Annotated in this window: 422 protein-coding genes, 5 pseudogenes and 1 riboswitch; of the genes and pseudogenes, 189 read left to right on the plus strand and 238 right to left on the minus strand. The window is 72.0% G+C overall.

Annotated elements, in window-relative coordinates:
- Positions 1-851 (minus strand): transposase (locus AB0K18_RS06010; protein WP_364910519.1); only part of this gene is annotated, 851 nt, incomplete at its 3' end.
- 149 nt (positions 852-1,000) lie between these two features.
- Here AB0K18_RS06010 and paaE point away from each other — a divergent pair.
- From paaE to AB0K18_RS06025, 3 genes are read left to right on the plus strand one after another with little or no spacing between them, the layout of a single operon-like run.
- Entirely contained in the window at positions 1,001-2,083 is a 1,083-nt protein-coding gene (gene paaE / locus AB0K18_RS06015; protein ID WP_364910522.1) for a 1,2-phenylacetyl-CoA epoxidase subunit PaaE, read from the plus strand.
- Positions 2,084-2,124: 41 nt separating this feature from the next.
- Positions 2,125-2,880: an enoyl-CoA hydratase/isomerase family protein gene (locus AB0K18_RS06020; protein ID WP_364910524.1), complete on the plus strand. Its 756-nt coding sequence runs from the start codon at positions 2,125-2,127 to the stop codon at positions 2,878-2,880.
- Positions 2,877-3,755: a 3-hydroxyacyl-CoA dehydrogenase family protein gene (locus AB0K18_RS06025; RefSeq protein ID WP_364910526.1), complete on the plus strand. Its 879-nt coding sequence runs from the start codon at positions 2,877-2,879 to the stop codon at positions 3,753-3,755. The genes AB0K18_RS06020 and AB0K18_RS06025 overlap by 4 nt, the downstream gene beginning before the upstream one ends.
- 40 nt (positions 3,756-3,795) lie before the next feature.
- Here the strand turns inward: AB0K18_RS06025 and AB0K18_RS06030 are convergent, their stop codons facing one another.
- On the minus strand, positions 3,796-4,425 hold the full coding sequence (locus tag AB0K18_RS06030) for a TetR/AcrR family transcriptional regulator (protein ID WP_364910528.1): 630 nt from the start codon (positions 4,423-4,425) through the stop codon (positions 3,796-3,798).
- 221 nt (positions 4,426-4,646) lie between these two features.
- Here AB0K18_RS06030 and AB0K18_RS06035 point away from each other — a divergent pair, with 221 nt between their 5' ends.
- Positions 4,647-5,381: a hypothetical protein gene (locus AB0K18_RS06035; RefSeq protein WP_364910531.1), complete on the plus strand. Its 735-nt coding sequence runs from the start codon at positions 4,647-4,649 to the stop codon at positions 5,379-5,381.
- On the plus strand, positions 5,375-6,094 hold the full coding sequence (locus tag AB0K18_RS06040; RefSeq protein WP_364910534.1) for a helix-turn-helix domain-containing protein: 720 nt from the start codon (positions 5,375-5,377) through the stop codon (positions 6,092-6,094). Before AB0K18_RS06035 ends, AB0K18_RS06040 begins: the two co-directional genes overlap by 7 nt.
- Positions 6,095-6,113: 19 nt before the next feature.
- Here the strand turns inward: AB0K18_RS06040 and sigJ (AB0K18_RS06045) are convergent, their stop codons facing one another.
- Positions 6,114-7,058: an RNA polymerase sigma factor SigJ gene (gene sigJ, locus AB0K18_RS06045; RefSeq protein ID WP_364910537.1), complete on the minus strand. Its 945-nt coding sequence runs from the start codon at positions 7,056-7,058 to the stop codon at positions 6,114-6,116.
- Positions 7,059-7,087: 29 nt separating this feature from the next.
- A complete protein-coding gene (locus AB0K18_RS06050) occupies positions 7,088-7,822 on the minus strand; it encodes an SDR family NAD(P)-dependent oxidoreductase (RefSeq protein WP_364910540.1) in 735 nt (244 codons plus the stop codon).
- Between the two features lie 70 nt (positions 7,823-7,892).
- On the opposite strand from AB0K18_RS06050, the gene AB0K18_RS06055 reads away from it, so the two are divergent.
- Both AB0K18_RS06055 and AB0K18_RS06060 read left to right on the plus strand, forming a co-directional pair.
- Positions 7,893-8,684 carry an aminoglycoside phosphotransferase family protein gene (locus AB0K18_RS06055; RefSeq protein ID WP_364910542.1) on the plus strand — a complete coding sequence of 264 codons (792 nt, stop codon included), beginning with the start codon at positions 7,893-7,895 and terminating at the stop codon, positions 8,682-8,684.
- A gap of 70 nt (positions 8,685-8,754) precedes the next feature.
- On the plus strand, positions 8,755-9,906 hold the full coding sequence (locus tag AB0K18_RS06060; RefSeq protein ID WP_364910544.1) for an alpha/beta hydrolase: 1,152 nt from the start codon (positions 8,755-8,757) through the stop codon (positions 9,904-9,906).
- A gap of 109 nt (positions 9,907-10,015) precedes the next feature.
- Here AB0K18_RS06060 and AB0K18_RS06065 read toward each other — a convergent pair whose 3' ends face one another.
- The 5 genes from AB0K18_RS06065 to AB0K18_RS06085 form a co-directional block, all read right to left on the minus strand.
- Complete coding sequence (locus AB0K18_RS06065) at positions 10,016-10,786, minus strand: alpha/beta fold hydrolase (protein WP_364910547.1); 771 nt, start codon at positions 10,784-10,786, stop codon at positions 10,016-10,018.
- Between the two features lie 111 nt (positions 10,787-10,897).
- Positions 10,898-12,229 carry a sigma-70 family RNA polymerase sigma factor gene (locus AB0K18_RS06070; protein ID WP_364910550.1) on the minus strand — a complete coding sequence of 444 codons (1,332 nt, stop codon included), beginning with the start codon at positions 12,227-12,229 and terminating at the stop codon, positions 10,898-10,900.
- Positions 12,226-12,558 carry a YciI family protein gene (locus AB0K18_RS06075; RefSeq protein ID WP_364910551.1) on the minus strand — a complete coding sequence of 111 codons (333 nt, stop codon included), beginning with the start codon at positions 12,556-12,558 and terminating at the stop codon, positions 12,226-12,228. Before AB0K18_RS06075 ends, AB0K18_RS06070 begins: the two co-directional genes overlap by 4 nt.
- Before the next feature lie 35 nt (positions 12,559-12,593).
- On the minus strand, positions 12,594-13,619 hold the full coding sequence (locus tag AB0K18_RS06080; RefSeq protein ID WP_364910553.1) for a hypothetical protein: 1,026 nt from the start codon (positions 13,617-13,619) through the stop codon (positions 12,594-12,596).
- Between the two features lie 152 nt (positions 13,620-13,771).
- Positions 13,772-15,478: a potassium/proton antiporter gene (locus AB0K18_RS06085; protein ID WP_364910555.1), complete on the minus strand. Its 1,707-nt coding sequence runs from the start codon at positions 15,476-15,478 to the stop codon at positions 13,772-13,774.
- A gap of 338 nt (positions 15,479-15,816) precedes the next feature.
- Here AB0K18_RS06085 and AB0K18_RS06090 point away from each other — a divergent pair, with 338 nt between their 5' ends.
- Positions 15,817-16,299, plus strand: a complete 483-nt coding sequence (locus AB0K18_RS06090; RefSeq protein WP_364910558.1) for a cation:proton antiporter regulatory subunit — start codon at positions 15,817-15,819, stop codon at positions 16,297-16,299.
- A 13-nt stretch (positions 16,300-16,312) separates the two neighbouring features.
- On the opposite strand, the gene AB0K18_RS06095 is transcribed toward AB0K18_RS06090, so the two are convergent.
- Together AB0K18_RS06095 and cseB are read right to left on the minus strand one after the other, a co-directional pair.
- Positions 16,313-17,575, minus strand: coding sequence for a HAMP domain-containing sensor histidine kinase (locus AB0K18_RS06095; RefSeq protein WP_364910561.1), 1,263 nt, complete (start codon positions 17,573-17,575; stop codon positions 16,313-16,315).
- Positions 17,572-18,258 (minus strand): two-component system response regulator CseB, encoded by a 687-nt coding sequence (gene cseB, locus AB0K18_RS06100; RefSeq protein WP_364568472.1) that lies wholly within the window; start codon positions 18,256-18,258, stop codon positions 17,572-17,574. Before cseB ends, AB0K18_RS06095 begins: the two co-directional genes overlap by 4 nt.
- Positions 18,259-18,413: 155 nt before the next feature.
- Here cseB and AB0K18_RS06105 point away from each other — a divergent pair, with 155 nt between their 5' ends.
- On the plus strand, positions 18,414-18,929 hold the full coding sequence (locus AB0K18_RS06105; RefSeq protein ID WP_364910563.1) for a hypothetical protein: 516 nt from the start codon (positions 18,414-18,416) through the stop codon (positions 18,927-18,929).
- A gap of 4 nt (positions 18,930-18,933) precedes the next feature.
- On the opposite strand, the gene AB0K18_RS06110 is transcribed toward AB0K18_RS06105, so the two are convergent.
- Positions 18,934-19,317, minus strand: coding sequence for a VOC family protein (locus AB0K18_RS06110; RefSeq protein WP_364910565.1), 384 nt, complete (start codon positions 19,315-19,317; stop codon positions 18,934-18,936).
- A 197-nt stretch (positions 19,318-19,514) separates the two neighbouring features.
- Between AB0K18_RS06110 and AB0K18_RS06115 the strand changes: the two genes are divergently transcribed.
- Both AB0K18_RS06115 and AB0K18_RS06120 read left to right on the plus strand, forming a co-directional pair.
- Positions 19,515-19,940 (plus strand): VOC family protein, encoded by a 426-nt coding sequence (locus AB0K18_RS06115; protein ID WP_364910568.1) that lies wholly within the window; start codon positions 19,515-19,517, stop codon positions 19,938-19,940.
- Positions 19,941-19,999: 59 nt separating this feature from the next.
- A complete protein-coding gene (locus AB0K18_RS06120; protein WP_364910571.1) occupies positions 20,000-21,034 on the plus strand; it encodes an aldo/keto reductase in 1,035 nt (344 codons plus the stop codon).
- 6 nt (positions 21,035-21,040) lie between these two features.
- Here the strand turns inward: AB0K18_RS06120 and AB0K18_RS06125 are convergent, their stop codons facing one another.
- Positions 21,041-22,045, minus strand: a complete 1,005-nt coding sequence (locus AB0K18_RS06125; protein WP_364910573.1) for an aldo/keto reductase — start codon at positions 22,043-22,045, stop codon at positions 21,041-21,043.
- Between the two features lie 149 nt (positions 22,046-22,194).
- On the opposite strand from AB0K18_RS06125, the gene AB0K18_RS06130 reads away from it, so the two are divergent.
- Genes AB0K18_RS06130 through AB0K18_RS06140 form a run of 3 tightly spaced genes read left to right on the plus strand, consistent with a single transcriptional unit; the run spans position 22,195 to position 24,840 of the window.
- On the plus strand, positions 22,195-22,626 hold the full coding sequence (locus AB0K18_RS06130; RefSeq protein ID WP_364911546.1) for a thiamine pyrophosphate-binding protein: 432 nt from the start codon (positions 22,195-22,197) through the stop codon (positions 22,624-22,626).
- Positions 22,626-23,858, plus strand: a complete 1,233-nt coding sequence (locus AB0K18_RS06135) for an acetolactate synthase large subunit (protein ID WP_364911549.1) — start codon at positions 22,626-22,628, stop codon at positions 23,856-23,858. The genes AB0K18_RS06130 and AB0K18_RS06135 overlap by 1 nt, the downstream gene beginning before the upstream one ends.
- A 10-nt stretch (positions 23,859-23,868) precedes the next feature.
- Positions 23,869-24,840, plus strand: a complete 972-nt coding sequence (locus AB0K18_RS06140) for a tyrosine-type recombinase/integrase (protein WP_364910576.1) — start codon at positions 23,869-23,871, stop codon at positions 24,838-24,840.
- 92 nt (positions 24,841-24,932) lie between these two features.
- On the opposite strand, the gene AB0K18_RS06145 is transcribed toward AB0K18_RS06140, so the two are convergent.
- The gene (locus tag AB0K18_RS06145; protein ID WP_364910579.1) at positions 24,933-25,328 is read right to left on the minus strand and encodes a RidA family protein; all 396 of its coding nucleotides are present in this window, start codon (positions 25,326-25,328) and stop codon (positions 24,933-24,935) included.
- A gap of 127 nt (positions 25,329-25,455) precedes the next feature.
- Here AB0K18_RS06145 and AB0K18_RS06150 point away from each other — a divergent pair, with 127 nt between their 5' ends.
- Positions 25,456-26,430: a WYL domain-containing protein gene (locus AB0K18_RS06150; RefSeq protein WP_364910582.1), complete on the plus strand. Its 975-nt coding sequence runs from the start codon at positions 25,456-25,458 to the stop codon at positions 26,428-26,430.
- A gap of 109 nt (positions 26,431-26,539) precedes the next feature.
- On the opposite strand, the gene AB0K18_RS06155 is transcribed toward AB0K18_RS06150, so the two are convergent.
- Positions 26,540-28,162, minus strand: coding sequence for a SulP family inorganic anion transporter (locus AB0K18_RS06155; protein WP_364910584.1), 1,623 nt, complete (start codon positions 28,160-28,162; stop codon positions 26,540-26,542).
- 452 nt (positions 28,163-28,614) lie between these two features.
- On the minus strand, positions 28,615-29,217 hold the full coding sequence (locus AB0K18_RS06160; protein WP_364910587.1) for a TetR family transcriptional regulator: 603 nt from the start codon (positions 29,215-29,217) through the stop codon (positions 28,615-28,617).
- A 67-nt stretch (positions 29,218-29,284) separates the two neighbouring features.
- On the opposite strand from AB0K18_RS06160, the gene AB0K18_RS06165 reads away from it, so the two are divergent.
- The 5 genes from AB0K18_RS06165 to AB0K18_RS06185 all read left to right on the plus strand — a co-directional run bounded on the left by AB0K18_RS06165 (position 29,285) and on the right by AB0K18_RS06185 (position 34,876).
- Positions 29,285-31,261, plus strand: a complete 1,977-nt coding sequence (locus tag AB0K18_RS06165; RefSeq protein WP_364910589.1) for an ATP-binding domain-containing protein — start codon at positions 29,285-29,287, stop codon at positions 31,259-31,261.
- 58 nt (positions 31,262-31,319) lie between these two features.
- A complete protein-coding gene (locus tag AB0K18_RS06170) occupies positions 31,320-31,589 on the plus strand; it encodes a hypothetical protein (protein WP_364910591.1) in 270 nt (89 codons plus the stop codon).
- 38 nt (positions 31,590-31,627) lie between these two features.
- Positions 31,628-32,224, plus strand: a complete 597-nt coding sequence (locus AB0K18_RS06175; RefSeq protein ID WP_364910594.1) for a CoA pyrophosphatase — start codon at positions 31,628-31,630, stop codon at positions 32,222-32,224.
- 336 nt (positions 32,225-32,560) lie between these two features.
- Complete coding sequence (locus tag AB0K18_RS06180) at positions 32,561-33,220, plus strand: lysophospholipid acyltransferase family protein (protein ID WP_364910597.1); 660 nt, start codon at positions 32,561-32,563, stop codon at positions 33,218-33,220.
- Between the two features lie 81 nt (positions 33,221-33,301).
- Positions 33,302-34,876 (plus strand): penicillin-binding transpeptidase domain-containing protein, encoded by a 1,575-nt coding sequence (locus AB0K18_RS06185; RefSeq protein WP_364910599.1) that lies wholly within the window; start codon positions 33,302-33,304, stop codon positions 34,874-34,876.
- A gap of 12 nt (positions 34,877-34,888) precedes the next feature.
- Here AB0K18_RS06185 and AB0K18_RS06190 read toward each other — a convergent pair whose 3' ends face one another.
- Positions 34,889-35,725 carry an alpha/beta hydrolase gene (locus AB0K18_RS06190; RefSeq protein WP_364910602.1) on the minus strand — a complete coding sequence of 279 codons (837 nt, stop codon included), beginning with the start codon at positions 35,723-35,725 and terminating at the stop codon, positions 34,889-34,891.
- A 138-nt stretch (positions 35,726-35,863) separates the two neighbouring features.
- Positions 35,864-36,511 carry a PadR family transcriptional regulator gene (locus tag AB0K18_RS06195; RefSeq protein WP_364910605.1) on the minus strand — a complete coding sequence of 216 codons (648 nt, stop codon included), beginning with the start codon at positions 36,509-36,511 and terminating at the stop codon, positions 35,864-35,866.
- Between the two features lie 160 nt (positions 36,512-36,671).
- Between AB0K18_RS06195 and AB0K18_RS06200 the strand changes: the two genes are divergently transcribed.
- Positions 36,672-37,142, plus strand: a complete 471-nt coding sequence (locus tag AB0K18_RS06200) for an OsmC family protein (RefSeq protein ID WP_364910608.1) — start codon at positions 36,672-36,674, stop codon at positions 37,140-37,142.
- Between the two features lie 143 nt (positions 37,143-37,285).
- Here AB0K18_RS06200 and AB0K18_RS06205 read toward each other — a convergent pair whose 3' ends face one another.
- Positions 37,286-37,567 (minus strand): DUF3040 domain-containing protein, encoded by a 282-nt coding sequence (locus AB0K18_RS06205; RefSeq protein WP_364910611.1) that lies wholly within the window; start codon positions 37,565-37,567, stop codon positions 37,286-37,288.
- Positions 37,568-37,700: 133 nt separating this feature from the next.
- Between AB0K18_RS06205 and AB0K18_RS06210 the strand changes: the two genes are divergently transcribed.
- The 5 genes from AB0K18_RS06210 (at position 37,701) to AB0K18_RS06230 (ending at position 45,846) form a co-directional block, all read left to right on the plus strand.
- Positions 37,701-38,741, plus strand: a complete 1,041-nt coding sequence (locus tag AB0K18_RS06210) for an Rv2578c family radical SAM protein (RefSeq protein ID WP_364910614.1) — start codon at positions 37,701-37,703, stop codon at positions 38,739-38,741.
- A gap of 143 nt (positions 38,742-38,884) precedes the next feature.
- Entirely contained in the window at positions 38,885-40,759 is a 1,875-nt protein-coding gene (locus tag AB0K18_RS06215; protein ID WP_364910616.1) for a translation factor GTPase family protein, read from the plus strand.
- A gap of 157 nt (positions 40,760-40,916) precedes the next feature.
- Entirely contained in the window at positions 40,917-41,039 is a 123-nt protein-coding gene (locus tag AB0K18_RS06220) for a hypothetical protein (RefSeq protein ID WP_355423612.1), read from the plus strand.
- A gap of 97 nt (positions 41,040-41,136) precedes the next feature.
- A complete protein-coding gene (locus tag AB0K18_RS06225; protein WP_364910619.1) occupies positions 41,137-44,388 on the plus strand; it encodes a PDZ domain-containing protein in 3,252 nt (1,083 codons plus the stop codon).
- A gap of 162 nt (positions 44,389-44,550) precedes the next feature.
- Complete coding sequence (locus AB0K18_RS06230; protein ID WP_364910621.1) at positions 44,551-45,846, plus strand: glycosyltransferase family 4 protein; 1,296 nt, start codon at positions 44,551-44,553, stop codon at positions 45,844-45,846.
- A gap of 9 nt (positions 45,847-45,855) precedes the next feature.
- Here the strand turns inward: AB0K18_RS06230 and AB0K18_RS06235 are convergent, their stop codons facing one another.
- From AB0K18_RS06235 to AB0K18_RS06245, 3 genes are all read right to left on the minus strand, one after another.
- A complete protein-coding gene (locus AB0K18_RS06235) occupies positions 45,856-46,776 on the minus strand; it encodes a trypsin-like peptidase domain-containing protein (RefSeq protein WP_364910623.1) in 921 nt (306 codons plus the stop codon).
- A 77-nt stretch (positions 46,777-46,853) separates the two neighbouring features.
- Entirely contained in the window at positions 46,854-47,213 is a 360-nt protein-coding gene (gene crcB / locus AB0K18_RS06240; protein ID WP_364910626.1) for a fluoride efflux transporter CrcB, read from the minus strand.
- Positions 47,210-47,665: a CrcB family protein gene (locus tag AB0K18_RS06245; RefSeq protein WP_364910629.1), complete on the minus strand. Its 456-nt coding sequence runs from the start codon at positions 47,663-47,665 to the stop codon at positions 47,210-47,212. Before AB0K18_RS06245 ends, crcB begins: the two co-directional genes overlap by 4 nt.
- Before the next feature lie 72 nt (positions 47,666-47,737).
- Between AB0K18_RS06245 and AB0K18_RS06250 the strand changes: the two genes are divergently transcribed.
- Positions 47,738-48,451 carry an HNH endonuclease family protein gene (locus AB0K18_RS06250; RefSeq protein ID WP_364910632.1) on the plus strand — a complete coding sequence of 238 codons (714 nt, stop codon included), beginning with the start codon at positions 47,738-47,740 and terminating at the stop codon, positions 48,449-48,451.
- Position 48,452: 1 nt separating this feature from the next.
- Here the strand turns inward: AB0K18_RS06250 and AB0K18_RS06255 are convergent, their stop codons facing one another.
- Positions 48,453-49,292: a GDSL-type esterase/lipase family protein gene (locus AB0K18_RS06255; RefSeq protein WP_364910635.1), complete on the minus strand. Its 840-nt coding sequence runs from the start codon at positions 49,290-49,292 to the stop codon at positions 48,453-48,455.
- Between the two features lie 218 nt (positions 49,293-49,510).
- Here AB0K18_RS06255 and AB0K18_RS06260 point away from each other — a divergent pair, with 218 nt between their 5' ends.
- Entirely contained in the window at positions 49,511-50,740 is a 1,230-nt protein-coding gene (locus AB0K18_RS06260) for an isochorismate synthase (RefSeq protein ID WP_364910637.1), read from the plus strand.
- Positions 50,741-50,798: 58 nt separating this feature from the next.
- Here the strand turns inward: AB0K18_RS06260 and AB0K18_RS06265 are convergent, their stop codons facing one another.
- The gene (locus AB0K18_RS06265; protein WP_364910639.1) at positions 50,799-51,419 is read right to left on the minus strand and encodes a YigZ family protein; all 621 of its coding nucleotides are present in this window, start codon (positions 51,417-51,419) and stop codon (positions 50,799-50,801) included.
- Between the two features lie 80 nt (positions 51,420-51,499).
- On the opposite strand from AB0K18_RS06265, the gene AB0K18_RS06270 reads away from it, so the two are divergent.
- From AB0K18_RS06270 to AB0K18_RS06280, 3 genes are all read left to right on the plus strand, one after another.
- On the plus strand, positions 51,500-51,817 hold the full coding sequence (locus AB0K18_RS06270; protein WP_364910641.1) for a hypothetical protein: 318 nt from the start codon (positions 51,500-51,502) through the stop codon (positions 51,815-51,817).
- 250 nt (positions 51,818-52,067) lie between these two features.
- Positions 52,068-54,092 carry a hydantoinase/oxoprolinase family protein gene (locus AB0K18_RS06275; RefSeq protein WP_364910643.1) on the plus strand — a complete coding sequence of 675 codons (2,025 nt, stop codon included), beginning with the start codon at positions 52,068-52,070 and terminating at the stop codon, positions 54,090-54,092.
- Complete coding sequence (locus AB0K18_RS06280; RefSeq protein WP_364910645.1) at positions 54,089-55,717, plus strand: hydantoinase B/oxoprolinase family protein; 1,629 nt, start codon at positions 54,089-54,091, stop codon at positions 55,715-55,717. Before AB0K18_RS06275 ends, AB0K18_RS06280 begins: the two co-directional genes overlap by 4 nt.
- Before the next feature lie 58 nt (positions 55,718-55,775).
- Here the strand turns inward: AB0K18_RS06280 and AB0K18_RS06285 are convergent, their stop codons facing one another.
- From AB0K18_RS06285 to AB0K18_RS06330, 10 genes are all read right to left on the minus strand, one after another.
- A complete protein-coding gene (locus AB0K18_RS06285) occupies positions 55,776-56,609 on the minus strand; it encodes a metallophosphoesterase (protein ID WP_364910647.1) in 834 nt (277 codons plus the stop codon).
- Positions 56,610-56,633: 24 nt separating this feature from the next.
- Positions 56,634-58,130, minus strand: a complete 1,497-nt coding sequence (locus AB0K18_RS06290) for a helix-turn-helix domain-containing protein (RefSeq protein WP_364910649.1) — start codon at positions 58,128-58,130, stop codon at positions 56,634-56,636.
- Positions 58,127-59,158 carry a DUF917 domain-containing protein gene (locus tag AB0K18_RS06295; protein ID WP_364910652.1) on the minus strand — a complete coding sequence of 344 codons (1,032 nt, stop codon included), beginning with the start codon at positions 59,156-59,158 and terminating at the stop codon, positions 58,127-58,129. Before AB0K18_RS06295 ends, AB0K18_RS06290 begins: the two co-directional genes overlap by 4 nt.
- Positions 59,146-60,090, minus strand: a complete 945-nt coding sequence (locus AB0K18_RS06300) for a hypothetical protein (RefSeq protein ID WP_364910655.1) — start codon at positions 60,088-60,090, stop codon at positions 59,146-59,148. The genes AB0K18_RS06295 and AB0K18_RS06300 overlap by 13 nt, the downstream gene beginning before the upstream one ends.
- Positions 60,087-61,394 (minus strand): MFS transporter, encoded by a 1,308-nt coding sequence (locus tag AB0K18_RS06305; RefSeq protein ID WP_364910657.1) that lies wholly within the window; start codon positions 61,392-61,394, stop codon positions 60,087-60,089. The genes AB0K18_RS06300 and AB0K18_RS06305 overlap by 4 nt, the downstream gene beginning before the upstream one ends.
- 192 nt (positions 61,395-61,586) lie before the next feature.
- Positions 61,587-62,561, minus strand: a complete 975-nt coding sequence (locus tag AB0K18_RS06310; RefSeq protein WP_364910660.1) for an alpha/beta hydrolase — start codon at positions 62,559-62,561, stop codon at positions 61,587-61,589.
- Positions 62,562-62,640: 79 nt separating this feature from the next.
- Positions 62,641-63,420: an ATP-binding cassette domain-containing protein gene (locus AB0K18_RS06315; protein WP_364910663.1), complete on the minus strand. Its 780-nt coding sequence runs from the start codon at positions 63,418-63,420 to the stop codon at positions 62,641-62,643.
- On the minus strand, positions 63,417-64,448 hold the full coding sequence (locus tag AB0K18_RS06320; RefSeq protein ID WP_364910665.1) for an ABC transporter permease: 1,032 nt from the start codon (positions 64,446-64,448) through the stop codon (positions 63,417-63,419). Before AB0K18_RS06320 ends, AB0K18_RS06315 begins: the two co-directional genes overlap by 4 nt.
- Positions 64,445-65,422: a sugar ABC transporter substrate-binding protein gene (locus AB0K18_RS06325; RefSeq protein ID WP_364910668.1), complete on the minus strand. Its 978-nt coding sequence runs from the start codon at positions 65,420-65,422 to the stop codon at positions 64,445-64,447. Before AB0K18_RS06325 ends, AB0K18_RS06320 begins: the two co-directional genes overlap by 4 nt.
- Positions 65,423-65,516: 94 nt before the next feature.
- Positions 65,517-66,455, minus strand: a complete 939-nt coding sequence (locus AB0K18_RS06330; RefSeq protein ID WP_364910671.1) for a helix-turn-helix domain-containing protein — start codon at positions 66,453-66,455, stop codon at positions 65,517-65,519.
- Between the two features lie 72 nt (positions 66,456-66,527).
- On the opposite strand from AB0K18_RS06330, the gene AB0K18_RS06335 reads away from it, so the two are divergent.
- The gene (locus tag AB0K18_RS06335) at positions 66,528-67,559 is read left to right on the plus strand and encodes a saccharopine dehydrogenase NADP-binding domain-containing protein (RefSeq protein WP_364910674.1); all 1,032 of its coding nucleotides are present in this window, start codon (positions 66,528-66,530) and stop codon (positions 67,557-67,559) included.
- Between the two features lie 31 nt (positions 67,560-67,590).
- On the plus strand, positions 67,591-67,899 hold the full coding sequence (locus AB0K18_RS06340) for a metalloregulator ArsR/SmtB family transcription factor (RefSeq protein ID WP_364910676.1): 309 nt from the start codon (positions 67,591-67,593) through the stop codon (positions 67,897-67,899).
- Here the strand turns inward: AB0K18_RS06340 and AB0K18_RS06345 are convergent.
- A complete protein-coding gene (locus tag AB0K18_RS06345) occupies positions 67,896-69,836 on the minus strand; it encodes a serine/threonine-protein kinase (RefSeq protein ID WP_364910679.1) in 1,941 nt (646 codons plus the stop codon). The two genes, AB0K18_RS06340 and AB0K18_RS06345, sit on opposite strands and share 4 nt — an antisense overlap.
- Positions 69,837-70,000: 164 nt before the next feature.
- Between AB0K18_RS06345 and AB0K18_RS06350 the strand changes: the two genes are divergently transcribed.
- Complete coding sequence (locus AB0K18_RS06350) at positions 70,001-70,573, plus strand: MarR family transcriptional regulator (protein ID WP_364910682.1); 573 nt, start codon at positions 70,001-70,003, stop codon at positions 70,571-70,573.
- A gap of 118 nt (positions 70,574-70,691) precedes the next feature.
- Entirely contained in the window at positions 70,692-72,311 is a 1,620-nt protein-coding gene (locus AB0K18_RS06355; RefSeq protein WP_364910685.1) for an FAD-binding oxidoreductase, read from the plus strand.
- A gap of 149 nt (positions 72,312-72,460) precedes the next feature.
- Here the strand turns inward: AB0K18_RS06355 and AB0K18_RS06360 are convergent, their stop codons facing one another.
- The 3 genes from AB0K18_RS06360 to AB0K18_RS06370 all read right to left on the minus strand — a co-directional run bounded on the left by AB0K18_RS06360 (position 72,461) and on the right by AB0K18_RS06370 (position 74,143).
- On the minus strand, positions 72,461-72,925 hold the full coding sequence (locus tag AB0K18_RS06360; RefSeq protein ID WP_364910688.1) for a hypothetical protein: 465 nt from the start codon (positions 72,923-72,925) through the stop codon (positions 72,461-72,463).
- Positions 72,926-73,008: 83 nt separating this feature from the next.
- Positions 73,009-73,638, minus strand: a complete 630-nt coding sequence (locus AB0K18_RS06365) for a helix-turn-helix domain-containing protein (protein ID WP_364910691.1) — start codon at positions 73,636-73,638, stop codon at positions 73,009-73,011.
- Positions 73,639-73,648: 10 nt separating this feature from the next.
- Positions 73,649-74,143, minus strand: coding sequence for a hypothetical protein (locus AB0K18_RS06370; protein ID WP_364910693.1), 495 nt, complete (start codon positions 74,141-74,143; stop codon positions 73,649-73,651).
- Positions 74,144-74,352: 209 nt separating this feature from the next.
- On the opposite strand from AB0K18_RS06370, the gene AB0K18_RS06375 reads away from it, so the two are divergent.
- A complete protein-coding gene (locus tag AB0K18_RS06375) occupies positions 74,353-74,724 on the plus strand; it encodes a hypothetical protein (protein WP_364910696.1) in 372 nt (123 codons plus the stop codon).
- A 45-nt stretch (positions 74,725-74,769) separates the two neighbouring features.
- On the opposite strand, the gene AB0K18_RS06380 is transcribed toward AB0K18_RS06375, so the two are convergent.
- Both AB0K18_RS06380 and AB0K18_RS06385 read right to left on the minus strand, forming a co-directional pair.
- On the minus strand, positions 74,770-75,792 hold the full coding sequence (locus AB0K18_RS06380) for a methyltransferase (RefSeq protein ID WP_364910697.1): 1,023 nt from the start codon (positions 75,790-75,792) through the stop codon (positions 74,770-74,772).
- Between the two features lie 140 nt (positions 75,793-75,932).
- Positions 75,933-76,934, minus strand: a complete 1,002-nt coding sequence (locus tag AB0K18_RS06385; RefSeq protein ID WP_364910699.1) for a hypothetical protein — start codon at positions 76,932-76,934, stop codon at positions 75,933-75,935.
- A 160-nt stretch (positions 76,935-77,094) separates the two neighbouring features.
- On the opposite strand from AB0K18_RS06385, the gene lexA reads away from it, so the two are divergent.
- Positions 77,095-77,748 (plus strand): transcriptional repressor LexA, encoded by a 654-nt coding sequence (gene lexA, locus AB0K18_RS06390; RefSeq protein ID WP_364910702.1) that lies wholly within the window; start codon positions 77,095-77,097, stop codon positions 77,746-77,748.
- A gap of 4 nt (positions 77,749-77,752) precedes the next feature.
- Here the strand turns inward: lexA and AB0K18_RS06395 are convergent, their stop codons facing one another.
- The gene (locus AB0K18_RS06395) at positions 77,753-78,559 is read right to left on the minus strand and encodes an SAM-dependent methyltransferase (protein ID WP_364910704.1); all 807 of its coding nucleotides are present in this window, start codon (positions 78,557-78,559) and stop codon (positions 77,753-77,755) included.
- A gap of 179 nt (positions 78,560-78,738) precedes the next feature.
- On the opposite strand from AB0K18_RS06395, the gene AB0K18_RS06400 reads away from it, so the two are divergent.
- Together AB0K18_RS06400 and AB0K18_RS06405 are read left to right on the plus strand one after the other, a co-directional pair.
- Positions 78,739-79,260 (plus strand): peptidase inhibitor family I36 protein, encoded by a 522-nt coding sequence (locus AB0K18_RS06400; RefSeq protein ID WP_364910706.1) that lies wholly within the window; start codon positions 78,739-78,741, stop codon positions 79,258-79,260.
- A gap of 101 nt (positions 79,261-79,361) precedes the next feature.
- Complete coding sequence (locus AB0K18_RS06405; protein ID WP_364910709.1) at positions 79,362-79,940, plus strand: dihydrofolate reductase family protein; 579 nt, start codon at positions 79,362-79,364, stop codon at positions 79,938-79,940.
- 16 nt (positions 79,941-79,956) lie between these two features.
- Here the strand turns inward: AB0K18_RS06405 and AB0K18_RS06410 are convergent, their stop codons facing one another.
- Positions 79,957-80,910, minus strand: coding sequence for an IclR family transcriptional regulator C-terminal domain-containing protein (locus tag AB0K18_RS06410; protein WP_364910711.1), 954 nt, complete (start codon positions 80,908-80,910; stop codon positions 79,957-79,959).
- 124 nt (positions 80,911-81,034) lie between these two features.
- On the opposite strand from AB0K18_RS06410, the gene AB0K18_RS06415 reads away from it, so the two are divergent.
- The 5 genes from AB0K18_RS06415 (at position 81,035) to AB0K18_RS06435 (ending at position 85,496) form a co-directional block, all read left to right on the plus strand.
- A complete protein-coding gene (locus AB0K18_RS06415) occupies positions 81,035-81,688 on the plus strand; it encodes an ABC transporter permease (protein ID WP_355432505.1) in 654 nt (217 codons plus the stop codon).
- Positions 81,675-82,667 (plus strand): ATP-binding cassette domain-containing protein, encoded by a 993-nt coding sequence (locus AB0K18_RS06420; RefSeq protein ID WP_364910714.1) that lies wholly within the window; start codon positions 81,675-81,677, stop codon positions 82,665-82,667. Before AB0K18_RS06415 ends, AB0K18_RS06420 begins: the two co-directional genes overlap by 14 nt.
- Positions 82,664-83,440: an ABC transporter permease gene (locus tag AB0K18_RS06425; RefSeq protein WP_364910717.1), complete on the plus strand. Its 777-nt coding sequence runs from the start codon at positions 82,664-82,666 to the stop codon at positions 83,438-83,440. Before AB0K18_RS06420 ends, AB0K18_RS06425 begins: the two co-directional genes overlap by 4 nt.
- Before the next feature lie 72 nt (positions 83,441-83,512).
- Entirely contained in the window at positions 83,513-84,481 is a 969-nt protein-coding gene (locus AB0K18_RS06430; protein WP_364910719.1) for a glycine betaine ABC transporter substrate-binding protein, read from the plus strand.
- Between the two features lie 166 nt (positions 84,482-84,647).
- Positions 84,648-85,496 (plus strand): lytic polysaccharide monooxygenase, encoded by an 849-nt coding sequence (locus AB0K18_RS06435; RefSeq protein WP_364910722.1) that lies wholly within the window; start codon positions 84,648-84,650, stop codon positions 85,494-85,496.
- 43 nt (positions 85,497-85,539) lie between these two features.
- On the opposite strand, the gene AB0K18_RS06440 is transcribed toward AB0K18_RS06435, so the two are convergent.
- Complete coding sequence (locus AB0K18_RS06440; protein ID WP_364910725.1) at positions 85,540-87,615, minus strand: alpha/beta hydrolase-fold protein; 2,076 nt, start codon at positions 87,613-87,615, stop codon at positions 85,540-85,542.
- Positions 87,616-87,780: 165 nt separating this feature from the next.
- Between AB0K18_RS06440 and AB0K18_RS06445 the strand changes: the two genes are divergently transcribed.
- Positions 87,781-88,941 carry a GDSL-type esterase/lipase family protein gene (locus AB0K18_RS06445; RefSeq protein WP_364910728.1) on the plus strand — a complete coding sequence of 387 codons (1,161 nt, stop codon included), beginning with the start codon at positions 87,781-87,783 and terminating at the stop codon, positions 88,939-88,941.
- A 78-nt stretch (positions 88,942-89,019) separates the two neighbouring features.
- Positions 89,020-89,403 carry a cupin domain-containing protein gene (locus AB0K18_RS06450; RefSeq protein ID WP_364910731.1) on the plus strand — a complete coding sequence of 128 codons (384 nt, stop codon included), beginning with the start codon at positions 89,020-89,022 and terminating at the stop codon, positions 89,401-89,403.
- Positions 89,404-89,606: 203 nt separating this feature from the next.
- On the opposite strand, the gene AB0K18_RS06455 is transcribed toward AB0K18_RS06450, so the two are convergent.
- The gene (locus AB0K18_RS06455) at positions 89,607-90,230 is read right to left on the minus strand and encodes a TetR family transcriptional regulator (RefSeq protein WP_364910734.1); all 624 of its coding nucleotides are present in this window, start codon (positions 90,228-90,230) and stop codon (positions 89,607-89,609) included.
- Positions 90,231-90,300: 70 nt separating this feature from the next.
- Here AB0K18_RS06455 and AB0K18_RS06460 point away from each other — a divergent pair, with 70 nt between their 5' ends.
- Positions 90,301-90,873, plus strand: a complete 573-nt coding sequence (locus tag AB0K18_RS06460) for a dihydrofolate reductase family protein (protein ID WP_364910737.1) — start codon at positions 90,301-90,303, stop codon at positions 90,871-90,873.
- Between the two features lie 231 nt (positions 90,874-91,104).
- Here the strand turns inward: AB0K18_RS06460 and AB0K18_RS06465 are convergent, their stop codons facing one another.
- From AB0K18_RS06465 to AB0K18_RS06480, 4 genes are all read right to left on the minus strand, one after another.
- Complete coding sequence (locus AB0K18_RS06465) at positions 91,105-92,469, minus strand: erythromycin esterase family protein (RefSeq protein ID WP_364910739.1); 1,365 nt, start codon at positions 92,467-92,469, stop codon at positions 91,105-91,107.
- Between the two features lie 230 nt (positions 92,470-92,699).
- Positions 92,700-93,026 (minus strand): hypothetical protein, encoded by a 327-nt coding sequence (locus AB0K18_RS06470; protein ID WP_364910741.1) that lies wholly within the window; start codon positions 93,024-93,026, stop codon positions 92,700-92,702.
- Between the two features lie 7 nt (positions 93,027-93,033).
- Positions 93,034-93,402 carry a YciI family protein gene (locus AB0K18_RS06475; protein ID WP_364910744.1) on the minus strand — a complete coding sequence of 123 codons (369 nt, stop codon included), beginning with the start codon at positions 93,400-93,402 and terminating at the stop codon, positions 93,034-93,036.
- A 478-nt stretch (positions 93,403-93,880) separates the two neighbouring features.
- On the minus strand, positions 93,881-94,423 hold the full coding sequence (locus AB0K18_RS06480) for a hypothetical protein (RefSeq protein ID WP_364910747.1): 543 nt from the start codon (positions 94,421-94,423) through the stop codon (positions 93,881-93,883).
- 353 nt (positions 94,424-94,776) lie between these two features.
- Here AB0K18_RS06480 and AB0K18_RS06485 point away from each other — a divergent pair, with 353 nt between their 5' ends.
- The 4 genes from AB0K18_RS06485 to AB0K18_RS06500 all read left to right on the plus strand — a co-directional run bounded on the left by AB0K18_RS06485 (position 94,777) and on the right by AB0K18_RS06500 (position 99,119).
- Positions 94,777-96,447, plus strand: a complete 1,671-nt coding sequence (locus AB0K18_RS06485; RefSeq protein ID WP_364910750.1) for an RICIN domain-containing protein — start codon at positions 94,777-94,779, stop codon at positions 96,445-96,447.
- Between the two features lie 156 nt (positions 96,448-96,603).
- Positions 96,604-97,287 carry a DUF998 domain-containing protein gene (locus AB0K18_RS06490; RefSeq protein ID WP_364910752.1) on the plus strand — a complete coding sequence of 228 codons (684 nt, stop codon included), beginning with the start codon at positions 96,604-96,606 and terminating at the stop codon, positions 97,285-97,287.
- A 32-nt stretch (positions 97,288-97,319) separates the two neighbouring features.
- Positions 97,320-97,697 (plus strand): YciI family protein, encoded by a 378-nt coding sequence (locus AB0K18_RS06495; RefSeq protein WP_364910754.1) that lies wholly within the window; start codon positions 97,320-97,322, stop codon positions 97,695-97,697.
- Between the two features lie 183 nt (positions 97,698-97,880).
- Positions 97,881-99,119 (plus strand): RNA polymerase sigma factor, encoded by a 1,239-nt coding sequence (locus AB0K18_RS06500; RefSeq protein WP_364910757.1) that lies wholly within the window; start codon positions 97,881-97,883, stop codon positions 99,117-99,119.
- On the opposite strand, the gene AB0K18_RS06505 is transcribed toward AB0K18_RS06500, so the two are convergent.
- Positions 99,120-99,851 (minus strand): hypothetical protein, encoded by a 732-nt coding sequence (locus AB0K18_RS06505; RefSeq protein ID WP_364910760.1) that lies wholly within the window; start codon positions 99,849-99,851, stop codon positions 99,120-99,122.
- A 63-nt stretch (positions 99,852-99,914) separates the two neighbouring features.
- Here AB0K18_RS06505 and AB0K18_RS06510 point away from each other — a divergent pair, with 63 nt between their 5' ends.
- From AB0K18_RS06510 to AB0K18_RS06520, 3 genes are all read left to right on the plus strand, one after another.
- Positions 99,915-100,430 (plus strand): GNAT family protein, encoded by a 516-nt coding sequence (locus tag AB0K18_RS06510; RefSeq protein ID WP_364910763.1) that lies wholly within the window; start codon positions 99,915-99,917, stop codon positions 100,428-100,430.
- A 120-nt stretch (positions 100,431-100,550) separates the two neighbouring features.
- Positions 100,551-101,006, plus strand: coding sequence for a hypothetical protein (locus AB0K18_RS06515; RefSeq protein WP_364910765.1), 456 nt, complete (start codon positions 100,551-100,553; stop codon positions 101,004-101,006).
- Positions 101,007-101,165: 159 nt separating this feature from the next.
- Positions 101,166-101,597, plus strand: a complete 432-nt coding sequence (locus tag AB0K18_RS06520) for a cupin domain-containing protein (RefSeq protein ID WP_355431523.1) — start codon at positions 101,166-101,168, stop codon at positions 101,595-101,597.
- 29 nt (positions 101,598-101,626) lie between these two features.
- Here AB0K18_RS06520 and AB0K18_RS06525 read toward each other — a convergent pair whose 3' ends face one another.
- Together AB0K18_RS06525 and AB0K18_RS06530 are read right to left on the minus strand one after the other, a co-directional pair.
- Complete coding sequence (locus AB0K18_RS06525) at positions 101,627-103,246, minus strand: ABC-F family ATP-binding cassette domain-containing protein (protein WP_364910768.1); 1,620 nt, start codon at positions 103,244-103,246, stop codon at positions 101,627-101,629.
- A gap of 250 nt (positions 103,247-103,496) precedes the next feature.
- Complete coding sequence (locus AB0K18_RS06530) at positions 103,497-104,768, minus strand: MFS transporter (protein ID WP_364910771.1); 1,272 nt, start codon at positions 104,766-104,768, stop codon at positions 103,497-103,499.
- Between the two features lie 126 nt (positions 104,769-104,894).
- On the opposite strand from AB0K18_RS06530, the gene sigJ (AB0K18_RS06535) reads away from it, so the two are divergent.
- Both sigJ (AB0K18_RS06535) and AB0K18_RS06540 read left to right on the plus strand, forming a co-directional pair.
- Positions 104,895-105,779, plus strand: coding sequence for an RNA polymerase sigma factor SigJ (sigJ, locus tag AB0K18_RS06535; RefSeq protein WP_364910773.1), 885 nt, complete (start codon positions 104,895-104,897; stop codon positions 105,777-105,779).
- 70 nt (positions 105,780-105,849) lie between these two features.
- Entirely contained in the window at positions 105,850-107,028 is a 1,179-nt protein-coding gene (locus AB0K18_RS06540; protein ID WP_364910776.1) for an FAD-dependent oxidoreductase, read from the plus strand.
- A gap of 20 nt (positions 107,029-107,048) precedes the next feature.
- Here the strand turns inward: AB0K18_RS06540 and AB0K18_RS06545 are convergent, their stop codons facing one another.
- The 3 genes from AB0K18_RS06545 to AB0K18_RS06555 all read right to left on the minus strand — a co-directional run bounded on the left by AB0K18_RS06545 (position 107,049) and on the right by AB0K18_RS06555 (position 109,016).
- Positions 107,049-107,933, minus strand: coding sequence for an NAD-dependent epimerase/dehydratase family protein (locus tag AB0K18_RS06545; RefSeq protein ID WP_364910779.1), 885 nt, complete (start codon positions 107,931-107,933; stop codon positions 107,049-107,051).
- 111 nt (positions 107,934-108,044) lie between these two features.
- Entirely contained in the window at positions 108,045-108,605 is a 561-nt protein-coding gene (locus tag AB0K18_RS06550; protein WP_364910782.1) for a GNAT family protein, read from the minus strand.
- A 108-nt stretch (positions 108,606-108,713) separates the two neighbouring features.
- Positions 108,714-109,016: a hypothetical protein gene (locus tag AB0K18_RS06555; protein ID WP_364910785.1), complete on the minus strand. Its 303-nt coding sequence runs from the start codon at positions 109,014-109,016 to the stop codon at positions 108,714-108,716.
- A gap of 179 nt (positions 109,017-109,195) precedes the next feature.
- Here AB0K18_RS06555 and mqo point away from each other — a divergent pair, with 179 nt between their 5' ends.
- Both mqo and AB0K18_RS06565 read left to right on the plus strand, forming a co-directional pair.
- On the plus strand, positions 109,196-110,638 hold the full coding sequence (mqo, locus tag AB0K18_RS06560; RefSeq protein ID WP_364910787.1) for a malate dehydrogenase (quinone): 1,443 nt from the start codon (positions 109,196-109,198) through the stop codon (positions 110,636-110,638).
- A gap of 190 nt (positions 110,639-110,828) precedes the next feature.
- A riboswitch (cyclic di-AMP (ydaO/yuaA leader) is annotated at positions 110,829-110,972 on the plus strand.
- Positions 110,973-110,984: 12 nt separating this feature from the next.
- Positions 110,985-111,713 carry a GH25 family lysozyme gene (locus AB0K18_RS06565; RefSeq protein ID WP_364910789.1) on the plus strand — a complete coding sequence of 243 codons (729 nt, stop codon included), beginning with the start codon at positions 110,985-110,987 and terminating at the stop codon, positions 111,711-111,713.
- 13 nt (positions 111,714-111,726) lie between these two features.
- On the opposite strand, the gene AB0K18_RS06570 is transcribed toward AB0K18_RS06565, so the two are convergent.
- Positions 111,727-112,470: an SDR family oxidoreductase gene (locus AB0K18_RS06570; RefSeq protein ID WP_364910792.1), complete on the minus strand. Its 744-nt coding sequence runs from the start codon at positions 112,468-112,470 to the stop codon at positions 111,727-111,729.
- A gap of 150 nt (positions 112,471-112,620) precedes the next feature.
- On the opposite strand from AB0K18_RS06570, the gene AB0K18_RS06575 reads away from it, so the two are divergent.
- A complete protein-coding gene (locus AB0K18_RS06575; RefSeq protein ID WP_364910795.1) occupies positions 112,621-113,406 on the plus strand; it encodes a HAMP domain-containing sensor histidine kinase in 786 nt (261 codons plus the stop codon).
- Positions 113,407-113,437: 31 nt separating this feature from the next.
- Positions 113,438-114,193 carry an SDR family oxidoreductase gene (locus AB0K18_RS06580; protein WP_364910797.1) on the plus strand — a complete coding sequence of 252 codons (756 nt, stop codon included), beginning with the start codon at positions 113,438-113,440 and terminating at the stop codon, positions 114,191-114,193.
- 86 nt (positions 114,194-114,279) lie between these two features.
- Here the strand turns inward: AB0K18_RS06580 and AB0K18_RS06585 are convergent, their stop codons facing one another.
- Together AB0K18_RS06585 and AB0K18_RS06590 are read right to left on the minus strand one after the other, a co-directional pair.
- A complete protein-coding gene (locus AB0K18_RS06585; protein ID WP_345385633.1) occupies positions 114,280-114,462 on the minus strand; it encodes a DUF397 domain-containing protein in 183 nt (60 codons plus the stop codon).
- Positions 114,463-114,505: 43 nt separating this feature from the next.
- Positions 114,506-115,381, minus strand: a complete 876-nt coding sequence (locus AB0K18_RS06590; protein WP_364910800.1) for a helix-turn-helix transcriptional regulator — start codon at positions 115,379-115,381, stop codon at positions 114,506-114,508.
- 170 nt (positions 115,382-115,551) lie between these two features.
- On the opposite strand from AB0K18_RS06590, the gene AB0K18_RS06595 reads away from it, so the two are divergent.
- Positions 115,552-116,223, plus strand: a complete 672-nt coding sequence (locus tag AB0K18_RS06595; protein ID WP_364911552.1) for a DUF6292 family protein — start codon at positions 115,552-115,554, stop codon at positions 116,221-116,223.
- 47 nt (positions 116,224-116,270) lie between these two features.
- Here the strand turns inward: AB0K18_RS06595 and AB0K18_RS06600 are convergent, their stop codons facing one another.
- Complete coding sequence (locus AB0K18_RS06600; protein ID WP_364910803.1) at positions 116,271-116,483, minus strand: hypothetical protein; 213 nt, start codon at positions 116,481-116,483, stop codon at positions 116,271-116,273.
- Between the two features lie 56 nt (positions 116,484-116,539).
- Between AB0K18_RS06600 and AB0K18_RS06605 the strand changes: the two genes are divergently transcribed.
- The 11 genes from AB0K18_RS06605 (at position 116,540) to AB0K18_RS06655 (ending at position 128,748) form a co-directional block, all read left to right on the plus strand.
- Entirely contained in the window at positions 116,540-116,740 is a 201-nt protein-coding gene (locus tag AB0K18_RS06605) for a hypothetical protein (RefSeq protein WP_364910804.1), read from the plus strand.
- A gap of 375 nt (positions 116,741-117,115) precedes the next feature.
- A complete protein-coding gene (locus AB0K18_RS06610) occupies positions 117,116-118,105 on the plus strand; it encodes a substrate-binding domain-containing protein (protein ID WP_364910807.1) in 990 nt (329 codons plus the stop codon).
- 13 nt (positions 118,106-118,118) lie between these two features.
- Positions 118,119-119,174: a galactitol-1-phosphate 5-dehydrogenase gene (locus tag AB0K18_RS06615; protein WP_364910809.1), complete on the plus strand. Its 1,056-nt coding sequence runs from the start codon at positions 118,119-118,121 to the stop codon at positions 119,172-119,174.
- A gap of 2 nt (positions 119,175-119,176) precedes the next feature.
- On the plus strand, positions 119,177-120,685 hold the full coding sequence (locus tag AB0K18_RS06620) for an FGGY-family carbohydrate kinase (RefSeq protein ID WP_364910812.1): 1,509 nt from the start codon (positions 119,177-119,179) through the stop codon (positions 120,683-120,685).
- The gene (locus tag AB0K18_RS06625) at positions 120,675-121,613 is read left to right on the plus strand and encodes a sugar-binding domain-containing protein (RefSeq protein ID WP_364910815.1); all 939 of its coding nucleotides are present in this window, start codon (positions 120,675-120,677) and stop codon (positions 121,611-121,613) included. Before AB0K18_RS06620 ends, AB0K18_RS06625 begins: the two co-directional genes overlap by 11 nt.
- Entirely contained in the window at positions 121,610-123,109 is a 1,500-nt protein-coding gene (locus AB0K18_RS06630) for a sugar ABC transporter ATP-binding protein (protein WP_364910817.1), read from the plus strand. Before AB0K18_RS06625 ends, AB0K18_RS06630 begins: the two co-directional genes overlap by 4 nt.
- A 38-nt stretch (positions 123,110-123,147) precedes the next feature.
- Positions 123,148-124,131 carry an ABC transporter permease gene (locus tag AB0K18_RS06635; protein ID WP_355430053.1) on the plus strand — a complete coding sequence of 328 codons (984 nt, stop codon included), beginning with the start codon at positions 123,148-123,150 and terminating at the stop codon, positions 124,129-124,131.
- Positions 124,124-125,044 carry a deoxyribose-phosphate aldolase gene (gene deoC, locus AB0K18_RS06640; protein WP_364910819.1) on the plus strand — a complete coding sequence of 307 codons (921 nt, stop codon included), beginning with the start codon at positions 124,124-124,126 and terminating at the stop codon, positions 125,042-125,044. The genes AB0K18_RS06635 and deoC overlap by 8 nt, the downstream gene beginning before the upstream one ends.
- Before the next feature lie 14 nt (positions 125,045-125,058).
- Entirely contained in the window at positions 125,059-126,480 is a 1,422-nt protein-coding gene (locus AB0K18_RS06645) for an aldehyde dehydrogenase family protein (RefSeq protein WP_364911555.1), read from the plus strand.
- Positions 126,473-127,345 (plus strand): aldehyde dehydrogenase family protein, encoded by an 873-nt coding sequence (locus AB0K18_RS06650; protein WP_364910822.1) that lies wholly within the window; start codon positions 126,473-126,475, stop codon positions 127,343-127,345. Before AB0K18_RS06645 ends, AB0K18_RS06650 begins: the two co-directional genes overlap by 8 nt.
- A 608-nt stretch (positions 127,346-127,953) precedes the next feature.
- On the plus strand, positions 127,954-128,748 hold the full coding sequence (locus AB0K18_RS06655; RefSeq protein ID WP_364910825.1) for a hypothetical protein: 795 nt from the start codon (positions 127,954-127,956) through the stop codon (positions 128,746-128,748).
- Between the two features lie 65 nt (positions 128,749-128,813).
- Here the strand turns inward: AB0K18_RS06655 and AB0K18_RS06660 are convergent, their stop codons facing one another.
- Positions 128,814-129,011 (minus strand): hypothetical protein, encoded by a 198-nt coding sequence (locus tag AB0K18_RS06660; RefSeq protein WP_345385667.1) that lies wholly within the window; start codon positions 129,009-129,011, stop codon positions 128,814-128,816.
- A 249-nt stretch (positions 129,012-129,260) separates the two neighbouring features.
- On the opposite strand from AB0K18_RS06660, the gene AB0K18_RS06665 reads away from it, so the two are divergent.
- A complete protein-coding gene (locus tag AB0K18_RS06665) occupies positions 129,261-130,232 on the plus strand; it encodes a DUF1838 family protein (RefSeq protein ID WP_364910827.1) in 972 nt (323 codons plus the stop codon).
- Here AB0K18_RS06665 and AB0K18_RS06670 read toward each other — a convergent pair whose 3' ends face one another.
- The 4 genes from AB0K18_RS06670 to AB0K18_RS06685 form a co-directional block, all read right to left on the minus strand.
- Entirely contained in the window at positions 130,233-131,024 is a 792-nt protein-coding gene (locus tag AB0K18_RS06670) for a class I SAM-dependent methyltransferase (protein WP_364910830.1), read from the minus strand.
- A gap of 108 nt (positions 131,025-131,132) precedes the next feature.
- Positions 131,133-131,543 carry an ATP-binding protein gene (locus AB0K18_RS06675; RefSeq protein ID WP_364910832.1) on the minus strand — a complete coding sequence of 137 codons (411 nt, stop codon included), beginning with the start codon at positions 131,541-131,543 and terminating at the stop codon, positions 131,133-131,135.
- 194 nt (positions 131,544-131,737) lie between these two features.
- Positions 131,738-132,931, minus strand: a complete 1,194-nt coding sequence (locus AB0K18_RS06680; protein WP_364910835.1) for a hypothetical protein — start codon at positions 132,929-132,931, stop codon at positions 131,738-131,740.
- A 466-nt stretch (positions 132,932-133,397) separates the two neighbouring features.
- Positions 133,398-133,898, minus strand: coding sequence for a hypothetical protein (locus tag AB0K18_RS06685; protein ID WP_364910837.1), 501 nt, complete (start codon positions 133,896-133,898; stop codon positions 133,398-133,400).
- 304 nt (positions 133,899-134,202) lie between these two features.
- Here AB0K18_RS06685 and ilvA point away from each other — a divergent pair, with 304 nt between their 5' ends.
- Together ilvA and AB0K18_RS06695 are read left to right on the plus strand one after the other, a co-directional pair.
- Positions 134,203-135,537: a threonine ammonia-lyase IlvA gene (gene ilvA, locus AB0K18_RS06690; RefSeq protein ID WP_364910840.1), complete on the plus strand. Its 1,335-nt coding sequence runs from the start codon at positions 134,203-134,205 to the stop codon at positions 135,535-135,537.
- A gap of 54 nt (positions 135,538-135,591) precedes the next feature.
- Positions 135,592-136,473: an RNA polymerase sigma-70 factor gene (locus AB0K18_RS06695; RefSeq protein WP_364910843.1), complete on the plus strand. Its 882-nt coding sequence runs from the start codon at positions 135,592-135,594 to the stop codon at positions 136,471-136,473.
- Here the strand turns inward: AB0K18_RS06695 and AB0K18_RS06700 are convergent.
- The 3 genes from AB0K18_RS06700 to AB0K18_RS06710 are packed head-to-tail and all read right to left on the minus strand — an operon-like array spanning position 136,470 to position 140,643.
- Positions 136,470-139,238 (minus strand): FAD-binding and (Fe-S)-binding domain-containing protein, encoded by a 2,769-nt coding sequence (locus AB0K18_RS06700; RefSeq protein ID WP_364910846.1) that lies wholly within the window; start codon positions 139,236-139,238, stop codon positions 136,470-136,472. The two genes, AB0K18_RS06695 and AB0K18_RS06700, sit on opposite strands and share 4 nt — an antisense overlap.
- A gap of 13 nt (positions 139,239-139,251) precedes the next feature.
- Entirely contained in the window at positions 139,252-140,256 is a 1,005-nt protein-coding gene (locus AB0K18_RS06705; protein ID WP_364910849.1) for an alcohol dehydrogenase catalytic domain-containing protein, read from the minus strand.
- Positions 140,257-140,643 (minus strand): fumarylacetoacetate hydrolase family protein, encoded by a 387-nt coding sequence (locus AB0K18_RS06710; RefSeq protein WP_364911558.1) that lies wholly within the window; start codon positions 140,641-140,643, stop codon positions 140,257-140,259.
- A gap of 181 nt (positions 140,644-140,824) precedes the next feature.
- On the opposite strand from AB0K18_RS06710, the gene AB0K18_RS06715 reads away from it, so the two are divergent.
- Positions 140,825-141,073 carry a hypothetical protein gene (locus AB0K18_RS06715; protein ID WP_364911582.1) on the plus strand — a complete coding sequence of 83 codons (249 nt, stop codon included), beginning with the start codon at positions 140,825-140,827 and terminating at the stop codon, positions 141,071-141,073.
- Here AB0K18_RS06715 and AB0K18_RS06720 read toward each other — a convergent pair.
- A pseudogene (locus tag AB0K18_RS06720) lies at positions 141,046-141,114 on the minus strand (helix-turn-helix domain-containing protein); the annotation flags it as partial. The gene AB0K18_RS06715 and the pseudogene AB0K18_RS06720 overlap by 28 nt on opposite strands.
- A 148-nt stretch (positions 141,115-141,262) precedes the next feature.
- The gene (locus tag AB0K18_RS06725) at positions 141,263-141,523 is read right to left on the minus strand and encodes a hypothetical protein (protein ID WP_364910852.1); all 261 of its coding nucleotides are present in this window, start codon (positions 141,521-141,523) and stop codon (positions 141,263-141,265) included.
- A 9-nt stretch (positions 141,524-141,532) separates the two neighbouring features.
- On the opposite strand from AB0K18_RS06725, the gene AB0K18_RS06730 reads away from it, so the two are divergent.
- Positions 141,533-143,245: an IlvD/Edd family dehydratase gene (locus tag AB0K18_RS06730; protein ID WP_364910854.1), complete on the plus strand. Its 1,713-nt coding sequence runs from the start codon at positions 141,533-141,535 to the stop codon at positions 143,243-143,245.
- Between the two features lie 17 nt (positions 143,246-143,262).
- Here the strand turns inward: AB0K18_RS06730 and AB0K18_RS06735 are convergent, their stop codons facing one another.
- From AB0K18_RS06735 to AB0K18_RS06745, 3 genes are read right to left on the minus strand one after another with little or no spacing between them, the layout of a single operon-like run.
- Entirely contained in the window at positions 143,263-144,129 is an 867-nt protein-coding gene (locus tag AB0K18_RS06735; protein WP_364910857.1) for an LLM class F420-dependent oxidoreductase, read from the minus strand.
- A 51-nt stretch (positions 144,130-144,180) separates the two neighbouring features.
- Positions 144,181-144,876 (minus strand): hypothetical protein, encoded by a 696-nt coding sequence (locus AB0K18_RS06740; protein ID WP_364910860.1) that lies wholly within the window; start codon positions 144,874-144,876, stop codon positions 144,181-144,183.
- A complete protein-coding gene (locus AB0K18_RS06745; RefSeq protein WP_364568812.1) occupies positions 144,873-145,730 on the minus strand; it encodes a carbohydrate ABC transporter permease in 858 nt (285 codons plus the stop codon). The genes AB0K18_RS06740 and AB0K18_RS06745 overlap by 4 nt, the downstream gene beginning before the upstream one ends.
- Positions 145,731-145,888: 158 nt before the next feature.
- Between AB0K18_RS06745 and AB0K18_RS06750 the strand changes: the two are divergent.
- Positions 145,889-146,845: pseudogene (locus AB0K18_RS06750) on the plus strand (RNA-guided endonuclease TnpB family protein).
- Here AB0K18_RS06750 and AB0K18_RS06755 read toward each other — a convergent pair.
- From AB0K18_RS06755 to AB0K18_RS06765, 3 genes are all read right to left on the minus strand, one after another.
- Positions 146,820-147,737: a sugar ABC transporter permease gene (locus AB0K18_RS06755; protein WP_364910862.1), complete on the minus strand. Its 918-nt coding sequence runs from the start codon at positions 147,735-147,737 to the stop codon at positions 146,820-146,822. The pseudogene AB0K18_RS06750 and the gene AB0K18_RS06755 overlap by 26 nt on opposite strands.
- Before the next feature lie 65 nt (positions 147,738-147,802).
- Complete coding sequence (locus AB0K18_RS06760) at positions 147,803-149,098, minus strand: sugar ABC transporter substrate-binding protein (RefSeq protein ID WP_364910865.1); 1,296 nt, start codon at positions 149,096-149,098, stop codon at positions 147,803-147,805.
- A gap of 34 nt (positions 149,099-149,132) precedes the next feature.
- On the minus strand, positions 149,133-150,140 hold the full coding sequence (locus AB0K18_RS06765; RefSeq protein ID WP_364910868.1) for a hydroxyacid dehydrogenase: 1,008 nt from the start codon (positions 150,138-150,140) through the stop codon (positions 149,133-149,135).
- A 391-nt stretch (positions 150,141-150,531) separates the two neighbouring features.
- On the opposite strand from AB0K18_RS06765, the gene AB0K18_RS06770 reads away from it, so the two are divergent.
- Entirely contained in the window at positions 150,532-152,451 is a 1,920-nt protein-coding gene (locus AB0K18_RS06770) for a DUF2264 domain-containing protein (RefSeq protein WP_364910871.1), read from the plus strand.
- A gap of 25 nt (positions 152,452-152,476) precedes the next feature.
- Here AB0K18_RS06770 and AB0K18_RS06775 read toward each other — a convergent pair whose 3' ends face one another.
- A complete protein-coding gene (locus AB0K18_RS06775) occupies positions 152,477-153,613 on the minus strand; it encodes a substrate-binding domain-containing protein (protein ID WP_364910874.1) in 1,137 nt (378 codons plus the stop codon).
- A 657-nt stretch (positions 153,614-154,270) separates the two neighbouring features.
- Here AB0K18_RS06775 and AB0K18_RS06780 point away from each other — a divergent pair.
- The 9 genes and pseudogenes from AB0K18_RS06780 (at position 154,271) to AB0K18_RS06820 (ending at position 163,478) form a co-directional block, all read left to right on the plus strand.
- The gene (locus AB0K18_RS06780) at positions 154,271-156,835 is read left to right on the plus strand and encodes an ATP-dependent Clp protease ATP-binding subunit (protein ID WP_364910877.1); all 2,565 of its coding nucleotides are present in this window, start codon (positions 154,271-154,273) and stop codon (positions 156,833-156,835) included.
- 153 nt (positions 156,836-156,988) lie between these two features.
- On the plus strand, positions 156,989-157,372 hold the full coding sequence (locus AB0K18_RS06785; protein ID WP_364910878.1) for a hypothetical protein: 384 nt from the start codon (positions 156,989-156,991) through the stop codon (positions 157,370-157,372).
- 720 nt (positions 157,373-158,092) lie between these two features.
- The gene (locus AB0K18_RS06790; RefSeq protein ID WP_364910880.1) at positions 158,093-159,022 is read left to right on the plus strand and encodes a hypothetical protein; all 930 of its coding nucleotides are present in this window, start codon (positions 158,093-158,095) and stop codon (positions 159,020-159,022) included.
- Between the two features lie 126 nt (positions 159,023-159,148).
- Positions 159,149-159,478, plus strand: a complete 330-nt coding sequence (locus tag AB0K18_RS06795; protein ID WP_364910882.1) for a TraR/DksA C4-type zinc finger protein — start codon at positions 159,149-159,151, stop codon at positions 159,476-159,478.
- Between the two features lie 64 nt (positions 159,479-159,542).
- Positions 159,543-161,057: a helix-turn-helix domain-containing protein gene (locus AB0K18_RS06800; protein ID WP_364910885.1), complete on the plus strand. Its 1,515-nt coding sequence runs from the start codon at positions 159,543-159,545 to the stop codon at positions 161,055-161,057.
- 174 nt (positions 161,058-161,231) lie between these two features.
- On the plus strand, positions 161,232-162,485 hold the full coding sequence (locus AB0K18_RS06805) for an FAD-dependent oxidoreductase (RefSeq protein WP_364910888.1): 1,254 nt from the start codon (positions 161,232-161,234) through the stop codon (positions 162,483-162,485).
- A 192-nt stretch (positions 162,486-162,677) separates the two neighbouring features.
- A complete protein-coding gene (locus AB0K18_RS06810) occupies positions 162,678-162,800 on the plus strand; it encodes a helix-turn-helix domain-containing protein (protein WP_364910891.1) in 123 nt (40 codons plus the stop codon).
- Between the two features lie 64 nt (positions 162,801-162,864).
- Positions 162,865-163,035 (plus strand): annotated as a pseudogene (locus AB0K18_RS06815) (transposase); the annotation flags it as partial.
- A gap of 305 nt (positions 163,036-163,340) precedes the next feature.
- Positions 163,341-163,478, plus strand: a complete 138-nt coding sequence (locus AB0K18_RS06820) for a hypothetical protein (RefSeq protein WP_364378458.1) — start codon at positions 163,341-163,343, stop codon at positions 163,476-163,478.
- A gap of 44 nt (positions 163,479-163,522) precedes the next feature.
- Here the strand turns inward: AB0K18_RS06820 and AB0K18_RS06825 are convergent, their stop codons facing one another.
- Both AB0K18_RS06825 and AB0K18_RS06830 read right to left on the minus strand, forming a co-directional pair.
- On the minus strand, positions 163,523-165,679 hold the full coding sequence (locus AB0K18_RS06825) for a SulP family inorganic anion transporter (RefSeq protein WP_364910897.1): 2,157 nt from the start codon (positions 165,677-165,679) through the stop codon (positions 163,523-163,525).
- A 110-nt stretch (positions 165,680-165,789) separates the two neighbouring features.
- Positions 165,790-168,066, minus strand: a complete 2,277-nt coding sequence (locus AB0K18_RS06830) for an FdhF/YdeP family oxidoreductase (RefSeq protein ID WP_364910900.1) — start codon at positions 168,064-168,066, stop codon at positions 165,790-165,792.
- A 148-nt stretch (positions 168,067-168,214) separates the two neighbouring features.
- Here AB0K18_RS06830 and AB0K18_RS06835 point away from each other — a divergent pair, with 148 nt between their 5' ends.
- Positions 168,215-169,081: an LLM class F420-dependent oxidoreductase gene (locus AB0K18_RS06835; RefSeq protein ID WP_364910903.1), complete on the plus strand. Its 867-nt coding sequence runs from the start codon at positions 168,215-168,217 to the stop codon at positions 169,079-169,081.
- A gap of 95 nt (positions 169,082-169,176) precedes the next feature.
- On the opposite strand, the gene AB0K18_RS06840 is transcribed toward AB0K18_RS06835, so the two are convergent.
- The 8 genes from AB0K18_RS06840 to AB0K18_RS06875 all read right to left on the minus strand — a co-directional run bounded on the left by AB0K18_RS06840 (position 169,177) and on the right by AB0K18_RS06875 (position 176,564).
- Positions 169,177-170,265, minus strand: coding sequence for a hypothetical protein (locus tag AB0K18_RS06840; RefSeq protein WP_364910905.1), 1,089 nt, complete (start codon positions 170,263-170,265; stop codon positions 169,177-169,179).
- Positions 170,262-170,810: a UGSC family (seleno)protein gene (locus tag AB0K18_RS06845; protein WP_364378446.1), complete on the minus strand. Its 549-nt coding sequence runs from the start codon at positions 170,808-170,810 to the stop codon at positions 170,262-170,264. Before AB0K18_RS06845 ends, AB0K18_RS06840 begins: the two co-directional genes overlap by 4 nt.
- A gap of 124 nt (positions 170,811-170,934) precedes the next feature.
- A complete protein-coding gene (locus AB0K18_RS06850; RefSeq protein ID WP_364910909.1) occupies positions 170,935-171,642 on the minus strand; it encodes an alpha/beta fold hydrolase in 708 nt (235 codons plus the stop codon).
- Positions 171,639-172,481, minus strand: a complete 843-nt coding sequence (locus tag AB0K18_RS06855; protein ID WP_364910911.1) for a class III extradiol dioxygenase family protein — start codon at positions 172,479-172,481, stop codon at positions 171,639-171,641. Before AB0K18_RS06855 ends, AB0K18_RS06850 begins: the two co-directional genes overlap by 4 nt.
- Before the next feature lie 3 nt (positions 172,482-172,484).
- Complete coding sequence (locus AB0K18_RS06860; protein WP_364910914.1) at positions 172,485-172,826, minus strand: hypothetical protein; 342 nt, start codon at positions 172,824-172,826, stop codon at positions 172,485-172,487.
- Positions 172,823-174,229 carry a hypothetical protein gene (locus AB0K18_RS06865; RefSeq protein ID WP_364910917.1) on the minus strand — a complete coding sequence of 469 codons (1,407 nt, stop codon included), beginning with the start codon at positions 174,227-174,229 and terminating at the stop codon, positions 172,823-172,825. Before AB0K18_RS06865 ends, AB0K18_RS06860 begins: the two co-directional genes overlap by 4 nt.
- A gap of 119 nt (positions 174,230-174,348) precedes the next feature.
- Positions 174,349-175,020 (minus strand): response regulator transcription factor, encoded by a 672-nt coding sequence (locus AB0K18_RS06870; protein ID WP_364910919.1) that lies wholly within the window; start codon positions 175,018-175,020, stop codon positions 174,349-174,351.
- Positions 175,017-176,564, minus strand: coding sequence for a histidine kinase (locus AB0K18_RS06875; RefSeq protein WP_364910922.1), 1,548 nt, complete (start codon positions 176,562-176,564; stop codon positions 175,017-175,019). Before AB0K18_RS06875 ends, AB0K18_RS06870 begins: the two co-directional genes overlap by 4 nt.
- A 206-nt stretch (positions 176,565-176,770) precedes the next feature.
- On the opposite strand from AB0K18_RS06875, the gene AB0K18_RS06880 reads away from it, so the two are divergent.
- Together AB0K18_RS06880 and AB0K18_RS06885 are read left to right on the plus strand one after the other, a co-directional pair.
- Positions 176,771-177,046 carry a muconolactone Delta-isomerase family protein gene (locus AB0K18_RS06880; protein WP_345385733.1) on the plus strand — a complete coding sequence of 92 codons (276 nt, stop codon included), beginning with the start codon at positions 176,771-176,773 and terminating at the stop codon, positions 177,044-177,046.
- Positions 177,047-177,213: 167 nt separating this feature from the next.
- Positions 177,214-178,086, plus strand: coding sequence for a methylenetetrahydrofolate reductase (locus tag AB0K18_RS06885; RefSeq protein WP_364910925.1), 873 nt, complete (start codon positions 177,214-177,216; stop codon positions 178,084-178,086).
- A 20-nt stretch (positions 178,087-178,106) separates the two neighbouring features.
- Here the strand turns inward: AB0K18_RS06885 and AB0K18_RS06890 are convergent, their stop codons facing one another.
- The gene (locus AB0K18_RS06890) at positions 178,107-179,429 is read right to left on the minus strand and encodes an MFS transporter (RefSeq protein ID WP_364910929.1); all 1,323 of its coding nucleotides are present in this window, start codon (positions 179,427-179,429) and stop codon (positions 178,107-178,109) included.
- 88 nt (positions 179,430-179,517) lie between these two features.
- On the minus strand, positions 179,518-180,516 hold the full coding sequence (locus tag AB0K18_RS06895) for a hypothetical protein (protein ID WP_364910932.1): 999 nt from the start codon (positions 180,514-180,516) through the stop codon (positions 179,518-179,520).
- A 282-nt stretch (positions 180,517-180,798) separates the two neighbouring features.
- Between AB0K18_RS06895 and AB0K18_RS06900 the strand changes: the two genes are divergently transcribed.
- Positions 180,799-181,626 (plus strand): IclR family transcriptional regulator, encoded by an 828-nt coding sequence (locus AB0K18_RS06900; RefSeq protein WP_364910935.1) that lies wholly within the window; start codon positions 180,799-180,801, stop codon positions 181,624-181,626.
- Here AB0K18_RS06900 and AB0K18_RS06905 read toward each other — a convergent pair.
- Together AB0K18_RS06905 and AB0K18_RS06910 are read right to left on the minus strand one after the other, a co-directional pair.
- On the minus strand, positions 181,601-182,440 hold the full coding sequence (locus AB0K18_RS06905; protein ID WP_364910937.1) for an SDR family oxidoreductase: 840 nt from the start codon (positions 182,438-182,440) through the stop codon (positions 181,601-181,603). The genes AB0K18_RS06900 and AB0K18_RS06905 overlap by 26 nt on opposite strands.
- Positions 182,440-183,744, minus strand: coding sequence for an AMP-binding protein (locus tag AB0K18_RS06910; RefSeq protein ID WP_364910940.1), 1,305 nt, complete (start codon positions 183,742-183,744; stop codon positions 182,440-182,442). Before AB0K18_RS06910 ends, AB0K18_RS06905 begins: the two co-directional genes overlap by 1 nt.
- Before the next feature lie 272 nt (positions 183,745-184,016).
- On the opposite strand from AB0K18_RS06910, the gene AB0K18_RS06915 reads away from it, so the two are divergent.
- On the plus strand, positions 184,017-185,126 hold the full coding sequence (locus AB0K18_RS06915) for an alcohol dehydrogenase catalytic domain-containing protein (RefSeq protein WP_364910942.1): 1,110 nt from the start codon (positions 184,017-184,019) through the stop codon (positions 185,124-185,126).
- 47 nt (positions 185,127-185,173) lie between these two features.
- On the opposite strand, the gene AB0K18_RS06920 is transcribed toward AB0K18_RS06915, so the two are convergent.
- Complete coding sequence (locus AB0K18_RS06920) at positions 185,174-186,424, minus strand: pectate lyase (RefSeq protein ID WP_364910945.1); 1,251 nt, start codon at positions 186,422-186,424, stop codon at positions 185,174-185,176.
- 350 nt (positions 186,425-186,774) lie between these two features.
- A complete protein-coding gene (locus AB0K18_RS06925; RefSeq protein ID WP_364910948.1) occupies positions 186,775-187,743 on the minus strand; it encodes a CapA family protein in 969 nt (322 codons plus the stop codon).
- Between the two features lie 262 nt (positions 187,744-188,005).
- On the opposite strand from AB0K18_RS06925, the gene AB0K18_RS06930 reads away from it, so the two are divergent.
- A complete protein-coding gene (locus AB0K18_RS06930; protein WP_364910949.1) occupies positions 188,006-188,335 on the plus strand; it encodes a hypothetical protein in 330 nt (109 codons plus the stop codon).
- Here the strand turns inward: AB0K18_RS06930 and AB0K18_RS06935 are convergent.
- From AB0K18_RS06935 to AB0K18_RS06970, 8 genes are all read right to left on the minus strand, one after another.
- Positions 188,319-189,047 carry a protein-L-isoaspartate(D-aspartate) O-methyltransferase gene (locus AB0K18_RS06935; protein ID WP_364910951.1) on the minus strand — a complete coding sequence of 243 codons (729 nt, stop codon included), beginning with the start codon at positions 189,045-189,047 and terminating at the stop codon, positions 188,319-188,321. The genes AB0K18_RS06930 and AB0K18_RS06935 overlap by 17 nt on opposite strands.
- Before the next feature lie 195 nt (positions 189,048-189,242).
- Complete coding sequence (locus tag AB0K18_RS06940; RefSeq protein WP_364910953.1) at positions 189,243-190,703, minus strand: glycoside hydrolase family 43 protein; 1,461 nt, start codon at positions 190,701-190,703, stop codon at positions 189,243-189,245.
- Between the two features lie 182 nt (positions 190,704-190,885).
- Positions 190,886-192,373, minus strand: coding sequence for an alpha/beta fold hydrolase (locus tag AB0K18_RS06945; protein ID WP_364910956.1), 1,488 nt, complete (start codon positions 192,371-192,373; stop codon positions 190,886-190,888).
- 100 nt (positions 192,374-192,473) lie between these two features.
- Positions 192,474-193,472 carry a LacI family DNA-binding transcriptional regulator gene (locus AB0K18_RS06950; protein WP_364910958.1) on the minus strand — a complete coding sequence of 333 codons (999 nt, stop codon included), beginning with the start codon at positions 193,470-193,472 and terminating at the stop codon, positions 192,474-192,476.
- A 23-nt stretch (positions 193,473-193,495) separates the two neighbouring features.
- Positions 193,496-195,025, minus strand: coding sequence for an alpha-L-arabinofuranosidase C-terminal domain-containing protein (locus tag AB0K18_RS06955; protein ID WP_364910961.1), 1,530 nt, complete (start codon positions 195,023-195,025; stop codon positions 193,496-193,498).
- A gap of 262 nt (positions 195,026-195,287) precedes the next feature.
- Positions 195,288-195,770 carry a hypothetical protein gene (locus AB0K18_RS06960; RefSeq protein ID WP_364910964.1) on the minus strand — a complete coding sequence of 161 codons (483 nt, stop codon included), beginning with the start codon at positions 195,768-195,770 and terminating at the stop codon, positions 195,288-195,290.
- Entirely contained in the window at positions 195,767-196,285 is a 519-nt protein-coding gene (locus AB0K18_RS06965; protein ID WP_364910967.1) for an RNA polymerase sigma factor, read from the minus strand. Before AB0K18_RS06965 ends, AB0K18_RS06960 begins: the two co-directional genes overlap by 4 nt.
- An 82-nt stretch (positions 196,286-196,367) precedes the next feature.
- A complete protein-coding gene (locus tag AB0K18_RS06970; protein ID WP_364910969.1) occupies positions 196,368-197,003 on the minus strand; it encodes a hypothetical protein in 636 nt (211 codons plus the stop codon).
- Positions 197,004-197,186: 183 nt separating this feature from the next.
- Here AB0K18_RS06970 and AB0K18_RS06975 point away from each other — a divergent pair, with 183 nt between their 5' ends.
- Together AB0K18_RS06975 and AB0K18_RS06980 are read left to right on the plus strand one after the other, a co-directional pair.
- Entirely contained in the window at positions 197,187-197,780 is a 594-nt protein-coding gene (locus AB0K18_RS06975) for a histidine phosphatase family protein (RefSeq protein WP_364910971.1), read from the plus strand.
- Between the two features lie 7 nt (positions 197,781-197,787).
- Positions 197,788-198,513, plus strand: a complete 726-nt coding sequence (locus AB0K18_RS06980; RefSeq protein WP_364910974.1) for a helix-turn-helix domain-containing protein — start codon at positions 197,788-197,790, stop codon at positions 198,511-198,513.
- A 178-nt stretch (positions 198,514-198,691) separates the two neighbouring features.
- On the opposite strand, the gene AB0K18_RS06985 is transcribed toward AB0K18_RS06980, so the two are convergent.
- On the minus strand, positions 198,692-199,366 hold the full coding sequence (locus AB0K18_RS06985; RefSeq protein WP_364910977.1) for a metalloregulator ArsR/SmtB family transcription factor: 675 nt from the start codon (positions 199,364-199,366) through the stop codon (positions 198,692-198,694).
- A 98-nt stretch (positions 199,367-199,464) separates the two neighbouring features.
- On the opposite strand from AB0K18_RS06985, the gene AB0K18_RS06990 reads away from it, so the two are divergent.
- Complete coding sequence (locus AB0K18_RS06990) at positions 199,465-200,910, plus strand: rhodanese-like domain-containing protein (protein ID WP_364910980.1); 1,446 nt, start codon at positions 199,465-199,467, stop codon at positions 200,908-200,910.
- Positions 200,907-202,193, plus strand: a complete 1,287-nt coding sequence (locus AB0K18_RS06995; RefSeq protein WP_364910983.1) for an MFS transporter — start codon at positions 200,907-200,909, stop codon at positions 202,191-202,193. Before AB0K18_RS06990 ends, AB0K18_RS06995 begins: the two co-directional genes overlap by 4 nt.
- Here AB0K18_RS06995 and AB0K18_RS07000 read toward each other — a convergent pair.
- The 3 genes from AB0K18_RS07000 to AB0K18_RS07010 are packed head-to-tail and all read right to left on the minus strand — an operon-like array spanning position 202,135 to position 204,141.
- Positions 202,135-202,413, minus strand: coding sequence for a thioredoxin domain-containing protein (locus tag AB0K18_RS07000; RefSeq protein WP_364910986.1), 279 nt, complete (start codon positions 202,411-202,413; stop codon positions 202,135-202,137). The two genes, AB0K18_RS06995 and AB0K18_RS07000, sit on opposite strands and share 59 nt — an antisense overlap.
- Before the next feature lie 43 nt (positions 202,414-202,456).
- A complete protein-coding gene (locus AB0K18_RS07005) occupies positions 202,457-202,954 on the minus strand; it encodes a class I SAM-dependent methyltransferase (protein WP_364910989.1) in 498 nt (165 codons plus the stop codon).
- A gap of 5 nt (positions 202,955-202,959) precedes the next feature.
- Entirely contained in the window at positions 202,960-204,141 is a 1,182-nt protein-coding gene (locus AB0K18_RS07010; protein WP_364910992.1) for a cytochrome P450, read from the minus strand.
- Positions 204,142-204,228: 87 nt separating this feature from the next.
- On the opposite strand from AB0K18_RS07010, the gene AB0K18_RS07015 reads away from it, so the two are divergent.
- Positions 204,229-204,837, plus strand: coding sequence for a helix-turn-helix domain-containing protein (locus tag AB0K18_RS07015; protein WP_364910995.1), 609 nt, complete (start codon positions 204,229-204,231; stop codon positions 204,835-204,837).
- A 1,015-nt stretch (positions 204,838-205,852) separates the two neighbouring features.
- Here the strand turns inward: AB0K18_RS07015 and AB0K18_RS07020 are convergent.
- Positions 205,853-206,605 carry an MBL fold metallo-hydrolase gene (locus AB0K18_RS07020; protein WP_364910998.1) on the minus strand — a complete coding sequence of 251 codons (753 nt, stop codon included), beginning with the start codon at positions 206,603-206,605 and terminating at the stop codon, positions 205,853-205,855.
- 27 nt (positions 206,606-206,632) lie between these two features.
- Here AB0K18_RS07020 and AB0K18_RS07025 point away from each other — a divergent pair, with 27 nt between their 5' ends.
- Entirely contained in the window at positions 206,633-207,031 is a 399-nt protein-coding gene (locus tag AB0K18_RS07025) for a MerR family transcriptional regulator (RefSeq protein ID WP_364911001.1), read from the plus strand.
- A 131-nt stretch (positions 207,032-207,162) separates the two neighbouring features.
- Here AB0K18_RS07025 and AB0K18_RS07030 read toward each other — a convergent pair whose 3' ends face one another.
- Positions 207,163-207,330, minus strand: a complete 168-nt coding sequence (locus tag AB0K18_RS07030; RefSeq protein ID WP_364911004.1) for a hypothetical protein — start codon at positions 207,328-207,330, stop codon at positions 207,163-207,165.
- A gap of 86 nt (positions 207,331-207,416) precedes the next feature.
- On the opposite strand from AB0K18_RS07030, the gene AB0K18_RS07035 reads away from it, so the two are divergent.
- The 3 genes from AB0K18_RS07035 (at position 207,417) to AB0K18_RS07045 (ending at position 209,870) form a co-directional block, all read left to right on the plus strand.
- Positions 207,417-207,572, plus strand: a complete 156-nt coding sequence (locus AB0K18_RS07035; RefSeq protein WP_364911007.1) for a hypothetical protein — start codon at positions 207,417-207,419, stop codon at positions 207,570-207,572.
- Positions 207,573-207,732: 160 nt separating this feature from the next.
- Positions 207,733-208,563, plus strand: coding sequence for an SAM-dependent methyltransferase (locus tag AB0K18_RS07040; RefSeq protein WP_364911010.1), 831 nt, complete (start codon positions 207,733-207,735; stop codon positions 208,561-208,563).
- Positions 208,564-208,679: 116 nt separating this feature from the next.
- The gene (locus AB0K18_RS07045; RefSeq protein ID WP_364911013.1) at positions 208,680-209,870 is read left to right on the plus strand and encodes an FAD-dependent monooxygenase; all 1,191 of its coding nucleotides are present in this window, start codon (positions 208,680-208,682) and stop codon (positions 209,868-209,870) included.
- Here the strand turns inward: AB0K18_RS07045 and AB0K18_RS07050 are convergent.
- From AB0K18_RS07050 to AB0K18_RS07070, 5 genes are all read right to left on the minus strand, one after another.
- Entirely contained in the window at positions 209,836-210,066 is a 231-nt protein-coding gene (locus AB0K18_RS07050) for a hypothetical protein (RefSeq protein WP_364911016.1), read from the minus strand. The genes AB0K18_RS07045 and AB0K18_RS07050 overlap by 35 nt on opposite strands.
- A gap of 63 nt (positions 210,067-210,129) precedes the next feature.
- Positions 210,130-210,357, minus strand: a complete 228-nt coding sequence (locus tag AB0K18_RS07055; protein ID WP_364911018.1) for a hypothetical protein — start codon at positions 210,355-210,357, stop codon at positions 210,130-210,132.
- Positions 210,358-210,372: 15 nt separating this feature from the next.
- Positions 210,373-211,710: a TRAP transporter large permease subunit gene (locus tag AB0K18_RS07060; RefSeq protein ID WP_364911021.1), complete on the minus strand. Its 1,338-nt coding sequence runs from the start codon at positions 211,708-211,710 to the stop codon at positions 210,373-210,375.
- Positions 211,711-211,785: 75 nt separating this feature from the next.
- Positions 211,786-212,676 (minus strand): CoA ester lyase, encoded by an 891-nt coding sequence (locus tag AB0K18_RS07065; protein ID WP_364911024.1) that lies wholly within the window; start codon positions 212,674-212,676, stop codon positions 211,786-211,788.
- Positions 212,673-213,860 carry a CoA transferase gene (locus tag AB0K18_RS07070; RefSeq protein WP_364911026.1) on the minus strand — a complete coding sequence of 396 codons (1,188 nt, stop codon included), beginning with the start codon at positions 213,858-213,860 and terminating at the stop codon, positions 212,673-212,675. Before AB0K18_RS07070 ends, AB0K18_RS07065 begins: the two co-directional genes overlap by 4 nt.
- Before the next feature lie 68 nt (positions 213,861-213,928).
- On the opposite strand from AB0K18_RS07070, the gene AB0K18_RS07075 reads away from it, so the two are divergent.
- Positions 213,929-214,582 carry a GntR family transcriptional regulator gene (locus AB0K18_RS07075; protein ID WP_364911028.1) on the plus strand — a complete coding sequence of 218 codons (654 nt, stop codon included), beginning with the start codon at positions 213,929-213,931 and terminating at the stop codon, positions 214,580-214,582.
- Positions 214,583-214,628: 46 nt separating this feature from the next.
- Here AB0K18_RS07075 and AB0K18_RS07080 read toward each other — a convergent pair whose 3' ends face one another.
- Positions 214,629-215,456 (minus strand): Scr1 family TA system antitoxin-like transcriptional regulator, encoded by an 828-nt coding sequence (locus AB0K18_RS07080; RefSeq protein WP_364911031.1) that lies wholly within the window; start codon positions 215,454-215,456, stop codon positions 214,629-214,631.
- Between the two features lie 140 nt (positions 215,457-215,596).
- Between AB0K18_RS07080 and AB0K18_RS07085 the strand changes: the two genes are divergently transcribed.
- From AB0K18_RS07085 to AB0K18_RS07095, 3 genes are all read left to right on the plus strand, one after another.
- Positions 215,597-216,322 carry a hypothetical protein gene (locus tag AB0K18_RS07085; RefSeq protein ID WP_364911034.1) on the plus strand — a complete coding sequence of 242 codons (726 nt, stop codon included), beginning with the start codon at positions 215,597-215,599 and terminating at the stop codon, positions 216,320-216,322.
- Positions 216,319-217,017: an HAD family hydrolase gene (locus AB0K18_RS07090; protein WP_364911037.1), complete on the plus strand. Its 699-nt coding sequence runs from the start codon at positions 216,319-216,321 to the stop codon at positions 217,015-217,017. The genes AB0K18_RS07085 and AB0K18_RS07090 overlap by 4 nt, the downstream gene beginning before the upstream one ends.
- A 64-nt stretch (positions 217,018-217,081) precedes the next feature.
- Positions 217,082-217,822, plus strand: a complete 741-nt coding sequence (locus tag AB0K18_RS07095; protein WP_364911040.1) for a GntR family transcriptional regulator — start codon at positions 217,082-217,084, stop codon at positions 217,820-217,822.
- Here the strand turns inward: AB0K18_RS07095 and AB0K18_RS07100 are convergent.
- Positions 217,796-218,413: a DedA family protein gene (locus AB0K18_RS07100; RefSeq protein WP_364911043.1), complete on the minus strand. Its 618-nt coding sequence runs from the start codon at positions 218,411-218,413 to the stop codon at positions 217,796-217,798. The two genes, AB0K18_RS07095 and AB0K18_RS07100, sit on opposite strands and share 27 nt — an antisense overlap.
- A gap of 228 nt (positions 218,414-218,641) precedes the next feature.
- Between AB0K18_RS07100 and AB0K18_RS07105 the strand changes: the two genes are divergently transcribed.
- From AB0K18_RS07105 to AB0K18_RS07145, 9 genes are read left to right on the plus strand one after another with little or no spacing between them, the layout of a single operon-like run.
- On the plus strand, positions 218,642-220,519 hold the full coding sequence (locus AB0K18_RS07105) for a beta-L-arabinofuranosidase domain-containing protein (RefSeq protein WP_364911046.1): 1,878 nt from the start codon (positions 218,642-218,644) through the stop codon (positions 220,517-220,519).
- The gene (locus AB0K18_RS07110) at positions 220,516-222,213 is read left to right on the plus strand and encodes an ABC transporter substrate-binding protein (protein WP_364911049.1); all 1,698 of its coding nucleotides are present in this window, start codon (positions 220,516-220,518) and stop codon (positions 222,211-222,213) included. Before AB0K18_RS07105 ends, AB0K18_RS07110 begins: the two co-directional genes overlap by 4 nt.
- A complete protein-coding gene (locus AB0K18_RS07115) occupies positions 222,214-223,149 on the plus strand; it encodes an ABC transporter permease (RefSeq protein ID WP_364911053.1) in 936 nt (311 codons plus the stop codon).
- Positions 223,146-224,144 carry an ABC transporter permease gene (locus AB0K18_RS07120; protein ID WP_364911056.1) on the plus strand — a complete coding sequence of 333 codons (999 nt, stop codon included), beginning with the start codon at positions 223,146-223,148 and terminating at the stop codon, positions 224,142-224,144. Before AB0K18_RS07115 ends, AB0K18_RS07120 begins: the two co-directional genes overlap by 4 nt.
- The gene (locus tag AB0K18_RS07125; RefSeq protein WP_364911059.1) at positions 224,141-224,941 is read left to right on the plus strand and encodes an ABC transporter ATP-binding protein; all 801 of its coding nucleotides are present in this window, start codon (positions 224,141-224,143) and stop codon (positions 224,939-224,941) included. Before AB0K18_RS07120 ends, AB0K18_RS07125 begins: the two co-directional genes overlap by 4 nt.
- A complete protein-coding gene (locus tag AB0K18_RS07130; protein ID WP_364911062.1) occupies positions 224,938-225,750 on the plus strand; it encodes an ATP-binding cassette domain-containing protein in 813 nt (270 codons plus the stop codon). The genes AB0K18_RS07125 and AB0K18_RS07130 overlap by 4 nt, the downstream gene beginning before the upstream one ends.
- Positions 225,747-227,024: an alpha/beta fold hydrolase gene (locus AB0K18_RS07135; RefSeq protein WP_364911065.1), complete on the plus strand. Its 1,278-nt coding sequence runs from the start codon at positions 225,747-225,749 to the stop codon at positions 227,022-227,024. The genes AB0K18_RS07130 and AB0K18_RS07135 overlap by 4 nt, the downstream gene beginning before the upstream one ends.
- On the plus strand, positions 227,017-228,357 hold the full coding sequence (locus tag AB0K18_RS07140) for an aminopeptidase P family protein (RefSeq protein WP_364911068.1): 1,341 nt from the start codon (positions 227,017-227,019) through the stop codon (positions 228,355-228,357). Before AB0K18_RS07135 ends, AB0K18_RS07140 begins: the two co-directional genes overlap by 8 nt.
- The gene (locus AB0K18_RS07145; RefSeq protein ID WP_364911071.1) at positions 228,354-229,265 is read left to right on the plus strand and encodes a dihydrodipicolinate synthase family protein; all 912 of its coding nucleotides are present in this window, start codon (positions 228,354-228,356) and stop codon (positions 229,263-229,265) included. Before AB0K18_RS07140 ends, AB0K18_RS07145 begins: the two co-directional genes overlap by 4 nt.
- A gap of 7 nt (positions 229,266-229,272) precedes the next feature.
- Here the strand turns inward: AB0K18_RS07145 and AB0K18_RS07150 are convergent, their stop codons facing one another.
- Both AB0K18_RS07150 and AB0K18_RS07155 read right to left on the minus strand, forming a co-directional pair.
- Positions 229,273-230,199, minus strand: coding sequence for an ACT domain-containing protein (locus AB0K18_RS07150; protein WP_364911074.1), 927 nt, complete (start codon positions 230,197-230,199; stop codon positions 229,273-229,275).
- Between the two features lie 90 nt (positions 230,200-230,289).
- Complete coding sequence (locus AB0K18_RS07155) at positions 230,290-232,359, minus strand: alpha-galactosidase (protein WP_364911077.1); 2,070 nt, start codon at positions 232,357-232,359, stop codon at positions 230,290-230,292.
- Positions 232,360-232,518: 159 nt separating this feature from the next.
- Between AB0K18_RS07155 and AB0K18_RS07160 the strand changes: the two genes are divergently transcribed.
- Positions 232,519-233,415: a siderophore-interacting protein gene (locus AB0K18_RS07160; RefSeq protein ID WP_364911079.1), complete on the plus strand. Its 897-nt coding sequence runs from the start codon at positions 232,519-232,521 to the stop codon at positions 233,413-233,415.
- A gap of 365 nt (positions 233,416-233,780) precedes the next feature.
- Here AB0K18_RS07160 and AB0K18_RS07165 read toward each other — a convergent pair whose 3' ends face one another.
- Positions 233,781-235,088: a hypothetical protein gene (locus AB0K18_RS07165; protein WP_364911082.1), complete on the minus strand. Its 1,308-nt coding sequence runs from the start codon at positions 235,086-235,088 to the stop codon at positions 233,781-233,783.
- A gap of 348 nt (positions 235,089-235,436) precedes the next feature.
- On the opposite strand from AB0K18_RS07165, the gene AB0K18_RS07170 reads away from it, so the two are divergent.
- Positions 235,437-235,751, plus strand: coding sequence for an STAS domain-containing protein (locus AB0K18_RS07170; protein ID WP_364911085.1), 315 nt, complete (start codon positions 235,437-235,439; stop codon positions 235,749-235,751).
- Between the two features lie 3 nt (positions 235,752-235,754).
- Here the strand turns inward: AB0K18_RS07170 and AB0K18_RS07175 are convergent, their stop codons facing one another.
- The 9 genes from AB0K18_RS07175 to AB0K18_RS07215 form a co-directional block, all read right to left on the minus strand.
- A complete protein-coding gene (locus AB0K18_RS07175) occupies positions 235,755-236,336 on the minus strand; it encodes a helix-turn-helix domain-containing protein (RefSeq protein WP_355428203.1) in 582 nt (193 codons plus the stop codon).
- Between the two features lie 244 nt (positions 236,337-236,580).
- Positions 236,581-238,434, minus strand: a complete 1,854-nt coding sequence (locus AB0K18_RS07180; RefSeq protein WP_364911087.1) for an ABC transporter ATP-binding protein — start codon at positions 238,432-238,434, stop codon at positions 236,581-236,583.
- Positions 238,435-238,716: 282 nt separating this feature from the next.
- Entirely contained in the window at positions 238,717-241,446 is a 2,730-nt protein-coding gene (locus AB0K18_RS07185) for a DEAD/DEAH box helicase (protein WP_364911090.1), read from the minus strand.
- Positions 241,447-241,546: 100 nt separating this feature from the next.
- On the minus strand, positions 241,547-242,434 hold the full coding sequence (locus AB0K18_RS07190) for a YegS/Rv2252/BmrU family lipid kinase (RefSeq protein ID WP_364911093.1): 888 nt from the start codon (positions 242,432-242,434) through the stop codon (positions 241,547-241,549).
- 39 nt (positions 242,435-242,473) lie between these two features.
- On the minus strand, positions 242,474-243,391 hold the full coding sequence (gene tatC, locus AB0K18_RS07195; RefSeq protein ID WP_364911096.1) for a twin-arginine translocase subunit TatC: 918 nt from the start codon (positions 243,389-243,391) through the stop codon (positions 242,474-242,476).
- A gap of 89 nt (positions 243,392-243,480) precedes the next feature.
- Positions 243,481-243,840, minus strand: a complete 360-nt coding sequence (tatA, locus tag AB0K18_RS07200; protein WP_364911099.1) for a Sec-independent protein translocase subunit TatA — start codon at positions 243,838-243,840, stop codon at positions 243,481-243,483.
- 29 nt (positions 243,841-243,869) lie between these two features.
- Positions 243,870-244,070 (minus strand): hypothetical protein, encoded by a 201-nt coding sequence (locus tag AB0K18_RS07205; RefSeq protein WP_364911102.1) that lies wholly within the window; start codon positions 244,068-244,070, stop codon positions 243,870-243,872.
- Complete coding sequence (locus AB0K18_RS07210) at positions 244,067-245,041, minus strand: WYL domain-containing protein (protein WP_364911104.1); 975 nt, start codon at positions 245,039-245,041, stop codon at positions 244,067-244,069. The genes AB0K18_RS07205 and AB0K18_RS07210 overlap by 4 nt, the downstream gene beginning before the upstream one ends.
- Positions 245,042-245,069: 28 nt before the next feature.
- Positions 245,070-246,032 (minus strand): WYL domain-containing protein, encoded by a 963-nt coding sequence (locus tag AB0K18_RS07215; RefSeq protein ID WP_364911107.1) that lies wholly within the window; start codon positions 246,030-246,032, stop codon positions 245,070-245,072.
- 38 nt (positions 246,033-246,070) lie between these two features.
- Between AB0K18_RS07215 and AB0K18_RS07220 the strand changes: the two genes are divergently transcribed.
- Positions 246,071-247,153, plus strand: a complete 1,083-nt coding sequence (locus AB0K18_RS07220) for a DUF3866 family protein (protein ID WP_364911110.1) — start codon at positions 246,071-246,073, stop codon at positions 247,151-247,153.
- Here AB0K18_RS07220 and AB0K18_RS07225 read toward each other — a convergent pair.
- From AB0K18_RS07225 to prcB, 9 genes are all read right to left on the minus strand, one after another.
- Positions 247,084-247,578, minus strand: coding sequence for a DUF3291 domain-containing protein (locus tag AB0K18_RS07225; protein WP_364911112.1), 495 nt, complete (start codon positions 247,576-247,578; stop codon positions 247,084-247,086). The two genes, AB0K18_RS07220 and AB0K18_RS07225, sit on opposite strands and share 70 nt — an antisense overlap.
- 63 nt (positions 247,579-247,641) lie before the next feature.
- Complete coding sequence (locus AB0K18_RS07230; protein ID WP_364911115.1) at positions 247,642-248,319, minus strand: helix-turn-helix domain-containing protein; 678 nt, start codon at positions 248,317-248,319, stop codon at positions 247,642-247,644.
- Positions 248,320-248,328: 9 nt separating this feature from the next.
- Entirely contained in the window at positions 248,329-248,682 is a 354-nt protein-coding gene (locus AB0K18_RS07235; RefSeq protein WP_364911118.1) for a hypothetical protein, read from the minus strand.
- A gap of 15 nt (positions 248,683-248,697) precedes the next feature.
- Complete coding sequence (locus tag AB0K18_RS07240; RefSeq protein ID WP_364911121.1) at positions 248,698-249,672, minus strand: FKBP-type peptidyl-prolyl cis-trans isomerase; 975 nt, start codon at positions 249,670-249,672, stop codon at positions 248,698-248,700.
- A 101-nt stretch (positions 249,673-249,773) separates the two neighbouring features.
- Complete coding sequence (locus tag AB0K18_RS07245) at positions 249,774-250,706, minus strand: FKBP-type peptidyl-prolyl cis-trans isomerase (protein ID WP_364911124.1); 933 nt, start codon at positions 250,704-250,706, stop codon at positions 249,774-249,776.
- A gap of 127 nt (positions 250,707-250,833) precedes the next feature.
- Positions 250,834-252,192: a Pup--protein ligase gene (gene pafA / locus AB0K18_RS07250; RefSeq protein WP_355428161.1), complete on the minus strand. Its 1,359-nt coding sequence runs from the start codon at positions 252,190-252,192 to the stop codon at positions 250,834-250,836.
- Positions 252,193-252,323: 131 nt separating this feature from the next.
- A complete protein-coding gene (locus AB0K18_RS07255) occupies positions 252,324-252,848 on the minus strand; it encodes a hypothetical protein (RefSeq protein WP_364911128.1) in 525 nt (174 codons plus the stop codon).
- Positions 252,849-253,116: 268 nt separating this feature from the next.
- Positions 253,117-253,971, minus strand: coding sequence for a proteasome subunit alpha (gene prcA / locus AB0K18_RS07260; RefSeq protein WP_364911561.1), 855 nt, complete (start codon positions 253,969-253,971; stop codon positions 253,117-253,119).
- A gap of 22 nt (positions 253,972-253,993) precedes the next feature.
- The gene (gene prcB, locus AB0K18_RS07265; protein WP_364911130.1) at positions 253,994-254,842 is read right to left on the minus strand and encodes a proteasome subunit beta; all 849 of its coding nucleotides are present in this window, start codon (positions 254,840-254,842) and stop codon (positions 253,994-253,996) included.
- 196 nt (positions 254,843-255,038) lie between these two features.
- Here prcB and AB0K18_RS07270 point away from each other — a divergent pair, with 196 nt between their 5' ends.
- Entirely contained in the window at positions 255,039-256,133 is a 1,095-nt protein-coding gene (locus AB0K18_RS07270; protein ID WP_364911134.1) for a DNA polymerase IV, read from the plus strand.
- Between the two features lie 9 nt (positions 256,134-256,142).
- On the opposite strand, the gene AB0K18_RS07275 is transcribed toward AB0K18_RS07270, so the two are convergent.
- The gene (locus tag AB0K18_RS07275) at positions 256,143-257,141 is read right to left on the minus strand and encodes an endonuclease VII domain-containing protein (RefSeq protein WP_364911137.1); all 999 of its coding nucleotides are present in this window, start codon (positions 257,139-257,141) and stop codon (positions 256,143-256,145) included.
- A gap of 32 nt (positions 257,142-257,173) precedes the next feature.
- Positions 257,174-257,383 (minus strand): ubiquitin-like protein Pup, encoded by a 210-nt coding sequence (locus AB0K18_RS07280; RefSeq protein ID WP_345385864.1) that lies wholly within the window; start codon positions 257,381-257,383, stop codon positions 257,174-257,176.
- A gap of 167 nt (positions 257,384-257,550) precedes the next feature.
- On the opposite strand from AB0K18_RS07280, the gene AB0K18_RS07285 reads away from it, so the two are divergent.
- Positions 257,551-257,934 (plus strand): hypothetical protein, encoded by a 384-nt coding sequence (locus tag AB0K18_RS07285; protein ID WP_364911564.1) that lies wholly within the window; start codon positions 257,551-257,553, stop codon positions 257,932-257,934.
- Positions 257,935-257,976: 42 nt separating this feature from the next.
- On the opposite strand, the gene dop is transcribed toward AB0K18_RS07285, so the two are convergent.
- From dop to AB0K18_RS07315, 6 genes are all read right to left on the minus strand, one after another.
- Positions 257,977-259,491, minus strand: coding sequence for a depupylase/deamidase Dop (gene dop / locus AB0K18_RS07290; protein WP_364911140.1), 1,515 nt, complete (start codon positions 259,489-259,491; stop codon positions 257,977-257,979).
- 86 nt (positions 259,492-259,577) lie between these two features.
- A complete protein-coding gene (locus AB0K18_RS07295) occupies positions 259,578-260,657 on the minus strand; it encodes an acyltransferase (protein ID WP_364911143.1) in 1,080 nt (359 codons plus the stop codon).
- 67 nt (positions 260,658-260,724) lie between these two features.
- Entirely contained in the window at positions 260,725-261,750 is a 1,026-nt protein-coding gene (locus AB0K18_RS07300) for a pyridoxal-phosphate dependent enzyme (RefSeq protein ID WP_364911145.1), read from the minus strand.
- Between the two features lie 10 nt (positions 261,751-261,760).
- Complete coding sequence (hypF, locus tag AB0K18_RS07305) at positions 261,761-264,247, minus strand: carbamoyltransferase HypF (protein WP_364911148.1); 2,487 nt, start codon at positions 264,245-264,247, stop codon at positions 261,761-261,763.
- A 395-nt stretch (positions 264,248-264,642) separates the two neighbouring features.
- Positions 264,643-266,406 (minus strand): proteasome ATPase, encoded by a 1,764-nt coding sequence (arc, locus tag AB0K18_RS07310; RefSeq protein WP_364574286.1) that lies wholly within the window; start codon positions 266,404-266,406, stop codon positions 264,643-264,645.
- A gap of 204 nt (positions 266,407-266,610) precedes the next feature.
- Positions 266,611-267,462: a tRNA (adenine-N1)-methyltransferase gene (locus AB0K18_RS07315; RefSeq protein ID WP_364574284.1), complete on the minus strand. Its 852-nt coding sequence runs from the start codon at positions 267,460-267,462 to the stop codon at positions 266,611-266,613.
- Between the two features lie 55 nt (positions 267,463-267,517).
- On the opposite strand from AB0K18_RS07315, the gene AB0K18_RS07320 reads away from it, so the two are divergent.
- From AB0K18_RS07320 to AB0K18_RS07330, 3 genes are all read left to right on the plus strand, one after another.
- A complete protein-coding gene (locus tag AB0K18_RS07320) occupies positions 267,518-268,612 on the plus strand; it encodes a GNAT family protein (protein WP_364911151.1) in 1,095 nt (364 codons plus the stop codon).
- A gap of 231 nt (positions 268,613-268,843) precedes the next feature.
- Positions 268,844-269,347, plus strand: a complete 504-nt coding sequence (locus AB0K18_RS07325) for a hypothetical protein (protein ID WP_364911154.1) — start codon at positions 268,844-268,846, stop codon at positions 269,345-269,347.
- 322 nt (positions 269,348-269,669) lie between these two features.
- Positions 269,670-270,503, plus strand: a complete 834-nt coding sequence (locus AB0K18_RS07330; protein ID WP_364911157.1) for a sugar nucleotide-binding protein — start codon at positions 269,670-269,672, stop codon at positions 270,501-270,503.
- Positions 270,504-270,610: 107 nt separating this feature from the next.
- Here AB0K18_RS07330 and AB0K18_RS07335 read toward each other — a convergent pair whose 3' ends face one another.
- Positions 270,611-272,122 carry an FHA domain-containing protein gene (locus AB0K18_RS07335; protein WP_364911160.1) on the minus strand — a complete coding sequence of 504 codons (1,512 nt, stop codon included), beginning with the start codon at positions 272,120-272,122 and terminating at the stop codon, positions 270,611-270,613.
- A gap of 344 nt (positions 272,123-272,466) precedes the next feature.
- Positions 272,467-273,603, minus strand: a complete 1,137-nt coding sequence (locus tag AB0K18_RS07340; RefSeq protein WP_364911163.1) for a site-2 protease family protein — start codon at positions 273,601-273,603, stop codon at positions 272,467-272,469.
- 111 nt (positions 273,604-273,714) lie between these two features.
- On the opposite strand from AB0K18_RS07340, the gene AB0K18_RS07345 reads away from it, so the two are divergent.
- From AB0K18_RS07345 to AB0K18_RS07355, 3 genes are all read left to right on the plus strand, one after another.
- Entirely contained in the window at positions 273,715-274,575 is an 861-nt protein-coding gene (locus AB0K18_RS07345; RefSeq protein ID WP_364911166.1) for a RecB family exonuclease, read from the plus strand.
- 90 nt (positions 274,576-274,665) lie between these two features.
- Positions 274,666-275,898 (plus strand): sensor histidine kinase, encoded by a 1,233-nt coding sequence (locus tag AB0K18_RS07350; RefSeq protein WP_364911567.1) that lies wholly within the window; start codon positions 274,666-274,668, stop codon positions 275,896-275,898.
- Positions 275,895-276,578, plus strand: coding sequence for a response regulator transcription factor (locus AB0K18_RS07355; protein ID WP_106250117.1), 684 nt, complete (start codon positions 275,895-275,897; stop codon positions 276,576-276,578). Before AB0K18_RS07350 ends, AB0K18_RS07355 begins: the two co-directional genes overlap by 4 nt.
- 32 nt (positions 276,579-276,610) lie before the next feature.
- Here AB0K18_RS07355 and AB0K18_RS07360 read toward each other — a convergent pair whose 3' ends face one another.
- The 8 genes from AB0K18_RS07360 to metH all read right to left on the minus strand — a co-directional run bounded on the left by AB0K18_RS07360 (position 276,611) and on the right by metH (position 287,613).
- Complete coding sequence (locus AB0K18_RS07360) at positions 276,611-277,588, minus strand: dipeptide ABC transporter ATP-binding protein (RefSeq protein WP_364911570.1); 978 nt, start codon at positions 277,586-277,588, stop codon at positions 276,611-276,613.
- 32 nt (positions 277,589-277,620) lie between these two features.
- Complete coding sequence (locus tag AB0K18_RS07365) at positions 277,621-278,646, minus strand: ABC transporter ATP-binding protein (protein ID WP_364911169.1); 1,026 nt, start codon at positions 278,644-278,646, stop codon at positions 277,621-277,623.
- On the minus strand, positions 278,643-279,656 hold the full coding sequence (locus AB0K18_RS07370; protein WP_364911172.1) for an ABC transporter permease: 1,014 nt from the start codon (positions 279,654-279,656) through the stop codon (positions 278,643-278,645). The genes AB0K18_RS07365 and AB0K18_RS07370 overlap by 4 nt, the downstream gene beginning before the upstream one ends.
- 87 nt (positions 279,657-279,743) lie before the next feature.
- Entirely contained in the window at positions 279,744-281,510 is a 1,767-nt protein-coding gene (locus AB0K18_RS07375; protein ID WP_364911175.1) for an ABC transporter substrate-binding protein, read from the minus strand.
- 50 nt (positions 281,511-281,560) lie between these two features.
- On the minus strand, positions 281,561-282,553 hold the full coding sequence (locus AB0K18_RS07380; RefSeq protein ID WP_364911177.1) for an ABC transporter permease: 993 nt from the start codon (positions 282,551-282,553) through the stop codon (positions 281,561-281,563).
- A gap of 237 nt (positions 282,554-282,790) precedes the next feature.
- Complete coding sequence (locus AB0K18_RS07385; RefSeq protein ID WP_364911180.1) at positions 282,791-283,300, minus strand: cellulose synthase; 510 nt, start codon at positions 283,298-283,300, stop codon at positions 282,791-282,793.
- A 100-nt stretch (positions 283,301-283,400) separates the two neighbouring features.
- On the minus strand, positions 283,401-284,045 hold the full coding sequence (locus AB0K18_RS07390; protein WP_364911183.1) for an HAD family phosphatase: 645 nt from the start codon (positions 284,043-284,045) through the stop codon (positions 283,401-283,403).
- A gap of 103 nt (positions 284,046-284,148) precedes the next feature.
- The gene (metH, locus tag AB0K18_RS07395; RefSeq protein WP_364911186.1) at positions 284,149-287,613 is read right to left on the minus strand and encodes a methionine synthase; all 3,465 of its coding nucleotides are present in this window, start codon (positions 287,611-287,613) and stop codon (positions 284,149-284,151) included.
- Between the two features lie 254 nt (positions 287,614-287,867).
- On the opposite strand from metH, the gene AB0K18_RS07400 reads away from it, so the two are divergent.
- Entirely contained in the window at positions 287,868-288,722 is an 855-nt protein-coding gene (locus AB0K18_RS07400; RefSeq protein WP_364378280.1) for a PAC2 family protein, read from the plus strand.
- Positions 288,723-289,089: 367 nt separating this feature from the next.
- Positions 289,090-289,425, plus strand: a complete 336-nt coding sequence (locus AB0K18_RS07405; protein WP_364911190.1) for a TetR/AcrR family transcriptional regulator C-terminal domain-containing protein — start codon at positions 289,090-289,092, stop codon at positions 289,423-289,425.
- Positions 289,426-289,502: 77 nt separating this feature from the next.
- On the opposite strand, the gene AB0K18_RS07410 is transcribed toward AB0K18_RS07405, so the two are convergent.
- Together AB0K18_RS07410 and AB0K18_RS07415 are read right to left on the minus strand one after the other, a co-directional pair.
- The gene (locus AB0K18_RS07410) at positions 289,503-290,225 is read right to left on the minus strand and encodes a sirohydrochlorin chelatase (RefSeq protein WP_364911193.1); all 723 of its coding nucleotides are present in this window, start codon (positions 290,223-290,225) and stop codon (positions 289,503-289,505) included.
- Positions 290,226-290,427: 202 nt separating this feature from the next.
- Complete coding sequence (locus tag AB0K18_RS07415) at positions 290,428-291,594, minus strand: uroporphyrinogen-III synthase (RefSeq protein WP_364911195.1); 1,167 nt, start codon at positions 291,592-291,594, stop codon at positions 290,428-290,430.
- Positions 291,595-291,823: 229 nt separating this feature from the next.
- Between AB0K18_RS07415 and AB0K18_RS07420 the strand changes: the two genes are divergently transcribed.
- Positions 291,824-292,303 (plus strand): peptide deformylase, encoded by a 480-nt coding sequence (locus AB0K18_RS07420; RefSeq protein WP_355430557.1) that lies wholly within the window; start codon positions 291,824-291,826, stop codon positions 292,301-292,303.
- Here the strand turns inward: AB0K18_RS07420 and AB0K18_RS07425 are convergent.
- Genes AB0K18_RS07425 through AB0K18_RS07435 form a run of 3 tightly spaced genes read right to left on the minus strand, consistent with a single transcriptional unit; the run spans position 292,245 to position 294,073 of the window.
- A complete protein-coding gene (locus AB0K18_RS07425) occupies positions 292,245-292,526 on the minus strand; it encodes a WhiB family transcriptional regulator (RefSeq protein ID WP_345385920.1) in 282 nt (93 codons plus the stop codon). The two genes, AB0K18_RS07420 and AB0K18_RS07425, sit on opposite strands and share 59 nt — an antisense overlap.
- A 30-nt stretch (positions 292,527-292,556) precedes the next feature.
- Positions 292,557-293,486: a glycosyltransferase gene (locus tag AB0K18_RS07430; RefSeq protein ID WP_364911198.1), complete on the minus strand. Its 930-nt coding sequence runs from the start codon at positions 293,484-293,486 to the stop codon at positions 292,557-292,559.
- Positions 293,483-294,073 (minus strand): HAD-IIIA family hydrolase, encoded by a 591-nt coding sequence (locus AB0K18_RS07435; RefSeq protein WP_364911201.1) that lies wholly within the window; start codon positions 294,071-294,073, stop codon positions 293,483-293,485. The genes AB0K18_RS07430 and AB0K18_RS07435 overlap by 4 nt, the downstream gene beginning before the upstream one ends.
- Positions 294,074-294,255: 182 nt before the next feature.
- Here AB0K18_RS07435 and AB0K18_RS07440 point away from each other — a divergent pair, with 182 nt between their 5' ends.
- The 9 genes from AB0K18_RS07440 to AB0K18_RS07480 are packed head-to-tail and all read left to right on the plus strand — an operon-like array spanning position 294,256 to position 303,520.
- Positions 294,256-295,884, plus strand: a complete 1,629-nt coding sequence (locus AB0K18_RS07440) for a carbamoyltransferase C-terminal domain-containing protein (protein WP_364378264.1) — start codon at positions 294,256-294,258, stop codon at positions 295,882-295,884.
- Positions 295,884-296,894: a glycosyltransferase gene (locus AB0K18_RS07445; protein ID WP_364911205.1), complete on the plus strand. Its 1,011-nt coding sequence runs from the start codon at positions 295,884-295,886 to the stop codon at positions 296,892-296,894. Before AB0K18_RS07440 ends, AB0K18_RS07445 begins: the two co-directional genes overlap by 1 nt.
- Positions 296,891-297,961 carry a glycosyltransferase family 9 protein gene (locus AB0K18_RS07450; protein ID WP_364911207.1) on the plus strand — a complete coding sequence of 357 codons (1,071 nt, stop codon included), beginning with the start codon at positions 296,891-296,893 and terminating at the stop codon, positions 297,959-297,961. Before AB0K18_RS07445 ends, AB0K18_RS07450 begins: the two co-directional genes overlap by 4 nt.
- The gene (locus tag AB0K18_RS07455) at positions 297,958-299,145 is read left to right on the plus strand and encodes a glycosyltransferase (protein ID WP_364911209.1); all 1,188 of its coding nucleotides are present in this window, start codon (positions 297,958-297,960) and stop codon (positions 299,143-299,145) included. Before AB0K18_RS07450 ends, AB0K18_RS07455 begins: the two co-directional genes overlap by 4 nt.
- 2 nt (positions 299,146-299,147) lie before the next feature.
- The gene (locus AB0K18_RS07460) at positions 299,148-299,693 is read left to right on the plus strand and encodes an SIS domain-containing protein (protein ID WP_355432885.1); all 546 of its coding nucleotides are present in this window, start codon (positions 299,148-299,150) and stop codon (positions 299,691-299,693) included.
- Complete coding sequence (locus AB0K18_RS07465; protein WP_364911212.1) at positions 299,690-301,027, plus strand: PfkB family carbohydrate kinase; 1,338 nt, start codon at positions 299,690-299,692, stop codon at positions 301,025-301,027. Before AB0K18_RS07460 ends, AB0K18_RS07465 begins: the two co-directional genes overlap by 4 nt.
- Complete coding sequence (locus tag AB0K18_RS07470; protein ID WP_364911215.1) at positions 301,024-301,698, plus strand: SDR family oxidoreductase; 675 nt, start codon at positions 301,024-301,026, stop codon at positions 301,696-301,698. Before AB0K18_RS07465 ends, AB0K18_RS07470 begins: the two co-directional genes overlap by 4 nt.
- Positions 301,689-302,561 (plus strand): glycosyltransferase family 9 protein, encoded by an 873-nt coding sequence (locus tag AB0K18_RS07475; protein WP_364911218.1) that lies wholly within the window; start codon positions 301,689-301,691, stop codon positions 302,559-302,561. Before AB0K18_RS07470 ends, AB0K18_RS07475 begins: the two co-directional genes overlap by 10 nt.
- Positions 302,558-303,520 carry a UDP-glucuronic acid decarboxylase family protein gene (locus AB0K18_RS07480; RefSeq protein ID WP_364911221.1) on the plus strand — a complete coding sequence of 321 codons (963 nt, stop codon included), beginning with the start codon at positions 302,558-302,560 and terminating at the stop codon, positions 303,518-303,520. Before AB0K18_RS07475 ends, AB0K18_RS07480 begins: the two co-directional genes overlap by 4 nt.
- Positions 303,521-303,583: 63 nt before the next feature.
- Here the strand turns inward: AB0K18_RS07480 and mshC are convergent, their stop codons facing one another.
- From mshC to AB0K18_RS07505, 5 genes are read right to left on the minus strand one after another with little or no spacing between them, the layout of a single operon-like run.
- On the minus strand, positions 303,584-304,807 hold the full coding sequence (mshC, locus tag AB0K18_RS07485) for a cysteine--1-D-myo-inosityl 2-amino-2-deoxy-alpha-D-glucopyranoside ligase (protein WP_364911224.1): 1,224 nt from the start codon (positions 304,805-304,807) through the stop codon (positions 303,584-303,586).
- A gap of 10 nt (positions 304,808-304,817) precedes the next feature.
- Positions 304,818-305,468, minus strand: coding sequence for an NRDE family protein (locus AB0K18_RS07490; protein ID WP_364911226.1), 651 nt, complete (start codon positions 305,466-305,468; stop codon positions 304,818-304,820).
- A 33-nt stretch (positions 305,469-305,501) separates the two neighbouring features.
- Entirely contained in the window at positions 305,502-306,266 is a 765-nt protein-coding gene (locus tag AB0K18_RS07495) for an SCO1664 family protein (protein ID WP_355429520.1), read from the minus strand.
- Positions 306,263-306,811, minus strand: coding sequence for a DUF3090 domain-containing protein (locus AB0K18_RS07500; protein WP_364911229.1), 549 nt, complete (start codon positions 306,809-306,811; stop codon positions 306,263-306,265). Before AB0K18_RS07500 ends, AB0K18_RS07495 begins: the two co-directional genes overlap by 4 nt.
- 9 nt (positions 306,812-306,820) lie before the next feature.
- Entirely contained in the window at positions 306,821-307,507 is a 687-nt protein-coding gene (locus AB0K18_RS07505) for a histidine phosphatase family protein (RefSeq protein ID WP_364911232.1), read from the minus strand.
- Between the two features lie 64 nt (positions 307,508-307,571).
- On the opposite strand from AB0K18_RS07505, the gene AB0K18_RS07510 reads away from it, so the two are divergent.
- On the plus strand, positions 307,572-308,519 hold the full coding sequence (locus AB0K18_RS07510; RefSeq protein ID WP_364574220.1) for an aldo/keto reductase: 948 nt from the start codon (positions 307,572-307,574) through the stop codon (positions 308,517-308,519).
- 148 nt (positions 308,520-308,667) lie between these two features.
- Entirely contained in the window at positions 308,668-309,510 is an 843-nt protein-coding gene (locus tag AB0K18_RS07515) for a hypothetical protein (protein ID WP_364911235.1), read from the plus strand.
- A gap of 94 nt (positions 309,511-309,604) precedes the next feature.
- Here AB0K18_RS07515 and fabI read toward each other — a convergent pair whose 3' ends face one another.
- Both fabI and AB0K18_RS07525 read right to left on the minus strand, forming a co-directional pair.
- Positions 309,605-310,369, minus strand: coding sequence for an enoyl-ACP reductase FabI (fabI, locus tag AB0K18_RS07520; RefSeq protein ID WP_345385946.1), 765 nt, complete (start codon positions 310,367-310,369; stop codon positions 309,605-309,607).
- A 1-nt stretch (position 310,370) separates the two neighbouring features.
- The gene (locus AB0K18_RS07525) at positions 310,371-311,066 is read right to left on the minus strand and encodes a beta-ketoacyl-ACP reductase (protein ID WP_355429537.1); all 696 of its coding nucleotides are present in this window, start codon (positions 311,064-311,066) and stop codon (positions 310,371-310,373) included.
- A gap of 77 nt (positions 311,067-311,143) precedes the next feature.
- On the opposite strand from AB0K18_RS07525, the gene AB0K18_RS07530 reads away from it, so the two are divergent.
- Together AB0K18_RS07530 and AB0K18_RS07535 are read left to right on the plus strand one after the other, a co-directional pair.
- Positions 311,144-312,625, plus strand: a complete 1,482-nt coding sequence (locus AB0K18_RS07530; RefSeq protein ID WP_364911238.1) for a TldD/PmbA family protein — start codon at positions 311,144-311,146, stop codon at positions 312,623-312,625.
- Positions 312,622-313,989, plus strand: coding sequence for a metallopeptidase TldD-related protein (locus AB0K18_RS07535; RefSeq protein ID WP_364911241.1), 1,368 nt, complete (start codon positions 312,622-312,624; stop codon positions 313,987-313,989). The genes AB0K18_RS07530 and AB0K18_RS07535 overlap by 4 nt, the downstream gene beginning before the upstream one ends.
- A 152-nt stretch (positions 313,990-314,141) precedes the next feature.
- Here the strand turns inward: AB0K18_RS07535 and AB0K18_RS07540 are convergent, their stop codons facing one another.
- A complete protein-coding gene (locus AB0K18_RS07540; RefSeq protein WP_344873910.1) occupies positions 314,142-314,354 on the minus strand; it encodes a dodecin in 213 nt (70 codons plus the stop codon).
- A 98-nt stretch (positions 314,355-314,452) separates the two neighbouring features.
- Between AB0K18_RS07540 and AB0K18_RS07545 the strand changes: the two genes are divergently transcribed.
- The gene (locus tag AB0K18_RS07545; RefSeq protein ID WP_364911244.1) at positions 314,453-314,767 is read left to right on the plus strand and encodes a DUF3099 domain-containing protein; all 315 of its coding nucleotides are present in this window, start codon (positions 314,453-314,455) and stop codon (positions 314,765-314,767) included.
- Between the two features lie 305 nt (positions 314,768-315,072).
- Here AB0K18_RS07545 and AB0K18_RS07550 read toward each other — a convergent pair whose 3' ends face one another.
- The 5 genes from AB0K18_RS07550 to AB0K18_RS07570 form a co-directional block, all read right to left on the minus strand.
- Entirely contained in the window at positions 315,073-315,951 is an 879-nt protein-coding gene (locus tag AB0K18_RS07550) for an NTP transferase domain-containing protein (RefSeq protein ID WP_364911247.1), read from the minus strand.
- Positions 315,944-316,933 (minus strand): GTP 3',8-cyclase MoaA, encoded by a 990-nt coding sequence (moaA, locus tag AB0K18_RS07555; RefSeq protein WP_364911249.1) that lies wholly within the window; start codon positions 316,931-316,933, stop codon positions 315,944-315,946. Before moaA ends, AB0K18_RS07550 begins: the two co-directional genes overlap by 8 nt.
- Positions 316,934-317,128: 195 nt before the next feature.
- Complete coding sequence (locus AB0K18_RS07560) at positions 317,129-317,632, minus strand: hypothetical protein (protein WP_364911252.1); 504 nt, start codon at positions 317,630-317,632, stop codon at positions 317,129-317,131.
- 144 nt (positions 317,633-317,776) lie between these two features.
- A complete protein-coding gene (locus AB0K18_RS07565) occupies positions 317,777-319,093 on the minus strand; it encodes a hypothetical protein (RefSeq protein ID WP_364911255.1) in 1,317 nt (438 codons plus the stop codon).
- A 70-nt stretch (positions 319,094-319,163) separates the two neighbouring features.
- Positions 319,164-320,999, minus strand: coding sequence for an AMP-dependent synthetase/ligase (locus tag AB0K18_RS07570; protein ID WP_364911257.1), 1,836 nt, complete (start codon positions 320,997-320,999; stop codon positions 319,164-319,166).
- A 145-nt stretch (positions 321,000-321,144) separates the two neighbouring features.
- Between AB0K18_RS07570 and AB0K18_RS07575 the strand changes: the two genes are divergently transcribed.
- A complete protein-coding gene (locus AB0K18_RS07575) occupies positions 321,145-322,626 on the plus strand; it encodes an oligopeptide:H+ symporter (RefSeq protein WP_364911260.1) in 1,482 nt (493 codons plus the stop codon).
- An 11-nt stretch (positions 322,627-322,637) separates the two neighbouring features.
- Positions 322,638-323,246 (plus strand): trimeric intracellular cation channel family protein, encoded by a 609-nt coding sequence (locus AB0K18_RS07580; protein WP_364911262.1) that lies wholly within the window; start codon positions 322,638-322,640, stop codon positions 323,244-323,246.
- Between the two features lie 3 nt (positions 323,247-323,249).
- Here AB0K18_RS07580 and AB0K18_RS07585 read toward each other — a convergent pair whose 3' ends face one another.
- Entirely contained in the window at positions 323,250-324,683 is a 1,434-nt protein-coding gene (locus AB0K18_RS07585) for a PLP-dependent aminotransferase family protein (protein ID WP_364911265.1), read from the minus strand.
- 63 nt (positions 324,684-324,746) lie between these two features.
- Between AB0K18_RS07585 and AB0K18_RS07590 the strand changes: the two genes are divergently transcribed.
- Both AB0K18_RS07590 and AB0K18_RS07595 read left to right on the plus strand, forming a co-directional pair.
- Entirely contained in the window at positions 324,747-325,349 is a 603-nt protein-coding gene (locus AB0K18_RS07590) for a hypothetical protein (RefSeq protein WP_364911268.1), read from the plus strand.
- 79 nt (positions 325,350-325,428) lie between these two features.
- Positions 325,429-327,183 (plus strand): glycoside hydrolase family 15 protein, encoded by a 1,755-nt coding sequence (locus tag AB0K18_RS07595; protein WP_364911271.1) that lies wholly within the window; start codon positions 325,429-325,431, stop codon positions 327,181-327,183.
- Positions 327,184-327,265: 82 nt separating this feature from the next.
- Here AB0K18_RS07595 and AB0K18_RS07600 read toward each other — a convergent pair whose 3' ends face one another.
- Positions 327,266-328,186: a transglycosylase SLT domain-containing protein gene (locus tag AB0K18_RS07600; protein ID WP_364911274.1), complete on the minus strand. Its 921-nt coding sequence runs from the start codon at positions 328,184-328,186 to the stop codon at positions 327,266-327,268.
- Positions 328,187-328,618: 432 nt separating this feature from the next.
- On the opposite strand from AB0K18_RS07600, the gene AB0K18_RS07605 reads away from it, so the two are divergent.
- Positions 328,619-329,308: an AMP-binding protein gene (locus tag AB0K18_RS07605; RefSeq protein WP_364911277.1), complete on the plus strand. Its 690-nt coding sequence runs from the start codon at positions 328,619-328,621 to the stop codon at positions 329,306-329,308.
- A gap of 178 nt (positions 329,309-329,486) precedes the next feature.
- Positions 329,487-331,565 carry a protein kinase gene (locus AB0K18_RS07610; protein WP_364911280.1) on the plus strand — a complete coding sequence of 693 codons (2,079 nt, stop codon included), beginning with the start codon at positions 329,487-329,489 and terminating at the stop codon, positions 331,563-331,565.
- A gap of 12 nt (positions 331,566-331,577) precedes the next feature.
- Here the strand turns inward: AB0K18_RS07610 and AB0K18_RS07615 are convergent, their stop codons facing one another.
- A complete protein-coding gene (locus tag AB0K18_RS07615; protein WP_364911283.1) occupies positions 331,578-332,861 on the minus strand; it encodes a cation:proton antiporter in 1,284 nt (427 codons plus the stop codon).
- Positions 332,862-333,002: 141 nt separating this feature from the next.
- Here AB0K18_RS07615 and AB0K18_RS07620 point away from each other — a divergent pair, with 141 nt between their 5' ends.
- From AB0K18_RS07620 to AB0K18_RS07680, 13 genes are all read left to right on the plus strand, one after another.
- Positions 333,003-334,787 (plus strand): aldehyde ferredoxin oxidoreductase C-terminal domain-containing protein, encoded by a 1,785-nt coding sequence (locus tag AB0K18_RS07620; RefSeq protein WP_364911285.1) that lies wholly within the window; start codon positions 333,003-333,005, stop codon positions 334,785-334,787.
- Positions 334,788-334,935: 148 nt separating this feature from the next.
- A complete protein-coding gene (locus AB0K18_RS07625; RefSeq protein ID WP_364911288.1) occupies positions 334,936-335,694 on the plus strand; it encodes an SDR family NAD(P)-dependent oxidoreductase in 759 nt (252 codons plus the stop codon).
- A 2-nt stretch (positions 335,695-335,696) separates the two neighbouring features.
- Positions 335,697-337,139, plus strand: a complete 1,443-nt coding sequence (locus AB0K18_RS07630; protein ID WP_364911290.1) for an adenylosuccinate lyase family protein — start codon at positions 335,697-335,699, stop codon at positions 337,137-337,139.
- Positions 337,132-338,079, plus strand: coding sequence for a thiamine pyrophosphate-dependent dehydrogenase E1 component subunit alpha (locus AB0K18_RS07635; protein ID WP_364911291.1), 948 nt, complete (start codon positions 337,132-337,134; stop codon positions 338,077-338,079). The genes AB0K18_RS07630 and AB0K18_RS07635 overlap by 8 nt, the downstream gene beginning before the upstream one ends.
- The gene (locus AB0K18_RS07640; protein WP_364911294.1) at positions 338,072-339,046 is read left to right on the plus strand and encodes a transketolase C-terminal domain-containing protein; all 975 of its coding nucleotides are present in this window, start codon (positions 338,072-338,074) and stop codon (positions 339,044-339,046) included. The genes AB0K18_RS07635 and AB0K18_RS07640 overlap by 8 nt, the downstream gene beginning before the upstream one ends.
- Positions 339,043-339,504, plus strand: coding sequence for a VOC family protein (locus AB0K18_RS07645; RefSeq protein ID WP_364911297.1), 462 nt, complete (start codon positions 339,043-339,045; stop codon positions 339,502-339,504). Before AB0K18_RS07640 ends, AB0K18_RS07645 begins: the two co-directional genes overlap by 4 nt.
- A 34-nt stretch (positions 339,505-339,538) precedes the next feature.
- On the plus strand, positions 339,539-340,384 hold the full coding sequence (locus AB0K18_RS07650; protein ID WP_364911300.1) for an amidohydrolase family protein: 846 nt from the start codon (positions 339,539-339,541) through the stop codon (positions 340,382-340,384).
- Positions 340,381-341,469: a Gfo/Idh/MocA family oxidoreductase gene (locus tag AB0K18_RS07655; RefSeq protein WP_364911302.1), complete on the plus strand. Its 1,089-nt coding sequence runs from the start codon at positions 340,381-340,383 to the stop codon at positions 341,467-341,469. Before AB0K18_RS07650 ends, AB0K18_RS07655 begins: the two co-directional genes overlap by 4 nt.
- Positions 341,466-342,479 (plus strand): LacI family DNA-binding transcriptional regulator, encoded by a 1,014-nt coding sequence (locus tag AB0K18_RS07660; RefSeq protein WP_364911305.1) that lies wholly within the window; start codon positions 341,466-341,468, stop codon positions 342,477-342,479. The genes AB0K18_RS07655 and AB0K18_RS07660 overlap by 4 nt, the downstream gene beginning before the upstream one ends.
- Positions 342,480-342,892: 413 nt before the next feature.
- Positions 342,893-343,852, plus strand: a complete 960-nt coding sequence (locus AB0K18_RS07665) for an arabinan endo-1,5-alpha-L-arabinosidase (protein ID WP_364911308.1) — start codon at positions 342,893-342,895, stop codon at positions 343,850-343,852.
- 150 nt (positions 343,853-344,002) lie between these two features.
- Entirely contained in the window at positions 344,003-345,028 is a 1,026-nt protein-coding gene (locus AB0K18_RS07670) for a LacI family DNA-binding transcriptional regulator (protein ID WP_364911310.1), read from the plus strand.
- Entirely contained in the window at positions 345,025-347,019 is a 1,995-nt protein-coding gene (locus tag AB0K18_RS07675) for a beta-galactosidase (protein WP_364911313.1), read from the plus strand. The genes AB0K18_RS07670 and AB0K18_RS07675 overlap by 4 nt, the downstream gene beginning before the upstream one ends.
- A gap of 41 nt (positions 347,020-347,060) precedes the next feature.
- Entirely contained in the window at positions 347,061-348,455 is a 1,395-nt protein-coding gene (locus tag AB0K18_RS07680; RefSeq protein WP_364911316.1) for a GH1 family beta-glucosidase, read from the plus strand.
- 13 nt (positions 348,456-348,468) lie between these two features.
- Here AB0K18_RS07680 and AB0K18_RS07685 read toward each other — a convergent pair whose 3' ends face one another.
- The 4 genes from AB0K18_RS07685 to AB0K18_RS07700 form a co-directional block, all read right to left on the minus strand.
- Positions 348,469-349,329 (minus strand): SAM-dependent methyltransferase, encoded by an 861-nt coding sequence (locus tag AB0K18_RS07685; RefSeq protein WP_364911319.1) that lies wholly within the window; start codon positions 349,327-349,329, stop codon positions 348,469-348,471.
- Between the two features lie 79 nt (positions 349,330-349,408).
- The gene (locus tag AB0K18_RS07690; RefSeq protein WP_364911322.1) at positions 349,409-350,044 is read right to left on the minus strand and encodes a nitroreductase family protein; all 636 of its coding nucleotides are present in this window, start codon (positions 350,042-350,044) and stop codon (positions 349,409-349,411) included.
- 93 nt (positions 350,045-350,137) lie between these two features.
- On the minus strand, positions 350,138-351,244 hold the full coding sequence (locus AB0K18_RS07695) for an arabinogalactan endo-1,4-beta-galactosidase (RefSeq protein ID WP_364911325.1): 1,107 nt from the start codon (positions 351,242-351,244) through the stop codon (positions 350,138-350,140).
- Positions 351,245-351,254: 10 nt separating this feature from the next.
- Positions 351,255-353,285, minus strand: coding sequence for a beta-galactosidase (locus AB0K18_RS07700; protein WP_364911327.1), 2,031 nt, complete (start codon positions 353,283-353,285; stop codon positions 351,255-351,257).
- Between the two features lie 178 nt (positions 353,286-353,463).
- On the opposite strand from AB0K18_RS07700, the gene AB0K18_RS07705 reads away from it, so the two are divergent.
- The 4 genes from AB0K18_RS07705 to AB0K18_RS07720 are packed head-to-tail and all read left to right on the plus strand — an operon-like array spanning position 353,464 to position 357,534.
- The gene (locus AB0K18_RS07705) at positions 353,464-354,780 is read left to right on the plus strand and encodes a sugar ABC transporter substrate-binding protein (protein ID WP_364911330.1); all 1,317 of its coding nucleotides are present in this window, start codon (positions 353,464-353,466) and stop codon (positions 354,778-354,780) included.
- A gap of 11 nt (positions 354,781-354,791) precedes the next feature.
- A complete protein-coding gene (locus tag AB0K18_RS07710; RefSeq protein WP_364574148.1) occupies positions 354,792-355,676 on the plus strand; it encodes a sugar ABC transporter permease in 885 nt (294 codons plus the stop codon).
- Positions 355,676-356,542, plus strand: a complete 867-nt coding sequence (locus AB0K18_RS07715; RefSeq protein ID WP_364911333.1) for a carbohydrate ABC transporter permease — start codon at positions 355,676-355,678, stop codon at positions 356,540-356,542. The genes AB0K18_RS07710 and AB0K18_RS07715 overlap by 1 nt, the downstream gene beginning before the upstream one ends.
- Positions 356,539-357,534, plus strand: coding sequence for a LacI family DNA-binding transcriptional regulator (locus tag AB0K18_RS07720; protein WP_364911336.1), 996 nt, complete (start codon positions 356,539-356,541; stop codon positions 357,532-357,534). Before AB0K18_RS07715 ends, AB0K18_RS07720 begins: the two co-directional genes overlap by 4 nt.
- A 56-nt stretch (positions 357,535-357,590) precedes the next feature.
- On the opposite strand, the gene AB0K18_RS07725 is transcribed toward AB0K18_RS07720, so the two are convergent.
- The 5 genes from AB0K18_RS07725 to AB0K18_RS07745 all read right to left on the minus strand — a co-directional run bounded on the left by AB0K18_RS07725 (position 357,591) and on the right by AB0K18_RS07745 (position 365,625).
- A complete protein-coding gene (locus AB0K18_RS07725) occupies positions 357,591-357,968 on the minus strand; it encodes a YchJ family metal-binding protein (RefSeq protein WP_364380958.1) in 378 nt (125 codons plus the stop codon).
- A gap of 5 nt (positions 357,969-357,973) precedes the next feature.
- Entirely contained in the window at positions 357,974-358,810 is an 837-nt protein-coding gene (locus AB0K18_RS07730) for an NAD-dependent protein deacetylase (protein WP_364911340.1), read from the minus strand.
- Positions 358,807-360,690: an ABC transporter ATP-binding protein gene (locus AB0K18_RS07735; RefSeq protein WP_364911342.1), complete on the minus strand. Its 1,884-nt coding sequence runs from the start codon at positions 360,688-360,690 to the stop codon at positions 358,807-358,809. Before AB0K18_RS07735 ends, AB0K18_RS07730 begins: the two co-directional genes overlap by 4 nt.
- A 67-nt stretch (positions 360,691-360,757) precedes the next feature.
- The gene (locus tag AB0K18_RS07740) at positions 360,758-362,500 is read right to left on the minus strand and encodes an ABC transporter ATP-binding protein (protein WP_364911345.1); all 1,743 of its coding nucleotides are present in this window, start codon (positions 362,498-362,500) and stop codon (positions 360,758-360,760) included.
- Positions 362,501-362,655: 155 nt separating this feature from the next.
- Positions 362,656-365,625 (minus strand): lantibiotic dehydratase, encoded by a 2,970-nt coding sequence (locus tag AB0K18_RS07745; protein ID WP_364911348.1) that lies wholly within the window; start codon positions 365,623-365,625, stop codon positions 362,656-362,658.
- Positions 365,626-366,107: 482 nt separating this feature from the next.
- On the opposite strand from AB0K18_RS07745, the gene AB0K18_RS07750 reads away from it, so the two are divergent.
- From AB0K18_RS07750 to AB0K18_RS07760, 3 genes are all read left to right on the plus strand, one after another.
- Positions 366,108-367,280, plus strand: coding sequence for a PP2C family protein-serine/threonine phosphatase (locus tag AB0K18_RS07750; RefSeq protein ID WP_364911351.1), 1,173 nt, complete (start codon positions 366,108-366,110; stop codon positions 367,278-367,280).
- Between the two features lie 86 nt (positions 367,281-367,366).
- Positions 367,367-368,530, plus strand: coding sequence for a histidinol-phosphate transaminase (locus AB0K18_RS07755; protein ID WP_364911354.1), 1,164 nt, complete (start codon positions 367,367-367,369; stop codon positions 368,528-368,530).
- A gap of 111 nt (positions 368,531-368,641) precedes the next feature.
- Positions 368,642-370,927 (plus strand): excinuclease ABC subunit UvrA, encoded by a 2,286-nt coding sequence (locus AB0K18_RS07760; RefSeq protein WP_364911357.1) that lies wholly within the window; start codon positions 368,642-368,644, stop codon positions 370,925-370,927.
- A gap of 33 nt (positions 370,928-370,960) precedes the next feature.
- Here the strand turns inward: AB0K18_RS07760 and AB0K18_RS07765 are convergent, their stop codons facing one another.
- The 3 genes from AB0K18_RS07765 to AB0K18_RS07775 are packed head-to-tail and all read right to left on the minus strand — an operon-like array spanning position 370,961 to position 373,580.
- Positions 370,961-371,857, minus strand: coding sequence for a hypothetical protein (locus AB0K18_RS07765; RefSeq protein WP_364911359.1), 897 nt, complete (start codon positions 371,855-371,857; stop codon positions 370,961-370,963).
- A gap of 33 nt (positions 371,858-371,890) precedes the next feature.
- Entirely contained in the window at positions 371,891-372,856 is a 966-nt protein-coding gene (locus tag AB0K18_RS07770) for an LD-carboxypeptidase (protein WP_364911362.1), read from the minus strand.
- The gene (locus tag AB0K18_RS07775; RefSeq protein WP_364911365.1) at positions 372,843-373,580 is read right to left on the minus strand and encodes a Sir2 family NAD-dependent protein deacetylase; all 738 of its coding nucleotides are present in this window, start codon (positions 373,578-373,580) and stop codon (positions 372,843-372,845) included. The genes AB0K18_RS07770 and AB0K18_RS07775 overlap by 14 nt, the downstream gene beginning before the upstream one ends.
- 30 nt (positions 373,581-373,610) lie before the next feature.
- On the opposite strand from AB0K18_RS07775, the gene AB0K18_RS07780 reads away from it, so the two are divergent.
- Entirely contained in the window at positions 373,611-374,495 is an 885-nt protein-coding gene (locus AB0K18_RS07780) for a sulfotransferase (RefSeq protein ID WP_364911368.1), read from the plus strand.
- A gap of 11 nt (positions 374,496-374,506) precedes the next feature.
- Here AB0K18_RS07780 and AB0K18_RS07785 read toward each other — a convergent pair whose 3' ends face one another.
- The 11 genes from AB0K18_RS07785 to AB0K18_RS07835 all read right to left on the minus strand — a co-directional run bounded on the left by AB0K18_RS07785 (position 374,507) and on the right by AB0K18_RS07835 (position 388,841).
- Positions 374,507-376,399 carry an ABC transporter ATP-binding protein gene (locus AB0K18_RS07785; RefSeq protein ID WP_364911371.1) on the minus strand — a complete coding sequence of 631 codons (1,893 nt, stop codon included), beginning with the start codon at positions 376,397-376,399 and terminating at the stop codon, positions 374,507-374,509.
- A 392-nt stretch (positions 376,400-376,791) separates the two neighbouring features.
- Complete coding sequence (locus AB0K18_RS07790) at positions 376,792-377,607, minus strand: enoyl-CoA hydratase/isomerase family protein (RefSeq protein WP_364911374.1); 816 nt, start codon at positions 377,605-377,607, stop codon at positions 376,792-376,794.
- A 134-nt stretch (positions 377,608-377,741) separates the two neighbouring features.
- Positions 377,742-377,957 carry a helix-turn-helix domain-containing protein gene (locus tag AB0K18_RS07795; protein ID WP_020547488.1) on the minus strand — a complete coding sequence of 72 codons (216 nt, stop codon included), beginning with the start codon at positions 377,955-377,957 and terminating at the stop codon, positions 377,742-377,744.
- Between the two features lie 113 nt (positions 377,958-378,070).
- Positions 378,071-379,669 (minus strand): ribosomal protection-like ABC-F family protein, encoded by a 1,599-nt coding sequence (abc-f, locus tag AB0K18_RS07800; protein WP_364911377.1) that lies wholly within the window; start codon positions 379,667-379,669, stop codon positions 378,071-378,073.
- Positions 379,670-379,778: 109 nt separating this feature from the next.
- Positions 379,779-382,355, minus strand: coding sequence for a Tat pathway signal sequence domain protein (locus AB0K18_RS07805; RefSeq protein ID WP_364911381.1), 2,577 nt, complete (start codon positions 382,353-382,355; stop codon positions 379,779-379,781).
- A gap of 19 nt (positions 382,356-382,374) precedes the next feature.
- On the minus strand, positions 382,375-383,250 hold the full coding sequence (locus tag AB0K18_RS07810; RefSeq protein WP_364911384.1) for a carbohydrate ABC transporter permease: 876 nt from the start codon (positions 383,248-383,250) through the stop codon (positions 382,375-382,377).
- A gap of 9 nt (positions 383,251-383,259) precedes the next feature.
- Entirely contained in the window at positions 383,260-384,222 is a 963-nt protein-coding gene (locus AB0K18_RS07815) for an ABC transporter permease subunit (RefSeq protein ID WP_364911387.1), read from the minus strand.
- 50 nt (positions 384,223-384,272) lie between these two features.
- A complete protein-coding gene (locus AB0K18_RS07820) occupies positions 384,273-385,775 on the minus strand; it encodes an extracellular solute-binding protein (protein WP_364911390.1) in 1,503 nt (500 codons plus the stop codon).
- Between the two features lie 53 nt (positions 385,776-385,828).
- Complete coding sequence (locus tag AB0K18_RS07825; protein WP_364911393.1) at positions 385,829-386,458, minus strand: DUF624 domain-containing protein; 630 nt, start codon at positions 386,456-386,458, stop codon at positions 385,829-385,831.
- A 616-nt stretch (positions 386,459-387,074) separates the two neighbouring features.
- Positions 387,075-388,094, minus strand: coding sequence for a LacI family DNA-binding transcriptional regulator (locus AB0K18_RS07830; protein ID WP_364911396.1), 1,020 nt, complete (start codon positions 388,092-388,094; stop codon positions 387,075-387,077).
- A 177-nt stretch (positions 388,095-388,271) separates the two neighbouring features.
- Complete coding sequence (locus AB0K18_RS07835; RefSeq protein ID WP_364911399.1) at positions 388,272-388,841, minus strand: TetR/AcrR family transcriptional regulator; 570 nt, start codon at positions 388,839-388,841, stop codon at positions 388,272-388,274.
- A gap of 95 nt (positions 388,842-388,936) precedes the next feature.
- Between AB0K18_RS07835 and AB0K18_RS07840 the strand changes: the two genes are divergently transcribed.
- Positions 388,937-389,137 carry a hypothetical protein gene (locus tag AB0K18_RS07840; protein ID WP_364911402.1) on the plus strand — a complete coding sequence of 67 codons (201 nt, stop codon included), beginning with the start codon at positions 388,937-388,939 and terminating at the stop codon, positions 389,135-389,137.
- 23 nt (positions 389,138-389,160) lie between these two features.
- On the plus strand, positions 389,161-389,295 hold the full coding sequence (locus AB0K18_RS07845; protein WP_364911405.1) for a hypothetical protein: 135 nt from the start codon (positions 389,161-389,163) through the stop codon (positions 389,293-389,295).
- 4 nt (positions 389,296-389,299) lie between these two features.
- Here AB0K18_RS07845 and AB0K18_RS07850 read toward each other — a convergent pair whose 3' ends face one another.
- Complete coding sequence (locus AB0K18_RS07850; protein WP_364911408.1) at positions 389,300-389,956, minus strand: acVLRF1 family peptidyl-tRNA hydrolase; 657 nt, start codon at positions 389,954-389,956, stop codon at positions 389,300-389,302.
- Positions 389,957-390,271: 315 nt separating this feature from the next.
- Here AB0K18_RS07850 and AB0K18_RS07855 point away from each other — a divergent pair, with 315 nt between their 5' ends.
- Entirely contained in the window at positions 390,272-391,294 is a 1,023-nt protein-coding gene (locus AB0K18_RS07855; protein WP_364911411.1) for an EAL domain-containing protein, read from the plus strand.
- 156 nt (positions 391,295-391,450) lie between these two features.
- Here AB0K18_RS07855 and AB0K18_RS07860 read toward each other — a convergent pair.
- The 16 genes and pseudogenes from AB0K18_RS07860 to AB0K18_RS07935 all read right to left on the minus strand — a co-directional run bounded on the left by AB0K18_RS07860 (position 391,451) and on the right by AB0K18_RS07935 (position 406,176).
- Positions 391,451-392,055 (minus strand): annotated as a pseudogene (locus AB0K18_RS07860) (response regulator transcription factor).
- Positions 392,052-393,173 (minus strand): histidine kinase, encoded by a 1,122-nt coding sequence (locus tag AB0K18_RS07865; protein ID WP_364911414.1) that lies wholly within the window; start codon positions 393,171-393,173, stop codon positions 392,052-392,054. Before AB0K18_RS07865 ends, AB0K18_RS07860 begins: the two are co-directional and overlap by 4 nt.
- Positions 393,170-393,904 (minus strand): ABC transporter permease, encoded by a 735-nt coding sequence (locus tag AB0K18_RS07870; RefSeq protein WP_364911417.1) that lies wholly within the window; start codon positions 393,902-393,904, stop codon positions 393,170-393,172. Before AB0K18_RS07870 ends, AB0K18_RS07865 begins: the two co-directional genes overlap by 4 nt.
- Positions 393,904-394,788, minus strand: coding sequence for an ABC transporter ATP-binding protein (locus tag AB0K18_RS07875; protein ID WP_364911420.1), 885 nt, complete (start codon positions 394,786-394,788; stop codon positions 393,904-393,906). The genes AB0K18_RS07870 and AB0K18_RS07875 overlap by 1 nt, the downstream gene beginning before the upstream one ends.
- Positions 394,789-394,863: 75 nt before the next feature.
- Entirely contained in the window at positions 394,864-395,709 is an 846-nt protein-coding gene (gene hisG, locus AB0K18_RS07880) for an ATP phosphoribosyltransferase (protein WP_364911422.1), read from the minus strand.
- Positions 395,710-395,770: 61 nt separating this feature from the next.
- Positions 395,771-396,034, minus strand: coding sequence for a phosphoribosyl-ATP diphosphatase (locus AB0K18_RS07885; protein ID WP_364911425.1), 264 nt, complete (start codon positions 396,032-396,034; stop codon positions 395,771-395,773).
- Positions 396,035-396,300: 266 nt separating this feature from the next.
- The gene (locus AB0K18_RS07890) at positions 396,301-398,118 is read right to left on the minus strand and encodes a DEAD/DEAH box helicase (protein WP_364911428.1); all 1,818 of its coding nucleotides are present in this window, start codon (positions 398,116-398,118) and stop codon (positions 396,301-396,303) included.
- A 303-nt stretch (positions 398,119-398,421) separates the two neighbouring features.
- Positions 398,422-398,781 carry a metal-sulfur cluster assembly factor gene (locus AB0K18_RS07895; RefSeq protein WP_364911431.1) on the minus strand — a complete coding sequence of 120 codons (360 nt, stop codon included), beginning with the start codon at positions 398,779-398,781 and terminating at the stop codon, positions 398,422-398,424.
- A complete protein-coding gene (sufU, locus tag AB0K18_RS07900) occupies positions 398,778-399,218 on the minus strand; it encodes a Fe-S cluster assembly sulfur transfer protein SufU (RefSeq protein ID WP_364911434.1) in 441 nt (146 codons plus the stop codon). The genes AB0K18_RS07895 and sufU overlap by 4 nt, the downstream gene beginning before the upstream one ends.
- Positions 399,219-399,220: 2 nt before the next feature.
- The gene (locus AB0K18_RS07905; protein WP_364911437.1) at positions 399,221-400,477 is read right to left on the minus strand and encodes a cysteine desulfurase; all 1,257 of its coding nucleotides are present in this window, start codon (positions 400,475-400,477) and stop codon (positions 399,221-399,223) included.
- The gene (gene sufC / locus AB0K18_RS07910) at positions 400,474-401,220 is read right to left on the minus strand and encodes a Fe-S cluster assembly ATPase SufC (RefSeq protein WP_345386094.1); all 747 of its coding nucleotides are present in this window, start codon (positions 401,218-401,220) and stop codon (positions 400,474-400,476) included. The genes AB0K18_RS07905 and sufC overlap by 4 nt, the downstream gene beginning before the upstream one ends.
- Before the next feature lie 4 nt (positions 401,221-401,224).
- Positions 401,225-401,545, minus strand: a complete 321-nt coding sequence (locus AB0K18_RS07915; protein ID WP_364911440.1) for a non-heme iron oxygenase ferredoxin subunit — start codon at positions 401,543-401,545, stop codon at positions 401,225-401,227.
- Positions 401,542-402,672 carry a Fe-S cluster assembly protein SufD gene (sufD, locus tag AB0K18_RS07920; protein ID WP_364911443.1) on the minus strand — a complete coding sequence of 377 codons (1,131 nt, stop codon included), beginning with the start codon at positions 402,670-402,672 and terminating at the stop codon, positions 401,542-401,544. The genes AB0K18_RS07915 and sufD overlap by 4 nt, the downstream gene beginning before the upstream one ends.
- The gene (gene sufB, locus AB0K18_RS07925; RefSeq protein WP_364911446.1) at positions 402,672-404,084 is read right to left on the minus strand and encodes a Fe-S cluster assembly protein SufB; all 1,413 of its coding nucleotides are present in this window, start codon (positions 404,082-404,084) and stop codon (positions 402,672-402,674) included. The genes sufD and sufB overlap by 1 nt, the downstream gene beginning before the upstream one ends.
- Complete coding sequence (locus tag AB0K18_RS07930; RefSeq protein WP_355421859.1) at positions 404,081-404,779, minus strand: metalloregulator ArsR/SmtB family transcription factor; 699 nt, start codon at positions 404,777-404,779, stop codon at positions 404,081-404,083. Before AB0K18_RS07930 ends, sufB begins: the two co-directional genes overlap by 4 nt.
- A gap of 92 nt (positions 404,780-404,871) precedes the next feature.
- Positions 404,872-406,176 (minus strand): multidrug effflux MFS transporter, encoded by a 1,305-nt coding sequence (locus AB0K18_RS07935; RefSeq protein WP_364911451.1) that lies wholly within the window; start codon positions 406,174-406,176, stop codon positions 404,872-404,874.
- 176 nt (positions 406,177-406,352) lie between these two features.
- Between AB0K18_RS07935 and AB0K18_RS07940 the strand changes: the two genes are divergently transcribed.
- Both AB0K18_RS07940 and AB0K18_RS07945 read left to right on the plus strand, forming a co-directional pair.
- Entirely contained in the window at positions 406,353-407,282 is a 930-nt protein-coding gene (locus AB0K18_RS07940) for an ABC transporter ATP-binding protein (protein ID WP_364911454.1), read from the plus strand.
- Positions 407,279-408,046: an ABC transporter permease gene (locus AB0K18_RS07945; protein ID WP_364911457.1), complete on the plus strand. Its 768-nt coding sequence runs from the start codon at positions 407,279-407,281 to the stop codon at positions 408,044-408,046. Before AB0K18_RS07940 ends, AB0K18_RS07945 begins: the two co-directional genes overlap by 4 nt.
- A gap of 3 nt (positions 408,047-408,049) precedes the next feature.
- Here AB0K18_RS07945 and AB0K18_RS07950 read toward each other — a convergent pair whose 3' ends face one another.
- Positions 408,050-409,246 (minus strand): MFS transporter, encoded by a 1,197-nt coding sequence (locus AB0K18_RS07950; RefSeq protein WP_364911460.1) that lies wholly within the window; start codon positions 409,244-409,246, stop codon positions 408,050-408,052.
- Between the two features lie 119 nt (positions 409,247-409,365).
- Between AB0K18_RS07950 and AB0K18_RS07955 the strand changes: the two genes are divergently transcribed.
- On the plus strand, positions 409,366-410,286 hold the full coding sequence (locus AB0K18_RS07955; RefSeq protein WP_355421843.1) for an EamA family transporter: 921 nt from the start codon (positions 409,366-409,368) through the stop codon (positions 410,284-410,286).
- Positions 410,287-410,589: 303 nt separating this feature from the next.
- On the opposite strand, the gene AB0K18_RS07960 is transcribed toward AB0K18_RS07955, so the two are convergent.
- From AB0K18_RS07960 to AB0K18_RS07995, 8 genes are read right to left on the minus strand one after another with little or no spacing between them, the layout of a single operon-like run.
- Entirely contained in the window at positions 410,590-411,258 is a 669-nt protein-coding gene (locus tag AB0K18_RS07960; RefSeq protein WP_364911464.1) for a GntR family transcriptional regulator, read from the minus strand.
- A gap of 13 nt (positions 411,259-411,271) precedes the next feature.
- Positions 411,272-412,294 (minus strand): ornithine cyclodeaminase family protein, encoded by a 1,023-nt coding sequence (locus AB0K18_RS07965; protein ID WP_364911467.1) that lies wholly within the window; start codon positions 412,292-412,294, stop codon positions 411,272-411,274.
- Positions 412,291-413,256, minus strand: coding sequence for a proline racemase family protein (locus AB0K18_RS07970; RefSeq protein WP_364911470.1), 966 nt, complete (start codon positions 413,254-413,256; stop codon positions 412,291-412,293). Before AB0K18_RS07970 ends, AB0K18_RS07965 begins: the two co-directional genes overlap by 4 nt.
- A gap of 10 nt (positions 413,257-413,266) precedes the next feature.
- Positions 413,267-414,268, minus strand: a complete 1,002-nt coding sequence (locus AB0K18_RS07975; protein ID WP_364911473.1) for a proline racemase family protein — start codon at positions 414,266-414,268, stop codon at positions 413,267-413,269.
- The gene (locus AB0K18_RS07980; protein WP_364911476.1) at positions 414,265-415,158 is read right to left on the minus strand and encodes a dihydrodipicolinate synthase family protein; all 894 of its coding nucleotides are present in this window, start codon (positions 415,156-415,158) and stop codon (positions 414,265-414,267) included. Before AB0K18_RS07980 ends, AB0K18_RS07975 begins: the two co-directional genes overlap by 4 nt.
- Before the next feature lie 19 nt (positions 415,159-415,177).
- A complete protein-coding gene (locus AB0K18_RS07985; RefSeq protein ID WP_364911479.1) occupies positions 415,178-416,611 on the minus strand; it encodes an NAD(P)/FAD-dependent oxidoreductase in 1,434 nt (477 codons plus the stop codon).
- Positions 416,608-416,850 (minus strand): (2Fe-2S)-binding protein, encoded by a 243-nt coding sequence (locus AB0K18_RS07990; RefSeq protein ID WP_364911482.1) that lies wholly within the window; start codon positions 416,848-416,850, stop codon positions 416,608-416,610. Before AB0K18_RS07990 ends, AB0K18_RS07985 begins: the two co-directional genes overlap by 4 nt.
- Entirely contained in the window at positions 416,847-418,016 is a 1,170-nt protein-coding gene (locus tag AB0K18_RS07995) for an FAD-binding oxidoreductase (protein ID WP_364911485.1), read from the minus strand. Before AB0K18_RS07995 ends, AB0K18_RS07990 begins: the two co-directional genes overlap by 4 nt.
- A gap of 85 nt (positions 418,017-418,101) precedes the next feature.
- Between AB0K18_RS07995 and AB0K18_RS08000 the strand changes: the two genes are divergently transcribed.
- Together AB0K18_RS08000 and AB0K18_RS08005 are read left to right on the plus strand one after the other, a co-directional pair.
- Positions 418,102-419,088, plus strand: coding sequence for a COX15/CtaA family protein (locus tag AB0K18_RS08000; protein WP_364911488.1), 987 nt, complete (start codon positions 418,102-418,104; stop codon positions 419,086-419,088).
- A gap of 62 nt (positions 419,089-419,150) precedes the next feature.
- Positions 419,151-419,888, plus strand: coding sequence for an ElyC/SanA/YdcF family protein (locus AB0K18_RS08005; protein ID WP_364911491.1), 738 nt, complete (start codon positions 419,151-419,153; stop codon positions 419,886-419,888).
- Here the strand turns inward: AB0K18_RS08005 and AB0K18_RS08010 are convergent.
- From AB0K18_RS08010 to AB0K18_RS08025, 4 genes are read right to left on the minus strand one after another with little or no spacing between them, the layout of a single operon-like run.
- Positions 419,864-421,054, minus strand: a complete 1,191-nt coding sequence (locus tag AB0K18_RS08010) for a PrsW family intramembrane metalloprotease (RefSeq protein WP_364911494.1) — start codon at positions 421,052-421,054, stop codon at positions 419,864-419,866. The genes AB0K18_RS08005 and AB0K18_RS08010 overlap by 25 nt on opposite strands.
- The gene (locus AB0K18_RS08015) at positions 421,041-422,000 is read right to left on the minus strand and encodes a cation diffusion facilitator family transporter (RefSeq protein ID WP_364911497.1); all 960 of its coding nucleotides are present in this window, start codon (positions 421,998-422,000) and stop codon (positions 421,041-421,043) included. The genes AB0K18_RS08010 and AB0K18_RS08015 overlap by 14 nt, the downstream gene beginning before the upstream one ends.
- Positions 421,997-422,380: a metalloregulator ArsR/SmtB family transcription factor gene (locus AB0K18_RS08020; protein ID WP_345386133.1), complete on the minus strand. Its 384-nt coding sequence runs from the start codon at positions 422,378-422,380 to the stop codon at positions 421,997-421,999. Before AB0K18_RS08020 ends, AB0K18_RS08015 begins: the two co-directional genes overlap by 4 nt.
- Before the next feature lie 53 nt (positions 422,381-422,433).
- Positions 422,434-423,378, minus strand: a complete 945-nt coding sequence (locus tag AB0K18_RS08025; RefSeq protein ID WP_364911500.1) for a heme o synthase — start codon at positions 423,376-423,378, stop codon at positions 422,434-422,436.
- A 308-nt stretch (positions 423,379-423,686) separates the two neighbouring features.
- Here AB0K18_RS08025 and tkt point away from each other — a divergent pair, with 308 nt between their 5' ends.
- From tkt to pgl, 6 genes are read left to right on the plus strand one after another with little or no spacing between them, the layout of a single operon-like run.
- Entirely contained in the window at positions 423,687-425,780 is a 2,094-nt protein-coding gene (gene tkt, locus AB0K18_RS08030; RefSeq protein ID WP_364911503.1) for a transketolase, read from the plus strand.
- Positions 425,781-425,787: 7 nt separating this feature from the next.
- A complete protein-coding gene (gene tal / locus AB0K18_RS08035) occupies positions 425,788-426,879 on the plus strand; it encodes a transaldolase (RefSeq protein WP_364911506.1) in 1,092 nt (363 codons plus the stop codon).
- Positions 426,879-428,492 (plus strand): glucose-6-phosphate isomerase, encoded by a 1,614-nt coding sequence (locus AB0K18_RS08040; protein WP_364911573.1) that lies wholly within the window; start codon positions 426,879-426,881, stop codon positions 428,490-428,492. Before tal ends, AB0K18_RS08040 begins: the two co-directional genes overlap by 1 nt.
- Before the next feature lies 1 nt (position 428,493).
- Complete coding sequence (gene zwf / locus AB0K18_RS08045; protein WP_364911509.1) at positions 428,494-430,131, plus strand: glucose-6-phosphate dehydrogenase; 1,638 nt, start codon at positions 428,494-428,496, stop codon at positions 430,129-430,131.
- 1 nt (position 430,132) lies between these two features.
- Positions 430,133-431,047, plus strand: coding sequence for a glucose-6-phosphate dehydrogenase assembly protein OpcA (locus AB0K18_RS08050; RefSeq protein ID WP_364911512.1), 915 nt, complete (start codon positions 430,133-430,135; stop codon positions 431,045-431,047).
- Between the two features lie 5 nt (positions 431,048-431,052).
- Positions 431,053-431,826 (plus strand): 6-phosphogluconolactonase, encoded by a 774-nt coding sequence (gene pgl / locus AB0K18_RS08055; RefSeq protein WP_364911576.1) that lies wholly within the window; start codon positions 431,053-431,055, stop codon positions 431,824-431,826.
- Between the two features lie 197 nt (positions 431,827-432,023).
- On the opposite strand, the gene add is transcribed toward pgl, so the two are convergent.
- Positions 432,024-433,043 carry an adenosine deaminase gene (add, locus tag AB0K18_RS08060; RefSeq protein WP_364911515.1) on the minus strand — a complete coding sequence of 340 codons (1,020 nt, stop codon included), beginning with the start codon at positions 433,041-433,043 and terminating at the stop codon, positions 432,024-432,026.
- A gap of 98 nt (positions 433,044-433,141) precedes the next feature.
- On the opposite strand from add, the gene AB0K18_RS08065 reads away from it, so the two are divergent.
- The gene (locus AB0K18_RS08065; protein ID WP_364911518.1) at positions 433,142-433,894 is read left to right on the plus strand and encodes a class I SAM-dependent methyltransferase; all 753 of its coding nucleotides are present in this window, start codon (positions 433,142-433,144) and stop codon (positions 433,892-433,894) included.
- Between the two features lie 64 nt (positions 433,895-433,958).
- Here the strand turns inward: AB0K18_RS08065 and AB0K18_RS08070 are convergent, their stop codons facing one another.
- Positions 433,959-434,741, minus strand: coding sequence for a hypothetical protein (locus AB0K18_RS08070; RefSeq protein ID WP_364911521.1), 783 nt, complete (start codon positions 434,739-434,741; stop codon positions 433,959-433,961).
- A gap of 73 nt (positions 434,742-434,814) precedes the next feature.
- Here AB0K18_RS08070 and AB0K18_RS08075 point away from each other — a divergent pair.
- Positions 434,815-435,231 (plus strand): annotated as a pseudogene (locus AB0K18_RS08075) (Clp protease N-terminal domain-containing protein); the annotation flags it as partial.
- A gap of 199 nt (positions 435,232-435,430) precedes the next feature.
- Here the strand turns inward: AB0K18_RS08075 and AB0K18_RS08080 are convergent.
- Positions 435,431-436,645 (minus strand): ROK family protein, encoded by a 1,215-nt coding sequence (locus AB0K18_RS08080; RefSeq protein ID WP_364911524.1) that lies wholly within the window; start codon positions 436,643-436,645, stop codon positions 435,431-435,433.
- 54 nt (positions 436,646-436,699) lie between these two features.
- Entirely contained in the window at positions 436,700-437,722 is a 1,023-nt protein-coding gene (locus AB0K18_RS08085) for a GNAT family N-acetyltransferase (RefSeq protein WP_364911526.1), read from the minus strand.
- Positions 437,723-437,882: 160 nt separating this feature from the next.
- Here AB0K18_RS08085 and AB0K18_RS08090 point away from each other — a divergent pair, with 160 nt between their 5' ends.
- On the plus strand, positions 437,883-439,484 hold the full coding sequence (locus AB0K18_RS08090; protein WP_364911528.1) for an amidohydrolase: 1,602 nt from the start codon (positions 437,883-437,885) through the stop codon (positions 439,482-439,484).
- 47 nt (positions 439,485-439,531) lie between these two features.
- Here the strand turns inward: AB0K18_RS08090 and AB0K18_RS08095 are convergent, their stop codons facing one another.
- The 5 genes from AB0K18_RS08095 to gap form a co-directional block, all read right to left on the minus strand.
- Positions 439,532-439,876, minus strand: coding sequence for an RNA polymerase-binding protein RbpA (locus AB0K18_RS08095; RefSeq protein ID WP_355421780.1), 345 nt, complete (start codon positions 439,874-439,876; stop codon positions 439,532-439,534).
- Positions 439,877-439,949: 73 nt separating this feature from the next.
- Positions 439,950-440,180: a preprotein translocase subunit SecG gene (gene secG / locus AB0K18_RS08100; protein ID WP_345386151.1), complete on the minus strand. Its 231-nt coding sequence runs from the start codon at positions 440,178-440,180 to the stop codon at positions 439,950-439,952.
- Between the two features lie 99 nt (positions 440,181-440,279).
- Positions 440,280-441,059, minus strand: coding sequence for a triose-phosphate isomerase (gene tpiA, locus AB0K18_RS08105; RefSeq protein WP_364911531.1), 780 nt, complete (start codon positions 441,057-441,059; stop codon positions 440,280-440,282).
- A 3-nt stretch (positions 441,060-441,062) separates the two neighbouring features.
- The gene (locus AB0K18_RS08110) at positions 441,063-442,250 is read right to left on the minus strand and encodes a phosphoglycerate kinase (RefSeq protein WP_364911579.1); all 1,188 of its coding nucleotides are present in this window, start codon (positions 442,248-442,250) and stop codon (positions 441,063-441,065) included.
- 67 nt (positions 442,251-442,317) lie between these two features.
- Positions 442,318-443,322, minus strand: a complete 1,005-nt coding sequence (gene gap / locus AB0K18_RS08115) for a type I glyceraldehyde-3-phosphate dehydrogenase (RefSeq protein WP_364911533.1) — start codon at positions 443,320-443,322, stop codon at positions 442,318-442,320.
- A gap of 184 nt (positions 443,323-443,506) precedes the next feature.
- Here gap and AB0K18_RS08120 point away from each other — a divergent pair, with 184 nt between their 5' ends.
- The gene (locus AB0K18_RS08120; RefSeq protein WP_364911536.1) at positions 443,507-444,148 is read left to right on the plus strand and encodes a hypothetical protein; all 642 of its coding nucleotides are present in this window, start codon (positions 443,507-443,509) and stop codon (positions 444,146-444,148) included.
- Positions 444,149-444,209: 61 nt separating this feature from the next.
- Here the strand turns inward: AB0K18_RS08120 and whiA are convergent, their stop codons facing one another.
- The 4 genes from whiA to uvrC all read right to left on the minus strand — a co-directional run bounded on the left by whiA (position 444,210) and on the right by uvrC (position 449,116).
- On the minus strand, positions 444,210-445,190 hold the full coding sequence (gene whiA / locus AB0K18_RS08125; RefSeq protein WP_026214667.1) for a DNA-binding protein WhiA: 981 nt from the start codon (positions 445,188-445,190) through the stop codon (positions 444,210-444,212).
- 71 nt (positions 445,191-445,261) lie between these two features.
- Positions 445,262-446,233 (minus strand): uridine diphosphate-N-acetylglucosamine-binding protein YvcK, encoded by a 972-nt coding sequence (yvcK, locus tag AB0K18_RS08130; protein ID WP_364911539.1) that lies wholly within the window; start codon positions 446,231-446,233, stop codon positions 445,262-445,264.
- A 23-nt stretch (positions 446,234-446,256) separates the two neighbouring features.
- Positions 446,257-447,123, minus strand: coding sequence for an RNase adapter RapZ (gene rapZ / locus AB0K18_RS08135; RefSeq protein ID WP_355421766.1), 867 nt, complete (start codon positions 447,121-447,123; stop codon positions 446,257-446,259).
- 64 nt (positions 447,124-447,187) lie between these two features.
- Positions 447,188-449,116: an excinuclease ABC subunit UvrC gene (uvrC, locus tag AB0K18_RS08140; RefSeq protein WP_364911543.1), complete on the minus strand. Its 1,929-nt coding sequence runs from the start codon at positions 449,114-449,116 to the stop codon at positions 447,188-447,190.
- Between the last annotated feature and the right edge of the window lie 105 nt (positions 449,117-449,221).

A 449,221-nucleotide genomic window follows, 5' to 3' on the forward strand; every position in this document is an offset into this window, starting at 1 on the left:
CTGCGGTTGCGGATCATGGTGCGGACGGTCAGGTCTTCCACGGCGATCACTTGATCATCGCGAACAAGCCGTGTCGTGACCTTGTGCAGGTGATCTCTTCTGCAGTCGGCGATCCGCGCGTACACCCCGGCGACCCTGGCTCTGGCCTTGGCCCGGTTGTTCGACCCCTTCTCCTTACGTGCCAGGGCCCGCTGAGCCTTGGCCAGCTTGCGCCGATCGGCGCGCTCATACTTGGGATTGACGATTTTCTCGCCGGTCGAGAGCGTCACCAGCGCAGTGATGCCCGCATCCACCCCGACGCTCCGCCCGGCGGGCGGCAGCGGGCTGATCTTCTCCTCGACCAGGAGGGACACGAACCAGCGCCCGGCCGCGTCCTTCGACACGGTGACCGTGGACGGCTGCGCCCCCTCCGGCAGCGGACGCGACCACACGATATCGAGCGGCGTGTCCATCTTGGCCAGCGTCAAGGTTCCGTCCCGCCAGCGGAACGCCGAGCGGGTGTACTCCGCCGACCCCCGGGACCTCTTCCGGGACTTGAACGCCGGGTAGTTGGCGCGCCTGGCGAAGAAGTTCGCGAACGCCGCCTGAAGATGCCGCAACGCCTGCTGAAGAGGAACCGACGACACCTCCGACAGGAAGTCGAACTCGCCACTGCGCTTCCACTCCGTCAGCCGCGCGGAGGAATCCACGTAGGAGACACGGCGGCCTTCCAGCCGGTAGGCGCGGGTGCGCTCCTCGAGTGCATTGTTGTAAACGAGACGGACGCAGCCGAACGTCCGGGCAAGCTCGCCGGCCTGCTCGGGAGTCGGGTGGAAGCGGTACTTGTAGGCCCGCTTCACGACCTGCGCCACGCCTCAAACGCTACCGAACGATCAGCCAACAGTCGCGCGTGTGTTCGATACGCCGGTTCACCTGACGGCGCATCGGCCGCCCCTGTCCTGCCCCGCAGAGGTCCGATTCCTTCCCCGCCTGGAGGCGGGGGTTTCCACGGAGGTATCTGATGACCATGCCGGCGACCGCGCCGTCCAGGGCCGCCGTCTTCCACCCGCTGACCGTGGCGGCGGTGGACCGGCTGTGCGACGACGCCGCCGCGATCACCTTCGAGGTGCCGCCCGAGCTGCGCGACACGTACGCGTTCAAGGCCGGCCAGTCGCTCACCCTGCGCCGGATCGTCGACGGACTCGAGGAGCGGCGCTCGTACTCGATCTGCGCCCCTGCGGGCGCCGCGCCGCGCATCGGCGTCAGGGAGATCCCCGGCGGTTTGTTCTCCTCCTGGCTGGTCCACGACGTACGTCCGGGCACGGTCATCGAGGTGCAGCCGCCCACCGGCTCCTGGCAGGCCGACCCGGACGGCGGCGAGCGCCACCTGTGCGTGGCGGCCGGTTCGGGCATCACGCCGCTGCTGTCGATCGCCTCGACCGTGCTCGCCCACCCCAGCGCCCAGGTCTCCCTCCTGTACGGCAACCGCACCAGCCGCACGGTCATGTTCGCCGAGGAGCTGGGCGACCTGAAGAACCGCTACGGTTCCCGCCTCCAGGTCGTGCACGCCCTCTCCCGCGAGCCGCGCGACGTCGAGCTGCTGTCAGGAAGGCTGGACGGCGACCGGCTGCGCCGCCTGCTCACCTCGCTCGTCCCGGCCGAGGTGTTCGACCACGTGTGGCTCTGCGGGCCGCTGGAGATGATCGAGCAGGCCAGGCCGGTGCTCGCCGAGCTGGGCGTGCCCGCCGAGCGGGTGCACGTCGAGCTGTTCTACGCCGACGCGCCGCCGCCCCCGCCGCGCAGGGACGGCTCGGCCCCGCCGGGCGCCACCACGGAGCTGACGACCGTGCTCGACGGGCTGCGCACCACCTCGACCGTCTCCCGGGAGACGACGCTGCTCGACGGCGCCCAGGCCACCCGGGCGGACCTGCCGTTCGCCTGCAAGGGCGGCGTGTGCGGGACGTGCCGGGCCGTCGTACGCTCGGGCGAGGTGGACATGCGGCGCAACTACGCGCTCGAACCGTCCGAGCTGGCCACCGGATTCGTCCTGACCTGTCAGACCTATCCGGTGGGCGAGCACGTCACCGTCGACTACGACGCCTGAACAGGAGCCCACGTGACAACTTCCACCTGCGGGGAGCGGGCATGAGCGGGCCGAGTCTTCTCATCGAGGAGGGCGCGGACCGGGTGGTGTGGCGGCTGAACCGGCCCGAGGTGCGCAACGCCATCGACCGCGAACTGGTGGCCGCGCTGCACGAGGCGTGCGCGGCCGTCGAGGCGGACCCGAAGGTCGTGCTGCTCGTCGGCGAGGGCGGGACGTTCGCGGCCGGCGCCGACATCGCCCAGCTACGTGAGCGAGGCCGCGAGGACGCGCTGCGCGGCATCAACTCGAAGATCTTCGACCGGGTGCACCGGCTGCCGATGCCCGCCATCGCCCTCCTCGACGGGTACGCGCTGGGCGGCGGCGCCGAGCTGGCCTACGCCTGCGACTTCCGCATCGGCACGCCCCGCACCAGGATCGGCAACCCGGAGACCGGCCTCGGCATCCTCGCCGCGGCCGGGGCGGCCTGGCGGCTGGCCGAGCTGGTGGGCGAGCCGCTGGCCAAGGAGATCCTGCTCGCCGGCCGCGTACTGACGGCCGAGGAGGCCAGGGACGTGCGGCTGCTGAACGAGGTCGCCGAGCCGGACGACCTGCTGGCGGCCGGGCACCGCCTGGCCGACCGCATCGCCGCTCAGGCCCCGCTCGCGACCCGCCTGATGAAGGCCGTCTTCCACGCGCCCCGCCAGGCGCACCCGTTCGTGGACGACGTGGCGCAGGCGGTGCTGTTCGAGACCGAGGAGAAGTATGCGCGCATGACGGCGTTCCTGGAACGCCGCGAGCGGAAAGGACCGCGCCCATGACCACCGACCACCCGGACCCCGCTCACCCGCCCACCGACCTGCCCGGTGACATGGGCGTTTATGGTGGGGGGCGCATGGGGGCGGGGATCGCGCACGCCTTTCTCGTCGCCGGCAGTGCTGTCGTCGTCGTGGAGAGCAGCGAGGAGACGGCCGCCGCCGCCCGAGAACGCGTCGCGGGCAGCGTGGGCAAGGCCGCCGCCAAGGGCACGCTCGGTGAGCCGCAGGAGGCCGTGCTGGCCCGGCTGCGGATCACGACCGATCCGGGCGATCTGGCGGGCTGCCGGCTGGTCGTGGAGGCCGTGCCCGAGGATGCCGCGCTCAAGGCGGAGGTGCTGGCCGCCGCCGAGAAGCGGGCGCCGGGCGCGGTGCTCGCCACGAACACCAGCAGCCTGTCGCTGACCGGGCTCGCGGCCGGGCTGGCCGCCCCGGAACGCTTCCTCGGCCTGCACTTCTTCAACCCGGTCCCGGTGAGCGACCTCGTCGAGATCGTCGCCGCGCCCACGACCGAGCCCGAGTTGCTGACCCGGGCCCAGGGCTGGGTGGCGGCGCTCGGCAAGACGCCCATCACCGTGACCGACTCGCCGGGCTTCGCCAGCAGCCGGCTCGGGGTGAGCCTGGCGCTGGAGGCCATGCGGATGCTCGAAGAGGGCGTGGCGAGCGCGGCCGACATCGACACCGCGATGACCCTCGGTTACCGGCACCCGGTGGGCCCGCTGCGCACCACGGACATCGTGGGCCTGGACGTGCGGCTGGCCATCGCCGAACATCTGGCCCGTGAGCTGGGCCCGCGCTTCGAGCCGCCGCAGATCCTGCGCGACCTGGTCGCCGCAGGCCACCTCGGCCGCAAGACCGGTCAGGGCTTCTACACCTGGTGACACCGCCCGCCCAGGCCCCTCCCCTGGTCAGGCCGGCCGGTCAGGTTTCGTGCTTGGCCAGGCCGTCGAAGGCGATGGAGGTGATGGCGGCGGCGACCATCGCCTGGTCGTAGGCGCCGTCGGGGCGGTACCACTCGGCGAGCGAGTTGACCATGCCGAACAGCAGGCGGCTGACCAGCGCGGGCGGTACGTCGTCGCGCAACGCGCCCTCGGCGACCGCGTCGGCCACCAGGGCGGCGAGCCGGTCGTCGAGCCAGCGGCGCCGTTCGAGCGCGGCCAGCTCGACCTCGCTGTTGCCCCGCACGCGCAGCAGCAGCGTGACCGACGGCTGGTGCGCGACGAGCACCTCGACGCTGCGCCGCACGACCTCGCGCAGCCGCTCGTACGCGCTGCGCCCGGCCGGCTCGCGGGACGCCTCGGTCACCACGGCGGTCAGCTCGTCGAGCGCGTCGTCGAGCGCCTGGCCGAGCAGCTGCTCCTTGCTGGTCACGTGATGGTAGATGGCCGGCTTGGTCAGCCCGAGTTCCTTGGCCAGGTCGCCCATGCTGGTGGCGTCGTAGCCGCGGCGGTTGAACATCTCGACGGCGGCGCGCAGGATCGCGGACTGGTCATAGCCGGGACGGCCCCGCCGGCGGCGTGGGGCCGGTTCGGCCTGCTCAGTCGTGGTCACAAATGCAGCATCTCACGCGTCCGCCCCACACATCGCCGGGACCGCCACGTACGGACACCGTTCTCAATCACTTGATTTACTTAAGCGGATTGACTTAGCTGGGCCTCACCAGCACCTCTGGGAGGACACGTGAGCGCGCAGCAGGTTCCCGACTACCCGTTCGCCAACCCCACCCCGCCCCCCGCTTCACCCGCCGGCTCGACGCACCGGATGCCGCCAGGGTGACCGCCAACGAGTCGGGCGGCGTGTTCGGCAACCGGGGCAGAAGCATGACCGGCGACGAGCACCGCGCCTGGCGGCAGCTGGTCGGCAAGGCGTTCACCGCCAAGCGGGTCACCGCGATGCGGCCGCGCATCGAGGCCATGGCCGAGCACCTGGTCGAGGAGATGGTCGCGGGCGGCGCACCGGCGGACCTGGTGTCCGGGCTGGGGTTCCCGCTGCCGGTGTGGGCCATCTGCGACCTGCTCGGGGTGCCCGACGGCGACCGCGACAGGTTCGCGTGCTGGTCGGACACGATGCTCAGCATGACCAGGTTCACCCAGGAGGAGATCGACGCCGCGCAGGCCGAGTTCGACGCCTACCTGGCGGCGCTGGTGGACGCCAAGCGGAAGGAGCCGGGCGACGACCTGATCGGCGAGCTGCTCGCGATCGTCGAGGGCCTGGGCGGCAGGCTGACCGAGCAGCTGCTGATCGGCACCGCCAGGGGCCTGCTGGTGGCCGGGCACGAGACGACCGCCAATATGATCGGCAAGATGATGTCGATGCTGCTGGCCGACCGCGGGCGCTGGGAGGCGCTGCTGGCCGGCCGCACACTGATCCGCTCCGCCGTGGAGGAGGCGTTGCGCTTCGACGCCAACCCCGGCTTCGGCATGCCCCGCTACCTCACGGAAGAGGTCTCCGTGAGCGGCGAGACGCTGCCGAAAGGGGGGTTGGAGGAGGTACCGGTGCGATGGTGACGTCCTCGGAGCCCGCGCCCGAGCGCCGCGGGGTGCGGGCCAGGGACACGCGCGAGGCGCTGCTCGACACGGCGGAGCGGCTGTTCGCCGAGCGCGGCGTCGGCGAGGTGTCCAACCGGCAGATCAGCGAGGCGGCGGGCCAGGCCAACAACTTCGCGGTCGGCTACCACTTCGGGTCGAAGGCCGGTTTGGTCCGGGCGATCGTCCGCCGCTACACCTCCGACCTGGAGCGGCGGCGGCTGCGGCTGCTGGCCGAGATGGGCGAGCCGGGCGAGCTGCGCGACTGGATCGCGTGCCTGGTCCGCCCGGCCACCGACCACCTGGCGGCGCTGGGCGCGCCGAGCGTGCGGGCCCAGTGCATGGCGCAGATCAACACCGTGCCCCCGATGCGGCAGATCGTCATCGACGAGGCCGTCTCCACGCCGTCCATGCGGACGAGCCTGGCCGGCATGTTCCGGCTGCTGCCCGGCCTGCCGGAGGGGACGCGCCGCTACCGCGCCGACATGAGCCGCCTCCTCCTGGTGCACGCGCTGGCCGAGCGGGAGCGGGCGCTCAACGAGGGCGACCCGCTCAGCCTCACCTGGGACGCCACCGCGACCAGCCTCATCGACGCCCTGACCGGCCTCTGGACGGCTCCCGCCACCGCTCCGGCCCCTCCCGCCACCGCTGCTCCGGCCGCACCCGCGGCTGTGGAGGTCACCGGCCCCGCCTGACCCGCATGATCCGCGAGCGTCAGCGGTTCGGGAGGAGGCCCACGTCGGAGACCGGGCCGAGGTGGTGCAGCTTGTCCGGGTTGGCGACCGAGTGGATCGCCTGCACGTACCCGTCCGCGATCGACAGCTCGACCACGCTCGCCACCCGTCCCTCGGCGTCGTGCAGGACCGCTCCCGGGCGGCCGTTGACCCAGGCGAGACTGAGCGTGACGCCGAGCGCCCTGAACCGGCGCAGGCCGCCGAGGAGCAGCCGCGCGACCCGCAGGCGGTCGGTCGCCGGCCACGAGAGCGCGGGCACCTTGCCGCCGCCGTCCCCGTGCAGCACCACGTCGGGGGCCAGCATGTCGAGCAGCGCGTCCAGGTCGCCGCCTGACGCGGCCTCGAAGAAGCGCTGGGCCAGCTCGGCGCCCTCCGCCCGCCGCGCGGGGGCGAGCGGTCCGCCGGGTTCCCGCGCCCCATCGGCGATCCTGCGGCGCGCGCGGGCGAAGATCTGCCGGCAGTTCGCCTCGGTCTTGCCGGTGACGCGGGCCACGTCGGGGTAGCCGTACCCGAAGACCTCGCGCAGCATGAAGACCGCCCGCTCCACCGGCGAGAGCGCCTCCAGCAGCACGAGGAACGCCATCGACAGCGAGTCGGACAGCTCGGCGTGCTCGGCGGGCCCCGCGGCGGAGCCTGAGGTGAGTCCCGCGCCGAGGCCGGGGACGACGACCGGCTCGGGCAGCCAGTCCCCCACGTACGTCTCCCGCCGCACCCGCGCCGACCGCAGGTGGTCGATGCCGAGCCGGGTGACGGCCGTCGTCAGGTACGCCTTCGGCTCGGCGACCGTGGTGCCCGCCTGGCGGGCCCTGGTGAGGCGGAGGTAGGCGTCCTGGACGATGTCCTCGGCATCGCCGACGGATCCGGTCATCCCGTACGCGATGGAGAACAGCAGCGGCCGGTAACCCTCATCGTCCGCGCGCGACATATCCGTACCCTTCCCGAAATGTCCGGCGCTCACCAGGCCACCGGCCCCAGGCGGTCGATGAAGACGCCGCTCGGCCCGCCCGCGTCGAGGGTAGCGAGCCTGATGATCGGGTCACTGCCCTGGGTGACGGTGAGCGTGCCGGTGTGGTGGTTCATGTCGGTGGCGGTGTAGGCCCGGTTGGCGACCTCGCCGGGGGTGAGCACGTTGAACTTGATGTGCGGCAGCGCCTGCGCGTACCGGACGGTGATCATGTTGAGCGCGGCCTTCGACGAGCTGTACGCCAGCTCGTGCATCTTCGAGACCGGCTGGTCGGGGTCGGTGACCACGCCGAAGGAGCCGCCGCCGCTGCCCACGTTCACCACGCGCGGGTTGTCCGATGCCTCCAGCAGGGGCAGGAAGGCGTGGGTGACGCGGACCGGCCCGTAGACGTTGGTGTCGTAGACGGCGTGCAGCTCATCGGCCGTGGCCTCGGCGGGCGGCAGCACGTTGCCCGGCGCGCCCGCGTTGTTGACCAGCACGTCCAAGTGATCGGTGTGCTCACGGACCAGGTTCACGGCCGCCGCGACCGACTCGTCGGAGGTCACGTCCAAGGGGATCACGACGACCTCGATGCCGTCGGCGGCCAGTTTCTCCGCTGCCGCGCGGCCCCGTCCGGCGTCGCGGGAGCCGAGGAAGACCTGCCAGCCCATCTCGCCGAGCCGCCTGGCCGTCTCCAGGCCGAGTCCCTTGTTCGCACCGGTGATCACTACACTCGTTCGTTCCATGCACTCAAAGACGAGATGGCCCGCCCGGTTGTGACGGCTGTGAGTGAGGTCACACGGCTGAGGAGAGATCGTGACGCTGCCGTCCGTACCGAGGCTCGACGTCCAGCAGGCCCTGCGCGACCTGCCCGTGCCGCTCGCCTACGAGGGGCCTTGTCCCGGCGGGCAGGTGGGCGCGGCCTACGTCCGCTGGCCCGACGGCCGCCGGTCGGTCCTGACCCGGGGGCCCGACGTCGGCCCGCTGCTTGAGGTGGCGCGGGCGGCGGGGGTGCCGGCGCCCGCGTACGAGCTGGTCCACCCGCCCCTCCTGGTCCAGGAGCTGATGCCGGGCCGCGTCCCGGAGAAGGCCACGGCCGAGCTGGTCGAGCAGATGATCGAGATCAACCGGCGATGCCGCGGCGTGCTCGCGGGCCGCTCCGACCTGCCGCCGCTGCGGCTGTTCCTGACGGAGGACGGGCCCGGCTTCTGCCTGCACGGCTCGCTGCGCTCCTACGACGGCCGCACCCGCCGCCTGCTCGACCAGATCGAGGAGGTCGGCAGGGCGTTCCCCGGCGACGTCCTCGACGGCGACGACCTCGTGCACACCGACTTCCACCCGGAGAACGTCCTGGTCGACGCGGACGGCGTCATCACCGGTGTGATCGACTGGGACGGCGCGACGCGCGGCGACGCCGGCTTCGACCTGTTCACGCTCCGCTTCGACCTCGCGCACCGGGCCCCCGGCCTGCGCGTGGACGTGCCCGAGCCGGTGGCGCTGCGCTGCTGGGCACACATGAGCCTGCGCCTGGTGGACTGGGCGATCCGCCATTTCAGCGCCTCCGAGGTGACGCGGTGGCTGGAGGTGGCCGGGCGGCTCAGACCCTGACGAAAGTAAGGGTGCGTGCCCGTCTTTCGAGCATGTCGAGCGGTCCGGGCCCGTCCGTACCGTACTCGCCATGATCAGAACCACCGTTGCCCTGCTCGCCCTCACCCTGCCCCTCACCGCGGCGCTGCCCGCGCAGGCCGCCAGGACGGCCGAGGTGACCTTCGCGATTCCCCGGCCGACCGGCGCGTACCAGGTCGGGCGGGACGTCCTGCACCTGAGGGACACCGGGCGGCGCGATCCCTGGATGCCGTCGGCCCGCTCGCGCGAGCTGATGGTCTCGATGTACTACCCGGCACGTTCCGGCGGCGGCGCGGCCCCGTACATGACGGCTGCCGAGGCGGCGGCACTGCTCAAGTCGCAGAAGCTGGACCAGGCGTTCAAGACTGAGCAGGTCACCGGCGTGCGCACCAACGCGCGGACCGGCGCCCGGCCGGCCGCCGGACGGCACCCCCTGGTGGTGCTGTCGCCCGGGTTCTCGCTCAACCGGGCCACGCTGACCATGCTCGCCGAGGAGCTGGCCTCGCGCGGCAACGTGGTCGCGCTGGTGGACCACGCCTACGAGTCGTTCGGCACGACGTTCCCCGGCGGCCGCACCCTGACCTGCGCCGCGTGCGACGCGGTCGAGCAGGCCCCGTCCGACGCGGCGAGCAGGCGCATGATGGCCAAGGTCGCCACCGGCCGGGCGGCCGACCTGTCGTTCGTGATCGACCGGGTCACCCGCGCCTCCGGGTGGAAGCGCGCGGCGATGATCGACAGGAAGCGCATCGGCGCGGCGGGCCACTCGATCGGCGGCAACGCCGCCGCCGCCCTCATGGCCGCCGACCGCCGGGTGCGCGCCGGGGTGAACATGGACGGCACGTTCTTCGCGCCCGTCCCCAAGAGCGGGCTCGCCAAGCGGCCGTTCCTCATGCTCGGCACCAAGGCCGGGCACTCCCCCGGCTCCACCGACACGTCCTGGCCGCGCGACTGGCGACGGCTGGACGGCTGGAAGCGCTGGCTGACCGTGGCCGACTCCGGCCACTTCACCTTCATCGACCTGCCCGTGCTGGGCGCTCAGGGCGGGATCACCGACCCGGAGGCGCCGCTGCCGGGCAAGCGGTCGGGCGAGATCACCACCTCGTACGTGGGCGCCTTCTTCGACCGGCACCTCCAGGGCGCGAAGCGGCCACTGCTCGACGGGCCGACCGCCGCCGATCCAGAGGTCACCTTCCAGAACCCGTGATCTCCACGCGTTCCGGGTCACCTGGCCCGGCCCGCGTCCCGGCCGCACGCAGCTGCTGGCCCGCGCCCGAGCCGGCTCACGCGGCCCCCCCGGCCCCGCGCGAGCCGGGTCAGCCGAGGAAGCCGGTCAGGTGGGGTGCCAGGACCTCCCAGGAGACGTTGTGGTCCTGGCCGTCGAGCACGGTGTGCCGCGCTTCGGGCAGCGCGTCCAGCAGGGCGCGGGCGGCGGCGTCCGCCCAGGGGCCGGTGCGGGAGCCGGTCAGCACCAGGACGGGCGCGGTGACCGCGGCGAGGCCCGGCGGCAGGCCGCCGTCGCCGAGGACGGCGGCGTCGTACGCGAGCGTGGGTGCGATCTCCTCCATGGACGGCCACATGGGCGCGTGACGCATGCCCTCGATCGCCTCGGCCGGCATCCCGACCGAGCGCAGGAACAGCGCCATGGCGTTCCCCGGCCGCCCGCCGTCCAGGCAGGCCACCAGCTCGTCCGCGTACGCGCGGGCGCGGGCGGGCGCGCCGGGGTCGAGCTGGAACGGCGGCTCCCACAGCGCGAGCCTCGTGATCGGCAGGCCGGCCGCGGCGGCACGCAGCGCCAGCACCGCGCCCGACGAGTTCCCGAACACCGCCGCCGCTCCCCCTGCCGCCTTGACGATCGCCGCGAGGTCCTCGACCTCGCGCTCCACCGCGTAGGGCGAGGTGTCGCCGCTGTCGCCACGCCCCCGCCGGTCATAGTTGATCACCGTACGCTCGCCGGCCAGCAGCCGGGCCAGCGGCTCGTGGACGCCCCTCGTGCAGGACGCCCCGCTCACCAGCACGACGGGCTCCCCTTCCCCCAGGATGTCGAACGCGATGGGGGTGCCGTCGGCCGAACGGGTGGTCTTCATGGTCATGCCTTTCGTAGAGGACGACTGTTTCCGCCCTGCCTACGAACGGGAACCGCCCAGACGGACACCCCTCCCGGAGAAGTTTCTTGCAGGCGGCGGATCGCGTGCCGCTCAGACGTGCGCGATCTCTCCGAGCCGGCGGGTCAGGTGCCGCCGTTCTGGGCCGTCGGGGGCCAGCTCCACGGCCCGCCGGTAGTGCTCGGCGGCCTCGTCCGTACGGCCCAGGCGGCGCAGGAGGTCGGCGCGGGCGGCGTGGAGCACGTGGTGGCCGTCGAGGCGGGCTCCGAGCGGCTCGGTCATGGCCAGGCCGCGGGCGGGGTCGGCCATGCCGGCGGCGATGGCCCGGTTGAGGCGGACGATGTCGGAGGGGACGTGGCGTTCGAGGGCGCCGTACAGGGCGGCGATCTCCGTCCAGGGCGTCTCGGCGAACGACGGGGCGGTCGCGTGGCAGGCGGCGATGGCGGCCTGGACGCGGTACGGCCCCGCGCCCGCGCCGCCTTGCCGCAGCACGTCGTCGAGCAGCGCCACGCCCTCGTCGATCTGCTCGCGCCGCCACCGTGAACGGTCCTGCTCCTCCAGCGGCACCAGCTCCCCGCCGTCCTCGCGGGCCGCGCTCCTTGCGTCGTGCAGGAGCATCAGCGCCAGCAGCCCGCCCGCCTCAGGCTCGCCCGGCAGCAGCCCGTGCACCAGCCGCGCCAGCCGGATCGCCTCGTCCGTGAGCGACCGCCTGATCGGCTCGTCGCCCGCGCCGGCCGCGTACCCCTCCGAGAAGAGCAGGTAGAGCACGCCGAGCACGGCCGGCAGCCGCTCCGGCAACTCCCCGGCCGGCGGCACCTGAAAGGGCAGCCCCGCGTCGCGGATCGCGCGCTTGGCGCGGGTGATCCGCTTGGACATCGTGCCCTCGGACACGAGAAACGCCCGCGCGATCTCCGCCGTGGTGAGCCCGGCCAGCGTCCGCAGGGTGAGCGCCACCCGCGCCTCGAACGGCAGGCGCGGATGACAACACGTGAAGATCAACCGCAATCGGTCGTCCTCGACGACGGTCCCCGGGCCGCCACCGCGCGAACCGGCCGGTCCGCCGGAACCGGGCGGGGTGGTGTCGTGGAGGGTGATGGCGTGGAGGGTGGCGAGTTCGCGGAGCTTCGCGGCGCCTACCGAGGCGCGGCGGAGGCGGTCGATCGCCTTGTTGCGGGCCGTCGTGGTCAGCCAGGCGCCGGGGGCCGGCGGCACGCCGTCCGCCGGCCAGCGGGTGAGTGCCTGGGTGAAGGCGTCCTGGGCGCACTCCTCCGCGAGGTCCCAGTCGCCGGTCTGCCGGATCAGGGTCGCCACGACGCGGCCCCACTCCTCGCGGAACAGGGCCGCCACCGTGCGCCGGACGCCCGCCCGCGCCGCCTCCCCGATGCCCGCCGACTCCGGTTCCTGTGGCGGTTCCTGTGGTGTCACGGTTGGAGGGCGCGGAGTTCTACCGTGCCGTGGCGGGCCACCGGGTGGGTCCGCGCGGCCTCCATGGCCTCCTCGCGGGACGCGCACTCGATCAGGCTGAACCCGGCGACGACCTCCTTCGACTCGACGAAGGGGCCGTCGGTCATCAGCACCTCGCCGTCGCGCACCCGCACCGTGGTGGCGTCGGCCGGGGGTTCGAGGCCCCCGGTCGCGATCAGCCCGTCGCCGCGCGCCGCGGCCCACGCCCTGCAGTCGGGCAGGAAGTCCGGATCGGCCAGCATCGCCTGGTAGGACTCGTCGTCCCCGCAGACCAGCAGCAGGTACTTCATCCGGTCAGCCTAGAACGCCCGGCCGCCCGCCGGGGTCAGCGGAAGTCGGAGATGCGCAGCACCGCCAGCATGTCCTTGGCGCGGGAGCCGTCCGTCGAGAAGGACGCCTCGGCGCCGACCCAGCCGCGGAACGCCCCCGAGTCGTCGATGATCTGCATGAGCGGCTTGACGTGCGAGTTCCCGGTGTAGCAGAACTGGCCCCGCTCCATCGCCAGGCAGGTGCACCAGTGCCAGAGCGTGTCGCGGCGGTCGGTCTTGGAGATCATCGTCAGGTAGTACTGGATGGAGGAGATGTTGGCCTTCGTCCCGCCGCCGTACCTGGGGCAGCCGCCCTCCTTCTGGCAGGCGCTGTTGGACGAGGGCTGCAGGTAGGTCAGGCACGAGGTGGTGCCGGAGCACTGGCGGAACGACGAGAGCCCGAACGGCTGGTTGGCCGACCTGACCAGCTTGCCGCCCGCCCAGCTCGTCAGGTCCTGCCTGAGCGAGCCGGGGAACGCCTTCACCGAGCTCATCGCGCGGCGGGTGCCGTAGGAGGCGTTGCTGCCGTAGCCGTAGCCGTGCGTGGCGAGCGTGCTGCGCTTGAGGTCGAGGCGGGCGAGCTTGCCGTCGGGCGACTTGCGGACGTACCACTGCTCGGTCCAGGTCTGGGCGATCTTCCACTTGATGGTGAGCACGTCGCCCGCCACCGAGTACGTCCCGGTGCGCCGCTCGCTCGGGCCGCCGGTGAAGCCGCCGGCGGTGAGCACCTTGCACCCGCGCACCCGGGTGGACTTGCCGCCGGCCTTGGTGCTGCAGCTCGCGTCAGGGGCGGTGCCGGTGCTCTGCCTGGCCTTCGGGCTCCGCTGCCACCACAGGTAGAAGCCGGCGTTCACGGTGCCGTTCCCGGCGAAGGTGTAGTTGCCCAGGCGTAGCCAGTTCTGCTGGGAGGCGGCCTTGAGATGGCCCTGCGAGACCACGAACGTCGACTTGCCGCCCGGCAGCGCCGTGGCGGCGGCCGCCGGGCCGGAGGGGAGAAGGGTGAGGCCGAGCAAGAAGGTGAGGATCGCGGCTGCGATGCGCATGTGGCGTCTCCGGGGTGATTACAAGGAGTGTCCGGCTCAGCACGACACCGTAATAGGCCCGGACCGGATATGTCATCGAAACACCGCCACAAGTCCGCTCGTCACCTCCCCGGCTCCCGCCCGCTGTAAGGGCAGGCGGGCGCGGGGTGGTGTCAGGTGACGGCGCGGTCGGACGCCGATTCCGTCCCGGGGAGCAGGTCGTCACCCGGTTCCGGAGGTGGGGGCGCGACCGGGCGGACGTGGCGCCGGCGGCCGCCGGCGAGGCGGGTACGCCAGCGCAGGCCCGCCCGCCGCCGGCCGGGCGCCGGTGTGGCGGCGGGGGCGGGACGCGATTCCGGGGACGTCGCGGGTGCGTGGCCGTTGTCGGGCTCGCCGTCCTCGCCGTGCCAGTGGGCGAGGCGCCCGCCCCTGCCGACGGCGCGCAGCCGCCGCTCGACCTCGGTACGGGTGGCGGGCGTGGTGACGATGAGCACCTCGTCGCCCTCCCGCAGCCGGGTGTCCGGCTCGGGGACGAGCGTGTCGCCGCCCCGGATGACGAGGGTGACGATCGACGGCTTCGGCAGCCGCAGTTCGAAGATCTCCACGCCGTGCAGCTTCGAGCCCGGCGGGACGGTCAGGGTGAGCAGCTCGGCGGCGAGGACGTCGAGCGGCGCGGCCTCGATCTCGACCTCCTTGGCCTGGTGCGGCTGGATGACCTTGAGCAGCCTGGCCACCAGCGGAAGCGTGGGGCCCTGCACCAGGGTGTAGAGGATGACCAGGACGAACACGATGTTCAGCAGGTGCCGGCTGCCCGGCACCTCGGCCACGATCGGGTAGGTGGCCAGCACGATGGGCACCGCGCCGCGCATCCCGGCCCAGGCGATGAACGCCTGATGCCGCCAGCTCGTACGGAAGAAGGTGAGGCACGCGGTCACGGACACCGGTCTGGCGACCAGCATCAGCACCAGGCCGATGACGACGGCGGGGATCAGCGCGCTGAGCAGCTCGTGCGGGGTGACCAGCAGGCCGAGCATGACGAACAGGCCGATCTGCGCCAGCCAGCCGATACCGTCGGCGAACGACCGGGTGGCGGCGCGGTGCGGCAGGACGGCGTTGCCGAGGACGAGCCCGGCCAGGTACGCGGCGATGAACCCGGAGGCGTGCACGGCCCCGGCCGCGGCGAAGGCGATGATGCCCATGCCCACGGTGGCCAGCGGGTACAGGCCGGTGGCGGGCAGCGCGACGTAGCGCAGGGCGAGCGTGCCCGCCCAGGCGCAGGCCAGCCCGATCGCGGCGCCGACCACCAGCTCGTACGAGATCTGCGTGGCGATCGAGGCGGGGTCGGGCAGGCCGGTGAACGCCGTCGAGAACACCAGCACCAGGATGACCGTCGGCGCGTCGTTGAAGCCCGACTCGGCCTCCACCATCCCGGCCACGCGGCGCGGCAGCGGCAGCGCGCGCAGCACGGAGAACACGGCGGCGGCGTCGGTGGAGGACACGATCGCGCCCAGCAGCAGCGAGAGCTGCCAGTTGAGGCCGAGCAGGAAGTGCGCGCCCGCGGCGGTGATCGTCACGCTGACCGCCACGCCGAGCGTGGCCAGCAGTCCCGCCGGCACCATCAGCCGTTTGATGTCGGACCAGCGGGTGCTCAGCCCGCCCTCGACCAGGATGACGCCCAGCGCCGACGTTCCCAGGGTCTGCGCGAGCTGCGCGTCGTCGAAGTCGATGCCCAGCACGTCCTCGCCGAGCAGCACCCCGAGCGCGAGGAACAGCAGCAGGCCGGGCAGACCGAGCCGGCTGGCCGTACGCGCCGCGGCGATGCTCGCCAGCAACACCAGGCCACCGGCCAGTAAAACCCCGTAAAGCTGCTGCAGACTCATCGTGAACCCCCACATGGCATCGTCGAAGCAGTTATGTGGCGATCATTACTCATTGCTCGCAAATCATGCTGAATCGGCGGACTCCTCCGTGTCGTAGGGACGGCTCCTCCATCTTCACGGGCGGACCGGCCGGTGGGGGTGCGGCGCGGCCGGTGCATTCGCGGGTCGATGGGCGCGGGGTCTGTCGTACCCCGAAAAGACGTCCGAAGCTCCGGAAGTCGCACCTGCCGCCCACTTACGCGAATCTGTCATCCTCGGAAAGGATCGTTCTGGGACGCCGGCGCCACGCGCCGGAGCGCTTCCGAACGGTGCGGCGCAGGACGGACGTGAGGTGACCGGTGGAGATCGAGCAGACAGCGTTGCCAGGGATCGGACTGCGACACGAGTTCACGACGAGCTCAGGGCGGCGCGTCGCCGTCGTCTCCCACCGCACCGGCCGCCGCGACCTGGTGATCTACGATCCGCACGATCCCGACCAGGCATGCGAGACCGTCACGCTCAACGACGACGAGGCCGACGCGCTGGCCGGGCTGCTCGGCGCGCCGCGCATCATCCGGCGGCTCGACGACCTGCACCGGGAGGTGGAGGGGCTGGTCAGCGAGAAGCTGCCGATCGGCACCGAATCGCCCTACGTGGGGCGGCCGATGGGCGACGCGCAGGTGCGCACCCGTACGGGGGCCTCCATCGTGGCGGTGGTGCGCAAGGCGCAGATCGTCGCCAGCCCGGCGCCCGGCTTCGTGCTGGACGCGGGCGACGTGGTGGTCGTGGTGGGCAGCGCCGACAGCGTCCAGGCGGTCGCCGACATCCTCGCCGGCGGCTGAGCACGCCAGGACGTCAGCCTTCGGCCGGGTGGTGTTCCCCGGACGCAGGCAGGCGCAGGATGGCGATGGCGCCGCCGTCGGCGGCGTTGGTGAGGGTCAGCTCGGCGCCGATCACCCGGGCCTGGCCGGCGGCGATCGTGAGCCCGAGCCCGTGGCCGTGCCCGCGTTCCGCGGCGCCCGTACGGAACCGGCGCGGCCCCTCGGCCAGGAGTTCAGGCGGAAACCCCGGCCCCCGGTCGCGGACCTCGATCACCTGATCACCGGCGACGATCTCGACCGGCGGGGCGCCGTGGCGGTGGGCGTTGAGCACGAGGTTGGCGAGGATGCGGTCGAGCCGGCGCGGGTCGGTCCTCGCCTCGGGCCGCCCCTCGGCCAGCACCCGCGCCTCGACGCCCACCCGGGCGGCCGACTCGGCGGCCAGCTCGGCCAGCGGCACGCGGACGCGGTCGGCGACCTCGGCGCCGGTGTCCAGGCGGGAGACCTCCAGCAGGTCCTCCACCAGCGAGCGCAGCACCTGGACGCGGTCGCGTACCAGATCGGCCGCCTGGCCCTCCTCCAGCAGCCCGGCGGCGGCGACCAGCCCCATCAGCGGGGTGCGCAGGTCGTGGGCGACGTCGGCGGTGAAGCGCTGCTCGGCCTGGAGCCGGTGCTGGAGCGCGGCCGCCATGGAGTCCACGGCGGCCGAGATGTCGGCGATCTCGTCCCGGCCTGGCCGGCGCGGCGGGCCGGTGGTGATGCGGGCGTCCAGGTCGCCGTCGGCGATGCGCCGTGCGGTACGCGCGACGCGCCGCAGCCGCCGGTTGGCCAGCTCGGCGAGGCCCACCGAGACCGGCACCACCCCGGCCAGGGCGAGCAGCGCGGCCTTGATCATGTCGCGGTCGAGCGCGTGCAGGCTGAGCAGGTCGGAGCCCATCGAGATCTGCGCCAGCACGGCGTTCTCGCCGTCGCCGTACGGCTGGACGGCCCACATCCAGGGCTCGTCGCGATGGTCGGTGCCGTACCAGGTGACGCGCCGGCCGGGCCGCACCTGGGCGGCGAGTTCGCGGGGCAGCCCGGCGACGCTCACCAGGTTCGCGGCCGGGTCGGCCAGCGCCTGGTCGAGCGCCATCTCGGCCTCGCCGCGTCCCGTCGCCAGCGAGCGGTCCCAGGTGGCCTGGTGCACCAGCAGCCCGACCACGAGGGCGACGACGGCGCAGGCGAGCGTGACGAGGGCGGCGATCTTCCAGCGCAACGAGGCGGGGTTGGCGATCCGCCAGGTCAGCGCGGCCCGGTTCACGTGGCGCTCAGCTTGTAGCCGAACCCGCGTACGGTCTCGATGCGGTCCGTGCCGATCTTCCTGCGCAGCCGCTGGACGCACAGGTCGACCACGCGGCTGTCGCCGTCCCAGCCGTAGTCCCAGACCGTGCGCAGCAGCGTGGCCCGTTCCAGCACGATCCCCGGATGCGCGGCGAACTCCAGCAGCAGCCGCAGCTCGGTCGGCGTCAGCTCGACCCGCTCGCCGGCGCGCCTGACCTCCAGCGCGGCGGTGTCGACGGTCAGGTCACCGAACGTGAGCGGGGCAGGCCGCCCACCGGCGGGCTCGGGCTCCGGCCGGGCGGCGGCGGCCCGGCGCAGCAGCGAGCGGATCCTGGCCACCAGCACCGGCAGGTCGATCGGCTTGACCACGTAGTCGTCGGCGCCGCCCTCCAGCCCGGCCACGATGTCGAGGCCGTCGCCGCGGGCCGACAGCATGAGGATCGGCACCTGGCTGGACTCCCTGACCCTGCGGCACAGGCTGATGCCGTCGAGGCCGGGCAGCATGACGTCCAGCAGCAGCAGGTCGTGGCCGCCCGCCAGGGCCGCCTCCAGGCCGCTCAGCCCGTCGGCGGCGGTGCTCACGCGGTAGCCGTAGCGTTCGAGGGCCAGGCCGACCGACTCGCGGATGACGGCGTCGTCCTCGACGAGCAGCAGGGATGTCATGAAAAGGCACGATATCCAGCGAAGTGCACTGTTCTGGGCATCGGCTGCCGCTCGACCTCGTATCGGCCGTGTATCAGCGGTCTCCCCCGCCCGGGCGGCCATGCTCCCCCGGCAGGGGGAGGCGCCACCGCCGCCGCACCCGGGAGCCTGTCCTCATGACCATGACCTCCACGGCGATCCGCCCGGTGCCGCACTGGGCGGCACGGGCCGCGCACGCGATCGCCCTCGTCACCCTGCCGTCAGGACTGTGGCGGGTCGCCCTGGTGACAGGACTGCCCATCGGGTACGTCGCCGGCCGGCCCCCCATCCCCGCCGGCGAGTCCGCGTACATCATCGGCCTCAGCGTCGTCAGCGAGCTGGCCGCCCTGCTGACGATCGGGCTGGTGAAGCCCTGGGGCGAGGTGCCGCCCCGGTGGGTGCCGCTGGTGGGCGGCCGGCGCATGCGGCCGCGCGCCGTGCTCGCCGCCGCCTACACCGGGGCCACGCTGATCACGCTCTTCTGCGGGTACGCGGCGCTGGCCGCGATCCTGAGGCTCGGCTCGGGTTTCCCGTTCCTGTCGGCCACCGGGCACGCGATCCTGATCGTCTGTTATCTGCCGCTGCTGGCGTGGGGGCCGCTGACGTACGCGGTGGCGTACTCCTACCAGCGCCGTCACCGGCCACTCCGCTGAGCCGTCAGAGCGGGTCGAGGCGGCGCCTGAGCAGGCAGAAGACGTTGCCCTCCGGGTCGGCGAGCACGTGCCACGGCTCCTCGCCGCTCTGGCCCACGTCGGCGCGGCGGGCGCCGAGCTTCAGCAGGCGTTCGAGCTCGGCGTCCTGATCGCGGTCGGTGGCGTTGACGTCGATGTGCAGCCGGTACGTGTGCGCCGGCGACAGGTCCTCCTGAGGGCTGAGGATGATCGTCGGCTGCGCCCCGCCGAACCCCACACGCGGCCCGATCTCGATGGCGCCGTCGTCCTCCCTGTCGAGCACCACGAAGTCCAGCACCTCGCACCAGAACCGCGCCAGCAGCTCGGGATCGCGGCACGCGAGCACCAGTTCGCTGATCCGTGACGCCACGCAACAACACCTACCTTCGGTCAGAGACCCCCGAACAGTCCGTTTCCTGGCCTTCGGGCGTCAAAACGGTCCGGGGATCGTAGCGGAGCGGCCCACGCGGACGCGACTGGGATTCCGGCGCAAGTAGCGGCCACACCCTGTCCGCTACCCCTGGAACGGTGGTCACACCAGCAAGAACGAGCGACGAAGGAACGTCCATGTCCATCGATGTTGTGACCCACCTGAACTTCCGGGGCGACGCCCGCGCGGCGCTCACCTTCTACCAGTCGGTGTTCGGCGGCGACCTGGCCGTGATCACCTACGAGGACGCCGGGAACGTGACGGAGGAGGCCGAGGCCGACCAGGTGATGTGGGGGCAGGTGAGCGCGGGCAACGGGTTCCGCGTGATGGCCTACGACGTGCCGGGGCACCTGCCGTACGAGCCGGGTGAGAAGCCGTTCTTCGTCTCGGTAAGGGGCGAGGACGTCGAGGAGATCACCGGCTACTGGGAGAAGCTGGCCGACGGCGCGACCGTCGTGCAGCCGCTGGGGCCCGCGCAGTGGGCCACGGTCTACGGGATGCTGAAGGACCGCTTCGGCGTCACGTGGGTGCTGGACGTCCTCCCCCCTTACAACCCCTCCTGACCACGGCTTCCAGGGCGGCGGGCGTCCCCCGCCGCCCTCCTTCACGAAGGACGCGAGTGATGAGAACGCGACCCCTGGGCCGTACCGGCATCCAGGTCTCGCCCTACGCGCTGGGCACGATGATGTTCGGGCAGACGGGCAACCCCGACCACGACGCGTGCGTCCGCATGATCCACCGGGCGCTGGACGCGGGCGTGAACGTCATCGACACCGCCGACGTGTACGGGCCCGGCGGCGAGTCCGAGGAGATCGTCGGCAAGGCGCTCCCGGGCAGGCGGGCCGGCGTCGTGCTGGCCACCAAGGTCAACGGCGCCATGGGTGAGGGGCCCAACCGGGGCGGGAGCTCGCGGCGGTGGATCGTGGCCGAGGTCGAGGAGTCGCTGCGGCGGCTGCGTACCGACCACATCGACCTCTACCAGATCCACCACCCCGACCCTGACACCGACATCGAGGAGACGCTGTCCGCTCTGACGGATCTGGTGCGGGCCGGGAAGGTGCGGGCGTTCGGTCTGTCCAACACGCCCGCGTCGGAGATCGTCGAGGCTCACTGGACGGCGGAGCGGCGCGGGCTGCACCGGCCGCGTACGGAGCAGGCCACGTACTCCATCCTCAACCGCGGCATCGAGCGCGAGGTGCTGCCCGCGTGCCGCCGCCACGGCATGGGAACGCTGGTGTGGAGCCCGCTCGCGATGGGCCTGCTCACCGGCCGCTACCGCAAGGGCGGTTCCGGGCCTTCGGGTGCGCGGCTGCACTGGGTGCCCCGGCACATGACCGACGAGCGCAAGCTCGACGCCGTCGAGCGGCTCATCCCGCTCGCCGAGGAGGCGGGGCTGTCGCTGACGCACCTGGCGATGGCGTTCGCGATCGCCCACCCCGGCGTCAGCTCGGCGATCATCGGCCCCCGGACGATGGAGCAGCTCGACGACCTCCTGGCCGGCGCCTCGGTCACCCTGGACGACGACCTGCTCGACCGCATCGACGAGATCGTCCCCCCAGGCACCGACCTCGGCCCCATCGACGTCGCCCACCCCCCACCCGCCCTCACGAACGCCTCTTTCCGCCGCCGCCCCAAGCCCGACCGCCCAGCCGCCTGAGGCGGGTCAGTTCGGGTTGCGGCGTTCGCTGTCCAGGGCGGCCATGAGGGCCGTGGGGTAGCGGTCGCCCTTGGCGGCGTTGCGAGGGATGAGGTCTTCGATCTGCGCGAGTTCCTCCCCCGTGAACGACACCTTGTCCGCGCCGATCATGGTGGTGACCTGGTCCGGGGTGCGGGAGCCGACGATGGGGACGATGTCGCCGCCCTGCGCGGCGACCCAGGCGATGGCGAGCTGCGCGACGGAGACGCCCTTGGCTGCGGCCAGGTCCCGGAGGCGGCCGGCGAGGGCGGCGTTGTGGTCGAGGTTGGCGCCCTGGAAACGGGGCGAGCCGGCCCGGAAGCCCTCGACGGCGCCGCTGCCGCCGATCAGGCCGCGCGACAACACGCCGTACGCGGTGACGCCGATGCCGAGCTCGCGGCAGACGGGCAGGATCTCGTCCTCGACGCCCCGGCTGAACAGCGAGTACTCGATCTGCACGTCGCAGATCGGCGCGACGGCGGCGGCCCTGCGGATGGTCTCGGCGCCGACCTCGCTGAGCCCGATGTGCCGCACGTACCCCTTCTCGACCAGCTCGGCGATCGCCCCCACCGTCTCCTCGATCGGGACGGACGGGTCGAGCCGGGCCGGGCGGTACACGTCCACGTGATCGGTGCCGAGCCGCTGCAACGAGTAGGCCAGGAAGTTGCCCACGGCGGCAGGACGCCCGTCGATGCCGCTCATCCGCCCGGACGGGTCGCGCATGCCGCCGAACTTGACCGACAGCACGACGTCGTCGCGGTCCCGCTCTTCGAGCGCCCGCCGGATGAGCAGCTCGTTGTGCCCGGAGCCGTAGAAGTCGCCGGTGTCGAGCAGGGTGCCGCCGGCGTCCAGGTACGCGTGCACGACCCGGACGCCTTCACGATCGTCCACATGGCCGTACGAACCGGACAACCCCATGCAGCCGAGCCCCGGCGAGGTGACAGTGGGACCGGTACGGCCGAGCCGGCGCGTACCGAGGTGAGTCGTCGTCATGCCTCCACTGTGCCCCCGGGCGAGCAGCGGGTTCCAGGCACGGTCAATGCCATGACGGCCGGTCACAGGCCCGGCCGGAGGGCGCGGAATGAACCGGCGGCGAGGCGTGCTGTGACGGGTGCAGTCACAGAGGAAAGAAGGCGTTTCGCATGTCAGCGCAGGCCACGCAACGGACGGCGGCCCAGCTCATCGTGCAGGCTCTGGAGGCGGAGGGCGTCGAATACGTCTTCGGCATCCCGGGCGAGGAGAACATCCATTTCGTCGACGCGCTCAACGACTCCTCCATCCGCTATGTCCTCGTCCGCCACGAGCAGGGCGCGGCGTTCATGGCGGAGATCTACGGCAGGCTGACCGGCAAGGCCGGCGTCGCGTCGGCCACGCTCGGCCCCGGCGCGATCAACCTGCAGCTCGGCGTGGCCGACGCCACGACCAACAGCACGCCGGTGGTGGCGATCACGGCGCAGGTGGGGCTCGACCGCATCTACAAGGAGTCGCACCAGGTGGTGGACCTGGTGTCGCTGTTCAGGCCGATCAGAAGTGGTCGGAGCTGGCGCCGTCGCCGCAGGCGCTGCCCGAGCTGATCCGCAAGGCGTTCAAGACCGCGCAGACCGAGCGGCCGGGCGCCGTCTACCTGGCCATCCCCGAGGACGTCGAGTCGGCGCCGCTGCCCGAAGGGCTCGCGCCGCTGCCGCTCAACGTCGTACGCCCCCAGGACCCGTCACCTTCGCAGGTCGCCCGCGCCGCCGAGATCCTGGCCACCGCGCGTCACCCGATCGTGCTGGCCGGCCACGGCGCCACCAGGGCGGGCGCGTCCGACGCGCTGGTGCGGTTCTCGGAGAAGCTGGGGCTGCCGGTGGCGACCACGTTCAACGGCAAGGGAGTCTTCCCCGACGACCACCGCCACGCGCTCGGCGCGGTCGGCTTCATGCGCCACGACTACGTGAACTTCGGCTTCGACGAGGCCGACGTGCTCATCACGGCCGGCTACGAGCTGCAGGAGTTCGACCCGGTCAAGATCAACCCGGCCCGCGACAAGAAGATCATCCATGTGCACCGGTTCCCCGCCGAGGTGGACGACCACTACCCGGTGGCGGTCGGCGTGCACGGCGACATCTCCCGCTCGCTGCACGCGCTCGGCGACGCCGTCCACCGCCGCTTCACCATGAACGGCACCGGCGAGAAGATCCGCCGCATGCTGCGCGAGGAGCTGGAGCAGGGGCGCGAGGAGAACGGGTTCCCGCTGTCGCCCCGCCGCGTGGTGAGCGACATCCGCGAGGCCATGGGCCGCGAGGACATCGTGCTGGCCGACACGGGCGCGGTGAAGATGTGGATGGCCCGCATGTACCCGACGTACGAGCCGAACACGATGCTGGTCTCCAACGGGCTGTCGTCGATGGGGTTCTCGGTGCCGGGCGCGCTGGCCGCCAAGCTGGCCCACCCGCGGCGCAAGGTGCTGGCGGCGACCGGTGACGGGGCGTTCCTGATGAACTCGCAGGAGCTGGAGACCGCCGTGCGCGAGCGCATCCCGTTCGTGGTGCTGGTGTGGGAGGACGGCGCGTACGGGCTGATCGAGTGGAAGATGGACCTCGAGCTGGGCCGCGACTCCCACGTGGCCTTCGGCAACCCCGACTTCGTCAAGTACGCCGAGAGCTTCGGCGCCCGCGGCTACCGGATCTCCAGCGCGGACGAGCTGCTGCCGACGCTGCGCAAGGCGCTGGCCGACGACGTGGTGTCGGTGATCGCGGTGCCCGTCGACTATTCGGCTAACCTCGGCCTGACCGACAAGCTGGGCGAGCTGACCGGACCCTTCTAAGATCGTCCGGGTGAGCCTGCCCGCCCTGTCCGCCGCGGGGGCGCCGCCGGTCGAGCCGGCGCGCGACCCCTACCACGTCTATCTCGACTCCCTGACCAGCCCCGAGTCGCGCCGCACGATGCGCGGCTGCCTCGACCGGCTGGCCCGCATGCTGACCGGCGACGAGCACGCCACGGGCGCGGGCCAGCCGTGGCATCTGCTGCGGTACGAGCACACCGTGCGCATCCGTACGATGCTCACCGATCAGGGCTGGTCGGCCGCTTACGTCAACAAGCACCTGGTGGCGCTGCGCCGGGTGCTGAAGGAGGCGTGGCGGCTCGGGCAGACCAGCGCCGAGGACCTGGCGCGCGCCTCCGACCTGGCTCCGGTACGTCAGAGCCGGCTGCCCGCCGGGCACCACGTGCCGCCCGAGGTGGTGGGGGCGGCGCTGGCGGCGTGCGACGACTCCCCGGCCGGCAAGCGCGACGCGGCGCTGATCGCGGTGCTCTACTCGACCGGGTGCCGCCGCGCCGAGCTGGGCGGGCTGTCGCTGGCCGACTACGACCCTGGCGCGCGCTCGCTGCGGGTGCGCGGCAAGCGCGACAAGGAGCGCCTGGTCTACCTGACCGCCGACGCTATCGGGCTGGTGGAGCGGTGGCTGGCGGTGCGCGGCACCGCGCCGGGGGCGCTGTTCAGCCCGATCAGCACCGCCGGGCGGCTGCGGATGCGCGACGGGCGGCCGGTGGGGCTGACCGGGCAGGGCATCTCCGACATCCTGACCCGCCGGTTCGGGGCGGCCGGCGCGGCTCGCCGCACGCCGCACGACTTCCGCCGCACGTTCATCGGCGAGCTGCTGGACGCCGGCGTCGACCTCGCCACCGCCCAGGCCCTGGTCGGCCACGCCAGCCCCGCCACCACGGCGCGCTACGACCGCCGCCCCGAGCGCACCCGCCGCGAAGCCGTCGACCGCCTCAACCTCCCCAAACCCCGCCCCCTGGCCTGAACCGGGGCCCCGGCCGCGGCCGCTTTCCCCCTGGACGGGTCGGGTGGCTCGGGGCGGTCGAAGGCGCGCCCGCCGGGGCGGGCGCGGGAGGGTCAGGAGGCGGCGGTGGCCTCCAGTTCGACCAGCAGGCCGGGGAGGGCCAGGCGGGTCACGCCGAGCATCGTGGTGGCCGGTGCCACGCCCGCCGCGCCGAGCCGGCCCGCCAGGACGCCGTAGTGCTCGAAGAGGCGGTCGACGTCGGTGGTGTAGACGTTCAGCCGGACGACGTCCGCCAGCGACATGCCGGCCTCGGCGAGCACCGCCTCCAGGTTGTCGAGGCTGAGCGCGAGCTGCGCGCCCATGTCATCGGCGTGCTGCGGCTTGCCGTCGGCGTCCATCGCGGTCTGCCCGGAGCAGTACAGCGTCCTGGTCTCCCCCGAGACGATCTCGCCCTGGTTGTAGCCCAGGTTCAGCGACCACGGCCACGGGTTGACCGCCGTGCGTTCCATCGTGGAGTCAGCTCCTTCTACAAGATCGGCCGACGCGTGTGAGCGCCGGCGCGGTTGTTCGCGTCGGTGATCAGCTTCCCGGCAAATCACGACATCTTGTGTCGTGTATCTCTGTAGGGTTTTCGGCGTGCGTGCCGACCGCTTGGTCTCCCTGGTGTTGCTGCTGCGGCAGCACGGCCGGATGTCCGCCGCCGCGCTGGCCCGCGAGCTGGAGGTGTCCACGCGTACGGTGCTGCGGGACATCGAGGCGCTGTCCGCCGCCGGCGTCCCCGTCTATGCCGAACGCGGCCGGCACGGCGGCTTCGCGCTGCTGCCCGGCTTCCGTACCGAGCTGACCGGCCTGAATCATGACGAGGCCCTGGCCCTGCTGGTCGCCGGGTCGCGGCGCGGCGCGCAGGCGTTCGGGCTGGGCTCGGCGCTCGCCTCGGCGATGCTCAAGGTGGTGGACGCGCTGCCCGACAGCTACCGCGACACCGCGGCGGGCGCGGCGGAACGCCTGCTCATCGAGCCGGAGACCGACCTGCTCGCGCGCCGTCAACCCTCCGACGAGGTGCCTGACGCGGTGGTGGCGACGGTGCTGCGGGCGGTGTTCGGCGGGCGACGGCTGCGTCTGCGCTACGCGCCGCCCGACCGGGAGCCGTCGTGGCGCACGGTGGACCCGATCGGGCTGGTCACCGTGCGCGGGCGGGGCTATCTGCTGGCGACCCGCTCAGGCGAGGACCGTACGTACCGGCTGTCGCGGGTGCTGGCCGTCGAGGAGCTGGCCGAGCCCGCGCAGCGGCCCGACCGGGTGGACCTGGACCGGGCGTGGCAGGAGCGCAGCACCCGGTTCCGGCATGGTGACGACCAGGTCGGCGTGGTCGTACGGGTGCATCCCGAGCGGCGCGAGGAGCTGGTGGGCACCGCCCTGTCCGTACGCGGCGAGGAACCCGGCGAGGACGGCTGGCTGCGGCTGGAGGTGACCTTCCAGGACCGCAGGCACGCCGTCTGGGCGCTGTGGCAGCTCGCGGCCGGCGCGGAGGCCCTGGAACCGCAGTGGCTACGGGACGCCCTCCACACCCGCGCCACCGCCATCACCACCCGATACCAGTCCTCCGCCTGACCCGCCCCGCGCGCCGTCCTGGGCGGCGGGCAACCGGGTGCGCGTGCCGCCAGGACGCCCGCCGACCACGCCGGCCGGACACCGTCCCGGCGCGGGCCGCGTGGGGAGGTCAGCCGGCCAGGCGGGGGACGATGCCGGTGGCGTGGAGGCGTTCGCGGGCGGCCGCGAGGGCCTCGTCGGTCGTGGCGAACACGCGGCCCGCCTGGTGCAGCCGGGCGATCACACCGAGCGCCTCGAGCGGCCGATGGTGCCCGTCGGGGATGCCGGACACGTACACGGCGATGCCGCGCTGCTCCAGCCGGGCGACGGCGTCACCGAGCACGAGCGCGCCGCTGGCGTCGATGGTGGTGACCCGGCTCATGCGCAGCACCACCATCGACACGCCGGTCACCGCCGACACCTCCAGCAGGAAGCGATGGGCGGCGGCGAAGAACAGCGGCCCCTCCAGGCGGTAGGTGACGATGTGCTCGGCCAGCAGGGCGTGCTCCTCCACGGTGTGCTGCGGCTGCAGGTCGTGGCGGAGCGGCTCCTGGTCGAAGCGGACGTCCCCGGCGATGACCCGCAACGCCAGCGCCCCGGCCACGACCAGCCCGAGGATGACGGCCCACACGGTGTCGAGGGTCAGCGTGGCCACGGCGGTGAGCACGAGCACCACGGCGTCGGCACGGGTGGAGCGGACCATCGCGCGTACGGCGCCGACCTCGATCATGCGGACGGCCGTGGCGAGCAGCACCCCGGCCAGCGCGGCGAGCGGGATGCGGGCGACCAGACCGGCGGCGGTGAAGACCAGGGCGCCCAGGATGAGCGCGTGGGCCAGCGCGGCCAGCCGCGACCTGGCGCCCGAGCGCACGTTGACGGCGGTGCGCACGGTGGCGCCGGTGCCCGGCATGCCGCCGAACATCGGGGCGACGAGGTTGGCGACGCCCTGGCCGAACAGCTCGCGGTCGGGGTCGTGGCGGGTGCGCCCGGTCATGCCGTCGGCGACGGTCGCCGACAGCAGCGACTCCAGCGCCGCCAGCGCGGCGACGGCGACGGCGGGCGCGAGCAGGGACGGCAACGCGGCCAGGTCGAGGAAGCCGAGCGCGGGCACCGGCAGCCCGGCGGGCAGGGCGCCGATGCGGGCCAGCGGCAGCCCGGCCAGGTCGGCGACGATGGTGACGGCGGCCACGGCGACCAGCGAGAACGGCACGGCGGGCCGCAGCGCGGCCCCGGCCAGCAGGGCGACGGCGACGGCGAGCGTGGTGCCGAATGCCCACCAGTGCGGCGTGGCGAGGAAGCCGGCGACGGCGTGCCAGGCGATCACGGCCACCTTGTCGCTGTCGTACGCGGGCACGCCGAGCGCGTGCGGAAGCTGCTGCAACGCGATCACGCACGCCATGCCGACGGTGAATCCCGCGACGACGGGAGCGGGAACCATGGCCACGTGGCGACCGGCCCCGGCCAGGGCGAGCCCGAGGAGCAGCAGACCGGCCAGCAGGCCGACGGTGAACACGCCGGTGGCGCCGTGAGCGCTCATGATCGGCATGAGGATGACGGTCATCGCGCCGCTCGCCCCCGACACCTGCACCGCGGACCCGCCGAACAGCGCGGCCAGCGCCCCGGCGACCACGGCCGTGGCCAGCCCCGAGGCGGCGCCCAGCCCGGAGGAGACCCCGAACCCGAGCGCGAGCGGCAGTGCCACGACGGCCACGGTCAACCCGGCCATCAGGTCGGTACGCGGATTACGCCGCATCTCCGCCAGATCGCCACGCCGCGGCAACAACCTCCAAACGCGCCGAACCACCGCGGATTCCCCGCAATACGCCAGCATGCGCCCGACCAGCCCGCCAGGCCGGCGGCGAGCCCCCACACGCACGCGCCCGAACAACCCGGCAGGCCGGTGCGGCAGCACGGACCGCATGCGGCCGAACAGTCCGGCGGACAGGCGGCGGGATCGCGCGGTGCGGCCGCCGCCCTCAGGCTCGGCCATCACGTTGAGTTACCGATCCGATCGATTCTGTGACTGCATTGGCGCGCGAAAGAACCGCTCACCCTCACTCCCTCCGAGTGCCGGACAACCCCGCGAATGTCCCGAATTGCAGATGTTTGCAATCAGTAAAGAGGTTGTCAGAATATCAACTACACCCCCTCTCACCTGCTTAAACGTCGCCGCTGTCGGGCATCGCGCGAGTAAGCTCTCGGCGATCACACGGGCAACAGGCCGAAGGCGCGCTCGGCCGCCCGCACCGCCTCGGCCTCCACCTCGGCCACCGGCCGGCCGTCGGCCAGCATCGCCCAGTTGCGCCGCGCCAGCACCCGCTGAGTGGACACCAGCAGCCCGGCCAGCAGGGTCGCGGTCAGCTCGTCGGAGGTCTCGGCCAGCGCCTCGGCGAGCAGCTCCTCGTCGCGCGCCATGTGCCGGTGCAGCCGGGCCAGCAGGCCGGGCGCGGTGAAGAAGACCATCCGGTGGTACGCCACCACCTCGGGCTCGTCGTTGAGCCCCGTCACGGGATCACGCCTGGCCAGCCCGTCGAGGAAGTGCCGGCGCAGCGCCCGCACGGGCGACTCCCCCGAGGCCCGCTCGCGCACCACGCGCGCCGACTCCCCCAGATGGTCGGCGATGCGGTGCAGGACCAGGTCCTCCTTGGTCGGGAAGTACTTGAAAAGCGTCGGCTTGGACACCCCCGCCGCCGCCGCGACCTCCGCCACGGGCACCTCGTCGAAGCCGCGCTCCAGGAAGAGCGTGATGGCGGCCGAGGAAATGGCCTCGCGCACCCGCTGCCGCTGCAGCTCCCGCAGTCCCGTCATGAAGCCCACCCTAGCAAAGTGTTAACCTGGTTAATCTCTTAACCGAGTTAACACTTTGGGAGGTGTGATGGCGACGCTCGACGAGGAGCGCGCGTACGTCGAACGCTGCAAGGACGGCCTGCGCAGGATGCTCCAGGACGCGCGGGACAACGTCATCGTCGGCGAGACCGTGGCCGGCGACCGCTACAGCGCAGAACGGCTGGGACGCCACCTCAAGAGCCTGGCCAAGGAACTGAGCGAGGCGCCCGACGGCCCGCCGTTCTTCGGCCGGCTCGACTTCGGCCATGACTCAGGCGAGCATCGCGGACGCGCGTACCACATCGGCCGCCGGCACATCGCGGGCGAGCACGGCGGGACGCCCGTGGTGGTCGACTGGCGCGCGCCGGTCGCGCGGGCCTTCTACCGGGCAAGCGCCCGCGACCCGCAGGGCGTCGCCGTACGCCGCCGCTTCGGCTGGTCCGGCACCACCCTGACGAGCTTCGAGGACGAGCGGCTCGGCCAGGGCGAGGAGGGCGAGAGCAGGATCCTCGCCGCCGAGATCGAACGCCCCCGCGTCGGCCCCATGCGCGACATCGTCGCCACCATCCAGCCGGAGCAGGACGACCTCGTCCGCGCCGACCTCGACACCTCGCTGTGCGTCCAGGGCGCGCCGGGCACCGGCAAGACCGCCGTCGGCCTGCACCGCGCCGCGTACCTGCTCTACGCCCACCGCCGCAGGCTCGAACGGTCGGGCGTGCTCGTCCTCGGCCCCAACCGCGCCTTCCTCGGCTACATCTCCGCCGTCCTGCCCGCGCTCGGCGAGATGGACGTCGAGCAGACCACCCTCGAACGGCTGCTCGCCGCCGTCCCCGTCACCGCCGCCGACGCCCCCGCCACGGCCGCCGTCAAGCACGACGCCCGCATGGCCGAGGTGCTGCGCAAAGCCCTCTACGGGCGCATCGGCAAGCCGGTCGAGCCGGTCGCCGTCCCCGACGGCTCCTACCGCTGGCGGGTCTACGAGGACGAGCTGCGCCGCATCGTGGACGACACCCGCCGCGCGTCCCTGCCGTACGCGGTCGGCCGCGAACGCGTGCGCGCCCGCGTCGTCGAGGCCGTCCGCCGGCAGGCCGAGTCGCGCGGCGCCACCCCGAACGCCGCCTGGCTGCGCAGGATCGGCCGCGCCGTCACGGCCTGGCTCGACACCGTCTGGCCGGCCGTCAAACCCGTCCAGGTCCTGTACGAGGTCCTGCGCGGCCCCACCGGCGACGCCCCCGATCCCGCCCGCGGCCTGCTCACCGACGCCGAACGCGAGGCGCTCACCTGGGCCAGGCCGCCCCGGAGCGTGAAGACCGCGACGTGGTCGGCGGCCGACCTCGTGCTGCTCGACGAGATCGCCGGCCTCATCGACCGGCCGCGCGGCTACGGCCACGTCATCGTGGACGAGGCCCAGGACCTGTCGCCGATGGAGTGCAGGGCCGTCGCCAGGCGCAGCGAGCACGGCTCGCTCACCGTGCTGGGCGACCTGGCCCAGGGCACCACCCCGTGGGCGGCCACCTCGTGGGAGGACCGCCTGGCCCATCTCGGCAAGCCGGACGGCCAGGTCGTCGCGCTGACCACCGGCTTCCGGGTGCCGGCCGCCGTGGTGAACCTCGCCAACAGGCTGCTGGCCGCCCTGGAGGTGCGGGTGCCCGAGACGCGCTCGTACCGGTCGGACGGGCGGCTGCGCGTCACCCCCGTCACCGGCCTGGGCAAGGGGGTGGCCGCGGCGGTGCGCGAGGCCATGACGTTCGAGGGGTCGATCGGGGTCATCGCCGCCGACGCCGACGTCCCCGCCCTCACCGCCGCGCTCAGGGACGAGGGGCTCGACGTGGGCGAGCGCCTCAGCGTCATGCCCGCCACGCTGTGCAAGGGCCTGGAGTACGACCACGTCGTCGTCGCGGAGCCGGCCGCCATCGCCGAGGCCGAGCGGCGCGGGCTCAACCGCCTGTACGTGGCGCTCACCCGCGCCGTCTCCCGCCTCGACGTCCTGCACGCCCGCCCGCTCCCTCCGCAACTCACGGCTTGAGATGGGCGGATGCCGGGAACGAACGAACCGTCACCGCCTCCTTGAGAAGAGCCGGCATTTGACCTCACCTCATGACCCGCCCGACGGCGTCCCGCGCACTCCCCCGGACGCCCAGCCCCGCGCCGGCGACCAGCTGCTGTCCATCATCGGGTTCGCCTGTGCGGCCATGGCCCTGCTGTTCATCCCCATCCTGTTCGGGCTGGCCGGGGTGGTGCTCGGCATCGTCGGGCACACCCGCGGCGAGCCGCTCGGCCGGTGGGCCGCCACCGCGGCGGGCGCGGCCATGCTGATCGGCACCCTGCTCGGCATCCTGATGACCACCACCTGACCCGGTTCAAGCGTAGAAAGGCGTGAGATCCTTGACGGATGCTTCCGCCCATCGACGAGCTGCGTCCGCAGGTCACGGCCCGGCTGGCCGCCTTCAGGCGGCGGGAGGTCCCGGTCGCCGACGGGCTGCGCAGGGCCGGGGTCACGGTGTGCGTGCTGGAGGACGCCCGCCGCAGCCCGTACGTCGTGGTGATCCGCCGTGCGGCGGCCGGGCGCAACGCCGGCCAGTGGGCGCTGCCCGGCGGGCGGGCCGACGACGGTGAGCGGCCGGAGGCGGCGGCGCTGCGCGAGCTGGGCGAGGAGACCGGCGTCTCGGGGGTCGAGGTGGCGGGGCTGCTCGACGACTTCGTCACCGACTCGGGGTTCGTGATCACGCCGGTGGTGGCGTTCGGCGGGCGGCAGGAGCCGGTGGGCGATCCGCGGGAGGTGGCGTCGGTGCACGCCGTCCCCTTGGAGCGGTTTCTCGCGCCGGGGGTGCCGCGCTGGCGGGGCGACCTGCTGCAGATGCCACTGGGGCCGTCCATCGTGATCCACGCGCCCACGGGGGCCATCTTGTGGCAGTTCGCCGAGGTGGCGCTGCGGGGCCGTGAGCAGCGCGTCTTCGACGTCGCCCAGCCTCGCTGGACCCGCACCTGACCGATCTTCGCACACAGCCCGATTCCGGGTGATTCAGGACGGTACGGAGTGCCTGGTCAGGCCCTCGGGAACCCCTCCCAACAGGGACCCAAGAGCGCACCACGATTACCTTTAGGGCCCCCTGGTGTGCTTAACTCAAGATTGCCGATGTGGTTTGTGTCCCCCGGGCCGCAAATTACCGCCTTCACGGAATACCGTTCGGCTGGAGCCGTGTTGTGCACCTCGCCGAGGAGGCGACCGCCACATCGGCCTAACAGCTTTCACAGGCGCCCCGCACACCCGCGGGGCGCCTGCTTTATTGTGGGGTGGCCGTCAGCCGATCATCAGGAGAGCTCGTTGCTTTACCACGTGGCCAAGTTCGCCTCGACGCCACTCGTCACTGCGATGTGCCGTCCGCACATCTCGGGCGCCGCCCACGTGCCGCGCACCGGACCGGCGATCCTGGCCGCCAACCACCTGTCGGTGCTCGACTCGTTCCTGCTGCCCGCGCTGCTGCCACGGCACGTGACGTTCACGGCCAAGAACGAATACTTCTCCGGCAACCCCGTCTCGGGCTTCTTCATGCGTCTGGGCCGCAGCCTGCCGATCGACCGCGAGAGCGCGCACGCCGCGCAGGCCATGCTGGAGGAGGCCGCCGCGCTGCTGGAGCGGGGCGAGCTGTTCGGCATCCACCCCGAGGGCACCCGCTCCCCCGACGGCCGCCTCTACCGCGGCAAGATCGGCGTGGCCTGGCTGGCGCTGCGCACCGGCGCCCCGGTGCTGCCCGTGGCGCTCAGCGGCACCGAGAAGGTCATGCCGCTGGGCGCGAAGGTGCCGCGGCCCGCGCCCATCGGCATCGCCATCGGCGCTCCCCTGCGCTTCACCGGCGACCACACCAAGGCGCAGGACCGGCGCCGGGTCACCGACGAGATCATGGCCGCCATCCAGAAGCTCTCCGGCCAGGAGTACGTCCCGAAGTACGCGGCCAGCGTCAAAGCTGAGAATGGTATGTCCTGATTGGGAGCTCCCGCTAGTCTCGGAAGCTGTCGTCGAGGAGCAGGGGGCTGATCAGTGGCGCGGGGCCGTACCATCGCGATCGTGTCCGTGGCGTCGGTGCTCGCGGTGGGGGCCGCGGCCGGGGGCGCCTACTACGTGCTGCACACCCGCGGCACGCCGGCCGAGACCGCGCAGCGGTTCGTTGCGGCGTGGCAGGCCGGCGACAAGGGCGCGATGACGAAAGAGCTGGCCAAGGCGCAGCCGCTCACCGCCTACGACCAGCAGCGCAGCGCGCTCGCCGTCGAGTCCACCGCGATCGAGCTGGGCCGGGTCACCGAGGGCGACGGCCGGGCCAGCGTCCCCTACACCGCCAAGCTCGAGCTGAAGAACATCGGTGAGTGGACCTACGAGGGCAAGATCGACCTGGTGGTGGCCGACCGTACGTGGAAGGTCGACTGGAAGCCCGCCACGCTGCATCCGTCGCTGACCTCCGGCGCCGGGTTCTCGCTGAAGACCCGCTGGCCCGAGCGCGCCGCGATCACCGACGCCGAGGGCTCGCGCATCGACGACGGCACGGTCGGCGGGTCGGTGCAGCAGCTCGTGGGCTACCTGGTCAAGGCGACCAAGAAGGACGTCGCCAAGCTCGGCTCGTCCTACAAGGTCGGCCAGGCGGTCGGGAGCCACGGGCTGCAGGCGACGTTCCAGAAGCAGCTGGCCGGCACGCCCACGACCGAGATCAAGCTCGGCGACAAGACGCTGAAGACCATCGAGGGCGCCGAGGGCGAGCCCGTGCGGACCAGCCTCGACCCGCGCGCCCAGGCCGCCGCGGTGACGGCGGTCAAGGACATGAAGAAGCCCACCTCGCTGGTCGCGATCAAGGCGTCGACCGGCGAGATCCTGGCCGTGGTCAACAACGTGGGCGGGTTCAACCGGGCGCTCGACGGCCGCTACCCGCCCGGCTCGACGTTCAAGGCGGTGACCGCGATCGGGCTGCTCGCCGTCGGCATGTCGCCGCAGGACAAGGTCACCTGCCCCATGTACGCCACCGTCGGCGGCCTGAAGGTCCGCAACTCCGACAAGGAGGAGTTCGGCTCCATCTCGTTCCTCGACTCCTTCGCCCACTCGTGCAACACCACGTTCGCGCCGCTCGCGCAGTCGAAGCTGGGGGCCGCGAAGCTGCTCGACGCGGCCCAGGACGTCGGCTTCAACCAGCCGCTGACCATCGGCGTGCCGGCCACGAAGGCCAGCTTCCCCAAGGCGCAGTCCGACGCCGAGCTGGCGGCGGAGTCGTTCGGGCAGGCCAGGATCACCGCGAGCCCGCTGTCGATGGCCTCGGTCGCCGCCGCCATCGCCGACGGCACCTGGCGCCCGCCGACGCTGGTGCCGTCGATGAAGCAGAAGCTGTCGGAGCGCGAGCTGCCCGCCAAGGTGAAGGCGGGGATGCACCAGATGATGTCGGCCGTGGTGACCAAGGGCACCGCCCGCTCGGCCGGCCTGCCCGCGGGCACCCACGGCAAGACCGGCACGGCCGAGTTCGGCACCGGCGAGAAGCTGGAGTCGCACGCCTGGTTCATGGGGTTCAAGGGCGACGTGGCGTTCGCGGTGGTCGTCGAGGGCGGGGGCGGTGGCGGCGCGGTCGCCGCCCCGGTCGCCGCCACGTTCCTGAAGAACTACTGATCGGCCGGCTCGTCACCGATCCTTGAGGAAGCGGTGGATCTCCTCGGCCGCGCGGTCGGGGCGGCCGCGGTCGGCGGTGTTGGAGGTGGCGCCGTGATCGAGGCCCTCCATGAGCACCTTGGTGGCGTGCGGCAGCACCTCCTCGATGCCGGCGAGGGCCGCGCGCAGGTAGGGGCGGGTCCTGGTGCCGCCGAGCAGCAGCACCTCCTGCCGCACGGCCCGGTACATCTCCAGGTCGCCCGCCGCCTCCCTGGCGAGCTGGAGGTCCTGGCGCAGGGTGGGCGCCAGCTCGGCGAACGTCGCGCCAGGGCCTTTCAGCATCCTGCGGGTGAGCAGCTCCAGCAGCTTGCGCGGCACCAGGTTGAAGACGGGCGGGCCGAGCTCGGCCGCCTTCATGCCGGTGACCAGTGCGGCAGGGATGTTCCCCGCGATGAGCTCCTGGTCGAGGCGGCTCAGGTGGACGTCCAGGGCGGCGCCGTCGGGGAGCAGCGGCGGCTCGAAGACGACGGCCCCGTGCAGGTCGGGCCGGACGAGCAGGGTGCGCAGCGTGATGATCGCCCCTGAGCTGACGCCCGCGACGTAGCGGGCGCCGGTGGCCTCGATGAGCGCCGCGAGGTCGGCCACCTCCCGCTCCAGCCCGTACGCGGTGCCGACGGGGCCGCTGGAGCCCCTGCCGCGCCGGTCGGGCAGGTAGCAGGTGAAGTCGGCCGACAGGGCCTGCGCGAGGTCGAGCTGGCTGCGGCCGGTCTGCATGGCGCCGTGCAGGATCACCAGCCCTGGGCCGCGGCCGACCTGGTGGTAGCCGATCGTCGCGCCGTCGTCGGACGTCACAGCGCCTGTGGTGGTCATGATCATGAGAGCTCCCTCATCGGTCGGTGAAGGGGAGCCCGGCTATCGTTGTCGATGCCATCTCGTGGCCGGGGCTCCGCTTCGGGTGCGAGATCCGCCCGGCGGCGGTGTTGCAGCACCGCCGCCGGGCCTGTCCGGTCAGTCGTCCTGCGTGCCTCTGGCGGCCAGGTCCTCCAGCCCGTCCGGCAGGTCGCCCGTACGGTGGAAGGCCCGCCACTCCTCGACCCCGGAGAACGTGCCCCCGTCCAGCTCCGCCACCAGCGAACGCACCCAGGCGGCCTGGGCCTCGCGCATCGCCAGCGCGTACTCCGACTCGACGACGAAGAGGCGCGGCAGCTCGGCCCGCTCCGCCTCCAGCGCCCGCCGGTCGGCCTCGATCTGCTCCTCCAGCCGCGCCTGCCGCTCCCGCAGCAGCGCGCCGACCTCGTCGGGACCGAGCCCGCCCATCACGGACAGGCCGGCCTCGAACGCCGTCGGCTCCCTCTCGGGCGTGGACAGCAGCTCGCGCGTCCAGTCGGCGGCCTCGTGGCGGCCGGCGTCGGTGATGCGGTAGACGGTCCGCTCGGGCCGCGCGCCCTGCCGCCCGCTCTCCACCGCCTCAAGGAAGCCGTGTTTGTGCAGGTTGCGGACGACGGTGTAGAGCGAGCCCCACTTGATGGGCATGTCCTGGTCCTTGTCCCTGGCGCGCAGGACGGAGGCCATCTCGTACGGATGCATGGGGCGCCGGCCGACCACGGTGAGCACGGCCAGCGCCATCAGGTTCGTCACCGGTCGCCGCCTGGCCATGATGCGCTCCTCGCCGCCGAATACTCGTCTGCGAGTATACGCACGCGAGTATTCGATGGACAAGGGCCCGCGTCGGCCTGTGCGCGCGGTTCGATACGTTCGTCCTGAGTCCTGAGTCCTGAGTCCTGAGGCACCCCGAGCGAGAGCGAGACGAACACCGATGAGCCGCCGCCACCGCTACGAGACCGTCGTGACCTGGACCGGCGACAAGGGCACCGGCACCAGCGGCTACCGCGACTACGGCCGCGAGCACGAACTGTCCGCCGAAGGCCCCGGTGTCATCCTGGGCAGCGCGGACCCGTCCTTCCGTGGCGACCCGGCGCGGTGGAACCCCGAGCAACTGCTGGTGGGCTCGCTGTCGCAGTGCCACATGCTCTGGTACCTGCACAAGTGCAGCGTCGCCAAGGTCATCGTGACCGGCTACGCCGACACCGCCGAGGGCGTCATGGCCGAGACCGCGGAGGGCGGCCGCTTCACGGAGGTCGTCCTGCGGCCGGTGGTGACGGTGGCGGCGCCGGAGATGGTGGAGACGGCGATCGCCCTGCACGCCGACGCCGCCAAGGCCTGCTTCATCGCCGCCTCGGTCAACTTCCCCGTCCGCCACGAGCCCACGGTCCGCGTCGCCGGCTGAGGCGAAATCTCCGCCGCAGCGCGTGATAAGGCGACCGTTCCGGGCAGACCCCATCCCGTGATCGCCGGAAGCGCACAAGAAGAGGCGACGAGCACGGAGGCTCGACGCCGGAGACCTTCGTGTGGGCCGTCTGCGGCCAGGGCTCAGAACATGGTGGACAGAGCCATGGCGGCGGCGGCTTCGTGGCGGAGAACCATGATCAGCAATGTGGCGACCAAGGTGGCGATCAACACCCAGCTGATCAGAATGATGACCGTCGAGCGGCGCGGCCTGTGCTTGGGACCCGATTGCCCCGTGGACCTCGCCTCGCTGCGACGAACCCGCTCGTTGAACGACTCAAGCCGTGCCACAAGTCTCGGATCGTCGTCGACGAGGTGCTGCTCGATCTGGGCCAGCATCCGCTCCTCGTCCTGCGACCAGGCCATAGGTGCACCTCCCGAACGCAAGCTCCGTGGCGTCTTTCTGCCCAACCATGAAGATCATTAGCCCCAAGCTGACCATGTAATTGCGACGTCTTTCAGTTTGCGATCAAGCTCGAATACTTGTTCTAATCATGGGATGCGCTGGGACAACCTGCGCCTGGCCGAGCCCGGCCGGGACGATCCGGCCGTGCCGCTGTTCGCTCGCGGCGCGGTCACCCGAACGTTCGACACGCCTGAGTTCCGCGGCATGACCTTCTACGAGATTCAGGCCCGATCCATCGTCAATCGCGTGCCTGCCGCGAGCCGGGTGCCGTTCGAGTACACGATCAACCCCTATCGCGGGTGCACCCACCGCTGTATTTACTGTTTTGCCCGAAAAACACACGAATATCTAGATTTCGATGCCGGGGCGGACTTCGACTCGAAGATCGTGGTCAAGGTCAACGCCGCCGAGCTGGCCCGCAAAGAGCTGGCCGCACCGCGCTGGGGCGGCCATCACATCGCCATGGGCACCAACGTCGACTGCTACCAGCGCGCCGAGGGCCGCTACAAGCTGATGCGCGGCATCCTCGCCGCGCTGCGCGACGCCGCCAACCCGTTCTCCATCCTCACCAAGGGCACCCTGATCCTGCGCGACCTCGACCTGCTCACCGAGGCCGCTGAGGTGACCGAGGTGGGCGCCGACGTGTCGGTGGGGTTCGTCGATCCGGAGATGTGGCGCGCGGTCGAGCCGGGCACGCCGCACCCGGGCCGGCGGCTGGAGACGTGCGCCACGCTCAACGACAACGGCATCGCGTGCGGGGTCCTGATGGCCCCGATCCTCCCCTACCTCACCGACTCGCCCGCCCAGCTCGACCGCACGGTCAAGGAGATCGCCGCCGCCGGCGCCACCCACATCTCGCCCATAGTGCTGCATCTGCGTCCTGGCGCGCGGGAGTGGTGGCTTTCGTGGCTGTCTCGCGAGCACCCGCGGCTGGTGCCGCGCTACCTGGAGCTCTACGGCCGCGGCTCCTACGCGCCGAAGGCGTACCAGCAGCGGGTCGTCGGCATGGTGAAAGAGCTGGCCCGGCGCCACGGCGTCGGGCGCGCCACCCCCGCCGTGGCCCGCCGCCTCCCTCCGGCCCGTCCTGCCACTCCCCCTGAGCCGCCCGAGCCCGAGCAGCTCCGCCTGCTGTAGCCGGGAAAAGGGTTGGCGGCGGCCGTCCGGCGGATGGCAGGATGGCGGGCGCCCCGACGTCGAAGATCAGGAGTTCGGAATGAGGTGCCTCGGAGTCTCCCAGCGCCCTGTTGGCTCGAGAGTTTCCCGAGGGTTCCTCAACCGTGCACATCCTGAACATCGGCATCCTCGCACACGTGGATGCGGGCAAGACCAGCCTGACTGAGCGGCTGCTGTTCGAGACCGGCGTCATCGACCGGCTCGGCAGCGTCGACACCGGCAGCACCCAGACCGACACCGGCGAGATCGAGCGGCGCCGCGGCATCACCATCCGCGCCGCCGTCGCCTCCTTCACCCTCGGCGACCTGCGGGTCAACGTCGTGGACACGCCGGGGCACGCCGACTTCGTGGCCGAGGTCGAGCGGGCGCTCGGCGTGCTGGACGGCGCCGTGCTGGTGCTGTCGGCCGTCGAAGGGGTGCAGCCGCACACCCGGGTCCTCATGAAGACCCTGCGCAGGCTGCGGCTGCCGACGCTGATCTTCGTCAACAAGATCGACCGGGCCGGCGCGCGCGAGCACGAGCTGCTGGCCGAGATGCGGCGGCGGTTGTCGCCGTCCTGCGTGCCGATCACCACCGTCGAGGGCATCGGCGGGCGTGCGGCCGTCACCCGGCCGCTCCCCTCAGTTCGGCCGGCCGCCGAGGTGCTCGCAGAACGCGACGACGACCTGCTGGAGCTGCTGGTCGAGGGTGGTGAGCCGGGCGCCGAGCAGGTACGCGCGGCGCTGGCCCGCCAGTGCGGCGCCGGTGAGGCGTATCCGGTGCTGTTCGGCTCGGCGATCACCGGGCAGGGCGTGCCCGAGTTGCTCGACGGCATCGCCGAGCTGCTACCCGCCGTACCCCAGGCCGCCGGGGGCGGGCGGCCGAGCGGTTGCGTGTTCGCGGTCGAGCGGGGCCCGTCCGGGGAGAAGGCGGCGTACGTACGGGTGCGCGAGGGCGTGCTGCGCACCCGCGAGAAGATCGGCTTCTACCGGGACGGGACGCACGCCTACGACGGGCGGGTGACCGCGCTCGCCGTGGCGGGCGCGCCGCAGCGGCGCACGGCGCTGGCGGGCGACATCGTCAAGGTCTGGGGCGTGCCCGAACTCCGGGTCGGCGACCACCTGGGCGGGCCCGGGCCCGCGGGGCGGGCCCACTTCACCCCGCCGAGCCTGGAGACGGTGGTCAGGGCACGCGTGCCGGGCGAGGAGCCGCGCGTGCACGCGGCGCTGCTCGCGCTGGCCGAACAGGACCCGCTGATCGGCACGCGCACGGTGGCGGGCGGCGAGACCTCGGTCCTGCTGTACGGCGAGGTGCAGAAGGAGGTCATCGGCGAGACCCTGGCCAGGGAGTACGGCGTGGAGGCGGTGTTCGAGCCGAGCCACCCCGTCTACTTCGAGCGGCCCGCGGGCACCGGCGAGGCGCTGGCGGAAATCCAGCGCCACGGGCCCAACGAGCACATGGCGACGGTGGGGCTGCGGGTGGACCCGGCGCCGCGCGGCTCGGGGGTTGGCTACCGGCTGGAGGTGGCGCTCGGGTCGCTGCCGCTGGCCTTCCACCGGGCGATCGAGGAGAGCGTGCGCGCGGCGCTGCACGAGGGGCCGCACGGCTGGCCGGTGACCGACGTGACGGTGACGCTGACCAGGACCGGCTACAGCGCGCCGGTGACCGTGGCCGCCGACTTCCGTGCCCGTACCCGGATCGTGCTGGCGCGGGCGCTGCGCCGGGCGGGCACGATCGTGCACGAGCCGTGCCACCGGTTCGAGGTGGAGGTGCCGCTGGAGACGTTCGGCCCGGTGACGGCGCAGCTCGCGGCGCTGGGCGGCGAGCTGCGCGACACGGCGCGGCGCGCGGACACGTGGGTGCTGGGCGGGGAGATCCCGGCGGCGGCGGTGCACGTCTTCGAGCGGCGGCTGCCCGGGTTGTCGCACGGCGAGGGGGTGTGGTGGTCGGAGGCGTCCGGCGACCGGCCGGTACGCCAAGGGGTCGCGAGCGGCCGCTGACGGACGTCGGTGAGCGACTTCGAGAGCCGCATGCCCGAGTAGCTAAGGGGTTACGAAGAGTACATAAGAGGCATGTCGGGTTTCGTCGTTCGATGGGTATTAAGGGGCTTGGTGTACCAATCAGGTGCATCACGTCCGTACAGGGGGGATGATCTCCATGGCTGACACGAAGAAGAAACCCGCGGCCAAGTCCGGCAAGTCCAAGAAGCAGGCCATCAAGACCAGCCGGCAGGCCAAGGAGACCAAGCGGGAAGGCACCAAGCCGACCGGCGAAGAGTGACCTTCCGGGCAGCCCTCCCAGGCTGCCCGTCCGGTGAGCTGATCGGACGGCCGAGGCGGGGGGCCTCGACCGTCCGATCGACTGTGGAGCTGCGCTCATGTCGGCTTACCTGCGCTTCCCCGCCGTGTTCCAGGACGTGGTGGTGTTCGCCGCCGAGGACGACCTGTGGATGGTCTCCGCCCAGGGCGGACGGGCGTTCCGGCTGACCGCGGGGCTGGCCGAGGCCGGCTACCCGCGCATCTCCCCGCGCGGCGACCAGCTCGCGTTCGTGGGACGCGAGGAGGGTCCTGAAGAGGTGTACGTGATGCCGGCCGGCGGCGGCGCGGCCCGCAGGGTGACCTTCCACGGCGCCCGCTGCACGGTGACCGGCTGGGACCTGGACGGCCGCATCCTGTACGCCAGCGACCAGGGCCAGCCCTTCGAGGGACGCAAGTGGCTGCACCGGGTGGCGCCAGGCGGGGTGCCGGAGCGGCTGCCGTACGGGCCGGCGAACTCCATCGCGTACGCGCCGGGCGGCATGATCGTGCTGGGCCGCAACACCGCCGACCCCGCCCGCTGGAAGCGCTACCGCGGCGGCACGGTCGGCGATCTGTGGATCGACCCGCGCGGCGACGGCGAGTTCCGCCGCCTGATCCGGCTGCCCGGCAACCTGGCCTCGCCCTGCTGGAGCGACGGCCGGGTGTGCTTCATCTCCGACCACGAGGGCGTCGGCAACGTCTACTCGTGCACCCCCGACGGTGACGATCTGCGCAAGCACACCCATCACGACGACTATTACGCCCGTAACCTGTCGGGCGACGGGCATCGCCTGGTCTACCACGCCGGCGCCGACCTGTACCTGCTGGAGCCGGGCGAGCCCGCGCGCCGGCTGGAGGTGCGGCTGGCCAGCTCCAGGACGCAGCGCAACCGCAGGTTCGTGGACGCCGCCGAGTTCCTCGACAGCGCCACCCTCGCCCCCGACGGCAGCGCGGTGGCGCTCACGACGCGCGGCAAGGCGTACGCGATGGGGAACTGGGAGGGCCCCGTGCGGCGGCACGGCTGCACCGACGGGGTCCGCTACCGCTTCCTGACCTGGCTGAACGACGGCGTCAGGCTCATCGCGGCGGCCAGCGACGACGGCGACGAGGAGCGCCTGGTCGTCCTGGAGCCGGCCGACGCCGGCGCGAGCGCCGGCCGGGAGGCGAAGGCGGACGCAGGAGCGGACGCGGATGTGGGGGCGGGTGCGAGGGCGGACGCGGGTGCGGGGGCGGACGCGGGTGCGGGGGCGGGGGCGGGTGCGAGGGCGGACGCGAGGGCGGGGGTCGAGGTGGCGCGGCTGGGGCGGATCAACGAGCTGGTGCCCGACCCGGCGCACGACCGGGTGGCGATCGTCAACCACCGCCACGAGCTGTATCTGCTCGACCTGTCCCAGGGCCGGTCGGTGCTGGTGGAGGCCAACCCGCACGGCGCGCCGGAGGATCCCGCCTGGTCGCCGGACGGGCGGTGGCTGGCGTACGCGAGCCCGCTCAACGCCCAGACCACCGCGATCAAGCTGCACCACCCGGAGACCGGCCGGACGGTGCAGGCCAGCGAGCCGGTGCTGAAGGACTCGATGCCGGCCTTCGACCCGGATGGCCGCTACCTGTACTTCGTCGGGCAGCGCGTCTTCTCGCCGGTCTACGACCAGCTCCAGTTCGACCTGGGTTTCCCGCTGGGCACCCGGCCGTACGCGGTGGCGCTGCGCGCGGACGTGCCCGACCCGTTCGTCCCCCGGCGGCACCCGCTGACGGACAAGGACGACGAGGACGACGAAGAGGAGGAGCACGAGGAGCCGCTGCGGGTGGACCTGGACGGGCTGGCCGGCCGGGTGACCGCGTTCCCGCTCCCGGAGGGCCGCTATGAGCAGGTGGCCGGGCTGCACAAGGACAAGGCGCTGCTGCTCACCAGCCCCTTGGAGGGCGACGGCACGCTGCACCTGTTCGACTTCGCCAAGGGCGAGAACGAGACGTTCGCCGAGGGCGTCACGGCGTTCGAGCTGGGCCGCGACCACCGCACGCTGCTGTACCGCGCGGACGACCGGCTCCGCGTGGTCAAGGCCGGCGAGGTGCCGGGCGACGGCGACAGGCCGGGGCGCGACAGCGGCTGGATCGACCTGTCGCGGGTCAAGGTGCCGGTCTGCCCTGAGGCGGAGTGGCGGCAGATGTTCCGCGAGGCGTGGCGGCTGCAGCTGGAGAACTTCTGGACCGAGGACATGGCGGGCGTGGACTGGGCGGCCGTCTACGACCGCTACCAGCCGCTGGTCGACCGGGTCACCACCCGCGGCGAGTTCTCCGACCTGCTGTGGGAGCTGCACGGCGAGCTGGCCACCAGCCACGCCTTCGAGAGCGGCGGCGAGTACCGCCCAGGCCCCGACTACAGCCAGGGCAAGCTGGGCGTGGACTGGGACCACCGGGACGGCGTCTACCACATCCGCTCGATCGTGACCGGCGACCGGTGGGACCCGCAGGCCACCTCGCCGCTGAACCGGCTCGGCCTAGACGTACGGCCGGGCGACGCGGTGCTGGCGATCAACGGCGCGCCGATCGGCACCGCGGCCACCCCGAACGAGCGGTTGGTCAACCAGGCCGGCGAGGAGGTCGAGCTGACGCTGCGGCGCGGCGAGCGGGTGTTCACGGCCACCGTACGCGCGCTCGCCGACGAGCGCCCGGCCCGCTACCGCGACTGGGTGAACCTCAACAGGGCCCGCTGCCACGAGCGCTCCGGCGGCCGGGTGGGCTACCTGCACGTGCCCGACATGGGGGCCGAGGGGTTCGGGGAGTTCCACCGGGGTTTCCTGGCCGAGTACGACCGGCACGCGCTCATCGTGGACGTGCGCTACAACGGCGGCGGGCACGTCTCGGCGCTGCTGCTGGAGAAGCTGGCCAGGCGGCGGCTCGGCTACGACTACCCGCGGTGGGGCGACGCGGAGCCGTACCCGCCGGAGTCGCCGCGCGGCCCGCTGGTGGCGATCACGAACGAGTGGGCGGGCTCCGACGGCGACATCTTCAGCCACACCTTCAAGCTGCTCGGCCTCGGCCCGCTGGTGGGCAGGCGCACGTGGGGCGGCGTGATCGGCATCTGGCCGCGCCACCAGCTCGCGGACGGGACGGTGACGACGCAGCCGGAGTTCTCGTTCGCGTTCGACGACGTGGGCTGGCAGGTGGAGAACTACGGCACCGATCCCGACATCGAGGTGGACATCACCCCGCAGGACTACGCCAGAGGCGTGGACACGCAGCTGGAGACGGCCATCGACACCGCTCTCGCGCTGCTCGCCGCGCATCCGCCGCACACCCCGGACCCCCGGCACCGGCCCGGAATGCAACCTTAGTCACCTCCCCGGCGTCTAATGATCATAGGTGGGGAAAGCGCACAGGGGATGAAGGACGCGTATCCCCCCGCCGAACACGACCGAGCCGGTGGTGAGGCTGACGCCCTCGCCACCGGCGATGTGTATGTACAGCTTTTCCGACGCTGATGGGAGACATGACAGGTGCGCGCACTGGCACGCAAGGGCAAGTCGGCGATGGTCCGGCTGTATCGGGGGTACGACCGGCGCAAGGCACGCACCGCGCCGCCGCCCTCGACCAGGCGGATCCGCATCCTCCTCCTGCACGCGCACGGGATGGGCGGCACGATCAGGACCGTGTTCAACCTGGCCGGGCACCTGGCCGACGAGCACGAGGTCGAGATCGTCTCCGTCCTGAAGGAGGCCGAGCAGCCGTTCTTCCCGATCGACCCGCGGGTGACGTTCCGCTATCTGGACGATCGTCTCAACCCCGGGCACGACCCCGTACGTGCGATGTTGTCGAAGCTGCCGAGCCGGCTGATCCCGAAGGAGGAGTCGGCGTACCACCGGTTCAATCTGTGGACCGACCTCAAGCTGGCCCGGTTCATCCGCTCGCTGGACGGCGGCGTGCTGATGGCCACCCGTCCCGGGCTGAATCTCGCGGTCGCCCAGTTAGCGCCACCGGGCGTCATCACGATCGGGCAGGAGCACGTGGCCCTGGCCACCCAGCCGGAGCCGGTGCAGGAGCTGATCAAGTGGCGCTACCGCCGCCTGGACGCGCTGGTCACGCTCACCAAGGCGGACCTGAAGGACTACCAGGACACGCTGAAGAAGCCGCCGCGCAAGCTGGTGCGCATCCCGAACGCGGTGCCGCCGATGAGCGGCGAGGTGTCCAAGCTCGACGCCAAGGTGGCCGTCGCGGTCGGCAGGATGACCCGGATCAAGGGCTTCCACCGGCTGATCACCGCCTGGGAGACGGTCGCGCAGGCGCACCCCGACTGGAAGCTGCGCATCTTCGGGGCCGGGCCGCAGGAGGAGAACCTGGCCAGGCAGATCGCGGAGGCCGGTCTGGAGGGCAAGGTCGAGCTGCCGGGGCCCACCACCGACGTCGGGGCCGAGCTGGAGAAGGCGTCGATCTACGTGATGAGCTCCCGTCACGAGGGCTTCCCCATGACGATCCTGGAGGCCATGGCGAAGGGGCTGGCCATCGTCAGCTTCAACAGCCCGCACGGGCCGAAGGAGATGATCAAGAACGAGGTGGACGGGCTGCTGGTCAAGCCGCGCACCAACGCGAACCTGGCCGCCTCCATCATCCGGGTCATCGAGGACGAGCAGCTGCGGCGCGACCTGGCGGCGGGGGCGCTGGAGAAGGCGCAGACGTACGACGTGGACGTGATCGGCCAGAAGTGGGACAAGCTCCTCGCCGACCTCCTGGCCCACCGCGAGGCCCGCTACCGCAAACGACTGGCCGCCCGGCGACCGGCATCGACCACCACGTGATCCCGGAGGTCAGACGCCGGTGCCGGTGAGCTCCACCGGCTCGGCGATGACGTCCACCAAGGCGCCGTTGCGGTGCACGGTGATGGGGAGCGGGCGGCCGATGGCGTCGGCGAACATCAGCCGCTGGAGGCTCTGCGCGTCGCCCACCGGGGTACGGCCCGCGCTCAGCACCAGGTCGCCCGCCCGCAGCCCGGCGCGTTGCGCGGGTGAGCCGGGCACCACCTCGACCACGCGCAGCGCCCCGTCCTGCCCGGTGCGCCGCCGCAGCGCCTCGGAGAGCGGCGCCGGTGAGGTCACCAGGCCGAGGAACGCCCGCCTGACCCGGCCGTCCCTGATGAGCGCGGCGATGATGGACCTGGTGGTCGCGTTGACCGGCACGGCCAGGCCGACCCCGACCCCGGCGACGGCCGTGTTGACGCCGACCACCCGCGCCTGCGCGTCGGCCAGCGCGCCGCCCGAGTTGCCGGGGTTGAGTGCGGCGTCGGTCTGGATGACGTCCTCGATGAGCCGCATGCCGGCCCCGCTGCGGGCGGGCAGCGAACGGCCGAGACCGGACACCACGCCGGCGGTGACCGACCCGGCCAGCCCGAGCGGGTTTCCGACGGCCACCACGAGCTGCCCCACCACGAGGTCGTCGCTGTCGCCCAGCTCGGCGGGCGGCGGGGTGGGGGTCCGCGCCCTGATGACCGCGAGGTCCGACAGCGGGTCGCGGCCGACCACCTCGAAACCGCCGGAACCGCCGTCGGCGAACGCCACGGTGCCGGACCGCGCGGTGCCGACGACGTGCGCGTTGGTCAGCAGGAACCCGTCGGCGGTGAACACCACCGCCGACCCGCTCCCCCGGCCGGCCCGCACACTGGCCACTTTCGGCAGCAACTCGGCCGCCACGGACGACACGACGCGAGAGTAGGCGTCGAGGGGATCCGCCATCACGCCCTCCAGGGAGATGATTACGTGCTTACACGCTAACTCCCGAAGCGCGCCATCGCGGGAACTGCTGAACGCGGTCAGGTCAGGGCCTGGGCGACGGCCATGCCGCAGTAGGCGGCGCCGAGGCCGGCGACCACGCTGGCCAGCGCGTTGGCGATCGCGTGGAAGCGGGCGCCCTCCTCGGTCAGCCGGACCGTCTCGTACCCGAGCGTCGAGTACGTCGTCAGCGCCCCGCAGAACCCCGTGCCCGCCAGCGCCATCACCCCGCCGTCCGCGGGCAGCGCGGCCAGGAAGCCCAGCAGCGCTGATCCGGCGACGTTGACGCTCAGCGTCCCCCAGGGGAAGGCGGTCTCGTGCCGCGCCTGCACGGCCCGGTCCGCCAGGTAGCGCAGCGGCGCCCCGACGGCCGCTCCGATCACGATCAGCAGCACCGTCATCGGGCTCGGCCTCCGGCCACCCGGCGGGTGAGCCACATGCCGGAGGCGACCGCCACCAGCGCCGCCGCCATGGTGGCCGCCAGGTAGACCAGCGCCGTCACCGGGGCTCCGGCGGCGACCGTACGCTGCGTGTCCACCACGTACGTGGAGAACGTGGTGTAGCCGCCCAGCACCCCCACCCCCAGGAACGGCCGCACGAGCCGGTGGGCCGTGCGGACCTCGGTGATGACCACCATGAGCACCCCGATGAGCAGGCAGCCCGACACGTTGGCGAGGAACGTCGCCCACGGGAACCCGCCGGGCGGCGTCGGCAACAGGGTCTGCAGCCCGTGGCGGGCCAGCGCCCCCAGCGCCCCGCCGGCCGCGATCACGGCGATGACCGGCCAGTGGAGCTCGGCCCGCTGGGCGGGGACGTGAAGATCGACGTCAGGATCGATGGGACGATCAGTCACATAACCCTCCCCGTGTCGAAATACCGCGCGCCGGGAATCTCTCTAGACAACCCGGAGCTCATGGAGGTCTGCTTGAGCACCAAGGACGCCATCGCCGTCCTCGCCGGAGCCATCATCGTCGCTTCCTTCGTCGGCACCGCCAGAACCCCGCCCGCCACCGCGGCCAGCCCGCTGGGCAACGTCAGCGGCACACTGCCCGGCTTGGCCCCCATCATCTCGGACGCGGAGAAGGCCGAGGCACGCGGGATCATCGAACGCCTGCGTACGAAGGGCTTCGGCCCCAACACCGGCTACGCCCGCACCCGCTACGGCGGCAACTGGGCCGACTCGGCCATGGGCGTCCCGTACGCGCGCAACGGCTGCCGCACCCGTGACGACCTGCTGGCCCGCGACGGGCGGAACGTGAAGTACCGCAAGGGCTCCGACTGCGAGGTCGTCTCCATGGAGCTGACCGACCCCTACACCGGCCGGGTGATCCACTGGCACAAGGACAACGCCGACGAGGTGCAGGTCGATCACGTGGTGCCGCTCAACTACGGCTGGCGGATGGGCGCGCCGCGCTGGTCGATGTCCAAGCGGCTCGACTTCGCCAACGACCCGCTCAACCTGCTGCCCGTGGACGGGCACGCCAATGAGCAGAAGGACGCCTCGGGGCCGGCGAGCTGGCTGCCCCCGAGGCGCGGCATCCGCTGTGCCTACGTGACCCGCTTCGCGCAGGTCGCGCTCAAGTACGACGTGCCGGTCCGCCCGGCCGACAAGAAGATCATGCTCAAGCAGTGCCGGTAGGTCAGCGCGGGTCGAACCAGCGGAAGCCCCGCCGGTACGTCTGCTCGGCCAGCACCCGCTGCCCCTCCGAGTTCGGGTGGAAATAGTCCCAGCGGCTGACGTGCTCCAGCGTGAACGGGTAGGAGAACACCGCTCCACCGTCGGTGCGGCAGCCGGGCCCGTACGCGGCGCACGCCGCGGCGGCGGCCCTGTTGTAGGCGATGACACGGGCCCGCACCCTGGCCCGGCGCTGGTCGTCGGCGCGGCGGGTGGAGGCGGGGTTGTCCAGCATCGACTGGCAGATGCGGCCGGCGCCCCAGAACGTCCTGGCCAGGGCGCTGGACTTGCCGACCTGCCACAGCCGCCGCAGGTCGGGGACGCTGGCGAAGAACACCCTGGCCCCCGGCATGCCGGCGCGCAGCTCGGCCAGTGCGGCGTCGATGCGGCGGCGGTAGGTGGCGACCGGGGTCATCTGCTGCTCGGTGCGGACGCAGGCGTCCTGGGCGCCTATGAGGATCGTCACATAGTCGGCCTTGGCCTCGACCGCCTTCCTCACCTGACCGAGCAGGTCGGCGCTGGTCGCGCCGGGCTTGGCGAAGTTCAGGTTGTTCTTCTGGAGCGTTCCGGACAGCTCCGACAGGCGCAGGTAGTGGCTGTTGACGTCCTTGTTGTCGCCGGAGGACCAGGAGCGGGCGGTGCAGGAGACGTACCAGCCGCAGGCGTTGAACCCGGTCGAGATGGAGTCGCCGAGCGCGGCCATGACCTGCGGCACGGGCTGGGCCAAGGGGGCGGCCCGCACGGCCGTGCCCGAGGCGGTGAGAACGACGGCGGCGGCGAGCACGGAGCCCAGGCGAGCGATCATGAGCACCAAGGTAGGGACGCGATGACCGGCCTGCCACGATCTCGAGGCGCGTACTGCCTGTTCAGGACCATCTTCATAGGGCGGCTTGACAACGGGGGCCGGCCGGGGCAGTGCTCAACAGCGGGCGGCGGCCGGTTCTTTCCCGGTTCTTGACGGGTAACAGTGCATTCACGGGGGTCCGAGTCGAACGTGTTCAGTTCCCGCATAGAGTGTCTTGAGTGAGTGTCGCGCTCGGAACAACCCGCCCGCTGCCGGTTCGCACCACCCCTGTAGGCGACCCCGGTGACCTGCTGGCGTCCCTCCCCCACACGGCCCCCTACGCCTGGGTCAGGAACGGAGAGGGCCTCGTCGGATGGGGTGAGGCCGCCAGGGTGGCCGTCCCTCCGGGGCCAGGACGGTTCGCCTGGGCCCGTAAGTGGCTGGCCACCGTCTTCGGTGAGGCGCAGGTCGACGACTCCGTACGCACGCCGGGCTCCGGGGCGGTCGCCTTCGGCAGCTTCACCTTCGACGAGGACGCCCACGGCTCCGTGCTGGTGGTCCCCCGGGCCGTGCTGGCCCGCAGGGACGGCCGGGCGTGGCTGACCACGGTCGGCGAATCGCCGCTGGAGAGGTTCACGCCCATCCGCGACCCCGGACGCATCAGCTACGGCGACGGCAGCCTGTCCGCGCCCGAGTGGGAGCACGTGGTGGCGCAGGCCGCCAAGCGCATCCGCGAGGGCGAGCTGGAGAAGGTGGTGCTGGCCCGCGACCTGGTCGCCACCGCCGAACGGCCGATCGACGTGCGGCTGCTGCTGTCGCGGCTGTCCGCCCGCTACCCCGAGTGCTACACGTTCTCGGTCGCGGGGCTCGTCGGCGCCACACCCGAGCTGCTCATCCGGCGCACCGGGCAGGAGATCGAGTCGCTGGTGCTGGCCGGCACCACCCCGAGGGGCACCGGCCCGGCCGACGACCTCGCGCGCGGTGCCGCGCTGCTCGCCTCGGCCAAGGACCGGCACGAGCACGAGTGCGCGATCGCCTCCGTACGCCAGACGCTGGCCCCGCTGTGCTCGTCCCTGACCACGCCCGACGAGCCCGAACTGCTGATGCTGCCCAACGTGCAGCACCTGGCCAGCCACGTCACCGGGCGGCTGGCCGACGGGGCTTCCGTGCTCGACGTGGTCGCCGCCATGCATCCGACGGCGGCCGTCGGCGGCACCCCGACCTCGACGGCGATCCAGGTCATCCGCGAGCTGGAGGGCATGGACCGCGCGGGTTACGCCGGCCCCGTCGGCTGGATCGACGCGCACGGCGACGGCGAGTGGGGCATCGCGCTCCGCTCTGGCCTCGTGCAGGGCCGCCGGGCCCGGCTGTTCGCGGGCGGCGGCATCATGGGCGACTCCGACCCGGCCGCCGAGCTGGCCGAGGCCCAGGCGAAGTTCCGCGTCATGCAGTACGCCCTGGAGGGCTGACCGCCCCGCGCCCGCCGCAGGAGGCCGGAACGCGCAGGGCCCTGAAGGGCGGGCGGGGTCAGACGGGGACGTGGAGGGGGTCGCCGAGGTCGACGCGGGCGCGGCCGGCCGTCAGTGTGGCGACCCAGTCGGTGAACGCCGCCACCTCGTCCTCCCCCACCGCGACGGCGAAGGTCACCTCGCCCGCGTACGTCACGTCGCGCACCGCGTGGCGGGAGGCCCGCAGGTCGTTCTCCACCCGCCCGGCCTGGTCGTGCGCGACGGCGACGTGGACGAGCCTGGCCGGCACCATCCGCACCGGCTCGGCCCGGTCGAGCGTCTCGGTGACGGCCGAGCCGTAGGCGCGCACCAGCCCGCCCGCGCCCAGCAGGGTGCCGCCGAAATAGCGGGTCACCACCGCCACGACGTCGCTGAAGCCCCGCCCCACCAGCGCCTGCACCATGGGCGTGCCCGCGGTGCCGCCCGGCTCGCCGTCGTCGTCGCCCTTCTGGATGCGCTCGCCGATGACGTAGGCGGTGCAGTTGTGGGTGGCGTCGGAGTAGAGCCTGCGGCGCTCGGCGATGAACGCGGCGGCCTCGTCGACGCTGCGCGCCGGAGCCAGCGCGCAGATGAAGCGCGAGCGCCGCGCCTCGGTCTCGTGCTGGACGACGGTGTTCAGGGTGAGGTACGGGGCTGGCACATCCGACAGGGTAGTCCCCCGCCGCGCGGCCCCGGCGAGAGCTACGATGCCGTCAGGTCGCCAGGACCGGGAGGGGTCTCATGGACAGTCCCAACGACACCGCGACCGCCGTCATGCCCTACGTGACGGCGGCGATCGACGCCTACGGCACCGGCGTGCTGGCCAGGACCCGCGAGCTGGCCGCCGGCACGGAGATGGCGAGGGGCGCGCGCATCCTGCAGCGGGTCTTCGGCCGCGGCGACGCCGCCTCCCGCGAGGTGATCGGCCGGGTGGCGGGCGCCAAGCCCGACGACGAGACCTGCCGGACCGCGCTCAGGCTGGCCCTCGCGGCAGAGCTCCGTGCCGACCCCCTGCTGCGCTTCGAGGTGGCGGCCATGCTCCCCCGCACTCCCGCCTGACGGGGGCGTGCGGCCATGCTCCCCCGCACTCCCGCCTGACGGGGGCGCGCGGTCATGCCTTCCCGCACCCCCGCCGGACGGGGGCGCGGCGAGCGAGGCCCTTCCGCCCTCCCGGCCGGGAGCGCGACGGCCTTGTCTCACCCCCGTCCCCGCCCCGACCGGAGGGGCGGTGCGGGGTGCACGGGTGCGGAGTGGTGGGTGTGCGGGACGCACAGGACGGCGGTGCCGGCTTCCGCGTACGGTGCGGCACATGAGTTATCGCGTCGCCATGGACATCGGCGGCACCTTCACCGACGTCGTCTGCTACGACGACAGGACGGGTGCCGTCACCGCCTCGAAGGCGCCCACCACGCCGGGAGACCTCGCCGAGGGCGTCTTCGCCGCGCTCGGACGGGTGATGGACGACCCGTCGGAGATCTCGTTCTTCGTGCACGGCACCACGCAGGGCCTCAACGCGCTGCTGGAGCGCAAGGGCGCGAGGGTGCTGCTGCTGGCGAGCGACGGCGCGCGCGACGTCTGCCGGATCGCGCGCGGCAACCGCGACCGCATGTTCGACCTGCGCTACCGCAAGCTGGAGCCGCTGGTGCCGCGCCGCGACGTGATGGAGGCGGGCGGCCGGCTGGACTACCGGGGGCGCGAGCTGCGGCCGCTCGACGAGGAGTCGGTACGCGCGGCGGCCCGCAGGGCGCGGGCCGAGGGGTTCGACGCGGTGTCGGTGTGCCTGCTGTTCTCCTACGTCAACCCGGACCACGAGCTGCGGGCGGGCCGGATCCTGCGCGAGGAGCTGGGCGACGACGTGCTGGTGGTGCTCTCGCACGAGGTGGCGCGCGAGTGGCGCGAGTACGAGCGCACCTCGTCGGCGGTGCTGGAGGCGTACACGGGGCCGGTGGTGCGGCGCTATCTCGCGGGGATCGAGCGGCGCTTCTCCGAGCGCGGGCTGGGCGTGCCCGTGCACGTCATGCAGTCGTCGGGCGGGCTGGTCAACGCCTCGTACGCGATGCGCAGGCCGCTGCAGACGCTGCTGTCGGGGCCGGTCGGCGGGACGATGGGCGGCGTGGCGGCGGCCCGGCTGCTGGGCCGCGACAACGCGATCTGCATCGACATGGGCGGCACCTCCTTCGACGTGTCGCTCGTGGTGGACGGCCGGCCCGACGTGAGCGCGGAGGCGAGCATCGAGGGCCATCCGGTGCTGATGCCGATCGTCAACCTGCACACGATCGGCGCGGGCGGCGGCTCGATCGCGTACGCCGAGGCGGGCGCGCTGCGCGTCGGCCCCGGGTCGGCGGGCGCCGACCCCGGGCCCGCCTGCTACGGCAGGGGCGGCACGCAGGCCACGGTCACCGACGCGAACGTGGCGCTCGGGCGGGTGGATCCGGCCTGGTTCGCGGGCGGGCTGATGACGCTGGACGCCGAGGCCGCGGGGGCGGCGGTGGCGGAGCTGGCGGGGCGGCTGCGGCTGGACCCGCTGGAGCTGGCCGAGGGCGTCTGCGCGGTGGCCAACGAGAAGATGGCGCAGGCCATCCGCACGCTCACGGTGGAGCACGGGGTGGAGCCGCGCGAGTTCGCGCTGGTGGCCTTCGGCGGGGCCGGGCCGATGCATGCCGCGTTCATCGCGCGGGAGCTGGGCATCTCCGAGGTGGTCGTGCCGCGCTTCCCTGGCGCGTTCTCCGCCTGGGGCATGCTGGAGGCGGACGTGCGCAGAGACCTGACGGACCCGTACTTCCGGCCGCAGGGCGTCCTCGACGGCGGCGACATGTCGCAGCGGCTGGTGGCCCTGGAGCGGGAGGCGCTCGACGCCCTCGACGCGCAGGGCGTGCCCGAGGAGCGGCGGCGCGTGGAGCACGCGGTGGACATGCGCTACGAGGGCCAGGACTACACGCTGACCATTCCGCTGCGCGACGCCACCGAGCCCGCCCAGGCCGGGTTCCTGGAGTGCGTGGCCGCTCGCTACGCCGAGGCGCACACGAGCCGCTACGGGCACGCCACCCCGGAGGCGCCGGTGGAGTTCGTGCTGCTGCGCAGCACCGGGTTCGGCTCGTTCCCCCGCACCGCCGCCCCCGCGGCCGGGGCCGAGGCGCCGCAGGAGGCCGGCGTACGGGATGTGATCTTCGACGGCGAGGTGCACCGCACCCCCGTGCTGCGCCGCTCCGGCCTGGACGGCGAGCTGACCGGGCCGGCGATCGTGGTGGAGGAGACCGCGACCACGGTCGTCCCGCCCGGCTGCCTGGCGAGCGTGGACGACAACGGCTTCCTCATCATGAAAGTGAACACGTGATCGACCCCGTCACCACCGAGATCATCCGCTGCGCGCTGCTGCAGGCGGCGGAGGACATGAACACCACCCTCATCCGCAGCTCCTACACCCCCGTCATCTACGAGGCCAAGGACTGCGCGGTCGCGCTGCTCGACCGCGACCACAACGTCCTCGGCCAGTCGTCCGGGCTGCCGATCTTCCTCGGCAACCTGGAGGTGTGCACCCGCGAGACCGAGCGCCTGTACGGGCCCGAGGTGTGGCGGGAGGGCGACGTGTGGGTGCTCAACGACTCCTACATCGGCGGCACCCACCTCAACGACGTCACCGTCTACGGGCCGATCTTCGCGGGCGGCGAGCTGGCCGGGTTCGCCGCGTCGCGCGCCCACTGGCTGGACGTCGGCTCCAAGGACCCCGGCGGTTCCATGGACTCCACGTCGATCTTCCAGGAGGGCCTGCGGATGGGCCCCGTCAAGGTGTACGAGGGCGGCGAGCCCTGCCGTGACCTGCACGAGCTCATCTCCCGCAACGTGCGCTTCCCGCACGCCACGCTGGGCGACCTGCGCGCCCAGGTGAGCTGCGCGATGACCGGGCAGCGGCGGCTGAAGGAGATCGTCGACCGGTGGGGCCTCGCCACGCTGGCCGAGGCGCGCGAGCAGATCTTCGCCCAGACCGAGCGCATGGAACGCGCGGCCATCGCGGCCGTCCCCGACGGCGTCTACCGGGCCTCGGGCTACCTGGACAACGACGGCATCGACCTCGACACCCCGCTGCCGGTCACCGTGGCGGTCACGGTGTCCGGCGAGAGCATGCACGTGGACCTCACCGACTGCGCCGACCAGGCGACCGGCCCGGTCAACTGCGGCGCCGCGCAGGCGGTGGCCGCCGTGCGGGTCGGCTACAAGCTGCTGGTCTCCGGCGACGTGCCGTTGAACGGCGGCTCGTTCCGCCCGCTGTCGGTGCGCACCAGGCCGGGCTCTATGCTGGCCGCCGAGTCGCCGGCCGCCTGCCAGTACTACTACTCCCACCTGGGGCTGCTCATCGACCTGGTGGTCAAGGCGCTGGCGCCGGTGCTGCCGGACAAGGCGGCCGCCGCGTCGTACGGCGACTCGATGATCGTGCAGTTCACCGGCACCGACCCGCGCACCGGCAAGCTGTACGTCTCGCAGGAGGCCACCGTCGGCGGCTGGGGCGCCTGGGAGGGCGGCGACGGCGAGAGCTGCCTGATCAACAACGTCAACGGGTCGCTGCGCGACATGCCGATCGAGGTGCTGGAGACGTTGTTCCCCGTCCGTGTCACCCGCTACGAGGTGCGCCCCGGCACCGGCGGCGCGGGGCGCTGGCGGGGCGGCAACGGCGTGGTGCGCGAGTACGAGTTCTGCGGCGACACCTCGCTGTCGCTGTGGTTCGAGCGGTCGGTGACGCCCGCGTGGGGCCTGGCGGGCGGCGCGGACGGCGCGCCGCCGCGCGTCACGCTCAACCCCGGCACGCCGGACGAGCGGCACATGCTCAAGGTCAACGCGCTGCCCGTCAAGGCGGGTGACGTGCTGCGCTGCGAGTCGGGCGGTGGCGGCGGCTACGGGCGGCCGGAAGAGCGCGCGCCCGAGGCGGTGGCGGAGGACCGCGCGGAAGGCATGGTCACCGGATGAGACCCGCCCGCCGTCCCGGTGCTTTCCCCTGGCATCGGGGCGGCGGGCCTCCCCCCTTCTACGCCTCCGGCAGCACGTCGCGCAGCAGCCGGCGGCCGCCTGGACGGCGTTTCCACTCGCGCGGGTAGCCGAGCGACACCTCCTCGAAGCGCACGCCGTCGTGGCGGGTGACGCGCGGGATGTGCAGGTGGCCGTAGATCATCGCGGCCGTGGGGTGGCGTACGTGCCAGCCGGCCGTGGCCGTGGTGCCGCACCACTGGGCGAACTCGGGGTAGCGCAGGATGTCGGTCGGCTCGCGTACCAGGGGGTAGTGGTTGACGAAGACCAGCGGCACGTCGTCGTCCAGCTCGGCCAGCCGGCGCTCGGTGCGCGCCACGCGGTCGCGGCACCAGGCGTCGCGGGTGGGGTGGGGGTCGGGGTGGAGCAGGTATTCGTCGGTGCAGACCACACCTGTGCCGTGGGCGTAGGCGAGCGCGCTCTCCTTGGTGGGGTGGCCTTCGGGGAGGAACGTGTAGTCGTACAGGAGGAAGAGCGGCACGATCCGCACCGGGCCGCCCGCGCCCCGCCATAACGGATAGTCGTCCTCCGGCGTGAGGACGCCCAGCTCACGGCAGATGCGCACCAGCTCGTCGTAGCGGGCCACGCCGCGCAGCTCGGGTGGGTCGCCGGGCGGCGTCCACAGCTCGTGGTTGCCCGGCACCCACACCACCCGCTCGAACCGGCCGGCCAGCAGGCCCAGCGCCCACCGGATGTCGGCCAGCCGCTCGCCCACGTCGCCGGCCACCAGCAGCCAGTCGCCGGGCGCGAGCGGTTTCAGCTCCTCCACGATGGCGCGGTTCTCGGGGTAGGCGACGTGCAGGTCGCTGACGGCGAGCAGTCTGGCGTCCGGCAACGGGGGTCTCCTTTCCTGCTGCTCCTAAAAGGATGTCACGTCGGGCGTCCCCGGTGATCGCAGCAGCACGTGGCAGGCGAGTTGCAGGGCGAGCCTGGCCGGGGCGTCGTCGAGGTCGAAGCCGGCCGCCTTGATGCGTTCGAGCCTGGTCGTGATCGTGTTGCGGTGCACGCCGAGCCGTTCGGCGGCGCGCAGCGCGCCGCCCTCGTCCAGCACCGCGGCCAGCGTCTCCAGCAGCGTGCCGTCCTTGTCGACGGCCAGCAGCGGGCGCAGCACGACCTCCGCGGGCGCCCGCAGCCCGCCGACCGGCAGCGCGCCCAGCAGCTCGGCGGGGCCCATGCGGTCGGCCCGCGCCACCGTGCCGGGCGCGGCGACGAACGCCGCCGCCTGCGCGCCCAGCAGCGACTCCTCCGCCGCGGCGAGCCCGTCCACCTGGGCTCCGACGCCCGCGGCGGCCGGCCACGGCATCGCGGGGAGGCAGCGCAGCAGCCGTTCGGCGACGTCCTGCGGCGGCAGCGCCGACCAGCCCGCCCAGCCGCCGGCCCGCACCAGCACCGGCACCTGACCGAGCGCGGCGGCGATCAGCGGGCCGGCGGGCACCGGGTCGGCCGGCGCCTCGGCCAGCGGGCGCACGTGGTAGGCGGTCAGCGGGCCGCGCACCGCCCAGCCCAGCGCGACCGCCGCCGCCTCCTCCTCTTCCTCGACCGGCGCGCCCGGCCGCTTCGCCTCCCGCAGCAGCCGCTCGGCCAGCGACGCCTGCAGCGCGAAGTCGTGCGAGGCGCGCAGCCGCTCGCCGGCCGCCCACGCCGTCAGCGGCGCCACCGCGAGCCCGAGCACCGTGCGCACCACGGCGGGCCAGCCGGGCGAGCGGGACGAGCCGGCCGCCACCAGCCGGCCCAGCGCCTCGCCCGCCAGGTCGGGCACCTCCACCTCGACCGACCACCGGCCGCGCCCGGTCTGCGGGTCGAGAGCGTCGCGGCGGCCCGCGAGCGGCAGGCCGTAGCGGTCGAGGAAGGCCACGGCGGTGCCCGGCAGCTCGGCGTTCAGCACGCCCAGCACCCGACGCGGCGAGGTGCCCGCCTCGGCCAGCCGGGTGGCGCAGCGGGCCACGAGCTGGGTGCGGGCCGCGTCGGGACGTGCCGCCGCCGACGCCACGCGTACCGCGACGAGCAGCGGGTCGTCGTCCACGAAGACCAGCGTGACGCCGAGCCGTTCGGCCAGCACCTCGCCCGAGCCCTCGCTGAGCCCGCCCGACGGCGCGATGACGCACGCGGCGGCCTGCTCCCAGGCCCGGCGCATGGCCATCTCGACCGCCCAGCCGCCGCCGGCCGCCGCCCCGCTCAGCACGACCGCCGTGTGCGGCGTGACCGTGGCGAAGACGGCCGGCTCGTCCACGATGCGCACGCCGCGTACGGGATGCTCGCCCGCGCCGTACATGCGGGCGCCCGCCAGCGGCCCCGCGTTGACCAGCTCGGCCACCGTGACGGGGGCCTCCCAGCCGGCCGTCCGTACGCCGCTCACAGCGGGATCCCGAACGCGCGCGGCCCGCCGAGCGCGAGGCCCCGTTCCGTGTGCCACACCGGCGCCGCCCGCACCACCATGATCTCCACCTCCAGGCCGGGCTCGGCCTTGTCCACGTCCACCACCATGCCGTCGAGCAGCGAGATCATGCAGATCTGGTCGGGCACGACGGCCACCACGGCGCCGTCGGCGAGCGCCAGCACCACCTCGTTGTGCGCCTCCAACCGGACCAGCCGGCCGACCTCGGTCTCCCTGATGACGATGGACGACGGCTGCGACGGCAGGCCCATGTCGGAGCCGTGCCCGGTGCTGCCCTCCACCGCGAGTATCCGGCCCCGGCACAGCGTGCGCGCGCCGTACGGGGCCGCCGCCGCGCGCGGCACGCCCGGCTCGCCCGCCCGCATGAGCAGGCTCACCGTGCCGGGCACCACCACCCGCGCGAGGTCACGGGCCGTCATCGGGTAGCAGGCGGCCACCGCCCAGCCGCCGACCGACAGCACGACGGGCCGCAGCAGCTCCTCCACCCGGTCGGCCGCCGTCTCCAGCACCACCAGCTCCCCCGAGCCGCCGGCCAGCGCGAGCGGCGCCGCGCTCACCCCGCCCAGCGTGTACGTCGTCTGCTCCACCAGCGGGAACACCCGCCCCGTCCCGTCGCCGTCCACCAGCGGCACGCCCAGCGCGGCCGCCGCGATCAGCGGGACCAGCGCGTTCTCCGCGGCCAGGTTGAGCGCCACGACCGCGCCCACCCGCTCGCCCAGCCGCCGCTCCAGCGCCCGCACCGCCCGCTCGGGCTCGTCACCGGCGGGCAGTTGCTCGCCCAGCGCGGTCGTCGAGCCGACCAGGCTGACCGCCACGCACACCGTCTCATCGGGCAGCTCGCCGGCCGCCGCCAGCTCCACGCCGCCGCCGACCACCGAGTGCGCCCAGTCCAGCGCCAGGTTGTACGACGACTCCGCCGCCCCCGTCGCGAGCACCCGCGACCCGGCGGAGAGGCGGTCGAGACCGGCGGGGTCGATCAGCCGGACCACAGTTGGCCGCCCGCCGTCACCCGCACCCGGTAGAGCCCGTCGGGCAGGTACGACAGCGGGTTCACCGTCGTCTCCGCGATGCGGGCCGACCCCGGCGCGGCGCCCGCGCTCACCACCCTGGTCAGCGCCTCGTCCCTGGCGTCCTGCAGCATGCGGTCCAGCTCGGCCCTGCCGCGGGCCTGCACGATCCGCTCCACCTGGGCGGCCGGCTCGCCCAGCAGCGCCCCGTACGCCGCCGCCACTCCGTCGGGCACGTCGGGGCCCAGCTCGGCGCGGCCCCGGGCGCGGCTCGCCGTCGCGCCCAGGTCGCAGGCGAGCGGGAAGCGCCGGAAGTAGTGCGCCGACACCACCCCGCCGCCGGAGCGCGCGAAGTAGGCGGGCACGCCGGGCAGCTCCCTGGCGACGTCGTCGGCGATGCGGTCGACCTCGGCCGACAGGGCGGCGTTGCGGATGGTCTCGGCCTCGCGCTCGCGCAGCCCGGGATGGCCGAACTCGTACGACAGGGTGATGCGCGCGCCCGGCACCTCGGCGGCGATGATCGCGGCCACCTCCAGCTCGTGCTCGGGCAGGACCGGCGAGCCCGTGGCGGTCACCGCGAAGTCGAGCAGCCCGCACTCCGCCGCGAACCGGCGTACGGCCTCGGTGTCGAGCGGCGCGAGCCGCCGCCCCGTCACGCTGTGCCCGCCGCGCACGATGGTCGCCACGCCGGGGTCGGCCACCGGCCGCAGCGCCTCGGGGCAGCGTCCGCCCACCCGGATCGCGGCCACCGGCGCCACCGGCGCGCCGGTCAGGTCGAGCGCCACGCACACGCGGGCCGCCGTACGGGCCGCCGCGCGCGACACCGGCCACACCGGCCCGCCCTCGTCCGCCGCCACCAGCATCGGGGGCGGGCCAGGCCCGCCCGCCGTCTCCAGCGCGACGCCGAGTATCACTCCAGCTCGCGCCCTTCCGTCTCGGGCAGCGGCAGCGCCAGCAGCGCCGTGGCCACCATGAACGCGTTGATGATCAGCATGGTAGCGGTGAAGCCGGTGGCGCCCGCGAGCAACGCGCCCACCGTGGAGGGCGCCACGGTGGTGGCGACGAGCTGTGCGGCCGTGGCCCACGAGTAGCCGGTGCCGCGCAGGGCGGTCGGGTAGAACTCGCCGTTCCAGGTGTTCCACACGCCCCAGGCGCCGAGGCTGAAGAACGACAGCACGAAGTTGCCGAGGTAGAGGCCGGTCGTGGAGGAGGCGGTGGCGAACCACAGGCCGCCGAGGGCGGCGGCGGCCACGTACACGAGGAAGACCTTCTTGCGGCCGTAGCGGCCGGTCAGCCAGGAGGCGCTGACGTAGCCGGGGATCATCATGAGCGCGCTCAGCGCCGCGAAGCCGAGCGAGGTCGACAGCGTCAGCCCGCGCTCCTGCAGCAGCGTCGGCAGCCACGTCTGCAACCCCCAGTAGCCCCAGTTGAAGACGAAGTTGAGCGCCAGCATGACCAGGGTGATCCGGCCGAGCCCGCCCTTGAACAGGTCGAGCGGCCGCCCGGCCCGCTCGCTCGCCACGGTGAACGTGGCATCGGCGTCGGGGCTGCCCAGCTCGCGCAGCACCGCCCGCGCCTCCTCCTGCCGGCCGCGTGCGGCCAGCCAGTACGGCGACTCGGGCACCCAGGCCCGCACCGCGAACGCCCACAGCCCGGCCACCGCGCTGGCGATCACCACGACGTGCCAGCCGAGGTCGCCGAGCAGCACGGACGCGCCGATGGCGGCCAGCATGCCGATGGGCCACCCGATCGACAGGTAGACCGCGGCCCGCCCACGGTGCCGGGTGGGCAGCAGCTCCAGGAAGAACGGGAACGTGATCGTGTAGACGCCGGCCAGCGCCAGCCCCGACGCCACCCGCAGCGCCACCAGGGCCTCCGCACTGGTGGCGAAGGCCGAGGCCAGCGCGAGCACCCCGTACGCGAGCAGCGACCAGAACGCGGTCGGCCGGCGTCCGATCCTGTCGGCCACCGGCCCCCAGACCAGCACGCCGGGGATCATGCCGAACGCCACCGCCGACAGCACCACGCCGATGCCCGCCTCGCCGATGCCCAGCTGAGCGCCGAGGTCGCCGGAGACGTAGACGAGCGCGAGCTGCTCCCACGACTCGATGACGAACGCGACGAAGAGCGCGAGCGCGATGAGCACGTGCCGGCGGGTGAACGGCATGCGGTCGAACGCCGCGCCGATGGGCAGCGTCCGCGCTTGGGTGGCGGTCATGGATGCTCCTCGGAGGGGGGCGGAATGCTGGCGGCACCTTACGTCCGGCCTGTGCCGGCGCGGCTGTGCGCGCCGCCCTGCCCGGCCCCCGCGACCTGTGCGGACCGCCCTCCAGGAGCGGTCCGCCGCATCGGTCGCCCGGGTAATAACGGTCCCGGGGGTGGCCCCTGCCACAGGGTCATGCCGGCCGCCCTACTGCGGAGCTTCCAGCCACCGGCGGAGCTTGCCGGCGGCCAGCGCCATGGCGGCCCTGGCGGCGTTGGTGTCGCGCAGCACGTCGAGCATGACGAAGTCGTGCACCATGCCCGCCATCCGCACGGTGGTCACGTCGCCGCCCGCCTCGCGCAGCCGGGCCGCGAACGCCTCGCCCTCGTCGCGCAGCACGTCGGCCTCGTCGGTGATGATGAGCGCGGGCGGCAGGCCGCGCAGCTGCTCGGTGCTCGCCCGCAGCGGCGAGGCGTGCGGGTGGGCCCGCTCGGCCGGGTCGGTGGTGTACTGGTCCCAGAACCACTTCATGCCGTCGCGGTTGAGGTAGTAGCCGGTGGCGAACTGCTGGTAGGAGCCGGTGTCGAAGTTCGCGTCGGTGACGGGGTAGAACGCGAGCTGGCCGCGCAGCCGTACGTCGCCGTGCTCCTTGGCCATCATGGCCAGCACGATCGCCATGTTGCCGCCGACGGAGTCGCCCGCGACCGCCATCCTGGAGGCGTCCAGGTGCTTCTCCGCGCCGTGCCGCATCACCCACTGCGCGGCGGCGTGGTTCTGCTCGATCTGGGTGGGGTACTTCGCCTCGGGCGCCCGGTCGTACTCGGGGAAGACGACCGCGGCGTGGACCCGTGCGGCCAGCTCGCGGACGAGCCGGTCGTGGGTGCGGGCGGAGCCGAAGACCCAGCCGGCGCCGTGGATGTAGAAGATGACCGGCAGCGTGCCTGTGGCGGCCTTCGGCCTGACGATCCGCACCGGCACCGTCCCGGTGGGGCCGCCCTCGACCTGGATCCACTCCTCGTCGATGTCCGGCTTGTGCACGCCGGCGCCGGACTGGAGTTTCTCCAGCAGGTCACGGCCCTGCTGGGGCGGCAGCTCGTAGATGAAGGGCGGCGTGGCGGTGCCCTCGGCGAACTCCTGGGCCGCCCGTTCCAGCACGACCTTGCCGGTGGCGGTCGTTGTCATGGCGATCACCTGCGCCTCTCGTGTTCGGCATGCCAGATGTCTCTGCCTGCCTTTTCCTCCAGGCGATCGCCCTATCGCGTCAAATGTCTCCCAAAGGTGGTTCGCGGCGCAGCTCGTGCTCCAGCTCCTCCAGCTCCGCGCCGCCCGCCATGAGCGCGGTCAGCTCCTGCGGGGTGATGTCCGCCTTGCCGTACTCGCCGATCGCGGTCCCCCTGTTGAGCAGCAGGAACCGGTCGCCCACCGGGTAGGCGTGGTGCGGGTTGTGGGTGATGAAGACGACGCCGAGCCCCCGGTCGCGGGCGCGGGCGATGTAGCGCAGCACCACCCCCGCCTGTTTGACGCCGAGCGCCGAGGTGGGCTCGTCGAGGATGAGCACGCGGGCGCCGAAGTACACCGCCCTGGCGATGGCGACCGACTGGCGCTCGCCGCCCGACAGCGTGCCGACCGGCTGGTCCACGTCGCGGATGTCGATGCCCATCGCGCGCAGCTCGTCGCGCGCCACCCTGCGGGCCTTGGCCACGTCGAAGGCCAGGCCCTTGCGCGGCTCCGAGCCGAGGAAGAAGTTCCGCCAGACCGACATGAGCGGGATCATCGCGAGGTCCTGGTAGACGGTGGCGATGCCGCGGTCGAGCGCGTCGCGGGGGCCGGTCAGCCGCGCCTCCGCGCCGTCCACCAGGTACGCGCCCGCGTCGTGCTGGTGCACCCCCGACAGGATCTTGATCAGCGTGGACTTGCCCGCGCCGTTGTCGCCCAGCACGCAGACCACCTGGCCGGCCGCCACGCTCATCGACACCTCGCGCAGCGCCAGCACCGAGCCGAACGTCTTGCCGATGCCGCGGGTCGCCAGGATCGGGGTCAATGCCGCACCTCCTCGGCGTAGCGCCGGACCAGCCGGTTGGCCAGCGTCGCCAGCAGCAGCATCGCGCCCAGGAAGAAGGTGAACCAGTCGGCGTCCCAGCCGAGGAACACGATGCCCTTGTCGGCCATCCCGAAGATCAGCGCGCCGATGGCGGCGCCGATCGCGGAGCCGTACCCGCCGGTGAGCAGGCAGCCGCCGATGACGGCCGCGATGATGTAGATGAACTCCTGGCCGATGCCGATGTTGGCCTGCACCGACGTGTAGCGCAGCGCCAGCATCGAGCCGACCAGCCAGGCGGCGAACGCCGTCGTCATGAACAGCGCGATCTTCGTACGGGCGGCGGGCACGCCCACCGCGCGCGCCGCCTGCTCGTTGCCGCCGACCGCGAAGATCCAGTTGCCCGCCCGCGACCGCATGAGCACCCAGGTCGCCACCGCCGTCATCACGATCCACCACAGGATCGCCACCCGGAACGAGGTGCCGCCCACGTCGATGGTGCCGGCGAAGATCGCGTTGGCCACCTCGAAGCCCTCGGCCCTGCGCAGGCCGCTGACCTGGACGGTGCCGGTGATCGCCTTGGTGACGCCCAGGTTGACGCCCTGCAGCATGAGGAACGTGCCCAGCGTGACGATGAAGCTGGGCAGCCGGGTCCTGGTGACCACGAGCCCGTTGGCGAACCCGACCGCCAGCGCCACGACCAGCCCCACGAGCATGGCCGTCCAGACGTCGAAGCCGAACCTGGTGGCCAGCGTCACCAGCACCAGCCCGCTCGTCCCGGTGAGCACGCCGGCCGACAGGTCGAACTCGCCGCCGATCATCAGCAGCGCCACCGCGACCGCCATGATGCCCAGCGTCGCGGCCGGGTCGAGCCAGTTGGCGATGCCGTCGGGCGAGCGGAACACCGGCGACTGCGCGGCGAAGAACGCGAAGACCACCACCAGCCCGACCACCGCGCCGAGCTCCGGCCTGATGAGCAGGCGGCGGGCCAGTCCGACCCGGGCCACCCGCTCGTCCGCCGCCACCGTCATCGTGTGCCCGCCTCCGCCAGCTCGGCCACCTGCGCCGCGTTGTCCTTGGTGACGAACCCCGGCCCGGTGTTGACCGGCAGGCCGCCGCCGACCGTGTTGAGGTTGGACTTGTAGAGGGTGAGGAACGTGATCGGCAGGTAGCCCTGGAGGTACTGCTGCTGGTCCACGGCGAACAGGATCTCGCCGTCGTTGATCGCGCTCACCACGTCCGCCGACAGGTCGAACGTGGCCAGCTTGGCCTGTGAGCCGGCGTCCTTGATGGCGTCCCTGGCGGCGACCGCGACGGCCGGGTTCAGCGCCAGCACGCCGTTGACCTGCTGGTCGGTCTGGAGTTTGGCGGCGACCTTGGAGGTGACGTCGGCGAGGTTGCTGACGTTGACCTGCAGCCGCTCGACCGTGCCGCCGAGCGTCTCCTCCGCGCCCTTGCAGCGCTGGTCGAGCCCGACGTTGCCGGCCTCGTGGATCACGCACAGCAGCTTGGTGACGCCGGCCGCCTTGAGCTGCTCGCCCGCGCCGCGGCCTGCGACGTCCTCCGACTGGCCGACGTGGGTGAGCGCGCCGAACTCCTTGGAGGAGTCGGCGCCGGAGTTGACGGTGACCACCGGGATCTTGGCGGCGACGGCCTTGCCGATGGACTCCTTGAGCGCGTCGGGGTTCGCCATGGAGACGACGATGCCGTCCACCTTCTCCGAGACGGCCTGGTCGATGAGCTGCGACTGCCTGGCCGGGTCGTCGTCGCCCTGGTAGCTGACGGTGACGCCGTACTGCTTGCCCGCGGCCTCGGCGCCGTTCTTGACGACGTCCCAGAAGGAGTCGCCGGCGGCGGCGTGGGTGATGACGGCGTAGCGGCCGTCGCCCGCCTGCGCCGCCGTGGCGGGCGGCGCGCTGCTGCTCTCACCGCCTCCGCCGCCGGAGGAGCAGCCGCTGAGGGTGAGCGCTCCCAGCAGGGCCAGCACGATCGGGGTACGTCTCACGAGACACCTCCAGAACCATCGGGCTCGCCCTGGTTGTACCTCAATATCAACTTCATGTATAGACATGCTGACCAATGCCGTCAGCGCGTACCGTCTATGCCCTGGTACGCGCCCTGAACGTGCGCCGGTAGGCGTCGGGGGCCACGCCGACCGTGCGGCCGAAGTGGCGGCGCAGCGTCGTCGCGGTGCCCATGCCGGTGGCCGCCGCGATGCGCTCAACGCTGTCGTCGGTGACCTCCAGCAGCTCCTGGGCGCGGCGGACGCGCTGGGTCAGCAGCCAGCGCAGCGGCGTGGTGCCGGTGACCGCCCTGAAGTGGCGGCCCAGGTTGCGGGCGCTCATGTTCGCCCTGCGGGCCAGGTCCTCGACCGTCAGCGGCTGGTCGAGCCTGGCCAGCACCCACGGGAACAGCTCGCCGAGCGGGTGGTCGCCGCGCTCCGGCACCGGCGTGGTGACGAACTGGGCCTGGCCGCCCTCCCGGTGCGGCGGCACCACCAGGCGGCGGGCCACCGCGTTGGCGGCCGACGAGCCGTGGTCGCGGCGGACGAGGTGCAGGCACAGGTCGAGGGCGGCGGCCTTGCCCGCCGAGGTGAGCACGCTGCCGTTGTCGACGTACAGGACGTCGGGGTGCACCTCGACGCGGGGGTGGCGGGCGGCCAGCACGCCGGTGTGCGCCCAGTGCGTGGTGGCCCGCCGCCCGTCCAGCAGCCCGGCGGCGGCCAGCACGAACGCGCCCGTGCACAGCGAGGCCACCCTGGCGCCCGCCTCGTGGGCCGCGCGGACCGCCGCGACCAGGTCGGCGGGCGGGTCGACGTCGATGTCCGCCCAGCCGGGGACGATCACGGTGCCGGCCCGGGCCAGCGCGTCGAGGCCGCGCTCCGGCTCCACCAGGAACCGGCCGACCCTGACCGCCTCCTGGCCGCACAGGACCAGCTCGTACCAGTCCTCGGCCGGGCCGCCGCCGAAGACCTCGTACGCCAGCGACAGCTCCAGGTGCAGCATGCCGTCGGTGACGGCCAGCGCGACGGTGTGCATGTCCGAAAGTGTACGGGTGACGGCGTTCCCGACACTCGTGCCCGGCGATCACCGTCGCCAGGATGGTCACCGATGACGAACGAGGAGGACATCATGGCGGTGGCGGTCTACGGCGCGTACGGGCACACCGGGCGTTTCGTGCTGACGGAGCTGCAGGAGCGCGGGCTCGTCCCGATCGCCTCGGGGCGCGACACGATCAAGCTGAAGGAGCTGGCGGCGGCCGACCCGGGGCTGCTCACCCGGCAGGCGTCCACCGACGACCCGGACGCGCTGGACCGCGCCCTTGCGGGCGCCACGGCGGTGATCAACTGCGCCGGGCCCTTCGCCACGACGGCGGCGCCCTTGATCGAGGCCGCGCTGCGGGCCGGCATCCCGTACGTGGACGTGGCGGCCGAGATCGAGGCCAACCTGGACACGTTCGCGCACTTCGCCGAGCGCGCCCGCGCGGCCGGCACCGTGGTGCTGCCCGCGATGGCGTTCTACGGCGGCCTCGGCGACCTGCTGGCGACGGCCGCGATGCGCGAGTGGACGGCGGCCGACGAGGCGCACGTCGCGTACGGGCTGAGCGGCTGGCGGCCCACCGAGGGCACCCGCCTGGCCGGCGCCGTCTCCCGGGAGCGGCGCGGCGGCCGGCGCGTGCGCTACACCGGCGGGCGCGTCGAGTACCACGACGACCAGCCGCCCGCGCTCGACTGGGACTTCCCCGAGCCGCTCGGCACCCGGGCGGTGATCGGTGAGTTCTCGATGGCCGACATCGTCACCATCCCCAGCCACCTGCGGATCCCCGAGGTGCGTTCGTACATGGCGGCCGAGGCGGCCCGGGAGCTGGCCGCCCCCGCGGCGGCCGACGAGCGCGACAGGCCGGCGGAGACGTTCCTGGTGGACGTCGTCGTCCGCGCGGGCGGCGAGGAGCGGCGGGCGGTGGCCCGTGGCCACGACATCTACGCCGTCAGCGCGCCGCTCGCGGTGGAGGCGGTCGAGCGCATCCTGTCGGGGCGCGTCAGGACCACCGGCGTCGCGTCGGCGGGCGCGCTCTTCGACGCCGCGGACTTCCTGCGCGCCCTGGCCCCGCACCTCTCCTTCGAGCTCGGGCCGGTAGCATAACGATACTTTTCGCTCTGCCATTGGACCGCTCATGACCGCATCGCCACCCGACCTGGTCGAGGTGTTCAAGGCGCTCGCCAACCCCGTGCGCCTGCAGGTGCTGTCGTGGCTGCGCGACCCCGAGCGGCACTTCCCGGAGATCGGCCCGGACGGCGCCGGCGTGTGCGTCAGCCACATCCAGGCCAAGACCGGGCTCGCCCAGTCGACCGTGTCGGCCTACATGGCCGCGCTGGAGCGGGCCGGGCTGGTGCGCTCGACCCGCATCGGCAAGTGGACGCACTACCGGCGCGACGAGGAGCGCATCGCCGCGTTCGTCGCGGTGCTCGGCCACTCGCTCTAGGGGGCCGAGTCCGTCCAGGTGTGCGCGCCGGCGGTCACGGTGGCGGTCACGGTGCTTGCGGCGGCGCCCACCTCGTACGGCTTCGTCAGGTCCACCGAGGCGGCCTCCAGCGTCGCCCGGCTGAGCGTGACCGCGACCCCCTGACCTGAGAGCGCGGGCTTGACGGCCGCCGTCTTCCCGAAGGCGTCCACGGTCCACGCTCCCTTGGCGCCCGTCAGCGTGACCGTCCCGCTCTGGCCGGACTGCGTGAACGTGACCGTCCACTGCCCGGCGCCGTCCGCCGGGACCGCGCCGCCGGTCACCCACTCCACCGTCACGCTGTCCTCGCCGCCCTTGGCCACCGCCGCCAGCAGATCCGCGTACGGTGGCGCCTTGCCGGCGTCCGGGGTGCCCGGCTTGGCGTCGCCGGCCGCGTCCCGCACGGCGGCGCCATGGAACGGCGGCTCCTCCGGCTTCGGGGCGCGGCAGGTGAGGTCGGCCCTGGTCGTCCGGTCCGACCTGACCTTGGCCAGCGTCCAGCACTTGGTGTCCCCTAGCGCCGTCTGGAGGCGGTAGCCGCCCGGCAGGAGGGAGAAGCGGTAGCCGTCGCGGCCGGCCTTGCGCTGCGCCACGCGCTTGCCCTTGTCGGTGAAGACCTGCACCATGCCGGGCTGGTAGTCCTTGGACGCGCCCGCGTACCTGATGCCGCCCACGATCGCGCCCTCCTCGGGGGTGGGGGTGGGTTCCGTGGGCTCGACGGTCGGGGGTTTCGTGGTGGTCTCCGGGGTCTCGCTCGGCTCGGGGTCCTTCGTGTGCGTCACGAGGTCGGGGGTGGGGTCGGACGGGGTGGCGGGCACCGGCGTCACCTCGGCTCCGGCCTGGGACGGCGTCCGGGGCTGGTCGTCAGGGAGCAGCGCCCAGACGGCGGCAGCGGCGATGCCGGCGGCGGCCAGCGCGCCCGCGGTCGCGGCACCGCGCCGCCGGGCGGCCCTTCTCCCGGCGCCGGCCCGCGCGCGGGTGGTCTTCTCCGCCACATGCCCGGCCGTGTCACCCGCACCGGTCTCGGACCGGCTCGGCGCCGGCTCCTCTGTCGAGGGGGTCACCGGGAAACCGTCCGTCAGCGGCGAGTCGGCGGCCACCTCCCCCGACAGCGCGCGGGCCGCAGCGGCCAGGGCTCCCGCGGTGGGCCAGCGGGCTGCCGGATCCTTGGCCAGGGCCCGCATCACGACCTCCGCGACCGCCGGGGGAACGTCCGCCGGCAGCGGCGGTGGCGGGTCATGGACGTGCTGGAGCGCGATCGCGACCGCGTTGTCCCCGTGGAAGGGCGGCCGGCCCGACAGGCACTCGTACGCGACGACGCCCAGGGCGTACACGTCCATGGCCGCGCTCGGCTCGGCGCCCTCCGCCTGCTCGGGCGCACAGTACGTGGCGGTGCCCAGCACGATGCCCGAGGCCGTCAGCTTGTGCCCCTCGGCCGCGCGGGCGATGCCGAAGTCGGTCAGCACGACGCTGCCGTCGGCCCTGACGATGAGGTTGCCCGGCTTGACGTCGCGGTGCACCACACCGGCGTCGTGCGCGGCCTGCAGCGCCTCGGCCGTCTGGGCGACGAGGTCCATCGTGGCGCCGGCCGAGATGCGCCCCCTGCGCTCCAGCAGCAGGTGCAGCGGCTCCCCGTCGAGGTACTTCATCACCAGGTACGGCGTGCGCCGCCCGTCCACGTCCGCGATCCCGTAGTCGAACACCCCGACCACCCCGGGATGCTCGACGGTCGCCATCGACCTGGCCTCGGCGTGGAACCTGGCCGCCGCGTCCCCGTCGAGCCCCGCGCGTATGGTCTTCACCGCGACGACCCGGTCGAGCAGGACGTCCAGGGCCCGCCAGACCTCGCCGTGCCCCCCGCTGCCCAGCCGCGACAGCAGGCGGTAGCGACCCGCCAGCACGGTCTCCGGCATGATCATGTTCGTCCGGCCCACCTTTCACTCCAATACGCCCCCGTTCTCTTGAAGACGTCCGAAGCGGCGAAACGGTTCGGCGATCCACGGAATCGGCACAACGGGCGGGCCCGGCGCTGCACCTATACTTCGGAGCCGGACTTCCGCTCAAAAGGCGTAGGGAGGGCCGCGTGCCCGGGCAACGGTCGATCACCCAGGCGGAGAAACTGGTCGAGGCGAAGCTCGGCGGCACGCCGATCGACCGGGAGCGCATGGCCCTGGTAGCCAACATCTACCGCGCCGCCACCGCGGTCCGCCACCATCTCGAGAGCGCCGTCCTGCGCAGTGGCGACCTCACCTGGACCGCGTTCGTGGTGCTGTGGGTGATCTGGATCTGGGGCGAGCCGGAGAGCCGCCACGTGGCCCGCGAGTCGGGCATCTCCAAGGGCACGCTGACCGGCGTCCTGCACACGCTGGAGTCGCGCGGGCTGGTCGAGCGCCACCGGCATCCCTCCGACGGCCGCCTCGTGCTGGTACGCCTGACCGCCGCGGGCGAGGAGTTCATGCGGGGGTCGCTGCCCGCGTTCAACGCCGAGGAGTCGTTCATCACCTCCCGCCTCGACCGCGACGCCTGCCTGGCGCTGACCGACGGGCTGCGCCAGGTCGTCCTGCAGGTGGAGGAGCACGGCGAGGAGCGGCGGCTCGCCCTCCTCGGCGGCGCCGAGCCCGCGCCGCGCCGCAGCGGACGCCGCCGCCGATCCTGAAAGTGCAACCAGCTTCGCCCGGGGGTGTACCTAGGTGCATTCCCCGGCCATCGCGCCGCTCCTAGCGTCGGTGGGGTCTGAATTCTCCCCCTCCCATGCATGACCAGGAGTTGTTGACATGAGTGATGTGACGCGCCGGCGGCTGCTCGGCGGTACGGCGGCGCTGGGCGGCGTGGTCACCGCGGGCCTGATCCCCGCGCTGCCGGCCGCCGCCGCGGCACCCGGGAAGGGAGCCGGTCCCGGCCCCGTCCGCATCGGGCAGAAGGACCCGCGCTACGCCGATCTCGCCGTCCGCGGCACGAACCAGCGCTTCCGTCCCAAGCCCGAGTACTTCCAGGTGGTCGGCTCCACCGAGCAGGTGGTGAAAGCCGTGGGCGACGCGGTGCGCGCCGGCAGGCGGGTGACCGTGCGCAGCGGCGGCCACTGCTACGAGAACTTCGTCGGCGACGGCTCGCAGGTCGTCATCGACATGTGCGAGATGAACGAGGTCTCCTTCGACGAGCGGCGCGGCGCGTTCATGGTCCAGCCCGGCGCGACGCTGATGGACGTGTACCGGACGCTCCACCTCGGCTGGGGCGTGACGCTGCCCGGCGGCCAGTGCGGCACGGTCGCGGCCGGCGGGCACATCGTGGGTGGCGGCTACGGCGCCCTGTCCCGCCGGCACGGGCTCACCATCGACTACCTGCACGCCGTCGAGGTCGTGGTGGTGGACAAGCCGGGCCGGGCCCGCGCCGTCGTCGCCACCCGCGACCCGCGCGACCCCCACCACGACCTGTGGTGGGCGCACACCGGGGCCGGCGGCGGCAACTTTGGCATCGTCACCCGCTACTGGCTGCGCGACCCGAAGGCCATGGGGAACGACCCCACGAAGCTGCTGCCCCGGCCGCCCGCCGAACTGCTCACCGGGGTCGCCGTCTGGTCGTGGCAGGGCATGACGAAGGAGGCGTTCCGCCGGTTGCTGCGCAACCACGGCGCCTGGCACGAGCGCAACAGCGACCCGTCCTCGCCGTACGCGTCGCTGTTCGGGGTGCTGATGGTGAACGGCAGGAGCGACGGCGCCGACCCCGGCGGCATCGTCCTGGCCTGCCAGATGGACGCCACCGGGGCCGACGCCGAGAAGCGCATGAAGGACTTCATCGCCGCCGTGGGCGAGGGCGTCACACCGGCCGCGACGGTCCTGCCGATCGGGCGGCAGCCCTGGTACCAGGCGATCCGCTCGTTCGCGCTCAGCGAGGGCGAGCAGTCCAGCCACTTCAAGGTCAAGTCCGGATATTTGCGGAAACGCTTCACCGACCGGCAGATCGACGTCGCCTACGACCACCTGAGCAAGCCCGCCTCGACGACGCGGGCGCTGTGGGCGGTGTCGTACGGCGGCCAGGTCAACACCGTCCCCTCCACCGCCACCGCCACCGCGGAACGCGACTCCATCCTCAAGGTCTTCTGCCTGGCCAGCTGGCAGGACAGCAAGGACGACGACACCCAGCTCCGATGGGTACGGGAGTTCCACCGGGACCTGTACGCGACGACCGGGGGCGTACCGGTGCCGGGGGGCAACTGCGGCGGCGCCTACATCAACTACCCCGACACCGACCACGCCGACCCGAAGTGGAACACCTCCGGCGTCCCCTGGACGACGCTGTACTTCGGCGCGAACTACCCGCGGTTGCAGCGCGTGAAGGCCCGCTGGGACCCGAAGAACGTCTTCCACCACGCCATGTCCATCCGCCTCCCCGCCTGACGACCAGCCGCGGACTATCGGCCGCCCGTCCCGGGCACGAGCACGCCCCGCCGCCGGCCGGATCCGGAGGCCCCGCCGCCACCTGTTCCCCCTCACGGCCATCCACGCGGTCACCCACGCGGTCCTGGTGGTGGCGGGCTCCCCTGCGGTCAGCCGATCCAGAACTGCAAGGTGAACAGGCGCACTCGGAAGATGTCGCGCGGGAACGCGGGGTCGTCGACATTGACCGGAGCCTTCGTGGAGATCCGGACCGGCCACTTCGCGGCCCGGCGGCCCAGGTCGAACAGGGTGTGGTAATCAGCTTCGTCGAAGAAGCTCACCGCGACGATCCGCCCGGACGTCAGAAAGATCTCCCCTTCCCATGACCGCCATGACGGGTCCGGCGGCGGTGGCGGCACGTCCCATAACTCGTAACGCACGTAGGCCTGCACGTCGCGATCGAGTCCGAAGGTCACACCGTTGGGCCCGGTCATGAGCCACGTCGGATACGGATCCCCGAGATGCCAGATGGTCGTCTCGTCCGGGAACATCCCCTCGATGACTTCGAAGTCCGCGACTCCGAAGAGATGCGAGATCCCGGACGGTTCGGTGAACGCTTTCATCGGCTCGGGCATCCTGGCCTGCTCCCGCTTCACGACTGATCGACGATCATGGTCTGAGCGAAGAGTAGCGACGGGCCGGCACAGGAAGCTGACCGTCAGGGGTTGAGGAGTTCGCGGGGCAGGGCTTCTGACCACCATTCTTCGACGCGGGACGGTGGCCAGCCGCGTTCGCTTGTGAGGGTGGTGTAGACGTCGATGTTGCACAGGGCCGCGTAGATGTCGGTGGCGGTGCGGACGGTCAGGTCGGGGCGGAGGGTTCCTGCGGGCCAGGAGGAGAAGACGGCGAGGCGGGTCTCGCCGGCTCGGGCTCGGCTGTCGCGGTAGAACGCGGCCAGGTCCGGCTCCATGCGGGCGGCTTCGCGGAGCGGCACGATGACGTCGCCCGCCTGCTCGAACAGGCGGCGGTCGAAGGCGGCCATCACGGCCAGCTGACGTTCGGGGGTCGCCTCCGGGGCCTCCAGTTCGGCCAGCTGGCGGGCGGGGTCGGCGGACAGGCCGGCGGCGTCCGCCAGTGCCCGGGTCAGGCCGGCCTTGTTGCCGTACACCGCATAGACCGTCGGCACGGACACGCCCGCCTCGCGGGCGACGTCGCGGACGGTCGTCGCGCTCCAGCTCCGTGCGACGAAGAGCCGGCGTGCGGCCTGGGCGATCTCGGCGCGGGTCTCCATCGCCTGCGCCGTGCGGCGCAGCGAGTCGTAGCGGCGCCGGGTCCCCTCTGCGCTCATGACGAGGACGTTATCGCAGCAGGAGGGTGACGCTGTACGCGACGATCCACGCCAGCCAGCCCAGCCAGCCGATCAGCCCGGCCGGCCCGAGACGGTTGCCGCCCTCGACGTTGTACGGCGCCGCGAGCGACGACACCAGGAGCAGCGCCGCGCTCGCATAACCCAGACCCGCCTGCCAGACGGGCACGAGCCCGCCACTCACCCCCGCGACGGTGAAGCCGAGCAGCGCCATGGCCAGGAAGGCCTGGTTGAACCCGAACAGCACGTTGCTCATCCCCCACAGGCCCGCCATCGAGCCGCGACCGTGGCGGGCGGCCGTCGCCATGCCGAACCGCAGCGCCTCGATGCCGGTGAACGTCGCATTCTGCAGCACCACGGCAGCGAACCCCATCAGCGCCCACGCCCCCTGGTCGGCGTCGCCACGCCACAGCACCGACAGCAGCCCCGCAGCGAAGAAGGTCAGGCACAGCCAGGTCACCGGCACGACCACCGACGGCCGCTTCAACGCGTCCGCGATGCCGTCGTAGGCGTCGGTGGCCGCGTCGCGGTCCGCGCGTTACCCGATGTCGCGGCCCACGCGCCTCAGCGCCACCCGATGACGCGGCCAGTGCACGTCGGCGCGACTCGGCGTCGGGGCTGCGTGGGTCAGTGGGGCTTGGCCTGGTGCTGGTCGGGGGCCATAGGGGCTTCTAGGCTGGGTATGAGGTGATTGTCATGTATGAGTCGCATGTCCAGCCTCATCGTTACGTCGCCTGGAAGGACCCGGGCGACCCGGATGCCGAGGAGGAGTGCCGGGTCTGTGGGGAGCAGGAGGACCCGCGGCGGCCCGGGCTGCACCGGGATGAGATCGCGCCTGAGCGGCCCGCCGATCCGGCCGAGTTGCCGCTGCTCGACCATCTCGTACACGTGATCCGCACCGAACTGGCCGACACCCGGGTGCCGCTGCTCGACGCGCACCTCGACATCCTCGCCCGGCGCGCCGCACACGCCCTCTACCTCCGCGGCGCGATCAGGCCCCGCCGCTCCGACTGGCGCCCGCCGACCGGTCACGGCGTTCGCGGCGGCATGGTGAACATCGACCGGTGAGCGCCGGACGCCGCTGTCTGCGCGGGCGGTGAGCGTCGGACGCGGCTACAGAGCTCGCATCGTGAGGATGAGGTGGCCGAGTGGGGTGGAGTGCGTGGCGCTCACTTCCAACGCGGCTTCGGTGGCGAGGGCTTCGTACTGGTCCATCGATCGCTCGCGGCCGCCGGCCAGGACGAGCATGCGTAGGTTCATTTCGGCGAACATGGCCGGTGCGGCGTCGCCGCCGCCCTGGAACTCGATCATGACGATCCGTCCCTGAGAACCGGCGGCCTCGGCGCAGCGGCGGAGGATGCGGATGGCTGAGGCGTCGTCCCAGTCGTGGATGACTCGGCGCAGCACGTAGACGTCGGCCCCGGCGGGCAGTGGGTCGAAGAAGCTCTGGCCGGCGAAGACGCAGCGCCCGTCCAGGCCGCGTTCGGCCAGGAAGTGGCGGCCGCGATCGACCGTGTCAGGGAGGTCGACGAGAGTGCCGCGGAGGCCGGGGTGGGCGTGCAGCAGCTCGGCGAGCAGGGCGCCGGTGCCGCCGCCGACGTCGGCGACGTGCCGTACGCCGGACCAGTCGAAGCCCGCGAGGGCGTCGGCGAGGTAGTCGGGGCCGTCGGCCATCATGGCGTCGAACGTCGCGCTCAGCTGCTCGTCGGCGGCCAGGTGAGCCCAGAGCGGCAGCCCGAAGACCGTCTCCCAGGCCGGCTGCCCGGTCCGTACGGTGTGCAGCAGCCCGGTGAACGCCAGGTCCATGCGTCCGCCGAACCCGTCGAGGTCGAGCCGGGCCCGCATCCCCGAGGGATGACCGGAGGCCAGGAGCGCGGCGGGCTCGTTCACCGCGAAACCGCCCGGCGAGGGCTCGGTGTAGAGGCCATGGCAGACCAGGTGGCGCAGCAGCCGGGCCAGCGCGTCGGCGTCGGCGCCGGCACGGCGGGCCAGCTCATCGACCGGTACGCGATCATCGCCGATCAAGTCGGTCAACCGCAAAGTGGCCGCCACGCGTACGGCCATGGGCGTGACCAGGTCCGTCACCGGCGCGAGCACCTTCCACGCCGACTCCCACGCCGCCTCATCACCGGACATGTCACGAAAGACTAGGGGCAAAGGGCCCGGCACGTCTTGGACGAATCAGAACCGCGGCCGACCAGAGGCCGACGGACCGCGCCCGTGCTCGCCGCATCGCCAGCTGCCGATACGCTCCCGAGCGCAGCTCCTCGCCGGGGTCACTCCACCACGTCGGACACCGGCCGCCGGACGGCGCCGTGCTCGTCGAAGGTGATCCCCAGCCGCATCACCATCTGCGGATGCGTCCCGGAGCACAGCTCCTCGCTCAGGAACGCGCGCAGGTGCGGGAACTCGAGCGCCTGGGTGTGGAAGGCTGCGCTGACGCCGTAAGCGCTCGCGTGCAGCAGGACGCGTTGCAGGGCCTGACCTGCGGTGAGCCAGTCGGCGGCGGTGTCGCCCGCAGTGGTGAGCAGCGCCACCACGCCGATGGCGGTGGCGGCCGGGTCGCCGCGGGTGCCCCAGTCGTGGCGCCAGGCGTAGTCGCGCTGGGCGAAGCCGGAGGAGCCCGTGCCGGCGGAGTGCGCGGGGTAGGCGTCGGCGGGGACGCCGTCCTTGCGGGCGCTGCCCGGCGGCCTGGCCCAGCGGACGAGCTCCAGCGTGAACGCCCGGTCCATCGACTGGACGTGCTGCGCCGCCTCCGTCAGGCCGGCGAGGACCCGGATGGCCCGGGGCTCCCGGACCGGGGTGAGCCGGGCGCCTTCGGCGGCGGCCTGGCGGACCAGCGCCTCCACCAGCCGGTCGGGGACGGGCATGCCGGCGAAGGGGGCGCGGTGCGTGCGGCGGTGCCTGATCTCCCCGTGCAGCGTCTTGGTGTGCTCGTCGGGGGCGGTCCGCTCGCCGAGCCGGACGATGGCGAGCAGCGCCGGCTTGTCGGGGTCGGGCAGCAGGCGGACGACCGGCTCGTACTCGTGCCGGCGCAGCGCCGTGCACAGGTTGAACAGCGCGGCCCCGCAGCTGATGTGCAGGTGACGGCCCTCGGGGTCGGCGCGGCGCAGCTTTCTGGCGGTGTCGGCGCGCACGGTGATCTCGTCCCCTGAGACGGTGAACGTCCACGGCTGGCTGTTGTGCACCGACGGCGCCCAGGTGGCCGCCTCCAGCGCGGCCCGGACGGCCTGCTCAGCCTGCTCGCCGAGGTCCGCGGGCTTGTGCATGGTGGTCATGGAGGGCTTCCTCTCCGAGGCGCCTTGTTCGTACCTCTCCATCACAGCCGGATCGGAGAACGGACGTCAGTGCTGGACGGCCCGCGTTCGAAGGACCTTCGTCCTTCACCTGACGCCTCGATGACCACGCAAAGACGCGGCAGGCTCTAGCATTTCGGCGGTGAGCACCTACGGCGACGCGTTCGAGCACCTCGACGTCCACCACCTCCCCCAGCGGCAGCAGCACATCCTGGCCACGATCAGGGACTGGGTGGTCAGGCACGGTTACCCGCCGAGCACGCGCGAGATCGCCAGGGCGGTGGGGCTGCGGTCGACCTCGACGGTGTCCAAGCACCTGAAGGCGCTGGAGGATCAGGGGCTGCTGCGCAGGGGCGCGGCGATGGCGCGGCCGATCGACGTACGGCTGTTCCTGCGCCCCGACTCCGCCGAGCCGGCCGCCGACCTGGTGAGCGTGCCGGTGGTGGGCGACATCGCGGCGGGCGTGCCCATCCCGGCCGACGAGCTGCTGGACGAGACGCTGACCCTGCCGCGCGACCTGACGGGGCGGGGCACGGTGTTCGCGCTGCGGGTGCGCGGTGACTCGATGATCGAGGCGGCGATCTGCGACGGTGACGTCGTCGTCGTACGGCAGCAGCCCGACGCGCACTCGGGCCAGATCGTCGCCGCGATGATCGACGGCGAGGCCACCGTCAAGGTCTTCCGCCGCCGCGGCGGCCACGTCCATCTTGAGCCGCGCAACCCGGCGTACGAGGTGATCGACGGCGACGAGGCCACGGTGCTGGGCATCGTGGTGTCGGTGCTGCGCAGCGTCTGAGCGGTTACGGCTTCCTGCCGAGGGCGCCGAACTGGAAGACCTCGCGGTCCTGGAAGCTGGTCTCCGGCTCAGGGCGCCACTTCGGCAGCGAGACCACGCCGGGCTCCAGCAGGTCGAGGCCGTCGAAGAAGGCGCGCAGCTCGCCTTCGGTGCGCAGCGTGAGCGGGGTGGCGCCGCTGGCGTTCCACTCGGCGGCGGCCTTGTCCATCGAGGCGCTGCGGACGCTGTGCGCGAGCGCGAAGTAGCTGCCGGACGGCAGCGCGTCCAGGAGCGTGCGCACCGAGGCGTGCGCCGGCCCGGCGTCCGGCACGAACTCCAGCACGCCCATCAGCAGCAGCGCGACCGGACGGGAGAAGTCGAGGGTACGGGCGGCGTCGCGCAGGATCGGCCCGGGCTCGCGCAGGTCGGCGTCGAGGTAGTCGGTCGCGCCCTCCTCGGTGCCCACCAGCAGCGCTCGCGCGTGGACCAGCACGATCGGGTCGTTGTCGACGTACACGATTCTGGCCTTGGGGTTGACCCGCTGGGCCACCTGGTGCGTGTTGTCGGCGGTGGGGATGCCGGTGCCCACGTCGAGGAACTGGTCGATGCCGCACTCACCGGCCAGGTGGCGCACGACGCGGCCGATGAACTCCCGTTCGGCCCGCGCGTTGACCGGCAGGTCGGGCATGACCTTCACGATCTCCGCGCCGACCTCGCGGTCGGGGGCGTAGTTGTCCTTGCCGCCCAGCCAGTAGTCCCACACGCGGGCGGGGTGCGGGACGGAGGTGTCCATGCGTGCGGCCAGCGCGGCGCGATCTGCGTTCTCCCCCATCACAGCCTCCTCATCAGCATCAGATTCAACGTTTTAAGAGATCAACATAGACGCCATGCCCCGCCTTCGCCGGGCAAATGCCGCAGGTCATGCCATTCACTCAACATGGCCTCAACAGATGCTCAACACGCCGCCGCCTAGCGTGTCCCCCGACGGATCACCCGAAGGGGGAGGACGACATGAGCCACACAACCAGGACCGGGAACGGCCGCGCGCGGCGCACGCTGGTGCGGGCCGGCTCGGTGATCGCCGCCGGCGCGGTCGTGGCGGGCGCTCTCAACGCCGCTCCGGCCCAGGCGGCCGCCGACACCGCGCGGATCAACGCCTATCTGGCCGCGATCCCCTACGGGACGAAGATCAGCAACAACGAGATCGCCTGGGAGGGCGGCTCGGTGCGGCTGCTGCTGTCGGCCACGCAGGCGTCCTGCCCGCGCGGCTGGTACTGCGTGTACGAGCACAGGAACTGGCGCGGCGCCATGGCCAAGTGGCGTTCGTCACCGGCGAAGTGCAAGAAGTTCGACTTCACCCGCTACTGGCGCGACAAGGTCTCGTCGTTCTGGGCGCGCGGCTCCTGCGAGCGCAACAACTACTTCCTCAAGGACAAGAAGAAGTGGCAGCCGGACCCCTTCCAGCTCTTCGAGGGCAAGAAGGCGTGGGTGCGCTATAACGACCGCTACGACTACGCCGCCAAGGGCCTGTGAGAAATCTTTCCTGAGGCGTGTCGATCCGGGGGCCGGCCGTTCGACGCATGGGTGAGCGGTCCCGTCCGGGACCGGCTCCGGGGACGCTGTCAGGAGATCTCATGAGCACCGTGGTGATGCACAACGTGGTGTCGGTCGACGGCTTGATCGCCGACGCGGACGACCAGGTCGGCCCGCTGTTCGACTGGTACGGCAACGGGACCGTGGACGTCGGCATGGGCCGGGTGTCGCAGGCGTCGGCCGACTACCTCCAGCAGGTCCTGCCGGAGGTCGGGGCGCTGGTGATCGGCCGGCACCTGTTCGACACCACCGACGGCTGGCAGGGCCGGCCGGCGTCGGGCGAGCACGTCGTCGTGGTGACGCACCGGCCCCGGCCCGAGGGCTGGCACCCGGACGCGCCCTTCCACTTCGTCGAGGGCGTCGCCGAGGCGGTCGCCAAGGCGCGCGAGCTGGCCGGCGAGCGCACGGTCGGCGTGGCGGCGGGCGAGGTCGGCGGCCAGGCCCTCGCCCTCGGGCTGGTGGACGAGGTGGCCATGGACGTCGTGCCGGTCGTCTTCGGCTCTGGCAAGCGGTACTTCGGCTCGCTAGACGCGCAGCACCTGCTGGAGGACCCGCACGTGGTCATCCGGGGCGATCGCGTGCTCCACCTGCGCTACCGCGTCCGCCGCCAGAGCCGCTGAAGCCGGCCAGAGCTCGCTAGAAGTCGCAGCCGGGGTCAGGCGAAGCGGCGGGGTCGGGCGAAGCGGCGGGGTCCTGGTCCGATGGGGCCTCGGGGGCGAGGTCCGAAGGGCCAGGATCCGATGGGGCGAGGTCCGATGGGGCGGGGCGGGAGGCGCGGCGGGTGCGGGCCGGTTCGCCCGGCGGACGGGGGCCCGCCGGGCCGTGGCCCAGCCCGATCGAGAACTCCCCCGCCGTCTGCGCGACGACCCCGCCGATCTCGTGCAGGCGGGCCCGCCCCGACGTCCGGGTGACCGACACGGTGAGCGCCGCCGTGATCAGCCCGCGATGGTCGCGTACGGGAGCCGACACCCCGACCTCGGTGTCGTCCAGCTCGGTGTCGGAGATCGCGTACCCGGCCGTGCGCACGTGCGCCAGCTCGGCCAGCCACTGCTCCTCGCTGCCGACCGCGCTGTCCAGCCCCGACGGCAGGGTGGCGCGCAGTAGCTCGCGGACGCGGTCGTCGTCCCAGTCGGCCAGCAGGGAACGGCCTGCCCCCGCCATGATGACGGGGACCGACACACCCTCCCACACCCGGTGATAAGCCCGCGACGAGGGTACCGACAGCAGGGTCAGCACCATGCTGCCGCGCAGCACGCACAGGTACGCGTCCTCGTCGAACGCAGCGGCCAGACGCCGGACGTAGGGGGCGGCCAGGCGTACGAGCCGCGCGTGCTGGGTGCGGGCGGCGAGCGCGAACAACCGCCACCCGAGCCGGTAACGGCGGGTGAGCGGGTCGCGCTCGACCATGCCTTCGAGCTCCAGGGACCGCAGAGCCCGCGAGACCTGGCTTTTCTCCCGGTCGAGCCGCTCTGCGATCCAGCTCACGCCGAAGCCGTCGGCGTCCCGTTCATCCCCATGACCTGCGAGTACTTCGAGGATCTCCATGTCCCGGCGTAGCCCGGCCGAGGACACTGGCGGCTTCTCCGTCATCCTTGTCCGTTCGTAACGAAAGCATTGCACTAGTGTTGCGCTAGCTGCATCTCATTTTGCGCTCACCGCAACAGATCGCATACGTTTGCGAATCCATGCAAGCGTAAGCGAAGGTGGTCACTTCATGAGTTTCGGCGAGTACGTGGTCTCTCGATGGGACACCCTCTCGCTGGCCGCCGCCGAACACGCCCTCGTCGTGGCGATCGCGATCCTCATCGCCACCCTCATCGGCGTCGCCGTCGGGCTCCTCTCCTACGACTCTCCGAGAGTACGCGGCAGTTCCATAGCGGTCTCCGCGGCGATCCTCACGATCCCCTCGCTGGCGCTGCTCACCCTGCTCATCCCGATCACGGGCCTGGGCTGGGGCTCGACGCTGGTCTCGCTCGTCGTGTACGCGTTCCTGCCGATCATCCGCAACACCGTGACCGGGCTCAACGGCCTGGACGCGGCCACCGTGGAGGCGGGCCGCGGCATGGGCCTGACCCGTACGCGGGTGCTGCTGCAGGTGCAGCTCCCGCTGGCCTGGCCGCTGATCCTGGCGGGCGTGCGGATCTCGGCGCAGATGCTCATCGGCATCGCCGCCATCGCCGCCTTCGTCGACGGGCCCGGCCTCGGCAACCAGATCTTCGAGGGCCTGTCCAGGCTCGGCTCGGTGAACTCGCTCAACGCCACGCTCGCCGGCACCCTCGGCGTCGTCGTCATCGCCATCCTGTTCGACCTGTTCTTCTTCGCCGTCCGCCTACTGACCACCCCGAGGGGGCTTCGTGTTCGACCGTGACTCCGAAGGCGTGCGCATCGAACTGCGCTCGCTGACCAAGCAGTACCCGGGGCAGGCCGCCCCAGCGGTCGACAACGTCACCCTCGACGTCCCGGCGGGCGAACTCGTCGTGTTCGTGGGGCCGTCCGGGTGCGGCAAGACGACCACGATGAAGATGATCAACCGGCTGGTGGAGCCCACTTCCGGCGAGATCCTCATCGGCGGCGAGGACGTGCTCGGCCTCAACCCGGACGAGCTGCGCCGGCACGTCGGCTACGCCATCCAGCAGGTCGGCCTGTTCCCCCACCTGACCGTGGCGCAGAACATCGGCCTGGTGCCCAAGCTGCTCGGCTGGGCCCCGGCCAAGGTCGCCGAGCGCGTCGAGGAGCTGCTCTCGCTGGTCAGCCTCGACCCGTCGGCGTTCCGCGACCGCTACCCGCGCCAGCTCTCCGGCGGCCAGCAGCAGCGCGTCGGCGTAGCCAGGGCCCTGGCCGCCGACCCGCCCGTGATGCTCATGGACGAGCCGTTCGGCGCCACCGACCCCATCACCCGTGAGCACCTGCAGAACGAGTTCGTCCGCCTGCAGAAGCAGCTCCGCAAGACGATCATCTTCGTCACCCATGACTTCGAGGAGGCGATCAAGCTGGGCGACCGCATCGCGATCCTCCGCGAACGCTCCCACATCGCCCAGTACGACACCCCCGCCAACATCCTCGCGAATCCCGCCGACGACTACGTGGCCAGCTTCATCGGCCAGGACGGCACGCTCAAGCGGCTGGCGCTGCTCCGGGTCGAGGACATCCCGCCCGCCGAGCCGTCCCCGGACCCGGCGCTGCTGCAGGTGGCGGCCGGCACCACGCTGCGCGAGGCGCTCGACCTCATGCTGGCCCACGGCACCGACCGGTGCAGCACGCCGTCGGGCGTGCTCACCTACGCCTCGCTCTGCGCGGCGGTCGGCGCGCCGGAGCAGGAGGGCGCGGGAAGCGGAGGTCTCCGGTGACCGTCCATACCCTGCGGCGGGCCGCGCCCGTCCGTCCCCTCGAACGGCGCATGCCCCGCGTCCGCAGCCTGCTGTTCACCCCGGTCGCGGTGCTCGTCGTGCTCGCCGCCCTCTATCTCTGGGTCGGCACGCTGGAGCTGGACTCGATCGAGCAGCGCAGCCTCAACACCTCCGTCATCGTCACCAAGGCCGTCGAGCACCTGAAGATGACGGCCGCCGCGACCCTCCTCGTCGTGGTCATCGCCATCCCCCTCGGCATCGTCGCCTCGCGGGCCCGCAACAAGATCGTCGCGCCGCTCATCCTCACCGTGGGCAACCTGGGCCAGGCCGTCCCCTGCATCGGCCTGCTGGTGCTCGCCACGTTCCTGATGGGCGTCGGCTTCCAGACCGCGCTGGTCGGCCTCGTCGCGTACGCGGTGCTGCCCGTGCTGCGCAACACCATGGTCGGCGTGCAGCAGGTCGATCCCGCGCTCATCGAGGCGGCGCGCGGCATGGGCATGACCCGTGGCCAGGTGCTGCGGCGGGTGGAGCTCAAGCTCGCGGTGCCGGCGATCCTGGCCGGGCTGCGTACCGCGCTCGTCCTGACCGTCGGCGTGGCCACGCTCGGCGCCTTCGTCGCGGCCGGCGGCTTCGGCGAGCTGATCATCAACGGACTCAAGCTCAACCGCATGCCCGTCACCATCGTCGGCGGCGTGCTCACCGCATGCATCGCGTTCCTCATCGACTGGCTCGGCGGTCTGGCCGAGCACGCGCTCAAGCCGCGCGGCATGTGATCTCGCCATCCCTGAAATCCCCCGTTTCGTCAGGCAGTTCCCCCACGCAACCCCCACAGAGGTGTTTCTGACATGCGTTTCCGTCCCCTCAGGACGACACTCACCCTTCTCGCCGCCGCGACGCTGACCCTGTCGGCCGGTGCATGCGGCGGCTCCGGCTCCGTCGAAACGGGCAGCGCCGGTGACGAGCTGGCGGGCGCCAAGCTCGTGGTCGGCTCCAAGGACTTCACCGAGAACATCATGCTCGGCAAGATCGCGGTGCACCTGCTCCGGGCGCACGGCGCGGAGATCGAGGACAAGACCAACCTCGGCGGCACCGTACCCAACCGCAAGGCCCTGGAGTCCGGCGAGATCGACCTGTACTGGGACTACTCGGGCACCGGCTGGATCGAGTTCCTCAAGAACACCAAGCCGATCCAGGACTCGGCCGAGCAGTTCAAGGCCACCTCCGAGGCCGACCTGAGCAAGAACAAGATCAAGTGGATCGGGCCGACCCCGCTCAACAACACCTACGCCCTGGCCATCCGCTCCGAGAAGGCACAGGAGCTGGGCGTCAAGACCGTCTCCGACGTGGCCGAGCTGCTCAAGACCAAACCGCAGGAGGTCACGCTCTGCATAGAAACGGAGTTCTCCACGCGTGACGACGGCCTGCCCGGCCTGTCCAAGGCCTACGAGATGGAGATCCCGAAGAACCAGGTCAAGCTGCTCGACACCGGCGTCGTCTACACCGAGACCGACAAGGGCCAGACCTGCAACTTCGGCGAGGTGTTCACCACCGACGGCCGCATCGCCGCGCTCGGGCTCACCGTGCTGGAGGACGACAAGAAGTTCTTCCCGATCTACAACGCCGCGGTGACCGTGCGGCAGGAGACGTTCGAGAAGTACCCGGCGCTGGAGAAGGTGCTCCAGCCGGTCATCGACAAGCTCGACGACGCCACCATGCAGCAGCTCAACGCGCAGGTGGACGTCGAGGGCAAGGAGCCGGACAAGGTCAGCGAGGAGTGGCTGAGCAAGGAGGGCTTCCTGGGCTCGCCCGCCTGACCGTCTGCCTGACCGTCTTCTCGGGAACGGCCCGCGCCTCGTCCGGCGCGGGCCGTTCGCGCGTCCGGACCGGTCCATTGACTGGAACCGCTTGCGCGTGAGTCAGAAATCGATAATTCTTAGGAAGGTTTCCTTTTTAATCCTGTCTCACCCCCCAGGAGCGCAGGTGCGCAAGAGTACGATCGCGACCGTGACGGCGGCCACCGGAATGCTGGTCCTGCTGCCGGCATCCGCCGCCAACGCACACGGCACCATGTCCAACCCCCCGAGCCGCGTCTACGTCTGCAAGAACGAGGGCCCGGAGTCGCCGAAGTCCGCCGCCTGCAAGGCCGCCGTGGCCGCCGGTGGCACCCAGGCGTTCTACGACTGGAACGAGGTCTCGCTGCTCGAAGCGGGCGGCAGGCACCGCCAGCTCATCCCCGACGGCAAGCTCTGCAGCGCGGGCCGCGACAAGTACCGCGGGCTCGACCTGCAGCGCTCCGACTGGCCTGCCACGCAGGTGCGGCCCGGCAACTTCACGCTGACGTACCACGCGACCGCCCCGCACGCCAACAGCAACTTCGAGTTCTACATCACCCGTGAGGGCTGGAACCCGACCATGCCCCTCAAGTGGTCGGACCTGGTGCACATCAAGACGTTCAACAACCAGAACCCGACCACGTTCACGAACTGGTCGATCAACCTGCCGCAGCGGAGCGGGCGGCACATCCTCTACTCGATCTGGCAGCGCGTGGTCGGCAGCAACGAGGCCTTCTACACCTGCTCGGACGTGGACTTCGGCGGGGGTGGCACTCCGAACCCCAACCCGACGCCCACGCCAACCCCGACCCCCACCCCGACCCCGACGCCCACGAACCCCCCGACCAACCCCGGCGGCACGTGGAGCGCGAACAAGGCGTACCGGGTGGGCGACCGGGTGACGTACAGCGGCTCGACGTACGAGTGCATCCAGGCGCACACCTCGCTCGCCGGCTGGGAGCCGCCGAACGTGCCCGCCCTCTGGAAGCGCGTCTGACCTCACTCATCGAGGGCGGCCGCATTGAGGGCGGCCGCCCTCGTCACGGGACGGTGGCGAGGAAGACGTCGCCGTTGCCGAAGGCGCGGCCGCCCTCAGGCGTGCCGTACGTCAGCCCCGCGATCGCCACCTTCCCCTGCCCGGTCGCCGCGGCGTACAGGTTGGGCTCGGCGAACGGGTCGACGCCGTCGTCCCTGACGGTCCCGAGCTGGGCGGCGGCGCGCTGGGCGCCCTTGGCGTCCAGGCGGAGCGTCAGCACGTCGGCCCCGCCCGCCGGCACCCCCACCTTGCCCCGCGTGTAGCCGGCGACCGCGATCTCCCCGCCCGGCAGCGCGGCCACGGCGGCGCCCTCGTCGGCGGCGGCGGTGGCGAGCCGGTGCTCCCATCGGCGCTTGCCCCGGTCGGTGTAGGCGACGGTGAGCGCGTCGCCCGACGTGGCGCCGGTGGCGACGACCAGGCCGGCGGTGGTGACGGTGACCGCGTTCAGCCGGTCGTCGCCGGTGCCGCCCTCGGTGGCGGCCCAGGTCCTGGCGCCGTCGGCGGTGTACGCGGCCAGCCAGCCGTCCGTGCCGCCGCGCGCGGTCGTGCCGGGCAGCGCGGCCGTGGTGCTGCCCGTCAGGTAGACGCCCGTGGCCGCGGCGGCGACGCCGGTGGCCTTGTCCTCGCCGGGGCCGCCGTACTGGCGGATCCACGTCACCTCGCCATCGGGGCCCAGGCGGGCGGCGATGGCGTCCTTGTCGCCGGCGTTGGCGCCGTCGAGCGCGCCCTTCGTGTAGCCCGCGACGTACGCGCCTCCGTCGGGGGCCACGGCGAGCCCGTACACGCGATCGGCGGCGTCCGGCGCGCCGAACTGGGTGGTCCAGCGCACCTCGCCGTCCGGGCCGAGCCTGACCACGAACGCGTCGTCGGTGCCGTTACCCGCGTGCTTCCCGTCCAGGTCGCCCTTGGTGTAGCCGGCCGCGAGCGCGCCGCCGTCCGGCAGCGGCGCGACCCCGTACAGGCGCTCGTCGGCGGGTGTGGCGATGCGCCGGGTCCAGCCGCCCGGCCTGGTGACGACGGCGTCGAGGTCGCCCTTCTCGGCGGTGGCGTACCCGATGGTCAGGGTGCCGTCGGCTGCGGCGGCCACGCCGCCCGCCCAGTCCACGGCGGACGTGCCGTGCAGCGGGGCGGGCAGGCCCGTCGGCGGGACGATGCTGAGTCCGGGGCCGAGGTCGGCCATGGCCTGCTCGAAGGCGGGGGTCCAGACGTCCCAGTCGTGGCCGCCGTCCAGGATCCTGAGCTGGGCGGAGATCGCGGGTGAGCGGCGGGCGGCGTTGTAGAGGGCGGCCGACTCGAAGTCGAGGTCGTGGCGGGCGTCGGCCGGGTCGGGGTTGGCGTACTCGTCGTCGCCGACGGCCACGAACATCCGTACCGGCAGGTCGGGGTCGAGGTCCTCGAGCAGGGCCGGGTAGTTGAGCTTCTTGTAGACCGCGTCCGCGAACTTCTCCTCGCCCTCGCCGAACGCGCCGTAGTCGCGGGCCGAGGAGTCCGACGGCGGCAGCGGCGTGTAGACGGCGGGGCTGAGCACGGCGGCGGCGCCGAACAGGTCCTGGTGCGCGAGCGCGTAGCGCAGGGCGCCCGCGCCGCCCATCGAGTAACCGCCGACCAGGCGGGCCTGCCTGATGGGCGCGGTCCGGTACGTGGCGTCCACGTGCGCGACGAGGTCCCTGGTCAGCGCCGTCTCCACCGGGCGGCCCGGCAGGTCGTCACCGGTGTAGCGGGAGTCGACGTACCAGTTGCCGCGTTCGCTCCACGGGGCGTCCGGCATGACCGCGATGACCGGCGGGATGCGCCTGGTCCTGATCATGTCGTCGAGGGTCGTCTTGACCCGGGTCCACGCCTGCATGCTGTCGCCGCGGCCGTGCAGCAGGTAGAGCACGGGGTGGCGGTCCTTGCTCCGGTCGTATCCGGCGGGGAGGTAGACGTTGTAGGCGATGTCCTCGCCCAGGGCCTTCGAGGGCGCGGCGGCGGTGGTGATCGTCCCGCCGGTCCGCGCCTCGGTCTGGGCGGGGCCGGCCGTCAGGCTGAGCGCGGTCACGACGGCGAGGGCGCCGGCGGTGATCCATCGGGGTACGGGCATCGACCACTCCTGTAAACGTTTACCGAACGCGCCTCATGTTTCGGGAGAGTTTCATGGGGCGGGGGGTGTGCTGTCAACTGTCCGTTTCTGTCGCCCATGCTTAATGACTTTAAGCTAGTGCATAATAGATGTAAGTTTTTGTTTCCCCTTGTCAGGCTTGAGGCGATGAACGAACTGATCACCACTCCCGTCACCCCCGGCCTCCTGCGGGGCGCGCTGGACGTGGAGCGGACCCCGTACGGACTGCTCCCCCACCGGCTGCCCGCACGAGCGCGCAGGCGGATCCCGGACGAGCAGCTCGCGATGGCCGAGAGCCAGCCGTCCGGCGTCCGGCTCGCCTTCCGCACCGCCGCCACCACCGTCGAGCTGGACGTGCTGCCCACCAAGCGCGCCTACCGCGGGCTGCCCGATCCGCCTTCCGGCGTCTACGACCTGATGATCGACGGCCGGCTCGCCGCCCAGGCCACCGTGCCGGATGGTCGAACGCGCGTCGCCGACTTCGCGACCGGGGCTGTCGAGGTGCACGATGGGCCCTCCGGCACCGCCCGCTTCACCGGGCTGCCCGCCGGTGACAAGGACGTCGAGATCTGGCTCCCGCACAACGAGACCACCGAGCTGTCCGCGGTGCGTACGGACGCGCCGGTCGCCCCGGCCCGGCCGCACGGGCGGCGGGTGTGGCTGCACCACGGCAGCTCCATCAGCCACGGCTCCAACGCCCTGCACCCCACCGCCATCTGGCCCGCCCTGGCCGCCGCCGCGGGCGGGGTCGAGCTGGTGAACCTGGGGTTCGGCGGGAGCGCGCTGCTCGATCCGTTCACGGCCCGCGCCATGCGCGACGCCCCGGCCGACCTCATCAGCGTGAAGATCGGCATCAACCTGGTCAACAGCGACGCCATGCGGCTGCGGGCCTTCGTCCCCGCCGCACACGGGTTCCTCGACACGATCAGGGACGGTCATCCCGAGACGCCGCTGCTCGTCGTGTCGGCCATCCTGTGCCCGATCCAGGAGCGCACACCGGGGCCCCTCACCGTTCAGTTCGAGGACGGCACCATACGCTTCCGCCCCACCGGCGACCCGGCGGCGGTCGCGTCCGGGCACCTGACGCTCGAGGTCGTCCGCCGCGAGCTGGCCGCGATCGTGTCCGAACGCGCCGCCGACGACCCGCACCTGCACTACCTCGACGGCCGCGACCTGTACGGCGAGCCCGACAACGCCGAGCTGCCGCTGCCCGACGACGTGCACCCGAGCGAGGACGGCCACCGCCGCATCAGCGAGAACTTCACCCGCCTCGTCTTCTCCCCCGGCTCCCCCTTCGCCACCCGCTGAACACCTGAAATGTGCAGGTCAGCGGCTTGTGAGGGGGAATGTGCGGTGAAAGACTGAAGGGGACGGAAGGGGGACGTCATGATCGAGGTCAAGAACATCGACAAGCCGGACGAGCGCCGCGACTTCCCCAGGGGGCACCTGGAGGTCTGCAACCTGTCCGGGCTGACGTTCGGCGTGGCCACCTTCGAGCCGGGCTGGCGCTGGTCCGAGTCCGTGAAGCCGATCGCGGGCACCGACTCCTGCCAGGTGCACCACACCGCGTTCGTGGTGCAGGGCCGCATGCGGCTGCACGCCGACGACGGCACGGAGGCCGAGATCGGACCGGGCGACCTGTTCGTCTGCCCACCTGGACACGACGCCTGGGTGGTGGGGGACGAACAGTGCATCATGTACGACTTCGCAGGCGGCGCCGCGAACTACGCCAAGGCACCCACCACCGGTCCGCCAACACCAACGACATGATGGGCTACTGACACCAACCAGCCGATAACCCGACACACCCGCCACCAAGCCCCACGCACGCCAACCACCGTCGCGAGGCCAGTGCCACAGGGCCTCGACGCGAAGCCGTCGGTCGGGAGCAGCGCCAGTCGTCCCGGCTGCTCACCGGGTGCCGGCATGGCGACGAGCACGACGTCTGCCTGCTTGGCGCTTCGACTCGTAGGTCAGCCCGCACCGCCCTGGCCTGCTTCGGTGCCGGGGGCCGGTGTGGGTGGGGTGGTGGTGAGCAGGCGGCGGACGGCGAAGTCGATCAGGTCGTGGATCTCGCGGTCGGTGAAGATCTCGGGGAGGGTCAGGCGTTCGACGATCAGCCAGTTGAGGGCCAGGTAGAGGAGGACCACGGACGCCGAGTCGCCGGGGAGGCCCGAGACGGTGTGGTGGCTGATGTTGGCGTCGATGTCCTCGCGGATGCGCTTGGTCAGGACGGCGCGTAGCTCAGGGCGGCGGGTGGCCTCCAGGCGGAGCTCCAGCAGGGCGAGGTAGCCGGAGTTGAAGGCGGAGATGCGGTCCACCAGCTCGTGCATGAGCTCGGCGAACCGGGCTTCGTCCTGGACGCCTTCGCGGTTGCGGGCGACGGTGGTCTCGTCGGGCAGCAGGCGCTCGTAGATGCGTCCGCCGACCTGGGTGAACAGGTCGTCGCGGGTGGCGAAGTAGTTGGACGCGGTGCCGACGGGCACGCCCGCCTCCGCATCGACGGCGCGGAAGGTCAGACCGCGTGCCCCTTCCCTCGCGAGCACCTCGATGGCCGCGTCGATCAGCGCTTGGCGCCGCTCGGGGTTTTTGCGCACTTGACACCACTCCAGTTGTAGTACTACGTTCAGACCACTTCACGCATAGTACTGCAAAAGGAGTGACTTAATGCGAAAGCTCGTGTATTACGTGGGCGCCTCCATTGACGGCTACATCGCCGGGCCCGAGGCACAGTTCGACTTCTATCCCGTGCCGGACGACATGGTGGCCTGGATGAACGAGCGTTATCCGGAGACCATCCCCACCCACATCCGCCGGCATTTCGGCATGGACGACGTGCCGAACAAGGCGTTCGACACGATGGTGATGGGCCGCGGCACGTACGAGCCCGCCCTCGACGTGCCCACCACCAGCCCCTACGCCCACCTGCGCCAGTACGTCGTCTCCCGCACGCTCACCATCGACGACCCGACCGTGCGGGTGGAGCGAGGCGACCCGATCGAGCTGGTACGCCGGCTCAAGGCGGAGGACACCGGCCTGGACATCTACCTGGGAGGCGGCGGCAAGATGGCCGCGTCCCTGCTCCCGGAGATCGACGAGCTGATCATCAAGAGCTACCCGGTGGTGGCGGGCACGGGCGTCCCCATGTTCAACGGCGCCTTCTCCCCCACCCTGTTCACACCGACCCACCGCGAAACCTTCAGCAACGGCGCCCAGGTCACCTGGTTCACAAGGTCCTGACCTCCCTGAGCAGGGCTCTGAGGGTGTTGGGCTGCTGAGGGTGCCGGGGGCCGGACTGCCGGACTGCTGAGGGTGCGAAGGTTCTGGGGGGCCGAGAGGGGGGCAAGGTCCGGGAGCGCGCCGAGCCCTCAAGCGTTCGCGCGATCATGCGGCTTCGCCGAGCGGCCTGCGTTTTCCGGTCACCGACGGGCGTTGGCGAGTTGCTGAGCTGTCGTCGGGGGTGTGTCCTGATCATAGTGGGGAGATCGGGGTGGCCTTGGGGACGAAGACCACAGCGTCGTATGCCTTCGTGGGGACCGTTTTCACCGTGTACGTCCAGCTCATCGCGGTGTAGACGGATCGGAAGCCGTCGCCGACGCTGCCCATCGACACCTCCGAGGTGAGCAGCCGCCGGTTGGCCGGGTCGGCTGCGGCCGCCTCGGCCACGTTGAGGTAGCCCATCGGCTCGCGGCCGAACAGCTTGGCCAGCGGGGCGTCGTGGGTGACAGTGAACCGGCGGCGTTCGCCGCTGCCGTCGTCGCGGCTGATGAAGGTGCTGGTGCCGAAGTCGGTGCCGATCGCGAAGTAGTCGTCGCCGTACGTCTCGGCCAGCCGCGGTCCCATCGACGGGAACGAGAAGGCGGCGCCGCTCTTGTCGATGTGGCCGTCGTGACCGGCCACGATGACCTTCTTCCTGCCCTGGGCGGCTTCTCTGTCGGTGATCCAGGTGATGTTGGCGGCCATCCAGGCGTCGCGCTTGCGGGCGTAGTCGTTGCCGGAGGTCTGCAGTTGCGCACTGCGCTGGATCGTCTCGGCGTGGTGCAGGGCCAGCGCGAAGGCGTCGGCGGAGCCGGCCCGCCCATACGCCCGCCGCCCGGCTGTCACATCGGCCCGGTCGTACGCCCGCCGCCCGGATTTCACGACGGCTCGCTCATACGTCTGCTGCTTGGCCTTGAGCTGGGTGACCACCTGCTCGGCGGCCTTGGCGGCGGTGGTCAGTTTCTCGCCCGACAGGGTCTGTCTGTTCGCGTCGGTCAGGTCGGCCAGGGCCGTGCGTACCGGCTCGACCTGGGCGGGGTCGACATCGGCGAGGTAGCTGAGCAGCCGCTCCTTATTGTGGTCGTAGCGCTGCATGTCGAAGCCGTAGACGTGCACCTTGTCGCGGTCGGCGGCCGTTTCGTTGTGGTCGTGGAGCCACTTGAGCAGGTCGGCCGTCTCGCGCGTGCGGTAGATGTCGAAGCCGAGCGCCTTGGCCGCGTCTTCGGCGCTGCCCCGGCCGGCCATCACGTAGTCGGCGGCCGCGGCTGTGCCGCCGAAGTCGGCTTCCAGCGCGACCGTACGGAAGCCGTGTTCTCGCACGAGCTTCTGGATGATCTGCTTGCGGACCTGAACGAACTCCTTGTTGCCGTGTGTCGCCTCGCCGATGCCGACCACCCGGGCGGCGGCCGCGTCGGTGAGCGGGGCCCGGTCGAGCGGCACCACGGCCGTGGCCGTCACATGCGAGGTGTCCACGCCCCCGCAGCCTGCCGCCAGCACCGCGATCGTGACGGCGCCGAGGAACGTGCGTACGGGCCCGGGCGTGGCCCGGCGGTCGAGTCTGCGGGGGCGTCGAATCATGGGTCAAGTCCACACCGGAGCGGCCCGGCACGGCATCGGACCGAGGTCCACCGGGAGCGGGCGAAGGGCTAGATCGACGAACGCGACACTAGACCTGCGGTTACCCGGATATGGACCCAGGTCCTCATCCGGCACCACAGATCCTCATTCGGCGCTCGCGGCCAGGACCACCTCGCCATCAGCCGAGCCAGGACCGCCCCTTGATCGGCCGCTCCACGGCCGCCCCGGTGTCACATCTCCAGCCCGGCCGCCTCCATGACGGGTCGTACCTCGACGTCGCCGTCCCCACCGCCGAGCAGCAGCGCCGCCAGTTCCACGGCGCGTTCCCGGTTCTCGCAGTCGATCATGTACTGCGCGGTGGCGGGGGTTCCGGGGCGGGGGTGCGGGACGCCGGTCACGGAGGTGGCGCCGTGCAGGAGCTGCACGACGACGCCGAGGGACGGGTCGGCGAGTGTGTACCCGCCGATCAGCTCGCCCGCCTCCCCTGCCGCGGCCAGGAACGCGGCGCCGCCCGGGCCGGCCCCGTGCGAGCGGTGCAGGGTCAGGACGAAGCGCACCGCCCGCTCAGTCCTCGCCGGTCGCCGAGAAGACGACCGGGCGCACCTCGATGCCGAGCCCCTCCACCGACGCGTCGGGGATGAGCGCGGCCAGTTCGAGCGCCCGCTCGCGGCTGTCGCATTCGACCAGGTAGTAACCGCCGAAGTACTCCTTGGCCTCCAGGTAGGGACCGTCGGTCACGACGGGGGCGCCGCCGCGGACGCGGACCACGGCGCTCTCCGACACGTCCCCCAGCGCGGCGGTCTCGATGAACTCGCCGGACTTCCTGATCGTCTCCATGAACGTGCCGTGGCCGTTCATCACCGCGTTGCGCTGCTCCTCGGTGAGCCCGTCCCACACCTGCGGGTTCACGTGCATGATCAACAGGAACTTCATGTCGTCTCCTTCGTCGGACTGCGGCGCCGCCGTCGGCGCCGCTCACCAGGTAGTCGGAGCGGCAGGGACGGCTTCGACATGCCGGAGCCAACAAATCTAAGGGGCGGGCCGAGGCGGGAGAAGCAGGTGGTCAGAAGGCAAAAGCCTGGTCACGAATCCGCCGGGGGGCGTGCAGCGGGAAGGATCGGGAGAACCGCCGGGTTGCGCTAGGTGTTCGCATCAATGTGTGCAGGTACGACGTACCGCACTCGCTATATAAACGGGGGTTTGTCATGGCGATGCTGCACTACCTCGGTCTGATGGGCTTCTCAGCCGCCCGGCCGCCGCAGCCGCTTCCCGGCAGGAACAGTGGTGGAAGCGCGGGTCAGAGCGCCCGTCGCCGGCGCCGCCGCCGCTGAGCGGAGGTCACCGAGGTGGCCGACCACATGACACAACACGAGGGGCCGGACGCGACCAAGCGTCCGGCCCCTTTCTTCTGCTAGCAGGCGGCCGCTTTCGGGACGTCCTCACCGTACTTGGCCCACGAGCACACCGTGCTGAACGCGATCTTCCACCGGCCGCCCTGGTGCACGGCCTTGCCCCGCCTGCTCGACAGCAGGGTCCGCTCGCCGCGGTGCAGCACGTAAGAGACCTGGGCCTTGGTCGGCGAGTCGAAGCGCACGTTCCTGACCCGGCCGGTGACGTGGCCGAACCGCTCGTCCTCGCCGAACGCCTGCACCATCAGCTCGTTCATCTCGCCGTTCTCGACGACCTTGACCTTGGCCGCCGTCGAGCCGCGCTCGTCGAAGAACGTCTCCCAGGCCCGTCTGATCTCACCCTCGGCCCGTGCGGGGTTCGCCGGCACCGTCACGGTGGGGCTGGGGGAGGCGGACGCGGTCGGGGTGAGCGTGCTCAGCGACGGCGACACGGAGCCGGTGGTCGCGGTGCCGCCTGGCGGGCTCGGGGTGGGCGACGATTCCGGCTCGCCGGAGCAGCCGGCCGCCAGGAGCGCGGCCGCTCCCAGGGCGGCGCAGACCTTCATGGCTGTCACGGTCTCGGCCTCGAGACCTCAGTACGCATGAGCACGACGGTATGAGGACGGCCGGAGATTAGCCAAGCAGGGCGGCCACGTGTCCCCAGGCGCCACAACCCGCGTACGCCCCCTGAAGCATGAATATTGCAATCGGTTGTTGCAGCGACGACGACCTGAGCAGGCCGAATCCCTCGAACCGTTTGCAGTTTTACCAGCATGTATTGACGTTTCAGCTGTGTAACGTCACTGTTACTGCAACCGGTTGTATCGCAATACCAGCGACCCCGCGCGACCGCCTTCCCGCCTCACCGGGCGGCGCACGCACGGAGACGAAGCCCCTCTCGTACGAATGGAGCTGGGACGTGCGCAAGAACGAACCTCTGACCAGAAGGCTCACGGTCATCCTGGCCGGCGGCCTCATCGCGACCGGCGGCCTGGTGGCCGCGGTGCACACCTCCGCCGCCGCGGCCCCGTCGAACGGCGACTACACCCTGGTCAACGGCGCCAGCGGCCTGTGCGCCACCGTACCGGGACAGAGCTCGGGCGACGGCGTGCAACTCGTGCAGAACGCCTGCTCGGACGCCGCAGGACAGGTGCTGACGATCACCGCCTCGGGCGCCGGCTACCAGATCAAGGCCGCGCACAGCGGCAAGTGCCTCGGCGTCCGCGACGCCTCCACCAGCGCGGGCAAGGCCGTGCAGCAGGAGACGTGCACCGGGGCGGCCTCGCAGACGTGGCGGCTGACCGAGTCAGGCGCCGGCTACCGCGTCGTCAACGCCAACGGCGGCAAGTGCCTCAACGTCAAGGACAACTCCACCTCGTCGGGGGCCCTGCTGCAGCAGAACTCCTGCGACTCGGCCGCCACCAAGCAGTGGACGCTCAGAACGGCCGGCAACGGCGACCCCGACCCCGATCCGGATCCCGACCCGACGGACCCGCCGCCGACGAGCGACACCCTCTACGTCGCGCCCGCCGGCAGGGACTCCGCGTCCGGCGCCCAGGACGACCCGACCACGCTGACCTCGGCCATCACCCGCATCGCCGCGGGCGGCACGATCTACATGCGCGGCGGCACGTACCGGCCGTCCCAGACGATCACCATCGCACCGGGCAACGACGGCACCTCCAGCGCCCGCAAGAAGATCTCGGCATACCCGGGTGAGACGCCGATCCTGAACTTCTCCGCCCAGAGCGAGAACTCGGCCAACCGGGGGCTCGCGGTGAACGGGTCGTACTGGCACATCTACGGCGTCGTGGTGGAGCGGGCCGGCGACAACGGCATCTTCGTCGGCGGCAGCAACAACATCCTGGAGCGCACCGTCACCCGCTACAACAGGGACACCGGCCTGCAGCTGTCCAGGATCGCCTCCGACACCCCGCGCGACCAGTGGCCGTCGAACAACCTCGTCCTGACCGCGCTGTCGCACGACAACGCCGACTCCGACGGTGAGGACGCCGACGGCTTCGCCGCCAAGCTCACCGTCGGCTCGGGGAACGTCTTCAGGTACGCGGTCGCCCGCAACAACATCGACGACGGCTGGGACCTCTACACCAAGAGCGACACCGGCGCGATCGGGCCTGTGACCATCGAGGACTCGCTGGCGTACGACAACGGCACGCTGAGCGACGGCAGCCAGGCCGGCAACGGCGACCGCAACGGGTACAAGCTCGGCGGCGAGGACATCAAGGTCGATCACGTCGTACGGCGCAGCATCGCCTACCGCAACGGCAAGCACGGCTTCACCTACAACCGCAACCCGGGCACGATGACGATCTCCGACAACGTCAGCATCGACAACGAGGAGCGCAACTTCTCCTTCGACGCCGGCACGTCGGTCTTCCGCAACAACGTCTCGTGCCGCAGCGGCAGCGGGTCCAACGACAAGACCGTGGGGAACGCGGACGGCTCCAACCAGTTCTGGACGGGCTCGAACGGGTCCCGCTGCTCCTCCTACAGCGGGTCGTTGAGCTGGTCGTTCGCCTCGGACGGCCGCCTCGTCGTCACCTTCGGCGGCGCCCCCTTCACGCCATAGCCCTCCCCTCCCCCGGCGGCCTCGGATCCTCCGCTCCGAGGCCGCCGGATTTTTTCTTCGAAGTTTTTTCGCGGCGGTCGTCGAAACCGCGTCGTCCCGTTCGCTGCGTCTGTGAGAGGGCCGCACGGGCGGCCCCCGAGCACGAGGACGACGACCATGACCGCACACGTTCCCACCATCCGCCCGGCCATCATCACCCAGGCCCGCCCCCTGCTGATGCTCGGGGTCGCGGCCGGCCCCCTGTACGTGGCGGCGGGCCTGGCCCAGGCGCTGACCCGGGAAGGCTTCGACCTGACCAGGCACTCCTGGAGCCTGCTCGCCAACGGCGACCTCGGCTGGGTCCAGACCGCGAACTTCCTCGTCACGGCGGTGCTCACGATCGCCGCCGCGGCGGGGCTGCGCACGGCGCTCTCGGGCGGGCCGGACGCGGCACGTTCGAGGGGCGCGCGGTGGGCGCCGGCGCTGGTGGCAGCGTTCGGGGTGAGCCTGATCGGCGCGGCGGTCTTCCCCGCCGACCCGGCGCTGGGCTTCCCCGCCGGGACGCCCGACGGCCCCGGTACGGTCACCGCGACCGGGCTCGCGCACCTCGCCGTCGGCGGCATCGGGTTCTCGTGCATGGCCGCGGCCTGCTACGTCATCGCCTCACGGTTCGCCCGCGAGGGCCGCCGCGGCTGGGCGATCTACTCACGGGTGACCGGGACGGCGTTCCTGATGTCGTTCGCGGGGATCGCGAGCGGCGGCGGGGCGGCGTGGAGCACGCTCGGGTTCGTCGCCGGGATGGTGGCGGTCTGGTGCTGGCTGTCGCTAATGTCGCTGCACTTCGCACGTACCACTGCCTGAAAAATCACCTTGAATTACCAGGAGGAACCGTCATGCGTTACCTGATCACACTGCGCGTCGCCACCCAGCCTGAGGGCCCGCCGCCCGCCGAGCTGATGGAGGCCATCTTCAAGCTCGGCCAGCAGGCCACCGAGTCGGGGGCGCTGCTCGACCAGAGCGGCCTCGCGCCCAGCTCCGAGGGTGCCAGGGTCGAGGTGTCCGGCGGCCGGCTGGCCGTCACCGACGGGCCGTTCGCCGAGGCCAAAGAGCTGATCAGCTACGCCCTGTACGAGGTGAGGAGCAAGGAGGAGGCCGTGGAGTGGGCCGGCCGCTTCCTCAAGCTGCACCGCGACCTGTGGCCGGGATGGGAGGGCCAGGCCGACGTGCTGCGGCTCTTCAGCCCCGCGGACCTCGCGCCGCCCGGCGCCTGAGCCGGTCGGACGTCGCGCCCGTGCCTGCGATGTCCGATCGTCGCCCGACCCGGGCGGACGTCACGCCTCCTGATGCGGTATTCAGGAGGCGTGACGCTTGCCGAATCCGATTCCCCCGCCGATTCTCCCGCCGATTCTCCCGCCGAGACTCCCGCCGAGACTCCCGCCGATTCTCACCGTGCGGTGGAGGCCGTGTGGCGGATCGAGGCCGCCCGGGTGATCGCCGGCCTGGCCCGCATGGTCGGCGATGTCGGGCTGGCCGAGGAGCTGGCCCAGGACGCGCTGGTCGCGGCGCTGGAGGAGTGGCCGCGCAAGGGCGTACCGGACAATCCAGGCGGGTGGCTGATGGTGACCGCCAAGCACCGGGCCCTCGACCAGTTCCGGCGGCGCGACACGTACGAACGCAAGCTCCAGGAGGTCGGCCGTGACCTGGAGCTGCGCGAACGCCTCTCCGGCGACGACCTCGACGCGGCGCTCGACGACCACGTCGGCGACGACCTGCTGCGGCTCGTCTTCACCGTCTGCCATCCCGTCCTGCCCGCCGAGGGCCGCATCGCGCTCGCCCTGCGCACGCTGGGCGGCCTGACCACCGAGGAGATCGCGCGGGCGTTCCTGGTGCCGGAGCCGACGGTGGGCCAGCGCATCTCCCGGGCCAAGCGCACGCTCACCGACAAGAAGGTGCCGATCGAGCTGCCGCCGCCGCAGGAGCTGCCCGCCCGCCTCGCCTCGGTGCTGGAGATCGTCTACCTGATCTTCAACGAGGGATACGCGGCCACCGCGGGCGACGACTGGGTGCGGCCGTCGCTGTGCCAGGAGGCGATGCGGCTCGGGCGGGTGCTGGCCGGGCTGATGCCGGACGAGCCCGAGGTGCACGGGCTGTCGGCACTGATGGAGATCCAGGCCTCGCGCATCCCCGCGAGGACCGCGCCGGACGGCAGCCCGATCCTCCTGCTCGACCAGGACCGCAGCCGCTGGGACCGGCTGCTGGTGCGCCGCGGCCTGGCCGCGCTGGGCCGGGCCGAGGCGCTGGGCAGGATGGGCCCGTACGCGCTGCAGGCCGCCATCGCCGCCTGCCACGCCAGGGCCCTGACCCCCGAGGACACCGACTGGGCGCGGATGGCCGCGCTCTACCGGCTGCTCGCGCACGTCGCGCCGTCGCCGGTGGTGGAGCTGAACCGGGCGGTGGCGGTCGGCATGGCGGACGGCCCCGAGCGTGGGCTGGAGATCGCCGACGCGCTCGTGGCCGAGCGGCACTTGCGTGGGTACGCGCAGCTGCCGGCCGTACGCGGTGACCTGCTGGCCAGGCTGGGACGCGACGAGGAGGCGGCGGCCGAGTTCGGGCGGGCCGCCGGGCTCACCCGCAACGCGCGGGAGCGCGAGCTGTTCCTGGCCAGGGCCGCGGCGCTGCGGCAGCCGTCCTGATCAGTTCGGTGGAGTGGCCACGTCGCTCGGGGCCTTGATCCGCGTCTTGGCGCCCCAGCCGGTGAACCTGCTGTCGATCGTGATCGTCTTGCCGTCGAACCCGTTGGTGTCGAACACGCCCGTCGCCGCGTACGAGCTCTTCACCCGGCTCACCAGCCCCGCCGACGACAGCGTGAGCGTGTAGCTCACCTTCGTGTCGTCGTGCATGCGCAGCGGGACCGAGGCGTCGAACCAGCGCGACGCCTTCGCCAGGTCCTTGAACGTGATCTTCCCGGTCAGCGTCCTGCCCTTGAGCCGGCCCTTCTTCACCAGCGTGGCTAAGGTCTTCGGCTCCGCCGGGTTGATGACCTGGCCGTAGAAGCCGGACGCGCCGCCGGGCAGGCCGCGCGACTTCGCCCAGGTCGCCCCGAGCTTCTCCTCGTAGATGCCGCCCTGGGTGTAGGTGTACTTGCCGACACTGATCGTCCGCTCGCGCGCCCGCCCCTTCGGCGTCGCGGAGATGTCGGAGGCCACGATGCCCTTGCGGTCGAACTGGAAGCTGCCCTTGCGCTTCTGCAGCGTGACCTTGCCGTCGCCGGTCACGACGGTGGTCTCGGTGAACCGCACGCCGTGCCCGGCGACGAGCTTGCTCTTGAGCGCGCGCTCGGGGTCCTTGACGGGTGCGGCGTGGGCGGGAACGGTGGTGGCGAGGACGGCCCCGCAGGCCGCCAGCACGGTGATCGTCTTCTTCATGAAAAGTGATCATGCACCAGCCGGATCACGACCCGGCCACGCCCCTGCGCTATCAATGGACCCATGGTCCTCCTCCGCGCACTCGAACCCGCCGACGCCGCTGTGATCGCCTCCTGGATCGACGATCGGGAGGCGCTCGTGCTGTGGTCCGGCAAGACCGGCTTCACCTGGCCCTTCGACGCGGGGCAGCTGCTCGCCCTGCGGGAACCGGGCCGCCGGCTCCTGGCCGCCGTCGATCCAGCCGTCGATCCGGCCGGCGCCGTGATCGGCCACGTCTCGCTGCGCGACCAGGAGGATCACTCCGTACGCCTCGGGCTGGTCCTGGTGGCGCCGTCGGCGCGCGGCAAGGGCCACGGGGCGGCCCTGGTGGACGCGGCGCTCGCCACCGCCTTCGCCGGCCCGGGCGTCACGCGCGTCACCCTCGGCGTCTACGCCCACAACGCGGGCGCCAGGCGCCTGTACGAGCGGTTCGGGTTCGAGGAGGAGCGGGTGTACGAACGCTCGATCGAGGTCGGCGGGCAGTGGTGGACGTCGGTGACGATGGGCCTGACACGGGAGGCGTGGCGAGCGGGGCGATGACCTGCGCGAACTGGCACGGTCCATTCGGCGGCCTGTAACCGCGGGCACAGGCAGGGGCGGCGAAAGCCGCCCACGATGGTCACGAATCTCCTCACTCCCCAGAAACGGAAAGGTGATGTCGTGCGTCTGCTCACCGGGTTGACGATGACCGCAGTGCTCGCCGCCGGCTTACTGGCCGCCCCGCCCGCCATGGCCGCCGAGGCGGTGCCGTTCGCCGCGGACTCGGGCGACAGCTGCCTGCGCGGATCCACCGAGGGCACGATCCAGCGCTACGACGGGCCGGTCATCAGGCCGCGGGTCGACGTCGAGGGCGTGCTCACCGACGAGGGCGGCCCGAGCATCTGCTCCCCCGACGACAGGTACTCCACGGCCACGTTCAGCGGCTTCCGGGGCAGCGAGCTCGTCGACTCCGAGACGTACAAGGTGGACAACGACCAGATCAAGTTCTCCTTCTCGCTCTCCGACACGCTCGGGGTGCGCACCATAGACCGGGTCGTGGTGCAGGTGTGCCGCCACAGCGACCCGCCCATCGGGATCAGCTACTGCGGCAAGGCCCAGGAGTACAAGATCCCCTGACCCGACGCCGGGCCAAGCGGGCCTGTGCGGATCGTCACCAAGCCTTGAACCCGCCGCCGGGTAGCCGCGCGGCGGGCCGGGCAGCGTAACCCCCGGCCGACCGGCCGGTCACCGCCGGAACAAGCGCGCGTGACCGGCCGGACAGGAACGGGGGAGATCATGAAAGCCGAGCACGGGCACCACCTCGACAATCCGAACGCCACCACCCCGCCGCCCAAGCTGGAGCTGGTCGCGTCGGTGCCGGCGCCGCAGGTGCCGGATGGCGCGGAGGTGATGACGCTGCTGGTCACGCTGCCGCCGGGCAGCGAGGGCAACCCGCCGCACCGCCACACCGGGCCCGCCTTCGGGTACGTGATCAGCGGCGAGCTGCTCTTCGAGCTGGAGGGCGAGCCCGAACGGGTCATCAGGACCGGTGAGGCGTTCTGGGAGCCGGGCGGCGACCTCATCCACTACCAGGACGCGAACAACCTCGCCGACGCCGAGACCGTGTTCGTGGTGCACATGTGGGGGGTGAGCGGGCAGCCGATGCTCATCCCGGTGAGCGCGGAGGAGCTGGAGGCCCGCCGCGACCGCCGCGCCCCACGCCCCTGACCCCGCCGGCCGGGCCGGCAGGAGGGCCGTCAGGAGGGGGCGGCGGTTTCCAGGAGGCGGCCGTCCGACAGCTCAAGCCACCGCTCCACCTTGATCTCCGCGAGGAAGCGCTCGTCGTGGCTCACCACCACGAACGCCCCCTCGTACGCGCTCAGCGCACTCTCCAGCTGCGCCACGCTGACCAGGTCGAGGTTGTTGGTGGGCTCGTCGAGCAGCAGCAGCTGGGGAGCGGGCTCGGCGCACAGCACGCAGGCCAGCGTGGCGCGCAGCCGCTCACCGCCCGACAGCACACCGACCGGCAGGTGGGCGCCCTGGCCGCGGAACAGGAAGCGGGCCAGCAGGTTCATCCGGTCGGCGGCGGCCATGCCGGGAGCGAAGGCGGCGAGGTTCTCGGCCACCGTGCGGTCGAGGTCGAGCAGGTCGAGCCGCTGCGACAGGTACGCGACCCGCCCGTCGGCCCGCCGGGTCGTGCCCGCGTCGGGCGCCAGGTCACCGCTGACGATGCGGAGCAGGGTGGACTTGCCGGCGCCGTTGGGGCCGGTCAGCGCGATGCGCTCGGGGCCGCGTACGGACAGGTCGATGCCCGGCGCGGCGAACAGGTCACGGGCCAGCAGCCCCGCGCCCTCGAACACCGTGCGGCCCGCCGGCACGCGCGTGTCCGGCAGCTCCAGCACGATCTTCTGGTCGTCGCGCAGCGCCCGCTCGGCCTCGTCGAGCCGGGCCTTGGCGTCGCCGACGCGGCCGGCGTGCATCTGCCCGGCCCGGCCCGCCGACTCCTGCGCGCTGCGCTTCAGGCCGCCCGCGACGATGCGCGCGAGGCCCGCGCTCTTCAGGTTGCGCGCGGCGTTGCCGGCCCGCCGCTCGGCGCGCTCGCGGGCCTGCTGCATCTCCCGCTTCTCGCGCTTGAGCTCCTGCTCGGCGTTGCGCACGTTGCGCTCGGCGGCCTCCTGCTCGGTGCGCACCGCCTCCTCGTACGCGGTGAAGCCGCCGCCGTAGAAGCGGACCTCGCCGCGTTCGAGCTCGGCGATGCGGTCCATGCGGTCGAGCAGCGCGCGATCGTGGCTGACCAGCAGCAGGCAGCCTGACCAGTCGCCGAGCACGTCGTAGAGGCGGCGGCGGGCGGCGCGGTCGAGGTTGTTGGTCGGCTCGTCGAGCAGCAGCACGTCGGGCCGCTTGAGCAGCTGCGCGGCCAGGCCGAGCGAGACCACCTGGCCGCCGCTGAGCGTGCCGAGGCGGCGGTCGAACGCGAGCCCGCCGAGGCCGAGCCGTTCGAGCTGGGCACGGGTGCGCTCCTCGATGTCCCAGTCGTTGCCGATAGTGGTGAAGTGCTCCTCCGCGGTGTCGCCCGCCTCGATGGCGTCGATCGCGGCGATCACCGGCGCGATGCCGAGCACCTCGGCCACGGTCAGGTCGCCGACGAGCGGCAGGGTCTGGGGCAGATAGCCGAGCACGCCTTCGACCGTGACGCCGCCGCCGCGCGGGCGGTGCTCGCCGGCGATCAGCTTGAGCAGCGTGCTCTTGCCCGCGCCGTTCGGCGCGACCAGCCCGGTGCGGCCGCCGCCCACGCTGAAGGACAGATCGGTGAAGACCGGGGTGTCGTCGGGCCAGGAGAAGGACAGGTGGGAGCAGACGATGAACGCATCGGACATGGCAGACCTCGTACGGGAACGCGGGCGCGCCGAAAGCCGCCCGGCGAAAGGGACAGGGATTCGGGAAACGACGAGACAGGGCCACGCGCGGCGGCGGTCAGCTCACGCCTGCCTGGGGCCCGGACCTCCGGTATCACCCGGAGATGTCGTCGTCACCTGCCATGTCTGATCTCCTCGATGCGTCGCGGAACGTGCCGCGGCACGCCCGGTTTGAGCGCCTCACACCATAGCAGCCTCCGGCGGGTGGTCCTCAAGCCATTTCGGCCGACTCGCGTAACCGCCACACGGCGGGCACCAGCAGGGTGCCGGACAGCACGACGGTGATCGCCGCGCAGCCCAGCAGGACCGGGCGGGTGCCGAGCAGCGTGACGGCGGGCCCGGCCAGCGCCATGCCGAGGGGCGCGGCGACGAGCCCGCCGAGCAGGGTGACGGAGTAGGCACGGGCGATCAGGTCGTCGGGCAGGTGCCGCTGGACGGCCGTGGTCTGCATGACGTTGTGCACCACCACCTGGCCGCCCGCCAGGACGGCCGCGATCGTGAGCTGCCAGACCGGGGCGGGGACGGCCAGCAGCGCCGGCAGCGGCGCCATCAGCAGGAACACCAGCAGCGCCGCCACCATGGGCCGGGCCGGCCGCCAGCGGGTGGCGGCGACTCCCCCGGCCAGGCCGCCGGCGGCGTACGCGATGCCGATGGCCGACCAGGCGGGCGCTCCCCCGAGGTGCAGGTCGGCGACGTACGGGCCGAGCACGAGGATCGGCGAGACCACGAACGCGTTGGCGACCGCGATGTGGCCGGTCCAGACCCACAGCCACGTGCGCCGCCGCACGGCGGTGAGCCCGCCGCCGATGCCGGCCAGCAGCCCCTCCTGCCGCGCCGTCGCGAGCCGCCCGGGAAGCCGGTAGACGAAGGCGGCGCTGACCAGGAACGTCAGCGCGTCCACCGCGATCGCCCAGCCCGGCCCGACCAGCGCCACCAGCGCCCCTGCCGTGCCCAGCGCCAGGATCGACACCGTGCTCCTGGAGATCGACAGCAGGGAGTTGGCCGCCTGGAGGTGCTCCTTGGTGGTCAGCGAGGTGACCAGGCCCACGGCGGCCGGGTTGAAGAACGCGGTGCCGACCCCGGCGACGAGCTGCAGGGCCACCAGCGTCCACAGCTGCGCGGCGCCGGTCAGCAGCAGCACCGCCGTCACGCCGTGCGTCGCGAACCTGACGAGGTCGGCGGCCAGCATGATCGTACGGCGCGGGAACCGGTCGCCCGCCGCCCCGCCCACCAGCGTCAGCACGATGATCGGCAGCCGGGTGCTCAGCACGACGATGCCCAGGTCGACCGGGGAGCCGGTGAGGTGGAGGACGGCGAAGGCGATCGCCAGCGGCGTCAGCGCGTCACCGAACGCCGACGCGGTGTGCCCGGCGAAGTAGCGCCGGAAGTCCTTCGCCCGCAGGGGCGCCACCATGCCCGCCGCCCGCCCCGCCCGGACTTCGGCGGGGGCGTCCACATCGGCGGGCGGATCGGAGCCAGGCACGGGGCACTCCTTCGGTGGTGACGGACGGCGGGGCCACTCTGGCAGCCGGGACCGACAGAATCGGGGTCCTGGCCGGAGTGACGATGCGGGCGGGAGGCCGGAGGGGGCGGCTCGGATAATGGGCGCATGGTGAGCGCGACGAGTGCCGACGAGGCCGGCCGGCTGGCGGAGTTCGAGAAGCATCGCGGTCACCTGTGGGGCGTGGCGTACCGGATCATGGGCACGACGGCGGACGCCGACGACGCGCTGCAGGAGGCGTGGCTGCGCTGGCGCAAGGCCGGCGAGGCGCAGGTCAGGGACGTGCGCGCCTACCTGACCACCACCGTGAGCCGGATCTGCTACGACGTGCTCACCTCGGCCAGGGCGCGGCGCGAGGCGTACGTCGGGCCGTGGCTGCCCGAGCCGGTCGTGCAGGAGCTCGGCCCCGAGGACAGGGCGGCGCTCGACGACTCGGTCAGCATGGCGCTGCTGGCGGTGCTGGAGCGGCTGACGGCGGCGGAGCGGGTGGCGTTCGTGCTGCACGACGCGTTCGGCGTGCCGTTCGCGGAGATCGCGGACGTGCTGGGGCGCAGCGACGAGGCGGTGCGGCGGCTGGCGTCGCGGGCCCGCGCCCGGGTGCGCCGGCACGGCCCCCGCCGTACGACGGACCGCTCGACGCATCGCAAGGCGGTGGAGGCGTTCACCGCGGCGGCGCTGAACGGCGACCTGTCGGGGCTGGTCGCGGTGCTCGATCCGGAGGTGGTGTGGCGCTCCGACGGCGGCGGCGTGGTCTCCGCGGCGATGCAGCCCGTGTCTGGCGCGGAGCGGGTGGCCCGCATGGTGCTGGGCTTGATGGAGCGCTGGATGCGGGGGATGGACGTGGAGTTCGCCGAGGTCAACGGCGGCATGGGCGCGGTGGTGCGTACCAAGGACGGCGCCGTGGACACCGTGGCGGCGTTCGCCGTCGCCGAGGACGGGCGCATCACGGAAGTCGACGTCGTACGCAATCCGGAGAAGCTCACCCGAGTGTGACCTGAATCACCATCACGTTTCCGGCCGCCCGCTCGTCTGTGTCGCAGAAGGTTCTGAGAGAGGACACGACATGGACGCCAAGAAGAACGCCCAGAAGAACATCGTGGTCATCGGCGCGGGCTACGCGGGCCTCACGGCGGCGCTCCGGCTCGACAGGAAGCAGCGCATCACCCTCATCAGCGCCGAGTCGCACTTCACCCAGCGGATCAGGCTGCACGAGCTGGCGGCGGGCCGGCCCGAGGTGACGGTGCCGCTGAGCGAGCTGACCCAGGGCACCGGCATCACGACCGTGCAGGCCAGGGTCGGCGGCATCGACCTGGACGCCAAGCAGGTGCGCACGGAGGACGGGCGGGTCTTCCCGTACGACACGCTCGTGTACGCCCTGGGCAGCCGCACCGACACCACCGCCCCCGGGGTGGCCGAGCACGCCTACACCGCCGAGACCGCGGGCGACCTGCGGGCCAGGCTGGACGCCGGCGGCGGCGACCTGGTGGTGGTCGGCGGCGGGCTGACCGGCGTGGAGATGGCCGCCGAGCTGGCCGAGTCGTACCCGGCGTGGCGGGTGGCGCTGGCCACCGGCGGCGCGGTGGGCGCGGGCCTGTCGGACAAGGGCCGCCGGCACCTGGCCCGTACGTTCGACCGGCTGGGCGTGCGCACCCACGAGTGGACCCGCGTGACCGGCGTCGGGCCTGACGGGGTGGGTACGGACCAGGGCGTCATCACTGCGGACGTCGTGGTGTGGGCCGGGTCTTTCACGGTGTCGCCGCTGGCCGCCGAGGCCGGGCTGACCGTGGACGAGCGCGGCAGGATCGTGGTGGACGAGACGCTGACCTCGGTGTCGCACCCCGACGTGTACGCCGTGGGCGACGCGGCGGCCGTGCGGGTGCAGGGCAGCACGAACCGGATGTCGTGCGCCGCCGGGATGCCGATCGCCGCGCACGCCGCCGACGTGATCAACGCGCGGGCGGCCGGGCGGACCCCCGAGCCGTTCCGGTTCCGTTACCTGCTGCAGTGCATCAGCCTGGGGCGGCGCGACGGTATCGTCCAGCTCGTCAACGGTGACGACTCGCCGAAGGACCGGATCCTGAGCGGGCGGACGGCGGCGTTCGTGAAGGAGCAGATCTGCCGGTTCACGGTCGCCTCGCTGCGCTGGGAGCGCGCCCGCCCCGGCACCTACATGTGGGTCAAGGGATCGACCCGGCGGACTGGTGCCCAGACCCACCGCGCCGAGACCTCGGCCGCGCGTTGAGCGGCGCGCCGGCCGCCGTGTCAGGCGGCGGCGTAGCTGCCCCGGGTGACGTCCTCGACCAGGGACGGGCCGGCGGGTTTCCATCCGTACAGCCTCTCGGCCCGCGAGGGGTCGAGAGGCGTCGAGCCGGTGAGCGTGCGCGCCAGGTCGCCGAAGAGCTGCGTGGCCTGGTCGAGGGGCATCGAGGCGGTGCGCGTGCCGGTGAGGACGGCGACCGCCTCGACCATCTCGCGGAAGGCCGTGCCGGTGCGGGTGGCGGCGTTGACGACGCCCCCACCCTCTTCGCCCGTGAGGACGGCGGCGTAGAGGGCGGCCAGGTCGTCCACGTGGACGGTGGACCAGGTGTTGCGGCCGTCCCCGACGTAGGTGGCGACGCCCTGCGCGCGGGCTCCGGCGATCAGGCCCTGGAGCAGGGCGCTGCCGCCGCGGCCGTAGATCAGACCGGCTCTGACCACGGTGACGGCGAGGTTCGTGGCGGCGAGGACGCGGCGCTCGCCGAGGTACTTGTGCGGCTGCCTCGCCGTCTGCTCGCTGACCTCCTCGTCCTCGGCGACCGGCCGGCCCTTGGTGTCGGGGTAGACCATGCCGGTGCTGGTGTAGACGAAGGGGCGGCCGTCGGCGAGGCCGGTCAGCAGCGCGTCGAGCGCCGGCTGCTCGACGTCCTGCATGGCCGGATCGCCGTAGTCGACGGCGGTGTGCACGACGGCGTCGTTGCGGGCGGCGGCCTCGTGCAGGACGCCGGTGTCGGCCAGGCCGCCCGCCACGGGGGTGGCGCCCAGCTCGGCGACGCGGGCGCCGGCCCGATCGGAGCGGGCGAGGGCTTCGACGGTGTGACCCGCGGAGATGAGGTGCTCGGTGAGCACACCGCCGAAGTAGCCGCTGGCGCCGGTGATGAAGATGCGCATGGTCGCTTTCCTTTCACGGACAGCAGGAAGAGACGGACTCGGGCAGGCGTGCACCTTCCGTCCTCTCCCTGAACCGTAGCAGAAAGCGGATGAGCTATCCGAATAGAGGGACTATCCGTTTCCTCGCGCCTTGCGCCACTCCGGCGCCAGCACCGACCAGATCTCCACGTCCAGCCGCTCGCCGCGATGCTTGTAGCCCTCCCTCCGCACGCCCTCCTTGGTCATCCCGAGCCGCCTGGCCACGGCGATGCTGGCCGCGTTTCCCGAGGCGACGACCCACTCCACGCGGTGGATGCCGCGCTCGTCCACGGCCCAGTCGATGAGGATGCCGGCCGCCCTGGTCACCAGCCCCTTGCCGGCCGCCGCGGGCTCCAGCCAGCAGCCCACCTCGGCCTCGCCCTGCTCGACGTTCATCGTGCGCAGCATGACGCCGCCGGACAGCGTGCCGTCCAGCCAGATGCCGTGGATCCGCGCGGTGTCGGCGGCGGTCGCGTCGGCGTAGCGCTGCAGGAACGCGCGGCTCGACGGCAGGTCGGTCACCACGTCGGCCAGCCCCACGAACCGCCCGATGAACTCCCGCCCCCTGTCGATGTGGGCCAGGAACTCCTCCGCCCGCCAGGGCTCCAGGGGACGCAGCTCGGCACCGTTCACTCCCAGGGACTTCGCGTACATACGCCTACCTCCACGACGGTCTTACCGGTAATGCGTGGAGTGTCCCACTGATGCGCCGGGAGGCGGACGCCTCCCGGGGCGCTGTCAGTCGCCGGCTCAGTCGTCGGCTCAGTCGTCAGCGCGGTAGTCGCGCAGCTCGCGACGGGCCGCACGCCGCTCGCGACGGCGCGCCTCACGGCAGTAGCCGGTCCACTCCCGGCCTCCGCTGAGGACGCCTTCACCGAACAAGAACGTGTCGGTGGCCTGCCAGTAGCAGCCGCTCATGCGCTGGTTGAGCGACGCGCTCTCGCGGTCGACGCGGCCGGGAAGGGTGCAGACGCCGTCACGGTGGTCGTGAACGGGCCGGCAGTGCACCATCGGCGCCTCGGCCATCTTCACCCACCAGGGACGGGTCTTGTCGGTCTTGCTCATACGGTCACCTTTCGGCTCCGTGACGCCCCCGGGTGGGGCCGTCGCTAGACCGGGTGCATCGTGATCACCTCCTGTGCCGTACGGGCGCTCGAAGATCCACGCTACTCCGGATCCCGCATTCCGCGCGGACGCTGTTATACAAGTAGCGAACATGTCATACGAGTTGGAGGTGAGCCGGGGTGGGCTACGACGTGGTCCTGGTCGGCGGTGGCATCATGAGCGCCACCCTGGGCGTGCTGCTGCGCCGCGTGCAGCCGGACTGGGCGGTGCTCGTCCTGGAGCGGCTCGACGGCCTCGGCCTGGAGAGCTCGTCGGCCTGGAACAACGCCGGCACCGGGCACGCGGGACTGTGCGAGTTCAACTACACGCCGCTCACCGGCGACGGCTCGATCGACGTCGGCGGGGCCATCGCGATCAACGAGCAGTTCCAGCTCTCCCGGCAGCTGTGGGCGAGCCTGGTCGAGGAGGGCACGCTGGGCGATCCCTCCGGGTTCATCCGGCCGGTGCCGCATCTCTCCTTCGCCCGGGGCGCGGCCGGGGTCGAGCACCTGCGGCTGCGGCACGCGGCGCTGCGCGATCATCCGTTGTTCGAGGGGCTCGAGCTCATCCGCGACCGGGCGGTGATGGCGGAGCTGCTGCCGCTGATGTTCGCCGGCCGGCCCGCCGGTGAGCAGGTGGCGCTGTGCCGCTCTCGTGGCGGCACCGACGTCGACTATGGCGTGCTGGCCCGGCGGCTGTTCGCCGCGCTCGAACGTGACGGCGTCGAGGTGCGGACCGGGCACGAGGTGCGCGGGCTCTCCCGTGACCGCAGGTCGTGGCGGCTGCGGGTGCGCGACCTGGTGGGTGCCCGCGACTACGGGGTGCGCGGGTCGTTCGTGTTCCTGGGGGCGGGCGGGGGCACGCTGCCGCTGCTGCAGAGCGCCGGGGTGGCGGAGACGCGGGCGTACGGGGGGTTTCCGATCAGCGGGCGGTTCCTGCGTACGGACCGGGCCGAGCTGGTGGCCGGGCACCACGCCAAGGTCTACAGCCACGCCGAGCCGGGCGCGCCCGCCCTGTCGGTGCCGCATCTCGACACCCGGGTCGTGGACGGGCGGACGTACCTGATGTTCGGGCCCTTCGCCGCGTTCTCGCCGCGCTTCCTCAAGCGCGGCAGGCTCACCGACCTGCCGGGATCCGTCACGCCCGGCAACGTCATGACACTGCTCGGCGCCGCCCGCGCCGAGCCGGCCCTGCTGCGCTACCTGGTCGGGCAGCTCGCGCAGACGCGCGGCGACCGGCTGCGGGCGCTGCGCCGGTTCGTCCCCGAGGCGCGGGCGGAGGACTGGGAGCCGATCACCGCGGGTCAGCGGGTGCAGGTGGTCAAGCCGGTGAACGGGCGCGGGTCGATCGCCGGGTTCGGCACCGAGGTGGTGACGCCGGCCCACGGCGGGCTCGCCGCCCTGCTCGGGGCCTCACCCGGGGCGTCGGCGTCCGTGGCGATCATGCTGGACGTGCTCGGACGCGCCTTCCCCGGCCGGGTGGACGGCTGGCGGCCGGCGTTGCGTGAGCTCGTGCCGTCGTACGGCGCCGCGCTGCCGCCGCAGACCCTCTCCAGGACGGCCCGAACACTTCGTCTGGAGTGAATGCCGGAAAACTTTACCCATTTCCGGATCCGCGACGTACGCGGGGATTTCGAACCTCTTACTAGGCCAGCGGAGTGAAAGTCCCTCTGGAGTACTTGCAGATACTTTTGCGAATTATGTACTTTTGCGGGTCGAGGGACCACCGCAGCGCGTGACCTCACATCTTTGACCGGACCGTACGCCGTCTCCCGACGTACGGCCGCCGAATCCGCGTCTCGCGGAACCGGGGACCCACTTTCCGGGGTGAATCGGACGCCCGCTCATGCCCGCGTCCGTAGGGCACTTCCAGTCCCGAACCCGTCAGCTAACCCGGTAGGCGGCATGGAAGCAAGGAGTCAACATCCGCATGGCCAAGCTTGCCGAGAACCGCAAGCGCCTCGGACTGGCGCTCGGCGGAGCCGTACTCGCCGCCGTCACCGCCGTCACCGGCACCGCACACGCCTCCACCACCGACCAGGTCGCCCCGCACGAGGCGGCCCAGCACAGCTCCGCCCTGACCTACGGCCTGGACATCTCCCACTACGAGCCGCTGTACGACTGGAGCTCCAGCTCCGCGCAGTTCGGCATCATCAAGGCCACCGAGGGGACCGACTTCGTCGACTCCTCCTTCGCCAGGCACTGGCGGGAGCTCGGCGAGAAGGGCATCGTGCGCGGCGCCTACCACTACGGCCACCCCGCCGACGACCCCATCGCCGATGCCAACCATTTCCTGGCCGCGGTGAACGCCCAGCCCGCCAAGGCCGGTGACCTGCTGGTCCTCGACCTGGAGACGACCGACGGCAAGTCCGTCGCCGAGGTCAACGCCTGGGCCAAGGCGTGGCTGTCGTACGTGGAGAACCAGACCGGCACCAAGCCGCTCTTCTACAGCGGCTGGAACTTCGCGAACACCTACGGCCACGGCCTGGCGCAGTACCCGCTCTGGGTCGCCCACTACAGCCGGGCCAAGGGCGCGATCACGCCGCCGGCCGACTGGAAGTCGTGGGCGATCCACCAGTACACGGACGTCCCCATCGACCAGAACGTCTCGGCTCTGACGCCCGACCAGCTCCGCTCCCTGGGCCGTCAGTCCGTCTGACGTCCCGGGCGTTCTACCCGGCGGCGGCCCAGTCGCCGTAGCGAGCCTCGCCGAGCCGCGCCTCCCCCAGCGGCACGAGCGAGTGCTCGCCCAGCTCGCTCCCGAAGTAACGCGCGTGCGGGTCGGTGACCACCTCACGGGGGTCACCGAGCCCCGCCAGCGCCTGCCGGACGAACTCGTCCATCCTGACCCGCTCCGGCCCGGCCACCTCCAGCCGGCCGTTGAGCGGCCTACCCTCCGCGACCTCGCACACCGCCGCCGCCACGTCGTCCCCTGCGATCGGCTGGAACAGCACCGGCGCGATCCGTACGACGTCCCCGTCCGCGGCCTCGTCGGCGATCCCCTTCACGAACTCGAAGAACTGGGTCGCGTGCACCAGCGAGTACGGGATCCCCGACTTCTCGATCAGCTGCTCCTGCGCGACCTTCGCCCGGAAATATCCGTTGTCCGGCATGCGTTCGGTGCCCACTATGGACAACGCGACATGGTGCCCGACCCCCGCCTCCGACTCGGCGGCCAGCAGGTTGCCGGTGGAGGTCTCGAAGAACTCCAGGACGGCGGCCGGTTCGAACGACGGCGCGTTCGACACGTCGACCACCACCCGCGCCCCCTCCAGCGCTTCGGCGAGACCCTCGCCGGTGAGCGTGTTCACCCCGGTGCGCGGCGATGCCGCCACCGCCTCGTGGCCGTCGCGCGACAGCCTGGTCACCAGCTTCGATCCGATCAGGCCGGTCCCGCCGACCACCACGACCTTCATGGCACGCCTCCCCCTCGATCCACCGCACCTCCCCCTGCCGTCTCCCCCTAAGCCCTCGGGTCGGTAAAGTCGCCCCCTTCCGGTCACAGACCCGGAGGCTGCGCTGTCCTAGCTGGTGACAGGCTCGCCCGGCGCCTGGGGAGGAACCCGATGAGACACGACCACGCCGCCCTGCTCGCGGCCGTCCCGAACCCGTGCCTGGTCATGGCAGGGGACATGACGATCGTGGCGGCCAACCAGCCCTGCCTCGACGCCTGCGGGCGCGAGCGGGACGAGCTGGTGGGCATGCCCGTGCTCATCCCGCGCTCCGACGAGCTGCACGAACGGGCGCGGGCGGCGCGGCGCTTCACCGCCGACGCCTCCCACGAGGTCCGTACGCCGCTGGCCGCGCTGCGCGTCCAGGTGGAGGCGGCCCGGCGGCACCCGGACGACATCGACGTGACCGACCTGCTCGACCACGTCAGCGACGACCTCGACCGGCTGGAAAACGTCACCACCGACCTGCTCCTGCTCTCCAGGCTCGAAGCCGGCCTCGACGATCGCGAACTGACCGACGTGAACCTGACCGCCCTGGTGGAGTCGGCCGCGGCCGGTAGCGGCGACGTGCGGCTCCGCCTGGACCCCACCGTCCTCACGCACGCCTCCTCCACCCATCTGACCCGCCTCCTGGCCATCCTCCTCGGCACCACCCGCCACCCGGCGACCGTCACCCTGCACCGCACGGCCGACTGCGCGGAACTCCGCCTGACCAGCGACGAGCCCTCGGAAACGTGCGACGAGCCGGCCGGCGACCAGGGAGGCACCGGCCTCTGCCTGGCCATCGCCCGCGCCATCACCACCGCCCACCACGGCAGCCTGCACGTCGAGACCCACGGCGCCCACGTCACCCTGCGCCTTCCCCTCCGCGCGGGCCCACGAACCCACCCCGGCACCTGACCGCACCGAACAGAACAAGGAAGTTCAGCACGTGACCAGTCGTCATCTCGAGAACACCGTCGCGATCGTCACCGGCGCCGGCTCCGGCATCGGCCGGGCCACCGCGATCGCCCTGGCCAGGGCGGGCGCGCACGTACTCGCCGTCGGCCGCCGCCCAGCCCCTCTGGAGGAGACCGCCACCCACCACCCCGGCATCGCCGTCCATTCCGCCGACATCACCGCGGACGGCGCCCCGCAGGCCGTGGTGAAGGCCGCGACCGACCGCTGGGGCCGCCTCGACGTCCTGGTCAACAACGCCGGCGGCACGGCCATGATGCCGCTGGCGGAAACGGACCCGGCGCGCATCGCCAGCCTCCTGGCCCTGAACGTCACCGCCCCCAGCCTCCTGGCCCACGCCGCCCTGCCCTACTTGCGCAAGACCCGCGGCACGATCATCAACATCTCCAGCACGTACGGCCACCGCCCCCTGCCCGGCGCCGCCCACTACGCCGCCTCGAAGGCCGCCATCGAACAGCTGACAAGAAGCTGGGCCCTGGAACTGGCCACGGACGGCATCCGCGTCAACGCCGTCGCACCAGGCCCCACGGAAAGCGAAGCCCTGAGCGCCGCCGGCCTCCCCGCGGAGGTGGTGGACCAGATCAAGCAGGACGAAGCCGCCACCATCCCTCTGGGCCGCCGCGGCACCCCAGAGGAGGTGGCCGCGTGGATCCTCCACCTGGCCGCCCCCACCACAACCTGGCTGACCGGCCAGGTCCTCGCCGTAGACGGCGGCCTGAACCTCACCTGACCAGCGAAACGACGAGCAGCCGACGCCCTCCACGGGCGCCGGCTGCTCAGGCGGGCATGGTGGTCGATGGTTCGTGAGTGGACGCTCTAGACGTCGCCTCGTTTGACCTTCTCGATCAGTTGCCGATAGGCGGAGGCCGTGATCACGAGGGGCTGCTGGCCAAGGTTCTTGCTGTCGCGAATGGCGACCATATCGTCATCCAGCAGGCGGACTTCAACGCAATTTCCGTTATGCCCGCAGAAGCTGGACCGCGTCCACTGATCTTGCATGCGTGGAATGTTATCGGCCGCCCCACCAGCACCGCTGGCCACTTCAAACCATGGATGCATCACGGTTGTATCTCGAAATGATGGTGCGGCTCGCCTCCTCATCCAGCGCACTCCTGTGAAAATATTCGAACATCTTCTCGAAGTAGATCGAACGCTGTTCATCCAGCAGGAATTGACTGGTGAGGTTGTGGTCGATGTAGACGAGGCACTGCTCGAGGGGGTTACTCCGGTCCAGATTCAGCAGAGTGAAGGATTCCTCGAACACCCCTCGGGGCCGATCGAGCGGTGCGACCTGTAGCTTCACGTTGGACAGCAGGGAGAAGTCCACCAGCTGCTGCAATTGTTCCGCCATGACGTCAGGCCCACCGACTGTCCGCATCAGTATGGATTCGTCCATAACGATCCATATGTGCGATGACTCTGGAGGAAGAAAGCGCTTCTGGCGGTTCAGCCGGATGGCGACGCGGTCCTCGATCTGACGCTGCGTCAGCGTGTCGTCGATGTCGCGCCAACTCTGGATCAGATGCCGCGCGTACGCCTCCGTCTGCAGGACGCCCGGCACCACCCCCACCTCCCACTGCCGGATCGAGTCGGCCACCGCCTCGACTTCGAGAAACGACAGGAACTCCTGCGTCGGCGCGGGATAGGCCCGCCACGAGTGCGGGGTCTGAGTCTGGCCGGCCAGCGCCAGAAGGCGCTCGCGCTGGATGTCGGAGGCGTTGTAGACGTCGAGCAACAATTCGATGTCGCCCTGCGAGACGCTGATGCGGGCGTTCTCGATCCTGGAGACCTTCGACGGCGACCAGCCGAGCCGGTCCTTGATGTCGTCGCCCGTCAGGGACGCACGTTCACGGAGATGACGCAGCTCCCGCGCCAGAATGCGACGCTGCACGGTGGGCGGAGAAGTGCGATTGACCATATATGTCCCAAAAGTGGCTAATTCCCGGACAGAGCCTTGATCACTCCAGTTATTGAGCCACAGAAGTAAGACTGCGTGCAAGATTGCATGCAGACTTACCATACCTCACTATTAGTAGCGGGAGGGGTGCGATGACAACGGAAATCGCCGACGACGGGGACGCCCTTCAGATGCCCACCGCATGTCGGCAGCTCGGCATCCCTGGTTCCGCGAGAAAGAGGGGAGCCTTGCATGTCCCTGGTCCTCAAGGGCGGGTCAAGGCCGGAGCTCAGCTCGACCGGCTTGCCGCGTGGGGTCGCCGGCCCACGGGCACCGATGTGGTGACGCCCAGGGGTGTCTGGCATGTGGAGTGGCAGGAGTTGCATGTCGGCTACCTGCACGATGTCTACCTGGCTCTCGTTCGGCGGGCCATTCAGCCGAGTGATCACTGGATGGCGGAGTTCCTGCCGCGCTCGGCTTCCATCCTCGTCGAGGATCGGGAGCTCGTCGAGGAGTGCGTGCTGGCGCTGGCCTGGGATGAGGAGAGCGGGTGGCGGTTCGGGAGCTTCGTGCGGGGGGACGTGCGCTGCCCGACGCTGCTGAGGCGGCAGCGGTACTTCGGTGGTGACGTGCTGCCCGATCCAGCCGAGGTGGGGGACACGGTGCTGGCCATCGTGGAGCGGCTGCGGCAGCCGCGGCGCTGGTGGTGGGGGCATCATAGGGAGCAGCCCTGGGGGTGGCACTATCCGCCGGCGTACCGGTCGTATCGGGACGTCGACGACGGGTTCGACGATCGGTTGCGGGAGCATCTGCCGCCGGACGTACCGTACGTGGCGCCGCGCGAGCCGTCCGCGGGGGCCTGAGGGCCGATCCCCGAGGCCCCTGTGTGGGGCGGGGGCCTTGACGAGGGTCAGCCGGTCGGTACGCGTTCGCCCGTGCGGCGCAGCAGCACAGCGGCGGCGGCGAGGGCGGCGGCCACCAGCAGGGTTCCCGAGACGTTCAGGCAGAGGTGCATGCCGTCCAGGAAGGCCTCCGACACGGCGGTCAGGGCGGGGGCGCTGCTGCGCCGCTCCATCAGGACGAACGCGGCGCCGCCGGGCACGGCAACCGCCAGCGCCGCCACGGTGAGCGGTTCGCCGTACGAGGTCGCGCCGCCCTCGATGACGCATGACGCCGTAGATGAGCGCGGTGATCGCCACGGCGGCGGTGAGCTGGCCCGGCCAGTCGAGGCGGCGGCCGCCCGGGCCGCGCGACTCGGGCAGCAGCGCGGCGACCGGCAGCACGAAGGCGTCCTGCACCCACGACAGCTGCGCGGGCGAGGCGCCCAGGGCCTGCTGGATCCCGGGCAGGGTGACGGCGACGGTGACGACGGGGAGATAGGCGACGAAGACGCTCGCGCAGGCCGGCGCGATGGTGGCGCGGGGCCGGGCGGGCGGAGCGGATACGTTCAAGGGGGACCTCTCAACAGGTGCGGGACCGCGTCACCTTGCCCGCCGTCCCGGCTCGCGGGCCAGCCACCGCCATACGGATCCGGGGATCCGACATCGCGCCCCCGCCGGTCGGGGGATTTCCGACACGTACGGCGCCGCGAAGCGGCCGTAACGGCTGTGACCTGCGGAAACTCATGTGACGATGAGCGGACACGAGGAGCAAGGAGACCAAGTCTGCTCATATGAGCAAATTTCGGCTCAAGTGTTGCATCGAGGTTAATTCCCGACTTACGGTGCGTTACCTACGTCACATACGGAGGCCCCTATGAGTAGATTTCGGCTGCTCACAATCCCTGCACTCCTCCTGATCTCCGCCCTGACCGCCTGCTCGGTGTCGTCAACACCGGGCGGGTCGACGGAAGCGGGCGGCGAGAAGTCCGGCGGCCCGGTCGCCATCGGCTTCAGCCAGGCGACCCAGCAGTCGCCCTTCTACGTCCAGCTCCGCGAGGGCGCCGAGGCCGCCGCCAAGAAGGCGGGCGCCTCGCTCTACTTCGCCGACGCGGGCGGCGACGTCACCAAGCAGAACAACGACATCCAGGACCTGATCACCCGTCAGGTGGACGTCCTGCTCGTCAACCCGGTGGACCCCCAGGGCGTGCAGCCCGGGATCGCCGCGGCCAAGGCGGCGGGCGTGCCGGTCGTGACCGTGGACCGGCCGGTGCCCGAGGGCGCGGTCGCCCAGGTCGGGCGGGACAACAAGGCGATGGGCGAGCTCGTCGGCAAGCGGCTCAGCGAGGCGCTCGGCGACAAGGGCGGCAAGGTCATCGAGATCCGCGGCGACGCGGGCGGCGCGGTGGCGCGTGACCGCAGCGCCGGCTTCCACGACGCCGTGAAGGGCAACCCCAACATCAAGATCGTCGAGGGCCCGTACTCGGACTACGTGCGCTCCAAGGCGGTCACCGCGATGCAGGACCTGCTCCAGGTGCACCCCGACGTCGCCGCCGTGTACGCGCACAACGACGACATGGCGCTCGGCGCGCTCCAGGTCCTGAAGGAGAACGGCAAGGACAAGGTCCTGGTCGCCGGCGTGGACGGCCTCATGGAGGCGGTCAAGCAGATCTCCGACGGCCAGTACGTGGCCACCGCGCTCAACGACCCGCTCTCCCTCGGCGCCAAGGCCGTCGAGACCGTGCTCAAGGTCAAGAACGGCGAGCAGGTCGAGCCGAGCATCGACGCGGGCACCGCGCTCATCGACAAGGACAACGCGGCCCAGTACATCGGCGACGGTGAGTTCGCCGCGGCACAAGAGAAGTAGGAAAGGCACAACGATGGCGGAAACCATGCAGGCGGCGGTGCTCCACGCGCCCGGCGACATCAGGGTCGAGCAGGTGCCCGTGCCCGAGCCTGGCCCGGACGAGGCGCTCGTACGCGTGGCGGCCTGCGGCGTGTGCGGCTCGGACATCTCGCGCATGCTGCAACCGGGGATCGCCTACCACTTCCCGATCATCTGCGGGCACGAGTTCTCCGGCCACGTCGTCAGGCTCGGCGCGAACCTGGCCGCCGAGGGCACGGTCCGGGAGGGCGATCTGGTCACCGTCCCGCCGCTGATCCCGTGCCGCACCTGCGGCCCGTGCACCCAGGGCCACTTCAGCCTGTGCAAGAAGTACGGCTACTTCGGCAGCCGCCGCGACGGCGCGTACGCCCAGTACGTGACCGTCCCCGCGGGCAACCTCATGGTGCTGCCCGCGGACCTGGACCCGAGGGCGGCGGCCATGATGGACCCGGCCGCGATCGCGCTGCACGCCCTGTGGCGGACTAACATGCGCGGCGGCCGCCGGGTGGCGGTGGTAGGCGCGGGCCCGATCGGGCTGTTCGCGGTGCAGTGGGCCAGGCTCGCGGGCGCGTCCGAGGTGCTGGCGATCGAGCTCAACGAGCAGAAGGCCGCGATGGCCACCGAGGCGGGCGCCACCCACACGGCGACCAGCGCGGAGGCCGCGGCCGAGGTCGCCGGCGAGGGTTACGACATCGTCATCGAGTCGGCGGGTGTGCCCGCCACGATCGACCAGGCGGTGGCGCTGGCGGGCCGGCACGGCGAGGCGGTGTTCATCGGCATTCCGCACGACCCGGTGGTGCTGCCCGAGTCCACGTTCAGCTCGTTCCTGCGCCGCGAGGTCACCCTGCACGGCGCGTGGAACTCCTTCTCGGCGCCGTTCCCCGGCGACGAGTGGCGGACGGCGGCGCGCGCGCTGGCCTCCGGCGAGCTGGCCTGGAAGTTCATGATCACCCACGAGCTGGGGCTCGACGCCCTGCCGGAGACCATGGCCGCCCTGGGCGAGCGGTCGATCTTCAGCTCGAAGGTCCTCTTCCTGCCGAACGAGGAGTGAGCATGGCTGCCTTCCTCGCCCTCGACCTGGGAACCGAAGGCGCCCGCGCGGCGGTCTACGGCGACCAGGGGGCGCTGCTCGGGTCGGGCGCCGAGGCGTACCCGACCCGCTTCCCCCGGCCCGGCTGGGCCGAGCAGGATCCGGACGACTGGTGGCGGGCGAGCGTGTCGGCCGCGCGGCAGGCGCTCGCCGCCGCGGGCGGCCCGCCGATCGAGGGGGTCGCGGTGGCGACCACGGCCTCGACGGTGGCCGTGCTGGACGGCCGTGGCCGGCCGCTGCGCCCGGCGCTGCTGTGGATGGACGGCCGCGCCGGCGAGGAGTCCGAGCTGACCGCGCGGACCGGCCACCCGGTCCTGCGGTACGCCGGCGGCAGCGACGCGGTGGAGTGGCTGGTGCCCAAGGCGATGTGGCTGGCCAGGCACGAGCCGGAGACGTACCGGGCGGCGGCCCGCATCGTCGAGGCCGTGGACTACATGGTCTGGCGGCTGACCGGCCGCTGGGCCGGGTCGCGCATGAACGCCGTCTGCAAGAGCAACTACGACCCGCGCGGCGCGGGTTTCCCGCACGACCTGTACGAGCAGCTCGGCGTCGCCGACCTGGCCGCCAAGCTGCCCGACGAGATCGTGCCGGTCGGCGACCCGGTGGGGCCGCTGGCCGAGCCGGCCCGCGCGGAGTTGGGCGTCACGGGCACCGCCACGGTGGTGTCCGGCGGCATCGACGCGCACCTGTCGCTGCTGGCCATCGGCGGCGCCCAGGAGGGTCACGTGTCGATCGTGTGCGGCACGTCCAACGCGTTCGTCACGGAGATCGCCGAGCCGGTGTTCCCGCCCACGGTGTGGGGTCCTTACCCGGACGCGCTGCGCACGGGGCGATGGCTCGTCGAGGGCGGGCAGGTCAGCGCGGGCTCGGTGCTGGCCTGGGCGGGCGAGAAGCTCATCGGCCGGCCGCGCGCCGAGATCGGCGGCCTGATCGCCGCCGCCACGCGGGTGCCGCCGGTCGAGCACGGCCTCATCGTGCTCGACTACTTCATGGGCAACCGCACCCCGCTGCGCGACCCCCGGCTGCGCGGCGCGGTGCTGGGCCTGACGCTGGCCAGCACGCCCGAGCAGGTCTACCGAGCGGCCGTCGAAGGCGTCGCGTACGGCACCCGCCAGGTCATCGACTCCTTCACCGACGGCGGCGTCGCGGTGTCGGAGATCTTCCTGTCGGGCGGCATCCAGCACAACGAGCTGTGGCTGCAGACCACCGCCGACGTGCTGGGCCGCCCCGTGCACCTGGTCACCGGCGACAACCTGACGCTGCGGGCCTGCTCGGTGCTGGCCGCGACCGGCTCGGGGCGGCACGCGTCGCTGGCGGAGGCCGCCGCCGAGTACGCGCCCAAGGTGCGCACGGTCGAGCCGGTCGCCGCGCACGCGCAGGCGTACGAGGCGGGCTACGCCGGCTACCGGGAGGCCACGGCCGCGACTACCGGCATCTCCCACCGGCTGAGCGGAGGCCGCCATGAGCGATGACGACCAGCTCTACCAGGTGGCGGTGCGCTACTACGAGTCGGGCGAGACGCAGGAGCAGATCGCCAACGCCATGCACCTGACCCGGTGGAAGGTGGGCAGGATGCTGGCCGAGGCGCGCGAGGTCGGCATCGTCCGCATCGAGGTGCTGCACCCGCGCTCCCGCGTCCGCACGCTGGAGCAGGCGGTCAAGGAGCGCTTCGGGCTGCGCGAGGCCGTCGTGGTGTCGGTCGGGGGCGACGACGCCGAGCAGGCCCGCGACCGGGTCGCGTCGGCGGGCGCCGACCACCTGATGGAGATGCGGCCGGCGCCCCGCCTGATCGGGGTGTCCTGGGGGCGTACGCTCGACCGCCTGGCCGGCGGGCTGACGCCCGGCTGGGCCACGGGCGTGCACGTCGTGCAGATCAACGGCGCGCTCAGCCGATCCCGGGAGCCGACCAGCGCGCACAGCATGGCCAGCATGATCGCCCACCACGGCGGCGGCACCGCGACGTTGCTGGCGGCCCCGGCGATCCTGCAGCAGCAGAGCACCCGCCAGGTGCTGGAGAGCGACAGGGCCGTCGCCGACGTGCTGGCCCTGGCCGCCAAGGCGGACCTGTTCCTGTTCAGCCCGGGCGCCATGGGCAACGACTCGGTGCTGGTCGACTCCGGGCAGATCGACGCGGGCGACCTCGCCAGGCTGGCCGCCGCCGGCGCGGTCGGCGACGTGCTCGGCCGCTTCATCGACGCGGAAGGCCGGATCGTCGACCCCGACCTCGACGGCCGCACCCTCGGGCTCTCCCTCGACCTGCTGCGCTCGGCCGCCACGTCGGTCGCGCTGGTCAGCGGCACGGCCAAGCGGGCGGTCTGCCGGGCGGTGGTGTCGAGCGGCCTGTGCGACGTGCTGATCACCGACGACCACAACGCCAGACACCTGCTGGAGGCGGCATGAGCGAGACTCCCGAACGCCTGCACATGTCCGGGATCGTCAAGCGGTTCCCCGGCACCGTCGCGCTCGACGGGGTCGAGCTGAGCGTGCGGCCCGGCGAGGTGCACTGCCTGCTCGGCGAGAACGGGGCGGGCAAGAGCACGCTGATGAAGGTCCTGGCGGGCTCGTACCAGCCGGACGAGGGCACGATCCTGCTCGACGGGCAGCCGTACGCGCCGGCCACCCCGCACGCCGGGCTCGCGGCCGGCATCGCGGTCATCTACCAGGAGCTCGACCTGCTGCCCGACCTCACCGTGGCGCAGAACCTGCTGCTCGGCAGGGCACCCAGGCTGGGCCCCTTCGTCCGCAGGGGGCAGCGGGCCAAGCTGGCCCGCGCCGCGCTCGACCGGGTCGGCGCGACCTTCCCGGTGAGCGCGCGGGTCGGCGCGCTGCCGATCGCCGCGCAGCAGCTCACCGCCATCGCCAAGGCGCTGACGGCGGACGCCAGGGTCATCGTCATGGACGAGCCGTCGGCGACCCTCGGCGAGAGCGAGCTGGAAGCGGTGTTCGGGGTCATCAGGTCGCTCACCGCCGAGGGCCGCTCGGTCATCTTCATCTCGCACCGCATGGACGAGGTCATGGAGATCGGCGACCGGGCCACGGTGCTGCGCGACGGCCGCGCGGTCGGCGTCTACGACCTGGCCTCCACGCGCCCCGACGAGCTGGTCGCCGCCATGATCGGCGAGGCGGGCGGCGAGCTGGTGGGCGCCACCGACCGGGCCGCGCCGCGGGGCGAGCCGCTTTTGAGCGTCGAGCGGGTGCACGTGCCCGGCCTGCTGGACGTGCGCGACCTCGACGTACGGCCCGGCGAGGTCGTCGGGCTGGCCGGGCTCGGCGGCGCGGGACGTACGACGCTGCTGCGCGCCCTGTTCGGCGACCTCAAGGCCCAGGTGACGGCCACGCTCGGCGGCCGGCCGCTCAAGGTCGCGAGCCCGGCCGCCGCCGTCCGCGCGGGCCTGGCCCTGGTGCCGGAGAGCCGCAAGGAGCAGGGCCTGATGCTGGGCCTGTCGGTCAGCCGCAACGCGGCGATCAGCGCGCTCGGCAAGCCGCCGTGGCTGCTGCCCGGCCGGGCCGGGCAGCGCCTGACCAAGCCGGCGCTCGCCGACCTCGGCGTGAAGGCGTCGGGGCCCGGCCAGCTCGTGGGCCAGCTCTCGGGCGGCAACCAGCAGAAGGTCGTGCTGGCCAAGTGGATCACCCGCGGCGGGATCAGGGTCCTGCTGCTGGACGAGCCCACGCGCGGCCTGGACGTCGGCGCCAAGGCCGACCTCTACCGCCAGGTACGCCACCTGGCCGACCAGGGCGTGGCCGTGCTGCTCGCCAGCAGCGAGCTCAACGAGCTGACCGCCAACGCCGACCGGATCCAGGTCCTGTACGAGGGCCGCAACGTCGCGCGCTTCGACCCCCGGGTCAGCCCGGAGAACGTCATCGCGCACACCGTCATCACAGGAGCCGCACCATGACAGCTTCGCTCGGATCCACGGGTTCGCCGGGATCCACCGTGACCGCAGCCGCCCCCCAGGAAGGCGGCGCCCGCCGGCGCCGCGGCGCCGACCTCATCGTCAAGTCCAACCTGCTGCTGGTCTTCCTCGGGCTGTGCGTGGTCGCCTCACTGCTGGCGCCGCAGTTCCTGACCGGCCGCAACATCGCGAACCTGCTCCAGCAGTCCTCGCTCACCGGGATCGTGGCCATCGGCATGACCATGGTCGTGCTGACCGCCGGCATCGACCTGTCGGTGGGCAGCGTGGCCGCGTTCGGCGGCATGACGGTCGCGATCCTCATCGGGTCGGGGGTGCCGGTGCTGCCGGCGATCCTCATCAGCATCGCGGCAGGCGCGGTGTTCGGCGCGATCATGGGCGGGCTGTCGGCGTACCTGTCGCTGCCGGCGTTCATGACCACGCTGGCCGGGCTGACCGCGATCCGCGGCCTGACGTACCTGCTGACCGACGGCAAGCCCGCGGAGGCCAACGCCTCCGAGGGGTTCCAGCTGCTCGGCGGCGGGTTCATCGGCTACGTGCCGATCGTCGGGATCATCTTCGTGGCGATCACCGTGCTGGCCGCCCTGGTGCTGCGCGGCACCACCTTCGGCGAGTACGTCTACGCCGTCGGCAGCAACAAGGAGGCCGCCCGGCTGTCCGGACTGCCGGTGCGCGGGGTGATCACGACGGTGTTCGCCGTGTCGGGCGCGCTGGCGGCGCTGGCCGGGGTGCTGCTCACCTCGCGGCTGACCGTGGGGCAGCCCACCGCGTTCAACGGGCTGGAACTGGACGCGATCGCCGCCGTCGTGCTCGGCGGCACCAACCTGTTCGGCGGCCGGGGCGGGGTGTTCGGCACGTTCGTGGCGGTGCTGCTGCTGTCCGTGCTGCGGAACCTCTGCAACCTGCTCGGCCTCGGCTCCTTCTTCCAGATGGTGGTGACCGGCCTCATCCTGCTGGTCGCCCTCGTCCTCAACATGCTCATCGAGAGGCGTGGCGCTCGTGCCTGACACCATCCCCGGCTCTTTGCGGGCCTATCTGCAGGGCCTGCCCGGCGTCGACGAGGTCGGCGTCCAGCGGCGGGCCGCCGGCCTGGCCACCAGGTCGATCAAGACGACGGCCAAGCGGGAGGCCATCGACCTGGCCATCCGCATGGTCGACCTGACCACGCTCGAAGGGGCGGACACCCCCGGCAAGGTCCGGGCGCTGGCCGCCAAGGCCGTGCGCCCCGACCCGGCCGACCCGAGCGCGCCGTCGGTGGCCGCGCTGTGCGTCTACCCCGACATGATCGCCACGGCCGCCGAGGCGCTGGCGGGCACCGGGGTCGGGCTGGCCTCGGTGGCCACCGGCTTCCCCTCCGGGCGTACGTCGCTGGAGGTCAAGCTGGCCGACACCGCCGACGCGGTCGCGGCCGGCGCCACCGAGATCGACATGGTGATCGACCGGGGCGCGTTCCTCGCCGGCGACTACCGCAAGGTGTTCGACGAGATCGTGGCCGTCAAGGAGCAGTGCGGCGACACGCACCTGAAGGTCATCCTGGAGACCGGCGAGCTGGTCACCTACGACAACGTGCGCCGCGCGTCGTGGCTGGCGCTGCACGCCGGGGCCGACTTCATCAAGACCTCGACCGGCAAGGTGTCCCCCGCCGCCACGCTGCCGGTGACGCTGGTGATGCTGGAGGCCGTACGCGACTACCGGGCCGCCACCGGGCGGCAGGCCGGTGTGAAGCCGGCCGGCGGCATCCGCACCACCAAGGACGCCATCCGCTACCTCGTGCTGGTCAAGGAGATCGCCGGGGCCGGCTGGCTGGACCCCGCGTGGTTCAGGCTGGGCGCGTCCTCGCTGCTGAACGACCTGCTCATGCAGCGGACCAAGCTCTCGACCGGGCACTACGCCGGGCCCGACTACTACACCATCGACTAGGGAGAGGCGTGGAGATCTTCGAGTACGCGCCCGCGCCGGAGTCACGTTCCATCGTGTCCATCCGGCCGTCGTACGACCTGTTCATCGACGGCGAGTTCGTCGCGGCCAAGAGCGACGAGCGCATCGTCACCGTCAACCCGGCCGACGAGGAGCCGCTGTCGGAGGTGGCCGCGGCCGGCGAGGCCGACGTGGACCGCGCCTTCGCCGCCGCGCGGCGCGCCTTCGAGCAGGTGTGGGGGCCGCTGCCGGCCGCCGAGCGCGGCAAATACCTGTTCAGGATCGCGCGCATCATCCAGGAGCGGGCCCGCGAGCTGGCCGTGCTGGAGTCGCTCGACAACGGCAAGCCCATCAAGGAGACGCGCGACATCGACCTGCCGCTCGTCGCGCAGCACTTCTTCTACTACGCCGGCTGGGCCGACAAGCTCCGGCACGCCGGGGCCGGCACGAAACCGCTGGGCGTGGCCGCGCAGGTCATCCCGTGGAACTTCCCCCTGCTCATGCTGGCGTGGAAGGTCGCGCCCGCGCTGGCCACCGGCAACACGGTGGTGCTCAAGCCGGCCGAGACGACGCCGCTGACCGCGCTCGCCTTCGCCGAGATCTGCCAGGAGGCGGGCCTGCCGCCCGGCGTGGTGAACATCGTGACCGGCGCCGGCGACACCGGCCGGGCCGTGGTCGCCCACCCCGGCGCCGACAAGGTGGCCTTCACGGGCTCGACCGAGGTGGGGCGGCAGATCGCCCGCGCCGTGGCGGGCACCCGCAAGCGGCTCACGCTGGAGCTGGGCGGCAAGGGCGCCAACATCGTCTACGACGACGCGGCCATCGACCAGGCCGTCGAGGGCATCGTGTCCGGCATCTTCTTCAACCAGGGCCACGTCTGCTGCGCGGGCTCGCGGCTGCTGGTGCAGGAGTCGATCGCCGACGAGCTGCTGGAACGGCTGCGCGCCCGCATCGAGCTGCTGCGGCTCGGCGACCCGCTGGACAAGAACACCGACATCGGCGCGATCAACTCGGCGGCGCAGCTCGCCAGGATCCGCGAGCTGACCGCCGCGGGCGAGGCGGAGGGCGCGACCTCGTGGTCGCCCGCCTGCGAGCTGCCCGAGCGCGGCTACTGGTTCCGTCCGACCGTGTTCACCGGGGTCACGCAGGCGCATCGGGTCGCCAGGGAGGAGATCTTCGGCCCGGTGCTGTCGGTGCTCACGTTCCGCACGCCGGAGGAGGCCGTCGCCAAGGCGAACAACACGCCGTACGGGCTGTCGGCCGGCGTCTGGACGGAGAAGGGCTCCCTGATGCTCTGGACCGCGAGCCGGCTGCGCGCCGGCGTCGTGTGGTCCAACACCTTCAACGTGTTCGATCCCGCCAGTCCCTTCGGCGGCTACAAGGAGTCCGGGTACGGCCGCGAGGGCGGGTTGCTCGGATTGGAGGCCTACCTTGGCTGAGACCCCGCCGCGTATCGCGGTGCTCAGGACGTACAAGCTCTATGTCGGCGGCGCGTTCCCGCGCTCGGAATCAGGGAGGTCCTACCCCGTGACGTCGGCGGACGGGTCCCACCTCGCCAACGCCGCGCTGGCCTCGCGCAAGGACGTGCGCGATGCCGTGGTGGCCGCGCGCAAGGCGTTCCCCGGCTGGTCGGGACGTACCGCCTACAACCGGGGGCAGATCCTCTACCGGGTCGCCGAGATGATGGAGGGGCGGCGCGACCAGTTCGCCGCCGAGGTGGCCGCGGCCGAGGGCGTCGGCGCGGACCGCGGGCAGGCGCTGGTGTCGGCGGCCGTGGACCGCTGGGTCTACTACGCGGGCTGGGCCGACAAGATCAGTCAGGTGCTGGGCGGCGCGAACCCGGTGGCGGGACCGTTCTTCAACCTGTCGGAGCCCGAGCCGACCGGCGTCGTCGGCGTGGTCGCGCCCACCGGCTCGTCGCTGCTCGGGCTGGTCTCGGTGCTCGCCCCGGTGATCACCGCGGGCAACACGGCGGTGCTGGTCGCCGACGAGCGGGCGCCGCTGCCGGCGATCACGCTGGCCGAGGCGCTGGCCACGTCCGACCTGCCGGGCGGCGTGGCGAACGTGCTCACCGGCCGGGTCGCCGAGCTGGGCCCGCCGCTGGCCGGGCACGCCGACGTGAACGCGCTCGACCTCGCGGGCGCCGGCGACCTGGCGGCCGGGCTGGAGGAGCTGGCGGCCACCACGCTCAAGCGGGTGCTGCGGCCCCGGCCGGAGGACGACTGGCACGACGCCGACCCCGGTTTGGACCGCATCAGGCCCTTCGTGGAGACCAAGACGGTCTGGCATCCGATCGGCCGCTGACCTCCGCTGTCCGGTCCTTTGACACAGTGTTGTCACAAAAGCCCTGGCAGCAGGTCCTTTTCCCGGCTTTCGCCGTTAGGGTGAGGACCATAGCCCCGGCGTGAGTGAGAGTCAGGGACTGGTGAACCCCGGCGGGGACGCGCGTGACGGCGGCGCACGCTCATGCCCTCCCCTGTGGCGGCGCGCGCCTTCCTGGTGTCGCGCCCGTTCCCTCCGGGGTCGCCCATCAAGAGACCGTCACCAGGTCCGGCCCTCCGGCAGGCCGTCCAGGCCCGGCGCGGGCGAGACAGCTCGCGCAGGCGCTCGGCCTCCCGCTCGATGGAGTCCAGGTCGGGTACGGGCCCTGGAAACCACCCTTCCGAAGACCAACCGGGCCATCGCTCCGGTGCCGTTCCACAGGGAGAACCAGCCATACATACTAGTAGGTACGGCCACGTCCCGTCGTGACGATCCCTTTGGAAATGGCGGCGGATATTGACGCTCTTTCACCTGATCTTGCCAGGTGTGGACCATTCATCTGCGGCGTGGCGTTGTCACCGGGCTCGCGCCAACTGTAAGCATCGTACCGGCCTGGCCACCGAGGAGTGCTTTTCCGAAAGGGACGGTAGATGTTCACCCCATTGCGAAAACTGGCGCGACCCGCCACCCACGCCCTCCTCACGGTGGCGTTGGCGGCCACCGCGGCTCCGGCCAGCGCGGACTCGGACCACGACAAGTTCCGTAAACTGCGCAAGATTCATAGCGACCGGGGATTCCACACGACCAGGACCGACGAGGACGGCGGCCGCAACTGCCGCCCGCGTACTTTCTGGCGCATTCACCAGCAGTCGCCACGCAATTTCTTCATCCCGCGCACCCGCTTCATCGACGGCCCCGGCGGCTCCATCACGGTCTCGGTCACCCGCGAGCACGAGGTGGTCGCTTTCCTGGAGGCCGAGAACGAGAAAGAGAAGACGCTGCGCAAGCAGCGGGACAGGCCGAGGGACGACCAGGGGGCGGACGCCGGGGCCGACGTCGTGATCGACCCCGTGAACGCCCCGGGTGACCCCACCGGGACCGACCCGGCGAACGGCACGGCGACCGACACAGCGGTCAGCACGGGGACCGACACCAAGGCCGTGGTGGAGAGCATCCGCCGGCTCGGTCTGCCCCACCTGCAGGAACGGCACAAGGTCTTCAGCGGTCACGACTACACGCGCGAGATCAGCGACGGCATGTACGGCAACATGTGGTACCGCGTGCTCGGTTACCGCATCGGCTGGTCGGCCTGGTCGGTCCTCGCCACCTGCGACCGGCGCAAGGTCGCCTCGGGCATCGCCAACGTGCCGAGCCGGGTGGAGGGCTGGCGCTACTGGGAGACCAAGCACCCCAAGTTCCGCGGCCGGCTGCTGTCGTGGAAGTGAGCTGAGAAACGCCCGGCGGAGGCTCCGCCGGGCGCACACCCCACCCCGTCAGGGGCTCAGCCGCCTCAGTAGTAGAGGGAGAGCAGCCAGTAGGGGCTGTCCCAGTCGCACTTGTACTTCGTGGACTTGCCGTAGGCGACCGCGTACTTGCCGACCTCCACGCACGTGTCGTAGTTCTTGTACGCCTGGTACGGGTGCCAGGAGGCCGCGGAAGCGGGCGCGGCGCTCAGACCCACGGCGGCGACCGCGATGGCGGCCGACATCGTCACTGCTCGGGCGGATGTACGCAGAAAGCTGATCGGACCTCGGTGCGTGCTGGCCATTGTCTGGGGGTCCTCCTTCGCCTGGAGCCCCGTCCCGGGATGGACGGTGGACGGCTCATCGCCAGCCTCTCCCCTGGCGCCACATCGTCACCACACACCCGCCACAGCCCTCCCGTCGCGGCCGGTGGACGCGACGGCGGCGGCATGATCACAATGGCCTCCCCATCCCCGTGCGCGGAGGCACCCCCCATGAAGCGATCCCTGCTGACCAGGTCGTTCGCCCTGGCCGCCCTGCTGATGAGCGTCGCCGTCCCGGCGAGCGCAGGTACCGGCGACCCCACCGACCCTGGCCCCGTCTTCAGGCAGGTCACCGACAGGAACGCCCGGCTGTCGCTGCAGACGTTCGGCCGTCCCGACGGCGCCGACATGGTCTTCAGGATCTCCGGCAGCGTGTACGCCGACGTGCCGGGCAACGCCCTCGACCCGGCGCTGCGGCACGGGCAGAAGCTGTTCGGCATCGAGGGGTACAACATCCGCCGCCTCTACCGGGAGCCCGGCACCACCCGGCTCTACCAGCTCTCCCGCGAGATCGTCTTCTACACCGACCCGGCCGACCCCACGCGGATCCTGCGCGAGTGGACGAACCCGGTCGACGGGAAGACGTACCCCGTCGTGCCCATCAACAACGACACCGTCAACTTCGGGCCCTTCGACGTCACCCCGTCCTACGCGGGCCCGCCGGTGCGCCGCCTGCACGACGAGACGACGTGGACCAGCGACATCCCCGTACGCACGGACTTCGGCGCCACGCTGGGCGAGCGGTTCGGGCTGACCGGCGGGGTCTACACGGCGCAGGAGATGTTCGACTTCTACGTGGACGAGCGGGAGGTCGCCGCGCGGACCAAGCCGGGACGGGTGCCGTCGGGGGCGATGCGGACGAAGATCAGCTGGGCGCGGACCAGCCCGTGGGCGCCGTTCATGTGCCTGGCCGAGAGCGAGGTGCGCGGCGGGCTCACCTACCACGCGCGGAGCTGGTCGCTGGACTCGTACGGCGAGGTCGAGCCGTGGCTGCGCGCCGAGGTCGAGGCACGCCACCCGCTCTACCGCGGCGCGCCCGAGCAGCCGGGCCCGAGCCAGAACTCCTGGTCGTCCTTCCACGCCAAGCAGCTCGGCGGCGGCGCCACCACCTGGGCCGCCTGGTGCTCGGCCAACGGCCGCTAGCTAGCGGCGGCGGCAGATCATCAGCTCCGTCGTGGGGCTCTCCGGCAGGACGCGGACCAGCCGCCGCTCCGCCAGCGCGAGCAGCCCGCCCGCGACCTCGCCGGTGGTCTCGGTGAGAGTGACCGCCCGCAGCAGGCCGCCCCACAGCTTGCGCCACACCGGGTTGGCGTCGACCTGCGCGTTCATCAGCACGAGCATGGGCACGCGGCGTACGACGTCGAACCCGGCGTCGGCGAGCGCGCCGGTGATCCACGGGAGCGTGTGGTTGACCTGGTGGTCGCCGCGCTGCTCCTTGCCGTGCAGGAAGTTCTCCGACAGCACGAACGTGCCGCCGGGCCGCAGCGCGTGCGCGACGGAGCGCAGCGCGGAGCGGTAGCGCTCGTCGTCGGTGATGTGGAACAGCATGTCCATGGCCGAGACCGCGTCGAAGGAGGCGGGTTCGAGCGTGTCACCCGGGTCGGCGATGTCGAGCCGGAGGATGCCGGTGCCGGGGAAGCGGGCGCGCAGGCGTTGTGCGGCGGCCTCCGTCAGGTCGGAGCCGGTGACGGACTTCGCGCCGAGCGCCCGCCACTGCCGCAGGTAGAAGCCGGTGCCCGAGCCCACGTCGAGCACGCGGGCGGAGGACAGGTCGAGGCCGAGCGCCGCCACCTCGCGCCGGAACACCTCGCCGCGCACCCGGTACATCCACGTGTTGAACGCCAGCCCGAGCCGCTGGTAGCCGACGCCGCTCTCCGTCCAGTCGGCGTGCAGGCGCTGCTCCCAGAAGTCCTTCAGTTCGGCGTGCTGTTTCATGGAGTGACGCTCCCGGGTGGAGGGGGTTCGGCCGATCCGGCCGGTACGGTTCACAGCGTCATGCCACGTACGGCCGGGTCCGAAACGTGCGACCTTTCCCGCCGGGCGCTATCCGGCGAGCGCGGCGTCCAGCATTTTCTCGAAATGCACGGTGACGCCTCTCCCCCGATGATGGTGAATCTCCACCCGATCGGTCAGGGCGTGGATCAGGTGCAGGCCGCGCCCGCCCTCCGCGTCGGGCGGCGCGCCTTCCGTGTAGTCCTCGATGGCGAATCCCGAGCCGTGATCGGTCACCTCCACCACGCACCGATCGCGGTGCAGTGCCGCGTCCACCTGGTAGTCCCGCTCGGCGTTCGAGTGGCGCACGGCGTTCGCGCACGCCTCGGTGAGTGCCAGCCCTATGTCGTGGCGGGCGTCACGGGGGACCCCGCACCGCTTCAACGCGACGTCCACCACATTGCGCGTCAGCGAAACAGAGGCGTTCTCCAGGGGGATCGACAGTGCCATTCCCAGTTCCATACCGTCACCTCCCGACCGATTACCATCCCCTGCCCGACACACTCCTTGACAAACAGTTTCATACGCTTTAATGGGGAAATTTCGAGATTAGAGGTGTCGCCTTCTCCGGGCGCCGCGCGAGAGCGGCTCGGCCCCGTGTTCCGGCGCAGGACCTCGACCCCGATCGCGCCGGCCCTGCGCCCCCGTTTCCCCCATCAGCTGGTGATCGTCACGTCGCGCAGCAGGAAATAGCCGACCGAGTCGGCCTGCAAGTAGAGGTGGAACTTGTCGGCCTTCGTCTGGGCCGTTCTGTCCGCGGTCACGATGGTGACCACCACGTAGTTCTCGGCCGGGCTGGTCCTGATCTTGCCGTACTCGAAGGTGCGCAGAGCCATGTCCCTGCGGATGTTGACGGCGTCGGTGGTGAGCTTGGTGATGCGGGTGGCCGCGTTCCTGGCCGCCTTGTCCGACGGGAACTCCAGCATGACCTGCACCGCTTTGAGGTGGCCGCGGTAGGCGGAGTAGGCGACCTGGATGGCGCGGCGGCAGTCGTTCTTGGCCAGGAGGCCCTGGGCGTCCACGGGCTCGCAGGTCTGGTAGGTCCAGCCGCCGACCTTGTTCGCGTCGAACTTCACGCCTGAGAGGTTGAACTTCCAGTCGTCGAAATCGGTGTGGGCGATCGGTGAGCCGGGCTGGGCGGCCGAGCTGGATGACGTGCTGGGGGATGTGCTGGGGGACGTGCTGGGGGACGTGCTGGGGGGCGGCTCTTCTGCGGGGTCCGACGGCTCGTCCGTCGCCTTGGTCTCGGGGTTGTCGCCGGCCTCTGCCTCGGCCGGTTCGTCCGAGGGCGGAGGCGCTTTGGCAGGGGCCGATCCGGTGCCGCCGTCCGGGAGGGCGGCGGGCGTGCTGCCCGAGGCTTTGAGGTAGGAGACGGCGCCGACCGTGCCGCCGCCCAGGAGGAGGACGCCCAGGGCGGCCGAGAGGGCGATGATCGTGGTTTTGCCGCGCTTCCGCGGGCGGTCGAAGGGGGCGGCGGTCAGGTCGTAGGGCTCCTGGGGCGGCTGCTCACCATAGGGGCCGTAGGGGGCCTGGCGGCCGTTGGGGTCGCCGTAGCCTCCGTACGGGTCCTGGTCGCCGTAGGGGCCGGGGCGGCTGTATAAGCCCTGGTCGCCATACGGGTCAGGGCGGCCGTACGGGTCCTGTCCATACGAGTCCTGTCCGTACGCGTGCTGCGGGCCGTACGGGTCCTGGGCGTACGGGTCCTGAGGGCCGTATGCGTCCGGCGGGTAGGAGTGGTCGTCCGGGGGGCCGGGCTGGCTGTGGCGGCCCGGTGGTGCGCCGCCGAAGCCGGGTGGCGGGCTGCCCTGCCGCGGGTGCGGCCCGCCGTCCCTGCGCCCCGGGCTCCGCACGCGTTCCCCGGCGAGCGGTCCATGACTGGGCCACTGGCTCTCCGGCTCAGGGTCCGGCGGGGGCTGGGGTGCCGGGGCCGGGCGGCTCCGGGGCGTGGGGCCGGGCTGCCCGTACGGGGCGCGGCCGTAGTCCCGCCATCCTTGCTCAGGCTTCCCATGCGTGTACGGACCGAACGGGTCCGGCGCTGAAGGGTGCGTCATTGCCCCATTGTGTGGCGACATTTCGACGTTTCCCCCGGTCCACGGCCATATGGCATGAGTGTGAACCGGGCCCGCGCACCGCCACGTACTAGAGCAAAGGCTTCAGGACCGGCGGGGGCGGCCGCCGCGGCGTCGTCGCCGCGGCGGCCGCACCGCCCGGTCAGCACCCCGGCCACGACGTCGTCGAGCACGGCGTCCTCCTCCCCTCCCATGGAGGACGGTTCCGTGCTCGCCGCGCGTCGTGGCCGGGGGCCGGTCAAGGGGGTCACTTCGACAGGTAGAGGGTCTTCCAGGTGCCGGCGTACAGGCAGGTGAGTGACGGCTTCTTGGCCTTGGGCTCGGAGCAGACCTTGAGCTCGACCTGGTAGACGTCGCGGTAGCGGAGCGAGAAGTGCTTCGGGCTGCCGTAGCTGCAGTCGCGGACCCAGCGCTCGCGGAAGGGCAGCTGGTTGCCCGAGCGGTACGTGATGCGGAAGACGGCCCAGCCGCACGAGGAGCGGCGGGTGTTGTCGTGGACCTTGCCGGTGATGCGGACGGAGTCGGCCGTGGGCAGGTCGGCGTGGTCCTCGCCGGTGGCGGTCAGCGTGCCCCACGCCTTGGCGGCGCGCCTGGGCGCGTAGTAGGTGCCCCACGACTTGGCGGGGGCGGCGATCTCGGTCGTCTCGGCGGGGGTGGCGGCGGCCTGGGCGGCGGGTGCGAGGGCGGCCGCGGTGGCGACGGTGGCGAGGGTGGCGGCGGCTAAGGCGAGCGTGCGAGGGAGCGTCATCGGGGCCGTCCTTTTTGCTGTGCTGTTCGGCGGATGGCCTTACTGTGCGATGGAGTGATTTCAAGTGGCTTGCCGGAAGTGTCGTCCGATTTCAGGCGGCTTGCGACGCCTCTTGCAGATCGCTTGACGGCTCCGGCAGCGGCGGGTTCCGGTCATGCGGCACCCGGCGATTTGGGCCCGGCGGGGTCGATGCACTATGACACTAGGAAGCGGGCTGTCACCGCGACTGATCGGGGGATCACGCGCATTGCCCGGCCGGCGGGGGTTCCGGCACCGACATGACGACTTTGATGGGGAATGTGACGTGAGCAGTCCACGCGAGGACGAGCCGGCGACAGGAACACGCGCCGTCGATGCGGCTGGGGCCGACGCGGCTGCGGTCGACGCGGCTGCGGTCGACGCGGCTGCGGTCGACGCGGCGGCTGCGCGGCTGGCCGGCATCGTGGCGACGACGCCGCTCGAGCGCAGCCCGCGCCTGTCCGAGGTGACCGGAGCCGAGATCTGGCTCAAGCGGGAAGACCTCCAGACCGTGCGCTCCTACAAGGTGCGGGGCGCGTTCAACCTCATCGCGCAGCTCGGCGACGCGGCGCGGGCGGCCGGGGTGGTGGCCGCGAGCGCGGGCAACCACGCCCAGGGCGTCGCGTACGCGTGCTCGGCGCTCGGCGTGCGCGGCCGCGTCTACCTGCCGCGCATGACGCCCAGGCAGAAGCGCGACCGCATCGCCGCGCTGGGCGGCGAGATGATCGAGATCGTGCTGGGCGGCGAGACGTACGACGAGGCGTCCGCCGCCGCGAAGGCCGACGCGCAGGCGACCGCCGCGACGCTGGTGCCGGCGTTCGACGACGTCAGGACGATCGCCGGGCAGGGCACGGTGCTGCGGGAGGCGGTCGAGCAGCTCGGCCGGGCGCCCGACGTGGTCGTGGTGCCGGTGGGCGGCGGCGGGCTGCTGGCCGGTTCGCTCGCCTGGCTGCGCGAGCGGCATCCCGGCACCCGCGTCATCGGCGTCGAGCCGGCCGGGGCCGCCTGCGTGGCCGCCGCCGTGTCCGCAGGTGGGCCGGTGACGCTGGACGCGATCGACACGTTCGTCGACGGCGCCGCCGTGCGCCGGGCGGGCGACGTCACGTACCCGCTGATCGCGGGCTCCGGCGTGGACCTGGTGGCCGTCCCCGAGGGTCAGGTGTGCAGCGAGATGCTCGCGCTCTACCAGATCGACGGCATCATCGCCGAGCCGGCGGGCGCGCTCGCCACCGCCGTGCTGCGCTCCCCCGCCGTGACCGGCATCCCGGCCGGCGCCACCGTGGTGTGCGTGCTGTCCGGCGGCAACAACGACGTCAGCCGCTACGCCGAGGTCGTCGAGCGCGCCCTGGTCCACGAGGAGCGCAAGCACTACTTCCTGGTGGAGTTCCCGCAGGAGCCCGGCGCGCTGCGCCGCTTCCTCGACGAGGTGCTCGGCCCCAACGACGACATCACCCTGTTCGAGTACGTCAAGCGCAACAACCGCGAGACCGGCCCCGCGCTGGTCGGCATCGAGCTGTCCAGCCCCGACGACCTGCCCGCGCTGCTCAAGCGCATGGAGGCCGCCCCGCACCGCATCGAGCAGATCGACCCGTCGAGCCCGCTCTTCCGCTTCGTCACCTGACCACTGATCGGGGCGGTTCCGGGGCAGAACACGTGGGTGACAGGGGGCGAGGCAGTGGCAGACGGCGCGGGGGACGATCTCGAACGTGCGGCGGCGGTGTTCGCGGAGGTGCGGCCGCGTCTGTTCGGCATCGCGTACCGGATGCTGGCCAGCGTCACCGAGGCCGAGGACCTCGTGCAGGAGGTGTGGATGCGCTGGCAGGACTACGACAGGGCGACGGTGGAGAACCCGCCCGCGTTCCTCGCGACGATCACCACCCGCCTGGCGATCAACGCCGCCCAGTCCGCGCGTGCTCGCCGCGAGACCTACGTCGGGCCGTGGCTGCCCGAGCCGGTGGACACCAGCGCCGACCCGCATCTCGGGGCCGAGCGGGGTGAAGCACTGGAGTTCGCGGTGCTGCTGCTCCTCGAACGGCTCTCCCCCACCGAACGCGCCGCGTACGTGCTGCGCGAGGCGTTCGACTACCCCTACCGGCAGATCGCGGAGATCGTCCGGCTGAAGGAGCCCGCGGTGCGGCAGCTCGTCAGCAGGGCGCGCAAGCGGCTACGCATAGAGCGGCGCACACCGGTGCCACGCGACGCGCAGCGCAAGCTGCTCGCCGCCTTCGTCAGCGCGGCCCGCTCCGGCGACCTGGCCGCGCTGGAGGAGCTGTTCGCCGCCGACGTGGTCAGCTACTCCGACGGCGGCGGCGCGGTGCGGGCGTCCAAGTTCCCCGTGGTGGGACCGCTGCGGGTGGCCAAATACCACCGGGCGTTCGCGAGCCGCTTCTGGGCGGGCGCCGAGGTGGTGTGGGCGAGCGCGAACGGGCAGACGTCCGCGCTGCTGGTCCGCGACGGCGAGGTGTTCACCATCCTGACGATCAACGCCACCGAGGCGGGCATCGACCGGATCTACTGGACGATGAACCCCGCCAAGATCGCCGCCTACACCCGCTAGCCGGTGGCGCGGTCGAGATATTCGAGCAGGTGATGGTAGGTCTTGCCGGTGGCGCGGGTCAGGCCCAGCTCGCACGTCCTGTTGACGGAGGCGTGCGCCCTGCTGCCCGAGGCGATGACGGCGGCGGCCTCCGCCCGGGTGGCCGAGGCGGTCAGCTCGGGGTGCAGCAGGCCGCGGTCGCCGGCGAAGGCGCAGCACTGCCAGTCGTCCGGCACGACCACCTTCTCGGCGATCGCCTCGGCCAGCCGCGTGATGGCGGGGTCGAGGCCGAGGCGGGCGGATGAGCAGGTGGGGTGCAGGGCCAGCGACGGCATGCGGCGCTTGACGGCCAGGCGGGGCAGGAGGTGCTCGGCGGTGTAGGCGACCGCGTCCATCACCTCGACGCCGGGCAGCAGGTGGCGGAAACCCTCGGTGCAGGAGGCGGCGTCGCTGACCACCGGGACGCCGCTGGTGTTCTCGATGCGGTCGAGGACCGTACGGACCTGGCCGGCCATCGCGGCGTGGCCGTCGGCGTACCCCTTGGACGACCACGGCGTGCCGCAGCACAGGCTCGCGATGCCCTCGGGCACGAGCAGCTCGACCCCGGCGCGCTCGGCGAGCCGCTGGAAGGCGGTCATGACGCCGGGGCCGCCCGCGGCGGGCGCGAACATCGTGTTGAGGCAGGACGGCAGGTAGACGGCGGCGGGCCGGTGCGCGGGGCGCGGCTTGCGGCGGGCGCCGCCCTTGGGCAGGTCGCGCGACCACTGCGGCACCGCGTCGGCGCCGGCCACGTTGCGGGCGGCGCGGGAGGCCGCCTCGGGCAACGGGGCCGGAGTGGTGGCGGCGGTGTCCAGCGCGAGGTTCATGGCCTGGGTGACGCCGTCCCAGTGGCGGGCGGCCGACGTCCAGCCCTTGCGGGCCAGGCGGCCGTGGCGCTCGGCGCGCAGCCGCTTGGTGAGGTCGCCGGTGTTGATCAGGACGGGGCAGGCGGTGGCGCACATGCCGTCCACGGCGCAGGTGTCGACGGCGTCGTAGCCGTAGTCGGACTCCAGCTCGGCGACCAGCGCGTGGTCGCCGGCGGCGCGGGCGGCGGCCAGCTCGCGGCGCAGCACGATGCGCTGGCGGGGCGTGGTCGTCAGGTCGCGGCTCGGGCAGACCGGCTCGCAGTAGCCGCACTCGACGCAGCGGTCGACCTCGGGCTCGACGGTGACGACCTGCTTGAGGTCGCGCAGGTGGGCGTCGTCGTCATCGGTGAGGACGACGCCGGCGTTGAGCGTGCCCGCCGGGTCGCACAGGCGCTTGACCTCGCGCATCACCTCGTACAGCTCGTCGCCGTACTGGCGGCGGACGAACGGGGCCATGACGCGGCCGGTGCCGTGCTCGGCCTTGAGCGTGCCGCCGCGGCCGAGCACCGCGGCCACCATGTCCTCGGTGAAGGCGGCGTAGCGGTCGAGGTCGGTGGCGAACCGCTCGTTGATCATGAAGTGCAGGTTGCCGTCCTTGGCGTGGCCGAAGATGACGCTGCGCTCGTAGCGGTGGGCGGTGAACAGGCCGGTGAGGTCGTCGCACAGGTCGGCCAGGGCGGGCACGGGCACGGCGACGTCTTCGAGCAGCGCGGTGGTGCCGCTGGGGCGGGCGCCGGCGACGGCGGCGTACAGGCCTTTGCGGATGTGCCAGAGCCCGGCGCGGCCGCCCGCCTCGCGGCTGAGCCTGGCGGGCGCGGCGAGGTCGAGATCGGCGAACGCGCGCTCGGCGGCCCGCTCGCGCCCGGCGAGCAGGTCCGCGTCGGACTCCTGCCACTCGACGAGCAGCGCGGCGTGCGCCTGGACGTCGAGCGTGCGCAGCACGTCGTCGGCCTTGGGGTCGGTCTGGGCGACGCGCAGCGACTCGGCGTCGAGCAGCTCGACGGCGGCGGGTCCGGCTTCGACCAGCGCGGGCATGGCGGCCATGGCCGCGTGCAGGGTGGGGAAGACGAGCAGGCCGGTCGCGGCCAGCCGGTGCGCGGGCACGGTACGGAAGACCGCCTCGGCGACGAACCCGAGCGTGCCCTCGCTGCCGATGACCAGGTGGGCGAGGATCTGGGCGGGCGAGTCGTGGTCGAGGAAACTGTTGAGCCCGTAGCCCATGGTGTTCTTCAGCGCGAACTGGGCCTGGATGCGGCGGACCGACTCGGGGTTGCCGCGCACGCGCTCGCGCAGCCGGTCGAGGCCCTCGGCGAGCGCGGGTTCGAGGGCGCGCAGCCGGTCGTCGGCGTCGGGCGCGCCGGTGTCGATGACGGTGCCGCTGGGCAGCACGAGCGTCATCGACTCCAGCGTCCGGTACGTGTTGGCGTGGGTGCCGCAGGTCATGCCGCTGGAGTTGTTGGCGACGACGCCGCCGATCGTGCACGCCGACTCGCTGGCCGGGTCGGGGCCGAGCTTGCGGCCGTAGGGGGCGAGGCGGGCGTTGACCTGCCGGAGCACGGCGCCGGGCTGGACGCGTACGCGGGCGCCGTCGTCGAGCACCTCGATGCCGCGGAAGTGGCGCCGGGTGTCGGCGAGCAGCTGGCCGCTGACGGCCTGCCCGCTGAGGCTGGTGCCGCCGGAGCGGAAGGTGAGCGGCAGCCCGGCCCGCAGCAGCGCGGCGACCTGCGCGGCGTCCTGCGGCACCAGGACGGCCTGCGGGGTGAGCAGGTAGTGGGAGGCGTCGTGGGCCAGGCCGAGCCGGTCGCTCGCCCTCGTCCGGGCGATCCCCGGCACGGCGGTCTCCACCGCGGCCAGGAGTGCGGGGTCCGGCTGGTCGATCACGGTCGTGCTTCCTTCAGCGTCGTGGGTCGATGTGGATCTTCGGTCCTGGGCCGGCGGGACGGTGCCCGGCCAGCGCCTCGGCGGTCTCGGCGAGCCCGATCGTGGCGGTGACCAGCGGGCGTGCGTCCACCGAGCCGTCGGCGTAGGCCGCGGCTGCCCCGTCGAGTCCGGCTGAACCGCCGAGGATACCGATGGCCGTCACATCCCTTAGTACCAGGTCGCGGGTGTCGAGCGTGGACGGGGTCGGCGCGAGGCCGATGTAGACGAGGCGGCCGGCGGGTTCGACGAGGCCGAGGGCGAGCGCGGGTAAGCCGGGGTCGGTGGCGGCGTCGATGACGGCGTGCCACGGCAGATCGGGCAGCTCGGGCCGGGTCCAAGCGGCGAAGCCGAGGCGTCCAGCCAGGCTGAGCTGCTCGGGGTCGCGGCCGAGCAGGTGGGTCTCGACGCCCTGGGCGCGCGCGAACAGCGCGGCGAGCAGGCCGATGGTGCCGGTGCCGAGAACGAGCAGCCGATCGCCCGGCCCGAGTGCGGCGGCGCGGACGGCGCGCAGCGCGTTGCCGCCCGGCTCCACCAGCGCGCCCAGGGCGGGGTCGAGGCCGTCGGGCAGGGCGCGCAGCGCGGCGGCGGGCACCGGCAGCTGCTCGGCGAGCGCGCCTGGCCGGCCCCTGCTGATGCCGATCTCGGCCAGGTCGGCGCACACGTGGTGGCGGCCCGACCGGCAGCGCGCGCAGTGGCCGCAGCCGAGCATCGTGTCGCCGGTGACGCGCCGGCCGAGCCAGGCGGGGTCCACGCCGTCGCCGACCGCGCTGACCCGGCCGCACCACTCGTGTCCCGGCCGCAGCGGATACCAGGAGCGCCCGGTGCTCAGGTAGCTCATGTGGCCGGTGAACAGCTCCACGTCGGTGCCGCACACGCCGGCCCGCTCGACGTCCACCACGACCTCGCCCGGCGCGGCGCGCGGCGGCTCAACCTCATGGACCTCGGCCTCACCCGGCCCGGTGAGCACCAGGGCGCGCATCTAGCGGGGTCCGACGACGGTCTGCCGCTGGCTGCCGAGGCCGTCGATGCCCAGCTCCGTGACGTCGCCTGGCTGGAGCCAGATCTGCGGGTGGTGGCCCATGCCGACCCCGGGCGGCGTGCCGGTGTCGATGAGGTCGCCCGGCTCCAGGACCATGAACTGGCTCAGGTGGTGCACGATCACGTACGGGTCGAAGATCATGGTCTTGGTGCTGCCGGTCTGACGGCGCACGCCGTTGACGTTCAGCCACATGCCGAGGTCCCGTACGTCGGGGATCTCGTCGGGCGTCGCCAGCCACGGCCCGGCCGGGTTGAACGTCTCGGCCGACTTGCCCTTGCTCCACCGCCCGCCGCGCTCCATCTGGAAGGCGCGCTCGTCGTTGACCACGCATTGACGCGCTCCTCGGGCTGAAGCCCAAGAATTCTGGCCTGTGCCGCTGTTCACGCGGCGGCACTTCCGTGGCTTCCTGCTTCGTCGGGCTGTGCCACCACCAGTGGTGGTCTTACCGCGGTTTTCCTTGCGAGAACGCAAACGCGGCGGTCCGAGCTTGGGCCCCCGGCGTTTGCCGGTGACCGAAGACAAGAAGTTACCGAACGCGGTGGTGGCATCGGCCGGCGCCTGCTGGAGCACCACCGCCGACACTTCGGCGAGCCAGGCCCGGTCAGGGCGCTTCTTGGCCTCGGTGATCACCGAGCGGGACAGCTCCGCATCGGTGACGAACGGCAGAGCGTGGGTGTGCGCGTGGTGGCGCAGCGCGAGCGCGTCGTTGAACACCACGCGGGCACACCCGAACGCCCTCGCCAGCGCGATCCGCTGAGCGGGCGTCGGGTCCAACCGGTAGGAGTAACGCAACCGCACCCACCGATCCTACTTTTGGTTCATGGCCGAACACAGCGATATCAGAACGGGCAGGCACTGTTTTTCGCCCTCCACGCACATGTGGTTTTCGCCACGAAGTTCCGGCATCGCATCTTCACCGATGCGCACCTGAGGCGGTTGGAGGAGATCATGCGGGTTCCCCGCGCCGGCGCGCCACTACCACCGGGCCGGCAAACCGTGGTCGGGCTCCTCCTTCGCCGGGTCCGTGAGCGGTGCACCGCTGTCGATCGTGCGCCAGCACATCGAGCAGCAGAACCGTCCGCTCTGAACCGGGCAGACGCCGGTCCGCCTGGCGGCGAATCGGCTGTTCCTGCCCCGACCGGCGCGGCGTGTCACGCTCGATGCCCGGTATGCGGTCGATTTCCGTTTCACCGATCTTCTTTCCCATTATGAGAGGATGAAGTCCCGCAGCAGCCAGTGGTACGCCGGCACCGACCGTAACGCCTACATCCATCGCGCCTGGATGCGGCGCGGGGTGCCGTCCGACGCCTTCGACGGCCGTCCGCACATCGCGATCGCGAACACCGCCTCCGACCTCACCCCCTGCAACATGCATCTCAACGAGGTCGCCGAGCAGGTCAAGCACGGCATCTGGGAGGCGGGCGGCGTCCCGCACAACCTGCCCGTCGTCTCGCTGGGCGAGACGAACGTGCGGCCGACCGCGATGCTCTGGCGCAACATGGCCGCGATGGCGGCGGAGGAGCTGCTGCGGGCCAACCCGATCGACGGCGTGGTGCTGCTGGGCGGCTGCGACAAGACGATCCCCGCGCTGCTCATGGCGGCCGCCTCGGTGGACCTGCCCGCCGTCGTGGTGCCGGGCGGGCCGATGCTGACCGGGACGTTCCGCGGCGCGCTGCTCGGGTGCGGGACCGACGTGTGGCGGCTGAGCGAGGAGGTCCGCGCGGGCACCCTCACCGAGGGCGACTTCCTGCGCTCGGAGTCGTCGATGATCCGCAGCAAGGGCCACTGCAACACGATGGGCACGGCCTCCACCATGGGCCTGCTGGCCGAGGTGCTCGGCATGACGCTGCCCGGCCTGGCCGGGACGCCGGCGCCCGACAGCCGGCTGCTCGAAGGCGCGCACGCGACCGGCCGGCTGATCGTGGACATGATCGCCGCCGACCGCCGGCCGTCCGCCGTGATGACGCGGGGCTCGTTCCTGAACGCGATCGTCGCACTGGCCGCGCTCGGCGGCTCCACCAACGCCGTCGTGCACCTGCTGGCCATCGCCGGGCGGCTCGGGGTGGAGCTGAGCCAGGACGACTTCGACCGTACGGGCGCGGGCGTGCCGCTCCTGGTGGACCTGCAGCCGGCCGGCCGCCACCTGATGGACGACCTGCACCGCGCGGGCGGCCTGCACGCCGTGCTGCACCAGGTGCGCGACCTGCTCGACCCCGAGGCGATCACCGTGACGGGGCGCCCCCTGGTGGACCACCTGCAGGACGTGACGATTCACGACCCCGAGGTGATCCGCACCAAGGAGCACCCGTTGCAGGAGGACGCGGGCATCGCCGTCCTGTACGGCGACCTGGCGCCCGACGGAGCCGTCATCAAGCCCGCCGCCGCCTCGCCCCACCTGCTCAAGCACCGTGGCCCGGCCGTGGTGTTCGACTCGATCGAGGACCTGCACACCCGCCTGGACGACCCCGGCCTCGACGTCACCGCCGACTCGGTGCTGATCCTGCGCGGCTGCGGCCCCAAGGGGTATCCCGGCATGCCGGAGGTGTCGAACCTGCCGCTGCCGCCCAAGCTGCTCGCCCAGGGCGTGCGGGACATGGTGCGCATCTGCGACGGGCGGATGAGCGGCACCGCGTACGGGACGGTCGTGCTGCACGTGGCCCCCGAGGCCGCGGCGGGCGGGCCGCTCGCCAAGGTGCGCACCGGCGACATCATCGTCCTGGACGTGCCGAACCGCCGCCTCGACGTCGAACTCCCGCCCGGCGAGCTGGCCGCGCGGGAGCCGTCGGAGGCGATGACACAGGCTCTCGCCCGCCCGCCGCGCGGCTGGCAGCGCCTCTACGTCGAGACCGTCCAGCAGGCGAACACGGGCGCCGACCTCGACTTCCTGGTCGGCGGCAGCGGCGCCGAGGTGGCCCGCGAGTCGCACTGACGCGGGCCGGGCCGGAATCAGCCGTTGAGCGCCGGGCCGAGCCTGCGCCACTCCTCGCGCGGGAAGCCCTTGGAGTCGTCGATGAGGACCTGGACGCACACGTGGTCGGCCCCGGCGGCGCGGTGCTCGTCCACCCGGCGCTTGACGGCCTCCTCGTCGCCCCAGGCGATGAGCGCGTCGAACAGCCGGTCGCTGACCGTCTCCAGGTCCTCCTCGGTGAAGCCGAGCCGCAGCAGGTTGTTGGCGTAGTTGGGCAGCGACAGGTAGCCGCGCAGCCAGTCGGCGCCGATCGAGCGCGCCTCGTCGCGGCCCGAGCACAGGATCGCGGTCTGCTCGGGCAGCACGAGCGGCCCCGCGCCGAGCGCCTCGCGGGCCTGGCGGGTGTGATCGACGGTGACGAGGTACGGGTGCGCGCCCCGCGAGCGCTCCTTGGCCAGCTCCAGCATCTTGGGGCCGAGCGCGGCGAGCACCCGGTCGCCGGGGAGCACGGGCCGCTCGGCCGCGTCGAGCCCGTCGAGGAAGGCCGACATGGCCGCGAGCGGGCGGCGGTAGCGGCCGGGCTCGGTGGAGTCGATGAGCGGGGCGTGGCTCACCCCGATGCCGAGCAGGATCCGGTCGCCGTGGGCCGCGGTCAGCGACGCGTACGAGGCGGCGGTCTCCTCGGGGGTGTGCATCCACAGGTTCAGGATCCCCGTGGCGACCGTCGTCCGCCGGGTCGCCGACAGCAGCCGCTCGACCGCGTCGAACACCGGCCCTCCGACGTCGGGGATCCACAGGGCGGTGTAGCCTAGTTCCTCCAGTTCTGCGGCGGCCTCCGCAGCCTCGCCCGGGTCTCCGTGTCTGAGTTGCGTGCTCCAGATGCCCACGCCGGCAAGATTCTTCACGTTCTTCGTGATACCACGCCGGTGCGCCGTGATCGGAGTGCGCCGCGCCACTTACCGGGCGGCCGCGACGACGTACCGGGTGGTGGCCCAGGCCGCGTACAGCAGGGGCGAGACCAGCAGGAGCAGGCCGGCCACGGGCTTGACCAGGACGACCGCGACGGCGAGGCCGAGCACGACGAGGCTCGCCGCCGCGAGATACCAGCGGCGGGTGATGAGGAACAGGCAGGGCAGCACCAGGCCGCGCAGCCGGACGCCCGGCTCGCCGGCGAACGTCAGCAGCGCGAACGCCACCGCCGCCACCAGCGCCGCAGCCGTGCAGAAGAACGGCACCAGGGCCGGGCCGAAGGAGGTGCCCGCCACGGCGACCGCGTCCACCGCGAGCACGGTCACGGCCGTCCCCGCCGCCGCCCACACGGCGAGGGCGCGCCGCCACCCGCGCCGGTAGCCGCCCCAGAACGCGCGCAGCACGCCGGTGTCGCCCTCGCCCAGCGCCTCGAAGCAGCCGAACGCGCCCGCGAGCGCCGGCCCGCACAGCAGCGACAGCACCGCGAAGAACGGCCACGACGCCAGCGGGTCGCGCACGACGGCCAGCGCGAGCAGCAGCGGCGCGCAGGAGAGCGCCAGCAGCACGTTCGTGATGAGGCCGACGTAGACGGTCGAGAACACCTTCTCGTACGTCTCCTGCCGGGCGGGCCGCAGCAGCCGCCGCGCGACGCCGCCCTCCGGGACGTTCCCCGGCGCGCTCATCCCTTGAGCCCGCTCGTCGCGATGCCGCGGATGAAGTACCGCTGGCCGAACAGGAAGATCACCAGGACGGGCAGCACCGACAGCACCGACCCCGTCATGATCATCGCGTACTCGGCCTCGTACTGGCCGACGAAGGAGCGCAGGCCGAGCTGCACCGTCCACAGCTCGTTGCTGGTCAGGTAGATGAACGGGCCCATGTAGTCGTTCCAGGTGTTGACGAACGTGAGCAGCGCGAGGCTGGCCAGCGCCGGTTTCGACAGGGGCAGCATGATGCGGCGGTAGATGCCGTACTCGCTGAGCCCGTCGATGCGGGCGGCCTCGCACAGGTCGTCGGGGATCGACATGTAGTACTGCCGCATGAGGAACACGCCGAACGCGCCGAACGCCTGCAGCAGGATGATCGACCAGTAGGTGTCGGTCAGCTCGGCCCGCTGCATCATGATGTACTGCGGCACCATGTACGCCTGCCACGGCACCGCGATGGTCGCGATGTAGGCGAGGAACAACCCGTCCCTGCCGGGGAAGCGCACCTTGGAGAAGCCGTACGCGGCGAAGCTACCGGTCAGCACCTGCAGCGCGGTGATCGTGACGGACAGGAACGCCGAGTTGCCGAGGTAGGTGAGCAGCGGGATGCGGTCCCAGATCTCCACGAAGTTCGACCAGCGCAGCTCCTCGGGGATCCACTGGACGGGCACCGTGAAGACCTGGTTGTCGCGTTTCAGCGACGACGACACCATCCACGCGAACGGCACCAGCACCAGCGCGGCGATCACGATGAGGCCGGCGTAGGCGGGGACGGTGCGGAGCAGCCGCCGGCCGCGGCTGCTCCCTGCGGCCTCGGGCAGCGCGGTCATCAGATACCTCCGTGGAAACCCCCGCCTTCGGGCGGGGAAGGAATCGGACTTCTGCGGAGCAGGACAGGGGCAGCCGGTTCGCCGTCAGGCGAACCGAAATATCGAACACACGCGCGACTGTTAGCCGATCGGGCGGTAGCGTTTGAGGCGTGGCGCAGATCGTGAAGCGGGCCTACAAGTACCGCTTCTATCCGACTCCCGAGCAGGCCGGCGAGTGTTCGGCGTTCCGCTGGCGGGACGGGGAGTTGACGCTGGCGAAGATGGACACGCCGCCGGCCATTGTGTGGTCGCGTCGGCTGCCGGGGGGTGCGCGGCCGTCCACGGTCACCGTCTCCCGCGACGGCGCGGGACGCTGGTTCGTGTCCCTCCTGGTCGAGGAGAAGATCAGCCCGCTTGCGCCTGCCGGGCGGAGCGTCGGGGTGGATGCGGGCATCACCGCGCTGGTGACGCTCTCGACCGGCGAGAAGATCGTCAACCCGCGTCACGAACGGCGCGATCGGCGCAGGCTGGCCAAGGCTCAGCGGGCCCTGGCCCGTAAGGAGAAGGGGTCGAACAACCGGGCCAAGGCCAGAGTGAAGGTCGCCGGGGTGTACGCGCGGATCGCCGATCGCAGAAGGGATCACCTGCACAAGGTCACGACACGGCTTGTTCGCGATGATCAAGTGATCGCCGTGGAAGACCTGACCGTCCGCACCATGATCCGCAACCGCAGCCTGGCTCGCGCCATCTCCGACGCCTCGTGGCGAGCGATGCGGGGCATGCTGGAGTACAAGGCCGCGTGGTACGGACGCACCGTGGTGGCGGTTGACCGCTGGTTCCCTTCTTCCAAGCTGTGCTCGCAGTGCGGGGCCCTGCAGGAGAAGATGCCGCTGAACATCCGCGAATGAGCATGCGCCTGCGGCGCGGTCCACGACCGGGACGTCAACGCGGCCAGGAACGTGCTCGCCGCCGGGCCGGCAGAGAACTGAAACGCCTGTGGAGCGGGTATAAGACCTCAACGAGAGTCCTCTCGGACGGGGCGACCGGCTTTGAAGCAGGAACCCTCACGGGCGACCGTGGGAATCCCCCTCATTGACAAGGGGGAAGATGTCAAGTCACGCTCCTGCGCTCGTTGATGCGGAACTGGACGACGGTCACCGTGAGCACGATGAGGAACAGCACCAGCGCGATGGCCGAGGAGTAGCCGAACTGGCCCTCCCTGATGCCCTCGCGGTAGACGAGCTGGGCCAGCACGAGCGTGCTGCGGCCAGGACCGCCGTCGGTCATGACCACGATCAGGTCGAGCACCTTGAAGCTCTGGATCGTCAGCATGACCAGGACGAAGAAGGTGGTGGGCCGCAGGCACGGCAGCGTGACGCTCCAGAACCGCTGCCACGCGCCGGCGCCGTCCACGGTGGCGGCCTCGTAGTACTCGCGCGGGATGGTCTGCAGGCCGGCGAGGTAGAGCACCATGTAGTAGCCCATGTCCCGCCACACGCTGGTGATGATGACGGCGGGCATCGCCCAGTCGGTGCTGGCCACCCAGCGGGGCGGTTCGCTGACGCCGAGCACCTCCAGGAACTGGTTGACCGGCCCTGAGGTGGGGTTGAACAGCATGTTCCACACGACCGCGACGGCGACCAGCGAGGTGACGTACGGGAAGAACGCGGCGGTGCGGAAGAACTGCACGCCGCGCAGCTTCCTGTTGAGCGCGATGGCCAGGCCCAGGGCGACGGCGAGGGTCAGCGGGATGTGCCCGGCCGCGTAGAAGAGCGTGTTGCGCAGCGCGACGTGGAAGTTCTCATCGCGCAGCAGCCGCTCGAAGTTCTCCAGCCCGACCCACTCGGGGGTGCTGTAGGAATCCCAGTCGAGGAACGCCAGCGCGAACGCCGCCGTCATGGGCACGAGCGTGAACAGCGCGAAGCCGATGAAGTTCGGCAGGATGAAGCTCCAGCCGACGAGGATGTCGCGCCAGGCGCGCCGGCGGGGCGGTGCGGCCGGCAGCGGCCGCGTCGTTGCCTGTGTCATGGTGTCCTTCGGAACTTTCCGTGAGACGCCGGGAGCCCGGACGGCGGCCCGGGCCCGCGACCGCCCTAGTTGAGCACTTCGCTCTTGACGCGCTCGTTCATCGTGCGGATGCCGTCGGCCACCGACTTGTCGTTGACCATGATCAGCTCGTGCTCCTCGTTGAGGATCGTGTCGATGTCGGAGCTGTTCTCGCTGACCGGCATCTCCAGCGTCACCTTGTCGGGGACGAACGCCTTCTTCGACAGCTCGTCCTCCGGCATGCCCTTGAGCCCGAAGTACGCCTCGGTGATCTCGGGCGTCTGCAGCGCGGGCACCACGCCGACCTTCGTGATCGCCTCTGCCCCCGCCTTGCTCGCGGCGAACTCGACGAACTTCTTGGCCGCGTCGGCGTGCTCCGAGCGCTTGTTGACGGCGAACGCGGTCGGCGAGCCGAACGTGGTGACGCCGGTCGTGCCGGGACGCTGCGGCATGGGGGCGAGCCCCCACTCGACGTCGGTCGCGCCCTTCGCCTTGGCCTCCAAGATGCCGGAGATGTACCAGGTGCCCATGGGCATCAGCGCGGTCTTGCCGCTCTCGAACTGGGTGCGGTAGTCGGCCTGCTGGGACTTGGCGGTGCCGAAGTCGAGCACGGCGCCGGCGTCCTGGAGCCCCTTGGCCACGTTGTACTGGTCGGTGAAGAACGTGTAGTCGCCGCTGAGCTGGTCGCCGCCGGTCTGCGCGGCGGCGATGGCCTGCACGACCGAGCGCCAGGTGTGGTGGTAGGCGCCGTACACCTTGTCGCCGCCCTCGCCCTGCGTCAGCTCCTTGGCGAGCTTGGTGTAGTCGTCCCAGGTCAGCGGGTCGGGCAGCTTGGCGCCCGCCTTGTCGAGGAGCGTCTTGTTGTAGTAGAGCAGCCAGAAGTCCTGCCGGTACGGCAGCGCGTAGTACTTCCCGCTGACGTCGAAGGCGTCCAGGCCGGCCAGCTTGCTCGTGTCGGTCGACTTCGCCAGGTCGGTGAGCTCCAGCAGCTGGTTACGGCTGGAGTAGCGGGAGTAGTCGATGACGTTCTTCATCGTGATCACGTCGGTCTTGTCACCGCCCGCCAGCATGGTGGTGACCTTCTCCGGATAGTCGTCGGCGAGGATGTCGATCGGCTTGATGGTGATGTTCGGGTTGGCCTGCTGGAAGGCGTCGAAGAGCGCCTTGAACTCGGGCGTCTTGGCCAGGTTCCACACCGTGACGCTCAGCGTGATCTTGCCGTTGGGGTCGGCCGGCTCCGGGTCGCCCGAGCCGCAGGCCGCGAGGGTGAGCGAAAGCGCTCCTGCCAGGGCCAGGCCCTTGACCGCCTGCCGCCGCGCCCCGCCCTTGCCTGACGTGATCATTGATCCGGTCTCCTCTCCGTCGCTGGGGGGTTGGTCAGGCGCTGACGGCGAACTCGTCCGGCGTGACGGCCGTGCGCAGCGGCAGGCCGGCCAGGTGGCGTTCGAGTTCGTCGAGAGCGCTGTCGCTCATGCGCCGGGTCTCGCTGCCCAGCGAGCCGGCGATGTGGGGGGTGATCATGACGTTGGGCAGCTCGTACAGCACCGACTCGGCCGGGAGGGGTTCGGGGTCGGTGACGTCGAGGATGGCGTCGAGCCGCCCCGCGGCGCACTCGCGCTCCAGCGCGGCGGTGTCGAGCACGGCGCCGCGCGCGGTGTTGATGACGGTGGCGCCGTCGGGCAGCATGGCCAGCTCGGCCGCGCCGATGAGGTGCCGGGTGGCGGGCAGCGACGGGACGTGCAGGGTGAGCACGTGGGAGCCGCGCAGCAGCTCGGGCAGCGCGACCAGGCGGCCGCCCGCCGCGCTCACCTCCTCCTCCGCCGCGTACGGGTCGGCGACCAGCACGTCCAGCTCCAGGCCGCGCAGGCTCCGCACGACCCGGCGGCCCACCCGGGAGAAGCCGACGACGCCGACCGTGCGGCCCCTGTTGGTCAGCTCGCCGCGCCGGGAGGCGTAGGACCAGTCGTCGCGGTGCTCGCGCGCGTCCTGGGCGAGGAACGGGGCCTTCTTGCCGGCGAAGATGACGGCGGCGAGGGTGAACTCGGCGACCGGGATGGCGTTGGCGTCGGCGGCGCTGGTGACCACGATGCCGCGGCGCCACACCTCCTCGGTGACGAACGGGCGCACGGTGCCGGCGCAGTGGAAGACGGCCCGCAGGCGGGGCGCGTCGGCCAGCCGCTCCGTGGTCAGCGGCGGGCAGCCCCACGAGGTCAGCAGCACCTCGCTCTCGCGCAGACGGCGCCGCGCCGAGGGGGTGTCCAGGTCGTCGGTGCAGATCGGGTCTCCCAGCTCGGCCAGGCCGCGCAGCCGCTGCAGCTGCCGCTGCCCGAACTGCAGGCGGTACGTGGCCGGGTCCATGACCAGCAGGGCGTGGGGGCGCGTCATAGGGACGCGCCCGTGTGCCCGTTCGATCGGCCGGCGACGCGGGATCTGCTGTTCAACCTGATGCTCCTCGCGGTGTGGGGGTTTCCGGGTCCCGGCGCGTGGCGGCATGACGGCACGGCCAAGAGGAGGACGCCTGGAAGGTTCCGATCGGCAAACGATCAGCTTTGTTCATCTGTGATCGGCTGGCGTTGCCTTGGAGTTAAGCGTGACCGCATCCAGCTCGTCAAGAGGCAATCCAATCGCTCCGATCAGCAACGCTCGTGTCAGATCACAACTGCTCAACAAAGCGGCCGGATGCGCCGGTGACGGCTTGACGGGCCCTGGCGGCGCTGTAACCATCGCGTGAATCCATGGTTACGTAAACATTCCCCCGTCAGGAAGGGACTCGTGAATGGCGCCCCTGGACGACCCGCGGCTGTCACCGTTCACCGGGTGGACACGCGCGCACTGGGCCGGCCTCGCCGACCGCCTGCTGCTGGCGGCCCGCCGCCACACCTCGCCGGGTCGCGCCCGCGTCTCCTTCCCCGGCCGGCCGGGCGGCTACGGCCCTGACGTGGACGCCCTGGAGGGCTTCGCGCGCACGTTCCTCGCCGCCGGCTTCCGCGTCGCGGGCGAGCGGGGCGCCGACCCGCTGAACCTCATGGAGTGGTACGCCGACGGCCTCGCCGCCGGGACGGACCCGGACTCGCCCGAGCGCTGGGTTCGGCTGGACGAGCACGACCAGGCCAAGGTCGAGGCCGCCTCGCTCGCGCTCGTCCTGCACCTGACCAGGCCGTGGCTGTGGGACCGGCTCAACCCGCTCGTGCAGGAGCAGGTCGTCGACTACCTCACGCCGGCCATCGGCTCGTGGTACCCGCCGATCAACTGGGTGTGGTTCCAGATCGTCGTCGAGCAGTTCCTGGCCTCGGTCGGGGGGCCGTACTCGGCGGACGACATCGAGGCCGGCCTGGCGCTGACCGACGGCTTCGCCCGCCAGGACGGCTGGTACGCCGACGGCGACGAGCGCGCCTACGACCACTACGCCGGATGGGCGCTGCAGTTCTACCCGCTCATCTGGACCGAGATGGCCGCCGGCAGCCCGGACGCCGAGTCGCGCAGGCCCGTCTACCTGCGGCGGCTCGAACGGTATCTGCAGGACGCGGTGCACCTGGTCGGGGCCGACGGCTCGCCGCTCATCCAGGGGCGCAGCCTCACCTACCGCTTCGCCGCCGCCGTGCCCTTCTGGCTGGGCGCCCGCTACGAGCTCGACTCCCCGTCACCCGGGCTGCTGCGCCGGGCCGCCTCCGGCATCGCCCGCCACTTCGTCTCCCACGGCGCGCCGGGCGAGGACGGGCTGCTGACGCTGGGCTGGCACGGGCCGTGGCGGCCGATCGCGCAGTCGTACTCGGGGCCAGGGTCGCCTTATTGGGCGGCCAAGGGGCTCTTCGGCCTGACCCTGCCCGCCGACCACCCGGTGTGGACCGCCGTGGAGGAGCCGCTGCCGGTCGAGCGCGACGACTTCCAGCGCGTGGTCGCCGCTCCCGGCTGGCTGGTCGGGGGGACGCGGGCGGACGGCGTCGTACGGGTCGTCAACCACGGCACCGACCACTCACGCCCGGGCTCGAACCTCACCGACTCCCCCCTCTACGCCCGCCTCGGCTACTCCACCACCACCTCTCCCCTGCTCGCCGGACCGCACGCGGGGCGGCCGCTCGACCAGTCGGTCACGCTGCTGTCCGAGTCCGGCGAGCCGAGCCACAGGACCGGCTTCGACACGCTCGGCCTGGAACGGCTCGCCACCGGAACGGTCGCGGGAGCGTCCCGGTGGCAGGCGCACTGGGTTACTCCCGACGAGGACGCTCCCGACCACGGCTCAGGGCGCTCCGGCGAGGTGCGGCTCGGGCCTTGGCTGGAGGTGCTGTCGGTGGTGCGGGGTGCGTGGGAGGTGCGGCTGGTCCGCGTCCAATCCTCTGAGCAGGCGGGACGGCTGCGCGTCGGCGGCTGGCCGCTCCCGGCCGACGGGCCGGATCAGGACGCCGGGTCGGTCGTGAGCAACGGCAAGACCTGCTCGGGCGTGTGGAGCGCCGGGCTGGACGACGGTGGCGTCACCGCGGCCGACGACGCCTCGCCGCTCGGTCACTGGACGCTGGTGCCATGGCGGGCGACGAGCGGCCCCGCGCGTACGGACGTCTGGTACGACGTCGCCGTCCACCTCGGCACGGGCGAGCCCGCCGGACCGCCCGCCGTGTCATGGGACGGCGCGTCATGCCTCGTGACCTGGCCCGACGGCACGAGCGACGCCCTCGACCCCGCCCGCCTGCTGCGCCCCTGACCCGCCCGCCCCCGAGACGGGCGGGTCAGGACGACGAGTGGCGGACGATCAGCTGGGGCCCGACCACCACGCGGTGGGCGGGCCTGCTGGGGTCGTGGAGGCGTTCGAGCAGCAGGGCGAACGCGGCGCGCCCGATGTCGGTCTTCGGCGGCCTGATCGCGGTGAGCGGCGGGTCGCACAGCTCGGCCACCTCGTCGTCGTACGTCACCACCGCCAGGTCGTCGGGCACCCTGATGCCGCGGTCCTGGCAGCGCTCGACCAGCGAGATGGCCTCGGGGTCGGAGTGCACGAGCAGCGCCCTGGTGCCCGAGGCCAGGCAGGCGTCGAGCACGTCGTCCAGCGCCCGCGCCCAGCCGGGGTCGCGGCGGTCCACCGTACGGGCCTGGGGCGTGCCGTCCGTCTCCAGCCCCAGTTCCTCGCAGGCCAGCCGCCACCCGGCGCGCACGTGCGGCGTCGTGGGGCTGGTGATCGTGGTGATCAGCCCGACCCTGCGGTGGCCGAACGCGGCGAGGTGGCGCACGGCCATCGCCGCCCCGAGCGCGTGGTCGCTGACCACGGACTCCATGGCCTCCCGGTAGGGCCCGACGGCGGCGGCCCGCTCGATCAGCACGACCGGCACGCCCGCCGTCTGCAGCCAGCGGACCAGCTCCTCGCCCTCGTCGCTCTCGGTGGTGGGCGCGACCAGCAGGCCGTCCACACCGACGGAGTCGATGAGCGAGGCGAGCTGCCGCCGCTCGTCGGCCACCTGGTACGTGGCCCCGCGCAGCACCACCCGCACCCCCGCCGCCGCTGCCGCCTCGCGGACGCCGCGGATCACGTCGGGGTAGTAGTAGTCGAGCGAGGGGACGACCATGCCCACCGTGAGCGACGCCGCCCCCTGGCCGGGGCTCTCCGCCGGCTCGCGGGCGGACGCCGGCTCGGGCGGCTCGGTCAGCGTGGCCCCGCCGCGCACCCGGCGGATGACGCCCTCCTCGGCCAGCAGCGTGATGTCACGCCTGATGGTGATCGCCGAGACGGCCAGCTCGCTGGCCAGGTCGTGGACGCGCATGATGCCGCGCCGCCGGAGCAGATCGACCAGCCGGTTACGGCGCTCGTCGGGCAGCCGGCCCGCCGCGTCGGCTGCCGCCGCCTGGTCCTCAGCCGGTGATGCGTCTGTGGCCACGTTGGTCATACTCCTCCTCGCCGACGGCCATAGTACCGATCGAAACTGATCGAAGGTGAATTAACAAGTCACGGACCTGATTCGTTCCGGCCTTTCGGTCAGCGGGCCAGGCCGGTGAGCAGGAGATCCGTCAGCCTGCCCGCCGCCGCGGCGTCCCGGCCGGGGTGCACAGCCCACGCCGGGGATCCGGGTCGGCCGGCGCGCCGGGCGATCTCGTGCGTGGGCGGCTCGGGCCCCTCGCCGGCGCACACGGCCCGCGGGGCCTCCACGATGCGCCGCCGGTTGGGGGCGGCGTCTTGGGGGCGGCGTCCGTCCGGGTTTTCCGAGTCACTGTGATCGTCGCGCCTCTCACTTCGCCCGTGGCCGAGCGGCCGTCCCGGCTGCCCGACCTACGGTAGTGCGCGCTGATCACCGTGACATCGAAGGAGGCCGTCTCGTTCGCAGTGCTGTTCGACAGGTTCGGTACGCCGGACGCGCTCGCCATGGGAACCGTGCCCGAGCCGCACGCCGGCCCTTCCCCCTGGAGGAGGCGGCGCGGGCGCACGCGGCGGCCGAGCGCGGGCCCCGCCAAGGCAAGATCGCGCTCGTCCACCCTGTGGTTATGGCGTACGGGCAGGGGTAGGCGGCCCGGAAGTGACGTCATGTGAAGGGGGACCCATGACCTCTGGTGATTACTGGCACTACGGCTATGGCCCCATGGACGAATTGCTGGCCAGGTTCTTCGGGCTCGGGCCGCCGCCGTACAACCGGCGGGTCGATCTCGAACGGCTGCTCAGCGAGGACGCCATCGAGCTGCTCCGCACCGCCGCCCAGAAGGCGGCCTCGTGGGGAGCCGGCTACCTCGACACCGAGCACCTGCTGTGGGCCGCCACCCAGGTGGAGTCGACCCGGGTGATGCTGGAGCAGGCGGGGGCCGACCCGGCGGCGCTGGCCACGGAGGTGGAGCAGTCCGTGGAGCAGCGCGAGCCGCGCGAGGGCCCGGTACGCCTGGCGCCCGCCGCCAAGCGGGCCCTGCTGGACGCGCGGCAGGTGGCCAGGGCCACGGCGGCGTCGTACATCGGGGCGCGGCACCTGGTGCTCGCCCTGTCGGCGAACCCGTTGTCGGCCGCCGGGCGGCTGCTGCGCCACGCCAGGCTCACCCCGGAGTCGTTCGTGCAGGACAGCAGGGGCGCCGCCGAGCCGATGCCGCACCAGCCTCCGCAGCCGAGCACCACCCCTACGCTCGACCAGTTCGGCAGGGACCTGACGGCCACCGCCGACGAGGGCGGCATCGACCCCGTGATCGGCAGGGACGACGAGATCACGCAGGCGGTGGAGGTGCTGTCGCGGCGTACCAAGAACAACCCGGCGCTGCTCGGCGAGCCCGGCGTGGGCAAGACGGCGATCGTGGAGGGGCTCGCGCAGCGCATCGTCAGCGGCGAGGTGCCCGACACGCTGCGCGGCAAGCGGGTCGTCCAGCTCGACGTAGCCGGCCTGGTCGCCGGCACGAAGTACCGCGGCGAGTTCGAGGAGCGGCTGAGCAAGCTGATGGAGGAGATCCGCGCGCACAGCGAGGAGCTGATCGTCTTCATCGACGAGCTGCACACCATCGTCGGCGCCGGCGGCGCGGAGGGCGCGATCGACGCCTCCAACATGCTCAAGCCCGCGCTCGCCCGCGGCGAGCTGCACGTCATCGGCGCGACCACGCTGGACGAGTACCGCAGGTACATGGAGAAGGACGCCGCGCTCGAACGCCGCTTCCAGCCCATCCTGGTGCCCGAGCCGACCGTCGAGGACACCATCGAGATCATGCGCGGCCTGCGCGACCGGTACGAAGCCCACCACCAGGTCAAGTTCACCGACGACGCGCTCGTGGCCGCGGTCGAGCTGTCCGACCGCTACATCTCCGACCGGTTCCTGCCCGACAAGGCCATCGACCTCATGGACCAGGCGGGCGCCAGGGTCGCGCTGCACACCAGGACCACCCCCGCCGGCACCCGCGAGATGGAGGAGGACCTGGAGCACCGGCAGCGCGAGAAGGACCAGGCGGTCGAACGCGAGGACTACGACCGCGCCCGCGAGCTGCGCGACGAGATCGCCGCGCTCAAGGCCCGCATCGAGGAGACCAGGACCAGCCGGCGCGGCTTCGCCGAGGTCACCCCCGACGACATCGCCGAGGTCGTCTCCCGCGCCACCGGCATCCCCGTCTCCCAGCTCACCCAGGAAGAGCGCGAACGGCTGCTCGGCCTCGAAGAGCACCTGCACCGGCGGGTGATCGGCCAGGACGAGGCGGTGGCGGCGGTGTCGGAGGCCGTACGCCGCTCCCGCGCCGGGATGAACGACCCCGACCGCCCGATCGGCTCGTTCCTCTTCCTCGGGCCCACCGGGGTCGGCAAGACCGAGCTGGCACGGGCGCTGGCCGAGTCGCTCTTCGGCGAGCAGGACCGGATGATCCGGCTGGACATGAGCGAGTTCCAGGAGCGGCACACCGTCTCCAGGCTCGTCGGGGCGCCCCCTGGTTACGTCGGCTACGAGGAGGCGGGGCAGCTGACCGAGCAGGTGCGGCGCAGGCCGTACTCGGTGATCCTGCTCGACGAGATCGAGAAGGCCCACCCCGACGTGTTCAACCTGCTGCTCCAGGTGATGGACGACGGGCGGCTGACCGACGCGCAGGGGCGTACGGTCGACTTCAGGAACAGCGTGCTGATCATGACCTCGAACATCGGCGCGGACATCATCATGGCCCATCCAGGCGAGGGGGCCCGGGGGTTGCGCGGGCAGCTGCTGCGGCTGCTCCAGCAGCGGTTCCGTCCCGAGTTCCTGAACCGGATCGACGAGATCATCATGTTCCGCGGCCTGGAGGCCGAGCAACTGCGCGAGATCACCTCACTGCTGCTGGACGAGACCAGGCGGCGGCTGCACGCCCAGGGCGTGGAGCTGGAGATGGAGTCGGGGGCGGTGGACTGGCTGGCCCACGAGGGCTACCAGCCGGCCTTCGGCGCCCGGCCGCTGCGCCGCATGATCCAGCGCACGCTGGACAACACGTTCTCCCGGCTCCTGCTCAACGGCACCCTGCACGAGGGCCAGCGCGCCCACGTCGGCGTCAGGGACGACGACCTCACCATCACCGTCCTGGAGCCCGGCGCGGAACTCGGCCCGGAGATCCGCCCGAACGCCGTCGCCAAACCGGCCCCCAGGGTCCAGCAGGAACAACGCGAAGAAAACATCGGCCACTACCTCTGACCGATAGCTGACGAGGTCGTGTGACTGGCGGGGCTCATGAAGGCGCGAGCCACGAGACATCGGGCGGTGGGGATGCGCCGCCTTTTGGGATCGCCGGGGCGGGGCGGAGATACGGGCATGCCTTTTCGCATTTCCTGGGCTATGGTCGGCCGTATGACGGGACCAGGGCTGACCCCACGGGGGCTCATCGCGCCGCGTGGCGGTGTGATGGGCCTGGTCCTGCTGTCCCTGCTCGTGGCCACCACCTTCTCCGTCGCCTGGTACGGCGGCGGCCAGGTGGGCCTGTCCGGCGGGTCCGCGGGGCAGGTGTGGCTCGCCGGCGCATACAAGGACAAGCTGTCGAGCCTGCCACCGCAGGCGGGCAACGCCCGTGAGCACCACACGCCGTCGCTGTGGCCGCCCCTGCGCGGCACCCGCAACGGCGAGGCCGCCCACCTGGCGCTCATGCCCTCGCCGGCCGCCGACGGCCCCGCGATCCGCGACCCGCAGCAGTTCGGCCACCGCACCGCGGGCTCCCGCAGCCCGCCGTCGGCCTGACCCCTCCCACCTCGCAACCCGCGGCCTCGCTGCCGGGAGCTGAACGTATGCGAGCTTGCCGCCCGCACACATCTCCGCCCCGGCACACGCACAACGCACCGATCGCCGAACGGCAAGCGTCCACACGCCAGTGAGCGCCGACGCGCAAACCCGCGCCCGCACACCAGCGAGCGCCGGCATGCCAACCGCGTCAGCACGCCAGCAAGCACCGGCACACTGACCGCGTCTGCGCGTCAGCACGCCAATCCCGTGTGCACGCGTCAGCACGCCGGCTGCGCCGGTGCGTCTCCGTGCGCGCCGGCCGCACCGACACGTGACGCACGCCGGCCGGGCTGGCATGTTCGCGTGCCTTGATCGTCTGGCGGGTGTCCGCATGCCCATGGCCTCCTGGCAGGTGTACGCGCACTGGGCTGCTTCGGGTGCTGTGCGTCGTCGGTCGTCCCATGGGTGCGCCGCGGATGTCCACCGCCCTCCCCGGCCTGCAACGTCCGGCACCTACGGCTGCATGCGGCGGCCTCGACCGGGACGGCTGAGGTGCCGGGCGCACTTCAGTGCCCTTGCGCCCCGAACGTCGCGGCGCTGGGCGGCAGGGGAGGGTCCGGCGGTCGGGTTCGTGGGGTGGTGGTTGTGCCGTCCCAGTCGCTTCATCTACAGCAAGGAGCCATTTGTCATGGCCGTGATCAGGTCATCGCATGTCCACCGTCGTCCGAGGAGGGCGGTATGAGTCTCGGGCGAGGGTTCGTGGCGCTGGATCTTGGGACGGCGCGTACGCGTACGTCGCGCGGGTCCGCGATCGCCGACCGTTCGTCCGACGTGTTCGGCGTCGCGCCCGAGGACTCCGCCGTTCCGATACGCCCGATGCGTCATGGGATGGTGGCTGACCCGGCCGCATGCCTCCGGCTGGTACGCCAGGCGCTTCACGACGCCAGACCTCCTGACGAACCCCTTGAACAGGTGCTCGTCGGTGTGCCCTTGGCGGCGACCCAGAGTGACCGCCGTGCCGTGCACACCGCGGTGGTCGAGGCCGTCACCGGGCGTCCCGTCACCCGGGATTCTGTCAAGCGGGTGCCTGCCGCAGCCGGCAGCGGGGCCGGCCGGAGCTCCGGGGCTTCTCCCGACGAGTTGCCCGGCGGCCTCTCGGGCGACGGCCTGGCCGATGGCGCCCACGGCGACGGCCTGGCCGGTGGGGCCCGAGGCGGTGGGTGTGGGGTGTGGCTGGTGGATGAGCCGGTGGCCGCCGCCGTCGGGGCGGGGCTGGATGTGGTGGGGGCGGAGCCGTTCCTGCTGCTCGATGTGGGGGCGGGGATCGTGGAGGCGGTCGCGGTGCGCGAAGGTGCCGTGTTCGACGCCGCCGCGCTCCAGCTCGGCGCCACCACCAGCGCGGGCCTGCTGCCGTACGCGCTGGACGGGGTCGTGGAGATGACCGCCGCCCTCGTGCGGCGGCTGCCCGACGACGTACGCCCGTCCGTGCCGGCCCTGACCGTCACCGGAGGCGGCGCCCGGCAGCGGCGGCTCCTGCACCGCCTGCAAACGGCGCTGCGCATGCCGGTCAACACCGTGCCCGAGCCCGAGTACGCGACCATCCGCGGCCTGTCCCACATGGGCCGCCACCCGGAGCTGGCCTCCCGCATCAGCCGGCGAGGCCGATGAGGAGGGCCGTGTCCCGGCCACCCAGCCGGTGAAGCGGGCCGGGGCTGCCCTGGCAGGCAGGAAGGCTTCCGCGGCACGACCTGTCGCGGTTCTCGTTCCACGTACTCCCAGAAAGGGGATCACGTCATGATCGACTCTCACCTCAGCACCGTGCAGCTCCAGGAACTGCGTGAGGAGCTGCAGCAGCAGCTCGAGCGCCGGAGCCGGCACCTGCTCGGCCTGCGGGCCGAGGCCAGCGACGGCACCGGGGCGGACGCCCAGTACCAGGAGCTGCTGGTGGACCTGGCCGCGGCCGACCGTGCGATCGCCGAGCTGACGCAGGCGCTGGATCGCGTGGCGGAGGGCACATACGGCCGCTGCTCGGAGTGCGAGGCGGGCATCCCGTTCGAGCGGCTGAAGATCCGGCCGCTGGCGCGGTTCTGCATCACCTGCCAGCGCCGGTACGAAGCCGCCTAGAACGGGCAGGTTGCGTGGCGGGACGCGCCGTCCCGCCACGCGACCCGAACACGGAGGACAAACCGTGGTCAGACTGGACCGCCTGGTCAACGTGCTGGGCGGGTACGGCGTGCGCCTGGCCGGCCGGACGGACGCGCGCACGGCGCAGCTGCGCAGCGTCGCGATTCCCGACCCGACCGACGAGCGGGTGACGGGCGACGTGCTGCTGGCGGTGGGCGCGGCCTCGGTGCCGGAGGCGATCACGTGGGCGGAGGCGGCCCGCGCGACGGCGGTGCTGGTGCGCGCGGGCGAGGAGGCGGCGCGCGAGGTGCCGCAGGACGTCGGGGTCGCGGTGCTGCTGATCGACCCGGCGGTGTCGTGGAGCCAGCTCACCGGGGTCGTGTACGGGCTGGTGCTGGAGGGCAGGGAGACCGAGTCGGGGCGGGGCCCGACTGACCTGTTCGCGCTGGCCGACAGCCTGGCGGACGTGGTCGGGGCGGCGGTGACGATCGAGGACCGGCTGTCGCGGGTGCTGGCGTACTCACGTTCGCAGCAGGCGGGCGACCCGGCGCGGCTGGAGACGATCCTGGCCAGGCAGGTTCCTGAGCGGTTGCGCGAGCTGTTCGAGCAGCGGGGGGTGCTGTCGCGGCTGGCCGCGTCGGACGGGCCCATCTTCGTGGACCCCGACCCGGCGTACGGGCTGACCGGGCGGATGGCGGTGGCGGCGCGGGCCGGCCGCGAGGTCCTGGGCACGGTGTGGGTGACCTGCGACAGGCCGCTGACGGGGCGGCGGCTCACCGCGCTGGCCGACGGGGCGCGTACGGTGGCGCTGCACCTGCTGCGCTCCCGCGCGAGCGCGGACCTGGAGCGTCAGGTGGAGTCCGACCTGGTGATCCGGCTGCTGGAGGGCAGCGCCGACGCGGTGACCGCGCTGAGCCAGCTCGGGCTGGCGCCGGGCCAGATGCGGGTCATCGCGGTACGCGCGGGCGCCGCCGCCGACCGGCACGCCGCGCTGCTGCTGGCCTTCGACCGGGCGACCACGGGGTTCGGCTGGTCGCGCCCCGGACGCAGCACGCTGCTGGGCAACACGCTCTACACGATCCTGCCGGGCGAGGAGGCGGGGGCGGCACCGGCGTGGGTGGCGGCGTTGCAGGCGGCGCTGCCCGCGCAGGTGGAGCTGGTGGCCGGGATCGGCGCGCCGGCCGGGGTCGCGGAGCTGCCGGCCGGGCGGCAGGAGGCCGACGAGTGCCTGGCGCTGCACGAGAGCGCGGGCGGGGCGCCGCCGGTGTACGACGAGTCGTGGGGCGACATCCTGCTGCAGCGGCTGCGGGTCGCGGCGCGTACCGGAAGGACTCCGGCCAGGGGGCCGGTCGGCGCGTTGCGGCGGCACGACGCCGGGCACGGCACCCGGTACGTCGCGACGTTGCGCGCCTGGCTGGAGGCGCAGGGCGACCCGGTGGCGGCGGCGGAGCGGCTCGGCGTGCATCCCAACACGGTCAGGAACCGGTTGCGCAAGATCGGCGAGATCACCCCGCTCGACCTGGACGACGCCCGGCAGCGCCTCGCCATGATCATCCAGCTGGAGGCCCTCGGCGAGTGATCCGGGCCGGTTCTCCGCCATTCGAACGACGTCCGCCATTCGATCGGTTGAGGCGCGGCACCCCGTTGTGAGACCCGCACAATCCAGGCAGCCGGATTGTCGCGTCCGTACAGCGCTCCCCCGCCTCGCCGGGGTCATGCTGTCCCCGTAAGCAGCGAGGAGAGGAAGGGCGTCATGGTCGACGGGGGCAGCGGCTGGCCGCGCAAGGTGATCGTGGTGGGCGCGGGCATCGTCGGCCTGTCGACGGCGTGGTTCCTGCAGGAGCGCGGTGTCGAGGTCGAGGTGGTCGACCGCAAGGGCGTGGCAGGAGGGGCGTCCTGGGGCAACGCGGGATGGATCTCCCCCGGGCTGGCCATCCCGCTCAACGAGCCGTCCGTGCTGCGCTACGGGCTGCGCTCGCTGCTGAGCCCGTCCGCTCCGCTGCACGTGCCGGCCACCCTCGACCCGGGGCTGTGGTCGTTCCTGCTGCGGTTCGCCGCCAACTGCCGGTGGCCGTCGTGGACCCGGGCCGTGCGCGCCAACCTGCCGCTCAACGAGGAGAGCATCGAGGCGTTCGACGTGCTCACGTACAACGGCGTACGTGCGCCGCTCGTGCACGCCCCGATCACCGCGGGCTTCCGCACGCCCAAGCAGGCACGGGCGCTGCTGCACGAGCTGCGCCGCATCTCCGCCGCCGGGCAGCAGGTCGCGCACGCCCCGCTCCGCCGCGAGCAGCTCGTCGAGCACGTGCCGCTCGCGTCCGGCGCGCTGACGGCGGGAGTGCGGATCGACGGGCAGCGGTACGTCGACCCGGGCGCGTTCGTGCACGCCCTCGGCAGGTCGGTGATGAGCAGGGGCGCCACCGTGTACGCCTTCGAGGTCACCGACGTGCGCGGCGACGGCGGGAAGGTCACCGTCAGCTCGTCCAAGGGCACCACCCTGACGGCGGACGCGGTCGTCGTGGCGACCGGGGCGTGGCTGCCCAAGCTGGCCGCGCAGTGGGGCGTGCGGACGCAGGTGCGGGCGGGCCGCGGCTACTCCTTCACCGTGCCCGTCGATCGTCCGGTGCCCGGGCCGATCTACCTGCCCGAGGTGCGGGTGGCGTGCACGCCGTACCAGGGCAAGCTGCGGGTGGCGGGGACGATGGAGTTCCGCTCCCCCGACGCGCCGCTGGTGCCGGCCCGGCTTGAGGCGATCATCGCCTCGGCGCGGCCGCTGCTCGACGGCGTCCGGTGGGAGGAGCGCACCGACGTCTGGGTGGGCCCCCGCCCTGTCACCCCGGACGGGCGTCCGCTGGTGGGCGCGACCGGGCGGCCCGGCGTGTACGTCGCGGGCGGCCACGGCATGTGGGGCATGGCGCACGGCCCCGCCACGGGACGCCTGCTCGCCGAGCAGATCACCACGGGCAAGCAGCCCGCCGCGCTCCGCGAGTTCGACCCCCTCCGCTGAGCCTGAGCCGCCGGCGCCGGAAGCGCGTACCCATGACTTCCGGCACCTCCTCGGCGGCCGTCCCGCGCCGTACAGTGGCGGCATGCGGCGAATCGGCCCCGATGCGTGGGCAGGGCTGGCGATGCTGGCCGGATGCGTCGTGGTCGGGGCGCCGGTGCTGTTCGGCGCGGGTGCCACGGGAGGGGAGTCCGGGTGAAGGTCACCCAGGCGTATCGGTTCGCTTTGGAACCGACGCCCTCGCAGGAGCGAGCGCTGGCCTCTCACGCGGGCGCGGCGCGGTTCGCCTGGAACGGGGGTCTGGCCGCCAAGTGTTGACCGGCGTGGACGATGGCGGGCGGCTCATCGAGGTCGCCGGGCCGAAAGCGCTGCGCGCCGGTCTGCGGAAGCTCCGGCGCCTTGGCCGCGCCTGTCCCGCAAGGTCAAAGGTTCGAACAAGAGGCGCAAGGCTGCCGACCGTCTGGCCCGCCATCACGCCCGCGTGGCGAATGTCCGCGCCGACGCCTTGCACAAGGCCACCACGGCGCTGGCCGCACAATGCGCAGCGGGATGAAGCAGGAACCCGGCCCGGCCGGGACCGCCGCCGGGCAACCGGCGGCTGCCTGACATGGGCTCACCAGAGTTCACTCACAGGCAACGGTTACAGCAACAGGGAGAACTGAACTTCTAGCTTCTACTTCTCCCGAATCCTCTCTTCTTCCTGGCCGAGGGGACGGTGACGAATCACGTCTCGGCGCTGCCGGCCAAGCTGGGGGCGCGCGATCGTGCGAACGCCGTGCTGCGGGCGCTGCACGAGAACGTGCTCGGCTGAGCGGCGGTTCGCGGTGACAGCGGGTCACCGGATGTTAGCGTCCCGTTATGCACGACGACGACATGTCCGGGCGGCCGCCGCTGGGCCGCCGGGTGCTGATCGTGGTGGGGGCGGTGCTGCTGACGCTCGCCTACGTGGCCATGGGCGCCGCTTCGTTCGTGCTGGTGGCGAAGGAGTTCGGCTGAAAGCGGGCCCCCGCCGCTCCGGCCGGCGAGGGCGCGCGGCGGGGTCACCGCTGGCTGGGCTCCGCCGGAGCCGCGGGGCTGCGCGGCGGCACGACGTGCACGCGGGCCGTGGCGATGTCGAAGTAGAGGCCCACCAGCTTGAGCTGCCCGGCCCTGACCTGCTCGTCGACGCGGCGGTAGGTCCTGAGGTTCTCCAGCTGCTGCTGGACGTTCAGCCGGCAGAGCCGGTCGAGGGAGGCGTCCGGCCCGCGCTCGGCGGCCAGCCGGTCGAGGCCGGCGGCGCCGTGCCGCAGCCAGCTTTCGAGCTGGGGCAGGCCGGCGGTGGTGGCGGGGCCGCCGAGCAGGGCGGCCATCGCGCCGCAGCCCGAGTGGCCGCAGACGGTGATGGTGTGGACGTCGAGGACGCGGGTGGCGTATTCGATGGCGGCGCCCACCGAGTCGTCGGCGGGCTCTGAGCCGGCGCAGGGCACGAGGTTGCCGATGTTGCGGACGGTGAACAGGTCGCCGGGGCCGCTGCTGGTGATGAGGCTCGGCATGATCCGGGAGTCGGCGCAGGTGATGAACAGGTGGCTGGGCTGCTGCCGGCCGGCCAGCTCGGTGAAGATGGGGCGCACGAGCGGCGCCGTACGGCGGTGGAACTCGGCCGCGCCCTGGGTGAGCCGGCATTCCTGCACCCCGGTCGTCCGGCGGCGGGGATGCGTCCACGGCAGCCACCAGTGCCCGGCCGGCTTGGGCGGGCTCTTGGCGGGGAACATGCGGGCCCCGCTGGCCGCCATCGAGTACCACTCGTCGTGCAGCTCGTCGATGGTGACGGTGCCGCCGAGCCGCTCGTGGTCGAGCCGCCAGGAGTGGATGGCCTCGAAGGCGGCGTTGTCCATGAAGTCGATGTTGAGGTCGAGGTCGACGTCGGCGCGGGCCGGGATGGCGCGCAGCTCGGCGGTCAGCCGGGGCACGCCGAGGAAGGTGAGCGAGCCGGACACCGTGGCGTGCAGGCGGCCGTTCGGCTCCTCGCGCTTGTCGACCGTGACGCGGGTGAGCCGCCGCAGCGCGAGCAGCGCGCCCAGGGCGAGCCCGGCCAGCACGCCCTCGGCCAGGCCGATCACGACGACGCCGGTCAGCGTGACGAGGTAGACGGGCACCTCGTTGTGCCCGTGCACCTTCCTGACGTGGCCGAGGCTGATCGTCCTGATGCCGATGAAGACCAGCAGCGCGGCCAGCGCCTCCATGGGGATGAGCCGGATCGTCCAGCCCAGGCAGAGCGCGAACAGCAGCACCCAGCCGCCGTGCAGGACGGCCGACCAGTGCGTACGCGCCCCCGCCCGGATGTTGGTGGTGCTGCGCACGATCACCCCGGCCACGGGCAGCCCTCCGAGGAACCCGCTCACCACGTTGGCCACGCCCTGCCCGGACAGCTCTTTGTCGAGGTCGGCGCGCGGCCCGCTGTGGGTGCCGTCGGTGGCGACGCTGCACAGCAGCGACTCGGCGCCGGCGAGCAGCGCCACCAGCAGCGCGGCTCCGGCGATCTGGTGCCAGTCGGCCTGCGGCAGCTCGGGCGGGGACCAGGAGCCGAGCGCGCCGGACAGGTCGATCCTTGTCACGTTCCAATGGAAGAGCCAGGCGGTGGCGGCGGCCACGACGAGCGCGGCCAGCGGCGCGGGGACGGCCCTGACGTGCTTGGGCAGCCGGTTCCAGACGAGCAGCACCGAGACGGTGAGCACGCCGACCATGACCTTGTGCCCGTGCAGGTCGGCGATCTGGCCGGGGAGCTGGACGAGGTTGTCCCACGCGGAGTGCTGCGGGCTGCCGCCGAGCACCACGTGGAGCTGGGCGAGCGCGATGACGATGCCGACGCCGGCCAGCATGCCGTGCACGACGGCGGGCGAGACGGCGAGCGCGGCCCGCGCCGCCTTGAACGCGCCCAGCAGCACCTGGACACCGCCCGCCAGGATGGTGATGAGGCAGGTGGCCTGCCAGCCGTAGGTGTGCACGAGCCCGGCGATGACCACGGTCAGGCTGGCCGTCGGGCCGCTGACCACGAGAGGCGATCCGCCGAGCAGGCCCGCGACGATGCCGCCCACGGCGGCGGCGATCAGCCCGGCGGCGAGCGGCGCGCCGGCGGCCATGGCGATGCCCAGGGACAGGGGCACGGCGACGAGGAACACCACCAGCGACGCCGGTAGATCGTATCTGAGAGTCCGCATGATGCTACTCTCCGTAGTTATCTGCATGCGGCAACCCTAGTGCCCGCGCCCGGCACGATCCGACGTCTGATGAGCGCGCCGGACGCTTTTCGCTGCCGGCGTCGAAACCCCTAGGCCGCCGGGCGTTCCAGCCGGATGACGACCGACTTCGAGGTCGGGGTGTTGCTGCCGTCGGCCACGCTGTCGAGCGGCACCAGGACGTTGGTCTCCGGGTAGTAGGCGGCGGCCGAGCCGCGCGCGGCGGGGTAGGCGACCACGGTGAAGCCGGGCGCGCGGCGCTCGACGCCGTCGTGCCAGACGCCGACCAGGTCCACCACGTCGCGGTCGGCGAAGCCCAGCTCGGCCAGGTCGCCGGGGTTGACGAGCACGACGCGGCGGCCGTGCCGGATGCCCCGGTAGCGGTCGTCGTCGGAGTAGGGGACGGTGTTCCACTGGTCGTGGGAGCGCAGCGTCTGCAGGATGAGGTGGCCGGGCGGCGCCTCCAGCAGGGTGAAGGCGTTGGCGGTGAAGACGGCCTTGCCGCTCGGGGTGCGGAAGACGCGCTCGTTGACCGGGTTGGGCAGCCGGAACCCGCCGGGCTCCGCGACGCGGGCGTTGAAGTCCTCGAAGCCGGGCACGACGCGGGCGATGCGGTCGCGTACGGCGCCGTAGTCGGCCTCGAACGTCTCCCACGGGATGTCGGGCCGGTCGCCGAGGACGCGGCGGGCCAGCCTGCTGATGATGGCGACCTCGCTGAGCAGGTGGGGCGAGGCGGGGTCGAGCCGGCCGCGCGAGGCGTGGACCTGGCTCATCGAGTCTTCGACCGTGACGAACTGCTCGCCGCCCGCCTGCACGTCGCGGTCGCTGCGGCCGAGCGTGGGCAGGATGAGCGCGGTCTCGCCGCAGACGGTGTGGGAGCGGTTGAGCTTGGTCGAGATGTGCGCGGTCAGCTTGCAGGCGCGCATGGCCCGCTCGGTGACGGCGCTGTCGGGGGTGGCGCGGACGAAGTTGCCGCCCACGCCGAGGAACACCCGGGCGCGGCCGTCCAGCATGGCCTGGATGGCGCCGACCGTGTCGAGCCCGTGCTTGTGCGGCGGGGTGAAGCCGAACTCGCGCTCGAGCGCGTCGAGGAACGGCCGCGGCGGGCGCTCCCAGATGCCCATCGTGCGGTCGCCCTGCACGTTGCTGTGGCCGCGCACCGGGCACACGCCCGCGCCTTGACGGCCGACGTTGCCGCGCAGCAGCAGGAAGTCGACGATCTCGCGGATGGTGGCCACGCCGTGCTTGTGCTGGGTCAGCCCCATCGCCCAGCACACGATGACCTTCTCACTGGCCAGGACCATCTCGTGCACGCGCTCGATCTGCGCGCGCTCCAGGCCGGTGGCGGCCAGCAGGTCGGGCCAGGCGAGCGTACGCGCGTGCGCGGCGAACTCGGCGAAGCCGGTGGTGTGGGCCTCGATGAAGGCGTGGTCGAGCACGGTGCCGGGACACGCGTCCTCGGCCTGGAGCAGCAGCAGGTTGAGCGCCTGGAACAGGGCCAGGTCGCCGCCCGGCCTGATCTGCAGGAACTCGTCGGCGATGCGGGTGCCGCGCCCGACGATGCCGCGCGCCTTCTGCGGATGCTTGAACCGCATCAGCCCGGCCTCGGGCAGCGGGTTGACCGCGACGACGCGCCCGCCTGAGCGCTTGGTCTCCTCCAGTGCGGAGAGCATGCGGGGGTGGTTGGTGCCGGGGTTCTGGCCGACCACGAACACCAGGTCGGCGTCGTGGATGTCGGCCAGGCTCACGCTGCCCTTGCCGACGCCCAGGGTCTCGATGAGGGCGTGGCCGCTGGACTCGTGGCACATGTTGGAGCAGTCGGGCAGGTTGTTGGTGCCGTAGGCGCGGGCGAACAACTGCAGCAGGAACGCGGCCTCGTTGCCGAGCCGGCCCGAGGTGTAGAAGAGCGCCTGGCCGGGGTGGTCGAGGGTGCGCAGCTCGCCGGCGAGCAGGCCGAGCGCGTCGTCCCAGCCGATCGGCTCGTAGTGGTCGCTGCCGGGGCGCTTGACCATCGGCTCGGTGAGCCTGCCCTGCTGGTTGAGCCACTGGTCGGTGCGGCCGGCCAGCTCGGAGATCGGGTGCTCGCGGAAGAAGTCGCGGGTCACCCGGCGGGAGGTGGCCTCGTCGGTGACGTGTTTGGCGCCGTTCTCGCAGTATTCGTTGCGGTGCCTGCGGCCCGGCTCGGGCCAGGCGCACCCGGGGCAGTCGATGCCGGCCGCCTGGTTGACGTTGAGCAGCGTCAGCGCCGTACGGCGCACGCTGGTCTGGCCCAGGGAGTATTCCAGCGCGTGGGTGACGCCGGGCAGCCCGGCCGCCCACGTCTTGGGCGGCGTGACGTGCAGACGCCCGCCCTCTTCTCCCCTGTTCATCGGTGATCATCTCCTCGCGGCTCGTGCGTAGGTTACCGCCGGCGCGGGAGAGGTCGGTTCACCGGGATCCGGAGCGTCGCGTGGTCGATCGCTCGCTCCGCGGCGATGATGGTGCGGGTTGATCACTTCTCGATGGAGGCAGTACGCGATGCGGATCGGTGTCGTCTTCCCGCAGACCGAGCTAGGCGGCGACGCGGGCGCGCTGCGCGCCTACGGCCAGGGGGTCGAGGAGCTGGGTTACGCCCACGTGATGACCTTCGACCACGTGCTCGGCGCCGACCCCGACGTGCACCGGGGGTGGGACGGCCCGTACGACGTGCACACCACCTTCCACGAGCCCTTCGTGATGTTCGGCTATCTCGCCGCGCTGACCTCGCTTGAGCTGGTCACCAGCATCATCATCCTGCCGCAGCGGCAGACGGCGCTGGTCGCCAAGCAGGCGGCCGAGGTCGATCTGCTGACCGGCGGGCGGTTCAGGCTGGGGGTCGGGCTGGGCTGGAACCGGGTCGAGTTCGAGGCGCTCGGCCAGGACTTCTCCACCCGGGGGCGGCGGTCCGAGGAGCAGATCGCGCTCATGCGGCGGTTGTGGACCGAGCAGACGGTGACGTTCGACGGCGAGTTCGACCGCGTCACGGGGGCCGGGCTGGCGCCGATGCCGGTGCAGCGGCCGATCCCCGTCTGGATCGGGGCGCAGGCGCCGCCCTCCTACCGGCGGGCCGGGCGGCTGGCCGACGGCTGGTTCCCGCAGATGAGTCCAGGGCCGAAACTGGACGAGGCCAAGGCGATGGTCGAGGAGGCCGCCACCCAGGCCGGGCGCGACCCTTCCACGCTCGGCATGGAGGGGCGGCTGGCCTGGCGGGGCGACGCGGACGAGGTGGCCGGCCTGGCCGGCCGGTGGCGCGAGTCGGGGGCCACCCACATCGCCATCGACACCATGCGGGCGGGCCTGGCCACGGTGGACGACCACCTCGCCGCCCTGGCCCGCGCCGCCGACGCCCTCGGCCTGCGCGGCTGACCCGGACCTGGGCGGGACCTGGGCGGGACCTGGGCGGGACGTCCCCGGGGCCTGCGCGGTCCTGCGAGCGCCGGCCGTGCTGGAGGCGCGCCGCTTCAGGCGGGGTCGCGGATGCGGGCCGTGGGGAGGGGGCCGGTGTGGGGGGCGAAGGTCTCGAGGATCGTGGAGACGCCGGCGTTGTCGGCGCCCGCGACCGCGATCACCACCGCCTCCGGCGAGGCGAGCGCCGGGACCCGGTGCGGGGTCGCGCTCAGGCCGTACCGGTCGGTGATCGCGTCGGGATGGTCGGCGGGAAGCCGGTGGCGGCCGTTCCGTGAGACGGCGTCCTTGCCGACGGCGGCCAGCTCGGCGCGGCTGTTGACGGCGTGGTCGTGCAGGAAGCGGCGCAGGTCGTCCTTGCTCCATCCGGCCGCGCCGAAGACGGCGGCGTGCTCGGGCCCGAGCACCACGAGCGCGCTGCCGGTCTCGTGGACGAGCGCGCCGGTCCTGCGCAGGGAGCCGGCGAGGTCGAGCGCGAGCTGCTCGGGCGAGCCGGTGTGGCGGGACTCGACGTGCAGGCACGACCGGATGACCAGCGCGGTCACGGCGCTGTCGGCAGGGGCGAAGCCGTGCTCGCAGTGCAGCGGCTCCCACGGGCTGTCCTCCTCGTTCTCCGCGATGCAGGCGGAGAACCTGGCCGGCGTGCCCTGGGTGGCCTGGTCGAGCAGGTGCGGGCGCAGGCCGAAGACGTTGATGGCGGCCAGCCGGACGGCCCGGCCGATCGTGGCGTTGGCGCGGAACCCGGAGCCGAAGACGTCCCCTCCGCTGTTGAGCCCGATGCGGTCGCGTACGGGACCGTTGACGACGAGCAGCGGCGCGGTGCCCGCCGTGCTCTGCCAGACCCCGCACTTCAGCTGCGGCTCCCTGCCGATCGCCTCCCACGCGGCCAGCACCACCGGGAAGTACGCGGGCAGGCACCCGGCCATGGCGGCGTTGATGGCGGCCAGCCGGACGGTGCAGCGCCGGTCGAGGTGCGGCAGGGCGAACAGCACCTCTTCTGGGTCGCGGTCGGTGGTGGCGAGGAACTCGGCCAGGTACGACCCGGTAACCGGCACCACCGGCAGCCCGTCGGTCCAGCCCTGCCGGGCGTAGTACTCCATGGCGGCCCGGATCTCCTCCGCACCGGCCACCGGCATCGCGGTCATGCCCGGCCTCCCCCGGCGCCGAGGACGCGCAGCACGCCGGGCAGCACCTCGGCGGCCCGCCCGCGCAGCGCGTCCGCGCCCAGACCTGCGACGGGGTGGCGGACGACGGCGAAGGCGTACCCGGGGAAGCCGCAGACCTCGGCCATGGCGCGGCCCGCCGCGAGGAACGGCTCGGTGACGACGCTCACGGCGGGCACTCCGGCACGTTCCAGCGCGACGCCGTCGGCCACGGTGGCGGCGGCGCAGGAGCCGCCGTCCCCGACGGCGGTGAGCACGACGTCGCAGTCCTGCGCGAGCTCCTTGATCAGCTCCTCCCCTGCGGGCAGCCCCGCGCAGTCCTTGACGTAGCGGAGCGAGCCGGCCGTGCGGTGGCGGTGGCGCAGCTCGGCGGCCAGCTCCGTGAGGAGCCTCGTGGCGTTGGGGCGGGCGTTGTCCAGCAAGCCGACGGTCAGCCCGCGCAGGCTCACCGGCCGCGGGGCGGGGGTGGCGTCGGCCGTCCTGGCGGCGGAGCCCGTGGGGTCGAGCAGGGTCTCTCGTCCGGTCATGGCGCCTCCAGCTCGTCCGTCGGGGCGCGCGCGATGGCGTACGCGCCCGATGGATCCACGTTCGCGCCACGTCACCGCCGGTGACTACCTCTTTTTCCACACAACGGAAGCCGGATCGGGCGCCTCAGCCGGCGGCCAGCCCCAGGAGCAGCTCGGCCAGCTCGCCCGGCGCGGTCACCATGGCCTCGTGACCGGTGGCCAGGTGGTGCACCGGCCAGCCGCGGGCGGCGGCGCGCTCGGCGTGCGGGGTGAACACCCGCATCCACTCGACGCACTCGATGAACGCGGCCGGCACCTGCTCGCCCTTGCCGGTCAGCCGCAGCGGCTCGGTGTATGTCGCCCACGGGTGCGGGGTGAGCCTGGGGGTGAGCCAGCCGAGGTCGGCGGGATCGGTGACGCCGAGCACCTCAAGGGAGCGTACGGGGATGAGCCACCCGAAACCGGGCCCCGCCACCGACGCGCGGTAGTGCCCGGCGACGGTGGCGGGCAGCAGGTCGATGGCGGGTTCCCCGTCGTCGCCGACGAACGCGTCGAGGTGCGCCCGCAGCGCCAGCCGCTCCGGCACGCGGTCCGCGACGCCGGTGACGACCTGCCCGGCGTAGCTGTGGCCGACGAGCACGACGTCGCGCAGCTCGTACGCCTCGATGAGCGCCACCACGTCCTGGACGTGGACGGCGAGCCCGACGTGCGGGCCGAGCAGGTGGGCGCGGTCGCTGAGGCCGGTCAGCGTCGGCGTGTGCACCTCGTGACCGGCCGCGCGCAGCAGCGGGACGACCCGCCGCCACGCCCAGCCGCCGTGCCAGGCGCCGTGGACCAGGACGAAGGTGCTCACGCGTTCTCCATGACGATCATCCCGGCGCCGGTCATGGAGGCGGGCACGAAGTAGTGGCGGTGCCTGACCACGACCTCGGGGTCGAGGGCGCCGCGCATGACGAGCCACATGATCAGTTCGGCGCCCTCGCCGCCGAACGTCTCGATGTAGCGCTCCCTGCTCCACCCGGCCAGCTCGTCGGGACGGAAGGCGATGTCCTCCAGGAAGCGGCGGTCGGCCGCCGGGTTGACGAACCCGGCGCGGGCGCCCTGGAGCTGGTGCGACAGGCCGCCGGTGCCGAGCACGACGAACGTCTCGTCGCCCGGGTAGCGGTCGATGGCGCGGCGCAGCACCTTGCCGAGGTCGTACAGGCGGGCGGGCAGCGGGATGGGGTACTGCAGCACGTTCACGAAGATCGGCACGACCTTGACCGGCCACGCCCCGGCCGGGCGGCCCCAGAACAGCTCCATCGGCACCTGGAGCCCGTGATCGACCTTGATCTCCTGGATGATCTCCGGGTCGAACATGTGCTCCACCAGCGTGTCCACCAGGTGCCAGCCGAACCCGGCGGCGCCCTCGAAGGGCGGCACGGCGCGCGGTCCCCAGCCCTCGTCCACCGGCTGGTACTCGGCCGCGCAGCCCACCGCGAACGTGGGCACGCGGTCGAGGAACAGCGCGTTGAAGTGGTCGTTGAAGACGACGACCGCGATGTCGGGCTGGTGCTCGTCGATCCACCGCCGGGCCGGCTCGTAGCCGTCGAAGAACGGCTTCCACTCGGGGGTGTCGCGCAGGCCCTTGTCGAGCGCGGCGCCGATCGAGGGCACGTGGGAGGTGCCCAGGCCGCCGAGGAGTCTGGCCACGGCCTATCCCTTCTTCCCGAGCCGCTCGCGCAGGAACGTCTCGTGGTCCATGCCGGCCTGGTGCGCGCCGATCTCGGTGATGCGGATCGGGTCGACGGCGGAGATCTTCAGGATGAAGAACAGGTTGCCGCCGAGGCGGATCATCTCCCGCCAGTCGCGGGCCAGCACCGCGCGCCGCTCCTCCTCGCTCAGCCCGAACCGGTCCAGGTACGCCCGCTCGTCCGCCTTGAACGCCGCCCTGTTGGCCGGGTCGCCGAGCCCCATGGCCATCTTGTTGAGCCGGTAGCCGCGCAGTCGCCGGGCGCGGTCGAGCAGCGGAGTGTCGGGGATCCGGTCTTCCGTCACCTGAGCGCCGCCTTGCGCCAGCCGCCGTCGGCGTAGATCTTGCGGGCGACCTCGGTGTACGGCACCGGGCTGACCGTCGCGCCGATCTCGGCCTGGGCGTGCTGCTCCACGGTGAGCTTGCCGCTGCCGCCGTCCGGCTCGCCCCACACCAGCGACACCTGGACGCCCTCGTGGGCGTGCTCCGCGTCGAGCATGGCCAGGGTCAGCATCTTGCGCTCGTTGGCGCTGTAGCCGATCCACGTCGAGATCCCGGCGGGCGCCCCTCCGGCCTTGACCAGGTCGTACGGGTGCATCGCGTACACCGCAGAGGGGAACTCGACCCACTTGGCCGGCCGCCCCTCCTTGTCCAGCTGCGAGCCGATCGCGGCGAGGAAGTCGCCGGCGTCCAGCGCGAGCGTCACCTTCCTGCGGTGCGGCCCGGCGGCCTTCGCCTCCAGCGCGTCGCGGCCGATGAAGTCGTGGTCGAACTTGACGAACGAGCCGTAGCCGAGGTCCCACGGCGTCAGGTAGTAGTCCTCGATGCGGTCGGAGACGAAGCTGCCGCCGATGGAGGCGTTGGCCTCGTACCCGTCGGCGGGCAGCCACTGGCGGTAGCTCTTGAGCGCCGCACCGGTGTAGATCGCGGGCAGCGGCGAGGGGATCCAGCCGGACTCCAGCGTGTTGGAGGAGTAGGCGCGCCCGCCGACCAGCCGCATCCCGTACTCCTCGCCGGCCGCCACCAGCGCGCCGTGCACCTCCTCGCCCTCGGCCCACGGGCCGAACAGCTCGTAGCCGGGCTGGCCCGCCATGCCGTGGCGCAGCGCGCGGACCTCACGGCCCGCGATGGTGATCGTGGTGATGTGGAAGAACCTCAGCTCGGGGGCGGGCGCGCCGGTGGCCCGCTCGATCACCCGCGCCGCGTTGGGTCCCTGGATCTGGTAGCGGTACGACCTGCGGTTGAACGGGTCGGGCCGGGCGGCCGAGCGCTCGTCCAGGGTCGCGGTGACGTCGTGGCCGCCGGTCTCGGCGTGGTAGCGCACCCAGTTGAGCGCCGGGATGCGGCCGACCAGGTTGAACGTCTGCTCGCCCAGGCGGAAGAGGATGACGTCGCCGATCACGTACCCGTCGGGGGTGCACGGCACGAACTGCTTCGCACTGTGCACGGGGAACCTGGCGAAGCTGTTCACGCCGAGGCCCGACAGCAGGGCGAGCGCGCCCGGCCCTTCGAGCAGCAGCTCCGCCATGTGGTACGACTGGTTGAACAGCACGCAGGTCCGCTGCCAGGCCAGCTGCTCGTCCCGCCAGTTCGTGTACTCCGCCGGCACCCCCGGATAGACGTTCGGCCCGGCCTGCAGGTTGCGTAGATGGTCGACCAGGTTCGTCCGTACACCGTTGACGACGTCTTCGAGGCTGGAGCCGGTCATCGCGCGTCTTCTCCTTAGCCGAGCTTGTGCCGTGCCTGGATGCTAAGCAGCGGCGCCGCGGCGGCGGATGGGGCCGCCGTCCCGGTCGTCCTAGGACAAGTGACGTAGCCGGCCGGGTCTCAGCTCGGGGGCGGCACCAGGCCCTCCCGCATCGCGACCAGCACCGCCTGCGTACGCGAGCGCAGCCCCAGCTTGCCCAGCAGGTTGCTGACGTGGGTGCGGGCCGTGCGCTCGCTGATCACCAGCCGGGCGGCGATCTCCCGGTTGGAGTGCCCCTCGGCGATCAGCACCAGCACGTCGCGCTCGCGGTTGGTCAGGCCGGCGACGCCCGTGTGCGGGGCGCGCATCTTCTGCACCAGCCGCCTGGCCACGGCCGCGCCGAGGAAGACGTCGTCGTTGGCGGCGGCCCTGATGGCGGCGGCCACCTCTGAAGGGCCGGCGTCCTTGAGCAGGTAGCCGGCCGCGCCGTGCTCCAGGGCGGCGTGGATGCGCTCGACCTCGCCGAAGCTGGTCAGGATGACCACGCGCACGGACGGGAACCGCCTGGCGATCTCGGCGGTGGCCTCGACGCCGTCCATCTTCGGCATCACCAGGTCCATCAGCGCCACCCTGGGCAGCGGCAGGCCGCGCGTCCTGAGCGACTCCAGGCAGTCGAGCGCCTCACGGCCGTTCGCGGCCTCGCCGGCCACCTCGACGTTCTCCAGCGCCTCCAGGTACGCGGTCACGCCCCGCCTGACCACGGCGTGATCGTCCACCACCAGTACGCCGATCGCCTGCACCTCCACGCTCATGAGGTCCCCAAGGAAGGTCGTCGGTTCGGTCCGGCCGGCAGCAGGGTCGGCAGCGGTATCGCCAGCCGCACGACGGCTCCACGCTCATAGGGACGTGCGGACGTGGTCAGTTCGCCGTCCCAGCGGGCGGCGCGTTCGCGCATGGCGGTCATGCCGAAGCCGCCCTCCCCGGCCGGCTGCCCGGACAGGCCACGGCCGTCGTCGGCGATCTCGCACGTCAGCCACCGCTGCGTGCCGCGCCTGGTCAGGGCGAGGTCGATGGTGACGAGCGAGCCGCCCGAGTGCTTGACGCTGTTGTGCAGGGCCTCGGCGACGACCCGGTAGGCGTCCTCGCACAGCTCCGGCTCCAGGTCGCCGAGCTCGTCGTCCTGGTCGGTGACGGTGACGCGCACCTCGAAGCCGGTACGCCCGGTGGTGACCGCCGCCAGCGTCCGCACCGCCGCCGGCAGGCCCTCGTCCGACAGCGCCGTGGGGTGCAGGTCCGTCACCATGGCCCGCAGGTCGCCGAGCACCGCCTTGGAGATGCCGGCCAGCTCCTGCGCCACCCGCGTCACGTACGCCGAGTCCACCACCGCGCCACGGGCGGACAGCATGCCGAGCGACTCCACCTGCATGCCCATCGAGAACACCTGCTGCACCACCGAGTCGTGCAGGTCGCGGGCCAGCCGCTGACGCTCCTCGCGGCGCGCCACCTCCCGCTCGCGCTCCAGCAGCGCCGCGTACGCGACGGCCTGCGCCGCCTGCTCGCCCATCGCCATCAGGAAGTCCAGCGCGGTGCGGCCGATCTCCTGGCCCGGCGCGAAGTACGCGTTCAGCACGCCGACCGGCTCGCCGCGCACCAGGAGCGGCACGCTGGCGAACCAGTCCCACTCGGGGTGGCGCATGTGCTCCCTGATCGGCTCCCACACCGGGTCGGTCATGACGGTGGCGTAGCGGTGCGGCACGACGACCGGCCTGCGGCCGGTGAACGCGTCGATCATGCGCAGCTCGGCGCCGGCCTCCATGCAGGCGATGAGCAGGTCGAAGAAGTCAGGCGTGCTGCCGAAGCCGGCCGTGCCCATCACCTGGAAGCTCTCGCCCGCGGCGTTCACGGTGAGGATCTGCACGCTGGCCAGCGCGTCGGCCTCCAGCACCTCCTTGGCCAGCGCGTCGAGGGTGCCGCTCAGCGAGCACTCGGCGGCCACCCGCCCGGCGGCGCTGGCGATGGCGGCCAGCCGCCGCTGGTGACGGCGGCTCTCGGTGACGTCCCTGAACGCGACGACCCGCTCGCCCCGCCCCGAGACACCGACCCGGTACGCGAACTCCCGCCGCCCGCCGACCGGAGCCTCCCACCCCACGACCGCCTCCTCCGTTCCCCCGCCCGAGGGGAAGGGAGAGGGGACGCCAGGGAGGTCGGCCGGCTTCAGGCCGCACAGTCGCAGCGCGGCCGGGTTGGCGAGGATGAAGCGGCCGTCGCGGTCGATCACGGCGAGCCCGTCGGGCGCCAGGTCCAGCAGAGTGCGCGCGTCGAGTGCGGGTGCCTCGTGCCCGGCGTCATGCGCCATGAGCGGTGTCCTCCTCGCTGGAACCGGGGCCCGCTGACCCCCATGATGCCCCGGGGTGGCGGGCGGCGGCAGGTGCGGCGGGACGAGTTACGACATTTGACGTAGACGGCCTGGCCGCAGGACACGTCCCGGCGGGGCCGCGCGTCGCATCACGCGGGGTCGCGGGCGTCCTAGCGTCGGAGGCCAGAGCGTAAGGGGAGGCCGCGATGGAGTTCCTGGTACGTTTCGAGACCCGCCTGCCCGACGCCATGGGCGACGCCGAGCGCAAGGAGCTGCGCGAGGCCGAGCGAGCCAGGGCGATGCGGCTGCGCGCGGACGGCCTGCTCAAGCGGCTGTGGCGGGTGCCTGGCCGGCGCGCGGTCGTCGGACTGTGGGAGGCCCCCGACGCCACCGCCCTGCACGCGGCGCTGTCCTCGCTCCCGCAGTTCCCCTGGATGGACGTGACGGTCGAACCCCTCGCCACCCACCCCCAGGAGACCTGACCCGCGCGGGCCGGCGGCCCGCCGTAGGACAGGTGTCGCGGCCGGGACGCGACGGGTGCGCAGGCGGAAGCCGTCATCCGCGCCGTGTTCGCGGGCGGGCCGGTCCCTAGCCTCACCAGCAGGTACCGCAGCCGGTCGGCTGCCCGCTTCCGCAGGAGGGTCAGGTCATGTCCGCTGACAGCGCGCCCGCGCAGGTCCGTCTCGACCACCGGGCGGCCCTGGCGGGGGCCCTGAGCGCCGCCACGTACGAGATCCTGCCCTTCGGCCGCGCGGAGGAGCCGGTGCTCGCGCACGTCCCGCGCACGGTCGGGCTGACCGTCACCGCCACCGAGGCGCGCGGGCTCGGCCCCACGATCGACCTGGCCGTACGGCTGGCCGGGCACGGCTACACGGTGGCCCCGCACCTGGCCGCCCGGCTGGTCCGCGACGCGCGGGAGCTGAAGGACATGGTGGCGCAGCTCCGGGAGGGCGGCGTGGACGGCGTGTTCGTGGTCGGCGGCGACGCCGTACGGCCGGCCGGGCCGTTCCCCGACGCGCTGTCCCTGCTGGAGGCGCTCGACGGGCACCCGTTCGCGCGGGTCGGCATCGCCGGGCACCCCGAGGGGCACGGCGGCATCCCGCGTACCGTCATCGACCGCGCCCTGGAGGAGAAGGCGCCGCACGCCACACACATCGTCACCCAGCTCTGCTTCGACGCCCGCACGACCGCCGGCTGGTCGCGCCGGCTGCGTGCCCGCGGCGTCGGCCTGCCGGTCATGGTCGGGCTGCCCGGGGTGGTGAGCCGGCAGCGGCTCGTCCGCGTCACCGCCCGGCTCGGGCTCGGCCCGTCCGCGCGTTTCCTGCGCAAGCGGCAGAACCTGTTCTGGCGGTTCCTGCTGCCCGGCGGCTGGCGCCCGGGCCGGCTTGCCGCGCGCCTCGCGCCGTACCTGGCCGAGCCCGGCACGGGGCTTTCCGGCCTGCACCTGTTCACCTTCAACGAACTGGCCGCGACGGAGGCGTGGCGGCGCAGGCTCCTGGAGCGGCTCGGGGGCGCGGCCTGAGGTCCGCGCCCCCGGCAGGCTCAGGACGACTCCGACGGCACGGCCACCGCACCGGGCTCCTTCTCCTCCGGCCGCACGGTGGCGTACCTGATGCCCAGCACCGCGAGCAGGCTGACCAGGCCGGGCACGCACAGGAAGAGCGCGACGGGCGTGGAGGAGCCGCCGGCGGCGTAGAGGGCGGGGTAGACGGGGGTGAGGGCGCCGGCGACGGTGCCGCCCACCGCGTACGCCACCGAGATCCCGCTGTAGCGCACCTCGGTCGCGAACATCTCGGTGAACAGCCCGCCCTGCGCCCCCGCCATGATGCCCTGCACGATGGCCGCCACCAGGAACGCCACCAGCGCCAGCCCGGCGTTCCCGGTGTCGACGAGGGCGAACATGGGCACCGGCCACACCACGGCGGTGATCGCGCCCGCGACGTAGAGCCGCTTGGCGCCGAACCGGTCGGACAGCAGCGCCGAGACGAGGATCGCCAGGATCCACACGGAGGTGGACGCCAGGATGAGGGTGAGCAGCGTGTTCCTGGCGTACCCGACGGCGGAGGTGCCGTAGGTGAGCATGTAGACGGTCACCGCGTAGCCGACGGCGGGCGGGGCGATCGCGGCGAGCCCGCCGAGCACCAGGTTGCGGGGGTGCCGGCGGAGCAGCTCGGCGAAGGGCACCTTGGTGACGGTCTGCCGCTGCTTGGCGCGGGCGAACTCGTACGGCTCCGACAGCCGGATCCGGACGATGAAGCCGATGACGACGAGCACCGCGCTCAGCAGGAACGGGATGCGCCAGCCGGTGGAGTAGAAGGTCTCGTCGTCCATGCCGGAGACGGCGAGGAACGCCAGGTTCGAGGTGAGCACGCCGATGGGGACGCCGAACTGGGCGAAACTGCCGTAGACCGCCCGCCGGCGCGGGGTCGCGTTCTCGGTGGCGATGAGCAGCGCGCCGCCCCACTCCCCCGCCACGCCGAACCCCTGGATGAGGCGGAGCGAGACGAGCAGCAGCGGCGCGCCGATGCCCAGCGCGGCGAACGTGGGCAGCACGCCGATGAGGAACGTCGAGCCGCCGGTCAGCAGGAGCGACAGGACGAGCATCGACTTGCGGCCGATCCGGTCGCCGAAGTGGCCGATGACGGCCGCGCCGATCGGCCGGACGATGAAGCCGGCGGCGAACGCCGACAGGGAGGCGAGTGTGGCGGCGTCGGGGTCGGACTCGGGGAAGAAGAGCCGCGGGAACACCAGCGCCGCCGCGGTGCCGAAGATGAAGTAGTCGTACCATTCCACCGACGTGCCGATGAAGCTGGCCGCGAAGACGCCTCTCATCGACCGGGGCTTGGACGTGCCGTTCTGGGCCATGGCTGTGCTCCTCGGAGCAAGGGGGATCGTCTCACCGTATTCGGGCCCGCGCCGCGCGTCGTGCGTCTTCCGCGGCACGCGGGCTACGTCATGTGTCGCGGTTCCGCTCGACCCGGACGGGCGTGCCCGACCAGCCGGAGAAGACCCGCGCCACCATGGAGATGCCGGCGTCGGCCGCACCCGCCACGACGATCGGCAGGTGCCCTGGGTCGCCGCGCCTGGGCAGCGGGGACGACGGAGGGGCGCACCGCGCGGTCAGCAGGGCGCGTACGTCGTCCTTGCTCATGCCGGCTCTGGCCAGCAGCCGCGCGTGCCCGGGGCAGAGCAGCACGGCGGCTCCGGCGTGCCGGGAGGTCCAGCCGCCGATACGCGCGATCGCCCCGGCCAGCTCGGCCATCAGCGGGCCCGCCGCGGTGTCGGAGCTGCCGGCGAACGTGCTGGTGTCGACGAGGATCGCGGAGACCGCGTCGGTGCCCGCGGGCACGCCGCCGTCGGCGCTGAGCGGCGGCCAGGGGCTGTCCTCCTCGTTCTCGGCCACGCACATCGACCATCGGCCCGGCAGCACGCCCGGTGCGGGCCGGTCGAGGCCGTGCGGGACGCCGCCGAGCGCGTTGCGGACGGTCAGGCCGATCGCCCGCGTCACGGTGGTGCTGGGGCGCAAGCCCTGGGCGGGGCCGGTGAAGCCGAGCCGGTGGCGTACGGGGCCGTTCACCACGATCACGCGGGCCGGGCCGCTGCTGCTCTGCCAGCCGCCGCCGACGTGGGACCGCTCGCCCATGAGCGCGTCCCAGGCGGCCAGCACCACGGGGAAGTGCTCGGGGCGGCAGCCGGCCATGACCGCGTGGACGGCCGCCACCTCGACGGTGACGGGGCTCTTGAGCTGGTCGAGCCGGCCGATGTCCTGGCCGGGCGGCCGGTGCGTGGTGGCGAGCAGCTCGGCCACGCGGCGGGGGGTGGCGGACACGAGGGGCAGCCGGTCGCTCCAGCCGTGCTCGTACATGAACGCGACCGCCCGATACGCCGCCTCCCCCTCCTCACCGGCCACCTCGGCCGCGGGATATGGCGGGCCGTGAATTCGGTCGGACATCCTGCTCACACCTCCTGTCCGGTGCAATTTAGAACGCGGGGGCGGCCCGGGTGACCGCGCCTTTCATGACGCGGAAGGGTCGCTGGAACCGGGCGCCGGGGCCGGCCGGCGAGCGGGAAGAATGGCCGGACGGAAAGGCGGTTTTCACGCAAGGGAAAGAAATGTCGCGATAAATGTGTCCACTGTCGGTGACTTGTCCTTTTGGGTAGCCTGGGGTAACACCTACGTAACCCGATATACGGACAGGCAGGTGAGCAGGTGACCGTCCTGGCAGACCGGTCTGTGGAATCGCATCGCCTGACATCGGCGCAGCGGGTGCTGTCCATCCTCGGCGTGTTCGACGCCGAGAACCTGGCGCTGTCGCTCAGCGAGATCAGCCGCCGGGCCGGCCTCACGCTCAGCACCACTCACCGGCTGCTCAACGAACTGCGCTGCTGGGGCGCGCTCATCCGGCACGGCGACGGCAAGTACAGCATCGGGGTGCGCATCCTGGAGCTGGGCACGCTGGCGCCGCAGGGCGGGCAGCTGCGCGAGATCGCGCTGCCGTACCTGCACGACCTCCAGCACGCCGTGCGCGCCAACATCCACCTCGGCGTGCCCGACGGGCACGACGTCATCTACGTCGAGTCGCTGCGCGCCCGCGACACCGTCCCCGTGCCGAGCCGGCAGGGCGGGCGCTGGCCGCTGCACGCGACGGGCACGGGGCTGGTGCTGCTGGCGCACTCCTCGCAGGAGTTCCAGGAGGAGGTGCTCGCCTCCGAGCTGCGCGGCTACACCGCGAACACGCTGACCGACCCCGACGAGCTACGCCGTTTCCTCGCCGAGGTGCGCAGGTCGGGGGTGGCCGTCGTGGAGAGCCAGCTCACCTACGGGGTGATGGCGGTGGCCGTGCCGATCAGGGGCGCGCGCGACCGGGTGGTGGCGGCGGTCGGCATCACCGTGCCGAGCGGCTCGGCGTCCCCGCGCTCGCTGGTGCCGGCGATGGCGACGACGGCGCGCAGCATCTCGCGGGCGCTCGGCGCCCCCTCGGCGGGCGCGCCGGTGCCGCGCCCGCACTGGCGGGTCCGCGAGGCCACCCGCCCGCTCACTCCCCCTGGGGTACCGAGGTGACCGGCTCGGTGCCGTAGTGATGGGGAGGGCCGCCGTCCACGGCCAGGATGTGGCCGGAGATCCACCGGGCGCGGTCGCTCAGCAGGAACAGCGTGGCGTACGCGACGTCCCATGAGGTGCCCTCGGTCTTGAGCGAGGTGCTGAGGCGGCGCGGCTCGCGCAGCGACTCCGGCATCGGGCCGCGCGCCGCGAACGCGCCCCAGATCACGCCGACCTGGACGCAGTTGACGCGGATGCCCTGCGGGCCGAGCGAGGTGGCGGCGCCCTCGGTGAGGTTCTCCAGGCCCGCCTTGGCGACGGAGTAGATCATGCCGGGGCCGCGGGAGCGCACGGTGACGGAGGAGACGTTCACGATCGCGCTGCCGCGCGGCATGACCGGGACGGCGTGCCTGATGATCGACCAGGCCGACTTGAGGTTGACGGTCATGAGCCGGTCGTAGTGCTCGGGCGTGGTGTCGAACAGGCCGCCGCGGTCGCCGGCCGCGACGCAGTTGACGACCGCGTCCAGCGTCCCGAACGCGCCGACGGTCTCGGCGACCGCGCCCGCGCAGGCCCGGTCGGAGGTGGCGTCGGCGATCACGGGGACGGCGGTGCCGCCCTCCTCGGTGATCAGCTTCACCGTACGGTCGGCGGCGCCGGCGTCCCTGTCCAGCACCGCGACGCGGGCGCCGTGCCTGGCCAGCACCCGGCAGGTGGCGTACCCGACGCCGGGGAACGCCGTGCTCTGCCCACCGCCGGTGACCAGCGCCGTCCGCCCGGCCATCCACCGGGGATCGGCGCCGGCGAACGGGTCGGTCATGGGGCCGGCGGTCATCAGGTGGCCTCGGCCAGCGGGGCGACGCGGGTCAGGCGGGACTTCATCTCGGTGCGTTCCAGCGAGCCCGGCGGGAGGAGCGTGACGGCCGCGCGGACGGTCAGACGGGCGCGGATCAGCTCCTCGATCTCCCTGCGCAGCCCCTCGGGGTCGCCGGGTGCGTCCCCCAGCTCGACCTCGACCCGCAGCGGCGGCTCCACCCGCGGGCCAGGCCCCGGCAGGACGATCTGCGCCACCCCGTTCGTGCGCGGATGCAGGTCCTGGACGAGGTCGCGCACGGCGGTCGGGAACACGTTCACCCCCAGAACGATGAGCATGTCGTCGGTACGCCCCACGCACCGGATCAGCGGCGCCCCGTCACGATCGAGCCCCGTGACCAGCACCCGGTCCCTGGTGCGGAAGCGCACCAGCGGGCAGCACTCGCGATCCACCGACGTGTAGACCAGCTCACCGGACGCGCCAGGCTCGGGGACGACGGGCTCGCCGTCGTCGGGGTCGACCAGCTCCACCAGGACGTGCCTGCCGCCGGTGAAGCGCATGCCGGCCGCGCCGGGCGGCTCGGCGAACAGGACCGGCGCCATGTCGGCGTTGCCGAGCCCCTCGGTGATGCGGGCGCCCCACTCCTGCCGCAGGTGCCGCCGGAACGCGGGCTCGCCGCCGCCCGGCTCGCCGCCCACGAAGATCTTGCGGATGCCGAACTCGCGCGGGTCGCGGCCGAGCCTGCGGACGTACTCGGCGAGGTAGCGCACGTACGAGGGGGTGGCATGCAGGGCGGTGACGCCGAGGGAGTCGAGGGCCTGCACCGCCTTGTCGGAGTTGCCGGTGCCGATGGGGATCATGGTGGAGCCGATCCGCTCCAGCGCGTCCCTGATCGGCAGCCCGCCCACGAACAACGTCAGCCCGGCCCCGTGCAGCACGACGTCCTCGCGGGTGGCGCCCATGGTGGTGAACGCGCGGGCGGTCATCTCGGTCCACGACTCGGCGTCGCGGCGGGTCACCCCCACCCAGCTCGGCTTGCCCGTGGTGCCGGTGGAGGCGTGCACCCTGATCACCTCGGCCATCCCGACCGCGGCGTGCCGGCCGAGCGGCGGCGCGGCGGCCTGCGACTCGCGCAGCGCCTGCTTGTCGGTGAACGGAAGTTTCCGCAGGTCGGACAGGGACACCAGGGCAGCAGGGCCGATGCCGTGCGCGGCGAACAGGTCGGCGTAGAACGGCGAGCGGGCCGGCAGTCCGGCGAGTTGCGTGAGGAGCATCGCGGTGACGGCGTCTCGGTCCTCGGGCGCGACGAAGCCGGGTGTGGTCACGTGGTGTCCTTCCGGTGAGGGTGTCGGCGGCCACCGTGCCGACAGGTGTGCGCGGGCCTTCCGGGGACCCCACTATGCCGAGGGGGCGCGGGGGTGATCGAGCGGACTTTCGCGTCGCGGAAGTAAATGGCTGATGTGACCATGAAAGCGGCTTTAGGGCATATGCCGTACAGGGCGGCTCGGGGCTTTCCGCGAGGCGGAAGCGGCGTCGCAATCGGCGGTGGCCGCCGTCATCCTGTCAGGCAGCGGACGACCGGCCCTTCGGAGAGAGCATGGCGGAAACCGTACGCGCGGCCGTACAGATCGCTCCTCGCAAGATCGAGGTACGCGAGTTCCCACGACCGCGGATCGGCCCCGACGACGGTCTGCTGCGCGTCGAGGCCAACGGGATCTGCGGCAGCGACGTCGAGACGTACAGGGGCCATCTCGGGTCGATGTTGCAGGACGAGCGGCGGCCCTTCGTGCCGGGGCACGAGCCGCTCGGCATCGTCGAGGAGGTCGGCGAGCGCGCGGCGGCCCGGTGGGGCGTGCAGCCCGGCGACCGGGTCGCCGTGGAGATCGTCGTGCCGTGCCACGCCTGCCGCCGGTGCCTGTCCGGCGCGTACCAGTTCTGCCCCCACATCAGGTACGGCCACGGCATGACGCCCGTGGACGAGGCCCCGTCGCTCTGGGGCGGGCTGGCCGAGTACATGTACCTGGCGCCCGGCACGATCCTGCACCGCGTCGACGACACGCTGCCCGTCGAGGTGGCGGCGCTGTTCAACCCGCTCGGCGCGGGCGTGCGCTGGGCCTGCCACCTGGGCGGCGCCGGGCTCGGGGACACGGTGCTCGTCCTCGGCGCCGGCCAGCGCGGCCTGGCCTGCGTCATCGCGGCCCGCGCGGCCGGCGCCGGGACGATCATCGTGACCGGGCTGGAGTCCGACGCGCACAAGCTGGCCCTGGCCCGCGAGTTCGGCGCCGACCACACCATCGTGGCCGGCGCCGGGGTGGACATCGTCGAGCGGGTGCGGGAGCTCACCTCGGGCGCGATGGCCGACGTCGTGCTGGAGCTGACGCCGATGGCGGCGGAGCCGGTGGCCGACGCGCTGCTCGCGGCCCGGCCCGGCGGACGGGTGGTGCTGGCCGGTCTGAAGGGAAGCCGCGACATCCCGGTGCGCACCGACGTGATCGTCAATCGCGGGCTGACCGTCGTGGGGGCGTTCTCGGTGGACAACCGGGCCTACGCCGAGGCCATCGGGCTCATCGAGGCGCGCCGCCACCCGCTGGAGAAGCTGCACACGCACTCGTTCGGGCTGGACGACACCGTGCTCGCCCTCGAGACCCTCGGCGGCGAGGTGCCCGGGGAGCACGCCGTCCACGTGTCCGTGCACCCGAACGGCTGAGCCCGGCCGGGCGGGCGCCCTCACCCGCCCGCCCGGCTCGCGCGTCTCTACCGGTAGGTGATGTCGGAGTCCCGGTAGAGGCAGTGGGTGCCGTCAGGGCCCGAGCCGAGCTTGCTGGGCTCCTGCCCCTTCGGCACGCCCTTGTAGCGCTCGCAGATGGTGGCGCTGCCGTACACCGTGATCCGGCTGAAGCGGGCGGTGTCGCCCCAGTTGGAGTTGATGCCGGCCAGCACCTTGGTCGAGCGGGCGGTGATGCCGTCCATCACCACGTGCCGCTGGTAGGACGACGAGCAGTTGCCGCACGCCCGGTAGAGCTTGCCGCTGCTGTGCACCTGGAAGTTCTTGATGGTCAGCGTGCCGGCGCCGTTGTGCTGGAACACCTTGTCGGAGCCCGACTTGGCGCCGCCGCCGTCCACCAGGTAGGTGGCAGAGGAGCTGGAGCTCTTGAACGTGGCGGCGTCCTCGCCGACGTCGTTCCACCAGACGTTGCGGATCGTGCAGGAGCCCTCGCAGTGGATGCCGTCGCCGGCGGGGGCGTCGATGATGACGTTCTGGATGGTGCCGCCGTTCGGCACGACGAACATCGGGTCCTGGCTCTCGCTCTGGCCGCCGTCGCCGATGCCGTAGTAGCGCTTCATGCCGCCGTCGAAGAACGAGCCCAGCTCACGGGTGTCGGTCAGGTGCACGCTGCCGGTGTCGGACGGCCACGAGCCGCTGCCGTCACCGCCGCCGGGCGGCGGCGTCACGGTCGGGGTGGGGTCTGGGTCGGGGTTGCCGCCGCCGGCCGCCCTGAGCGTCCACTGCTTGGTCGACACCGAGTCGCAGGAGTTCTGCTGGAGCAGGGCGCCTGAGGAGGTGGAGTTGTCCTTGACGTTCAGGCACTTGCCGCCGTTGGCGTTGACCACCCGGTAGTTCGAGCCCGACTCGGTGAGCTGCCAGCTCTGCGACGACGCCGAGCTGCAGGACTCCTGCTGCACGGCCTTGCCCGCGCTGGTGGAGCCGTCCTTGACGCCGAGGCACTTGCCGCTGTGCACGGCCTTGATCTGGTAGCCGCCGCCCGTCGAGGTGACCGCGAACACCTGCCCCGACCCGCCCGAGCAACTCGCCTGGGCGAGCTGGACGCCGTCGCCCGTACTTGCGCCCGGCACCGCGGCGCACAGGCCGCTGCCCGCGTTGACCAGCGTGTAGTTGCCGTTGGACGGCGCCGCCGAGGCGGCGGTGGCGAACCCGGCCACCAGCCCGCTGCCCGCCACGAGCGCCGCCGCCAGCACGACGCTCAGCCTTTTCTCTTTACGCACGGTGAACTCCCCTTTCGACGAACTGCATGGGGCATCGAGCGCGCGCCCGGTGATCGCGGCGCCGCCTCGGGATCGGTCGGAATGCGCTTACCGGCTTACGGTAAGCGCTTTCCCAACCGCAGGAGCAGTGAAGCACAGCCCCGCAACCCCGCAAAGGACACTCCCTTCGAGGAGCGGCGTCTTTCCAGGTCAGAGGGTCTGCGGGAGTTGCAGGGCGGCGCTGAAACTTTCATCACCCCCGGTACGACCGCGTCGTGCGGGCGGCGTTTCCCCGAGAGGGACGACCCGGCTGAGGCCCGCGGTCTGGTCGGACGCCGAGTCCGCCCGCCCGGCGACCCGGTGGGCTCTTGTCAGCGGAGGTCGACGGTGAGGACGTCGTCCTCCCAGACGGCGTCCGTGCCCAGGGCGGCGCAGGCCGCGGTGAAACGGCTGGCCAGCCAGGCACGTTCGGCGCCCCTGGCCAGCGTCGTCCGGCAGTAGTCGAGCTTGAGCGGCACCGCGCGCAGCCGGAGCGGCCCGAGGTCGTCGCAGGTGACCAGGAACAGCAGCGACAGGTCGTTGCGCAGGTCGGGGTCCACGGCGTAGTCGTCGATGAAGTCGCCCATGTCGTACAGGACGGGCGGCGCCACCCCGTGCGGGACGTGCGCCGAGTGACCGGCGATCAGCGTGGCGCCGGCGCCGGTCAGGATGCTCGCGGCGGTCCGCACGTACGGGAGCGGCCCGGTCGTCATGTTCGGCCCCCAGTGCGGGCTGACCAGCACGACGTCCGCCTGCGCCCGCGCCCTCGCCACCGCGTCGATCAGCCAGGCGGGCACCCCGGACGGCAGGTCGGCGTGCGCCACGCCGGGCCGGTCGGGAGTGGCGGCGTAGTCGCCGGGGTGGTCGGTGACGGAGACGACGGCCAGGCGCAGGCCGTTGATGTCGATCAGGACGGGCTCGCGGGCCCGTTCGAGGTCGGGGCCGGCGCCGGCGGTGTGGATCTCGACCCGCGCGAGGTGCGCGCAGGTGTCCAGGAGCGCGTCGTGACCGAAGTCGAGCGCGTGGTTGTTGGCCAGCGTCACGCAGCCCACGCCCAGTTCGGCCAGCAGGTCGGCGGCCCTCGGCGGGGCACGGAAGTGGAAGACCTTGCCCGGCGCCACCCACGGGGCGCCCCGATCGGACACGCAGCACTCGAGGTTGAGCAGCGTGAGGTCGGCCTCGGAGAGGTACGCGCGAACCGCGTCCGACACGTAATCCCCGGGGTCGGCAGACTTCGCCAGCAGGTCGGCGACACCCCGGCCGAGCATCGTGTCCCCCGCCAGCGCGAGCGTGACGGCCACCCCGCTCCCCTGCCCACCCCAACACCCCCTAACCCCCTCCCCCGGCCGCCCACCCTGCCCTCAGCCTGCGCTTTCCCCCGCCGCCGGCGGACTCCCGCTCCCCTCACCACCGCCTGGGCTCCTCCGGACCGACAGGCCCTCGCCCCCCGCCCACCACCTGGGCTTCCATGGGGTGGTGGGCCAGCCGGGGACGCGGGGTAGGGCCGGCGGGTCAAGACGGCCGGCGTCGACGCGGCGCAGGTGAGGTACGGGGGCCTACCGCGTGGTCTACCGCACCGCGGACGCCTGCGCGCCACCCGCGCCTTCGCCGGGCACCGCGACCGCAGGCTCGACGCCCGCGTCGACCGGCGACCTGAAGCGGCTGCTGACCCGGCTCGACTCCACCTGCGACCGGAAGCCGTCCGCCCCGGTCCGCCTGCATCGCGCCAAGGGTGACACGGACGTCGCCTACTCCAACGCGGCCTACTGCCGGCGGCAGCTGAAGGCCAGGCGCGCGACGGTCAGCCTGACCGACGCGGGCAAGGTGGATCACAACCAGGGTGTGCACGAGGCGCTGCCGAAGGTCGTCGCCGGCTTCACGAGCCGGGGATGAGCGGGACGAAGGACGCGGGGGTCAGCTCGCGGAGGCTCGCCAGGCGTCCGCGCTGCTTGGTGAAGAGGGTGACGATGTCCGCGATCTGTCCCGTGACGGGCATGACGAGCCGGCCGCCCTCCGCCAGTTGCCCGGCCAGGGCGGCGGGGACGTGCGGGGCGGCGGCGGAGACGATGACGGCGTCATAGGGGGCGTGCTCGGGCAGCCCGGCCGAGCCGTCCCCGACCAGCACCTCGGCGCCGGTGATGCCGGCGGCGGCGAGGTTGGCGCGGGCGTGGGCGGCGAGGTCGGGCAGGCGTTCGACGGAGTGGACATGCCCGGCGAGCCGGGCCAGCAGCGCGGTCTGGTAGCCGTAGCCGGTGCCGATCTCCAGCACGGTCTCGCCGCCCGCCAGCAGGAGCGCGTCGATCATCTGGGCGACCAGGGACGGCTGGCTGGTGGGCTGGCCGTGGGCGAGCGGGATGGGCACGTCCAGGCACGCCTGCCCGGCCGAGCGCGGCGGCACGAACAGCTCGCGCGGCGTGGCCGCGATGGCCGCCAGCAGGCGGAGGTCGTGCACCCCCGCCCGCTCGGCGGCCGTCACGAGCTCCAGGCTGCGGCAGTCACCTTCGGCCGCCGCGACCAGCTCCTGCGCACGCGGATCCCCCGCCCGCCGCGCCGCCCGCATCAGGCCCTGGAGACGAGACTCCCCCGCACGCCGCGCCGCCGTCATGGGGTCCCCCGAAGGGAAAGGGCGCCCGTCACCACCATCAGCCCCTCCTTGAGCAGAAGGGTCCCGGTCACCGCCATCAGCCCCCTCCTCCGTCGGAAGAGTGCCGGTCACCGCCATCAGCCACCCCCTCGCCCCGCAAGGGGACGGGTGGTGGGCCTTCGACGGCCCTCCTCACCCGCCCCCTACCCGGGAGGCTCAGCCCGAGACGCGGCGCCAGGTGGCGTCGGCGCGGCTCTGCGCGTCGGTGATCGGGTCGAGGCGGAGCAGGTAGTCATAGTGGCGCAGGTAGCGGTCGGGGTAGTTGACCGACTGGTACGACGTCCACGACGCGTCGGCAAGCCCCGCCACGGGCCGGAAGGTGGCGTCGGAGGCGAAGGTGCCGGTGCCGTCGTCGGCGGCCAGCGTCAGGTCGAACCCATAGTGCCGCAGGTAGTAGCCGGGGTAGTTGACCGAGGCGAACGACACGGTGCCGGACCCGCCGGCCAGTCCGGGCACCAGGCGGAACTGGGCGTCCTGGGCGGGGCTGACGTTCGCGTCGATGCGCACGTCGAAGTCGGCGTGCCGGATGTGGCGGTCCTGGAAGTTGTAGGACTGGATGCGGCTGACGGGCACGCCGCTCCCCCAGCGGCCGAGCACCCGGCTCTCCTCGGCGGCGGTGAGGTTGAGTATGGAGCCGTGCCGCTTGCGGTTGCCGCCCATGGCGTAGTCGGAGCGGGTGCGGAAGTTGCGGGTGCTGCCGAGGCCGGTGGAGGTGATGGGCATGTAGCCGCGCCCGGTGGCGAACTGGTCCAGCCACAGGGCCCACTCGTCGCGCTCGTTGAAGCGCGCCCACATGGGTCCTTCGACGACGGTGCCGCCGCCGGTGCCGTTGGAGATGCCCATGTGCGACAGGTTGCCGAGGGTGGTCCAGGTGCCGAGGATCGAGTCGGCCGCCTCGATCGTGATGTGGCCGTCGGCGGAGGCGCGGTAATAGCGGTGGCCGCCGACGCTGTTGGGCACCTCGATGATCTGGGTGTCGATGAGCCCTTGGGTGCCGCCGCGCTCGATGTAGAGCTGGGGCGTGGTGAAGGAGCGGAAGTCGCTCGTACGGACGTACCAGATGCGGTGTTTCGTCACCCCGTTGCGCGCCGAGTTGGTGGCCCAGTAGAGCACGTAGTCACCGGTCGCGGCGTTGTAGATGGCTTCGGGTGCCCAGGCGTTGCCCGCGCCGGGGATGGCGCCGGCGACGTTGATGAGCCAGGGGGCCGACCAGTTCACCAGGTCGCGCGACTCCCAGACGACGAGGGAGGTGCTGCCCCGGTTGGCGGCGTCGTTCCATGAGGTGCCGCCGGCGATGCGCAGGTCGGTGGCGACGATCCAGTAGCGGTCGCCGGACGGGGAGCGGACGATCGAGGGGTCGCGGACGCCGCGCGTGCCGATCGTGGAGCGCAGGACGAGCTGGCCGTTGTTGAGGTCGGTCCAGTGCAGGCCGTCGTCGCTGTGGGCGAGGTAGATCTGCTCGCCGTTGGCGGACTCGCCGGTGAAGTGGGCCATCAGGTAGCCGGTGAACGGGTCGAGCGCGGCGGCCCGCTTGGGGGCGACGGCGGCCAGGCAGGCGAGCAGGAGGCAGGCCACGGCGAGCACCACGGCCGTCCTGCGGGGCAGGGTCGCGTACATGCGTCTCCTTCGGGAGGGGGTACGACGCTTCTGTTAGCGCTAACATTCCTCCGCCGCCGGAAAGGGACTCACATCGGCGGCGCCCTCAGTGTGATCGCTAACATCAGGGCGGTCAATGGCCCTCTCACAACCGAACGGGGCCGCGCGGTGAACCGCGCGGCCCCGTCTGCCGGACGACCGGCCTAGCTCGTCGGCTCCGGCTCCTCGGCCGGGCAGGTGGTGCCCCGCTTCGGGACGGTCAGCGAGACGAGGTAGCCGTCCATGGCCTTGGTGGTGCACTCGGTCATGCCGTAGACGCCGTGCCCCCACCCCTCGTACGTCAGCAGCGTCGCCTTGGAGCCGAGCTGCCTGGCCACGTTGGCCGACCACCGGTACGGCGTGTCGGGGTCGTGCTTGGACGTGCTCACCAGCAGCGGCGCGCTGCCCTTGTAGCGCAGGCGGTGCTGCGGGTTGGTGACCGGGTGGCCCTGGCAGATCGGCATGTCGCCCATCGGCATCGGGTTGTAGCGGACGTCCGGCGCCACGGCGTTGGAGGCCCGCATCACGGCGGCGTACTCCTTGTAGTCACGCAGCCCCAGGTTCCAGTCCTCACACAGGATCGCGGTGGGCAGCTCGGCCCACTTGCCGCTCACCGGCCCGTTGCCGGGCGGGCCAGGCATGTCGTCCGGCACGGGCCCGCCGTCCAGGGCGAGCAGCACCTGGGCCTCCAGGTGCCAGTCGGGTGCCTCGTTCATGATGACGGTCAGCCAGAGCAGGTTGTGGGCGCTGACCTTGTCGTCGCCGCCGGGCCAGACCAGCTCGCCCCGATCGGCCTTGGCCACGACCTTCTTCCACAGCGCGCGGATGTCGCGGCCGTGCAGGGCGCAGTCGGTGTCGCGCTGGCACCAGGCGATGAACTCGTCGAAGCTGTCCTGGACGGTGGCCGCCTCGGTGACCTGGAACGCCTTGACGTTCAGGCTGTGGTCCATGTTGCTGTCGAGCACCATGGCCCTGATCCGGTCGGGGAACATCTCGGCGTACATCTGCTGGGCGAGCGTGCCGTAGGAGACGCCGTACGAGGTGAGCTTCTCGTCGCCGAGCGCGGCGCGGATGGCGTCCATGTCGCGGGCGACGTTCTTCGAGTCGAGGTGGTCGTAGACCGGGCCCGTGCGCTTGCGGCAGTCGGCGCGCAGCTTCTTGTCGAAGGCGACCCACTTGTCGAAGTCGGCCTGGCTCTTCATCACGGGGTAGGGCATCTGGTTGTAGACCGAGGCCGAGCAGGTGACCGAGCCGCTGCGGCCGACGCCGCGCGGGTCGTAGCTCACGATGTCGAAGCGCCGCTGGATCTCCTCGCTGAATCCGGTGGGGCGCAGGATGCCGTCGACGCCGGAGTTGCCGGGCCCGCCGGGGTTGGTCAGCAGCGAGCCGATGCGCGCGGCGGAGTCCTTGGCCTTGCGCCTGGCCAGCGCGAGGTCGATGGCCGGCCCGTTGGGCTTGGACCAGTCGATCGGCACCTTCAGTGTGGCGCACTCGACGCTCGGCTCCTCCTTGCACGGCCGCCAGGTCACCCCGCGCTTGCCGACCGCGTTCGTGACGTCCTTGCCTGTCACGGTCGCGGCGGCGATGGGAGCGGTCAGCACCGTCCCCATCATCACGAGCGCGGTGGCGAGCAGGGAGGTCTTTCTGAGCACGTTTCTCCTAACGTCGGGCGCCCCTCCGTGATCAATGACCAACGAATCTAACAGCTACAGAAGGTGCCTTTGGCATTTATGGGAAAAACGGGACATACGCCTATCTGGTGGACTCGCGGATCACCAGCTCGTACGGCGCCACGTACCGGCCGGTCGGCCGCCCCGGGTCGGCGATGCGCTCGGTGACCAGCTCGACCGCCTTCTCGGCCATCCAGGCGTGGTCGGGCGCCACGGTGGTGAGCGCGGGCACCAGGTACGCCGCCTCCGCGATGTCGTCGAACCCGGCCACCCGCACGTCATCGGGCACCCGCAGCCCCACGTCCGCCAGCCCGCGCAGCACGCCGAGAGCGACGGTGTCGGTCACCGCCAGCACGCCGTCGAAGGACCGCCCGCCGGCGGCCAGCCGGTGCGCCGCCGCCTGGCCCGCCTCCATGGTGAGCGCGTCGAGTCCCACGTGCAGGGCGGGGTCGGCCTCGACGCCGCGGGCGGCGAGCGCGCCGAGGTGGCCGCGGTGGCGGGCGTTCACCATGTTGAGGTTCCAGTCGAGGCGGCCGGTGACGTGCGCGACGGCGCGGCAGCCCCGGTCGAGCAGGTGGGCGGTGGCCGCCGCGGTGGCCTCCTCGTTCGGCATGGCGATGTGGTCGAAGCGCCCGCCGAAGTCCTGCTCGCCGAGCATCACGATCGGGTGGTCGCCCTCGGGCGGGGTGCGGTCGCGGCCGTCGAGCCCGACCGCGCTGAGGATCAGCCCGTCGAACTGCAGCGTCCGCGCGTGGGCGATGGCGTCGATCTCGCCGGCCGCCGCCGCGCCCGTCTGCTCGATCGCGACGTGGAAGCCGCGCCGCCGCGCCCGCTCGATGACGTGGGAGGCGAGGCGCCCGAAGTAGGGCCGGTCGATCTCGGGCACGGCGAGCCCGATCACGCCGGTACGGCCCGACCTCAGCGTGCGGGCCGAGACGTTGACCCGGTAGCCGGAGCGCTCGATGGCCTCACGGACGCGGCGGCGTACCGGCTCGCTGACCCCGCCCCGGTTGTTGACCACGTTGGAGACCGTCATCTTCGACACCCCGGCCAGCCGGGCGACGTCGTCCATCGTCACCATGCCGCCGAGGGTAGCGCCGCCGCTCAGGTCAGGCTCGCCTCCACGGTGACGAAGGAGTGGGCGGGCAGGTGCACGCGCAGCCCGGACGCGGTGGCCGTGACCTTCTCGTGCGGGCGCGGCGCGACCGCCTCGGGCACGTCGGGCGTGTTGTGCGTGCGCAGGTCGCCGGCCGTGAGGATGCGGGCGCGGGTCACGGCGACCGCGCCGCCGCGCAGGTCCAGCTCCACGTCGGCCGCCTCGCCCGCGTCCAGGTTGGACAGCGAGATCAGCACCTGCCCGTTCTTCCTGCTGGCCGACAGCGACACCGTACGCAGCTCCGTCCCCTCCACCTGCCGGGCCGGCAGGCCGTCGGGCAGGTCCACCCGCAGCGAGGCGGCGTCCTGGTGGCCCTTGTTCATCTCGAACACGTGGTACGTGGGCGTCAGCACCAGCGCACCGGAGTCGGGGTCGGTGAGGATCATGGCCTGCAGCACGTTCACGGTCTGCGCGATGTTGGCCATGACCAGCCGGTCGGCGTGCCGGTGGAACACGTCGAAGTGCAGGCCGGCCACGAGCGCGTCGCGCAGCGAGTTCTGCTGGTAGAGGAAGCCGGGGTTGGTGCCCGGTTCGACGTTCCACCAGGTGCCCCACTCGTCCAGCACCAAGCCCACGTTCTTGCCGGGGTCGTAGCAGTCCATCACGTTGGAGTGGCCGGTGATCAGCTCGTCGATCCTGGCGGCCTTCAGCATCGTGCGGTAGTGGTCGTCCTCGCCGAACTCGGTCGCCGAGCCCTTGTCCTCCCAGGGGCCGGGGATCGTGTAGTAGTGGAACGACAGCGCCTGCATGAACGACGCCGGCCGATACGCGCAGCCCAGCTCGCCGAGCTGCTTCATCAGCGTCTCGGTCCAGGGGTAGTCGGCGGAGTTCGCCCCGGCCGCGATCCGATACAGCTTGTTGTCGCCGTGGTCGCGGCAGTAGGTGCCGAAGCGGCGTGCCTCGGCCGCGTACTGCTCGGCCTTCATGTTGCCGCCGCAGCCCCACGCCTCGTTGCCCAGCCCCCAGAAGCGCACCCGCCACGGCTCCTCGCGCCCGTTGGCCTTGCGCAGCCGCACCATCGGCGAGTCGCCCTCGCGGGTGAGGTACTCCACCCAGTCGCTCATCTCCCGCACCGTGCCGGAGCCGACGTTGCCGCTGATGTACGGCTCCGCCCCCAGCAGCTCGCACAGGGCCATGAACTCGTGGGTGCCGAAGTGGTTGTTCTCCTCGACGTTGCCCCAGTGGGTGTTGACCATGGCGGGGCGGCTCTCCTTGGGGCCGATGCCGTCCATCCAGTGGTACTCGTCGGCGAAACAGCCGCCGGGCCAGCGCAGGTTGGGGATGTTCAGGGCGCGCAGCGCCTCGACGACGTCGAGCCGGATGCCGCCCTCGTTGGGCACGTCGCTGTTATCGCCGACGTAGAAGCCGCCGTAGATGCAGCGGCCCAGGTGCTCGGCGAAGTGGCCGTACAGGTGGCGGCTGATCACGGGACCTGGGACGTCGAGGTTGATGATGGCGGGCACGGTGACAGGACTCATCGGGTGAGCTTCCTCGCGTTCGGGGGCCGGTCGAAGGTGACTTTATCGATAAACCTCCCACCTGGCGAGACCCCCGCGCCGCGGGCCCTGGGGCGCGGGCCCCAGGGCCCGGCTCCCGACCCGCGCCCGAGCTCAGGACTCGGGCTCAGGACTCGGGCTCAGGACTCGGGCTCAGGACTCGGGCTCAGGACTCGGGCTCAGGACTCGGGCTCAGGACTCGGGCTCAGCGCCCGGGCTCAGGACTCGGGCTCAGCGCCCGGGCTCAGGGCTCGTCGCCGGACAGTTCGCGTCTGCGGCGCAGCAGCGCGGCCCGTCGCACGTGCGCCCTGATCGTCAGCGCGAGCGCCACCGCGACGACGGGACCGCCGGCCCCGAGCGCCACCCCCAGTCCCTCACCGCGCTGCACGGCCACCACGACCAGCAGCGTCGTCGTCACGGCCGAGGCCGCCAGCGCCAGCCACCCGGCCACCACCCGGTCGGTCGCGAACAGCGGCACCCGCCGCGTCAGCAGCCACCCGCCGTAGCAGGCCCAGCCCAGGCAGAACGCGGTGAACAGCCCGAACGCCAGCTGCGTACGCCCCGGCAGCGGCCCCGGCTCGCTCGCCCACAACCCGATCACGAACAGCGCACCCGCCACGCCCGCGACCAGCGTGGCCACCGCGCGGACGCGCCGGCGGAGCGACAGCGCCGGCTCCAGCCGATCCAAAAGCTCCTGCGCCGACAGGCGCGGCTTCTCCTCGCTCATGGCCGATACCCCTTCTCCTCCAGGCGCTCGCGCATCAGCCGCCGGGCGCGGTTCAGCCGGGACTTGGCCGTGCCCACCGGGATGCCGCAGATCTGCGCGCAGTCCTCGACCCGCAGGTCCTCCAGGTAGTGCAGGACGAGGATCTCCCGCTCGGCCGGTGGCAGCAGGGCCAGGGCGGCCGTCAGCTCGGCCCGGTCCAGCACCGCGTCGGCCGGGTCGCCCGCGAGCTCCTCGCCCGGGTGCGCCGGCTCGTCGGCGTACTGGACACGCAGCCGGTCCATCACCGACCTGCGGGCGATGGTGAACAGCCAAGGCGTGAACCGGCCCGGCTCGCGCAGCCGGGGCAGGCCGCGGACCACCGCCAGCCACACCTCCTGGCTCACGTCGTCGGCCCGCTCGGCGTCCAGCATGCGGCGCACGTACGTCCACACCGGCGTGCGCCAGCGGGACACGAGCTCGGCCAGCGCGTCCCGCTCACCCAGCTGGGCGCGGACCACCAGCAGCTCATCGATCATCTCGTCCTCCCGTCACCCTGCACAGTCGGGCGGGCGGCCGATCCGGTTCACGGGGCCGGGCGGACGAGCGGGTTCCGTCGAGTCAGTCTGCGGCGCAGACGGGCGCGAGCGCCAGGGCCAGGGCCTCGCGGTGCAGGCGGTCGAGGCGGGCGCGGGTCTCGGCGGCACGGCGGGCGTCGGCGAGGGCGGGCGCGCAGCGGCGCGGCACCCCGCGTACCGGCTCGGTGTCCTTGAGCAGGTGCAGCAGGCGCGGGGTGAGCAGGTCGAGCCGCGGGCGCAGGTCGCCCGCGAGCCCCGGCCGCGGCTGCGGGCGCAGCGCGGGCTCGGCCCGCCAGCGGGCGTGCAGGCCGCGCCGCACCAGGTCGGCCGCCTCCAACTGGGCGCGGAAGAACCACACGCCGGTGGTCGCGGGCAGGCCGATCTCGACGGAGTGCTCGGTGACGGCGTCGAACAGCTCGTGCTCGGTCGTGAGGTCGGCGGCCGTGCTGGTGGTGGGGGTGCCGTACTCGGCGGCGGCGACCGCGTCGGCCAGCAGCAGCCGGCGTACGGTCAGCTCCGCCAGCTCGGGCAGGTCCTCGAGCCCCGCGGGCCCGGGCAGCGCCGCCGGGTCGTCGGTCGTGGTTAGACCGGCGTGCAGGGCGGGCGCGGTGGTGACGGCCAGCAGGACCGCGGCGATGGCCGCGGCGTGGCAGGCCATGGGTAGTGCCTTGTGAGGCATGACGATGACTCCTGTGCGTGAAATCTCGACAACGCACCGTACATGCCCCTCGCCCCGGGCCACCATCCGCCCCCGCGATCACTGACGATGACGACACTCCCGCATGGCCGTCAGGGGAAGGTTCGCTGCCGGGAAACGGCCTGGTGTGCCACACTTCACTTTCACCTAAGAAGGGGGCAAAGGATGGCGAACCGCTATCTCTATCTCGCACGGCACGGCGCGGCGATCGACGAGGGCGAGCTGAGCGAGACGGGGTGCGAGCAGGCCGAGCTGCTCGGCAAGCGGCTGGCCGAACATCCCATCACCGCCGTGCATCACGGCCCGCTCCCCCGTGCCGCGCGTACCGCCGAGATCGTGGCCCGTCACCTGCCCGGCGCCGAGGTGCGGACCGGCGACCTGTACGGCGACTACGTCCCCGCCGCCCCGCCCCGCGACGAGCTGCCGCCCGCGCGCGCGGCGTTCCTCAACGGCTTCACCGACGCCGAGCTGACCTCGGGCCCGCCGCTGGCCGCCGCCGCGATCGCCCGGCACGCCGGCCCCGCCGACGTCGAGACGCACGAGCTGATCGTCACGCACAACTTCCTCATCGCCTGGTTCGTCCGGCACGCGCTCGACGCGCCCGAGGCCCGCTGGATGGGGCTCAACCAGGGCAACTGCGCCCTCACCGTCATCCTCTACCGGCCCGAGGTGCCGCCTTCGCTGATGTTCTTCAACGACATGAGCCACCTGCCGCAGGACCTGCGCTGGACCGGCTTCCCCCCGGCACTGCGGATGTGAGCACGGCATGGGGCTGGAGATCGAGAGCCGGCGGTCCGACTCGCCGTACGTCGAGCGGGTCTGGCGCAGCCGCAGCAGCGACGTCACGGAGATGATGTCGGTCGCCTCGGCGCGCTTTGACCTGGTCTTCTGGGAGGAGCGCGGCGAGACGCACGTGGCCGTCCAGGGGCCGGAGACGCGGGCGAGCGTGGCGCCGGTGCCCGAGGACGCCACGTTCTTCGGCATCAGCTTCGCGCTCGGTGTCTCGATGCCGCACCTGCCGTTCGAGCGGCTGGTCGACGGCAACCTGCTGATCCCCGGCGCCACCCGGCGCTCGTTCCACCTGAAGGGGTCGTCCTGGCACCTGCCGGGCTACGACGACGCCGAGGCGTTCGTGCGGCGGCTGGCGCAGGAGGAGGTGCTGGTCCGCGACCCGCTGGTGGCCTCGGGGGGCGGCCCCGTGTCGTGGGTGTCGGAGCGTACGCTGCAGCGGCGCTTCCTCGCGGCCACCGGCCTGACCAGGAACGCGGTCCGGCAGATCGACCGGGCCAGGCACGCGGCGGTGCTGATCAGGGACGGCGTGCCGGCCGGCGAGGTCGTGCACCGGCTCGGCTACTTCGACCAGCCGCACCTGGCGCGGTCGCTGGCCCGCTTCGTCGGCCGCACCGCCACCCGGCTCGCCCAGGCCGACCCCGCCGAGCCGCTGTCCCTGCTCTATCGCAGCAGCGCGAGCCCGCACCGCGCCGACGACTGAACCCGCCGACCGAAGGCCCGCCCACCGGCGGCTGACAACGATGTCTTGACAGAGCTTCCCCGGCTTGAAACCAACGGGCCCGCCAGCACCCCAAGCTCGCCCGACATTCGGCCACCCTTGCCGTCGCGGTGGAGACCCTGCTGGAGGTCACCGAGTACGGCGACGAGTTGGTGGGCGGTCATGCCGGTGCTCCGGCCTCGACGGGCAGCTCCGACAGCCGCCATTCCAGCATGCCGTCGGCCAGGCGGATCGCCCGGCGGCCGCGGTCGGTCAGCAGGCGGACCGCGTCGTAGGCCAGCACGCAGTACTCGCCGCGGCAGTAGACGACGATGTCGGCGTCGGCGGGCAGCTCCGCGATGCGCTCGGCGAGCTCGGCGACCGGGATGGACACCGCGCCGGGAATGTGGCCGGCCAGGTACTCCTCCACCGGCCGTACGTCCAGCACCATCACCTCGCCGCCCTGCACGCGGGCCCGCAGTTCCTCCCGGCTGACCTCCACCGCGCCGTCCTCGCCGAGATAGGCCTGGCGTGCCAGCGGGACGGCGGCCTGGTGGTGCTCGGCGACCTTGCGCAGCAACGCGAACAGCTGGGCGACGTCGTCGCCGGCGAGCCGGTAGTGGATGCGCACGCCGTCGCGGCGGGTGGTGACGAATCCGGCCTGCTTGAGCGTTTGCAGGTGAGCCGAGGCAGTGGTCAGGTTCAACCCGGCGGCCCTGGCCAGGGCTTCGACGGTGCGCTCGCCCTGAGCGAGCAGGTCGAGCAGCTCCAGGCGCTTGCCGCTGGCCAGTGCCTTGCCGCTGGCCGCGAAGGCTTCATACAACGTTGCCTTGGCCTGGGTGGGGGTCGCGTCCATCTTCCATTCCTCCATTAATCTATGGAATATCGTACCTAGGAGTGTGGGTCGTACGCGACTCTCCCCGGCCCTCGGTGGGCCAGATCTTGGAGGACATCATGGGATTCGTCGACGACCACCTGATACCGCTGGTCGATGAAGGGCTGGGCAACAGCGCCTACCTGCTGGACCTGGGCGACGGCCGCGCCCTGGCCGTGGATGCGAGCCGTGACCTTCGCGCCCTGCACGCCGCCGCCCGGCGGCGCAGCCTGCGGGTGGCGTACGCGGCCGACACGCACCTGCACGCCGACTTCCTGTCCGGCGCCGTGCAACTCGCCCACGACACACAGGCGACCGTGCTGGCCTCCGCCGCCGGGAAACGCGCGTTCGGCCACCGGGGCCTGGCCGACGGTGAGGAGGTCGACCTGGGCGGGCTGCGGCTGCGCGCGCTGGCCACCCCCGGGCACACCGACGAGCACCTGTCGTACCTGCTGCTGGACGACGGCCGCGAGCTGGGGGTGTTCACCGGCGGGTCACTGATCGTGGACTCGGCCGCGCGCACCGACCTCCTCGGCACCGAACGCACCGGGGAACTGGCCCGCGCCCAGTACCGCTCGCTGCGCCGGCTGGCCGCGCTGCCGGACGCGACCGCGGTGTGGCCCACCCATGGTGCGGGCTCGTTCTGCTCGGCTCCGCCCGGCGCCGAGCGCATCACCACCATCGGCGCCCAGAAGCAGACCAACCCGCTGCTGGCCGCACCGGACGAGGACACCTTCGTGGAGCGGCTGGTGGCGAGCCTGGGCTCCTACCCCGCCTACTTCGCCCGCCTGACCGAAATCAACCGGCGCGGCCCCGCCGTCCTGACCGGCACACCGCCGCTGCCCGCCCTGAACGCCGGGCAGGTCGAGGCGCTGCTGGCCGACGGCGGCCAGGTCGTCGATGTCCGCCCGGCGGCCGAGTTCGCGGCCGGCCACATCCCCGGCGCGCTGTCCATCCCGCTACGCGATCAGTTCGCCACCTGGCTGGGCTGGCTGCTGCCCGACACCGCACCCCTGACCTTCGTGGCCGGTGACGGCCAGGACCTGGACGAGGTCATCTGGCAGGCCCGCAAGATCGGATACGAGCGGCTGGCGGGACATCTGGCCGGCGGCATGCCCGCCTGGCTGGAGGCCGGGCACCCGCAGGCCACCACCGCGTTCGTCACCGCCGACCGCGCCCCGGCCCGCCCGTACTTGGACGTGCGGCAGGAGGCCGAGTACGCCGCCGGGCACGTGCCCGGCGCCTTGCACCTCGAACTCGGCGACCTCGCCTGCCACGCCGCCGACGCCCCGGCCGGTGCGGTGGTGGCCTGCGGGCATGGTGAGCGCGCCATGACGGCCGCGAGCCTGCTGGAGCGCGCCGGGCACCCCGGCGTGACCGTTCTGAACGGCGGTCCGGCCGAGTACGCCGCCGCCCACGGCCTGCGGCTCGACACCGCCGACACCGCCGACACCGCCGACACCGACGCCGCCGACGCCGCCGACATCGCCGACATCGCCGACATCGCCGATGGCGGTGCCCGGTGAGCACCACCGCCATCCCCCCGGTGCGGCTCGGGCTGCGAGAGAACTGGCTGCAGTTCACCCTGCTCGTCGTCGTGAACATCTGCGTCGGCGGCCTGGTCGGGCTGGAGCGCACCACCGTGCCGCTGATCGGCACCGACATCTTCGGGCTGACCAGTGACCTGGCGGTGTTCTCCTTCATCATCGCCTTCGGCCTGACCAAGGCGGCCACCAACCTCGCCGCCGGTGCGCTGACCGCGCGCTTCACCCGCAAGCAGCTCCTGGTCGCCGGCTGGCTGATCGGCACGCCAGTACCGTTCATGCTCGCGTGGGGGCCGTCGTGGTGGTGGATCGTGGCCGCGAACGTGCTGCTCGGGTTGAATCAGGGCTTGGCTTGGTCGATGACCGTCAATATGAAGATCGACCTGGTCGGCCCGGCTCGCCGCGGGCTGGCCACCGGGCTGAATGAGGCCGCCGGCTACACCGCGGTCGGCGTCACCGCGCTGCTCACCGGCTATCTGGCCACCGCCTACGCGCTGCGCCCGGCCCCCGAGCTCATCGGTGTCGTCTTCGTCGCCACCGGCCTGATTCTGGCGCTGACAGTGCGCGACACCGCCGCGCACGTCGCCCTGGAGCTCGCCCAGCACCCCAAGCCGCTGCCCGACGGCGAGAACACCGGACTCGCGGCCACGTTCGCCCGCACCTCCTGGCGGGAGCGGCCGCTGCGCGGCGCCAGCCAGGCCGGGCTGGTCAACAACCTCAACGACGGCCTGACCTGGGGCGTCTTCCCACTACTGTTCACCGACCACGGTCTCGGCCTGGCCGCCGTCGGATTGATCAAGGGCTTGTATCCGATCCTGTGGGGCCTCGGGCAGATCCCCACCGGCCATCTGGCCGACCGCGTCGGCCGCAAACCCCTGATCGTCTACGGCATGCTGGTGCAGGCCGGCGGCTTCGTCCTGGCCCTGGTGCTGCTGGAGCGGCCGCTGCTGGCCGGGATCCTGTCCGCTGTGGCGCTCGGCCTCGGCACCGCCATGGTGTACCCGGCGCTGATCGCCTCCGTCTCCGACCACGCCCACCCCGCCTGGCGCGTCAACGCGCTGGGCACCTACCGGTTCTGGCGCGACATCGGCTACGCCGCCGGAGCCCTCGTGGCGGGCATCCTCGCCGACGCCCTCGGCCTGGAGGCCACCGTCATCGCCGCCGCCGTGCTCACCGCCGCCTCCGGCCTGCTCGCCGCCCGCTGGATCACCGAGGCTTCCTCTCCACCCCGCCGACGAATACGATCAGCGTGGGCAGCGCCATGACCTCGAACCGGCCAGCCGGCTCCGGCGCGTGGTCCAGCCGCACCATGCCCACCCGCGGCCGGCCCGCCTGCTCCAGCGCGGCCTCCTCCAGCACCGGGGCCGGCGCCTTGCACGGACCGCAGCCGCTCGCCCAGAAGTCCACCAGGAACGGCTGCGTCCCCGCATCCGTCGGCTCGCCGTCGAAGCCGGCCACGTTCAATGCGAGGGGCGTGGTGTCCATAGCGTTACTCCCTGCTGTCCGTATCGATGACGACCCATGCCGCTCACTCATCGCCGCCCCGCACAGCTGTGCCGATGATGGGGAAGGAGACCGGGGTGCGCGCGGGCGGGAACAGGAATCGGAGCTGCCCGCCGGGCTTGAGCACCCGCCGCGCTTCGGCCAGCGCCGCTCCGACGTCGGGTAGCGAACACAGCACCATGCACATCACCACCGCGTCCGCGCTGTGATCGGCCGCGGGCAGGTGCTCGGCGACGCCGGGCACCACCTCCACCGGGACCGCTGTCTCGGCGGCGGCGGCCTGCGCGCGCAGGCGCGGTTCCGGTTCCACCGCGATCATCCGCGTCACCTGGGGCGGGTAGTGCGCGAATTTGACGCCGTGCCCGGCGCCGGCCTCGACCACCTCGCCGGACAGGCCGGCCAGCAGCTCGCGACGGCGTTCGGTCATGCCGCCCCGGTCCATGCCGGCGGCCATCTTGGGATACATCCAGCCGAACAGCGGCCGCCGCCTGTTCACCTGTCTGTTCGTCTTGGTCGCGCTCATGCCGGTCACCAGGTCACCGGCAGCGCGGTCAGCCCGCCGGTCAGCGTGCGCCTGTCGAAGGTCAGCTCCTCTACCGCGCAGCCCAGCTCCAGGGTGGGGAGGCGGGCGGCGAGCTGGGAGAAGACGACCTGCAGCTCGATGCGGGCGAGCGGCGCGCCGACGCAGTAGCGGGCGCCGTGCCCGAAGGTCAGATGCGGTACGGCGGGCCGGTCGACGTCGAACCGGTCAGGCTCGGCGAACACGTGTGCGTCGTGGTTGGCGGCGCCGGTGTCGAGCAGCACGAGGTCCCCGGCGCGCACGCGCACGCCGGCGATGTCCAGGTCTTCGCGGGCGTAGCGGGGGATGCCGCCGCCGCCCAGGCTCGGGGCGCGCAGGATCTCCTCCACCGCGGAGTCGATCCGGGACGGGTCGGCGACCAGGGCCTGCCATTGGCCCTGCGTGGCCAGCAGCCACAGCACCCCCTTGCCGATCGCGGTGACCGTGGTCTCGTGCCCCGCGAACAGCAGGAACATCCCCATCGCGGCAGCCTCGTCATCGCTGACCCCGTCGGTGGCGGCCAGCCGGGCGATCACATCGCCGTCCGCGTCACCCTCGGCCCGCTTTCTGGCCACCAGCTGCTGCCCGTACGCGAACAGCGAGCCCAGCCCTTGAGCCGAACGGGTGCGGTCGGTGATGTCGGCGGCCTCCTGCGCCCAAGCGCGGAACTGCTCGCGGTCGGTGTACGGGACGCCGAGCAGCTCGCAGATGACCACGATCGGCAGCGGCAGCGCCAGCGCGGCATGCAGGTCGGCGGGCGGCCCGGCCTTCTCCAGCTCATCGAGCAACTGGGTGGTGAACTGCTCGACGCGGCCGCGCAGCGCGCGCATGCGCTTGGGCGAGAAGTGCGGCTGCAGCAACGCGCGCATCCGCCGGTGGTCGGCCTGTTCGGTATCGAAGCCGCCCAGCGGCCCGCCGAACAGCTCCGACTCTCCCGTACGCGAGGCGCGTTCCGGCTCAGGGTGAGCGCGGCCCAGCCGGGCGTCGTCCAGCAGGGCGCGCACCTCCTCATACCCCGTCACCTGCCAGCCGGGATCGCCGACCGCGGTACGGATGGCGTGGATCGGGCCCGCGGCCTGCAACCGGCGCAGCAGCGGCGGCGGCTGCAACGGGCCAGGCTGCTCGAACGGCAGCTGTACAAGATCGGACACAAGCCCTCCTGAAGTAGATTTCTATTTGTAGACTCTGACATATAAGAAGCTACATGTAGACTTTGCCTTCTACAAGTGGAGGTCGGGATGAGGACTGAAGCGGGCCAGAGCCAGCACGGGACCGGGTCGGCCCAGCCGGTGCGCAGGCTGCGCCGCGCGGAGCGGCGCGAGCAGATCCTGGACGCGGCCACCCGCGCCTTCGCCCGCGGCGGATACACGGCCACCGGCCTGGACGACATCGCCGCCGAGGCCGAGCTGACCCGAGCGATGCTGTACCGCCACTTCGACTCCAAGGCCGACCTCTACCGGGCCGTACTGGACCGCGCGTGCATGCGGCTGGCCGAGGCCACCGGTGCCGACGACTTCGACGAAAGCGCCATCCCCGCCCTGCTGCGCGCCGCCGCCGCCGACCCCGACGGATTCAAGCTGCTGTTCCGCTACGCCGCCCGCGAGCCCGACTTCCGGGACCTGATCGACTCCATCACCGACGCCTCCCGTGAAGTCGGCCGACGCAACCTGGCGCGCGTCATCCCAGAGGGGCCGTGGCTGGATTGGGCCGCCAACCTGATCCCCGCCTTCACCCTGGAGGCCGTCATCGCCTGGCTCGACGCCGGCCGGCCCGACCCCGACCAGGCGGCAAAGCGCATCACGGCTGCCGTGCACGGCGTCATGGCCGCCGCCCACCCCACCGGGTGAGGATGCGAGGCGAAATGTCGCCGCCTTCTGCTTCGCTATGACGCATGACGACGGTGAACCGGGAGCGAGGCGACCAGCGTGGAGAACTTCTGGGACACCTTCGTCGCCGAAACGCTGCCCACTCTGCCGGTGCGCTCGTGAACCCTCGTGACCCCGTGGGAACCGAGCAACGAGCGGCTGGACTGGCTGGAGCAGCGGCCAAGATCTGCTTCAGGCGGTCATCGCCCGCCAGCGAGGCCTGGCCGCCGCGCTGAACGAGGTGGACCCCTTCTACCGTTACGAGGTGCAGATCCGCTCCGGCCGCGTAGTCCATCGCCTTGACGAACTCCGGCCGCACCTTGATGCGGGTGCTGATCTTCTCGGCGAAGACCGGTTCGCAGCCCGCCCCTTCAGGGCGTCGGGCTGGCTGTCCAGCTCCTGCTGCGCCGTACTGCACCGGGCATGGCCGACCCTGGTCGGCCTCACCGCGCCCACAGGCGCCACAGCGTCCCAGGGCCGGGCGCGCCTGCCAGACGCGGCCGGGCCCGCGCTCGGCGGGCGTACGCACCTCCGGTTCGGTCCGCAGCTGCGGCACCAGCATGAAGCGAGGCGTGCGGTACTTGGGCGCTACCTTGCCGCCCCGCGTCCGACAGGAGCTGCCCGCGGGCGCCATACACATCGGGCAATCGAACTGCTCGATGGCGGCGGCCGGATCCGCGAGCTCGGTCATGTCGCAAAACCTGTCGCGGACGCTGTTCTGAGAAGAGGGTCTTGCGAGAGGTTCTGAGAACGAAGATCGAGGACAAACCGGACACCGCCGTTACGATTGATCACTTTCGCAGAACTGGTCATTTCTGCGAACATCGCAGGAATCCCCACAGCCACGAGCGAGGCTGGGGAGGGTCTCCGACCCGCAGACGGATGTGCGTACCGGGCACCCAACCAGGCCCCCGCAGTTGCGGCTCGGAGATGCGGATGCGGCGCACGCGCTCGGCGATCGGCTCGATCTGCGTGATCCTCCCGTGCCGGAACACGTTCAGCACGGCAACTCCCACCGTTCACCGGTCGGCAAGTCGGTCACGAGCAGGTCCGGGCCGGCCAGCCGCGCTGCGTCCGAGGCGGTACCGTTGGGACGGAACAGCCGGGAGAGCGGGTCATGCCCGTGGGCGTCGTGCACCGGGACCAGCACCCGCGCGCCGAGTACGGACGACCCAGCGATGGCCTGCGCCGGACCCATCACCAGGCGGGGGCCGAACAGCAGGCGCAACCCGTTGACCGGCAGCAGAGCGAGGTCCACCGGCGGCTGCCCGGCTCGGTACCGCTCCAAGAGCGCGACGTCGGCAATCTCACCGCCGAAGAACACCCGGCCCCCTGCGGTGTCGAACGCGTAGGCGTTGTTGGGCCACATCAAGGTCCGTCCCGCGGGCACGACCCGCATGGACACGCCGGGGGCGATATCGCGAGTCTGTCCCCAACTCAGGCGCTCCGCCCGCAGGAAGCCGAGTGCTCGGGCGCGGCGCGCCATGCCGGCGGTGGGCACGTACAAGGGGGTGGTGTCCCTGGCGGGCAGGGCGCGCAGCGCGGGCAGATCCCAGTGATTGGTGGCCAGGTTGGTGACGACGATGGCGGCGAGCGGGGGCAGGTCGCCGATCCCTAGGCCCAGCGGCTCTCCCCGGCGCAGCCACCACCGTTCGGCGAACCACGGGTCGGTGAGTACGGCGCGACCGTCCAGCTCCAGCAACACGCAGGAATTGACCACGCGAGTGACCGCGATCGATGATTTGATCATGCCGTCAGCGTGCCGGTTAATGTACACATGAAGTCAAGCGAGAGACTGGCCATCGGCGAGCTGGCACAACGGTTCGGCTTGGCCACACACGTGCTGCGGCACTGGGAAAGCATAGGGCTGCTGCAACCCGCGCGGCGTGCCGATGGCCAGCGGTCATACGGGGCGGCGGATCTGGAGCGCGTGGCGCTGATCCTGATGGGCAAGGAAGCCGGGTTCACGCTAGGGAAGCTGCGTGCACTGCTGTCCACCCCCAGCCCGATGGACCACCGGGACCTGCTGCGCCGCCACATCGAAGAGCTTGAGCAGCGCATCTCACAGGCACAGGCGGCCAAGGAGCTGATCGAGCATGCGCTTGCCTGCCCGCACAGCTTCGCCGAGTGCCGACACGCTCGCGACCAGATCGCGTCACGGATTCCTCCCTCCTGAGCCTTTTCAGCCAGCATGACATGATTTCGCAGGTCAAGCGCACTGGAACGGGCCGTCCACGCTATGGCCAAACGCGACTTCTCGTTCCTACGCCACTCAACCCCCGAGCCGAGCCCGTGGATGGGCGACCTTCAGAGGTTCCAGTTCATGCCGTCGGCGGCGGAGGGCGTGCCCGACCCGTCGCGCACGGCCCGCGCGCTGCCCTTCCGCCACGAGCGCGAGGTCGCTAGCCCGCACCTGTACGCGGTCACCTTCTTCAGCGGGCTGATCGAGCTGCTCGCGCCCGCACCGCCGGCCACCTCGCCGCTCGTGCTGGACGGGAGGACGGCTCGCAGCTCGACGGCGAGGTCTTCGAGGGGCGGGCCCGCTTCACCGGCCGGGCAACGTGCGCGACCTGTCCAACCGCTCGCCCCGCACGCTCGACCTGGCCGAGCTGCTGGGCGACGGCACCGCCTTCTACTTGCGCATCGGCGACAGCCGGCCGGAGGACGGCTGGGGCTCCTGGCTCGCCAGGGGCCGCCTCGACCTCCTGCGCGCCTGACCACCCAGCGTGCCCGGGGGCCGCTCCCCCGGGCACGCTCGAACACCGTTATCCGCCCGTGATAACAGCAGAATCGGCAATTTTTTTTGCACTGCTATGATGTTTTTGCATTACTGAATATCGCGCCTAGCATCGGCATCCCTTGCGAAAGGAACGCACGATGCGAGACGCGCAACCCAGTCAGACCGCGCTCATGGCCGCCGCCGCCCGGGCCGCCCACCTGCTGGTGGACGACGAGCCGCACCTTTTCCGCGACACCCTGGCCGCACCCCTGCTCGGCGCCCTGGCAGAAAAGCCCCTCGAATACCACCGCGCATTCGGCGACCACGTCGTACTGGCCGGCACCCGCGCCCAGGTGACCGCCCGCAGCCATTACACCGAGCGCCGCGCAGCGGAATCGGCCGCGGCGGGCGTGCGCCGGCACGTGGTGCTCGGCGCGGGACTCGACACCTACGCCTGGCGCGCCCGGCCCGGCGTGCACGTGATCGAGGTGGACCACCCCGGCACCCAGGGATGGAAGCGCGACCTGATGGCCGCGGCCGGGCTCGATCGGCCGTCGCGCCTGACGTTCACCCCGCTCGACCTGGAAACCGGCGACCTGACCGCGCTGCTCGCCGGCGACGAGCCGGCGTTCGTGAGCTGGCTCGGCGTGACCATGTATCTCACCGGGGAGGCCGTCGCCGCCACCCTCGCCGCACTCGGCCGCCTCCCCGCGGGCAGCGAAGTGATCATCGAGTACGCCCTGCCGCCCGCCCTGCGCGACGAGCGCGGCACCGCGTACGCGGAGTTCGCGATCGAGGCGGCGGCCGAGCGTGGCGAGCCGTGGCTGTCGTTCTTCGCCCCAGAGGACCTGACGGCCCTGCTCAAGCGGCACGGCCTGGAGGCGGTGGAGCACGTGCGGCAGGAGGACTGCGTCGAAGATGCCCTGTGGCGGCGTAGGGACGCGCTGCGCCCCGGTGACATGTGCCGGCTCGTCCGCGCCTCGACCTAAGAGTTCCGAAAGGTACGCGTTCGGTCTGCTCGGCGGCGCGGCGTCCCGATCAGCCGCCCACCGCTTGCTACTCTCTGCACCTGAATGGTGACGTTTAGTACGGTGAGGAGCTCGTTGTGAAGGTCGCCTGCGTCGGCGGCGGACCCGCCAGCCTGTATTTCTCCATCCTGATGAAGCGCGTGGACCCGTCCCACGAGATCACCGTCTACGAGCGTTACCCGGCCGGCGCCACCTACGGGTGGGGGGTGACGTACTGGGAGGAGCTGTTCGACTACCTGCACGAGGTCGATCCCGAGTCGGCCCGCGCGATCGGCGAGTCGTCGGTGCGGTGGGACAGCTGGGTCGTGCACGTGCAGGACCGCGCGACCGTCACCGTCGAGCACGGCGACGAGGGCTTCGGCGTCGGGCGGCAGCGCATGCTCGACATCCTCGCCGAGCGGGCCCGCGACCTGGGCGTGGACATCGCCTACGAGCACGAGATCACGCCGGAGACGGAGTTCGCCGACGCCGACCTGGTGGTGGCCGCCGACGGGATCAACAGCGTGCTGCGCGAGCGGCACGCCGAGCATTTCGGCACCGAGGTGTCGGTCGGCCGCAACATGTACATGTGGCTCGGCACCACCAAGGCGCTCGACGCGTTCACCTTCGCCTTCACCGAGACGCCGCACGGCTGGATCTGGGGCTACGGCTACGGCTACGACTCCGGGCACAGCACGTTCATCGTGGAGTGCGCGCCCGACACCTGGCGCGGGCTGGGCTTCGACACGGCGAGCGAGGCCGACGGGCTGGCCCTGCTGGAGAAGCTGTTCGCCGAGGTGCTCGACGGCCACCCGCTGATCGCCCAGACCGAGTCGGGCGGCAGCGCGCGCTGGCTGAACTTCCGCACGCTGACCAACCGCAGGTGGTACCGCGACAACGTGGTGCTGCTCGGCGACGCCGCGCACACCACGCACTTCTCGATCGGCGCGGGCACGGCGCTGGCGCTGGGCGACGCCGCCTACCTGGTGGAGGCGCTGCACTCGGCGACCGGCCTGGACGCCGCGCTGGCCCGCTACGAGCGCGAGCGCCGCACGGCGATCCGCGTCTCGCAGCGGGCGGCCAGGCGCAGCGCCCGCTGGTACGAGAGCGTGCCGCGCTACGTGAACCTGCCGCCGCGCCAGCTCATCGCGCTGCTCAACGAGCGGCACTCGGCCGTGCTGCCGTACGTGCCGCCGCGGCTGTACTACGTCACCGGCCAGACGGCCGGCACGCTGGCGTGGCTGGCGTCGTGCCTCATACCGGGACGGCGCCGCCGGACATCGGGATGAGATGACCCGGCCTGCGGCGGCGTGAGGCCCGGCCGGCCAGGAACGCGGCCAGCAGCGCCGACCCGATCAGGACGGTCTTGGGCCTGGTCACGACCTTCCTGACCCGGGTCTTCACCCCCGGTTTGGGCGCGACGGCCGTCCGGGCGAGCGTGACGGCCCTGTCCTTGCCGCGAGACCTCGTCTGCTGCGTCCTCATGCTTTCCCCCCGCTTGCTCGGCGGCACGTCTACCCAGGTCAGCGCCGTCCATGCGGGTGGCGGTCAGTCCTCGCCGGTCTCCCAGCGGTAGACGTACGACATGACGAACCCGAGCAGGCCGGTCACTCCGGCCGCGACGGTCATGGGCAGGCCGAGCGCCGCGACGGCCCCCGACACCAGCCCGGGGCTGCCCGCGATCAGGCCGGCGGCCTGGGCGAGCACGAGGACGACGCCGAGCGCGAGGAACAGCACGAGGCCGATCTTGAACAGGACCATGGTGAGACGTCTCATGACGGAGGGCTCCTCTCAGACCGGCAGCACGCCGGTCGAGACCAGCACGCCGATGACCAGGGTCGGGATGACGAACCACAGGATGAGCCGGCCGAACGTCCTGGCCGGGTCCACCTGGGCGATGCCGCTGGCGATGTAGATGGGGGCCGCTCCCGGCGGGGACGCGCCCTCGGTCGAGGCGAAGATGAGGATGGCCGTGGCCGCGGCGGCGGGCGCGACTCCTGCCGCGGTGAGCGCGCTGAAGGCGACCCCGCCGACGGCGGCGATCGTGGCGGTGCCGGTCAGCGGCGCGGCGATGACGACGAGCAGCAGGCCGACGATGGTGGCGATGACGACGGCGGGCGCCTGCACGCTCTGCATGATCGTGGTGAGCTGCTCGACCAGGCCCAGCTCGCCGAGGCTGGCGGCGGCGGCGAAGGCGAAGAACAGGGTGGCGCCGATGACGGCGTAGCGGGGGGCCATCTCGCCGAGCAGGTCGTTCCAGGCGCTCGCGGTGCGCGGCAGCCGCCGCCAGGCGACGGCGAACGTGGCCAGCACGGTCAGCACCGGGATCCACACGACGATGCTGATGTCGCCGGCCGCCTCACCGACCTGCGACTCCATGAGCGCCTTGCCGAACTCCAGCGTCATCAGCACGGGGATGGCGATGCCGGCGTAGACCAGCAGCGAGGTCCATCCCGCCCGCAGCGCGGCCCGCAGCGGCACGATGTCGGCGGCGTCGGTCGCGGCGATGCGGTGCCTGCGTACCCACAGGAAGACCACCACGAACCGGTGCGCGACCGTCCACAGGCCGCCCACCAGGGCGGGCACGAACAGCTGGTCGGCGGTCAGCACCGGCGCCACGGCGGCCGAGCCGAGCAGCAGGAACATCGACGAGCTCGGCGGGATCGAGATGCCGAGCCCGGCGTTGCCTGCGACGAGCGAGGCGGCCAGGTCGGGCCGCCAGTTCGAGCGGATCATCCAGGGGATGGTGACCGAGCCGACCGAGGCCGAGATGCCCGAGCCGGACCCCGAGGGGCCGCCCAGCAGCGCGGCGGCCGACGTCGAGACGTAGCCCGCGCCGCCGCGCAGCCGGCCGAACACCGAGTTGAGCACCGTGACCTGCTCCTGGATGAGGCCGAGCCTGGTCAGCAGGTACCCCATGAAGACGAAGGCCAGGGCGGCGAAGACGACCTCCTCGGCCATGGCGTCGGCGATGCCCGCCCAGGCCAGCTCGAAGAAGCGGGCGCCGCCGAAGAGGCACACGCCGGCGAACCCGATGAGCATCGCCTCACCGATGTTGCGTTTCAGCACGCCGTTCCAGACGACGATGATGACGATGTAGGCGACGAGCGCCCATACGGCGATTCCCACGGCGAAAGTCCTCCAATGGGGGTGGGGCTGGGGGTGTTCGGCGAGCCTTCGCCGACGGTCAGGTTCCCGGCGGGGTCAGGTGCCGGGCGGTGCACTCGCCGGGGGCGGGGGCGGGTCCTCCGAGGGCTGGGCCTGCAAGGGCGGGTCGGCGAGGTGGCGGGCGAGTGCGAGGGTGCGGCGGGCTCTGGTGACGATGGGGGCGTCCACGAAGCGGCCGTCGGGGAGGGCGACCGCGCCGACACCGTCCCGTTCGGCCTGCTCGGCGGCGGCGACGATCTCGGCGGCCCTGGCCGTCTCCTCCTCGCCGGGACGGAAGGCGCGCCTGATGGCGGGGATCTGGCGGGGGTGGATGGCGGTCCTGCCGAACAGGCCGATCGCGCGGCCGGCCAGGCAGGAGGCGAGCAGCCCGTCCTCGTCCTTGACGTCGGGGTGGACGGACATGGGCACCGGGGGCAGCCCGGCCGCGGCGGCGGCGAGGACGACCTGCAGGCGCAGGTGGTTCATGGCCTGCTGATCGGTGATGCCCAGCTCGGCGGCGAGGTCCTGCTCGCCGAGCGCCACTCCGGCCACGTGCGGGTGCGCGGCGATCTCGCGGGCGTTGACGATGCCGGCCGCCGACTCCAGCAGCGCGTACGCGGGCGCGCCCGTCAGCGTGTCGAGGACGGCGGCCGACTCGACCTTGGGCAGCCGTACGGCGTCGGCCAGGCCGGCGACGGCGGCCAGGTCGTCGCGGCCGCGCCCGGTGGCGGGGTCGTTGACCCGCACGTGCAGCACGCCGCCGTCGGGGCGGGCGCTCAGGTAGGCGACGGCGTTGGCCCTGGCCTCGTCCTTGCGGACGGGGGCCACCGCGTCCTCCAGGTCGATGATGACGACGTCCGCGCCGGACGCGACGGCCTTGGCGAACCGCTCGGGCCGGTCGCCCGGCACGTACAGCCAGGTCACCGGCGGGCGCTCGGAGGCGCTCACGCGATCACCCCTTCCTCGCGCAGCCGCGCGATGCGGTCTTCGGGGTAGTCGATCTCGCCGAGCACCTCGTCGGTGTCGCGGCCGAGCGGGCGGCCCGGCCAGCGGATCCCGCCTGGGGTGTCCGACAGGCGGAACAGCACGTTCTGCATGGTGAGCGAGCCCAGCTCCTCGTCCGGCACCTCGACGAACGTGCCGAGCGCGGCGTACTGGGGGTCCTCGGCGAGGTCGGTGACGTCGTAGATGGGCGCGACGGCGGCCTGCGCCTGCTCGAAGGCGGCGATCACCTCGTCGGCGTCGCGTTCGGCGATCCAGGAGGCGACGGCCTCGTCCAGCTCGTCCACGTGCTGCACCCGGCCGTGCCCGCTGGCGAACCACGGCTGCTCGACCAGGTCGGGCCGGCCGACGAGGGTGACGACGCGCTCGGCGATGGGCTGGGCACTGGTGGAGATGGCGAGCCAGCGTCCGTCGCGGGTGCGGTAGGTGTTGCGCGGGGCGTTGCTGCTGGAGCGGTTGCCGGTGCGCCGCGGCACGACCCCGAGCGCCTTGTACGCGCTCATCTGCGGCCCGAGCAGGCCCAGGATCGGCTCGATGATGGCCATGTCGATGACCTGGCCGCGCCCGGTGCGCTCGCGGGCGTGCAGGGCGACCATGATCGCGTACGACATGGCGAGGCCGGCGATGCCGTCGGCGAGGGCGAGCGGCGGCAGGGTGGGCGGCCCGTCGGGCTGGCCGGTCATGGCGGCGAAGCCGCTCATGGCCTCGGCGAGGGTGCCGAAGCCCGGCCGTCCCGACATCGGCCCGAACTGCCCGAACCCGGTCATCCTGGCGACGATGAGCCGGGGGTTGAGCTCCAGCAGGTCGTCGGGCGAGAGGTTCCAGCGTTCCAGGGTGCCGGGACGGAAGTTCTCGATCAGCACGTCGGAACGTTCGGCGAGGCGGCGCAGGATCTCCTGCCCCTCGGGGCGCGACAGATCGACGGCGGCGGTGCGCTTGTTGCGCGAGAGGGTCTTCCACCACAGGCCCACCCCGTCGACCGAGGCGCCGTGCCCGCGCGAGGGGTCGCCCCGCCTCGGGTGCTCGATCTTGATCACGTCGGCGCCGAAGTCGCCCAGCATCATGGCCGCGGAGGGACCGGCGAACAGGGTCGCCGCGTCGATGACCCGCAGGTCGTCGAGGCTCGTCATGGGTATGTAACTTATAAGAAATATGTCATAGGTCAACCATGTGACCATTTTGCGAGACACTTAGGGACATGTCAGCCACCGAGCCGCGGCCGCCCATGAGTAAGGCCGACTACGTCTACGCCGTGCTTCTGGAGGAGATCCGGTCGGCGCGGATCCCCGGAGGGACCGCGGTCAGGGCTGGGGAGGTGGCCAAGCGGCTGGGGGTGTCGGTCACGCCGGTGCGCGAGGCGCTGCGCCGGCTGGAGAAGGACCGGCTGATCAGCTACGAGGCGCACCACGGCGCGACCGTGATCGACCTGGGTGACGAGGCGCTGGCCGAGTACTACGGGCTGCGCGCCGTCGTCGAGGGGCTCGGGGCGCGGCTGGCGGCGTCCAGGATCACCCGCGAGGAGCTGGCCGGGCTCAGGGAACTGCACGCCGCGATGGCGCGCGACGCCGCCGACGGCCGCAACGACCGGCTCGGCGAGCAGAGCAGGACCTTCCACCTGCGCATCGTCGACATCGGCGGCCCCGCTTTCCTGGGCGGCCACGCGAGATCGGTCCGCAACAGCTTCCCCGTCCCCGCCGAGGCGTCGCTCTGGCTGGATGAGACCCAGGTCAGGGCCCAGCTGGACGCCCACGAAGGCATCCTGGCCGCGCTGGAGGCCGGCGACGGCGAGACGGCCGAACGCATCATGATCGACCACGTCCAGCACGCCGGCACCTACCGCCGCCACCAGTGACCGGCCGCCACGGCCCTCCGCGTCTGCGCGGCCTCGCGGGTGGTGGTCAGGTCGTGGAGTTCCTGATCTCGTCGAGGACGTCGGCGGTGGAGTCGACCGGCAACGCCGACAGGGACAGGCGGGCGAAGGCTTGCTGGTGTTCCTCGACGCGCCGCCGGTCCTCGATGACGACCGGCGCGTGCAGCAGATGGAGCACCAGCGTGTCGGGGCTGGCGGGGTCGGCGAAGCGGAGCAGGGTGAACGGCGGCCCCTGGTAGAGGTAGCCGCTCTCGGCGACGGGCCGGGCGGCCTGCAGCGCGATGTGCTGCTGCTTGGTGGCCGCGGTGAGGGCGTCGAGCTGGGCGAGCCGGTCCTCGGCCCGGCTGAGCGGCGGATCGAGCAGCGCCGTACGGTCGAGCACGGCCCAGAGGCGCGGCCCCTCCTGCCGGTCGAGCACCTGCTGCCGGACGGTGATCAGCGAGGCCATGGCGGCGGCCCGCTCGTAAGTGGCTCCCGGCAGCAGCCCCGCTAGGGCGGCCGACAGCGCGTAGGCGGGGGTCTGCAGCAGCGGCGGGATCTGGTGGGGGCAGTAGGTGTAGATGATCTGCGCCCGGTCCTCCAGCTCCAGGAACGCCGACAGCGCCAGGGGCACACCGGGCGCGTCGTACCAGCCGGGCATCCGCTCCTCGCGCAGCAGCGACAGCACGCGCGCGACGTGCTCGCCCTCGCCGTACAGCGCCAGCAGCGTGCGCACGGTGCCCTCCCGGGGCGCGACGAGCCCGTGCTCGATGCGGAAGATGGTGGAGGTGTTGAGCCCGGCCGCGTCGGCGGCGGACTTCATCGACAGTCCGGCACCGGCGCGCAACGAGGACAGCCGGGCCGCGACAACGCTCAACTGCATACGTCTGTCACAGCCACCGATGACAAAAATCAGCGTTTACACCAGGTCTATTGCAACAGTGTGACGGTTGATGCACGATGGCCACTCTAGTGGCCTGACACGTTATGCATACGCCGATCCGAAAGGCAGTGACTGTGGCGGACGCGTGGATGCTCCATCCCGACTACCGGACTCCCCCGGTCCCCACAGAGACGGACGTACCGCCGGGCCCGTGGCGTCACCCCGACGGCGGCCAGATCATGAACGGCACCTACGAGCGCCAGCTGCCCAGACGCCAGATGGAGGTCGTGACCGTGTGGTACGGCTATCCGCTGAGCCACTGGCGCGGCCCGCGGATGCCGCGCTTCAGCAGCCCGATGGTATCGGCCTGGAACCCGGTGCTGGCACAGGGCCTGGCCGTCGATCCAGCGGCGCCGGCGCCGTACCGCGACGAACTGTGGTGTGACCGGTGGATCGCCGAGGCCCTGCTGTACGGGCGCAAGCCGTACGGCGCGTTCACGCTGCCGGTGGACGAGGCGATGCGCTGGTTCGCCAAGAGCGGCGGCACGAACCTGGTCTACCAGGCGCGGGCCGAGGACGACCTGGTGCGGGTGGTGGCGGGCACGTCGGAGCGTTACGGGCAGCTGTTCGACCTCGACGCGCTGATCGCGGACTACCGGGAGGCGCTGCCGAAGCCGCTGGCCGACCGGGAGGCGGAGGCGCTGGAGGCGCATCGCACGGTCTCGCCGGCGCTGTCGTACGTGCTGAGCGAGCCGGCCGAGACGCTGTTCGCGCAGGCGGCGCTGTCGGTGCGGGGCCTGACGCTGGGCTATCCGCCGCGCGAGACGGCGGCCAGGATCGTCGCCGGCGCCGCCTCGTGAGCCCGCTGGACGTCAAGGGCGTGCTGTTCGACCTCGACGGGACGCTGATGGACCATCGCGGCGCGACGGACGCGGGCATCACCGCCTGGGTGGCGGAGCACTTTCCCGGCCATCCGCGGCTGGCGGAGGCGGCCGCGTTGTGGGCGGCGCTCGAGGTGCCGTACCTCGCGATGTGGCACGAGGGCCGCTGCACGGTGCAGGAGCAGCGGCACCTGCGGCTCCAGGCGCTCTGCGCCGAGCTTGACGTGCCCGCCCCTGCCGACCTCGGCGCCGCCTATGCGGAGTTCGCCGCCCGTTACCGCGGCGCCTGGGCGGCCTTCCCCGACGTGGCGGAGGCGGTGGCGGGGCTGGCCGGGTTCGCGCTGGGGGTGCTGACCAACGGGACGCAGCCCATGCAGGAGGCGAAGGTGCGCGCGATCGGGCTGGCGGGCCGGGTGGGGCCGGTGCTGACGGGCGAGGTGCTGGACGGCTGTTTCAAGCCGGCGCCCGAGGCGTACGAGCGGGCCGCGGCGGCGCTGGGGCTGGCCCCGCACGAGGTGCTGCTGGTGGGCGATGACGTGGTCAACGACGTGACGGCCCCGGCGGCGGCGGGCATGCGCTCGGTCTGGCTGGATCGTACGGGCGCGGAGCCCGGCCCCGAGGGCTTCCCGCGCATCACCTCGCTGACAGAGCTGGCGCCGCTGCTGACGGCCTGAACCGGCTACGACACCAGCTTGACACATTTGTCAGGACATTCTGACCTGCGTTAAGCTGATCAGCATGACCGCCAATCTGGCCATCGACCTCGACCGGTCAAGCCCCGTGCCGCTCTACTTCCAGGTGGCCGAGCAGATCGCCGAGGCGATCCGGCGAGGCGACCTCACGCCGGGCTCGCGGCTGGACAACGAGATCCTGCTGGCCGACAAGCTCGGCCTGTCGCGGCCGACGATCCGCCAGGCCATCCAATATCTGGTGGACAAGGGCCTGCTGGTGCGCAAGCGCGGCGTCGGCACGCAGGTGGTGCACGGCCAGGTCAAGCGCTCGGTCGAGCTGACCAGCCTCTACGACGACCTGCGCAGGGCGGGCCAGGAGCCGGCCACGCAGGTGCTGGCGCTGGAGCCGCGCCCGGTGGAGGAGGACATCGCCGCCATCCTGGGCGTCGAGCCAGGCTCACAGATCCTCTATCTCGAGCGGCTGCGCTTCGCGGCGGGCGAGCCGCTGGCGGTGCTGCACAACTGGCTGCCGCTGGGCCTGGCCCAGCTCAGCGCGGCCGACCTGGAGAGCCGCGGCCTGTACGAGCTGCTGCGCGGCGCGGGCGTGCGGATGCGGGTGGCCAATCAGCGCATCGGCGCGCGGGCCGCGGGGCAGGCCGAGGCGCGGCTGCTGGAGGAGCGCAGGGGCGCGCCGCTGCTGACGATGGTCCGCACCACCTACGACGACCAGGGCCGGGCGGTCGAGCACGGCTCGCACGTCTACCGGGCCTCCCACTACTCCCTAGAGGTCACCCTCATCGAGCGCTGAGGCGGCGCGGCGGCGCAGATAGAGCGTGGTGGCCACGCCGAACACCACGGCCGCGGCCAGCCCGGCCCAGGAGAAGCCCTTGAGCCACTTCTCGGCCACCAGCCCGAGGTAGTAGATGACCGCGGTGGTGCCGGCCGCCCACACGACGCCGCCGAGCACGTTGGCGACCGCGAAACGCCAGTACGGCATGCGCAGCGCCCCCGCGAGCGGCCCGGCGAGGATGCGGAGCAGGGCCACGAACCGCCCGAAGAACACCGCCCACATGCCGAAGCGGGTGAAGTAGCGCTCGGCCCTGGTGATGTGGCGGGGCCCGAAGTGCTTGGGGAAGCGGCGGCCGAGCCGGGCGAACAGCGCGGAGCCGCCCTTGCGGCCGATGGTGTAGCCGGCCGAGTCGCCGACGATGGCGCCCGCGCCGGCGCAGGCCGCCACCCACGCGGGGTGCACGACGCCCTTGGCGGCCAGGATGGCGCTGCTGACCAGGACGATCTCGCCGGGCAGCGGGATGCCGAGGCTCTCCAGCCCGATGACGAGGGCGACGGTGGCGTAGAGCCAGCCCGCGGGGATCGCCTGCAGCCAGTCGTCGATGTGCACCGCAAAACCCTAGCGCCGTCCGGACGCTGCTCGATCCGGCCGATGTTTACGGGATATTTCGCTCGGATCACGTTCGATTCAGTCGGGCCGTAACCCTTGGCAAGTGACCTTCCCGACTTCTAAGGTGCAGTGCAATGCCACACATTACTGGGATGGTTCATGACGTCTAAGCAGGTCACGCCACCGGCCGGCGCGGTGCGCCCAAGGAAGGAGGCAGCCTCGGGGGCCGTGCGCCCGCTACCGGGGGTGCGCATCACGGGGGGTCTGCTGCGCCACTGGCAGCGCCGCAACAGCACGGCCACGATCCCGCACACCATCGAGCAGCTGCGCGCGGCCGGCAACGTCGACAACCTGAGCCGGCTGCTGGAGCAGGACCCGCCGCCGTACCGCGGCCGCTACCCCTTCCTGGACACCGACCTCTACAAGACCCTGGAGGGGCTCGCCTACGAGCTCGGCGACGGCACCGCGGAAGAAGGAGTGCGCGACTTCTACGAGGAGGTCGTCACCCTCCTCGAACGGGTCCAGGCCGACGACGGCTACCTCAACTCCTTCTTCCAGGACCCGGCCGCCACCAAGAAGCCGTGGGAGGACCTGGCCTGGGGCCACGAGCTGTACAACCTCGGCCACCTCATCCAGGCCGCCGTCGCCGCGCACCGCCGCATGGGCGACGACCGGCTGCTGCGCATCGCCCGCCGCTTCGCCGACCTGGTGACCGAGCGGTTCGCCGACAGCGGCGTGTGCGGGCATCCCGAGGTGGAGATGGCGCTGGTCGAGCTGTTCAGGGAAACCGGCGAGCGGTCCTACCTCGACCTGGCCGCCGCGTTCATCGACCGGCGCGGCTCCGGGCAGCTCAAGCACAGCATCTTCCCCGGCGACTACTTCCAGGACCACGTGCCCTTCCGCGAGCTGCCCTCGGTGACCGGTCACGCGGTGCGGATGGCGTACCTGGCGGCCGGCGCCGCCGACGTGCTGCTGGAGACCGGCGACGCCACGCTGGCCGAGGCGCTGGAGCGCCTGTGGGACGACATGGTCGCCACCAAGCTCTACATCACCGGCGGGCTCGGCAGCCGCCACTCCGACGAGGCCATCGGCGACCGCTACGAGCTGCCGTCCGAGCGCGCCTACAGCGAGACCTGCGCCGCCATCGCCCTCATGCAGTGGGCGTGGCGGATGTTCCTGGCCACCGGCGCCGCCTCCTACCTCGACGTGTTCGAGCGGGTGCTCTACAACGCCTACGCGGTCGGCCTGTCCGCCGACGGCCGCGCGTTCTTCTACGACAACCCGCTGCAGCGCCGCCCCGACCACGAGCAGCGCAGCGGCGCGGAGGCGGGCGGCGAGCCGCTGCGCCGCGCCTGGTTCGGCTGCCCGTGCTGCCCGCCGAACATCGTGCGCTGGATGGCCCAGCTCGCCGACTACGTCGCCGCCGAACGGGACGGCGCCGTCCTCGTCGCCCAGTACGCCACCGCCCGGATCGAGACGGCGGAGCTGGCGCTGGCGATGGAGACCGGCTACCCGTGGGACGGCGACGTGCGGCTCACCGTCGAGCGGGCCCCGCGAGGCGCGTACGGGCTGGTCCTGCGCGTGCCCGGCTGGGCGCGCGGCGCGCGGCTCACCGTCAACGGCGCAAGCGTCCCCGCCGAGCCGGAGAACGGCTGGCTGACCGTCGAGCGGACCTGGACGGCCGGCGACGAGGTCCGCCTCACCCTGCCCATGCCGGTAAGGGCGCACGGCTCGCACCCCTACCTCGACGCCACCAGAGGCGCGCTCAGCCTGGCCCGCGGCCCCCTCGTCTACTGCGTCGAGCAGCACGACAGCCCCCAGGCCGGCGTGGACGACCTGCTCGTCGGCGTGAGCGACGCCGCGGCGGCATCGACCAGGCAGGACGGCCTCGCGCCCGGCGCGGTCGTGCTGGACGTGCGAGCGCACCCCGCTCCCCCGCCCCCGGCGGAGCTCTACCCCGAACTGCCGTCCCCCGGGACGGCGCCGCCCGGCACGAAGGTCCCCGCGACCTTCGTCCCCTACTTCCTGTGGGGCAACCGCGGCCCCGCGGCCATGCGGGTCTGGGTCAGGACCCCCGACACGACCAACGGAAAGAAGGCGACATGAGGAGATCGGCGGCGCTCACCAGCGTCACGATGACCGCCGTGCTGGCACTGTCGGCATGCGGCGGCGGCGGGGCCGCGCAGAGCCCCGGCGGCACCGGCGCCACCGGCGCCACCGGCCGGCCGGCCACCCCCGCCACAGGCGGCACCGTGCACGTCCTGGCCAACGCGGACTTCTCCCACCTGGACCCGGCACGCGGCTTCGACGGCGGAGTCAACAACTTCTACCGGCTCATCTACCGGGGCCTGACCACGTTCGGCGCCGGGCCCGGCGCCGAGGGCACGAAGATCGTCCCCGACCTCGCCACCGACACCGGCACCCCGTCCAACGACGCCAAGACCTGGACCTTCACCCTCAAGGACAACATCTTCTTCGAGGACGGCACCCCCATCACCAGCGAGGCCGTCAAGTTCGGCTTCTCGCGCGCCTTCGACCCCGAGGCCGGCATCGGCTCCCCCTACGGCAGGCTGCTGCTCGACGCCCCCAAGGACTACAAGGGCCCCTACCTGTCCGGCGACCTCGACACCATCGAGACGCCCGACCCCAAGACCGTCGTCATCCACCTGAAGAAGCCGTACGCCGACTTCCCGAGCGCGCTGGCGCTGCCCAACTTCACCCCCTTCCCCAAGGGCACCGGCGCGGGCGCCGCCTTCGACAGCAAGCCGATCGCGAGCGGCCCGTACAAGCTGGCCTCCTACCAGCGCAACGCCTCGCTCAAGCTGGAACGCAACCCGCAGTGGAAGCCCGAGACCGACACCGTGCGCGCGGCCAGGCCCGACGCGTTCGAGTGGACGTTCGGCCTCGACCCGGCCACCATCGACGAGCGCATGCTCGCCGGGCAGGGCACCGACGCCGACGCCATCGGCCAGAGCATCCAGGCCGCGACCGTCGCGCGCGTGCAGACCCCGCAGATCAAGGCCCGCACGCTGTCCGGCCTCAACGGCTGCACCACCTACATGGGGCTCAACACCACCAAGAAGTACCTCAAGGACGTCCGCGTCCGGCAGGCCATCAACCACGCCATCGACAAGGACACCATCGTCGCCGCGATGGGCGGCTCCACGCTGGCCGAGAAGGGCACCTCGATCCAGCCGCCCACCGTCGCCGGCCGCGTCGACTACGACCCCTACCCCTACGACGTCGCCAAGGCCAAGCAGTTGCTGGCCGACGCCGGCCTGTCGGGCGGCTTCTCGCTGATCCTCGACACCAGGGCGCAGCCGAAGATGGCCGCCGTCTCGGTCGCCGTGCAGGAGGCGCTCAAGCAGATCGGCATCGACGTCAAGATCAACAACATCGACGCGTCCACCTACTACGAGGTCATCGGCACCCCCGCCAAGCAGAACGACATGGCCGTGACCGGCTGGTGCCCCGACTGGGCGTCCGGCGCGACGTTCCTGCCGCCGCTGTTCGACGGCCGCAACATCACCTCCAAGGGCAACTCCAACCTCGCCCAGATCAACGACAAGGCCGTCAACGCCAAGATCGACGAGATCGCCGAGATGACCGACGTCGAGCAGGCCAACGCCGCCTACGGCGAGCTGGACAAGCAGATCATGGAACTGGCCCCCGTCGTGCCGCTGGCCTACGAGAAGCTCATCCTGGTCAACGGCGCCAACATCGCCGGCGCCTACCAGTCCAACTCCTACTCCGGCGGCATCGACCTGGTCTCCGTCGGGCTGGCGAAGCCGACGAAGTAGATGACGGTCGCAGCGCATCCAGAGCAGGTGGCGGGCGGCGCGCCCGCCACCTCGGGCCGGCGCGTCCTGCGCGTGCTGCTGCGTGATCGTGGCGCCGTGCTCAGCGGCGCCTACCTCGCGCTGATCGTCCTCATGGCGATCGGCGCGCCGCTGATCAGCGCGATCACCGGGCACGGCCCCAACGACTTCGACACGGCCGCGGTCAACACCGACCTGGGCGGCGTCCCGTACGGCTCGCTCGGCGGCATCAGCTCCGAGCACCTGCTCGGCGTCGAACCCCAGAACGGCCGCGACATCCTCGCCCGCATCGCCTACGGCGCCCGCGTCTCCCTCATCATCGCGATCTCCGCCACCGCCCTCACCACGCTGCTCGGCGTCGTGCTCGGCATGCTGGCCGGGTTCTACCAGGGCTGGGCCGACCAGGTGATCTGCCGGATCATGGACTTCCTGATGGCCTTCCCCGCGCTCATCTTCATGATCGCCATCCTGTCGGCGCTGCCCCAGGGCAACCGGCCGGTGCTGCTCGTCGTGGTGATCAGCGTGTTCGGCTGGCCGTACCTGGCAAGGGTGGTGCGCGGGCAGACGATGACGCTGGTCAACCGGGAGTTCGTGGAGGCCGCGCGGGCCTCCGGCGCCTCCACGGGGGCGCTGGTGTTCAAGGAGATCCTGCCCAACCTGCGCAGCTCCCTCATCGTCATGACCACCCTGGCGGTGCCCGGCTACGTCGGCACCGAGGCCGGCCTGTCGTTCCTCGGCGTCGGCGTCACCCCGCCCACCCCCTCGTGGGGGCAGATGATCGCCAGTTCGGTCGGCTGGTACGCCGTCGACCCCATGTACTTCGTCATCCCCGGCGCGTTCCTGTTCCTCACCGTCCTGTCACTGACCGTGCTGGGCGACCGCATCAGGGCCGCCTTCGACGCGGGGGAGGCCTCATGATGGCCCGCTACGTGGCCGGCCGGCTGGCCGGCGTCGTGGTCATCCTGTTCCTGGTGTGCCTGTTCACGTTCGTGCTGTTCTTCACCCTGCAGCCCGACCCGGCCGTGATGATCTGCGGCAAGACCTGCACCCCGGAACGCATCGACCAGATCCGCGGCGTGCTCGGCCTCGACCGGCCGTTCCTCACCCAGTTCCTCGGCTTCGTCGGCGGCATCTTCGCCGGCCGCGACTACGGCGAGGGCGCCAACCTCGTGCACTGCGCCGCGCCCTGCCTCGGCTACAGCTTCCAGACCAACCAGTCCGTCATGGACATGGTGGTCGAGCGGCTGCCCGTCAGCGCCACCGTCGCCGTCGGCGCCGCCGTGCTGTGGCTGCTCGTCGGCATCGCCGCCGGCCTGCTCAGCGCCGTCAAGGAGGGCACCTGGCTGGACCGCACCGCGATGGGCCTGGCGCTCGGCGGCTCCAGCATCCCCAACTACGTGCTGGCGCTCGCCCTGCAGTACGTGCTCGTCGTCCAGCTCCAGGTGCTGCCGTTCCCGCAGGCCGTGGCGTTCTCCGACGACCCGGTGGTGTGGTTCCAGTCGTACCTGATGCCGTGGATCGTGCTGGCCACCGGCTACGCCTGCCTGTACGCCCGCCTCACCCGCGCCAACGTCATCGACACCCTCGCCGAGAACTTCATGCGCACCGCCAGATCCAAGGGCCTGTCGCCGGCGCTCACCCTGCGCAGGCACGCGCTGCGCCCCGCGCTCACCCCGATCGCCACGATCTTCGGCATGGACTTCGCCGGCCTGCTCGGCGGCGCCCTCATCACCGAGACCGTGTTCGGGCTGAACGGCGTCGGCAAGATGGCCGCCGACTCCATCGCCAAGAACGACCAGCCCGTCATCATGGCGGTCACGCTGCTGGCCGCGTTCTTCGTGGTGGTCGGCAACGTCGTGGTGGACCTCGTCTACACCCGGCTCGACCCGAGAGTGAGGATCACGTCGCCATGAGCGAGCTGCTGGAGGTGGAAGACCTCACCGTCACGTTCCCCACCACGCGCGGCCCCGTGGACGTGGTCAGGAACGTCTCCTTCACCGTCGGCAGGGACGAGACCGTCGGCATCGTCGGCGAGTCGGGCTCCGGCAAGTCGATGACCAGCCTGGCCGTCATGGGCCTGCTGCCCAAGGGCGCCAGGACCAGCGGCAGCATCAGGCTCGACGGCGCCGAGCTGCTCGGCCGCCCCGAACGCGAGCTGCGCAGGATCCGCGGCGACCAGATGTCGATGATCTTCCAGGATCCGCTGTCGTCGCTGAACCCGTACTACACGGTCGGGCTGCAGATCGAGGAGATGTACCGCGCCCACCGCGACCGCTCCAGGAAGGCCGCCCGCCAGGTCGCCGTCGACGCGCTCGCCCAGGTCGGCCTGCCCGACCCGGACAAGCGCATCGACCACTACCCGCACCAGTTCTCCGGCGGGCAGCGCCAGCGCATCATGATCGCGATGGCGCTGGTGTGCCGGCCCAAGCTGCTCATCGCCGACGAGCCCACCACCGCGCTCGACGTCACCGTGCAGGCCCAGATCCTGCGCCTGCTGGCCGAGCTGCGCGAGCAGAGCGGCACCGGCATGATGTTCATCACCCACGACCTGGCCGTGATCAGCTCGATCGCGACCCGCGTCCTGGTGATGCGCCGCGGCGAACAGGTCGAGTACGGCACCGCCGAGCAGGTCTTCGCCGAGCCCCGCCACGACTACACCCGCATGCTGCTGGAGAGCATCCCGCGCATCGACGACGAGGTGGTCACATGACGCTGCTGCGCGCCACGGACCTCACCAAGAGGTTCGTCACCCGCGGCCCGCTCGGCGCGAAAGCCGAGTTCACCGCCGTGGACCGGGTCAGCTTCGAGGTACGCCTGGGCGAGACGCTGGCCGTCGTCGGCGAGTCCGGCAGCGGCAAGTCCACCACCGCCCGCATGATCGCCAAACTCATGGACCCGACGGAGGGCGCCCTGGAGTTCGACGGCGAGGACGTCACCCACGCCAAGGGCGAGGCCCTGGCCCGCTTCCGCGGCAACGTCCAGGTCGTCTTCCAGGACCCGTTCTCCTCGCTCAACCCCCGCCACACCGTCGAACGCATACTCAACGCGCCACTGCTCTACCAGGGCCGCACCCCCAAGGGCGGCCGGCGGGCGCACGCCAAGGAGCTGATGGAACGCGTCGGCCTCAACCCCGACCACTCGCTGCGCTACCCCGCGCAGTTCTCCGGCGGGCAGGCCCAGCGCATCGGCATCGCCCGCGCCCTGGCCGTCGGCCCCAAGCTGGTGATCTGCGACGAGGCCGTCTCCGCGCTCGACGTGTCGGTGCAGGCCCAGATCATCGAGCTGCTGCTGCGGCTGCAGCGCGAGAGCGGCTTCAGCTACGTCTTCATCGCCCACGACCTGGCCGTGGTCCGCCAGATCGCCCAGCGCGTCGCGGTCATGAGCAAGGGACGCGTCGTCGAGCTCGGCGACACCCGGCAGGTGTTCGGCGACCCCCAGGACGAGTACACCCGCACGCTGCTGGCCGCCATCCCCCGCATCAACCCCGAATGGGACCGCCGCAGGAGGGAACACACATGATCACCGCCACCTACGTCATCCCCGGCATGCGGGTGCGCGACCACGTCGAACGGGTGCCGCTCGACTGGTCCGACCCCGGCGGGCCCACCATCGAGGTGTTCGCCCGCGAGCTCGTGGACCCGGCCCGCGACCGCGACGACCTGCCCTGCCTGCTGTTCCTGCAGGGCGGCCCCGGCGGCAAGGGCCCCCGCCCGGTCGGCACGTCGGGCTGGCTCGGCCAGGCGCTGCAGAACCACCGGGTCGTGCTGCTCGACCAGCGCGGCACCGGCCGCAGCTCCCGCATCGACGGCCGCACCATGAGCGCCCTGACCGCCGAGCAGGGCGCCGCGTATCTCGCGCACTTCCGCGCCGACTCGATCGTGGCCGACGCCGAGCACCTGCGCACCACCGTCTTCGGCGGGCGCCGCTGGTCCACCCTCGGCCAGAGCTACGGCGGCTTCCTCACCCTCACCTACCTCTCGCGCGCCCCGCAGGGCCTGACCGCCTGCTACGTCGCCGGCGGCCTGCCCTCGATCGACCCCGACGCCGCCGAGGTCTACCGCCGCACCTATCCCCGCGTGGCCGCCAAGAACGCCGAGTTCTACCGCCGCTACCCCCACCACGCCGAGACCACCGCGCGCCTGGCCGACCGGCTCGCAGAAGGCGACGTGCTGCTGCCCGACGGCGACGTCCTCACCGTGCGGCGCCTGCAGTCGCTCGGCATCGACTTCGGCATGAAACCCGGCTACGAGCGCATGCACTGGCTGCTCGACGAGTCCGACGGGCTGCCCGACACGTTCCTGCACCAGGTGCTCGCCCGCTCCTCCTACGCCGACAACCCGCTGTTCGCCGCCTTGCAGGAGAGCATCTACGGCTCGGGCCCCGGCGCCACCGCCTGGGCCGCCCAGGCCGAACGCGAACGCCACCCCGCCTTCGCCGAGGACGCCAGGCCGCTGCTGTTCACCGGCGAGATGATGTACCCCTGGATGTTCGAGGAGATCCGCGTCCTGCGGCCCTTCCGCGGCGCCGTCGAGCTGCTCGCCGCCCGCGACGACTGGCCGCCCCTCTACGACACCGACCGGCTGGCCGCCAACGACGTGCCCGTCGCCGCCGCCGTCTACTTCGACGACATGTACGTCGACTCGGGCCTGCAACTGCAGACCGCCGCCCGCGTCGGCAACACCCAGACCTGGGTCACCAACGAGTACGAGCACGACGGCATCGGCGACGACCGCGTCTTCGCCCGCCTGACCGAGCTCGTACGCCGGCAAGGAGGAGGAATCACCGGTGAGTGACGGCAGGCTGCCCCGGCTGGCGGAGATCCCCGCCTTCACCGACCACATCGCCCAGGGCTGGGACTCCCCCGCCCGCACCCCCGGCCTCGTCCCAGGAGCCGCCGAAGCGGCCGCCGCCCACCGCGACCGGCTGGCCGCCGCGCTGCCCGGCCGCGCCGTCGTCGTCGCCGCCGGCCACGCCCCCACCCGCTCCAACGACACCGCCTACGACTTCCGCGTCGACAGCGACTTCTACTGGCTGACCGGCTGCGCCGCCGAGAACGCGATCGCCGTCGTCCGCGACGGCGCCGCCACCCTCTACCTGCCGCCGCCGGCCCGCCCCGGCGAGCCCGGCTTCTTCTCCGACGCCGCCTACGGCGAGCTGTGGGTCGGCCCGTCCCCCTCGCTGGCCGAATGGGCGGCCGCGCTCGGCGCCGAGGTGCTGCCGCTGCCCGACTACCCCGGCACCCCGGCGGGCGCGCTCACCGGCGACGACGCCGAGCTGCGGCGGACCCTCGCCGAACTCCGCATGATCAAGGACGAGTGGGAGGTCGCCCAGCTCCGCGAGGCCGTGGACCGCACCGTCGAAGGCTTCTCCGCCGTCGCCGCCGAACTCCCCGCCGCCGTCCAGGCCGGCGGCGAGCGCTGGCTGCAGGGCACCTTCGACCGGTACGCCCGCACCCACGGCAACGGCCCCGGCTACGCCTCCATCGTCGGCAGCGGCCCGCACGCCCCCACCCTGCACTGGGTGCGCTGCGACGGCCCCGTCCTGCCCGGCGAGCTGCTGCTGCTCGACATGGGCGTCGAGACCCGCTCCCACTACACCGCCGACGTCACCCGCACCATCCCCGCCTCCGGCGCCTTCACCCCCGCCCAGCGGCAGGTCCACGACCTCGTCGAACGCGCCCACCGCGCCGGGCTCGCCGAGGTCGCGCCCGGCCGGCCGTTCACCGCCTTCCACCACGCCGCCATGGAGGTCATCGCGCGCGGCCTGCACGACTGGGGCCTGCTGCCCGTCTCCGTCGACGAGGCCCTGTCCGCCGACGGCCAGCACCACCGCCGCTACCTCGTCTGCGGCATCGGCCACCACCTCGGGCTCGACGTGCACGACTGCGCCCGGTCCCGGCACGAGGCCTACCACGGCGCCGCGATGGAGCCGGGCATGGTGCTCACCGTCGAGCCCGGCCTGTACTTCCACGCCCACGACCTGACCGTGCCGCCCGAGCTGCGCGGCATCGGCGTACGGATCGAGGACGACCTGCTGGTGACCGCCGGCGGCGCCGAGAACCTGTCGGCCGCGCTGCCCATCACGGCGAGCGGCCTGGAGAACTGGACCAAGGAGAGAACATCATGACCGCCCCCACCACACCCCCCACCGCACCGGTGTGGCACGGCGTGCACGTCGCCACCGCGCTGCCCTTCCACGACGACCTGTCGGTCGACTACGACGCCTACGCCGAGCACGTCCGCTTCCTCGCCGACGGCGGCTGCGACGGCGTCTGCCCCAACGGGTCGCTCGGCGAGTACCAGACGCTGACCGCCGAGGAGCGGGCCCGCGTCGTCCGCACCGCCGTCGAGGCCGCGCCCGACGGGTTCCACGTCATGCCGGGCGTGGCCGCGTACGGGGCCGCCGAGTCGCGGCGCTGGGCCGAGCAGGCCGCCGAGGCCGGCGCCTCCTCGGTGCTGCTGCTGCCGCCCAACGCCTACCGCGCCGACCGGCGGGCCGTCGTCGCCCACTACCGCGAGGTCGCCAAGGCGGGGCTGCCGGTCGTCGCCTACAACAACCCCCTCGACACCAAGGTCGACCTCACCCCCGACCTGCTGGCCGAGCTGCACCACGAAGGGCTCATCGTGGCGGTCAAGGAGTTCAGCGGGGACGTGCGCAGGGCGTACGAGCTGGCCGAACGCGCGCCCGGCCTGGACCTGCTGATCGGCTCCGACGACGTGCTGCTGGAGCTGGCCATCGCCGGCGCGGTCGGCTGGATCGCGGGCTACCCGAACATGATCCCCCGCGCCACCGTCGAGCTCTACCGCCTCGCGGTCGCCGGCGACGTCGCCAAGGCCCTGCCGATCTACCGCGACCTGCACGCGCTGCTGCGGTGGGACTCCAAGACGGAGTTCGTCCAGTCGATCAAGCTGTCGATGGACCTGGCCGGCCGCAAGGGCGGCGCCTGCCGTCCGCCCCGCCTCCCCCTCACCACCGACCAGGCCGCCCAGATCACCCGCCAGACGAACGAGGTGCTCGCCAAGGGCTACCGCTGACCGCTGCTCACCCCGGGTGGTAGCGGGCGTGGGCGGCGGACGCGGCGAGGGCGGCGGCGCGGGCCGCCTCGGTCGGCGTGAACGGCAGCTCGGGCCGCCGCACCAGCAGCGCCCTGCCCGGGCTCACCGAGACCACCATGGTGGTGTTGGGCTCGGCATCATCGTCCACGGTGTCCCCCGGCCGCCGCCACTCCACGTCGGCGGCCCGCAGCAGCTCGCCCAGCGCCTCGGGCAGCCTGGCGGGATCGTCGCCGACCCGCTGCGCCAGCACGAGCGCCTGGACGCCAGGGTCGGTGAGGTCGGTGACCCGGGCGGGCACGATCACCACGTCATGCCCGCCCGCCTCGGCCAGCGCCGCGGCGAGCACCTGGGGGCCGAGGTCGCGCGGCGCCTCGATGACGAACTCGTCGAGCGCGTCGCACCCGGCGGGCGTGATCGCGCCGCCCCCGGTCGGCGCGATGTGCAGCGCCAGGATGTTGCACCCGAGCCGCCCGAACGCGCCCGCGACGGTGGCCAGCCGCCCCGGCCGCTCCACCACCCGCATCCGGATCCGCCACAGGGTCATCCCCCGCCCGCTCTCCTCGGGAAGCGCCACCTCCTGGCGCCGCACCGCACGCCCGGCCGGGCGGCGGTGTCCCAGCCGAGCGTGTCCTGAGCGACTGGGTCCCGGTCTGCCGTGTCCCAATCTGCCGTGTCCCAATCTGCGGTGTCCCAATCTGCGGTGGACCGCCGCCCCGACGATCAGCGCCGCGCCCAGCCCGACGAGCACGACGGGCCCAGGCTCCTGATGCCCGAGCAGGGTGGCGAGCAGGTGCGCCAGACCGACCGCGACGAACAGCGCGGCGATCTCGATCAGCTCCCGCCACCAGGCCCGCTCGGGAAGGTGCGGCGGTCCTGAGCCGGGGCGAGACGTTACTTTGGGTGCATCGCTCATGACCCTCAGTCTGCGGCACCCGTGTTACCTGATCACGGGCGTCCGCGTTGCGACCGCATTAAACCGCGTTCACCACCCCGGCACCGGATCTCAGACCCGTTCCACCTCGATGACGAGCGCGGACGTCGCCGGCATGGCGGGCGCGGGCAGCCCCAGCTCGCCCAGCACGGCCCCGGACAGCCGGACGGGCCCGGCGGCCCAGTCGGGCAGCAGGGTCCGGGCGGGCACGGGCCCGGCCAGGCGCACCTCGTACGTGGCGGCGGGGTCGAGCCCCGGCAGCCGCAGCGGGCTGGGCCCGACGTCCAGCCGCGAACTCACCTGCACGTACGCGAACACGCCCCGCTCGGGCAGCACCACGCCGTGCAGCAGCGACGTCGGGTCGGGATGGTCGGCCCGCACGACCCGACCGGCGTGCAGCACGGGCCGCAGCCGCTTGTGCAGCGCGATCCAGGCGGCCAGCTCCTCCAGCTCCTCGGCACTGGCCGAGGTGATGTCCCACTCCACCCCCATGTGCCCGAACAGCGCGGTCGCCGCCCGGAACGCCAGCGGCAGCATCCGGCCGGTGCTGTGGTCGCGGGGCGCGCCGACGTGGCTGCCCATCCGCTCCGGCGGCACCAGCAGCCCGGTCCAGCGCTGGATCTGCTGCCGGTCGAGCGCGTCGTTGCAGTCGGACGTCCACACCCGGTCGGTGCGCGCCAGGATGCCGTAGTCGATGCGCGCCCCGCCGGACGAGCACGACTCGATCTCCAGGCCGGGGTGACGCTCGCGCAGCTCGTCCAGCAGCCGGTAGGTGGCGAGGGTCTGCGCGTGCACGCCGGGCGCGCCGTCGTGCACGGGCTCGGCGATGTCGCGGTTGTGGTCCCACTTGATGTAGTCGAGCCGGTATTCGCGCACCAGCGCGTCGATCCGCTCCAGCAGGTACGCGTACGCCTCCGGCCTGGCCAGGTCGAGCACCTGCTGGTCGCGCTGCGGCGGCGGCATCCGCTCCGGCCGGGCGAGGATCCAGTCGGGGTGCTCGCGGGCCAGGTCGGAGTCGGGGTTGACCATCTCGGGCTCGAACCACAGCCCGAACTGCATGCCCAGCTTCCGTACCCGGTCGGCGAGCGGGTGCAGGCCGTCCGGCCAGACGCCTGCGTCCACGTACCAGTCGCCGAGCCCGGCCCGGTCGTGGCGGCGGTGCCGGAACCAGCCGTCGTCCAGCACGAACCGCTCGATGCCGGCCGCGGCGGCCCGCTCGGCGAGCTCCAGCAGCCGGTCGAGGCCGTGGTCGAAGTAGGTGGCCTCCCAGTTGTTCAGCGTGACCGGGCGCACGGGCAGCGGGCGGGCGCGCAGGTGCTCGTGCAGCCGCGCCGCCGCGTCGTCCAGGCCGCTCCCCGACCAGGTGAAGAACACCCACGGAGTCCGGTACGTCGTGTCCTGCGCCAGCACGACCTCGCCCGGCTCCAGCAGCTCACCGGCGCCCAGCAGCGACACGCCCTCGGGCAGCCGCTCGGCGTAGTGCACGTGGTCGCCGCTCCAGCCGGCGTGCACGGCCCACACCTCGCCGCCGCGGAACCCGAACCCGCCGGTCCCGGCGATCAGCAGCCCGGTGCCGTCGTGTCCGGTGCGGCCCCGCCGGTTCTCCCGCGACCACACCCCGCGGGTGAACTCCCTGCGCTGCGGCACCTTCTCCAGCGCCCACCGGCCGGTGAAGTCGAGCAGCTCGCCGGCGCGGGCCGGCACCGGCAGCGTGCACACCAGCCCCTCCAGCCGGTACGGGGACGCGGCCATGTTCGTCACCGCGTGCCGCATGCGCACCAGCCCGCTGCCCTCCATGACCAGCTCGCACACCAGCCGCAGCCCGGCCGGCTCGTCGGCGGCCGTCACGGTCACGGTGCCGCCCGCGCCCGGCTCGGCCGCGACGTCGAGCCCTTCCACGCTCCAGCGGACCGGCCAGTGCTCGCCGTCCCGCACGCCGGACAGCCCCGGCCTGCCGTACCAGGACTCGGCCTGGGCGGGCAGCAGCGACGGCGCGGGCGCGCCCGGCGAGGGGGCCAGCACCACCGCCAGGTCCTGCCCTGCTCCCGGGTCCGCGCCGAAGTGCCGTACCCGGGGCAGCCCGGGGCCGGAGGCGTCGAGCACCAGCGCGGCACCGGCCGCGGAGAGGATCACAGGAGACAAGGTCGGGACTCCAATCTGGGGGCGGGCGCTGGGGCCCGGTTTTCACCTTTCACGACGCTATCGTCCCGAGTGGGGCCGATGCACTAACCCCGGCTGGCCTAAATCCCCGCGATCGTTTAGGTTAGGCTCACCTAATAACTTCATTGGAGGATTTCGGGGATGACCGAGCCCTTTCGCATGTTCGACGTACGAGTGGACCGGCTCGAACGCCTCAGCCCGTCCTTCCTGCGCGTCACCTTCACCGGCGACGATTTGCGCGAGTTCGCCGACAACGGCTTCGACCAGCGGGTGAAGCTCTTCCTTCCCGCTGCTGAGCACGGCATGACGTACTTGCCCAAGGGCCCCGACTGGTACCAGCGCTGGCGCGAGCTGGACTCCGGCAAGCGCAACGTGATGCGCACCTACACCGCCCGTACGGTCCGCCCGCAGGCCGGCGAGGTCGATGTGGACGTCGTCATGCACCCCGACGGCGGCCCCGCCGCCCGCTGGGCCGAGCAGGTGCGGCCCGGCGACGTCGCCGCCCTCCTCGGCCCCAACGGCGTCCACGAAGGGCCGCACGGCGGCCTGGAGTTCCGGCCGCCCACCGGCACCGGCTGCGTGCTCATCGCCGGCGACGAGACCGCCGTGCCCGCCATCTGCGCCATCCTCGAACGCATCCCCGCGCACCTGGCCGGCGAGGTGCTCATGGAGGTGCCCCTCGAGGCCGACGTCCTGCCGATCACGGCGCCCGCCAACATCAAGGTCACCTGGCTCGCCAGGAACGACGGCGAACGCGGCGCCGAACTCATCCCCGCCGTCCGCGCCGCCGCCGCCCGCCTGCTCCCCCCGCTGTCCGCCACCCCCGACTCCTTCGAGGACGTGGACGTCGACACCGACGAACTGTGGGAAGTCCCCCAGGACACAGCCGAGCACGGCCCGTTGTACGCCTGGCTGGCCGGCGAAGCGGGCGTCATCAAAACCCTGCGCCGCCACCTGGTGGCCGAACGCGGCATGGACCGCCGAGCAGTCGCCTTCATGGGCTACTGGCGCCATGGCCGCGCCGAGAACACCGGCTGACCCCGCCACCACCCCTCAACCAACGGCACCAGTCCCCGGCACGGCCCGCCACCGAAGCCGCCACACTCCGACTGCGACCCCACCCCGAACCTGACACCCGCCAACCAACCGCCCACCACCGAACCCGGCACCTGCTAACCAACCGCCCATCCGCCGAACCCGGCAACCGCCGCTCTCGACCCACCCACCGGGCGCAGCGACGGCGACCGCCGCCCACCCGCCGAACCTGGCGACGCCCACCCAGCAGCCCCACCCACCGGATCCGCCGAGCGCCTACCGGCGGTTCGGCCGCCGGGCCCCGGCGGGTCCCTGCCCGCAGCGTCGTCCAGGGGGTTCCGGTGGGCGACGCTGTCGGAAGGCGAGCGTCAGTGCGGCTCCGGGGAGCCTCCCTGCACCAGGCGGCGCTGGGCCGGGGTGGGCGGGTGGGCCCACGTCATGCCAGGGCCGTCGGCGGCGAGGAGGTCCGTGACCGCCTCGCGCAGCACGTCCTCGGCCGGCGCGTCCGGCCGCCGCTCGCGCACCTCGCGGCAGCGGTCGAGGACACGGGCCAGGTCCAGCATGAGCGTGTTCGGCCGGCCCGCGTCCGCCTCGGGCGCCGCTTCCTGGGGGGTGTGCAGGGGCTTGACGGGCGTCCCGTTGACATGGGTCCTCCCGCCGGACCCGCTCTCGTCCGGCCCGCCGTCGGCCGAACCCGCCTCCCCCGCCGGCACCGCCGGGGCCGGAGCCGGCACGCGGACGTGCAGCGCCCCGAGCCTCGTCTCCGCCGCCCAGAGCCCCCACCCCTCGGCCCCGCTCACCGCCGTACCACCGAGCCCGTCGGCCCCGTCCACCGCCGTACCGCCCAGCCCGTCAGCCCCGCTCACCGCCGTACCGCCCAGCCCGTCGGCCCCGCTCACCGCCGTACCGCCCAGCCCGTCAGCCCCGCTCACCGCCGTACCGCCCAGCCCGTCGGCCCCGCTCACCGCCGTTCCGTCCACATCCGCGTCGGCCACCACCGTTGCGCCTGCGTTCGCGTCAGCCACCGCCGTCGCACCCGCACCCGCGCCGGTCCCTGTCGCGCTCACTTCGGTACCGGTCACCGCCGCGTCGGCCATTGACGCGCCCGCGCCCGCGCCGGCACCGGCCACCGTCGCGTCAGCCGCCGTCGTGCTCACGCTGGAACCGGCCGCTGCCGCGTCGGCCGCGGTCGTCTGGGCCACCATCTCCGTCACGACCTCGGCCACCGCTGCGGCGAGGCGGTCGGGGTTCATGCCGTCCAGGTCCGCCACGTCGTCGAGATCGTCCGCGGGCAGGCCGCCGCGCAGGTGCAGGACGCCCGGCCGTTCGGTGGCCGTGAGCTCGTCCATCAGCTCCGCGACCGTGCCCTGCGGGTCGTGCAGCGCGGCGTCCCCCCGGGCCGCGAAGGCGTCGGCGAGCAGGCGCAGGGAGACCGACCGCGGCGGCTCGTACGCCACCACCACCTCCAGCTCCCCGTCCACCTGGATCGGGCTGCCCGAGTCGTGGTACGCCCGCAGGCCCTCCACGAAGACCGCCTCCGTGTCGGGCGGCAGCAACCCGCCGAGAGGCTCCGCCTCGAACCTGTCGCCGGCCGCATCCTCCACCGGATCCCGGCGGAACCACCAGACCACCGCGCCAACCACGGCGGCGGCCAGCACTGTGACTGCGATGAACACGATGTCGTCCGCTTTCCTCGTACTCGGCAAGCGGTAGCAGCGTAGTGTGACCAACCCCGACAAACCCGCAAATTCCCACAAATAACGATCAGGTCGCCGCGCACGTCATCCGTCGCCCGGGATGAAGTTTCTTCCACCTGGTAACCGGAATTGTTTTTCCGAGGATTTCTCCTGTCTACCCGGACAAGAACCGCCCCCTGGACTGACCGTGATAAACATGTACACTCCACATCGAAAGCACTCAGTCGCTGTACGTGACGCCTGCATGACATCCGGTGCCTACGGCAAGGGCGGGGCCGCGCCACGTCAGGATGATTCCGGCCGTGTGAGAAGAGCGCGGAGCGGCACATGGATCCCCTTCACCTGACCACCAGCCGCCACAACGGAGCCCTGATCGTCAGCGTCTCGGGCGAGCTCGACATCGCCACCACCGAGCAGCTCCGCAGCCACCTGCTCGCCCTGCTCCAGGAGGCCGGCGGGGCCAAGAAGCTGGTCATCGAGGTGGGCGGCCTGTCCTTCATCGACGCGGCCGGCCTCGGTATCCTCGTCTCCGTGCACAACCAGGCGCTCAGCCGGCACACGCCCGTACACCTCGTCAACGTCCTGCCCCCGATGCGCCGCCTGCTCCGGATCACCGGCCTCGACCGTCACCTGACCTGGTGAAGGTCAAGGTGAACGGGCGCGCATCCCGTCGCACACCACGTCCGCCAGCCGGACCGCCCCGCCCCTGGCCCGCGCGCCGCGCTCGGCGACCAGGCACCCCCGCAGCAGGTCGAGCGCGTCCCCCGCGGTGAGGTCGGCGCGCACCGCGCCCACCCGCTGCGCCCGCACCAGCAGCCGGCCCAGCGCGGCGGCGAAGTCGCCGGCCAGCGTGGAGCCCGGCCGCAGCGGCATCGCCGCGCCGCTGTCCAGCATGTCGCACAACGCCTGGTTGACCGCCGCCTGCTCGACCACTCCCGCGAACCAGCCGAAGAACGCCCGCCCGGCGTCCTCGGCGGTGGCGAGCGCGCGGGCGTCGGCCACGAACCGCTCGATCCGCCCCAGCAGCACCGCCTCGAACAACGCCTCCTTGGTGGGGAAGTGCCGGTAGACGGTGCCGACCCCGAACCCGGCGCGCCGGGCGATCTCGTCGAAGGAGATGGTCAGGCCGTCACTGGCCAGCGCCTCCTGCGCGATCTGCAGGACCCGCTCCCTGTTGCGCCGGGCATCGGCCCGCAGCGGCCTGGCGGCGCCGTGATCGTCGCCCAAGGTCTCCACCTGCCTTCGGCCCGCCGGCAGGCGGAAAGCGGGCCCGCGGCGACAAACGGAGAAAGCTCTCCGATTCTATCTAGGAGATTCCCCGACATACAGCCCCAAAAGCCCAGCAGAACCCCGAAAAGCCCGGCACCCGCCCCGGACTGTCAGGACGGGTGAGGCCCGAATCACGGCCCCCCGAAAAGCACGGCACCCGCCCCGGAGTGTCGGGGCGGGTGCCGGACCGGCGAGCCGGGGGTCACGGAGACGCTCCCCCGCCGGACCGCGCGCCTACCCGCTTGAGCCGGATCCGCTCCTCCCGCGGAACCGGCTCGATCTCGATCACCCGCGCCCCCTCCGGCGCCTGCCGCAGGTCGTGCGTGATGAGCAGCGTGGTACGCCCGGCCATGAGCCGCCGCAGCGGCCGCATGACGTGGGCGGCGGTGGCGACGTCCAGCCCGGTGACGGGCTCGTCGAGCACGAGCACCGGCGTGTCGCGCAGGATGGCCCTGGCGATCGCGATGCGCTGCCGCTGCCCGCCGGACAGCAGCCGGCCGCGCTGCCCGACAGGCGAGTCGTACCCCTGGGGCAGCAGCTTGACGAAGTCGTGCACCCCGGCCACCTCGGCCGCCCTGATCACCTCGTCGAGCGAGGCGCCCGGCCGGCCGTAGGCGATGTTGTCGCGTACCGAGCCGGAGAACAGCAGCGTCTCCTGGTGCAGGACCGTGATGTTCTCGCGCAGCGACTGCCGCGTCAGTCTCCGGACGTCGGTGCCGTCCAGCAGGATGCGGCCCGAGTCCGGGTCGTAGAACCGCAGCAGCAGCTTGGCAAGCGTGGACTTGCCCGCCCCGCTGGGCCCGGTGATCACGACGACCTCGCCGGGCTCGGCGGTGAACGACAGGTCACGCAGCACCGGCCGGCCCCGTCCCGGATAGGTGAAGCTCACCCGGTCGAAGTCGATCCGGCCGCCGCACCGGCCCGCCGGGACCGCGTCGCCGGCGTCGCGGACGGCAGGATCGGTACGCAGGATCTCGATCACCCGGTCCGACCCGGCCGCCGCCTCCGACACCGTCAGGGCCAGCTCACCCAGGCTCTGCACGGCCGGGTAGAGCAGGGCCAGGTACGCCGCGAACGACAGCAGCCCGCCGATCGTCAGCCGGCCAGCCGCGATCTCCCACGCGCCGAACCCGAGGATGGCGATCAGGCAGACCGTCTCGATGACCTGCACCGCCGGGTTGTAGAGCCCGGCCAGCCAGGCCTGCGACATGTTGGCCCGCAACCAGCCGCGCCCCTCGGCGTGCAGCCGGCGGGACTCCTCGCCCTGCCGGTTGTACGACTGCACGAGCGGCTGGTTGGCCAGCCCCTCCTCCAGGACGCTGTTCATCGCCCCGTTGCTGGCCCGCTCGCGCGCCGCCGCCGTCCTGAACCTCGAGGCGAACACCTTCGAGGTGATCAGGAACAGCGGGATCAGCGCCATCGTCAGCAGGGCCAGGTCCCATCGGATGAAGAACGCGGCCCCGGCGAAGAAGATGATCCCGGCCACCGTGGTGATGGCCTTGACCAGCCCGGACCCGACCAGTTCCTCGATGGCCTCCACGTCGTCCGTCATGCGCGCCATCAGGTCGCCCAGCCGCCGCTTCTCGGAGAAGTCGGGGGCGAGCGTCTGCACGTGCGCGTACACGCGGTCGCGCAGGGCCAGCAGGAACCGCTCGGCGCCCAGCGCGGTGGTGTAGGCCCCGCCGAAGGACAGCAGCCCGGCGAGCACGGCCAGCCCCAGCCAGACGGAGGCCGGTGACCAGAAGGCCGCCAATTGTCGGGTCGTCAGCACCTCGTCGGTGATGTGCCCGAACAGGCGGATCGCGACGACCTCGCAGAGCGCGGCAAGGATGGCGAAGACCACGCCTGCCGCGAAGAGCCGCCGCAGACCGCGAGTGTCCGGCCAGAACTCGCGGAACGTCCGGCGAATGGTGATCGCCGGCGCGAGTTCACGGCCGGAGGCGCTGAAGGAGAGCCGGCGGCCAGGCCGCCGGCCCTCATCTGGGGGTTCTAGCACCCCCACCACCTGCGACGGGCGCACCAACCCCACCTGCGCCAGCGACGCCGCCTCCGGCATCCCCATCCTTGCTGGAAGCCGACCTGGGACAGTTGCGTGTTCGCCATGATTCCTCCCCCGTTGGCTGAACACTGACAAATCGGACGCTAGCACCCGAATTGCGATAAATCAGCAGATAATCGCTGATTTCAGGAAGGCTTGACTGGTAAAGCCCGAACAGAAAGGCCGTTCCGGCGAAGAAGTAAAGGCCCGCACCCACCGGCAAAAACGCAAACCAGCGGTCACGACAACACCAAAGGCGCCCCCGAAACCTCGTTTCGAGAGCGCCTTCGGGCAACGGCATCAGGTCAGCGACGAGTACGCCACCACACCCCGCCGCATCGCGTCCATCGCCTTCACCGACGTCTGGCGGATCTTGCTGCCCTCCGGCGCCGCGTTCCCCAGCTGACCCAGCAGGTCCATCAACTGCTTGACCCACCGCACGAAGTCACCCGCCGCCAGCTCGTTGCCGTTGACGCCCTCCATCAGGACCGCGTCCAGCGAATGCCCCTTCGTCCACCGGAACGCCGCCCACGCGAACCCCAGATCGGGCTCCCTGATCGTCGACAGCCCATGGTCGGACTCGATGCCCTCCAGCTCACCCCACAGCCGGATCATCGCCGACAGCGCGTCCTGCGCCCGCCCCGCCGGGATCTTCGGCCGCCGCGTGTCGTCCGACGCCCGCGACTCGAACACCAGCGCCGACACGCACGCCGCCAGCTCCGCCGGATCGAGCTCCTCCCACAACCCGTTACGCAGGCACTCGGCCGTCAGCAGATCCAGCTCGGTGTAGAGCCGCCCGAGCCGCCGCCCCTCATCGGTGACCGTCTCCTCGCGCAGGTAACCCAGCTGCTCCAGCACCGAGCAAATCCGGTCGAACGTCCGCGAGATCACATGCGAACGCCCCTCCACCCGCCGCCGCAGACCCTCCGTCTCACGCAGCAGCTTGTAGTAACGCTCGGCCCACCGCGCGTGGTCCTCACGGTCGTCACACCCGTGGCACGGATGCTGCCTGATGCGCCGCCGCAGCTCGTTGACCTCGTCGTCCTCCACCGTGTGGTCACGCGCCCGCGCCGGCTTACCGAGATCACGGTCACCGATCTTCGCCATCAGCGTCGAGATCAGGTTCGCCCGCTCCTTCGGCGAGCGCCCGTTGAAGTTCTTCGGGATGCGCACCTTCTCCAACGGCTCCACCGGCACGGGGAAGTCCGCCGGATCCAGCTTCTTCACCTGCTTGCCGATGGTCAGCACCAGCGGGCTCGGCCCGTGACCACGCGGATTGCGGCCGGGATCCAGCACGATCGCCAGCCCGGCCCGCCGCCCGCCCGGCACCCTGATCACATCACCCGGCTGCAACGCCTCCAGCGACCGCACCGCGGCCGCCCGCCGCGCCGCACCCCGCTGCCGCGACAGCTCCGCCTCACGATCGGACAGCCGCCGCCGCAGCGCCGCGTACTCGGGGAAGTCGCCCAGGTGGCACGTCATCGCCTCCTGGTAGCCCTCCAGCGCCTCCTCGTGCTTGCGCAGCTGCTTGGCCAGCCCCACCACCGCACGATCGGCCTGGAACTGCGCGAACGACTCCTCCAGCAGCGCCCTGGCCCGCTCTCTGCCGAACTGCCCGACCAGGTTGACCGCCATGTTGTACGACGGCTGGAAACTCGACCGCAGCGGATACGTACGGGTGCCCGCGAGCCCCGCCACCGACAGCGGATCCATGCCCGGCTGCCACAGCACCACCGCATGACCCTCGACGTCGATGCCGCGCCGCCCCGCCCGCCCCGTCAGCTGGGTGTACTCCCCCGGCGTCAGATCCGCGTGCGTCTCACCGTTCCACTTGTCCAGCTTCTCGATCACCACGCTGCGCGCCGGCATGTTGATGCCCAGCGCCAGCGTCTCCGTCGCGAACACCGCCTTCACCAGGCCGCGGGTGAACAGCTCCTCCACGACCTCCTTGAACGCCGGCAGCATGCCGGCGTGATGCGCCGCCAGGCCCCGCTCGAGCCCGTCACGCCACTCCAGGTAACCCAGCACCGCCAGGTCCTCGTCCGGCAGGTGCGCGGTGCGCTCGTCGACCAGCTGCCTGATCTCGTGCCGCTCCCTGTCGGTCGTCAGCCGGATGCCCGCCGACAGGCACTGCTGCACCGCCGCGTCGCACCCCGCCCGCGAGAAGATGAACGTGATCGCCGGCAGCAGCCCCTCGCCGTCGAGCTTCTCGATCACCTGCACCCGGTCCGGCGGGCGCGGCCGCGAACGCGGCGCCCGGCCGTAACCCCGCCTGCCACGCCCCGCCGTCAGCCGCTCCGCGTCACGCGTCACCCGCATCAGAGTCGGGTTGATCCGCGGCGTCAGATCGTCGGTCATGAACAGGTCGTAGATGCGGTTGCCCACCATCATGTGCTGCCACAGCGGCACGGGACGGTGCTCGTCGACGATCACCGTCGTGTCGCCGCGCACCTCGCCCATCCACTCGCCGAACTCCTCGGCGTTGCTCACCGTCGCCGACAGCGCCACCAGCCGCACCGACTCCGGCAGGTGGATGATCACCTCTTCCCAGACCGCGCCGCGGAACCGGTCGGCGAGGTAGTGCACCTCATCCATCACCGCGAACCCGAGCCCGGCCAGCGTCGCCGAGCCCGCATAGAGCATGTTGCGCAGCACCTCGGTCGTCATGACGACGATCGGCGCCTCGCCGTTGACGCTGTTGTCGCCCGTCAGCAGCCCGACCTTGGCGGTGCCGTAGCGCTTGACCAGGTCGTTGTACTTCTGGTTGGACAGCGCCTTGATGGGGGTGGTGTAGAAACACTTGCGGCCCTGCTCCAAGGCCAGGTGGACGGCGAACTCGCCGACCACCGTCTTGCCCGACCCTGTGGGCGCCGCCACCAAGACGCCGTCTCCGGCCTCCAGGGCCCGGCAGGCGTCGAGCTGGAAGTCGTCCAGCGCGAAGTCGTAGAGACCTCGGAACGATCTCAGCGCGGCCCCGTCGTCCCCGTGTTTCTGACGGAAGGCCGCATAGCGTTCCGCTGGCGTTGTCATAATCGCCAGCCTACCGAAACCGCCATTCCGGTCCGTTCCGGCCGCCGTTCAAGGGGCTTCCGACGGGCGGCACCGGCCCGGCGCCTTTACAAAGTAGATTTCATACGATGACGCGTAACGCCCCCGGGCGGACCTCGCAGTGCAGCGGGGTCTCGCCGATGCGTTCGCCGTCGGCGTAGGCGACCACCTCGGGCGCCTCCACCCGTACGCTGCGCACCCGCCGCACCGACACGGCGGGATGCCGGACGTGGGTGCCCCGGTAGACGCTCGGGAAGACGCGGACGAACTCCCCCGTGGACAGCGCGTTGAGCAGCACGACGTCCAGGAGGCCGTCGTCGGGCCTGGCGTCGGGGCAGACCCGCATGCCGGCGCCGTACGACGTCGTGTTGGCCACCGCGACCAGCATCGCCTCCCGCTCGACGACCTCGCTCTCGTCGTAGGTGACGCGGAACGGGATCGGCTTGAACGCGCGCAGCTCCCGCGCGGTCGCCACCAGATAGCGGGCCATGCCGGGCGGCCAGGTGAGGCCGTTGGCGCGTTCGTTGACCCGCGAGTCGAAGCCGCAGCACGCCACTCCGGCGAACAGCTCCTCGGAGTCCCCGGCCCTGATGCGGGCGGCGTCCACCAGCCGGGTCTTCATGCGCAGCACGGCCCTGGCCGCGGCCAGCGGATCCTTCGGGGGCACGCCGAGCGCGGCGGCGATGTCGTTGCCGGTGCCCGCCGGGATGATGCCGAGCGGCACGTCGGTGCCGGCCACCGCCTGCACGGCCAGGTGGACCAGCCCGTCGCCACCGAAGGCGACGAGCGCGTCGGGCCGCTCGGAGACGGCGGTGCAGGCGCGTTCGAGCGCGTCGGTGGCGTCGTCACCGACGATCACGGACAGCTCGGCCCCTCCGGCACGCAGCCGGCGCGCCACGGGCTCGAGCAGGCGCAGCGTACGCCCGCCGCGGGCGGCGGGGTTGACCAGGAGGGCGAGTTGCGGGGACACGCCCGGAACCTATCGCCTCCTGGGCGGCGGGGGAATGCCTCAGCGCTTGTCGGTGCCCGGCGGCTCCTCATCGGCGGGCCCAGCAGTGGCCGGCCCGGCGGTGGGTGTCGCGGGCGGCCCGGCAGGAGGTTCTGCTGCGGCCGATGCGGCGGGCGCGGGCGTCTCGACCGGCGCGTCGTCCTCGGCCAGCGGGGAGGCCTCGTCATCGGACAGGTGGTCGAACTCACTCCTGCCCGCCCCGCGCCTCTCGCGCAGGTAGATGACGCCCTCGGCGACGAAGTAGAGCAAGATCATCGGCATGGCGAGCGCCATCATCGTCAGCGGGTCGCCGCCCGGCGTGATCACCGCGCCGAAGACGAACATGATGAAGATGACGGTGCGCCGGTGCTTCTTGACCGTGGCGTGCGACAGGACACCGATGATGTTGAGGAACACCAGCAGCAGCGGCAGCTCGAACGAGATGCCGAAGATCACCAGCATGATGAGCACGTAGCCGAGGTACTCGTCGATCTGGATGGTCGCGACGGTGTCGCTCGGTGCGAAGCCCAGCAGGATCGCCAGGCTGGTGTCCATGATGAAGTAGGCGAGAGCGGCGCCGAGCAGGAACAGCGGGACCGCGATCCCGAGGAACGTGATCGAGTAGCGCTTCTCGTTGCGATAGAGGGCGGGCGTGACGAACGCCCAGATCTGGTAAAGCCAGACGGGTGAGGAGACGACGAGGCCGACGAGCGCCGAGACCTTCAGCGTCAGGAAGAACGACTGGAAGATGCCGCCGTAGGTGAGTGTGCACTGCCCTTCGCGCAGCTGCTGCGCCTGCGGGGTGTCACAGAACGGCTCTTTGATGTAGGCCCACACCGGATCGAAGAAGAACCAGCCCACGATGATGCCCACGATCACGGCGGCCAGCGCGATCAGCAGCCGGTTGCGCAGCTCGCGCAGGTGCTCCATGAGGGGCATGCGACCTTCGGGGTCGCGGACTTGCTCCGAATCGCTCGATCGTTTGAGCAGCGCCATCTAGCAGTCCTGGGTGAGGAGGAGGGGTGGGGTCAGGCGTGCTTGTCGGCCTGGGCGGCACTGGCGCGCAGCCTCGCGGCCTGCTCCTCCAGCTGGCGGGCCTGCTCCTCGGCGGACAGGCCGGGCGCCGATGCGGGCGGGGCCGCGGGGGTCGCCGGCAGCGGCTGCGGCTGCGCGGGCTGCGGCTGCGGCTGGGCCTGCGCCTGCGGCTGGACCGGCTGCGCGGTGTGCTGGACGTCGTCGTCGTCATCGCGCAGCTTCGCGGTCTCGGACTTGAAGATGCGCAGCGACCGGCCGATGCCGCGGGCCATGTCGGGCAGCTTCTTCGCACCGAACAGCAGCACCAGCGCCAAAAGAATGATCAGGAGTTCGGGCACTCCGAGGTTCGGCATGAAACGCCCTTTCTAGCGAGTTGCCTCTTTCAGCCACGATCGTACGCTGCCGGGGGCGTGGTCTCACCCCCCTGGCCGGTCAATCTGGCCCGCCGCGGCTCAAGCTGGGCCTGCGCCTCGGCCACTTCCCTTCTCAGAGTACGTGCCGCCGCCACGACGCGAGCACCGGCCACCGCCAGCACCGCCAGCCCCGCAAGGCCGATCGCGACGGACAGGAAGATCCAGGTCATGACCGGTGAGCGTACAGGGCGAGCGCCCGCTCGGCCTCCTCGCGCACGGTCTGGGCCATCGCGGGCGGCGAGACGACCCTGCCGGTGTCGCCGAGGCGCAGCGCCAGTTTCAGGATCCAGTCCTCGTCGCGGGCCCGCAGCGCCACCCGCAGGCGGCCCTCGCCCAGCTCGGTGACCTGCTCGCACGGGTAGTACTCGGCCACCCACCGCCCGGCGGCGCTCAGCTCCAGCTCGACCAGTTCGTCGGTGGGCGAGGGCCGGAACACGCCGTCGGTGACGTCGCGCGGCTCCGCCTCCGCGGGCGGGTCGGCGGGCACGTCCAGCACCTCGACGCCGAGCACCCGGTCGAGGCGGAACAGCCGCATCGCCTCGGCCCGGTAGCACCAGCCCTCCAGGTAGGCGCGGCCGTCCACGACCAGCACCCGCATCGGGTCGACCTCGCGCGGCGTCACCTCGTCGCGGCCCGGCACGTAGTAGCGCAGCGACAGCCTGCGCCCCTTGGTGAGCCCCTCGCGCACGCGGGGCAGCGCGTCGGGCGCGGTGTCCACGTCGACGGCGACCTGGCTGCTGACGGTCGCGGCGCCCTCGCCCGCGGCCCGCTCCAGCTTGGCCATCACGCGCGGCAGCGCGTCCGGCACCCCGCCCTCGGGCAGGGCCAGCTCGGGCCTGGCGGCCAGCGTGCGCAGCGCCACCAGCAGCGCGCTGGCCTCGTCGATGCCGAGCCGCAGCGGCCGCGCGATGGTCTCGGCGTTGTCGATGAGGATCTCGCCGCCGTCCCACGACACGTCGATGAGGTCGCCCGGGGTGTGGCCGGGCAGCCCGCACATCCACACGAGCTGCAGGTCGTCGATGAGCTGCTTCTCGCTCAGCCCGAACACCGCCGCCACCTCGCCGACCTGCGCCCCCGGGTGCGACATCAGGTACGGCACCAGCGCAAGCAGCCGCGGCAGCCGATCGGCGGACCCGCTCATTCCCGTTCCCCCTCGTCCAGACGCCCGCTCACGCCAGCGCTCCCTTCAGGCGGCAGATGACGGCCTCGCGCGCGTCGGGCGGCCCGACGACCTCGACGTCGGAGCCCAGGCTGGCCATCCACCCGGCCAGCCGCTCTGCGTCGGAGAAGACCAGCTCGGCCTCGTCCCAGCCGTCGCCGCCCGCACGTACGGACCTGGCCAGCCGCCGCAGCCCCTCGCACGTCCCCTGCCTGATCCGCACGACGGCCACCCGCTCGTGGCTCGGCTCGTCGGGGAAGGCCACCATGGCCCGCAGATCGACGTCGGCCGGCACCTCGACCACGCCGGGCCGGCCGACGGCGGTGACCTGCCCGGTGATCCTGCTGAGCCGGAAGGCGCGCGGCGCGTCCCTGTCGCGGTCGAACCCCGCGAGGTACCAGCGGCCGCGCCTGCTCACCACGCCCCACGGCTCGACGGTGCGGCTGCGCACGGTCTCGCTGCCCGACGCGCGGTAGTCGAAGCGGACCACGCGCCGGTCGCGCACGGCGTTCCACAGCGCGGGGAAGGCCGGGTCGCGGGTGTCGACGCGCAGCTCCAGCGCGCTGCCGCCCATGGAGCCGCCGACCGGCTGGTCGGTGGCGACGCCGCCGGCCCGCAGCTTCAGCAGCGCGCCCGAGGCGGCCTCGGCCAGGCTGGCGCGCTGCCACACCTGCGCCGCCAGGCCCAGCACGGCCGCCTCGTCGGGCTCCAGCGTGATCTCCGGCAGCTCGTACGACTCCCGCTCGATGCGGTAGCCCGGCTCGTCCTCCCACGGGTCGCGCACCACGTCGATGGGGATGCCGATCTCGCGCAGCTCGTTCTTGTCACGCTCGAACATGCGCTGGAACGCCTCGTCGCCGTCGCGGTCGTAGCCGGGGACGGCCTGGCGGATCTGCTCGGCCGACAGCGGGCGCCGGGTGGCGAGCAGGCAGATCACGAGATTGAGCAACCGCTCTGTCTTCCGGCGCGACATCTGCCTCACTCCTCCTTCATCGACGCTACCCTGCCCCCGTGATCAGATGGCGCAAGGGCGAGGTCGTACGGATCCGACGCGAGTGGCCGGGAGCGGTGGAGCTGGACGTCACCGTGCCCGAAGGTGAGTGCCGGGCGCTGGCCTATCCCCCGTTGGTGGGCCGCCCGGAACCCGGTGACGAGGTGCTGCTCAACACGACCGCACTCGCGATGGGTCTCGGTACGGGAGGTTACGCCATGGTGGTGGCCGTCCCGAACCGTTTGCCGGAAGATCCCTCCGGCCCCGGGCACCTGGTGAAGGCCAGGTACACGCCGCTGCAGGCCACGGTGCTGGGCGCGGACGAGCAGGATTCGCCGCATCACGACCTGTTGAGCGAGGCGGACTCCCTCGACGGCATGCCGGTGGTGGTGGCCGACCTGCACTCGGCGCTGGCCCCCATCCTGTGCGGCCTCTACGAGGCCCGGCAGGGGATCAAGGTGGCGTACGTGATGCAGGACGGCGGGGCGCTGCCGGCGTGGTTCTCGATGGCGGCCGCCCGGCTGCGCGAGATCGGCTGGCTGGCCGGGACCGTGACGGTGGGGCAGGCGTTCGGCGGCGACGTCGAGGCGGTCACCGTGCACACCGGGCTGCTGGCGGCCCGCCACGTGCTGGAGGCCGACGTGGCGATCGTCGCGCAGGGCCCCGGCAACCTGGGCACCGGCACCCGGTGGGGCTTTTCAGGGGTGTCGGCGGGCGAGGCGGTCAACGCGGCGGGCGTGCTGCTGGGGCGGCCGGTGGCGGCGCTGCGGGTCAGCGAGGGCGACCTGCGCGAGCGCCACTACGGCGTCTCCCACCACTCGCTGACCGCCTACGGCAGGGTGGCGCTGTCGGCCGCCGACGTGCCGGTGCCGATGCTGCCCGGCGAGTTCGGGGAGCGGGTCAGGGACCAGGCGGAGCTGCTCGCCGTACGGCACCGGCTGGTCCCGGTCGAGGTGGACGGCCTGTACGAGGCGCTGCGCGAGTCGCCGGTGCGGCTGTCGACGATGGGCAGGAGCCTCGACGAGGACCTGGGCTACTTCCTGGCCTCGGCGGCGGCCGGCAGGCTGGCGGCCGCGCTGCTCGGGCGGCCCTCCGGCGTGTAGGCGTCCTTGAACGTGAACGCCTCGGGGCCGGGCCCGCCGGTCCTGAGGCGCTCCAGCCGTTCCATGCCCTCCGCCAGCGACGAGATCTCCCCGTCGGGCACCCACCACATCACCATGTACGGCTCCATCGCGCGCAGGAACCACTCCCTGCGCCGGCGCAGCACGCCCAGATGCGGGCTGCGGTAGACGTAGTCCCACAGCGACTCCATCGACTCCCACACCGAGAAGTTGATCAGCAGCATGTCGCCGTAGTCGTGCACGACGGTGGCGGTGGGGTCGGTCTCACTCTCCTTGAGCCGCCAGACGAAGCCGGGGGCCGCGTCGGCGAGGGCGTTGATCGGTTCGAGCAGGGCGACGAACTCGGCGAGCTCGGCGCTGTCGATGGGCGCGCGCATATGGGCGATGTTGAGCTGGGCGAGATGCATGGGCTCAGCTCACCATCGCCGGCGCTTCTATGTCAATATGTGTTTGTTTTAGAAGTGCGGGGATCACGGGAGGTCCGCATCAGGCCCTTCGGGTTCGAGGACGTCGAGCGACACGCAGCACTCGTCCGGGCGCGGATCCAGCACCGCCCTGCCCGGATCGTCGCCCAGCCCCTCCAGCAGCCCCTGGCACAGCGCCAGGTTCATCGAGCACACCAGCAGCGGCTGCTCCCGCGCCAGCACGTGGAACGGGCAGTTGCGCAGCCGCAGCCGCCCGCCCTCCGCGTACGGCTCGTAACCCCGCTCCCGCAGCACCCGCTCCACCGGCTCGCCCCCGCGCCCGGCCCCCAGCCGCGCGCCCGCCTGCCTGGCCGCCGTCTCCGCCTGCTCCTCGGCGCCCAGCCGGTCCACCACGTCCGCCAGCACCGAGGCCAGCGCCGCGTAGTCGCGCGGCGGCAGGCTCACCGACCGCTCGCCCCGCGCCCTGCGGTAGACCTTCGCCGGCCGGCCGCTGCCCGGGCCGCGCTTGTCCGGCCTGCGGAACCCGCTCTCCAGCAGCCCCGCCTCCACCAGCTTGTCGAGGTGGTGACCGGCCAGCGTCCTGGACACCCCCGCCGCCTCGGCCGCCTCACCGCGCCCCACGTCGCCCCCGCTGGAGGCGACGACGGCGTACAGGTTGCGGCGGACGGGGTCGTGCAACAGGGCCAGCGCGTCGAGATCGCCGCCCACGGGCTCGCTACTCACACGCGGAGTCTACGAAAGCCGCCGCTCCACCCGCTTCAGCGCGCAGGAGCGGCCGACCTTGTACGTGCCGCCGCCGTACCGCTTCCAGCACGCGCCCTTCTTCAGCACGCGGATGTCGATCCAGCCGGGAGCGCCATGACTCTTGTGCACGGCCTCGGCGTTGCGCAGCAGCCTGGCGGCCACCTCGCGCGCCTGCGCCCGGGCCGAGGCGGAGGCGTTCACCCAGCTCACGCCGGCGTCGCCGCCGAACACGCAGGGCTTGACGCCCTTGCAGAACGGCGGGTTCGCCGTGGCGCTCGCCGCCGGCGCCAGGCCCGGCAGCACGGCTGACGCGGACACGATGACGACCAGTGAACGGATCACGCCGAACATCCTGCCTCAGTAGGCGGCGAGCAGGTCCACGACGAAGACCAGCGTGTCGGAGCCCTCGACGCCCCACTCGGGGCGGCCGGCCGGGCCGTAGCCGTACGCGGGCGGCACCACCATCGCGACCCTGCTGCCCGCCGGCACGCCCGTCAGCGCCTTGTCCCAGCCCTTGATCACGCCGCCGTCGCCCAGCTTGAACGCCTTCGGCCCGCCGCCCGCCCAGGTCGCGTCGAAGACCCGGCCGCCACGCCAGACGGCGCCCGCGTACTGGGTGACCACGAGCTGCCCGGCCCGCGCCGGAGGGCCGTCTCCCCGGCTCAGCACCCCGGCCGTGAACTTCTGCGGCGGCGCGCTCCGCGGCACCGTCAGGGACGGCCTGGGGCCGCCCCCGATCCGCACGCCCGCCAGCGTGCCCGCCCCCGCCCCGACCGCGGCGTCCTTGTGGTGGGCGCCGAGGATGTCCACGACGTAGAACAGCTCCTCCCCCGCCCGCACGCCGCGCGGCGGCGCCGCGCCGAAGGCGTACTCGGGCGGGATCGCCGCGGTCACCCTGCTGCCCACCCTGCGGCCCCGCAGCGCCCGCTCCAGCCCCGGCAGCAGCTCGCCCACCGGGAACGCGGCCGGCGTGCCCCGCGTGAAGCTGGAGTCGACCAGGCGGTTGGCGGAGCCGTCCCACACGTGCGCGGTGTACTGCACGATCGCCACGTCACCGGCCGCCAGCGGCTCGCCCCCGCCCTTCGTCGGCTCGTCCACCCGCAGGCCCGCCCCGGGCTTCGCGGCCGGGAAGACGATCGTCGGCCGCGCCCCGAACGCGCCGCCCACCTTCAGCTCCTGCGCGGCCCCGCCCGTGCACCCGACGGCCAGCGGCACCAGGACCGCCACGACCGCCATGACCGCCATGACCGCCACAGTACGCAGCACGGCCCGTCCGGCCTCGTCGTGAGCCCCGGCCCGCGGCGACGGCTCCCGGGTGGCGGCACGGCGCATCGGCCCTCCCACACGCGAAACGGCCCGGCGGCGCCATGCCACCGGGCCTCGCGATGCTACCGGTCCGCCGGCCGGCGGACCGGCGGTTCGCTGAAGACGCCTCAGTAGGCGCCCAGGACGTCCACGACGAACACCAGCGTGCTGTTGGCCGGGATGCCCTGCTGCTCCTGGCTGCCGTAGCCCATCTCCGGCGGGATGCTCATCATGACCCGGCTGCCGACCGGCACGTCCACCAGGCCCTTCTGCCAGCCCTGGATCACCTGGCCGAGCGGGAACTCGGCCGGCTCGCCACGCTCCCAGCTGGAGTCGAACTGCTTGTCGGTGCCCCAGATCTTGCCCGTGTAGTGCACCGACAGCGTCTGGTTCGCGGTCACCTTCTCGCCGGTGCCGGTGATCAGCGTCTTGACGACGAGGTCCTTCGGCGCCTTCTCCTTGGTCTTCGTGGTCAGCGTCGGCGCCTTCTCACCGCCGGGGTTGACGACTTCGACGCCCTTGATCGACTCCTTCGTCTCCGTGCCGGTGGCCGCCTTCAGCGGCGCCGGCCGGGTGCCGACCACGTCGAACACGAACACCTTCGTCGGCTCCGCCGGAGCCGCCTGCTGCTGCCCCTGCACCGCGTCATTGGCCAGCACGGCCATCAGCCGCCCGCCGCCCTTGACCTTGGTGAAGCCCTCCTGCAGCACCTGCGGCAGCTGCTCGTTGACGGCGATCGTCTCCGGCGCCTTCGTGTCGTAGGACGAGCCCTGGACCTTGTTGTCCTTGCCGTCCCAGTTGTAGACGGTCAGGTTCACGATCACCCGGTCACCCGCCTTGACGCCCGTGCCGTCGCCGGGCTGGATCACCTCGTACGACGACGTGGTCGCGGGCGTGCCGGACGGGAACGTCACCGTGGGCTTCGCCCCCACGTTCCCGGCGACCTTGACGCCGGACGACCCGCCGGTGGAGGCGGTCGTGCCGGAACCGTCGTCGGAGCCGCACGCGGCGGCGAACAAGATCAATGGCACGGCGGCCAGTACGGCCAGAGCGCGGCGCATGGATTTCCCTCGGAAGAGACGTCAGATTCGCGCCACACTACCCGACTCCGGAGTAGGGCCGAGGTAAACGGCACCCCACGCCCAGCCCCGGAACCGCGCCGCGGTTCCGGGGCAGGACACCCACCGGTCACATGCCGGCGATCAGCTTGTCGACCCGCTCGTCCACACTCCTGAACGGGTCCTTGCACAGCACCGTGCGCTGCGCCTGGTCGTTGAGCTTGAGATGCACCCAGTCGACGGTGAAGTCGCGCCGCTTCTCCTGCGCCTTGCGGATGAACTCGCCCCGCAGCCGCGCCCTGGTCGTCTGCGGCGGCACCGACTTCGCCTCGAAGATCTTCAGATCGGACGCCACCCGCTCCACGGAGCCGCGCTTCTGCAGCAGGTAGAACAGGCCGCGCTTACGGTGCACGTCGTGATAGGCCAGGTCGAGCTGGGCCACCCGCGGCGACGACAGCGGCAGGTCGTACTTGCGGCGGTAACGCTCGATCAGCTGGTATTTCGTCACCCAGTCGATCTCCCGCGACACCAGGTCCAGATTGCCCGTGTCGACCGCGGTCAGCGTGCGCTCCCACAGCTCCAGCACCCGATGGGCGATCGCGTCGCCGCCGCGCCGGTCGACGAAGTCCTTCGCCTTCGACAGGTACTCCTGCTGGATCTCCAGGCTCGACGCCTCACGCCCGTTGGCCAGCCGCACCCGCCGCCGGCCCGTCATGTCGTGAGAGACCTCGCGGATCGCCCTGATCGGGTTCTCCAGCGACAGGTCGCGCATCACCGTGCCCGACTCGATCATGCGCAGCACCAGGTCGGTCGCGCCGACCTTCAGCAGCATGGTCGTCTCGCTCATGTTGGAGTCGCCCACGATGACGTGCAGGCGGCGGAACCGCTCGGCGTCGGCGTGCGGCTCGTCCCGCGTGTTGATGATCGGACGGGACCGCGTCGTCGCGCTGGAGACGCCCTCCCATATGTGCTCGGCCCGCTGCGAGACGCAGTAGACGGCGCCCCTCGGCGTCTGCAGCACCTTGCCCGCGCCGCACACGATCTGCCGCGTCACCAGGAACGGGATCAGCACGTCGGCCAGCCGGCCGAACTCGCCGTGCCGGCCCACCAGGTAGTTCTCGTGGCAGCCGTAGGAGTTGCCGGCCGAGTCGGTGTTGTTCTTGAACAGATAGATGTCACCGGCGATGCCCTCTTCGCGCAGCCGCTTCTCGGCATCCACCAGCAGGCCCTCGAGGATGCGCTCCCCCGCCTTGTCATGGGTGACGAGCTCGATGACGTTGTCACACTCGGGTGTTGCGTACTCAGGATGGCTGCCCACGTCGAGATAGAGACGTGCGCCGTTGCGGAGGAAGACGTTGCTCGATCGGCCCCAGGACACGACCCGCCGGAACAGGTAGCGCGCGACCTCGTCGGGGGACAGCCTGCGCTGGCCCCTGAACGTGCAGGTCACGCCGTACTCGTTCTCCAGCCCGAAGATGCGACGATCCATCACCTCACACTATGCCCACGGATCGGCGAGCGGGAGAGATCTTCGCACGTGTTTTCCGGTCCGGCTCCCACGCACTGCGTTTTCGTCCCCCGCGCCCGCCCCCACGGGGCGCGGGTCGTCCACGACGTACGTCAGGGAGTGAAGATCTCCTGAACCTTGACGATCTGCCCCTTGTAGACGGTGATGAGCGAAGGCCGCGGCGTCTTCCCGTGCCGCTTGATCAGCGTCGCCCTGGAGCACCGCTTGACGCCCAGGCTGCTGTTACGGCTGACCGTCAGCTCCGCCTGGGAGGCCTTGCAGCCCAGCGCCGACAGGTAGACGACGTCCTTGGCGATGCGCGAGGCGTACGCCATCGCGTCGCCCTCGGGCGGGCCCGCGAAGTAGCCCTCGGTGTGCTTGCTCTTCTTCCACTTGACCGGCACGTACTCGGCCACGCCGCCCCGCACCGCGACGATCTGGCCGCGCAGGATCCCGTTGCGGCGGGAGTGGATGCCCTTGGTGAAGTCGTGCTTCGGGTCGGGCTGGAACGAGGTGCCGAAGGTCGTCGGCGCCTTGAACTTCGGTATCGCGGGGGCCGCCTGTGCCGGCGCACCGGAGGCCAGCAGCACGGCCGCGGCGGCTCCGGCCACCAGCAGGCCACGTAGTGGAGTTGTCACGGCTTTTGAGATCCACGAGCGGCCCGGCAAGTTCGGACGTATCACAGTGAAACAGGTCACACTCCCCCGGCCCTCACGTCCGGGCCTGGGAGCCCTCCCACCCCGCACCGCAACCCCAGATGCCCCACCGGCACTCAAAAGCCCGCAACGGCCCCCTCACGGCCCGCCCGGGGGCCTCCTGAAGCGCCGGGGCAGCCGGACATGCCGGGGCCGGACATGCCGGTGGGGCCGCCGGATCGGCGGCCCCACCGGATGACGTCAGGAACTACTACAGCGGCGACGAACCGTCGTCCACCGGACCCTCGGGACCCGTGGGCGGCGGCGTGGACGGCTTGTCACCGGACGACGGTGCGCTCGGCCCGGCGGACTCACCCGAGGATTCACCCGTGGACTCGCCCGACGGCCCGCCCGAGGACTCCGCCGCATCGGCCGGCGGAGTCGAGGTCTGGGCGAGCAGCCGCTCCAGCCGCGCCCCGGTCAGCCGCAGGAACTTGCGGTGCTCACGGTTACGGTCGAGCACCGCCACCTCGAGCTGACCCACCGGCGGCCGCTCACCGCCCGGCTCCGTCAGCGCGGTCAGCGCCACCTCCAGCGCGTCGGCCAGCGTCATCGACTCGCGGTAACGCTCCTTCAGCCGGGACGCCACCGCCTCGGCCTGCCCGCCCATCGCCGCGAAACCGTGCTCGTCGAACACCGAGCCGTCGAAGGTCAGGCGATAGATCGCGTCGCCGTCCTTCGTCTCGCCCACCTCGGCCACGACGACCTCGACCTCGAGCGACTTGATCGACTCGGTGAAGATGCGGCCCAGGTTGGACGCGTAGAGGTTGGCCAGGCCGCGCCCGGTCACGTCGGAACGGTCATAGGTGTAACCGTTGATGTCGGCGTAACGGATGCCGCCGAGCCGCAGCTCCTCGAACTCGTTGTAGCGCCCCACGGCCGCGAACCCGATGCGGTCGTAGATCTCGCTGATCTTGTGCAGCGCCCTCGACGGGTTGGGCGCCACGAACAAAATGCCGTCGACATATTGGAGCACGACCACGGAACGGCCCCGCGCGATGCCCTTGCGCGCGTAGTCGGCCTTGTCCCGCATGATCTGCTCGGGGGACGCATATCCGAATGGCATGGACACAGTGGTGATCCTTTGCTTAGCGCAGCGGGGCGATGGGACCGTCGGGCGAGATCAGGCGGGCGTCGAGCATCTGCTGGACGTAAGCGCTCACCTCGTCGTCCGACAGGCGGCGGAAGCCGTCGGCGTCGATCACGGCCACGACCGGCCAGATCTTCCTGGTCACGTCGGGCCCACCGGTCGCCGAGTCGTCGTCGGCGGCGTCGTAGAGCGCCTGGATCAGCGTCATCACCATGTCGTCGGCCGTCGAGCCGTCGCGATAGAGCTTCTTCAGCGACCCGCGCGCGAAGATCGAGCCGGAGCCGATCGCGTCGAACCGCTCCCGCTCGTAAGGCCCGCCCGCCACGTCGTAGCTGAAGATGCGGCCCTCGTCCCTGTCGGGGTCGTAGGCGGCGAACAACGGCACCACCACCAGCCCCTGCATCGCCATCGCCAGGTTGCCCCTGATCATCGTGGCGAGCCTGTTGGCCTTGCCCTGGACCGACATCGTGCGGCCCTCGAGCTTCTCGTAGTGCTCCAGCTCCACGCGGTAGAGGCGGGCGAACTCAAGACCCGTGCTGGCCGTGCCCGCGATGCCCATGCACGAATAGTCATCGGCGCGGAACACCTTCTGCACGTCACGCTGCGAGATGATGTTGCCGGACGTGGCCCGCCGGTCGCCCGCCATGACCACGCCACCGGCGAAGGTGGCGGCCACGATCGTGGTCGCGTGCGGAACCTGGTCGCCGATCGGGGTGGCCAGCATCTCGTCGCGCCGTGGCAGCAACTCGGGCGCGTACGAGCTGACGAACTCCGTGAACGAGGAACTCCCGGTGTTCTGGAAAAGCTGATTCACCAAGCCGACGGGCAGATCCCTGTGCGATGCCACGCGACTCCCTCCAAACGTTCAGTGTTCCTAGGGCGACCCTACTCATGTTGGGTTGCTGTCTGCACTTCCCACGATCAGCTCACGGCGAACCAGGATCCCCATGCCGCCCGAAAGATTCCGTACGCCCGAAAGGTCGGCAACCGCCCTCCACAACCACTCCCCCAGCCCGCCGTCACACCGACGCCATACTGGCGACATGGGCACCACGCCCCAGAGAGACTGGATCCTGCACCTCGACCTCGACCAGTTCATCGCCGCGGTCGAACTCCTGCGCCACCCCGAACTCCGCGGCAGACCCGTCGTCGTCGGCGGCACCGGCGACCCCACCCAGCCACGCACCGTCGCAGCCACCGCCACCTACGAAGCCCGCGAACACGGCATCCACTCCGGCATGCCCCTCCGCACCGCACTCCGGCGCTGCCCCGACGCCGTCTTCCTGCCCACCGACCCACCCGCCTACGAGGCCGCCTCCCAACGCGTCATGGCCGTCCTGCGCGAACACCCCGTCCGCGTCGAAGTCTGGGGCTGGGACGAAGCCTTCATCGGCGCCACCACGAACGACCCGGAAACCCTCGCCGCCGCCCTCCAGCACGCCGTACGCCGCCGCACCCACCTCGACTGCTCCATCGGCATCGGCGACAACAAACACCAGGCCAAACTCGCCTCCGCCTTCGCCAAACCCGCCGGCATCTACCGCCTCACCAGCGACAACTGGGCCGACGTCATGAACGACCGCCCCACCGACGCCCTCTGGGGCATCGGCGCCAGAACCGCAAGGAAACTCGCCGCCCACGGCCTGCACACCGTCGCCCAGCTCGCCGCCGCCGACCCCCGCGACCTCGCCCGCCACTTCGGACCCACCAACGGCCCCTGGTACCGCTACCTCGCACTCGGCAAAGGCGAAGCGGAAGTCGTCACCACCCCCTGGATCGCCCGCGGCCACAGCCGCGAGACCACCTTCACCCACGACCTCACCGACCCCCACACCGTCGCCGCCCACCTCACCACCCTCGCCACCCAGGTCGCCCACGACGCGCGAGAAGCCGGCCGCGAGATCACCCGCGTCACCGTCAAGATCCGCACAACCCCGTTCCAGACCAGAACCCGCCAGACCACCCTCAAAACCCCCACCACCGACCCCACCACCATCACCGAGGCCGCCCACGCGACCCTCGCCCGCCACGACCTCACCCGCCCCATCCGCCTCATAGGCGTGGCCGTGGAGTACACGACGCCCGACCCACCCACCGCATCAGAACAACCAGAGCCGGGCCCCACTCCCGGCCCCTGACACCACCCCTCACCCCACCCGCGTCACCCGCGCATAGAACTCCGACCGCAACTCCTCCTCGGCCCGCACCAACTCCTCCAGCTCCTCATCCGACACCACCACCTCACCGAAATCCTCGGCCGTCGCCTCCACATAGGAAAGCGCCCGCCACACCACCCCCGGATCATCACGGAACTGCCCGATCCCGGTATTGCACGGCGAACACAACACATGCCGCACCGCACCCGACCGATGACAATGATCCACATGCTCCGGCGGCCGATCCCAGCACACCACGCACAACCCGTACTGAGCCGAGATCATCCGCTCGACGTCCTCGTGCCGCACGCGATAACGCCGCGACAAGTGATACGTCCGCGACGGCGCCACCGGAGAATCACCACGCCCCTCAGGAAGGACCACGAACTCCGGCCAGAGCACCTCCCCTTCCAAATAGAGCGCGGCCAGCTCCAGCAACACCAGGTTGTCGGTGAAATGCCCCAGCCCGTTGTTGCAGTTGAAACAGAGCACGCCACGCACCCGGCCGGTCGCGTGACAGTGATCGATGAACGTCCCGGGAACGGCCTGGCAGATGGCGCAGAGCCCGCCCTGACGGGCGAGCATGCGCTCGAAGTCGTCCTCGGTGATCCCATAGCGGTACTGGAGCAGATAGTTTCGCTCGCTCCCGTATTTCTTGATTTTGTTCTCCCGCGCCACGACGGTGTGGCACGGGCGGCAGTAAGCAGTCAGGCCATCCTTCATCGCCCGGTTACCGCCGAACTCGCTTGTGCTTTTTACCTCCGTGCACCGGGGGCAGTATTTGCACCCTTCGGGCACCTGCACCCGCTCGCGCACGGTTTTCCCCTGCTCTGCCTTGCGTTTGCGATAACTCGCGGTGGAACGCCGCCGGAAGCAGACCTTGCAGTAGCGCGCCCGCCCATCGGGCATGCGCTTGTTGACCCCGAACTCGGCAAGTTCCTTGACTGCCTGACAGTCGGAGCACCACTTGAATCCGTCCGGCGTTTCCACCCAATTTACCCCTTATGTCTGTCCGTTTTGTCCTACTCCCCGCCCTTTTGGACGTAGCTGCGCACGAATTCCTCTGCGTTCTCTTCGAGAACTTCGTCTATTTCGTCCAGAATGGAGTCGACGTCGTCCGTGAGCTTCTCCTGACGCTCCTGGACGTCCGGCGCCGCCGAGGCCTCGGTCTCCTCGACCTCGTTCTCGCGCCGCCCGGTCTGCTTCTGACCACCGGTGTCCTTGGTTGCCATGTCCTACCTCCGGTTGGGGGACTGCCTCTAGGCATATCTTCCCCGAACCGGGCGACATTTCGCGCCGATCGCCCCGCGATCTTGCCGGCTTGACTGGATAGCGAAACTATCCAATACTGAACCCCCGTATCCACAGGAGGTGTGAGATGTCCGAAATATCGTTGACCATGGCCGGTGTGCTCCTCATCACAGTCCCGCTCGTCGCCTACGGCGGCACGACGCTGCTGACGTTCCTCATGCGGAACGTCCCCGGCTACCTGGACAACCCGGTGCGCCGCGGCCTGTGGCGGGCCGGGCACGCGCATGCGGGCGTGCTGGTGCTGTTCGCGCTGGTGGCGATGCTGTACGTGGACCAGGCGGGGCTGCCGGAGCCGGCGCGGATGGCGGCGCGGGTGCTGATCGCGGCGGCGCCGATCCTGATGCCGCTGGGTTTCTTCCTGTCGGTGGTGCGTCCGCGGGACACGAGGCCGAGCCGGTTGATCTGGCTGGCGGTGGCTGGTGGGGTGTCGCTGGCGGCGGGCACGCTGACGCTGGGGGTGGGCCTGCTGTGAGTGCGGGCCGCCCCTGGCGGGTGTCCGCCAGGGGGCCTGGTGTCATTCGCCGCCGGTGAGTGCGGAGACGAGGTCGGCGGCGGTGCGGCAGCGGTCGAAGAGTTCGCCGACGTGGGCTTTGGTGCCGCGGAGGGGCTCCAGGGTGGGGACGCGCTGGAGGGATTCGCGGCCGGGGATGTCGAAGATGACGGAGTCCCAGGAGGCGGCGGCGACGGATTCGCTGTATTGGCTGAGGCAGCGGCCGCGGAAGTAGGCGCGGGTGTCGGTGGGCGGGTGTTCGACGGCGCGCTGGACTTCGTCTTCTGTGACGAGGCGTTGCATGCGTCCGCGGGCGACGAGGCGGTTGTAGAGGCCGCGGTCGGGGCGGATGTCGCTGTATTGGAGGTCGACGAGCTGGAGTCTGGGGTGTGACCAGGCGAGGCCGTCGCGGCTGCGGTAGCCCTCGAGGAGTTCGAGTTTGGCGACCCAGTCGAGTTCGCGGGCGAGTTGCATGGGGTCTTCGGCGAGGCGGGTGAGGACGGATTCCCAGCGGTCGAGGATGTCCTTGTTCATCTCGTCTTGGGCGGTGCCGCGCTCTTCGACGTATTTGCGGGCCTGTTCGAGGTATTCCATCTGGAGCTGGACGGCGGTGAGCTTGCGTCCGTCGCGCATGGGGATCTCGTAGCGGCAGCTGGGGTCGTGGGAGACGGCGCGCAGGGCCTGGACGGGGTTTTCGACGGCGAGGTCGCGGGTGAGGAAGCCCTCTTCGATCATGGCGAGGACGAGCGCGGTGGAGCCGAGTTTCAGGTAGGTGCTGATCTCGGACATGTTGGCGTCGCCGATGATGACGTGGAGGCGCCGGTATTTCTCGGGGTCGGCGTGGGGTTCGTCGCGGGTGTTGATGATGGGGCGTTTGAGGGTGGTCTCGAGTCCTACTTCGACTTCGAAGAAGTCGGCGCGCTGGCTGATCTGGAAGCCTTCGCCGCGGCTGTCCTGGCCGATGCCGACTTTGCCGGCGCCGGTGACGACCTGGCGGGAGACGAAGAAGGGGGTGAGGTGGCGGACGATGTCGGCGAAGGGGGTGGCGCGCCGCATGAGGTAGTTCTCGTGGCAGCCGTAGGAGGCGCCTTTGGCGTCGGTGTTGTTCTTGTAGAGCTGGATGGGGGCGTTGGAGGGGATGGCGGACGCGCGGGTGGCGGCGTCGTACATCACTCTTTCGCCGGCTTTGTCCCAGATGACGGCTGCCCGGGGGTTGGTGCACTCGGGCGAGCTGTACTCGGGGTGGGCGTGGTCGACGTAGAGCCTGGCGCCGTTGGTGAGGATGACGTTGGCCAGCCCGAGGTCCTCGTCGGTGAGCTGGGTCGGATCCGCCACCTCCCTGGCCAGGTCGAATCCGCGCGCGTCGCGCAGCGGGTTCTCCTCCTCGAAGTCCCATCGTGCCCTGCGCGCGCGGGCCGCCGAGGCGGCCAGGTAGGCGTTCACGACCTGTGAGGAGGTCACCATCGCGTTGGCGCCTGGCTGGCCGGGTACGGAGATGCCGTACTCGGTCTCGATGCCCATCACCCGACGCACCGTCATGCAACACCCTCTGTTCGTCCGGGTCTGTCTATCCGCCGTTTATATGCCCGAGCCTATGCCCTTCACAGTGCCCCAGGGTCACAGAGTTATGGCACCGACGCCTTTTCAACCTGTACGACCGGAGCTGATGTGGTTTGCGGTGATCTGCGGGGCTTGAGAAGCCGCTGGATGGGGCGTTCGGCAAAGGAGTAGACGAGATACGACACCACGATGGCGGTCAGGGTCGTGATCGTGACGACCGCCCAGGGCGGAAGATCCCCGACTAGCAAGGGGATGAGGGCCACCGCGATGACGCTATGGAACAGGTAAAGCGGGTATGTCGTGCCGCCGAGCGCGGTGAGCAGCCTGGAGGGCCTGAGCCGGACGAGGCCTAGGGCGACGAGGGCCGTCGCGGCGAAGACCAGGGTGATGGTGACGATGACGCCGACGTCGGTGACCGGCATGTTCTTGAACCCGGCGAGGTCGATCCTGTCGTGCACGCGGCCGAGCGCGGACTCCCAGGACAGGCCGTAGCCGGCGAGCACGTAGAGCCACGGGAGCCAGGCGTTGCCGTGCTTGTGGATGAGGTAGAGGGCCATGCCGGCGACGAAGTAGGGAGCGTACTTCGGCATGACGATCTCGTCGACCACGGGGTTCCCGAGCTCCCTGGCGATGACGACGGCGGCCAGCCAGACGCCGCCGAAGACGAGCACCCGCCGGTACGTGACGCCGACGATCACCAGGATGGCGATGAGGAGGTAGAAGCGCAGTTCGGCCCAGAGCGACCAGTAGACGCCGCTGGCATCTGTGATCTTGAACAGCCGCTGGAACATGGTGGCGTTCACCAGGTAGTCGCCTGGGGAAAGTTTTGGGTTGAGCGGCTTGGCGGCGGTGAGCCCGTAGAGGGCGGCGATGGCGGCCAGGCTGAGCCAGTACGCGGGGTAGAGCCGGACGAGCCTGGACCGGGCGAACGCGCCTAAGCCTCGTCCCCAGACGCTCATGAGGATGACGAACCCGCTGATGATGAAGAACAGCTCGACGCCGAGGATGCCTAAGCCCGCGACGGGGGCCAGCGCGGGGAAGAGTTCGGCGGGCCGGTCTCCCCACACGCTGGCGTAGGCGACCAGGTAGTGGAAGGCGACGACGGCCAGGGCGGCGAGGAAGCGGAGCAGGTCGAGCTCGGCCAACCGGCCGTTCTCCCGTGCGTGTCTGGGCCGGTTCGGAGCGTGCACGCCCTCTTTGACGTACCAGTGATCACTCTGGTTCCACTGGTCCCTCTGTTCCCACTAGCAACACACGCGAGGTGTCGTCGAGGCCGAGGGCGTCGCGGGCGGCGGGGGTGAGGGCGAGCAGGCCGGCGGCTCCCGCGGCGCCGCAGCCCGACAGGGCGATGCCGTGGCCGGCGAGCAGCCGGGCGGCGGCGCCGGCCTGCTCGTCGGTGACGGTGACGTAGAGGTCGGCGAGGTGGCCGAGAAGGCGGTGGGCGAGGAGCGAGGGTTCGCGGCAGTCGAGCCGGCCCAGCGTGGTGTGGCCGCCCGGGACGCGGACGGGGCGGCCCGCGCGGGCGCTCTCGGTCAGGCAGGGCGCGCCCTCGGGTTCGACGACGACGATCCTGGGCCGATCGCCCCACCGGTCGCGCAGGTATCCGGCCGCGGCGGCGGCCAGCCCGCCGACGCCCGCCTGGACGACCACGTGCGTGTACGGCCCGGTCTCGGCGGCCTCGTCGAACAGCACGGTGTAGCCGCGCATGACGTCGAGGGGGACGTCGGTGTAGCCGGGCCACGAACTGTCGGACACGAGGCGCAGGCCGTGCGTTCTGGCGTCGTCCAGGGCGGCCGCCATGCTGGCCTCGTAGTCGGGGCCGCTGCGCCGTACCTCGGCGCCGAGGCCGCGCAGCCGGTCCGCGAACGTCTCGGGCACGCCTTCGCTGAGGTGGACGACGCAGGGGACGCCCGCCTCCGCGGCTCCTGAGGCGACGGAGATGCCGTGGTTGCCGGCGCTGGCGCAGACGAACGGGGCGCCGCCTGGCTCGCGTTCGTGGAGCAGGTGGACGGCGTACGCGCCGCCGAGCGCCTTGAAGCTGCCGAGCCCCATGCGGCCGCTCTCGTCCTTGACGTCGGCGGCCAGGGTGCCGGCCAGCCCCGGGACGGTGCGCAGGGGCGTGGGCCGGTAGCGGGGGTGGCGGGCGAAGCGGGCGCGGGCCCGCCTGGCGTGCCCGGCCCCGATGAGCGCGCGGTCGTCGGCGGTGTACGGGCTGCGGGCGGGGTTGAGGAACTCCATGATCGCCATGCTAGGCGGGGTGGTCGCGGGCGGCGGCGACGGCGGCCTGGCCGAGGCTGAGCCCGCCGTCGCCGGGTGGCACGCGTACGTGCCGCAGGACCCTGAATCCGGCCGCCCGCAGCCGCTGCAGGGTGCGTTCGAGCAGGAGCGCGTTCTGGAAGAGCGCGCCGGTGAGCGCGACGGCGGTGAGACCGGTGGCCTGCCTGAGCGCGGCGCAGGTGCGGGTGACGGCGGCGGCGAGGCCGTTGTGGAAGCGTCCGGCGATGACGGCGGGGTCGGTGCCGGCGGTGAGGTCGTCAGCGGCGGCCCGCACGAGATCGGCCGCCTCCAGGACGAGAAGGCCGTCGACGGGGGCGAGCCCGGCGAAGGCCGGCTCGCCGGGGGCCGGCTCAGCGCGGGCCGGCTCAGCGCGGACCGGCTCAGCGCGGACCGGCTCAGCGCGGACCGGCTCAGCGCGGACCGGCTCAGCGCGGACCGGCTCAGCGGCGGTCAGCCCCACTGCGGTCAGCCCACCGGGGGTCGTTTCAGCGGTGGTCGGCCCGGCCGGGGATGGCCCGGCGGCCATGAGTCCGGAGGTCTGCCTCAGGGCGGCCGGGTAGGCGCCGGTTTCGGCTGGGTCGGTGAGCTGTTCGAGTTCGGCCGCGGATTGCCCCTCGTACGTGATGGTGTCGCGCAGGCCGAGCAGGGCGGCGACGGCGTCGAACAGATGGCCCGCGCTGGAGGTGAGCGGCGTTTCCTGGCCGGTGCCGGCCTGCTGGAGTGCGCCGGCGAGCCGGTCGCGCAGGTAGGCGGCGGCCATGCGCCAGGGGCGGCGGGCGGCGGCGGGCCCGCCCGGCATGGGCACCGGGGCGAGGTGGGCGAGACGCTGGTAGCCGGTGAGGTCGGCGCGCAGGAACTCGCCGCCCCACAGGGTGCCGTCGGGGCCGTGGCCGAGCCCGTCGAGTACGACGCCGATGACGGGGCCGAGGTCGCCGTTGTCGGCCAGGCAGGCGGCCACGTGGGCGTGGTGGTGCTGGACGGCGACGTGGTCGACGCCGGTGAGCTCCAGGGCGTGTCGGGTGGCGAGGTGGCCGGGGTGCGCGTCGTGGGCGACGATCTCGGGGTGGATGCCGAGCAGGGCCTGGTAGTGGTCGATGGTCGCGGTGAAGGTGCGCAGGGTGTCGTGGTCGTCGAGGTCGCCGAGGTACTGGGAGAGGTGGGCGCGGCGGCCCTGCAGCAGGCAGAAGGCGCCGGCGACGGTGGCGCCGCAGGCGAGGACGGGGCGTGGGGCGGGGCGGCGCAGGGTGATGGGTGCGGGGGCGTGGCCGCGGCCGCGGCGCAGCACGGTGATCTCGCCGGCGATGGGGCGCAGGACGGTGTCGTCGGCGCGGCCGTGGATTGCGCGGTCGTGGGTGAGGAAGGCGTCGGCGATGCCGGACAGGCGGGTGAGCGCGTCGGCGTCCTCGTACGCGAGGGGCTCCCCCGCGACGTCGCCGCCGGTGAGCGCGAGGGGCGCGCCGAGTTCGGCGAGCAGGAGGTGGTGCAGCGGCGAGGCGGGAAGGGTGATCCCGAGCGTGCGGCGTCCCGGCGCGCCAGAGGACGCGACCGAAGAGACAGCCGGAGAGGCGACCGAGGGCGCGATGGGGGCGTCTGGGCCGAGGGGTAGCAACACCACGGGGCGGGCGGGGCTGGTGAGGAGGGTGGCGGCGGTGTCGTCGATGGCGCAGTACTGCCGGGCCTGGGCGAGGTCGGCGGCCATGACGGTGAACGGCTCCTCCGCGCGGTGCTTGCGTCCGCGCAGGGTGGCGGCGGCGCGTTCGTCGGTGGCGGCGACGGCGAGGTGGTAGCCGCCGAACCCCTTGACGGCGACGACGCGGCCGGCGCGCAGGAGGGCGGCGGCGCAGGCGATGGGGTCGCCGCACAGTTCGGTGCCGCGCGGGTCGCGCAGCGTCAGGGTGGGGCCGCAGGCGGGGCAGCAGGTGGCGGGGTCGCGGTGGCGGCGGTCGTTGGGGTCGTCGTGTTCGCGGGCGCAGTCGGCGCACATGGTGAAGGGCGCCATGGTGGTGTGGGGCCGGTCGCCGGGCAGGGCGCGGGTGATGCTGAGGCGGGGGCCGCAGTTCGCGCAGCCGGTGAAGGGGTAGCGGTGGCGGCGGTCGTCGGGGTCGGCCAGTTCGCGCAGGCAGTCGTCGCAGGTGGCGGTGTCGGCGAGGGTGGCGGCGGCGCGGGGTCTGGCGGGGTCGGCGGCGGCGATGGTGAAGCCGCGGTGGCCTGCGGGTTGGCCGCTGACGACGGTGACGCGTTCGATCTCGGACAGGGCGGGGGCGTCGCGTTCGAGTGCGGTGAGGAACTCCTCGACGCCTTGGCAGGCGCCCTCGACTTCGATGTGCACGCCGGTGACGTCACCTCGTACCCGGCCGGACAGCCCCAGGCGGTTGGCGAGCGAGTGGACGAACGGGCGGAAGCCCACCCCCTGGACGATGCCTTCGACGTGCACGTCTACCCGTTTGAGCGTGGTCACAGGGCCAGTGTGCGCCTGTCGGGGGTGGCGTGCATGCGTATCGGCTCGTGTCGGCGCGCCGCATGGAGGAACGTTCCCGTCCTTCCTGGACGTACGGGACACGCGAGAGGGATGGGCGCGCGTCCGAAACCCACCGGCAGGTCCGAAACCTACGACGCGTCCGAGGCGCTACGGCCTGTCCGAAATGGGCCGCCGCCCCCACTCAACGAGGGCAGGCGCGCCGAAGGCACCCGGGCCCGCAATGGGCGGGCGGCCACGTCGCGGGCAAAGCACGCCGCGAGCAGGCCGCGCCCCCAGCCAGGCCGCGCCCCCAGCCAGGGCATGACGTGGGCAGGGTGGAAACATGCGGCAGGGCCGCGCGGTGGTGGCCGCGCGGCCCTGCCGTCCGAGAGGTTCTACAGGTATTGGCCGGTGTTGGCGACGGTGTCGATGGACCGGCCGGCTTCTGTGCCCTGCTTGCCGGAGACCAGCGTGCGGATGTAGACGATCCGCTCGCCCTTCTTGCCGGAGATGCGGGCCCAGTCGTCGGGGTTGGTGGTGTTGGGCAGGTCCTCGTTCTCGGAGAACTCGTCCACGCAGGCCGTGAGCAGGTGCTGCACCCGCAGGCCCTTCTGGCCGGTTTCGAGGAACTGCTTGATGGCCATCTTCTTGCCCCGGTCGACGATGTTCTGGATCATCGCGCCGGAGTTGAAGTCCTTGAAGTAGAGGACTTCCTTGTCGCCGTTGGCGTAGGTCACCTCGAGGAAGCGGTTCTCCTCGCTCTCGGTGTACATGCGTTCGACGACGCTCTGGATCATCCCCTGGATGGTGGCCTCGCGGGAGCCGGAGTGCTCCGTCAGGTCGTCGGGGTGCAGAGGCAGGTCGGAGACGAGGTACTTCGAGAAGATGTCCTTGGCCGCCTCGGCGTCGGGCCGCTCGATCTTGATCTTGACGTCCAGGCGGCCGGGCCGCAGGATCGCCGGGTCGATCATGTCCTCGCGGTTGGAGGCGCCGATGACGATGACGTTCTCCAGGCCCTCGACGCCGTCGATCTCCGACAGCAACTGAGGGACGATGGTGTTCTCCACGTCGGAGGACACGCCGGAGCCTCGGGTGCGGAAGATCGAGTCCATCTCGTCGAAGAACACGATCACCGGGGTGCCCTCTGAGGCCTTCTCGCGGGCCCGCTGGAAGACCAGGCGGATGTGCCGCTCGGTCTCGCCGACGTACTTGTTGAGCAGCTCCGGGCCCTTGATGTTGAGGAAGAAGCTCTTGCCGGACTGGCCGGTCTTCTCCGCGACCTGCTTGGCCAGGGAGTTGGCGACGGCCTTGGCGATGAGCGTCTTGCCGCATCCGGGCGGGCCGTAGAGCAGCACGCCCTTCGGGGGACGGAGCTTGTGCTCGCGGAACAGGTCGGAGTGCAGGTAGGGCAGCTCGATGGCGTCCCTGATCTGCTCGATCTGCCGCATGAGGCCGCCGATCTCCTCGTAGGAGATGTCGGGGACCTCTTCGAGCACGAGCTCTTCGACTTCGGACTTGGGTATGCGCTCGTAGACGTAGCCGGAGCGAGGTTCGAGCAGGAGCGAGTCGCCGGCCCTGATGGGCTGGCCGACGAGCGACTCGGCCAGTCGCACGACGCGCTCTTCGTCGGCGTGCGAGATGACCAGGGCCCGCTTGCCCTCGTCGAGCAGTTCTTTGAGCATCACGATCTCGCCGACCTCTTCGTAGCCGAGGGCTTCGACCACGTTGAGCGCCTCGTTGAGCATGACCTCCTGGCCACGCCGCAGCGAGTCGACGTCGACGGACGGGCTGACGTTCACCCGGAGCTTGCGGCCGCCGGTGAACACCTCGATCGTGCCGTCTTCTCTGGCCTCGAGGAAGGTGCCGAAGCCGGATGGCGGCTGCGCCAGCCGGTCGACCTCCTCCTTGAGAGCGACGATCTGGTCCCGGGCCTCCTTGAGTGTGGCGACCAGGCGCTCGTTCTGGCCTGTCACGGCCGCGAGATTCGCCTGTGCCTCGTGGAGACGTTCTTCGAGGACCCTGGCCTGACGGGGTGACTCGGCCAGCTTCCGCCTCAGCGCGGTGATCTCCTCCTGGAGGAAGGAGACCTGTGTTGAAAGATCAGCGACCTCCCGTTCGCGCTGCGCGGCTCGAGCCTCAGCATCATCGCGAGCTGCCACGCCCCGTCACCTCCTTCCCAGTCGAGGGCGACTACTAAGGACCTTACCTATCTCGGGCCCCTCCGTAACCTGGCCGGGCAGTGTTCGTAGAGTGACATTCAGTATTCGGCGAATAATCCCCAATAGTGCGTTTAATACTCCCAGCATAGGAACACGGCGATCTGTTCCCGTGTCACGCACCAACGCGCCCTCGTGGCCAAATTGTCATAGTTCTTCAGTCGTACCCTTCGGTCGGCGGCGGCGCGGCGGCGGGGTCACGCCGTCGGCCATGCGGCGGGCGGAGACGAGGAACCCGGTGTGGCCGATCATGCGGTGATCAGGCCGTACGGCGAGCCCTTCGACATGCCAGTCGCGAACCAGGGTCTCCCACGCATGCGGCTCGGTGAAACACCCGTGATCGCGAATGGCCTCGACCGTCTTGGACATCTGCGTGGTCGTGGCGACGTAGCAGCAGATCACGCCGCCCGGCGTGAGGGCCTTGGCGGCGGCGTCGACGCACTCCCACGGGGCCAGCATGTCGAGGATGACGCGGTCGACGTCGGCCTCGTCGATGGAGGCCACGAGGTCGCCCACGACCAGGCGCCAGTTGTCGTCCATCGGGCCGCCGTAGAACTTCTCGACGTTCTTGCGCGCCACGTCGGCGAACTCCTCGCGGCGCTCGTAGGAGGTGACGTGGCCGTCGGGGCCGACCGCGCGCAGCAGGAAGCAGGTCAGCGCGCCGGAGCCGACGCCGGCCTCGATGACGCGGGCGCCGGGGAAGATGTCGGCCATGCCGACGATCATCGAGGCGTCCTTGGGGTAGATGACCGCCGCGCCGCGCGGCATCGCGAGCGTGTAGTCCTGCAGCAGGTGGCGGAAGGCGAGGTATTGGGTGCCGCCGGACGAGCGCACCACGGAGCCCTCGGGCTGCCCGATCAGGTCGCTGTGGGGGATGGCGCCCTTGTGGGTGTGGAAGACGCCGTCCTCTTTGAGCGTGATCGTGTGGCGCTTGTTCTTGGGGTCGGTGAGCTGCACCTGATCCCCTGCCTGGAAAGGCCCATGCCTGCGGAAACCCATGGCGGCAAGGTTATAGGGCTTTCGGGCGCGTCAGGACGCACGATATCTATGGGGGATGCTCCCTCGCGACGTGATCTCCACCGGCCCGCTCATCCTGCGTCCCCCCGTGGAGGCGGACGCGGCGGCGATCGCCGAGGCGTGCGGCGACGCGGTGACGGGGCGGTTCCTGCCGTGGCTGCCCCGGCCGTACGCGGTGGAGGAGGCGCTGGCGGAGGTCAAGCGGGCGGCGGTGCGGTGGGAGGACGGCGGTGCGGCGTACGCTATCGTCCGCGACGGCCGTTACGCCGGCGGCGTCTGGGCGAGCCCGCCCGACCACTGCGAGACGTCCGGGCTGGGCTGCCTGGTGGCGCCGTGGGCCCGGGGCGGCGGCGTGGCGGCGACGGCGGTGCGTGCGGTGACCGACTGGCTGTTCGACCACGGGGTGCGCAGGGTCGAGGTGCAGGCCGAGGTGGAGAACGTGCCGGCGCTGCGGATGGCCTACCGCGGCGGGTTCGTCGAGGAGGGCCGGCGGCGTGACGCGGTGCGGCTGCGTGACGGGCGATGGGCCGACGTCGTGACGTTCGCCAGGTTGCGGGGCGAGGGGGTGGCGGGCACCGAGCCGTACCTGCCGTTCTTCCCCGGCGACGAGCTGAGCGACGGCGTGGTGCGGCTCGCGCCGATGGGGCCGGGCGACGCGGGCGACTTCCACCGGATGATGGCCGAGCCGAGCGTGTCCGCCTTCTCCGTGGGGCCGCCGACCTCGCTGGAGGACGACGAGCGGCGCTGCCGCTACACCGGCTACTGGTGGCGGTCGGGGCAGCGCATCGAGCTGGCGATCAGGGACGCCGCCTCCGACGCCTTCGCGGGGCATCTGCAGCTCATGCAGGTCGCGCCGGCGCTGGGGCAGGCGATGATCGGCTATTCGCTGGTGCCGGAGTTCCGCGGGCGCGGGTTCATGACGCGGGCCGTACGGCTGCTGGTCGACTGGGCGTTCGCGGCGACGCCGCTGCACCGGATCGTGGCCGGCACCGACGTCACGAACACGGCCTCGCACGCGGTGCTGGAGCGGGCCGGGTTCCAGCGGGAGGGGCTGCACCGGGAGTTGCTGCCGAGGCGGGACGGGACGCGGGCCGACGACGTCTACTGGGCGATCGTCCGCTCCGGGTCCTGAGTGGCGATGAGGCGCGGCCGGCGGGGCCGCCGGGGCCGGCGCCCCCCGCCGATTCGGGGACGGATGGGGCCTCCGTGACGGGACGAGCGTCACGAGTGAGCAAAAATCCCGATTTCCTGTTGGAGGCTGGTCAAGAGCCGCGTCGGGGGCGATAGTCAGGGAACCCGCAGGTGAGTTTCGTGCGAACGGGCTGCGCGAGCTCGCCCCCTCCCGCCTCGAGGGATCACCGCGATGCCATACAACCGTGTCGATGTCGCCGTGCGTGAACTCATCACCGTGTTCTCCGGCGTGGAGCTCACGGACGTGATCGATCGGCTGGCGCGTGCCGCCGCCGCGGTCGCGGGCACCGCGTACGCGGGGTTCGTCCGCGTGGACCCGCTGCGGCAGGACGCGTGCTGCGTCCACGTGCACGGCCCGCCCGGCGACCCGCTGCGCGTGCGGGCGTGGCTGCGCGAGTCGGGGGTGCTGAAGGAGCTGGCCACCTCCCGGCAGGCGCTGCGCCTGGCCAGGGACGAGCCGGTGGGCGAGCCCGGGTTCCTGGCGTCGTCCGTGCCGGTGTCGGCGCGGGATCACGCGTTCGTGTGGGTCGCGGGGCGGGAGTTCTGCGACGCCGACGAGCATCTGCTGAGCCGGTACGCGACGGCGGCGGGCCGGGCGCTGGAGGCGGCGAGCGGGATGGAGGCGGCGGTGCGGCTGCTGCGCGGCGTACGGGCCTTCCGGCCGTCTCCGCTCTGATCCCCGGTCTGATCCCCCGGTCTGATCCCCAGTCTGATCTTCCGGCCTGATCTCCCGGCCTGATCTCCCGGCCTGCTTCGGGACGGGCCGGATCGAGGGGATCGGGACGACCGGTTCCGGGGTGCTTTTCCCCGTGGACGCGGCCGGTAATCGCGTTCCCGGACGGAAAAGATCTTCCTATTGGGCCGGACGGAAAGAGTAATTCGAATTTCCGGGAGTTGCGGATTTCGCCGGTGATTCCGCCGCTCCCCCGCGGGCAGCCGGATCCCCGACCGCGCCGGGGATCCGGCCTTCTCCTGAGGAGGTTGTAGCGTGGCCGCTCATGAGGGTGCTGATCGTGGGTGGCAGCGGGTTCCTGGGCGGCGAGCTGATCCGGCTGTGCGCCGGCCTCGGCCACGTGGTGGGTGCGACCCGCTTCAGCGGCCCGGCGGGCGGCGGGGCCTCGCCGGCCGAGTGGTTCCCTGTCGATGTGCGGTCGCGGGCGGCCGTGGCGGAGGTGGTGGGCGGGTTCCGTCCCGATGTGACGATCAACGCGGCGTACCGGGCGAGTGACTGGGCCACCACGGCGGACGGGGCGGCGCACGTGGCGGCGGCGGTCGCCCGCTCGGGTGGCCGGCTGGTGCACGTCTCCAGCGACGCCGTCTTCTCCGGGGACGCCCACTCCTACGACGAGACGTGCCCGCCCGACCCGGTCAACCCGTACGGGGCGGCCAAGGCGGCGGCGGAGACCGCCGTGCGGGCCCTGGTGCCCGGGGCGGCGATCGTCAGGACGTCCCTGATCGTCGGTGGCGGCTCCACCCATGAGGCGTTCGTGCGCGCCCTGGCGACCGGCTCGGCCTCGGGCGTGCTGTTCACCGACGACGTACGCTGCCCCGTCCACGTCGCGGACCTGGCGGCGGCCCTGCTGGAGCTCGCCGAGCGCGACCTGCCGGGCGTCCACCACGTGGCGGGACCCGAGGCCGTGAGCCGCTACGAGCTGGGCCTGCTCATCGCCCGCAGGGACGGCCTGCCGGAGGAACGCCTGCGCCCCGGCCTCCGCGCCACCGCAGGAGTACGGGGCCCGCTGGCGGTCCGCCTGGACTGCTCGGCCACCCGGCGCCGTCTCCAGGTCCGTCTCCGCGGCGCCTCGGAGTTCCTCAAGCCCACCCGGTCCTGACGGCAGGTCGCCTCGACGGCACGCGGCTCCGCTCACACCCGACGCGAAGCGCCCGCGGCTCAGGAACGAGTCCGGAGGTGCGGGCGCCTTCGCGTTGAGAACGGGGGTCAGCCGCGGTGGGCCTCGAAGCGGAGGGTGCGGGAGACGCCGACGCGGACGGTGGTGCCCGGTGCGATGGTGACGGGTTCGTTGGGCGGGATGTCGTAGAAGTTGGGGTCGCCGGGCGGCTGGATCTGGGTGCCGTTGACGGAGCCCAGGTCGACCAGGTTGACGTCCCAGCCGTCGAGGGCGACGCGCAGGTGGCGCCGGGAGACCGAGCCGTCGGGGCTGGTCACCTTGGCGGGCCTGGCGCTGCCGCCGGCCACTTCGGGGGCGCGCTCGGGGTCGCGGCCGAGCAGGTAGTCGCTCTCGAGGGGCAGCGCGGTGCCGTCGTCGAGGATGAGGACGCCGAGCGAGGGGCGCGGGCCCTTGTAGGGGACGAGGGTGCGCTGGACGAGGGCGATGCCGCAGACCGCGCAGTAGGGCACGCGCGGGTCGTTGAAGTGGTCGTTCTTGCAGTCGACGCCGTAGACCATCGGCCGGTCGCCCGGCTCGGGCTGCTCCTGCTGCGGCGGGCCCGGGTGGTCGAACTGGTCGGGCGGGCCGAGCACGGGCGGCGCGGGCTGGTCGTAGTGGTCGGGCGGGCCCATGTGCTGGGGCACCGGGTGGTCGCCCGAGCCGTTGCCGGAGGGCTGCGGCTCGTCGTAGGTGGGGAACTGCTGCTGCTCGGGCAGCGACGGCTGCTGCTCCTGGGCCGGCGGGTAGGGCGGCTCGGGAGGGGTGAGGTAGGCGGGCGGCTCGTGGTAGCCGGAGTCCTGCTGCTGGTAGGAGGGCTCGGGCTGGTAGGGCGGCGGCTCGGGGGCCGGGTGGACGGGCTGGGGACCAGAGTGGGCGGGCTGGGGGCCCGACGGCGGCCCAGGCGTGAGCGGGGGCTGGTCGGCCAGCGGGTAGGGGGGCCGCTGCTCGGCGGGCTGCTGCACCGGCTCAGGCGGGGCGGGCGGCGGCTGCTGGGCGGGCGGCTGGATGAAATCGGGCTCCATGTGCAGGCCGGTGGCCGGCATCTCGCTGGTCAGCATCCTGGCCGGGGCCGGCGGCTGCGGGGCGGGCTGGTCGGTGAGGTCGCCGATGAGGCCGCCGCCGTGCACGACGCCGCCGTCGAAGCGGACGGCGTGGTGGGGGCTGCCGGCGCCGGGCAGGCTGAGCTCGACGCGGTCGACGGGGCCGGTGACGAGGCGGTCGGCCCAGGTCAGGGAGTCGCTGCCGGCCAGCCGCGTGTCGCCGCCTGGAGTGGTGACGGTGGCGGAGGCGGAGCCGCTGACGAGGACGGCTACGCCGTCGCCGACGGGGCCCGCGACGGCGCAGGTGGCCGGATCGCCCGCCATGTTGGCCGCCAGCACCTGCGCGGCGCGGCGGGCCAGGGCGCGGCCGTCGCCGCCTGATTCGGCCGTCTCGCGCAGCGCGTCGAGCAGCGCGTCGGCGGCGGACTCGGCCGAGTCGCACACCAGCAGCAGGCCGCCGGTGTAGGCGACGAGCCCGTTTCCGGGAAGCGGACGCACCACTCCGAATCCATGGCCGGTCATGCGTCCTCCCTCAAGACGACCGTGCTGCGCTCATCGGTGCCCTCGCTGCGCTCGGTCACTCAACTCTCCTCCCCGGAAGCCGGCGATGTTACGGCACCCCGCACTGCCGTGCTGGCCACCAGCCATACGCATACCCAGACGCGGAGGCCGTGTCGCGGCCCCGTCGTCTCGATTCGATGAACCGGTGGGCCGCAACAAACCTCTTAACTGTGCAAGTTTGGCCAAACAGAACACTATCGGCCAGTCGTCGCATCGCAGAAATCGCATGGGGACCGGCGGCGGCCGACGCGAAACTGCTGGACACGACCCTATCGATGGGCCGCCGCTTAAACGAGTGGGACAAATCAGACGCCGATGAAAACCCTGTTCACATCGGCGGTGGCGAGCACGCCGTAGATCTCGCCGCCGGGCTCGACGAGCAGGTACTCGCTGCCGGGGGCGTCGCGCATGGCCTCGATGAGCGCCTCGCCCGCCAGGTCGGCGCCCAGGATCATGGTGCGCTCGAGCGACTTGGCCAGCGAGCCGACGTTGACCCAGGGGCGGCGGTGCTCGGGGGTGGCCTGGACGGCCGCCTCGTGCACGATGGCCACCGGCCTGCCCTCGTGGTCGACGACGACCATGGCGCCCGCGCGCTGCTCGCCGGCCTGGCGCAGCGCCTCGGAGAGCGGCGTCTCGGCGGTGACGGGGATCGCCCTGCGGGCCAGCGTACGGGCGTTGACCTGCGGGATGCGGGCCCGGATCTTGGCGACGCGCAGCGACTGGCTGGCCCCCATCCAGATGAACGAGGCCAGCACCAGCGGCCACACCAGGTCGGCGAAGTCGAAGTCGCGCTCGCTGGTCAGCGCGGTCACGAGCGGGAAGGCCACGAGCGCCACGGCCAGCACCCGCCCGCCCCAGGCGGCCACGACGGTGCCTGAGCCGGGGTTGCCCGCCAGCTTCCACACGCCGGCGCGCAACATCCTGCCGCCGTCGAGCGGCAGCCCCGGCAGCAGGTTGAAGACACCGACGATGAGGTTGGCGAACCACAGCTGCCAGGTGAGCACCTCGAGGATGCCGCCGTCGTTGATGAGGAAGAGGTCGGCGAGCCCGCCGAGGCCGGCCAGCGCGAGCGACAGCGCGGGCCCCGCGGCGGCGACCATGAACTCCTTGCCCGGGGTGGGCGGCTCCTTCTCGATCTCGGAGACGCCGCCGAGGAGGTAGAGGGTGATGCGGCGGACGGGCAGGCCGTAGGCCTTGGCGAGCACGCTGTGCGCCAGCTCGTGCAGCAGCACGGAGACGTAGAGGAGGACCGCGAAGACGAACGCGACTCCGTAGGCGGCGAACTCGTCCAGGTACGGCAGCATCTGCCGCATCTGTGGCCCGAACATCACGGTGATGAAGCCCGCCACCAGGAACCACGTCCAGGAGACGTACACCGGAATGCCGAAGGGTCTGCCCATGCGTAGTCCGGAGAACTCCTGCCGCGGGCTCTGCTCGCTCACCGCACTCCTCGTCCAATACGTGCTGTTGCTGCCTTGATGCTACGCGCCGGATCACGTGATCCTGGTTCCGCGAAGGTTATTCTGTCGGCGTCTTGACCTAGAGTGCGGTGCATGACGTTGACCGAGCCGGTGATCATCGGAGCTCTCTCCCCGTCCCGGGCGGGCGATTTCATGACCTGTCCCCTGCTCTACCGCTTCCGGGTGATCGACCAGCTCCCCGAGAAGCCGTCGCAGGCGGCGGTGCGCGGCACGGTGGTCCACGCGGTGCTGGAGCGGCTCTATGACCTGCCTGCGCCGCGCCGCTCGGTCCAGGCGGCGCTGGAGCTGCTGGAGCCGCAGTGGGAGCGGCTGCTGGCCGACGACCCCCAATACGCGCGCATGTTCGCCGACGAGGCGGAGCAGGCCGAGTGGCTGGCGCAGGCGCGCGGCATGCTGGAGCGCTACTTCACGCTGGAGGACCCGACGCGGCTGGAGCCGGCCGAGCGCGAGCTCTATGTGGAGGCGGTGCTCGACGGCGGGCTGATGCTGCGCGGCTACGTCGACAGGATCGACGTGGCGCCGACCGGCGAGGTCCGGGTGGTCGACTACAAGACGGGCAGCGCGCCCGGGCCCGACTTCGAGGCCAAGGCGCTGTTCCAGATGAAGTTCTACGCGCTGGTGCTGTGGCGGCTGCGCGGCGAGGTGCCGCGGCTGCTGCAGCTGGTCTATCTGGGCGGGCGGGGCGAGGTGCTGCGGTACGCGCCCGACGAGGCCGACCTGCTGGCCACCGAGCGCAAGGTGATGGCGCTGTGGGCGGCGATCGAGCGGTCGCTGGAGAGCGGCGAGTGGCGGGCGCGGCGCAGCAGATTGTGCGACTGGTGCGACCATCAGGCGCTGTGCCCCGAGTTCGGCGGCACCCCTCCCCCGGTGCCCGACCGGCAGCCGGGCGACACCGTGCGCAGCAGCCGGCGGTCGGCCACCGACGAGCTCTGACCGCCCCCGGTTCGGGGATCAGATGGGTGCTTTTCCTCCCGTGGGAGGAGGTTGCGGGCTCTCACCTGGTCTTACAGTGAAGCGGTGCGCATGGATCGGAGCAGGCTCCACGACACGGTGCTCGCCGGGGTGGTGCTCGCCGGGGTGGTGGCCGTGGCCTCCGTGGCGCTGTTCGTGCTCTACGGGCCCGAGCGGCTGCAGGCCGAAGGGCTGCCGGTGCACGGCATGCGGGCACCGGACGCGCTCGGCGGGCTGCTGGTGGTGCTGGCCTGCGCCCCCATCGTGGTGCGGCGGCGCTGGCCGCTGAGCGCCCTGTGGGCGGGCCTGGTGCCGGAGACGCTGCTCAGCTCGCTCGGCTACGGCACGGGCACGTCGAGTCTGTCGGGGATGGTGCTGCTGTACTCCGTGGCCGCGCACCGGGGGCTGGCGATCTCGCTGGTGGCGCTGGTGGTGTCGCTGGTGGCCTATCTCGCGGGCGCGGCGGCCGGTCCCGTCGGGCCGGTGGCCTGGAACCAGTACGTCATCGTCGCCGTGGTGCTGGTGGCGGTGTGGGGGGCGGGCCGGAGCCTGCGGCTGCGCCGGGCGTACATGGAGGAGCTCAAGGACCGTGCGGCGCGGCTGGAGCGGGCGCACGCGGCCGACACCAGGGCGGCGCGGGCGGAGGAGCGTTCGCGCATCGCCCGCGAGCTGCACGACGTGGTGGCCCACCACGTGAGCGTGATGACGGTGCAGGCGGCGGCCGCGCGGCGGGTGCTGGCCACCGATCCCGAGCTGGCGCGTGAGGCGCTGTCGGCGGTGGAGCACACCGGGCGGCTGGCGATGACGGAGATGCGCAACATCGTGGGCGTGCTGCGCACGGACGCGCAGGCGGAGCTGGGCCCGCAGCCGGCCGTGCGCGACCTGCCCGCGCTGGTGGAACTGATGCGGGAGGCGGGGCTGCCGGTGCGGCTGCAGGTGGAGGGCGCCGAGGTGGCGCTGCCCGCGGGGGTCGACCTGGCGGCGTACCGGACGGTGCAGGAGGCGCTGACCAACAGCCTGCGGCACGCGGGCGCGGGCGCGAAGGCGACGGTGACGGTCCGCTACGAGCCGGGCGAGCTGGACGTGCGGGTGGAGGACGACGGCGCGGGCGGCGTGGGCGGGGGCGCGGGCGGCGGCGCGGGCGGCGGCGCGGGCGCGGCGGCCGGGGAGCCCAGGTCCGAAGGGCACGGCTTGGTCGGCATTCGCGAACGTGTCACGCTCTATGGTGGAATCCTGAACATCGGCCCGCTGCCGGGGGGCGGTTTCGAAGTGCGGGCCAGGTTCCCGTTGAAGGACGGCCAATGACGATCAGAGTGCTGCTGGTGGACGACCAGCCGCTGCTGCGTACCGGTTTCCGCCTGATCCTCGAGGCCGAGCCCGACATCACGGTGGTGGGCCAGGCGGGTGACGGCAAGGACGCGCAGGAGCAGACCCGTGCGCTGCTGCCGGACGTCGTGCTGATGGACATCCGCATGCCGGGGGTCGACGGCATCGAGGCGACCCGCCGCATCGTGCGGGAGGCGGCGCCGGCCGCGCACGTGCCGAAGGTGCTGGTGCTGACCACGTTCGACCTCGACGAGTACATCGTGGAGGCGTTGCGCTCGGGGGCGTCGGGGTTCCTGCTGAAGGACGTGCCGCCCGACGAGCTGGTGCAGGCGATCAGGGTGGTGGCGGCGGGCGACGCGATCGTGGCGCCGAGCGTGACGCGGCGGCTGCTCGACAGGTTCGCGGCAAGGCTGCCGTCGGCGTACGAGCAGGCGGCGCCCGCGCGGCTCGACCGGCTGACCGAGCGGGAGCTCGAGGTGCTGCGGCTCATCGCCAAGGGCATGTCCAACGCGGAGATCGCGGCCAAGCTCGTGGTGAGCGAGACGACGGTCAAGACGCACGTCGGCAACGTGCTGACGAAGCTGGGGCTGCGTGACCGGGTGCAGGCCGTGGTGCTGGCGTACGAGACCGGGTTGATCACGCCGGGCGCCATCTCCTAGAGCAAGGGGGCGCCCGGCGCGCGGAGGTGCGGCTAGCCCGCCTTGGCGGCGGGCGTCTCGGGGGCGTTCTCCGGGAAGTGGCAGGCCACCTGGTGGCCGCCGGCCAGCTCCTCCAGCGGCGGCTCGACCGTCTTGCAGATCTCCTGCGCCTTCCAGCAGCGGGTGTGGAAGCGGCAGGCGGGCGGCGGGTTGAGCGGGCTCGGCACGTCGCCGGTGAGCCGGATGCGCTCGCGTCCCTTGGCGCCCTTGGGGTCGGGCACGGGCACGGCCGACAGCAGCGCGTTGGTGTACGGGTGCATCGGCGAGGTGTAGAGCTGCTTGCGGTCGGCCACCTCGACGATCTTGCCGAGGTACATGACGGCGACGCGGTCGCTGATGTGCCGCACCACCGACAGGTCGTGGGCGATCACGACGTAGGTCAGGTCCAGCTCGCGCTGCAGGTCCTCCAGCAGGTTGACGACCTGGGCCTGGATGGACACGTCGAGCGCGGAGACCGGCTCGTCGGCGATGATCAGCTTGGGCTTGAGCGCGAGCGTACGGGCGATGCCGATGCGCTGGCGCTGCCCGCCGGAGAACTCGTGCGGGTAGCGGTTGTAGTGCTCGGGGTTGAGCCCGACCAGCTCCAGAATGTCCTGGACGGCCTTCTTGACGCCGTTCTCGGTCTGCACGCCCTGGATGCGGAACGGCGCGCCGACGATGGCGCCGACCGTGTGGCGCGGGTTGAGCGACGAGTAGGGGTCCTGGAAGATCATCTGCATGTCGCGCCGGAGCGGCCGCAGCCGGCTCTGGCTCATGTGCGTGATGTCCTGGCCCTCGAAGACCACCTTGCCGGCGGTGGGCTCCAGCAGGCGGGTGACCAGGCGTCCCGTGGTGGACTTGCCGCAGCCGGACTCCCCCACCAGGCCGAGCGTCTCGCCCTTGTACACGTCGAAGCTGATTCCGTCGACCGCCTTGACGGCGCCGACCTGCCTTTTGAGCAGGCCCTTCGTCACGGGGAAGTGCTTCTCCATGTCCTGGACGGAAAGAAGCAGCTCGTTGTCGCTCACTGGGTCTCCAGCACTGGCTTGATCTCGTTAACCCACAGGCTCTGCCGCTCGTCCCTGCTCATGTGGCAGCGCACCAGGTGGCCGCCCTCGGTCTCGGCGAGGGCCGGCACCTCGGTCGTGGCCTTGCCCGCGGTGCGCTCGGAGTACGGGCATCGGGGGTGGAAGGCGCAGCCCGGCGGCACGTTGATGAGGGACGGCGGCGAGCCCTTGATCGGCAGCAGCCGCTCGGTGGGCTCGCGGTCGAGCCGCGGCATGGAGCCCAGCAGGCCCCAGGTGTAGGGGTGCTCGGGGCGGTAGAAGACGTCGTCGGTGGTGCCGTACTCGACGCACTTGCCGGCGTACATGACGAGGATGTCGTCGGACAGCTCGGCGACCACGCCCAGGTCGTGGGTGATGACGATGAGCGCGGAGTTGAACTCGCGCTGCAGGTCGCGCATCAGGTCGAGGATCTGCGCCTGGACGGTCACGTCGAGCGCGGTGGTCGGCTCGTCGGCGATGAGCAGCTCGGGGTCGCACGACAGCGCCATGGCGATCATGGCGCGCTGGCGCATGCCGCCGGAGAACTCGTGCGGGTAGCTGTCGACGCGCCTGGCCGGCTCGGGGATGCCGACGCGGCCGAGCATGTCGACGGCGTGCTTGCGGGCGACCTGCTTGGAGACGTCGTTGTGGATCCGGTACGCCTCGACGATCTGGTGGCCGACCGTGTAGAAGGGGTGCATCGACGACAGCGGATCCTGGAAGATCATCGCCATCTTCTTGCCGCGCAGCTTGCGCACGTGCTCGGCGGAGGCGCCGATGAGCTCCTCGCCGTCGAGCCAGATCTCGCCGGAGAGGCGGGCCCGGCCGCCCTTGTGCAGGCCGAGCACGCCGAGGCTGGTCACGCTCTTGCCGGAGCCCGACTCGCCGACGATGCCGAGGGTCTTGCCCCTCTCGACGCTGAACGACAGCCCGTCGACGGAGCGGACCAGGCCGTCGTCGGTCGGGAAGTGGATCTTCAGGTCCTTGACGTCAAGGAAGCTCACGACAACCTCACCCTCGGGTCGACCACGGCGTACAGCAGGTCGACGACCAGGCTCGCGACCACCACGAATCCGGCGGCGACGAGCACGACACCCATGACCTGCGGCAGGTCCTGGTTCCTGATCGCCAGGATGGCGAACTGGCCGAGCCCGGGCAGAGTATAGGTGGTCTCGGTGAGCACGGCGCCGCCGATGAGCAGGCCGAAGTCGATGCCGAACAGGGTCAGGATCGGGGTGAGCGCGGCGCGCAGGCCGTGCTTGACCACCACCTGGTTCTCCCGCAGGCCCTTGGCTCTGGCGGTGCGGATGTAGTCCTCGCCCATCGTCTCCAGCATGCCCGCCCGGGTGAGCCGGGCGTACGTGGCGGCGAACAGGAACGCCAGCGTGATCCACGGCAGCAGCAGGTTGTACGCCCATTGCAGCGGGTTGACGGTGAAGTCGGTCCAGGCGCCGCCCGGCGGCGTCCAGCCGAGGCCGTAGCTGAAGACGACCAGGGAGATCATGCCGGTGAAGAAGATGGGCAGCGAGACGCCGGCCAGGGCGGTGCCCATGGAGATCCGGTCGAAGAAGCTGCCTCTTCGCAGGGCCGACAGCACGCCGACGGCGACGCCGCCGATCACCCACAGCAGGGCGGCGCCGATGGCCAGCGAGAAAGTGGTCGGCATGCGGTCGAGCAGGTCCGGCCAGACGGGCTGGCCGGAGATGAAGGAGTAGCCGAAGCAGGGCGCGGGGCACTGCTCGACGCCGGCGCCGTAGTCGTACTCGGCTCCGGCGACCAGGCCCTTGACGAACCTGCCGTACTGCACGACGACCGGGTCGTTGAAGCCGAGCCGTTCGGCCACCAGGTGGACGGTCTCCGGTGTGGCCGCCCGGCCCACGTAGCGCGACGCGAGGGCCTCGGGTGTCGCCCCGGCCCACTGCGGCACGACGAAGAAGATGCCGAACGTGACCATGCTGATCAATATGAGCATGGCGATCGCGCCGATCAGACGCCTGATGATGTATGTGACCACCGCTACCGGCCGAGTGGCCCGCCCGCCGGGGCGGGCGGGCCACTCCTGCCTTCACCTGCCTTCGCTAGATCCCCGAACCTCGCCTGGTCACTCGACGCCGAGCAAGATGTAGTCGTACATGCTCTGGCCCTCGTTGTAGGCGAGGTTCGTCACGCCCTGACCGCGCATGAGCAGCGACTTGGCCCACACGACCGGCAGGAGGGACGCGTCCTCCATGACCTTCTTGTCGACCTCGACCCACAGCTTGGCGCGGGCGGTGTCGTCGAGCTCGGCGGAGGCCTGGTCGATCAGCTTGTCGACCTCCGGGCTCTTGACGCTGAGGTTGTAGTTGCCGGCCTTGCGGATGGTGCGGCTGTCGACGATGGCCTGCATGAAGCCGTAGCCGTCGGGCCAGTCGGAGCCCCAGCCGTGCGTGGCAAGGCCGATCTTGTTGCTCTTGACGTAGTCGGTGTTACCCGCATAGTCGGAGAAGTAGCTGGAGGCCGGGAAGCCCTTGAGGTCGAGCTTGATGTTCACCTTGGCGAGGGCCTGCTGCATGGCCTCGGCCAGCGCCTTCTCACGCGGACGGTCCGAGCGGAACGCCATGGTGGTCTCGAAGCCGTTCGGCTGGCCACAGGCGGTGAGAGCCTGCTTGGCCTTCTCGACGTCACCCTTGTTCTCGGGGCTGGCGTACAGGTCGAACTTCTCCTGGCCGACGATGGGCGGCGGCATGACGTTGGTGGCGATGTCGCCACCGGCCAGCGGGCCTCCGTAGGCGGTCTGGTTGGCGACGCGGTCCGCGGCGAACATCACGGCCTTGCGGCAGTCGATGTTGTCGAGCGGCGCGTTGTCCGGGATGACCGAGACGTACCAGAGCCTGGGGATCGTCGGGTTGTCCGTACGGGCCTTGAGCGCCGGGTCCGGCAGCACCTTGCCCAGCGCGGCCGGCTGCAGGCCGGTGCCGGGGATGTCGAGGTGGATGTCGCCGGAGATCAGCTGGTTGTCGAGGTCGTCGGCGTTGACGTTCAGCTGGACCTCGATGCGGTCCGGCAGGGCCGGCCTGTTCGGGTCGGTCGCCGGGTCCCACTGGTCGTTGCGGACCAGGGTGAAGCGCTTGCCGATCTCGTTGGTCTCGAACTTGTACGGGCCGGAGGAGACGACGTGCTCCTTGTACTTGGCGCCCGTGTCCTTGTCCTTCGGCACCGGAGCCGTCATCGGCATCTGGACGATGTAGTCCATCGACGCGAACGGCTTCTTCAGGTGGAAGACGACGGTGCTGTCGTCGGTGGCCTCGACGGCGGACTTGTAGTCGACGTCCGGGCTCTTGTAGACGCCCTTGAAGTCCTTCGGCCAGTCGAGCAGCTCGTTGAGGTAGGAGGGGCCGTGCGCGAAGGTCTCCTTGTCGTAGGAGCGCGCCACCGCGTAGGCCACGTCCTTGGCCGTGATCGGGGTGCCGTCCTCGAACTTCAGGCCGCTCTTCAGCTTGTACGTCCAGGTCTTGCCGCCGTCGCTGGCCTCGCCGAGCCCTTCGGCCAGGTCGGGGATGACGGTGTTGCCCTCGGGGCCGGGACCCGGCTTGTACATCGTCAGCGTCCGCCAGTAGAAGCGGCCGAAGTTGAACGAGTAGCCGTAGTAGGTGTCACCCGGGTCGAGGCTGTCCCAGTCGGAGGAGTGGGCCGCCTTCAGCGTCCCGCCCTTCTTCGTGGACGGGTTGTAGACCGAGGTGAGCGCGGCGTTGAACGCGGGTTGCGCGGCACCGCCTGACGCCGACTGGGCGGGCTGCTGTGAGGTACTCCCACCTCCGCCGCCACAGGCGGAGAGCACCAGGGCGAGGACCGCTGTCGCGGCTCCGGCCAGTGCGTGTTTCCTTCTCATTGACTAACCCCTTGATGAGTGAGATGCGGGGGATGAAGCGTTGGCGGGACTCAGTGCGCCCGTGGGTCGAAGGCGTCGCGCAGTCCGTCGCCGAACAGGTTGAACGCCAGGACCGTGATGAAGATCGCCAGCCCCGGGAAGAGCACGAAGTGGGGCAGTGTGTAGAAGCGGACCGCCTCGGACAGCATGCCACCCCAGGTCGGGGTGGGCGGGCTGACGCCGACGCCGAGGAACGACAGCGCGGCCTCGAAGAGGATGTTGGTCGGGATGAGCAGGGTCGCGTAGACCAGGATCGGCGCCAGCAGGTTCGGCAGGATCTCGCGGAAGAGGATGTAGCCGTGGCGGGCGCCGAGGCTCTTGGCGGCGTCGACGAACTCGCGCTCGCGCAGCGACAGCGTCTGGCCGCGCACGATGCGGCCGATGCTGGGCCAGCTGAAGAAGCCGATGATGAAGATCAGCATGGCGATGCGCAGCCCGTTGCCCTCCAGGCCGAACCCCTCGTCGGGGATGACGCCGGCCAGCGCGATGGCGAAGACCAGCAGCGGGAAGGCGAGGAAGACGTCCATGAGCCGGCCGATGATCTGGTCGACCCAGCCGCCGAAGTAGCCGGCGATGACGCCGAGCGTGGTGCCGATGATCACCGACAGCAGCGTGGCCACGAAGCCGATCAGCAGCGAGATCCACGCGCCGGCGACGATGCGGCTGAAGATGTCGCGGCCGTTGACCGGCTCGACCCCGAGCAGGTATTCGCCGCCCACGCCGCCGAAGGCGCCCTTGGGCAGCAGCGTGTTCGGGTCGATCTCGTCCTGGTGGAACTCCAGGGGCGGGTGGCCGAACACGGAGATGATCGGCGAGGAGAAGATCGCGACGAGGATCAGCAGGATGACGATGATGCCGCCGGTGAGTGCGATCTTGTCGCGGCGCAGCCGCATCCAGGCGATCCTGGTGAGGGATCGGCCTTGGATGGCCTTGCCCGTCCCGGCGAGGACAGCCTCCGGGTTCGCCTCGGCTGCTGAACCGGGAACGTCGAGCGGTGCGGTCATTCCGTAATGCCCCCTGCTGACAAGACGACGCAGTCATTGCGTGCTGACTCTAGACCGCTTGTCGCGACCTCATGGGGCAGAATCTATGGCCTGAGCTGCGCTGACTAGTCCCTCAGGCCGCTATGTGGCCAATCCGTGATTGTTGCGAAACTCATTCGTATTGATCTTGAACGGATTGTCTAGGGCGAGTTCCGGTTGCGTCTCGGAACCGTGACATAGTCGCCCGGCCTGTCCGGTTCAGCTGATGCCGCGCCGCTTGAGGAGCTCCTCGATGTCGGAGAAGTCGTCGTCGCCCTTGCTCGCCGGCTTCTGGCCCACGGCGGGCTTCGGCTTGGCCGCCCCGGCGGATTTCTGGGCCGGCTTCTGGGCGGCCTGCGGGCCCGCCGCTCCGGCGCCTGCTTCCGGCGTCTCGGCGGCCGGCTTCTTCCGCCCCGAGGACAGCCTCCTGCCGCGCATCACCCCGGACGCCACGAACAGCACGACCGACAGCCCGGCCAGCGCCACGCCCGCCCACACCGTCGGTTTGAACACCAGCCCCGTCACGAAGCCCACCACGGTGGTGCCGATCGTCCACAGCGACTGCAGCGCGTCCGTGAGAAGGGCCGCCATCGGCAGCAGCGCCCATGCCGTCACCCGCATGCCGGCCGCCGCGCCCCGGCGCCGGAACGCCAGGAAGGCCAGCACCAGCCCAGCTATGGTCACACCGGCGCACAGTGGCAGCCAGGCGATCGCGTTGAAGGTGTCCATCTCGCCGCCCCCTAGTCCGTGGCTCTTGCTTTACCATCCTGGCACGCGAAGGCCCGTGCGCCTCCTCCGTGAGAACCACTTTTCCCTTAGGGGAACGTGCCTACGGCCCCAGAAGTGCCCTCAGGTCCGCGACCCTGACGTCCCTCAGGGACGTCACCACCAGCCGCCCCGGCGCCTGCTCGACGGGCAGCAGGCTCGGCACCGCCACCACCGCGCAGCCGGCCGCCGTCGCCGCGGCCACCCCGTTCGGGGAGTCCTCCAGTACCACACAGCGCACCGGCTCGGCCCCGAGCCGCCGCGCGGCCGTCAGGTAGGGCTCCGGGTCCGGCTTCGTACGGGTGACGTCGTCGGCCGTCACCACCAGGTCGAACCGCTCCCTGCCGACGCTCTTCAGCACCGCGTCGGCGATCGGCCGCAGCGAGGAGGTGACCAGCGCCACCGGCACCCCCTCGTCGCGCAGCGCGTCGAGCAGCTCGGACGCGCCCGGCATGACGGGCACGCCGTCCTGCAGGCGCGCCACCATGCCGTCGATCATCCACTCCCGCACGGCCTGCGGCGCCACCTCGGCACCCGAGACCGCCAGCATGTAGTCGACCGTGCGCTCCATGGAGCCGCCCACCAGGTGGGCCTGGTGCTCGGGCGTCCACGCGGCGCCGAGCCTGGCCATCACCCCGGTCTCGATCTCCAGCCAGACGCGCTCGCTGTCCACCAGCAGGCCGTCCATGTCGAAGAAGACGGCGTCCATGAAGTGCTCTCCCCGATCGGTCGGCGGTTCTCACCGGGTCACGCTGCCGCCCCTGCGCGCACGGCGAACCGCCCGATGCCGGGCGCGCGGCGGGACCGGGCGGTCAGACGTTGAAGTATTTCGCCTCGGGGTGGTGGGCGACCAGCGCCGAGGTGGCCTGCTCCGGGTGGAGCTGGAACTCCTCCGACAGCGTCACCCCGATGCGCTCGGGGTCGAGCAGCTCGAACAGCTGCTTCTGGTCCTCCAGGTTGGGGCAGGCCGGGTAGCCGAAGGAGTAGCGGCAGCCCTGGACGTTGACCTTGAGCATGTCGTCGAGCGACTCGTCGCCGCCGATGCCCCACTCCGCGCGCACCCGGGCGTGCCAGTATTCGGCCAGCGCCTCGGTGAGCTGCACCGACAGGCCGTGCAGCTCGAGGTAGTCGCGGTAGGCGTCCTTGGCGAACAGCTCGGCCGTGGCCTCGGAGATCTTCGCGCCCATGGTGGCCACCTGGAAGCCGACGACGTCGACCTCCCCGCTGTCCTTCGGGCGGAAGAAGTCGGACAGGCACAGGTGGCGGTCGCGGCGCTGGCGCGGGAACGTGAAGCGGGTGCGCTCATCACCCGCGTCGTCGAGGATGATCAGCGAGTCGCCGTCGGAGACGCACGGGAAGTAGCCGTAGACGACGGCCGCCTCCAGCAGGCCCTCGGTCTGCATGCGCTCGAGCCACATGCGCAGCCGCGGCCGGCCTTCGGTCTCGACCAGCTCCTCGTAGCCGGGGCCATCGCCGCCCCTGGTGGGCTTGAGGCCCCACTGGCCGAGGAACAGCGCACGCTCGTCGAGGAAGGCGGCGTAGTCGGTCAGCGAGATGCCCTTGACCAGGCGGTCGCCGTGGAAGGGCGCGCGCGGCACCGGGTTGTCCGCGGCGACGTCGGAGCGGGCCGGCAGCTCCTCGACGGGCGTGCGGACGAGCGTGGCGCCGGTCTTGACGCGCCGCTCGCGCAGCGGCGGCAGCGTCGCGCCCGCCTCGCCGCGCTTGACCGCCATGAACGCGTCCATCAGCCGCAGCCCCTCGAACGCGTCGCGGGCGTAGCGCACCTCGCCCTCGAACAGCTCGGCGAGGTCCTGCTCGACGTAGGCGCGGGTGAGCGCGGCCCCGCCGAGCAGCACGGGGTAGCGCTGCGACAAGCCCCTGGAGTTCATCTCCTCCAGGTTCTCCTTCATGATGACCGTCGACTTCACCAGCAGGCCCGACATGCCGATGACGTCGGCCTTCTGCTCGTCGGCCGCCTCGATGATGGCCGAGACCGGCTGCTTGATGCCGAGGTTGACGACCTGGTAGCCGTTGTTGGACAGGATGATGTCGACGAGGTTCTTGCCGATGTCGTGGACGTCGCCCTTGACGGTGGCCAGCACGATGCGGCCCTTGGTCTCGCCCTCGACGCGGTCCATGTGGGGCTCGAGGTAGGCGACGGCGGCCTTCATCACCTCGGCCGACTGCAGCACGAACGGCAGCTGCATCTGCCCCGAGCCGAACAGCTCGCCGACCGTCTTCATGCCGTCGAGCAGCACGTCGTTGATGATCTCCAGGGCGGGCCGCTGGTCGAGCGCGGTGTCGAGGTCGGCCTCGAGGCCCTTGCGCTCGCCGTCGATGATGCGCCGCTTGAGCCGCTCCCACAGCGGCAGCGCGGCCAGCTCCTCGGCCTTGCCGGCGCGCATGGCGGCGGCGTCGACCCCTTCGAACAGGTCCATGAAGCGCTGCAGCGGGTCGTAGCCCTCGCGGCGGCGGTCGTAGACCATGTCGAGGGCGACCTGGCGCTGCTCGTCGGGGATCCGCGCCATCGGCAGGATCTTGGAGGCGTGGACGATGGCGGAGTCGAGCCCCGCGTTGACGCACTCGTTGAGGAACACCGAGTTGAGCACCATGCGGGCGGCCGGGTTGAGGCCGAAGCTGATGTTGGACAGGCCCAGCGTGGTCTGCACGCCCGGGTAGCGGCGCTTGAGCTCGCGGATCGCCTCGATGGTCTCCAGGCCGTCGCGCCTGGTCTCCTCCTGGCCGGTGGCGATGGGGAAGGTCAGGCAGTCGACGATGATGTCCTCGACCCGCATGCCCCAGGTGCCGGTGAGGTCTTCGACCAGGCGGGTGGCCACCCGCACCTTGTGGTCGGCGGTGCGGGCCTGGCCCTCCTCGTCGATGGTGAGGGCGACCACGGCGGCGCCGTGCTCGCGGACCAGCCGCATGATCTTCTGGAAGCGGGAGTCGGGGCCGTCGCCGTCCTCGTAGTTGACGGAGTTGACCGCGGCGCGCCCGCCCAGCATCTCGAGACCGGCCTGCAGCACCGCGGGCTCGGTGGAGTCGAGCATGATCGGCAGCGTGGAGGCGGTGGCGAAGCGGAAGGCCAGCTCCTTCATGTCGGTCACGCCGTCGCGGCCGACGTAGTCGACGCACAGGTCGAGCATGTGGGCGCCGTCGCGGGCCTGGTCGCGGGCCATCTCGACGCAGTCGTCCCAGCGGCCGGCCAGCATGGCCTCGCGGAATGCCTTGGAGCCGTTGGTGTTGCAGCGCTCGCCGATGGCGAGGTAGGAGGTGTCCTGGCGGAACGGGACGGTCTGGTAGAGCGAGGAGGCGCCGGGCTCGGGGCGTGGCCGGCGCGTGGCGGGCTGCTTGCCGCGCACCTTCTCGACCACCTGGCGCAGGTGCTCGGGCGTGGTGCCGCAGCAGCCGCCCACCAGCGACAGGCCGTAGTCGCGGGTGAAGGTCTGATGGGCCTCGGCCAGCTCCTGCGCGCTCAGCGGGTAGTAGGCGCCGTCGGCGGTCAGCACCGGCAGGCCGGCGTTGGGCATGCAGGACAGCTTGAGCCTGGAGTGGCGGGCGAGGTAGCGCAGGTGCTCGCTCATCTCGGCGGGGCCGGTCGCGCAGTTGAGCCCGACGATGTCGACGCCGAGCGGCTCGATCGCGGTGAGCGCGGCGCCGATCTCGGAGCCGAGCAGCATGGCGCCGTTGGTCTCGATGGTGACCTGGGCGATGATCGGGATGTCGCGGCCGGCCGCCTCGATGGCCCGCTTCGCGCCGACCACGGCGGCCTTGACCTGGAGCAGGTCCTGGCAGGTCTCGATGATGAGCGCGTCGGCACCGCCGGCGATCAGGCCGGCCGCGTTGTCGCGGTAGGCGTCGCGCAGGCTCGCGTAGGGCAGGTGGCCGAGCGTCGGCAGCTTGGTGCCCGGGCCCATGGAGCCGAGCACGAAGCGCGGCTGGTCGGGGGTGGCCCAGTGGTCGGCGGCCTCGCGGGCGATGCGGGCGCCGGCTTCGGAGTATTCGAAGACGCGGTCGGAGATGTCGTATTCGCCGAGCGCGGCGAGGTTGGCGCCGAAGGTGTTGGTCTCGACGCAGTCGACGCCGACCGCGAAGTAGGCGTCGTGGACGCCGCGCACGATGTCGGGGCGGGTGACGTTGAGCACCTCGTTGCAGCCCTCGTGCCCGTGGAAGTCGTCGAGCGTGGGGTCCTGGGCCTGGAGCATCGTGCCCATCGCCCCGTCGGCCACGATGACGCGCTGGGACAACACTTCTCGGAAGGACGGGGAGATGCTCATGAGGTTCAGCTTATCGGGTGGGCTTCGAACGCCGCTCGCACGCCGCTCGACCGCATGCAGGACAGGGCCTGAGGCCCTGTAGGGACGGCGTCGGCGAGGTGCGGCGGTTCATCCCCGGCGTTTCGTGATCGTTGTCTTGCGGGGCGCGTTCGCGGGTCGCGAACGGGGCAGGGCGGCATTAGGGGGGAGATCGGTGACGGCGATGCCTCCTCACCGCATAGGCTTAGCGGGACGAAGGGAAGTGGAGGCGACACGTGATAGAGCTCGAAGGGCTCCCCGAGCTCGTCGACCCGGTGCTCATCGCCGCGTTCGAGGGGTGGAACGACGCGGGTGAGGCTTCCAGCGGCGTGATCGCCCATCTCGAGTCGGCCTGGAAGGCGGAGCCGCTGGTGGCGCTCGACCCCGACGACTACTACGACTTCCAGGTCACCAGGCCCGTGGTGGAGATGACCGACGGGCTGGCCCAGTCGATCGTGTGGCCGACGACGCGGCTGCTGCGCGCGCGGCCGCCGGGCGTCGAGCGCGACGTGGTGCTGCTGCGCGGCATCGAGCCCAACATGCGCTGGCGCTCGTTCTGCGACGACATCATCTACGTCTGCCGCGAGCTCGGCATCGAGCTGGCGGTCATGCTCGGCGCGCTGCTCAACGACTCGCCGCACACCAGGCCCGTGCCGATTCTCGGCGGCGCCACCACCGAGGGGCTGGCCCGCTCGACGGGGCTGGAGCTGAGCCGCTACGAGGGCCCGACCGGCATCGTGGGCGTGCTGCAGCACGCGTTCGGCAAGGCGGGGCTCGACGCGATCTCGCTGTGGGCGTCGGTGCCCCACTACGTCGCGCAGCCGCCCAACCCCAAGGCGACGCTGGCGCTGCTGCGCCGGCTGGAGGACGTCCTGGAGATCCCGATGCCGCTGGGCGACCTCGACGAGGAGGCCAGGGCGTGGGAGCGCGGCGTCGACGAGCTGGCCTCGCAGGACAGCGAGGTGGCCGAATACGTCAAGGAGCTCGAGGAGCGCAAGGACGCCGCCGAGCTGCCCGAGGCCAGCGGCGACGCGATCGCGGCCGAGTTCGAGCGCTACCTGCGACGTAGAGATCGCGACACGGACAGCTAACTATCAGGTAGTAAATCTGCCCAATTTTTTCGTTTTCAGGTAATAATCGGGGACCACCAGATCCCGACAAGCCGGGACTCCAGATTCAGCCGGCCGAAAACTCCGGCTTCGCACGTGATGCCTACATCCTCCGACCGCGCACGTTAGGCATGCCATGGCGACATCCCATGTTGACCCGCACCAGAGGAGCCAGGACACCCGGCGGCGCATCCTCGAGATGGCCGTCTCGCTCAGGGAGGACCGTGCCGGCGGCTCGGTGGACCACTTCCTCGCGCTGCTCCAGGATCGGCTTCCCCTCTGGTTGAGCATTCTTCATGATTTAGCCCATCGCGCAGGAAAAGGGTCTGTTTCCGACAATCTTCTGCCTGTGGCGCGGGCGGGCATCGACTATTACATCGACGTCCAGAGCGCCGCGCTGCCGGCCTTCACCTCGCCCAACGTCACCGTACGCTTCCGGCAGGCCATCAAGGAGACCGAGCTCGGGCCGCGTACGGAGACCACGCCGCTGGCCGCGTACCTGGCGGCCGAGCAGCGGCTGGGCCGCATCAGGGCCGACGTCGACCCGGAGGCGAGCGCGCGGCTGCTGGTCGCGGGCTGCTTCCACCGGGCCTACATCGAGATGTTCGTCGGCGCCGACGCCGCGCCGTCCAGGGACGCCACCGCTCGCGAGATCGTCCGCGAGCTGCGCCTCGACCCCGTCTGACCTCTTCTCCGTCATGCCGGCGCAGGGTGCGGGGCGTGGCGGCGGAGCGGCGTACAGCCTCGTCCGGCCCTTTTGCGTCATGCGCGGCGCAGGGTGCGGGGCATGGCGGCCGAGCGGCTTACGGCCTGGTCGTAGCGGTGCCAGATCAGCGCCGCCACGTCGAGGTCGGCGCCCAGCGGCTCGCTGACCACCGCCGCGGTACGGCCCGCGGCCACCGAGGTCAGCCGGTTGTGGAAGAAACCCGGCGCGAGCACGTACGAGGCGATCGCCACCCGCGCGGCCGGGGTCGAGGCGAGCCGTTCCATGGCCTCGTCCAGCGACGGCGTGCCCGCCGAGGCGAACGCGGCGGTCACCGGGCGGGCCAGCCGCACGGCGAGCTGGTGCGCGGCGGTGCGCACGTCGGCCAGCGCCGCCGGGTCGGACGAGCCGGCCGCGCCGAGCAGCACCGCGTCTGTGGCGCGCAGGCCCGCGCGGGCCAGTTTGCGCGCCAGCGCCGAGGTGAGCAGCCGGTGCGGGCCGAGCCAGCGGGCCACCACCGCGTCCGGCCGGTGCTCGGCGACGACGCGGGGCAGGTCGACGTGCACGTGGTAGCCGCCGGCCAGCAGCAGCGGCACGACGACCACCGGCCCGCGCACGGCGGGCAGCACCTGCGCCAGCAGCGGCGAGCTGAGCTCCAGGTAGCTGAGCTCCACGCGGGTCCCTGGGCGTGCGGTCCTGGCGGTCTCCGCCAGCGCGGCCAGCGTCCGCTCCCCCGCGGGGTCGCGGGTGCCGTGGGCGGCCAGGACGAGCGTGGGGGTCATCGGCCGGCTCCTGCGGGAACGGGCCACGGCATGCGGAACTCCTCGGTGTGCGGGTCTGCAGAGGTCATCGACGGCCACCCACCGCGGGTGGGCCCGGTGGCGGGCCCGGTGGCGGGCGGTCGGAGGGTTGGAGGCCCGGTCCGAGCGGGACCGGTGGCGGGGGTCGGCGGCCTGGGACGGGCTGGGGCAGGCGGTGCGAGGGTCAAAGGCCGGCCTCGTACAGGCAGGCGAGCCGGTAGCCGCGCTTGACGACGGTCTCGACGATGCCGCCGGGCCCGAGCGCGCGGCGCAGCCGGGTGATGGCCATCTCCACGGCGTGCTCGGCCGAGTCGCGGGCGACGCTGCCCGGCAGCACCGTACGCAGGTCGGCCCGCGACACCACGTGGCCCGGCTTGTCGGCCAGGCGCTTGAGCACCGCCATCGGCGCCGGCGGCAGGGGCCGCAGCTCGCCGTCCACGACCACGGCGTGGCCGCGGATCTCCAGCCGGTGGCCGCCCGCGACGAGCCGGGTGACGCCGTGCTCGGGCAGGTGCCTGGCCAGGGCGCGGGCGAGCGCGCCGAGCCGGGAGCGGTCGGGCTGCAGGGTGGGCACGCCGCGCGAGGCGAGCGGGTCGGCGGTGACGGGGCCGACGCAGGCCGCCACGACCGAGCCGCCGAACGCGGCGAGCAGCGCCTCTTCGAGCCCGTCGGCGCGGGCGGCGTTCAGCATGGCGTGCACGGCGGGCGCGCTGGTGAAGGCCACCGCGTCCACCGAGCCTGAGACGGTCTGGCTGATGAGGCGGCGCAGCGGCGAGATGTCGCGGTACGGCAACCACCGGTAGACCGGGATCTCGATCACTTCGGCCCCGGCGGCGCGCAGGTCGGCGACGAAGTCGCGCAGCGGCTCGCCGTGCTGCTGGACGGCGATACGCCGCCCGCGCAGGTCCTGGGCGAGGAGGTGTTCCTTGACCTCCTGGCAGGACTCGGTCGAGGGGGTCCAGTGGTCGTTGAGCCCGGCCGCGCGCACCGCTCCCCTGGCCTTGGGGCCGCGGGTGAGCAGGCGGGCGCCGGCGAGGTGCTCGCCGAGCTCGGCGGACAGGCCCCAGCCCTCGGCGGCGGCCATCCAGCCGCGGAAGCCGACACCGGTGGTGACGACCACGTCGTCGAGCGGGGCCCGCAGGCTCTGCCGGGTGGCGGCGAGCAGGTCGGCGTCCTCGGCGAGGGGGACGAGGCGGATCGCGGGGGCGCTGACCACGCGGGCGCCGCGGCGCTCCAGCAGGGCGCCGAACTCCTCGCGCCGTCTCGTCGCGGTCACGCCGACGGTGAAGCCCGCCAGCGCGTCGGGCGCCGTCTCCGGTGACGAGCCGCCCTCCAGGGGAAGCGCGCTCATGCGTGCACCTCCAGATAGTCGGGGACGCCTGGCCGGGCCCCGAGCACCCGGCCAGGCATCACAGGTGCGTGTGACGCAAGTGAGATCACCCTCCGATACTGCTTTCGGGTGGTTTCGCCCGGGGGTCTCCTCTGTTACCGCTGTGCTACAAGGCTGCGGTGGCGTGATTGGCCCGGCGCGGGCGGGGGAAACGTTCTCCGTGACGAGGCCGCCTATCGGGGAGTCGCGGGTGACGGTCCTGCCTATTCGCATGTTCGGCGATCCGGTGCTGCGCACGGTCGCCGAGCCGGTCAAGGATTTCGATCGGGAGCTGCGCCGGCTGGTGAAGTCGCTGACGGCGACGCTGCGGGCGGGCGCGGGGCGGGCCGGGCTGGCGGCCCCGCAGCTCGGCGAGCCGGTACGCGTGGTGGTCTACGACTACGACGGCAAGTCGGGCCACCTGGTCAACCCGAGGCTGGAGTTGTCACAGCGGCGGGTGACGGCCGATGAGGCGTGCCTGTCGGCGCCTGGCGTGTGGTGGCCACTGGAACGTTCCTACATGGTCACCGCGCGTGGCCGTGACATGTTCGGCAAGCCCGTCACCGTCAGGGCGCTCGGCACGCTGGCGCGGGTGCTCCAGCACGAGACCGACCACCTCGACGGCGTGCTGTTCAGTGACCACCTCGAAGCGGACGAGCGGGAACGTTTTCTCGCGGCTCTGCCAAGCTGAGCTCGCGCCGCTGCCCGGGGTCGGTGCCGCCCCACACGCCGTACGCCTGCCGGGTGTCCAGGGCGTATGCCAGGCATGGTTCGCGTACGGGGCAGCGGGCGCACACCCGCTTGGCCCGGTCGGCCTGCGACTGGCTCGGCCCCTCCATCGAGATCGGGAAGAACAGCTCGGGGTCGAGGTCCAGGCAGGCTGCTCTGCGTGTCCAGTCGAGCATCATCATCATGCTCCTCGCGCCTACCCATGCCTCAGGGCGTCATACCTCGCTGAGCAGGCGGTCCCAGTCCCGTAGGAAGCGGTCCAGTCCGTAGCGGGCCAGGGCGGCGGCCCTGGCGGCCTTCCCTGCCTGGCTCGCCCGCTCGGGATCCCCGGCGAACTCGGCCAGCGCGTCGGCCAGCACGTGCACCTTGGTCGACAGCACGCCGGCCTCGGGCGGCACCGCCTCGATCGCCTCGGTGGCGGCCAGCGCGACGACCGGCATGCCGAGCGTCATGGCCTCGATGAGGGCGAGGCCGAGCGAGGTCCAGCGGTAGGGGTGCAGGTAGACGCGCCGCTTGGCCAGCTCGGCGTGCATGACGTGCTGGGGCAGGTCCTCGTACGTGCCGTAGGGCAGCCCGTCCACCTTCATGCCGAACACGTCGAGCGGCACCCGCTCGGCGAAGCGCGGCAGCAGGTCGGTGCCGGCGACGCGGGTACGGCGCACCGGCTCGTTGACGACGACGCCGGCCCTGGCCAGCTCGCCGCTGTAGAGGTGTCCCGGGTTGGGGACGCCGTGCTCGATGACGCGGGTGGGGGCGCGGCCGTTGTCCCAGTAGAGCTCGTTGAAGTGGGTGACGTGCACGAGCGTGACGTCGCTCTGGTCCGCCAGCGGGTGGCGGGTGCGGGGCACGTCGCCCGCGGGGGTGTTGTGCTCGACGTAGACGGCGGGCAGGCGGGAGACGCGCGGGCCGAGCCAGTCGCGGGCCAGGTCGATCTCGTACGGGCGCTGGTAGACGACGGCGTCCACCTGCTCGTCGCGCAGCCGGTCCCAGGGCACCTCGCGGGCGCTGTCCGGCCAGTCGTACGTGGCCGCCCGCCCCCGGCCATCGGGACCACGGCCGGGGACGAGCGGGAGCAGGTACTCGTGCGACCCGCGGATGAACGCGCTGGTCCACGAGCCGTGAACGTGCCAGAGGAGGATCTTCACCAGCGGCTCCAGCCCATGGCGCGGGCCCAGGGGGCCGAGACGGCGGGCACCGGGTCCTCAGCACCGCTCAGTACGCGCTCGACGACGTCGCTCAGGTCGCCGGCGACCTCGGGCGCCCGCTCGATCTCCTCCTCCAGGGTCTGCTCGGTGGGCACGAGGATGCCCCTGGCCCCCGCGGCCCTGGCCGCCTCCATGTCGCGGCCGATGTCGCCGACGACCACGCAGTCGCGCGGGCTGACGTCGAGCACCGCGGCGGCCCTGATCACCAGGCCGGGGGCGGGCTTGCGGCAGGTGCAGCCGTCGGCGTCGTCGTGCACGCAGATCGCCCACGCGTCGAACGGGCCGAGCAGCTCCTCCACCTTGGCGTTCACCTGGTCCATCTCGTCCGGCGACAGCAGGCCCTTGGCGACGCCCGACTGGTTGGTGACCACGGCCACCGGCACGTCGGCCTGTCTCAGCCGCCCCAGCGCCTCCACCGCGCCCGGCATGGGTTCGACCAGGCCGGGGTCGCCGTTGTAGGGCACGTCCCTGATCAAGGTTCCGTCCCGGTCGAAGAGCACGGCCCCGGGACGCCGCTTTTCGAACACCGTTCACCTCCGTCGCGTGCCCGGCAGCTACCCGGGGCCCGGCCAGGCAAACAACTACTCACCGTGAGCAACCCCAGGCGGCCACGCCCGTTTTAGCCGCTTCCGAGCCTGTTCGGGGTGGCGTCAGGTTTGAGGGCCGCTTCTCTCGGTAGCGGTTCTCGACATCCTCAGGGGGAGGAAGCATGAGATTTCTCGGCATCAACGCGATCTTCCACGACCCGGCCGCCGCGCTCGTGGCCGACGGGAGGATCGTGGCCGCGGCCGAAGAGGAACGCTTCAGCCGCCGCAAGCACGGCAAGAGACCGCTCGCCTTCTCCGCCTGGGAGCTGCCCGAGCTGGCCGCCGCCTGGTGCCTGAGCGAGGCGGGCCTGTCGCCCGAGGACATCGACGCCGTCGCCTACTCCTACGACCCTTCGCTGGTGGTCCAGCGGCCGGAGGGCGACTGGGAGGACCTGCGCACCCGGTACGCCGTCCGGGCACCCGCCTTCCTCGCCACAGCGCTGCCGGGCCTGGACCCCGGGCAGGTCAGCTACGTGCCGCACCACGTCGCGCACGCGGCCTCGGCGGGCCTCGCCTCGCCGTGGCGCGACTGCGCGGTGCTGGTGTGCGACGGGCGCGGCGAGAACGTCTCCCACCTCGCCGGCCGCTACCGGGGCGGCGAGCTCGAGATCCTCGCCACCCAGGAGCTGCCGCACTCGCTCGGCCTGATGTACGAGGACGTCACCCAGCACCTCGGCTTCCTGCGCTCCAGCGACGAGTACAAGGTGATGGCGATGGCCTCCTACGGCCGCCCCCGCCACCTGGAGGCGCTGCGCGAGGTGATCTACACGACCGGCGACGGCGGGTTCCGCGTCGAGCCGGTCGACTGGAACGTCTACGCCAAGGCGCTGAAGAAGGGCACTCCCTGGACCTCCGACCACGCCGACCTGGCCGCCAGCGTGCAGGCCCGGCTGGAGGAGGTGCTGCTGGAGCTGGTGCGCTGGCTGCACGAGCGGACCGGGGAGCGGCGGCTGGCGCTGGCCGGCGGGGTGGCGCTCAACTGCGTGGCCAACACGCGGCTGCTGGACGAGGGACCGTTCGACGAGGTGTGGGTGCAGCCGGCCGCCGGCGACTCGGGCACCGCGCTGGGCGGGGCGCTGCACCTGGCGCAGGTCTACGGCGAACCGGCCGCGCCCATGAGCTGCCCCGCCCTGGGGCGCGGCTTCACCGACGAGGAGCTGGGGGCGTGGCTGGACGTGGCGCGGGTGCCGTACACGCGGCCGGCCGACCTGGGCGCGGCGGTGGCGGCCGAGCTGGCCGCCGACCGGATCGTGGCCTGGTTCCAGGGCCGCTCCGAGTACGGGCCGCGGGCCCTCGGGCACCGATCCTTGCTGGCGCATCCGGGCGATCCGCGCAACACCGAGCGGCTCAACGACGTCAAGGGGCGCGAGCAGTTCCGTCCCGTCGCGCCGATGGTGCTGGAGTCGCGGGCGCGGGAGATCTTCGGGCGGGGGCCTGTGCCGTCGCCGTACATGCTGTTCGTGCACGACGTGCACCCGGACTGGGCGGCGCGCATCCCCGCGGTCGTGCACGTGGACGGGACCGCCCGCATCCAGACCGTCTCGCCCGAGCGGCAGCCGCTGATGGCACGGGTGCTGAGCGAGTTCGAGGCGCGGACGGGGCTGCCCGTGGTGGTCAACACGAGCCTCAACACCGCCGGTCGGCCGATGGTGGACGACCCGCGCGACGCGCTGGAGTGCTTCGGGTCCGCGCCCGTGGACGTGCTGGCGCTCGGGCCCTACCTGGTGCGGCGCGGGGAGGTGTTCGGCTGATGTTCACCGTGGTGATCCCCACCGTCGGGCGGGCCACGCTGCGCGAGACGCTCGCCGCCGTGGGCTCCGACGTGCCGGTGGTCGTGGTGGACGATCGTCGCGGCGATCCCGGGGCGCTGCACGTTCCGGCGCACGTACGGGTGGTGCGCTCGGGCGGGCGCGGGCCCGCGGCGGCGCGCAACGCGGGCTGGCGGGCCGCCGACACGCCGTGGGTGGTCTTCCTGGACGACGACGTGATCCCCGCCTCCGGGTGGGCGCAGGCGGTCTGGAAGGACCTGGTGGACCTGCCGCCCGAGGTGGCGGGCAGCCAGGGCAGGATCCGGGTGCCGCGGCCCGTGCGGCGCAGGCCGACCGACGCCGAGCGGCACACCGCCGGGCTGTCGGGCGCGCTGTGGGTGACGGCCGACATGGCGTACCGGCGCGAGGTGCTGCAGGCCATGGGCGGTTTCGACGAGCGGTTCCCGCGCGCCTACCGGGAGGACGCCGATCTCGCGCTGCGGGTGTCGCGGGCCGGGCACCGGCTGGTCAAGGGCGACCGGGTGACCAGGCATCCCGTCCGTGACGACGGGTTCTGGGCGAGCGTGCGCTTCCAGCGGGGCAACGCCGACGACGCGCTCATGCGGCGGCTGCACGGGCCCGGCTGGCGGGCGGCGATCGGCGGCGCGCCCGGACGGCTGCGCCTGCACGCCGCCACGACCGCCGCCGGCCTCACAGCCGCCGTGCTGGGCATCGCGACCGCCGCCACCGGCGCCGGCCGGGCGCGTGCCGCCGGCGCGGTCAGGAGCGGCGGCGCCCGCCGCAGAGGCGTGGGCGTGGGCTCGGGCGTAGGAATCGCGGCGCTCGCAGCCGGTGCGGTGTGGGCCGCGCTGACCGCCGAGTTCGCCTGGCGGCGGATCGCGCCGGGCCCGCGTACGCCGGGTGAGGTGCTGCGGATGGCCGTCACCAGCGTGCTGATCCCGCCGGTCGCCTGCGCGCACCGGTTGCGGGGGGAATGGAGAGTGCGGCGATGACAGGTCCCGCAGACCGCGGACCAGACCCAGGACCCGATCGGGGGCGGGTGCTGGTGGCGCGGCTTGACGATGCCGGTGACGTGCTGCTGGCCGGGCCCGCCGTGCGCGCCGTGCGTACGCGAGCCGCCGAGGTGGTCTTCCTGGCCGGCCCGAACGGCAGGGCGGCGGCCGAGCTGCTGCCCGGCGTGGACCGGGTGGAGACCTGGCACGCCCCGTGGATCGACCACACGCCGCCGCCCGTCACCAGGGACCAGATCGAGGACCTGATCGGCCGCGTCGGGGACGTGGACGAGGCGGTGCTGCTCACCTCGTTCCACCAGTCGGCGCTGCCGCTGGCGCTGCTGCTCAGGCTGGCCGGGGTGGCCAGGATCACCGCGATCAGCAACGACTACCCCGGCGCGCTGCTGGACGTGCGGCACGTCGTGGACGAGAGCGTGGACGTCCCGGAGGCCGAACGCATGCTCGCGGTCGCCCGGGCGGCCGGATTCACGCTGCCACCAGACGATGACGGCGTTCTCGCAGTTCGGCGGCCATTGCCGGATATCCGCCCGGAAACAGGGCACTTGCTAGGCGCCGCCGCCGATGCCGGTGAAGGCGCGTATGTCGTGGTGCACCCGGGGACCTCGGCGCCCGCCCGTACCTGGCCCGCGGAACGGCACCGTCAGACGGTGCGGGAGCTGGCCGAGGACGGGCACCGGGTCGTCGTGACCGGCACAGAACGTGACCTCACCGCCTACGTGGCCGACGACGTCGCGGCCGACCTGGGCGGAGTGACCACCTTCGCGGAACTGGCCGCCGTCATCGAGCGCGCCGGCGTGCTCGTGGCCGGGAACACCGGTCCCGCGCACCTGGCCGCGGCGGTCGGTACGCCGGTCGTGAGCCTGTTCGCCCCCGTGGTCCCGCTGGTGCGGTGGGCCCCGTACGGCGTGCCCTCCGTCGTGCTGGGCGACCAGCACGCGCCCTGCCGCGGAAGCAGGGCGCGCGTCTGCCCGGTGCCGGGGCACCCGTGCCTGTCCCAGGTGACGAGTGAGCAGGTGGTCAAGGCAGTGAGGGAGCTGACGCAGTGAAGGTCGATCTCATCTCGGAGCACGCGGACCCGCTGGCGGTGGTCGGCGGCGTCGACTCCGGCGGCCAGAACGTCTACGTCGCCGCGCTGGCCGTCGCCCTCGCCGAGCGCGGGCACACGGTCACCGTGCACACCCGGCGCTCCTCCGAGGAGCAACCCGGCTCCGTGCGCCTGGCGCCCGGCGTCACGGTCGAGTACGTCACCGCCGGCCCGGCGGCCCCCGTGCCGAAGGACGAGCTGCCCCCGTACATGCCGGAGTTCACCGAACGCCTGGCCGAGCGGTGGGCGGCGCGCCCGCCGGACGTCGTGCACGCGCACTTCTGGATGAGCGGCCAGGCGGCGCTGCAGGCGGCCGGCGGGCTGCCGGTGGTGCAGACGTTCCACGCGCTCGGCACCGTCAAGCGGCGCTGGCAGGGCGAGGCGGACACCAGCCCCGCGCACCGGATCGACACCGAGCGCGAGATCGGCAAGCGGGCCGACGCGGTGCTCGCCACCTGCAGCGACGAGGTGAGCGAGCTGTGCGCGATGGGCATCCCGGAGCAGCGCGTCTCGGTCGTCCCGTGCGGGGTCGACCTGGAGGCGTTCCGCCCTGACGGGCCCGTGGCGCCGCGCACGGACGGGCCGATGGTGCTGAGCATCGGCCGCATGGTGGCGCGCAAGGGCGTGGACACGCTGATCAGGGCGATGCGCCAGCTCCCCGACGCCGAGCTGGTGATCGCCGGCGGCGGGCCGGGCGACGAGGAGGCGGCCAGGCTCAGGGACCTGGCCGACGGCTACGGCATGGGCCACCGCGTGCACGTCATCGGCAGCGTGCCCAGGCGGCACGTGCCCGCGCTGATGCGCGCGGCCGACGTCGTGGTCACCGTGCCCTGGTACGAGCCGTTCGGCATGGTGCCCGTCGAGGCGATGGCGTGCGGGGTGCCCGTCGTGGCCTCGGCGGTCGGCGGCCACCTCGACACGGTGGCGGGCTGCGGCGTGCTGGTGCCGCCGCGCAGGCCCCGTGCCCTGGCAAGGGCGCTCAAGGACGTGCTCGGCGACCCGCGGCGGCGCGCGGAGCTCGGCGCGGCCGGCGCCCGCCGGGCCCGCGAGCGCTACGGCTGGCCGCGCGTGGCCGAGCTCACGGAGGCCGTGTACACGCAGGTCATCGACGGCAAGGTCGGCCGGCTGGCCGTCCTAGGGGGTTGATCATGGATGCGCATCTGGAAAAGCTCTGGAACGCCCTGGAGAAGGTCGATGACCAGGCGGCCGCCGTACGGGGCTGGGGCGGCCGGCTGGCCGGCGTACTGTCGGCCGGGGGCCGGCTGCTCGCCTGCGGCAACGGCGGCTCGGCCGCGGAGGCCCAGCACCTGACGGCCGAGCTGGTCGGCAGGTTCAGGGAGGACCGGCGCCCGTACGCGGCGATCCCGCTGCACGCCGACGGCTCCTCGCTGACGGCCATCGCGAACGACTTCGGCGCCGACCAGGTCTACGCCCGCCAGGTGCGCGCGCACGGCCGTCCAGGCGACGTGCTGGTGTGCCTGTCGACCAGCGGCGGCAGCCCCAACGTGCTGGCCGCCGCCGCGGCGGCGCGCGAGTGCGGCGTGACGGCCTGGGCCATGACGGGGCCGGGGCCGAACGCGCTGGCCGACCTCTGCGACGAGGCCGTCGCCGTGCCCGGTGAGACGGCCACCGTCCAGGAGGTGCATCTCGCGATGATCCACCTGCTGTGCGACGCCGTGGAGGAGGCGCTGTGAAGCCAGGCCCGCTGGTCGTCATCGGTGACACGCTGCTCGACGTGGACGTCGAGGGCGACGCCGACCGTCTCTGCCCCGACGCCCCCGTGCCCGTGGTGGACGTCTCGTCCGAGCGGGCCAGGCCCGGCGGGGCGGGGCTGGCGGCGCTGCTGACCGCCCGCGACGGCGCCGACGTGGTGCTGATCACGGCGGTCGGCGACGACCAGGACGGGCACCGCCTGTGCGGGCTGCTGTCGGAGGAGCTCGACCTGGTACGCCTGCCGCTGCACGGCGCCACCGTGCGCAAGACGCGGATCAGGTCGCGCGGCCAGACGCTCGTCAGGCTGGACACCGGCGACGGCACCGCGCGCTTCTCCCCCACCGAGGAGGCGGCGCAGGCGATCCTGCGGGCCGGCGCGGTGCTGGTGTCCGACTACGGCAGGGGCGTCGCCAGGATGGCCCGCGAGCTGCTGCGCGATGTCTCCGTACCGGTGATCTGGGACCCGCATCCGCGCGGCGAGCAGCCGATGCCCGGCTGCGCGCTGCTGACGCCCAGCGAGGCGGAGGCGAAGATGTTGTGCCCGTCCGGCTACCAGGGCCCCGACCAGGCGGCCCGCCGTCTGGTGCGGGCGCTGCGGGCCAGGGCGGTGGCCGTCACCACCGGCGAGCGCGGAGCCGCGCTGGCCGTGGCGGGCGGCCCGCTGACCACGGTGCCGCCGCCGGTGCGCGCGGGCGGCCAGGACGCGTGCGGCGCGGGCGACCGGCTCGCCGGTGCCGCCGCGCTGGCCATGCGTGACGGCGCGGACGCCGCGCAGGCGGTGGCCGCCGGCGTCGGCGAGGCGTCCCGCTTCGTCGAACGCGGCGGCGCCGCCTCGGTGAAGGTGCAGGAGCAGCGGCTCGGCGACCGTCCGCGCACCGCGCTGGAGGTGGCCGGGCTCACCCGTGCCCAGGGGGGCCGGCTGATCGCCACAGGCGGCTGCTTCGACCTGCTGCACGCGGGGCACGTGAGCCTCCTGCGGCGGGCCAGGGCGCTCGGCGACGCGCTCGTCGTCTGCGTCAACTCCGACGACTCGGTACGCCGGCTGAAGGGCCCCGCCAGGCCCATCGTGGACGTGCGCGACCGGGTGGAGGTGCTGCGGGCGCTGGGCTGCGTGGACGCCGTGCTGGTGTTCGACGAGGACACCCCGGCGGCGGCCATCGAGCGGCTGCGGCCCGACGTGTGGGTGAAGGGCGGCGACTACGAGGGGGAGACGCTGCCCGAATCCGAGGTACTCGGCAGGCTCGGCGCGGAGATCGTCGTGCTGAGCACGCTGCCGGGGCGATCGACAACCAACCTGATCAGGGAGATCCAGTGAACATTTTGATCACCGGGGGCGCGTCCGGGCTCGGCCTGGCCACCGCCGAGGCGGTGGAGAAAGAGGGCTGGAAGGCGCTCGTCGTCGACGTACGCGCGCCGGACCAGCGCTTCGAGCACGTGACGGCGGATCTCGCCGACCGGGGCGAGGCCGAGCGCGCGGTACGCGAGCTGGCCGAGCGGGCCGGCGGCCTCGACGGCGTCGTCACCGCCGCGGGCATCGACGCCTGCGGCCGGCTGGAGGACGTGCCGGCCGACGACTGGGAGCGGGTCATCAAGGTCAACCTGCTGGGCACGGCCTCCGTCGTCCGGGCGGCGCTGCCGTACCTCAAGCACACCCGCGGCAAGGTCGTCACCTGCGCGTCCACGCTGGGGCTGCGTCCGCTGAGCGACGCGTCGGCGTACTCGGCGTCGAAGTTCGGCGTCGTCGGCTTCACCCGGGGGCTCGCGATCGAGCTGCGCGGGGAGGTGGGGGTGACCCTGCTGATCCCGGGCGGCATGCGGACAGGCTTCTTCGACGGCCGTCCCGAGCAGTACAAGCCGGGGCCCGAGGCCGGGCTGAACGACCCGGCCGACGTGGCCCAGGCCGTCGTGTTCGCGCTGCGGCAGCCGGCCGGATGCGAGGTGAGAGAGCTGGTCGTCTGCCCGTCCACGGAGACGTCATGGCCCTAGAGCTGCTGGCCCTGCGCGGGCTCGGCCTGGGCGACCTGCTCACGGCCGTGCCCGCGCTGCGGGCGCTGCGCCAGGCCTTTCCCGGGCATCGCGTCACGCTGGCGGCCCCGCGGGCGCTGGAGGCGCTGCTGCCGCTGATCGGCGCCGTGGACGACCAGGTGGACGTCGCGGGGCCGGGGCCCGTGCCGTTCGAGCGGCCCGACGTCGCGGTCAATCTGCACGGCAAGGGGCCGCAGAGCATCGAGGCGCTGCGGCGCACCGAGCCGGGGCGGCTGATCAGCTTCGGCACCGGGCCCGCCTGGCAGGACGGCGTGCACGAGGTGCGGCGCTGGTGCGGGCTGCTGGAGTGGCACGGCATCCCGGCCGATCCGGCTGACCTGACGCTCGGCATCTCCGACCGTACGGGTCCCGCGATCGTGCACCCGGGCGCCGCCTACCCGGCGCGGCGCTGGCCGCCCGAGCGGTTCGCCGAGGTGGCGGCCGCGCTGGACGACGTGGTGGTCACGGGCAACGCGGCCGAGGTGCCGATCGCGGCCCGGGTCGCCGAGCTGGCGGGGCTGCCGCCCGAGCGGATGCTGGCCGGGCGGACCCGCCTGGCCGATCTGATCGACCTGGTCAGCCGGTCGCGGCTGGTGGTGTGCGGGGACACGGGGGTGGCGCACCTCGCGACGGCGTTCTGCGTGCCGTCGGTGGTGCTGTTCGGGCCGGTCTCGCCGATGTTGTGGGGCCCGCCGCCCGGCTGGCGGCACGTCGCCCTGTGGACGGGGCACCACGGCGACCCGCACGGCGAGCGGCCGGACCCCGGCCTGCTCGAAATCGAGGTGTCGGAAGTCGTGGAGGCTGCCATGGAGGTCACATCATGAGGGCGCTGGTCACGGGGGGCGCGGGTTTTCTGGGCTCGTACCTGTGCGAGCGGCTGCTGGACGAGGGCGCGGACGTCATCTGCATGGACAGTTTCCTGACCGGCGGGCCGCGCAACGTCGAGCATCTGCTGGAACGGCCGGAGTTCCGGCTCATCGAGTGCGACCTGACCGGATACGTGCACGTGCCCGACCGGCTGGACCTCGTCCTGCACTTCGCCTCGGCCGCCTCGCCGGCCGACTACCTGCGCTACCCCATCGAGACCCTGCGGGTCGGTAGCGTCGGCACGCTGCACGCGCTGGGCCTGGCCAGGGAGAAGGGATCCAGGTTCGTGCTCGCCTCCACCAGCGAGGTGTACGGCGACCCGCTGGAGCATCCGCAGAAGGAGACGTACTGGGGGAACGTGAACCCGGTGGGGCCGCGCAGCGTGTACGACGAGGCCAAGCGCTTCGCCGAGTCGCTGACCACCGCCTACCGCCAGTCGCGCGGCACGAACACCGGCATCGTGCGCATCTTCAACACCTACGGGCCCCGTATGCGGCCGTTCGACGGGCGGGCGATCCCGACGTTCATCCGGCAGGCGCTGACCGGCGAGCCCATCACGATCACCGGTGACGGCACGCAGACCCGCTCCATCTGCTACGTGGACGACACCGTGTCGGGCATCCTCGCCATGGCGGCCGGTGACGTCGCCGGGCCGGTCAACATCGGCAACCCCGACGAGCTGACCATGCTGGAGCTGGCCACCCTGGTCAAGAAGCTGACCGGGTCGTCGTCGGAGATCCGCTTCATCGACAAGCCGGCCGACGACCCGAAGGTCAGGCGGCCCGACACGACGCTGGCGGCCGAGCTGCTGGGGTGGCGGGCGCGGGTGCCGGCCGAGGAGGGTCTGCGCAGGACGATCGAGTGGTTCGCGGCGGAGCTGGCCGCGATCGAGCAGCTCGAAGGCGCCCAGGTGTGACGCACACCGCCCGGCCGCTCACGGGGAACGGCCGGGCGGGGAGTCAGGTGCTGCGGGGCGGGATCAGAGTGCGACGCCGAGCAGGGCGTCGGTGAGGTCCTTGACCAGGGCGGGGGCGGCGGGGTCGGAACCGGGGGCGGCCAGGGCGGCGTCGGCCCAGGCGTCGATCGCGGCCAGCGCGCCGGGCGCGTCGAGGTCGTCGGCCAGCCGCTCGCGCACCGTGGCCAGCAGGTCGCCGGCGGGCGGCCCTGAGGGCAGCGCGACCGCCGAGCGCCAGCGGGCCAGCCGCGCCTCGGCCGCCTCGAGCCGGTCCGGGGTGTACTCCCAGTCGGAGCGGTAGTGGTGGGCCAGCAGCACGAGCCTGATCGCCATCGGGTCGTGCCGCTCGCGCAGCTTGGAGACGAAGACGAGGTTGCCCTTCGACTTCGACATCTTCTCGCCGTCGAGCCCCACCATCCCGGCATGGGTGTAGAACTTGGCGAACGGCCACTCACCGGTCGCCGCGTGCCCCTCGGAGGCGCCGCACTCGTGGTGCGGGAAGATCAGGTCGGACCCGCCGCCGGCGACGTCGTAGCCGGCTCCCAGGTTGTCGAGGGCGATCGCGGTGCACTCGATGTGCCAGCCGGGCCTGCCGCGGCCGAGCGGGGTGTCCCAGGCGGGCTCGCCCGGCCGCTCGGCCCGCCACATCAGCCAGTCGAGCGGGTGGCGCTTGCCGGCCCGGTCGGGGTCGCCGCCGCGCTCGGCGAACAGGGCCAGCATCTCCTGCTCGTCGTAGCCGGACACCTGGCCGAACTTGGGGGCGTCGGCCACGCTGAAGTAGACGTCGCCGTCGAGGTCGTAGGTGACGCCCTTGGCCGCCAGCCGGGTGATGAGGCCGGCGACCCGGCCGACGACCTCGGTGACGCCGACGTACTCGCGGGGCGGCATGATGCGCAGCGCCTCCATGTCGCCGCGGAACAGCTCGATCTCCCGCTCGGCCAGCTCCTGCCAGGCGACGCCGGTCTGCTCGGCCCGCTCCAGCAGCGGATCGTCCACGTCGGTGGCGTTCTGGGTGTAGTGGACCTCGTGGCCCGCGTCGCGCCACAGGCGGCCGACGAGGTCGAAGGCGAGGTAGGTGTTGGCGTGGCCGAGGTGGGTGGCGTCGTAGGGGGTGATGCCGCAGACGTACATCCTGGCCGTCGGCCCGGGATCGGTCTGCCGCACCTGCTTGGCCGACGTGTCGTAGAGACTCAGCGGAATGCTCTCACCTGGGAGCTTTGGAACGTTCTGGGCAGACCACGATCTCATGCCTTTGAGCCTATCTGTCCTGATCGGCGGTCAGGTCGGTGAAGTCGTACGTCACGCTCTCCCGCGCGATGAAGACCCGCATCACCGACAGGGAGGCGAAGACGCGGCCGTCGGGCAGCTCGTGCCTGATGATGAGCGCGCCGCGGTCGCCGGACGGCTCCTCCGCGGCCAGCTCGCTCCAGTCGCCCGCGGCGCGGAAGCGCGGCAGGTAGGCGGCCACCCGCTCGCTCTCGGGGTCGAGGCCGGAGTTGACGACCATGCTGGTGCCCGCGGGCAGCGGGGAGGTGGTGAGCCGCTCGCCGTTCCAGCTGAACAGCAGGACCCGGTCGAGGCCGGCCAGCACGAGGTGGAAGGGGTCGTAGCGGCCGAGGTCGCCGGTGGGCGGCTCGCCGGTGTACGCCGCCCGCAGCGCCAGGTCGCCCCGCGAGACCTTCGTGGTCTCGCCGGCGGCCTTGCCGTGCCCGTTGAGCAGGGCGGCGGCGCGGCGGGCCGCCGGGTGGACGGCCAGCCAGGTGCCGCCGGCCTTGAGGTCGCGCCCGCCGATCACGCCGGGGTAGTCGGGCCAGTGCTCGCCGGGCCCTTCCCACGGCCGGTCGGCGAACTCGTCCCTCACGCCCATGAGCGTCAGCTCCCGGCCGGTCCTCACGATCAGCGTGCACATGGGGCAAAGGCTAGTAAACCCGCCCCGATCTCCCTAGATCGGGGGCCAGGGAATGGCCGGCCAGCCCTCCGACGGGTAGGGGTGCACGCCGGTGTCGAGCAGCCGCCGCACCCGCTGCCAGGTGGCCTCGACCTCGGCCAGCGTCAGCAGCTCGCGCAGCTTGCGGCCGAGGTCGCCGGACTCGATGTCGCGCTCCAGCTTGGCCAGCACCGCCACCGCCTCGCGGGCCAGCGGCTTGCCCCGCCACTGCCACAGGACCGTGCGGAGTTTGTCCTCGACGGAGAAGCACACCCCGTGGTCGACCCCGTAGACGTGGCCGGTGGGCAGCGGCAGCAGGTGGCCGCCCTTGCGGTCGGCGTTGTTGACCACCGCGTCGAAGACCGCCATCCGGCGCACGACCGGGTTGCGGCTCTTGACCAGGCGCATGAGGTCGATCTCGCGCTCGGTGTCGATCCACAGCTGGCACATGCCGGGGCCGAAGGGCCCGTCGCGGTAGACCGTGGGCGGCACGACGCGCCAGCCGGTGGCCTGGGAGACCTCGAAGGCGGCGACCTCGCGGGCGGCGAGGGTGCCGTCGGGGAAGTCCCACAGGGGGCGCTCGCCGCGTACGGGCTTGTAGACGCAGGCCGCCGAGCGCGAGCCCAGCTTGACCGAGCAATAGAGCGTCATGTTGGTCGCCTCGACCAGCCGCCCCGCGACCTCCAGGGTGCCGTCGCGCAGCAGCGTGAGGGCCTCCTCGTCATGCACGGGCGGCGGTGGGGCGGGCTTGACGGCCGGTTCGCTCTCGGGAGCGGTCATGAAGCCGCCTCACCCCCGCGGTAGCCGTTGAGACGGACGCAGACGTGCCCCGTGGCGTCGAGCGGCTGGCCGCACAGCGGGCACGGGGGCCGGCCCGCCGCGACGATCTGGAGCGCCCGCTGGGTGAAGGCCCGCGCGGCCCCCGCGCTGATGCGCACGCGCAGCACCGCGGGGTCGGGACCGTCGAGATCGTCTTCGTCGATGACCTCCTGCGCTTCTATCACCACCTGTGACTTCTCCGCATCCCAGGTCAGCGCCATGGTGCCGACGCGGAAGTCCTCCGCGACCGGCGTGTCGAGAGGAGCGTCGTCGGCCAGGTCGGCGGGAGCCAGCGCGGGCACCTGGGCGGTGCCGCCGCTGAGTCTCAGCACCTCGTCGAGCAGCTCGTCGAGCCTGCCCGCGAGCGCCGCCACCTGCAGTTTCTCCAGCGCCACCGTGGTCAGTCTGCCCTCGGCCCTGGCCTGCAGGAAGAAGACCCGCGCGCCCGGCCGCCCCAGGGCACCGGCGACGAACCTCTCCGGTGGGTCGTAGTCGAAGACCGGCATAGCCTGACCTTACGTGGTTCCGGGTCCGCCGCCGACGGCGGCATCGCTCCCGGTGATGTTTTCTCCCCCGTCTTTCTCTCCCGAATCCTCGGGAAGCTTCAATTCCCCCATATCGTTAATCCTGTGGACAAAGGGACGCAAGGGGGCATAGCGAATGACTGTGAGAGCGGCCGGATCAGCCGTTATCCGCTGAAAATGATCGAGATGGAGCCCCAGAGCGTCGGCCACGATCGCCTTGATCACATCGCCGTGGCTGCACGCGAGGTAGACAGCCTTCTCCCCCAGGCGCCGATTCCACTCCCTGACCGCCGCAACCGCGCGATGCTGCATCTCCGCCAGCGACTCACCGCCGGGGAACGTCACCGCGCTCGGATGCGCCTGCACGACCGGCCACAGCGGCTCCTTGGCCAGCTCCTTCAACGGCCTGCCGGTCCAGTCGCCGTAGCCGCACTCGATGAAGCGCTCGTCGGTGATCACCTCCAGCTCGCGTCCTTCGGCGACCGCTTGTGCCGTTTCCCGGCAACGTTCGAGCGGGCTGGAGACAATGGCGTCGAGCCTGACGCCCGCGACGCGCCCGGCGAGCGCGGTGGCCTGCGCCCTGCCCGCCTCGCTCAGATGCACCCCAGGAGTACGGCCGGCCAGCACCGGCCCGGTGAGGTCCGTCAGCCCGTGCCGGACCAGAAGCAACGTGGTCATCCCGCAAGTGTCGCAGGCGTCGATCACGACGTTTCATCGGCCTGAACGGTAACCTGGCGGGATCATGGAGCAGCGCTATGTCGGCCACAGCGGCCTGTCGGTGTCCCGGCTGGGGCTCGGCACGATGACCTGGGGGCGTGACACCGACGCGGACGAGGCCGCGGCCCAGCTCCGCACGTTCCTCGACGCGGGCGGCAACCTGGTCGACACCGCCGACGTCTACACGGGCGGCGACGCCGAGCGGCTGCTCGGCCGCATGCTGCGCGACTCCGTGCCGCGCTCGGAGCTGGTCATCTCCACCAAGGCCGTGGTCACGCCCGCGGGCCGCCGCCCGCGCGACGCCTCCAGGCGCCACCTCATCGCCGCCGTCGACGACTCGCTCAACCGCCTCGGGCTCGACTACGTCGACCTGTGGCAGCTGCACACCTATGACGAGGAGGTGCCGCTGGAGGAGACCCTCGCCGCGCTCGACGCGATCGTCTCCTCCGGCCGCGCCGTCTACGCCGGCGTCTGCGACTACACCGGCTGGCAGCTCGCCGCCGCCGCCGTCACCCAGAAGATGGTCCCCGGCCGCATCCCGATCACCGCGGCCCAGACCGAGTACTCGCTGCTGGCCCGTGAGCCGGAGCGCGAGCTGCTGCCCGCCGCCGCCCACCTCGGCGTCGGCGTGCTGGCCTGGTCACCGCTCGGGCGCGGAGTGCTGACCGGCAAGTACCGCACCGGCATCCCCGCCGACTCGCGGGCCGCGACGCCCCACTTCGCTGACTTCGTCCGCCCCTATCTGGACGAGCGCAGCCGCCGGGTCGTCGAGTCCGTCATGACCGCGGCCGACGGCCTCGGCGTGTCGCCGCTGGCCGTGGCCCTGTCATGGGTGCGCGACCAGCCGGGCGTCGCCTCCGCCATCGTCGGCGCCCGTACGCACGCGCAGCTCAAAGGCGTCCTGCCCGCCGAGGACGTCGTGCTGCCGATAGAGATCCGAGAGGCCCTCGATGACGTGTCGTCGCTCGACTGAGGCGGCCGCCCGCCACCGCCGCACTGAACGAGAGGTGCCCTCGCGTATCACTAGTCGATACCGAATCGCAACTTCAGCCACGAAAAGCCTGCGTCTTCCGGCCGATGTCCAGCAAGATTTCTTCCGGAAGCGACGCAGGAGGGGACGGATGGGGACCAGAACCGCGATCTCGGTCGGAGTACTCGCGGTGGCGCTGGTGGCCGTCCCGGTGGGGGCTCCCGCCGCATCGGCCACCGCCCAGGACTGCACGCGCGACGGGGGTCTGCTCTCGGGGGTGACCAACACCCTGTGCGACGTCGTCCAGGCCGTCACCGGCACGGTCGACACGCTGACCGGCGGCACCACCAGCAAGGTGACCGAGGGGCTCGACAGGACCACCGACGAGGTGCTCGGGCGGGTCGGCGAGGTGCTGCCGACCGAACGCGCCAAGTCCGCCCCCGACGAGGCGGACGAGCGGCCCGCCACCACGCCCAGGCCGACCACCCGGGAGCCCGAGCGCGACGAGGAGTGCCCGTCCGTGCTGTCGTGCACCGACCAGAGCACCGTCGACCGGCTCACGCCCAAGCCCTCCGCCTCGCCGTCGGCCACCCGCACCGGGCGGCCCAGCGAGGGCCTCATCTCCGCCACCGCCACCTCGCTCCCCCAGCCGGTGCCCGCCAGGCCGCGGACGACCCGGCCGGAGCGGCAGGAGAGCGGCGTCCATCGGGCGGCGCCGAAGAAGAAGACCGCGCACGCCGAGGAGCCGCGGGTCGACCTGCTGTGGCCCAACCCGTTCCAGCACGAGCTGGCCGTGCCGATGCAGGACCAGCGCGTCGTACGGCCCAGCCCGCCGGCCTCCGACGTGATCGGCACGGTGCTGACCATCGCGCTGCTCGGCTCCGCGGTGCTGGCGACCCGGATCGTCCAGCAGCGGCGGCACGGCAACGAGCCGGCCGAGTCGATCCCCTTCGAGCCCGCCCGCGCCGGCAACGGCCGCCACCGCCTGGCCTGAGCCCCTTTCGAGCAGGGCCCGGACAGGGCCTGAGAGCCGCCCGGACAGCAGAAGACCCCCGGCTCAGGAGCCGGGGGTCTTCCGATGGAAAGGGTCAGCCGCCGATGGCGTGGACGCCGCCGTCGACGTGGACGATCTCGCCCGTCGTCGCGGGGAACCAGTCGGACAGCAGCGCCACGCACGCGCGGGCGGTGGGCAGCGTGTCGGCGAGGTCCCAGCCCAGCGGCGCCTTCGCGGGCCAGCTGTCCTCGAACTCCTGGAAGCCGGGGATCGACCTGGCCGCCATCGTCCGCAGCGGACCGGCCGCGACCAGGTTGACGCGGATGGCGTGCTTGCCGAGGTCGCGGGCGAGGTAGCGGTTGCAGGACTCGAGCCCGGCCTTGGCGACGCCCATCCAGTCGTAGACCGGCCACGCCTTGGAGGCGTCGAAGTCGAGGCCGACCACTGCGCCGCCCTCCTTCATCAGCGGCAGGCAGGCCACCGCGAGCGACTTGTACGAGTACGTCGAGACCTGCAGCGCGGTCGCGACGTCCTCCCACGGGGTGTTGAGGAAGTTGCCGCCGAGTGCGCTCTGCGGCGCGAAGCCGATGGAGTGGACCACGCCGTCGAGGCCGTCGACGTGCTCGCCCACGCGGTCGGCGAGGGTGGCGAGGTGTTCGGTGTTCTGGACGTCGAGCTCCAGCACCGGCGCCGGCTCGGGCAGCCGCTTGGCGATGCGCTCAACGAGGCTGAGCCGGCCGAAGCCGGTCAGCACGACCGTGGCGCCCTCTTCCTGGGCCAGCTTGGCCACCGCGTAGCCGATGGAGGAGTCGGTCAGCACCCCGCTGACGAGGATCCGCTTGCCGTCGAGAATGCCCATGTCAGTGCCCCATTCCGAGTCCGCCGTCGACGGGGATCACGGCCCCGGTGATGTAGGAGGCGTCGTCGCTGGTCAGGAAGCGCACGACGCGCGCGATCTCCTCGGGCGCGGCCTGCCGCCCGAGCGGGATGTTGGAGACGATGGCCTCGTGGTCGAGCTCGGCGGTCATGTCGGTGTTGACGAAGCCCGGCGAGACGACGTTGACGGTGATGTTGCGCGAGCCGTATTCGCGGGCCAGCGAGCGGGCGAACCCGACCAGGCCCGCCTTGGACGCTGCGTAGTTGGCCTGGCCCGCCTGGCCGCTGAGGCCGACGACGGAGGAGATGAGGACGATGCGGCCGCGCTTGAGCCGCATCATGGGCCTGATGGCCCGCTTGGCCACGCGGTAGGCGCCGGTGAGGTTGGCGTCGATGACCTCGGTGAAGGTCTCCTCCTTCATCATCGCCAGCAGCGTGTCCTTGGTGATGCCGGCGTTGGAGACCAGCACCTCGACCGGGCCGTGCTCGGCCTCGACCTTGTCGAAGGCGGCCTCGACGTCGGCGGTGCTGGTGACGTCGCAGCGCACGCCGAACAGGCCCTCGGGCGGCTCACCCGATCGATAGGTGACCGCGACGGCGTCGCCTGCCGCGGCGAGTTCACGGGCGATCGCGAGGCCTATGCCGCGATTGCCCCCGGTGACGAGTACAGAGCGTGCCATGACACCTGACGCTATCCCCTACCGGCGGGTATCCGCTTGTCCGGGTGGCACAAGATCACAGGGTTAGGATCGTGGACATGCGCCAGATCGATCCCGATTTCCTGGAGTTGCCGTTGCGGCAGCTCGCGGACGCCGCTCTGCAACGCGCTCGCGACCTCGGCGCCGAGCACGCCGACTTCCGGCTCGAACGCGTCAGGGCCGAGTCGCTCAACCTTTACGACGCTCGGCTCGAAGGGGCCATGGACGCCGACGACCTGGGCTACGCGGTGCGCGTGGTCAAGGGCGGCACCTGGGGCTTCGCCTCCGGCATCCAGCTGACGCCCGAGGCCGCCGCCGTGGTGGCCGAGCAGGCGGTGCGCGTGGCGGAGGTGAGCGCACCGATCAACAGGGAGCCCATCGAGCCGGTGCACTCCGGCGCGGTGTGGGTGTCCGACTACGAGATCGACCCGTTCGAGGTGGCCGCGTCCGACAAGGTGAGCCTGCTGGCCGACTGGTCGGCCGGGCTGCTCAAGGGCGCCGACCACGTCTCGGCGCGGCTGCTGCAGGTCAAGGAGCAGAAGTTCTACGCCGACACCGCCGGCACCTCGACCACCCAGCAGCGGGTGCGGATCTATCCCCGGTTCAACGCCATGAAGGCGGCGGACGGCGGCTTCGACGACATGTCCACGATCGCGCCGCCGGTCGGCCGCGGCTACGAATACCTGACCGGCTCCCATTGGGACTGGCAGGGCGAGCTGGCCAGGCTGCCCGAGCTGCTGGCCGGGAAGCTGGCCGCGCCGTCCGTCGAGGCCGGCGAGTACGACCTGGTCATCGACCCGTCCAACCTGTGGCTGACGATCCACGAGTCGATCGGCCACGCCACCGAGCTCGACCGGGCGCTCGGCTACGAGGCCGCCTACGCCGGCACCAGCTTCGCCACGTTCGACCAGCTCGGCGAGCTGGTCTACGGCTCGCCCGTGATGAACGTGACCGGCGACCGCACCGTCGCCCACGGCCTGTCCACGGTCGGCTACGACGACGAGGGTGTGCAGGCGCAGAGCTTCGACATCATCAAGGACGGCGTCCTGGTCGGCTACCAGCTCGACCGGCGGATGGCGCTGATGAAGGGGCTCGGGCGCTCCAACGGCTGCGCGTTCGCCGACTCGCCCGGCCACATGCCGATCCAGCGCATGGCCAACGTCTCGCTCGCGCCCGCTCCGGGCGGGCCTTCGACCGACGAGCTGATCGCGGGCGTCGAGCGGGGCATCTACCTCGTCGGCGACAAGAGCTGGTCGATCGACATGCAGCGCTACAACTTCCAGTTCACCGCCCAGCGGGCTTACCGCATCACCGGCGGGCGGCTCGACGGGCAGGTCAGGGACTTCGCCTACCAGGCCACGACCACCGACTTCTGGCAGTCGATGGAGGCGGTCGGCGGGCCGGAGACCTACGTGCTCGGCGGCGCATTCAACTGCGGCAAGGGCCAGCCGGGGCAGGTCGCGCCGGTCAGCCACGGGTGCCCGTCGGCGCTGTTCCGCGGCGTACGAATCCTCAACACGGTGCAGGAGGGCGGGAAGTGACGCCTCAGGAGATGGTGGACAGGGCGCTGGAGCTCTCCCGTAACGACGACTGCGTGGTGCTGGTCGACGAGGGCTCCACCGCCAACCTGCGCTTCGCGGGCAACACGCTGACCACCAACGGCGTCGCCCGATCGTCCCGGCTGACCGTCATCTCGATCTCCGGCCGGCAGGTCGGCGTGGTGTCGCGGGCGGCCGTACGCGACGAGCAGCTGCCCGACGTGGTGGCGGCGGCCGACGCGGCGGCGCGCGAGGCGCAGCCGGCCGAGGACGCCAGGCCGCTCGTCGATGCCGGCCCCGCCTCGCCGCACTGGGGTGAGGAGGTGCGGCCGACCGACATCGAGGTGTTCGGGCGGTTCACCCCCGCGCTCGGTGAGGCGTTCGCGTCGGCGGAGGCGGGCGGCAGGCGGCTGTACGGGTTCGCCGAGCACAAGATGACCTCCACGTTCCTCGGCACGTCCGCCGGAGTGCGGCTGCGCCATGATCAGCCGACCGGGCGGCTGGAGGTCAACGCCAAGTCCGCCGATCTCAAGCGGTCGGCGTGGACGGGCGTGTCCACCGAGGACTTCACCGACGTCGACGTCTCGGCGCTCGGCGCGTCGCTTGCGCAGCGGCTCGAATGGGCGAAGAACCGCGTCGACCTGCCCGCGGGCCGTTACGAGACGCTGCTGCCGCCGAGCGCGGTGGCCGACCTGATGATCTACATGTTCTGGTCGTCGGGGGCGCGTGACGCGCTCGACGGGCGCACGGTGTTCTCCAAGCCGGGCGGCGGCACCCGCGTCGGCGAGCAGCTCGCCAGGCTGCCCGTCACGCTGACGAGCGACCCCGCGGCGGCGGGCATCGCGTGCGCGCCGTTCGTGACGGCCCACCGGTCCAGCCGGGAGAGCTCGGTGTTCGACAACGGGCTGCCGCTGTCGCGTACCGACTGGATCAAGGACGGGCGGCTGGAGGCGCTGCTGCAGACCCGCCACTCGGCCGAGCTGAGCGGGCTGCCTGTGACGCCCTCCATCGACAACCTCATCATGGCGGGCCCCGGCGAGGCCTCCATCGACGACATGATCGCCTCGACCCGGCGGGGGCTCCTGGTCACCTGCCTGTGGTACATCCGCGAGGTCGATCCCCAGACGCTGCTGCTGACCGGGCTGACCCGCGACGGGGTCTACCTGGTCGAGCACGGGGAGGTCGTGGGCGAGGTCAACAACTTCCGCTTCAACGAGAGCCCCGTCGACCTGCTCGGCCGGATGACCGAGGTGGGTGCCGGACAGCGGACGCTGCCCCGGGAGTGGAACGACTACTTCCAGCGGACGGTCATGCCGGCGGTACGCGTGCCCGACTTCAACATGTCCACGGTCAGCCAGGCGAGCTGACCCTACGGCGGCCCGGGTCCTCCTCTCACCGAAGGGGACCTGGGCCGCCTTGTTCTCCTTCTCATGCGGCCTGCTGGGCCGCTGTGCGGGCGTTTCGGAGCCCTTCCGCGGCCCGGACGGTCTTCAGGGGGCCTGCGCGGCCTCGTGCGGGCTCAGGCGTCTTCGAGGCGGAAGCCGACCTTCATGCCGACCTGGAAGTGGGCGACCTCCCCCGCGTCGAGGTGCCCTCTGATCTCCGTCACCTCGAACCAGTCGAGGTGCCGCAGTGTCTCGGAGGCCCGCCTGAGGCCGTTGCGGATGGCCTGGTCGACGCTCTCCCCCGAGGTGCCGACGATCTCGGTCACGCGGTACGTGCGATCCGTCATCTCCACATCCTCCTTACTAGAAGGCCATGGTCGCATGACCCCCGCTCCCCGCCGGGGCGCGGTAGTGAGCTCGGCATGGCGGGACTACCGTGGAAGGTATGAAGGGGTGGCGCAGGAAACCGGAAGTCCACCAGGTCACCGACGCCCAGCCGTCGCTGTCGGCCGACATACACAAGCGCGAGATCAGCTACCTGATCAAGATGGGGATCCGCACGATCTGCCTGATCCTGGCGGTCGTGGTGCCGGTGCCGTGGCCGTACCGGCTGCTGTTCATCGCCGGCGCGGTCTTTTTGCCATACATAGCGGTAATCGGGGCCAATGAGAGGGGGAACCCTGGTCCGCCGCCTACCTTTCAGTCCCCGGAGGCTAACCAAACCGAGATACCGCTGCATCGACGCGAGATCGGGTCGTGACTAAGTCTTGACGCATCCCACGGGTTGTAGGTGTACGCTTTAGCCAAGCGCTCCGGTCCCCCGTCGGAGTGCTGGTGCCGGCGTTCCGGGCCCCCGTCGGAACGCCGATGAAGCGACGCCGGGTGGTTTGCCCCCGTAACCACCCGGCGTCGCCCTTTTCCCGGCCAGTGTTGGATCAACGCTCGCCATCGCCCCGAGTTCGATAGGGCGGCTTTCCCGAAATCGTTTACACTCGCCCCCTCCCCGTTATTCACAGGAAATCTTCAGGGAAGGGACGAGCTTGACTTCAAGAGTTCGTTCGAGTGTCAGTCGTCGGTCAGAGTCTCCTCGGTAGCGCGGCTCCAGTTCTTCGCCAATGTGGCCAATCTGGCCACAGCGTCCTCAGGAGCCGTGCCGGCGCCCTGGGCGAGCCCCAGCAGGTACGCCGTGAGCGGCGCGGCGGGCCTCGCCACCCCGTGAGCGACCTCCTTGGTGAGGTCGAGGATCTGGTCGCGGTCCACGCGGGCCGGGTCGACGCCGAGCTCCTTGCAGGCCAGGATGGTCCATTCGTGCAGCACGTTCATGCGAGCCTCCTCCAGGTCGTCCATTGTGTCGCAGTCGAACCAGGGGCGCCCCGGCAAGGTGAGCCGGACGCGTACGAGGGGGGCGAGCAGGCCCCTGAGTGAGCGGCCGTCGTAGGCGGCGAGCCCGGCCTTCAGCTCGTCCGCCGGCCACGCGCCGGCCAGCCACTGCTCCCGCCCGCCGTCGTCCAGGAGCACGGCGCCGCCGCCCGCCTCGCGGGCGGCCCGAAGGAGCGCGGCGACGTGGCCCGCCCCCATGAACGGCAGGTCGCCCGCCAGCAGCACCACCCAGCCGGAGGTCACGTGCGGCAGCGCGGCGGCGAGCGCGGGCACGGGCCCGCTCCCCGGCGGCTCCTCACGGACGTAGACCACACCGGTCATGGGCCGCCGCTCAGGGCCCGCGACGACGATGGCGCCGGCGCCGGAGACGGCCGCGACGACGTGCTCGACGAGCGGCCTGCCGCCCACGGTGAGCGCCGGTTTGTCCGCTCCGCCCAGCCGCCTGGCCCGCCCACCGGCCAGGATCACCGCGTCGAACCCCGCGCCGGACGCCCCGCCGGACGCCCCGCCGAGCCCCTTGCCGAGCCCCTTGCCAGGGAGCGACGGGGCGGGGTCGTCAGCCACCGATGGCGGACATGGGGCGGGATGGCTGGAGGAAGGAGGGGTCGTCGATGCCGTGGCCGGCGCGCTTGCGCGCCACGGCGGCCAGCCAGCGCTCGGCCAGCTCGTCGTCGGAGGCCCCCGCGCGCATCGCGGTCTTCAGGTCGGACTCCTCGGTGGCGAACAGGCAGTTGCGCACCTGGCCGTCGGCGGTGAGCCTGACCCGGTCGCAGGCGCCGCAGAACGGCCGCGTCACCGAGCCGATCACGCCGACCCTGTCGGGGCCGCCGTCCACGAGGAACCGCTCGGCCGGAGCGCTGCCGCGCTCTTCGAGGTCGTCGGGGGTGAGGTCGAACCCGTCGGACAGCAGCCGCAGGATCTCGTCGGCGGTCACCATGTCGGCGCGGCTCCAGCCGTGCTGGGCGTCGAGCGGCATCTGCTCGATGAAGCGCAGCTCGTAGCCCTGGTCGAGGGCCCAGCGCAGCAGCGGCACCGCCTCGTGGTCGTTGATGCCGCGCATCAGCACGGCGTTGATCTTGACGGGGCGCAGCCCGGCGGCGTCGGCGGCGGCCAGTCCCGCGATGACGTCGGCGTGGCGGTCGCGGTGGGCGAGCCGCTTGAACGTGCCGGGGTCGAGGGTGTCGAGCGAGACGTTGACCCGGTCGAGCCCGGCGGCGGCCAGCGGCTCGGCCAGGCGGGCCAGGCCGATGCCGTTGCTGGTCAGCGAGACCTGCGGGCGGGGGCTGAGCGCGGTGGTGCGGGCGACGATGTCGACGAGTTCGCGGCGCAGGAGGGGCTCGCCGCCGGTGTAGCGGACCTCGGTGATGCCGAGGTGTTCGACACCGATGGTGACCAGGCGGACGATCTCGTCGGCGGTGAGGAGCTCGGGCTTCGGGAGCCAGTCGAGGCCCTCGGGCGGCATGCAGTATGTGCAGCGCAGGTTGCATTTGTCGGTGAGGGACACCCTCAGATCCGTCGCCACCCGTCCGAACGAGTCTCGCAACACGGGGCGTCACCTCCTGTTCGTGTGCCCGGATCGCCAGCCTACGTCGGCCGTACGCCGGGCCGGAAATCCCCTGGTTCGTGCCTCGATAACACATTGTTCCCTAGATCGATTCCAAGCTCACGTCCAAGGTCGCGGAGGTTCGTCCGGGAATGACGAACGCCCGGCCGGTGCGGCCGGGCGTTCGCCGAGAGGTGACTAGCGGTGGTGGTGGCGGCCGATGACCTTCACCCAGTCCTTGCCCTCGGACGGAGCCAGGTGCCTGCTGCCCTCGAACACCGCGCGCCAGGTGCCCGAAGAACGGGCCGGGACCTTGAGCGCGAAGTGGCCGTTGCCGCGCGTGCGCACGGTGTCGACGTGCTCCCAGCGGCCGCTGCCGGCCGGCTGGAAGAGGATGACGACCCGCTTCCAGGCCAGGCGGTGCCAGGTCTCCTGCTTCTTGCAACGGTCGGAGTGGATCACCGACACGAAGCCCTTGATGTAGTCCTCCTCGCACTGGACCGAGAGCTTGCCCCCGATGTGCAGGGGGCGGCCCCGGAACGCGGGCTCGGGGTTCACGTCGAGCTGGAGGCTGGTGTGGCCGCCCGCGACATCCGGGTCGAGGCCCGGGTCCGCGAGCGCGGGCGTGGCGGCGGAGGTCGCCACCACCGTCGCGCCCATGGCAGCAGCCGCCAGGCCGGCGGCTAGACGTCGCATCTTCAAGACAACATTCCTTCCCCGTTTGCGAGACGCCCCCGAAGCGGGGCACATCACCGCCAATAGACGCGCATGGGGAAGGAAAAGTTGCAGTAAATCCGATCACGAATCGGCAACAACGCGTTTGCGCACGTCCATTACCGGAACGGGCTACTGTGCGATTTGGTGCACTTTTGAATTGTCTGGTGCGTAATGTCCAGTTCCGGAGTAGCGGACGCGCCAATAACCACCGGTATGTCCCTGCACCGTCTGGACGAACGCGCCGGACGCGTCCGTCGTCGCCTGGCCCGCCTTCTCCCAGGCCGAGGTGGTGTCGGGACGCCAGAGGATCTCCAGGCGCTGCTTGGCGAACGGGCCGTAGTCGGTCAGGCCGCGCGGATCGACCCTGGTGAGCGAGCCGCGCAGGCGCACGCCGTCGCCGCGGGCCGACTTCTCCGCCCGTACGGACGACAGCCTGCTCTCCCGCCTGAGCTCGAACGAGGCGTACTGGACGGCCGTCTTCCCGTCCTTGCCCCTGGCCGTGGCGGTGATCGTCCAGGTGCCGGCCGGGTAGTAGCGGTTCAGGCGCTTGTCCGGCAGGAATCGCCACGTCTCCCAGCCGTCGGCCATCCGGGCGGGCGGCACCGGGATGCGGCGCCACACCAGCCGGGGCGGGAACACCTCGCCGGCCTGGGGCTGGACGCCGACTTTGGGCGCCGTCACCCCGACCTGGACCGGCTGCGGGTTCATGACGTGCTGCTGGGACGCGGCCTGCTGGGCGGGCTGCTGCACGCCGGCCTGCGCGGTCACCGGCGTCTGGGCGGCGCGGGCCGGGGTGATCGCGGGCTGCTGGGCGGGCTGCCGGCCGGGCGCGAGGGCGGGAGGAGCCTTCACCGGGACCTGGGCGTTGGCCTGGGCGTTGGCCTGGGCGTTGGCCTGGGCGCCGGACTGAGTGCCGGACTGAGTGCCGGTTTGAGCGCCGGTTTTAGTACCGGACTGCGCGTCGGACTGCGCGGGGCTCTGGGCGTCGGTCTGTGCGGGGCTTTGGGCGTCGGACTGGGTTGTGCCCTCAGCCGTTTCCTGGGTCTCCTCCTGCGCCTCCTGCTGAGGCGGCCGCTGGACCGTCTCCTCGGGTGCGTCCTGGTCCGGGGCCTGGGTGTCGCCGGGTGTGACCGGGGTGCCGGTCTGGGCGGGAGGCGGCGGGTTCTGGGGTCCGGTGACGGGTGGGGTGGCGGGACGTGGCTGCGGGGCGCCGGCCGGTGGGGCGCCGGGTTCGACCTTGACGGTGACGCCGTCCTTACCCCGCACCCCTCTGGCGATCACGTCGATCACCAGCCGGACGGAGCCGTGCGCTCCGACCACCGGTTGCGCGGGTCGTACGGTGATGGCACGGATGGCGGGCTCGGTCGCGGCAGAGGCAGCCGGTGCGGGCACCGTGAGCGACCCCGCCGCGAGCGAGACGAGAAGAAGGCTTCGGCTTGTGGTCATGATCGAGACGGTAGGAACCGGCCGGTAATGGGCACAGCCACAACACACGCCCCGATTGGCAAAGCCGGGATCAGGCTGAATAGAGCCCTTCGATGATGTCGGCGTACTTCGAGTGGATGATCCGCCTCTTCAGTTTGAGGCTCGGGGTGAGCTCCTCGGTCTCGGCCGTCCATTCCACGCCGAGCAGCGCCCATTTCTTCACCTGCTGCACGCGGGCCAGTTTCTCGTTGGCCGCGCGTACCGCCTCCTCCACCTCTTTGAGCACCTCGGGGTGCTCGGCCAGCTCGGCGAGCGAGCCGAAGGTGATGCCGCGCGACTGCGCCCAGCCTGGCGCGGTCTCGGCGTCGAGCGTGAGGATGGCGACGGTGTGCGGGCGGCGGTCGCCGTAGGCGAGCGCCTGGCCGATGAGGAGGTGCTGCTTGAGGTGGTTCTCGATCTCGGCGGGTGAGATGTTCTCGCCGCCGGCGGTGATGATCAGCTCTTTCTTGCGGTCGACGACGCGGTAGAAGCCGTCCTCGTCCACGGCGCCGATGTCGCCGGTGTGCAGCCAGCCGTCGGCGTCGATGAACCCGGCGGTGTCCTCGGGCCTGTTGAGGTAGCCGGCGGTGTTGAGCGGGCTGCGGGTGAGGATCTCACCGTCCTCGGCGATGCGGACCTCGACGCCCGGCTCGGCCATGCCGACGCTGCCGAGGCGGTAGCAGGCGGGGCTGTTGCCGGTGAAGGCGCCGGTGGTCTCGGTCATGCCGTACACGTCGATGACCTTGAGGCCGAGACCGGCGTAGAAGTGGCGTACCTCGTCGGCTAAGGGGGCGGCGCCGGTGGCGGTCCACTCGGCGCGGTCGAAGCCGATGAGGCCGCGGATGACGGACAGCAGGGACGCGTCGGCCTTCTCGTACGCGGCCTGGATCTCGGGCGTCATCGTGCGGCCGTACTGGCCGGCCTCGACGTAGGCGGCCCCGGCGGCCATGGCGGCGCGTACGGCGGCCTGCTGCTCCTCGGGCTGGGTGGCGAGCACGGCCTGCAGCCTGGCCGTCATCTTCTCCCACACGCGCGGCACGCCGAAGAACATCATCGGCCTGACCTGCCCGAGTGTGGTGCCGAGGTTGGCGAGGTCGGTGCAGAAGTGCACGTGGGAGACCTTCACCAGCGGCAGGTAGAGGCTGAGGATGCGCTCGGCGATGTGGGCGTAGGTGAGGTAGGAGATCTGGGTGCCGCGCTCGGGCAGCGAGGTCATCCGGTCGGTGGCCGCGACCTCGTAGAAGATGTTGGTGTGGGTGAGCGGCACGCCCTTGGGAGTGCCGGTGGTGCCCGATGTGTAGAGCACGGTGGCGACGTCCTCGGGGGTGACCGCACGCCAGCGGGCCTCGACCGCGCCGGGGTCGGCGGCCAGGCGTTCGCGGCCGAGGTCGAGGAAGGCGTCCCAGGCCATGAAGCGGTCGCCGGCGGGGGCGCCGTCCAGCATGATGATCGTGCGCAGGCCGTCGAGTCGGTCGAGCACGGGCTCCCAGCGGGCCAGCTCGGCGGGGCCGCCGAGCACGGCGTAGCGGGCGCCGACGTCGCCGGCCACGAACGCGATCTGGTCGGGCGCGAACGTCGAGTAGATCGTGCAGCCCACCCCGCCGGCGTGCACGGCGCCGAGGTCGGCCAGCACGTGCTCGCTGCGGTTGACCATCATGAGCGCCACCGACTCCCCCGGCCGCAGGCCGAGCGCGGCGAAGCCGGCGGCGATCTCCAGCACCCGCGTGCGGGCCGCGGCGTAGGTGAGCGTGCGCCAGCCGTCTCCCTCTGGGTCCGAGTAGGCGGGCGCGTCGTCATGCTGCTCGGCAGCCTTCGCGAGCTGCTCGCAGACGGTACGGCCGGCGATCTCTCGCAGGATCTCGGCCCGGACGTCAAGGACTTCGGCCATGGCACCCGCCTCCTGTCAGTAATCACTTATGCGAGTGGCATGCATCGCACCACAGCACGCGGGTACCGGCAAGAGCTTGCGGAGAAAGATCCGCGTCGTTCACGTACAGTGATCGAAAGAATGCGCATGGTGTCTGGGGGCGCGCGTGAGTAACGGTGGCGGCAGGACGTTCTTCGGGCATCCGTGGGGGCTGGCCACGCTGTTCTGCACCGAGATGTGGGAGCGCTTCTCCTGGTACGGCCTGCGCGCGATCCTGGCCACGTTCATGGCCGCATCGCCCGCCCACCAGGGGCTCGGGCTGTCGCAGGAGACGGCGCAGGCGGTCGTCGGCGTCTACGGCGCGCTCATCTACCTGGTGGCGCTGCCCGGCGGCTGGGTCGCCGACCGCATCCTGGGGGCGCGCAGATCGGTGTTCTGGGGCGGGTTCGTCATCATGCTGGGGCACATCAGCATGGCGATCCCGGTGACGACGCCGTTCTTCGTCTGGCTGGGCCTGCTGCTCATCATCACGGGCACCGGCCTGCTCAAGCCGAACATCTCGGTCATGGTGGGCCGGCTCTATCCCGAGGGCGACGACGGGCGCAGGGACTCCGGCTTCTCGCTGTTCTACCTCGGCATCAACCTGGGCGCGTTCTTCGCCCCGATCGTCGTGGGCTGGCTGGCCGCGGGCGACCGCTGGCATCTCGGGTTCGGCGCGGCGGCGGTCGGCATGGCGCTGGGCCTGGTGCAGTACGTGTGGGGCGGCAAGAGCCTGCGCGGCGTCGGCGAGCGGCCCGGCCTGCGGCTGACCCGGCGCGAGCGGCGCCGCTTCACCGGCATCGCGCTCGCCGCCGTGGCGCTCGTCGCGGTCGCGCTGGGCGTGTGGGCGGCGACGGGAACGCTGACGGTCGACCGGCTCACGGTGGTGATCACCGTGCTCATCCTGATCGTGCCGATCGTCTACTTCGCCTACATCCTCCTCGGCAGCCACAACCTGACCGAGGACGAGCGGACCAGGATGAAGGCCTACATCTGGCTGTTCGTGGCCGCCGCGGTGTTCTGGATGATCTACGACCTGGCGCCCAGCAAGCTGCTGTTCTTCGCCGCCGACCACACCGACCTGTCGCTGTTCGGGCTGCCGATCCAGGCGGCCACCACGCAGTCGTTCAACCCGCTCTTCATCATGATCTTCGTGCCGGTGTTCGCGGCGCTGTGGCTGAAGCTGGGCACGCGGGTGAGCACGCCGCAGAAGTTCGCGTTCGCGCTGGTCATGGTGGGGCTGAGCTTCGTGGTGATGGCCCTGGCCGCCGCGCTGGCGGGCACCGGCAGGGTGTCGGTGTGGTGGCTGGTGCTGGTCTACCTGGTGCAGGTGTTCGGCGAGCTGTCGCTGAGCCCGGTCGGGCTGTCGGTGACGACGAAGCTGGCGCCCGAGGCGTTCAAGGGGCAGATGCTGGGCGTGTGGTTCATCGCGACGTCGGTGGGCGATGCGGTCGGCGGGCAGACCGGGCGCCTCGGCAGGGTGCTGTCGGATCCGGCCTATTACCTGGCGCTGGCGGCGATGGCGATCGTGGCGGGGGCGGCGCTGTTCATGTTCACGAAGAAGCTGCGGATGATGATGGCCGAGCACCACGATCCGGGCATGCGGTAGACATTCCCAACGTGTCCGAACTTCTCGACCTGGCCGGAATCTTCGTCATCGCGCTGTCGGGCGCGCTCATGGGCGTGCGCAAACGTCTCGACGTCGTCGGCATGGCGGTGCTGGCGGAGATCACCGCGCTGGGCGGCGGCCTCGTCCGCGACCTCATCCTGAACGTCCGTCCCGCCGCCTTCCAGAGCCTCGGCTACGTGCTGGTGCCGCTGGCCGCCACGGTCATCGTCTTCTTCTGGCATCCGCACGTCGCCAGGGTGATGCCGGCCATCCTGGTGCTGGACGCGGCCGGGCTCGGGCTGTTCTGCGCGGTCGGCACGGCCAAGGCCATGGAGTACGGCCTCAGCCCGCTGCACGCCTCGCTGCTCGGCGTCACCTCGGCGGTCGGCGGCGGCATGCTGCGCGACGTGCTGGCCGGGGAGATCCCGACCCTGCTGTACGACCGCCAGCTCTACGCCGTGCCGGCCCTGGTGGGCTCCGCGGCGATGGCCGGGCTGGCGTCGTACGGGCTGCACGGCTGGCCGGCCACGCTGGCGGCGGCGGTGCTGGCGTTCGGGCTGCGGATCGCCGCGATGCGGCGCAACTGGCGGGCGCCGCTGGCCAGGGGCGTCGGCGAGTGAGCCTCAGACCATCCCGATGAGCGAGTCACCCGGCCTGGGGGCGGCCAGCGGGCCGTGGTCGAGCGCGGCGCGCAGCCGGACGACGGCGTCCTCCAGCACCTGGGCCGGCTGGGTGAACGGCAGCCGCAGGTAGTTCTCCAGCGTGCCGTCCAGGCCGAACCACGGCCCAGGGGCCAGGCGCAGCCCGTGGTAGGCGGCGGCCTCGGCGAGCGCGGCCGAGCCGGTGCCTTGCGCGAGGCGTACCCAGAGAGTGCCACCGCCCCTGGGCGGCTCGAACGTCCACTCGGGCAGGTGCTCGCGCAACCCCGCGATCAGCGCCGCCCGGGAGGTGCGCAGCGCGCGGCGGCGCTCGGCGCGCGTCTCCTCCAGCCGGTCGAACAGCCGCGCCACGACGAGCTGCTCCAGCACGGGGCTGGCCAGGTCGACCGACGCGCGGAAGGTGGCCAGCCGGCGGATCAGCGCGGCACCCGCGCGCACCCAGCCGATGCGCAGCCCGCCCCACCACAGCTTGGACGCCGACCCGACGCTGATCACCCGGCCGTCGGTGTCGAAGGCGGCCATCGGTGCGGTGTGCGGCACCTCGTCCAGCGCCAGCTCGGCCCAGGTCTCGTCCACCAGCAGCGTGGTGCCGGCCCGGCGGGCGGCGCCGGTGATCGCGGCGCGCACGGGATCCTCCATGAGCGCGCCCGTCGGGTTCTGGAAGTCCGGCATCAGGTACGCCAGCCGCGCCGCCGACTGGCACATCGCCCCCGCCACCAGGTCCTGCTCCCAGCCCTCGTGCGAGACGCCGACCGGGACGATGCGGGCCCCGCGCCGCCTGGCGGTGTCGATGGCGTGCGGATAGGTGGGCGACTCCACCAGCACCGGGTCGCCAGGCCCGGCCAGCAGGCCGAAGACGAGCTGCAGCGCGTGCTGGGAGCCGGTGGTGACGAGGATCTGCTCGGGCCTGGTGGCCACGCCCCGCGCGGTGTAGCGGGCGGCGATGCGCTCCCTGAGCGCGGGCAGTCCCATGGGGTCGTAGCCGTTGCCCATGCCGTAGCGGGGCAGGTCGGCGACCGCCTCCGTCATGGCCTCGGTGAGCGCGCAGGGGGCGGGCGGCGCGGCGGCGTGCAGCTGCACGAGGCCGTCGCCGTCGGTGCTGAGCCACGGGTTGTCGGCGGTGGTGGCCGGGTCGGGCAGCGCGGTCCAGCTGCCCGAGCCCTGCCGGCTCTCCAGGTAGCCGCGCTCGCGCAGCAGGTCGTACGCGGCGGTGACGGTGGTCCTGCTGACCTTGAGCGTCCCGGCCAGGTGGCGCTCGGCGGGCATGCGGACGCGGATGGGGATCTGGCCGTCGAGGATGAGGGCGCGTACGCGGTCGGCGAGCGCACGGTAGTAGGGGCGGGCACCGGGATCGAGACCGGTGAGGCGGGCCACTTGCGTGGCGGACAGGTGCCGCATAAGGCCACTTTCCGCCATTGGCCCTGTTATGTGCAAGGGGGCGCCTGCCACTGTGGAGCCACTATGAGTGAAACCACCGTCCCACGGCCGCGCTCCTTCCCGGTGCGCCTGCTCCGCCTCTACGGCGGGCTCGCGATGTACGGCCTCGGCCTCGCCCTGCAGGTCGAGTCGGGTCTCGGCAACGGCCCTTGGGACGTCTTCCACCAGGGCGTCGCCCTGAAGCTCGGCCTGACCATCGGCACCGTCATCATCCTGGCCGGCGCGCTGGTCATGCTCCTGTGGATCCCGCTGAAGCAGAAGCCCGGCCTGGGGACGATCAGCAACGTGGTGTTCGTCGGCCTGTTCGCCGACGCCGCACTCTATCTGCTGCCCACGCCCGACCTCCTCGCCGTCCAGATCGTCTACGTGGGTCTCGCCGTCACCACCGTGGCCTTCGCCACCCTGTTCTACATCGGCGCCGGCATGGGCGCGGGTCCCCGCGACGGCCTCATGACCGGCCTGGTCCGCCTCGGGCTGTCCGTACGCGTCGCCCGGCTCATCATCGAGGTCACCATGCTGGCCGGAGGCGCGCTGCTCGGCGGCACCGTGGGCCTGGGCACCCTGGTGTTCGCGCTGGCCATCGGCCCGCTGGTCCAGCTGTTCACCCGCTGGTTCCCCCTGACGTGATCCCGGGCGCCCGGGCCGGACATGACGCGACGTGATCGGCCCGGGCCCGGGATCACCCCGCGCCGAGTACCGTCTAGGCATGCGGATCGAGGATTACGCCCTGATCGGAGACATGCAGTCCGCCGCGCTCGTCGCGCGCGACGGTTCGATCGACTGGCTCTGCCTGCCCAGGTTCGACTCGCCCTCGTGCTTCGCGGCGCTGCTCGGCAGCGAGCGCAACGGGCACTGGTGGCTCGGGCCGACCGGGCGCAGACCGGCCACCCGGCGCCGCTACCGCCCCGACACGCTCATCCTGGAGAGCGAGTGGGACACCCCCACGGGCACCGTCCGGGTGATCGATTTCATGCCGCCGCGCGACCGCAACCCCGACGTCGTCCGCATCGTCGAGGGCGTCTCCGGCAGCGTCGAGATGTCCACCCAGCTGCGCGTGCGCTTCGACTACGGCCGCATCGTGCCCTGGGTGCGCCGCACCGACGGCCACCTCCAGGCCATCGGCGGCCCCGACTCCGTGTGGCTGCACTCCCCCGTGCCGCTCAAGGGCGGCGACTACGCCCACCGGGCCACGTTCACCGTCAACGAGGGCGAACGGCTGCCGTTCGTGTTCACCTGGCACCCCTCCCACGAGCCGATGCCGCCGCAGATCGAGTGCGAGAACCAGCTCGGCGAGACCGAGGCGTTCTGGGCCGAGTGGGTGGCGAAGTGCACCTACGAGGGCCCGTACCGCGAGGCCGTGGTCCGGTCGCTGATCACGCTGAAGGGGCTGACGTACGCGCCGACCGGCGGCATCGTCGCCGCGCCCACCACGTCGCTGCCCGAGGACCTCGGCGGCGTGCGCAACTGGGACTACCGCTTCTGCTGGCTGCGCGACGCGACGCTGACGCTCGACGCGCTCATCAGCTCCGGCTACCTCGAAGAGGCCGCCGACTGGCGCGGCTGGCTGCTGCGCGCCATCGCCGGCCGCCCCCAGGACCTCCAGATCATGTACGGCGTCGCCGGCGAGCGCCGCCTGCCCGAGCTGATGCTCGACTGGCTCGACGGCTACGAGGGCTCCCGCCCCGTCCGCATCGGCAACGAGGCGGTCAAGCAGCTCCAGCTCGATGTGTACGGCGAGGTGATGAACTGCCTGTTCACCGCCCGCACCCGCGGCCTGTGGCCGGACGACCGGGCCTGGACGATCCAGCGCCAGCTCCTCGACTACGTGGAGGACCACTGGGACGAGCCCGACGAGGGCCTGTGGGAGGTGCGCGGCCCGCGCCGCCACTTCGTGCACTCCAAGATCATGTGCTGGGCGGCGCTCGACCGGGCCGTCAAGTACGTCGAGCGGTTCGACCGCGTCGGCCCGGTCGAGAAGTGGCGCACGCTGCGCGACGCCATCCACGCCGAGGTGTGCGACAAGGGCTTCGACGCCGAGCGCAACACCTTCACCCAGTCGTACGGCTCGTCCGAGCTCGACGCCGCGCTGCTGATGATCCCCATGGTGGGCTTCCTGCCCGTCGACGACCCCAGGGTGGCGGGCACGGTCGCGGCCATCGAGAAGGAGCTGATGGCCGACGGCTTCGTGCTGCGCTACCCGCTGGCCGCCGACAACGACGTGGACGGCCTGCCCGGCGGCGAGGGCGCGTTCCTCGCGTGCAGCTTCTGGCTGGTCGAGGTGATGGCCATGCAGGGGCGCAAGGAGGAGGCGAAGGAGCTGTTCGAGCGGCTGCTGACGCTGCGCAACGACGTCGGGCTGCTCGCAGAAGAGTACGACCCCCGCTACGGGCGGCTGGTCGGCAACTTCCCGCAGGCCTTCAGCCACGTGCCCCTGGTGCACGCGGCCCGCGCGCTGTCCTGATCCGTCACCGGCCGGTGCGGCGGCCTTCGCTCACGGGCCGGTGCGGCGGCCTTCGCTCACCGGTCCGTGAGGCGGCGTTCGCTCACGGACCGGTGAGGCGGCGTTCGCCCTCCGTCGTGAGGACGAAGACCTGCCAGGCGTAATAGGCGTAGTAGGCGCGCGGGTCGCGCTTGATCTGGCGGGCGTGCAGCAGGATCGCGTTCACGTACGCCTGCGACGGGTTGTAGGCGTGCAGGGCCCTGCGGTAGTCGCGCGGCGCGCCGGTGGCCTTGAGGTAGTTGGCGGCGCCCATGACGGCGTCGCGCGGATCCTGCACGTCGCCGCCCAGCCCGTACGCCTTCCAGGTGGCCGGCATGAACTGCATCGGCCCCTGCGCCCCCGCGTGGCTGTCCGACCGCACCCGGCCGAACTTCGTCTCCGAGAACATGACCGCCGCCAGCACCTCCCACTCGACCCCGAAGCGGCGCTCGGCCTTCTTGAAGTAGCCGAGCAGCTCGCCGGCCGGGCGGGCGTCGCGGGTCTTGAACACCGCGGACGGCTTGATCGGCCGGGTCAGGGCGAGCAGTTCGCGCAGCGCCGAGGTGTTGTCCTCGGCCTGCTCCTTGAGTTTCTTGGGCAGACGGGCGAAGGCCTTGGAGGCGACCTCAGGGTGGCGGGCGGCCCACCGGTAGAGGCGCTGGTGGTAGAGGGCGAGTAGTTCGACGTCCTCGGGCAGCTCGGGCTCGCCGCTCTTCGTCCACCCGTCGATGGCCTCGTTGAGCTTCTCCGTGGTCTCGCTGATCGCGGTGGCCAGGTCCGCCGCGGTCTTCGGGAGCTTCTTCCCCGGTTCGGGGAGCCGGTCGACTTCTGGCTCCTGCGTGGTGGGGGTGGCCACGGCCGAAGACGGGGCCGGGGACGGCTCGCCGCCCGCGCTCCGGGCCGGGGCGCCGCAGGCCGCCGTGAGCAGGAGCGCGGCGGCGGTGACGAGCGCGGGTGCCCGGCGGGGCCGGCGGCGTGCCTTCATGACTCCGGAACCTACCCGGTGTCCGGGGCGGGTGTGGGCGCTTGTGTTGTGGGAGCGCTCCCAAGAGATCGGCGGTGATGGGTCTTGTTCGCGGTACTGCTCTCCGTAATGTTGCCAAAACGTTGTCCGGCGAACGCGCTGGTCAGCCTGGCCGCCAGGGGCGTTTTCCGCTTGCCGGGCGGTGGAGGTGGCTGTTCCACTGGACCGCGGCGCGCCTGTCTCCCTACCCTGGAAGTCGTTGGGAGCGTTCCCACGGAGGTTCTCGTAGCGGGCGTTCGGTCCGGTCTCAGCGTTGAGGCCGCCATGCCTGTCCGTACGAAGGATGGCGCGATGCGCGAAATGCCGCAGGGGGAGACCCCGATCCGGCACAGGAACGACGGCGGGGCGAACGGCGCCGCCTCACCGCTGTCCGAAAGGCCCGGGAGGGCCGGGATGGTGGTGCTGTTCGAGGAGTGGGCGGCCAAGGCTCCGGAGCGGGCGGCGGTGGTGGACGGCGAGGGCACCGTCTCGTACGGCGAGCTCAACGCCGCCGCCGACCGCCTCGCCCGCCTCATCGAGGCCGGCCCTGGCAATGCCGCCGGCCAAGGCGGTGGCACAGGCCAAGGCGATGCCGCTGGTTCGGGCGGTGGCACAAGTCCGAGCGGTGCCGCTGGTTCGGGCGGTGCTGGTTCGGGCGGTGCTGGTTCGGGCGGTGGTGGTTCGGCGGACGGTGGCACGGGGGGCGGCCCCGTCGGGGCGGGCGGGGGGGTCAAGGACGGGGAGGTGGTCGCGATCGTCGCGGGGCGGACGGCCGGGACCATGGCGGGGATGCTCGCCGCGATGAAGACCGGCGCCGCCTATCTGCCGCTTGATCCGGATTATCCGGCGGCCAGGATCGAGGTGGTCCTGCGTGATTCGGGGGCCAGGACCATACTCGTTCCCGGCGGGTTGCGGGAGCGGCTGCCCGCTTTCGACGGCACCGTGCTGGAGCTGCCGGCGTTCGGGGAGGGTGCGGCGGCGGACGGCTCCCCCATCAACGGCCCTGTGAACGGCCCTGTGAACGGCCCCTTGAACGACGCTGAGAACGGCCCCTTGAACGGCCCCGTCACCGGCCCGTCAACGACGCTGCGAATGCTGCTGTGAACGGCTCGGCCGATCGCGAGACCTGGGTAGTGCGAGCGGCTTCGGTCCGGCGCTGATCGGGGGCTCTCGGCGTATCGGGCCGTCCTGCGGGCGTGGCGGGCGGCGAGGCATGCGTGTGGAACCGGCGGGGGCGGGCTTATCGTATGGATCACAGCGATAGGTCCGTGAAAGGAGCGGGATGCCGGACATGCGCCCGCTCCGCCCCGCCGATCCCGTACGCATCGGCGACCACCGGCTCGTCGGCGTGCTCGGCTCCGGCGGGCAGGGCACCGTCTATCGCGGCGTCGACGGCGCGGGCCGCGAGGTCGCCATCAAACTGCTGCACAGTCACCTCGCCCAGGACGGCGACGTCATGCGGGGGTTCCTGCGCGAGGTGGAGGCGGCGCGGCGGGTCGCCGCGTTCTGCACGGCGGCGGTGCTCGATGTCGGGATGCTGGACGATCGGCCGTACATCGTCAGCGAGTACGTCCCCGGCGACACGCTGCTCGCGGTCGTCCGCGCCTCGGGGCCGCGCACCGGCGGGGCGTTACACCGGCTGGCGACCTCCACCCTGACCGCGCTGACCGCCATCCACCAGGCGGGGATCGTGCACCGGGACTTCAAGCCGGGCAACGTCCTCATGGGGCCGGACGGGCCGGTCGTCATCGACTTCGGCATCGCCAGGGCACTCGACGCGACCACGGCGACGTCGGGCGCGGTGGGGACGCCGGCGTACATGTCGCCCGAGCAGTTCCGCGGGGAGCGGGTGGGGCCCGCGTCGGACGTGTTCAGCTGGGCGGGCACGATGGTCTTCGCCGCCACCGGCCGCCCGCCGTTCGGTGGCGACGCGATGGCCGTGATCATGAACCGCATCCTGACCGGCGACCCCGACCTGACGGGGGTGCCCACGTCCTTACGCGACCTGATCGCCTCCTGCCTGGCCAAAGACCCCGCCGCCCGCCCCTCCCCCGGCGACCTCCTCACCGCCCTGATCCGCCCCACCACCCCATCCCCTGGCAACACCCAAGCCGCTCCGCCACCGCCCGCGCTCGACACCGCGGACCTGCAGGGGCGGGATGGCAAGGTCGGCCGGCGGGTGCTCATCGGCGGGGTCGTGGCGGCGGCGCTCGGCGGGTCGGCGTTCCTGCTGCTACGGCCGGACGACACGCCTGCGGGGCGGGCGGACGGCGGGCTGTCGCCGAGTCCGGCGCCGGAGGGGCGTGCCAGCGGAACGCCGGACGCCCGCACCTCCGCGGCCCCGACGCCGTCCGCGAGTCCGACGCCGTCCGCGACTCCGGCGGCGGTGGAGCCGTTCGGAACGGAACTCGGTGAGCCGGTGGAGGTGCCGCGCGGCGGCGCCGGGAAGCTGACCGCGCTGGCCGCGGCGGGGAGCATGGTGGTGGGCGGCACGGAGAACGGGGTCATCTTCGGCTGGGAGCCGGGCGAACCGATCGCCCGGCTGGGTGACGGCGGCGACCGGGTGGCGTCGGTCGCGGTGGGCACCGTGGACGGCCGGACGGTCGCGATGTCAGGGCATTCCAACGGCCGACTGAACTTGTGGGACCTGTCCGGGCGGCGGCTCGCCACTCACCGGGTCAAGGACGGGGTTCGCGCCGTCACGGTGACGGGCGGCCGGGCGGTGGCGGTGTCGGAGAAATACGATCAGATACGGGACCTGCACAGCGTGGTCCGCCTGTGGGACGTCACCACGGGCAAGCAGATCGGCCCCGCCATCACCGACCACTTCCAGGGCATCAGGGGCCTGTCGTTCAGCCGCGTGGACGGCGAGGACATCATGGTGACGGGCGACGGCGCCAACCGGGTGCGCTTGTGGCGGCTGTCCTCGGGCACGCTGCTGCGCTCGTTCACGACGGAGAAGGTCGGCGGCATCGAGCTGGTGGCGTGCGGGGAGCTCAAGGGCGAGCCGGTGCTGGTCTCCACGCATCTGGACGCCACCCTGCGCGTGTACGACCTGGCGACCGGCGAACGCAGGAAGAAGTGGGCCTTCAGCTCCCGGAGCCCGGACGACCGGGGCGTGACGGCACTGACCGCGGGCCTGTGGGGAGACACGCCGATCGCGGTGGCGGCGCACGCGCCCGGCGGCAAGGTGACCGTCCGGGTCTGGAACCTGGACGACGGCGAGGTCATCGGCGTCCTCGGTCTCCGTGACGAGAGGGCGATCCACCACGTGGCGATCGCCGAGCTGGACGGCCGGCCCGTCGTCGCCGGGTCGGACGAGCGGGGCGCTCTCCACGTCTGGAGTTTGGGCCCGTCCTGAGCAGGGGCGGGGTCACCGGTCGGAGGTGGCGGCGCGGTCGTCTCTGATGGCGTCCACGTGGCGCATGATCGGCGTGGCCGTGATGCCGTGCAGGACCACCGAGACGACGACGGTGAAGCCGGTCACCGCCCACAGTTCCTCCGCCGGTACGCCGAAGTCCGCCTCGCCCAGCGCGTACGCCAGGTAGAACAGCGACCCGATCCCCCGGATGCCGAAGAACGAGATGGCCAGCCGTTCCCGGGGCCCTGCGCGGCCGCCCCACTGGCTCAGCCAGCCCGCCAGCGGGCGGATCACCAGCAGGAGCAGCAGGCCGACGGCGGCGCCGCGCCAGGTGAGCGCCGCGAGGCCGCCGGTGGCGACGAAGCCGCCGAGCAGGAGCAGCAGCCAGGCGGTGAACAGCCGCTCGAGCTGCTCGACGAACCCGTGCAGCACGTTGTTGTAGCCGTGCCCGTGCTCGGCGCTCCTGATGGCGCAGGCGGTGACGAACACGGCGATGAAGCCGTACCCGTGGATGAGCTCCGTCACCCCGTACGCCAGGAAGGTGGCCGCGAGGGCGACGAACCCGTCGCGGCGCTCCGACAGGGGCGGCCCGCCCGCCGCGCCGCGGAAGAACAGCCGGCCGAGCAGGTACCCGATCAGCAGGCCCGCCACCAGTCCCGCGGCGGTGCGGTAGAGGACGTCGACCAGCGCCCACTCCCCCAGCCGGCCCGCGCCGGCCGACACGGCGACGGCGATCGCCGCGTACACGATGGGGAAGGCAAGCCCGTCGTTCAGCCCCGCCTCCGAGGTGAGGGCGAAGCGGACCTCGTCGTCGGCGTTCTCGGCGTCCACGGGCTCGCCGACGCTCACGTCGGAGGCGAGCACCGGGTCGGTGGGCGCGAGCACGGCCCCGAGCAGCAGCGCCGCCGCGAGCGGCCAGCCGGGCAGCGCGACGGCGGCCGCGGCCACCATGACCACGGTGATCGGCATGGCCAGGCCGAGCAGCCGCCAGGTCGTGGACCAGCCGCGCGGGCCGGTCCGCCGGTTGATGGCCAGGCCCGCGCCCATGAGGGAGACGACCACGCACAGCTCGGTGATGTGCTCAAGCGCCGTTCGGTGGGTGATCGGGTCGGGCTCGGGCAGCCCGATGGGCAGCGCGAACAGCAGTACGCCCGCCACCAGGTAGACCAGCGGCAGCGACACCGGGCGGCGTGCCAGCACGTCGGGGAGGATGGCGGCCAGCAGCGCGGCGGCACCGCCGAGCGCCAGCATGAGGTCGAGGGTGGACATCACCCCGGTCACTGCCCGGAAGATCACTATTTATCACCACTTGCCCACCCTTCTTCCTCCTGATGGACGTGGGGTGGGCCTGGGCGGGGGTTGCGGAGATGCGGTGGTATGTGATGTGGTGCCGCCCGATTCCAGCATCCGATTTCGGGAGGCCGTGCGGTGCCGTTCATGGTGGATCTGAGCAGCGGGAACGTCGAAAGGGAAGATCGGACGGCGGAGAAGGGGCACTACGGCGGGACCGTGCTCGGGTTGCGGTTGCTCAGTGAGCGGACGGCGCCTGGGCTTGATCCGTACGATCCGCGCGCGCTGCTGTACGTCGCGGCCGGGATGCTCGGTGGGACGCACGCGCCCGGGCTGGCCAAGGCGGTGTTCCTGGCCAAGTCGCCGCTGACCGGGGTGGCGGGGGAGGCGCACGCGCTGGGGCCGTTCGCGGCCGGGATGCGGGCCGCCGGGGCCAGGGCTCTCGCGGTGACGGGGCGGGCCGAGCGGTTGTCGTACCTGCTGATCCAGGACGGCGAGGTGAGCGTGCGTGAGTGCGGTGAGCTGAGCGGGCTGGGGGTGGCGGCCGCCACCGACGCGCTGCGGGAGCGGCACGGCGAGGATGCGCACGTGGCCGCGATCGGGCCGGCGGGTGAGAATCTCGTCCGGTACGCCAGTGTCGTCACCGACCACGCCTTCGCCGCCGGGCGTCACGGGCTGGGTGCGGTGTTCGGGGCCAAGAATCTGAAGGCCGTCGTCTGCGTGGGGTCGGGTGCGCCGGCCGAGGTGGCCGATCCTGGGACCGTCGCGGCGCTCGGTGCCCACTACCGGGGGGCGCTCGCCACCAATCCGCTCGCCGCGCTGCAGGCCGGGGTGCCGGGGTTCGCCGGGTGGGTCGGGAACACGCTCGCCCCCGGGTACGCCTCCGTCCGCAACTTCTCCGCGCCCGGGCCGCCTGGGCTGCGGGTCCCGGTCGAGGGGGACTATGACGGGCGGGCGGTGGCCACGACCGGCGCCTGTCCCGGCTGCCCTAACGACTGCCTCAAGGTGTACGGCGGGCGGACCGGTGGGCTGGGGCAGGAGGCGTTCCTGTCGCTGGGGTGGAATCTCGGCATCGACGACCTCGGCGCCGTGCTCGCCGCCAACGCCCGCTGCAACGACCTCGGCCTCGACCAGGTCTCGCTCGGCGGCACGCTGGCCTTCGCGATGGAGTGCGCGGGGCACGGGCTGCTGCCTGGCGGGCCGGCGTTCGGGGACGCGGCGGCGCTGCCGGAGCTCATCGAGGACGTCGCCGGCCGGTCGGGGCCCCTCGGCGACCTGCTGGCGGAGGGGTCGGCCAGGGCGGCGCGGCGGCTGGGGTCCGAGGCGCGGACGTACGCGATGACGGCCAAGGGCGCCGAGCTGCCGTGCTTCGATCCGCGCCCGCAGCCCGGCATCGGCCTCGGGTACGCCCTCGCGCCCGGCGGCCCCCGCTACGACGCCCTGGAGCACGATCTCGACTTCGACCCGGTCGCCGGGCTCGGCTACAGCTTCCCCGAGGCCGCCAGGGTCGGCGCCGCCCCCGCGCCGGCCGGTGAGCTGAACGAGGAGCGCGGCCGGCGCAGCGCCCGCCTGCTGCGCCTGTGGAGCGGCCTGGACGCGCTCAACCTGTGCGTCTTCGCCTCCACCCCGACCCGCCCGCTCACCATCGACCGCCTGACCACGCTGGTGACGGCCGTGCTCGGGGAGCCGTTCACGCTGGACGACCTGCTGGCCGCCGGTCAGGCCCGCCTGGACGGGATGCGCGCCTACGCCCTGCGCGAGGCCGCGGCATCCGACGACTTCCCCGACCTGCTGAGCGAGGAGCTGCCGGCCCGCCTGCACGACGAGCCGATCACGACCGGCCCCCACGAGGGAGCGGTGCTGGACAGGGAGGCGTTCGCACGGGCACGCCGGGCCTTCCACGAGGAGCTGGGCTGGGCGGACGCCTCCTGACCGCTGCGCCTGCCGCCCGCGCGGTTCGTTTCACATGTCTGATCAATCGGGGAAATATCCCGATAAAAACGATTGAACTGCCCCTTGTTCCGTTTGCTGGCTCCTTGTTAGGGTCTGGTCAAACGTTTGACTCGGCAGAGGGAGACGGATGCCTGTCACCATCGACCTGACCGGCCGTACCGCGCTCGTCACCGGCGGCGCGGGCGGTCTCGGGTTCGCCTGCGCCCGTGCCCTGGCCGACGCGGGAGCCGACGTCGTGCTCTCCGACCTCGAAAGCCCGCGCCTGAGCGCGGCGGCGGCGGAGCTGGGCGCGGCGGCGCGGCCGGCCGACCTCACCGACCGCGCCCAGGCCACGGCCCTGGTGGAGGGGTTCGACCGGATCGACGTGCTGGTGAACTGCGCCGGCATCATGCGCACCACGCCGCTGCTCGACATCGACCCCGGCGAGTGGCTGCGCATCGTGGACGTCAACCTCAACGCCACGTTCTGGCTGACGCAGGCGGCCGGGCGGCGGATGGCCGGGCAGGGCGCCGGCTCGATCGTGACGCTGGCCTCGGTGGCCGCCCGATCGGGCCGGCCGAACGCGGCCCACTACTCGGCGAGCAAGACGGCGCTGCTGTCGCTGACCAGGTCGGCGGCCGAGGCCCTCGCCCCCGTACGGGTGAACGCGGTCTGCCCCGGCGTCTTCCTCACCCCGATGTGGGAGGAGATCATCAGCGACCGCGACCGCCGCTTCGGCCCAGGGGCCGGGGAGGGCTACCTGAAGGAGGTCGGCGAGCGCTCGCCGCTCAAGCGGGTGGGGCGGCCAGAGGAGGTGGCGGCGGCGGTGTTGTTCCTGGCCAGCGACCTGGCGTCGTTCGTGACCGGCCAGGCGCTCAACGTCGACGGCGGACTGGAGATGAACTGACTTTGACCCCCCGGAGGACCCCGCAGGCGGCTCCCCAGACGACCCCTCAGACGACCTCCCAAACGATCTCCCAAACGACACGGCAGACGACACGGCAGACGACGCGGCAGACGTTCAAGCTGCTGCCCGAGCTGTTCGGCGACCCCGCGATGGCCGAGATCCTCTCCGCCGAGCGCACGGTACTGGCCTGGCTGCGCACGGAGGCGGCGCTGGCCACGGCGCAGGCGGAGACCGGCGTGATCACGCGCCAGGACGCGGCGGCCATCGCCGCGGCCTGCGTGCCCGCCACCGTGGACCTGCCGCGCCTGTGGTCGGAGGCGGTGAACGTGGGCTACCCGATCCTCCCCCTCGTCAGGATGATCGCGGCGGCGCTGCCCGAAGGCCCGGACGGGCGTGTGCACTACGGCGCGACCACCCAGGACATCATGGACACCGGCCTGGCCCTGCAGCTCGGCGAGGCGCTCGACCGGCTGGCCGAGCTGCTGCGCGGGTTCGGCGACGCGGTGGCGCGGCTGGTGGACGAGCACGCGGGCACGGTCATCGCGGCCCGTACGCACGCGCAGCAGGCGGTGCCGACGACGTTCGGGGCGAAGATGGCGGTGCTGCTGGCGGAGGTGACGCGGCAGCGCGAGCGGGTGGCCGCGACCGGGCGGCAGGTGCGGGTGGTGTCGCTGTTCGGCGCGGGCGGCACCTCGGCGGCCATGGGCGAGCGCTCGTCGGACGTCCGCGCGGTCATGGCGCGCGAGCTGGGCCTGCGGACGACCGAGGTGCCGTGGCACGTGGCGAGGGACGGCGTGGCGGAGTTCGGCGTGACGTGCGCGTCGCTGGCGGCGACGGCGGCCCGCTTCGCCCGGGAGGTCGTGGACCTGTCGAGGACCGAGGTGGGCGAGGTGCGCGAGGCGGGCGGCCACCACAGGGGCGCCTCCTCGACGATGCCGCAGAAGGCGAACCCGATCGGCTGCGAGGCCGTGATCGGCATGTCCGGCACGGCGGGCGCGCTCAGCTCCGGCCTGTTCCGCGCGATGGAGGCGGGGCACGAGCGGGCGGCCGGCGAGTGGCAGGTGGAGTGGTACGTGGTGCCGCTGCTGGCCGAGCTGGCCGCGGGCGCGCTGGCCACGGCCGCCGACGTGGCGGCGGGCCTGCGGGTCTATCCGGAGGCGATGCGCGCCAACCTGGACGCGGAGGGCGGCCTGATCATGGCGGAGGCGTACATGATGCGCCTGGCGCCGGCGCTGGGCAGGGAGCGCGCGCACGACCTGGTCTACCGGGCGGCGCAGGAGGCGCGCGAGCAGGGCCTGGCGCTGGCCGACGCGCTGCGCGGGACGGCGGGGCCCGGCGACCTGGAGAGCCTGGGCCCGCTGCCCATCCCGCCCGAGTCCTACGTCGGCGACGCCGGGGCGATCTGCGCCGCGGCGCTCAAGACCTGGAGGAGCGGGCATGAGTGAGCGGCGGCTGGCGGATCTGCTGGCCATGTGGCGGATCCGCGCGTTCGAGGAGAAGGTGCGCGACCTGCGGGTGCAGGGCCCGATCGTCGGGTCGGTGCACCTGTGCGTCGGGCAGGAGGCGATCCCGGTCGGGGCGTGCGGCGAGCTGGAGGAGCAGGACGCGCTGTTCGCGACCTACCGGGGGCACGGCTGGGCGCTGGCGCGCGGGGTCCCGGCGGAGCCGCTGTTCGCGGAGCTGATGGGCCGGGCGAGCGGGGTCAACGGGGGGCGCGGCGGTTCGGCGTACTTCACGGCCGCCGAGTACGGCTTCCACGGCGAGAACTCGATCGTCGGCGCGGGCGCGCCGCTGGCCTGCGGGGCGGCGCTGGCGGGCCGGCACGACGGCTCCGGCCGGGCCGCGGTGAGCGTGTTCGGCGACGGCGCGATGAACCAGGGCGCGGTGCACGAGGCGATGAACTTCGCCGCGGCCTTCAAGCTGCCGGTGGTGTTCGTGTGCGAGAACAACCGCTACTCGGAGCTGACGCCGATCGCCGGCATGGTGGGCAACGCGCGGCTGGCCGACCGCGCCGCCGCGTACGGGATGCCGGGCCACCGCGTGGACGGCAACGACGCGGAGGCGGTGCGCTTCCACGTGCGCGACGCGCTGGAGGTGGCCCGCGAGGGCGGCGGGCCGACGCTGCTGGAGTGCATGACCGAGCGGCTGGTGGGCCACTACATCGGCGACGCCGAGACCTACCGGCAGCCGGGCGAGCTGGACCGGATCAGGCGCAGGGAGCCGATCGCGCGGCTGCGCGCGGGCCTGCTGGCCGACGGCGTGCCTGAGCGGGAGATCGACGCGGTGGAGCGGCGGGCCCGCGAGGAGACGGAGGCCGCGGCGGCGGCCGCGCTGGCGGCGCCGCCCGCCGACCCGGCGACGGCGAGGGAGCACCTTTATGCGTGAGCTGACCTACGGCGAGGCCGTGAACGCGGCCCTGCACCGGGTGATGGAGGAGCTGCCGCAGACGCTGGTCTACGGCGAGGACGTGGCCGTGCCGGGCGGCGTGTTCGGGGTGACGCGGGGGCTGCGCGGGAAGTACGGCGAGCGGGTCTTCGACACCCCGATCAGCGAGTCGGCGATCCTCGGCAGCGCGGTGGGGGCGGCGATGTTCGGCCGCCGCCCGATCGTGGAGATCATGTGGGCCGACTTCTCGCTGGTCGCGCTGGACCAGATCGTCAACCAGGCGGCCAACGTGCGGTACGTCTCGGGCGGCCGGCTGACGGCGCCGCTGACGATCCGCACCCAGCAGGGCAACGCGCCCGGCGCGTGCGCGCAGCACTCGCAGTCGCTGGAGGCGCTGTTCCTGCACGTGCCGGGGCTGCGGGTATGCCTGCCCAGCACGCCGCAGGACGCGTACGACCTGCTGGTGACGGCGGTGCACGGCGACGACCCGGTCCTGGTGATCGAGAACCGCACGCTGTACTCCGGCGCCAAGCAGCCGGTCGAGACCGACGGCCCGGTCAAGCCGATGGGCGGGGCGCGCACCCGCCGCGACGGCTCGGACGTGACGATCGTGACCTGGGGGGCGATGACGCACCGGGTGCTGGAGGCGGCCGAGCGGCTGGCCGGCGAGGGTGTCGAGGCGCAGGTGCTGGAGACGCCGTGGCTCAACCCGTTCGACGTCGGCGCGGTGCTCGGCGGCGTCCGGCGGACGGGCCGGCTCGCGGTCGTCCACGAGGCGAACGTCACCGGCGGCTTCGGCGCCGAGGTCGTCGCCCGGGTCACGGAGGCGGGGGCGCCGCTGCTCGCGCCGCCGATCAGGATCGGCACGCCGGACGTGCGCATGCCGGCCGCGCCGGTGCTGGCCGAGTCGCTGGTGCCGGACGCCGCGCGGATCGCCGCGAGCGTACGGGAGCTGGTGAAGGGATGAGAGGCGTCTGGCATTTCTCGTTCACGGTGGCCGATCTCGACAGGTCCGTGGCCTTCTACCGCGACCTGCTCGGCTTCACGCTGGTGCACGCGCAGGAGCAGGACAACGCCTACACCCGGCGGCTGGTCGGCCATCCCGACGCGGTGCTGCGGGTGGCCCAGCTCGCCGTGCCGGGGCAGCCGCGCGGCGTCTCCACGCACGACCTGGAGCTGGTCGAGTACGTACGCCCGCGCGGTGCAGCCCGCGACCCGGCCCGCCACCTGCCCGGCGCCGCCCACCTGGCGCTCGCCGTCGAGGACGCGCGGGCCGAGCACGCCCGGCTGTCGGCGGCCGGGGTCCGCTTCGTCAACCCGCCCGCCGAGATCACCGCAGGGGTCAACAAGGGCGGTTACGCCTGTTACTTCCTGGACCCGGACGAGATCACCCTGGAGCTCGTCCAACCTCCTGCTACCTTGTGACGCTCAAACGATTGATCACGGGAAGGGGAGCTGGATGACCGTCATCGACGCCCACCAGCACTTCTGGAACCTGGAGACGGGTTCGTACCCCTGGCTGACGCCGGAGTCGGGGCCGATCTTCCGTACGTTCGAGCCGCCCGAGCTGCTGCCCCAGCTCGCCGAGGCGGGCGTCGACCGCACGGTGCTGGTGCAGGCGATGGACTCCTACGCCGACACCGACGCGATGCTGGCGCAGGCGGACGCGTACGACGTGATCGGCGCGGTCGTCGGCTGGGTGCCGCTGGCCCGGCCCGATGAGGCGGCCGAGGCGTTGGAGCGGTACCGGCGGCATGCGAAGTTCGCCGGGATCAGGCACCTCATCCACGACGAGCCCGACCCCGACTGGGTGCTCCAGGAGCCCGTGATCGAGGGGCTGCGGCTGCTGGCGGCGGCCGGGCTGCCGTTCGACGTGGTGGCGGTGCTGCCCCGGCATCTGGAGCACGTGCCGGTGCTGGCCGAGCGGGTGCCGGGGCTGCGCATGGTGATCGACCATCTGGCCAAGCCGCCGATCAAGGACAAGGGGTGGGAGCCGTGGGCGTCGCTGCTGGCGCGGGCCGCGCAGTGCCCTGACGTGTACGCGAAGGTGTCGGGGCTGAACACCGCGGCCGACGCCGGGACGTGGACCGGCGAGGACCTGCGGCCGTACGTCGAGCACGCGATCGAGCTGTTCGGCCCCGAGCGGCTGATGTTCGGCAGCGACTGGCCGGTGGCCACGCTGGCCGGCGACTACGCCAAGGTGTGGCGGGAGACGCTGGTCGCGCTGTCTGGCCTGGACGAGGCCGGCCGCGCGCAGCTGCTCGGCGGCACCGCCGCCCGCTGCTACGGGATGGAGGAGCGGTGATCGACGTGTTCGCGCCCATCGCGGCCGCCGCCGACCTCGCGATCCCGGCCGAGCACCGCCGGCCGGTCGCGATCGTGGGCGCCGGGGCCATCGTGGACGTGGCCCACCTGCCCGCCTACCGGCAGGCCGGGCTGGAGGTGGCCGGTCTGTTCGACCTCGACGCGGGCCGCGCCGCCGAGGTGGCCGCCCGGCACGGCGTGCCGCGCGTGTACGGGACGCTGGAGGAGCTGCTGGCCGACGGGCGGGCCGAGGTCGTGGACATCGCGGTCGCGCCGGGCGCGCAACCGGGCATCGCACGGCAGGCACTGGCGGCCGGGAAACACCTGCTCTGCCAGAAGCCGTTCGCGCCGGACGTGGCCGCCGGCCAGGAGCTGGTGGACCTCGCCGCGGCGGCCGGCCGCAAGATCGCGGTCAACCAGCAGCTCCGCTTCGACGAGGGCATCGCGGCCGCCCGCGCGATGGTGCGGCAGGGCTGGATCGGCGAGCCGACGGCGATGACCTTCACCGTCGACATCTTCACCGACTGGAGCGCGTGGGACTGGCTGGTCACCACCGACCGGCTGGAGATCGTCTACCACTCGATCCACTACCTCGACGCGATCAGGTCCGTCCTGGGCGACCCCGAGCTGGTCTTCTGCACCGGCAGCCGGACGCCGGGCCAGGTCGCCAAGGGCGAGACGCGCACGATGAGCACGCTGGTCTACCCCGGCGAGGTGCGGGCGCTGGTGCACGCCACCCACGAGAACCGCACCGGCGACGGCGAGGCGGCCTTCCGCATCGACGGCACCGAGGGCGCCATCAGGGGCACGCTCGGCCTGCTGTACGACTATCCGCACGGCCGCCCCGACACCCTGGAGGTGAGCAGCCGGGCGCTGCCGACGGACGGGTGGCTGCCGTACCCGGTGACCCGCCGCTGGCTGCCCGACGCGGTGGCCGGGCCGATGGGGTCGCTGCTGCGGGCGGTCGCCGAGGGCGGCGAGCCGGAGACGTCCGGCGCCGACAACCTCGGCACGCTGCGCCTGCTCGACGCGCTCTACCGGTCGATGGACAGCGGCCGGAGCGTACGCCCTGGATCACCGGCATGAAGCGCGCCCGCGTGACGCTCGCCGACGTCGCCGCGATGGCGCGGGTCGACAGGGCCGTCGTCTCGCGCGTCGTCAACAAGGACCCGACGCTCAACATCCGGCAGGAGACGCGCGAGCGGGTGCTGGCCGCGATCGAGGAGCTGGGCTACCGGCCGAACGTGGCGGCGCGCAGCCTGCGCACGTCGCGGGCGCACATGTTCGGGCTGTTCATCCCCGACTTCGCCAACCCCGTCTACGCCGAGATCATCAAGGGCGCCGAGTCGGAGGCCGCCGCGCAGGGCTACGTGCTGGTCACCGGCAGCGCCATGGGGGCCGGCCTCGGCGAGTACATGGACCGCATCGGGCAGGGCCGCATCGACGGGCTGCTGCTGGCCGGCACGGGGGAGGACGCGGACCTGGCCGCGCAGCTCGACCAGGCGGCGATCCCGTGGCTGATGCTCAACAACCGCGGCCAGGGGGTCAGGCGCTACGTCATCCTCGACGACCAGCGGGCCGCCGCGCTAGCCGTCGAGCACCTGGTACGCCTGGGCCACCGCCGCATCGCGCACCTCGCGGGACCGTCGCGCGCCGACACGGCCGCGCGCAGGTCGGCCGGCTACTCGGCGGCGATGCGCGACGCCGGCCTGACCGAGGGGCCGATCACGGCGGCCGACTACACGCCGGCGGGCGGGGCCGCGGCGATGGCCAGGCTGCTGGCCGAGGCGCCCGAGGGCGAGCGGCCGACGGCGGTGTTCGTGGCGAACGTGGCCTCCGCCATCGGAGCGATGGAGGGCGTGCGGGCGGCCGGGCTGGAGATCCCGCGCGACGTCTCCATCGTCGCGGTGCACGACCTCGACCTGGCCAGCTATCTCAACCCGGCGCTCACCACCGTGCGGATGCCGCTGGCCGAGCTGGGCCGGCGCGGGGTGACGCTGCTGGGCGGCCTGGACCCGGACGCGACGGTCGCCGAAGTGCTGACCGGCCCCATCGAGCTCATCCACCGGCGCTCCACCGCTCCCCCGACCGGCTGACTCCCCTGCCCTCGGGACCCGCGCCCTGCCTCCCACACTGCGCGGAAAGCGCGGAAGCGCGGGCTTGTGCCGGTCATGGCGGTGGCCGGCCGGACGCGAACGTCCGGCCGGTCGGTGTGACGCGGCGCGGCTTCCGGCGGCGCTGATGCCAGAGCTTTTGTTAGCGCTAACATCACGGGTCGAAAGTGGCCTGAACCTATGGACGTCAAGACGCTCCGTCAAGCCACAAGCTCGGCATGTCCGGAATCTTGGCAGGTCACCTGGCACCCGCCGATATATCCGGCGTGTAACTTTCACGCCGGACAACCGCAGGGTTGACGGTGGCGGAAAAGCGCGCCTACATTGCCTGCGACGCACCCGGCGCGGCGTCCGGCGGAGCGAAGCGGTCACCTTTCCCGATCGAAGGAGGACCCTTGCGCCGCCTGTTCCGTCCCGTCGCCGCCATCGCGGCGGCACTCACGCTCATGGGAGCCGCGTTCGCCTATCCCGGCCCCGGCCGGGTGACCGGCGACGTGGTCGTGCACGACCCCACGATGATCCGCACCTCGTCCAACTACGTGCTCTACTCCACCCATGGCTATCTGGAGGCCCGCACCTCCACCGACCGCGTCCACTTCACCAGGTCCGGCTCCGCCTTCCGCACGCCGCCGTCGTGGTGGCGGACGTACTCATCGGGCAACGATCCGTGGGCGCCCGACATCTCCCAGCAGGGCGGGAGATACCTGATGTACTACGCGGTCTCCAGCTTCGGCTCGAACAACTCGGCGATCGGCCTGGCCACCAGCTCGACCGGCCAGCCCGGCTCGTGGAGCGACCAGGGCATCGTCTACTCCACGACGACGAGCTCCGACCACAACGCCATCGACCCCAACCTGCTCGTGGACGCCTCGGGCCGGTGGTGGCTGAGCTTCGGGTCGTACTGGACGGGCATCAAGATGATCAGGCTCGAACCCTCGACCGGCAAGCGCCACTCCTCCGACCGCACGCTCCACCACCTGGCGACCCGGCCGGACGCGCCGTACGCGGTGGAGGCGCCCGACATCGTCAGGCACGGCAACCACTACTACCTGTTCGCCTCCTACGACCGGTGCTGCGCGGGCCTGAACAGCACGTACAAGATCAAGGTGGGCCGCTCCACCAGCCCCACGGGCCCGTACGTGGACCGCTCAGGCCGCTCGATGCTGAGCGGCGGCGGCACGATGGTGCTGGAGACCCATGACCAGGTCGTCGGCCCCGGCGGGCAGAGCGTCATGTCGGACGTGGACGGCGACCTGCTCGTCTACCACTACTACGACCGCAACGACAACGGGACGCCGAAACTGGGCGTGAACCTCATCGGCTGGGACTCGGCCGGCTGGCCGTACGTGTACTGAACGGGTACTGACCTGCGGCGGCGGGCGTCTCAAGGCACCCGCCGCCCCGGTGACTTTCGGGCGCCCGCAATCCTGCCCATTGACAACGCCGCAAATCGGACTTTAGGTTTGCGAAACGTTTCGACTTCTCACATCGACCGTTGGAGCGCCATGACCTCGTTGCGCGACGTGGCAGCACGCGCGCAGGTGGCCGTCAGCACCGTCTCGGCCGCGCTCAACGGCACCCGCCCCGTGGCGGCGGCCACGAAGCTGCGCATCGAGCAGGCCGCCCGCGAGCTCGGCTACCGGCCGAACCTGCTGGCCAGGGGCCTGCAGAGCAAACGCACCCGGATCCTCGCGCTGCTGTTCCCCGCGCCGATCGGCGGCTTCGGGCCGACGGAGATGCGCTTCGCCACCGGCGCCGCCGAGGCGGCCAAGGAGCTGGGCTACCACGTGCTGCTCTCGCCGGAGAGCGCGGGACCCATCGAGGAGCTGCGCCACCTGACCGGGCTCGGCCTGGTGGACGGCGTGCTGCTGATGGAGGTGCGGCTCGACGACGAGCGGCCGGCGTTCCTGACGCGGGCGGGGGTGCCGTTCGCGATGATCGGGCGGACCCGCGAGCCCGGCGGCATCGACTACGCCGACATCGACTTCGCCGCGACCGCGCGGCAGGCCGTGGCGCACGTGGCCGGGCTCGGCCACCGGGCGCTGGCCTTCGTCAACCTGCCCGCCGCCGCGTTCGCGGCCGGGTACGGCCCCGCCGTCCGCGCCTCGGACGCGCTCGCCGCCGCCGCCCGCGAGGCGGGGCTGGCGTACGTGGACGGCGGCCACGCAGGCTCGCCGGAGGAGGGCGCGCGGGCGCTGGAAGCCCTGCTCGACGCCCGCCCCGGCGTGACCGCGCTGGCCGTGATGGACGACCGCGCGGCGGCCGGGGTGCTGGCCGCCGCGGCGCGGCGCGGCCTGCGCGTCCCCGACGACCTGACCCTGCTGCTCGTGCTGTCGTCCGCGCGGGTCGCGGAGATGTTCCACCCCAGGCTGACCACGCTCGAACCGCCCAGCGCGGAGCTGGGCAGGCTGGGTGCCCGCATGCTCATCGACCGGTTGGGCGGCGGCGGGCCGCCCCGGCAGCGGCTGGTGCCCTGCCGGCTGGTGACCGGCGACAGTTCAGCACCACCACGTACGGGAGCCGCTTCGTGAAGCTCGGAATGCACACCCTCACGCAGAAGAGGGGACTGCTGTTCGGCGGGGACTACAACCCCGAGCAGTGGCCCGAGGAGGTGTGGGAACAGGACGCCGCGCTGATGCGTGCGGCCGGGGTCAACCTGGTCACGGTCGGCGTGTTCAGCTGGGCGCGGCTGGAGCCGGAGCCGGGCAAGCACGACTTCGGCTGGCTGGACCGGCTGCTCGACCTGATGGCCGGGCACGACATCGCCGTGGACCTGGCGACGCCGACGGCCTCGCCGCCCCCCTGGCTGGGCCACCGCTGGCCGGAGACGCTGCCGGTGGACGAGTCGGGCACGACGCTCTGGTACGGCGCGCGGAACCAGTTCTGTCCTTCTTCGTCCGTTTATTGGGAGCGCTCCCTCGACATCGTGACCGCCCTCGCCGACCGCTACGCCGGCCATCCGGCGCTGGCGATGTGGCACGTGGGCAACGAGTACGGCCAGTTCTGCCACTGTGACGAGTCGGCCGCCGCGTTCCGCCGCTGGCTGCGCGAGCGGCACGGCGACCTGGAGACGCTCAACGAGGCGTGGGGCACGACGTTCTGGAGCCAGGGCTACGGCGACTGGGAGGAGATCCTGCCGCCGCGCACCGCCCCGTACATCATCAATCCGGGCCAGCGGCTCGACTGGCGGCGCTTCTGCAACGACCAGATGCTCGCGCACTTCCGCGCCCAGCGGGACCTGCTGCGCGCCCGCACCCCCGAGGTGCCGGTCACCACGAACTTCATGGGCTTCTTCAAGCCGGTCGACGCCTGGGCGTGGGCCGCGGAGGAGGACGTGGTCGCCAACGACTGCTACCCCGAGCCGGGCGACCCGCTCACCCCGGCGCGCACGGCGCTCACCCACGACCTGATGCGCGGTCTGGCCGAGGGCCGGCCGTGGCTGCTGATGGAGCAGGCCACCAACGCCGTCAACTGGCGGCCGCACAACCTGCCCAAGCCGCCGGGGCAGTTCCGCCTGGAGTCGCTGCAGGCGCTCGCGCGCGGCGCGGACGGGCTGTGCTACTTCCAGTGGCGGGCCTCGCGCTTCGGCGCCGAGCGCTTCCACGCGGCGATGGTGCCGCACGCCGGTCCTGAGACGCGGCTGCACGCCGCCGTGCGCGCGCACGGTCAGGAGCTGCGCGGGCTCTCCCGGGTGGCCGGCACCGAGGTGCCGGCGCGGGTGGCGATGGTGTTCGGCTGGGACAGCTGGTGGGCGCTGGAGGATCGCGGGCGGCCCAGCGACCGGCTCAACGCCGACGAGCAGCTCCTGAACTACTACGTGCCGTTCTTCGAGCGCGGCGTCGCCGTGGACGTGGTGCCGCCGGGGGCGGACCTGGACGGCTACGCGCTGGTCGTGGTGCCGAACCTGTTCCTCGTCAGCGACGAGCAGGCGGCCTGGCTGGACGCGTACGCGCGCAGCGGCGGGGTGCTCGTGGTGGGGCCGTTCTCGGGGATCGTGGACCCGCGCTCGCACATCCGCACGGGGCGCTTCCCCGCGCCGCTGCGCGAGGTGCTGGGCGTCTCCGGCGAGGAGTGGCTGCCCGTGGGCGGGCCCGTACGGTGCCGGTGGGGCGGCGGCGAGGACGGGTTCGCCGCCGACACCTGGACCGAGCTGCTGACCGCCGAGGGCGCCGAGGTGGTGGCCGAGTTCGCCGACGGCGACCTGGCCGGGCACCCCGCGATCACCCGGCACCGGCACGGCGACGGCCTGGCCTGGTACGTCGGCACGATGCCCGAGCCGGCCGCCCTGGGCGCGCTGGCCGAGCGCGTGCTGGCCGACGCGGGCGTGGCGGGCGAACTGCCCGGCCTGCCGCCCGGCGTGGAGGCGGTGCGCCGCGGCGAGGTGCTGTTCGTGCTCAACCACGGGACGCGGGACGTACGGGTGGAGCTGCCCGGCCGCGCCGACGACCTGCTGACCGGCGCGCCCGCCGAGGGCGCGATCACGCTGGCGCCGCGCGAGGTCGCCGCCCTGGTTACTGCCTGACCTTCACCCTGAATTCGCCATTAATCACCTCAAGGAGTGACATGTCCGTCTTTCCCGACAACTTTGTGTGGGGCACCGCCACCGCCGCCTACCAGGTCGAAGGAGCCTGGAACGAGGACGGCCGCGGCCCGTCCATCTGGGACACCTTCTCCCACACGCCCGGCCTGGTGGCGGGCGGCGACACCGGAGACGTGGCCTGCGACCACTACCACCGCCTGGAGGAGGACCTCGACCTGCTGGCCGCGCTGCGCGTCGGCGCCTACCGCTTCTCCATCTCCTGGCCGCGCGTGCAGCCCGGCGGGACCGGCCCGGTCAACGCCGCCGGGCTCGACTTCTACCAGCGGCTCGTGGACGGCCTGCTGAGCAGGGGCATCGCACCGGTCGCCACCCTCTACCACTGGGACCTGCCGCAGGAGCTGGAGGACGCGGGCGGCTGGCCGCACCGCGACACCGCGGAGCGCTTCGGCGAGTACGCCAGGCTCATGGGCGAGGCGCTCGGCGACCGCGTGCACACGTGGATCACGCTGAACGAGCCGTGGTGCTCGGCCTACCTCGGCTACGCCTCCGGCGTGCACGCCCCCGCGCGTACCGAGCCGGCCGCCGCGCTGGCCGCCGTGCACCACCTCAACCTGGGCCACGGCCTGGCCGTGCAGGCGCTGCGCTCGACCGCGGCCAAGGACGCGCAGATGTCGGTGACGCTCAACCTGCACCACGTCCGCGGCGTGTCGGAGGCCGACGCCGACGCGGTGCGCCGTGCGGACGCGCTGGCCAACCGGGCCTTCCTCGGCCCGATGCTGGAGGGCGCCTACCCGGCCGACCTGCTCGCCGACACCGCCGGGGTGACCGACTGGTCGTTCGTGCGCGACGGCGACGAGGCCACCGCCTGCCAGCCGCTCGACGTGCTCGGCGTCAACTACTACAACCCCACGCTGGTACGCCACTGGGACGGCAGCGGCCCGAAGGAGACCGCCGACGGCCACCAGGACGGCGCCGCCTCGCCGTGGATCGCCTGCGAGAGCGTGGAGTTCGTCCGGCAGCCGGGCCCGTACACGGAGATGGGCTGGAACATCGACGAGACCGGCCTGACCGAGCTGCTGCTGCGCCTGCACCGCGACTACCCGGACCTGCCCACCATGATCACGGAGAACGGCGCGGCCTTCCCCGACCCGGTCTCCCCCGACGGGCGCGTCCGTGACCAGGACCGCGTCGACTACCTGCACCGCCACCTGACGGCGGTCAGCGAGGCCATCGCGCAGGGCGCGGACGTACGCGGCTACTTCGTGTGGTCGCTCATGGACAACTTCGAGTGGGCGCACGGCTACGCCAAGCGGTTCGGCATCGTCCGGGTGGACCGCGAGACGATGGAGCGCACCTGGAAGGACAGCGCCCACTGGTACCGCGACGTGGTCACCTCCGGCAAGCTGCCGGTCGGCTGACGTCCAAGGGGTGTCAGGGTTTGCGTGCCACGCCGCCGACGAAGGTGTGGTACGTGATCCCCGGCGCCGCCTGGTGGTCGCCGGTCTCCGGGCGCCACTCGGGCAGCGGCACCAGGCCGGGCTCCAGCAGCTCCAGCCCGTCGAAGTAGGCGAGGATCTCCTCCCTGGTGCGCCAGCGGCCGGTGCCGAGGTTGTCGTTGAAGATCTTCTCGGCGCTCCTCGCCTGCTCCGACACCTCGGGCAGCGCCGCGCCCGGGTTGTGGAAGTGGGAGATCACCACGTGGCTGCCGGGGGCGAGCCTGCTGATGTAGCGGGCGGCGACGTCTCCGGGGTTCTCCTCGTCGTTGAGGTGGTGGAGGATGCCGAAGAGCAGCAGCCCGACCGGCTCGGAGAAGTCGATGAGGGCCTGCGTCCTCGGGTCGTCCATCACCTTCTCCGGCTCGCGGGCGTCGGCGTCCACGATCGTGGTGGTCTCGTCCACGGCCAGCAGGGCGCGGCCGTGGGCGAGCACGATGGGGTCGTGGTCGACGTACACGACGTGGGCCCCCGGCGTCACCGACTGGGCCACCTCGTGCACGTTGCCCTGGGTGGGCAGGCCGGAGCCGATGTCCAGGAACTGGCGGAGACCGGCCTCGGCGGCGAGGTGGCGCACGGTGCGCCGCAGGAACTCCCGGTTGGCCATCGCCGCCTGCGGCGCGTCGGGCGCGACCTTCAGCGCGGCTGCGGCCACCTGGCGGTCGATCTCGTAGTTGTCCTTGCCGCCGAGAAAGTAGTCGTAGACGCGGGCGACGCTGGGCTTGCTCGTGTCGATCCCGCTGGACGCGCTTTCCCGCTCGCTCTCGGGCACTGTCGGCTCCTCGTGGATGATCGTCAAGGGGGTATGGCGATGATCCTAAGGTGGAGCACCCGGCAAGGACCGGCAATACGGGAAATATCGGGTTTGCGGTGAATGGTCACCATTGGTCGATGTGCAGCACCTCGTCGAGCGGCTGCCGCTTCGCCCGCCCGAACGTCTCACCCGTGTAGTACGCGGTCGGGATGAGCACGCCCTGGCGCACGTCGCCCGGGATGCCGAGCAGCTCGGCGATCTCGGCCTCGTACGCCAGGTGCAGCGACGTCCACGCGGTGCCCAGGCCACGGGCGCGGGCGGCCAGCATGTAGCTCCAGGCCGCGGGCAGCAGCGAGCCCCACAGCCCCGCCTGGTTGCCCTGCGGCAGGGCCGGCACCGTCAGGCAGCCCAGCACCAGCACCGGCACCTCGCCCATGTGCTCGGCCAGGTAGGCCGCGCTGGCCGAGACCCGCTGCTGGGTGGCCGCCCTGGCCGGGTCGTCCTCGTACAGCCGACCGGCCGAGGCGCTCGACTCGTAGTAGCGGCGGAACGAGCGCCCGTAGTAGTCGCCGATGGTCTTGCGCTTGTCCTCATCGGTGACCACCACCCAGTGCCAGCCCTGCGCGTTGCTCCCGGTGGGCGCCTGGAGCGCGATGTCCAGGCACTCCTTGACCAGCTCGATCGGGACCTCGCGGGTGAGGTCGAGGCGCTTGCGGACGCTGCGGGTCGTGGTGAGCAGCTCGTCTGCTGAGATCGTCATGCGCTTCATCATGCCCATCCCGGGCACCGCGGACCCCGCCCGGCCCCGCCCGGCCCCGCCCGGCCCCGCCCGGCCCCGTGCGGCCCCGTGCGGTCAGCCGCGGCCGAGCACCGTCAAAGCCGGGAGCGCGCGGCCCGCGTAGTCGAACAGCGCCTGGTTCTCCCAGCCGTTGCCGGACGACGGGTCGGCCGGGTCCCAGCCGTTGCCGCGCACGCCGGTCCAGGTGGCCTCCCAGGTGTAGAGGCCGAGCCCGCGGCCGTTCGGGACGTTCCGCACGATCTCGGCGACCTTGGCCAGCATCGCCGACTGGCCCTGCGGCGTGGCGCGGTAGCCGGGGTACGGCTCGGCGGCCGTGATGATGTTGGGCCAGCCGTCGGCGTCGGCCGTCGTGAACGGGTAGGCGGTCTCGACGACCAGCACCGGCTTGGCGTACCGGGTGGCGACGTCGTTGATGTTGGCCCGGAAGGCGTCCAGCGTGCCGTGCCAGTAGGCGTAGTACGACAGCCCGATCACGTCGTAGCGGATGCCGTGCGCGTTGGCGTTGTCGAACCACCAGCGGTAGAGGCCGTTGTCGCCGCCGTCGGCCAGGTGCAGCACGACCTTCGTGCTCCCCGAGACGGCCTTGACGGCGTCGTAGCCGGCGTTCAGCAGGGCGGCGGTGTTCGGCCAGGTGGAGTTGGAGCCGTCGGGCCACAGCAGGCCGCCGTTGATCTCGTTGCCGACCTGCACCAGGTCGGCCGTGGTGCCCTGGCGGCGCAGGGCGTCGAGCACGTCGTAGGTGTGGGCGTACACCGCCTGCTTGAGCTGCTCGAACGAGAGCGACTGCCAGGCGGCGGGCTTGACCTGCTTGCCGGGGTCCGCCCAGCCGTCGGAGTAATGGAAGTCGACGAGCAGGCTCATGCCGAGCGCCTTGGCGCGCCTGGCCACGGCGAGCACCTGCGTCTTGGTGTTGTAGCCGTCGGCCGGGTTCACCCAGACCTTGAGCCGGATGGAGTTGAGCCCGCCCCGCGCGAGGATGCGCAGCGCGTCGCCGGCCCGCCCGCCCGCGTCGCGGTAGACCCCGCCGAGCGCCTCCGACTTGGCCAGGCTGGAGACGTCCGCGCCCCTGATCGCCGGTCGTCCCGGACCCTTCGCGGCGTGGGCGGGCTGGGCGACGACGAGGGCGCCGAGTAACAGCAGTGCGGTGAGGATGCGTCTCATGACGGTCTCCCTAGGGGTGGGGGGTTTCCCTGTTTTCCAGGGCTTCCTGGGTTTCCTGGGTCTCTTCGACGACCGTGACCGCCCCGGCCGCGACGGTGACCGGCCCGTCGTGCCGTACGCCGTCGAACACGCTCACGCCGCTCACCCCCTCGACCGTCACGGGCCGGTCGCCGTGGTTGATCAGGAACAGGTGGCGGCCCCTGAGCACGCGTTCGAGCGTGTCGGGCAGGCCGCGCGGCCGGGTCACCCCGGCGTGGTCGAGCACCTGGCCGAGCAGGCTGGGCAGGCCGGTGACGGGGGCCGTCGCGAGGTACCAGGCGGTGCCGGCGCCGAGGTCGTGACGGGTGAAGGCGGGGCGGCCCGCGTCGGGCCCCGCGCCGAAGCGCCGCACGGCCCTGGCCCCCGCCAGGCGCACCCGCTCCGACCAGACGCGCGCGTCCTCCTCGGCGAGGCCGTCGATGAGAGTGACCGTCTCGTGTTCGCGCAGCGGGTGGAACTCCTCGATCGACAGGCCGAGCAGCTCGCGCAGCGCGCCGGGATGGGCGCCGGGGTGGATGGTGTCGTGCTCGTCCACGATGCCGGAGAAGTACGACACGAGCAGGTTCCCGCCGGACTCCACGTACCGGTGGAGGTTCTTGGCGGAGGCCTCGGCCAGCAGGTACGAGCTGGGCGCCACCACCACCCGATATCTCGAAATATCGGCGGAAGGGTGGACGAAGTCCACCGTGACGTGCTCCCGCCACAACGCCTCGTAGAAGGCGTCCATCCGCTCCCTGAAGCCCAGGTCGACCGACGGCCGCCAGTCCAGCTCCAGCGCCCAGTACGACTCCCAGTCCCACACCAGCGCCACCTCGGCCCGCACCCGGCTGCCCCGCACCCCGGCCAGCCGCCGCAGGTCGGCGCCCAGGCGCACCACCTCGCGCCACTGCTCGGAGTCGGTCCCGGCGTGCGGCACCATCCCGGAGTGGAACTTCTCGGCCCCGAACCGCGAGGCCCTGAACTGGAAGAACAGCACGCTGTCGGAGCCGCGCGCGACGTGCGCGAGGCTGTTGCGGCGCATCTCGCCGGGCCGCTTGGCGAGGTTGCGCGGCTGCCAGTTGACCGCGCCCGCCGAGTGCTCCATGAGCATCCACGGCTCACCGCCCGCCACCGAGCGGGCGAGGTCGGCCGACATGGCGAGGTCGATGTGGTTGTCGGGCCGCTCGGCCTGCAGATAGTGGTCGTTGGCGACGACGTCGAGCTCGCGGGCCCACTGCCACAGGTCGGTGGACTTGCAGTTGACGGTTCCGGCGAAGTTCGTGGTGACCGGCAGGTGCGGGGTCAGCTCGCGCAGGATGTCGCGCTGCAACGCGTAGTGCGCGCGGTGCTCGCCGTCGCTGAAGCGGGCGTAGTCGAGGCGCTGGGCCGGGTTGACCGCCGTGTGGTTGGCGCGCGGCGCGTCGATCTGCGACCAGTCGGTGTAGGTCTGGCCCCAGAACGTGGCGCCCCAGGCGTCGTTGAGCGTGGCGAGGTCGCGGTAGGTGTGCCGCAGCCACTCCCGCCAGGCGGCCACGCTGTGCGCGCAGTAGCACTCGCCGAGCGGGGCGCCGTACTCGTTGTGCACGTGCCACATGACCACGGCCGGGTGGTCGCGGTAGTGCTCGCCCAGCGCGCGCACCAGCCGGGCGGTGGCCGCGCGGAAGGCGGGGGCGCTGGAGCAGGCGCTCTGCCGCCCGCCGAACCCGATCCGCACGCCCTCCCTGCTCACCGGCAGCACGTCGGGGTGGCGGGCGACGAACCAGGCGGGCGGCGCGGCGGTCGGGGTGGCCAGATCGACCGCCACACCGGCCGCGTGCAGCCGGTCGATGATCTCGTCGAGCCAGCCGAACGTGAAGCGCCCCTCCTCGGGCTCCATCAGCGCCCACGAGAACATGCCCAGGCTGACCAAGGTGACCCCGGCCTCGCGCATGAGCGCCACGTCCTCCTCCAGCACCTCGCGCGGCCACTGCTCCGGGCTGTAGTCGCCGCCAAAGGCGATCCCGGCTGGACGCTCCGGATACATCCGTCCCCCTGCAGACTTTTGTGTGAACGTGCACAGTAAAGCCGACGCGCCCCGGGGAAGAACAGTCACCCCCGGGCCCAATTTTTCCAGGCGCGCAACGAGAACGTAACAACCTCTTGACGCTCATTTCCGGGCTGTTCCACTCTGTGCACGTTCACAGAACCTTCTGGAGGTACGCATGCGCGCCCACCGCCTTGGAGCAGCACTGGCCGTCGCACTCACGGCCACCCTCGCGAGCTGCGCGTCCGGCGAGCCCGCCGAAGCGCCCGAGGCGGCGCAGAGCCAGGCGACCGCCGCCCAGGGACCCGTCAAGCTCACGTACTGGACCTGGGCCCCCAACATGGACAAGATCGTCGAGGTCTGGAACGCCGCCAACCCGGACATCCAGGTGACGGTCAGCAAGCAGGCGGGCGGCGACGACGCCGCGGCCAAGTTCCTCACGGCGGCCAAGGCCGGCAACCCGCCGGACGTGGTGCAGGCCGAGTACCAGCACCTGCCGTCGTTCATCGCCGCCGACGCGGTGGCCGACCTCAAGGCGGAGACCGCGTCGGTCAAGGGCGAGTTCACCGACGGGCTGTGGGGCCTGGTGACGCTCGGCACCGACGCGGTCTACGGCATCCCGCAGGACAGCGGCCCGATGATGCTCTTCTACCGCAAGGACCTCTTCGACGAGTACGGCATCGGGGTTCCCGAGACCTGGCAGGAGTACGGCGAGGCGGCCCGCACGGTCAGGAAGAAGGATCCCAAGGCGTACCTCGGCACGTTCTCCAGCAACGATCCGGGAGCGTTCACAGGTCTGGCGCAGCAGGCGGGCGCGCAGTGGTGGTCGATCAGCGGCGAGTCATGGAAGGTGAACATCGCCGACGAGGCCACCACCAAGGTCGCCGACTACTGGGGCGGCCTGGTGAAGGAGGGCGTCATCGACGACATGCCGTACTTCACCCCCGAATGGAACAAGGCGCTCAACGACGGCAAGCTGCTCACCTGGCCGTCGGCCGTGTGGGCGCCGGGCGTGCTGTCCAGCAACGCGCCCAAGGGCAAGGGCAAGTGGGCCGTCGCGCCGCTGCCGCAGTGGAACGCCGGCGAGAGCTTCAGCGGCTTCTGGGGCGGCTCGTCCACCGCCGTGGCCGCCAAGTCGCCGAACAAGGCGGCCGCCGCCCGCTTCGCCACCTGGCTCAACACCGACCCCAAGGCCATCGACCTGCTGGTCAAGGAGGCCGCCATCTACCCGGCCGCCACCAAGGCCCAGTCGGCGCTCGGTGCCGCTCCCGGCTACTTCTCCAACCAGCCCGACTTCTGGCGGCAGGCCGCCGCCGTCTCCGCCGGGGCGCGCGGGTTCACCTTCGGGCCGAACGTGGGCGTGGCGTACAACGCGTTCAGGGACGGCTTCGGCAAGGCGCTGCAGAACGGCACCCCGTTCGCCGACGCCGTACGCGGCATGCAGGAGGCCACGGTCGCCGACATGCGCAAGGCCGGATTCCAGCTCGCGTCATGACTCGCCCTTCCATGAGGCGGCCCGAGCGGGGGCCGTGGCCGTACCTGTTCCTGGCCCCCGCGATGGTGCTGTTCACGCTGTTCCTCGCGGTGCCCATCGGCTACACCGTCTACCTGGCCCTGCACAGGACCCGCGTGTCCGGTCTGGGGCTGGGCAAGGGGGCGCGCAGGGAGGTGTACGTCGGGTTCGAGAACTTCGCCGCCGCCCTCGCCGACGCCGAGCTGTGGGCCGGGTGGCTGCGCGTGCTCGGCTACGGCACGCTGGTGCTGGTCGTGATGCTGGGACTGGCGCTGCTGTTCGCGCTGCTGCTGGACTCGGCGCGGGTGCGGCTCGCCCGCTTCTCCCGCATCGCGATCTTCCTGCCGTACGCGGTGCCCGGCGTGGCCGCGACGCTGCTGTGGGGCTTCCTCTACCTGCCCTCGCTCAGCCCGATCCGCGACGTCCTGGACGTGGACTTCCTGAGCGCCACGACCGTGACGTACTCGATGGCGAACGTGGCGGTGTGGGGCGGCACCGGCTTCAACATGCTGGCCCTCTACACCACGCTGCGCGCCATCCCCCGCGACCTGTACGAGGCCGCCCGCCTCGACGGCGCGTCCGAGCTGCAGATCGCGATCCGGGTGAAGATCCCGATGCTGACCCCGGCGATCATCCTGACCACGGTGTTCTCGATCATCGCGACCGTCCAGGTGTTCACCGAGCCCACCGCGCTGCGGCCGCTGACCAACACCATCAGCTCCACGTGGAGCCCGCTGATGAAGGTCTACCGCGACGCGTTCGTCACCGGCGACCTGTACTCGGCCGCCGCCACCTCGATCGTCATCGCGGCGATCGCGCTCGTGCTGTCCTTCGGGTTCCTGCGCGTGGTCCGCGACCGCGCCTTCGGGGAGGGCTGATGGCTCCGCTCACCGTCTCGCACCGCCGCCCGCGCACCGGCCGCGCAGCAGGGCTGGTGCCGACGGCGCTGCTGCTGGTCGGCGCGCTCTACTGCCTGTTCCCCGTGGTGTGGGTGCTGATCGCGGCCACCAAGTCGCCGGGCGAGCTGTTCAGCACCTCCACGCTGTCCTTCGGCACCGGCTTCCTCGACAACGTGGGCGAGCTGTTCGCCTACCGCGACGGCGTGTTCTGGCTGTGGGCCGCCAACACGCTGCTCTACGCGGGCGGCGGCGCGCTGCTGTCCACCGCCGTGTCGGCCGTCTCCGGGTACGCGCTGGCGAAATACCGCTTCCCCGGCCGGGCCCTCATCTTCAACCTGCTGATCGGCGGCATCCTCGTGCCCAGCGTGGTGCTGGCGGTGCCGCAGTATCTGCTCTTCTCCAAGGTCGGGCTGGCCGACAGCCACTGGGCGGTGCTGCTGCCGCAGATCCTCAACCCGTACGGCATCTACCTGGCCCGCGTCTACGCCACCGCGTCCGTGCCCGACTCGCTGCTGGAGGCCGGGCGCATCGACGGGGCCGGAGAGTGGCTGCTGATGCGGCGGGTGGCGCTGCCGCTCATGGTGCCCGGCATGGTGACGATCTTCCTGTTCCAGTTCGTGGCGATCTGGAACAACTTCCTGCTGCCGTTCATCATGCTCGGCGACGACGGCAAGTTCCCGCTCACGGTGGGCCTCTACACGCTGCTCGCGGCCGGCGCCAACCAGCCCGCCCTCTACAACCTGATCCTCACGGGCGCGTTCCTGTCGATCCTGCCGCTGATCGCGCTCTTCCTCACCATGCAGCGATACTGGAAGACCGACCTGTCCTCCGGAGCCGTGAAATGAAACGCCCTACGATCCACGACGTCGCCGCCGCCGCGGGGGTCTCCCGCGGCACGGTCTCCCGCCTGCTCAACGGGGACAAATACGTGAGCCCGGCGGCGCGCGTGGCCATCGAACGGGCCATCTCCGAGACCGGCTACGTCGTCAACCGTGCCGCCCGCAGCCTGGTCACGCAGCGTACGGGGTCGGTCGTCATGGTGCTGTCGGAGCCGCACGAGAAGCTGTTCGAGGACCCCAACTACAGCACGCTCATCAGGGTCGCCATCCGCATGCTGGCCGAGCGCGACCTGTCGCTGGTGATGATGCTGGCCGGCGACGAGGGCGACCGCGAGCGGGTGGTGCGCTACGTGCGCGGCGGCCACGCCGACGGGGTGCTGCTCGTCTCCACGCACGCCGGTGACCCGCTGCTCGACGCGCTGCGCACCGGCCCGCCCGCCGTCTCGTGCGGGCCGGTCATCGGGCGCGAGACCGTCATCCCGTACGCCGCAGCCGACGACCGGCTCGGCGCCCGCCAGATGACCGAATACTTCGTCGGCCTCGGCCGCAGGCGCATCGCCATGATCACCGGGCCGATGGACACGCCGGGCGGCATCCAGCGGCTCGAGGGCTTCGCCGACGTGCTCGGCCGCAAGGCCACCAAGCGGCTCATCGCCCACGGCGACTGGACCCAGGCCAGCGGCGAGCGGGCCATGACCGAGCTGCTGGAGCGCGCCCCCGACCTCGACGCCGTGTTCGTGGCCTCCGACCTGATGGCGGCGGGCGCGCTCGCGGCGCTGCGCGCGGCCGGCCGCCGGGTGCCCGACGACGTCGCGGTGGGCGGATTCGACGACTCCTCGGTGGCCGTCTCGACCCACCCGCCGCTGACCACCATCCGCCAGCCGCTGGCGGAGATGGCCCAGGAGACGCTCCGCCTGCTGCTGGCCCTCATCGACGGAGCCGGCCACGTCGACCCGGTGATCCTCCCCACCGAACTGGTCATCCGCGAGTCCGCATAGGGGGCGAACGGCACCCGCACCCCAGGAGGCGCGTTCGGGTCGGAGGCGTTGGCCGGTCAGACGACGCCGGCGTAGACCCAGCGGCCGTCCAGGCGGACGAAGCGGCTGTGCTCCTCCATCTCGCCCGGCCGCCCCCGCTCCAGGTAGTGGGCGCGGAAGCGGACGGTGCCCTCGGTGTGCACGACGCTGCCGCCGGTGGTCTCCAGCACCTCCAGCCGCACCCATTTGACCCGCCGGTCGATGCCGGCGCGCTGCGGGCGGTCGGACGGGTGCCAGGTGCGCAGCAGGTACGCCTCGTCGCCCACGCCGAAGGCGCTGAAGCGGGAGCGCATGAGCTGCTCGGCGGTGGCGGCCGCCGCCTCACCCCGGTGCAGCCTGCCGCAGCAGTCCTGGTAGGAGGCGGGCAGGCCGCAGAGACACGTACGAGGAGGCATGGGCCCTATTCTGCCCCGAGCAGGACGGTCAGGCCGGTCAACGTCGGCCCGAGCGGCGCGTCAAGCGTGAGCGAGGCGTCGCCGTCACCGCCGGTCGGGCCCTGGTTGACGATGGCGATGGGGATGCCGAGCTCCGCCGCCCTGGTGACGAACCGCAGCCCCGACTTGATGGCCAGCGACGACCCGAGCACGAGCAGCGCCCGCGCCCCGCCCACCACCGCGAAGCACTCGTCCACCCGCGGCCTCGGCACGTTCTCGCCGAAGAACACCACGTCCGGCTTGAGCACCCCGCCGCACCCCGTGCAGTCCACCAGGTTGAACCCGGCGATCTGCGCGTCGGTGAGCACCGCGTCGCCGTCGGGGTTGATCGTGGCGCCCGCCTCGTCCCAGCCGGGGTTCGCCTCCCGCAGCCGGCGCTCCAGCTCGACGCGCGGGGTGCGCTCGCGGCATGACAGGCAGACCACGCGGTCGAGCCCGCCGTGCAGCTCGATCACCTGGCGGGCGCCCGCCGCCTGGTGCAGGCCGTCGACGTTCTGGGTGACGATGCCGGCCAGCAGGCCGCGCCGCTCCAGCGCGGCGACCGCGCGGTGCCCCGCGTTGGGCCGGGCCGCGCCGATGTGCCGCCAGCCGACGTGGCTGCGCGCCCAGTAACGCTGCCGGGCCTGGGCGCTGCCGACGAACTTCTGGTATGTCATCGGCTCGGCCCGCCTGGACCGCCCTGTCGGGCCCCGGTAGTCGGGGATGCCGGACTCGGTGGACAGCCCGGCCCCGCTGAGCACGGCCACCCCGCCCCGGGCGACGAGCCCGGCCAGCTCCGCCACCTTCGTGGTGCTCGTTATCACCCTTCTATGGTGCCTTCCGTTCCACCCCCTTCGTCCCGCCGGGCCTCGCCGCGGCTCCGGCCGCCGCCGAGGTTCCCGGGCTCCCCGCCCTCGGCGAAGCCGAGGTCCGCGCGTTCCTCCGCCTCGGCCACCAGCTCGGCGTGCCACAGCCGGCGCATCTCCGGGCAGCTCTCCAGCAGGTCGGCGAGCCGTCCCCGCCCGGCGACGCGGCCCCGGTCGAGGACGATCACCTGGTCGGCGCGTTCGAGCGCGGCCTGCCGGTGCGAGACGACCAGCACGGTCTCCGGGCCGCGCCCGGCGATCCGCTCCCACAGCAGCCGCTCGGTCTCGACGTCGAGCGCGGACGACAGGTCGTCCACCACCAGCAGGTCGGGGTCGCGGACGAGGGCGCGGGCGGCGGTGACGCGCTGGGCCTGCCCGCCCGACAGCCGGGTGCCGCGCGGCCCGACGACCGTGTCGAGGCCGCGGGCCAGCTCGGCCAGGTCCCGGTCGAACACGGCCAGCTCCAGGGCCCGCCGCGCGTCCTCGTCGCCGGCGGCGCGGCCGAGCAGCAGGTTCTCGCGCAGGGTCTCGGAGAACAGGCGCGGCACCTGGCCCGCGTACGCGACCCGGCCGGGGACGAGGAACGTGCCCGGGTCGCGGACCGGGACGCCGTTCCAGGTGATCTCGCCCGCGTCGGCCCGCAGGAGACCGAGCAGGGCGCGTACCAGGGTGGTCTTGCCCGCGCCGACCGCTCCGGTGACGACGGTGAAGGAGCCGCGCTCGACGCGCAGGCCGACGTCGCGCAGCACGCCGCGCACGGTCAGTCCGCGCGCCTCCAGCACCCGCAACCGGTCGTCGTGCGGCGGCGGCTGCGGCGCGGGCGGCGGGTCGCCGCGCAGCCACACCTCGGAGCCGCGCACCAGATCGGCGGCGTCCTCGTGCGGCGCCATGAGCCTGGTCAGCCGCTCGGTGGCGACCGCGGCCTGCGGCAGCCGGGACAGGAACACGCCGATCGACCTCGGGAACGCGGTGAGCCAGCCGATGTAGGTGGTGAACAGCGCGAGGTCGCCCACGGTGAAGTCGCCGCCGCGCATGGCGGGCGCGGCGAGCAGCAGCACCAGACCGGTGCCGAGCTCGACGGACGCGGTGGTGGCGGCGCCCAGCAGGTCGGTCGCCAGCCGGTCCTTGACCGCGGCGTCGCGGCGGCGCCGGTTGTGGGCGCGCAGCCGGTCGAGCACCGCGGCCTCGGCTCCCGCCGTCTTGATGGCGAGCAGGCCGCCGAACATCTCCCCCACGTACGCCGTCACGGTCGCGCCGAGCCGCCTGGCCCGCCCGTGCAGCCGGGCGACCACCCGCCGCATGGTCCTGCTCAGCACGCCCGCCGCGATCATCGGGACGACCAGCACCAGGGTGATCAGCGGATCGACGGAGGCCAGGATCGGCAGCGCCACGGCGGCGAACACCGCGGTGCCGAACAGGCTGACGCTCTCGTCGGTGAAGTCCACGGCGTCGGCCACGTCGTCCCGCATGCGGGCCACGGCCTCACCCGAGGAGTGCGGCAGCCGGGCGGCCGCCGGTCCGCGCGCGGTCAGCAGGGAGTGCAGCACGTTCGAGCGCAGCAGCGTGGCCGCCGCCGCCCACCAGTAGACGCCGTACGTCCACGCGACGACGATCATCACGCCCCGCACGACCTCGACGCCCACGAACGCCGCACACCACCACAGCACGCTGTCCAGCCCGGCCGCCCGCTGCCCGCTGATCTCGTCGAACACCCGTTGCAGGACGAGCCCGCCGCCCAGCGGGATCACGTGCACCGGCAACCACAGCAGCGCCCCGACCAGGAACCGCCGGAAGTCGAACGTGGCCAGCCGCGTGGCCACCACCGTCACGGGCTTCACCGGCTCACCCCCGCCCGCTCGCACGGCCGGGCCGCCCCGCCGTCACGCCATATCGCCGTGCCGCGCCTCATCGGCTCACCCCCGCCAGGTCGAGGAGGTGGCCGAAGCGGCTGTGCGGGTCGGCGGCCAGGTGGGCGCGGGAGCCGTACTCGACGATCTTGCCCCGGTCGAGCACGGCGATCGTGTCCACGCGGGCCAGCGACGACAGCCGGTGCGCGATGATCACCCCGGTCCTGCCCTCCAGGAGCCGCGCGACGGCCGTCTCGGCTTGCCGCTCGGTGGCCGGGTCGAGCCGGCTGGACGCCTCGTCCAGCACGACCAGCCCGGGGTCGGCCAGGAACACGCGGGCGAACGCGAGCAGCTGCGCCTCCCCCGCCGACAGCTCGGGCAGCTCGGCGTCGAGCCCACCGGGCAGGGAGGCCGCCCACGCGCCGAGCCCGACCTCCCCGAGCACCTCCATCAGCCGCTCGTCACCAGGTGACGGCCGGAACAACGTGAGGTTGTCGCGCACGCTGGCCCGGAACAGCTGCACGTCCTGCGTCACCACGCCGACCCTGCGCCGCAAGGAGCGCGGCTCGGCATCGCGCAGATCGACACCGCCCACCCGGACGGCCCCCTGCACGGGATCGTGCAGCCGCAGCACCAGCCTGGCCAGGGTGGTCTTGCCGCTGCCGGTCCGCCCGACCAGCCCGAGCGTCTCGCCGGGCGCGAGGCGCACCCGCACCCCCGACAGCACCTGCTCGTCGTCGCCGGGGTAGGTGAAGCCGACGCCGTCGAGGTCGAGCCCGAGCGGCCCGGCGTCGGGCAGCGAGCGGGCGCCGGGCGTGAGCGCCGGCCGCTCGGCCAGCAGCCCCGCGATGCGGGCCACCCCCGCGAGCGCCGCCTGGTACTGCCTGATCTGGTCGATCAGCCGCTCGAACGGCGCTCGCACCATCATCGTGTACTGCAGGAGCAGCACGGCGGTGCCGACCGTGAGCGCCCCCGACCGCATGGTCCACGCGGCCAGTCCCAGCATGATCGCGGTGCCCGCGGCGAAGGCCACGGAGGTGCCCGCGAGCAGCACGGTGCCGATGCGGGCGTCGCGGTGCTCGGCGCGGAACAGCGCCGCGCTGACCTGGTGGAAGCGGCCTACGGTGTGCGCGCCGGCGCCGTTGGCCCGCAGGTCCTCCGCGCCGGCCAGCCGCTCTTCGAGCGCGCCGAACAGCGCGGCGCTCGCGGCCCGCGACCGGGCCGCCGACGGCACGGCCAGCCTCTGGGCGCGCGCCATGCCGTACCCGATGACCAGGCAGTACGCCAGCAGCGCCAGCCCGATCCGCCAGTCCACGAGGAGCACGGCGACGACCACGCCGGCCAGCAGCAGCACGCCGGCCACGACGTCGAGCAGGAACGCGACGACGAAGTCGGCGACGGCCACCACGTCGCCGTCGACCCGCTCGATCAGCTCGCCGGGCGTGTGCCGGCCGTGGAAGGCCAGGTCGAGGTGGAGCGCGTGGCCGGTGAGGCGTTCGCGCAGGCGGTTGGAGCCGTCCCAGGCCAGCCGGCCCGCGAGCCACGCGGTGACGGTGCGCGCCGCCTGCCCGGCGACGGCGAGCACGAGGTACCCGGCGGCGATCAGCGTGAGATGGCGGATGCTCGCGCCGCCCACGGCGTCGTCGACGAACCACCGGGTGACCTGCGGCGCCGCCAGCGGCAGCGCGGTCGCGGCGGACACCGCGCCGATCAGCGCGGGCGCGGCCCGCCAGGACGGCAGGAGCAGGCGGAGGACGGAAGAGGCGTCAGGTGAGAGATTCCCGGGTGTGGAGGGAGTCAAGAAGCGTCATGCCCTTTGCGTCGGAGGATTCGGTGAGCTGAGGGATCACGGACGCTTCGCGCATCGTGGGCCTCCTCCTTCGACGGGCGGTCAACGCCCGGGAGTACACCAGCCGCGCCCGGCGGGGCGCAACCGGTTTTTCCCGGGCGCGGGGCTCAGCGGCTCTGGCGGGTGGTCTCGCCGGGCCAGGGGTAGGGGTGCGCGGCCAGCCTGCCGAACCGGCGCTTGACCGGCTTCGGGGCCGGTGCGGGCGCGCGGCGGGCGCTCGTACCGGAGGGGCGGCGCTCTCCCCCGGCCGGGCGCAGGTAGACGCAGCGCAGCTCGGCCGCGAACCGGTGCTCGCCGTCGCGCAGCCAGCACCCCTCGGGGCCCGGCAGCACCTCGCTCACCGTGACGCCGTCGCCGCCCGCGGCCAGGCGGGCGAGCCCTTCGAGGAGGGCGGGCGAGCGGGTGTCGACGTAGACGCGCTCACGGGCGGTGGCGGCGAAGAACACGACGGGCAGCTCGTACGCCTCCCGCAGCCGGGCCATCGCCACCAGCAGGTCACCGTCGCCGCCCGCCTGCCCGAACCCCTCGAACGCGGCGCCGCCGACATGCCAGCGCCGCCCGGCCAGGACCACGTTGTCCCAGGTCAGCCGGGGCATGCGGGGCAGGTCGCCGAGCCTCGGCAGCCGGATCCTGGGCAGGGCGAGCGCCGTGTGCAGCGCCGTGTCGTGCTCGCCGTCGTGGAACAGCAGCGGCTCCTCGAACCCCTTGGCGTGCAGCACGGCGCGGTGGCCGTCGCTGTGCACGTACAGCTCGTCGAGGCCGATCCTGCGCCGGTCCTCGCCCGCGGTCGCGCCGCCGAGCTCCAGCACGGGTCCCGGCAGCTCCGGCCTGGGCACGCCGTGCTCGGGGCGGGAGACGACGTTCAGCACCGTGAACCCCGACAGCGCCCGCCGCACCTGCGCGTCGCGCTCGGTCAGGCAGGCGGCCTCGTCGTCGTGGAACTGCAGCGCCCACGGCGTGAGCAGCACCCCGTCGTGCAGGGCGGTGAGCACCAGCGGGGTGACGCCGGGCTCGTACGCCTCCAGCGACGGCGCGGCCACCATCACGTCCGCCGAGCACAGCACGGGCGCGGCCGGCGGGGCGGGCTCGTCGAGCAACCCCGCGAGGTTCAGCTCGGCGGTGCCCGGCTTCGCGGCGCGGACCAGCTCCGCGATGCGGGCGCTCAGCCGGTCGCCGTGGTCGATCTCCAGGTCGCCGGTCATGCGCAGGGCGTCGGACAGCGCGTACGTGCCGGGCCCGAGCCGCCCGGCCAGCAGCCGGTTGGTGCGCAGCCGGGTCAGCTCGGCCTCCTCGGCCAGCAGGTCGAGCACCCTCGGCACCCGCTCCCGCAGGTCGGCGGCCAGCGCGTCGCCGACGCCGACCCGCAGCGTGCCGGCGGCGGCCTCGTGCACCGTCACCCGGTCGTCGCGGTGCCCGCCGACGCCGGCCAGCGCCTCGATCCTGCGCTGCACGGCGAGCTTCACGTCGGGTGAGGCGGCGGGATATTGCGCGAGCAACTCGCTGATCTCCCCGACCCGCCGCCCCACCGGCAGCTCGGACCCGGACGCCTGGCCGGCGCCCCTCAGCCCGCGCTGCACGGGCACGCCCGCGGGGGCCACGAACCCCCGCCTGGGCGCTCCCGACGCTCCACCCCCGGCCTCCCCCACCGGCCTCCCCCCGAAGCCTCCCTCTCCCGCCCCGCCCCGGATCCCGGCGCCGGGCCCGGGCCTGACGCCGGGCGTGGCAGCGGACCCACTCTCGGGACCCGCTGCGGGGCCGCTCTCGGGACCGCCCCCAGGACCGCCCGCGGGACCGGCTGCGGGACCGCCCGCGGCTTCACCGGCACCCCCGTGCCCGGTGAGGCTCTCGCTGCCGCTGGAGGCTCGTCGCGCTGCGGCGGCGGGAGGAAGGGAGCCGGGGTGCGCGCCGGGAGGAGGGGAGCCCGGGTGGGCGGGGTGCGGCGTCAGCCCGCACTCACAGGGCGCCGGCGGCTGCACCCGCTCCCTGCGCTGTGCGGTGTCGCCGTCAGCCGTGGGCGGCCCATGGGTGGGACCGTCGCCCTCGGTGAGGGGGATGCCCCGGGTGGTGAGGCGGTCGCGGAGCCAGGCGAAGGGGTCGGCGACGCCGGCGGGCGGGCACAGGTCGTGGGTGAGCAGGCCGCGGCGGACCGCCACGGTGAGCGCCGCGACCGCGCGTTCCATGCCGGTGCCCGTCTCGGCGGCGATCTGGGCGAGCGTACGGGTGCCGTCGCAGTGGCCGGTGAAGGCGGCCCCCTCGCGTACCTCGCCCACCAGGGTCCTGCGGCGCGGCACCAGGCCGGGCACCAGCGCGGGGTCGGCGAGGATGCGCTGCTGGAGCGCCTCGTTCACCCGCCCGGCCGGGTACGCCACCCGCTGCCGGTGGACCCGGTGCCCCTTCCAGGTGTGACCGGAGGGGCCGGGCCGGACGGCGCCGTAGTTGAGCGGGCCGTAACAGCCGTCCGTCTCGCACGAGGTGGTCAGCCGCTGCAGGTGGGCGGCCAGCTCCCGGCGGGTCCTGCCGCCCTTGGCGCCGTGGCGCAGGTCGCGGTAGAGGGCGGGCGCGGAGCAGACGAGCGCGTCGAGGAAGCGTTCGTCGGCGGTGAGCCGGGACACGGCGGCCCTGGTGAGGGCGGCGTCACCGCCGACGAGCGCGGTGAGCGTGAGCTTGGCGCGCTCCAGCATGCCGGTGACCTCGTTCCAGGCCAGCACCCAGTTGCCCGCGCCGGCGCCGCCGGGGACGACGGCCCCGGACGGCAACGGCCGCAGGTCGCGCAGGCGCCCCCGCAGCCCGCGCGACGTCCGCCCCGTCTCCGCCCCCGCTCCTGGACCCGTGCCCGTACCCGTACCCGTACCCGTGCCTGTGCCCGCCCGCCTGTCAGATGCGCCGGCCGGGCGGAAGCCTGTCGCGTGGGCGGGAGCGTCGGCGAGCAGGTCGAGTGCCTTGCGCTCCAGTTGTACGACGACCGCGGCCGCCTCAGCCGCCCTGAGGTAGGCGAGTGACAGCACCAGCTCCCACGGAAATCCGGCGCTGCGGACGACCACGGCCGGCAGCAGGGTCCAGTCGTGCTCGATGTCCATATGGACCGCTCCCTTTCCTGACATGAATTCACCGCCGCACCGCGTCTCAACTCAGATGCTTACAAGATCATTTATTTCTGTCAATGCATTTGGCCAGGAAAAGAAAATGAGAATCAGCGACGCCCTCTCGCCCCCACATCAAAAACACCCAACAATGCCAGCAAACCACTCCAAACAGGACGCGACTGTTTACTTTCCGTAGCCACTGGGCCTATCCTTCCCGCACACAGAGTCAACGATCCACACACATCCACCACCTGAAACGACCGGAAAAGCATTAGGGACGGCCTTGTCAGGCCGTCGTTTTCCCGCCATTGAAAACGCGGGCGAGCGGCGCGGAACAACGTTCGCGGCCGGTCGGATAAACGCGTGAATGCACCCGTGCGAATAACTCTCATTTACCCGCGCGAGGCAAGGTGGGGTCAAGGACGCGCGCCGTGTGCCGGGCAGGCGAAACCGCCTGATAGAAGGTGACATGGGGGGTGCGGGAGACAGTGACGGGACAGGCGCGGCGCAGGCGCGGGAGGCCGATCGGCGGCGGGCGCGGCAGCAGGGCGAGCCAGGTGCCGGGCGGGGGGCGTTATCTGTGGACGCCGCTGTTCCTGGCGGGGCTGTTCCTCGTCACCGCCGTGGTGATCGCACTGGACCTGACCACCGGCACCGCCATCAGGCTGTACCCGCTGCTGATCTTCCTGCCGGCCATCGTGTCGGGCCTCGGCGACGTGAAGCAGACGATCGCCGCCTCCGTCTGGGTGGTGCTGGTGGAGGTCGGCACCGGCGCCTACCTGGGCGCGCAGCTCGACGACCTGTTGCTCGCGGCCGGGTTCACCACGATCTTCGGCGTGGTGAGCGTGCTCGGCTGCCGTTACCGCGTACGCCGTGAGGAGGAGGTGCACCGGCTGCGGTCGGCGGCCTCGGCGCTGCAGCGGCTCATCGTGCGCCCGCTGCCCCTGCGCACGGCCGAGGTCGCCGTGGACGGCCTCTACCACCCGATCGAGGAGGACGCCCTGGTCGGCGGCGACGTGTACGACGTCGCCGTGTCCCGCCACGGCACCCGGGTGCTGATCGCCGACGTCCAGGGCAAGGGCCTGCCCGCGATCGGCACGGCGCTGGCCGTGCTGGGCTCGTTCAGGGAGGCCGCCTACCGCGAGGACACGCTGACCGGCGTCGTGGCCGCCCTGGAGACCACGGTGGTGCGGCAGAACGTGTTCGCCGCCATGACCGGCGAGCCCGAGCGGCTGGTCACGGCCCTCGTGCTGGACATCGCCGGCGACACCGAGGTGGAGGCGATCAACTGCGGCCACATCGCCCCTTTCGTGCTGCACGACGGCGAGGCGTACCAGGTGGACCTGGGCGAGCCCGCCCTGCCGCTCGGGCTCGCGTCGCTGACGGCGACCCCCCGCCGCGGCATGCGCTTCGCCTTCCCGCTGGGCGCGACGCTGCTGCTGTGCACCGACGGGGTGACCGAGGCACGCGACCCGCGCGGCGCGTTCTATCCGCTGGAGGAGCGGCTGCGCGCGTGGGCGCCGGACCCGCCCGCGCCGCTCGGCCGCGCGCTGGGCGCCGACCTGCAGGAGTTCACGGGCGGCGACGTCCGCGACGACGTGGCCGTCCTGACGCTGCGCCGGATGGGCCCGCCGTCGATCCCGCCGTGAAGAAGATCACATCGGGAAACCCCCTGAACCGTGTCCCGGATCGGCGCGTACCTCCACACATCGGACACGTGGTCCATGGAGGTGTCGTGGAGCTCAGTCTCTTGCGGGCCCAAGCGCACAGCCCGTCGTACTTCTCACTCATGCGCAGCTCGGCGGGAGAGCGCGCCCCGGTGGACTTCTGCATCCCCTGCAATCCGTACTTCCCCACGCCGGACATATTCGAGCACCTCGGGAGGAACCTGGAGACGATCCTGAAGTTCTATCCCAGCGACGCCGGGACGATCACCGAGGAGCTGTGCGCCACGCTCGGCCTGCACCCCAAGACGGTCGCGATGGGCAACGGCTCCACGGAGCTGATCACCTGGATCGACCACCTGCTGGTCCGCGAGAGCCTGGCGGTGCCCATCCCCACCTTCGGCCGCTGGACCGACCAGCCGCTGGAGACCGGCAAGCGGGTGGACATGTACCCGTTGCAGGAGAGCCGCAACTTCGCGCTCGACGTGGACGACTTCGTGTCGTTCATCCGGATGCGCGGCTCGCGGGTGGCGGTGATCTGCAACCCGAACAACCCCGACGGGGGCTACCTGCCCAAGCATCAGGTCCTGTACCTGCTCGACCAGCTCATCGACCTCGACCTGCTGATCGTGGACGAGTCGTTCGGCGAGTTCGTGGACGCCGAGCCGTACCCGGGGCTGGCGGCGGAGGCGGCGGTGCGGCCGAACGTCATCGTGCTGCGCAGCCTGGGCAAGAACTTCGGCCTGCACGGCATCCGCTTCGGCTACATGGTGGCCAACCCGGCGCTGGCCGGCCGGGTGCGCGACGCCCTGCCCAAGTGGAACCTGAACTCCTTCGCCGAGGTCGTGGTGTTCATGATGCGGGAGTTCATGAACGAGTACCAGGACAGCCTCAGGCGGCTGGGCAACGACAGGCGGGCGATGTTCCAGCAGCTCAGCACCATGCCGGGGCTGTCGGTGTACGCCTCGCAGGGCAACTTCCTGCTGGTCAAGCTGCCGCCGGGGCACGACGGGGTGCCGCTGCGCGACCACCTGCTGACCGAGCACGGCGTGTACGTCCGCGAGTGCGGCAACAAGCTGGGCACCACGAGCCAGTTCCTGCGCCTGGTCGTGCGCCCGCAGGAGGACGTGCGCCGGCTGCTCATCGGCATGACGCAGTTCCTGTACTCGGGCAGCCTGCACGAGATCCCGGTGATCGGGGTGCACCACCGCCACGTCAACCCGCTCTCGGCGTAGCGCTGGATCCCGCCGGAACCGGCCCGTACGGAAGCACGCGCGGGCCGGTGTAAGCTGTCTCGGCCGAATTTCCTTACAGCATAAACAATCGGCCGATGACGAAAGGATCCCGTGCTCCCCGAGGCAAGCACCGACCACAAGGCGGCGGACAGTCACGACCACATCCAGGTCCGCGGCGCCAGGGAGAACAACCTCAAGGGCGTCTCCCTCGACGTCCCCAAGCGGCGGCTCACCGTGTTCACCGGCGTGTCCGGTTCAGGGAAGTCCTCGCTCGTCTTCGACACGATCGCCGCGGAGTCCCGCCGGCTGATCGACGAGACGTACACCGCGTTCATCCAGTCGTTCATGCCGAGCCTCGGCCGGCCCGACATCGACGCGCTGCACAACCTCAGCGCGGCGATCATCGTCGACCAGGAGCGCATGGGGGCCAACCCGCGCTCCACCGTGGGCACCGTCACCGACGCCCACACCATGCTGCGCATCCTCTTCAGCCGCATCGGCAGCCCGTACGTCGGCCCCGCCTACGCCTTCAGCTTCAACCGGGCCGAGGGCATGTGCCCCGAGTGCGAGGGCCTCGGCAAGGCGTCCGAGATCGACGTGGACGAGCTGGTCGACCGTGAGCTGTCGCTCGACGACGGCGCCATCAAGATCCCCGGCTTCCCGGTCGGGAGCTGGCAGTGGCAGGTCGTGGCCGGCTCAGGGCTGTTCGACCCTGGCACGAAGCTGAAGGACTTCACCGAACAGCAGTGGCAGGACCTGCTGTACAAGCCGGCGAGCAAGCTGAAGTACGGCACCAACAACTTCACCTACGAGGGCCTGGTGCTGAAGGTGCGCAAGTCGTACCTCGGCAAGGACCGCGAGTCGATGCAGACGGCGGCGCGCGCGTTCGCCGACCGGGCGATCAAGTCCGCGACCTGCCCCTCGTGCGGCGGCACCCGCCTCAACGAGGCCGCCCGTTCGGCCCGCGTCCAGGGCAGCGGCATCACCGATCTGTCGGCCATGCAGATCGACGACCTGGCGGCGTTCGTCCGCGGCATCGGCGACCCCTCGGTCGGGCCGGTGCTCGAAGGGCTGCTGTCCACGCTCGACTCCCTGGTCGGCATCGGGCTCGGCTACCTCAGCCTCGACCGCGAGTCCGCCACGCTCTCGGGCGGCGAGGCCCAGCGGGTCAAGATGGTGCGGCACCTCAACTCCAGCCTCACCGACGTCACGTACGTCTTCGACGAGCCGACCGCCGGGCTGCACCCGCACGACATCCAGCGCATGAACAGCCTGCTGCTGCAGCTGCGCGACAAGGGCAACACGGTGCTCGTCGTCGAGCACAAGCCCGAGCTGATCGCGATCGCCGACCACGTGGTGGACCTCGGCCCGGGGGCGGGCACCGCCGGCGGCGAGATCTGCTACCAGGGCGACCTCGCGGGCCTGCGCGCCTCGGGCACGCTCACCGGCCGCTACCTCGACCACCGGGTGGGCCTGCGCGAGGAGGTGCGCAAGCCCACGGGGCAGCTGCCGATCAGGAACGCCACCCTGCACAATCTGCGCGACGTGAGCGTGGACCTCCCGCTCGGCGTGCTCACCGTGGTCACCGGCGTCGCCGGATCGGGCAAGAGCTCGCTCATCCACGGCTACGTCGCGGGCCGCGACGGCGTGGTGGTGGCCGACCAGTCGCAGATCCGCGGCTCACGCCGGAGCAACCCGGCCACCTACACCGGCGTGCTCGACCCGATCAGGGCGGCGTTCGCCAAGGCCAACGGGGTCAAGCCGGGCCTGTTCAGCGCCAACTCCGAGGGCGCCTGCCCGGCCTGCAAGGGCATCGGCCTCATCTACACCGACCTCGCGATGATGGCCGGGGTGGCCTCGGTGTGCGAGCAGTGCGAGGGGCGGCGGTTCACGCCGGAGGTGCTGACGTACCGGCTGCACGGCAAGAACATCAGCGAGGTGCTGGAGATGCCGGTCGCCGAGGCCAGGGAGTTCTTCCCGAAGGGGCAGGCGGGCGTCATCCTCGACCGGCTGGTGGCCGTCGGGCTCGGCTACCTCGGGCTGGGGCAGCCGCTCACGACGCTGTCGGGCGGCGAGCGGCAGCGGCTCAAGCTGGCCATCAACATGGCCAGGAACGGCACCACGTACGTGCTGGACGAGCCCACCACCGGCCTGCACCTGGCCGACGTCGACCAGCTGCTGTCGCTGCTCGACCGGCTGGTGGACGACGGCAACTCGGTCATCGTGATCGAGCACCACCAGGCGGTCATGGCGCACGCCGACTGGATCGTGGACCTCGGGCCCGGGGCAGGTCACGACGGCGGTCAGGTGGTCTTCGCCGGTACGCCGGGCGAGCTGGTCGCCACCGGCACCTCGCTCACGGCCGTCCACCTGCGGGACTACGTCGGCATGAGCTGAGCGTCAGCCCGGCGCGCGGTCTGAGACCGCGAGTCAGACCGCGAGCCGGGCCAGCACGCGCGCGAACTCGGGCGGCGGCGCCACGACCAGCCTGGTCTGCCCGTCCTGGGCGACGATGTCGGCCCTGATCAGCGTCAGCTGCCCGTCGTGCCACCAGTAGACCTGCGGGCTGAGCCCGTCGGTGCGGACGGCGTGCACGCGCAGCCGTTCGAGCGCGCGTACCACGCCGATGCCGTCCACGGGGTGCACGAGCAGCGTGTACGGGTCGGGCAGCACCACGAGCACACCGTCGGCGGGCACGGTCAGGTGCTCGTCCAGCCAGCGCAGGTGGGTGGCGGCCGACGGGCTCTCGGCGGTCAGCCGGATGATCGGGGTGCCGGACAGCGCGATGTTCTCGGACGTCAGCGAGCCGTGCCTGCGCACGTTGGCCACCGCCCGGTCGAGCGCCTGCCCGCCGGAGACCGGCCAGCAGCCCGACTCCTCCGGCCTGACCAGCCGCGCGCCCACGGTGAGCAGCTCGACCAGGTCGGCGTTGAGGTGGCGGCCGACGACGCGGGTCAGGTCGGGCACCGCGTCCACCGACTCGACCCTGATCCGCAGCAGCGGCCCGGCCTGCTCCAGGTCGGACACGTCCACGCGCTCGTCGGCGGTGGCGACGGCGTGCGCCAGGTGCTCGGAGACCAGCACCGGCCAGTCCTCCCTGGCCCGGCGCGCGGCCTCGCGGCGCAGCCCGGTCAGCTTGACGACCAGCTCGGGGGTGGGCTGCTCGGGAGCGGGCTGCTCGGCACGCCTGAGGGTGAGGAGCGAGCCGTCGCCGGAGAAGGCGAAGGAGTATCCGAGGGACTCCGCGACAAGGGCCAGCAGCGAGTCGAGATCGACGTCCTCGACCGGACGGCGCGGGGCCTCGCGGTCACGCTCGTACCAATTCACGCCGCTGTGTCCCTTTCTGTCGGATTCGTCCCTCTACCTTGCCTGCTCTCCGATTCCCCACGAGCCAGTCAGGGAGCACGATTCGGTATCGATAACACCAAGTGCCCCAAACCACACACTCATCTGGGGTGTCCCATGTCCCACCGGCAACCCGGCGACGATGGGCACCCCCAGCGGGCGCAGCCGGTCTTCGAGCACCGGGTAGGGGTCGCCGCAGCCCACCCACGAGCCGAGCGCGATGCCCCGCACGCCGTCGAACGCGCCCGCCTGCAGCAGCTGCGTGAGCATGCGGTCGATGCGGTACGGCTCCTCCCCGACGTCCTCGAGGAACGCGATGCCGTCGGCGAAGGACGGCTGCCACCGGGTGCCGCACATCGAGGCGAGCAACGACAGGTTACCGCCGCGCACCACGCCCTCCGCGCGGCCGGGCGCCAGCACCCGGTCACCGGCGACCGGGGTCACCTCTTCGTCCGGCCCGAACAGCGCCTCGCGCAGGCTCTCCCAGGTCAGCGGCTCGGGCCCGGCGTCGTCACCGGCGATCACGTCGCAGGCGATCATCGGCCCGTGCAGCGTCGGCACATCCAGCTCGATCGCGAACGCATTGTGCAGCGCCGTGATGTCGCTCGACCCGAGCAGCGTCTTCCGCCCTGCCGCCCGCCCTGCCGCCCGCCCTGCCGCCCGCCCTGCCGCCCGCCCTGCCGCGCGCCCTGCCGCGCGCATCGCCTCCCAGTCGAGGAGCTCCAGCAGCCGGCCGGCGCCGTAGCCGCCGCGGCAGCAGAAGACCGCCGAGACGGCCGGGTCGCACCAGGCTTCCTGCAGGTCGGCCGCCCTGGCGGCGTCGGCGCCTGCCAGGTAGTCGAGGTCCTGCCGGTCGAGCGCGTGCGCCCCGACCACGACCTTCAGGCCGAGGCCCTCCAGCCGCTCGACGCCGCGGCGCAGCAGCTCCGGGTTCGGCGGTCCTGACGGCGAGACGATGGCGACGGTGTCACCTTGCCGCATCGATCAACTCCTTGACGAGCGCGGGTAGTGCGTGGCCGATCGGCTCGTTGATGACCCGGTCGGCGAAGGGGTCGTAGGGGGTCGGCTCGGCGTTCACGATCACCAGCCGGGCGCCCGCGTCGAGCGCCTCGCCGCACAGCCCGGCGGCCGGGTGCACGGTCAGCGACGTGCCGACCGCGAGGAACAGCTCGCATGTACGGGCCGCGCCGAGCGCCGCGCCCAGCACCTCCGCCTTGAGCGACTGCCCGAACGAGATCGTGTTCGCCTTCTGGACGCCGCCGCAGCGGGGGCACGGCGGGTCGTCCTCGCCCGCGTCCACCCTGGCCAGTACTTCTTCCATCGGCGTGATCAGGTCGCAGGAGAGGCACTCGGCGCGGCGCATGGTGCCGTGCAGCTCGATGACCTTCTCCGGCGACGACCCTGCGCGCTGGTGCAGCTCGTCGATGTTCTGGGTGATGAGCGCGCGCAGCAGCCCGGCGTGCTCGAGCTCGACCAGCGCCTGGTGGGCGGCGTTCGGCTGCGCCCGCCAGGCCGGCGAATCGCGCCTGGAACGCCAGCTCGCCCGCCTGACCTCGGGATCGGCGAGGTAGCGGTCGATCGTCGCGTCGGCCTCGGCGCGCGGGTTCTTCGTCCACACGCCCTGCGGCCCCCGGAAGTCGGGGATGCCGGAATCGGTGGACACACCCGCTCCGGTGAGGACCGACACTGAGGATGGCGCGTTCACCTGGCAAACGGTGTCACACTTGGCTGCTGTATGCGACTTCCGCCCCACATCCTCGTGGTCAACGGCATCAAGGTCCGCCGGCCGGTCTTCCTGCTCGGAGCGCCGCATTCCGGTGCAGACCTGCTCGCCCGCGCCCTCAAACGGTCCCCCGGCTTCCACGTGACGATGGGCCGCGCGAGCGTGGCGCACGTGGTCTACGCCTTCGCCCGTAAGCCGTCGCTCGCCGCGACGCCCGGCTCCGTCCGCGTGCTGCGCGACGCGCTCGCCGAGTCGTGGCAGGTGCTGCCGCGCTCGTGCGGCGAGTGCGCCGAGCCGTGCAGGGACGCGGGCGGCGTCACCGGCGCGGGCCCGTGCGTCAGCGCCGCCGACGTCACCCGCTTCGGCGACGGCAGCCCCGACCTGCTCTACAGCGCTCCCGTGCTGCTGCGGGCGTTCCCCGACGCCCGGTTCGTGCAGCTCATCCGCGACGGCAGGGACGCCGTCGCCGGCATGCTGGCCGACCCCGCGTGCCTGGCCTGGTTCAAGCCGGCCATGCTGGCCGAGCGGACCGAGTTCCCCAGCGCGTTCCTCGGCGTCGCCAAGGAGGAGCACCTGGAGCGCTGGAAGGCCATGCCGGCGGCGGGCAAGAGCGCGCTGCGCTGGCGCGGCGCCGTCCGGGTCAGCGCCGAGCTGCGCCGCACCCTGCCCGAGACGCAACTGCTGACGCTGCGCTACGAGGAGCTGGTCGGCAGGCCGCGGCAGGCGGTCGCGACGCTCGCGGAGTTCCTGGAGACGCGCGTGTCCAAGGTCGTCATGTACGACCCCGCCGTCCCGAAGGTCGGCGCCTGGCGCACCGCCCTGGCCCGCGACGACCTGGAGCTGGTGGAAAAGGTCGCCGCCAAGGAACTCACCCGCCTCGGCTACCTGCCCGCCTGACCCCAGAAGCGTCAGGCGGCCGGGTTGCTGTCGGAGGAACTGCTGAACTGGGTGCGGTAGAGCTCGGCGTAGAGGCCGCCGCGGGCCAGCAGCGCCTCGTGCCTGCCCCGCTCGGCGATGCGGCCGTCCTGGACGACGAGGATCTTGTCGGCCTCCCTGATCGTGGACAGCCGGTGCGCGATCACCAGCGAGGTGCGGCCTTCGAGCGCGGTCTTCAGCGCCACCTGCACCGCCGCCTCCGACTCGGAGTCGAGGTGCGCGGTGGCCTCGTCGAGCACGACCACGCGCGGCGCCTTGAGCAGCAGCCTGGCCAGCGCGAGCCGCTGCTTCTCGCCGCCCGACAGCCGGTAGCCGCGATCGCCCACCACGGTCTCCAGCCCGTCGGGCAGGCCGGTGACCAGGTCGGCGATCTGGGCCGCCCGCAGCGCCTCCCACATCTCCGCCTCGCTCGCCTCGGGCTTGGCGTAGCGCAGGTTGGCCCCGATCGTGTCGTGGAAGAGGTGGGGGTCCTGCATCACCACACCCACGGTGTCGCGCAGCGAGGCGAGCGTGGCGTCGCGTACGTCGAGGCCGTTGACGCGTACGGCGCCCTCGTCGACGTCGTAGAGCCGCGACACCAGCGAGGTGATCGTGGTCTTGCCCGCCCCGCTCGGCCCGACGAGCGCGATGAGCCGCCCGGGCTCGGCGGTGAACGACACGCCCTTGAGCACCGGGTGCGAGGGCCCGGTGTCCTGCCCGGCCACCGACTCCAGCGAGGCCAGCGAGACGTCCTCGGCGGCCGGGTAGCGGAAGTGCACGTCGTCGAACTCGATGGTGACCGGCCCGCCCGGCACCGGCACGGCTCCGGGCCGCTCGGCCACCATGGGCTTGAGGTCGAGGATCTCGAAGACGCGGTCGAAGCTGACCAGCGCGGTCATCACGTCGACGTGCACGTTGGACAGCGAGGTCAGCGGGCCGTAGAGGCGCATCAGCAGCGCGGCCAGCGCCACCAGCGTGCCGAGCTCGAACGCGCCGGAGACGGACAGCACGCCGCCGATGCCGTAGACCAGGGCCGTGGCGAGGGCGGCGATGAGGCCGAGCGCGACGCGGAAGACCGTGCCGTACATGGCGACGGTGACGCCCACGTCGCGCACCCTGGCGGCCCTGCCGCCGAACATGGCGGCGTCGTCCTCGGGGCGGCCGTAGAGCTTGGCGACCGTGGCGCCTGCCACGTTGAAGCGCTCGGTGGTGACCGAGCTCATCTCGGCGTCGAGCTGCATCTGCTCGCGGGTCAGCGCCGACATGCGGCGGCCGACGTATTTCGCGGGCACGATGAAGATCGGCAGCAGCACCAGCGCGACCAGCGTCACCTGCCACGACAGCGCCAGCATCGCGCCCAGCACCAGGATCAGGCTGACCACGTTGGCGACGACCGAGGACAGGGTGCTGGTCAGCGCGCGCTGAGCACCGATCACGTCGGTGTTGAGCCGGCTGACCAGCGCGCCGGTCTGGGCGCGCATGAAGAACGCCACCGGCATGCGCTGCACGTGGTCGAACACCTCGGTGCGCAGGTCGTAGATGAGGCCCTCGCCGATGCGGGCGGAGAACCACCGCTGCACCAGCGTCAGCCCGGCGTCGACGAGCGCGAGCGCGGCGATCGCCACCGCCAGCCAGATGACCACGCCGGTGCGCTGGACGAGGATGCCGTCGTCGATGATCGCCTTCATCAGCAGCGGATTGGCCACCACGATGACCGCGCCGGCCACGACGAGCAGCAGGAACGCGACGATCTGCCGGGTGTAGGGGCGGGCGTAGCCGGCGATGCGCCGCGCGATGCCGGGACGCAGCCGCTGCTTGGTGACCGAGCCGTCGCGCCGCAAGGACGCCCACACCTGGGGCCCGAAGCCGCCACCCATCATCGCCATCCGGCAGATCCCTCCTCCGTCGCCGGAGACAGCGCTCCGGCGGCGCCCGGAGATTCCCCGCTCAGCTCACCGCGAAACCAGCCCCCGAAAGCCACCCCCGAAACCCGGGCCTCCGCCCGACCCTTTCGACGGTTCCAAACCCGGACGGGTCGCCGTGAACCGGGGCTGATCGCCGCTCTGCGTGCCGCTGAGCGCCCGTGACGGCCTCGCCGGACCCATCAGCCACCCCGCCTCCTCAGAACGCCTCACAACGGCTCAGAGCGCGCCGGGGCGCCGTCGTCCCGCCGAGCGGCGCACGTCAGCGGGACGACCCTGATCTCCGGCTCAGCCGGCACTGATCCCCGACTCAGCCGGACCCCACCCCGATCGCGGGTCCGGCTCCCGAGCCTGCTTCAGCCGAAGAGCGCCTTGATGCGTGCGGCCTGTTCGATGCCCTCGGCCACACTCTGCTCCTCCAGGGTGCGGTGGCTCGCGCCCTGGAGGAGCCTTTTCGTCGCCGCGGCGGCGTCCCTGTTGGTGGACAGCAGCTGGGCGATCTTGTCCTGTACCGCTTGCTCCAGGTCGCCACGGGCGACCACTTGCTCCGCGAGCCCGATGCGCATGGCCTCGTCGGCGTGCACGGTCCTGGCGGTCAGGCAGATGTCGATGGCCTTGGCCAGGCCGACCAGGTCGACCAGGGGCTTCGTCCCGGTCAGGTCGGGCACCAGTCCCAGTGCGGACTCTTTCATGCAGAACGCGACATCCTCGGCCACGATCCGGAGGTCGCAGGAGAGCGCGAGCTGGAACCCCGCGCCGATCGCGTGCCCCTGCACCGCCGCGATGGAGACGATCTCCGGGCGGCGCAACCACAGGAACCCCGCTTGGGCCTGCCTGATGCGCTGCTCGAAGCCGGCGTCGCCGATCTTGGCCGCCGTACTGAACGAGCCCTGTCCGGGAACCCCCTCAGGTGTGAACATTCGCAGGTCGATGCCTGCCGAGAAGGACGGTCCCTCACCTTTCACGACGACGACGCGCACCTGCTCGGGCAGGCTCTCGCCGATGCGAGCCAGTGCCGACCATGTCGCGAACGTCTGTGCGTTGCGCTTGTCCGGCCGGGCCAGCGTGATCGTCGCTATCTCACCGTCCACCTCGTAGCGGACTCCGTCATCCGCCGCAGCGGAGCCGTCATCCGCATTCCCCCCGCGCTGTCGCGCCTGCGCTTCCGCCATCGCCCGCTCCCTCCGCCTCCGGAATGCCGGAATGCTGACCGTCGCGCCCGAGCCTACAGAATATGATTCTGGCTCGGGCGCGACGCCGGCTGACTTGGGACGGGCGGCTGCGGTCGCACGTTCCGAGGCGGCCGTCAGCGCTTGGACTTGCCTCGGGTCGCCCCTCCGCGCCCGCGCAGAGTCACGCCGGACTCGCTCAGGATGCGGTGGATGAACCCGTAGGACCGACCGGTCGAAGCGGCCAGGGCGCGGATGCTCTCACCCGCGGCGTAGCGCTTCTTGAGATCGCCGGCCAGTTTTTCCCGGTCGGCCCCGGTGACCCGGGTGCCCTTCTTCAGTGTCTCGGCCACGAGTACCTCCTGTAGTGCCGGACTTCCGCAGCGTTACTCCGCCATGATCAGTCATTTCAGCGGGATCGGCTACCTACTCCACGGGAAAAGATCCGTACCCACTCAAATTAAGATCAGGCGAGTGCCACAAGATCGGAAAATTCGTCGCTCCATGCGTCTTCAGTTCCGTCAGGTAGCAAGATCACCCTATCCGGTGACAGGGCGTCAACGGCACCCTCGTCGTGCGTGACTAGGACGATTGCTCCTGAATACGACCTCAGAGCATTGAGAACCTGCTCGCGGCTGACAGGATCGAGGTTGTTCGTGGGCTCGTCGAGAAGCAGGACATTAGCGCTGGAGAGCACCAAGATCGCAAGTGCGAGACGGGTCTTCTCGCCACCGGACAACACCCCGGCGGGCTTGTCGACGTCGTCTCCGGTGAACAGGAACGACCCGAGCACCTTGCGCAACTCGGTGTCGGTGAACTCGCCACCGGCCGAACGCATGTTCTCCAATAGCGTACGGTCGGCGTCAAGGGTCTCGTGTTCCTGGGCGTAATAACCGATCTTGAGCCCGTGCCCCGGCTTGATCCCCCCGGTGTCGGGCTCTTCCAGGCCGCCCAGCAGGCGCAGCAGCGTGGTCTTGCCCGCGCCGTTCAGGCCCAGGATGACGACCCTGTGACCTCGGTCGATGGCCACGTCGACGTCGGTGAAGACCTCCAGCGACCCGTACGACTTCGACAGCCCCTGCGCCATCAGCGGGGTGCGCCCGCACGGCTGCGGCTCGGGGAAGCGCAGCTTGGCCACCTTGTCGTTCTTGCGCTCCTCCTCGGTGCCCGCGAGCAGCCGGTGCGCGCGGCGCATCATGTCCTGCGCCGCCTTGGCCTTGGTGGCCTTGGCACGCATCTTGTCGGCCTGCGCGAGCAGCGCGCCCGCCTGTTTCTCGGCGTTGGCGCGCTCGCGCTTCCTGCGCTTCTCGTCGGTCTCGCGCTGGGCGAGGTAGGCCGTCCAGCCGACGTTGTAGTGATCGATCGCGGCCCGGTTGGCGTCGAGATGGAGGACCTTGTTGACCGTGGCTTCAAGAAGGCCGACGTCGTGACTGATGATCACCAAGCCACCTTGATGACTGCGCAAAAAATCACGAAGCCACCCGATTGAGTCCGCATCTAGGTGGTTTGTCGGCTCGTCGAGAAGGAGAGTTTCCGCCCCGCTGAAAAGAATTCGCGCCAATTCCACCCGGCGCCGCTGACCGCCGGAAAGCGTTTGCAGCGGCTGCCCGAGCACGCGGTCGGGCAGACCGAGGCTGGAGGCGATGGAGGCCGCCTCCGACTCGGCCGCGTAACCGCCGAGCACGTGCATCTGATCTTCGAGCCGCCCGTAGCGGCGCACGGCCTTCTCCCTGGTGCGGTCGTCGGCGGAGGACATGCCCAGCTCCGCCTCGCGCAGCTCGCGGATGACCTCGTCGAGGCCGCGCGCCGACAGGATGCGGTCGCGGGCCAGCACCTGCAGGTCACCGGTGCGCGGGTCCTGGGGGAGGTAGCCCACGCTGCCGGTGCGCGTCACCGTGCCTGCGGCGGGCAGCCCCTCGCCCGCCAGCACCTTGGTCAGCGTGGTCTTGCCCGCGCCGTTGCGGCCGACGAGCCCGATCTTGTCACCGGGGTTGACCCGGAAGGAGGCTTTCTCGATGAGCAGGCGCGCGCCCGCGCGCAGTTCGATATCATTGGCGATGATCATGTGACCGGACACTCCCGAGCTAGGAAACGAGGATTGGGCGTGCGACGCCGGTCAATCGGGAGTATGCATACCGATCAGTGTAGAGCCCCCAGCAGGGGCTCCACCTCTGCTATTTCTCCGGCAGGTGCTCCCCTATCAGGGCCAGGTTGTGGATCGCGGCCAGGCCGTACTGCGCCGCGCTGTTGGTGCCGACGAACGCCGCCTCGCGCACCGCGTGCGGCACCCGCGGGCCGTCCACCGTCGTCAGCGCCCACTCCTTCTGCTCGGTCAGCGGGTTGTCGTTGAGCTGGTCGCCCTCGCCGGTGAAGAACTTGCGCCACGCCAGAGCGGCGAGCCCCGCGTCCCCCGTGCGCGCCGCCGCGTACGCGGTGAGCCTGCTGTGCGCCTCGATCAGCGAGATCCCGGTCAGCGGCCGGCCCACCTCCGCCTCCTGCTGCTCGGGGGTGGCGAGGTAGAGGCGGCAGTACTCCAGCCAGGCCGCCTCGAAGCCGGGCACGTCCAGGCCGAGCCCGATCAGCTCGGCGCAGATCTCCGGCAGCCCGAACAGCGACGACAGGTGCGAGATCGAGATCTGGTCGCGCGAGGTGTCGAAGCGGCCGGTCTCCAGGTCCAGCCGGCCCTCCCCGGTCAGGAAGCGGCGCGGCATCGCGGCGATGTCGGCCATGGTGCCGAGCAGCCGGTCGCGGGCGCGTTCGTCGCCGTGCCGCTCCCAGCGGGTGAGCCAGGCGGCGGCGAGCGCGCCCCAATCGGTGCCGAGCCCGACCGACAGGGCGGAAGGATCGGGCGTGTAGACGTCGTCGCGTACCTTGCGCAGCGGGTCCACGGCGAGGAACGTACGCTCGGGCGCGCTCTGCTCGTCCAGCAGGTCGCCGGTGCGCTCGTCGGCGGTCAGGTAGTAGTGGAAGCGCCGGTAGGCGGCGTTGGAGATGCGCACCTGCTTGCAGCTGCAGCCCCAGTGCTGCACGTTGTGCCTGCTGCCCATGCCCTGCCACCTGCCGAGGTGGTAGACGTCCACCTCGCCGGTGTGGCGGGTCATCGCCTCGGCGAAGCGGAAGACGTCGGCCCTTCCCGTGCGCAGATACTGCAGCCAGAGCCACAGGTCGGGCGACAGCTCGGAGTTGTCCCAGGCGTAGCCGCCCACGTCGTAGCGCCAGGTGTGCCGGTCGGCGTCGTAGGTGTGCATGACGTCGCCGTAGTCCCAGAAGCCGTACCAGCGGCGCTGCTCGCGTTCTCGGGCGTACAGGTCGAACAGGAAGTCCAGGCGGTCCTCGATGGCGGCGCGGGCGGGGGTGGAGCGGTCGGGCAGCTCCCAGACGCCGAACACGCCCGCCGCGCGGATCCGCTCGGGGCTCGCGGTCAGCAGTCCTGGCTCGTTCATCGCGGCGGCGTGCGCGGCCAGCTCGCCGGCGGCCGGCGTGCTCTCGTGGAAGCGCAGGCTCAGCTCATGCGTACGCGCGATGCCCCGCGGGTCACCGAACCCCGGCTCGTAGTCCTCGTACGTGACCTCCAGCCCTTCGAGCTGCTCGGCGAAGGTGTCCTGGCCCATGCCGTCGTGGTAGAAGCGCAGGTCCATGGCCGGGGCGGAGGGCGACCAGAGCCAGACGGTGGCGGTGGCGAGATCGGTGGCGGCGTTCCTGACGTCGAGGCGGGTGGGGTGCAGGCGCCAGAAGTCGCGCAGCCCGAAGCCGAGGCCGCCGCTCACCCCGCCGGCGTAGCCGTAGCCGGCTGAGCGCGTCCCCGACGGGATCGTCACCCATGCGTGGCCGTCCTTGGTGCGTTTGCGCAGCGTGTAGCCGTCGGCCGAGCCCTGGTCGAGGGTGTAGTCGCTCCAGGTGGGGATGAGGTGCAGCCGGGTGGCGACCCCGGGGGCGAGCGGCCCGGCGGGGCGGCCCTCGACCTGGTTGCGGCGGGCCGCCTCGCCCGGGTCGACGCGCAGGCCGGTGAGCCCGCGTACCGCCTCGGTGAGGAAGCCCGTGGCGCCGGCCAGGCGGACGTGCCGGTCGTGCGGCTCGTCGCGCATGACCACGCCGGCGCGCACCCCGAGCCCGGCCAGGAAGTCGCGGTCGGGGTCGCGGTCCCAGACGAAGGTGTGCATCAGCCGTACGTGCTCGGCGCCGGCGTGGAAGTAGAGCCGCACGGTGAACGGCAGCCGGTCGCCGTGCCTGCCCTCCAGCCGTACGACCGCGCGCACCGGCCCGTCCTGCTCGACGGTGACGCTCTCGACGACGCCGTCCGCGCGCTCGCGGGCCACGTGGCCGCCCTCGTCGGGCGTCGGCTCGCGCTGGCGCAGGCTGACCAGGCGCACGTCCCTCGCGATCTCGCGGCCCGCGCGCGTGACCGACCTGGCCAGCGTGCCGCCGCCGATGCGCCAGGTGATCACGCCGGTGCTCACCACCAGCTCGCGGCCCTCGCGGGCGACCGTGACGGGCGTCGCGGGGGCGGCCGGCTCGCGTCCGGGCTCCAGCCGGTACGCCTCCGCGTGGGGCCCCGCCCCGATCGTGTGCGCCGACCACTTGACCGAGCCGTCCGGCCAGGTGGCGGTCACCCAGCTCTGCACCGGCACCGCACGCCCCTCGGCGTCGGCCAGCGCGAACGGCGTGCCGGACGCGACCGCGCCGCGCGGCCACGGCACCCCCCAGGTCGTTCCCTGGTCGCCGGGCCGGTCCAGCCAGCGCAGCTCGGTCATGTGAAGTCCTTCCCTTCCCTCATTCCTTGACCGACCCGATCAGCACGCCCTTGACGAAGTGCTTCTGCAGGAACGGGTAGAAGCACAGGATCGGCAGCGTGGCGATGACCACGACGGCGAACTTCAGCCCCTGCGTGGGGAAGAACACCGACTCGAGGGCCGACAGCGCGTTCTGCGCGTCCGCGCCGGTGAGCTGGCGGACCAGCACCTGCAGCGTCCACTTGCTGGAGTCGTCGATGTAGAGCAGCGGCGACATGTAGTCGTTCCAGATGCCCACGGCGTAGAACAGCGAGAACGTCGCGATGATCGGCTTCGACAGCGGCAGCACGATCCTGAAGAAGACGCCCATCTCGGTGCAGCCGTCGATGCGCGCCGCCTCCTCCAGCGCCTCCGGCAGCTCCTGGAAGAAGCTCTTGACGATGAGCAGGTAGAACGGGTTGATCGCGAGCGGCAGGATCAGCGCCCAGTAGCTGTTGAGCAGGCCCAGGTCGCGGACCACCAGATAGGTCGGGATGATGCCGCCGCTGAACACCACCGTGAAGATCACCAGGTTGAGCGCCAGCGCCCGGCCCGGCAGGTAGCGCTTGGCCAGCGGGTACGCCATGGTCAGCGTCAGCATGAGCTGCACGACCGTGCCGACGAGCGTCACCCCGACCGTCGTCAGCAGCGCCCTGATGAAGACGTCGGTGGCGAAGATGTACTCATAGGTGCTGGTGACGAACTTGTGCGGCCACAGGAAGAACGTCCGCGAGGCGATCTCCGACTCCGAGGCGAACGAGCCGGCGAGGACGTACAGCAGCGGCAGGAGCGTGATCAGGCCCAGCCCGGTCAGCACGATGATGTTGATCGCGTCGAAGATCCGGCTGCCCGTGGAGCGGTACTGGTTGACGGACATGCGGCGCTCCTAGAACAGGCCCCGCTGGCCGAGGCGCTTGGCCAGCCAGTTGGAACCGAAGATCAGCAGGACTCCCGCCACGCCCTTGAACAGGCCGACGGCCGTGGCGTAGCTGTACGCGCCCTGGTTGATGCCCACGTAGTAGACGAAGGTGTCGAAGACGTCGGCCGTGGCGCGGTTGAGGTTGTTGGTCATGAGCCAGATCTGCTCGAAGCTCATGTCGAGCAGGTTTCCCGACATGAGGATGGCCATGACGACGATGGTCGGGCGGATGGCGGGCAGCGTGACGTGCCAGAGCTGCCGCCAGCGGCCGGCGCCGTCCATCCTGGCCGCCTCGTACAGATCGTGGTTCACGCCCGCGAGCGCCGCCAGGTAGATGATCGTCGTCCACCCGGTCGTCTTCCACAGCGTCTGCAGGATGATGACGGGCCTGAACCACTCGGGCTGCGCCACGTAGTCGACCTTGGTGCCGCCGACCAGTTCATGAATCCAGCCGGCGATCACGCCGTAGTCCACCGAGAACAGGATGTACGTCAGCGACGCGACGATCGTCCACGACAGGAAGTGCGGGATGTAGATCAGCGACTGCACCGAGCGCTTGAGGATGTTGATCCGCAGCTCGTTCAGCATCAGAGCGACGATGATCGGCGCGGGGAAGACGAAGATGATGTTCAGCAGCGCCAGGAACAGCGTGTTGTACATCAGGCGGTTGAAGTCCGGCCCCGTGAACAGGTTCACGAAGTGCTTGAAACCCACCCACTCGCTGCCGTTGTAGCCCAGGAACGGGATGAAGTCCTGGAAGGCGATCTGCAGGCCGCGCATCGGGACGTACTTGAAGACCAGGAAGTACGCCAGCCCGGGAACGAGCATCAGGTACAACCATCGGAACCGCCACAGCCGGCGGGCCACGCCGGGCGGGCTCCCGGGCGTCCTGGCCGTCTTGACCGGTGGCGTCGCCAGGTCGGTGGCCACTCGGCCTCCTTTCCATGGGAGGGGCCCGGCCGGGCCCCTCCCTGCTTGCGTCACTGGCCGAGCTTGGAGACCAGGTCCTGGATCTCTTGGGCGATCTGCGTGCCGCCGCTGTCGTACCAGCGCTTGATCTCGGCCTTGAGCTCGTCCTCGGTGATCTGGCCCGCGAGGTACTTGATCCGGGCGTCGGTGACGATCGGGTTGAGCGTCGCGCCCTTCTCCACCGCCGTCGGCGAGACCACCGGGGCGCTGACGTCCCACACGGCCGTCTTCAGGTCCTCCTCGACGCGCTTCGCGCGCTCCTCGAGGTCCTTGCGGTACGGCTCCTCCGGCGGCACCCGCGGGTAGGCGACGCCGCCGACGCCCGTGCTGGCCTGCGTGCCGAGCTGGATGAACGCCTTGTCCACGTCGTCCTGGAGCTGCTTGACCTTGGGGTCGTCCTGGTTGATGAGCACGGCCACGCCGTTCTCGACCTTGAAGTTGCGGCCCTCGATGCCGTTGGACAGCAGCACCTGGCCTTCCTTGGTGGCCAGCTTGTCCAGCGTGGTGAGCAGCTGGTCCAGCTGGGCCTCGGTGCGGATGCGCTGCTTGGAGACGGCCAGCACGTCCTTGTAGCCGGTGAACGGCAGCGAGAACTTCTTGCCGTCGGGGCGGGCCAGGTTGCCGACCGTCAGGACCTTGTCGCCGTACGTCTCGGGGTCCTGCTCCTTGAGCAGATCGAGCAGCTGCGTCGTGCGTACGTCGACGTCGATGATGATGCCGCCCTTGCCCTGGACGAACGGGTCGTTCCACTTGGCGGTGTCGAGGGTGTTCCAGTCGGGGTTGACCAGGCCCTCGTCGATCATCTTCTTCATGAAGCGGTTCGCCTCGAAGAACTCGGGCACGTCGAACTCCGGCACGATCTTGCCGTCGCGCTCGCCCCAGTTGTTCGGCGCGCCGAACCAGACGTCCATCACGTTGAACGGGCTGGAGGCGGAGAACGTGACGCCCGGCCACTTCGGGATGATGAGGCCGTAGGTGTCGTCCTTGCCGTTGCCGTCCGGATCCTTCTTGGTGAACGCCTCGGCGATCTCGTAGAGGTCGTCCGTGGTCTTGGGCGCCTCCAGGCCGACCTTCTTCAGCCAGTCCTTGCGGATCATCACCGCGGAGCGGAGCTGCGGCCTGATGCGGTAGATGCCGTACACCTTGCCGTTGATCGAGGAGTTCAGCAGGACCTTGGGGTCACCGACGAGGTTCGGGTAGTTCTTGATCTTCTCGGTGAGGTCCCAGAACGCCCCGGCCTCCGCCGCCTTGCCGAACGCCGGCGACTTCGGATCGACCACCATGACGTCGGGCAGGTTGTCCGAGGCCAGGGTGACGTTGACCTTCTCCGAGTACTCGGCGTTCGGCACCCAGGTGACCTTGATCTTCTTGCCCAGGAACTTCTCGACCGCCTGGTGCAGCTCACCCTGGGGGTCGGGGGCGGTGCCGAACAGCTGCGTCATGAACGTGATCGTGCCGTCGTCCGCCTGGCCTTCACCGCCGCCGGCGCCGGTGCCGGAGCACGCGGAGGCCACCAGGGCGGTTGTTAGCGCTAACGCTCCAGCGAGGAGGCGACTACGGGATGCGCTCATGGGTTTCCTTCCGAATGCAGACGCGCCTCGTTCTCCTCGAAGAAGCGCAGGCAGAGCCAGGTGTTGACAGAGATCCACGCGCCGATGCTGACCAGGGGCGCCAGGACGGGCAGCTGCGAGGTCGCGTAGACGATCGCCCACAGCGTGAACATCAGCAGCACGGTGGAGGCCGGCCGGGTCAGCGCGAGCAGCGACGCCTTCGGGATGTACGCCCACAGCGGCAGCTCGTAGTGCGTGTAGAGCGGGCCGACGTAGGCCCCGACGGCGCCCAGCGCCAGCAGCGCCACGAACGTCGTGACCCGCAGCGCGCCCGCGTCCTGGCCGAGGACGGAGAAGTACAGGTAGTTGCCGACCAGGACGACGGCGAGTACCGCCGCCGGCAGGACGAGCAGCGAGCCGCGGACGAACTCCCGCCGGTAGGCGGCCCAGAATTCGGCCCACGCCTGAAACGATTCATTCCTGGCATGCCGCCGGGCCAGCGTGTACGCGGCCACGGTGGCGGGCCCGATCCCGAGCACCACGCCTCCCGCCAGAGTGAAGACGAGCCACATCAGGTTGAGCTGCACCACCCAGATGAGCTCTGAGCAGGCAGCTTGGATCCTGATCGACATGGCGGGATGGTTCATCCGGCACCACCTTCTCGTGGCACGTGCACGAATGCGGGGGTGGAGTGTTGCACCGTGGTTCCTGCCCAGTTACAAGGTAGTGAACGGCGGTTGGTGCGAAATTAGTGTTGAATCGACTCAAAGTCAATGACACAAACATCCGACATTTCCGAACCCCACCCAGAAGCCCTCCTTCGACCAGCCCGAACCCCCCAAACCAACACCCCCTGAGACCAAATCGTTGATTCCCGCCCGCAAGACCACTAGGACCGCCCCCCAAAGCCACCACCCACGACTCCGCCCCCAGATCTCCTGAAGACCTCCGCCCCACCACCGCCCACAACCCGCACAACCAGCCACAACGCCACGGCCGAAAGGCACCGACGCGCTCCACGGGAGAGCCCTGGTGCCCGGGCACAAGCCAGAGCCCGCACACGGGGCGCGAGAGACCCGCGGGGGCGCAGACGCGCAGTGCGCACGAGGCACAGATACGAGGCACGAGGCATGAGGCACGAAGGGCGGGCACGAAGGGCGGGCTCCGCACATGCGGGCTCCGCACAGCATGCGCAGCGCAACCGGGCGCCACGCAGCCGGGTGCCGGCCATCCTCCCAGTCCTCCGCCCTCCCTGAGGGCGGGTCAGGTGGGGCGGTGGGGGGCGGTGGAGTCGCGGATGACGAGGTCGGGCTGGAAGATGACCTGGCGGTGGCGGTGTTCCTCGGGCTCCGAGACCTCCTCCAGGAGCAGGTCTATGGCGGTGCGGCCGAGCAGTTCGCGGGGCTGTCTGACCGAGGAGAGGGGGACGGCGGCCGCGGCGGCGAAGTCGATGTCGTCGTAGCCGATGATGGCCATGTCGGCCGGCACCCGCAGCCCGTTCGAGGCCATGGCCTGCAGAAAGCCGAGCGCCATCATGTCGTTGGCGCAGAAGGCGGCGGTGGGGCGTTCGGAGGGGGGCAGGGCGGCGACGCGTTCGCCGATGGCCCGCCCCTCCGCCACGGTGAGGGTCGGCGAGGTGGCGGTGAGCAGCTCGACGGCCCCGCCGGCGGCGGCCACGGCGCTGGTCACGCCGGCCTGCCGGTCGGCCACCTGTTTGATGCTCGGCGGCCCGCCGACGAAGACGATGCGCCGGTGCCCGCGTTCGATGAGGTGGGCGCCGGCGATCTGGCCGCCGAGCCGGTCGTCCACGGCCACCGAGCATTGCAGCCCGGTGGCGGGACTGTCGACGAGCACGACGGGCGTGCCGCGGGCGACGAGCTCTTCGAGCCAGGGCGGCTCGGCCTCGACGGGCGTGATGAGGACGCCCATCACCCGCTGCTGTTCGAGCTGGTCGAGGTGGCGGCGTTCGCGGCCGGAGTCGCCGGCGCTGTTGCAGAGCACCACCATCGTGTCGTGGTCGTCGGCGACCGCCTCGGCGCCGGTGGCGACGTCCACGAAGAACGGGTTGGCGACGTCGAGGACGACCAGCCCGACCGTACGGCTGCGGCCCGCCCGCAGGTGGCGGGCCACCTCGTTGCGGACGAACCCGAGTTTCTTGATCGCTTCGAAGACGCGTTCGCGGGTGGCCGGGGACACGATCTCGGGGCGGTTGAGCACATTGCTCACCGTGCCGACCGAGACGCGCGCCAGCTGCGCGACCTCCTTGATGTTCGTGGTCGCCATCGATCCTCACGAGGCCGTGCTGCTGAAGGTGCGGGTGCGCCTCCTGGGTGCCCGCCTGACGCGGCGCACCTGCGGAAGGCGTGACCCGGTGTCGTCCGGTGCGCCGCAGAACGCGGTTCACCGAGAACTCGGCTCATCATAGCGGCAAACTATTGAATCGTCTCAAGAGCTTCCCGCTCACGAGTTCGGGACGCCTGACCTCATGCCGTCGAGCATCAGCCCCAGGTACCGCCCGGGATCGGCGGCCACGGGCGCCGGAAGGTGGCCGGGGTGGCAGGTGAAGACGTTCAGGAGGTGGACGAGGTCGTCCACGCCGACGTCCGCCCGCATCGAGCCGTCGGCCTGCGCCCGGCGTACGAGGTGGTCGAGCCGCTCCACCCACTCCTCCCGTGCCCGCCTGAACTCGGCCCGCCCCACGATCACCTCGTCGGGCAGGTCGGCGAGCGCCGTGGACAGCGCGGTGCGCCCCGGCTCGGAGGCCCACGAGACGAAGGCGCGGATCGCGCTCCACGCGTCGCCGTGCTCTGCCGTGGCGGTGTCGAGCGCCTCGGTCATCGTGTGCACGTAGTGCTCGCCGATGGCCGCGATCAGGGCGTGGCGGTCGGGGAAGCGCCGGTAGAGGGTGCCGACGCCGACGCCCGCGCGCCGGGCGATGACCTCCATGGGGACGTTGACGCCGCGCTCCGCGATGGCCTCGGCGGCGGCTGTGACGATCTTGCCGAGGTTCCGTCTTGCGTCGGCGCGCACGTACCGGCTCCTAAGTGGACGATTCGATTCCGCATAGTGTACCGTCCGGTCAACCGGAATACGACTTTCCGCTTATGGAGGTGTGCTCTTGACCGGTGCCACCGGGTCCATCGGGCGTGCCGTGGGCGATCCTGCGGCCGACCGGCTTCATGCAGAACCTCCCGTACGACTTCGCGGACGGCGTCATGCACGGCTCGTACGGCACCGCCCCCGTCAACTACATCGACGCCCGCAACGTCGCCGACACCGCCGCCTGCTCACCGCTCCCGTCGGCCCCGGCCGCGACCACCTGCTGACCGGCCCCTAATCACTGCCGCACGTGAGGATCGCCGAGGAGATCGGCCGCGTCCTGGGCCGCCCGTACCGCTACGCGGACCTCCCCGTCCCCGAGATGGCCGCCCACCTCGAAACCCCCACCTACCTCACCGACCACATCCCCGCCTTCAGCCGTTGAGAGGTCACCCCGGATCCACCACGCGGATCCGTACCGCCCTGAACTGCGCGGGCGTCTCCCGCAGCACCGCCAGCCGCGGATCCGGCACCACCAGGAACGGCTCCCGCTCCAGGGCCAGCAGCGGGGCGAGCCGCCGGTCCTGCCGCAGCGCGTCCACGGCCCGCCTGTCGCCGCCGAACACCACCCCGTCCAGCTCCTCCAGGTACGGCGTCAGCACCCGCACCGCCGTCTCCACGGCGTCGTCGTACACCCGCGCCGCCTGGTTGGCCCGCCGCCTGGCGTAGCGCTGCTGCGACCATCCCCCGGCCGCCGTACGCCCCTGCACCAGCCGCGACCCCACCTTGGACACCACCAGCTCGTCCCCATGGAAGACCCCGGCCGCGTACCCACCGAGCCGCACCAGGAACACCCCGACCCGCCGCGCGGCCCGCGCGTGCGTGACCAGCCGAGTGACGTGCGGCGGCCCAGGCGGCACCAAGGGCGGAAAAGGCACCTGGAACTCGGCCAGCGCCCCATCGTCGGCCACCAGCCGGACGACGCGGCCATCACCACTCGCCGAGAAGGGCCCATGGCGCCCGGCGAACCCGTCGATCCACGGGTGCAGGCGCTCCGGCGGCACGCAGACCCACCGGCCGCCGCCCTTCGCCGGACGCCCGCCCATGCCGCGAACCCTACCGAACAACCCCACCCCCTCGACCACCCCACCCAGAGCGGCGCGAGACGCCGACTCATGGAACGATCCCTCTCACCCGCGAGAACTTAAGGGACGGCAGCCCGCTCCCCCACCCACGGGCACGTCAGGGACGGTCACCGGCTCCCCCACGAGAACCCCAGACATGGACGCCGCCTCCCCACCCCCAGAAACTCCTAGGACGGACGCCGCCTCCCCCACCCCCGAGAACCTCAACCGAAATGCCGGTGAATTCTCCTTTCCTGCTCTTCTGGCGGAAGCTGCGAAAGGACCACCATTCCTTACGTGTCCTCCCTGCTCACCAGCCCCTTGGTGGATCTCGACACCGGGGCCGTCATCGCGCACCCCGCCGTCGTGGACCCCTCCGGCGTCCTGCGCGCCACGCCGCTGCCCATGGTGCTGGAGCTGCCGATCGGGGTGGTGCTGTCGGGCGCGGGCGCGCTGGCCCCGCTGCACGAGGCGCTGCGGCGGGCGGGACGGCATCCGCGCGAGGCGATCCTCCTCCTCACCGGTACGTGCCGCGAACAGGACCGGCCGCTGCTGAAGGTGGGCATCGACGGGCTGCGGTCGATCGGCTACCTGCTGGGCTTCGCGGACATGGGCGTGGCGGGCCCGAGCCTCGACCTGGTGGCCGGCGCGGCCCCGTACCTGCTGGCCCTGGACCCCGAGGTGGTGGCGCGCGTCCCGGGCGACCACCGGGCGACGGCGGTGGCGCGGGCGGTGGTCACGCTGGCACGCGGCATCGGCGCCCACGTCATGGCGCCCGGCGTGGAACGGGAGCAGCAGGCGGCGGTGATGCGCGGGCTGGGCGTCCGCCTCGCACACGGCCCGCTGCTCGCTCCAGGCCCGGACGGCAAGGTACGTGTCCCGCTGCCGATCACCGACGAGCCGCCCGCCTCAGCGATGCTCGGCCCCCGCGTCCAGGAGCTGCTGCTGCCCGCCGTGACGCTGCCCGCCGAGGCCAAGGCGGAGGAGGCGGTGGCCGCCTTCGGCCACGAGCCGACGATCACCAGCGTGATCCTGGTGGACGAGTTCCAGCGCCCGACGGGCAGCCTCGACCGCAGCCGCTTCCTGCTCTCGATCGCCGCCCGTTACGGCCACGCCCTGCACGGCTCCAAACCGGCCCACCGCCTGGCCGACCCCCCGCGTACGGTCCCCCGCACGACGCCGGCCGTCGCCGCCATGCAAGCCGCCGGCCGCGACGCAGCCCGCGTCTACGACGACCTGGTGGTAACGGACGAACTGAACCGCTGCCTGGGCATCGTCCGCATCTCAGACCTGATCAAAGAGCTGACAACCAGAACCTGACCACCGCCCAGTGGCCAGGGAGCCAAAGGATGGGGCCAGGGGGCCAGAAGCCGGAGGCCGGGCAGCCGAGGGCCATGGGGCCAGAGCCACCGGGCCAAAGGCCAGGGGTCCAAAGGCCGGGGGCCGGGGGCCGGGGGCCGGGCGGCAGGGCGGGTGTTAGAGCCAGCCCTGCGTCCGGGCGCGTTGGACGGCTTCGATGCGGTTGCGGGTGTGGGTTTTCTGGATGGCGGACGACAGGTAGTTGCGGACGGTGCCCTCCGACAGGTGCAGGCGTGCGGCGATGTCCGCGATCGTGGCGCCGTCGGCCGCCGCACTCAGGACGTCGCGCTCGCGTCCCGACAGCGGGTTGGGCCCCGTGCTGAGCGCAGCCGCCGCCAGAGCGGGGTCGATGAGGCGCTCCCCCGCGTGGACCCGCCGGATGGCCGCCGCCAGCTCTCTGGCCGGGCTGTCCTTGACGAGGAAGGCCACCGCGCCGGCCTCCATGGCGGTGCGCAGGTAGCCGGGCCGGCCGAAGGTGGTGAGGATCATCACCCGGCAGCGGGCACGTCGCGACCGATGGCGCGGCAGGCGGCGAGCCCGTCGGTGCGGGGCATCTCGATGTCGAGCAGCGCCACGTCAGGCCGGACGGCGGTGGCGACGGCCAGCGCCTCGTCGCCGTCCGCGGCCTCGCCGACGACCTCGATGTCGGGTTCGAGGCCCAGCAGGGAGGCCAGCGCCCCGCGCACCATGCCCTGGTCTTCGGCCAGGAGGACTCTGATCATGCGTACTCCACTGCGGGAACCAGCACCCTGAGCCGGTGGTCGCCGGCCGTGACCGTGCCGTTCGCGCCGGTCACCCGCTCGGTGAGCCCGCGAAGGCCGCTGCCCATCGCGTACGGCCCGCCGCCGCCGTCCCCGTCGTCCACGATCTCCAGCACGGCGCCGGACTCCGAGACGGTCACGGTGATCTCGCACCGGGTGGCGTGCGCGTGGCGGACGACGTTGGTGACGCCCTCGCGCACGCTCCACCCGAACAGCTCGTCGAGCACGCCCGGCGGCGGCCCGCCGACGACGCGCACCTCGGCCGCGACCCCGGCGGCCGCCAGCACCGCGCGGGCGCTGTCGAGCTCCTCGGCGAGGCTGCGCTGCCGGTAGCCGGTGACCGCCTCGCGCACCTCGGTCAGCGCCTTCCTGGCGACGGACTCGATGTCGGCGATCTCCTGGCGCGCCCGGGGCGACTCCTCGGCCAGCCGCCCGGCCAGTTCGCTCTTGAGCACGATCAGCGACAGGCTGTGGCCGAGCAGGTCGTGCAGGTCGCGGGCGATGCGCAGGCGTTCCTCGGTGGCGGCGAGCCTGGCCACCTCGTCCTGGGCGAGGCGCAGCCGGTGGCTCAGCGCGCGGGTGTTGCGCACGCTGATGAACAGCACCCCGAGCGTCACCACCTGGACGGCGAGCACGGCGATGGTGTCCCAGTCGTCGCGATGCAGCAGGCCGCCGCCGATGACGACCAGCAGGCTGAGGACCATGCCGATCAGCGCGTGGGCGGGCCGGAGAGCGAAGGCGTACAGGACGACGGTGTAGACCGGCAGGCACAGCCAGGCTCCGCCGAAGGCGAGCGCGGCGGTCACGCCGAGCACGCTGACCAGCGCGAACAGCGGGTAGATGAAGCGGCCCAGACTGAGCCTGCCCGGGGAGCTCGCGACGACGAGGATGTAGGCGCCGACGTACGTCACCAGCAGCAGGCAGGCCCAGACCGCCTTCGTCCCGGTGAAGGCGCCGGTCACGATGTCGGCGACGGGGAAGAGGAGGTAGACCATGCCGACGGAGACACCGACCAGTCGCCTGGCGGGCGACCCGTTCTCGTCGGGGCCGTCGAAGCTGATCCGGTCGGCGAAGCTCATGCCCGTACGGTAGCCCGCCGGTAGAGGACGACCGCGAGCGAGCCCAGCACCACCGCCCACCCGGCGACGACCAGCACGTCCGTCATGGCGACACCGTTCCCGGCGGCCAGGCTCCAGCCGAGGCTCGCGTAGTGGAAGGAGGGCGTCAGCTCGGCCACGGTCTTCATGGTGGCGCCGAAGACCTCCGGCGGGAACCAGAGGCCTCCCGCGATGGCCAGCGCGAACATGCAGATCATCGCGACGGGCTGGGCGGCGTCGGCGGTCAGCGCCGACCCGATGGCCAGCCCGAGCGCCACGAACGGCGCCGCGCCCAGCCACAGGGCCAGCAGCAGCACCAGCCACCTGCCGGGCGGCAGCGACACGCCCTGCTGCACGATCGCGACCAGGCTGACCAGCACGAGCGCGGGCAGCACGAGCGTCATCGCGGTCACGAGCCTGGCGGCGATGACGGCGGAGCCGGGCAGCGGGGTGATCTGGAGCTGGCGCAGCCAGCCGGACTGCCGTTCGGTGGCCAGCGGCACGGCGGAGCTCATCGTGGACGATGCGAGCGCCCCGTAGGCGGCCATCGACACCATGAGCAGGACGCTGTACTTGACGCCGCCCGCGTCGGTGTCCTGGCCGTAGACGTCGGCGTTGATCACGTACAGCAGTACGGGGAAGGCCACGACGAAGACGAAGTAGCGCCTGTTGCGCAGCATGCGCAGGATGTCGGCCTTGGCGAAGGCGAGCATCAGGATTCCCGGGTGAGCTGGAGGAAGGCGGCCTCGAGGTCGGCGCCGGCCAGCCGGACGCCGCGCACGTCGAGCGCGGTACCCCGGTAGAGGGCGTCGAGGGTGGCGTCGGGGTCGGAGGTGTGCAGGGTGGCCATGCCGTCCAGGATCTCGACGGCGCTGACGCCGGGCAGCCGGTCGAGCCCCGCCGCCGGCTGGTCGCCGAGGTCGAAGCTGACGGCGCTGCCTCCGGCGCCGGCCTTGATCTGGGCGGCGGTGCCGTCGGCGGCCAGCCGGCCGCGCGCGATGACGATCACCCGGTCGGAGTGCTCGTCGGCCTCCTCCAGGTAGTGGGTGGCGAACACGACGGTACGTCCACCTGCGGCGTAGTCGTGCATGCCGGCCCAGAAGCGCAGCCTGGACTCGACGTCCATGGCGGCGGTGGGCTCGTCGAGCAGCAGGATCTTCGGCGCCCCGGCGATCGCGAGGGCGAACCTGACCCGCTGCGCCTGCCCGCCGGACAGCTTGCCCGCCCGCCGCCCGGCCAGGCTCGTCAGGTCGGCCAGCTCCAGGACGTCGGCCAGGTCGAGGGGCCGGGGGTAGAGGCGGCGGACGAGGTCGACGAGCTCCTTGACGGTCAGCTCGGGGATGAGGGCGCCGTCCTGGAGCATGGCGCCCATCTCCCCCTCCCTGACCGCCTCGGCGGGAGCGCGCCCGTGCACCGCCACCGTGCCCGCGGTGGGCAGGAGGAGGCCGAGCAGCAGGTTGATGGAGGTGGACTTGCCGGCCCCGTTGGGGCCGAGCAGCGCGACCGTCGAGCCCGGCTCGACGGACAGCGACAGGTCGTCGACGGCGAGCACGTCCCCGTAGTGCTTGCTGACGTGGTCGAACACGATGGCGTTCATGCAGGGAACGCTACGGGCGTGGCCGGTGGGGACGGCAGTGCGTTCCCTCCGGCCTTCGCCGTGACATTTGTCAGATCAGAGGCGGCAGGCGTAGATGTCGGTGACCAGGATGGCCCGCGCGCCGATGTCCCAGAGCTGGTCCATCACCTGCTGGTGGCCCTTGCGGCGGACCATGGCCCGCACGGCGACCCAGCCCTCGCGGTGCAGCGGCGAGACCGTCGGCCCCTCCATGCCGGGAGTGAGCGCGATGGCCTCCTCGATGCGCTCGGCGCGGATGTCGTAGTCCATCATCACGAAGTCGCGGGCGTGCACGACGCCCTGGAAGCGGCGGACGAGCTGGCCCGCGCCGGGCGACTCCGGCGCGCCCTGCCGCTTGATGAGCACGGCCTCGGAGCGCATGATCGGCTCGCCGAACACCTCGAGCCCGACGTTGCGCAGCGTGGTGCCGGTCTCGACGACGTCGGCGATGGCGTCGGCGACACCGAGCCTGATGGCGGTCTCGACGGCGCCGTCGAGCTTGATGACCCGGGCGTCGACGCCCTGGTCGGACAGGTATTTGTCGAGCAGGCCGGGATAGGCGGTGGCGATGCGGCGGCCGTCGAGGTCGGCGACCGAGGTCATCGCCCCCGAGGCGGCGGCCAGCCGGAAGGTGGAGCCGCCGAAGCCGAGCGGCATGATCTCCTCGACCGGCGCGCCGGAGTCGATCAGCATGTCGCGGCCGGTGATGCCGACGTCGAGGGTGCCTTCGCCGACGTAGACGGCGATGTCTCTGGGACGCAGGAAGAACAGCTCGCAGCCGTTGGCCTCGTCGACGACGACGAGCTCCTTGCTGTCTCTGCGCGACCGGTAGCCGGCCTCTTTGAGCATGCTCTGGGCGCCCTCGCTGAGCGCGCCCTTGTTCGGTACTGCCAGACGCAGCATGTCAGGTCCTTACGTGTCTCGCTCTCATTGTCTCTCCGCGGTGGCCGGGCGCCGGGGCGCCCTAGAGATGCTTGTAGACCTGGTCGAGGCCGATGCCTCTGGCGATCATGAGCACCTGGACGTGGTAGAGGAGCTGCGAGATCTCTTCCGCTGCCCTGTCGTCTGACTCGTGTTCGGCCGCCATCCAGCTCTCGGCGGCCTCCTCGACGACCTTCTTGCCGATGGCATGGACGCCGGCGTCGAGCGCGGCCACGGTGCCCGAGCCCGCGGGCCGGGTCCTGGCCTTCTCTGACAGCTCGGCGAACAGCTCTTCGAAGGTCTTCATGGTCTCTCTCGTCGTTCGGCTGGCGTGCCTGCTAAGCCTAGTCTGCGTCACGGGGTGACGCCGCCCGGCGTCCGCCACGCGAGACGACCGTCATCACCTGGTCATGAGTCCGGACACATCGGACGGCTGTCAGACGGCGAGAGATGACGGTCCTTGATGCGACGAACGACGGCGGCGGGCAGCGCGGCCTCAAGGGCTGACCAGGAAAGCACGACGCCCGCCGCACCTCGGGGGTGCGGCGGGCGATGTTCGTGCATCAGAACCGGTCAGCGCTCGTAGCGGCGGCCGGAGTTGCGGCGGTAGCCGCCGTTGCCGCGCTCGTCGGTACGCCCGGAGCGGTAACCCCCGGGACGGTCGTCGGAGCGGTAACCGGCGGGCCGGTCGTCGGAACGGTAGCCGCGGTCGCGGTCACCCGAGAACGGGCGGCCACGGTCGGAGCCGTAACGCGGGCCACGGTCGTCCTGGCGCAGCGGGCGGTCGTCGGAGCGGTAGCCGCCCCGGCCGCCGCGCCCCTCGCGCCTACGGTCGTCGCTGAACGTGCGGGGCTCCTGCGAGCGCCCGAACGGCCGCTCACCCTCACCGTGCCGGTGCGGGCGGCGCTCGTCGGACGGAGCGCTGAACGGCCGGTCGCCGTCGTGGCGGCGCGGCGCGCGGTTGCCGTCGATCTCGCGGCGGGGCCTGCGCTCACCGTCGAACTCACGGCGCGGACGCCGGTCGTCGCCGAACGACCGCTCGCCGTCCTCGTGGCGGCGCGGGCGGCGCTCACCGTCGAAGTCGCGGCGGCCGCGGCGGCCACGGCGCTCGGAGGTGCCGCCGTCGCGGCGCGGGCGCAGCGGCTTGCGGACGTCGGGCTCCCACACGGGGATGGACTCGCCGCTCGGCGTGCGGGCCCCGGCCACCTCGGCGAGGCGCGGGTGGCCCGGCGTGGCCTTGAGACGGAACGGGTGGATGCCGGCCCTGCGGGTGAGCGCGTCGGTCGAGCGGCGCTCGTTGGGCAGCACCAGCGTCACCACGGTGCCCTTCTCGCCGGCGCGCGCCGTGCGGCCGCCCCGGTGCAGGTAGCTCTTGTGGTCCTGCGGCGGGTCGACGTGCAGCACCAGGCTGATGTTGTCGACGTGGATGCCGCGGGCGGCGACGTCGGTGCAGACCAGCACGTTGACGGAGCCCTCGCGGAACTCCGACAGGATGCGAGTGCGCTGGTTCTGGCGCTTGCCGCCGTGCAGGCCGCCGGCCTTGACGCCGACCCTGGCGAGCTGCTTGCACAGCCGGTCGACGCCGTGCTGGGTGCGGACGAAGATGATCGTACGGCCCTCGCGGTTGGCGATCTCGGCCGTGACGTCGAACTTGTCGTCGCGCGTCACCTGCACGACGTGGTGCTCCATGGTGTCGACCGGGGAGGTCGCGGGGGCCACGGAGTGGGTGATGGGGTTCTTCAGGAAGCGCTGCACCAGCTTGTCGACGTCGCCGTCGAGCGTGGCGGAGAACAGCAGCCGCTGGCCGTCGGACGGGGTCTGCCCGAGCAGGTCGGTGACGACGGGGAAGAAGCCGAGGTCGCACATGTGGTCGGCCTCGTCGAGGACGCTCACCTCGACGTCGCCGAGCGAGCACTCGCCCTGCCTGATGAGGTCGCCGAGACGGCCGGGGGTGGCGATGACGATGTCGACGCCGCGCCGCAGCGCCTCGATCTGCTTGCCCATCGACATGCCGCCGACGACGACCTTCATGCGCAGCCCGAGGCCGCGGCCGAGAGGCTCGAGGGCGTCGTGCACCTGGAGCGCGAGCTCACGGGTGGGCACGAGGATCATCGCGCGGGGCCGCCCTGGGGCGGGCTTCACGCCGGCGATGCGGGCCATGGTGGGCAGGCCGAAGGCGAGCGTCTTGCCGGAGCCGGTCTGGCCGCGGCCGAGCACGTCATGGCCGGCGAGCACGTCGGGGATCGTCGCGCTCTGAATGGGGAACGGGCTGTCGAAGCCCAGCTTGGCCAGCCCGTTGACGAGCGGCTTCGGCAGGCCGAGCAGCTCGAATTCGGACGGGCCCGGCTCGATCGTGGTGTCGTCGAGCGTGGGCATGACAGCGTCAAGCATGGTCACGAAAGTCGTGCCTTTCCGTCGAAGTGGCACGTCACTTCTGCGAAAGGACGAGCCAAGGCATGCGGCGGGGCCGCACTGGTTAAGGGCACCCGCCGTCATGGGGGCGGGAAGAGGAGGGGGGACATACCTGGCACCGGCCGCAGGCGGTGTGAGACGCGCGATGAGACGTCAGGTACATCTGTTACCAACGCCGGGGATGTTATCGGATATTCCCCCGGGACGCGCCCGGACTTTCCGGAAACGCTATTGCACGCTGAAACGGCTGACGCTTTACGCCAGCCGTGACAGCGGAAAAGATCAGACGTTGAAGCCTAGCATACGGAGCTGCTCGCGCCCCTCGTCAGTGATCTTGTCAGGGCCCCACGGCGGCAGCCAGACCCAGTTGATCTTCACGTCGGACACCATGCCGTCGAGCGCGGAATGCGCCTGGTCCTCGATGACGTCGGTCAGCGGGCAGGCGGCGCTGGTCAGCGTCATGTCGATGGTGGCGACGGGCTTGCCGCCGTCGGCCGGGTCGAGGTTGAGCCCGTAGATCAGGCCCAGGTCGACGACGTTGATGCCGAGCTCGGGGTCGACGACGTCCTTGAGGGCTTCCATGACCTCGTCGGCACTCGTCTCGCCGTCGAAATCGGTCGGCGTCTCCACTGGCTTGCTCATTGGGCAGCGCTCCTCACAACCGCATCCTTGTAGGCCATCCAAGAAAGCAACGCGCATTTGACACGCGCCGGGAACTTGGCCACGCCCGCGAACGCGACCGCGTCGCCGAGGACGTCCTCGTCGGCCTCCACCTGTCCCCTGCCCTGCATCAGCCGGGTGAACTCGTCGACCACGGACAGCGTCTCCTGGACCGTCGAGCCGGTGGCCAGCTCGTGCAGCACGGAGGCGGCGGCCTGGCTGATGGAGCAGCCCTGGCCGTCGTAGGAGACGTCGAGGATCTTGCCGGCGTCGTCCACCTTGACCCTGAGCGTGATCTCGTCGCCGCACGTCGGGTTCACGTGGTGAACCTCGGCGTCGTACGGCTCGCGCAGCCCCCGCCCCTGCGGGTGCTTGTAGTGTTCCAGGATCAGCTCCTGGTACATCGACTCGCCGATCATGGCTATGCGAACACCTTCTGAACGTGATGGAGGCCGCGCACCAGGGCGTCGATCTCGCCCGTGGTGTTGTACAGGTAGAAAGACGCCCGCGTGGTCGCCGGTATTCCGAAACGCAGGTGCAGCGGCCGCGCGCAGTGGTGCCCGACGCGTACGGCGACCCCGAACGTGTCGTCCAGGATCTGCCCCACGTCGTGCGGGTGGATGCCCTCCAGCGTGAACGACACCGTGCCCCCGCGCTCCTCCAGCGTCTCAGGGCCGATGACGCGCAGCCCGGGCAGCTCGCGCAGCGCCTCGAGGGCGTAGGCCGTCAGGGCGCGCTCGTGCTCCTCGATGGCGTCCATGCCGACCTCGGTGAGGTAGTCGACCGCCGCGCCGAGCCCGATGGCCTCGACGATGGGCGGCGTGCCCGCCTCGAACTTGTGCGGGATCGGCGCGTACGTCGAGCGGTCCATCCAGACCGCCTCGATCATCTCGCCGCCGCCCAGGAACGGCGGCATCGCCTCGAGCAGCTCGGCCCGCCCCCACAGCACGCCGATGCCCGAGGGGCCGACCATCTTGTGGCCGGTGAAGGCCACGAAGTCGGCGCCCAGCGCGGTCACGTCGGTGCGGTGGTGCGGCACGGACTGGGAGGCGTCGAGCGCGAGCAGCGCGCCCACCTCGTGAGCCCGCCGCGCCACCTGGGCCACCGGGTTGATCGTGCCGAGCACGTTCGACTGGTGGGCGATGGAGACGACCTTGGTGCGCTCGGTGATGAGCGCGGGGTCGTAGTCGAGCCGGCCGTCGCCGGTGACGCCGAACCACTTCAGCGTCGCGCCCGTGCGCTGCGCGAGCAGCTGCCACGGCACGATGTTGGAGTGGTGCTCCATCTCCGAGACGACGATCTCGTCGCCCGGCCCCAGCGTGAAGCGGGGGTCGGTGTTGGCGGGGTTGCCGAAGGAGTAGGCCAGCAGGTTGAGCGCCTCGGAGGCGTTCTTGGTGAAGACCACTTCCTCGCGTGCCGGCGCCCCGATGAAGCCCGCCACCTTGTCGCGGGCTCCCTCGTAGGCGTCGGTGGACTCGGCGCCCAGCACGTGCATGGCGCGCCCGACGTTGCTGTAGTGCAGCGCCAGGTGCTCCCGCATGGTCTCGATGACCTGGTTGGGCTTCTGTGAGGAGTTGCCCGAGTCGAGATAGACGAGCGGACGCCCGTCGGGCAGCTCGCGGGAGAAGACCGGGAAATCCTTCCTGATCTTCTCCACATCGAAGCTGGTGGAAGTCATGCAGATGCCTTCGTGTACTGCTCGTAGCCCTCGGCCTCGAGCTTCTCGGCCAGTTCGGGCCCGCCCGCCTCGACGATGCGGCCCGCCGCGAAGACGTGGACGAAGTCCGGCTTCACGTAGCGCAGGATGCGGGTGTAGTGGGTGATGAGGAGCACGCCGGTCTCGCCGGAGGCGCGGAAGCGGTTGATGCCCTCCGACACCACGCGCAGCGCGTCGACGTCGAGGCCGGAGTCGGTCTCGTCGAGCACCGCGATCTTCGGCTTGAGCAGCTCCATCTGGAGGATCTCGTGGCGCTTCTTCTCGCCGCCGGAGAAGCCCTCGTTGAGGTTGCGCTGGGCGAAGGCCGGGTCGATGGACAGCGCGTCCATGCCGTTCTTCAGGTCCTTGGCGAACTCGCGCAGTTTCGGCGCCTCGCCGCGCACGGCGGTGACGGCCGAGCGCAGGAAGTTCGAGACCGACACGCCGGGGACCTCGACCGGGTACTGCATGGCCAGGAACAGGCCCGCGCGGGCCCGCTCGTCGACCGACAGCTCCAGCAGGTCCACGCCGTCGAGCAGCACCTGGCCGCCGGTGATCGTGTATTTGGGATGACCGGCGATCGCGTAGGCGAGCGTCGACTTGCCCGAGCCGTTGGGGCCCATGATGGCGTGGGTCTCGCCGGCCTTCACGGTCAGGTTGACGCCGCGCAGGATTTCCTTGTCCTCGACGGCGACCTGCAGGTCACGGATCTCAAGGGTGGACATGTGCTTAGGACTCCTTCGAGAGCGAGACGAGGACGTCATCGCCGTCGATCTTCACTGTGTAGACGTTGACTGGGCGGGTCGCGGGAGGTCCGGTGGGCTTGCCCGTGCGGATGTCGAAGCACGAGCCGTGCAGCCAGCACTCCAGCGTGCCGTCGTAGACCTCGCCCTCGCTGAGCTTGACCTCGGCGTGGGAGCAGATGTCGTGCAGGGCGAAGACGTCGCCGCCCTTGCGCACGAGCGCGACCGGGGTCTCACCGACCTCGACGCCGATGACCCCGTCTTCGGGGATGTCGGCGAGCTTGCACACCTTCTCGAAACCGCTCATCGCGCGAGCTCCGCCTCCAGGGCGTTCATGACGCGCTCACGGATCTCCTCGATCTCGATCTTCTCGACCAGCTGGCCGAGGAAGCCGCGCACGACCAGCCTGCGGGCCTCGTCGTGCGGGATGCCGCGGGCCTGGAGGTAGAAGATGTGCTCGTCGTCGAGGCGGCCGGAGGCGGAGGCGTGCCCCGCGCCGGCGACCTCGCCGGTGAGGATCTCGAGGTTGGGCACCGAGTCGGCGCGGGCGCCGTCGGTGAGGATGAGGTTGCGGTTGAGCTCGTAGGTGTCGGTGCCCTCGGCCTCGACCCTGATGATGACGTCGCCGATCCAGACGGCGTGCGCCTCCTCGCCCTGCAGCGCGCCGCGGTAGTCGACGTTGCTCTTGCAGTTGGGCTGCGAGTGGTCGACCAGCAGGCGGTGCTCGAGGTGCTGCCCGGCGTCCACGAAGTAGACGCCCGACATGTCGGCGTCGCCGCCCGCGGCGGTGTAGGAGACGCTGGGCGACAGGCGTACGAGGTCGCCGCCGAGCGTCACCACGAAGCTGCGGAACGTCGCGTCCTTGGCGAGCTGGGCGTGGTGGGCCGAGACGTGGACCGCGTCGTCGTTCCAGTCCTGGAGGCTGACGACCTTGAGGCTGGCGCCCTCGCCGACGACGAACTCGATGTTGTCGGCGTAGACGGCGCTGCCCTTGTGGTCGAGCACGAGCACGGCCTCGGCCAGCGGCTCGACCTTGACCACGATGTGGCCGTAGGCGGCGCCGGCGGCGACGGCCTGCTCGCCGGTCAGCGTCAGCACGGTCGGCCTGGAGGTGACGGCCTCGCGCGGCACCGTGATGACGGTGGCCTTCTCGAAGCTGGTCCAGGCCTGGGCGCTGACCCGGTCGGACGGCACGAACGACGTGCCGAGGCGGGCGTCGTCGCGGCCGACCGTCTCGACGGTCACCTCGGGCGCCGCCTCGACGTCGACGCGGACGTGGCCGGCCGGCTCGGCCTTGCCGTTGTGCAGGCCCTTCAGGCGGGAGAGCGGCGTGAAGCGCCACGACTCCTCGCGACCCGTCGGGACGTCGAAGTCGGCCAGGTCGAAGGACGACTTCTCGTGCAGGGTCGACAGGGGCTTCTCGTTCAGGCCCATCAGCCGACGGCTCCTTCCATCTGCAGCTCGATCAGCCGGTTGAGCTCGAGCGCGTATTCCATGGGCAGCTCACGCGCGATCGGCTCCACGAAGCCGCGCACGATCATCGCCATCGCCTCGTCCTCGTCGAGCCCGCGGCTCATGAGGTAGAACAGCTGGTCCTCGCTGACCTTGGAGACCGTGGCCTCGTGGCCCATCGAGACGTCGTCCTCGCGGACGTCGACGTAGGGGTAGGTGTCGGAGCGGCTGATCTGGTCGACCAGCAGGGCGTCGCACTTGACGGTGCTGGCGCTGCCGTGGGCGCCCTCCTCGATCTGCACGAGACCGCGGTAGGAGGTGCGGCCGCCGCCGCGCGCCACCGACTTGGAGATGACGCTGGAGCTGGTGTTGGGCGCCAGGTGCACCATCTTCGAGCCGGCGTCCTGGTGCTGGCCCTCGCCGGCGAACGCGACGCTCAGCGTCTCGCCCTTGGCGTGCTCGCCCATGAGGTAGACGGCCGGGTACTTCATCGTGACCTTGGAGCCGATGTTGCCGTCGATCCACTCCATGGTCGCGCCCTCGTAGGCGACGGCGCGCTTGGTGACCAGGTTGTAGACGTTGTTGGACCAGTTTTGGATGGTCGTGTAACGGCAGCGGGCGTTCTTCTTCACGACGATCTCGACGACCGCGCTGTGCAGCGAGTCGGAGGAGTAGATCGGCGCGGTGCAGCCCTCGACGTAGTGGACGTAGCTGTTCTCGTCGACGATGATCAGGGTCCGCTCGAACTGGCCCATGTTCTCGGTGTTGATCCGGAAGTAGGCCTGCAGCGGGATCTCGACCTCGACGTTCGGCGGCACGTAGATGAACGAGCCACCGGACCACACGGCGGTGTTGAGCGCGGCGAACTTGTTGTCGCCCACCGGGATCACCGAGCCGAAGTACTCCTTGAAGATGTCCTCGTGCTCGCGCAGGCCCGTGTCGGTGTCGACGAAGATGACACCCTTCTCCTCGAGGTCCTCACGGATCTTGTGATAGACGACCTCGGACTCGTACTGGGCCGCGACGCCGGCGATGAGGCGCTGCTTCTCCGCCTCGGGGATGCCGAGCTTGTCGTAGGTGTTCTTGATGTCGGCGGGCAGCTCGTCCCAGGAAGCGGCCTGCTTCTCGGTCGAGCGCACGAAGTATTTGATGTTGTCGAAGTCGATGTCGGTGAGGTCGGAGCCCCACGTCGGCAGCGGCTTCTTGTCGAACAGGCGGAGGCCCTTCAGGCGAAGGTCGAGCATCCACTCCGGCTCGTCCTTGAGCCCGGAGATGTTGCGGACGACCTCCTCGGACAGGCCTCGCTTGGCCGCCGCACCCGCGGCATCCGGGTCGGCCCAGCCGAACTTGTAATTCCCGAGGCCTTCCAGCTCCGGGCGGTCGGTGACAGTCACCTTCCGGTCTCCTTGCTCTTGTCTTTATGTGCGGAATCGGCCAGGGACTGGGGGGAAACGTGCGTGGTGCACACCCCGTCGCCGTGGGCGATCGTGGCCAGGCGTTGCACCGGGGTGCCGAGCAGCTGCGCGAACGCCTCCGTCTCGGCCTCGCACAGCTGCGGGAACTCCGCGGCCGCGTGAGCCACCGGGCAGTGGTGCTGGCAGAGCTGGTCGCCGCCGGACTTGGCCTTGGTGGCCGAGGCGGCGTACCCCTCCGCCGACAGAGCCTGCGCCAGCATCTGCACGCGCTGGTCCGCGGGCACCGTCCGCATGGCCGGCTCCAGCCGCTGGAGCAGGCTCGCCACCTGCTCGCGGGCGAAGTCGGACACGGCTTCCTCTCCCATGCGCCGGGCCAGGAATCGCAGCGCGCTCCCTGCCAGGTCGTCATAGGCGTGCTCGAAGGCACTGCGCCCCGCATCGGTGATCGCGAACAGCTTGGCCGGCCGCCCGCGCCCGCGCTGACCGCGCGGGCGGATCGTGCGAGGCTCGATCATCCCCTCGGCCACCAGGGCGTCGAGGTGACGCCGGACGGCGGCGGGCGTGAGCCCGAGCCGCTCGCCCAGGGCGGCGGCCGCGATGGGACCATGCTCCAGGATCAGCCTGGCGACACGGGCGCGCGTGCCGCGCTCGCTGCCTGGCTCCATCGTGGACATGTTTTTCACAACATCAGTGTGCCGTAATTCCTTCCCGGTGCACAAACGGATCTGAGCAGGGGCGGGAATGGAATTTGTCACGCAGGGTAGGCTTACCTAACTTTTGTCGCCTTTGCCCGGCCCAGGATCGTGAACGACAGCGCCGAGCACAGGAAGAGCCCGAGCATGACACATGCCATGGGCAGCGCGGAGCCGGATCCGGCAAGTCCGACCAGCGGGGCGGCGGCCGCGCCCAGCGCGAACTGCAGCACGCCGGTCAGCGCCGAGGCGCTGCCCGCGACCTGGGCGGGCTGGGAGCCGAGCGCCAGCGCGCCGGTGCCGGGCAGGGTCAGGCCCTGGCCGAGCATGATGACGAACAGGCCCGCCACCACGCCCCACAGGCCGAGGTCGGCCAGCGCGGCGGTCAGCAGCGTCACCGCGCCCGCCAGCGAGATGGCCAGGCCGATGCGGACCAGCAGGACGGGCGGTACCCGCCCCGACAGCCGGCCGCCGACCTGCGCGGTGATGGTCAGCGCCAGGGCGTTGAGCCCGAAGATGAGCGAGTACTGCTGGGGCGTGGCGCCGTACACCTCCTGGAGGACGAACGGCGAGCCGGAGATGTAGCCGAACATCGCGCCGAACGCCAGGCCACCGGTCAGGGCGAAGCCCATGAACGTACGGTCGCGCAGGAGCTGCCAGAACGTGCGCACGGTGTGCTTGAGCCCGCCGGCCTCGCGCTGTCCCGCCGGCAGGGTCTCGCGCACACCGGCCAGCACGGCCACCAGCAGCACGAGGCCCGCGAGGCTGAGCGCCACGAACACCCCGCGCCACGACGTGAACGCCAGCAGCTGCGCCCCCGCGATCGGGGCGAGGATCGGCGCGAGACCGCTGACCAGCATCAGCGTGGCGAAGATGCGGGCGATGGCGGCGCCGTCGTACAGGTCGCGCACGACCGCGCGCACGATGACCAGCGCGGCGCCGCCCAGCACGCCCTGCAGCAGCCGGAAGACGATGAGGGCGGGCACCGAGGTCGCGAACGCGCACAGCAGCGAGGCGGCCATGAACCCGGCGACGCCGATCATCAGCGGCACCCGCCGCCCGCGCACGTCGCTGAGCGGCCCGGCGACCACCTGGCCGACGGACACGCCGATGAGGCAGGCGGTCAAGGTGAGCTGCACCTGCGCGGGCGCGCTCAGCATCTCGGAGGTGATGGCGGGCAGCGCGGGGAGGTACATGTCGATGGACAGCGGGCCGATCGCCGACAGCGCGCCGAGGATCAGCAGCAGCAGTCCGCGGCGGCTCCTCCGCTCCTGCGGGACGGCCGTGCCTGCTGGACCTGCTGCGTTCTGTGCTGAACCCGGTGCTGCGGGTGTGGTGACGGACGATGCTGCGGACGTGGCGGCTTCGGCCACGGACATGCGTGTTCCCCTCTCCCTCGTCGGCGCTGGCCCCCGAGGGCCGAGGTGTAGGAACGGTGTTCCGGTCCTCCTAATTCCCGGTTATCTGATATTTCCTGACTTTTCGCAAGAGCCGCACGCGACGGCGCTCTCACCTGCGCGGCGAACCGCCCCGTGGAGTCCCTAAACTCGTGGCCATGGAATCCCGAGCCGCCGAGCCACGGCAACCGGCCGTCGAGGTCGCCGGCCTGGTCAAACGCTACGGCGCCACCACGGCCGTCGACGGCCTCACCTTCCGGGCCGAACGCGGCGAGGTCACCGCGGTCCTCGGCCCCAACGGCGCGGGCAAGACGTCCACCGTGGAGATCTGTGAGGGGTTCCGCAGCGCCGACGGCGGCACGGTCAAGGTGCTCGGCCTCGCCCCGACGCGGCCCGAGCTGCGCGCCCGCGTCGGCATCATGCCGCAGGCCGGTGGCGTGCCGCCGGCCACGCGCTGCGCCGAGTGGCTGCGCCTGGTCGCCCGCTTCTACGCCCGTCCGCTCGACCCCGGCGCGCTGCTCGCGCGGCTGGGGCTGACCGAGCACGCCCGCACCCCGTTCCGGCGGCTGTCCGGCGGGCAGCAGCAGCGGCTGTCGCTGGCCGCGGCCGTCATCGGGCGTCCCGAGCTGGTCTTCCTCGACGAGCCGACGGCCGGCCTCGACCCGCAGGCCCGCCACGCGTGCTGGGACCTCGTCGGCGAGCTGCGCGGCGCGGGGGTGTCGGTCGTGCTCACCACCCACCACATGGACGAGGCCGAGCGGCTGGCCGACCACGTCGTCATCATCGACAGGGGCCGCGTGGTCGCCGAGGGCAGCCCGGCCTCGCTGACCGGGGCCGAGCGGCAGCTGCGGTTCAGGGCGCGTCCAGGGCTGGCGCTGGAAGAGCTGCTCAACGCGCTCCCCACGGGCAGCGCGGCCAAGGAGTCGCCGGCCGGCCACTACATCATCGAGGGCCTGGTCGGGCCCGAACTGCTGGCGACGGTCACCGCCTGGTGCGCGGCCGAGGGCGTCACGGCCGACGACCTGCGCATCGAGCGGCGCACCCTCGAAGACGTCTTCCTCGAGCTGACCGGCAAGGAGCTGCGATGACCGCGCTCGACTTCACGCCCGCGCCCGGCGCGGCGCCGTTCCCGCGCATGGTGCTGGCGCAGGCCGGCGCGGAGATGCGGGCCACGCTGCGCAACGGCGAGCAGCTGCTGCTGACGCTCATCATCCCCGTGCTGCTGCTGACCGGCTTCTCGCTGGCGCCGCTGATCGACGTGGGCGGCGGCCGGCGGGTCGACTTCCTGGTGCCGGGGGTGCTGGCGCTGGCTGTCATGTCCACCGCCTTCACCGGGCAGGCCATCGCCACCGGCTTCGAGCGCCGCTACGGCGTGCTCAAGCGGCTGGGCGCGACGCCGCTGTCCAGGAGCGGGCTGATGCTGGCCAAGACCGCGGCCGTGGTCGGCGTCGAGCTGGTGCAGGCCGTGGTGATCGTGGCCGTGGGGCTGGCGCTGGGCTGGCGGCCGCACGGGTCGTTCCTGGGCGCGGCGCTGCTGATCGTGGCGGGCACGGCGGCCTTCAGCGGGCTGGGGCTGCTCATGGCGGGCACGCTGCGGGCCGAGGCCACGCTGGCCGCCGCCAACCTGGTCTACCTGGTGCTGCTGGGGGTGGGCGGGGTGATGTTCCCGCTGCGCGCGTTCCCCGAGGGGGTGCGGCCGGTGCTGGAGGCCCTGCCCATCGGGGCGCTGACCGGCGGCCTGCGCTCGGTGCTCGCCGACGGCGCCGCGCTCCCGCTCGTGCCGCTCGCGGTGCTCGCCGCGTGGGCGGTGCTGTCGCTGGGGCTGGTCTCGCGGACGTTTCGCTGGGAGTGACGCTCAGACACCTGTTTCCGTGGCGGCGCGCAGGGCGCCGTAGCGGCGGCGGCTGAGCACGGCCACCGCCGTCAGCGGCACGGCGGCCGCCGCGGCCAGGCCGAACAGCAGCGCGTACCGTCCGTCCTCGGCGAGCGGGCCCGCCGCCCACGACGCGACCGCGCTGCCGACGAACAAGGCGCAGGCGAAGAACGCGATCGTGGTCCCCCTGGCCTCGGGCACGACCGAGGTGGCCCAGGTCTGCAGCGAGGAGTGCAGGAACGACCAGCCGCCGCCGAGCAGCAGCGCGGTGACGGCCACCAGCGGCACGTTGACGTGCACGCTCACCAGGGCGAACCCGAGGCACAGCTGCGCGCCGCCGACCAGCATGAGCACGCGTGCGGGCCAGCGTCCCGAGAGCGTCTTGACCAGGCGTGAGAAGCCCCAGAGGCCCAGCCCGTACGCGGTGATGGCCAGGCCCGCCACGGCGGCGGCCAGCCCGGTGTGCTGCAGCGCGGTGGCGAGGAACGGCATCGCGCCCAGCATGATGGCCCCTTCGGCGAACGCCAGCCCGAACACCAGCAGCGCCCACCGCTGCCCGAGCACCGCCCCCAGATGCCCGGCGACGCCCCTGCCCGCTCCCGCGTGCGCGGGCGGCTCGGGCAGCGAGCGCAGCGCGAGGGCGCAGACCAGCGCGCACACCGCCGGTACGGTGAACGCCACCCGCCAGTCCACGAACCCCGCCACGATCCCGCCGAGCCCGGTGGCCAGCGCCGTGCCGAGCGCGGCGGCGGCCATGAGGTCGGTGAGCGCGCGCTGGCGTACGGAGGGCGCGACGGTGTCCCCCACGTACGTCAGGCCCGTCGGGATGACCGCGCCGAAGCACGCGCCCGTGACGACCCTGGCCAGCACCAGCGCCCACAGCACCGGCATCAGCGCGGAGACCGCGCCCGCGGCCGCGGCGCCGAACAGCGCCCAGCGCATCACCCGCACCCGCCCGAACCGGTCGGACAGCAGGCCCCACAGGGGCTGGGTCAGCCCGTACGCCAGGTAGTAGCCGCTGGCGGCGGTGACGGAGGCGGACAGCGGGACGTCCAGGTCGGCGGCGATGAGCACGAGCATGGGGCTCACCGCGAACCGGTCGAAGCTGCTGACGAAGGAGGACACGGACAGGGCCAGCGGCGGCCGGGCGAGGTTCACCGGCGGAGTGGGGGCTTTCATCGATCCCTGGTGGTTTTGTCCGGAAATATGAGCCAGATGTCAGTCGTACCACCTCAGACAGGGAATGTCGCCTGACCTGGGTAAGCTCAGACGGTTGTCCCGCACCACCGAGGAGTTCCGTGACCGACTTCGCCCTCGATGATCCGCTCGACCGCGGATCCCGCCTGAGCGGCGCCGGCAACCTGCTGCGCAGCGCCGCCGACTCGATCCCGCCCACGGGGCTCGTGCTGCTCGGCATCTTCTCGGTGCAGCTGGGCGCCGGGTTCGCCAAGGAGCTGTTCGGGGTGCTGCCGCCGAGCGCGGTGGTGTTCCTGCGCATCGCGGCGGGGGCGCTCATCATGGGGGCGTTCGTCCGGCCCAGGCTGAGGGGGCTCTCCTGGCGTGACTGGGCGGTGGGCGCCGGGTTCGGCATCACGCTCGCGCTCATGAACCTCGTCTTCTACGAGGCGCTCGCGCGGCTGCCGATGGGCATCGCGGTGGCGATCGAGTTCCTCGGGCCGCTCGGCGTCGCCGTGGCGGCCTCCCGGCGGCGCATCGACCTGCTGTGGGTCGGGCTGGCGGGCGCCGGTGTGGTGCTGCTGGCGCCCTGGGGCGAGTCCGACACAGTGAGCTGGCTCGGCATCGCGTTCGCGCTGATGGCGGGGGTGTTCTGGGCGGCGTACATCCTGCTGTCGGCCGCCGCCGGGCGGCGCTTCCCCGGGACGAGCGGGCTCGCGTTCGCGATGATCGTCTCCACCGTGGTGATCGCGCCCGTCGGCGTCACCACCGGCGGCGCCGACCTGCTGCAGCCCGAGCTGCTGCTCATCGGGCTCGGCGTGGGGCTGCTGTCGTCGGTGATCCCCTACTCGCTGGAGCTGCAGGCGCTGCGGCGGATGCCCAAGCACGTCTTCGGCATCCTCATGAGCATGGAGCCGGCCGCGGCGGCGCTGATCGGCGTGCTGGTGCTCGGCGAGATCCTGCACGCGCAGCAGTGGGCGGCGATCGTGTGCATCGTGGCCGCCAGCCTCGGCTCGACCAGGACGAGCCGGGCCCGGGGATAGTCACGAAGGTTCCGCCGCGCGCCCGTGGGATGGGGTCTCTCGGGCGCGCGGCGGTGGGCTCGGCTCGGTGGGCGGGGTGTGCCGAGCCCGGGAAGGTCAGCGGAGTGCGGGAGTCCGCTTGACCAGGCATGCGCCATCAGCGGATGCGGGGTGACCGCATCCGTCGTGGACGAGAATGGTGGGCCCGCCGGCGTTCGCCGCTCTGGCGGCCCGCATCGAGATTACCCCTATCGGGGAGTGCTCGATCCGTGAATGTCGGAACTTGCGGTCAGTGCAGCGTTCTGTTCCCGTTCGGTTCCCGGCTCAGTGTTCTGCCCAGATGCCTCGAACGTGGCCGATGTGCTCGGCCATCAGGTGCCCGACCGCCTTGCCGTCGCCGCTCTTGAGCGCGTCGAGCAGTTGCAGGTGCTCCCTGGCCGAGTCGGTCAGCGTGCCGCGCTCCGACAGCTGCGACAGGCCGTACAGCCTGGCCCTGTTGCGCAGGTCGCGGACCACCGACACCAGGTGCGCGTTGCCGCTCAGCGACAGCAGCTCGACGTGGAAGCGCAGGTCGGCGTCCACGTACGCGAGCAGGTCGCCCCGCTCGCTGGCCGAGACGATCTCCTCGGCGACGGGCCGCAGCCGCTCGAACTCCTCCGCCCGCGAGCTGTCGGCCAGCCGCGAGACCGTCGGCACCTCGATGAGCTGGCGGATCTCGGTCAGCTCGTCGAGGTCGCGGTCGGACAGCTCGGTCACCCTGAAGCCCTTGTTGCGCACCGCCTCGACCAGGCCCTCCTTGGCCAGGTCGAGCATCGCCTCGCGGACGGGCGTCGCCGAGACGCCGAACTGGGCGGCCAGCACCGGCGCGGAGTAGACCACGCCGGGGCGCATCTCACCCGTGATCAGCGCGGCCCGCAACGCGTGCGCCACCTGCTCGCGCAGGCTCTGGCGCTCTCCCACCATCGGCAGATCCAGCCGGTCGTCGGCAGTCATCCGCCCATCCCTTCTATGTCCACGCCTCGTAAGCGGCTGCCGCGACCACGAGGTCCTCCCACGCCATGCCGGTGCTCTTGAACACGCGCGGCCCCGGACCCGCGACCACCCTTCCGGCGATCAGGTCGGCGAGGTTACCGGCGAGATGGCGAGAGGTGATCGTACCCCGGCCGATCGGCACGAGGAGGTCTCCCGCCTCTTCCAGGGCGGCCGCCCTCGCCTCGACGACCACGGTGGCGCGCGCGACCAGGTCGTCGTCGAGCTCGCGGGCGCCGGGCTCGTGGGAGCCGACGGCGACGACGGTGACACCGTCGCGGGCGAGCTTACCGGGGAACAGGGGGGTCCTGGCGGTGGTGCAGCACGCGACCAGATCAGCCCCGGCGACGGCCTCCGCCGCCGGGCCGGCGGCAGGGCCCGCGGGCGCGGCCTCGCGGTTGGTCAGGGCGCGGTTGGTCAGGGCGCGGTTGGTCAGGGCGCGGTTGGTCAGGGCGCGGGCGGTGAGGCCCTGGGCGCGGCAGTGGGCGGCGAGCGCCTCGGCGCGGGCGGCGTCGCGGCCGACCACCGTGACCTCCTCGACGGGCCGCACCTCGCGCAGGGCCGCGACGTGCCCGTACGCCTGCGGCCCGCTGCCGAACACCACCAGCCGCCGCGCCCCCTCCTCGGCCAGGTGCCGGACGGCCAGGGCCGAGACGGCGGGCGTGCGCAGCGAGGTCAGCGCGATCCCGTCCAGGGCGGCGAGCGGCGCCAGGGTGTCGCCGTCGAACAGCAGGTACGTCCCCTGGATCCGGGGCAGCCCGCGCTCCGGGTTGCCTGGCGCGATGCTCACGACCTTGACGCCCGCGTACCGCCGGGTGGCGGCGGGCATCAGCAGCAGCTGCCCCGCGGCCACGTCCACGACCGGCCGCTGCGGCGTCGCCTCCGGATCGAGCCCGGCCAGCAACGCCTCCTCCAGCACCGCCACGGCCCGCCCCATGGGCACCAGCCGCTCGACGGTGGCCGCGTCGAGATAGGGCAACCCACCCGTCGGCGCGCTCATCGGAGCGTGAATCCGGTCGGGAACGGGTCGGCGGGGTCGAGCTCGAAGATGTGCCGGCCCGTCCTGTACGCCGTGCCGTCGATCTCCGCCACCACGCCGTCGCTGGTCGTGGCCCCCACACGGGCGGTGAAGACGCTGCCCACGACGCTCTCGTGCACCAGCGTCGCGGTCCCGTCGGCGTCGTGCAGCAGCGCCATGCGGGCGGCCGTGCCGGAGCCGCAGGGCGAGCGGTCCACCTCGCCGTCGGCGAAGACGGTGACGTTGCGCTGGTGCCGTACGCCGTCCAGGTCGGGCAGGTCCTCGTGGAAGATCACGCCGTACACGCCGGAGAGCCGCTCGTCCGACGGGTGCCGGGTGGCGGGGTGGCCGGCCAGCGCGGCCTTGATGCGGCGGGCGTGCTCGATGAGCGCGCCCAGGTGCCGCGGCTCGACGGTCAGGCCGAGGCCGGCGGCGGGCAGCGAGGCGTAGACGGCGCCGCCGTACGCGAGATCCACCAGGACGTCCCCGGCGGGCACGCCTCTGGCCAGGACGAAGGAGGGCACGTTGACGAAGGTGACGGCCTCGACGCGGCCGGCGGCGGTGCGTACGCGGGCGGTGACCCGCCCCGACGGCACGTCCACCACCACGTCGGTCACCCCGTCGGCCGGAGCCTCGACCAGCCCTTCGTGCACCGCGTACGCGCCCAGCGCGATCGTGCCGTGCCCGCACGCGGTGGAGAAGCCGTCCTTGTGCCAGAACAGCGCACCCAGCTGCGCGCCCGGGTCGTCGGGCGGCACCAGGAAGCAGCCGTACATGTCGGCGTGACCGCGCGGCTCGTTGCACAGCAGCCGCCGCACGTCGTCGAACTCGGCCATCGCCGTGGTGCGCCGGTCGAGCACGCCGGAGCCGGCGATCTCGGGCACCCCGCCGGTGACGACGCGGAACGGCTCACCGCCCGTGTGGTAGTCGACGGCCGTGATCATCGCGGCGTCCTCACAGCTCGAAGCCGGCGGGGAACGGGTCGCGAGGGTCGAGGAAGTATTGGGCGGTGCCGGTGATCCAGGCGCGCCCGGTGATCGAGGGCAGGATCGCGGGCCGCCCGCCCACCTCGGTCTCCTCCAGCACCCGGCCGATGAACCGGGTGCCGATGAACGACTCGTTCACGAACTCCTTCCCGGTCTCCAGCTCGCCGCGTGCGTGCAGCTGCGCCATGCGCGCGCTGGTGCCGGTGCCGCACGGCGAGCGGTCGAACCAGCCGGGGTGGATGGCCATGGCGTGCCGGGAGTGCGTGGCGTCGGAGCCCGGCGCGGCGAAATAGACGTGGTGGCAGCCGCGGATGCGGTCGTCCTCACGGTGCACCGGCTCGTCGGCCGCGTTGATCGCCTCCATGGTGGCCAGGCCGGCGGCGATGATCTCGTTCTTGGCTGCGCGGTCGAACGGCAGGCCGTAGTGGTCGAGGTTGACGATGGCGTAGAAGTTGCCGCCGTAGGCCAGGTCGTACGGGATCTCCCCGAACCCCGGCACGCTCACCTTGGCGTCCAGCCGGTCGCAGTAGGACGGCACGTTGCGCAGCGTCACCGACATGGCCATGCCGTCCTCGACCTCGACGTCCACCTCGACGAGCCCGGCGGGCACCTCCAGACGTACGGTGGTGACCGGCTCGACGACCTCCACCATGCCGGTCTCGACCAGCACGGTCGCCACCCCGATGGTGCCGTGGCCGCACATCGGCAGCAGCCCCGACACCTCGATGAACAGCACCCCGAAGTCCGCGTCCGGCCTGGTGGGCGGCTGCAGGATGGCGCCGCTCATGGCCGAGTGGCCGCGCGGCTCGGTCATGAGCAGGGTGCGGATGTGGTCGAGGTGGTCGCGGAAGTAGACGCGCCGCTCGGCCATGCTCGCGCCGGGGATGACGCCGATGCCGCCGGTGATGACGCGGGTCGGCATGCCCTCGGTGTGGGAGTCGACGGCGTGGAAAACGCGCTTTGTCCTCATCGCAGCCCTTCTGCCAGTGCCTTCTCGGTCGCCGCCCGCACGATAGCGGCCTGCTCGTCGGTGAGCGGCTGCCTGGGCGGCCTGCACCGGCCGCCGTGCCGGCCCGCCACGTCCATCGACAGCTTGATGGCCTGCACGAACTCGGTCTTGGAGTCCCAGCGCAGCAGCGGGTGCAGGCTGCGGTAGAGGGGCAGCGCCGTCTCCAGGTCGCCCGCCACCGCCGCCCGGTAGAGTGCGGCGCTCGACTCGGGCAGCGCGTTCGGGTAGCCGGCGATCCACCCCTTCGCGCCCGCGATCGCCAGCTCCAGCAGCACGTCGTCGGAGCCGATCAGCAGGTCGAGCTCGGGGGCCAGCTCGGCGATCTCGTACGCCCGCCGCACGTCCCCGGAGAACTCCTTGATCGCCACGATGAGCCCCTCCTCGTGCAGCCTGGCGAGCAGCGCGGGGGTCAGGTCGACCTTGGTGTCGTAGGGGTTGTTGTAGGCCACGACCGGGATGCCTGCCTCGGCGACCTGCGCGTAGTGCTCCAGGACGGCCCGCTCGTCGGCCCGGTAGGTGTTGGGCGGCAGCAGCAGCACCGAGCCGCAGCCGGCCTCGGCCGCCTGCTCCGCCCAGCGGCGCGACTCGGCCGCGCCATACGCGCCGACCCCGGCCATCACCCGCGCGCCGCCCACGGTCTCGACGGCGGTCTCGATCGCCTTGGCCCGCTCGTCGTGGGTGAGCGTCTGGTATTCGCCGAGCGAGCCGTTCGGCACGACGCCGTCGCAGCCGTGCTCGACCAGCCAGGCGCAGTGCTCGGCGTAGCGGCCGTAGTCGACCGACAGGTCGTCGCGCAGGGGCAGCGCGGTGGCGACCATGATGCCGTGCCAGGGCTTGCTGCGGTTGTCCATCGGGGCAGTCCTCCAGGGGTCAGTGAGCGGGGCGCTCGTCGGGGTCGGTGGTGAGCTCGGCCAGCGCGCCCAGCGTCACCGGCTGGGCGATCGGGCGGCGCGGCGGCTGCGGCGGTTCCCCGGCCAGGCAGGAGACGGCGTAACCGCAGATGCGGCCCTGGCACCAGCCCATGCCGGGGCGGGCCAGGAGCTTGACGGCGCGGGCGTCGGTGGCGCCGAGCTCCTGCGCCTCGCGTACGCGCGCCAGCGGCACCTCCTCGCACCGGCACACGAGCGTGTCGTCGCGCAACCAGGTACGCCACCCCGCCTTGACCGGATACGCCTCCTGCAACGCCGCCCCGAACCCCCGCGCCCGCTCCCGCCGCCGCAACAGCACCGCGGGAACACCGTCGTCGGCGGAACGGCCGGCGGCGGTGGCGACGGCGTGGCCGGCGATGCGGCCCTCCAGCTCGGCGGGCCGCCATCCGGCCACGCCGGTGGGCTCGCCGGCCGCCCAGACGCCGGGGACGCTGGTGCGCAGGGCGACGTCCACGTCGAGCACGGGGCTGCCGTCCACGTCGTGCCTGCTCGCGCAGCCGAGCTGGGTGCCCAGCTCGATCTGCGGCACGAACCCGTAGCCCACGGCCACGGTGTCGCACTCGACGACGCGGGTGGCCAGCACGTTCCAATCGGCGTCGAGCCTGGCCACGGTGACGGCTTGGACCTCGCGCTCGCCGTGCGCGGCCACGACCGCCTGTCTGGTCCGGTACGGCACCCGATGCCGGGCCAGTGCGGCGGCGTACCCGGCGGCCTCGCCCGCCTTGCCCAGGGCCCGCAGAGGATGCCTGGCCAGCCCGAGCCCGCCGTTGGCCTCGTGCACACCGAGCACCCGCGCCCCGGCCGCGGCCAGCCCGGCGGCGACCGGCAACAGGAACGGCCCGGTACCGGACACCACGATCCGCCGCCCCGCGACGACCCCGGCCCCCTTGAGCAGCGCCTGCGCACCACCGGCGGTCAGCACCCCGGGCAGGTCCCACCCGGGGAACGGCAACGGCCGATCATGCGCACCGGTCGCGATCAGCAACCGCCGGCCACGCACCTCGACAACGCGCTCCCCATCGGTGCCGCGCGTGGCGCAGTGCACGAGGAAGTCGCCGCCGGGTTCGCGGGAGACGTTCCAGACCTGGTGGCGCAGCAACACGTCGGCGCGCGTCTCCAGGGCCCGCGCCTGGCGCAGGAACCGGGCGAGGTCGGGCGAGACCTTCCCCCCGGTCTCCTCGGCGGCGGTGTGGCGGAAGTACTGGCCGCCGAGTCGGAGGCCGGAGTCCAGCAGGGCCACGCGCAGGCCGGCCAGGGCCGCCGTGAGGGCTCCTGCCACCCCCGCGGGGCCGCCGCCGATCACCACGAGGTCGTATGTCCCGCCGTCGGGAACCCCGCCGCCGAGCACGGTGCCGTCGGTCGATGGCCTGGTCACGCCGTCGTCACCTCGTCCCCGGGAGCCGCCTCCAGGAGGCACGCGCGCTCGGGCGGGCGGCCGTTCACCGAGATGAGGCAGTCGAAGCAGACGCCGATGCCGCAGAACAGCCCGCGCGGCCGCCCGCCGAAGCGGGTGCTGCGCCACGACCGCACCCCGGCCGCGTGCAGGGCCGCGCCGATGGTCTGGCCGGGCACGACCGGCACCTGCCGGCCATCCACAGTGATGTGGAAGGTCATGCGGCCTCCTCCGCGAAGCGGTCGGGACGGAAGGGGTGCAGGTCGAGCGCGGGCCGCTCGCCCGTGAGCAACTGGGCGAGCAGGTGCCCGGTGGCGGGCGCGAGCCCGATGCCGGCGCCCTCGTGCCCGCAGGCGTGGTAGAGCCCTGGTACGCGCGGATCGGCGCCGATGACGGGCAGGTGGTCGGGGCAGTACGGCCGGAACCCGCAGTAGGACCTGATGGCCCGGATCCCGCCCAGCGCGGGGAACAACTCGACCGCCTGACGGGCGAGCCGAGCGAGCACGGGCACGGAGGTGGTGCGGTCGAACCCGACGCGTTCCCTGCTGGCCCCGATGAGCACGGTCCCGGCGGGAGTGCCCTCGATGACGGCCGAGGTCTCCAGGCCGGCGTTGTCGCTGGCGACGTTGGTGACGTAGGCGGCGGTGTAGACCTTGTGCCTGATGAGCGGCTCGCTGAGCGGCTCGGTGACGAGGATGAAGCCGCGCCGTGGCAGGATCGGCAGCTCGGCCCCGGCCAGCGCGGCGACCTCGCCGCCCCAGGTGCCCGCCGCGTTGACGACGGCGCCGCCGAGCACGTCGCCCTGGGTGGTGCGCACACCGGTGAGCCGGTCGCCGGAGCGCAGGAACCCGGTGACGCGGGCGCCGAGCCGCAGGCGCAGCGTCCCCTCGCCGAAGCTCTCGGCGCCGTGCCTGAGCAGGGTGGCGGCCGCGAGCATGGGCTGGACCTGTGCGTCCTGCGGGTAGAAGACCCCGCCGGCCAGCCCGTCCGCGAGGTGCGGCTCGTAGTCGCGCAGCCCGGACGCCGGGACGAGGAGGTGCTCCACGCCCTGCTGCCCGGCCAGGTCGGTGAGCGCGACCATGACCTTCTCGGTCTCGGCGACGACGAGCCCGCCCTTGGGCTCGAACTCGAACCCGCCGTGCCCGGCCAGCTCGCGCCACAGCCGGTTGGACAGCACCGCCAGCTCCAGCTCGGGCCCCGGCTCCTTGTCGGAGACCAGGACGTTGCCCTCGCCCGAGCCGGTCGTGCCGCCGGCCACGGGCCCGCGGTCGATCACGGTCACGTCGAGTCCCGCGCGCGCGGCGTAAAAGGCGCAGGCCGCGCCCACGACTCCGGCGCCGACGACGATCACGTCGGACATCACCACCTCCTCCCAGTAATATGTCACATACCTTGAGGGCTTGAGAAGCCCGTATCAGCGGGTCCGGTGGCCGATGGCGGGACCGCCCGGTCCGGCCCCTACCATCGATGACGTGAAGCTACCCGCCGACAGCACCAACCCCTTCGCCCGGCTCCTGCGCTCGTTCTGGGTTCCGACCGAACGGTCCATGCGGGCATGGGCGCTGGCGTCCGTGGTGGTCAACGCCGGCATCACGGTCACCGGGGCGGGTGTGCGCGTGACCGCCTCCGGGCTGGGCTGCCCGACCTGGCCGCGGTGCACGCCCGACAGCTTCGTCCCCGTGCTGCATCCCGAGGTCGATCCGCTCAACATGGCGGTGGAGTTCGGCAACCGGCTGCTGACGTTCCTGGTGCTGGCGGTGGGCGTGGCGTGCGTGCTCGCGGCGCTGCGGACGGCGCCCAGGCGCACCTCGCTCGTCCGGCTGGCCTGGCTGCAGCCGGTCGGCATCGTCGCCCAGGCGATGTGGGGCGGGCTGGTGGTCAACACCATGCTCAACCCGTTCACGGTCGGCATGCACTACCTGATCTCCAGCGGCCTCATCGCGGTCTGCTGGCTGCTCTACGCGCGCTCGGGCGAGGGCGACGCCCCCGTGCGGCGCATCACCCACCGCGACATCAGGCGGCTCGGCCACGTGCTGCTGGCCGCCGTGTTCGTGCTGCTGGTGGTGGGCGTCGGGGTCAGCGGCACCGGCCCGCACTCGGGCGACGCGCTGGCCTCCCGCTTCGACTTCGACATCGAGGCCATCGCCCGCTTCCACGCCGACATCGCCTACGCCGTGGTCGGGCTGACGTTCGCGCTGCTGTTCGCCCTCCACGTGACCAACGCGCCGCGTCCGGCCCGGCGGGCCGCCCTCGCCCTGCTCGGGGTGGAGCTGCTGCAGGGTGTGATCGGCTACACGCAGTGGTTCCTCGCCGTGCCGGCGATGCTGGTGCTGCTGCACGTCCTCGGCTCGACCCTGGTGTGGATCGCCGCGCTGCGGGTCGTCACCTCGCTGCGGGCCCGCGACCGCGAGCCCGCCCCCGTGAGCCCCTCCCCCACCGAAACGGCCGCCGCCCTCTGATCGGATATGCCAGGGTTTAAGGGGTGATGTCCGCCACTCCCCCGGCTCCGAAGGGGTGCGATTTGCTGGGAAAAGTCCGCCTCTCCCGTAAGGCGCTCCGCCGCACGTACCAGGGGCTGGTGCTGGCCAGCGTGCTGGCCCTGGCCCCCATGACATGGGCCTGGCTGAGCAGCTACGGGCATCGGACCACGGTGGACGACACGGCGCAGGACGCCGGCTGGCAGGCGCGGGTGCCGGCCGCGCAGGCCGCGCTCGTGCTGGGCGCCGGCCTGTACGACGGCGTCCACCCCAGCCCGATGCTGGCCCGCAGGCTCGACATCGCCGCCGGCCTCTACCAGACCGGCAAGGTACGCGCCCTGCTGCTGTCGGGCGACAACAGCCGCGCGGACTACGACGAGCCGACCGCGATGCGCGACTACCTCCGCGCCAGGGGCGTGCCCGACGCCGTGATGGTGCTCGACTACGCCGGGTTCGACACGTGGGACTCGTGCGTGCGGGCCCGCCGCGTCTTCGGCGCCGAGCAGGTCACCGTGGTCACCCAGGAGTTCCACCTTCCCCGCGCGGTGACGTTGTGCAGGGCGGCGGGGCTGGAGGCGTTCGGCGTGGGCGACGACTCGGCCGGGCGCTACGCCGCCACCACCTACGCCGGCGCCGCCCGCGAGCTGTTCGCCACCGGCAAGGCGTTCGCCGACGCCGTGATCCTGCGCTCCGACCCCGTCTTCCCGGGGCCGCGCGAGATCTCGCTCACGCAAATCCTGGCCGAGTCGCCGGCCGGTCAGGTGGGGGCGCCGGGAGCGTAGCCGGGCGGGGGTGAGCCCCGCGCCGCCGATCGCGCGTGCATCGACGGCATGGGGAAGTCGGCCCTGGCCGTGCTCATGCACTCCAGCAGCGCCCGCTGCTCCTCGTGGAAGGTGTGCTCGTCGACCATGTGGCGGGCCGCCCGCTCGTGCAGCAGCCCCAGCTCGGTGGCCGCGAGCTGGTAGTCGCGCATGGCGCGCACGCCGGCCTTGCCGCCGTGGGCGCGGGCCCACTGCCGGGCCTGGCGGCGCCGCGAGAAGGCCGAGAGCATGTAGATGTCGGCCTGGGTGACGAGCTTGGTCGGCTCGTACGGCGGCAGGTAACGCTGGATGAGCGCCACGATGCGCCGCCGGTCCCTGAACACCACGCCTATGAGCACCACCAGCACGACCAGCAGCGCCAAGTAGGCCACCACGAGCCCGGGGAACCCGCCGTAGGAGGCCAGGCCGTTCCACAGCCCATGGAGGATCATCGCGCCGGTCCAGCCGGCCAGCACGTACGTGGTGCGCTCAGGCCCGCTGCGCTGCGCCGCGTACGCCACCGCGACCCCGATCATGGAGCTGAACAGCGGGTGGGCCAGCGGCGAGAGCACCCCGCGCAGCACCACCGTGACGGCCAGCCCCTTGACGCCCGAGGTGGACAGGGCGCCGAGGTAGTAGCTGACGTTCTCGCTCATGGCGAAGCCGAGGCCGACCATGCTGGCGTAGATGACGCCGTCGGTGGGCCCGTCGAGCTCGGCCCTGCGGAAGCGCAGCAGCCCGAGCAGCACCAGCCCCTTCATCGTCTCCTCCACGACCGGGGCGCCGAACGTGGCCGCGATGTTGCGGGCGCTCGCCTCCGACAGCTTGGCGGTGTCGATGATGTAGTGCAGGTTGAGCGAGTTGATCACGCCGGCGACGAGCACCGCGATGCCCGCGCCCCAGGCGAAGGCGAAGATGAGGTTGCTGCGCGGCTCGGGCTCCATGCGGTCGAGCGCCAGCACCGCGGCGAGCAGCAGCGGCACCGGCGCGAGCGCGAGTGCGAGGGCGATGAAGAACTGCACCGGAGCGCCGTTGATCACGTCGAAGGAGAACGAGACGAGGGCGCAGATGCCGGTGACGACCAGCCCGATGATCAACGCGAACGACGGGCGGTCCTTCAACACCCAGCGTGGATCACGGGTCGCCATAGGGTGACTTTAACGGATCAGAGTGCCGGGGTCCGTGCGGGTCCTCGCAGTGCCGGTCGAGTCCCGGCACACCGTGATCGACCTGCAGCGTCGTGTGACCGATCGCGAACCGCTCGTGCAGCAGGTCCGCGAGCCGGGTGCGCACCTGGTGGCAGTCGGAGCCGCGGGCCACGATCACGTGGGCCGACAGCGTCGGATAGCCACTCGTCACCGTCCAGACATGCAGGTCGTGCACCTCCTCCACGTCGGCGTCCGCGGCGAGCAGGCGGCCGATCTCGTCGGGGTCGAGGTCGCTGGGCGCGGCCTGGAGCAGCACGCGGCCGGAGTCGCGCAGCAGCCCCCAGCCTGCCTTGAGCATGAGCGCCGCCACCACGAGCGCGGCGATGGCGTCGGCCTGGCGGAAGCCGGTCAGCCAGACCACGAGGCCGGAGACGGCGGTGGCGACGAAGGCGTACATGTCGTTGAGCACGTGCTGGAAGGCGCCCTCGACGTTCAGGCTGCGCCGGTTCGCCTTCGACAGCAGCAGGGCGGCGCCCGCGTTGACCGCGATCCCGGCCACCGCGGTGACCAGCACGATCGGGCCGTGCACGTCGGGCGGCTCCAGGATGCGGTGCACGCCCTCGTAGACGAAGTACGCCACGAGCAGCAGCAGCGTCACGCCGTTGATCTGCGCCGAGAGGATCTCGGCCCGCTTGTAGCCGAAGGTGTAGGCGCCCTTGGGCGGGCGGGCGGCGATGCGCATGGCGATCAGCGCCAGCGCGATCGCGCTCGCGTCGGTCAGCATGTGGGCGGCGTCGGAGATCAGCGCGATCGAGTTGGCGACCACGCCGGCGGCCACCTCGGCCACCATGAAGGTGAGGATGAGCGCGAGCGCGCCCCAGAGGTACCGTTTGTCAGTCTCAGGGCTCAGCGCGTGCCCGTGACCGTGACCGTGACCCCCGCTCATCCCGTCTCCTTCAGATGCTCCCGGCTCAGGTCGAGCAGCATGCGGACGTGGGCGTCGGCCAGCCGGTAGTAGATCGTCCTGCCGGCCCTGCGGCTGGCCACGATCCCGGCCGTGCGCAGCAGGCGCAGCGCGTGGGAGACGGCGGTGTCGGTCACCTCGACGGCGTCCGCCAGGTCGCACACGCACAGCTCGCCCGCCTCCAGCAGCGCGTACAGCAGCCTGGCCCTGGTGGGGTCGCCGAGCAGGCGGAACAGCTCGGCCAGCCGGGTGGCCTCCTCAGGCGTCACGAGCCGGTCGCGGGTGGCCGCGACCCTGGCGGCGTCGGCCTCCGGCACGGCGCATCCGTCCAGGCTGGTGACAACATCTGAAGAGGTGTTCATATGTGCATGATACGGACGTGAAAAAGCCCGGCGCAATGGCCGGGCCGGAAAAGTCAGGACAGGAGGGGGTCGATCGCCACGGCGAGGAACAGCAGCGCCAGGTAGGCGTTCGACCAGTGGAAGAAGCGCATCGGCCGCAGCTGCACGCCCGTCTTGCCGGCGTTGAGCCTGGCCAGCAGGCGGTGCACCTCCCACAGGCACATCGCGCCCAGCACGGCCGCCACCACCGGGTAGAACAACGTGGTGCCCGCCACCGGCCACAGCGCCAGCGAGCACAGCACCGTCGCCCAGGTGTAGGCGATGGACTCCAGCACCACCCGCCGCTCGGTGGCCACCACCGGCAGCATCGGCACCTTCGCCGCCGCGTAGTCCTCCTTGTAGCGCATGGCCAGCGTCCAGGTGTGCGGCGGCGTCCAGAAGAACACCACCCCGAACAGCACCAGCGGCGCCCAGTCGAGCCGCTCGGTGATGCCGGCCCAGCCGATCATCACCGGCATGCAGCCCGCGATGCCGCCCCACACGATGTTCTGGGCCGTGCGGCGCTTGAGGATCATCGAGTAGACCAGCACGTAGAACAGGATCGCGCCGAGCGACAGCAGCGCGGCCAGCCAGTTGGTGGTCAGCCACAGCCCCAGCGTGGACGCCACGCCCAGCGCGATGCCGAAGATCAGCGCGTTGCGCGGCGACACCTGGTGCCTGGCCAGCGGCCGCCTGCGGGTGCGCCGCATCTTCTGGTCGATGTCGCGATCCACGTAGCAGTTGAGCGCGTTGGCGCTGCCCGCCGATAGGGTGCCGAACACCATGACCGAGATCGACGTCCACAGCGGCGGCAGGCCGCCCGCTGCGAGGAACATCACGGGCAGCGTCGTGATCAGCAGCAGCTCGATGATCCGCGGCTTGGTGAGAGCGATGTAGGCCTTGACGGTCATGCCGATCGAGCGCGGCGCCTCCACCTGCGGAGAGGGGGCCGTCGCCTGCCTGTTGGTCAGCACCGTCAAGGCGCTTCCAGCCTGTCGGAAGTCAACGCGTAACCTCTGATTAGAGCGGATCCATGGGCGGGCGCCGGAACGCCCCTGCGAACAACCAAACTGTAGTCGCAGGGTGAGCCGGTCCGGCCAATGGGGGGCTTGAGCCGTACATGGACACGCGAGGGTGGAATGGGAATCGATCGTCCCGCCGCCTCGGTTAGTGTCCCGTATAGGCGCGGGCCACGCGATCTCGCGGCCGATCGTGCGGGCCGCGGGCGGGACAAGCCACAACCAATGACAACTAGATTCCGGAGATCGAGCACTTGAGCACCGAACTCGTGCCAGCCCTTGAATGGACCGACCTCGACAAAAAGGCGGTCGACGTCGTCCGGGCACTGGCGATGGACGCAGTGGAGAAGGCGGGCTCGGGTCACCCCGGCACCGCCATGAGCCTGGCCCCCGCCGCCTACCTGTTGTTCCAGCACGTCATGCGGCATGACCCGACCGATCCTTCGTGGCTCGGGCGTGACCGCTTCGTGCTGTCGTGCGGCCACACCAGCCTGACGCTCTACATCCAGCTCTACCTGTCGGGCTACGGGCTCACGCTGGACGACCTGAGGCGGCTGCGCCAGTGGGACAGCCTGACCCCCGGCCACCCCGAGCACGGCCACACCGCGGGCGTCGAGACCACGACGGGCCCGCTCGGCCAGGGCCTCGGCAACGCGGTCGGCATGGCGATGGCGGCCCGCCGCGAGCGCGGCCTGTTCGACCCCGACGCCGCGCCCGGCGCCTCGCCGTTCGACCACCACATCTGGTGCTTCGTCAGCGACGGCGACATCGAGGAGGGCATCAGCCACGAGGCCAGCGCGATCGCCGGCCACCAGAAGCTGGGCAACCTCGTGGTCGTCTACGACGACAACCACATCTCCATCGAGGACGACACCCAGATCGCCAAGTCCGAGGACGTCGTGGCCCGCTACGAGGCCTACGGCTGGCACACCGAGAGCGTCGACTGGACCGCGACCGGCGACTACGTCGAGGACGTCCAGGCGCTCTACGAGGCGCTCCAGGCGGCCAAGGCCGAGACCGACCGCCCGTCGTTCATCCGGCTGCGCACGATCATCGGCTGGCCCGCGCCCAACAAGCAGAACACCGGCAAGATCCACGGCTCCGCCCTGGGCGAGGCCGAGGTCGCCGCCACCAAGGAAGTGCTCGGCATGGACCCGAGCAAGAGCTTCGACGTGCCGGCCGAGGTGCTGGAGCACGCCCGCGGCATCGCCGGGCGTGGCCGCGCCGAGCACGCCGACTGGGAGAAGCACTACAGCGAGTGGCGCCTGGCCAACCCCGAGCGGGCCGCCGAGCTCGACCGCATCTCGCACCGCGAGCTGCCGGCCGGCTGGGCCACCGCGCTGCCGTCGTTCGACAAGGGCGCCTCGATCGCCACCCGCAAGGCCTCCGGCGAGGTGCTCAACGCGCTCGCGCCAGTGCTGCCCGAGCTGTGGGGCGGCTCGGCCGACCTGGCCGAGTCCAACAACACCACGATGAAGGGCGAGCCGTCCTTCATCCCGGAGGAATACCAGACCAAGGAGTTCCCCGGTAACCGCTACGGCCGCACGCTGCACTTCGGCATCCGCGAGCACGCCATGGGCGCCATACTCAACGGCATCGCGCTGCACGGCGGCACCCGCCCCTACGGCGGCACGTTCCTGGTCTTCTCCGACTACATGCGGCCGTCGGTGCGCCTGGCCGCGCTGATGAAGCTGCCGGTCACCTACGTGTGGACGCACGACTCCATCGGCCTCGGCGAGGACGGCCCCACCCACCAGCCGATCGAGCACCTGTGGGCGCTGCGCGCGATCCCCGGCCTCGACGTGGTGCGGCCCGCCGACGCCAACGAGACGGCCTACGCCTGGAAGGCCGTTCTGGAGCACACCGACCGGCCCGCGGCGCTGGCGCTGACCCGCCAGAACCTCCCGGTCTACGAGGGCACCAGCGCCGACGGCGTGGCCCGCGGCGGCTACGTGCTGCGCGAGGCGTCAGACGGCCAGCCGAAGGTCATCCTCATCGCCACGGGCAGCGAGGTGCAGCTCGCGGTCGAGGGCCGCGAACTCCTGGAGTCGCAGGGCATCCCGACGCGGGTGGTCTCGATGCCGTGTGTCGAATGGTTCAAGGGGCAGGATTCCGCATATAGGCAGACGGTTCTGCCCTCGTCGATCCGGGCTCGGGTCGCGGTCGAGGCGGGCATCGCGCTCGGCTGGCACGAGTACGTCGGCGAGTGCGGCGAGGTGGTCAGCCTCGAACACTTCGGTGCTTCGGCCCCGTACAAGACTCTGTACGAGCAGTTCGGGCTGACGGCGGAGCGCGTGGCGGCCGCGGCGAGGGCGAGCCTGGCCAAGCTGGGTCAGGACAAGGGCGAGACGACGGGAAACTGAAGAAGAGATGAGCGAGATCCTCAACAAGCTGTCCGGCCAGGGCGTGGCCATCTGGCTCGACGACATCAGCCGTGAGCGGCTGCGCACCGGCAACCTCGAAGAGCTGATCCGCGCCAAGAACGTCGTCGGGGTGACGTCCAACCCGACGATCTTCGCCAACGCGCTCAGCAAGGGCGACGCCTACGACGCCCAGATGCACGACCTCGCGGTCCGCGGCGTCGACGTCGGCGAGGCCGTGCGCGCCATCACCACCTACGACATCCGCTGGGCCGCCGATGTGCTGCGCCCGGTCTACGACTCCAGCGGCGGCGTGGACGGCCGCGTCTCGCTGGAGGTCGACCCGCGCCTGGCGCGCGACTCCGAGAAGACGATCGCCGAGGCCAGGGCGCTGTGGTGGCTGGTCGACCGGCCCAACCTGATGATCAAGATCCCGGCCACGGTGGAGGGCCTGCCCGCGATCACGCAGGCGCTGTCGGAGGGCATCAGCGTCAACGTCACGCTGATCTTCTCCCTCGAGCGTTACCGCGCGGTCATGGACGCCTGGCTCGCCGGCCTGGAGGCCGCGCAGGCCAAGGGGCTCAACCTGGCCACGATCGAGTCGGTGGCCTCGTTCTTCGTCAGCCGCGTCGACACCGAGATCGACAAGCGGCTCGACAAGGTGGGCAAGCCGGAGCTGAAGGGCAAGGCGGGCGTGGCCAACGCGCGCCTGGCGTACGCGGCGTTCGAGGACGTGATGAACTCCGAGCGCTGGCAGCGCCTGCGCGAGGCGGGCGCGCGGCCGCAGCGGCCGCTGTGGGCCTCGACCGGCGTCAAGAACCCCGACTACTCCGACACCCTCTACGTCGACCAGCTCGTCGCGCCCGGCACCGTCAACACGATGCCGGAGAAGACGCTCGACGCCACGGCCGACCACGCCGCCATCTCGGGCGACACCGTGCGCCCGTTCTACGAGCAGGCCTGGAACACCATGGCCGCGCTCAAGGACGCCGGCATCGACTACGACGACGTCGTGAAGGTGCTGGAGGACGAGGGCGTGGAGAAGTTCGAGGCGTCCTGGAACGAGCTGCTCGAGAGCGTCACCAAGAACCTGGTTCCGTGATGGAGGTCTCCTACCGCGAGGAGGGGGTGGCATCCGCCGCCTCCTCCGTCGCGGGGCGCCTCGTCGCCGACGGCGTGCCCGCGCGGCTCGCCGGCGGCGACCCCACGTTGTGGGGTGAGGACGCCGAGGCGGAGGCGGCGGCCCGGCTCGGCTGGCTGTCGCTGCCCCGCCACTCCCGCGAGCTGCTGCCCGTGCTGGGCGAGCTCGCGGGCCGGGCCCGCGCCGCGGGCCTGACGAACGTGGTGCTGGCCGGCATGGGCGGCTCGTCGCTGGCGGCGCAGGTCATCTGCGACACCGCCGACGTGCCGCTCACCGTGCTCGACACGACCGACCCCGGCCAGGTCCGCAGGGCCCTGGCCGAGGGCCTTTCCGCCACGGTCGTGGTGGTGGCGGGGCGCAGCGGCTCGACGGTCGAGACCGACAGCCTGCTGCGCGTCTACGAGCAGCGGTTCGCCGACGCGGGGCTCGACCCGGCCGGCCACATCGTGATCGTCACCGCTCCCGGCTCGCCGCTCGAACGGCGGGCCGTGTCGGCCGGCTACCAGCTCGTGCCCGCCGCCTACAGCGTGGGCGGCCGCTACTCGGCGCTGTCGGCGTTCGGGCTGGTGCCCGCCGCGCTGGCGGGTGCCGACGTGGAGCGGCTGCTGGACGACGCCGACGAGGTGTCGCCACTGCTGTCGCGCGACACCGGCAACCCCGGCCTCGAGCTGGGCGCCGCGCTCGCCGGCGCGGCGCTGGCCGGCCGCGACAAGCTGGTGCTCGAAGACCAGCTGACGGCCATCAACGGCCTGCCCGACTGGATCGAGGAGCTGGTCGCGGAGTCCACCGGCAAGCAGGGCAGGGGGATCCTGCCGGTGGTGAACGCCGACCCCAACGGCACCCGCGACGAACTGGTCGTCGCCATCGACTCCGACGTCGGCGACGTGCGGGTGGACGGGCCGCTGGGCGCGCAGTTCCTGGTCTGGGAGTACGCGACCGCCCTCGCCTGCTCGGTGCTGGGCGTCAACCCGTTCGACGAGCCCAACGTGGCCGAGTCGGCCGCGGGCGCCGACGCGCTGCTGGCCCTGCCCGACCTGCCGACCGGCGCGCCGTCGTTCGTGGACGGCCCGGTCGAGGCGTACGGCGCGGCGACGGCGAAGGACCTGCCCGGCCTGTTCGCCGAGCTGCTGCACGCGATCCCGGGCGACGGCTACCTCGCGGTCACCGCCTACCTCGACCGGCTGGCCGCCTTCGACGCCCCGGTGCCCGACGGCGCCGACTTCGAGCAGATGACCGACGCCTGGATGATGGCCGACCCGCTGACCCTGCGCACCCTGCTCGCGCTGCGCACCGACCGGCCGGTGACGTTCGGGTGGGGGCCGCGCTATCTGCACTCGACCGGGCAATACCACAAGGGCGGGCCACAGAACGGCGTGTTTCTGCAGATCACAGGGGCAGTGGACGAAGACGTCGCCGTTCCCGGCCGGCCCTACACGCTGGGCCGGCTCCAGCTCGCGCAGGCGCTGGGCGACCTGGGGGCCCTGGAGACCCGCGGGCGTCCCGCCGTACGCCTGCATCTGACCGACCGCGCGGCGGGAGTCGCGCGTTTGCTCGCAGCCGCACAGGAGGCTTGAGATGACTGACCGCGCAGACCCCGCGGCATCCGCGAAGGAGCCCGTCGCCGCGGCTCCCGCGGAAGAGGCGCTCGCCGTGGCGTCGGCCGTCGCCGGCACCGCCACGACCGAGGCGGTGGCGGCGGCCAACCCGCTGCGCGACCCGCGCGACAAGCGGCTGCCCAGGGTGGCAGGGCCGTGCGTGATGGTGTTGTTCGGCGTGACGGGTGACCTGGCCAAGCGCAAGCTGTTGCCGGCCATTTACGACCTGGGCAACCGGGGGCTGCTGCCGCCCGGCTTCTCGCTGGTCGGCTTCGCCCGGCGCGATTGGAAGGACCAGGATTTCGCCCAGTTGACGTACGAGGCCGTCAAGGCGCATGCGCGGACGCCGTTCCGCGAGGAGGTCTGGAAGCAGCTGCGCGAGGGCATCCACTTCGTGCCCGGCGAGTTCTCCGACGACGGCGCCTTCGACGCGCTCGCCATGGCGTTGGCCGAGATCGACGAGACCCGGGGCACGGGCGGAAACTACGCTTTCTACCTGTCGGTGCCGCCGAAATTCTTCCCCGTGGTGGTGGAGCAGCTCAAGCGCACCCGCCTGTCCGACGCCCCCGAGGGCTCGTGGCGGCGCGTGGTGATCGAGAAGCCGTTCGGCCACGACCTGCAGTCGGCCCACGAGCTGAACGAGATCACCACCTCGGCCTTCCCGGAGAGCTCGATCTTCAGGATCGACCACTACCTGGGCAAGGAGACCGTCCAGAACATCATGGCGCTGAGGTTCGCCAACAACCTCTACGAGCCCATCTGGAACCGCAGCTTCGTCGACCACGTGCAGATCACGATGGCCGAGGACATCGGCATCGGCGGCCGGGCCGGCTACTACGACGGCATCGGCGCCGCCCGCGACGTGATCCAGAACCACCTGCTCCAGCTGCTCGCGCTGGTCGCGATGGAGGACCCGACCTCGTTCGAGGCGGCCTCGCTGCGCCGGGAGAAGGAGAAGGTGCTCAAGGCCGTGCGGCTGCCGGCCAACCTGGGGCTCAACACCGCGCGCGGCCAGTACGCCGCCGGCTGGCAGGGCGGCGAGAAGGTCGTCGGCTACCTCCAGGAGGAGGGCATCTCGCCGGAGTCCACGACCGAGACGTACGCCGCGATCAAGCTGGAGATCGCCAACAGGCGCTGGGCCGGGGTGCCGTTCTACCTGCGCACCGGCAAGCGGCTGGGGCGCCGGGTGACCGAGGTGGCCGTGGTGTTCCAGCGAGCGCCGCACCTGCCCTTCAGCGCCGACGACACCGAGATCCTCGGCCAGAACGCGCTGGTCGTGCGCGTGCAGCCGGACGAGGGCATCACCGTGCGCTTCGGCTCGAAGGTGCCGGGCACGGCGATGGAGGTGCGCGACGTGTCCATGGACTTCGCCTACGGCGAGTCGTTCCTGGAGTCGTCGCCGGAGGCGTACGAGCGCCTGCTGCTCGACGTGATGATCGGCGATCCACCGTTGTTCCCGCACCAGCGGGAGGTGGAGCTGTCGTGGAAGATCCTCGACCCGATCGAGGAGTTCTGGGCCACGCAGGGCCAGCCGGAGGCGTACGAGTCGGGGTCGTGGGGCCCCGAGTCGGCCGATGCGATGATGGCCCGCGACGGCCGCGTGTGGAGGAGGCTCTGACATGACGACCTTCATGCTGACCGACACCACGGCAGGCAAGATCGCCGCCCAGTTCACGCACCTGCGGCACCAGATGGGCGCGCCGGCCATCGGCATGGTGCTCACGCTCGTCGTGGTGAGCGAGGAGCGCCACCAGTACGACGCGCTGCGCGCCGCCACCGAGGCGGCCCGCGAGCACCCGTCGCGCATCATCGTGGTGATCAAGCGCGAGGAGGACGAGCCGATCAGGCTCGACGCCGAGCTGCGCATCGGCGAGAACACACCGGGCGAGGTCGTGGTGCTGCGCCTGTACGGCGAGCTGACCGAGCACGCCGACTCCGTCGTCAGCCCGCTGCTGCTGCCCGACACGCCGGTCGTGGCCTGGTGGCCGGGCGCGGCGCCCGACGCGCCGTCCAAGGACGCCATCGGGGCGCTCGCGCAGCGGCGCATCACCGACGCCAAGGGCTTCGACGACGGCGGCGTCAAGTCGCTGGTCATCCGCGCCAAGGGTTACGCCCGCGGCGACACCGACCTGGCCTGGGCCCGGCTGACGCCGTGGCGCAGCCTGCTGGCCGCCGCGTTCGACCAGCCGGTGGGCAAGGTGCGCAAGGGCGTCGTCGAGGCGTCGGCGGGCCACCCGAGCGCGCCCCTGCTCGCGGCGTGGCTGTCGGAGCGGCTGGGCTGCTCGGTCAAGGTGACCGAGTCGGCGGGTCCCGGCCTGACCGCCGTACGCCTGCAGCTCGCCGAGGGTGAGCTGTCCGTCGTGCGCACCGACGCCCGGCTGGCCACGCTCTCCCGCCCCGGCCAGCCCGACAGGAACGTGGCGCTGGCCAGGCGGCAGACGTCGGAGCTGATGGCGGAGGAGCTGCGCAGGCTCGACAGCGACGAGATCTACGAGGCCGCGGTGAAGCGGTTCGCGAGGACGTTCAAGGGATGAGCAAAGTGAGCGTGCCCAGCATCGTCGTGCACCGCGACGCCGACGTCCTGGCCAAGGCCGTGGCGGCGCGCATCATCACACGGCTGGTCGACGTGCAGTCGGCCAAGGGCTCGGCGTCGATCGTGCTGACGGGCGGCACGGTCGGCATCGCCACGCTGGCCGCCATCGCGGCCACGCCCGCCAGGGACGCCGTCGACTGGCGGCGCCTCGACGTCTGGTGGGGCGACGAACGCTTCGTGCCCGACGGCGACAAGGAGCGCAACGAGACCGGCGCCCGCCAGGCGCTGCTCGACCACGTCGACGTCGATCCGGAGCGGGTGCACGTCATGCGCGGCCCCGACTCCGGCATGTCGGCCGAGGAGTCCGCCGAGGCGTACGCCGCCGAGCTGCGCAAGGCGGCGCGGCCCGAGGACCACGGCCCGGTGCCGGCCTTCGACGTGATGCTGCTCGGCATGGGGCCCGACTCCCACGTGGCGTCGCTGTTCCCCGGCATGCCCGCCCTGTACGACACGCGTCCCGTGGTGGCCGTGCACGGCTCGCCCAAGCCGCCGCCGACCCGCATCTCGCTGACCTTGCCCGCCATCCAGGCCTCGCGCGAGGTGTGGGTGGTCGCGGCCGGTGAGGAGAAGTCGGGCGCGGTACGCATGGCGCTGTCCGACTCCGGCCCCGTCCAGGTGCCGGCGGCGGGGGCGCGGGGGCGCGGGCGGACGTTGTTCCTGCTCGACCGGACCGCGGCGGCCAAGATCCCGCCCGGCCTCGGCCGCCACGCCTCCCCCTGACCTCGTCAGAGGGCGCTCCGGCCCCGTCTCCTGGCGGGCCCAGAGCTCTGGCGGGGCGGCACGTCATCCCGGGCCCGGTCTCCTCGTGAGACCGGGCCCGGCCTGTCGGTGCTGCCAGGCCCGGGCTGTCGGTGCTGCCAGGCCCGGGCTGTCGGTGCTGCCAGGTCCGGGTTGTCGGTGTTGCCGGGGCCGTCGCGTCAGGCGGTCGCGGTGAGGGCGTCGATCTCGGCGAGGAGCGCCTGCTTGCGCTCCTGCGCCAGGTACGACGCCCGCACCCCGTTGCGCGCCAGCTCGGCCAGGTCCTGCCGGCCGAGCCCGAAGACCCGGGCGGCGACCCGGTACTCGTCGGCCAGCGTGGTCGCGAACATGGGCGGGTCGTCGCTGTTCAGCGTCACGAACAGGCCCTCGGCCAGCAGGCGGGGCAGCGGGTGGTCCTCGATGCGGCCGATCTGGCCGGTGCACAGGTTCGAGGTCGGGCACACGTCGAGCGGGATCCCGGTCTCCCGCAGGTGGGCCACCAGCCGGGGGTCGTCCAGGCAGTTGATGCCGTGGCCGATGCGCTCGGCGCCGTAGTGCTCGACGACCTCCCAGATCGTCTCGGGCCCGCTCATCTCCCCGCCGTGCGGGACGCTGTGCAGCCCGGCCGCCCGCGCGGCGGTGAACGCGGCACGGTAGGCGTCGCGGTACTTCGGGCGTTCCTGCTCGATCCCGCCGATGCCGAAACCTACCAATGCGGCGGGAGGTTCTTGCAGGGCGTGCTCCAGCGTCACCTTGGCGGCCTCCTCGCCGTACTCGCCGGGGATGTCGAAGATGTACGCCATCTCGACGCCGTGCTCGGTGAGCGAGCGGCGGGCGGCCACGTCGAGGGCCTCGGTGACGGCGCGCATGGGGAGCCCGACCACACTGTGGGCGTACGGGGTGACCTGCAGCTCCGCGTACCGGCCGCCCTGGGAGGCGAGGTCGCGGGCCAGGCCGAGCACGAGGGTCTCGATGTCCTCCGGCTCGCGTACGAGGGCGTTGACGGCGCCGTACACGCGGGCGAAGTGCGGGAAGTCGGTGAAGGTGTAGAAGCGGCGCAGCTCCTCCTCGTTCGTGGGCACGCCGCTGCCGGGGTGGCGCCTGGCGAGCTCCAGGACGGTCGGCACCGAGGCGGAGCCGATGAGGTGGACGTGCAGCTCGACCTTGGGCAGGGCGTCGATGAAGGCGTCGATGGTCATGCGGACGACCTTAGGACGCGCATTCCCTCGGAGAACAGGCTTCTCCGCTGAATCTCACACGACATTGTCAGTTTACCCGGCTGGGTTAGGCTGAGGCGGTGACCAACGCCGAAGCGTACGATCGCGGCTTCGCCCACCTCAGCTGCCACACCGTCGGTCCCCTCCTCGCCAAGTCCTGCCCTGGCCGCGCGCCGCGCCTGCTCGACGTGGGCTGCGGCACCGGCGTGGTGACGGCCGCCGCGCTGGCGCTGGGCGCCGAGGTCACCGCCGTCGACGCCGACGCCGCCATGCTGGAACTGGCCGCCCGGCGGCACCCGTACGCGACCGTGCGGCTCGCCGCCCTGCCCGACCTGCCGTTCGAGGACGGGCGCTTCGACGCGATCGCCGGCAACTTCGTCATCAACCACGTCCCCGACACCCGGGCGGCGCTCGCCGAGCTGCACCGGCTGCTGCGTCCCGGCGGCACGCTCGCGCTGACCTGGTGGAAGGGCGACGAGATGACCGCCACCAACGTCTTCGCCGACGCCATCGCCCAGGCGGGCATCCCGTACGATCCGCCGGTCAGGCCGTTCTCCGCCCACGACACCCCATCCCGCTTCACGGCCCTGCTGACCGAGGCGGGCTTCGGCGAACCGGCCGTGGAGTGCGTCCGCTGGCGGCACCAGGTCGATCTCGCGTCGTGGTGGACCGACGTGGTGGCGGCGGGCGGTGCCCGCTTCGGCACGATCGCCGACCGCCCGCCCGAGGTCGTGGAACGCGTCAGAGCCCACTACCTGAGGCTCGCGGCTCCGTACGAACAGGACGGCTTCCCCGTCTGCGCCTACCTCGCCACCGCCCACCGCCCCAACTGACCCCGCGCCACCCCTGCGCGTCCGCCCGGCTCACCATCGCGGCCCGCCCCCGGCCCGCGCCGGTTCACCGTTCCAGCCGTTGCCGGGCGTGGCGTTCCTCCCGCTTCGTAACCTCCAGGCGCTGCCTGGCGTCGTCCAGCTTTCTGCGGGCCTTGGCGAGCTTCTTCTCCAGGCGCTCCACCTTCTCCGCCCGCTCGTCGTACTCCCGCTGAGCGCTCTCCAGCGTCGCCAGCCACTCCCGGTGCGCCGCCTCGGCCTCCTCGCGCTCCTTGGCCTTCCTGGCGGCCTCCTCCTCGCGCCTGCGCGCCTCGGCGGCCTCGTCGCCCCCGTCGCCCCCGTCAGCGGCGCCCTTCTTCTTGGCGCGCGACGGCCGGGGCCGGGTGACGGGCGCGGGGGCGAAGCCGCTGTACTGCAGGGGCTTGGCCAGACGCCCGCGCCGCACCTCGGCGGCCGCCTCCTCGTCCACGAGCGCCGCGTCCAGCGTCTGGTCCACCTCGGTGGCGGCGGCGGCCGACAGGTCACCGGCCTGCCTGGCCAGGCGGCCCACCTTGGCGCTCACCTCGCCCCTGAGCCGGGTCAGCTCGGCCAGCTCGTCCGCGTCCTGCTCCTGCCAGGCCGCGCGCAGCCGCTCCCCCACCTCCAGCAGCTCGTCCAGCTCGGCGGGATGCTCGCGGGAGAGCCGGTTCACCGCCCAGGCCGACACCGTGGGCTTGCGCAGCTTCGCGATCTCCTTGGCGAGCCCGCCGTCGCCCGCCTCCTTGGCCGCGCGGGCCGCCTCCGCGCGGGCGGCGGTGAACTCCGGCGGCGGCACCCCGTACAGGCGATCCGCCACCTCGTCGAGATCCACACAGGACAAATACCCCTCACGGCCGGTTTTCTAGCGCATAGTGGAGGCAGCCCCAGCCGAACGGAGGCCCCCGGTGTTCGAACGCTTCACCGACCGTGCGCGCAGGGTCGTCGTCCTCGCCCAGGAGGAGGCGCGGATGATGAACCACAACTACATCGGCACGGAGCACATATTGCTCGGCCTCATCCACGAGCGCGAAGGGCTCGCCTCCCTCGTGCTCGACGGGTGCGGCGTGCAGCTGGAGCGCGTACGCGCCTTCGTGGAGCGGGAGGTGGGCCACGGCGACAAGCCGCCCGGCGGGCACATCCCGTTCACGCCGCGCGCCAAGAAGGTCCTGGAGCTGTCGCTGCGCGAGGCCCTGCAGCTGCGCCACAACTACATCGGCACCGAGCACATCCTGCTCGGCCTGATCAGGGAGGGCGAGGGCCCGGCCGCCCAGGCGCTCGCCGACGCGGGCGCGGACCTGACGGACGTACGCCAGCGCGTGCTCAACCGCGTCGGCCGCGGCTCCAAGGAGCGCTCCGGCGAGATGCTCTTCTCCAACGACCCCTCGCTGATCGACCGCCTCACCAGGATCCAGGAGAGCCTCGACCGCATCGAACGCCACCTGGGCATCCAGCGTGAAGAACCTCCCGCGAACGACGCGCGCGAGGACGAGACCGGCACGGGCTGACGCTGGTTCGCGGAGGTCAGCGCAGGGCGGCCACCGTGTCGAGGGGGTTGTCCAGGAGGCCGGCGAAGGCGAGCTCGGCCGCCCCGGCGAGCGTGGTGTCGTCGCCGAGCGCGGTCACGGCCAGCCGGACGCGTTCGCGCGAGACCGGCAGCACGTGCGCGTCCACGCGGGTGCGCACCCGTGGCGCGGCGCCCGGGTAGACGTCGCGCAGCATGCCGCCGAAGACCACGAGCGCCGGGTTGAACAGGTTGATGAGGTTGACGATGCCGACGCCGAGCCAGTCGCCGACGCGGTCGAGCGCGTGGCGGGCGCGGGCGTCGCCGGTGGCGGCGAGGGCGACGACGGTCCTGATGCCCTCGCGGCCGACGAGCTCGCCGGTGCGTCCCGCGTACCCGAGCAGCGCCTCCTCCCCCGCCTCCGCCTCCAGGCAGCCGCGCGACCCGCACAGGCAGGGCCGCCCGTCGAAGGGGTTGACCAGCATGTGGCCGAGCTCGCAGCCGTAGCCTCCGTCGCCGTCGAGCAGCTTGCCGCCGACGATGATGCCACCGCCGACGCCGACGTCGCCGTGCAGGTAGATGAGGTTGTCGACGTCGCGGCCCGCCCCTCGTACGTGCTCGGCGACCGCGCCCAGGTGCGCCTCATTGCCCACCTCGACCGGCAGGCCGAGCCCGAGCCCGGCGGCCAGCTCGGCGCCGAACGCCTGGTCCACCCAGCCGAGATGCGGCCCGTACCGCACGGTGCCGTCGGCCCGCCTGATCAGCCCGCAGTACGACGCCCCGACCCCCACGCACATCGACCCGGGAGCGGCCTCGGCGACCAGTTCGCGCCCGAAGGCGGCGAGGACGCCGACGACGTCCGCCAGATCGACCCCGGCCCGCGCGCGCACGGCCTCGCGCCGGTCGAGCACCCGCCCGCCGAGCCCCACCCGCGCCGCGAGCAGCCGGTCCACGGCGACGTCGAACGCGAGCCCGTACAGCCGCTCCTGCTCGGGCACGACCACGATGGACGGCCGCCCCGCACGCCCCCGGCTGCCGGGCACCCCCTCGCGGACGAGCCCGGCCGCGGCCAGCTCGGCCGTCAGGTCCATGATCGTGCTGCGGTTGAGTCCCATGCGGCGGCCCAGCGCGGCCCGCGACACGGCGCCCTCTTTGTGCACGCGCCGCAGCACCTCGCTCAAGTTCCGCTGCCGCAACTGCTCCTGCGTCCGCGCGCCCGCCGCCGTCGCCGTCACCCTCGCCAGCTTAGAACGTGTCCCCGTACGAGCCCAGCGAGGCGACCCCCGGTCTCAGGCCGGCACCACCGCGCCCACCGGCAGCCGCGCCTCGACCACGCCGGGGTCGTCGGTGTAGCCGAGCGTGGCGCCCAGCGAGACGAGCAGCCGGCGCATCCGTGCGTTGTCGGACAGCATGGACGCCTTGACCTCGGCGTAGCCCAGGTCGCGGGCCGTGCGGACGAGCATCCGCGCCATCGCCGTGCCGAGACCGCGCCCCTGCCAGCGGTCCTCGACCAGGAAGGCCATCTCCGCGATGCCGGGGTCGGGGGTGAACAGCAGGTTGGCCATGCCCACGACCTGCCCGTCGTGCCCGGCGACCAGCGAGTGGCCCTTGTTCCTGTCGCACAGCCGGTCGAACATGCGCGGCGGCAGCGTCGGCATCGCGGTGAAGTAGCGGAACCTGCGCGATTCGGGCGAGCAGCGGTCGTGCAGGTCGCGTACGGCCTCGCGGTAGATCGAGGTGAGCGGCCGCACGGTCACCTCCACGCCGTCGGCGAGCTTGATCGCGCGCTCGGCGGCGGGCTGCTCGGTGGCGGGCTGGGCGAGCCTGGCGAAGGCGGCCGCCCTGGCCGCCTCTGTCAGGGTGAAAGGCAGCTCCGCGCGGCGCAGCCGGACCGCCCGCTTGGGCGCGACCGGCACGAGGAGCTGGGTCGGGTCGGGAAGATCACTCACGGCCTCACCATAGATCCACCTGGCGTCGTCCGCGCGCAGCAGCTCGGCCAGCAGCTCGGGCAGCCGCCACGGCATCGTGCGCAGTCTGGAGGCCAGCAGCAGCGCCCTGGTGGGCTCGTCGGTCAGCTCGTGGGCGGTGGCCGGCACCACCTGGACGCGGCGGCCGCCGGCCGCCTCCAGGGCCTCGCGCACGGTCTCGGGCGTGGCCGGGATCTCGGCGACGAACTCGTCGACGGTGCCTTCGGTGTCGGACTGTACGCTCAGGCCCAGGATGTTGCCGCCCCTGTCGGCCAGGGCCGAGGCCAGCGAGGCCAGCCGGCCGGGCCGCTCGTCCACCGTGGTGCGGATGCGCAGGAATCCCATGCGTCAGAGCCTGCCGCGCGGCTGTTACGCGGCCGCTACCGACGTGTTTACATCGCGTGATTCATCGCCAGATGTCCGCTCTATCGCCCTATGTCACCCCAGGAGCCTGGAGGCGGGCGGGCACGGCAAAATGGAGCGACTGCGAGAAAGGACACACGCGATGGACATCCTCTTCCGCGGCGGCCGGGTCCTCACCCCCGAAGGTGTCGTGGCCGCGGCCGTGCTGGTGCGGGGCGGCGTGATCGCCGCCGTGGGACCGGAGGGGGAGCTGGCGCGCGAGCCGCACGAGACGGTGGATCTCGGCGGCGGTCTGCTGGTGCCGGGTTTCACGGACGCGCACATGCATCCGATTCAGGCGGGCCTCGAACGCGCAAAGTGCGACTTGTCCGAAGTTTTCGGCCTTGAGGCGTACAAAGAAAAGATCGCGGACTATGCCGCGAAAAATCGGGATAAAGAGTGGATCGATGGCGGCGGATGGGACATGTCGGCATTCCCCGGCGGTCTTCCCCACCGGAACGAGATCGACTTTCTCGACCGCCCCGCCTATCTGATCCAGCGCGACCACCACGCCGCCTGGGTCAACACCCGGGCACTCGAACGCGCCGGCATCACCCGCGACACCCCCGACCCCGCCGACGGCCGTATCGAGCGCGATGCGAGCGGCGTGCCGACGGGCGTCCTGCACGAGGGCGCGATGGACCTCGTCGGCCTGCTCACCCCCCGCCCGGCCGCCCAGGACCTTCAGGACGCGCTGGCGGACGCCGAGCGGTACCTGTTCTCGCTGGGCGTCACCGGCTGGCAGGACGCCATCGTGGGCTCGTACGCGGGCTCCGACGACCCCCTGCCCACCTACCTGTCCGCGGCCCGCTCAGGGCGCCTGCGGGCCCGCGTGACGGGCGCCCTGTGGTGGGACCGCACCCGGGGATCGGACCAGGTCGAGGACCTGGAGGCGAGGCGCGCGTCGGCGGCGGGCCTTGAGCGGTTCAGCGCCGGCTCGGTCAAGATCATGCAGGACGGCATCACGGAGAACTTCACCGCCGCCACGCTGGAGCCGTACTGCCTGTGCGGGGGCACGGGCCTGTCGTACGTGGACCCCGTCAAGCTCAAGGAGTACGTCGCCGAGCTGGACAGGCGCGGCTTCCAGGTGCACTTCCACGCCATCGGCGAGCGCGCGGTGCGCGAGGCGCTCGACAGCCTGGAGGGCACCGACCCGGCCAACCGCCACCACATCGCCCACCTGCAGATCATCGAGCCGTCCGACGTGCCGCGCTTCGCCGCGCTCGGCGTCACGGCCAACCTGCAGCCGCTGTGGGCCACCCACCACGCGCAGATGGACGAGCTGACCCTGCCCTACCTGGGCGAGCCACGCTCGTCGTGGCAATATCCGTTCGCCGACCTGGTGGCCCACGGCACCCGGCTGTGCGCGGGCAGCGACTGGCCGGTCTCCAGCGCCGACCCGCTGCAGGGCATGCACGTGGCGGTCAACCGTACGGAACCGGGCGGCTCGGTGCACGCCGGCTACCCGACGGCGCAGAAGCCGTTCCTGCCCGGCCAGCGCATCGGCCTGGCGACGGCGATGCGGGCGTACACCGAGGGCTCGGCGTGGATCAACCGCTCACCGGCGGGGCGCATCGAGCCGGGCCGTCCCGCCGACCTGGTGGTGCTCGACCGCGACCCGTTCGAGCTGCCGCCCGGCGACATCTGGACGACGCGGGTGCGGATGACGTTCGTGGACGGCGAGATCGTGCACGAAAGCGCCTGAGACAAGCCGAAGGGGCCCCGGCGTCGCCGGGGCCCCTTCTACCGCCGCTACCAGGGGGACTTGCTGCTGCGCAGGCGCTCCAGTGCCTCCTCGAGGATCGCCTTGCCGTCCTTGTCGCTCCTGCGCTCCTTCACGTAGGCCAGGTGCGTCTTGTACGGCTCGTTCTTCGGCGGGGCAGGCGGGGCCTCCTCGTCCTGGCCGGCTGGGAGGCCACAACGGGGGCAGTCCCACAGCTCGGGGACCGCCGCGTCGCTGGCGAAACTGGGGCGCGTCTCGTGCATGTTGGCGCACCAGAACGAGACCCGCACTCTCGGAGCCGCCTCGCCGCGCTCGGCCTCCCCCATCGGGCCGGCGCCGACTCGGCTGCCACGGATCGCGTTGCCACTACCCACGGATGAACTCCTCGCTCGATCGCCCCGTGTGCGGACACGGGGGGAGAATCACTGTCACGCGTTAACTATGTGCTCAGGACCGCAGAAGCAGGCCCAGAGCGATGATGCAGACGAACCAGACCACGCCCGTGATGACGGTCAGCCGGTCGAGGTTGCGCTCCACCACCGAGGAACCACCGAAGTTCGACGAGAAACCGCCGCCGAACATGTCAGACAGGCCACCACCCTTGCCCTTGTGGAGCAGGACGAGCAGGATCATGAGAAGGCTCGCCAGGATGAGGGCGATGGAGATTCCGAGTTCCACGGTATGCCTGTTCCTTCGATGCTCTGTTACGCGTGACGATTCAAACTTGCCTCTTGAGGGTACGACCTGATGTCAAGTCGCACCCCCAGAACGGCCGAGTTAGCCGGGTATATCAGAGAATCGGCAGATCTTCGCGAACTCCCCGGCGTCGATGCTGGCACCGCCCACGAGCGCGCCGTCGACATCCGGCTGAGCCATGATCCCCGCGATGTTCCCTGACTTGACCGAGCCACCGTAAAGGATACGGATCCCCGAGGCCACTTCGGTGTCGTAGAGCTCAGCGAGTCTCACTCGCAACGCTCCGCAGACCTCCTGCGCGTCCTCAGGGGTGGCCACCTCGCCGGTGCCGATCGCCCACACCGGCTCGTAGGCCACCACTATCGATTTTGCCTGCTCGGCGTCGATTTTGCGCAGCGCGCCGTCGAGTTGGCCGAGACTGTACGCGATGTGGCGGCCCTCTTGACGCACCTCCAGGCCCTCGCCCACGCACAGGATGGGCGTCAGCGAGTGGCGGTAGGCCGCCTGCACCTTGGCGTTGACGAGGTCGTCGTCCTCACCGTGGTATTGGCGGCGCTCGGAGTGGCCGATCGTCACGTAGGTGCAGCCGAGCTTGGCCAGCATGACGCCCGACACCTCACCGGTGTAGGCGCCACCGTCGTGCCTGGACAGGTCCTGGGCGCCGTACACGATCCTGAGCTTGTCGCCGTCGACCAGGGTCTGGACGCTGCGCAGGTCGGTGTAAGGCGGCAGGACGGCGACCTCGACCTTGTCGAAGTCCTTGTCGTTGAGCGCGAAGGCCAGCTTCTGGACCAGCGCGATGGCCTCGAGGTGGTTGAGGTTCATCTTCCAGTTGCCGGCGATGAGCGGCTTGCGCTGCAACTCTCAGTCCTCCAGGGCCGCGAGTCCGGGGAGGGTCTTGCCCTCGAGGTATTCGAGGCTGGCCCCGCCACCCGTGGAGATGTGCGAGAAGCCGTCCTCGGGCAGGCCGAGCCTGCGTACGGCGGCCGCGGAGTCGCCGCCGCCCACCACGGTGAACGCGTCGGCGCGGATGAGCGCCTCGGCCACGGCCTTGGTGCCGCCGGAGAACGCGTCGAACTCGAACACGCCCATCGGCCCGTTCCAGAACACGGTCCTGGCGTCGGCGACCTTGGTCGCGAACAGCTCGCGCGTCTTCGGCCCGATGTCGAGCCCCTCGCGGTCGGCCGGGATCGCGGTGGCCTCGACCACGTCGTGCTCGGCGTCGGGCGCGTAGGTGACCGCCGCGAGCACGTCGACGGGCAGCACCAGCTCGACGCCGCGCCGCCCGGCCTCGTCGAGGAAGCCGCGTACCTGGTCGAGCTGGTCCTCCTGCAGCAGCGAGTTGCCGACCTCGTGGCCCTGGGCCTTGAGGAACGTGTACGCCATGCCGCCGCCGACGAGCAGCCTGTCGACCTTGGTCAGCAGGTTGGCGATGACGCCCAGCTTGTCGGAGACCTTGGCGCCGCCGAGCACGACCACGTAGGGGCGCTCGGTGTCCTCGGTGAGCCTACGCAGCACCCCGACCTCGGCCTCGACCAGCCCGCCCGCCGCGTGCGGCAGCAGCCTGGGGACGTCGTAGACGCTGGCGTGCTTGCGGTGCACGGCGCCGAAGCCGTCGCCGACGTAGAGCTCGGCGAGGCCGGCCAGCCTCTCCGCGAACGCGCCGCGCTCGGCGTCGTCCTTGGACTCCTCGCCCGGCTCGTAGCGGAGGTTCTCCAGCAGGGCCACCTGGCCGTCCTGGAGCGCCTCCACCGTGCTCGCGGCGCTGTCGCCGACCACGTCGGTGGCGAAGGCGACGTCCTGGCCGAGCAGCTCGCCCAGGCGGGCCGCGACGGGCCGCAGCGAGTATTTCGGCTCGGCCTTGCCCTTGGGCCTGCCCAGGTGGGCGCAGACGACGACCTTGGCGCCCCGCTCCAGCAGGGCCTTGATCGTCGGGACCGACGCGCGGATGCGGCCGTCGTCGGTGATCGTCTCCCCGTCGAGGGGGACGTTGAGGTCGGCGCGCACGAGCACGCGCCGCCCCTTCACGTCGAGATCGTCGAGCGTGCGCATGCTCATGCTCCCGTTCCTGCGGGGCACGCGGACGGCGCGCCCCGGTGTGTACGCGACCGCTCCGGCATCAGAGCCCGCGGCCCACCAGCTCGACCAGGTCGGCCAGGCGGTTGGAGTAGCCCCACTCGTTGTCGTACCAGCCGACGACCTTGACCTGGTTGCCGATCACCTTGGTGAGGCCTGCGTCGAAGATGCAGGAGGCCGGGTCGGTGACGATGTCGGAGGACACGATCTGGTCCTCGGTGTAGGTGAGGATGCCCTTGAGCGGGCCCTCGGCGGCGGCCTTGACCGCGGCGTTGACCTCCTCGACCGTGACGTCGCGGCCGACCTCGACGGTCAGGTCGGTGGCCGAGCCGGTGGGGATCGGCACGCGCATGGCGAAGCCGTCGAGCTTGCCCTTGAGCTCGGGCAGGACCAGGCCGATGGCCTTGGCGGCGCCGGTGGAGGTGGGCACCACGTTGAGCGCGGCGGCGCGGGCGCGGCGCAGGTCCTTGTGCGGGCCGTCCTGCAGGTTCTGGTCCTGCGTGTAGGCGTGGATGGTGGTCATCAGACCCTTCTCGATGGTGAAGGAGTCGTGGATGACCTTGGCCATCGGGGCCAGGCAGTTGGTGGTGCAGGAGGCGTTGGAGATGATCGTGTGCTGGGCCGGGTCGTACGCGCCGTCGTTGACGCCCAGCACGAGGGTGACGTCCTCGTTCTTCGCCGGGGCGGAGATGATGACCTTCTTCGCGCCGTTGTCGGCGTGCACCTTGGCCTTGGTGGCGTCGGTGAACAGGCCGGTCGACTCGACGACGACGTCGACACCGAGGTCGCCCCACGGCAGCTTGCCCGGGTCGCGCTCGGCGAAGACCTTGATCGACTTGCCGTCGACCGTGATCTCGTCGCCGCCGGCCTTCACCTCGTAGGGCAGGCGGCCCAGGATGCTGTCGTACTTCAGCAGGTGCGCGAGCGTCGCAACGTCGGTCAGGTCGTTGACCGCGACGATCTCGATGTCCTTGCCGCTGGCGGCGACAGCGCGCCAGAAGTTGCGACCGATGCGGCCGAAGCCGTTGACGCCTACGCGGATGCTCACGGGAACCGATCTCCTCGAACAGATGCGGGCTGGAAACCTCAATCACGAACCTTATCGGACCCAAATTGGTTTAGACCACTGCAGGTACCGGCATGTGAATCGGCGTTCCTACGACACGTTTTGCGAGGTTCGAGTAAAGTGCCCGACTCGTCGGAGTAAATTCGTGCATTCTCTGGGGGCTGAGATGTCACATAAGCGGTCCGGCCTACTATCCGGGCTCTTCATCGGCCTGCTCACCGCGCTCGTCTGCGCGGCGGGGCTGGGGGCGGCCGTGCTGTACCAGGAGAGCCTGCCGGAGGCGGTGATGAGCTTCGGGGGCGGAGTGCCCATCTCGCTGGCACTGTCGCTGCTCATCGCCCTCCTCGTCACGCTCGCCATGGGCGCCGTACGCCCGCGCAGCCTCCTGCTCGTCCCCCTCGCCGCCGTGTACGCGGGCGGCGCCGTCGCGGCCGGCCAGATCACCGGCTCGTCCGTCCTGATCGGCGCGGGCCTGCGCACGCCCGCCGACCGCACGCCCGCGGACCTGTCGGACGTCAGCCTGCCCGTCTTCAACCAGGGCCTGCCGTACGCGCTGCGCGTCTACCGCGAGCCGCTGGCCGAGACCTGGCCGGCCTGGCTCTACATCGCCGTGGCCGCGCTGGCCGCGCTCGTCCTGCTCACCCTGCGGGTCCTGCGGGTACGCCGGGCGCAGCGCGCCGAGACGCCCGACCGGCCGGAGGACTCCTCCGGCGAGCCGGAGTACCGGGCCCCGTTCGAGCCCGCCCAGCAGCCCGCCCCCAAGCCCACCACGGACCTGTTCACGCCCCGCAAGCCCGCCCGCGACTAGCCCGCCGCCCCCCGGCGAGGGACGGGGTGATGCCCGTCCCTACGCGCGCCGGCGAGGCTGGTCACGGGGCCAGCATGTCCACTGTGAGATTGGCCTCAGTGTTGGGGATGCCCAGGTCGGACGCCCTCTTGTCGGCCATCGCCAGCAACCGCCTGATGCGCCCCGCGATGGCGTCCTTCGTCAGCGGCGGGTCGGCGATCTGCCCCAGCTCCTCCAGCGACGCCTGCTTGTGCTCCACCCGCAGCCGCCCGGCCACCACCAGGTGCTCGGGCGCCTCGTCGCCGAGGATCTCCAGCGCCCGCTGCACCCGCGCGCCCGCCGCCACCGCGGCCCGCGCCGAGCGCCGCAGGTTGGCGTCGTCGAAGTTGGCCAGCCGGTTGGCGGTGGCCCGCACCTCGCGGCGCATCCGCCGCTCCTCCCAGGCCAGCACGCTGTCGTGCGCCCCGAGCCGGGTCAGCAGCGCGCTGATGGCGTCGCCGTCGCGGACCACCACGCGGTCCACCCCGCGGACCTCGCGCGCCTTAGCGTGGATCTTCAGCCGCCGCGCCGAGCCCACCAGCGCCAGCGCCGCCTCTGGCCCAGGGCAGGTGACCTCCAGCGACATCGACCGGCCGGGCTCGGTCAGCGAGCCGTGGGCCAGGAACGCGCCGCGCCAGGCGGCCTCGGCATCGCAGGCGGCGCCCGCCACGACCTGGCGGGGCAGCCCGCGCACGGGGCGGCCGTGGTTGTCGATGAGACCCGTCTGCCTGGCCAGCGCCTCACCGTCGCGGTAGACGCGTACGACGTAGCGCGAGCCCTTGCGCAGCCCGGCGGGAGCCAGCACGAGCACCTCGGCCTTGTGCCCGAACACCTCGCCGATGTCCTTGATCAGCCGCCGCGCGGTGGCGTTGGTGTCGAGCTCGGCCTCGATCACGATCCGCCCGCCCACCAGGTGCAGGCCGCTGGCGAACCGCAGCAGCGTCGAAACCTCCGCCTTGCGGCAGCACGGCTTCAGCACCGGCAGGCGGCTCAGCTCGTCCTTCACCACACCTGTCATCGCCATGCGTTAGTCCTCTCCCCCATTCAGACCGGCTCTCTTGAGTCTCTCGCACCTTCGCGCCACGCCGACCAGGATCAACGCTTCTGGAGGAAAATCTCGTCCAGGACGGAGGCAAGACGTCGTGGGTCATGCCGGGGCGAGCCGTCGGAGGCGGCCACGTCGGCCATGACGAGCCTGGCGCCGAGCGCGCTGGCCGCCTTGTCGAGGGCGTCGGGATCGTCCACGACCCCGGTGTCGGCGAGCACCACGTCGATGGACAGATCAGGAGCGTGCTGCCTGAGCACCTCCAGGTGCTGCTGGGGGGAGAAGTCGTCGGTCTCGCCAGGCTGGGGGGCGAGGTTGAGCGTGACCAGCCGCTTCGCGCGGGTGGCGTGCAGCGCCCTGGCCAGCGCCGGCACCTTGAGGTGCGGCAGCACGCTGGTGAACCACGACCCGGGCCCGAACACCACCCAGTCGGCCTCCAGCACCGCCGCGACCGCCTCCGGCCTGGCCGGCGGGTCCTCGGGCACCAGCGAGATCGCCTGCACGCGGCCGGGCGTCGAGGCGCAGGCCACCTGGCCGCGTACGGGCGAGATGACGCCGTCGAGCTCCACCTCGGCCACGATGTCGAGCGGCACCGAGGCCATCGGCAGCACCCGCCCGTGCGCGCCCAGCAGCCGCCCGACCCAGTCGAGCCCGGCCACCGGGTCGCCGAGCAGCTCCCACAGCGCCACGATCAGCAGGTTGCCGACCGCGTGGCCGTGCAGCTCGCCCTCACTGCGGAAGCGGTGCTGGACGACCTCGCTCCAGGTGCTGCCCCACTCGTCGTCGCCGCACAGCGCGGCCAGCGCCATGCGCAGGTCACCGGGCGGCAGCACGCCCAGCTCGCGGCGCAGCCGCCCGCTGGAGCCGCCGTCGTCGGCGACCGTCACCACGGCGGTCAACCGGTCGGTCACCATCCGTAAGGCCGACAGGGACGCGTGGAGCCCGTGGCCGCCGCCCAGCGCGACGACCGCCGGCCCGACGCCGGTCCTGCCGACGCCCAGGACGTCGGGTGCGCCCGTCATCGGTGACGGAACGCCTTCATCGGTCACTCCCGCCCCACATCCCGGTGGCTCACCTGGACCTCCATGCCGCGGTCACGCAGCCGGGCGGCGACCTGCTCCGCCATCGCCACGCTGCGGTGCTTGCCGCCGGTGCAGCCCACCGCGAGCGTCGCGTAGCTCTTGCCCTCGCGCGCGTAGCCGGCCGCGACCACCTGCAGGACCTCCTCGTAGGCGTCGAGGAACTCCTTGGCGCCCGGCTGGCCGAGCACGTAGTCGCTGACCGCGGGGTCGAGCCCGTTCATCGGCCGCAGCTCGGGCACCCAGTGCGGGTTGGGCAGGAACCGGCAGTCGACCACGAGGTCGGCGTCGACCGGCAGGCCGTACTTGAAGCCGAACGACACGACGTTGAGCCGCAGCCCCGGCCGGTCGTCGCCGCCGAAGAAGTCGACGATCTTGCCGCGCAGGTCGTGCACGTTGTGGGTGGAGGTGTCGATCACCAGGTCGGCGTTGGCCCGCACCTCGCGCAGGATGCCGCGCTCCCTGGTGATGCCGTCGACCAGCCGCCCCTCGCCCTGCAGCGGGTGGGGCCTGCGGACGTTCTCGAACCTGCGCACCAGCTCCTCGTCGCTGGCCTCGAGGAAGACCACCCGCACGCGGACGCCGCGCCCTTCGAGCTCCTCGATGGCGGCGTTGAGGTCGGTGGTGAAGGCCAGGCTGCGCACGTCGACGACGGCGGCCACCTTGTCGGCGGCCAGCTTGACCTTGCCGGCCTCCTCGGCCATGGCGAACAGCAGCCCGGGCGGCAGGTTGTCGATGACGAACCAGCCCAGATCCTCGAGCGCCTTGGCGGCGGTGCTGCGCCCCGCCCCGGACATGCCGGTGACGATGACGAACGCCGGCTCGGTGCTCATCGTCTCACCTCATCCGCGGGCGGGCAGGATCGTACGGCGTGCGCACCCTGGCATCCTGGCGAGATCAAGGTGACTCTCCCTTCAGCGTCGACACGATGACCTCGGCGATGGACGGGCCGATGCCGGGAACCTCGCAGATTTCGGCGGCAGTGGCCTCGCGTAGCTTTTTCACGGAGCCGAAGTGTCTGAGCAGCGCCTGCCTTCGCGCCGGCCCCAGGCCGGGCACGCCGTCGAGCGCGCTCTCCTTCACCGTCTTGGACCTCTTGGATCGATGGTAGGTGATGGCGAACCTGTGCGCTTCGTCGCGCACCCGTTGCAGCAGGTAGAGACCCTCACTTGAACGAGGCATGATCACCGGCTGGTCGTCGCCCGGCAGCCACACCTCCTCCAGCCGCTTGGCCAGGCCGCACACCGCCACGTCGTCGATGCCGAGCTCGTCGAGCGCCCGCTGCGCCGCGGCCGCCTGGGGCCCGGCGCCGTCGACCACGACGAGGTTGGGCGGGTAGGCGAACTTGCGCGGCTTGCCGGTCTCCGGGTCGATGGGGCCGCCGCCGGCGTCGTCGTCGGCCGCCAGCTCGCCGGTGGCCGAACGCTCCTCCAGGTAGCGGCGGAACCGGCGGGTGATCACCTCGTAGATCGAGGCGACGTCGCCCTCCTTGGTCTTGACCGCGAAGCGCCGGTATTCGCTCTTGCGGGCCAGGCCGTCCTCGAAGACCACCATGGACGCCACGACGTTCTCGCCCTGCAGGTGCGAGACGTCGTAGCACTCGACGCGCAGCGGCGCCTGGTCGAGGTCGAGCGCGTCGGCGATCTCCTGCAGCGCCTTGCTGCGCGTGGTCAGGTCGCCGGCGCGGCGGATCTTGTGCTGGGCAAGCGACTCCTTCGCGTTGCGCTCGACGGTCTCCATCAGCGACTTCTTGTCGCCGCGCTGCGGCACCCGCACCTCGACGCGGGCCCCGCGCTGCTCGGTCAGCAGCTCGGCCACCGCCTCGGTGTCGGGCGGCAGCGCGGGCACCAGCACCTCGCGGGGCATCGACTCGGCGTTGGCCTCGGCGTACATCTGCAGCAGGAACTGCTCGACCAGCTCGCCGGGCGAGGTCTCCTCGACCTTGTCGACGACCCAGCCGCGCTGGCCCCTGATGCGCCCGCCGCGTACGTAGAACACCTGCACGGCCGCTTCGAGCGGGTCCTCGGCCAGCGCGATCACGTCGGCGTCGGTGCCCTCGCCGAGCACGACGGCCTGCTTCTCCAGCGCCCGCTGCAACGCCTGGATGTCGTCGCGCAGCCGGGCGGCGCGTTCGTACTCCTGCTCGGCGGCCGCCTCGCGCATCTCCTTCTCGAGACGCTTGATGAAGCGGCTCGTGTTGCCCGCCATGAAGTCGCAGAAGTCCTCGGCCAGGTCGCGGTGCTCCTCAGGCGTCACCCGGCCGACGCACGGCGCCGAGCACTTGTCGATGTAGCCCAGCAGGCAGGGCCGCCCGATCTGCCCCGCCCGCTTGAACACCCCGGCGCTGCACGTGCGCACAGGGAAGACCCGCAGCAGCAGGTCGACCGTCTCGCGGATGGCCCAGGCGTGGGAGTAGGGGCCGAAATAACGGGTGCCCTTGCGTTTGGCGCCGCGCATGACCTGCACGCGCGGGAAGTCGTCGCCCATGGTGACCGCGAGGTAGGGGTAGGACTTGTCGTCGCGGTACTTGACGTTGAAGCGGGGGTCGAACTCCTTGATCCAGGAGTATTCGAGCTGCAGCGCCTCGACCTCGGTGCCGACGACCGTCCAGTCGACGTCGGCGGCCGTGGTCAGCATCGACTGCGTGCGGGGATGCAGCGCGGAGAAGTCGGCGAAATAGGAGTTGAGCCGCTGGCGCAGGCTCTTGGCCTTGCCGACGTAGATCACCCGGCCGTGCGCGTCCCTGAACCTGTAGACCCCCGGGGACTCCGGGATCGAACCCGGCCTGGGCCGGAAACTCAAGGTGTTTGCCGCTGATCTCGCCACGCCTGTCAGCCTAGTGGCCCGTCACGCAACCTTGGCCGGGTAACTGGTCCAGCTTCGGATAGGTGAAGTGGCGGCGAAGCTGGTCTTTGGTTGGGCGCGGGCGTT

It is taken from the genome of Nonomuraea sp. NPDC049421, from assembly GCF_040677005.1.
Classification (GTDB): domain Bacteria; phylum Actinomycetota; class Actinomycetes; order Streptosporangiales; family Streptosporangiaceae; genus Nonomuraea; species Nonomuraea salmonea.

Coding starts and splice junctions, on each gene's coding strand:
- add (WP_364911515.1), bottom strand. CDS start 433,043: ATGACCATCGACGCCTTCATCGACGCCCTGCCCAAGGTCGAGCTGCAC.
- AB0K18_RS06200 (WP_364910608.1), top strand. CDS start 36,672: ATGAGCCGCCGCCACCGCTACGAGACCGTCGTGACCTGGACCGGCGAC.
- rapZ (WP_355421766.1), bottom strand. CDS start 447,123: ATGAGCACCGAGCCGGCGTTCGTCATCGTCACCGGCATGTCCGGGGCG.
- AB0K18_RS06040 (WP_364910534.1), top strand. CDS start 5,375: ATGGTGACGTCCTCGGAGCCCGCGCCCGAGCGCCGCGGGGTGCGGGCC.
- AB0K18_RS07590 (WP_364911268.1), top strand. CDS start 324,747: ATGAGTGAAACCACCGTCCCACGGCCGCGCTCCTTCCCGGTGCGCCTG.
- AB0K18_RS07070 (WP_364911026.1), bottom strand. CDS start 213,860: ATGACGAGCCTCGACGACCTGCGGGTCATCGACGCGGCGACCCTGTTC.
- AB0K18_RS06665 (WP_364910827.1), top strand. CDS start 129,261: ATGAAGCGATCCCTGCTGACCAGGTCGTTCGCCCTGGCCGCCCTGCTG.
- AB0K18_RS06400 (WP_364910706.1), top strand. CDS start 78,739: ATGAGCCACACAACCAGGACCGGGAACGGCCGCGCGCGGCGCACGCTG.
- AB0K18_RS06025 (WP_364910526.1), top strand. CDS start 2,877: ATGACCACCGACCACCCGGACCCCGCTCACCCGCCCACCGACCTGCCC.
- AB0K18_RS07215 (WP_364911107.1), bottom strand. CDS start 246,032: ATGTCGCGCCGGAAGACAGAGCGGTTGCTCAATCTCGTGATCTGCCTG.
- AB0K18_RS06375 (WP_364910696.1), top strand. CDS start 74,353: ATGTATGAGTCGCATGTCCAGCCTCATCGTTACGTCGCCTGGAAGGAC.
- AB0K18_RS06830 (WP_364910900.1), bottom strand. CDS start 168,066: ATGAACAGGGGAGAAGAGGGCGGGCGTCTGCACGTCACGCCGCCCAAG.
- AB0K18_RS06075 (WP_364910551.1), bottom strand. CDS start 12,558: ATGAAGTACCTGCTGCTGGTCTGCGGGGACGACGAGTCCTACCAGGCG.
- AB0K18_RS06975 (WP_364910971.1), top strand. CDS start 197,187: ATGGCGAACCGCTATCTCTATCTCGCACGGCACGGCGCGGCGATCGAC.
- AB0K18_RS06310 (WP_364910660.1), bottom strand. CDS start 62,561: ATGACAACGACCGCCACCGGCAAGGTCGTGCTGGAACGGGCGGCCCAG.
- AB0K18_RS07125 (WP_364911059.1), top strand. CDS start 224,141: ATGAGCGAGCTGCTGGAGGTGGAAGACCTCACCGTCACGTTCCCCACC.
- AB0K18_RS06935 (WP_364910951.1), bottom strand. CDS start 189,047: ATGACGGCGGCGCGGCGTGCGGGGGAGTCTCGTCTCCAGGGCCTGATG.
- AB0K18_RS06770 (WP_364910871.1), top strand. CDS start 150,532: ATGGCGCCCCTGGACGACCCGCGGCTGTCACCGTTCACCGGGTGGACA.
- AB0K18_RS06765 (WP_364910868.1), bottom strand. CDS start 150,140: ATGACGCGCCCCCACGCCCTGCTGGTCATGGACCCGGCCACGTACCGC.
- AB0K18_RS07330 (WP_364911157.1), top strand. CDS start 269,670: ATGAGGGTGCTGATCGTGGGTGGCAGCGGGTTCCTGGGCGGCGAGCTG.
- AB0K18_RS06780 (WP_364910877.1), top strand. CDS start 154,271: ATGACCTCTGGTGATTACTGGCACTACGGCTATGGCCCCATGGACGAA.
- AB0K18_RS06555 (WP_364910785.1), bottom strand. CDS start 109,016: ATGAGCAAGACCGACAAGACCCGTCCCTGGTGGGTGAAGATGGCCGAG.
- AB0K18_RS08020 (WP_345386133.1), bottom strand. CDS start 422,380: ATGAACACCTCTTCAGATGTTGTCACCAGCCTGGACGGATGCGCCGTG.
- AB0K18_RS06155 (WP_364910584.1), bottom strand. CDS start 28,162: ATGCGGCGTAATCCGCGTACCGACCTGATGGCCGGGTTGACCGTGGCC.
- AB0K18_RS07720 (WP_364911336.1), top strand. CDS start 356,539: ATGAAACGCCCTACGATCCACGACGTCGCCGCCGCCGCGGGGGTCTCC.
- AB0K18_RS06595 (WP_364911552.1), top strand. CDS start 115,552: ATGCCCACCGCATGTCGGCAGCTCGGCATCCCTGGTTCCGCGAGAAAG.
- AB0K18_RS06060 (WP_364910544.1), top strand. CDS start 8,755: ATGATCAGAACCACCGTTGCCCTGCTCGCCCTCACCCTGCCCCTCACC.
- AB0K18_RS06950 (WP_364910958.1), bottom strand. CDS start 193,472: ATGGTGACGATGGACGACGTCGCCCGGCTGGCCGGGGTGTCGAAGATG.
- AB0K18_RS06080 (WP_364910553.1), bottom strand. CDS start 13,619: ATGCGCATCGCAGCCGCGATCCTCACCTTCTTGCTCGGCCTCACCCTT.
- AB0K18_RS07810 (WP_364911384.1), bottom strand. CDS start 383,250: ATGTCCGTCAACCAGTACCGCTCCACGGGCAGCCGGATCTTCGACGCG.
- AB0K18_RS06440 (WP_364910725.1), bottom strand. CDS start 87,615: ATGCCCGTACCCCGATGGATCACCGCCGGCGCCCTCGCCGTCGTGACC.
- AB0K18_RS07990 (WP_364911482.1), bottom strand. CDS start 416,850: ATGACCTTCCACATCACTGTGGATGGCCGGCAGGTGCCGGTCGTGCCC.
- AB0K18_RS06625 (WP_364910815.1), top strand. CDS start 120,675: ATGAGCGATGACGACCAGCTCTACCAGGTGGCGGTGCGCTACTACGAG.
- AB0K18_RS07055 (WP_364911018.1), bottom strand. CDS start 210,357: ATGAGACGTCTCACCATGGTCCTGTTCAAGATCGGCCTCGTGCTGTTC.
- AB0K18_RS06760 (WP_364910865.1), bottom strand. CDS start 149,098: ATGATCACGTCAGGCAAGGGCGGGGCGCGGCGGCAGGCGGTCAAGGGC.
- AB0K18_RS07320 (WP_364911151.1), top strand. CDS start 267,518: ATGCTCCCTCGCGACGTGATCTCCACCGGCCCGCTCATCCTGCGTCCC.
- AB0K18_RS08085 (WP_364911526.1), bottom strand. CDS start 437,722: ATGGGATTCCTGCGCATCCGCACCACGGTGGACGAGCGGCCCGGCCGG.
- AB0K18_RS07285 (WP_364911564.1), top strand. CDS start 257,551: ATGGCCGGTGTGCTCCTCATCACAGTCCCGCTCGTCGCCTACGGCGGC.
- mshC (WP_364911224.1), bottom strand. CDS start 304,807: ATGAGATCGTGGTCTGCCCAGAACGTTCCAAAGCTCCCAGGTGAGAGC.
- AB0K18_RS07540 (WP_344873910.1), bottom strand. CDS start 314,354: ATGACGGATCGCACGTACCGCGTGACCGAGATCGTCGGCACCTCGGGG.
- AB0K18_RS07170 (WP_364911085.1), top strand. CDS start 235,437: ATGGATCCCCTTCACCTGACCACCAGCCGCCACAACGGAGCCCTGATC.
- fabI (WP_345385946.1), bottom strand. CDS start 310,369: ATGGGCATTCTCGACGGCAAGCGGATCCTCGTCAGCGGGGTGCTGACC.
- AB0K18_RS07780 (WP_364911368.1), top strand. CDS start 373,611: ATGCGACTTCCGCCCCACATCCTCGTGGTCAACGGCATCAAGGTCCGC.
- AB0K18_RS06355 (WP_364910685.1), top strand. CDS start 70,692: ATGAGTGATGTGACGCGCCGGCGGCTGCTCGGCGGTACGGCGGCGCTG.
- AB0K18_RS06630 (WP_364910817.1), top strand. CDS start 121,610: ATGAGCGAGACTCCCGAACGCCTGCACATGTCCGGGATCGTCAAGCGG.
- AB0K18_RS07270 (WP_364911134.1), top strand. CDS start 255,039: ATGGGCACCACGCCCCAGAGAGACTGGATCCTGCACCTCGACCTCGAC.
- AB0K18_RS06610 (WP_364910807.1), top strand. CDS start 117,116: ATGAGTAGATTTCGGCTGCTCACAATCCCTGCACTCCTCCTGATCTCC.
- AB0K18_RS06660 (WP_345385667.1), bottom strand. CDS start 129,011: ATGTCGGCCGCCATCGCGGTCGCCGCCGTGGGTCTGAGCGCCGCGCCC.
- AB0K18_RS06790 (WP_364910880.1), top strand. CDS start 158,093: ATGAGTCTCGGGCGAGGGTTCGTGGCGCTGGATCTTGGGACGGCGCGT.
- AB0K18_RS07150 (WP_364911074.1), bottom strand. CDS start 230,199: ATGAGCGATGCACCCAAAGTAACGTCTCGCCCCGGCTCAGGACCGCCG.
- AB0K18_RS07625 (WP_364911288.1), top strand. CDS start 334,936: ATGCCTGTCACCATCGACCTGACCGGCCGTACCGCGCTCGTCACCGGC.
- AB0K18_RS06745 (WP_364568812.1), bottom strand. CDS start 145,730: ATGACCGCGCTGCCCGAGGCCGCAGGGAGCAGCCGCGGCCGGCGGCTG.
- AB0K18_RS08110 (WP_364911579.1), bottom strand. CDS start 442,250: ATGCGCACGCTCGACGATCTCGACGTGAAGGGGCGGCGCGTGCTCGTG.
- AB0K18_RS06345 (WP_364910679.1), bottom strand. CDS start 69,836: ATGATCATGCCGGAGACCGTGCTGGCGGGTCGCTACCGCCTGCTGTCG.
- sufC (WP_345386094.1), bottom strand. CDS start 401,220: ATGTCCACCCTTGAGATCCGTGACCTGCAGGTCGCCGTCGAGGACAAG.
- AB0K18_RS07345 (WP_364911166.1), top strand. CDS start 273,715: ATGACGTTGACCGAGCCGGTGATCATCGGAGCTCTCTCCCCGTCCCGG.
- AB0K18_RS06885 (WP_364910925.1), top strand. CDS start 177,214: ATGTCCGCTGACAGCGCGCCCGCGCAGGTCCGTCTCGACCACCGGGCG.
- AB0K18_RS07025 (WP_364911001.1), top strand. CDS start 206,633: ATGAAGTCAAGCGAGAGACTGGCCATCGGCGAGCTGGCACAACGGTTC.
- AB0K18_RS07130 (WP_364911062.1), top strand. CDS start 224,938: ATGACGCTGCTGCGCGCCACGGACCTCACCAAGAGGTTCGTCACCCGC.
- AB0K18_RS07440 (WP_364378264.1), top strand. CDS start 294,256: ATGAGATTTCTCGGCATCAACGCGATCTTCCACGACCCGGCCGCCGCG.
- AB0K18_RS07020 (WP_364910998.1), bottom strand. CDS start 206,605: ATGATCAAATCATCGATCGCGGTCACTCGCGTGGTCAATTCCTGCGTG.
- AB0K18_RS06755 (WP_364910862.1), bottom strand. CDS start 147,737: ATGACACAGGCAACGACGCGGCCGCTGCCGGCCGCACCGCCCCGCCGG.
- AB0K18_RS06880 (WP_345385733.1), top strand. CDS start 176,771: ATGGAGTTCCTGGTACGTTTCGAGACCCGCCTGCCCGACGCCATGGGC.
- AB0K18_RS07705 (WP_364911330.1), top strand. CDS start 353,464: ATGCGCGCCCACCGCCTTGGAGCAGCACTGGCCGTCGCACTCACGGCC.
- AB0K18_RS07870 (WP_364911417.1), bottom strand. CDS start 393,904: ATGCTCGCCTTCGCCAAGGCCGACATCCTGCGCATGCTGCGCAACAGG.
- hisG (WP_364911422.1), bottom strand. CDS start 395,709: ATGCTGCGTCTGGCAGTACCGAACAAGGGCGCGCTCAGCGAGGGCGCC.
- AB0K18_RS06540 (WP_364910776.1), top strand. CDS start 105,850: ATGGACGCCAAGAAGAACGCCCAGAAGAACATCGTGGTCATCGGCGCG.
- AB0K18_RS07605 (WP_364911277.1), top strand. CDS start 328,619: ATGGTGGTGCTGTTCGAGGAGTGGGCGGCCAAGGCTCCGGAGCGGGCG.
- AB0K18_RS06875 (WP_364910922.1), bottom strand. CDS start 176,564: ATGGCGCATGACGCCGGGCACGAGGCACCCGCACTCGACGCGCGCACT.
- AB0K18_RS06210 (WP_364910614.1), top strand. CDS start 37,701: ATGCGCTGGGACAACCTGCGCCTGGCCGAGCCCGGCCGGGACGATCCG.
- AB0K18_RS06305 (WP_364910657.1), bottom strand. CDS start 61,394: ATGACCGCCACCCAAGCGCGGACGCTGCCCATCGGCGCGGCGTTCGAC.
- AB0K18_RS07145 (WP_364911071.1), top strand. CDS start 228,354: ATGACCGCCCCCACCACACCCCCCACCGCACCGGTGTGGCACGGCGTG.
- AB0K18_RS06130 (WP_364911546.1), top strand. CDS start 22,195: ATGTCAGCGCAGGCCACGCAACGGACGGCGGCCCAGCTCATCGTGCAG.
- AB0K18_RS06225 (WP_364910619.1), top strand. CDS start 41,137: ATGTCGGCTTACCTGCGCTTCCCCGCCGTGTTCCAGGACGTGGTGGTG.
- AB0K18_RS06255 (WP_364910635.1), bottom strand. CDS start 49,292: ATGATCGCTCGCCTGGGCTCCGTGCTCGCCGCCGCCGTCGTTCTCACC.
- AB0K18_RS06655 (WP_364910825.1), top strand. CDS start 127,954: ATGTTCACCCCATTGCGAAAACTGGCGCGACCCGCCACCCACGCCCTC.
- AB0K18_RS06835 (WP_364910903.1), top strand. CDS start 168,215: ATGCGGATCGGTGTCGTCTTCCCGCAGACCGAGCTAGGCGGCGACGCG.
- AB0K18_RS06395 (WP_364910704.1), bottom strand. CDS start 78,559: ATGGGGGAGAACGCAGATCGCGCCGCGCTGGCCGCACGCATGGACACC.
- AB0K18_RS07460 (WP_355432885.1), top strand. CDS start 299,148: ATGGATGCGCATCTGGAAAAGCTCTGGAACGCCCTGGAGAAGGTCGAT.
- AB0K18_RS06565 (WP_364910789.1), top strand. CDS start 110,985: ATGGCCAAGCTTGCCGAGAACCGCAAGCGCCTCGGACTGGCGCTCGGC.
- AB0K18_RS06840 (WP_364910905.1), bottom strand. CDS start 170,265: ATGACCGCGATGCCGGTGGCCGGTGCGGAGGAGATCCGGGCCGCCATG.
- AB0K18_RS07390 (WP_364911183.1), bottom strand. CDS start 284,045: ATGGACGCCGTCTTCTTCGACATGGACGGCCTGCTGGTGGACAGCGAG.
- AB0K18_RS06970 (WP_364910969.1), bottom strand. CDS start 197,003: ATGCCTCACAAGGCACTACCCATGGCCTGCCACGCCGCGGCCATCGCC.
- AB0K18_RS06205 (WP_364910611.1), bottom strand. CDS start 37,567: ATGGCCTGGTCGCAGGACGAGGAGCGGATGCTGGCCCAGATCGAGCAG.
- AB0K18_RS07005 (WP_364910989.1), bottom strand. CDS start 202,954: ATGAGCGCGACCAAGACGAACAGACAGGTGAACAGGCGGCGGCCGCTG.
- AB0K18_RS06725 (WP_364910852.1), bottom strand. CDS start 141,523: ATGGGAAAGAAGATCGGTGAAACGGAAATCGACCGCATACCGGGCATC.
- AB0K18_RS07700 (WP_364911327.1), bottom strand. CDS start 353,285: ATGTATCCGGAGCGTCCAGCCGGGATCGCCTTTGGCGGCGACTACAGC.
- AB0K18_RS07355 (WP_106250117.1), top strand. CDS start 275,895: ATGACGATCAGAGTGCTGCTGGTGGACGACCAGCCGCTGCTGCGTACC.
- AB0K18_RS07935 (WP_364911451.1), bottom strand. CDS start 406,176: ATGTCCGTGGCCGAAGCCGCCACGTCCGCAGCATCGTCCGTCACCACA.
- metH (WP_364911186.1), bottom strand. CDS start 287,613: ATGAGCATCTCCCCGTCCTTCCGAGAAGTGTTGTCCCAGCGCGTCATC.
- AB0K18_RS07480 (WP_364911221.1), top strand. CDS start 302,558: ATGAGGGCGCTGGTCACGGGGGGCGCGGGTTTTCTGGGCTCGTACCTG.
- AB0K18_RS06480 (WP_364910747.1), bottom strand. CDS start 94,423: ATGAAGGTCTGCGCCGCCCTGGGAGCGGCCGCGCTCCTGGCGGCCGGC.
- AB0K18_RS06380 (WP_364910697.1), bottom strand. CDS start 75,792: ATGTCCGGTGATGAGGCGGCGTGGGAGTCGGCGTGGAAGGTGCTCGCG.
- AB0K18_RS07715 (WP_364911333.1), top strand. CDS start 355,676: ATGGCTCCGCTCACCGTCTCGCACCGCCGCCCGCGCACCGGCCGCGCA.
- AB0K18_RS06220 (WP_355423612.1), top strand. CDS start 40,917: ATGGCTGACACGAAGAAGAAACCCGCGGCCAAGTCCGGCAAGTCCAAG.
- AB0K18_RS07410 (WP_364911193.1), bottom strand. CDS start 290,225: ATGACCCCCACGCTCGTCCTGGCCGCCCACGGCACCCGCGACCCCGCG.
- AB0K18_RS06175 (WP_364910594.1), top strand. CDS start 31,628: ATGCTTCCGCCCATCGACGAGCTGCGTCCGCAGGTCACGGCCCGGCTG.
- AB0K18_RS06965 (WP_364910967.1), bottom strand. CDS start 196,285: ATGATCGATGAGCTGCTGGTGGTCCGCGCCCAGCTGGGTGAGCGGGAC.
- AB0K18_RS07940 (WP_364911454.1), top strand. CDS start 406,353: ATGGAATCCCGAGCCGCCGAGCCACGGCAACCGGCCGTCGAGGTCGCC.
- AB0K18_RS06820 (WP_364378458.1), top strand. CDS start 163,341: ATGCACGACGACGACATGTCCGGGCGGCCGCCGCTGGGCCGCCGGGTG.
- AB0K18_RS07805 (WP_364911381.1), bottom strand. CDS start 382,355: ATGACCGAGCTGCGCTGGCTGGACCGGCCCGGCGACCAGGGAACGACC.
- AB0K18_RS07570 (WP_364911257.1), bottom strand. CDS start 320,999: ATGGCCGAAGTCCTTGACGTCCGGGCCGAGATCCTGCGAGAGATCGCC.
- AB0K18_RS06115 (WP_364910568.1), top strand. CDS start 19,515: ATGTCCATCGATGTTGTGACCCACCTGAACTTCCGGGGCGACGCCCGC.
- AB0K18_RS07450 (WP_364911207.1), top strand. CDS start 296,891: ATGACAGGTCCCGCAGACCGCGGACCAGACCCAGGACCCGATCGGGGG.
- AB0K18_RS06870 (WP_364910919.1), bottom strand. CDS start 175,020: ATGAGCGTGGAGGTGCAGGCGATCGGCGTACTGGTGGTGGACGATCAC.
- AB0K18_RS06845 (WP_364378446.1), bottom strand. CDS start 170,810: ATGACCGGACGAGAGACCCTGCTCGACCCCACGGGCTCCGCCGCCAGG.
- AB0K18_RS06890 (WP_364910929.1), bottom strand. CDS start 179,429: ATGGCCCAGAACGGCACGTCCAAGCCCCGGTCGATGAGAGGCGTCTTC.
- AB0K18_RS06740 (WP_364910860.1), bottom strand. CDS start 144,876: ATGAGCGCGCCGGGGAACGTCCCGGAGGGCGGCGTCGCGCGGCGGCTG.
- AB0K18_RS06670 (WP_364910830.1), bottom strand. CDS start 131,024: ATGAAACAGCACGCCGAACTGAAGGACTTCTGGGAGCAGCGCCTGCAC.
- AB0K18_RS06915 (WP_364910942.1), top strand. CDS start 184,017: ATGGCGGAAACCGTACGCGCGGCCGTACAGATCGCTCCTCGCAAGATC.
- AB0K18_RS07945 (WP_364911457.1), top strand. CDS start 407,279: ATGACCGCGCTCGACTTCACGCCCGCGCCCGGCGCGGCGCCGTTCCCG.
- AB0K18_RS06410 (WP_364910711.1), bottom strand. CDS start 80,910: ATGACGGAGAAGCCGCCAGTGTCCTCGGCCGGGCTACGCCGGGACATG.
- AB0K18_RS07385 (WP_364911180.1), bottom strand. CDS start 283,300: ATGGACACCTTCAACGCGATCGCCTGGCTGCCACTGTGCGCCGGTGTG.
- AB0K18_RS07595 (WP_364911271.1), top strand. CDS start 325,429: ATGCGGATCGAGGATTACGCCCTGATCGGAGACATGCAGTCCGCCGCG.
- AB0K18_RS07500 (WP_364911229.1), bottom strand. CDS start 306,811: ATGCCGGTCTTCGACTACGACCCACCGGAGAGGTTCGTCGCCGGTGCC.
- AB0K18_RS06085 (WP_364910555.1), bottom strand. CDS start 15,478: ATGAGTCTGCAGCAGCTTTACGGGGTTTTACTGGCCGGTGGCCTGGTG.
- AB0K18_RS07785 (WP_364911371.1), bottom strand. CDS start 376,399: ATGGCGATGATGGGTGGCGGCTTCGGGCCCCAGGTGTGGGCGTCCTTG.
- AB0K18_RS06160 (WP_364910587.1), bottom strand. CDS start 29,217: ATGACGGGACTGCGGGAGCTGCAGCGGCAGCGGGTGCGCGAGGCCATT.
- AB0K18_RS07315 (WP_364574284.1), bottom strand. CDS start 267,462: ATGGGTTTCCGCAGGCATGGGCCTTTCCAGGCAGGGGATCAGGTGCAG.
- AB0K18_RS06050 (WP_364910540.1), bottom strand. CDS start 7,822: ATGGAACGAACGAGTGTAGTGATCACCGGTGCGAACAAGGGACTCGGC.
- AB0K18_RS06505 (WP_364910760.1), bottom strand. CDS start 99,851: ATGAAGAAGACGATCACCGTGCTGGCGGCCTGCGGGGCCGTCCTCGCC.
- AB0K18_RS06980 (WP_364910974.1), top strand. CDS start 197,788: ATGGGGCTGGAGATCGAGAGCCGGCGGTCCGACTCGCCGTACGTCGAG.
- AB0K18_RS06105 (WP_364910563.1), top strand. CDS start 18,414: ATGACCATGACCTCCACGGCGATCCGCCCGGTGCCGCACTGGGCGGCA.
- AB0K18_RS07645 (WP_364911297.1), top strand. CDS start 339,043: ATGAGAGGCGTCTGGCATTTCTCGTTCACGGTGGCCGATCTCGACAGG.
- AB0K18_RS06415 (WP_355432505.1), top strand. CDS start 81,035: ATGAGTTTCGGCGAGTACGTGGTCTCTCGATGGGACACCCTCTCGCTG.
- prcA (WP_364911561.1), bottom strand. CDS start 253,971: ATGCCATTCGGATATGCGTCCCCCGAGCAGATCATGCGGGACAAGGCC.
- AB0K18_RS06490 (WP_364910752.1), top strand. CDS start 96,604: ATGACCGCACACGTTCCCACCATCCGCCCGGCCATCATCACCCAGGCC.
- AB0K18_RS07980 (WP_364911476.1), bottom strand. CDS start 415,158: ATGGACAACCGCAGCAAGCCCTGGCACGGCATCATGGTCGCCACCGCG.
- AB0K18_RS07885 (WP_364911425.1), bottom strand. CDS start 396,034: ATGAAGACCTTCGAAGAGCTGTTCGCCGAGCTGTCAGAGAAGGCCAGG.
- pafA (WP_355428161.1), bottom strand. CDS start 252,192: ATGGATCGTCGCATCTTCGGGCTGGAGAACGAGTACGGCGTGACCTGC.
- AB0K18_RS07380 (WP_364911177.1), bottom strand. CDS start 282,553: ATGACCGCACCGCTCGACGTTCCCGGTTCAGCAGCCGAGGCGAACCCG.
- AB0K18_RS07240 (WP_364911121.1), bottom strand. CDS start 249,672: ATGCGCCGTGCCGCCACCCGGGAGCCGTCGCCGCGGGCCGGGGCTCAC.
- AB0K18_RS07300 (WP_364911145.1), bottom strand. CDS start 261,750: ATGGAGTTCCTCAACCCCGCCCGCAGCCCGTACACCGCCGACGACCGC.
- AB0K18_RS06620 (WP_364910812.1), top strand. CDS start 119,177: ATGGCTGCCTTCCTCGCCCTCGACCTGGGAACCGAAGGCGCCCGCGCG.
- AB0K18_RS07510 (WP_364574220.1), top strand. CDS start 307,572: ATGGAGCAGCGCTATGTCGGCCACAGCGGCCTGTCGGTGTCCCGGCTG.
- AB0K18_RS07690 (WP_364911322.1), bottom strand. CDS start 350,044: ATGACGATCTCAGCAGACGAGCTGCTCACCACGACCCGCAGCGTCCGC.
- AB0K18_RS07745 (WP_364911348.1), bottom strand. CDS start 365,625: ATGGACATCGAGCACGACTGGACCCTGCTGCCGGCCGTGGTCGTCCGC.
- AB0K18_RS06865 (WP_364910917.1), bottom strand. CDS start 174,229: ATGACCGGCTCCAGCCTCGAAGACGTCGTCAACGGTGTACGGACGAAC.
- AB0K18_RS07850 (WP_364911408.1), bottom strand. CDS start 389,956: ATGGGCGGGCGTCCGGCGAAGGGCGGCGGCCGGTGGGTCTGCGTGCCG.
- dop (WP_364911140.1), bottom strand. CDS start 259,491: ATGACGGTGCGTCGGGTGATGGGCATCGAGACCGAGTACGGCATCTCC.
- AB0K18_RS07530 (WP_364911238.1), top strand. CDS start 311,144: ATGCGCCAGATCGATCCCGATTTCCTGGAGTTGCCGTTGCGGCAGCTC.
- AB0K18_RS06145 (WP_364910579.1), bottom strand. CDS start 25,328: ATGGAACGCACGGCGGTCAACCCGTGGCCGTGGTCGCTGAACCTGGGC.
- AB0K18_RS06510 (WP_364910763.1), top strand. CDS start 99,915: ATGGTCCTCCTCCGCGCACTCGAACCCGCCGACGCCGCTGTGATCGCC.
- AB0K18_RS06590 (WP_364910800.1), bottom strand. CDS start 115,381: ATGGTCAATCGCACTTCTCCGCCCACCGTGCAGCGTCGCATTCTGGCG.
- AB0K18_RS07635 (WP_364911291.1), top strand. CDS start 337,132: ATGAGTGAGCGGCGGCTGGCGGATCTGCTGGCCATGTGGCGGATCCGC.
- AB0K18_RS07970 (WP_364911470.1), bottom strand. CDS start 413,256: ATGATCACGGCCGTCGACTACCACACGGGCGGTGAGCCGTTCCGCGTC.
- AB0K18_RS07120 (WP_364911056.1), top strand. CDS start 223,146: ATGATGGCCCGCTACGTGGCCGGCCGGCTGGCCGGCGTCGTGGTCATC.
- sigJ (WP_364910773.1), top strand. CDS start 104,895: ATGGTGAGCGCGACGAGTGCCGACGAGGCCGGCCGGCTGGCGGAGTTC.
- AB0K18_RS07830 (WP_364911396.1), bottom strand. CDS start 388,094: ATGGCGACCACGAACATCAAGGAGGTCGCGCAGCTGGCGCGCGTCTCG.
- AB0K18_RS07950 (WP_364911460.1), bottom strand. CDS start 409,246: ATGAAAGCCCCCACTCCGCCGGTGAACCTCGCCCGGCCGCCGCTGGCC.
- AB0K18_RS07525 (WP_355429537.1), bottom strand. CDS start 311,066: ATGGCACGCTCTGTACTCGTCACCGGGGGCAATCGCGGCATAGGCCTC.
- AB0K18_RS06575 (WP_364910795.1), top strand. CDS start 112,621: ATGAGACACGACCACGCCGCCCTGCTCGCGGCCGTCCCGAACCCGTGC.
- AB0K18_RS07620 (WP_364911285.1), top strand. CDS start 333,003: ATGGTGGATCTGAGCAGCGGGAACGTCGAAAGGGAAGATCGGACGGCG.
- AB0K18_RS07875 (WP_364911420.1), bottom strand. CDS start 394,788: ATGAACGCCATCGTGTTCGACCACGTCAGCAAGCACTACGGGGACGTG.
- AB0K18_RS07650 (WP_364911300.1), top strand. CDS start 339,539: ATGACCGTCATCGACGCCCACCAGCACTTCTGGAACCTGGAGACGGGT.
- AB0K18_RS06190 (WP_364910602.1), bottom strand. CDS start 35,725: ATGACCACCACAGGCGCTGTGACGTCCGACGACGGCGCGACGATCGGC.
- AB0K18_RS07075 (WP_364911028.1), top strand. CDS start 213,929: ATGTCAGCCACCGAGCCGCGGCCGCCCATGAGTAAGGCCGACTACGTC.
- AB0K18_RS07445 (WP_364911205.1), top strand. CDS start 295,884: ATGTTCACCGTGGTGATCCCCACCGTCGGGCGGGCCACGCTGCGCGAG.
- AB0K18_RS06445 (WP_364910728.1), top strand. CDS start 87,781: ATGAACGAACTGATCACCACTCCCGTCACCCCCGGCCTCCTGCGGGGC.
- AB0K18_RS07115 (WP_364911053.1), top strand. CDS start 222,214: ATGACGGTCGCAGCGCATCCAGAGCAGGTGGCGGGCGGCGCGCCCGCC.
- AB0K18_RS06805 (WP_364910888.1), top strand. CDS start 161,232: ATGGTCGACGGGGGCAGCGGCTGGCCGCGCAAGGTGATCGTGGTGGGC.
- sigJ (WP_364910537.1), bottom strand. CDS start 7,058: ATGTCGCGCGCGGACGATGAGGGTTACCGGCCGCTGCTGTTCTCCATC.
- AB0K18_RS06320 (WP_364910665.1), bottom strand. CDS start 64,448: ATGACGGTGGCGGCGGACGAGCGGGTGGCCCGGGTCGGACTGGCCCGC.
- AB0K18_RS07415 (WP_364911195.1), bottom strand. CDS start 291,594: ATGAGCGCGCTTCCCCTGGAGGGCGGCTCGTCACCGGAGACGGCGCCC.
- crcB (WP_364910626.1), bottom strand. CDS start 47,213: ATGACGGTGCTGCTGATCGTGATCGGAGCGGCCGTCGGGGCGCCGCTG.
- zwf (WP_364911509.1), top strand. CDS start 428,494: ATGACTGACCGCGCAGACCCCGCGGCATCCGCGAAGGAGCCCGTCGCC.
- sufD (WP_364911443.1), bottom strand. CDS start 402,672: ATGGGCCTGAACGAGAAGCCCCTGTCGACCCTGCACGAGAAGTCGTCC.
- whiA (WP_026214667.1), bottom strand. CDS start 445,190: ATGGCGATGACAGGTGTGGTGAAGGACGAGCTGAGCCGCCTGCCGGTG.
- AB0K18_RS07360 (WP_364911570.1), bottom strand. CDS start 277,588: ATGGAGAAGCACTTCCCCGTGACGAAGGGCCTGCTCAAAAGGCAGGTC.
- AB0K18_RS06520 (WP_355431523.1), top strand. CDS start 101,166: ATGAAAGCCGAGCACGGGCACCACCTCGACAATCCGAACGCCACCACC.
- AB0K18_RS07225 (WP_364911112.1), bottom strand. CDS start 247,578: ATGCATCTCGCCCAGCTCAACATCGCCCATATGCGCGCGCCCATCGAC.
- AB0K18_RS06365 (WP_364910691.1), bottom strand. CDS start 73,638: ATGAGCGCAGAGGGGACCCGGCGCCGCTACGACTCGCTGCGCCGCACG.
- AB0K18_RS07495 (WP_355429520.1), bottom strand. CDS start 306,266: ATGACCGCTCCCGAGAGCGAACCGGCCGTCAAGCCCGCCCCACCGCCG.
- AB0K18_RS07585 (WP_364911265.1), bottom strand. CDS start 324,683: ATGCGGCACCTGTCCGCCACGCAAGTGGCCCGCCTCACCGGTCTCGAT.
- AB0K18_RS07905 (WP_364911437.1), bottom strand. CDS start 400,477: ATGACTTCCACCAGCTTCGATGTGGAGAAGATCAGGAAGGATTTCCCG.
- AB0K18_RS07245 (WP_364911124.1), bottom strand. CDS start 250,706: ATGCGCCGCGCTCTGGCCGTACTGGCCGCCGTGCCATTGATCTTGTTC.
- AB0K18_RS06475 (WP_364910744.1), bottom strand. CDS start 93,402: ATGAAGTTCCTGTTGATCATGCACGTGAACCCGCAGGTGTGGGACGGG.
- AB0K18_RS08090 (WP_364911528.1), top strand. CDS start 437,883: ATGGACATCCTCTTCCGCGGCGGCCGGGTCCTCACCCCCGAAGGTGTC.
- AB0K18_RS07930 (WP_355421859.1), bottom strand. CDS start 404,779: ATGTCCACGATGGAGCCAGGCAGCGAGCGCGGCACGCGCGCCCGTGTC.
- AB0K18_RS07610 (WP_364911280.1), top strand. CDS start 329,487: ATGCCGGACATGCGCCCGCTCCGCCCCGCCGATCCCGTACGCATCGGC.
- AB0K18_RS06705 (WP_364910849.1), bottom strand. CDS start 140,256: ATGCGCGCCCTGGTGCTCACCGGGCCGGGTGAGGCCGAGGTCCATGAG.
- AB0K18_RS06195 (WP_364910605.1), bottom strand. CDS start 36,511: ATGGCCAGGCGGCGACCGGTGACGAACCTGATGGCGCTGGCCGTGCTC.
- AB0K18_RS06675 (WP_364910832.1), bottom strand. CDS start 131,543: ATGGAACTGGGAATGGCACTGTCGATCCCCCTGGAGAACGCCTCTGTT.
- AB0K18_RS07180 (WP_364911087.1), bottom strand. CDS start 238,434: ATGCCGGAGGCGGCGTCGCTGGCGCAGGTGGGGTTGGTGCGCCCGTCG.
- AB0K18_RS06340 (WP_364910676.1), top strand. CDS start 67,591: ATGACCGCATCGCCACCCGACCTGGTCGAGGTGTTCAAGGCGCTCGCC.
- AB0K18_RS06605 (WP_364910804.1), top strand. CDS start 116,540: ATGAGCGCGGTGATCGCCACGGCGGCGGTGAGCTGGCCCGGCCAGTCG.
- AB0K18_RS06020 (WP_364910524.1), top strand. CDS start 2,125: ATGAGCGGGCCGAGTCTTCTCATCGAGGAGGGCGCGGACCGGGTGGTG.
- AB0K18_RS07210 (WP_364911104.1), bottom strand. CDS start 245,041: ATGAGCGGGTCCGCCGATCGGCTGCCGCGGCTGCTTGCGCTGGTGCCG.
- tatA (WP_364911099.1), bottom strand. CDS start 243,840: ATGCCGAACCTCGGAGTGCCCGAACTCCTGATCATTCTTTTGGCGCTG.
- AB0K18_RS07160 (WP_364911079.1), top strand. CDS start 232,519: ATGACCGAGCCCTTTCGCATGTTCGACGTACGAGTGGACCGGCTCGAA.
- AB0K18_RS06430 (WP_364910719.1), top strand. CDS start 83,513: ATGCGTTTCCGTCCCCTCAGGACGACACTCACCCTTCTCGCCGCCGCG.
- AB0K18_RS06495 (WP_364910754.1), top strand. CDS start 97,320: ATGCGTTACCTGATCACACTGCGCGTCGCCACCCAGCCTGAGGGCCCG.
- AB0K18_RS06785 (WP_364910878.1), top strand. CDS start 156,989: ATGACGGGACCAGGGCTGACCCCACGGGGGCTCATCGCGCCGCGTGGC.
- AB0K18_RS07975 (WP_364911473.1), bottom strand. CDS start 414,268: ATGAGGACAAAGCGCGTTTTCCACGCCGTCGACTCCCACACCGAGGGC.
- AB0K18_RS07960 (WP_364911464.1), bottom strand. CDS start 411,258: ATGACTGCCGACGACCGGCTGGATCTGCCGATGGTGGGAGAGCGCCAG.
- AB0K18_RS07695 (WP_364911325.1), bottom strand. CDS start 351,244: ATGAGACGCATCCTCACCGCACTGCTGTTACTCGGCGCCCTCGTCGTC.
- AB0K18_RS07110 (WP_364911049.1), top strand. CDS start 220,516: ATGAGGAGATCGGCGGCGCTCACCAGCGTCACGATGACCGCCGTGCTG.
- sufU (WP_364911434.1), bottom strand. CDS start 399,218: ATGATCGGCGAGTCGATGTACCAGGAGCTGATCCTGGAACACTACAAG.
- AB0K18_RS07135 (WP_364911065.1), top strand. CDS start 225,747: ATGATCACCGCCACCTACGTCATCCCCGGCATGCGGGTGCGCGACCAC.
- AB0K18_RS07425 (WP_345385920.1), bottom strand. CDS start 292,526: ATGATGATGATGCTCGACTGGACACGCAGAGCAGCCTGCCTGGACCTC.
- AB0K18_RS07185 (WP_364911090.1), bottom strand. CDS start 241,446: ATGACAACGCCAGCGGAACGCTATGCGGCCTTCCGTCAGAAACACGGG.
- AB0K18_RS06405 (WP_364910709.1), top strand. CDS start 79,362: ATGAGCACCGTGGTGATGCACAACGTGGTGTCGGTCGACGGCTTGATC.
- yvcK (WP_364911539.1), bottom strand. CDS start 446,233: ATGACGGGCGCACCCGACGTCCTGGGCGTCGGCAGGACCGGCGTCGGG.
- AB0K18_RS07335 (WP_364911160.1), bottom strand. CDS start 272,122: ATGACCGGCCATGGATTCGGAGTGGTGCGTCCGCTTCCCGGAAACGGG.
- AB0K18_RS06960 (WP_364910964.1), bottom strand. CDS start 195,770: ATGAGCGAGGAGAAGCCGCGCCTGTCGGCGCAGGAGCTTTTGGATCGG.
- AB0K18_RS08040 (WP_364911573.1), top strand. CDS start 426,879: ATGGAGGTCTCCTACCGCGAGGAGGGGGTGGCATCCGCCGCCTCCTCC.
- AB0K18_RS06615 (WP_364910809.1), top strand. CDS start 118,119: ATGGCGGAAACCATGCAGGCGGCGGTGCTCCACGCGCCCGGCGACATC.
- AB0K18_RS07280 (WP_345385864.1), bottom strand. CDS start 257,383: ATGGCAACCAAGGACACCGGTGGTCAGAAGCAGACCGGGCGGCGCGAG.
- AB0K18_RS07660 (WP_364911305.1), top strand. CDS start 341,466: ATGAAGCGCGCCCGCGTGACGCTCGCCGACGTCGCCGCGATGGCGCGG.
- AB0K18_RS08010 (WP_364911494.1), bottom strand. CDS start 421,054: ATGGCGACCCGTGATCCACGCTGGGTGTTGAAGGACCGCCCGTCGTTC.
- AB0K18_RS06360 (WP_364910688.1), bottom strand. CDS start 72,925: ATGCCCGAGCCGATGAAAGCGTTCACCGAACCGTCCGGGATCTCGCAT.
- AB0K18_RS07890 (WP_364911428.1), bottom strand. CDS start 398,118: ATGCTTGACGCTGTCATGCCCACGCTCGACGACACCACGATCGAGCCG.
- AB0K18_RS07475 (WP_364911218.1), top strand. CDS start 301,689: ATGGCCCTAGAGCTGCTGGCCCTGCGCGGGCTCGGCCTGGGCGACCTG.
- AB0K18_RS06795 (WP_364910882.1), top strand. CDS start 159,149: ATGATCGACTCTCACCTCAGCACCGTGCAGCTCCAGGAACTGCGTGAG.
- AB0K18_RS08120 (WP_364911536.1), top strand. CDS start 443,507: ATGTCACATAAGCGGTCCGGCCTACTATCCGGGCTCTTCATCGGCCTG.
- tatC (WP_364911096.1), bottom strand. CDS start 243,391: ATGCCCCTCATGGAGCACCTGCGCGAGCTGCGCAACCGGCTGCTGATC.
- AB0K18_RS07545 (WP_364911244.1), top strand. CDS start 314,453: ATGAAGGGGTGGCGCAGGAAACCGGAAGTCCACCAGGTCACCGACGCC.
- AB0K18_RS06275 (WP_364910643.1), top strand. CDS start 52,068: ATGAGTTATCGCGTCGCCATGGACATCGGCGGCACCTTCACCGACGTC.
- AB0K18_RS06525 (WP_364910768.1), bottom strand. CDS start 103,246: ATGTCCGATGCGTTCATCGTCTGCTCCCACCTGTCCTTCTCCTGGCCC.
- AB0K18_RS06545 (WP_364910779.1), bottom strand. CDS start 107,933: ATGCGCATCTTCATCACCGGCGCCAGCGGCTACTTCGGCGGTGTGCTC.
- AB0K18_RS07515 (WP_364911235.1), top strand. CDS start 308,668: ATGGGGACCAGAACCGCGATCTCGGTCGGAGTACTCGCGGTGGCGCTG.
- AB0K18_RS08050 (WP_364911512.1), top strand. CDS start 430,133: ATGACGACCTTCATGCTGACCGACACCACGGCAGGCAAGATCGCCGCC.
- tal (WP_364911506.1), top strand. CDS start 425,788: ATGAGCGAGATCCTCAACAAGCTGTCCGGCCAGGGCGTGGCCATCTGG.
- AB0K18_RS06940 (WP_364910953.1), bottom strand. CDS start 190,703: ATGTACGCGACCCTGCCCCGCAGGACGGCCGTGGTGCTCGCCGTGGCC.
- AB0K18_RS06550 (WP_364910782.1), bottom strand. CDS start 108,605: ATGTACGCGAAGTCCCTGGGAGTGAACGGTGCCGAGCTGCGTCCCCTG.
- AB0K18_RS06905 (WP_364910937.1), bottom strand. CDS start 182,440: ATGACCGCCGGCCCCATGACCGACCCGTTCGCCGGCGCCGATCCCCGG.
- AB0K18_RS06895 (WP_364910932.1), bottom strand. CDS start 180,516: ATGTCCGACCGAATTCACGGCCCGCCATATCCCGCGGCCGAGGTGGCC.
- AB0K18_RS07095 (WP_364911040.1), top strand. CDS start 217,082: ATGACCGCCAATCTGGCCATCGACCTCGACCGGTCAAGCCCCGTGCCG.
- AB0K18_RS06385 (WP_364910699.1), bottom strand. CDS start 76,934: ATGACCACCATGCACAAGCCCGCGGACCTCGGCGAGCAGGCTGAGCAG.
- AB0K18_RS07040 (WP_364911010.1), top strand. CDS start 207,733: ATGCGAGACGCGCAACCCAGTCAGACCGCGCTCATGGCCGCCGCCGCC.
- AB0K18_RS06165 (WP_364910589.1), top strand. CDS start 29,285: ATGGCGACGCTCGACGAGGAGCGCGCGTACGTCGAACGCTGCAAGGAC.
- AB0K18_RS07915 (WP_364911440.1), bottom strand. CDS start 401,545: ATGAGCGGTTTCGAGAAGGTGTGCAAGCTCGCCGACATCCCCGAAGAC.
- AB0K18_RS06990 (WP_364910980.1), top strand. CDS start 199,465: ATGGGATTCGTCGACGACCACCTGATACCGCTGGTCGATGAAGGGCTG.
- AB0K18_RS06825 (WP_364910897.1), bottom strand. CDS start 165,679: ATGCGGACTCTCAGATACGATCTACCGGCGTCGCTGGTGGTGTTCCTC.
- abc-f (WP_364911377.1), bottom strand. CDS start 379,669: ATGATCATCGCCAATGATATCGAACTGCGCGCGGGCGCGCGCCTGCTC.
- AB0K18_RS06570 (WP_364910792.1), bottom strand. CDS start 112,470: ATGAAGGTCGTGGTGGTCGGCGGGACCGGCCTGATCGGATCGAAGCTG.
- AB0K18_RS07865 (WP_364911414.1), bottom strand. CDS start 393,173: ATGAGCTTCGCCGACCGGATCAGCTTCGACGGCCCCGACGAGAACGGG.
- AB0K18_RS06460 (WP_364910737.1), top strand. CDS start 90,301: ATGCGAAAGCTCGTGTATTACGTGGGCGCCTCCATTGACGGCTACATC.
- AB0K18_RS06685 (WP_364910837.1), bottom strand. CDS start 133,898: ATGACGCTCCCTCGCACGCTCGCCTTAGCCGCCGCCACCCTCGCCACC.
- AB0K18_RS07670 (WP_364911310.1), top strand. CDS start 344,003: ATGACCTCGTTGCGCGACGTGGCAGCACGCGCGCAGGTGGCCGTCAGC.
- AB0K18_RS06335 (WP_364910674.1), top strand. CDS start 66,528: ATGACGAACGAGGAGGACATCATGGCGGTGGCGGTCTACGGCGCGTAC.
- AB0K18_RS07790 (WP_364911374.1), bottom strand. CDS start 377,607: ATGGCGGAAGCGCAGGCGCGACAGCGCGGGGGGAATGCGGATGACGGC.
- AB0K18_RS06955 (WP_364910961.1), bottom strand. CDS start 195,025: ATGAGTCCTGTCACCGTGCCCGCCATCATCAACCTCGACGTCCCAGGT.
- AB0K18_RS07565 (WP_364911255.1), bottom strand. CDS start 319,093: ATGACCACAAGCCGAAGCCTTCTTCTCGTCTCGCTCGCGGCGGGGTCG.
- cseB (WP_364568472.1), bottom strand. CDS start 18,258: ATGACATCCCTGCTGCTCGTCGAGGACGACGCCGTCATCCGCGAGTCG.
- AB0K18_RS06235 (WP_364910623.1), bottom strand. CDS start 46,776: ATGGCGGATCCCCTCGACGCCTACTCTCGCGTCGTGTCGTCCGTGGCG.
- AB0K18_RS07825 (WP_364911393.1), bottom strand. CDS start 386,458: ATGAACCATCCCGCCATGTCGATCAGGATCCAAGCTGCCTGCTCAGAG.
- AB0K18_RS07710 (WP_364574148.1), top strand. CDS start 354,792: ATGAGGCGGCCCGAGCGGGGGCCGTGGCCGTACCTGTTCCTGGCCCCC.
- AB0K18_RS06270 (WP_364910641.1), top strand. CDS start 51,500: ATGGACAGTCCCAACGACACCGCGACCGCCGTCATGCCCTACGTGACG.
- AB0K18_RS07965 (WP_364911467.1), bottom strand. CDS start 412,294: ATGAGCGCGCCGACGGGTGGGTTGCCCTATCTCGACGCGGCCACCGTC.
- AB0K18_RS07725 (WP_364380958.1), bottom strand. CDS start 357,968: ATGCCTCCTCGTACGTGTCTCTGCGGCCTGCCCGCCTCCTACCAGGAC.
- AB0K18_RS07015 (WP_364910995.1), top strand. CDS start 204,229: ATGAGGACTGAAGCGGGCCAGAGCCAGCACGGGACCGGGTCGGCCCAG.
- AB0K18_RS07000 (WP_364910986.1), bottom strand. CDS start 202,413: ATGGACACCACGCCCCTCGCATTGAACGTGGCCGGCTTCGACGGCGAG.
- AB0K18_RS07640 (WP_364911294.1), top strand. CDS start 338,072: ATGCGTGAGCTGACCTACGGCGAGGCCGTGAACGCGGCCCTGCACCGG.
- AB0K18_RS06585 (WP_345385633.1), bottom strand. CDS start 114,462: ATGCAAGATCAGTGGACGCGGTCCAGCTTCTGCGGGCATAACGGAAAT.
- AB0K18_RS06465 (WP_364910739.1), bottom strand. CDS start 92,469: ATGATTCGACGCCCCCGCAGACTCGACCGCCGGGCCACGCCCGGGCCC.
- paaE (WP_364910522.1), top strand. CDS start 1,001: ATGACCATGCCGGCGACCGCGCCGTCCAGGGCCGCCGTCTTCCACCCG.
- AB0K18_RS07325 (WP_364911154.1), top strand. CDS start 268,844: ATGCCATACAACCGTGTCGATGTCGCCGTGCGTGAACTCATCACCGTG.
- AB0K18_RS08015 (WP_364911497.1), bottom strand. CDS start 422,000: ATGAGCGGGGGTCACGGTCACGGTCACGGGCACGCGCTGAGCCCTGAG.
- AB0K18_RS06120 (WP_364910571.1), top strand. CDS start 20,000: ATGAGAACGCGACCCCTGGGCCGTACCGGCATCCAGGTCTCGCCCTAC.
- AB0K18_RS07490 (WP_364911226.1), bottom strand. CDS start 305,468: ATGTGCACGCTGATCGTGAGGACCGGCCGGGAGCTGACGCTCATGGGC.
- AB0K18_RS06330 (WP_364910671.1), bottom strand. CDS start 66,455: ATGCACACCGTCGCGCTGGCCGTCACCGACGGCATGCTGCACCTGGAG.
- AB0K18_RS07600 (WP_364911274.1), bottom strand. CDS start 328,186: ATGAAGGCACGCCGCCGGCCCCGCCGGGCACCCGCGCTCGTCACCGCC.
- AB0K18_RS06450 (WP_364910731.1), top strand. CDS start 89,020: ATGATCGAGGTCAAGAACATCGACAAGCCGGACGAGCGCCGCGACTTC.
- AB0K18_RS07505 (WP_364911232.1), bottom strand. CDS start 307,507: ATGACCACGTTGCTTCTGGTCCGGCACGGGCTGACGGACCTCACCGGG.
- AB0K18_RS06985 (WP_364910977.1), bottom strand. CDS start 199,366: ATGGACGCGACCCCCACCCAGGCCAAGGCAACGTTGTATGAAGCCTTC.
- AB0K18_RS07895 (WP_364911431.1), bottom strand. CDS start 398,781: ATGAGCAAGCCAGTGGAGACGCCGACCGATTTCGACGGCGAGACGAGT.
- AB0K18_RS07375 (WP_364911175.1), bottom strand. CDS start 281,510: ATGAGAAGGAAACACGCACTGGCCGGAGCCGCGACAGCGGTCCTCGCC.
- AB0K18_RS07205 (WP_364911102.1), bottom strand. CDS start 244,070: ATGACCTGGATCTTCCTGTCCGTCGCGATCGGCCTTGCGGGGCTGGCG.
- AB0K18_RS07350 (WP_364911567.1), top strand. CDS start 274,666: ATGGATCGGAGCAGGCTCCACGACACGGTGCTCGCCGGGGTGGTGCTC.
- AB0K18_RS07770 (WP_364911362.1), bottom strand. CDS start 372,856: ATGCGGCAAGGTGACACCGTCGCCATCGTCTCGCCGTCAGGACCGCCG.
- AB0K18_RS07680 (WP_364911316.1), top strand. CDS start 347,061: ATGTCCGTCTTTCCCGACAACTTTGTGTGGGGCACCGCCACCGCCGCC.
- AB0K18_RS07050 (WP_364911016.1), bottom strand. CDS start 210,066: ATGAGGACGCAGCAGACGAGGTCTCGCGGCAAGGACAGGGCCGTCACG.
- AB0K18_RS06125 (WP_364910573.1), bottom strand. CDS start 22,045: ATGACGACGACTCACCTCGGTACGCGCCGGCTCGGCCGTACCGGTCCC.
- AB0K18_RS06065 (WP_364910547.1), bottom strand. CDS start 10,786: ATGAAGACCACCCGTTCGGCCGACGGCACCCCCATCGCGTTCGACATC.
- AB0K18_RS06730 (WP_364910854.1), top strand. CDS start 141,533: ATGAAGTCCCGCAGCAGCCAGTGGTACGCCGGCACCGACCGTAACGCC.